The organism is Pseudomonas sp. MYb60 (assembly GCF_002979555.1).
Classification (GTDB): domain Bacteria; phylum Pseudomonadota; class Gammaproteobacteria; order Pseudomonadales; family Pseudomonadaceae; genus Aquipseudomonas.
This window is the reverse complement of sequence record NZ_PCOZ01000001.1, coordinates 57,672-519,044: the sequence shown is the minus strand read 5'-3', so window position 1 is coordinate 519,044 and position 461,373 is coordinate 57,672. Positions and strand designations below refer to the sequence as shown.

415 protein-coding genes, 1 other RNA gene, 2 pseudogenes and 1 riboswitch (2 of these 419 running past the window's edge) are annotated in these 461,373 nt (G+C 61.3%); of the genes and pseudogenes, 173 read left to right on the top strand and 245 right to left on the bottom strand.

The features are described from left to right. Positions 1-2,304, top strand: the 3' portion of a protein-coding gene (locus CQ041_RS02360; RefSeq protein ID WP_105520563.1) for a ligase-associated DNA damage response DEXH box helicase. 177 nt of this gene lie to the left of the window's left edge; only the last 2,304 of its 2,481 coding nucleotides appear in the window; the start codon falls outside the window, past its left edge; it ends in the stop codon at positions 2,302-2,304. After that, entirely contained in the window at positions 2,304-2,954 is a 651-nt protein-coding gene (gene pdeM / locus CQ041_RS02355; protein WP_105520564.1) for a ligase-associated DNA damage response endonuclease PdeM, read from the top strand. Before CQ041_RS02360 ends, pdeM begins: the two co-directional genes overlap by 1 nt. A gap of 3 nt (positions 2,955-2,957) precedes the next feature. Here the strand turns inward: pdeM and CQ041_RS02350 are convergent, their stop codons facing one another. Then, positions 2,958-3,170 carry a hypothetical protein gene (locus tag CQ041_RS02350; RefSeq protein WP_105520565.1) on the bottom strand — a complete coding sequence of 71 codons (213 nt, stop codon included), beginning with the start codon at positions 3,168-3,170 and terminating at the stop codon, positions 2,958-2,960. A 107-nt stretch (positions 3,171-3,277) separates the two neighbouring features. After that, positions 3,278-3,844 (bottom strand): dCTP deaminase, encoded by a 567-nt coding sequence (dcd, locus tag CQ041_RS02345; RefSeq protein ID WP_016973172.1) that lies wholly within the window; start codon positions 3,842-3,844, stop codon positions 3,278-3,280. A gap of 389 nt (positions 3,845-4,233) precedes the next feature. Here dcd and CQ041_RS02340 point away from each other — a divergent pair, with 389 nt between their 5' ends. Further along, positions 4,234-4,443, top strand: a complete 210-nt coding sequence (locus CQ041_RS02340; RefSeq protein ID WP_002554837.1) for a cold-shock protein — start codon at positions 4,234-4,236, stop codon at positions 4,441-4,443. Between the two features lie 204 nt (positions 4,444-4,647). Here CQ041_RS02340 and rpoS read toward each other — a convergent pair whose 3' ends face one another. From rpoS to CQ041_RS02300, 8 genes are all read right to left on the bottom strand, one after another. Next, a complete protein-coding gene (gene rpoS / locus CQ041_RS02335; RefSeq protein ID WP_105520566.1) occupies positions 4,648-5,652 on the bottom strand; it encodes an RNA polymerase sigma factor RpoS in 1,005 nt (334 codons plus the stop codon). A 105-nt stretch (positions 5,653-5,757) separates the two neighbouring features. Continuing rightward, complete coding sequence (locus tag CQ041_RS02330; RefSeq protein WP_105520567.1) at positions 5,758-6,594, bottom strand: peptidoglycan DD-metalloendopeptidase family protein; 837 nt, start codon at positions 6,592-6,594, stop codon at positions 5,758-5,760. 207 nt (positions 6,595-6,801) lie between these two features. Continuing rightward, positions 6,802-7,437 carry a protein-L-isoaspartate(D-aspartate) O-methyltransferase gene (locus CQ041_RS02325; protein WP_177429347.1) on the bottom strand — a complete coding sequence of 212 codons (636 nt, stop codon included), beginning with the start codon at positions 7,435-7,437 and terminating at the stop codon, positions 6,802-6,804. A 41-nt stretch (positions 7,438-7,478) separates the two neighbouring features. Further along, the gene (gene surE / locus CQ041_RS02320; protein WP_105520569.1) at positions 7,479-8,228 is read right to left on the bottom strand and encodes a 5'/3'-nucleotidase SurE; all 750 of its coding nucleotides are present in this window, start codon (positions 8,226-8,228) and stop codon (positions 7,479-7,481) included. Beyond that, a complete protein-coding gene (gene truD, locus CQ041_RS02315; RefSeq protein ID WP_105520570.1) occupies positions 8,216-9,274 on the bottom strand; it encodes a tRNA pseudouridine(13) synthase TruD in 1,059 nt (352 codons plus the stop codon). The genes surE and truD overlap by 13 nt, the downstream gene beginning before the upstream one ends. Further along, positions 9,271-9,744, bottom strand: a complete 474-nt coding sequence (gene ispF, locus CQ041_RS02310) for a 2-C-methyl-D-erythritol 2,4-cyclodiphosphate synthase (RefSeq protein WP_012722614.1) — start codon at positions 9,742-9,744, stop codon at positions 9,271-9,273. The genes truD and ispF overlap by 4 nt, the downstream gene beginning before the upstream one ends. Positions 9,745-9,798: 54 nt before the next feature. Further along, on the bottom strand, positions 9,799-10,644 hold the full coding sequence (fghA, locus tag CQ041_RS02305; protein WP_105520571.1) for an S-formylglutathione hydrolase: 846 nt from the start codon (positions 10,642-10,644) through the stop codon (positions 9,799-9,801). Between the two features lie 8 nt (positions 10,645-10,652). Continuing rightward, complete coding sequence (locus CQ041_RS02300; RefSeq protein WP_105520572.1) at positions 10,653-11,765, bottom strand: S-(hydroxymethyl)glutathione dehydrogenase/class III alcohol dehydrogenase; 1,113 nt, start codon at positions 11,763-11,765, stop codon at positions 10,653-10,655. 110 nt (positions 11,766-11,875) lie between these two features. Here CQ041_RS02300 and CQ041_RS02295 point away from each other — a divergent pair, with 110 nt between their 5' ends. Further along, positions 11,876-12,772, top strand: a complete 897-nt coding sequence (locus tag CQ041_RS02295) for a LysR substrate-binding domain-containing protein (RefSeq protein ID WP_105520573.1) — start codon at positions 11,876-11,878, stop codon at positions 12,770-12,772. 119 nt (positions 12,773-12,891) lie between these two features. On the opposite strand, the gene ispD is transcribed toward CQ041_RS02295, so the two are convergent. The 23 genes from ispD to rpsB all read right to left on the bottom strand — a co-directional run bounded on the left by ispD (position 12,892) and on the right by rpsB (position 39,056). Then, entirely contained in the window at positions 12,892-13,599 is a 708-nt protein-coding gene (ispD, locus tag CQ041_RS02290) for a 2-C-methyl-D-erythritol 4-phosphate cytidylyltransferase (protein WP_105520574.1), read from the bottom strand. Next, positions 13,596-13,874 carry a cell division protein FtsB gene (gene ftsB, locus CQ041_RS02285; protein ID WP_003231201.1) on the bottom strand — a complete coding sequence of 93 codons (279 nt, stop codon included), beginning with the start codon at positions 13,872-13,874 and terminating at the stop codon, positions 13,596-13,598. Before ftsB ends, ispD begins: the two co-directional genes overlap by 4 nt. Before the next feature lie 171 nt (positions 13,875-14,045). Further along, complete coding sequence (gene eno / locus CQ041_RS02280; protein WP_105520575.1) at positions 14,046-15,335, bottom strand: phosphopyruvate hydratase; 1,290 nt, start codon at positions 15,333-15,335, stop codon at positions 14,046-14,048. Between the two features lie 157 nt (positions 15,336-15,492). Continuing rightward, positions 15,493-16,338, bottom strand: coding sequence for a 3-deoxy-8-phosphooctulonate synthase (kdsA, locus tag CQ041_RS02275; RefSeq protein WP_105520576.1), 846 nt, complete (start codon positions 16,336-16,338; stop codon positions 15,493-15,495). A 5-nt stretch (positions 16,339-16,343) separates the two neighbouring features. Next, entirely contained in the window at positions 16,344-17,975 is a 1,632-nt protein-coding gene (locus CQ041_RS02270; RefSeq protein WP_105520577.1) for a CTP synthase, read from the bottom strand. 273 nt (positions 17,976-18,248) lie between these two features. After that, a complete protein-coding gene (tilS, locus tag CQ041_RS02265) occupies positions 18,249-19,568 on the bottom strand; it encodes a tRNA lysidine(34) synthetase TilS (RefSeq protein WP_105520578.1) in 1,320 nt (439 codons plus the stop codon). 161 nt (positions 19,569-19,729) lie between these two features. Then, the gene (locus CQ041_RS02260; RefSeq protein WP_105520579.1) at positions 19,730-20,677 is read right to left on the bottom strand and encodes an acetyl-CoA carboxylase carboxyltransferase subunit alpha; all 948 of its coding nucleotides are present in this window, start codon (positions 20,675-20,677) and stop codon (positions 19,730-19,732) included. Positions 20,678-20,805: 128 nt separating this feature from the next. After that, positions 20,806-24,327, bottom strand: coding sequence for a DNA polymerase III subunit alpha (dnaE, locus tag CQ041_RS02255; RefSeq protein ID WP_105520580.1), 3,522 nt, complete (start codon positions 24,325-24,327; stop codon positions 20,806-20,808). 72 nt (positions 24,328-24,399) lie between these two features. Then, positions 24,400-25,032, bottom strand: a complete 633-nt coding sequence (gene rnhB / locus CQ041_RS02250) for a ribonuclease HII (RefSeq protein ID WP_105520581.1) — start codon at positions 25,030-25,032, stop codon at positions 24,400-24,402. Further along, positions 25,029-26,168, bottom strand: coding sequence for a lipid-A-disaccharide synthase (gene lpxB / locus CQ041_RS02245; protein ID WP_105520582.1), 1,140 nt, complete (start codon positions 26,166-26,168; stop codon positions 25,029-25,031). Before lpxB ends, rnhB begins: the two co-directional genes overlap by 4 nt. 2 nt (positions 26,169-26,170) lie before the next feature. Next, the gene (lpxA, locus tag CQ041_RS02240) at positions 26,171-26,947 is read right to left on the bottom strand and encodes an acyl-ACP--UDP-N-acetylglucosamine O-acyltransferase (RefSeq protein ID WP_105520583.1); all 777 of its coding nucleotides are present in this window, start codon (positions 26,945-26,947) and stop codon (positions 26,171-26,173) included. Next, positions 26,944-27,384: a 3-hydroxyacyl-ACP dehydratase FabZ gene (gene fabZ / locus CQ041_RS02235; protein WP_003172281.1), complete on the bottom strand. Its 441-nt coding sequence runs from the start codon at positions 27,382-27,384 to the stop codon at positions 26,944-26,946. Before fabZ ends, lpxA begins: the two co-directional genes overlap by 4 nt. Positions 27,385-27,495: 111 nt before the next feature. Then, complete coding sequence (gene lpxD / locus CQ041_RS02230) at positions 27,496-28,551, bottom strand: UDP-3-O-(3-hydroxymyristoyl)glucosamine N-acyltransferase (protein WP_105520584.1); 1,056 nt, start codon at positions 28,549-28,551, stop codon at positions 27,496-27,498. Positions 28,552-28,554: 3 nt separating this feature from the next. Beyond that, positions 28,555-29,058: an OmpH family outer membrane protein gene (locus tag CQ041_RS02225; RefSeq protein ID WP_105520585.1), complete on the bottom strand. Its 504-nt coding sequence runs from the start codon at positions 29,056-29,058 to the stop codon at positions 28,555-28,557. Between the two features lie 45 nt (positions 29,059-29,103). Next, complete coding sequence (gene bamA, locus CQ041_RS02220; RefSeq protein WP_105520586.1) at positions 29,104-31,491, bottom strand: outer membrane protein assembly factor BamA; 2,388 nt, start codon at positions 31,489-31,491, stop codon at positions 29,104-29,106. A gap of 74 nt (positions 31,492-31,565) precedes the next feature. Beyond that, positions 31,566-32,918, bottom strand: coding sequence for a sigma E protease regulator RseP (rseP, locus tag CQ041_RS02215; protein ID WP_105520587.1), 1,353 nt, complete (start codon positions 32,916-32,918; stop codon positions 31,566-31,568). Between the two features lie 53 nt (positions 32,919-32,971). Beyond that, positions 32,972-34,162 carry a 1-deoxy-D-xylulose-5-phosphate reductoisomerase gene (ispC, locus tag CQ041_RS02210; protein WP_105520588.1) on the bottom strand — a complete coding sequence of 397 codons (1,191 nt, stop codon included), beginning with the start codon at positions 34,160-34,162 and terminating at the stop codon, positions 32,972-32,974. Continuing rightward, positions 34,159-34,965, bottom strand: coding sequence for a phosphatidate cytidylyltransferase (locus tag CQ041_RS02205; RefSeq protein ID WP_105520589.1), 807 nt, complete (start codon positions 34,963-34,965; stop codon positions 34,159-34,161). Before CQ041_RS02205 ends, ispC begins: the two co-directional genes overlap by 4 nt. Beyond that, positions 34,966-35,721, bottom strand: a complete 756-nt coding sequence (gene uppS / locus CQ041_RS02200; RefSeq protein ID WP_017137143.1) for a polyprenyl diphosphate synthase — start codon at positions 35,719-35,721, stop codon at positions 34,966-34,968. Positions 35,722-35,738: 17 nt separating this feature from the next. Then, entirely contained in the window at positions 35,739-36,296 is a 558-nt protein-coding gene (gene frr / locus CQ041_RS02195) for a ribosome recycling factor (protein WP_105520590.1), read from the bottom strand. Continuing rightward, the gene (pyrH, locus tag CQ041_RS02190; RefSeq protein WP_105520591.1) at positions 36,293-37,036 is read right to left on the bottom strand and encodes a UMP kinase; all 744 of its coding nucleotides are present in this window, start codon (positions 37,034-37,036) and stop codon (positions 36,293-36,295) included. The genes frr and pyrH overlap by 4 nt, the downstream gene beginning before the upstream one ends. A 212-nt stretch (positions 37,037-37,248) precedes the next feature. Next, on the bottom strand, positions 37,249-38,112 hold the full coding sequence (gene tsf / locus CQ041_RS02185; protein WP_105520592.1) for a translation elongation factor Ts: 864 nt from the start codon (positions 38,110-38,112) through the stop codon (positions 37,249-37,251). Positions 38,113-38,315: 203 nt separating this feature from the next. Then, the gene (gene rpsB / locus CQ041_RS02180; protein WP_029297291.1) at positions 38,316-39,056 is read right to left on the bottom strand and encodes a 30S ribosomal protein S2; all 741 of its coding nucleotides are present in this window, start codon (positions 39,054-39,056) and stop codon (positions 38,316-38,318) included. A gap of 387 nt (positions 39,057-39,443) precedes the next feature. Between rpsB and map the strand changes: the two genes are divergently transcribed. The 4 genes from map (at position 39,444) to CQ041_RS02160 (ending at position 45,119) form a co-directional block, all read left to right on the top strand. Then, positions 39,444-40,226: a type I methionyl aminopeptidase gene (gene map / locus CQ041_RS02175; protein WP_012722594.1), complete on the top strand. Its 783-nt coding sequence runs from the start codon at positions 39,444-39,446 to the stop codon at positions 40,224-40,226. A gap of 63 nt (positions 40,227-40,289) precedes the next feature. Then, positions 40,290-42,992, top strand: coding sequence for a [protein-PII] uridylyltransferase (locus tag CQ041_RS02170; RefSeq protein WP_105520593.1), 2,703 nt, complete (start codon positions 40,290-40,292; stop codon positions 42,990-42,992). Positions 42,993-43,089: 97 nt separating this feature from the next. Next, positions 43,090-44,289, top strand: a complete 1,200-nt coding sequence (dapC, locus tag CQ041_RS02165) for a succinyldiaminopimelate transaminase (protein WP_105520594.1) — start codon at positions 43,090-43,092, stop codon at positions 44,287-44,289. A 119-nt stretch (positions 44,290-44,408) separates the two neighbouring features. Next, positions 44,409-45,119 carry a M12 family metallopeptidase gene (locus CQ041_RS02160; protein ID WP_105520595.1) on the top strand — a complete coding sequence of 237 codons (711 nt, stop codon included), beginning with the start codon at positions 44,409-44,411 and terminating at the stop codon, positions 45,117-45,119. A gap of 13 nt (positions 45,120-45,132) precedes the next feature. On the opposite strand, the gene CQ041_RS02155 is transcribed toward CQ041_RS02160, so the two are convergent. Next, a complete protein-coding gene (locus CQ041_RS02155; protein WP_105520596.1) occupies positions 45,133-46,770 on the bottom strand; it encodes a Na+/H+ antiporter in 1,638 nt (545 codons plus the stop codon). 214 nt (positions 46,771-46,984) lie between these two features. Between CQ041_RS02155 and CQ041_RS02150 the strand changes: the two genes are divergently transcribed. From CQ041_RS02150 to CQ041_RS02135, 4 genes are all read left to right on the top strand, one after another. After that, entirely contained in the window at positions 46,985-47,347 is a 363-nt protein-coding gene (locus tag CQ041_RS02150) for an ArsC family reductase (protein ID WP_105520597.1), read from the top strand. Positions 47,348-47,380: 33 nt separating this feature from the next. Beyond that, positions 47,381-48,415: a 2,3,4,5-tetrahydropyridine-2,6-dicarboxylate N-succinyltransferase gene (dapD, locus tag CQ041_RS02145; protein ID WP_105520598.1), complete on the top strand. Its 1,035-nt coding sequence runs from the start codon at positions 47,381-47,383 to the stop codon at positions 48,413-48,415. A 64-nt stretch (positions 48,416-48,479) separates the two neighbouring features. Beyond that, complete coding sequence (locus CQ041_RS02140; protein ID WP_105520599.1) at positions 48,480-49,685, top strand: aminotransferase class V-fold PLP-dependent enzyme; 1,206 nt, start codon at positions 48,480-48,482, stop codon at positions 49,683-49,685. After that, positions 49,682-50,095, top strand: coding sequence for a SufE family protein (locus CQ041_RS02135; RefSeq protein ID WP_105520600.1), 414 nt, complete (start codon positions 49,682-49,684; stop codon positions 50,093-50,095). The genes CQ041_RS02140 and CQ041_RS02135 overlap by 4 nt, the downstream gene beginning before the upstream one ends. A gap of 117 nt (positions 50,096-50,212) precedes the next feature. Here the strand turns inward: CQ041_RS02135 and tcdA are convergent, their stop codons facing one another. After that, entirely contained in the window at positions 50,213-51,022 is an 810-nt protein-coding gene (gene tcdA, locus CQ041_RS02130; protein ID WP_371922998.1) for a tRNA cyclic N6-threonylcarbamoyladenosine(37) synthase TcdA, read from the bottom strand. A gap of 217 nt (positions 51,023-51,239) precedes the next feature. On the opposite strand from tcdA, the gene CQ041_RS02125 reads away from it, so the two are divergent. From CQ041_RS02125 to CQ041_RS02110, 4 genes are all read left to right on the top strand, one after another. Next, on the top strand, positions 51,240-53,831 hold the full coding sequence (locus tag CQ041_RS02125) for a glycosyltransferase (RefSeq protein ID WP_105520602.1): 2,592 nt from the start codon (positions 51,240-51,242) through the stop codon (positions 53,829-53,831). Positions 53,832-53,941: 110 nt separating this feature from the next. After that, positions 53,942-55,093, top strand: coding sequence for a succinyl-diaminopimelate desuccinylase (gene dapE / locus CQ041_RS02120; protein ID WP_105520603.1), 1,152 nt, complete (start codon positions 53,942-53,944; stop codon positions 55,091-55,093). After that, entirely contained in the window at positions 55,093-55,902 is an 810-nt protein-coding gene (locus tag CQ041_RS02115) for a putative RNA methyltransferase (protein WP_105520604.1), read from the top strand. Before dapE ends, CQ041_RS02115 begins: the two co-directional genes overlap by 1 nt. Before the next feature lie 50 nt (positions 55,903-55,952). Continuing rightward, positions 55,953-56,330, top strand: coding sequence for a hypothetical protein (locus CQ041_RS02110; RefSeq protein ID WP_105520605.1), 378 nt, complete (start codon positions 55,953-55,955; stop codon positions 56,328-56,330). 83 nt (positions 56,331-56,413) lie between these two features. Here CQ041_RS02110 and CQ041_RS02105 read toward each other — a convergent pair whose 3' ends face one another. Further along, the gene (locus CQ041_RS02105) at positions 56,414-56,623 is read right to left on the bottom strand and encodes a cold-shock protein (RefSeq protein ID WP_017738302.1); all 210 of its coding nucleotides are present in this window, start codon (positions 56,621-56,623) and stop codon (positions 56,414-56,416) included. Between the two features lie 181 nt (positions 56,624-56,804). Here CQ041_RS02105 and plsB point away from each other — a divergent pair, with 181 nt between their 5' ends. The 3 genes from plsB to CQ041_RS02090 are packed head-to-tail and all read left to right on the top strand — an operon-like array spanning position 56,805 to position 60,507. Then, entirely contained in the window at positions 56,805-59,324 is a 2,520-nt protein-coding gene (gene plsB, locus CQ041_RS02100; RefSeq protein ID WP_105520606.1) for a glycerol-3-phosphate 1-O-acyltransferase PlsB, read from the top strand. A gap of 51 nt (positions 59,325-59,375) precedes the next feature. Then, positions 59,376-59,777 (top strand): YbaY family lipoprotein, encoded by a 402-nt coding sequence (locus CQ041_RS02095; protein ID WP_105520607.1) that lies wholly within the window; start codon positions 59,376-59,378, stop codon positions 59,775-59,777. 40 nt (positions 59,778-59,817) lie between these two features. Next, positions 59,818-60,507 carry a DUF4197 domain-containing protein gene (locus CQ041_RS02090; RefSeq protein ID WP_105520608.1) on the top strand — a complete coding sequence of 230 codons (690 nt, stop codon included), beginning with the start codon at positions 59,818-59,820 and terminating at the stop codon, positions 60,505-60,507. 69 nt (positions 60,508-60,576) lie between these two features. Here CQ041_RS02090 and CQ041_RS26125 read toward each other — a convergent pair whose 3' ends face one another. The 4 genes from CQ041_RS26125 to CQ041_RS02075 all read right to left on the bottom strand — a co-directional run bounded on the left by CQ041_RS26125 (position 60,577) and on the right by CQ041_RS02075 (position 65,757). After that, entirely contained in the window at positions 60,577-60,840 is a 264-nt protein-coding gene (locus tag CQ041_RS26125) for a hypothetical protein (RefSeq protein WP_146116041.1), read from the bottom strand. A gap of 149 nt (positions 60,841-60,989) precedes the next feature. Further along, positions 60,990-61,583 carry a LysE family translocator gene (locus CQ041_RS02085; protein ID WP_105520609.1) on the bottom strand — a complete coding sequence of 198 codons (594 nt, stop codon included), beginning with the start codon at positions 61,581-61,583 and terminating at the stop codon, positions 60,990-60,992. 2 nt (positions 61,584-61,585) lie between these two features. Beyond that, entirely contained in the window at positions 61,586-64,651 is a 3,066-nt protein-coding gene (locus CQ041_RS02080) for an efflux RND transporter permease subunit (RefSeq protein ID WP_105520610.1), read from the bottom strand. Between the two features lie 5 nt (positions 64,652-64,656). Continuing rightward, on the bottom strand, positions 64,657-65,757 hold the full coding sequence (locus CQ041_RS02075) for an efflux RND transporter periplasmic adaptor subunit (protein ID WP_105520611.1): 1,101 nt from the start codon (positions 65,755-65,757) through the stop codon (positions 64,657-64,659). 93 nt (positions 65,758-65,850) lie between these two features. Between CQ041_RS02075 and CQ041_RS02070 the strand changes: the two genes are divergently transcribed. Further along, positions 65,851-66,486, top strand: a complete 636-nt coding sequence (locus CQ041_RS02070; RefSeq protein WP_105520612.1) for a TetR/AcrR family transcriptional regulator — start codon at positions 65,851-65,853, stop codon at positions 66,484-66,486. Between the two features lie 120 nt (positions 66,487-66,606). Here the strand turns inward: CQ041_RS02070 and CQ041_RS02065 are convergent, their stop codons facing one another. Next, positions 66,607-67,389: a class I SAM-dependent methyltransferase gene (locus CQ041_RS02065; protein ID WP_105520613.1), complete on the bottom strand. Its 783-nt coding sequence runs from the start codon at positions 67,387-67,389 to the stop codon at positions 66,607-66,609. A 96-nt stretch (positions 67,390-67,485) separates the two neighbouring features. Between CQ041_RS02065 and CQ041_RS02060 the strand changes: the two genes are divergently transcribed. Then, entirely contained in the window at positions 67,486-68,106 is a 621-nt protein-coding gene (locus CQ041_RS02060) for an energy transducer TonB (protein ID WP_105520614.1), read from the top strand. A gap of 3 nt (positions 68,107-68,109) precedes the next feature. Here CQ041_RS02060 and CQ041_RS02055 read toward each other — a convergent pair whose 3' ends face one another. From CQ041_RS02055 to ppc, 6 genes are all read right to left on the bottom strand, one after another. Next, positions 68,110-68,793 carry an extensin family protein gene (locus tag CQ041_RS02055; protein WP_105520615.1) on the bottom strand — a complete coding sequence of 228 codons (684 nt, stop codon included), beginning with the start codon at positions 68,791-68,793 and terminating at the stop codon, positions 68,110-68,112. A gap of 102 nt (positions 68,794-68,895) precedes the next feature. Further along, positions 68,896-69,756: a DUF72 domain-containing protein gene (locus CQ041_RS02050; protein ID WP_105520616.1), complete on the bottom strand. Its 861-nt coding sequence runs from the start codon at positions 69,754-69,756 to the stop codon at positions 68,896-68,898. Next, complete coding sequence (locus CQ041_RS02045; protein WP_105520617.1) at positions 69,756-70,046, bottom strand: hypothetical protein; 291 nt, start codon at positions 70,044-70,046, stop codon at positions 69,756-69,758. Before CQ041_RS02045 ends, CQ041_RS02050 begins: the two co-directional genes overlap by 1 nt. A 199-nt stretch (positions 70,047-70,245) precedes the next feature. Further along, positions 70,246-70,929: a tRNA (adenosine(37)-N6)-threonylcarbamoyltransferase complex dimerization subunit type 1 TsaB gene (gene tsaB, locus CQ041_RS02040; RefSeq protein WP_105520618.1), complete on the bottom strand. Its 684-nt coding sequence runs from the start codon at positions 70,927-70,929 to the stop codon at positions 70,246-70,248. Positions 70,930-71,019: 90 nt separating this feature from the next. Next, complete coding sequence (gene adk, locus CQ041_RS02035) at positions 71,020-71,667, bottom strand: adenylate kinase (protein ID WP_105520619.1); 648 nt, start codon at positions 71,665-71,667, stop codon at positions 71,020-71,022. A 279-nt stretch (positions 71,668-71,946) separates the two neighbouring features. Next, entirely contained in the window at positions 71,947-74,574 is a 2,628-nt protein-coding gene (ppc, locus tag CQ041_RS02030; protein ID WP_105520620.1) for a phosphoenolpyruvate carboxylase, read from the bottom strand. Positions 74,575-74,759: 185 nt separating this feature from the next. Here ppc and CQ041_RS02025 point away from each other — a divergent pair, with 185 nt between their 5' ends. From CQ041_RS02025 to CQ041_RS02015, 3 genes are all read left to right on the top strand, one after another. Then, positions 74,760-75,104, top strand: a complete 345-nt coding sequence (locus CQ041_RS02025) for a pilin assembly protein (protein ID WP_105520621.1) — start codon at positions 74,760-74,762, stop codon at positions 75,102-75,104. A 270-nt stretch (positions 75,105-75,374) separates the two neighbouring features. After that, on the top strand, positions 75,375-75,800 hold the full coding sequence (locus CQ041_RS02020; RefSeq protein WP_105520622.1) for a DUF4398 domain-containing protein: 426 nt from the start codon (positions 75,375-75,377) through the stop codon (positions 75,798-75,800). Positions 75,801-75,855: 55 nt separating this feature from the next. Beyond that, positions 75,856-76,641, top strand: coding sequence for an OmpA family protein (locus CQ041_RS02015; RefSeq protein ID WP_105520623.1), 786 nt, complete (start codon positions 75,856-75,858; stop codon positions 76,639-76,641). 48 nt (positions 76,642-76,689) lie between these two features. Here CQ041_RS02015 and CQ041_RS02010 read toward each other — a convergent pair whose 3' ends face one another. The 16 genes from CQ041_RS02010 to CQ041_RS01930 form a co-directional block, all read right to left on the bottom strand. Then, the gene (locus tag CQ041_RS02010) at positions 76,690-76,983 is read right to left on the bottom strand and encodes a hypothetical protein (protein WP_231501199.1); all 294 of its coding nucleotides are present in this window, start codon (positions 76,981-76,983) and stop codon (positions 76,690-76,692) included. A gap of 99 nt (positions 76,984-77,082) precedes the next feature. Continuing rightward, positions 77,083-77,409, bottom strand: a complete 327-nt coding sequence (locus CQ041_RS02005) for a hypothetical protein (protein WP_105520625.1) — start codon at positions 77,407-77,409, stop codon at positions 77,083-77,085. Next, positions 77,406-78,311: an alpha/beta hydrolase gene (locus tag CQ041_RS02000; RefSeq protein ID WP_105520626.1), complete on the bottom strand. Its 906-nt coding sequence runs from the start codon at positions 78,309-78,311 to the stop codon at positions 77,406-77,408. The genes CQ041_RS02005 and CQ041_RS02000 overlap by 4 nt, the downstream gene beginning before the upstream one ends. Positions 78,312-78,386: 75 nt before the next feature. Next, positions 78,387-79,664: a flavohemoglobin expression-modulating QEGLA motif protein gene (locus CQ041_RS01995; RefSeq protein WP_105520627.1), complete on the bottom strand. Its 1,278-nt coding sequence runs from the start codon at positions 79,662-79,664 to the stop codon at positions 78,387-78,389. A gap of 21 nt (positions 79,665-79,685) precedes the next feature. Beyond that, positions 79,686-80,234: a hypothetical protein gene (locus CQ041_RS01990; protein WP_105520628.1), complete on the bottom strand. Its 549-nt coding sequence runs from the start codon at positions 80,232-80,234 to the stop codon at positions 79,686-79,688. Between the two features lie 16 nt (positions 80,235-80,250). Continuing rightward, positions 80,251-80,967 (bottom strand): TetR/AcrR family transcriptional regulator, encoded by a 717-nt coding sequence (locus tag CQ041_RS01985; protein ID WP_105520964.1) that lies wholly within the window; start codon positions 80,965-80,967, stop codon positions 80,251-80,253. A gap of 152 nt (positions 80,968-81,119) precedes the next feature. After that, positions 81,120-82,619 (bottom strand): lysine--tRNA ligase, encoded by a 1,500-nt coding sequence (gene lysS, locus CQ041_RS01980; RefSeq protein ID WP_038849273.1) that lies wholly within the window; start codon positions 82,617-82,619, stop codon positions 81,120-81,122. A gap of 109 nt (positions 82,620-82,728) precedes the next feature. Beyond that, a protein-coding gene (prfB, locus tag CQ041_RS01975; protein WP_098465888.1) for a peptide chain release factor 2 occupies positions 82,729-83,824 on the bottom strand; the annotation gives its coding sequence in 2 pieces (ribosomal slippage) (positions 82,729-83,751 and positions 83,753-83,824; 1,095 coding nt in all). Positions 83,825-84,539: 715 nt separating this feature from the next. After that, a complete protein-coding gene (locus tag CQ041_RS01965) occupies positions 84,540-85,541 on the bottom strand; it encodes a PleD family two-component system response regulator (RefSeq protein WP_105520630.1) in 1,002 nt (333 codons plus the stop codon). A 51-nt stretch (positions 85,542-85,592) separates the two neighbouring features. Continuing rightward, positions 85,593-86,603 carry a chemotaxis response regulator protein-glutamate methylesterase gene (locus tag CQ041_RS01960; protein ID WP_105520631.1) on the bottom strand — a complete coding sequence of 337 codons (1,011 nt, stop codon included), beginning with the start codon at positions 86,601-86,603 and terminating at the stop codon, positions 85,593-85,595. Continuing rightward, complete coding sequence (locus CQ041_RS01955) at positions 86,600-88,882, bottom strand: hybrid sensor histidine kinase/response regulator (RefSeq protein WP_105520632.1); 2,283 nt, start codon at positions 88,880-88,882, stop codon at positions 86,600-86,602. The genes CQ041_RS01960 and CQ041_RS01955 overlap by 4 nt, the downstream gene beginning before the upstream one ends. Continuing rightward, positions 88,879-89,580, bottom strand: coding sequence for a chemotaxis protein CheW (locus CQ041_RS01950; protein ID WP_105520633.1), 702 nt, complete (start codon positions 89,578-89,580; stop codon positions 88,879-88,881). The genes CQ041_RS01955 and CQ041_RS01950 overlap by 4 nt, the downstream gene beginning before the upstream one ends. Beyond that, complete coding sequence (locus CQ041_RS01945) at positions 89,577-90,839, bottom strand: CheR family methyltransferase (protein WP_105520634.1); 1,263 nt, start codon at positions 90,837-90,839, stop codon at positions 89,577-89,579. Before CQ041_RS01945 ends, CQ041_RS01950 begins: the two co-directional genes overlap by 4 nt. Next, complete coding sequence (locus tag CQ041_RS01940; protein ID WP_105520635.1) at positions 90,836-91,348, bottom strand: chemotaxis protein CheW; 513 nt, start codon at positions 91,346-91,348, stop codon at positions 90,836-90,838. Before CQ041_RS01940 ends, CQ041_RS01945 begins: the two co-directional genes overlap by 4 nt. Continuing rightward, complete coding sequence (locus CQ041_RS01935; RefSeq protein WP_105520636.1) at positions 91,348-92,970, bottom strand: methyl-accepting chemotaxis protein; 1,623 nt, start codon at positions 92,968-92,970, stop codon at positions 91,348-91,350. Before CQ041_RS01935 ends, CQ041_RS01940 begins: the two co-directional genes overlap by 1 nt. Before the next feature lie 179 nt (positions 92,971-93,149). Next, complete coding sequence (locus CQ041_RS01930) at positions 93,150-93,857, bottom strand: tellurite resistance TerB family protein (RefSeq protein WP_105520637.1); 708 nt, start codon at positions 93,855-93,857, stop codon at positions 93,150-93,152. A gap of 191 nt (positions 93,858-94,048) precedes the next feature. On the opposite strand from CQ041_RS01930, the gene CQ041_RS01925 reads away from it, so the two are divergent. The 9 genes from CQ041_RS01925 to CQ041_RS01885 all read left to right on the top strand — a co-directional run bounded on the left by CQ041_RS01925 (position 94,049) and on the right by CQ041_RS01885 (position 105,975). Continuing rightward, complete coding sequence (locus CQ041_RS01925) at positions 94,049-94,960, top strand: LysR family transcriptional regulator (protein ID WP_105520638.1); 912 nt, start codon at positions 94,049-94,051, stop codon at positions 94,958-94,960. Between the two features lie 132 nt (positions 94,961-95,092). Beyond that, positions 95,093-96,550, top strand: a complete 1,458-nt coding sequence (locus CQ041_RS01920; protein ID WP_177429344.1) for a gamma-aminobutyraldehyde dehydrogenase — start codon at positions 95,093-95,095, stop codon at positions 96,548-96,550. A gap of 74 nt (positions 96,551-96,624) precedes the next feature. Further along, positions 96,625-97,776, top strand: coding sequence for a putative ABC transporter substrate-binding protein YdcS (gene ydcS / locus CQ041_RS01915; protein ID WP_105520640.1), 1,152 nt, complete (start codon positions 96,625-96,627; stop codon positions 97,774-97,776). 144 nt (positions 97,777-97,920) lie between these two features. Further along, a complete protein-coding gene (locus CQ041_RS01910) occupies positions 97,921-98,955 on the top strand; it encodes an ABC transporter ATP-binding protein (RefSeq protein ID WP_105520641.1) in 1,035 nt (344 codons plus the stop codon). Position 98,956: 1 nt separating this feature from the next. Next, positions 98,957-99,886 (top strand): ABC transporter permease, encoded by a 930-nt coding sequence (locus tag CQ041_RS01905; protein WP_105520642.1) that lies wholly within the window; start codon positions 98,957-98,959, stop codon positions 99,884-99,886. Continuing rightward, positions 99,876-100,685, top strand: coding sequence for an ABC transporter permease (locus tag CQ041_RS01900; RefSeq protein ID WP_025856826.1), 810 nt, complete (start codon positions 99,876-99,878; stop codon positions 100,683-100,685). The genes CQ041_RS01905 and CQ041_RS01900 overlap by 11 nt, the downstream gene beginning before the upstream one ends. 21 nt (positions 100,686-100,706) lie before the next feature. Beyond that, entirely contained in the window at positions 100,707-102,131 is a 1,425-nt protein-coding gene (locus CQ041_RS01895; RefSeq protein ID WP_105520965.1) for a gamma-aminobutyraldehyde dehydrogenase, read from the top strand. A 63-nt stretch (positions 102,132-102,194) separates the two neighbouring features. Continuing rightward, on the top strand, positions 102,195-104,057 hold the full coding sequence (locus tag CQ041_RS01890; RefSeq protein WP_105520643.1) for an FAD/NAD(P)-binding protein: 1,863 nt from the start codon (positions 102,195-102,197) through the stop codon (positions 104,055-104,057). A gap of 292 nt (positions 104,058-104,349) precedes the next feature. After that, complete coding sequence (locus CQ041_RS01885; protein WP_105520644.1) at positions 104,350-105,975, top strand: glucan biosynthesis protein D; 1,626 nt, start codon at positions 104,350-104,352, stop codon at positions 105,973-105,975. Between the two features lie 47 nt (positions 105,976-106,022). Here CQ041_RS01885 and CQ041_RS01880 read toward each other — a convergent pair whose 3' ends face one another. The 3 genes from CQ041_RS01880 to CQ041_RS01870 form a co-directional block, all read right to left on the bottom strand. After that, complete coding sequence (locus CQ041_RS01880) at positions 106,023-106,208, bottom strand: hypothetical protein (RefSeq protein ID WP_105520645.1); 186 nt, start codon at positions 106,206-106,208, stop codon at positions 106,023-106,025. 270 nt (positions 106,209-106,478) lie between these two features. Further along, on the bottom strand, positions 106,479-107,585 hold the full coding sequence (locus CQ041_RS01875; RefSeq protein ID WP_105520646.1) for an NADH:flavin oxidoreductase/NADH oxidase: 1,107 nt from the start codon (positions 107,583-107,585) through the stop codon (positions 106,479-106,481). 224 nt (positions 107,586-107,809) lie between these two features. Further along, positions 107,810-109,711: a potassium transporter Kup gene (locus tag CQ041_RS01870; protein ID WP_105520647.1), complete on the bottom strand. Its 1,902-nt coding sequence runs from the start codon at positions 109,709-109,711 to the stop codon at positions 107,810-107,812. A gap of 289 nt (positions 109,712-110,000) precedes the next feature. Between CQ041_RS01870 and rimO the strand changes: the two genes are divergently transcribed. The 5 genes from rimO (at position 110,001) to tsaA (ending at position 113,921) form a co-directional block, all read left to right on the top strand. Continuing rightward, positions 110,001-111,341 (top strand): 30S ribosomal protein S12 methylthiotransferase RimO, encoded by a 1,341-nt coding sequence (rimO, locus tag CQ041_RS01865; RefSeq protein WP_105520648.1) that lies wholly within the window; start codon positions 110,001-110,003, stop codon positions 111,339-111,341. Between the two features lie 98 nt (positions 111,342-111,439). Beyond that, positions 111,440-111,955, top strand: a complete 516-nt coding sequence (locus tag CQ041_RS01860) for a GNAT family N-acetyltransferase (RefSeq protein WP_105520649.1) — start codon at positions 111,440-111,442, stop codon at positions 111,953-111,955. A 27-nt stretch (positions 111,956-111,982) separates the two neighbouring features. Next, entirely contained in the window at positions 111,983-112,693 is a 711-nt protein-coding gene (locus tag CQ041_RS01855; RefSeq protein ID WP_105520650.1) for an rRNA pseudouridine synthase, read from the top strand. 67 nt (positions 112,694-112,760) lie between these two features. Then, complete coding sequence (locus CQ041_RS01850; protein WP_105520651.1) at positions 112,761-113,222, top strand: DUF1456 family protein; 462 nt, start codon at positions 112,761-112,763, stop codon at positions 113,220-113,222. A gap of 3 nt (positions 113,223-113,225) precedes the next feature. Then, entirely contained in the window at positions 113,226-113,921 is a 696-nt protein-coding gene (tsaA, locus tag CQ041_RS01845) for a tRNA (N6-threonylcarbamoyladenosine(37)-N6)-methyltransferase TrmO (RefSeq protein WP_105520652.1), read from the top strand. A gap of 136 nt (positions 113,922-114,057) precedes the next feature. Here the strand turns inward: tsaA and fpr are convergent, their stop codons facing one another. Further along, a complete protein-coding gene (gene fpr / locus CQ041_RS01840; protein WP_003189055.1) occupies positions 114,058-114,837 on the bottom strand; it encodes a ferredoxin-NADP reductase in 780 nt (259 codons plus the stop codon). A gap of 123 nt (positions 114,838-114,960) precedes the next feature. On the opposite strand from fpr, the gene CQ041_RS01835 reads away from it, so the two are divergent. Then, on the top strand, positions 114,961-115,887 hold the full coding sequence (locus CQ041_RS01835) for a LysR family transcriptional regulator (protein ID WP_163002033.1): 927 nt from the start codon (positions 114,961-114,963) through the stop codon (positions 115,885-115,887). 3 nt (positions 115,888-115,890) lie between these two features. Here CQ041_RS01835 and CQ041_RS01830 read toward each other — a convergent pair whose 3' ends face one another. The 3 genes from CQ041_RS01830 to CQ041_RS01820 form a co-directional block, all read right to left on the bottom strand. Beyond that, positions 115,891-116,253, bottom strand: coding sequence for a diacylglycerol kinase (locus CQ041_RS01830; RefSeq protein WP_105520653.1), 363 nt, complete (start codon positions 116,251-116,253; stop codon positions 115,891-115,893). Positions 116,254-116,329: 76 nt separating this feature from the next. Then, positions 116,330-116,980, bottom strand: coding sequence for a response regulator transcription factor ErdR (gene erdR / locus CQ041_RS01825; RefSeq protein WP_105520654.1), 651 nt, complete (start codon positions 116,978-116,980; stop codon positions 116,330-116,332). A gap of 230 nt (positions 116,981-117,210) precedes the next feature. Continuing rightward, positions 117,211-117,930, bottom strand: a complete 720-nt coding sequence (locus tag CQ041_RS01820) for a tRNA-uridine aminocarboxypropyltransferase (protein ID WP_105520655.1) — start codon at positions 117,928-117,930, stop codon at positions 117,211-117,213. A 178-nt stretch (positions 117,931-118,108) separates the two neighbouring features. Between CQ041_RS01820 and CQ041_RS01815 the strand changes: the two genes are divergently transcribed. Together CQ041_RS01815 and CQ041_RS01810 are read left to right on the top strand one after the other, a co-directional pair. Further along, on the top strand, positions 118,109-118,546 hold the full coding sequence (locus tag CQ041_RS01815) for a PA3611 family quorum-sensing-regulated virulence factor (protein ID WP_105520656.1): 438 nt from the start codon (positions 118,109-118,111) through the stop codon (positions 118,544-118,546). A 282-nt stretch (positions 118,547-118,828) separates the two neighbouring features. Next, positions 118,829-119,941, top strand: coding sequence for a TIGR00730 family Rossman fold protein (locus CQ041_RS01810; RefSeq protein ID WP_105520657.1), 1,113 nt, complete (start codon positions 118,829-118,831; stop codon positions 119,939-119,941). 102 nt (positions 119,942-120,043) lie between these two features. Here CQ041_RS01810 and recX read toward each other — a convergent pair whose 3' ends face one another. The 3 genes from recX to CQ041_RS01795 form a co-directional block, all read right to left on the bottom strand. Continuing rightward, the gene (gene recX, locus CQ041_RS01805) at positions 120,044-120,511 is read right to left on the bottom strand and encodes a recombination regulator RecX (RefSeq protein ID WP_105520658.1); all 468 of its coding nucleotides are present in this window, start codon (positions 120,509-120,511) and stop codon (positions 120,044-120,046) included. Between the two features lie 8 nt (positions 120,512-120,519). Next, positions 120,520-121,578, bottom strand: coding sequence for a recombinase RecA (recA, locus tag CQ041_RS01800; protein WP_003231359.1), 1,059 nt, complete (start codon positions 121,576-121,578; stop codon positions 120,520-120,522). 84 nt (positions 121,579-121,662) lie between these two features. Then, entirely contained in the window at positions 121,663-122,163 is a 501-nt protein-coding gene (locus tag CQ041_RS01795; protein ID WP_105520659.1) for a CinA family protein, read from the bottom strand. Between the two features lie 209 nt (positions 122,164-122,372). Here CQ041_RS01795 and mutS point away from each other — a divergent pair, with 209 nt between their 5' ends. Both mutS and fdxA read left to right on the top strand, forming a co-directional pair. Then, the gene (gene mutS, locus CQ041_RS01790) at positions 122,373-124,964 is read left to right on the top strand and encodes a DNA mismatch repair protein MutS (protein ID WP_105520660.1); all 2,592 of its coding nucleotides are present in this window, start codon (positions 122,373-122,375) and stop codon (positions 124,962-124,964) included. 142 nt (positions 124,965-125,106) lie between these two features. After that, on the top strand, positions 125,107-125,430 hold the full coding sequence (gene fdxA, locus CQ041_RS01785; protein ID WP_105520661.1) for a ferredoxin FdxA: 324 nt from the start codon (positions 125,107-125,109) through the stop codon (positions 125,428-125,430). A 501-nt stretch (positions 125,431-125,931) separates the two neighbouring features. On the opposite strand, the gene apbC is transcribed toward fdxA, so the two are convergent. Next, on the bottom strand, positions 125,932-127,026 hold the full coding sequence (apbC, locus tag CQ041_RS01780; protein ID WP_105520662.1) for an iron-sulfur cluster carrier protein ApbC: 1,095 nt from the start codon (positions 127,024-127,026) through the stop codon (positions 125,932-125,934). 172 nt (positions 127,027-127,198) lie between these two features. Between apbC and metG the strand changes: the two genes are divergently transcribed. The 4 genes from metG (at position 127,199) to CQ041_RS01760 (ending at position 131,301) form a co-directional block, all read left to right on the top strand. Further along, on the top strand, positions 127,199-129,250 hold the full coding sequence (metG, locus tag CQ041_RS01775; protein WP_105520663.1) for a methionine--tRNA ligase: 2,052 nt from the start codon (positions 127,199-127,201) through the stop codon (positions 129,248-129,250). 101 nt (positions 129,251-129,351) lie between these two features. Continuing rightward, a complete protein-coding gene (gene rsxB / locus CQ041_RS01770) occupies positions 129,352-130,323 on the top strand; it encodes an electron transport complex subunit RsxB (protein WP_105520664.1) in 972 nt (323 codons plus the stop codon). Between the two features lie 49 nt (positions 130,324-130,372). Continuing rightward, positions 130,373-131,011, top strand: coding sequence for an endonuclease III (gene nth / locus CQ041_RS01765; protein ID WP_105520665.1), 639 nt, complete (start codon positions 130,373-130,375; stop codon positions 131,009-131,011). A 107-nt stretch (positions 131,012-131,118) separates the two neighbouring features. After that, a complete protein-coding gene (locus CQ041_RS01760; RefSeq protein ID WP_105520666.1) occupies positions 131,119-131,301 on the top strand; it encodes a PA3496 family putative envelope integrity protein in 183 nt (60 codons plus the stop codon). Between the two features lie 83 nt (positions 131,302-131,384). Here the strand turns inward: CQ041_RS01760 and CQ041_RS01755 are convergent, their stop codons facing one another. From CQ041_RS01755 to CQ041_RS01745, 3 genes are all read right to left on the bottom strand, one after another. Next, positions 131,385-132,017 (bottom strand): response regulator transcription factor, encoded by a 633-nt coding sequence (locus tag CQ041_RS01755; protein ID WP_105520667.1) that lies wholly within the window; start codon positions 132,015-132,017, stop codon positions 131,385-131,387. Between the two features lie 626 nt (positions 132,018-132,643). Then, on the bottom strand, positions 132,644-133,861 hold the full coding sequence (locus CQ041_RS01750) for an argininosuccinate synthase (RefSeq protein ID WP_010212738.1): 1,218 nt from the start codon (positions 133,859-133,861) through the stop codon (positions 132,644-132,646). A 129-nt stretch (positions 133,862-133,990) separates the two neighbouring features. Beyond that, positions 133,991-134,899, bottom strand: coding sequence for an OmpA family protein (locus CQ041_RS01745; protein WP_105520668.1), 909 nt, complete (start codon positions 134,897-134,899; stop codon positions 133,991-133,993). A gap of 156 nt (positions 134,900-135,055) precedes the next feature. Here CQ041_RS01745 and pyrC point away from each other — a divergent pair, with 156 nt between their 5' ends. Continuing rightward, positions 135,056-136,102, top strand: a complete 1,047-nt coding sequence (gene pyrC, locus CQ041_RS01740; protein ID WP_105520669.1) for a dihydroorotase — start codon at positions 135,056-135,058, stop codon at positions 136,100-136,102. After that, the gene (gene rnt / locus CQ041_RS01735) at positions 136,099-136,773 is read left to right on the top strand and encodes a ribonuclease T (protein WP_105520670.1); all 675 of its coding nucleotides are present in this window, start codon (positions 136,099-136,101) and stop codon (positions 136,771-136,773) included. Before pyrC ends, rnt begins: the two co-directional genes overlap by 4 nt. A 65-nt stretch (positions 136,774-136,838) precedes the next feature. Here rnt and CQ041_RS01730 read toward each other — a convergent pair whose 3' ends face one another. Then, positions 136,839-137,441 carry a peroxiredoxin gene (locus tag CQ041_RS01730; RefSeq protein ID WP_071487543.1) on the bottom strand — a complete coding sequence of 201 codons (603 nt, stop codon included), beginning with the start codon at positions 137,439-137,441 and terminating at the stop codon, positions 136,839-136,841. A 244-nt stretch (positions 137,442-137,685) separates the two neighbouring features. Between CQ041_RS01730 and CQ041_RS01725 the strand changes: the two genes are divergently transcribed. Both CQ041_RS01725 and bfr read left to right on the top strand, forming a co-directional pair. Continuing rightward, a complete protein-coding gene (locus tag CQ041_RS01725) occupies positions 137,686-137,904 on the top strand; it encodes a bacterioferritin-associated ferredoxin (RefSeq protein WP_010564137.1) in 219 nt (72 codons plus the stop codon). 201 nt (positions 137,905-138,105) lie between these two features. Continuing rightward, positions 138,106-138,576, top strand: a complete 471-nt coding sequence (gene bfr, locus CQ041_RS01720; protein ID WP_043048827.1) for a bacterioferritin — start codon at positions 138,106-138,108, stop codon at positions 138,574-138,576. 93 nt (positions 138,577-138,669) lie between these two features. Here the strand turns inward: bfr and grxD are convergent, their stop codons facing one another. Further along, a complete protein-coding gene (gene grxD, locus CQ041_RS01715) occupies positions 138,670-139,008 on the bottom strand; it encodes a Grx4 family monothiol glutaredoxin (protein ID WP_033896413.1) in 339 nt (112 codons plus the stop codon). A gap of 77 nt (positions 139,009-139,085) precedes the next feature. Continuing rightward, positions 139,086-141,194, bottom strand: coding sequence for a molybdopterin oxidoreductase family protein (locus CQ041_RS01710; RefSeq protein WP_105520671.1), 2,109 nt, complete (start codon positions 141,192-141,194; stop codon positions 139,086-139,088). 424 nt (positions 141,195-141,618) lie between these two features. Here CQ041_RS01710 and argF point away from each other — a divergent pair, with 424 nt between their 5' ends. After that, positions 141,619-142,539 (top strand): ornithine carbamoyltransferase, encoded by a 921-nt coding sequence (argF, locus tag CQ041_RS01700; protein WP_105520672.1) that lies wholly within the window; start codon positions 141,619-141,621, stop codon positions 142,537-142,539. After that, positions 142,536-143,645, top strand: coding sequence for an ABC transporter ATP-binding protein (locus CQ041_RS01695; protein WP_105520673.1), 1,110 nt, complete (start codon positions 142,536-142,538; stop codon positions 143,643-143,645). The genes argF and CQ041_RS01695 overlap by 4 nt, the downstream gene beginning before the upstream one ends. A gap of 89 nt (positions 143,646-143,734) precedes the next feature. Here the strand turns inward: CQ041_RS01695 and ybaK are convergent, their stop codons facing one another. Further along, positions 143,735-144,205 carry a Cys-tRNA(Pro) deacylase gene (gene ybaK / locus CQ041_RS01690; RefSeq protein ID WP_105520674.1) on the bottom strand — a complete coding sequence of 157 codons (471 nt, stop codon included), beginning with the start codon at positions 144,203-144,205 and terminating at the stop codon, positions 143,735-143,737. A 327-nt stretch (positions 144,206-144,532) separates the two neighbouring features. Between ybaK and CQ041_RS01685 the strand changes: the two genes are divergently transcribed. The 11 genes from CQ041_RS01685 to CQ041_RS01635 all read left to right on the top strand — a co-directional run bounded on the left by CQ041_RS01685 (position 144,533) and on the right by CQ041_RS01635 (position 156,889). After that, a complete protein-coding gene (locus CQ041_RS01685; protein ID WP_105520675.1) occupies positions 144,533-145,390 on the top strand; it encodes an MIP/aquaporin family protein in 858 nt (285 codons plus the stop codon). Positions 145,391-145,468: 78 nt separating this feature from the next. Continuing rightward, positions 145,469-146,974, top strand: a complete 1,506-nt coding sequence (glpK, locus tag CQ041_RS01680) for a glycerol kinase GlpK (RefSeq protein WP_105520676.1) — start codon at positions 145,469-145,471, stop codon at positions 146,972-146,974. 83 nt (positions 146,975-147,057) lie between these two features. Further along, a complete protein-coding gene (locus CQ041_RS01675) occupies positions 147,058-147,813 on the top strand; it encodes a DeoR/GlpR family transcriptional regulator (RefSeq protein ID WP_017526345.1) in 756 nt (251 codons plus the stop codon). 292 nt (positions 147,814-148,105) lie between these two features. Next, complete coding sequence (gene glpD, locus CQ041_RS01670; RefSeq protein ID WP_105520677.1) at positions 148,106-149,644, top strand: glycerol-3-phosphate dehydrogenase; 1,539 nt, start codon at positions 148,106-148,108, stop codon at positions 149,642-149,644. A 315-nt stretch (positions 149,645-149,959) separates the two neighbouring features. Further along, positions 149,960-150,886 carry a glutamate/aspartate ABC transporter substrate-binding protein gene (locus CQ041_RS01665; protein WP_105520678.1) on the top strand — a complete coding sequence of 309 codons (927 nt, stop codon included), beginning with the start codon at positions 149,960-149,962 and terminating at the stop codon, positions 150,884-150,886. 193 nt (positions 150,887-151,079) lie between these two features. After that, on the top strand, positions 151,080-151,826 hold the full coding sequence (locus CQ041_RS01660) for an amino acid ABC transporter permease (RefSeq protein WP_105520679.1): 747 nt from the start codon (positions 151,080-151,082) through the stop codon (positions 151,824-151,826). Then, a complete protein-coding gene (locus CQ041_RS01655; RefSeq protein WP_105520680.1) occupies positions 151,826-152,497 on the top strand; it encodes an amino acid ABC transporter permease in 672 nt (223 codons plus the stop codon). The genes CQ041_RS01660 and CQ041_RS01655 overlap by 1 nt, the downstream gene beginning before the upstream one ends. Beyond that, positions 152,494-153,228 (top strand): amino acid ABC transporter ATP-binding protein, encoded by a 735-nt coding sequence (locus CQ041_RS01650; RefSeq protein ID WP_105520681.1) that lies wholly within the window; start codon positions 152,494-152,496, stop codon positions 153,226-153,228. Before CQ041_RS01655 ends, CQ041_RS01650 begins: the two co-directional genes overlap by 4 nt. A gap of 87 nt (positions 153,229-153,315) precedes the next feature. After that, complete coding sequence (locus tag CQ041_RS01645; RefSeq protein ID WP_105520682.1) at positions 153,316-155,217, top strand: sensor histidine kinase; 1,902 nt, start codon at positions 153,316-153,318, stop codon at positions 155,215-155,217. Next, on the top strand, positions 155,214-156,551 hold the full coding sequence (locus CQ041_RS01640; protein ID WP_105520683.1) for a sigma-54 dependent transcriptional regulator: 1,338 nt from the start codon (positions 155,214-155,216) through the stop codon (positions 156,549-156,551). Before CQ041_RS01645 ends, CQ041_RS01640 begins: the two co-directional genes overlap by 4 nt. Next, positions 156,551-156,889, top strand: a complete 339-nt coding sequence (locus tag CQ041_RS01635; protein ID WP_105520684.1) for a GlpM family protein — start codon at positions 156,551-156,553, stop codon at positions 156,887-156,889. The genes CQ041_RS01640 and CQ041_RS01635 overlap by 1 nt, the downstream gene beginning before the upstream one ends. A 61-nt stretch (positions 156,890-156,950) precedes the next feature. Here CQ041_RS01635 and CQ041_RS01630 read toward each other — a convergent pair whose 3' ends face one another. The 6 genes from CQ041_RS01630 to CQ041_RS01605 are packed head-to-tail and all read right to left on the bottom strand — an operon-like array spanning position 156,951 to position 164,199. Then, positions 156,951-158,348: a sigma-54 dependent transcriptional regulator gene (locus tag CQ041_RS01630; protein ID WP_105520685.1), complete on the bottom strand. Its 1,398-nt coding sequence runs from the start codon at positions 158,346-158,348 to the stop codon at positions 156,951-156,953. Then, the gene (locus tag CQ041_RS01625) at positions 158,338-160,107 is read right to left on the bottom strand and encodes a HAMP domain-containing sensor histidine kinase (protein ID WP_105520686.1); all 1,770 of its coding nucleotides are present in this window, start codon (positions 160,105-160,107) and stop codon (positions 158,338-158,340) included. The genes CQ041_RS01630 and CQ041_RS01625 overlap by 11 nt, the downstream gene beginning before the upstream one ends. Next, on the bottom strand, positions 160,107-161,231 hold the full coding sequence (locus tag CQ041_RS01620) for a GNAT family N-acetyltransferase (RefSeq protein ID WP_105520687.1): 1,125 nt from the start codon (positions 161,229-161,231) through the stop codon (positions 160,107-160,109). Before CQ041_RS01620 ends, CQ041_RS01625 begins: the two co-directional genes overlap by 1 nt. A 31-nt stretch (positions 161,232-161,262) precedes the next feature. After that, positions 161,263-162,117 carry a carboxylesterase gene (locus tag CQ041_RS01615; RefSeq protein WP_105520688.1) on the bottom strand — a complete coding sequence of 285 codons (855 nt, stop codon included), beginning with the start codon at positions 162,115-162,117 and terminating at the stop codon, positions 161,263-161,265. Further along, complete coding sequence (locus CQ041_RS01610) at positions 162,114-163,508, bottom strand: aspartate aminotransferase family protein (protein WP_105520689.1); 1,395 nt, start codon at positions 163,506-163,508, stop codon at positions 162,114-162,116. The genes CQ041_RS01615 and CQ041_RS01610 overlap by 4 nt, the downstream gene beginning before the upstream one ends. Continuing rightward, positions 163,501-164,199, bottom strand: coding sequence for an HAD-IB family phosphatase (locus CQ041_RS01605; protein WP_105520690.1), 699 nt, complete (start codon positions 164,197-164,199; stop codon positions 163,501-163,503). Before CQ041_RS01605 ends, CQ041_RS01610 begins: the two co-directional genes overlap by 8 nt. Positions 164,200-164,416: 217 nt before the next feature. Here CQ041_RS01605 and CQ041_RS01600 point away from each other — a divergent pair, with 217 nt between their 5' ends. After that, a complete protein-coding gene (locus tag CQ041_RS01600) occupies positions 164,417-165,187 on the top strand; it encodes a MipA/OmpV family protein (protein WP_105520691.1) in 771 nt (256 codons plus the stop codon). Between the two features lie 21 nt (positions 165,188-165,208). On the opposite strand, the gene CQ041_RS01595 is transcribed toward CQ041_RS01600, so the two are convergent. From CQ041_RS01595 to CQ041_RS01575, 5 genes are all read right to left on the bottom strand, one after another. Further along, complete coding sequence (locus tag CQ041_RS01595) at positions 165,209-165,601, bottom strand: EamA family transporter (RefSeq protein ID WP_105520692.1); 393 nt, start codon at positions 165,599-165,601, stop codon at positions 165,209-165,211. Beyond that, positions 165,598-165,978, bottom strand: coding sequence for a transporter (locus tag CQ041_RS01590; RefSeq protein WP_105520693.1), 381 nt, complete (start codon positions 165,976-165,978; stop codon positions 165,598-165,600). The genes CQ041_RS01595 and CQ041_RS01590 overlap by 4 nt, the downstream gene beginning before the upstream one ends. Then, positions 165,975-166,895, bottom strand: a complete 921-nt coding sequence (locus CQ041_RS01585; protein WP_105520694.1) for an arginase — start codon at positions 166,893-166,895, stop codon at positions 165,975-165,977. The genes CQ041_RS01590 and CQ041_RS01585 overlap by 4 nt, the downstream gene beginning before the upstream one ends. A 120-nt stretch (positions 166,896-167,015) precedes the next feature. Beyond that, complete coding sequence (locus CQ041_RS01580) at positions 167,016-167,669, bottom strand: DsbA family oxidoreductase (RefSeq protein WP_105520695.1); 654 nt, start codon at positions 167,667-167,669, stop codon at positions 167,016-167,018. Between the two features lie 54 nt (positions 167,670-167,723). Continuing rightward, entirely contained in the window at positions 167,724-168,743 is a 1,020-nt protein-coding gene (locus tag CQ041_RS01575; protein WP_105520696.1) for an alpha/beta fold hydrolase, read from the bottom strand. Between the two features lie 182 nt (positions 168,744-168,925). On the opposite strand from CQ041_RS01575, the gene metR reads away from it, so the two are divergent. After that, the gene (gene metR, locus CQ041_RS01570; protein ID WP_105520697.1) at positions 168,926-169,843 is read left to right on the top strand and encodes a transcriptional regulator MetR; all 918 of its coding nucleotides are present in this window, start codon (positions 168,926-168,928) and stop codon (positions 169,841-169,843) included. A gap of 122 nt (positions 169,844-169,965) precedes the next feature. On the opposite strand, the gene CQ041_RS01565 is transcribed toward metR, so the two are convergent. From CQ041_RS01565 to CQ041_RS01555, 3 genes are all read right to left on the bottom strand, one after another. Then, entirely contained in the window at positions 169,966-170,472 is a 507-nt protein-coding gene (locus CQ041_RS01565) for a GNAT family N-acetyltransferase (RefSeq protein WP_105520698.1), read from the bottom strand. Then, positions 170,469-170,876 (bottom strand): NUDIX domain-containing protein, encoded by a 408-nt coding sequence (locus CQ041_RS01560; RefSeq protein ID WP_105520699.1) that lies wholly within the window; start codon positions 170,874-170,876, stop codon positions 170,469-170,471. Before CQ041_RS01560 ends, CQ041_RS01565 begins: the two co-directional genes overlap by 4 nt. A gap of 92 nt (positions 170,877-170,968) precedes the next feature. Next, a complete protein-coding gene (locus tag CQ041_RS01555) occupies positions 170,969-171,241 on the bottom strand; it encodes a type B 50S ribosomal protein L31 (protein ID WP_105520700.1) in 273 nt (90 codons plus the stop codon). A 188-nt stretch (positions 171,242-171,429) separates the two neighbouring features. Here CQ041_RS01555 and CQ041_RS01550 point away from each other — a divergent pair, with 188 nt between their 5' ends. From CQ041_RS01550 to CQ041_RS01535, 3 genes are all read left to right on the top strand, one after another. Next, positions 171,430-173,049, top strand: a complete 1,620-nt coding sequence (locus CQ041_RS01550; protein ID WP_105520701.1) for an FMN-binding glutamate synthase family protein — start codon at positions 171,430-171,432, stop codon at positions 173,047-173,049. 205 nt (positions 173,050-173,254) lie between these two features. Then, complete coding sequence (locus tag CQ041_RS01540; RefSeq protein ID WP_105520703.1) at positions 173,255-174,382, top strand: OpgC family protein; 1,128 nt, start codon at positions 173,255-173,257, stop codon at positions 174,380-174,382. A gap of 65 nt (positions 174,383-174,447) precedes the next feature. Next, positions 174,448-180,954 (top strand): NEL-type E3 ubiquitin ligase domain-containing protein, encoded by a 6,507-nt coding sequence (locus CQ041_RS01535; protein WP_105520704.1) that lies wholly within the window; start codon positions 174,448-174,450, stop codon positions 180,952-180,954. A gap of 3 nt (positions 180,955-180,957) precedes the next feature. Here CQ041_RS01535 and CQ041_RS01530 read toward each other — a convergent pair whose 3' ends face one another. After that, positions 180,958-182,376: an amino acid permease gene (locus tag CQ041_RS01530; RefSeq protein WP_105520705.1), complete on the bottom strand. Its 1,419-nt coding sequence runs from the start codon at positions 182,374-182,376 to the stop codon at positions 180,958-180,960. Between the two features lie 378 nt (positions 182,377-182,754). Here CQ041_RS01530 and CQ041_RS01525 point away from each other — a divergent pair, with 378 nt between their 5' ends. After that, positions 182,755-185,862: a transglycosylase domain-containing protein gene (locus tag CQ041_RS01525; protein WP_105520706.1), complete on the top strand. Its 3,108-nt coding sequence runs from the start codon at positions 182,755-182,757 to the stop codon at positions 185,860-185,862. Here the strand turns inward: CQ041_RS01525 and CQ041_RS01520 are convergent. Then, the gene (locus tag CQ041_RS01520) at positions 185,824-190,350 is read right to left on the bottom strand and encodes a dermonecrotic toxin domain-containing protein (RefSeq protein WP_105520707.1); all 4,527 of its coding nucleotides are present in this window, start codon (positions 190,348-190,350) and stop codon (positions 185,824-185,826) included. The genes CQ041_RS01525 and CQ041_RS01520 overlap by 39 nt on opposite strands. A 132-nt stretch (positions 190,351-190,482) precedes the next feature. Here CQ041_RS01520 and CQ041_RS01515 point away from each other — a divergent pair, with 132 nt between their 5' ends. Continuing rightward, complete coding sequence (locus tag CQ041_RS01515; RefSeq protein ID WP_105520708.1) at positions 190,483-195,330, top strand: NEL-type E3 ubiquitin ligase domain-containing protein; 4,848 nt, start codon at positions 190,483-190,485, stop codon at positions 195,328-195,330. A gap of 3 nt (positions 195,331-195,333) precedes the next feature. Here the strand turns inward: CQ041_RS01515 and CQ041_RS01510 are convergent, their stop codons facing one another. From CQ041_RS01510 to CQ041_RS01490, 5 genes are all read right to left on the bottom strand, one after another. Next, on the bottom strand, positions 195,334-196,530 hold the full coding sequence (locus tag CQ041_RS01510; protein WP_105520709.1) for a hypothetical protein: 1,197 nt from the start codon (positions 196,528-196,530) through the stop codon (positions 195,334-195,336). A gap of 35 nt (positions 196,531-196,565) precedes the next feature. Further along, on the bottom strand, positions 196,566-197,057 hold the full coding sequence (locus CQ041_RS01505) for a CS1 type fimbrial major subunit (protein WP_105520710.1): 492 nt from the start codon (positions 197,055-197,057) through the stop codon (positions 196,566-196,568). 30 nt (positions 197,058-197,087) lie between these two features. Then, positions 197,088-197,828, bottom strand: coding sequence for a pilus assembly protein (locus CQ041_RS01500; RefSeq protein WP_105520711.1), 741 nt, complete (start codon positions 197,826-197,828; stop codon positions 197,088-197,090). 30 nt (positions 197,829-197,858) lie between these two features. Further along, on the bottom strand, positions 197,859-200,381 hold the full coding sequence (locus CQ041_RS01495) for a CS1-pili formation C-terminal domain-containing protein (RefSeq protein WP_105520712.1): 2,523 nt from the start codon (positions 200,379-200,381) through the stop codon (positions 197,859-197,861). Positions 200,382-200,496: 115 nt separating this feature from the next. Next, on the bottom strand, positions 200,497-200,994 hold the full coding sequence (locus CQ041_RS01490) for a CS1 type fimbrial major subunit (protein WP_105520713.1): 498 nt from the start codon (positions 200,992-200,994) through the stop codon (positions 200,497-200,499). A gap of 464 nt (positions 200,995-201,458) precedes the next feature. Here CQ041_RS01490 and CQ041_RS01485 point away from each other — a divergent pair, with 464 nt between their 5' ends. After that, positions 201,459-201,986: a PadR family transcriptional regulator gene (locus tag CQ041_RS01485; RefSeq protein WP_105520714.1), complete on the top strand. Its 528-nt coding sequence runs from the start codon at positions 201,459-201,461 to the stop codon at positions 201,984-201,986. Continuing rightward, positions 201,983-202,750 (top strand): siderophore-interacting protein, encoded by a 768-nt coding sequence (locus CQ041_RS01480; RefSeq protein ID WP_105520715.1) that lies wholly within the window; start codon positions 201,983-201,985, stop codon positions 202,748-202,750. Before CQ041_RS01485 ends, CQ041_RS01480 begins: the two co-directional genes overlap by 4 nt. Before the next feature lie 83 nt (positions 202,751-202,833). Here CQ041_RS01480 and CQ041_RS01475 read toward each other — a convergent pair whose 3' ends face one another. Together CQ041_RS01475 and CQ041_RS01470 are read right to left on the bottom strand one after the other, a co-directional pair. Beyond that, a complete protein-coding gene (locus tag CQ041_RS01475) occupies positions 202,834-203,460 on the bottom strand; it encodes a Pr6Pr family membrane protein (RefSeq protein ID WP_105520716.1) in 627 nt (208 codons plus the stop codon). 3 nt (positions 203,461-203,463) lie between these two features. Beyond that, complete coding sequence (locus tag CQ041_RS01470) at positions 203,464-203,697, bottom strand: VF530 family DNA-binding protein (RefSeq protein WP_016977534.1); 234 nt, start codon at positions 203,695-203,697, stop codon at positions 203,464-203,466. A gap of 139 nt (positions 203,698-203,836) precedes the next feature. Between CQ041_RS01470 and CQ041_RS01465 the strand changes: the two genes are divergently transcribed. Further along, positions 203,837-205,855 carry a TonB-dependent receptor gene (locus CQ041_RS01465; protein WP_105520717.1) on the top strand — a complete coding sequence of 673 codons (2,019 nt, stop codon included), beginning with the start codon at positions 203,837-203,839 and terminating at the stop codon, positions 205,853-205,855. 354 nt (positions 205,856-206,209) lie between these two features. Next, positions 206,210-208,621 carry a glucose/quinate/shikimate family membrane-bound PQQ-dependent dehydrogenase gene (locus CQ041_RS01460; RefSeq protein ID WP_105520718.1) on the top strand — a complete coding sequence of 804 codons (2,412 nt, stop codon included), beginning with the start codon at positions 206,210-206,212 and terminating at the stop codon, positions 208,619-208,621. Between the two features lie 81 nt (positions 208,622-208,702). Here the strand turns inward: CQ041_RS01460 and CQ041_RS01455 are convergent, their stop codons facing one another. From CQ041_RS01455 to CQ041_RS01410, 9 genes are all read right to left on the bottom strand, one after another. After that, positions 208,703-211,039, bottom strand: coding sequence for a bifunctional diguanylate cyclase/phosphodiesterase (locus CQ041_RS01455; protein WP_105520719.1), 2,337 nt, complete (start codon positions 211,037-211,039; stop codon positions 208,703-208,705). A 208-nt stretch (positions 211,040-211,247) separates the two neighbouring features. After that, positions 211,248-212,420 carry a PotD/PotF family extracellular solute-binding protein gene (locus CQ041_RS01450; RefSeq protein ID WP_105520720.1) on the bottom strand — a complete coding sequence of 391 codons (1,173 nt, stop codon included), beginning with the start codon at positions 212,418-212,420 and terminating at the stop codon, positions 211,248-211,250. Further along, complete coding sequence (locus CQ041_RS01445; protein WP_105520721.1) at positions 212,417-213,391, bottom strand: GTP-binding protein; 975 nt, start codon at positions 213,389-213,391, stop codon at positions 212,417-212,419. Before CQ041_RS01445 ends, CQ041_RS01450 begins: the two co-directional genes overlap by 4 nt. Positions 213,392-213,501: 110 nt before the next feature. After that, positions 213,502-213,804: a hypothetical protein gene (locus CQ041_RS01435; protein ID WP_105520723.1), complete on the bottom strand. Its 303-nt coding sequence runs from the start codon at positions 213,802-213,804 to the stop codon at positions 213,502-213,504. A 13-nt stretch (positions 213,805-213,817) separates the two neighbouring features. After that, positions 213,818-214,567: an SDR family NAD(P)-dependent oxidoreductase gene (locus tag CQ041_RS01430; protein WP_105520724.1), complete on the bottom strand. Its 750-nt coding sequence runs from the start codon at positions 214,565-214,567 to the stop codon at positions 213,818-213,820. A gap of 486 nt (positions 214,568-215,053) precedes the next feature. Beyond that, on the bottom strand, positions 215,054-215,815 hold the full coding sequence (locus tag CQ041_RS01425) for an SDR family NAD(P)-dependent oxidoreductase (RefSeq protein ID WP_105520725.1): 762 nt from the start codon (positions 215,813-215,815) through the stop codon (positions 215,054-215,056). 11 nt (positions 215,816-215,826) lie between these two features. Beyond that, positions 215,827-217,167 carry an MFS transporter gene (locus CQ041_RS01420; RefSeq protein ID WP_105520726.1) on the bottom strand — a complete coding sequence of 447 codons (1,341 nt, stop codon included), beginning with the start codon at positions 217,165-217,167 and terminating at the stop codon, positions 215,827-215,829. Positions 217,168-217,204: 37 nt separating this feature from the next. Beyond that, a complete protein-coding gene (locus CQ041_RS01415) occupies positions 217,205-218,083 on the bottom strand; it encodes a polysaccharide deacetylase (protein ID WP_003210406.1) in 879 nt (292 codons plus the stop codon). An 11-nt stretch (positions 218,084-218,094) separates the two neighbouring features. Beyond that, positions 218,095-219,417: an amidase gene (locus tag CQ041_RS01410; protein ID WP_105520727.1), complete on the bottom strand. Its 1,323-nt coding sequence runs from the start codon at positions 219,415-219,417 to the stop codon at positions 218,095-218,097. A 334-nt stretch (positions 219,418-219,751) separates the two neighbouring features. Between CQ041_RS01410 and CQ041_RS01405 the strand changes: the two genes are divergently transcribed. The 5 genes from CQ041_RS01405 (at position 219,752) to cmoB (ending at position 225,659) form a co-directional block, all read left to right on the top strand. Continuing rightward, complete coding sequence (locus CQ041_RS01405) at positions 219,752-220,741, top strand: GntR family transcriptional regulator (protein WP_105520728.1); 990 nt, start codon at positions 219,752-219,754, stop codon at positions 220,739-220,741. Between the two features lie 157 nt (positions 220,742-220,898). After that, entirely contained in the window at positions 220,899-223,319 is a 2,421-nt protein-coding gene (gene lon / locus CQ041_RS01400) for an endopeptidase La (RefSeq protein WP_105520729.1), read from the top strand. Between the two features lie 188 nt (positions 223,320-223,507). Beyond that, complete coding sequence (locus CQ041_RS01395) at positions 223,508-223,897, top strand: protease inhibitor I42 family protein (RefSeq protein ID WP_105520730.1); 390 nt, start codon at positions 223,508-223,510, stop codon at positions 223,895-223,897. A 65-nt stretch (positions 223,898-223,962) separates the two neighbouring features. After that, on the top strand, positions 223,963-224,706 hold the full coding sequence (gene cmoA / locus CQ041_RS01390) for a carboxy-S-adenosyl-L-methionine synthase CmoA (RefSeq protein WP_105520731.1): 744 nt from the start codon (positions 223,963-223,965) through the stop codon (positions 224,704-224,706). Further along, positions 224,703-225,659, top strand: a complete 957-nt coding sequence (gene cmoB / locus CQ041_RS01385) for a tRNA 5-methoxyuridine(34)/uridine 5-oxyacetic acid(34) synthase CmoB (RefSeq protein ID WP_105520732.1) — start codon at positions 224,703-224,705, stop codon at positions 225,657-225,659. The genes cmoA and cmoB overlap by 4 nt, the downstream gene beginning before the upstream one ends. A 54-nt stretch (positions 225,660-225,713) precedes the next feature. Here cmoB and tadA read toward each other — a convergent pair whose 3' ends face one another. From tadA to lptF, 10 genes are all read right to left on the bottom strand, one after another. Further along, on the bottom strand, positions 225,714-226,211 hold the full coding sequence (gene tadA, locus CQ041_RS01380; protein ID WP_105520733.1) for a tRNA adenosine(34) deaminase TadA: 498 nt from the start codon (positions 226,209-226,211) through the stop codon (positions 225,714-225,716). After that, complete coding sequence (locus tag CQ041_RS01375) at positions 226,211-227,587, bottom strand: multicopper oxidase family protein (RefSeq protein ID WP_105520967.1); 1,377 nt, start codon at positions 227,585-227,587, stop codon at positions 226,211-226,213. Before CQ041_RS01375 ends, tadA begins: the two co-directional genes overlap by 1 nt. Before the next feature lie 192 nt (positions 227,588-227,779). After that, positions 227,780-228,523, bottom strand: coding sequence for a pyridoxine 5'-phosphate synthase (gene pdxJ, locus CQ041_RS01370; protein WP_105520734.1), 744 nt, complete (start codon positions 228,521-228,523; stop codon positions 227,780-227,782). 51 nt (positions 228,524-228,574) lie between these two features. Next, positions 228,575-229,258, bottom strand: coding sequence for a DNA repair protein RecO (gene recO, locus CQ041_RS01365; protein WP_105520735.1), 684 nt, complete (start codon positions 229,256-229,258; stop codon positions 228,575-228,577). Positions 229,259-229,410: 152 nt separating this feature from the next. Beyond that, positions 229,411-230,313 carry a GTPase Era gene (gene era / locus CQ041_RS01360; RefSeq protein ID WP_028618988.1) on the bottom strand — a complete coding sequence of 301 codons (903 nt, stop codon included), beginning with the start codon at positions 230,311-230,313 and terminating at the stop codon, positions 229,411-229,413. Continuing rightward, positions 230,306-230,995: a ribonuclease III gene (gene rnc / locus CQ041_RS01355; protein WP_012722401.1), complete on the bottom strand. Its 690-nt coding sequence runs from the start codon at positions 230,993-230,995 to the stop codon at positions 230,306-230,308. The genes era and rnc overlap by 8 nt, the downstream gene beginning before the upstream one ends. A gap of 147 nt (positions 230,996-231,142) precedes the next feature. Next, a complete protein-coding gene (gene lepB, locus CQ041_RS01350) occupies positions 231,143-231,994 on the bottom strand; it encodes a signal peptidase I (RefSeq protein WP_105520736.1) in 852 nt (283 codons plus the stop codon). Positions 231,995-231,999: 5 nt separating this feature from the next. Further along, positions 232,000-233,799, bottom strand: a complete 1,800-nt coding sequence (lepA, locus tag CQ041_RS01345; protein ID WP_032877619.1) for a translation elongation factor 4 — start codon at positions 233,797-233,799, stop codon at positions 232,000-232,002. A gap of 151 nt (positions 233,800-233,950) precedes the next feature. After that, a complete protein-coding gene (lptG, locus tag CQ041_RS01340; RefSeq protein WP_105520737.1) occupies positions 233,951-235,030 on the bottom strand; it encodes an LPS export ABC transporter permease LptG in 1,080 nt (359 codons plus the stop codon). Continuing rightward, positions 235,023-236,141 carry an LPS export ABC transporter permease LptF gene (gene lptF / locus CQ041_RS01335; protein ID WP_105520738.1) on the bottom strand — a complete coding sequence of 373 codons (1,119 nt, stop codon included), beginning with the start codon at positions 236,139-236,141 and terminating at the stop codon, positions 235,023-235,025. Before lptF ends, lptG begins: the two co-directional genes overlap by 8 nt. Positions 236,142-236,426: 285 nt before the next feature. Between lptF and CQ041_RS01330 the strand changes: the two genes are divergently transcribed. From CQ041_RS01330 to rlmF, 5 genes are all read left to right on the top strand, one after another. Further along, positions 236,427-237,917 carry a leucyl aminopeptidase gene (locus CQ041_RS01330; protein WP_105520739.1) on the top strand — a complete coding sequence of 497 codons (1,491 nt, stop codon included), beginning with the start codon at positions 236,427-236,429 and terminating at the stop codon, positions 237,915-237,917. Positions 237,918-238,047: 130 nt separating this feature from the next. Further along, on the top strand, positions 238,048-238,476 hold the full coding sequence (locus tag CQ041_RS01325; RefSeq protein ID WP_105520740.1) for a DNA polymerase III subunit chi: 429 nt from the start codon (positions 238,048-238,050) through the stop codon (positions 238,474-238,476). A 7-nt stretch (positions 238,477-238,483) separates the two neighbouring features. Further along, complete coding sequence (locus CQ041_RS01320) at positions 238,484-238,855, top strand: DNA polymerase III subunit chi (RefSeq protein ID WP_105520741.1); 372 nt, start codon at positions 238,484-238,486, stop codon at positions 238,853-238,855. A 151-nt stretch (positions 238,856-239,006) separates the two neighbouring features. After that, on the top strand, positions 239,007-241,853 hold the full coding sequence (locus CQ041_RS01315) for a valine--tRNA ligase (protein ID WP_105520742.1): 2,847 nt from the start codon (positions 239,007-239,009) through the stop codon (positions 241,851-241,853). Positions 241,854-242,091: 238 nt separating this feature from the next. Next, positions 242,092-243,111, top strand: coding sequence for a 23S rRNA (adenine(1618)-N(6))-methyltransferase RlmF (gene rlmF / locus CQ041_RS01310; protein ID WP_105520743.1), 1,020 nt, complete (start codon positions 242,092-242,094; stop codon positions 243,109-243,111). Positions 243,112-243,289: 178 nt separating this feature from the next. Here rlmF and CQ041_RS01305 read toward each other — a convergent pair whose 3' ends face one another. After that, the gene (locus CQ041_RS01305; RefSeq protein ID WP_003188840.1) at positions 243,290-243,571 is read right to left on the bottom strand and encodes an HU family DNA-binding protein; all 282 of its coding nucleotides are present in this window, start codon (positions 243,569-243,571) and stop codon (positions 243,290-243,292) included. A gap of 396 nt (positions 243,572-243,967) precedes the next feature. Here CQ041_RS01305 and yejK point away from each other — a divergent pair, with 396 nt between their 5' ends. Next, on the top strand, positions 243,968-244,972 hold the full coding sequence (yejK, locus tag CQ041_RS01300) for a nucleoid-associated protein YejK (RefSeq protein ID WP_003171997.1): 1,005 nt from the start codon (positions 243,968-243,970) through the stop codon (positions 244,970-244,972). Continuing rightward, on the top strand, positions 244,972-245,322 hold the full coding sequence (locus tag CQ041_RS01295; RefSeq protein WP_105520744.1) for a glutaredoxin family protein: 351 nt from the start codon (positions 244,972-244,974) through the stop codon (positions 245,320-245,322). The genes yejK and CQ041_RS01295 overlap by 1 nt, the downstream gene beginning before the upstream one ends. Here CQ041_RS01295 and CQ041_RS01290 read toward each other — a convergent pair whose 3' ends face one another. Genes CQ041_RS01290 through CQ041_RS01270 form a run of 5 tightly spaced genes read right to left on the bottom strand, consistent with a single transcriptional unit; the run spans position 245,323 to position 249,084 of the window. Beyond that, complete coding sequence (locus CQ041_RS01290) at positions 245,323-246,300, bottom strand: FecR family protein (RefSeq protein WP_105520745.1); 978 nt, start codon at positions 246,298-246,300, stop codon at positions 245,323-245,325. Continuing rightward, positions 246,297-246,872 (bottom strand): RNA polymerase sigma factor, encoded by a 576-nt coding sequence (locus CQ041_RS01285; protein WP_105520746.1) that lies wholly within the window; start codon positions 246,870-246,872, stop codon positions 246,297-246,299. The genes CQ041_RS01290 and CQ041_RS01285 overlap by 4 nt, the downstream gene beginning before the upstream one ends. An 11-nt stretch (positions 246,873-246,883) precedes the next feature. Next, on the bottom strand, positions 246,884-247,210 hold the full coding sequence (locus tag CQ041_RS01280) for a DUF3325 domain-containing protein (protein WP_105520747.1): 327 nt from the start codon (positions 247,208-247,210) through the stop codon (positions 246,884-246,886). Continuing rightward, a complete protein-coding gene (locus CQ041_RS01275; RefSeq protein WP_105520748.1) occupies positions 247,211-248,785 on the bottom strand; it encodes a PepSY domain-containing protein in 1,575 nt (524 codons plus the stop codon). Then, entirely contained in the window at positions 248,782-249,084 is a 303-nt protein-coding gene (locus tag CQ041_RS01270) for a DUF3649 domain-containing protein (protein WP_105520749.1), read from the bottom strand. Before CQ041_RS01270 ends, CQ041_RS01275 begins: the two co-directional genes overlap by 4 nt. A 170-nt stretch (positions 249,085-249,254) precedes the next feature. Between CQ041_RS01270 and CQ041_RS01265 the strand changes: the two genes are divergently transcribed. The 3 genes from CQ041_RS01265 to fecA all read left to right on the top strand — a co-directional run bounded on the left by CQ041_RS01265 (position 249,255) and on the right by fecA (position 253,109). Then, complete coding sequence (locus tag CQ041_RS01265) at positions 249,255-249,743, top strand: sigma-70 family RNA polymerase sigma factor (RefSeq protein WP_105520968.1); 489 nt, start codon at positions 249,255-249,257, stop codon at positions 249,741-249,743. Beyond that, a complete protein-coding gene (locus CQ041_RS01260; RefSeq protein WP_105520750.1) occupies positions 249,740-250,681 on the top strand; it encodes a FecR domain-containing protein in 942 nt (313 codons plus the stop codon). Before CQ041_RS01265 ends, CQ041_RS01260 begins: the two co-directional genes overlap by 4 nt. A gap of 91 nt (positions 250,682-250,772) precedes the next feature. Then, positions 250,773-253,109: a TonB-dependent Fe(3+) dicitrate receptor FecA gene (gene fecA / locus CQ041_RS01255; RefSeq protein ID WP_105520751.1), complete on the top strand. Its 2,337-nt coding sequence runs from the start codon at positions 250,773-250,775 to the stop codon at positions 253,107-253,109. Positions 253,110-253,173: 64 nt separating this feature from the next. On the opposite strand, the gene CQ041_RS01250 is transcribed toward fecA, so the two are convergent. Together CQ041_RS01250 and CQ041_RS01245 are read right to left on the bottom strand one after the other, a co-directional pair. Then, complete coding sequence (locus tag CQ041_RS01250) at positions 253,174-253,584, bottom strand: HPF/RaiA family ribosome-associated protein (RefSeq protein ID WP_105520752.1); 411 nt, start codon at positions 253,582-253,584, stop codon at positions 253,174-253,176. A gap of 212 nt (positions 253,585-253,796) precedes the next feature. Continuing rightward, a complete protein-coding gene (locus tag CQ041_RS01245) occupies positions 253,797-254,744 on the bottom strand; it encodes a LysR substrate-binding domain-containing protein (protein WP_105520753.1) in 948 nt (315 codons plus the stop codon). Positions 254,745-254,881: 137 nt separating this feature from the next. Between CQ041_RS01245 and CQ041_RS01240 the strand changes: the two genes are divergently transcribed. The 3 genes from CQ041_RS01240 to CQ041_RS01230 all read left to right on the top strand — a co-directional run bounded on the left by CQ041_RS01240 (position 254,882) and on the right by CQ041_RS01230 (position 258,195). After that, a complete protein-coding gene (locus CQ041_RS01240) occupies positions 254,882-256,258 on the top strand; it encodes an L-serine ammonia-lyase (protein WP_105520754.1) in 1,377 nt (458 codons plus the stop codon). Between the two features lie 62 nt (positions 256,259-256,320). After that, complete coding sequence (locus CQ041_RS01235; RefSeq protein WP_105520755.1) at positions 256,321-257,610, top strand: serine/threonine transporter; 1,290 nt, start codon at positions 256,321-256,323, stop codon at positions 257,608-257,610. Positions 257,611-257,880: 270 nt separating this feature from the next. Beyond that, the gene (locus tag CQ041_RS01230; RefSeq protein ID WP_105520756.1) at positions 257,881-258,195 is read left to right on the top strand and encodes a DUF3509 domain-containing protein; all 315 of its coding nucleotides are present in this window, start codon (positions 257,881-257,883) and stop codon (positions 258,193-258,195) included. Here CQ041_RS01230 and CQ041_RS01225 read toward each other — a convergent pair. After that, positions 258,192-258,443: pseudogene (locus CQ041_RS01225) on the bottom strand (phosphate-starvation-inducible PsiE family protein); the annotation flags it as partial. The gene CQ041_RS01230 and the pseudogene CQ041_RS01225 overlap by 4 nt on opposite strands. 133 nt (positions 258,444-258,576) lie before the next feature. On the opposite strand from CQ041_RS01225, the gene CQ041_RS01220 reads away from it, so the two are divergent. Beyond that, a complete protein-coding gene (locus CQ041_RS01220) occupies positions 258,577-260,001 on the top strand; it encodes an AAA family ATPase (RefSeq protein ID WP_105520758.1) in 1,425 nt (474 codons plus the stop codon). Between the two features lie 2 nt (positions 260,002-260,003). Then, a complete protein-coding gene (locus CQ041_RS26115; RefSeq protein ID WP_146116042.1) occupies positions 260,004-260,987 on the top strand; it encodes a hypothetical protein in 984 nt (327 codons plus the stop codon). 140 nt (positions 260,988-261,127) lie between these two features. On the opposite strand, the gene CQ041_RS01215 is transcribed toward CQ041_RS26115, so the two are convergent. Together CQ041_RS01215 and CQ041_RS01210 are read right to left on the bottom strand one after the other, a co-directional pair. Beyond that, positions 261,128-261,589, bottom strand: coding sequence for a phosphate-starvation-inducible protein PsiE (locus CQ041_RS01215; protein WP_105520759.1), 462 nt, complete (start codon positions 261,587-261,589; stop codon positions 261,128-261,130). A gap of 114 nt (positions 261,590-261,703) precedes the next feature. Beyond that, positions 261,704-261,952, bottom strand: a pseudogene (locus CQ041_RS01210) (phosphate-starvation-inducible PsiE family protein); the annotation flags it as partial. Positions 261,953-262,201: 249 nt separating this feature from the next. Between CQ041_RS01210 and CQ041_RS01205 the strand changes: the two are divergent. Continuing rightward, on the top strand, positions 262,202-262,462 hold the full coding sequence (locus CQ041_RS01205) for a YebG family protein (protein ID WP_105520760.1): 261 nt from the start codon (positions 262,202-262,204) through the stop codon (positions 262,460-262,462). A gap of 55 nt (positions 262,463-262,517) precedes the next feature. On the opposite strand, the gene CQ041_RS01200 is transcribed toward CQ041_RS01205, so the two are convergent. Then, positions 262,518-263,537, bottom strand: coding sequence for a Glu/Leu/Phe/Val dehydrogenase dimerization domain-containing protein (locus CQ041_RS01200; RefSeq protein WP_105520761.1), 1,020 nt, complete (start codon positions 263,535-263,537; stop codon positions 262,518-262,520). A 187-nt stretch (positions 263,538-263,724) separates the two neighbouring features. Here CQ041_RS01200 and CQ041_RS01195 point away from each other — a divergent pair, with 187 nt between their 5' ends. Beyond that, entirely contained in the window at positions 263,725-264,528 is an 804-nt protein-coding gene (locus tag CQ041_RS01195) for a SirB1 family protein (protein WP_105520762.1), read from the top strand. 60 nt (positions 264,529-264,588) lie between these two features. On the opposite strand, the gene maiA is transcribed toward CQ041_RS01195, so the two are convergent. Genes maiA through hmgA form a run of 3 tightly spaced genes read right to left on the bottom strand, consistent with a single transcriptional unit; the run spans position 264,589 to position 267,810 of the window. Then, entirely contained in the window at positions 264,589-265,224 is a 636-nt protein-coding gene (gene maiA / locus CQ041_RS01190; protein ID WP_105520763.1) for a maleylacetoacetate isomerase, read from the bottom strand. Between the two features lie 12 nt (positions 265,225-265,236). Further along, positions 265,237-266,523, bottom strand: a complete 1,287-nt coding sequence (gene fahA, locus CQ041_RS01185; RefSeq protein WP_105520764.1) for a fumarylacetoacetase — start codon at positions 266,521-266,523, stop codon at positions 265,237-265,239. Positions 266,524-266,526: 3 nt separating this feature from the next. Further along, complete coding sequence (hmgA, locus tag CQ041_RS01180) at positions 266,527-267,810, bottom strand: homogentisate 1,2-dioxygenase (RefSeq protein WP_105520765.1); 1,284 nt, start codon at positions 267,808-267,810, stop codon at positions 266,527-266,529. Positions 267,811-267,930: 120 nt separating this feature from the next. Between hmgA and CQ041_RS01175 the strand changes: the two genes are divergently transcribed. Beyond that, entirely contained in the window at positions 267,931-268,710 is a 780-nt protein-coding gene (locus tag CQ041_RS01175) for an IclR family transcriptional regulator (RefSeq protein WP_105520766.1), read from the top strand. A gap of 1 nt (position 268,711) precedes the next feature. Here the strand turns inward: CQ041_RS01175 and dacB are convergent, their stop codons facing one another. The 8 genes from dacB to CQ041_RS01135 form a co-directional block, all read right to left on the bottom strand. Further along, positions 268,712-270,157: a D-alanyl-D-alanine carboxypeptidase/D-alanyl-D-alanine-endopeptidase gene (gene dacB / locus CQ041_RS01170; RefSeq protein WP_105520767.1), complete on the bottom strand. Its 1,446-nt coding sequence runs from the start codon at positions 270,155-270,157 to the stop codon at positions 268,712-268,714. 51 nt (positions 270,158-270,208) lie between these two features. Continuing rightward, the gene (locus CQ041_RS01165; RefSeq protein ID WP_105520768.1) at positions 270,209-272,632 is read right to left on the bottom strand and encodes a TonB-dependent receptor; all 2,424 of its coding nucleotides are present in this window, start codon (positions 272,630-272,632) and stop codon (positions 270,209-270,211) included. 110 nt (positions 272,633-272,742) lie between these two features. Beyond that, positions 272,743-273,678 carry a glutathione S-transferase family protein gene (locus tag CQ041_RS01160; RefSeq protein ID WP_105520769.1) on the bottom strand — a complete coding sequence of 312 codons (936 nt, stop codon included), beginning with the start codon at positions 273,676-273,678 and terminating at the stop codon, positions 272,743-272,745. 75 nt (positions 273,679-273,753) lie between these two features. Continuing rightward, entirely contained in the window at positions 273,754-274,035 is a 282-nt protein-coding gene (locus CQ041_RS01155; RefSeq protein ID WP_105520770.1) for a GIY-YIG nuclease family protein, read from the bottom strand. A gap of 27 nt (positions 274,036-274,062) precedes the next feature. Continuing rightward, positions 274,063-274,533: a nuclear transport factor 2 family protein gene (locus CQ041_RS01150; protein ID WP_105520771.1), complete on the bottom strand. Its 471-nt coding sequence runs from the start codon at positions 274,531-274,533 to the stop codon at positions 274,063-274,065. A gap of 100 nt (positions 274,534-274,633) precedes the next feature. Next, the gene (locus tag CQ041_RS01145; RefSeq protein ID WP_105520772.1) at positions 274,634-275,275 is read right to left on the bottom strand and encodes a DUF1120 domain-containing protein; all 642 of its coding nucleotides are present in this window, start codon (positions 275,273-275,275) and stop codon (positions 274,634-274,636) included. Between the two features lie 240 nt (positions 275,276-275,515). Further along, positions 275,516-276,151: a response regulator transcription factor gene (locus CQ041_RS01140; protein ID WP_105520773.1), complete on the bottom strand. Its 636-nt coding sequence runs from the start codon at positions 276,149-276,151 to the stop codon at positions 275,516-275,518. Positions 276,152-276,351: 200 nt separating this feature from the next. After that, positions 276,352-277,176 carry a response regulator gene (locus CQ041_RS01135; RefSeq protein ID WP_163002031.1) on the bottom strand — a complete coding sequence of 275 codons (825 nt, stop codon included), beginning with the start codon at positions 277,174-277,176 and terminating at the stop codon, positions 276,352-276,354. A gap of 418 nt (positions 277,177-277,594) precedes the next feature. Here CQ041_RS01135 and CQ041_RS01130 point away from each other — a divergent pair, with 418 nt between their 5' ends. The 9 genes from CQ041_RS01130 to CQ041_RS01090 all read left to right on the top strand — a co-directional run bounded on the left by CQ041_RS01130 (position 277,595) and on the right by CQ041_RS01090 (position 286,121). Beyond that, positions 277,595-278,218, top strand: a complete 624-nt coding sequence (locus CQ041_RS01130; RefSeq protein ID WP_105520774.1) for a DUF1120 domain-containing protein — start codon at positions 277,595-277,597, stop codon at positions 278,216-278,218. A gap of 37 nt (positions 278,219-278,255) precedes the next feature. Then, the gene (locus tag CQ041_RS01125) at positions 278,256-278,879 is read left to right on the top strand and encodes a DUF1120 domain-containing protein (RefSeq protein WP_105520775.1); all 624 of its coding nucleotides are present in this window, start codon (positions 278,256-278,258) and stop codon (positions 278,877-278,879) included. A 36-nt stretch (positions 278,880-278,915) separates the two neighbouring features. Further along, positions 278,916-279,539, top strand: a complete 624-nt coding sequence (locus CQ041_RS01120; RefSeq protein ID WP_105520776.1) for a DUF1120 domain-containing protein — start codon at positions 278,916-278,918, stop codon at positions 279,537-279,539. A 239-nt stretch (positions 279,540-279,778) separates the two neighbouring features. Beyond that, a complete protein-coding gene (locus tag CQ041_RS01115; RefSeq protein WP_105520777.1) occupies positions 279,779-280,408 on the top strand; it encodes a DUF1120 domain-containing protein in 630 nt (209 codons plus the stop codon). Between the two features lie 2 nt (positions 280,409-280,410). Then, positions 280,411-281,148, top strand: a complete 738-nt coding sequence (locus CQ041_RS01110; protein ID WP_105520778.1) for a fimbria/pilus chaperone family protein — start codon at positions 280,411-280,413, stop codon at positions 281,146-281,148. Positions 281,149-281,240: 92 nt separating this feature from the next. Continuing rightward, positions 281,241-283,691, top strand: a complete 2,451-nt coding sequence (locus tag CQ041_RS01105) for a fimbria/pilus outer membrane usher protein (RefSeq protein ID WP_105520779.1) — start codon at positions 281,241-281,243, stop codon at positions 283,689-283,691. Positions 283,692-283,702: 11 nt separating this feature from the next. After that, positions 283,703-284,833 carry a DUF1120 domain-containing protein gene (locus CQ041_RS01100; protein WP_105520780.1) on the top strand — a complete coding sequence of 377 codons (1,131 nt, stop codon included), beginning with the start codon at positions 283,703-283,705 and terminating at the stop codon, positions 284,831-284,833. Positions 284,834-284,842: 9 nt separating this feature from the next. Further along, on the top strand, positions 284,843-285,460 hold the full coding sequence (locus tag CQ041_RS01095; RefSeq protein WP_105520781.1) for a DUF1120 domain-containing protein: 618 nt from the start codon (positions 284,843-284,845) through the stop codon (positions 285,458-285,460). A 10-nt stretch (positions 285,461-285,470) separates the two neighbouring features. Next, positions 285,471-286,121: a DUF1120 domain-containing protein gene (locus CQ041_RS01090; protein WP_105520782.1), complete on the top strand. Its 651-nt coding sequence runs from the start codon at positions 285,471-285,473 to the stop codon at positions 286,119-286,121. A 2-nt stretch (positions 286,122-286,123) separates the two neighbouring features. Here CQ041_RS01090 and CQ041_RS01085 read toward each other — a convergent pair whose 3' ends face one another. The 5 genes from CQ041_RS01085 to CQ041_RS01065 form a co-directional block, all read right to left on the bottom strand. Then, entirely contained in the window at positions 286,124-287,398 is a 1,275-nt protein-coding gene (locus CQ041_RS01085; protein WP_105520783.1) for a CynX/NimT family MFS transporter, read from the bottom strand. 175 nt (positions 287,399-287,573) lie between these two features. Further along, positions 287,574-288,338, bottom strand: coding sequence for an amino acid ABC transporter ATP-binding protein (locus tag CQ041_RS01080; RefSeq protein ID WP_003171943.1), 765 nt, complete (start codon positions 288,336-288,338; stop codon positions 287,574-287,576). Between the two features lie 11 nt (positions 288,339-288,349). Beyond that, positions 288,350-289,447, bottom strand: a complete 1,098-nt coding sequence (locus CQ041_RS01075; RefSeq protein WP_105520784.1) for an amino acid ABC transporter permease — start codon at positions 289,445-289,447, stop codon at positions 288,350-288,352. A gap of 10 nt (positions 289,448-289,457) precedes the next feature. Next, the gene (locus CQ041_RS01070; protein WP_105520785.1) at positions 289,458-290,639 is read right to left on the bottom strand and encodes an amino acid ABC transporter permease; all 1,182 of its coding nucleotides are present in this window, start codon (positions 290,637-290,639) and stop codon (positions 289,458-289,460) included. 72 nt (positions 290,640-290,711) lie between these two features. Beyond that, positions 290,712-291,743: an amino acid ABC transporter substrate-binding protein gene (locus CQ041_RS01065; protein ID WP_105520786.1), complete on the bottom strand. Its 1,032-nt coding sequence runs from the start codon at positions 291,741-291,743 to the stop codon at positions 290,712-290,714. Positions 291,744-292,088: 345 nt separating this feature from the next. Between CQ041_RS01065 and CQ041_RS01055 the strand changes: the two genes are divergently transcribed. Together CQ041_RS01055 and rhlB are read left to right on the top strand one after the other, a co-directional pair. Then, positions 292,089-292,745 carry an alpha/beta hydrolase gene (locus tag CQ041_RS01055; protein WP_105520788.1) on the top strand — a complete coding sequence of 219 codons (657 nt, stop codon included), beginning with the start codon at positions 292,089-292,091 and terminating at the stop codon, positions 292,743-292,745. Between the two features lie 102 nt (positions 292,746-292,847). Next, positions 292,848-294,296 (top strand): ATP-dependent RNA helicase RhlB, encoded by a 1,449-nt coding sequence (rhlB, locus tag CQ041_RS01050; RefSeq protein ID WP_105520789.1) that lies wholly within the window; start codon positions 292,848-292,850, stop codon positions 294,294-294,296. Positions 294,297-294,386: 90 nt separating this feature from the next. Here the strand turns inward: rhlB and moaE are convergent, their stop codons facing one another. The 5 genes from moaE to CQ041_RS01025 form a co-directional block, all read right to left on the bottom strand. Then, positions 294,387-294,833: a molybdopterin synthase catalytic subunit MoaE gene (moaE, locus tag CQ041_RS01045; RefSeq protein ID WP_105520790.1), complete on the bottom strand. Its 447-nt coding sequence runs from the start codon at positions 294,831-294,833 to the stop codon at positions 294,387-294,389. A gap of 2 nt (positions 294,834-294,835) precedes the next feature. Continuing rightward, positions 294,836-295,078 carry a molybdopterin converting factor subunit 1 gene (gene moaD / locus CQ041_RS01040; protein ID WP_105520791.1) on the bottom strand — a complete coding sequence of 81 codons (243 nt, stop codon included), beginning with the start codon at positions 295,076-295,078 and terminating at the stop codon, positions 294,836-294,838. After that, positions 295,075-295,548: a cyclic pyranopterin monophosphate synthase MoaC gene (gene moaC, locus CQ041_RS01035; protein WP_105520792.1), complete on the bottom strand. Its 474-nt coding sequence runs from the start codon at positions 295,546-295,548 to the stop codon at positions 295,075-295,077. Before moaC ends, moaD begins: the two co-directional genes overlap by 4 nt. Before the next feature lie 89 nt (positions 295,549-295,637). Beyond that, positions 295,638-297,032, bottom strand: a complete 1,395-nt coding sequence (locus CQ041_RS01030) for a PhoH family protein (protein ID WP_032886372.1) — start codon at positions 297,030-297,032, stop codon at positions 295,638-295,640. Between the two features lie 339 nt (positions 297,033-297,371). Next, positions 297,372-298,496 (bottom strand): polysaccharide deacetylase family protein, encoded by a 1,125-nt coding sequence (locus tag CQ041_RS01025; protein ID WP_105520793.1) that lies wholly within the window; start codon positions 298,494-298,496, stop codon positions 297,372-297,374. Positions 298,497-298,614: 118 nt separating this feature from the next. Here CQ041_RS01025 and yaaA point away from each other — a divergent pair, with 118 nt between their 5' ends. The 13 genes from yaaA to CQ041_RS00955 all read left to right on the top strand — a co-directional run bounded on the left by yaaA (position 298,615) and on the right by CQ041_RS00955 (position 316,430). Beyond that, complete coding sequence (gene yaaA, locus CQ041_RS01020; RefSeq protein ID WP_105520794.1) at positions 298,615-299,394, top strand: peroxide stress protein YaaA; 780 nt, start codon at positions 298,615-298,617, stop codon at positions 299,392-299,394. A gap of 838 nt (positions 299,395-300,232) precedes the next feature. Continuing rightward, positions 300,233-301,549, top strand: a complete 1,317-nt coding sequence (locus CQ041_RS01015) for a nucleotide sugar dehydrogenase (RefSeq protein ID WP_105520795.1) — start codon at positions 300,233-300,235, stop codon at positions 301,547-301,549. Positions 301,550-301,632: 83 nt separating this feature from the next. Continuing rightward, complete coding sequence (gene alg8, locus CQ041_RS01010; protein ID WP_105520796.1) at positions 301,633-303,114, top strand: mannuronan synthase; 1,482 nt, start codon at positions 301,633-301,635, stop codon at positions 303,112-303,114. Positions 303,115-303,150: 36 nt separating this feature from the next. Then, positions 303,151-304,317, top strand: a complete 1,167-nt coding sequence (locus CQ041_RS01000) for an alginate biosynthesis protein Alg44 (protein ID WP_105520797.1) — start codon at positions 303,151-303,153, stop codon at positions 304,315-304,317. Positions 304,318-304,319: 2 nt separating this feature from the next. After that, positions 304,320-305,711, top strand: coding sequence for an alginate biosynthesis TPR repeat lipoprotein AlgK (gene algK, locus CQ041_RS00995; RefSeq protein WP_105520798.1), 1,392 nt, complete (start codon positions 304,320-304,322; stop codon positions 305,709-305,711). Then, entirely contained in the window at positions 305,708-307,192 is a 1,485-nt protein-coding gene (locus CQ041_RS00990; RefSeq protein ID WP_105520799.1) for an alginate export family protein, read from the top strand. The genes algK and CQ041_RS00990 overlap by 4 nt, the downstream gene beginning before the upstream one ends. Next, positions 307,192-308,766: a mannuronan 5-epimerase AlgG gene (algG, locus tag CQ041_RS00985; RefSeq protein WP_105520800.1), complete on the top strand. Its 1,575-nt coding sequence runs from the start codon at positions 307,192-307,194 to the stop codon at positions 308,764-308,766. Before CQ041_RS00990 ends, algG begins: the two co-directional genes overlap by 1 nt. Before the next feature lie 11 nt (positions 308,767-308,777). Continuing rightward, positions 308,778-310,223 carry an alginate O-acetyltransferase gene (locus CQ041_RS00980; RefSeq protein ID WP_105520970.1) on the top strand — a complete coding sequence of 482 codons (1,446 nt, stop codon included), beginning with the start codon at positions 308,778-308,780 and terminating at the stop codon, positions 310,221-310,223. Positions 310,224-310,247: 24 nt separating this feature from the next. Further along, on the top strand, positions 310,248-311,357 hold the full coding sequence (locus CQ041_RS00975) for a mannuronate-specific alginate lyase (protein ID WP_105520801.1): 1,110 nt from the start codon (positions 310,248-310,250) through the stop codon (positions 311,355-311,357). A 153-nt stretch (positions 311,358-311,510) separates the two neighbouring features. After that, positions 311,511-313,052, top strand: coding sequence for an MBOAT family protein (locus CQ041_RS00970; protein ID WP_105520802.1), 1,542 nt, complete (start codon positions 311,511-311,513; stop codon positions 313,050-313,052). Between the two features lie 11 nt (positions 313,053-313,063). After that, positions 313,064-314,236 (top strand): alginate O-acetyltransferase, encoded by a 1,173-nt coding sequence (locus tag CQ041_RS00965; RefSeq protein ID WP_105520803.1) that lies wholly within the window; start codon positions 313,064-313,066, stop codon positions 314,234-314,236. Positions 314,237-314,252: 16 nt separating this feature from the next. Next, positions 314,253-314,906 carry an alginate O-acetyltransferase AlgF gene (locus tag CQ041_RS00960; protein WP_105520804.1) on the top strand — a complete coding sequence of 218 codons (654 nt, stop codon included), beginning with the start codon at positions 314,253-314,255 and terminating at the stop codon, positions 314,904-314,906. A 72-nt stretch (positions 314,907-314,978) separates the two neighbouring features. Then, entirely contained in the window at positions 314,979-316,430 is a 1,452-nt protein-coding gene (locus CQ041_RS00955) for a mannose-1-phosphate guanylyltransferase/mannose-6-phosphate isomerase (RefSeq protein WP_105520805.1), read from the top strand. A gap of 110 nt (positions 316,431-316,540) precedes the next feature. Here CQ041_RS00955 and CQ041_RS00950 read toward each other — a convergent pair whose 3' ends face one another. Beyond that, positions 316,541-317,017 (bottom strand): hypothetical protein, encoded by a 477-nt coding sequence (locus CQ041_RS00950; protein ID WP_146116043.1) that lies wholly within the window; start codon positions 317,015-317,017, stop codon positions 316,541-316,543. Positions 317,018-317,197: 180 nt separating this feature from the next. Here CQ041_RS00950 and CQ041_RS00945 point away from each other — a divergent pair, with 180 nt between their 5' ends. From CQ041_RS00945 to CQ041_RS00935, 3 genes are read left to right on the top strand one after another with little or no spacing between them, the layout of a single operon-like run. Then, positions 317,198-317,662, top strand: a complete 465-nt coding sequence (locus CQ041_RS00945) for a multidrug transporter (protein WP_105520807.1) — start codon at positions 317,198-317,200, stop codon at positions 317,660-317,662. Positions 317,663-317,676: 14 nt separating this feature from the next. Beyond that, complete coding sequence (locus CQ041_RS00940) at positions 317,677-318,489, top strand: SDR family oxidoreductase (RefSeq protein WP_105520808.1); 813 nt, start codon at positions 317,677-317,679, stop codon at positions 318,487-318,489. Further along, positions 318,489-318,890 carry a DUF4440 domain-containing protein gene (locus CQ041_RS00935; RefSeq protein ID WP_105520809.1) on the top strand — a complete coding sequence of 134 codons (402 nt, stop codon included), beginning with the start codon at positions 318,489-318,491 and terminating at the stop codon, positions 318,888-318,890. Before CQ041_RS00940 ends, CQ041_RS00935 begins: the two co-directional genes overlap by 1 nt. 41 nt (positions 318,891-318,931) lie before the next feature. Here CQ041_RS00935 and CQ041_RS00930 read toward each other — a convergent pair whose 3' ends face one another. The 4 genes from CQ041_RS00930 to CQ041_RS00915 are packed head-to-tail and all read right to left on the bottom strand — an operon-like array spanning position 318,932 to position 323,716. Then, positions 318,932-319,792, bottom strand: a complete 861-nt coding sequence (locus CQ041_RS00930) for an HlyD family secretion protein (protein WP_105520810.1) — start codon at positions 319,790-319,792, stop codon at positions 318,932-318,934. Between the two features lie 10 nt (positions 319,793-319,802). Beyond that, positions 319,803-320,003, bottom strand: a complete 201-nt coding sequence (locus tag CQ041_RS00925; protein WP_105520811.1) for a DUF1656 domain-containing protein — start codon at positions 320,001-320,003, stop codon at positions 319,803-319,805. Next, on the bottom strand, positions 319,993-322,170 hold the full coding sequence (locus CQ041_RS00920; RefSeq protein WP_105520812.1) for an FUSC family protein: 2,178 nt from the start codon (positions 322,168-322,170) through the stop codon (positions 319,993-319,995). Before CQ041_RS00920 ends, CQ041_RS00925 begins: the two co-directional genes overlap by 11 nt. A gap of 10 nt (positions 322,171-322,180) precedes the next feature. Continuing rightward, positions 322,181-323,716: an efflux transporter outer membrane subunit gene (locus tag CQ041_RS00915; RefSeq protein ID WP_105520813.1), complete on the bottom strand. Its 1,536-nt coding sequence runs from the start codon at positions 323,714-323,716 to the stop codon at positions 322,181-322,183. A 188-nt stretch (positions 323,717-323,904) separates the two neighbouring features. Between CQ041_RS00915 and CQ041_RS00910 the strand changes: the two genes are divergently transcribed. The 6 genes from CQ041_RS00910 (at position 323,905) to CQ041_RS00885 (ending at position 330,582) form a co-directional block, all read left to right on the top strand. Continuing rightward, positions 323,905-325,986 carry a hypothetical protein gene (locus CQ041_RS00910; protein WP_105520814.1) on the top strand — a complete coding sequence of 694 codons (2,082 nt, stop codon included), beginning with the start codon at positions 323,905-323,907 and terminating at the stop codon, positions 325,984-325,986. Between the two features lie 84 nt (positions 325,987-326,070). After that, positions 326,071-327,039: a LysR family transcriptional regulator gene (locus tag CQ041_RS00905; protein ID WP_105520815.1), complete on the top strand. Its 969-nt coding sequence runs from the start codon at positions 326,071-326,073 to the stop codon at positions 327,037-327,039. 151 nt (positions 327,040-327,190) lie between these two features. Further along, positions 327,191-328,165 (top strand): D-glycerate dehydrogenase, encoded by a 975-nt coding sequence (locus tag CQ041_RS00900; protein ID WP_105520816.1) that lies wholly within the window; start codon positions 327,191-327,193, stop codon positions 328,163-328,165. Positions 328,166-328,348: 183 nt separating this feature from the next. Beyond that, complete coding sequence (locus CQ041_RS00895; protein ID WP_105520817.1) at positions 328,349-329,251, top strand: chemotaxis protein CheV; 903 nt, start codon at positions 328,349-328,351, stop codon at positions 329,249-329,251. Beyond that, positions 329,248-329,730: an N-acetyltransferase gene (locus tag CQ041_RS00890; RefSeq protein ID WP_105520818.1), complete on the top strand. Its 483-nt coding sequence runs from the start codon at positions 329,248-329,250 to the stop codon at positions 329,728-329,730. Before CQ041_RS00895 ends, CQ041_RS00890 begins: the two co-directional genes overlap by 4 nt. Positions 329,731-329,838: 108 nt before the next feature. Further along, on the top strand, positions 329,839-330,582 hold the full coding sequence (locus CQ041_RS00885; RefSeq protein WP_105520819.1) for a YkgJ family cysteine cluster protein: 744 nt from the start codon (positions 329,839-329,841) through the stop codon (positions 330,580-330,582). Here CQ041_RS00885 and CQ041_RS00880 read toward each other — a convergent pair. Together CQ041_RS00880 and CQ041_RS00875 are read right to left on the bottom strand one after the other, a co-directional pair. Further along, positions 330,560-331,360 carry a transporter substrate-binding domain-containing protein gene (locus CQ041_RS00880; protein WP_105520820.1) on the bottom strand — a complete coding sequence of 267 codons (801 nt, stop codon included), beginning with the start codon at positions 331,358-331,360 and terminating at the stop codon, positions 330,560-330,562. The genes CQ041_RS00885 and CQ041_RS00880 overlap by 23 nt on opposite strands. 171 nt (positions 331,361-331,531) lie before the next feature. Further along, on the bottom strand, positions 331,532-331,765 hold the full coding sequence (locus CQ041_RS00875; RefSeq protein ID WP_105520821.1) for a hypothetical protein: 234 nt from the start codon (positions 331,763-331,765) through the stop codon (positions 331,532-331,534). A 214-nt stretch (positions 331,766-331,979) separates the two neighbouring features. Between CQ041_RS00875 and CQ041_RS00870 the strand changes: the two genes are divergently transcribed. The 6 genes from CQ041_RS00870 to CQ041_RS00845 all read left to right on the top strand — a co-directional run bounded on the left by CQ041_RS00870 (position 331,980) and on the right by CQ041_RS00845 (position 341,506). Beyond that, the gene (locus CQ041_RS00870; RefSeq protein ID WP_105520822.1) at positions 331,980-333,146 is read left to right on the top strand and encodes an efflux RND transporter periplasmic adaptor subunit; all 1,167 of its coding nucleotides are present in this window, start codon (positions 331,980-331,982) and stop codon (positions 333,144-333,146) included. Further along, positions 333,143-336,232 (top strand): multidrug efflux RND transporter permease subunit, encoded by a 3,090-nt coding sequence (locus tag CQ041_RS00865; RefSeq protein WP_105520823.1) that lies wholly within the window; start codon positions 333,143-333,145, stop codon positions 336,230-336,232. The genes CQ041_RS00870 and CQ041_RS00865 overlap by 4 nt, the downstream gene beginning before the upstream one ends. Before the next feature lie 9 nt (positions 336,233-336,241). Further along, positions 336,242-336,934, top strand: a complete 693-nt coding sequence (locus CQ041_RS00860; RefSeq protein ID WP_105520824.1) for a heavy metal response regulator transcription factor — start codon at positions 336,242-336,244, stop codon at positions 336,932-336,934. After that, on the top strand, positions 336,924-338,297 hold the full coding sequence (locus tag CQ041_RS00855) for a heavy metal sensor histidine kinase (protein WP_256586722.1): 1,374 nt from the start codon (positions 336,924-336,926) through the stop codon (positions 338,295-338,297). Before CQ041_RS00860 ends, CQ041_RS00855 begins: the two co-directional genes overlap by 11 nt. Before the next feature lie 289 nt (positions 338,298-338,586). Continuing rightward, positions 338,587-339,912: an OprD family porin gene (locus CQ041_RS00850; RefSeq protein ID WP_105520826.1), complete on the top strand. Its 1,326-nt coding sequence runs from the start codon at positions 338,587-338,589 to the stop codon at positions 339,910-339,912. Between the two features lie 103 nt (positions 339,913-340,015). Continuing rightward, positions 340,016-341,506: a diguanylate cyclase gene (locus CQ041_RS00845; protein WP_105520971.1), complete on the top strand. Its 1,491-nt coding sequence runs from the start codon at positions 340,016-340,018 to the stop codon at positions 341,504-341,506. A 126-nt stretch (positions 341,507-341,632) separates the two neighbouring features. Here CQ041_RS00845 and lpxC read toward each other — a convergent pair whose 3' ends face one another. The 18 genes from lpxC to rsmI form a co-directional block, all read right to left on the bottom strand. After that, positions 341,633-342,544, bottom strand: a complete 912-nt coding sequence (lpxC, locus tag CQ041_RS00840; protein ID WP_016974965.1) for a UDP-3-O-acyl-N-acetylglucosamine deacetylase — start codon at positions 342,542-342,544, stop codon at positions 341,633-341,635. 112 nt (positions 342,545-342,656) lie between these two features. Further along, entirely contained in the window at positions 342,657-343,853 is a 1,197-nt protein-coding gene (gene ftsZ / locus CQ041_RS00835; protein ID WP_105520827.1) for a cell division protein FtsZ, read from the bottom strand. A 65-nt stretch (positions 343,854-343,918) separates the two neighbouring features. Continuing rightward, entirely contained in the window at positions 343,919-345,181 is a 1,263-nt protein-coding gene (ftsA, locus tag CQ041_RS00830; RefSeq protein ID WP_010213031.1) for a cell division protein FtsA, read from the bottom strand. Between the two features lie 15 nt (positions 345,182-345,196). Then, the gene (locus CQ041_RS00825) at positions 345,197-346,066 is read right to left on the bottom strand and encodes a cell division protein FtsQ/DivIB (RefSeq protein WP_105520828.1); all 870 of its coding nucleotides are present in this window, start codon (positions 346,064-346,066) and stop codon (positions 345,197-345,199) included. Between the two features lie 4 nt (positions 346,067-346,070). Continuing rightward, the gene (locus CQ041_RS00820; protein WP_105520829.1) at positions 346,071-347,027 is read right to left on the bottom strand and encodes a D-alanine--D-alanine ligase; all 957 of its coding nucleotides are present in this window, start codon (positions 347,025-347,027) and stop codon (positions 346,071-346,073) included. Next, positions 347,024-348,469, bottom strand: a complete 1,446-nt coding sequence (gene murC / locus CQ041_RS00815; protein ID WP_105520830.1) for a UDP-N-acetylmuramate--L-alanine ligase — start codon at positions 348,467-348,469, stop codon at positions 347,024-347,026. The genes CQ041_RS00820 and murC overlap by 4 nt, the downstream gene beginning before the upstream one ends. Beyond that, positions 348,462-349,532 carry an undecaprenyldiphospho-muramoylpentapeptide beta-N-acetylglucosaminyltransferase gene (gene murG / locus CQ041_RS00810; RefSeq protein ID WP_105520831.1) on the bottom strand — a complete coding sequence of 357 codons (1,071 nt, stop codon included), beginning with the start codon at positions 349,530-349,532 and terminating at the stop codon, positions 348,462-348,464. The genes murC and murG overlap by 8 nt, the downstream gene beginning before the upstream one ends. Then, positions 349,522-350,745: a putative lipid II flippase FtsW gene (ftsW, locus tag CQ041_RS00805; protein ID WP_105520832.1), complete on the bottom strand. Its 1,224-nt coding sequence runs from the start codon at positions 350,743-350,745 to the stop codon at positions 349,522-349,524. The genes murG and ftsW overlap by 11 nt, the downstream gene beginning before the upstream one ends. Next, entirely contained in the window at positions 350,742-352,088 is a 1,347-nt protein-coding gene (gene murD / locus CQ041_RS00800; protein WP_105520833.1) for a UDP-N-acetylmuramoyl-L-alanine--D-glutamate ligase, read from the bottom strand. Before murD ends, ftsW begins: the two co-directional genes overlap by 4 nt. Positions 352,089-352,094: 6 nt before the next feature. Further along, positions 352,095-353,177, bottom strand: coding sequence for a phospho-N-acetylmuramoyl-pentapeptide-transferase (mraY, locus tag CQ041_RS00795; protein ID WP_105520834.1), 1,083 nt, complete (start codon positions 353,175-353,177; stop codon positions 352,095-352,097). Beyond that, a complete protein-coding gene (gene murF, locus CQ041_RS00790; protein WP_105520835.1) occupies positions 353,177-354,547 on the bottom strand; it encodes a UDP-N-acetylmuramoyl-tripeptide--D-alanyl-D-alanine ligase in 1,371 nt (456 codons plus the stop codon). The genes mraY and murF overlap by 1 nt, the downstream gene beginning before the upstream one ends. Next, on the bottom strand, positions 354,540-356,003 hold the full coding sequence (locus tag CQ041_RS00785; RefSeq protein WP_105520836.1) for a UDP-N-acetylmuramoyl-L-alanyl-D-glutamate--2,6-diaminopimelate ligase: 1,464 nt from the start codon (positions 356,001-356,003) through the stop codon (positions 354,540-354,542). Before CQ041_RS00785 ends, murF begins: the two co-directional genes overlap by 8 nt. Continuing rightward, positions 356,003-357,748, bottom strand: coding sequence for a penicillin-binding protein 2 (locus CQ041_RS00780; RefSeq protein WP_163002034.1), 1,746 nt, complete (start codon positions 357,746-357,748; stop codon positions 356,003-356,005). The genes CQ041_RS00785 and CQ041_RS00780 overlap by 1 nt, the downstream gene beginning before the upstream one ends. Then, positions 357,748-358,041, bottom strand: a complete 294-nt coding sequence (gene ftsL / locus CQ041_RS00775; protein ID WP_105520838.1) for a cell division protein FtsL — start codon at positions 358,039-358,041, stop codon at positions 357,748-357,750. Before ftsL ends, CQ041_RS00780 begins: the two co-directional genes overlap by 1 nt. Continuing rightward, positions 358,038-358,985: a 16S rRNA (cytosine(1402)-N(4))-methyltransferase RsmH gene (gene rsmH, locus CQ041_RS00770; protein ID WP_028618890.1), complete on the bottom strand. Its 948-nt coding sequence runs from the start codon at positions 358,983-358,985 to the stop codon at positions 358,038-358,040. Before rsmH ends, ftsL begins: the two co-directional genes overlap by 4 nt. Next, positions 358,982-359,437 carry a division/cell wall cluster transcriptional repressor MraZ gene (gene mraZ, locus CQ041_RS00765; RefSeq protein ID WP_003171868.1) on the bottom strand — a complete coding sequence of 152 codons (456 nt, stop codon included), beginning with the start codon at positions 359,435-359,437 and terminating at the stop codon, positions 358,982-358,984. The genes rsmH and mraZ overlap by 4 nt, the downstream gene beginning before the upstream one ends. Positions 359,438-359,791: 354 nt before the next feature. Next, an RNA gene (gene rnpB / locus CQ041_RS00760) (RNase P RNA component class A) lies at positions 359,792-360,145 on the bottom strand. A gap of 95 nt (positions 360,146-360,240) precedes the next feature. Then, entirely contained in the window at positions 360,241-361,146 is a 906-nt protein-coding gene (gene rsmI / locus CQ041_RS00755) for a 16S rRNA (cytidine(1402)-2'-O)-methyltransferase (RefSeq protein ID WP_163002694.1), read from the bottom strand. A gap of 176 nt (positions 361,147-361,322) precedes the next feature. On the opposite strand from rsmI, the gene CQ041_RS00750 reads away from it, so the two are divergent. From CQ041_RS00750 to CQ041_RS00735, 4 genes are all read left to right on the top strand, one after another. Further along, complete coding sequence (locus CQ041_RS00750) at positions 361,323-363,134, top strand: penicillin-binding protein activator (RefSeq protein WP_105520839.1); 1,812 nt, start codon at positions 361,323-361,325, stop codon at positions 363,132-363,134. Continuing rightward, positions 363,134-363,505: a YraN family protein gene (locus tag CQ041_RS00745; protein WP_105520840.1), complete on the top strand. Its 372-nt coding sequence runs from the start codon at positions 363,134-363,136 to the stop codon at positions 363,503-363,505. Before CQ041_RS00750 ends, CQ041_RS00745 begins: the two co-directional genes overlap by 1 nt. A 92-nt stretch (positions 363,506-363,597) precedes the next feature. Next, on the top strand, positions 363,598-364,191 hold the full coding sequence (locus tag CQ041_RS00740) for a phosphoheptose isomerase (protein ID WP_024073509.1): 594 nt from the start codon (positions 363,598-363,600) through the stop codon (positions 364,189-364,191). After that, complete coding sequence (locus tag CQ041_RS00735; protein WP_105520841.1) at positions 364,188-364,769, top strand: BON domain-containing protein; 582 nt, start codon at positions 364,188-364,190, stop codon at positions 364,767-364,769. Before CQ041_RS00740 ends, CQ041_RS00735 begins: the two co-directional genes overlap by 4 nt. Positions 364,770-364,866: 97 nt before the next feature. On the opposite strand, the gene CQ041_RS00730 is transcribed toward CQ041_RS00735, so the two are convergent. The 3 genes from CQ041_RS00730 to CQ041_RS00720 are packed head-to-tail and all read right to left on the bottom strand — an operon-like array spanning position 364,867 to position 368,420. Beyond that, the gene (locus CQ041_RS00730) at positions 364,867-366,501 is read right to left on the bottom strand and encodes a GMC family oxidoreductase (protein ID WP_105520842.1); all 1,635 of its coding nucleotides are present in this window, start codon (positions 366,499-366,501) and stop codon (positions 364,867-364,869) included. After that, a complete protein-coding gene (locus tag CQ041_RS00725; RefSeq protein ID WP_105520843.1) occupies positions 366,498-367,016 on the bottom strand; it encodes a sugar dehydrogenase complex small subunit in 519 nt (172 codons plus the stop codon). Before CQ041_RS00725 ends, CQ041_RS00730 begins: the two co-directional genes overlap by 4 nt. Before the next feature lie 3 nt (positions 367,017-367,019). Continuing rightward, positions 367,020-368,420, bottom strand: a complete 1,401-nt coding sequence (locus tag CQ041_RS00720) for a cytochrome c (protein WP_105520844.1) — start codon at positions 368,418-368,420, stop codon at positions 367,020-367,022. Positions 368,421-369,021: 601 nt separating this feature from the next. Between CQ041_RS00720 and CQ041_RS00715 the strand changes: the two genes are divergently transcribed. Beyond that, on the top strand, positions 369,022-370,662 hold the full coding sequence (locus CQ041_RS00715; protein WP_105520845.1) for a methyl-accepting chemotaxis protein: 1,641 nt from the start codon (positions 369,022-369,024) through the stop codon (positions 370,660-370,662). A 59-nt stretch (positions 370,663-370,721) separates the two neighbouring features. Here CQ041_RS00715 and CQ041_RS00710 read toward each other — a convergent pair whose 3' ends face one another. From CQ041_RS00710 to CQ041_RS00680, 7 genes are all read right to left on the bottom strand, one after another. Next, positions 370,722-371,486: an OmpA family protein gene (locus CQ041_RS00710; RefSeq protein ID WP_105520846.1), complete on the bottom strand. Its 765-nt coding sequence runs from the start codon at positions 371,484-371,486 to the stop codon at positions 370,722-370,724. Positions 371,487-371,681: 195 nt separating this feature from the next. Next, positions 371,682-372,326, bottom strand: coding sequence for an MBL fold metallo-hydrolase (locus CQ041_RS00705; RefSeq protein ID WP_105520847.1), 645 nt, complete (start codon positions 372,324-372,326; stop codon positions 371,682-371,684). Between the two features lie 166 nt (positions 372,327-372,492). Then, entirely contained in the window at positions 372,493-375,222 is a 2,730-nt protein-coding gene (locus CQ041_RS00700) for a LuxR C-terminal-related transcriptional regulator (RefSeq protein WP_105520848.1), read from the bottom strand. A 155-nt stretch (positions 375,223-375,377) separates the two neighbouring features. Continuing rightward, complete coding sequence (locus tag CQ041_RS00695; RefSeq protein WP_105520849.1) at positions 375,378-376,742, bottom strand: DUF1329 domain-containing protein; 1,365 nt, start codon at positions 376,740-376,742, stop codon at positions 375,378-375,380. Positions 376,743-376,786: 44 nt separating this feature from the next. Then, the gene (locus CQ041_RS00690; protein WP_105520850.1) at positions 376,787-378,679 is read right to left on the bottom strand and encodes a DUF1302 domain-containing protein; all 1,893 of its coding nucleotides are present in this window, start codon (positions 378,677-378,679) and stop codon (positions 376,787-376,789) included. A gap of 331 nt (positions 378,680-379,010) precedes the next feature. Continuing rightward, positions 379,011-380,693 carry a fatty acid--CoA ligase gene (locus CQ041_RS00685; protein ID WP_105520851.1) on the bottom strand — a complete coding sequence of 561 codons (1,683 nt, stop codon included), beginning with the start codon at positions 380,691-380,693 and terminating at the stop codon, positions 379,011-379,013. A 131-nt stretch (positions 380,694-380,824) separates the two neighbouring features. Continuing rightward, positions 380,825-381,457 (bottom strand): LysE family translocator, encoded by a 633-nt coding sequence (locus tag CQ041_RS00680; protein WP_105520852.1) that lies wholly within the window; start codon positions 381,455-381,457, stop codon positions 380,825-380,827. An 86-nt stretch (positions 381,458-381,543) separates the two neighbouring features. On the opposite strand from CQ041_RS00680, the gene CQ041_RS00675 reads away from it, so the two are divergent. From CQ041_RS00675 to CQ041_RS00665, 3 genes are all read left to right on the top strand, one after another. Beyond that, complete coding sequence (locus tag CQ041_RS00675; RefSeq protein ID WP_105520853.1) at positions 381,544-382,509, top strand: 2-hydroxyacid dehydrogenase; 966 nt, start codon at positions 381,544-381,546, stop codon at positions 382,507-382,509. A gap of 30 nt (positions 382,510-382,539) precedes the next feature. Further along, positions 382,540-383,538, top strand: coding sequence for a class I SAM-dependent methyltransferase (locus tag CQ041_RS00670; protein ID WP_105520854.1), 999 nt, complete (start codon positions 382,540-382,542; stop codon positions 383,536-383,538). 51 nt (positions 383,539-383,589) lie between these two features. Continuing rightward, positions 383,590-383,709, top strand: a riboswitch (yybP-ykoY riboswitch). Between the two features lie 89 nt (positions 383,710-383,798). Then, positions 383,799-384,383: a TMEM165/GDT1 family protein gene (locus tag CQ041_RS00665; RefSeq protein ID WP_105520855.1), complete on the top strand. Its 585-nt coding sequence runs from the start codon at positions 383,799-383,801 to the stop codon at positions 384,381-384,383. A 63-nt stretch (positions 384,384-384,446) separates the two neighbouring features. Here the strand turns inward: CQ041_RS00665 and CQ041_RS00660 are convergent, their stop codons facing one another. The 4 genes from CQ041_RS00660 to CQ041_RS00645 all read right to left on the bottom strand — a co-directional run bounded on the left by CQ041_RS00660 (position 384,447) and on the right by CQ041_RS00645 (position 386,557). Next, the gene (locus CQ041_RS00660) at positions 384,447-385,265 is read right to left on the bottom strand and encodes a M48 family metallopeptidase (protein WP_105520856.1); all 819 of its coding nucleotides are present in this window, start codon (positions 385,263-385,265) and stop codon (positions 384,447-384,449) included. Positions 385,266-385,445: 180 nt separating this feature from the next. Beyond that, entirely contained in the window at positions 385,446-386,066 is a 621-nt protein-coding gene (locus CQ041_RS00655; protein ID WP_105520857.1) for an SOS response-associated peptidase, read from the bottom strand. A 36-nt stretch (positions 386,067-386,102) separates the two neighbouring features. Next, on the bottom strand, positions 386,103-386,363 hold the full coding sequence (locus tag CQ041_RS00650; RefSeq protein ID WP_105520858.1) for a putative signal transducing protein: 261 nt from the start codon (positions 386,361-386,363) through the stop codon (positions 386,103-386,105). 11 nt (positions 386,364-386,374) lie between these two features. Continuing rightward, positions 386,375-386,557, bottom strand: a complete 183-nt coding sequence (locus tag CQ041_RS00645; RefSeq protein WP_034102231.1) for a CPXCG motif-containing cysteine-rich protein — start codon at positions 386,555-386,557, stop codon at positions 386,375-386,377. A gap of 133 nt (positions 386,558-386,690) precedes the next feature. Here CQ041_RS00645 and CQ041_RS00640 point away from each other — a divergent pair, with 133 nt between their 5' ends. Further along, positions 386,691-387,854 carry a 1-acyl-sn-glycerol-3-phosphate acyltransferase gene (locus tag CQ041_RS00640; protein ID WP_177429343.1) on the top strand — a complete coding sequence of 388 codons (1,164 nt, stop codon included), beginning with the start codon at positions 386,691-386,693 and terminating at the stop codon, positions 387,852-387,854. A 47-nt stretch (positions 387,855-387,901) separates the two neighbouring features. Here CQ041_RS00640 and CQ041_RS00635 read toward each other — a convergent pair whose 3' ends face one another. Then, the gene (locus tag CQ041_RS00635; protein ID WP_105520860.1) at positions 387,902-388,159 is read right to left on the bottom strand and encodes a hypothetical protein; all 258 of its coding nucleotides are present in this window, start codon (positions 388,157-388,159) and stop codon (positions 387,902-387,904) included. Positions 388,160-388,341: 182 nt separating this feature from the next. Here CQ041_RS00635 and CQ041_RS00630 point away from each other — a divergent pair, with 182 nt between their 5' ends. Beyond that, on the top strand, positions 388,342-388,551 hold the full coding sequence (locus tag CQ041_RS00630) for a hypothetical protein (RefSeq protein WP_105520861.1): 210 nt from the start codon (positions 388,342-388,344) through the stop codon (positions 388,549-388,551). Positions 388,552-388,611: 60 nt separating this feature from the next. On the opposite strand, the gene CQ041_RS00625 is transcribed toward CQ041_RS00630, so the two are convergent. After that, on the bottom strand, positions 388,612-389,199 hold the full coding sequence (locus CQ041_RS00625; RefSeq protein ID WP_105520862.1) for a YajG family lipoprotein: 588 nt from the start codon (positions 389,197-389,199) through the stop codon (positions 388,612-388,614). A 193-nt stretch (positions 389,200-389,392) separates the two neighbouring features. Between CQ041_RS00625 and CQ041_RS00620 the strand changes: the two genes are divergently transcribed. Next, positions 389,393-389,626: a hypothetical protein gene (locus CQ041_RS00620; RefSeq protein ID WP_105520863.1), complete on the top strand. Its 234-nt coding sequence runs from the start codon at positions 389,393-389,395 to the stop codon at positions 389,624-389,626. 719 nt (positions 389,627-390,345) lie between these two features. Next, the gene (mqo, locus tag CQ041_RS00615; RefSeq protein ID WP_105520864.1) at positions 390,346-391,884 is read left to right on the top strand and encodes a malate dehydrogenase (quinone); all 1,539 of its coding nucleotides are present in this window, start codon (positions 390,346-390,348) and stop codon (positions 391,882-391,884) included. 106 nt (positions 391,885-391,990) lie between these two features. On the opposite strand, the gene CQ041_RS00610 is transcribed toward mqo, so the two are convergent. The 4 genes from CQ041_RS00610 to CQ041_RS00595 form a co-directional block, all read right to left on the bottom strand. Continuing rightward, a complete protein-coding gene (locus tag CQ041_RS00610; RefSeq protein ID WP_105520865.1) occupies positions 391,991-392,278 on the bottom strand; it encodes a PA4642 family protein in 288 nt (95 codons plus the stop codon). A gap of 129 nt (positions 392,279-392,407) precedes the next feature. Beyond that, positions 392,408-392,893: a hypothetical protein gene (locus tag CQ041_RS00605; RefSeq protein ID WP_105520866.1), complete on the bottom strand. Its 486-nt coding sequence runs from the start codon at positions 392,891-392,893 to the stop codon at positions 392,408-392,410. A 35-nt stretch (positions 392,894-392,928) separates the two neighbouring features. Next, on the bottom strand, positions 392,929-393,396 hold the full coding sequence (locus CQ041_RS00600; RefSeq protein WP_105520867.1) for a WbuC family cupin fold metalloprotein: 468 nt from the start codon (positions 393,394-393,396) through the stop codon (positions 392,929-392,931). Between the two features lie 3 nt (positions 393,397-393,399). Then, positions 393,400-393,957, bottom strand: a complete 558-nt coding sequence (locus CQ041_RS00595) for a hypoxanthine-guanine phosphoribosyltransferase (protein ID WP_012722254.1) — start codon at positions 393,955-393,957, stop codon at positions 393,400-393,402. Positions 393,958-394,121: 164 nt separating this feature from the next. Between CQ041_RS00595 and upp the strand changes: the two genes are divergently transcribed. Together upp and CQ041_RS00585 are read left to right on the top strand one after the other, a co-directional pair. Further along, positions 394,122-394,760, top strand: a complete 639-nt coding sequence (gene upp, locus CQ041_RS00590; RefSeq protein ID WP_105520868.1) for a uracil phosphoribosyltransferase — start codon at positions 394,122-394,124, stop codon at positions 394,758-394,760. Positions 394,761-394,762: 2 nt separating this feature from the next. After that, on the top strand, positions 394,763-396,037 hold the full coding sequence (locus CQ041_RS00585; RefSeq protein WP_105520869.1) for a uracil-xanthine permease family protein: 1,275 nt from the start codon (positions 394,763-394,765) through the stop codon (positions 396,035-396,037). Between the two features lie 83 nt (positions 396,038-396,120). On the opposite strand, the gene hisC is transcribed toward CQ041_RS00585, so the two are convergent. The 10 genes from hisC to CQ041_RS00535 all read right to left on the bottom strand — a co-directional run bounded on the left by hisC (position 396,121) and on the right by CQ041_RS00535 (position 404,077). Then, positions 396,121-397,173 (bottom strand): histidinol-phosphate transaminase, encoded by a 1,053-nt coding sequence (gene hisC / locus CQ041_RS00580; RefSeq protein ID WP_105520870.1) that lies wholly within the window; start codon positions 397,171-397,173, stop codon positions 396,121-396,123. 3 nt (positions 397,174-397,176) lie between these two features. Further along, positions 397,177-398,493 carry a histidinol dehydrogenase gene (hisD, locus tag CQ041_RS00575; protein ID WP_105520871.1) on the bottom strand — a complete coding sequence of 439 codons (1,317 nt, stop codon included), beginning with the start codon at positions 398,491-398,493 and terminating at the stop codon, positions 397,177-397,179. Positions 398,494-398,621: 128 nt separating this feature from the next. Continuing rightward, complete coding sequence (gene hisG, locus CQ041_RS00570) at positions 398,622-399,257, bottom strand: ATP phosphoribosyltransferase (RefSeq protein ID WP_003171824.1); 636 nt, start codon at positions 399,255-399,257, stop codon at positions 398,622-398,624. Positions 399,258-399,399: 142 nt separating this feature from the next. Beyond that, a complete protein-coding gene (gene murA, locus CQ041_RS00565) occupies positions 399,400-400,665 on the bottom strand; it encodes a UDP-N-acetylglucosamine 1-carboxyvinyltransferase (protein WP_105520872.1) in 1,266 nt (421 codons plus the stop codon). A 23-nt stretch (positions 400,666-400,688) separates the two neighbouring features. Beyond that, positions 400,689-400,928, bottom strand: coding sequence for a BolA family protein (locus tag CQ041_RS00560; protein WP_105520873.1), 240 nt, complete (start codon positions 400,926-400,928; stop codon positions 400,689-400,691). Between the two features lie 114 nt (positions 400,929-401,042). Next, entirely contained in the window at positions 401,043-401,348 is a 306-nt protein-coding gene (locus CQ041_RS00555; protein WP_105520874.1) for a lipid asymmetry maintenance protein MlaB, read from the bottom strand. Beyond that, positions 401,345-401,992 (bottom strand): phospholipid-binding protein MlaC, encoded by a 648-nt coding sequence (locus CQ041_RS00550; RefSeq protein ID WP_105520875.1) that lies wholly within the window; start codon positions 401,990-401,992, stop codon positions 401,345-401,347. Before CQ041_RS00550 ends, CQ041_RS00555 begins: the two co-directional genes overlap by 4 nt. A gap of 11 nt (positions 401,993-402,003) precedes the next feature. Next, positions 402,004-402,471, bottom strand: a complete 468-nt coding sequence (mlaD, locus tag CQ041_RS00545) for an outer membrane lipid asymmetry maintenance protein MlaD (protein WP_003171814.1) — start codon at positions 402,469-402,471, stop codon at positions 402,004-402,006. Continuing rightward, complete coding sequence (mlaE, locus tag CQ041_RS00540; protein WP_028618862.1) at positions 402,471-403,268, bottom strand: lipid asymmetry maintenance ABC transporter permease subunit MlaE; 798 nt, start codon at positions 403,266-403,268, stop codon at positions 402,471-402,473. The genes mlaD and mlaE overlap by 1 nt, the downstream gene beginning before the upstream one ends. Further along, positions 403,268-404,077 (bottom strand): ATP-binding cassette domain-containing protein, encoded by an 810-nt coding sequence (locus CQ041_RS00535; protein ID WP_105520876.1) that lies wholly within the window; start codon positions 404,075-404,077, stop codon positions 403,268-403,270. The genes mlaE and CQ041_RS00535 overlap by 1 nt, the downstream gene beginning before the upstream one ends. A gap of 298 nt (positions 404,078-404,375) precedes the next feature. On the opposite strand from CQ041_RS00535, the gene CQ041_RS00530 reads away from it, so the two are divergent. The 10 genes from CQ041_RS00530 to CQ041_RS00485 all read left to right on the top strand — a co-directional run bounded on the left by CQ041_RS00530 (position 404,376) and on the right by CQ041_RS00485 (position 411,388). Next, on the top strand, positions 404,376-405,350 hold the full coding sequence (locus CQ041_RS00530) for a KpsF/GutQ family sugar-phosphate isomerase (protein ID WP_105520877.1): 975 nt from the start codon (positions 404,376-404,378) through the stop codon (positions 405,348-405,350). Further along, positions 405,351-405,875 carry an HAD family hydrolase gene (locus tag CQ041_RS00525; RefSeq protein ID WP_034102204.1) on the top strand — a complete coding sequence of 175 codons (525 nt, stop codon included), beginning with the start codon at positions 405,351-405,353 and terminating at the stop codon, positions 405,873-405,875. 8 nt (positions 405,876-405,883) lie between these two features. Next, a complete protein-coding gene (lptC, locus tag CQ041_RS00520; protein ID WP_105520878.1) occupies positions 405,884-406,456 on the top strand; it encodes an LPS export ABC transporter periplasmic protein LptC in 573 nt (190 codons plus the stop codon). Further along, complete coding sequence (gene lptA, locus CQ041_RS00515) at positions 406,443-406,976, top strand: lipopolysaccharide transport periplasmic protein LptA (protein ID WP_105520879.1); 534 nt, start codon at positions 406,443-406,445, stop codon at positions 406,974-406,976. The genes lptC and lptA overlap by 14 nt, the downstream gene beginning before the upstream one ends. After that, the gene (lptB, locus tag CQ041_RS00510) at positions 406,976-407,701 is read left to right on the top strand and encodes an LPS export ABC transporter ATP-binding protein (protein WP_105520880.1); all 726 of its coding nucleotides are present in this window, start codon (positions 406,976-406,978) and stop codon (positions 407,699-407,701) included. The genes lptA and lptB overlap by 1 nt, the downstream gene beginning before the upstream one ends. Before the next feature lie 186 nt (positions 407,702-407,887). Beyond that, entirely contained in the window at positions 407,888-409,381 is a 1,494-nt protein-coding gene (locus CQ041_RS00505) for an RNA polymerase factor sigma-54 (protein ID WP_027604811.1), read from the top strand. A gap of 75 nt (positions 409,382-409,456) precedes the next feature. Then, on the top strand, positions 409,457-409,762 hold the full coding sequence (gene hpf / locus CQ041_RS00500; RefSeq protein ID WP_017138237.1) for a ribosome hibernation-promoting factor, HPF/YfiA family: 306 nt from the start codon (positions 409,457-409,459) through the stop codon (positions 409,760-409,762). A 12-nt stretch (positions 409,763-409,774) separates the two neighbouring features. Further along, positions 409,775-410,239 carry a PTS IIA-like nitrogen regulatory protein PtsN gene (ptsN, locus tag CQ041_RS00495; protein WP_105520881.1) on the top strand — a complete coding sequence of 155 codons (465 nt, stop codon included), beginning with the start codon at positions 409,775-409,777 and terminating at the stop codon, positions 410,237-410,239. Positions 410,240-410,241: 2 nt separating this feature from the next. Further along, on the top strand, positions 410,242-411,099 hold the full coding sequence (gene rapZ / locus CQ041_RS00490; RefSeq protein WP_105520882.1) for an RNase adapter RapZ: 858 nt from the start codon (positions 410,242-410,244) through the stop codon (positions 411,097-411,099). Positions 411,100-411,115: 16 nt separating this feature from the next. After that, positions 411,116-411,388 carry an HPr family phosphocarrier protein gene (locus CQ041_RS00485; protein WP_003216108.1) on the top strand — a complete coding sequence of 91 codons (273 nt, stop codon included), beginning with the start codon at positions 411,116-411,118 and terminating at the stop codon, positions 411,386-411,388. A gap of 22 nt (positions 411,389-411,410) precedes the next feature. Here CQ041_RS00485 and CQ041_RS00480 read toward each other — a convergent pair whose 3' ends face one another. The 6 genes from CQ041_RS00480 to pmbA form a co-directional block, all read right to left on the bottom strand. Further along, the gene (locus CQ041_RS00480) at positions 411,411-412,304 is read right to left on the bottom strand and encodes a ZIP family metal transporter (protein ID WP_105520883.1); all 894 of its coding nucleotides are present in this window, start codon (positions 412,302-412,304) and stop codon (positions 411,411-411,413) included. A 32-nt stretch (positions 412,305-412,336) separates the two neighbouring features. Then, a complete protein-coding gene (locus CQ041_RS00475) occupies positions 412,337-412,948 on the bottom strand; it encodes a superoxide dismutase (protein ID WP_105520884.1) in 612 nt (203 codons plus the stop codon). Between the two features lies 1 nt (position 412,949). After that, positions 412,950-413,393, bottom strand: coding sequence for a hypothetical protein (locus tag CQ041_RS00470; RefSeq protein WP_105520885.1), 444 nt, complete (start codon positions 413,391-413,393; stop codon positions 412,950-412,952). A 27-nt stretch (positions 413,394-413,420) separates the two neighbouring features. Next, positions 413,421-414,797 carry a lyase family protein gene (locus tag CQ041_RS00465; RefSeq protein WP_105520886.1) on the bottom strand — a complete coding sequence of 459 codons (1,377 nt, stop codon included), beginning with the start codon at positions 414,795-414,797 and terminating at the stop codon, positions 413,421-413,423. Then, positions 414,790-415,185: a FagA protein gene (locus CQ041_RS00460; RefSeq protein WP_105520887.1), complete on the bottom strand. Its 396-nt coding sequence runs from the start codon at positions 415,183-415,185 to the stop codon at positions 414,790-414,792. Before CQ041_RS00460 ends, CQ041_RS00465 begins: the two co-directional genes overlap by 8 nt. A gap of 151 nt (positions 415,186-415,336) precedes the next feature. Next, a complete protein-coding gene (gene pmbA / locus CQ041_RS00455; protein WP_105520888.1) occupies positions 415,337-416,683 on the bottom strand; it encodes a metalloprotease PmbA in 1,347 nt (448 codons plus the stop codon). A gap of 108 nt (positions 416,684-416,791) precedes the next feature. Here pmbA and yjgA point away from each other — a divergent pair, with 108 nt between their 5' ends. Next, the gene (gene yjgA / locus CQ041_RS00450; protein WP_105520889.1) at positions 416,792-417,313 is read left to right on the top strand and encodes a ribosome biogenesis factor YjgA; all 522 of its coding nucleotides are present in this window, start codon (positions 416,792-416,794) and stop codon (positions 417,311-417,313) included. A gap of 47 nt (positions 417,314-417,360) precedes the next feature. On the opposite strand, the gene tldD is transcribed toward yjgA, so the two are convergent. The 8 genes from tldD to mreB form a co-directional block, all read right to left on the bottom strand. After that, complete coding sequence (gene tldD, locus CQ041_RS00445; RefSeq protein ID WP_105520890.1) at positions 417,361-418,803, bottom strand: metalloprotease TldD; 1,443 nt, start codon at positions 418,801-418,803, stop codon at positions 417,361-417,363. Positions 418,804-418,819: 16 nt separating this feature from the next. Next, entirely contained in the window at positions 418,820-419,668 is an 849-nt protein-coding gene (locus tag CQ041_RS00440) for a carbon-nitrogen hydrolase family protein (RefSeq protein ID WP_105520891.1), read from the bottom strand. 48 nt (positions 419,669-419,716) lie between these two features. Then, the gene (locus tag CQ041_RS00435; protein WP_105520892.1) at positions 419,717-423,535 is read right to left on the bottom strand and encodes a YhdP family protein; all 3,819 of its coding nucleotides are present in this window, start codon (positions 423,533-423,535) and stop codon (positions 419,717-419,719) included. Positions 423,536-423,577: 42 nt separating this feature from the next. Then, entirely contained in the window at positions 423,578-425,035 is a 1,458-nt protein-coding gene (gene rng, locus CQ041_RS00430) for a ribonuclease G (RefSeq protein WP_105520893.1), read from the bottom strand. Between the two features lie 70 nt (positions 425,036-425,105). Further along, complete coding sequence (locus CQ041_RS00425; RefSeq protein WP_105520894.1) at positions 425,106-425,702, bottom strand: nucleoside triphosphate pyrophosphatase; 597 nt, start codon at positions 425,700-425,702, stop codon at positions 425,106-425,108. Positions 425,703-425,753: 51 nt separating this feature from the next. Beyond that, positions 425,754-426,242 carry a rod shape-determining protein MreD gene (gene mreD, locus CQ041_RS00420; RefSeq protein ID WP_105520895.1) on the bottom strand — a complete coding sequence of 163 codons (489 nt, stop codon included), beginning with the start codon at positions 426,240-426,242 and terminating at the stop codon, positions 425,754-425,756. Beyond that, positions 426,242-427,357 carry a rod shape-determining protein MreC gene (mreC, locus tag CQ041_RS00415; protein WP_105520896.1) on the bottom strand — a complete coding sequence of 372 codons (1,116 nt, stop codon included), beginning with the start codon at positions 427,355-427,357 and terminating at the stop codon, positions 426,242-426,244. The genes mreD and mreC overlap by 1 nt, the downstream gene beginning before the upstream one ends. Before the next feature lie 138 nt (positions 427,358-427,495). Then, complete coding sequence (gene mreB / locus CQ041_RS00410; protein WP_002555108.1) at positions 427,496-428,533, bottom strand: rod shape-determining protein MreB; 1,038 nt, start codon at positions 428,531-428,533, stop codon at positions 427,496-427,498. Positions 428,534-428,744: 211 nt separating this feature from the next. On the opposite strand from mreB, the gene gatC reads away from it, so the two are divergent. The 6 genes from gatC (at position 428,745) to CQ041_RS00380 (ending at position 433,973) form a co-directional block, all read left to right on the top strand. Next, on the top strand, positions 428,745-429,032 hold the full coding sequence (gene gatC, locus CQ041_RS00405; RefSeq protein WP_105520897.1) for an Asp-tRNA(Asn)/Glu-tRNA(Gln) amidotransferase subunit GatC: 288 nt from the start codon (positions 428,745-428,747) through the stop codon (positions 429,030-429,032). A 17-nt stretch (positions 429,033-429,049) separates the two neighbouring features. Next, positions 429,050-430,501: an Asp-tRNA(Asn)/Glu-tRNA(Gln) amidotransferase subunit GatA gene (gene gatA, locus CQ041_RS00400; RefSeq protein ID WP_105520898.1), complete on the top strand. Its 1,452-nt coding sequence runs from the start codon at positions 429,050-429,052 to the stop codon at positions 430,499-430,501. Positions 430,502-430,511: 10 nt separating this feature from the next. Beyond that, positions 430,512-431,957 (top strand): Asp-tRNA(Asn)/Glu-tRNA(Gln) amidotransferase subunit GatB, encoded by a 1,446-nt coding sequence (gene gatB, locus CQ041_RS00395; protein WP_105520899.1) that lies wholly within the window; start codon positions 430,512-430,514, stop codon positions 431,955-431,957. Between the two features lie 160 nt (positions 431,958-432,117). Beyond that, the gene (locus CQ041_RS00390; protein ID WP_105520900.1) at positions 432,118-432,489 is read left to right on the top strand and encodes a septal ring lytic transglycosylase RlpA family protein; all 372 of its coding nucleotides are present in this window, start codon (positions 432,118-432,120) and stop codon (positions 432,487-432,489) included. Positions 432,490-432,546: 57 nt separating this feature from the next. Beyond that, entirely contained in the window at positions 432,547-433,593 is a 1,047-nt protein-coding gene (locus CQ041_RS00385) for a calcium/sodium antiporter (RefSeq protein WP_105520901.1), read from the top strand. Next, positions 433,590-433,973, top strand: a complete 384-nt coding sequence (locus CQ041_RS00380) for a carboxymuconolactone decarboxylase family protein (protein WP_105520902.1) — start codon at positions 433,590-433,592, stop codon at positions 433,971-433,973. Before CQ041_RS00385 ends, CQ041_RS00380 begins: the two co-directional genes overlap by 4 nt. Positions 433,974-434,092: 119 nt before the next feature. Here CQ041_RS00380 and CQ041_RS00375 read toward each other — a convergent pair whose 3' ends face one another. From CQ041_RS00375 to kdgD, 5 genes are all read right to left on the bottom strand, one after another. Continuing rightward, positions 434,093-435,034, bottom strand: coding sequence for an AEC family transporter (locus tag CQ041_RS00375; RefSeq protein WP_105520903.1), 942 nt, complete (start codon positions 435,032-435,034; stop codon positions 434,093-434,095). Positions 435,035-435,218: 184 nt separating this feature from the next. Further along, positions 435,219-436,772, bottom strand: a complete 1,554-nt coding sequence (gene garD, locus CQ041_RS00370; protein WP_105520904.1) for a galactarate dehydratase — start codon at positions 436,770-436,772, stop codon at positions 435,219-435,221. Positions 436,773-436,783: 11 nt separating this feature from the next. Next, positions 436,784-438,148: an MFS transporter gene (locus CQ041_RS00365; RefSeq protein WP_105520905.1), complete on the bottom strand. Its 1,365-nt coding sequence runs from the start codon at positions 438,146-438,148 to the stop codon at positions 436,784-436,786. Between the two features lie 99 nt (positions 438,149-438,247). After that, positions 438,248-439,693, bottom strand: a complete 1,446-nt coding sequence (locus tag CQ041_RS00360) for an aldehyde dehydrogenase family protein (protein ID WP_105520906.1) — start codon at positions 439,691-439,693, stop codon at positions 438,248-438,250. Between the two features lie 54 nt (positions 439,694-439,747). Further along, positions 439,748-440,659: a 5-dehydro-4-deoxyglucarate dehydratase gene (gene kdgD / locus CQ041_RS00355; protein WP_105520907.1), complete on the bottom strand. Its 912-nt coding sequence runs from the start codon at positions 440,657-440,659 to the stop codon at positions 439,748-439,750. A 289-nt stretch (positions 440,660-440,948) separates the two neighbouring features. Between kdgD and CQ041_RS00350 the strand changes: the two genes are divergently transcribed. Beyond that, positions 440,949-441,311: a hypothetical protein gene (locus CQ041_RS00350; RefSeq protein WP_105520908.1), complete on the top strand. Its 363-nt coding sequence runs from the start codon at positions 440,949-440,951 to the stop codon at positions 441,309-441,311. An 8-nt stretch (positions 441,312-441,319) separates the two neighbouring features. Here CQ041_RS00350 and CQ041_RS00345 read toward each other — a convergent pair whose 3' ends face one another. The 8 genes from CQ041_RS00345 to rplM all read right to left on the bottom strand — a co-directional run bounded on the left by CQ041_RS00345 (position 441,320) and on the right by rplM (position 447,113). Next, on the bottom strand, positions 441,320-442,069 hold the full coding sequence (locus CQ041_RS00345) for a FadR/GntR family transcriptional regulator (protein ID WP_105520909.1): 750 nt from the start codon (positions 442,067-442,069) through the stop codon (positions 441,320-441,322). Between the two features lie 158 nt (positions 442,070-442,227). Then, positions 442,228-442,647 (bottom strand): ClpXP protease specificity-enhancing factor, encoded by a 420-nt coding sequence (locus CQ041_RS00340; protein ID WP_105520910.1) that lies wholly within the window; start codon positions 442,645-442,647, stop codon positions 442,228-442,230. A 17-nt stretch (positions 442,648-442,664) separates the two neighbouring features. Beyond that, a complete protein-coding gene (locus CQ041_RS00335) occupies positions 442,665-443,282 on the bottom strand; it encodes a glutathione S-transferase N-terminal domain-containing protein (RefSeq protein ID WP_105520911.1) in 618 nt (205 codons plus the stop codon). 147 nt (positions 443,283-443,429) lie between these two features. Next, complete coding sequence (locus CQ041_RS00330; RefSeq protein WP_105520912.1) at positions 443,430-444,206, bottom strand: cytochrome c1; 777 nt, start codon at positions 444,204-444,206, stop codon at positions 443,430-443,432. Then, positions 444,206-445,417: a cytochrome bc complex cytochrome b subunit gene (locus CQ041_RS00325; RefSeq protein WP_105520913.1), complete on the bottom strand. Its 1,212-nt coding sequence runs from the start codon at positions 445,415-445,417 to the stop codon at positions 444,206-444,208. The genes CQ041_RS00330 and CQ041_RS00325 overlap by 1 nt, the downstream gene beginning before the upstream one ends. After that, complete coding sequence (gene petA / locus CQ041_RS00320) at positions 445,417-446,010, bottom strand: ubiquinol-cytochrome c reductase iron-sulfur subunit (protein WP_105520914.1); 594 nt, start codon at positions 446,008-446,010, stop codon at positions 445,417-445,419. Before petA ends, CQ041_RS00325 begins: the two co-directional genes overlap by 1 nt. Positions 446,011-446,277: 267 nt before the next feature. Then, positions 446,278-446,670 (bottom strand): 30S ribosomal protein S9, encoded by a 393-nt coding sequence (gene rpsI / locus CQ041_RS00315; RefSeq protein WP_002555064.1) that lies wholly within the window; start codon positions 446,668-446,670, stop codon positions 446,278-446,280. Between the two features lie 14 nt (positions 446,671-446,684). Further along, positions 446,685-447,113 carry a 50S ribosomal protein L13 gene (gene rplM / locus CQ041_RS00310; RefSeq protein ID WP_003188508.1) on the bottom strand — a complete coding sequence of 143 codons (429 nt, stop codon included), beginning with the start codon at positions 447,111-447,113 and terminating at the stop codon, positions 446,685-446,687. 248 nt (positions 447,114-447,361) lie between these two features. On the opposite strand from rplM, the gene CQ041_RS00305 reads away from it, so the two are divergent. After that, positions 447,362-448,402, top strand: a complete 1,041-nt coding sequence (locus CQ041_RS00305) for an NADP(H)-dependent aldo-keto reductase (RefSeq protein WP_105520915.1) — start codon at positions 447,362-447,364, stop codon at positions 448,400-448,402. Between the two features lie 468 nt (positions 448,403-448,870). On the opposite strand, the gene CQ041_RS00300 is transcribed toward CQ041_RS00305, so the two are convergent. Then, positions 448,871-450,007 carry an acyl-CoA dehydrogenase family protein gene (locus tag CQ041_RS00300; RefSeq protein WP_105520916.1) on the bottom strand — a complete coding sequence of 379 codons (1,137 nt, stop codon included), beginning with the start codon at positions 450,005-450,007 and terminating at the stop codon, positions 448,871-448,873. A 220-nt stretch (positions 450,008-450,227) separates the two neighbouring features. On the opposite strand from CQ041_RS00300, the gene CQ041_RS00295 reads away from it, so the two are divergent. Next, on the top strand, positions 450,228-451,148 hold the full coding sequence (locus CQ041_RS00295; RefSeq protein ID WP_177429346.1) for a GlxA family transcriptional regulator: 921 nt from the start codon (positions 450,228-450,230) through the stop codon (positions 451,146-451,148). A gap of 129 nt (positions 451,149-451,277) precedes the next feature. Here the strand turns inward: CQ041_RS00295 and zapE are convergent, their stop codons facing one another. The 3 genes from zapE to CQ041_RS00280 form a co-directional block, all read right to left on the bottom strand. Next, positions 451,278-452,372, bottom strand: coding sequence for a cell division protein ZapE (zapE, locus tag CQ041_RS00290; protein WP_105520917.1), 1,095 nt, complete (start codon positions 452,370-452,372; stop codon positions 451,278-451,280). Between the two features lie 79 nt (positions 452,373-452,451). Continuing rightward, a complete protein-coding gene (locus tag CQ041_RS00285; protein ID WP_105520918.1) occupies positions 452,452-453,807 on the bottom strand; it encodes a tryptophan--tRNA ligase in 1,356 nt (451 codons plus the stop codon). A 24-nt stretch (positions 453,808-453,831) separates the two neighbouring features. After that, positions 453,832-454,461, bottom strand: a complete 630-nt coding sequence (locus tag CQ041_RS00280; protein ID WP_105520919.1) for an alpha/beta hydrolase — start codon at positions 454,459-454,461, stop codon at positions 453,832-453,834. Positions 454,462-454,608: 147 nt separating this feature from the next. Between CQ041_RS00280 and CQ041_RS00275 the strand changes: the two genes are divergently transcribed. After that, on the top strand, positions 454,609-455,046 hold the full coding sequence (locus CQ041_RS00275) for a YhcB family protein (RefSeq protein ID WP_032886236.1): 438 nt from the start codon (positions 454,609-454,611) through the stop codon (positions 455,044-455,046). Between the two features lie 182 nt (positions 455,047-455,228). Here CQ041_RS00275 and CQ041_RS00270 read toward each other — a convergent pair whose 3' ends face one another. Continuing rightward, complete coding sequence (locus CQ041_RS00270; RefSeq protein ID WP_105520920.1) at positions 455,229-456,953, bottom strand: ABC transporter ATP-binding protein/permease; 1,725 nt, start codon at positions 456,951-456,953, stop codon at positions 455,229-455,231. 185 nt (positions 456,954-457,138) lie between these two features. On the opposite strand from CQ041_RS00270, the gene CQ041_RS00265 reads away from it, so the two are divergent. Continuing rightward, positions 457,139-459,835 carry a dermonecrotic toxin domain-containing protein gene (locus CQ041_RS00265; RefSeq protein WP_122557854.1) on the top strand — a complete coding sequence of 899 codons (2,697 nt, stop codon included), beginning with the start codon at positions 457,139-457,141 and terminating at the stop codon, positions 459,833-459,835. Between the two features lie 56 nt (positions 459,836-459,891). Here the strand turns inward: CQ041_RS00265 and CQ041_RS00260 are convergent, their stop codons facing one another. Continuing rightward, the gene (locus tag CQ041_RS00260; RefSeq protein ID WP_105520922.1) at positions 459,892-460,452 is read right to left on the bottom strand and encodes a response regulator transcription factor; all 561 of its coding nucleotides are present in this window, start codon (positions 460,450-460,452) and stop codon (positions 459,892-459,894) included. Then, positions 460,445-461,373, bottom strand: partial view of an ATP-binding protein gene (locus tag CQ041_RS00255; RefSeq protein WP_105520923.1) — the 3' portion only. Its footprint extends 334 nt past the window's final position; only the last 929 of its 1,263 coding nucleotides appear in the window; its start codon lies beyond the right edge, outside the window — the gene reads right to left on this strand; the stop codon is at positions 460,445-460,447. The genes CQ041_RS00260 and CQ041_RS00255 overlap by 8 nt, the downstream gene beginning before the upstream one ends.

Sequence of the window (461,373 nt, the reverse complement as noted above, 5' to 3'; positions counted from 1 at the left end):
ATCACCCGTCCGCCCGCGACGGGCAAGCGCAAACCGCCTGCCGAACCGCTGACCGTGCTGTGGATTACGCCCATGCGCGCCCTGGCCGCCGACACCGCTCGCGCATTGGAAGCGCCGCTGGAGGCGTTGCAGATTCCGTGGAGCGTCGGCCTGCGCACCGGCGATACCAGCAGCAGCGAGCGCGCCCGCCAGACCCGACGCCAGCCCACGGCGCTGGTCACCACCCCGGAAAGCCTGACCCTGATGCTCGCCCGCGCCGACAGCGAAACGAGCCTGGCGCACCTGCGCATGGTGGTCGTGGACGAGTGGCATGAATTGATTGGCAACAAGCGCGGCGTGCAGTTGCAACTGGCGCTGGCGCGGCTGCGACGCTGGCACCCGGCGCTGATGGTGTGGGGAATTTCGGCAACGCTGGGCAACCAATCCCACGCCTTGGAGGTACTGGTCCCACAAGGCGACGGGATCAATGTACAGGGACAAACGAACAAGCAACTGAAAGTCGACACCTTGCTGCCACCGCTCGCCGAACGCTTTCCGTGGGCCGGGCACATTGGCTTGAAAATGCTCCCCCAAGTGGTGGCCGAAGTAGACGCCAGCAGCAGTTGCCTGGTGTTTACCAACACGCGGGCGCAGTCGGAAATCTGGTTCCAGGCGTTGCTGGACGCCCGCCCGGACTGGGCGGGCGTGATTGCACTGCACCACGGCTCACTGTCGCGAGAAACCCGTGACTGGGTGGAACGGGCACTGAAGGATGGCCAGCTCAAGGCAGTAGTCTGCACCTCCAGCCTGGACCTCGGGGTGGATTTCCTGCCGGTGGAGCGGGTGCTGCAGATTGGCTCGGCCAAAGGCGTGGCGCGCTTGATGCAACGGGCCGGACGCTCGGGGCATGCGCCGGGACGGCCTTCGCGGGTGACGCTGGTGCCGACCCACAGCCTGGAACTGGTGGAGGCCGCGGCGGCCCAGGACGCGATCGCCCAGCGGCGTATCGAAGCGCGGGAATCGCCCCACAAGCCGCTGGATGTGCTCGTACAGCACCTGGTGAGCATGGCACTGGGCGGTGGGTTCACCCCGGATGCGCTGCTGGCAGAGGTGCGCGGTGCCTGGGCTTATCACGACCTTACGGATGAAGATTGGGCCTGGGCATTGGGTTTTGTGCGCCACGGGGGCTTGTCACTCACCGCCTACCCGGACTACCGCCGCGTAGAACCCGATGAACATGGGGTCTGGCGCGTGCCCGACGCGCGACTGGCGCGGCGGCACCGCATGAGCGTGGGCACCATCGTCAGCGATGCCAGCCTCCAGCTGAAGTACTGGAGCAAAGGCGGCGGGGGCAAGAACCTGGGCAGTGTCGAGGAAGGTTTTATCGCTCGGCTCAAGCCGGGGGACGGTTTCCTGTTTGCCGGGCGCTTGCTGGAATTGGTCCGCGTGGAAAACATGACCGCTTATGTGCGCCGCAGCAACGTGAAAAAAGCCGCGGTCCCGCGCTGGAATGGCGGGCGCATGCCGCTTTCCAACGAGCTGGCGCAGGCCGTGGTGGAGCGCTTCGATGCGGCGGCCCACGGCCAATTCGACGGCCCGGAAATGCGCGCGGTGCAACCGTTGTTGCAGACGCAGTTGCGCTGGTCCGGCTTGCCGACGCGAGACCATTTGTTGGCCGAAGCGCTGAAGTCCCGCGAGGGTTGGCACTTGTTCCTTTACCCGTTTGCCGGGCGCCAGGTGCACCTGGGGTTGGCCAGTTTGCTGGCGTGGCGGATCAGCCAGGGGCAACCGGTGACCTTCTCGATTGCGGTGAACGATTATGGGTTGGAGCTACTGAGTGCGACTCCGGTGGACTGGCCTGCATTGTTGAGCGCCACCTTGCTGAGCCCTGAGAATCTACTGCACGACGTGGCGGCCAGCCTGAATGCCGGGGAACTGGCCCTGCGCCGTTTTCGCGAGATCGCCCGTATCGCCGGGCTGGTGTTTGCCGGCTACCCCGGCGCGCCGAAAAGTACCCGACAGGTGCAGGCCTCCAGCGGATTATTCTTCGAAGTGTTCAAGCAGTACGACCCACAGAACCTGTTGCTGACCCAGGCCGGGGAAGAAGTCCTGCGCGATGAGTTGGATATTCGTCGGTTGGAAGAGACATTGCGTCATCTGTCGACGCTGAAACTGGACTTGCACGTGATCGAACGTCCCACGCCGCTGGCGTTCCCATTGCTGGTGGAGCGGATGCGCGAAAGCATGAGTTCGGAAAAACTTTCGGAGCGCATTGCGCGGATGGTCAAGGACCTGGAAAAGGTCGCGGATAACGGGAAGCGCTGATGGTGTGCGAGGTGGTACTGGAAGGTGAAACGCTGTGGCTGCTGGCAGACAAGGCGGTGTACTGGCCTGCGCGCCAGTGCCTGTTGATTGCCGATGCACACTTTGGCAAAGCCTCGGCCTATCGCAGCCTGGGTCAGCCGGTGCCGCAGGGCACGACAACAGCCAATCTGGAACGCCTGGACCGGTTATTGTCGCGGCATGCCTGTGAGCAGGTAGTGTTTCTCGGCGACTTTCTGCACGGGCCCGGCTCGCACGCCGTGGGCACCCTGAGCGCACTGAGGGCATGGCGTGAGCGCAATACTGAGCTGTCCCTGACCCTGATTCGCGGCAACCACGACAAGCGTGCAGGAGACCCACCGGCTGACTTGAAGATGGAAGTGGTGACCGAGCCGCTGCTGATGGGGCCTTTTGCCTTGCAACATGAGCCCGACGCACACCCCAGCCACCACGTGCTGGCGGGGCATGTGCATCCGGTGTATCGGCTGCGCGGCAAGGGTCGCCAGAGTCTGCGGCTGCCGTGTTTCCAGATTGGGGCACACGTCAGCCTGCTACCGGCATTCGGCGTATTTACCGGGGGCCACGCGGTGGTACAGGACGATGACCGCCGAATCTATGTGATTGGCGATCATGAAGTCTGGCCGCTGGGCTAGCTGTCAGGCAACGGGGGCGGGAGGTGGCTCGTCGGGAAGGGTTGGCACACCTTGCTCATCCGGTTGCTCGGGTTGACCTGGGGAGGGGTCAGGGTCCGGCTGTCCGGGAACGCCACCCTCGAAGGCGGGATTGGCCATCAGGGACCAGGCCAGAACACCAATCTGGTTGGGTTCAAGCCTGGCAAGTTCGGCGCTGATTCGCGGGTCGATCTTCATAAAGTACTCCTCAAGCGTGGCCCGACGCGTTTTGCACGCGCCGGGGCAGTACACCCAATAGAGTCACTTCCCGCAGACAAATTCCCTTAACGTGTCAGACCTTTCGATCAAGCGCGTGGGAGAGTAACGCCGCGCTGGCCCTGATACTTGCCACCACGGTCCTTGTAAGACACTTCACAGGCCTCGTCAGACTGCAGGAACAGCATCTGCGCCACACCTTCATTGGCGTAGATTTTCGCCGGCAAGGTGGTGGTGTTGGAGAACTCCAGGGTGACATGCCCTTCCCACTCCGGCTCCAGCGGCGTCACGTTGACGATGATGCCGCAGCGCGCATAAGTGCTCTTGCCCAGGCAGATGGTCAGTACGTCGCGGGGAATGCGGAAGAACTCCACGGTGCGCGCCAGGGCGAAAGAGTTCGGCGGGATGATGCACACGTCGCTCTTGATATCGACGAAGCTTTTTTCATCGAAGTTTTTCGGATCGACGGTCGCCGAGTTGATGTTGGTGAACACCTTGAACTCATCGGCGCAGCGCACATCGTAGCCGTAGCTGGAAACACCGTAGGAGATCAGGCGTTCAGCGCCTTCACCGCGCATCTGGCGCTCGACGAAGGGCTCGATCATGCCGTGCTCTTGCGCCATGCGGCGAATCCACTTGTCCGATTTGATGCTCATGGCGGGTGTCCTGAATAGCGAGGTGGAAAAATTCTGTGGGGCATCTTACCGGGGCCGGCGTTGGGGTTCAAAGGCCGCAGGGGTTTTCTTGACGAATGCCAGCCTTGCCCTGAGCCGCGTCCAGCGGGGCCGGGACCCTCATTGCGGTGTCGGGTGACTGTAAATACCACCGCCAGTCACGAAAATGGAGAAACCTTGGGAAATACCATTGGCACGTTCCGGAAAAAGGGTTAAGGTGGCGCCACTGTGCTGCTTGTGTCACTGAGAATCTCTACACGATATGTTGAATTTCGATCCAACCATCTCCAAGAATTTTTCCTGCTCTTTGCACTCAGTCTCGGCCAGGGCTTTTCCTGAGTCGCAGTTAACTTTGTCCAAGGAGATACACCATGTCTAATCGCCAAACTGGTACCGTTAAGTGGTTCAACGATGAAAAAGGCTTCGGCTTCATCACTCCACAATCCGGTGACGACCTGTTCGTTCACTTCAAAGCTATCCAATCCGACGGCTTCAAAAGCCTGAAAGAAGGCCAACAGGTTTCTTTCATCGCTACCCGCGGTCAGAAAGGCATGCAAGCTGAAGAAGTTCAAGTTATCTAACTTGTACTGACTTAGTCGAAAAGACCCCGCCCTCAAAAGCGGGGTTTTTTTATGCCTGGGATTTGGCTATGTGCCAGTAGATCGTCAGATACAAAACAATGTGGGAGGGGGCTTGCCACCGATAGCAGTGCGTCAGCCAAATACCCATGACTGAAATACCGCCATCGGGGGCAAGCCCCCTCCCACATGCTTTACTGCGTCGTTCTATTGGAACAACGACTCACTCGACAAGCCATTCTTCTCCAGGATCTCACGCAAGCGCTTGAGCCCTTCTACCTGGATCTGCCGCACCCGCTCACGGGTCAGGCCGATCTCCAGGCCTACGTCCTCCAGGGTACTGCTCTCATGGCCACGCAGGCCGAAGCGGCGAATCACCACCTCACGCTGCTTGTCCGTAAGCTCACTTAGCCACTGGTCAATGCTTTGGGAAAGATCGTCGTCCTGCAACAGTTCGCAAGGATCTGTAGGGCGATCATCTGTCAGGGTGTCCAGCAGGGTTTTATCCGAATCCGGACCCAGCGAGACGTCGACCGAAGACACGCGCTCGTTCAAACCGAGCATGCGCTTGACCTCCCCTACCGGTTTTTCCAGCAGGTTGGCGATTTCTTCAGGCGAGGGTTCATGATCGAGTTTTTGAGTCAGCTCACGCGCCGCCCGCAGGTAGACGTTGAGCTCCTTGACCACATGGATCGGCAACCGAATCGTGCGGGTCTGATTCATGATCGCCCGTTCGATGGTCTGGCGAATCCACCAGGTGGCATAGGTTGAAAAGCGGAAGCCCCGCTCTGGGTCAAACTTCTCCACCGCCCGGATCAGGCCCAGGTTGCCTTCCTCGATCAGGTCCAACAGGGACAGCCCACGATTGACATAACGTCGGGCGATTTTCACCACCAGGCGCAGGTTGCTTTCAATCATGCGCTTGCGCCCAGCCGGATCACCCTTCTGCGACAAGCGCGCAAAATGGACTTCTTCTTCGGGGGTAAGCAGAGGGGAAAAGCCGATTTCATTGAGGTACAGCTGCGTCGCATCGAGCGCCCGCGTGTAATCAATGTATTTGTGTTGCTTCAACGCAGTGGAGTTCTTGGACTTGGTGCGAACTGAAGGTACAGCAGGTCCCTCATTCGACATCGATTCCGTATCGATTTGCTCTCCCATGAGGAGTAGCTCATCGTCGATGTCAAACTCCGGCGCTTCTTTACTGAGAGCCATTGTTATAGTCCTTTGGTGAGTTCGACCTCAAGCTCCAGCGACGCCTTTATCCTTGGCAACGCTCGAGCCTGTTCCTTCTACGTGAGGGAACAGGCTGGCAACACATCAACGACGAGGCAGGAATTGCAGCGGATCTACAGGTTTACCTTGGCGGCGAATCTCAAAATGCAGTTTCACCCGGTCCGTACCCGTTGACCCCATTTCGGCAATTGTCTGTCCGACCTTGACCTGCTGCCCCTCCCGAACCAACAGCCTGCGGTTATGACCGTAGGCACTGACGTAGGTATCGCTGTGTTTGATGATGACCAGCTCGCCGTAGCCCCGCAAACCACTCCCGGCGTAAACCACTGTGCCATCAGACGCAGCTAAAACAGGCTGTCCCAAATCCCCGGCGATATCAATGCCTTTATTCAAACTACCGTTTGAAGAGAATTTTCCAATCAACACCCCGTTCGAAGGCCATCCCCAGCCCGTCGGAGCAGGTCCTGCGGGCGGTGAAGGTGCCGGCGCCGGCTTGCTCGCAATCGTTGGCGAGGCAGTGCCTGCGGGCCTGGTGATGATCGTGGTTTTGCTCGACGATGAGGGTGAGGACGTGGTGTTTGTCACCACCGTAGGAGGGGTGGAACCACTGCGCCCATCGAAGCGAATCGTCTGACCCGGATGGATCGTGTAGGGCACAGGAATATTGTTACGAGCTGCGAGCGCCTTGTAGTCCCAACCGTAACGGAAGGCGATCGAGAACAGCGTGTCACCCTTGCGGACCACATATTGTCCGGTGGTCACCGTAGGCCGTTGCGGCACGGCGCTGTTGCGGTCGACCACTCGTGCACCGCTGCTGGGTGAGCTGGAGCACCCAACCAGCAAGGAACTGAGGGCAAGGCCGAGCACCAGTCGCTGAAAGCTTGTTTTACTCATACGCTGCGCAAGACCTGTGAGACTCACCCGCCGCTCCCTTTCTGGTGGCTGAACATGTATGCCTGTATCAGGCTTGAAATATGACGCAAGTATAACTGGGCATTGGGTTTTTACCGGCACACGTCTGAAACGAATGATTCAGCGTGTTGAAATGCCCTGCCTATGCTGTTGACTCGATAGACCTCGCTGTAAGACACATCCTCACCAGCAGAATTCACCGCCGGAGAAAATTGATCAGGCCAGCGGACCGTTGAGCAACGGCACAAAGCGAACCGCTCCCAGGACATGCCGGGAAAAGCCTTGGTCTTCGCGAATAATGAGCATCAATTGTTGCACTTCGCCGGAGCCGACCGGAATCACCAGGCGCCCGCCGGGGGCCAGTTGATCGAGCAGCGCCTGGGGAACATCGGTGGCCACGGCAGTCACGATGATGCCGTTGTAAGGCGCCAGCGCCGGCCAGCCTTCCCAGCCATCGCCCCAGCGAAACACCACGTTGCGCAGGTTCAACTCCACCAGGCGCTCCTTGGCTCGGTCCTGCAACACCTTGATGCGCTCCACCGAGAACACCCGCTCCACCAGTTGCGCCAGCACGGCTGTCTGGTAGCCCGAGCCGGTGCCGATCTCCAGCACCTTGTCCAGCGGGCCGGCCGCCAGCAGCAGCTCGCTCATGCGCGCCACCATATAGGGCTGGGAGATGGTCTGGTTGTGGCCGATGGGCAGCGCGGTGTCTTCATACGCACGGTGCGCCAGCGCCTCATCGACAAACAGATGGCGCGGCGTGCGGCGGATGACTTCCAACACCTGGGCATTGGACAGGCCTTCTTCATACAGCCGCTGGATCAAACGCTCGCGGGTACGCTGGGAGGTCATCCCGATACCGCGACGCAGCAGGTCGTCTTGTTCACGGCCCATTAGCGCAGCCCCTCCAGCCAGCCATCGAGACCACTGAAGGCATCACTGAAGGTGCGATCGAATTGCAACGGGGTGATCGACACATAACCTTGCATCACCGCATGGAAGTCCGTGCCCTCGCCCCCATCTTCGGCATCCCCCGCCGCGGCGATCCAATAGCCCTCCTTGCCACGCGGATCGACCACCTTCAACGGCGCCGCCGCACGGGCACGGTGGCCCAGGCGCGTCAGCTGGATGCCGCGAATATGGTCGAGGGGCAAGTTGGGGATATTGACGTTGAGTACCGTTCGCGGCGGCAGGTCCAGGGAAGCATGGGCCTCCACCAGCTTGCGCGCGAAATAGGCGGCGGTGGGCAGGTTGTCGAGTTGGCGCGACGCCAGGGAAAACGCAAACGAAGTGCGCCCCAGGAAACGCCCTTCAAGCGCCGCTGCCACGGTGCCGGAATACAGCACATCATCGCCCAGGTTGGCGCCGAGGTTGATACCCGACACCACCAGGTCCGGCTCCTGCTCCAGCAAACTGTTGATTGCCAGGTGCACGCAGTCGGTGGGGGTGCCGTTCACGCTGATAAAGCCGTTGGCCAGGACCTGCGGGTGCAGCGGACGGTCGAGCGTCAGCGAACTGCTGGCGCCGCTTTTGTCCTGGTCGGGGGCGACCACCACGCACTCGGCATAGTCTTGCAGCGCGCCATAGAGCGCGGCAAGACCGGGTGCGGTGGCACCGTCATCATTTGATATCAGAATACGCATGGGCTGTCCGTCTGCCCTGCCGGCACCAGATCAACAAGCTCGCGCACCAAGACAGTGGCGAAGCATCCAGCCGGCAGGACGAATTCCAATTGCAGAATGTCAGGACCGGGATAATGCCACGTCAACCCGCCAATGGGCAGTCGCAGAATGCGACGTTCCTGGCTCATGCCGGCATTCACCAGCCAATCGCGCAGGTCGGCCTCTTGCGCGGCGACGGCTTGCTCGAGCAGGTGGGTCGCGCCGCTGGCGGGCGAATCGCCCTCGCCCCACTGCGGGCCGGTGGGGTGCAGGTCCAGGATCGCCAGGCGCGGATCGCTGCACTCAGCCTCCCCCGCCGGGAAAAAACTGCGACTGTCGGTAAACGCCAGCAGGTCGCCGACCTGGGCTCGCTGCCAGGAACCGTCGGCAACCCGAGCCGCCAACACCTGATTGAACAGAAAGCTGCGCGCGGTGGACAACAGCCGCGACCGCACGTTGCGCTGCTCCGGCAAGGCCTTGCGGGCCGCCCATTCGCGGGCATCGACGACGTTGCCGCCGTTGTGGCCGAAGCGCTGTGCGCCGAAATAGTTGGGAATGCCGTGCTGGGCAATCAGTTGCAACCGCGCGTCGATGGCTGCGGTATCACCGGCCAGTTGGGTCAGGCGCAAGGTGAAACCATTCGCCGAATGCGCGCCGCGCTGCAGCTTGCGCTTGTGGCGGGCGGTCTTGAGGATCTTCAGGGTGTCGTTTTCGGCCGCACTCATGTCCGGGTCAGCCTTGCCCGGCAATTGCACGCTGAACCACTGGCGAGTCAGCGCCTGGCGATCCTTGAGCCCGGCATAGCTGACGGTACGCAACGGCACGCCAGCGGCCTTGGCAATACGCCGTGCAGCTTCCTCGGTGTTGAGCCCACGCTTCTCCACCCACAGCCACAGGTGTTCGCCCTCGCCGGTCAGTGGGATATCCAGCACTTCGTCAACCTGGAAGTCTTCCGCCGTGGCCTTCAGGACCGCGCTGCCCAACGCTTCACCATAGGCACGCGGGCCCAACAGTTGCAGGTCGTTCATGCGCGCAGCAACAAGGCAACGGAATGCACGGCAATGCCCTCTTCCCGACCGGTGAACCCGAGTTTTTCGGTGGTGGTGGCTTTCACGTTCACTTGATCCAATTCAATTTGCAGATCCGCCGCGATCAGCGCGCGCATCGATTCGATATGGGGCGCCATTTTCGGCGCCTGGGCCACGATGGTGTTGTCGACGTTGCCGACTTTCCAGCCCTTGGCATGGATCAGGCCGACCACGTGGCGCAGCAATACCCGGCTGTCCGCGCCCTTGAAGGTTGGGTCAGTGTCCGGAAAGTGCTTGCCGATATCACCCAACGCGGCTGCGCCGAGCAAGGCATCGCTCAAGGCATGCAACACAACGTCGCCGTCGGAATGAGCCAGCAACCCATGGTGGTGTGCAATGCGCACACCGCCCAAGGTGATGAAGTCGCCTTCGGCGAAACGGTGCACATCGTAGCCGTGGCCAATACGCATAAAAAAACGCCCCGATTTAATTCAGGGCGTGATTCTACCTACTTTTGCTTCACATTAACCGAGCAAAGCACGGCCATGATGCCGCAAATGATCTTCGATGAAGCTGGCGATGAAGAAGTAGCTGTGGTCGTAGCCCGGTTGGAGTCTCAGCTCCAGCGGATGGTTGGCCGCCTTTGCCGCTTGAACGAGGGCCTCAGGCTTGAGCTGCACCGCGAGGAAGTCGTCGCGGTCGCCCTGGTCCACCAGCAGCGGCAGCTTTTCCGAGGCTTCACTGATCAGCACGCAGGCGTCCCACTCGCGCCACTTGGAGCGCTCTTCGCCCAGGTAACGGGAGAAGGCTTTCTGGCCCCAGGGGCAATCCATCGGGTTGTTGATCGGCGAAAACGCCGACACCGACAGGTAACGCCCCGGGGTGCGCAGCGCACACACCAGCGCACCGTGGCCGCCCATGGAGTGGCCACTGATGCCGCGCTTGTCCGAAGCCGGGAAATGCGCTTCGACCAATGCCGGCAATTCCTGCACCACGTAGTCATGCATCCGATAGTGCTTGGCCCAGGGTTCCTGGGTGGCATTCAGATAAAAGCCCGCGCCGAGGCCGAAATCCCAGGCGTTATCGGGATCGCCGGGGACGCCAGGGCCACGGGGGCTGGTGTCGGGTGCGACGATGATCAACCCCAGCTCGGCGGCCATGCGCTGGGCACCGGCCTTCTGCATGAAGTTCTCGTCGGTGCAGGTCAGGCCGGACAGCCAGTACAGCACCGGCAGCTTGCCGCCCTGCTCCGCCTGCGGCGGCAGGTAGACGGCGAAGGTCATGTCGCAACCGAGCACATCGGAGTGATGCTTGTAGCGTTTATGCCAGCCGCCGAAGCTTTTCTGGCACGACAGGTTTTCCAGACTCATGGCCGACCTCAGAAGTGGATGACGGTACGAATGCTCTTGCCTTCATGCATCAGGTCAAACGCTTTGTTGATGTCCTCCAGGCCCATGGTGTGGGTGATGAAGGTATCGAGCGGGATCTCGCCGGTCTGGGCCATTTCCACGTAGCTTGGCAGCTCGGTACGTCCGCGCACGCCGCCGAACGCCGAACCGCGCCAGACGCGACCGGTCACCAGTTGGAACGGACGGGTGGCGATTTCCTGGCCAGCACCGGCCACGCCGATGATCACCGACTCGCCCCAGCCCTTGTGGCAGCACTCGAGGGCGGCACGCATCAGTTGCACGTTGCCGATGCATTCGAAGGAGAAGTCCACGCCGCCGTCGGTGAGGTCGACGATCACGTCCTGGATCGGACGGTCGTAGTCTTTCGGGTTGATGCAGTCGGTAGCGCCCAGTTGTTTGGCGATCTCGAACTTGGCCGGGTTGATGTCGATGGCAATGATGCGACCGGCCTTGGCTTTGACTGCACCGATGATCGCCGACAGGCCGATACCACCCAGGCCGAAGATGGCCACGGTGTCGCCTGGCTTGACCTTGGCAGTATTGATCACCGCGCCGATCCCGGTGGTGACGCCACACCCCAGCAGGCAGACTTTTTCCAGCGGCGCTTCTTTAGGAATCTTGGCCACGGAAATTTCCGGCAGCACGGTGTACTCGGAGAACGTCGAGGTCCCCATGTAGTGGAAAATCGGTTGGCCCTTGTAGGAAAAACGCGTGGTGCCGTCGGGCATCAGCCCTTTGCCCTGGGTGGAACGGATGGCCTGGCACAGGTTGGTCTTGCCCGACAGGCAGAATTTGCACTTGCCGCACTCCGGGGTGTACAGCGGGATCACGTGGTCGCCCACCGCTACCGACGTCACGCCCTCGCCGATCGCCTCAACCACCGCGCCGCCTTCGTGGCCGAGGATCGACGGGAAGATACCTTCCGGGTCCGCACCCGACAGGGTGTAGGCATCAGTGTGGCAAACGCCGGACGCGACCACGCGCAACAGCACTTCGCCGGCCTTGGGCATGGCGACATCCACTTCAACGATCTCGAGGGGCTTCTTGGCTTCGAAGGCTACGGCGGCGCGGGACTTGATCATCCGGATTACTCCAAGGGGTTAAAAACGTGAGGCAGAGAGTGTAAAACATGGCCCGCTGATTAATAATCCAGGCAAAAGCAAAACTTTATTGCTGTACAGGGATAATCACCATGCTGGAAAACCGCTGGGAAGGCATTGATGAGTTTGTCGCCGTGGCCGAATGCAGCCAATTCACGGCGGCGGCCGAACGCCTCGGGGTGTCGTCATCGCATATCAGCCGGCAAGTCGCACGACTGGAGGAGCGCCTGCAAACGCGGTTGCTGTATCGCAGTACGCGCAAGGTGACACTGACCGAGGCCGGCCAGACTTTCCTGCAGCATTGCCAACGCCTGCAGGACGGTCGCGAAGAAGCCCTGCGCGCGGTGGGCGACCTGGCCAGTGAACCCAAGGGCATGTTGCGCATGACCTGCGCCGTGGCCTACGGCGAACGCTTCATCGTGCCGCTCGTGACCCGCTTCATGGGTCAGTATCCGCAGCTACGGGTGGACATCGAACTGAGCAACCGCCAGCTGGATCTGGTGCACGAAGGCCTCGACCTGGCGATTCGCCTGGGGCGGCTGCAGGATTCGCGCATGGTCGCCAGCCGTCTCGCCCCTAGACGCATGTATCTGTGCGCGTCGCCGTCCTACCTGGCACGGTATGGTCGGCCACACAGTTTGTCGGAATTGAGCCGGCACAATTGCCTGATCGGCAGTTCGGATATCTGGCAACTGGCCCAGGACGGCCGCGAATTTTCCCAGCGAGTGCAGGGAAACTGGCGCTGCAACAGTGGGCAGGCGGTGCTGGATGCGGCATTGCAAGGGGTTGGGTTGTGCCAGTTGCCGGATTACTACGTGCTGGAACATCTGCACAGTGGTGCGTTGGTGTCGCTGCTGGAGGCGCATCAACCGCCAAACACGGCGGTATGGGCGCTGTATCCGCAGCAGCGGCATTTATCGCCGAAGGTCAGGAAGCTGGTGGATTTTTTGAAGGCGGGGCTGGCTGAAACGCCGGAGTACAGCCGGTGATTATTTCGGTGTTTGGGTGGGCCTCATCGGGGGCAAGCCCCCTCCCACCTTTGAATGCGTTCACAAATCTTAATGTGGGAGGGGGCTTGCCCCCGATAGGCTCGGCACGGTCTGGCTGACTACCTACGGTTAGCCCACCGCAACCGCAGCCACTCCAGGTCTTCCGGCCGGGTCACCTTGATATTGTCCGAACGCCCTTCAATCAGCCGAGGCGCCTGGCCGGACCATTCCATGGCAGAGGCTTCGTCGGTGATGACAGCATCGGCCACCAGGCTGTCGGCCAGCGCGCGATGCAAGGCGCCCAAGCGGAACATCTGCGGCGTATAGGCTTGCCAGATCAGGCTGCGGTCGACAGTTTCCACCACCCGCCCGTGCTTGTCGGCGCGTTTGAGGGTATCCCGGGCCGGCACGGCCAGCAGGCCACCGACCGGATCATCGGCGAGTTGGCTCAACAGTTTATCGAGATCATCACGGCTCAGGTTCGGCCGCGCCGCATCGTGCACCAGCACCCAGTCATCATCACTGGCGCCCAGGGCATTCAAGTGCAACAGCGCATTGAGCACCGAGCCCGAGCGCTCCGAACCACCGTCCGCACGCTGTAGGCGCGGGTCCGCCGCACAGGCCAGCGTAGGCCAGTAAGGATCATCGGGAGCAAGGCTGACCACCAACCCCTTGAGGGAAGGATGATCGAGAAAACAGCCAAGGCTGTGTTCGAGAATAGTGCGCCCGCCCAGTTGCAAGTATTGCTTGGGACGGTCCGCGGCCATACGGGCACCGACGCCCGCGGCAGGAATCACGGCCCAGAAGGCCGGCAAACAGGTGCTCATTGGGCCAACTGGTAGAGGGTCTCGCCCTCCTTGACCATGCCCAGCTCATGGCGAGCCCGCTCTTCAACGGTCTCGGTACCTTTTTTCAGCTCAAGCACTTCAGCATCGAGCACGCGGTTGCGCTCCAGCAGGATCTCGTTTTCGGCGTGCTGTGCAGCAATTTGCTCGGTCAGGTCTTTTACCTGCGCAAAGCTGCCATTACCCACCCATAGGCGGTATTGCAGGCCAGCCAGCAACAAGAGCAAGACGAGGAACAACCAATTGGGACTGCGCATCGAAATCCGGGTATCCAGTGAAAAAAGACAGCCATGCAAAACTTTTGCAGCAACTGATAGCACGAAGCCTGGAAAAACCAGGCTTGTGCTAAGTAGCCATCAGATTAGCGTCGAAATTCACTTTACCGTGAAATTTCCGACGCAATCTGCCGACTTTTTACCATTTACAGCTTAACCGCGAAACTCGCCACGACCGTTGTACTTGGCCTTGCCCGCCAGTTGCTCTTCGATACGCAGCAATTGGTTGTACTTGGACACGCGGTCGGAACGGCACAGGGAACCGGTCTTGATCTGGCCCGCCGAGGTGCCCACGGCCAGGTCGGCAATGGTCGAATCTTCGGTTTCGCCGGAGCGGTGGGAGATCACGGCGGTATAGCCCGCAGCCTTGGCCATCTGGATGGCTTCCAGGGTTTCGGTCAGGGTGCCGATCTGGTTGAACTTGATCAGGATCGAGTTGGCGATCGACTTGTCGATGCCTTCCTTCAGGATCTTGGTGTTGGTCACGAACAGGTCGTCACCCACCAGCTGGATTTTCTCGCCGATCTTGTCAGTGAGGATTTTCCAGCCGTCCCAGTCAGACTCGTCCAGGCCGTCTTCGATCGAGATGATCGGGTAGCGCTCGGTCAGGCCCTTCAGGTAGTCGGCGAAACCTTCGGAATTGAATACCTGGCCTTCGCCGGACAGGTTGTACTTGCCATCTTCGTAGAACTCGCTGGCCGCGCAGTCCAGGGCCAGGGTCACGTCGGTGCCCAGCTTGTAGCCAGCATTGGCGACGGCTTCGGAGATCACTTTCAGGGCATCTTCGTTGGACGCCAGGTTCGGTGCGAAACCACCTTCGTCACCTACGGCAGTGCTCAGGCCACGGGCCTTCAGCACAGCCTTGAGGTGATGGAAAATCTCGGTGCCCATGCGCAGGCCTTCGGAGAAGGACTTGGCGCCTACCGGCTGAACCATGAATTCCTGGATGTCGACGTTGTTATCGGCGTGCTCGCCACCGTTGATGATGTTCATCATCGGTACCGGCATCGAGTAGACACCCGGTGTGCCGTTGAGGTTGGCGATGTGCGCGTACAGCGGCAGGTCCTGGTCCTGTGCAGCCGCCTTGGCCGCAGCCAGGGAGACGGCGAGGATGGCGTTGGCGCCCAGGCTGCCTTTGTTTTCGGTGCCATCGAGCGTGATCATTGCCAGGTCGAGGGCTTTCTGGTCAACAGGGTCTTTGCCCAGCAGCAGGTCGCGGATCGGGCCATTGATGTTGGCGACTGCCTTGAGTACGCCTTTGCCCAGGTAACGGCTCTTGTCGCCATCACGCAGTTCCAGCGCTTCGCGCGAACCGGTAGATGCACCGGACGGCGCGCAGGCGCTGCCGATGATGCCATTATCGAGAAGCACGTCGGCTTCGACGGTGGGGTTGCCACGGGAGTCGAGAACTTCACGACCTTTGATGTCGACGATTTTTGCCATTGTTGTAAACACTCCAAAGTTGACGAAAACGACGCAGCTGAAGGAAAACTTTTGACCGACCGCAAGGGTGGAACAACGGGGCAGGCTTGCAGAGGACAAGGCCCAGGCCCGGGGGCCTGAGCATAAAGCGTGGGAAATTCTACCGGAGAAACGACGGTTACGCGGTTTCTACCGTCGGAAAACTCTTTACCAGTTCGTCCAACTGCTTGAGCTGGGCCAGGAATGGCTCCAACTTGTCGAGGCGCAGGGCGCAAGGGCCGTCGCACTTGGCGTTGTCCGGGTCCGGGTGGGCTTCGAGGAACAGGCCCGCCAGAGACTGGCTGATGCCGGCCTTGGCCAGGTCCAGCACCTGGGCGCGACGCCCACCGGCGGAATCGGCGCGACCACCCGGCATTTGCAGCGCGTGGGTCACGTCGAAGAACACCGGGTATTCGAACTGTTTCATGATGCCGAAACCGAGCATGTCCACCACGAGGTTGTTATAGCCGAAGCTCGAACCACGCTCGCAGAGGATCAACTGGTCGTTACCCGCTTCCACGCACTTGTTCAGGATGTGTTTCATCTCCTGGGGCGCGAGGAACTGGGCTTTCTTGATATTGATCACAGCGCCGGTCTTGGCCATCGCGACCACCAGGTCGGTCTGGCGCGACAGGAAGGCCGGCAACTGGATGATGTCGCACACCTCGGCGACCACGGCAGCCTGTTCTGGCTCGTGGACGTCGGTGATGATTGGCACGCCGAAGGCCTGCTTGATGTCCTGGAAGATCCGCATGCCTTCTTCAAGGCCCGGGCCGCGGTAGGAGGTCACGGACGAACGGTTGGCCTTGTCGAAGCTGGCCTTGAACACGTAGGGAATACCGAGTTTCTCGGTAACCTTCACGTACTCTTCACAGACCTGCATCGCCATGTCGCGGCTTTCCAGCACGTTCATGCCGCCAAACAGCACCATGGGCTTGTCGTTGGCAATCTCGATGTTGCCGACGCGAATGATCTTCTGGGCCATCAGGGTTACGCCTTCTTCTGGTGTTGCGTCAGTGCAGCCTTGACGAAGCCGCTGAACAACGGATGACCGTCGCGCGGCGTCGAGGTGAACTCAGGGTGGAACTGGCACGCGACGAACCATGGGTGATCCGGTGCTTCAACCACTTCGACCAGCGCGCCATCACCGGAGCGACCGGAGATTTTCAGGCCGGCCTCTTTGATCTGCGGCAGCAGGTTGTTGTTCACTTCGTAGCGGTGACGGTGACGCTCGACGATCACGTCCTTGCCGTAGCAATCGTGAACCAGCGAGCCCGGCTCCAGCAGGCAATCCTGCGCACCGAGGCGCATGGTGCCGCCCAGGTCGGAGGCTTCGGTACGGGTCTCGACCGCGCCGGTGGCATCTTCCCACTCGGTGATCAGGCCCACGACCGGGTGGCCGCTCTTGCTGTCGAACTCGGTGGAGTTGGCGTCTTTCCAGCCCAGCACGTTACGGGCGAACTCGATGACGGCCACTTGCATGCCCAGGCAGATACCCAGGTACGGCACCTTGTTCTCACGGGCGTATTGAACGGCAGTGATCTTGCCTTCGACGCCACGCAGGCCGAAGCCGCCAGGCACGAGGATCGCGTCCACACCTTCGAGCAAGGCAGTACCTTGGTTCTCGATGTCTTCGGAATCGATGTAGCGCAGGTTGACCTTGGTACGGTTGCTGATGCCGGCATGGCTCATCGCTTCGATCAGCGACTTGTACGCGTCCAGCAGCTCCATGTACTTGCCGACCATGGCGATGGTGACTTCATGCTCAGGGTTGAGCTTGGCGTCGACCACGGCGTCCCACTCGGACAGGTCCGCACCATTGCACTGCAGGCCGAAACGCTCGACCACAAAATCGTCCAGGCCTTGCGAATGCAGGATGCCCGGGATCTTGTAGATGGTGTCGGCGTCTTCCAGCGCGATCACCGCACGTTCTTCAACGTTGGTGAATTGCGCGATCTTGCGACGCGAGGACACGTCGATCGGGTGATCGGAGCGGCACACCAGCACGTCCGGCTGCAGGCCGATGGAACGCAGTTCCTTCACCGAGTGCTGGGTTGGCTTGGTCTTGGTCTCGCCTGCGGTAGCGATGTAAGGCACCAGGGTGAGGTGCATCAGCATTGCGCGCTTGGCGCCGACTTCGAAACGCAACTGGCGGATGGCTTCGAGGAACGGTTGGGATTCGATGTCACCCACGGTGCCACCGATCTCGACCATCGCCACGTCGGCATCGCCTGCACCCTTGATGATGCGGCGCTTGATTTCGTCGGTGATGTGCGGGATCACCTGGATGGTTGCACCCAGGTAGTCACCACGGCGCTCCTTGCGCAGCACGTGCTCGTAGACACGGCCGGTGGTGAAGTTGTTGTTCTGGGTCATGGTCGTGCGGATGAACCGCTCGTAGTGGCCCAGGTCCAGGTCGGTCTCGGCGCCGTCGTGGGTGACGAACACTTCACCGTGCTGGAACGGGCTCATGGTGCCCGGGTCGACGTTGATGTACGGGTCCAGCTTGAGCATGGTGACCTTAAGTCCCCGCGCCTCCAGGATGGCCGCCAATGAAGCGGAGGCAATGCCTTTCCCCAATGAAGAAACAACACCGCCCGTGACGAATATGTAGCGCGTCATGAAAAACCCTAGAAGTCTGCGTTAAAGCGGTCCGAGCCGCCGGGGAAAGCGAAGGAAGGCCGAAGCCCCCGATCACCTGCATTAATCACAGTGCACCTTTCAAAAAAACCGCCGCGTTGTGACAGACCAGCAATGAAACACCGGTACGTTGATCGCTACACATTTTTTGGAATCGCCCAGCAAAGACTGCTTGGTAATCGGCAACTGCTGCGATTCAGGAGAATCCACAGAAGTTGTATCAAGAAGGGAGCGTAGTCTACCGGAAAGGCTCTATCAGCTCAAACCTTGATCGCAGATCTGTGGCATCCAATGCAATTGCCAGTCACGTGCCGGGTTGGGCCACAGCCCTGCAAGGGTTGGGACCGCGAGCAATTGCCCGTCCTGAAACAGCAGCGGCAATCTGCCACGGACAAACCCCGGCACCCCATATTCATTGAGCAGACGTTTCAAGTCTCGCCGGCCGCGACCTGGCACTTCGATGATTTCGCCGCCCTGGCGGTAGCGGATCTCCAGCAGGCCTTCGGGGGCCTTTCCGATAAATTCGAGCCGACCATTGCCGGGTAACTCTAGTGGGTTTTGCGCAGAGGGCCAGCTCACCGTTGCGTGGAAAAGTTCCGACCAAGCGGCGGGAAGCCACCAGACGCGCTCGCCACATCGAAGCAATTCGCCGTCGGCCAGGCGCCAACGCGGCTGTGCGTCACCCTTGGCATCGCGCAGGGAATACCAACTGGCCCAGTGATCGCTGTCAGGCAATCGCGTCAGCGGCGTCAGCCAATGGCGCAGGGCGTTGCGCTGGCGGGCGTCGGAAAGCTCGCGCAACGACGTGAGCTGCAGGGACGGCAACTGCAGCCAGGGAAACGGCGACGCTGGGTGGGCAGCCTGAAGGTCCATGCGCGCCAGCTCATCCAGCAGGCCTTGGGCTTCGCTGAGGTGCTCGGCGGTGCGGGCCAGGTTTGCGCTAGCCTGCGGCCAACGTTCCGTCAGGACAGGAAGCACGCGATGGCGTAGGTAATTACGGGAGAATCGCGAGTCCGCATTGGAAGGATCTTCGATCCATTTGAGCTGATGTGCCTCGGCATAGGCTTCCAGCTCTGCACGCGAGACATCCAACAAGGGCCGTACAAGGTAGCCTCCCGCCAGCGGGCGCTGTACTGGCATTGCCGCCAGCCCACGCACCCCTGCCCCGCGCAGCAGGCGGAACAACAGGGTTTCGGCCTGATCGTCGCGGTGCTGGGCGGTGAGCAGCATGTCCCCTGCCCCGATCACCTCGGCAAACGCCTGGTAACGCGCGTCACGGGCGGCTCGCTCAAGACTGGCACCGAGCTGGACTTGCACGCGCATGACCCGCAACGGTACGCCCAGGTTGTCGCATACCGACTGGCAATGCTCCGGCCACAGGTCAGCAGCAGCTTGCAGACCATGATGGACATGCACAGCACTGAGCGGCGGCAGGGTTTCGGTGTTTGCCAGGGAGGCCAGGAGGTGCAGCAGAACGGTGGAATCAAGCCCACCCGAGAATGCGATTTGCCAGGCCGGGGCGTTGCGCCACGGAGCCAGGGCTTGCAGGAGCTTGGCGCGCAAGGTTGGTTTCATCAAACGTTACCGCCGCAAATCTGGATGACGTTGACCAAGCATACACAAAGCAAATGTGGGAGGGGGCTTGCCCCCGATAGCGGTGGGTCAGTCACCAGATGCATTGACTGAGACCCAGCTATCGGGGGCACGCCCCCTCCCACATAAGTACCGCTGTAACGTCAGAGACCGTAGCTCATCAAGCGCTCGTAACGACGGGCCAGCAGCGCTTCGTTGTCCAGTTTCTTGAGCATCGCCAGTTGCGAGCCCAACTCAGCGCGGATGGTCGCGGCAGCCGCCGCCGGATCACGGTGAGCACCGCCCAGAGGTTCGGCGATCACTTTGTCCACGATCCCCAGGCCCTTGAGGCGATCGGCAGTGATGCCCATGGCTTCAGCAGCATCCGGCGCCTTTTCGGCGGTTTTCCACAGGATCGAGGCGCAACCTTCCGGCGAGATCACCGCGTAGGTTGAGTATTGCAGCATGTTCAGCTGGTCGCAGACACCGATGGCCAGTGCGCCGCCGGAACCACCTTCACCGATGACGGTGGCGATGATCGGGGTTTTCAGACGCGACATGACACGCAGGTTCCAGGCGATGGCTTCGCTCTGGTTACGCTCTTCAGCGTCGATACCCGGGTAAGCACCCGGGGTGTCGATGAAGGTCAGGATCGGCATCTTGAAACGCTCGGCCATTTCCATCAGGCGGCACGCCTTGCGGTAGCCCTCAGGGCGTGGCATGCCGAAGTTGCGGCGGACTTTCTCGCGCACTTCACGGCCTTTCTGGTGACCGATCACCATCACAGGCTGGTCGTCCAGGCGAGCGATACCGCCCACGATGGCCGCGTCGTCGGAGAAGTGGCGGTCGCCATGCAGCTCGTCGAACTCGGTGAAGATGTGCTGAATGTAGTCCAGGGTGTACGGACGGCGCGGGTGGCGGGCCAGGCGCGCGATCTGCCAGCTGGTCAGCTTGCCGAAGATGTCTTCGGTGAGCGTTTTGCTCTTGTCTTGCAGGCGGGAGATTTCATCGCCGATATTCAGCGAATTGTCATTGCCGACCAGGCGCAGCTCTTCGATCTTGGCTTGCAGGTCAGCGATCGGCTGTTCGAAATCAAGAAAATTCGGGTTCATAAGCGTCCGTCTTGGGTCGACGGCCAGGGCGTGCCTGGCCAGCCGGTTGTCTATTCGCGCCCTACCTTAAGGGAGAGGCGCGTTTAGGTCGAGATTAAATGTTCAGTCGAGGTCAGGCGTCCTGACCGTCAACGGTATTGGAGGAAGACGTTGTCTCGCCCGAACTGGTCACGCAATGCTTGAATCAAGCCATCTGCGGGATCAATTCGCCAGGTCTCGCCAAACTGCAGCATGGCCTTGGCGTCGTTGCCGGTGTACTCCATGGTCACCGGGCATGCACCCCGATGCCGCTTGAGCAAATCCCCCAGCCAGCGTAGCTGATCGCCCTTGAGCGCCTCGGTTTTTACCTTCAGGCGCAGGCTTTCGGCCAGGTTGGTGCGGGCATCTTCCATGCTCATCACCCGCTTGATCCGCAGGCGTAGGCCACCGGAGAAGTCATCGTTGCTGACCTCCCCTTCCACCACCACCATCGCATCGGTCTGCAACAACGACTGCGCGGAGTGGAAGGCATCGGCAAACAGCGACGCTTCGATCCGGCCAGAGCGGTCGTCGAGGGTGATGAAGCCCATCTTGTCGCCCTTTTTGTTTTTCATCACCCGCAGGGCGATGATCATGCCGGCGACGGTCTGGGTGTCCCGCGCCGGTTTCAGGTCGATGATGCGCTGACGGGCAAACCGGCGGATTTCGCCTTCGTATTCGTCGATCGGGTGACCGGTGAGGTACAGGCCCAAGGTGTCTTTTTCACCCTTGAGACGTTCCTTGAGGGTCAGCTCCTTGGCCTTGCGATGGTTGCCGTAGACGTCCGCGTCCTCTTCGACAAACAACCCGCCAAACAGGTCGGCGTGGCCGCTGTCATGGGTGCGGGCGGTCTGTTCGGCAGCCTTGATCGCTTCTTCCATGGCGGTGAGCAGCACCGCGCGGTTACGGTCGATATTGGCCTGGTAAGCCTTTGGCTCGTCGTGGAAATACGGGCCAAGACGGTCGAGTGCGCCGCTGCGAATCAGGCCATCCAGGGTACGTTTGTTGATGCGCTTGAGGTCGACCCGCGCGCAGAAGTCGAACAGGTCCTTGAACGGTCCGTGCTGGCGCGCTTCGACGATGGCTTCCACCGGGCCTTCGCCCACGCCCTTGATCGCGCCCAGGCCATAGATGATGCGGCCTTCATCGTTCACCGTGAACTTGAACTCCGAAGCGTTCACGTCAGGCGCGTCGAGGCGCAGCTTCATCGTGCGCACTTCCTCGATCAAGGTCACGACCTTGTCGGTGTTGTGCATGTCCGCCGAGAGTACCGCAGCCATGAACGGCGCCGGGTAGTGGGCCTTCAGCCAGGCGGTCTGGTACGACACCAGACCGTACGCAGCGGAGTGGGACTTGTTGAAGCCGTAACCGGCGAATTTTTCCACCAGGTCGAAGATGTTACCGGCCAGGTCGGCGTCGATGTTGTTGGTCGCGCAACCTTCGATGAAACCGCCGCGCTGCTTGGCCATTTCCTCGGGTTTTTTCTTACCCATGGCGCGACGCAGCATGTCCGCACCACCCAGGGTGTAGCCGGCCATCACCTGGGCAATCTGCATCACCTGTTCCTGGTACAGGATGATGCCGTAGGTCGGCGCCAACACCGGCTTGAGGCCTTCGTACTGGTAGTCCGAGTGCGGGTAGGCCAGCTCGGCGCGCCCGTGCTTACGGTTGATGAAGTCGTCCACCATGCCCGATTGCAGCGGGCCCGGACGGAACAGGGCCACCAGTGCGATCAAGTCTTCCAGGCAGTCGGGCTTGAGCTTTTTGATCAGCTCCTTCATGCCGCGCGACTCGAGCTGGAACACTGCCGTGGTTTCGGCTTTTTGCAGCAACTGGTAGGTCGGTTTGTCGTCCAGCGGGATAAACGCGATATCCAGTGGTGCTTCGTCGACCTTGGCGCGGTCACGGTTGATGGTCTTGAGTGCCCAGTCGATGATCGTCAGGGTCCGCAGGCCGAGGAAGTCGAACTTCACCAGGCCGGCCGCCTCCACGTCGTCCTTGTCGAACTGGGTGACCAGGCCATCGCCCTCTTCGTCGCAATAGATCGGCGAAAAGTCGGTCAGTTTTGTCGGCGCGATAACCACACCACCGGCGTGTTTACCGACGTTACGCACCACGCCTTCGAGTTTGCGCGCCATGTCCCAGATTTCGGCGGCTTCTTCATCGATCTTGATGAAGTCGCGCAGGATCTCTTCCTGCTCGTAGGCTTTCTCCAGCGTCATGCCGACTTCGAACGGGATCATCTTCGACAGGCGGTCCGCCAGCCCGTAGGACTTGCCCTGCACTCGCGCCACGTCGCGGATTACAGCCTTCGCGGCCATGGAACCGAAGGTGATGATCTGGCTTACCGCATTGCGCCCGTATTTTTCGGCCACGTATTCGATCACGCGGTCACGGCCGTCCATGCAGAAGTCAACGTCGAAGTCGGGCATGGAGACCCGTTCCGGGTTCAAGAACCGTTCGAACAGCAGGTCATATTCGAGCGGGTCAAGGTCGGTGATCTTCTGTACATAGGCGACCAGCGAGCCGGCACCCGACCCCCGGCCCGGCCCCACCGGTACGCCGTTGCTTTTGGCCCACTGGATAAAGTCCATTACGATCAGGAAATAACCGGGGAAGCCCATCTGGATAATGATATCCAGCTCGAAATTCAGCCGGTCGACATAGACCTGGCGCTTGGCTTCGTAGTCGTCGGTGGTGTCCTTGGGCAGCAGGACGGTGAGCCGTTCTTCTAGGCCATCGAACGACACCTTGCGAAAGTATTCGTCGATGGTCATGCCATCGGGAATCGGGAAGTTGGGCAGGAAGTGCTTGCCGAGCTTCACTTCGATATTGCAGCGCTTGGCGATTTCGACGGAGTTTTCCAGGGCCTCGGGCAGGTCACTGAACAGCTCGGCCATCTCGTCGGCGCTTTTGAGGTATTGCTCTTCGCTGTAATTCTTTGAACGGCGCGGGTCATCCAGGGCCCGGCCTTCGCCGATGCACACGCGGGTTTCGTGGGCTTCGAAGTCTTCCTTCTTGATGAAGCGCACATCGTTGGTCGCCACCAGCGGCGCGCCCAGCTTGTCGGCCAGGGCCACTGCGGCGTGCAGATGCTCTTCGTCGTTAGGGCGATTGGTGCGCTGGACTTCCAGGTAGAAACGGTCGGGAAAGACCTGCATCCACTCACGGGCGAGCACTTCGGCTTCCTGGGGGTTGCCCCCCAGCAGCGCGATGCCGATCTCGCCCTCTTTGGCGGCCGACAGCATGATCAGGCCTTCGCTGGCCTCGGCGACCCATTCGCGCTCGATGATGATCGAACCATTGCGCTGGCCGTCGATAAAACCACGGGAAATCAGTTCGGTAAGGTTGCGATAACCCACGCCGTTCATCGCCAGCAGGCTGATACGGCTCAGGGCGTTGTCCGGGTCCTTGTTGGACAGCCACAGGTCGGCGCCGCAGATCGGCTTGATGCCGGCGCCCATGGCGTTCTTGTAGAACTTGACCAGCGAACACATGTTGTTCTGATCGGTCACCGCGACCGCGGGCATGTTCATGCCCACCAGAGTCTTGACCAGCGGTTTGATCCGCACCAGGCCGTCGACCAGGGAGTACTCAGTGTGCAGGCGCAGGTGAACGAATGAAGCCAGCATAGTGATCTCTTATACGTGAAAACAACAAGGCCCGGATTGTACCGGGCCTTGGCAAAAACATCAGCCTCGCGACTATACCTCGCTGAGGCTCTCCCGCGCTTCGAACGCCTGGCGCACCGGGGCAAACGAGCGGCGGTGGATCGGCGTCGGGCCAAGGCGAGCCAAAGCTTCCAGATGAACGGGCGTGGGGTAGCCCTTGTGACCACCGATGCCGTAGCCGGGGTAGATCAATTCGAAAGCCGCCATTTCACGGTCACGGCTGACCTTGGCCAGAATCGATGCCGCAGCAATGGCGGGCACCTTGCTGTCACCCTTGACCACCGCTTCGGCCGGCATCGCCAGCTTGGGGCAGCGGTTACCGTCGATCATCGCGATTTTCGGCGTGATGTGCAGGCCTTCAACGGCGCGCTGCATGGCGAGCATGGTGGCGTGCAAGATGTTCAATTCGTCGATTTCTTCGACCTCGGCACGGGCGATGTGCCAACTGAGGGCTTTCTCAATGATCTCGTCGTAGAGCTTTTCCCGACGGGCTTCGGTGAGTTTCTTCGAATCGTTGAGCCCCAGGATCGGGCGGCTCGGGTCGAGGATCACCGCCGCCGTGACGACAGCGCCGCACAGCGGGCCGCGCCCTACTTCGTCGACACCGGCGACCAGCTCATGTGCTTCGGCGACCAGGCTGAAATCCAGGCCCATTTGCGTGGTCATAGGGTTTCCTGCTTGTGGCCGATCAAGGTCAGCACGGCATCCGCCGCCTGGTTGGACGCATCGCGACGCAAGGTGCGGTGGATCGCGTCAAACCCACGGGTCTGCTCTTCGCCGCCGTCGATCAACGGGAGTACGGTATTCGCCAGGGCTTCAGGCGTTGCATCGTCCTGCAACAATTCCGGCACCAGCAGTCGTTGGGCCAGCAGGTTGGGCAAGGAGATGTAAGGACTTTTGACCATGCGCTTGAGAATCCAGAACGTCAGCGGCGCCAGGCGGTAGGCCACCACCATCGGGCGCTTGTAGAGCAAGGCCTCCAGGGTGGCCGTTCCGGATGCGATCAGCACCGCATCGCAAGCCGCCAGGGCCAGGTGCGACTGGCCGTCGAGCAGGGTCAGCGGCAGGTTGCGACCTTCCAGCAGCGTCTCGATTTGCGCTCGGCGTTGCGGGCTCGCGCAGGGCAATACGAAGCGTACGCCGGGTTTCAACGCCATCAGGCGCTCGGCGGCGTCGAAAAACACGCTGGCCAGACGGCCGACTTCACCGCCGCGACTGCCGGGCATCAGCGCCACCAACGGACCGTCGGGCAAGCCCAGTTCGGCACGGGCCGCCGCGCGGTCAGCCTGCAATGGAATCGTGTCTGCCAGGGTGTGCCCGACAAACCGCACCGGCACGCCCTTCTCTTCGTAGAACCTGGCCTCGAACGGCAGCAGGGTCAGCATCAGGTCGCAGCCTTCACGGATCTTCAGCACGCGCTTCTGCCGCCACGCCCATACGGACGGGCTGACGTAGTGCACGGTCTTGATCCCGGCCTGACGCAACTTGAGTTCGATATTGAGGGTGAAGTCCGGTGCGTCGATACCGATAAAGACGTCGGGCTTTTCTTCGATAAGGGTCTGAATCAGCAGCTTGCGGCGCGCCAGCAACTCACGCAGGCGACCCAGTACTTCCACCAGCCCCATGACCGACAGACGCTCCATCGGGAAGTAGGAGGTGAGGCCTTCGGCCTGCATCAGCGGGCCACCGACGCCAATAAATTCAACCGCAGGATGCTGGGCCTTGAGGGCCCGCATCAGGCCTGCGCCCAAGATATCGCCGGAAGCTTCTCCTGCCACCAGCGCGATACGCAGATTGGCCATGATCAGCGGGTGATGCCGCGAGTCGACGCCTGGATCGAGTCACGGAACACCGCGACTTCCGGAAACTGCGCAGCCGGCTCGACGAGTTGGGCCAAGGCCTGGTCCACGGTGAGCCCCTGACGGTAAATCACCTTGTAGGCACGGCGCAGGGCATGAATCGCGTCTTCGCTGAAACCACGACGGCGCATGCCCTCGAAGTTCATGCTGCGCGCTTCGGCCGGGTTACCGAAAACAGTCACGAACGCCGGAACATCCTTGCCAATGGCGGTGCCCATGCCGGAAAAACTGTGGGCGCCGATGTGGCAGTACTGATGCACCAGGGTGAAACCCGACAGGATCGCCCAGTCGTCCACATGCACATGGCCCGCCAACGCGGTGTTGTTGACCAGGATGCAATGGTTGCCGATGACGCTGTCGTGGCCGATGTGGGCATAGGCCATGATCAGGTTGTGGTCACCCAGGGTGGTTTCGGCACGATCCTGCACGGTGCCGCGGTGAATGGTCACGCCTTCACGGATGATGTTGTGGTCACCGATTACCAGGCGCGTTTCTTCACCCTTGTACTTCATGTCCGGGGTGTCTTCGCCTACCGAGGAAAACTGGTAGATGCGATTGTGTTTGCCAATGCGGGTCGGACCTTTGAGGATCACGTGCGGCCCGATGACAGTCCCCTCGCCGATTTCCACACCTGCGCCGATAATCGACCAGGGGCCGACCTCAACGTCGGCGGCCAGAACGGCCGACGGATCGATGATTGCGCGAGGGTCAATCAAACTCATAGTTTGCGTTCCGCACAGATGATCTCGGCGGAGCACACCGGCTTGCCGTCCACCGAGGCCTGGCATTCGAACTTCCAGATCTGGCGCTTGCAGCTGATGAACTTGGCTTCCAGGATCAACTGGTCACCGGGAGTGACCGGGTTGCGGAAACGCAACTTGTCGGAACCCACGAAATAATAGAGCGTGCCGTCGGCAGGCTTGAGGTCGAGCATTTTGAAACCAAGGATACCGGCAGCCTGGGCCATCGCTTCAATGATCAACACGCCTGGCATGATCGGATGCGCAGGAAAGTGACCGTTGAAGAACGGTTCGTTGATGCTGACATTCTTGTAGGCACGAATGCGCTTTTCCTCGACATTGAGGTCCACTACGCGGTCCACCAGCAGGAACGGGTAACGGTGAGGCAGGTATTCGCGAATCTCGTTGATGTCCATCATTTCGGGGGGAAGCCTGTAATAAAGATTGGGGGCGGGCGACTAAACGCACGCCCCGCTAGCAAATCAAGGAGGCAAGTCTAGCGGCTGTGCACACTTGATATGGAAATGGTATCAGCCTTCTGATGAAGCATTACCGCCAGGGGTCACGTCCCCAACACGCTTTTCCAGCTGTTTGAGACGTCGAGCCATGTCGTCGAGCTGCCTCAAACGTGCTGCACTCTTGCGCCATTCAGCCGCGGGCTGCATGGCGGTACCGGAAGAATAGGCCCCGGGCTCGGTAATCGAGTGGGTAACCATGGTCATGCCGGTAATGAAGACGTTGTCGCAAATATCGATATGCCCTACCAACCCGACACCACCGGCCAGCATGCAATGCTTGCCGATTTTGGTGCTGCCGGAGATACCCACACAGGCGGCCATGGCGGTGTGATCGCCAATCTGCACGTTGTGGGCAATCTGGATCTGGTTGTCGAGCTTGACGCCGTTGCCGATCACGGTATCGGCCAGGGCCCCGCGATCGACAGCTGTATTCACGCCAATTTCCACGTCGTCGCCAATCAATACGCCGCCGACCTGGGCAATTTTGTTCCAGATGCCTTTGGAATTGGCAAAGCCGAAGCCTTCACCGCCAATCACGGCACCCGACTGAATCACCACGCGCTCGCCAATGCGAACATCGTGGTACAGGGTCACGCGTGGCGCCAACCAACCGTCGGCGCCGATTTCGCAGCGCGCGCCGATAAAGCAATGAGCGCCCACGGTAACGCCGGCCGCAATGCGCGCGCCGCTCTCGATCACCGCAAAGGCACCGATGCTGGCCGCAGGGTCAACCTGGGCATCATCGGCGATCACTGCCGACGGATGAACACCACCGGCTGCCTTGGGTTTCGGATCGAACAGGTGCGACACCCGTGCGTAAGCGAGGTACGGATCGGCCACCACCAGCGCATCCCCGGCATACCCTTCGGCGTCAGCGGCTTTGAGCAATACAGCTGCGGCCTGACTGTCGACGAGGTACTTACGGTACTGAGGATTTGCGAGGAAGCTCAACTGAGCTGGGCCAGCCTCCTGCAAGGTGGCTAGCCCAGTGATTTCTTTCTCCGGGGAGCCGTGCAAATCGGCCCCCAGGAACTCGGCCAACTCGCCGAGCTTGATAGTCGCGGTCATGGTTTACTTCAGCTGGTTCATGCGCTCGATCACCTGGCGGGTGATGTCGTATTGAGGCTTGACGTCGATGACTGCGCCACGCTCGAACACCAGGTCAAAGGCACCTTTCTTGATGACTTCTTCCACGGCGCTGTCGAGTTTCGGCTTCAGTTGCTTGAGCATTTCACGGTCAGCAACAGCCTTGGCTTCGTTCAGCTCCTTGGACTGGAACTGATAGTCGCGGGCCTTTTGCTTGAATTCCAGCTCCAGACGCTCGCGTTCGCCCGTCTGCATCTTGTCGCCACCGGCTACCAGGCGGTCCTGGATGCCCTTGGCGCTGCTTTCCAGGGTCTTGAGCTTGGTCAGTTGCGGACCGAATTTCTTCTCGGCATCCACGGCGTATTTCTTGGCCGCATCGGATTCCAGCAACGCCATCTGATAGTTCAGGACGGCGATTTTCATTTCGGCGAAGGCCGGGGTTGCTACCAGCACGGTTGCCAGCAGTACCAATTGAGTCAACTTACGCACGATGCACTCCTACAGAATCCGTTGTCGTTATCTTGGGTCAGACGCTTAGAACGTCTGGCCGAGGGAGAATTGGAAAATCTGGGTTTCAGCGTTGTCCGGTTTCTTGATCGGCATGGCCAGAGCAAAGCTCAACGGGCCAAGCGCAGTCACCCAGGTCACACCCACACCCACGGAGCTTGCCAGGTTGCTCAGGCTAACGTCGTTGCACTGAGTGTTGGACTTCAACCCACTTGGGTTCGTGATCTGATCGCATTTCGAATCGAATACGTTACCTACGTCCCAGAATACGGAAGTACGCAGTGAACGCTGATCTTTAACAAACGGCAGAGGGAACAGGATTTCAGCACCACCCTGGATCAACACGTTACCACCGAATGGCAGTGGATCATCGTCCGAGTCAACGACAGTTCCTTGGTTACCGGTCCGGGCTACGCCACGGCTCGGCGTACCACGAGGACCGAGGGTGCTGTCCTTGAAGCCACGAACCGAGTTGAAACCACCAGCGTAGTAGTTCTCGTAGAACGGCAGACCGTTGGTCGAACCATAACCGTCGCCATAACCCAGCTCGGTGTGCAGACGCATGGTGTAGTTATCGCTCAGCGGCTGGAACAACTGGCCACGGTAGTCGAGCTTGAAGAACGACAGGTCGCTGCCCGGCGTGGTGGTTTCCAGGGTCAGGCTCTGGGAGTGACCACGGGTTGCCAGTACGCCTTTGTTCAGGGTCGACTCGGACCAGCCGGCCGATGCCTTGAAGTTCAGGAACTTGTCGCCTTCACGACGGGTGAAGTCGAAGATTTCGTCCACAGTGTAGACGCCGGTCTTGATCTCATCCTGTTGCGCAGTCAGGCCAAAGGTCAGGCGCGAGGTTTCGCTGATCGGGTAACCGATGTTCACGCCAGCACCCAGGCTGTCGATGGCATAGCTTGCCACGTCGACGTCGAGGTCTTTGTAGTCGGTGGTGCGGTAGAAGGCGTTGTAGCCCAGGCTCACACCGTCAGCTGTCCAGTAGGGGTCGACATAACCGAAGTTATAGCGGCTCTGGTATTCGCTTCGGGTCAGGCCGATGGACACCTTGTTACCGGTACCGAGGAAGTTGTTCTGGGTGATCGAACCACCGAGGATCAGGCCGGCACTCTGTGCGAAGCCGACGCTGGCGGTGATGGAACCCGACGCTTGTTCTTCAACGGCGTAGTTCACATCGACCTGGTCATCCACGCCCGGTACGGCCGGGGTTTCGACGTTGACTTCCTTGAAGAAGCCCAGGCGCTCAAGACGGGTCTTGGACTGGTCGATCAGGTAGGTCGAAGCCCAGCCACCTTCCATCTGACGCATTTCGCGACGCAGCACTTCGTCTTCCGACTTGGTGTTGCCACGGAAGTTGATGCGGTTGACGTAGGCACGCTTGCCCGGGTCGACGACGAAGGTGATGTCCACGGTGTGGTCATCATCATGCGGGGTCGGTACGCCGTTGACGTTGGCGAAGGTATAGCCTTCGTTGCCCAGGCGACGGGTGATCAGCTCGGACGTGGTGGTCATCAGCTTGCGCGAGAACACCTGGTCTTTCTGCACCAGCAACAGCGACTTGACCTGGTCTTCAGGCACTTTCAGGTCGCCGCTCAGCTTGACGTCACGAACGGTGTACTTCTCGCCTTCGTTGACGTTGACGGTGATGTAGACGTGCTTTTTGTCCGGGGTGATGGACACCTGGGTCGAAGCGATATCCATATTGATATAGCCACGGTCCAGGTAGTAGGAACGCAGGCGCTCCAAGTCACCGGACAGTTTTTCACGGGCGTACTTGTCATCGTTCTTGAAGAACGACAACCAGTTGGTGGTCTTGAGCTCGAACAGGTCGATCAGGTCTTCATCGGCGAACTTGGTGTTGCCCACCACGTTGATGTGCTGGATCGCCGCCACGGTACCTTCGTTGATGTTGACCTTCAGGCCGACACGGTTGCGCGGCTGCGGCACCACTTCGGTTTCCACGGTCGCGGAGTAGCGGCCCTGGGCAACGTATTGGCGCTGCAGCTCGTTACGCACACCTTCGAGGGTGGCACGCTGGAAGATCTCGCCCTCGGCCAGGCCGGACTGCTTGAGACCTTTCATCAAGTCTTCAGTCGAGATCGCCTTGTTGCCTTCGATCTCGATACTGGCGACGGAAGGTCGCTCGACGACGGTGATGACCAGGACGTTGCCTTCGCGACCCAGTTGGATGTCTTGAAAGAAACCGGTTTTGAACAGCGCACGAGTGGATTCCACCAGGCGACGGTCATCAGCCTGTTCACCGACGTTCAACGGTAAGGCACCAAAGACGCTACCGGCGGAAACCCGCTGGAGGCCGTTGACGCGAATATCGGAGATGGTGAAGGACTCGGCGTGAACTTCGGCGATCATCAATACGGTGAGAACCGCAGTTAGCAGCAGACGTTTCATGAAGTCCTTTCTTATTCCAACTGGCAATAAACAAACTGCCGCAAAATGCGGCAGATTCGCAATTCAGCGAAGCGTTACAGACGTCCCAGATCGTTGACCAGGGCTAACAACATCACCCCGACCACCAAACTGATACCGATCTGTATCCCCCAACCCTGCACCCGATCTGACAAGGGGCGACCACGCACCCACTCGACCAGATAAAACAACAGATGCCCCCCATCCAATACAGGAATGGGCAGCAAATTCAGAACGCCCAGGCTAATACTCAGATAAGCCAGGAAATTCAGGAAATCCGCGACACCCGACTGGGCAGAAGCGCCCGCCACTTTAGCAATGGTTATCGGTCCACTCAAGTTTTTTACCGAGAGCTCGCCGAACAACATTTTCTTGAGGGATTCGAGGGTCAGCACACTCATGGTCCAAGTGCGTTTCGCGCCCTCGCCAATCGCTGCCAACGGCCCGTAACTGACCTCGCGCAGCATCGATGGCGGCCACTCGACACCTTTGACGCCGGCACCGAGGTAACCCCCGGCCGCCTTGGCTTCGCCACGCGCCGCGAGGGTCACCGGCACGTCGATCTGCGCACCGTCTCGCTCGACTTTCAGCACAACCTTGGCATCGGGACGCACACGCACCAGGTCGACAACCTGCTGCCATTCATTGAGTGCCTGACCATCGAGTGCCAGCAAGCGGTCGCCGGTTTTCAGACCTGCGGCCTGGGCCGGACCTTTCGGGTCCAGCTCGGCGAGCACCGGCGGCAACGCAGGGCGCCATGGGCGGATACCCAGCGATTTGATCGGATCCGGCTCATCGGAACCCTTGAGCCATTGGTCCAGCGCCAGCTCACGCGGGCTGTCGGCCGTGGAACCCTCCTCGCGCACCAGCATATTGACCGTGCCGCTTTCACCCAGGCGACGCACCAGGCGAAGGTTGACGTCACGCCAGCCCAGGGTAGGTTCGCCATCAATGGAAACAATTTCCTGCCCAGCCGTCAGGCCAGCCTTGGCTGCGATGCTGCCCGACTCGACCGCACCGATGACCGGCCGCATCTCTTGGCTGCCGAGCATCGCCAGCACCCAGAAAAACACCATGGCCAGCAGGAAGTTGGCAATCGGACCCGCTGCGACGATAGCGATACGCTGACGAACGGTCTTGCGATTGAAGGATTGATCCAGTTGATCGGCCGGCACCTCGCCTTCGCGCTCGTCGAGCATCTTGACGTAGCCACCCAGCGGGATCGCTGCGATCACGAACTCAGTGCCTTTACGATCGTGCCAGCGCACCAGCGGCATGCCGAAACCGACGGAGAAGCGCAATACCTTGACGCCGCAACGACGCGCCACCCAGAAGTGGCCGAATTCGTGGAAGGTAACCAACACACCCAGAGCAACCAGGGTGCCGACAATCATGTAAAGCGCACTCATCTAATTTCTCCGCATTCCAATCCAGTGCCTGAAGGCCCACACACACCTTTAGGCTAACGCGCGTTGCGGCCCAGCCATTGCTCGGCCAGGGCACGGGCCTTGGCGTCCGCCTCGAACACAGCCCCCAGGTCATTCACTGCGACGACGGGTTCAGCACCCAGGACGTCCTCGATGATACTCGCGATCTGCGGAAAGCGGATGCGTCGTTCGAGAAACGCTGCCACGGCCACTTCGTTGGCCGCATTGAGCATCGCCGGCGCACTGTTGCCGGCCTGCGCCGCCTCCCGCGCCAGGCGCAGGCACGGAAAGCGCTGCTCGTCCGGGGCCTCGAAGTCCAGGCGCGCAATCGCAAACAGATCCAGAGGCGCCACGCCCGAGTCGATGCGCTCCGGCCAAGCCAGGGCATTGGCAATCGGCGTGCGCATATCCGGGTTGCCCAGTTGGGCCAGTACCGAACCGTCGACGTAGTCGACCAGGGAATGAATCACACTTTGCGGGTGGATCACCACCTCGACCTGGTCCGGCCGCGCATCGAACAACCAGCACGCCTCGATCATCTCCAGGCCCTTGTTCATCATGCTCGCCGAATCCACGGAGATCTTGCGACCCATGGACCAGTTGGGGTGCGCACACGCCTGATCAGGCGACACATGCTCCAACTCGGCCAGCGGCGTCTGCCGGAACGGACCGCCAGACGCAGTCAGCAGGATCCGACGAACCCCCACCTGGCTCAAGCCGCGCGCGTAGTCACCGGGCATGCACTGGAAGATTGCGTTGTGTTCGCTGTCGAGGGGCAGCAGCACGGCCCCACTGTCGCGCACCGCCTGCATGAAGAGTGCGCCGGACATGACCAACGCCTCCTTGTTGGCCAGCAGGATCTTCTTGCCTGCATCGACGGCGGCAAGGGTCGGGCGCAGGCCGGCAGCGCCGACAATCGCCGCAACAACCGTATCGACCTCGGCATCCGCCGAGACCTGGCACAACCCCTCCTCCCCCACCAGCACCTGGGTCGCCAACCCCGCAGCGCGCAGGTCATCCTGCAAGCCCCGCGCGGCCGCCGCCTCCGGCACCACGGCAAAGCGCGGCGCATGGCGCACGCACAAGGCCAGCAGTTCGCTCAACCGGGAGAAACCGGTCAACGCGAACACCTGGTAACGATCAGGGTGACGGGCGATCACATCCAGGGTGCTCAACCCGATCGAACCGGTCGCCCCCAGCACGGTCACTTGTTGCGGGCGGCTCACGACGCAATCATCCACAGCAGCACGGCAAAGATCGGGATGGCCGCCGTGAGACTGTCGATACGGTCGAGCACACCGCCGTGACCCGGCAGCAGGTTACTGCTGTCCTTGATCCCGGCCTGGCGCTTGAACATGCTTTCGGTGAGGTCACCCACCACCGAGATGAATACGACGATCGCCGTGCCCAGCAGCGCGAGGAGGATTTCCTTCACCGCCCAGTCACGCACCACGCCAACCACCAACGTGATCGCCAGGGTCAGTGCCAGGCCACCGTATACGCCCTCCCAGCTCTTGCCCGGGCTGACAGCCGGCGCCAGCTTGCGCTTGCCGAATGCCCGACCGGAGAAGTACGCACCGATGTCCGCGCCCCACACCAACACCATCACCGCCAGGATCAGGTAATTACCGAGGGGGTAACGCTTGATCTCCACCAATCCCTGCCACGCCGGCAGCAGGATCAGCAACCCGATCACCAGCTTGCAGGCCACACTGGACCACTTGCTGCTGGTGCCCGGGTAGGTCAGCACCAGGAATGTCGCCAGCGCCCACCACAGGACCGCTGCGCCCAACACCCATGGGGCAAGCTCCGGGAGGATGTACATGAGGAACAGCATCATGGCGACGACGGCGGCATACACCACGCGCGGCAACTGCCCGGCAAAGCCCGCCAGGCGCGCCCATTCCCAGGCGCCCAGGGTGACCACCAGGCCGATGAACAGCGCAAAGCCGGAACCGTCGAGCAGGAAGAACCCGCACAAGGCAATCGGCAACAGGATCAGTGCGGTGATGATTCGTTGTTTAAGCATTTAAACCCGGGCTCCAGCTTCGATCTGCTCGCTCGTTTTACCGAAACGACGCTGACGGGAAGCGAAATCTGCCAGCGCGTTACGCATGGCATCGTGTTTGAAGTCCGGCCAGAACAGGTCGGAGAAGTACAACTCGGTATAGGCCAACTGCCACAACAGGAAGTTACTGATGCGGTGCTCGCCCCCGGTGCGGATACACAGGTCCGGCAACGGCAGGTCGCCGGTTACCAGGCAGGTTTGCAGGAGTTCGGGCGTGATGTCGTCCGGGCGCAAGTGACCGGCCTGTACTTCGCGGGCCAGGCGCTGCGCGGCCTGGGCGATGTCCCACTGACCGCCGTAATTGGCCGCAATCTGCAGCACAAAACGGTTGGAGCCGGCAGTGATCGCCTCGGCTTCACGCATGGCCGCCTGCAGTTCCGGATGGAACCGCGAGCGATCACCAATGATGCGCAGGCTGATATTGTTGTCGTTGAGGCGCTTGGCCTCGCGACGCAGCGCCTTGAAGAACAGGTCCATCAGGGCGCTGACTTCTTCGGCGGGGCGCTGCCAGTTCTCACTGGAGAAGGCAAACAGGGTCAGAACTTCGACCTTGGCCTCGGCGCACACCTCAATCACTGCCCGTACCGCATCGACACCGGCCTTATGCCCGGCAACACCTGGCATAAAGCGCTTCTTCGCCCAGCGATTATTCCCATCCATGATGATCGCGACATGACGCGGCACCACGGAGGGCACAGTCTGCTTGGTCTTTTCCATGAAGGTGTCCTGACCCCTTATACGGCCATCAGGTCCTTTTCTTTTTCGTCGGTGGCCTTGGTGATCTGAGCCTCGGCATCCTTGGTCAGCTTGTCGATGTCGGCAACCGCACGACGCTCTTCGTCTTCGCTGATTTCCTTGTCCTTGACCAGCTTCTTCAGGTCACCCAACGCGTCGCGACGGATGTTGCGCACGGCAACACGAGCGTCTTCGGCAGCGCTGCGGGCCTGCTTGGTGAAGCCCTTGCGGGTTTCTTCGGTCAGGGCAGGCATGGAGATCAGCAACAACTCGCCCAGGTTGGTCGGGTTGAGGTTCAGGCCGGCGCTCTGGATCGCCTTGTCGACCGCGCCCAGCATGTTGCGCTCAAACGCCACGACTTGCAGGGTGCGCGAGTCCTTGACGGTAATGTTCGCGACGCTGCTGATCGGGGTATCGGAACCGTAGTACGGCACCATCACGCTGCCCAGGATGCTGGGGTGCGCCTTGCCGGTACGGATCTGGCCGAACGCGTGGCTCAGGGATTCCAGGGATTTCTGCATACGCGCCTGGGCGTCTTTCTTGATTTCGTTGATCATTGTTGGCCTTCCTCGATCAGAGTCCCTTCTGCGCCGCCGTGTACGATGTTCAGCAGGGCGCCGGGCTTGTTCATGTTAAATACGCGCAGCGGCATCTTGTGGTCGCGGCACAGGCAAATAGCCGTCAGGTCCATCACGCCCAGCTTGCGATCCAGTACTTCATCGTAGGTCAGATGATCGAACTTCTCGGCATGCGGATCTTTGAATGGGTCAGCCGTGTAGACGCCGTCTACCTTGGTCGCCTTCAACACCACGTCGGCATCGATCTCGATGGCGCGCAGGCAGGCTGCGGAGTCGGTGGTGAAGAACGGGTTACCGGTGCCCGCAGCGAAGATCACCACTTCCTTGGAATTGAGGTGGCGCATGGCTTTGCGGCGGTCATAGTGATCGGTCACGCCAACCATGGAAATGGCCGACATCACGATAGCCGAGATATTGGCACGCTCCAGGGCGTCACGCATGGCCAGGCCGTTCATCACAGTGGCCAGCATGCCCATGTGGTCGCCGGTAACACGGTCCATGCCGGCTGCACTCAGTGCCGCGCCGCGGAACAGGTTGCCACCGCCGATCACCAGGCCGACCTGAACGCCGATGCCGACCAACTGGCCGACTTCCAGCGCCATGCGATCAAGGACCTTGGGATCGATCCCGAACTCTTCCGAGCCCATCAGGGCCTCGCCGCTGAGCTTGAGTAGAATGCGTTTATAGCGAGCCTGATAACCACTGCCCTGCTGAGCCATTGCGAATCTCTCCTGCGGCGTATTTTTCAAAAATTCTTTGCGAACCGTTTTACGGCTTGCGTTCACTCTAGCTGGACGCTGCTACAGCGCCATCGGAACACGGCTTTGTAAGCCAGTTCCGAAGGGAAACCAAATAAAATCGGCCTTCCCATTTGAAAAGAGGCTGCGCGCGTGAGCGGGCAGCCTCTTTCGGGCGACAGTTGAAAACTGTCTTATTGCTTGGCGGCAGCCAGCTGGGCAGCAACTTCTTCAGCGAAGTTGTCGACCGGCTTCTCGATGCCTTCGCCTACTTTGAAGTAAGTGAAGGAAACGATTTCAGCACCGGCTTTCTTGGCCAGTTCGCCAACCTTGATTTCAGGGTTCTTGACGAACGCCTGCTCAACCAGGCTTGCTTCGGCCAGGAACTTGCTGATACGGCCTTTGACCATGTTTTCAACAATGTTTTCTGGCTTGCCTTTGATTTTTTCTTCGTTCAGCTGCAGGAACACAGCTTTTTCACGCTCGATCGCTTCGGCCGAAACTTCCGAAGGCAGCAGGAACTCAGGGTTGCTTGCCGCGACGTGCATGGCGATGTCTTTGGCCAGCTCAACGTCGCCGCCTTTCAGAACAACCGCTACACCGATCTTGTTGCCGTGCAGGTAACCACCAACCACGTCACCTTCAACGCGAACCAGGCGACGGATGTTGACGTTTTCGCCAACCTTGCCGACCAGTACCAGGCGATCAGCTTCTTGCGCTTCGATCAGAGGCTCAACGGTAGTCAGCTTGTCGTCGAATGCTTTCTTGACGCTGGCAGCAACGAATGCCTTGAAGTCGTCTTGCAGGGCCAGGAAGTCGGTCTGCGAGTTCACTTCCAGCAGAACGGCGGCTTTGCCGTCTTCAACCAGAGCGATAGCACCTTCAGCAGCGACGTTGCCGGCTTTCTTGGCAGCCTTGATGGCGCCCGAGGCACGCATGTCGTCGATGGCTTTTTCGATGTCGCCGCCGGCCTTGGTCAAGGCCTTTTTGCAATCCATCATGCCTTCGCCGGTACGCTCACGCAGTTCTTTGACCAACGCTGCAGTAATCTCTGCCATTTCAAAATCCTCTTGGATAGGTTTTCAACCATTCCACCCGATCAAACGGGCGATCAATTCTTCCCGAACCACCGTTGTAGGCTGCTGCACGTTACAGTCGCTAGGTTGCGCCGTCACAAGTGAGCGCCGACAAATGGTTTTCGAGGTGGCAAAAAGGGGGCCAAGCCCCCTTTTTGCTTACTGAGTCAACGCCAGGGCGTCAATTACTCAGCTGCAGCGACCGGCGCTTCTTCAGCAGCGAACTCTACAGTGCCGCCGCCAACATTGTTACGGCCACGGATTACAGCGTCAGCCATCGAACCCATGTACAGCTGGATAGCGCGGATTGCGTCATCGTTGCCTGGGATGATGTAGTCAACGCCTTCCGGGCTGCTGTTGGTATCGACTACGCCGATAACAGGGATGCCCAGCTTGTTGGCTTCGGTGATCGCGATGCGCTCGTGATCAACGTCGATAACGAACAGTGCGTCAGGCAGACCGCCCATGTCCTTGATACCACCCAGGGAACGATCGAGCTTTTCCAGGTCACGGGAGCGCATCAGCGCTTCTTTCTTGGTCAGCTTGGCGAAAGTACCGTCTTCGGCTTGTACTTCAAGGTCACGCAGACGCTTGATGGAAGCACGGATGGTTTTGAAGTTGGTCAGCATGCCGCCCAACCAGCGGTGATCGACGTACGGCGAACCGCAACGTGCTGCTTCTTCAGCAACGATCTTGCCAGCGGAACGCTTGGTGCCGACGAACAGAATCTTGTTTTTGCCCTGGGCCAGACGCTCTACGAAAGTCAGAGCTTCGTTGAACATTGGCAGGGTTTTTTCAAGGTTGATAATGTGAATCTTGTTACGCGCGCCGAAAATGTATTTACCCATTTTCGGGTTCCAGTAACGGGTCTGGTGACCGAAGTGCACACCGGCCTTCAGCATATCGCGCATGTTGACTTGGGACATGATAGTTCCTTAATAAGTCGGGTTTGGCCTCCACGTATCCCAATGACCAACCAGCGGCAGCAAGGCCTCCGGCACCCAGGTCATCGTGTCGACACGTGTGTGGATTTAAGCTTCGCGGGGCATCCCCGGAAAGCGGCGCATTTTATACCACAGCATCGACGAAAACGGAACACGCAATCACATTTGCCGCACGCCCTCCTCGTGTAACCCCTTGAATAGAGCCCACTTGGCCCTACCTTATAGAGAGAAGCGATCATCAGAGGCTCATGATTTGCCGCCAGCGTCTGTTAGAATCGCGTTTTTTGTGGCTTGTGCGAATTCTGTAACCTTTTGTCGCGCGCCCGTAAACCGAATTGATTTCAGCGCGTTGCGCTAGAGAGAGCCTGTATGACCGTTAGTTTGAAAACCGCCGAAGACATCGCCGGCATGCGCATCGCCGGCAAACTGGCCGCCGACGTACTGGAGATGATCGCCGAACACGTCAAGCCCGGCGTCACCACCGAGACCCTGAACCAGATCTGCCACGACTATATAGTCAACGTACAGGGTGCGATTCCTGCGCCGCTGAACTACAAGGGTTTTCCCAAGTCGATCTGCACCTCGGTCAACCACGTGGTCTGCCACGGCATTCCGGGCGACAAGCCGTTGAAGGACGGCGACACCCTGAACATCGACGTCACCGTGATCAAGGACCGCTATTTCGGCGACACCAGCCGCATGTTCCACGTTGGCACCGTACCGGTCTGGGCCGAGCGCCTGTCCCAGGTGACCCAGGAATGCATGTACAAGGCCATCGAAATCGTCAAGCCTGGCTGCCGCCTGGGCGACATCGGTGAAGTGATCCAGAAGCACGCCGAAAAGAACGGCTTCTCGGTGGTCCGCGAGTTCTGCGGCCACGGCATCGGCACCGTGTTCCACGAAGAACCGCAGATTCTGCATTACGGCCGTGCCGGCACCGGCATGGAGCTCAAGGCGGGCATGACCTTCACCATCGAGCCGATGATCAACCAGGGCAAGGCCGACACCAAGGTGCTGGGCGACGGCTGGACCGCCATCACCAAGGACCGCAAGCTCTCGGCGCAGTGGGAACATACCCTGCTGGTCACCGAAACCGGCTACGAGATCTTCACCCTGCGCGCCGACGACACGATCCCGCGCGTTTCAGCGTAAAGGCTGCCCAGGTTTTCCCAACGGTGTAATGACTGACTGACAGATAGAAAGGAAAGCCGATCGATGCCCCAGGTGGATCCCGAACTCTTCGACCGTGGCCAGTTCCAGGCCGAACTGGCCCTGAAGGCAAGCCCTATCGCCGCCTTCAAGAAGGCGATCCGCCAGGCCCGCGAGGTACTCGACGCGCGCTTTCGCAGTGGCCGCGACATTCGCCGGCTGATCGAGGACCGCGCCTGGTTCGTCGACAACATCCTGCAAAAGGCCTGGGAACAGTTCAATTGGAGCGAAGACGCCGATATCGCCTTGGTGGCGGTCGGCGGTTACGGGCGTGGCGAGTTGCACCCCTACTCCGACATCGACCTGCTGATCCTGCTGGACAGCGCGGACCATGAGATCTTTCGCGACTCCATCGAGCGTTTTCTCACGTTGCTGTGGGACATCGGCCTGGAAGTCGGCCAGAGCGTCCGTTCGGTGGACGAATGCGCCGAAGAAGCCCGTGCCGACCTGACCATCATCACCAACCTCATGGAAAGCCGCACCATCGCCGGCCCCGAGCGCCTGCGCCAGCGCATGCTCGACGTCACCAGCACTGCGCACATGTGGCCGAGCAAGGAGTTCTTCCTGGCCAAGCGTGCCGAGCAGAAGGCCCGGCACCACAAATACAACGACACCGAATACAACCTGGAACCCAACGTCAAAGGCTCGCCGGGCGGGCTGCGGGATATCCAGACGATTCTATGGGTCGCCCGTCGCCAGTACGGCACCCTGAACCTGCGGGCCCTGGCCGGCGAAGGCTTCCTGGTGGAGAGCGAAAACGCCCTGCTGGCCTCGTCCCAGGAATTCCTGTGGAAGGTGCGCTATGCCCTGCACATGCTCGCCGGCCGCTCCGAAGACCGCCTGCTGTTCGACCACCAGCGCTCCATCGCCACCCTGCTGGGGTTTGAAGGCGAGGACGCGAAGACCAGCATCGAAAGCTTCATGCAGCAGTATTACCGGGTGGTCATGAGCATTGCCCAGCTCAGCGACCTGATCATCCAGCACTTCGAGGAGGTGATCCTGGCCCCCGAAGACGAAGCGCCGCCGCAGCCGATCAATGCGCGCTTTCAGTTGCACGACGGCTACATCGAGGCGCGCAACGACAATGTGTTCCGCCGCACGCCGTTCGCCATGCTGGAGATTTTCGTGCTGATGGCCCAGCAGCCGGAAATCAAGGGCGTCCGCGCCGACACCATCCGTCTGCTGCGGGAAAACCGTCACCTGATCGACGATGATTTCCGCCACGACATCCGCAATACCAGCCTGTTTATCGAGCTGTTCAAGTGCAAGATCGGCATCCACCGCAACCTGCGACGGATGAACCGTTACGGCATTCTCGGGCGCTACCTGCCGGAGTTCGGCTTCATTGTCGGGCAGATGCAGCACGACCTGTTCCACATCTACACCGTGGACGCCCACACCCTGAACCTGATCAAGCATCTGCGTAAGTTGCAGTACACCCAGGTGTCCGAGAAATTCCCGCTGGCCAGCAAGCTCATGGCCAAGCTGCCCAAGCCCGAACTGATCTACCTGGCCGGTTTGTACCATGACATCGGCAAGGGGCGGCATGGCGACCATTCGGAAGTTGGCGCCGTCGACGCTGAAGCGTTTTGCCAGCGCCACCAGTTGCCATTGTGGGACAGCCGGCTGATCGTCTGGCTGGTACAGAACCACTTGGTGATGTCGACCACCGCACAGCGCAAGGACCTGTCCGACCCGCAGGTGATCCATGACTTCGCTGGCATCGTCGGCGACGAGACCCGTCTCGACTACCTGTACGTGCTGACCGTCTCCGACATCAATGCCACCAACCCGACGCTGTGGAACTCGTGGCGTGCCAGCCTGTTGCGCCAGCTCTACACCGAGACCAAGCGCGCCCTGCGCCGCGGCCTGGAAAATCCGGTGGACCGCGAAGAGCAGATTCGCCGCACCCAGAGCGCGGCCCTGGACATTCTGGTGCGTGGCGGCAACGACCCGGACGACGTCGAGCAACTGTGGTCGCAACTGGGCGATGACTATTTCCTGCGTCACACCGCCGGCGACGTCGCCTGGCACAGTGACGCGATCCTGCAGCAGCCGGCCGACGGCGGGCCGCTGGTGCTGATCAAGGAAACCACCCAGCGCGAATTCGAAGGCGGCACGCAGATCTTCATCTATGCGCCGGACCAGCATGACTTCTTCGCCGTGACCGTGGCGGCCATGGACCAGCTCAACCTGAACATCCATGACGCGCGAGTGATCACTTCCAGCAGCCAGTTCACCCTCGACACCTACATCGTGCTCGACACCGAAGGCGAGTCCATCGGTGACAACCCCGCGCGCGTGAAGAAAATCCGCGAAGGCCTGACCGAGGCCCTGCGCAACCCTGACGACTACCCGACCATCATCCAGCGCCGGGTACCGCGCCAGCTCAAGCACTTTGCGTTTGCGCCCCAGGTGACCATCTCCAACGATGCCCAGCGCCCGGTGACGGTACTGGAACTCAGCGCACCGGATCGCCCGGGGCTGCTGGCGCGCATCGGCGGGATCTTCCTGGAGTTCGACCTGTCACTGCAGAACGCCAAGATTGCGACCCTTGGCGAACGCGTGGAAGACGTGTTCTTCATCACCGACGCCGACAACCAGCCGCTGTCCGACCCGGAGCTGTGCCTGCGCTTGCAGGCCGCCATTGTGGAGCAGTTGAGCGTGACCCAGGAACCTGGCGTCGAGCTGACACGCCTGACGATATAAAACGCGGGCCAACCTGTGAAAACCGGCCTTATGTGGGAGGGGGAGTTGCCTTGCCCAGCAGACCGCATGCTCTCAACCGAATTGAACGAGATTTTCGATGAACAACGCCCTGAACCAACTCCAGCCCTACCCGTTCGAGAAACTGCGTGCCCTGCTGGGCAGCGTCACGCCGAACCCGGACAAGCGCCCGATCGCGCTGTCAATCGGCGAGCCCAAGCACACATCGCCGCGCTTCGTCGCTGAAGCACTGAGCAACAACCTCGACCAAATGGCCGTCTACCCGACCACCCTGGGCATCCCGGCCCTGCGTGAAGCCATCGGCGCCTGGTGCGAACGTCGCTTCGACGTCCCCCAGGGCTGGCTCGACCCGGCGCGCAACATCCTGCCGGTCAACGGTACCCGCGAAGCGCTGTTCGCCTTCACCCAGACGGTGGTCAACCGTGGCGAAGACGCGCTGGTTGTGAGCCCGAACCCGTTCTACCAGATCTACGAAGGTGCAGCGTTCCTGGCCGGCGCCAAGCCGCATTACCTGCCATGCCTGGACGCCAACGGCTTCAACCCGGACTTCGACGCCGTGACGCCGGACATCTGGAAACGCTGCCAGATCCTGTTCCTGTGCTCGCCGGGCAACCCCACCGGCGCGCTGATCCCGGTCGACACCCTGAAAAAACTCATCGCCCTGGCCGACGAATACGACTTCGTCATCGCCGCCGACGAGTGCTACAGCGAGCTGTACTTCGACGAACAAACCCCGCCGCCTGGCCTGCTCAGCGCCTGCGTCGAACTGGGTCGCCAGGACTTCAAGCGCTGCGTGGTATTCCACAGCCTGTCCAAGCGCTCGAACCTGCCGGGCCTGCGCTCCGGGTTCGTGGCCGGCGACGCCGACATCCTCAAGGCGTTCCTGCTGTACCGCACCTACCATGGCTGCGCGATGCCGGTGCAAACCCAGCTGGCCAGCATTGCCGCCTGGCAGGACGAAGCCCACGTACTGGCCAACCGCGACCTGTACCGCGAGAAGTTCGACGCCGTCCTGGCGATCCTCAAACCGGTGCTCGACGTGCAGAGCCCGGACGGCGGGTTCTACCTGTGGCCGAATGTGAAGGGCGACGACGCCGCGTTCTGCCGCGATTTGTTCGTGGAAGAACACGTGACTGTGGTGCCGGGTTCGTACCTGTCGCGCGAAGTCGATGGCGTTAACCCGGGCGCCGGGCGCGTTCGCCTGGCCCTCGTTGCGCCGCTGGCGGAGTGCGTGGAAGCCGCCGAGCGGATTCGGCATTTCATTACCCGCAACGCGTGAGCCGTGCGCCCCGTCAGCGGGCGCACTCACATTTTCCTACATTCAATGTCGGAACCTTTCATGCCTCAGGGACGAATCAGCCTTCAGTTTCGTCCCTGAATTCTGCAAGGAGAACCGACATGATCCCTTCCAGCACCTTGCCCCCTTACTTTGCGCCGCAGGTTGAAAAACCGGACGAAGAGTCCCATCAACCCCAGCGCCTTTCCAGGAGCCGACGCAATGTCGGAGAGCCTGCCAGGTACTGGCCGCAAAACAGCACGATCAAGATCGCCATCTACGATTATGCAGTGGACGACCCCTACGTGTTGGCCATCAAAAAGGCCGCCGCCGAATGGGGTCCCCATATCAACCTCAGGTTTGAATTCGTGGCCGGCGAGGATGCCGACGTGAGAATCGCAGCCAATCCAACCCTCAACCACACAGGCCAGTCGATGGTGGGAACGGCTGCGCAGGAAGTGCCCTCAGGGCACCCGACCATGACGCTGCCGAGCGACCACACCGCGCAATCATTCACTGCGACCGTGTTGCACGAGTTCGGGCATATGCTGGGTGCGCATCACGCGCACCAACACCCCGACGCCAATATTCCCTGGAATCAGGCAAGCCTTGACCGGCATTTTTCCCCCTCTAGCCAGCGAGTCAACTGGCTACCCCTGCCCCGCAGCGACCAATACGAATTTTCTCCCTACGACCCAGACTCGATCATGCATTACTCCATCAACCCTGAACTGACCACCCAGAACCTCTTCCACTCACGTAATGCGACGCTGAGCGCGGGCGACATTGCCTGGGCAAACAAGACCTATCCAAAAGTCCCTCACACCCCTTGATAGCGCCGCGAGGCTATCGCTGCCGCGCGAGACCGGCCTCGCTCATGTCCAGGTCCGCCAGCACCTCACGCAGCACATCATCACCAATTTCGTGTTGACGGCTCAGCCTGTAGAGTTCCAATCGCTGGGCCCGCAGGGCTTTGAGGCGCAGCTTGCTTTCCAGCTGATCCATCTGCAAAGCCAGTGCCTGGGCCTCGGCCGAGTCATTGAAGACGTCCAGCTGGTGGCGATACTCCGACATGATCCGCGCCTTGAGCTCCGTGGCCAAAGCCGCCTGCGCGGCGTCCTGGGACTCGCCGGCCTCTTCGACTTCCAGCGCATGAATGGCCGCCACGGCGGTTTTCTTCCAGGCTTCACGCACTTCGTTGTGGCGTTTCTCATCGGGGCTTTTTTCGATACCCCGCAGCAACAGCGGCAACGCGATACAGGCAGCGACCAGTGACAACAGGATCACCCCGGCCGCGATGAAGATCAGCAAGTCGCGCTCGGGGAAATCCTGCCCAGGCGCCAGCAATAAAGGCACCGACATTACGCCGGCCAGGGTTACTGCTCCGCGCACGCCGCCGACGGTCAGCAGCCAGCAGGAACGGGCTGTCGGCACCAGTGTCAGCTCACTTTTCCCACGGATACGGCGGAGCAACCCCGACAGGCGCCAAATGCTCTGCACCCAGATAAACCGCAGCACCACCAGCACCAGAAAGATCGCGATCACGTCCAGGCAGCGATAAAACAGGGTCGGCCACAAGGTCGACTCGTGGCTCACCACCGCCTTGATAATGTCCGGCAGTTGCAGGCCCAGCAGCAGGAAGATCAAGCCGTTGAAGGCAAACTCCAGCAATGACCACACGCTGCGATTGAGCAACCGCGTACTGGTCTGGCGTGGCAGCAGGTCGAGCCAGCTCTGCATCATCCCGGCCGCGACGGCCGACAGAATGCCCGACGCACCGAGGCGCTCAGCCAGCACGTAGGCGGCAAACGGCAGCAGCAACATGAACACCACGTGAGTCGCCGGGTCGTCCCAGCCGCGCGCAATCATCCACGCACGCAGGCGGCCGACCAGCCAGCTCAGCGCCACGCCGACCGCCAGGCCACCGACCGCCACCAACACGAACGTCAGACTCGCATCGGCCAGGGAAAACACTCCGGTCAACGCTGCCGCGAGGGCGAATTTGAAGGTCACCAGGCCCGACGCATCGTTCATCAACGCCTCGCCCTGGAGCATATGCATCAGCGGCGTGGGTAAACGGTTCTGCGAAATGGCCGACACCGCCACGGCATCCGTCGGCGACAACACGGCCGCCAGGGCGAAGGCCACCGGCAAGGGGATCGTCGGCAGAATCCAGTGGATGAAGTAACCGGCGCCCACGACGGTGAACAGCACCAGCCCCACCGCCAACGTCAGGATCGGCCCGCGCAAGCGCCACAATTCGCGCTTGGGCATGCGCCAACCATCGGAAAACAACAGCGGTGGCAGGAACAGAAACAGGAACAACTCCGGGTCCAGCGCCACATGCAGCCCCAGCGTGGGCCACGCCAGCAACGCGCCCGCCGCAATCTGCACCAGGGGCAACGGCAAGGGGATGACACGCCCGACCAGACGCGAAACGCTGACCAACATCAGCAGGATAAGTACGGTGTAGGCGGTTTGCATAAAGCGGGTTCCCGGACAATCGACTTGCAACGACACACATCTGGCAACAACTGGCAGTTGAAGTGCCATATTAGGCCGTTATGGTACGCGCCTATGTTACCGGCCGGCATTTGCACATAAGTCGCACGCCCGCATGACGAGGGGCACCACGCGCCGCTGGTCGTGGCATAATCCCCAACCTTTCGTTTTCATTGGCCCAAAGGGGGGCAATTCCTTGACCGTTTCAAGCAAAACGTTGCACCTTTTCGGCATCAAAGCCTGTGACACCATGAAAAAGGCGCGCACCTGGCTCGATGAGCACGGCGTCAACTATGAGTTCCACGACTACAAAACGGCCGGTATCGACCGCGAACACTTGACCCAATGGTGCAACGAGCACGGTTGGCAGGTGGTGTTGAACCGTGCGGGCACCACCTTTCGCAAACTCGAAGACGAACGCAAAGCCGATCTCGATCAGTCGAAAGCCATTGAATTGATGCTCGCACAACCTTCGATGATCAAGCGCCCGGTGCTGGATCTCGGTGACAGAACCCTGATTGGCTTCAAGCCAGATAGTTATTCGGCGGCCCTCAAGTAGGTCAGCCCTTTCCATTTTTGTAGAGGTAACAGCATGTCCAATTCCCTGTTCAGCCTGGGCTTCGGCGTCGGCACTCAGAACCGCCAAGGCGCTTGGCTGGAAGTGTTTTACGCACAGCCGCTGCTCAACCCATCGGCAGACATCGTCGCAGCCATCGCGCCGATCCTCGGTTACACCGAAGGCAACCAGGCGATCACCTTCACCGTCGCCCAGGCCCTGCAACTGGCCGACGCGCTCAAAGGCGTCGATGCCACCCAGGCCGCATTGTTGAGCCGCCTGGCTGAGAGCCACACACCGCTGGTCGCCACCCTGCTGGCCGAAGACGCTGCGCTGACCTCCACGCCTGAGGCCTACCTCAAGCTGCACCTGCTGTCCCACCGTTTGGTCAAGCCCCACGGCTTGAGCCTCGCCGGTGTGTTCCCGCAACTGCCGAACGTGGCGTGGACCAGCCAGGGCGCGATCGACCTGGCCGAGCTGCCGGAACGCCAACTGGAAGCCCGCCTGCGCGGCGATCTGCTGGAAGTGTTCTCGGTGGACAAGTTCCCGAAAATGACCGACTACGTGGTGCCGACCGGCGTGCGTATCGCGGATGCCGCGCGTCTGCGCCTGGGCGCCTACGTGGGCGAAGGCACCACCGTGATGCACGAAGGTTTCGTCAACTTCAACGCCGGCACCGAAGGCCCGGGCATGATCGAAGGCCGTGTGTCGGCGGGCGTGTTCGTCGGCAAGGGCTCGGACCTGGGCGGTGGTTGCTCCACCATGGGCACCCTGTCGGGTGGCGGCAACATCGTGATCAAGGTCGGCGAAGGCTGCCTGATCGGTGCCAACGCCGGTATCGGTATCCCGTTGGGCGACCGCAACACCGTGGAATCGGGCCTGTACGTCACCGCCGGGACCAAGGTCGCGCTGCTGGATGAGCAGAATCAACTGGTCAAGGTGGTCAAGGCACGTGAGCTGGCCGGCCAGCCGGACCTGCTGTTCCGCCGCAACTCCGAGACCGGTGCCGTGGAGTGCAAAACCCACAAATCGGCCATCGAATTGAACGAAGCGCTGCACGCTCACAACTAAGCAGCCACTCGATGCCACTAGCGGGCCCTGACCCTGGGGCCCGTTTATACGAGTCTTGAACACCATGCTAGTGCCCTCCCCCTGGCGCGCCGACTTCCCGGCCATCGCCACCCTGCAACGCCAGGACCAGACCTACCTGGACAACGCCGCCACCACGCAAAAACCTCAGGCCCTGCTGGATGCCATCAGCCATTACTACGCCAATGGCGCAGCCAATGTGCACCGTGCCCAGCATTTACCGGGGGCCCATGCGACCCAGGCGTTCGAAGACAGCCGCAGCAAGGTCGCGCAATGGCTCAATGCAGGCGAGAGCGGGCAGATCGTGTTTACCCACGGCGCAACCTCTGCGCTGAACCTCCTGGCTTATGGCCTGGAGCACCTATTCAATGCGGGCGATGAGATCGTCATCAGCGCCCTGGAACACCACGCCAACCTGCTGCCGTGGCAGCAATTGGCCAAGCGTCGCGCCCTGGAACTGGTGGTATTGCCGCTGGGTGACGATGGCGTGATCGACCTCGCGGCGGCCGCCGCATTGATCGGCCCGCGCACGCGCCTGCTGGCGTTGAGCCAGTTATCCAATGTGCTGGGGGCTTGGCAACCGCTGGAAGCGCTGCTCGCGTTGGCCCAGCCTCACGGCACACTGACCGTTGTCGACGGCGCCCAGGGCATTGTCCACGGCCGCCACGACGTGCAGGCCCTGGGCTGCGACTTCTACGTATTTTCCAGCCACAAACTCTACGGCCCGGACGGCGTCGGCGTGCTGTTTGGCCGCAACGAAGCCCTGCATCACCTTCGTCACTGGCAGTTTGGCGGCGAGATGGTGCAACAGGCCGACTACCACAGCGCCAGTTTTCGCCCGGCACCGCTGGGTTTCGAGGCCGGCACACCGCCGATTGCCAGCGTGATCGGCCTGGGCGCCAGCCTGGATTACCTGAGCTCGCTGGACGCGCAGGCCGTGATCGCCCACGAGGCGGCGTTGCATGACTATCTGTTGCGCGGGTTGAACGCGCGCAATGGCGTGCGCGTGCTGGGGTCACCGCAGGTGGCGCTGGTCAGCTTCGTGGTCGAAGGCGTGCACAACGCCGACCTGGCGCACTTGCTCACCGAACAGGGCATTGCCGTGCGCGCCGGCCATCACTGCGCGATGCCGCTGCTCAAGGCGATGCATTTGTCGGGGGCGATTCGTGTCTCCCTTGCGCTGTATAACGACTCCGATGACCTGGAGCGCTTTTTCGAAGCGCTGGACCAGGCACTGGATATGTTGCGATGAGCCTGCCCATGGATGCCGTTAACGCGCTGGAAGCCTTTCATGCCGTCGGCAGTTGGGAGCAACGCGCGCGAATGTTGATGCAATGGGGCGAGCGCCTACCGGCCCTGGCCGATGAGGATAAAGTCGACGCCAATCTCGTGCAGGGCTGCGAGAGCCTGGTGTGGCTGGTCGGGCAGCTGCGCGATGGCCACTGGCAATTCGCTGCCAGCAGCGACGCCCGGATGATTCGCGGGTTGGTGGCGTTGCTGTTGGCGCGGGTCAATGGGCTGTCCGCCGCCGATTTGCAGGCCGTGGATTTGCCCGACTGGTTCAACCAACTGGGGCTGTCCCGCCAACTGTCACCGTCACGCAGTAATGGCCTGAATGCCGTGCTGCAGCGTATGCGGGCATTAAGTCTTGCACAAAACTGAATGTGGGAGGGGGCTTGCCCCCGATTGCAGAGTGTCAGTCATTGGATAAGCCAACTGGCCCACCGTTATCGGGGGCAAGCCCCCTCCCACAGTTTGATCTGTGCAGGGCAGTTAGATTCAGGCGGGCTTGACCCGCTCAGACGGCCTACGCACCCCGGCGACAATCTTGTCCACCGCTTTGGTCGCCGCCACCATGCCGAACGTGGCCGTGACCATCATGACCGCGCCAAACCCGCCGGCGCAGTCGAGCTTCACCCCATCCCCGACGAAACTCTTCTGCAAGCAAATGCTGCCATCCGGCTTGGGATAGCGCAGTTGCTCGGTGGAAAACACGCACGGCACGCTGTAATGGCGCGTCACCGTGCGGCTGAAACCATAGTCGCGTCGCAGGGTTGAGCGCACTTTCGAGGCCAGCGGGTCATTGAACGTGCGATTGAGGTCGCAGACCTGGATCAGCGTCGGGTCGATCTGCCCGCCGGCGCCGCCAGTGGTGATGATCTGGATCTTGCGGCGCTTGCACCAGGCGATCAGGGCGGCCTTGGCGTTGACTGCGTCGATGCAGTCGATCACGCAGTCGATGGTCGGGGTGATGTATTGCGCCATGGTGTCACGGGTGACGAAATCCGCCACCGCATGCACCACACAGTCCGGATTGATGCCGCGCAGGCGTTCGGCCATCACTTCGACCTTGGGTTTGCCCACGGTGCTGTCCAGCGCGTGCAACTGGCGGTTGCTGTTGCTGACGCAGACGTCGTCGAGGTCGAACAGCGAAATCTCGCCCACCCCGCAACGGGCCATGGCTTCAGCCGCCCAGGAGCCCACGCCGCCGACGCCGACGATCGCCACATGGGCCGCTTTCAAGCGTTCCAGGCCTTCAATGCCATACAAGCGGGCGACGCCTGCAAACCGCGGATCTTCTGTACTCATGACCATTACCCCAAAAACCGGCGCGCATTATGGACTACAGAGCGACAAGTTCGAAGCGACAAGCTACAAGTAAAGAACTTAGATAGCCTTTCGCTGACTAACGTCCGGCTTTTCTCCATCAGCTGTACGCTCAGGGAAAGGCCGGTGTAGGATGCGCGCCGTTCGGCGCAGGCCGACACTTCTTTTCGTTCCGCACCCTTTGGAACCCGACATAACCATGGCATCGCGTAAATTTGGACTCAACCTGGTGATCGTGCTGGCAATCGCCGCGCTGTTCACCGGTTTCTGGGCACTGATCAACCGCCCGGTCACTGCTCCCAACTGGCCTGAGCAGATCTCCGGCTTCTCCTACTCGCCGTTTCAGCAAGGCCAGTACCCACAGAAAAACCAGTTTCCAACCGACGACCAGATGCGTCGCGACCTGGAAATCATGAGCAAGCTGACGGACAACATCCGGACCTACTCGGTGGACGGCACCCTGGGCGATATTCCCAAGCTGGCCGAAGAGTTCGGCCTGCGTGTGACACTGGGCATCTGGATCAGTCCGGACCTGGAGCGCAACGAGCGGGAAATCCAGCGCGCCATCGAAATCGCCAACAGCTCGCGCAGCGTGGTGCGGGTCGTCGTGGGTAACGAAGCCGTGTTCCGTAAGGACATCACGCCAGAAGCGCTGATTGTGCTGCTGGATCGGGTACGCGCCGCCGTCAAAGTGCCGGTCACCACCTCCGAGCAATGGGACATCTGGGAGAAGAACCCGCAGCTGGCCAAGCACGTCGACCTGATCGCCGCGCACATCCTGCCGTTCTGGGAATACATCCCGATGGACAAGGCCGGCCAGTACGTACTCGACCGCGCCAAGGACCTGAAGAAACTGTTCCCGAAAAAGCCGCTGCTGCTGTCGGAAGTGGGCTGGCCGAGCAACGGGCGCATGCGCGGTGGCAATGAGACCTCCCCGGCCGACCAGGCCATTTACCTGCGTACGCTGGTGAACAAGCTCAATCGCCAGGGCTACAACTATTTCGTGATCGAAGCCTTCGACCAGCCCTGGAAAGTCAGCGATGAAGGCTCTGCCGGTGCTTACTGGGGCGTGTTCAACGGCGCGCGTCAGCAGAAATTCAACTTTGAAGGCCCGGTGGTCGCGATCCCGCAATGGCGCGTGCTGGCCATCGGTTCGGTGGTGCTGGCGCTGCTGTCCCTGACGTTGCTGATGATCGACGGCTCGGCCCTGCGCCAGCGTGGCCGGACCTTCCTGACCTTTATCGCGTTCCTGTGCGGTTCGGTGCTGGTGTGGATCGGCTATGACTATAGCCAGCAATACAGCACCTGGTTCAGCGTCACCGTCGGTATCCTCCTGGCCCTCGGCGCCCTGGGCGTGTTTATCGTGCTGCTGACTGAGGCCCACGAGCTGGCGGAAGCGGTGTGGACCCACAAGCGCCGGCGTGAATTCCTGCCGGTCGAAGGTGAATCGGACTACCGTCCGAAAGTGTCGATCCACGTGCCGTGCTACAACGAGCCGCCGGAGATGGTCAAACAGACCCTCGACGCCCTGGCTGCCCTGGACTATCCGGACTATGAAGTCCTGATCATCGACAACAACACCAAAGACCCGGCCGTCTGGGAGCCGGTGCGCGACTACTGCGAAACCCTCGGCCCGCGCTTCAAGTTCTTCCACGTCGCGCCCCTGGCCGGTTTCAAGGGCGGTGCGCTGAACTACCTGATCCCGCACACCGCCAAGGACGCCGAAGTGATCGCGGTCATCGACTCGGACTACTGTGTGTCGCCGAACTGGCTCAAGCACATGGTGCCGCACTTCGCCGACCCGAAAATCGCCGTGGTGCAGTCGCCGCAGGACTACCGCGACCAGAACGAAAGCACCTTCAAGAAGCTCTGCTACGCGGAATACAAGGGTTTCTTCCACATCGGCATGGTGACCCGCAACGACCGTGACGCGATCATCCAGCACGGCACCATGACCATGACGCGCCGCTCGGTGCTCGAAGAACTCGGTTGGGCCGACTGGTGCATCTGTGAAGACGCCGAACTGGGCCTGCGGGTATTCGAGAAAGGTCTGTCGGCGGCGTATTACCACGACAGCTACGGCAAAGGCCTGATGCCGGATACCTTCATCGACTTCAAGAAACAGCGTTTCCGCTGGGCCTATGGGGCGATCCAGATCATCAAGCGTCACACGGCAAGCCTGCTGCGTGGCAAGGACACCGAATTGACCCGTGGCCAGCGCTACCACTTCCTCGCGGGCTGGTTGCCGTGGGTGGCGGACGGCATGAACATCTTCTTCACCGTCGGCGCGCTGTTGTGGTCGGCGGCGATGATCATCGTGCCGACGCGGGTCGACCCGCCGCTTCTGATATTCGCGATCCCGCCGTTGGCGTTGTTCGTGTTCAAGGTCGGCAAGATCATCTTCCTGTACCGCCGCGCCGTGGGTGTGAACCTCAAGGACGCGTTCTGCGCAGCCCTCGCCGGCCTGGCGTTGTCGCACACCATCGCCAAGGCGGTGCTGTATGGCTTCTTCACCAGCAGCATTCCGTTCTTTCGCACACCGAAAAACGCCGATAACCACGGCTTCTGGGTCGCGATTTCCGAAGCCCGCGAAGAAATGTTCATCATGCTGCTGTTGTGGGGCGCGGCGCTGGGGATCTACCTGGTGCAGGGCCTGCCGAGCAACGACATCCGTTTCTGGGTGGTGATGCTGCTGGTGCAGTCGCTGCCGTATGTGGCGGCGTTGATCATGGCGTTCCTGTCGTCGCTGCCCAAACCTGCGGCGGCTGCGGAGCCTGCGCAGGCTGCGTAAAAACTTGCGCAATGCACTAAACGGCGGCCTCTGGCCGCCGTTTTGCTATAAGATAACGGCCGTTTTGTGCGCCTTGCCTGCTCATTTATAAAAGCTCCGGAGTTTCCCCCATGACGGCCCATGCCGACCTTTCGCCGACCCTTCAACTTGCCATCGACCTGATCCGTCGCCCCTCGGTGACGCCGATCGACGCCGATTGCCAGAAGCTGATGATGCAGCGCCTGGGCGACGCCGGTTTCGCGCTGGAACCCATGCGCATCGAAGACGTGGATAACTTCTGGGCCACCCACGGCAAGCATGACGGCCCGGTGCTGTGTTTTGCCGGCCACACCGACGTGGTGCCGACCGGCCCGGTCCAGGCCTGGCAGAACGACCCCTTCGACGCGTTGATCGACGAAAACGGCATGCTCTGCGGCCGTGGCGCGGCGGACATGAAAGGCAGCCTGGCGGCGATGCTGGTCGCGTCCGAGCGTTTTGTCGCCGACTACCCCGACCACAAGGGCTCGGTGGCCTTCCTGATCACCAGTGATGAAGAAGGCCCGGCGCACCACGGCACCAAGGCCGTGATCGAACGCCTGGCCGCGCGCAAGGAGCGCCTGGACTGGTGCATCGTCGGCGAGCCGTCGAGCACGTCGCTGGTGGGCGACGTGGTCAAGAACGGCCGTCGCGGCTCCCTCGGCGCCACCCTGACCGTGCGCGGTGTACAAGGCCACGTGGCCTACCCGCACCTGGCGAAGAACCCGATCCACCTGGCCGCCCCGGCCCTGGCCGAACTGGCCGCCGAGCATTGGGACGACGGCAACGCGTTCTTCCCGCCGACCAGCTTCCAGATTTCCAACCTGAATGCCGGCACCGGTGCCACCAACGTGATTCCGGGCGATCTGACAGCGGTGTTCAACTTCCGTTTCTCCACCGAGTCCACCGTCGAAGGCCTGCAACAGCGCGTTGCGCACATCCTCGACAAGCACGGCCTGGACTGGCACGTGGAGTGGGCGCTGTCGGGCCTGCCGTTCCTCACCGAACCCGGTGCGCTGCTGGACGCCGTGTCGGCCAGCATCAAGGCGATTACCGGTCGCGAAACCCAGGCGTCCACCAGCGGCGGCACCTCGGATGGGCGCTTCATCGCCACCCTGGGCACCCAGGTGGTCGAATTGGGTCCGGTCAACGCGACGATCCACCAGGTCAACGAGCGCATCCTCGCCAGTGACCTCGATGTGCTGACCGAAATCTACTACCAGACCCTGATCAAGTTGCTCGCCTGATGCTCGCCTGCCCCATTTGCAGCGCGCCGCTCAACGCGGTGGACAATGGCGTGGCGTGCCCGGCCGGGCACCGCTTTGACCGCGCGCGCCAGGGTTACTTGAACCTGTTGCCGGTGCAGCACAAGAACAGCCGCGACCCCGGCGACAACCTGGCCATGGTCGAGGCCCGTCGCGACTTCCTGAATGCCGGGCACTACGCCCCGGTCGCCCGGCGCCTGGCTGAACTGGCTGCCGAGCGTGCGCCGGCACGCTGGGTGGACATCGGCTGCGGCGAGGGCTACTACACCGCGCAAATCGCCGAGGGCCTGCCCCATGCCGATGGCTACGCGCTGGATATTTCCAGGGAAGCCGTCAAGCGCGCGTGCAAACGCAACCCGAGCCTGACCTGGCTGATCGCCAGCATGGCCCGTGTGCCGTTGGCGTCAGGCAGCTGCCAGTTTCTCGCCAGCGTGTTCAGCCCATTGGACTGGGAAGAGGCCAAGCGCCTGCTCAGCCCGGGCGGCGGCCTGATGAAGGTAGGCCCGACCAGCGGCCACCTGATGGAGTTGCGCGAGCGCCTGTATGACGAGGTGCGCGAGTACACCGACGACAAGCACCTGGCCCTGGTCCCGGACGGCATGAGCCTGGCCCACAGTGAAACCCTGGCGTTCACCCTGAGCCTGGCCGAACCCCGGGACCGTGCCAACCTGCTGGCGATGACACCCCATGGCTGGCGCGCCAGTGCCGAGCGCCGCGCCGAGGTGATCGAGGCGGCCGAGCCGCTGATCGTCACTGTGTCGATGCGCTACGATTATTTCGTGCTTCAATAACCGACTTTTCCGCGAATGGATTTTTTTGAATCCCGCAACGAGGAACATCCATGCGCCAACCCGATATCGAGATTTACCTGAAGGACGCCGACGTCGACTACAAGGCCATCGCCACCTGGCTGGGCGCCGCCCTGGGCCCGTGCACCGACTGGGTCCAGAAAGGCCAGACCTACAAGTGCAAGGCCGGCAGTGTCCCGGTCACCTGGCTGCCCAAGGCTGTCGGTAAATGGAACAGCCTGTACCTGGAAAGCGACCAGACCCCGTGGGACGACGACATCGCCTGCGCCCGCGCTGCATTTGCTGCGCTGAACGTCGAAGTGCGTTGTGCACCGGGAACCTGGGTTGAGGAGGAAGGTGAAGAAAGCGCCGACACCTGGATTCGTATCAGCGAAGACGGTGAAGAACAAATCACCTGGAAAACCGCCTGACCCCGGGTTGCAAACCCAATCAAATGTGGGAGGGGCAAGTCGAATCGTCGCACCGCCCCTCCCACATTTTTTTTGCGGTGGCCTTACAGGCCGACCACATCCTCCGCCTGCAACCCCTTCTCGCCGGTCACCACGGCGTATTCCACTTGCTGGCCTTCGGCCAACGAGCGGTGGCCGTCACCGCGAATGGCGCGGTAGTGCACAAACACATCCTTGCCGTCGTCGCGCTGAATGAAGCCATAGCCTTTTGCATCGTTGAACCACTTCACATTGCCGGTTTCGCGCGTTGCCATCTGTCTTACTCCCACATGCATTTTATTGTTGAGTCGGTTGCATTGAACTGCCGAGTATATGACAGGCTCAAAAACGATCAACTCAAGTTTACATCGCCGCTTTTTTGCCGATTTTCGGTGAATACGGCACACTAGACGCCCGAGCACGTGCTCGATTTATTCCACTTCATGCAGCTCGCCTATGACCCGCTCCCCGTTCCGCCGTCTGGTGTTTGGCGCCTTGCGCCGACTGTTGTACCTCTGGGTTCGCTCGGAGACGATCAACCAGTCGTCCCTCACCCTTAACCTGGACCGCAGCCGGCCGGTGTTCTACGTCCTGCAATCACCCTCCCTCACCGAATTGGCCGTGGTCGATGCCGAGTGCACCAAGGCCGGCCTGCCGCGTCCGGTACTGCCGGTCTCGGTCGGTCCACTGATGGAGCCCGCGGCGTTCTTCTACCTCACGCCAGAGCCCGACTGGCTCGGTCGCCAGGACAAGCGCGGCGCGCCGCCGACCCTGACCCGCCTGGTCAACACCTTGAGCGAGCACGCCGAAGAGAATGCACAAATCATTCCGGTCAGCGTGTTCTGGGGGCAGTCACCCGAAAGCGAATCCAGCCCGTGGAAACTGCTGTTCGCCGACAGCTGGGCGGTCACCGGGCGCCTGCGCCGTTTGCTGAGCATCCTGATCCTGGGTCGCAAGACCCGGGTGCAATTCTCCGCACCTATCAACCTGCGTGAATTGATCGAGCACAATAAAGGCCACGAACGCACGGTGCGCATGGCCCAACGGATCCTGCGGGTGCACTTTCGCAACCTGAAGACCGCCGTGATCGGCCCCGACCTCTCCCACCGCCGCAACCTGGTGAAGGGCCTGGTCAACATGCCGCTGGTGCGACAGGCCATCAGCGAGGAAGCCGAACGGGAAAAGATCTCCCCGGAAAAAGCCAAGGCCCAGGCCCTGCGCTACGGCAACGAGATTGCCTCGGACTACACCTACACCGCGATCCGCTTCCTCGAAGTGGTGCTGAGTTGGTTCTGGAACAAGATCTACGACGGCATCAAGGTCAATAACATCGAAGGTGTGCAAACGGTTGCCCAGGGCTATGAGGTGATCTACGTCCCCTGCCACCGCAGCCATATCGACTACCTGTTGCTCTCCTACCTGCTGTTCAAGAATGGCCTGACCCCGCCGCACATCGCCGCCGGGATCAACCTGAACATGCCGGTGATTGGCAGCCTGCTGCGCCGCGGCGGTGCGTTTTTCATGCGCCGCACGTTCAAGGGCAACCCGCTGTACACCTCGGTGTTCAACGAGTACCTGCACACCCTGTTCACCAAGGGCTTCCCGGTGGAGTACTTCGTCGAAGGCGGCCGCTCGCGCACCGGGCGCATGCTGCAACCGAAGACTGGTATGCTCGCGATTACCCTGCGCAGTTTCTTGCGCTCCTCGCGCATGCCCATTGTGTTCGTGCCGGTGTACATCGGCTACGAGCGTGTGCTCGAGGGCCGCACCTACCTCGGCGAATTGCGCGGCGCGACCAAGAAGAAAGAATCGATCTTCGATATTTTCAAAGTGGTCGGCGCGCTCAAACAGCGCTTCGGCCAGGTCGCGGTCAACTTCGGTGAACCCATCAAGCTGGCCGAATTCCTCGATGCGGAACAACCCGACTGGCGCTCTCAGGAACTGGGGCCGACCTACAAGCCGGCCTGGCTGAACGAAACCACGCACCGCCTCGGTGAGCAGGTGGCGCGCAGCCTGAACGAAGCCGCCGCGGTGAACCCGGTGAACCTGGTGGCGCTGGCGCTGCTCTCCACCACCCGCCTGGCCCTGGACGAACAGGCCATGGCGCGCCAGTTGGACCTGTACCTGGCGCTGCTGCGCCGCGTGCCCTACTCACCCCACACCACCTTGCCCGACGGCGATGGCCTGGCGTTGATCAAGCACGTCAAGGACATGGACCTGCTGTCGGAGCAAAGTGACGCCCTCGGCAAGATCCTGTACCTGGACGAGCAGAACGCCGTCCTGATGACCTACTACCGCAACAATGTGCTGCACATCTTCGCCTTGCCGGCGTTGCTGGCGAGCTTCTTCCAGAGCAGCTCGCGGATGAGCCGCGAACAGATCCTGCGCTATACCCACGCGCTGTACCCGTACCTGCAATCGGAGCTGTTCATCCGCTGGTCGCTGGACGCCCTGGATACCGTGGTCGACCAGTGGCTGGAGGCTTTCGTCGAACAAGGCCTGCTGCGCTTCGAGAACGGCGTGTACCTGCGCCCGGCACCGAGTTCGCGGCACTTTGTGCTGCTGACGCTGCTCTCCAAGAGCATCGCCCAGACCCTGCAACGCTTCTACATGGCGATCTCGCTGCTGCTCAACAGCGGCCAGAACAGCATCAGCGCCGAAGAGCTGGAAGACCTGTGCACGGTAATGGCCCAACGCCTGTCGATCCTGCACGGCCTCAACGCCCCGGAGTTCTTCGACAAGAGCCTTTTCCGACATTTCATCCAGACGTTACTGGCGCAAGATGTGCTGCGCCGCGACGAGGCCGGCAAGTTGAGCTATCACGACCTGCTCGGCGAGCTGGCCGAAGGCGCGGCCAAGCGCGTGCTGCCGGCGGAAATTCGGTTGTCGATTCGCCAGGTGGCATTGCATCGCGTCGATGGCGCAGGTGAGCCACCGGCCGAAACCGAAGCATCCAATCCTGAAGAAAGCCGCTAGATTGAATAAGGCGCCGGTCGGTTTCCGGCGCCGTTGACAAGGAGCTGCACCATGAAAAAGATCATCCTCCTGGGCCTCACTGCCCTGCTCGGAGCCTGCCAGTCCATGACGCCCGCACCCAAGGCCAGCCTCGATGGCGAGGTGTTCTACCTGCAACGCATTGCCCTGCCACCGACCGCTACCCTGAGCGTCAGCCTGCAGGATGTGTCCCTGGCCGATGCACCGGCGGTGACCCTCGCCGAACAGAAAGGCCCGGTCAAAGGCCAGGTGCCGCTGCCGTTCCACTTGAGCTACGACCCGGCCCAGATCAAGCCTGGCCACAGCTATTCGGTCAGCGCTCGCATCGAGCTGGATGGCAAGCTACTGTTTATCACCACCGAGCGGCACACGGTGCAGCTCAACGGCCAGGACCCGCAACCCTTGCGCCTGCGGGTTGATGCTGTCGCACACTGATAGTCTCCAGAACATAAGCCAGATCAAAAAGGAAGCGCCCATGCTCCGTAACTCCCTTCGTTTTACCGCCCTGTGTGCCGGCCTGCTGCTGGGCGCCAACGCAATGGCGCTGGACTTGGGCAGCCTGTCCCAGGGTGACGCCAGCGGCGGCCTCAAGGACGCGCTGACCCAGGGCGCACAGATCGCCGTGAAACAGCTGGGCGTACCCGGTGGTTTCAGCAACAACCCTGAGGTGAAGATCGGCCTGCCCGGCAAGCTCGGCAAAGTCGCCGACAAGCTAAAGATGTTCGGTATGGGTGACCAGGTCGAGCAATTGGAAACCAGCATGAACAAAGCGGCTGAAACCGCCGTGACGCAGGCCCAGCCGATCCTGGTCAATGCGGTCAAGAACATGAGCGTGACCGACGCCAAGGGCATCCTCAGCGGCGGCCAGGATTCGGCTACCCAGTACCTGAATAAAAGCAGCCGTGAGCAGATCCGCGCCAAATTCCTGCCCATCGTCAAAGCCGCCACCGACAAGGTCGGCGTCGCTCAGCAGTACAACGCTCTGGCCGGCAAGGCCGCAGCCTTTGGCGCGGTGGATGCCAAGAGCGCGAACGTGGAAAACTACGTGACCGAGCAGGCGCTGGACGGCCTGTTCAAGATGATTGCCCAACAGGAAGAAACCATCCGCAAGAACCCGGCGGCCGCGGCCACCAGCCTGGCGAAGAAGGTATTTGGCGCGCTGTAAACCCCCTCTGATCGCTGCGTCAAAGCCCTCCCCCAAGGTCTTTGACGCAGTACCATTTACGCGAGTCTCTTAGCGATTCATCAAAAATACCGGCCGGTCGGTCATCGGATACTGGCACACCGGAGAGGGGTGCGAATGGCCGTACCCCGGTCGTTCCGGCAGTGAATGGCCGTGAACGGGTCGCAAGGGCTGGGCATGGCCGAAGCCAGGCGTGCTCGGAAACAGAGGTACCTGAGGCATCATCGCCTCAGGCCCCTTGAACGGCGAGTTATTGCCAAACAGGGCCCCGAGAAATGCGCCCTTGAATGCTGCAATCGCAGAAAAAATCGACATCTGTTACTCCCTAAACTGATTTTGATTAAGGTCGGCCTGCCGTGTGGCAATACCGAGACCTGCGCCTGTCCATCAGGCAAATCTGAGTGGAGTAAAAATTCCAGACGTTCCCTACGCCCTGCTACGCGATTGCATCTGTATGTAAACCGTCAGTGCAGGACTGAATCCGCCAGCCGCCCCATCATGAGCGTGGCAAAACAGCCGATTGCCACCGAGGTTGCCCGGTTGATCTTCAACGGCGTCAGCCACGCCTTCTGAAGCCCTTCGAAACGGCTGCCCAGCACAATCCAGGCCGAACCCACCGGTATTACCACCAGCGCCAGCGTCGCCATGAACCCCGCATAAACTGACAGCGTGGCAAAGGCATTGATCGGCGCGATAAACGACACGATCAATAAACCCTTGGGGTTCATCACCGTCATCCAGAAAAAATACAGCCCGGAAAAGCGGTCGCCATGCGCATCAGTCGCGCTGTTCTTGCGCTGCCAGAGCTGATACGAGACATACAGCAGGTAACACGCTGCCGCCAGTTGCGTCGCCTTCAGTGCCCACGGCGAGTACGCCGCCAGGTACAGCAATGCCACGCCCCAGGCTGATACCTGTACCAGGTACGCCAGGCATTCGACCAGCGCCAACGTCCAGCAAGCCCGGTAACCGAACAACACCCCGGCGCGGAACAGCAGGGTGTTGGTCGGGCCGGGGGCAAGCAGCAGCAACAGCAGGGCTGAAACAGTGGCAAACATGATTAAGCGACGTCCTTCCTCACTCGGAACCACGCAGCATACAGGGCTGGCAGGAACAATAAAGTCAACGCCGTCGCCACAATCAACCCACCCATGATCGCCACGGCCATGGGACCGAAGAACACGCTGCGTGACAGCGGGATCATTGCCAATACGGCGGCGAGAGCTGTAAGGACAATCGGCCGGAAGCGTCGGACGGTGGCTTCGATGATCGCCTGCCATGGTGCCAGGCCGGCCTTGATGTCCTGCTCGATCTGGTCCACCAGGATCACCGAGTTACGCATGATCATCCCCGACAGCGCGATGGTGCCAAGCATCGCCACAAAACCGAACGGCTGGCGGAATACCAGCAGGAACAGGGTCACGCCGATCAGTCCAAGTGGCGCGGTGAGAAATACCATCGCCGTGCGCGAGAAACTGCGCAATTGCAGCATCAGCAAGGTCAGCACCACCACGATGAACAGCGGTACGCCGGCCTTGACCGAATTCTGGCCACGGGCGGAGTCCTCCACCGTGCCGCCCACCTCCAGCAAGTAACCGTCCGGCAGTTCGGCGCGCACGTCGGCGAGGGTCGGCTGGATCTGCTGGACCAGCGTCGCCGGCTGGTCCTTGCCGTAGATGTCGGCGCGGATGGTCACCGTCGGCAGGCGGTTGCGGTGCCAGATGATACCTTCCTCAAAACCGTATTCGAGGGTGGCGATCTGCGACAGCGCCACGCTTTTACCATTGTCGGTGGGCACTGCCAGGCTAGGCAGCAGCGACAGTTCGGTACGTTCATGCACGGTGCCGCGCAGGAGGATCTCGATCAATTCGTTGTCCTCGCGGTACTGGCTGACGCTGGAGCCAGTCAACGAACTCTGCAGGAATTTCGACAGGTTCGCGGTGCTGACGCCAAGGGCGCGGGCGCGGTCCTGGTCGATGTTCAGATAGACGATCTTGCTCGGTTCTTCCCAGTCCAGGTGCACGTTGACTACGTGGGGATTTTCGCGAACCTTGGTCGCCACTTTCCGCGCCAGCGCGCGGACTTCTTCGATGTGTTCACCGGTCACGCGAAACTGCACCGGGTAGCCCACGGGCGGGCCGTTTTCCAGGCGGGTGACCCGCGAGCGCAGGGCGGGGAATTGTTCGTTGAGGGTTTCGATCAGCCAGGTGCGCAGGCTTTCGCGCTCTTCAATGGACTTGGCCAGCACCACAAACTGCGCAAAGCTTGCCGCCGGGAGTTGTTGGTCCAGAGGCAGGTAGAAACGCGGCGAGCCCGTGCCCACATAGGCGACGTAGTTGTCGATGCCGGCGTGCGCCTTGAGCAATCCTTCGAGGCGCTTGACCTGCTCGGCGGTGTTGCTCAGGGACGCCCCCTCGGCCAGCTTCAGGTCGACCATCAGTTCCAGGCGGCCCGAGGCAGGGAAGAACTGTTGCGGTACGAAGCGGAACAGCGCCACCGAGCCGATGAACAGCAGCAGCGTCAGCACGATCACGGTTTTGCGCCGACGCACGCACCATTCCACCACGCGCCTGACACGCTGATAGAAGGGTGTGCCGTAGGGATCTGGGCCATCAGTGCCGTGTTTGGTCGCGTGAATCTTCGCCAGGTCCGGCAGGAGCTTTTCCCCCAGGTACGGCACGAACACCACCGCGGCGACCCACGAGGCCAGCAAGGCAATGGTGACGACCTGGAAGATCGAGCGGGTGTATTCACCGGTGCTCGATTGCGCAGTGGCAATCGGCAGGAAACCGGCTGCGGTGATCAGCGTACCGGTGAGCATCGGAAACGCAGTGCTGGTCCAGGCAAAACTGGCGGCCTTGAGCCGGTCGTAGCCCTGCTCCATCTTGATCGCCATCATTTCCACGGCGATGATCGCGTCGTCCACCAACAGGCCCAGTGCCAGCACCAGTGCGCCGAGCGAAATCTTGTGCAGCCCGATGCCGAGGTAGTACATGCTCGCGAAGGTCATCGCCAACACCAGCGGGATCGCCAGGGCCACCACCATGCCGGTGCGCACGCCGAGGGAGAAGAAACTCACCAGCAACACGATGGCCAGCGCCTCGGCCAATACCTGTACGAATTCGCCGACGCTGGTTTTTACCGCGGCGGGTTGGTCTGACACCTTGCGCAGTTCCATGCCGGCGGGAAGGTTCTTCTGCAAACGTGCGAATTCGCCCTCCAGGGCCTTGCCCAGCACCAGGATGTCGCCGCCGTCGCGCATGGCCACGGCCAGGCCGATGGCGTCTTCGCCCATGAAGCGCATGCGCGGTGCAGGCGGGTCATTGAAGCCGCGATGAATGTCGGCCACGTCGCCGATACGGAAGGTGCGATCCCCCACCCGAATCGGGAAACTGCGGATTGCTTCCACGGTCTTGAAGTTGCCCGACACCCGCAGTTGCACACGCTCGCTCGGGGTTTCGAAGAAGCCGGCGGTGGATACCGCGTTCTGCTCCTGCAACGCCTGTTGCACCGCCGCCAACGGCAAACCGAGGGTGGCCAGCTTGAGGTTGGACAGTTCGATCCAGATCTTCTCGTCCTGCAGGCCGAGCAACTCGACCTTGCCGACATCCGCCACCCGCTGCAGTTGAATCTGGATGCGGTCGGCGTAGTCCTTGAGCACCGCGTAATCGAAGCCATCACCGGTGAGTGCATAGATATTGCCGAAGGTGGTGCCGAATTCATCGTTGAAAAACGGCCCCTGGATATCCGGTGGCAAGGTCTGGCGAATGTCGCCGATCTTCTTGCGCACCTGGTACCACAGCTCGGGAATCTGCGCCGAATGCATGGCATCGCGGGCCATGAAGGTGACCTGGGACTCGCCGGGGCGCGAGAACGAGACAATGCGCTCGTAGTCGCCGGTCTCCATGAGCTTCTTCTCGATGCGCTCGGTCACCTGGCGCGAGACTTCCTGGGCCGTGGCGCCGGGCCAATTGGTCTTGATCACCATGGCCTTGAAGGTGAACGGCGGGTCTTCGCTTTGTCCCAACTTGGTGTAGGACAAGGTGCCGACCACCGCCAGCAGGATCATCAGGAACAGTACGATCTGGCGATTACGCAGCGCCCATTCGGAAAGATTGAAACCCATCGGGATTACTCCTTGGCCGCCAGATCCACCACACGGTTGTCGCGGTCCACCGGGCGCACTTGCTGGCCCTCGTGAAGCACATGCACGCCGGCGGCAATCACCCAGTCCGTGGGGGCCAGGCCTTCCAGCACCGGCACGCTCTTTTCACCGAAGGCGCCGATCCGCACCGGGATACGCTTGAGGGTATTGTCTGGCTCGACACGCCAGACGTAAGACGCGCCGTTCTCTGCACTCAGGGCCGACAGCGGCACCGAGAGGGGAATCACGCCCTCGGTCTGGATGAACACCCGCGCGCTCTGGCCCAGCTCCGCCGGGACCTTGCCACCGGTAAACGCCACGCGCGCGGCGAAGGTGCGCGACTTGGGATCGGCCGCTGGAGACAGTTCACGAATACGCCCGGCAAAGCGCTGGTCCGGCTGGCTCCAGAGTTCCACCGCCACCGGCTGGCCGAGCTTGAAGCGGCCAAAGCCTTGTTCGGGCAGGCTGATCAGCACTTCGCGCTCGCCATCAGTGGCCAGGGTAAACACGGTCTGGCCGGCAGACACCACTTGCCCGACTTCCACCGCACGCTTGGCCACCACCCCGTCCTGTGGGGCGCGCAGCACCGCGTAGCCGGCCTGATTGCTGGCCACGTCGAATTCGGCCTTGATCTGCTTGAGGCGCGCTTCACCGGATCGGTAGAGGTTTTCGGAATTGTCGTACTGGGACCGGCTGACCATCTGACGGTCCATCAGGGTCTTGTAGCGATCCCGCTCGGCACGCACCAGGCTCAGGTTGGCCTCGGCGGCGGCGACCTGGGCGCGGGTGGCTTCCAATTGCAGGCGCACGTCCTGGGGGTCCAGTTCGGCGAGGGGCTGGTTGGCCTTGACCCGCTGGCCCTCCTCCACCAGACGCTTGCTGACTTTGCCGCCTATGCGAAAGGCCAGGTCCGGCTCGAAACGGGCACGCACTTCACCAGGGTAACTGTCCGTCGACTGCGCCGAAGGCTGCGGCTGCACTACCATCGCCGGTCGGACGGTGGTCTGGGCTGCTTCTTCATGCCCGCAGGCAGACAAGAGCACGACCAGGCTGACAGGCAAGGCAAAGGGCAGGAAAGTGCTGCGCATGCTGAAGGACCTTTCGCTAATGAAGCTAGGAATAATTATACTGGCCGGTATGTTATTAATACCAAACTCACCAGTCCAGTATTAAAGGTGAAAATGTCTGACAATCCTGTAAACACCAATAGCCCTGGGCGCCCCAAGGACATGGCAAAACGCCAGGCTATCCTCGAAGCAGCGAAAATCCTGTTCTTGAGCAAAGGCTACGCCAGCACCAGCATGGACGCGGTGGCACTGGAAGCCGGTGTGTCGAAGCTGACCGTCTACAGCCACTTCACCGACAAGGAAACCCTGTTCACTGCCGCCGTGGTTGCCACGTGCGAGGAACAGTTGCCGGTGATGTACTTCGAACTGCCCGAAGGCGTGCCGGTGGAGACGGTACTGCTGAATATCGCGCGACGCTTCCACCGCCTGATCAACAGCGAGGAGTCGGTGAATCTGCATCGCCTGATGATGACTACTGGCAATCAGGACGTGAAACTCTCACAGATCTTCTTCGAGGCTGGGCCCATGCGCATGCTGCAAGGCATGGAGCGCCTGCTGGGTAAGCTTGACCAGAGCGGCGTGCTGAGTATCGACAAGCCATTCGTAGCGGCCGAGCACTTCTTCTGCCTGCTCAAGGGCACGGCGAATTTCTGCCTGCTGTATGGCTGCGGCGGCCCGTTGAGCGAAGACGCCGCCGAGGCGCATGTGCGGGAAGTGGTGGGGTTGTTTATGCGCGCTTATCGGGCCTGAGCCTGGTGATGGCTGGGCTGGCGCCATCGCAGGCACGCCAGCTTCCACACGTGAACGATTCACCAATCAAAATGTGGGAGCCGGCTTGCCTGCGATGAGGCCCTGCAGGCCAATGAAGCTTCAGCCCTTGAGCGCCTTCTTCGGATAGATGTCATACCGGCTGGACTTGCCGTCCAACGCGTGGCTGGGTTTGGGCCCCTCAATGCACGGCGCCTTGCGTGGCCGCTTGACCACCACCCGGTGGCTGGCCAGGGCCAACGCTGCTGCCAGCAGCGCCGGCGCATCCGGATCATCCCCCACCAGTGGTCGGAACAGGCGCATTTCCTTCTTCACCAAGGCGGTTTTCTCACGGTGCGGGAACATCGGGTCGAGGTAGATCACCTGGGGCGGCTCACCCTCCCAGTTGCGCATCACGTCGATGGAGTTGCCTTTGAGCAGCGTCATGCGCGCCACGATCGGTGCCACTTCGAAGTCATCGGCGCCACGCGCCAGGCCATCCTCGAGCAAAGCGCCGATCAGTGGCTGACGCTCGATCAGGCTCATTTCGCAGCCCAGGCTGGCCAGAACGAAGGCGTCCTTGCCCAGCCCAGCCGTGGCGTCCAGCACACGCGGGCGCACGCCTTGGGCGATGCCGACAGCCTTGGCGATCATCTGCCCGCTGCCACCGCCGTAGAGACGTCGATGCGCTGCGCCGCCCTCGACGAAGTCCACCCGCACCGGCCCCGGCGCGTCAGGCCCGAGCTGTTGCAGCTGCAGGCCATGCTCGCCCACTTGCAGGGAAAATTCCGCATCGGCCAGCTGCAATGGCAAGCCAAGCACCTGAGCCCACTGCTCGGCGCGGCCTTCGAAACCGTCGCCCAAAGCCTCGACCTGGATGCGGCTGGCCGCTGGTTGTTCGCTCATCAATCGCTACGCTCAAAAATATTAAGGATCGGCCAACACCGGCCGATAAAAACAACAGTCAGGTATTTTGCCAGAGCTGAGCGTCGATCGAGAAAAATGTCAGACATTCTTCCCCTAACCACCGGTGTACTGCCGACCCACAACCACTACGGCCTGCGCAATACTCAAGCGCTGGCCGGGGTGAGTCATGTGTGGCAGGACTTCTTCGCCCGGGCGCTGGCCGAGCAGCTTGGCGATACGCCGGGCGCGCTGGCCGCCCAGGCGTGCGAACCGTTGGACCCGGAAGTCGAACCCAGCGAAGGCGCTGACCTGCTGGCGCAGATCCTCACCCAGCGTGAATGCGACGTCAAAGACACCGTAATCGCTCCGCCAGAGCCGCTGTTCCTGCCGATCGCCGAGTTCGAGACCGAACTGCTGCCACCGGCCGCACCGCCGTACCCGGATGACGAAATCGTCGCCCAACAGCGCCAGCAGAACTTCGACAGCGGCTGGGTTCGTCCAATCGTGCTGACCGCCGGCCAACCCCTGCCGGAACCAGGCCCGGCGCCACAACCACGCCCCCTGCACCTGCCGATCGCCGAATTCGAACTGGACCTGTTGCCACCGGCTGCCACGCCGTATCCCACCGAGGAACTGGAGGCCCAACAGAAGGCCCTGGACTTCGACTACCACTGGGCACGCCCGCTGATCACCCAGAACCTGCGCCTGGCCGCCTGATTCTCAACGACATACCCCCCAACGCCCCATGTCCAGGTGGAAATGATTGTGGTGTGCGGCGTTATAGTCCGGACTCAGCACCACGTTGAAATCCTTGCAGGCGGCATCCCGCACCTGACGCAGAAACTGCCCGCGCTCGCCCTCCCCCGGCCAATCCTTGAGCACGCTGATGCTGCGCCCATCCGCCAGGCGAAACCCGGCGATGTCCAGCGCATTGGCCGTCGCGTGCTGGCTCAGGCGCCCTTCGGCGCGGTTGTACACATTGCGGCAGGCAAAACTGCCGAGGTGATCGACCCGCGTCACCGCCTGGCCGAACACCGCCTGCGCCACCGGCTGCAAACTGTGGCGCTCGAACAGCGCAAACGCCACCGCCAACGGGCAACTGGCGAGAAAGCTGCTGCTCAACCCCACGTCTGCGCCCTGGACGCGCAAGGTATTGCGCAGCGGGCACGCGGCGTCGGCCGGCGAATCCGCTTGTCGGCTGACCCGCAGGCCGGAGGTCGCCAGGACTTGATCACACAGCGCCGGATCATCCTGCAGGCGTGCCAGTTTGTAGCGGGTCAACAGGTTCGGCATGGCCCGCACGTCCAACGGTGCCCACGGGTTCCACTCAGCCGGTAACGCCACCCAACCGCGCCACACCCCCAATACGATGGCGAGGATCAACAGCAGACTGAATCCACGCATCCCTCAAGCCTTGAAAAACTGATTGGCTTGACTGAACGGCATCTTGCGCTCGGTAAAGGGGGTTTGAGCAGCCATGGCGGGTTCCTGGCGGGGAAAGGAGACTTAGAGTAACCCCAGTTGCTCGACGGCGGGTGCTCGATTCAAGCGTGGCAAGGGTGGCAGGCCGGGCAGTCGCGCCATCAATTGGTCGTGAAAACGCAGGGCCAGTTGAGCGGCGAGGCGGTTGTCCGAGGTGTGCAGGAACACGTAAGGGGTACGGCCCTCTTCGATCCAGCCGGCGACTTTTTCCACCCACGGGATCAGAAACGGATCATTGGCCTCCAGTTCGGGATGGCCGATGAAGCGCACCTGCGGAAACAGCGTCAATGCCGCTGGGCGGGGCGGCACTTTGGGCTTTTTCGACTGCGCATGCAGCACCGCCGCCGAGGTGGACGTGCAGCTGAACAATGCACGCGGATCGAGGCAGATGCGCTCGACGCCCCGGTCGCGCAACAGGCGGTTGAGCCTGCGCTCGGCATCGCCTTTGGCGAAGAACTCCGGGTGGCGCACTTCAACCGCCAACGGCCGTTCAATCCCGTCGATAAAACCAGCCAGCTCCGCCAGACGTTGCGGTGAAAAATTCGCCGACAATTGCAGCCACATCGGGGCCACGCGCTCACCCAGTGGGCTCATCAGGCCGACAAAACTCTCCGCTGCCGGCAACTGCTCGCGCAGGTCGCCGCCATGGCTGATATCGCCCGGAAACTTGGCAGTGAAGCGAAAATCGGCCGGCATGGTCTCGGCCCAGCGCTGCACAGTGGCGGCCGATGGGCGAGCATAGAACGTCGTATTGCCCTCAACTGCGTTGAAGACCTGGGAATAGAGGGCGAGGTAATCGCTGGCGCGCGCATCGGCGGGGTACAGGTACTCGCGCCAGGCGTTTTCACTCCAGGACGGGCAACCGAGGAAATACGGCAGGCGCATCAGATGTGAATGTCGAGGCCCAGCACTTCCATATCCCATTCGACAAAGCCGGCGGTGGTCAGGTAGCTGGCCAGGGCGGTGGCAACGCTTTTGCTCATGGAGCGCGGGAAGACCATGTCTTGCTGGCGCGCAGGCAGGCCGCTGATACGGGCTTGGGCATTGGCCTGGGCTTCGGACTGGACTTCGATGAAATCCGGGGAATCCTCGACGGACTCGTCCACCGTGACGTTCGCCTTACGTGGCTTGCGCTTGATGGGGTAGGAATGTGAGGAAAAGCCGTCTATGCGCATACTAGCGAACTCGGTATCAGTGATGGCATTTTAGTGGCGCTTTCCGTGGCGCGCAAATGCTCTGGTGATAACTAGAACACAATATTGGCAAAAGGTTTAAAAGCTGGGGCAAAATCTGACGATTGGCGACATTTAGCGGCGCATTTGAGGTTTTTGCCCCGCTTCTCAGCCCAGCGCGGGGCAAACCCGCTCACCACAATCAAAGGCCGCGTTCGGCCTTGGTCTGGGCGACTTTATCGCGCAGATACACCGGTGCAGCCTGATCGGCCGGAATCGCCTCGCCGCGCTCAAACGCAAAGCGCGCCAAGGCCAGCAAGTCCTCGGCGTGGGGCAGCAGGGTGGCGTCCTGGCCCACCGGTTTCACACCGATGCGCTCGCCATAACCCCAGCCGGTGCCAGCACCGAACCAGTCGCCACTGGCATCATCCGGCACCGCCGACGATTCGGGTGGCTGTACGGCTTCCACGCCGACCAGGCGCATCTCGCCCGCCGTCTCGCGGTAGCAGCCCCAGTAGACTTCGTCCATGCGCGCATCAATCGCCGCCGCCACCTGATGGGCGCCGTGCTCACGCAAGGCACGCTGAGCCAGCACCGCCAGGTTGGACACCGGAAGCACCGGGCGCTCCAGCGCAAACGCCAGGCCCTGCACCACGCCGATGGCGATCCGCACGCCGGTAAACGCGCCGGGGCCACGGCCAAAGGCGATGGCATCCACGGCCGCCAGGGTGGTGCCGGCGTCTTCGAGCAGTTGCTTGATCATCGGCAACAGCTTCTGCGCGTGCAGGCGCGGGATCACCTCGTAATGGCTGGTTACCTTGCCATCATGCAGCAGGGCAACGGAGCAAGCTTCAGTCGCGGTGTCCAGGGCCAGCAGGGTGCTCATCGGTGTGGGTGTCCAAGTCGAAAAAAAGTGCGCCAGTATAAACAACAACGGCCCGCAAGCGGGCCGTTATAGAGGTAGCCGGTCGAGTGATCAGCTCAGTGCTTGCAGCACCTTGGCAGTGATCGCTTCCACCGAGCCAACACCTGGGATGTGGCTGTACTTCGGCTTGCCTTGTGCAGCCGACAGGTCCTGGTAGAAGGCTACCAGCGGCTTGGTCTGGGAATGGTAGACCGACAGGCGATGACGCACGGTTTCTTCGGTGTCGTCTTTGCGCTGCACCAGCTCTTCGCCGGTGACATCGTCCTTGCCTTCGACTTTCGGCGGGTTGTAGACGGTGTGGTACACGCGGCCCGAGGCTTCGTGAACGCGACGACCGGCAATACGCTGGACGATTTCTTCATCTTCAACCGCGATTTCAACCACGGCATCCAGCTCGACGCCAGCCTTCACCAAGGCTTCAGCCTGGGGAATGGTGCGCGGGAAGCCGTCGAACAGGAAACCGTTCTTGCAGTCTTCCTGGCTGATGCGTTCCTTGACCAGGTTGATGATCAAGTCATCGGAAACCAGGCCGCCGCTGTCCATCACGCTCTTGGCGATCAGGCCCAGCTCGGTGCCAGCCTTGACGGCTGCACGCAGCATGTCGCCGGTGGAGATCTGTGGAATGCCGAATTTTTCAGTGATGAACTTTGCCTGAGTACCTTTACCGGCCCCGGGAGCTCCCAGCAGAATGACGCGCATTGATGTGCTCCTCAATTTTTTATAGAGATGTTGCTCGGATTCGCCGCGTGGGGCCAATCGCGTAAAAATAGATTTCGGGCCGCCCAAACGGCCAAAGGCTGATCAAGATACACAGCGCGCCGTCACCATACAAGCCGCCAAAAGTCGCAGGAACCTGCGCCCCGTATGCGTCATAGGTAGGGTGTGCCTGAGTGCAACCCGGCAGCGCAAACGCCGACCGCCCTTTTTTTGGCGGTCGGCGGGGTTTATCTGCAAGCCGTTGAGAACACGCAAAAAACCTCAGCCGGTGTTACGTAAACCGGCGGCAATTCCGGCCACGGACACCAGCAGCGCCTGTTCCAGAGGGCTGTCTTGCGCCGTCTCGCGCTGGCGCGAGCGGGCCAGCAACTCGGCCTGCAACAGGTGCAGGGGGTCCAGATAGGTGTTGCGCAAGCGGATGAACTCCAGGGTATCGGGACTGTGGGCCAGCAGTTGCGACTGGCCGGTCAGGCCCAACACCACGTCACATGCCTGCGACAATAGGTCGCGTAAGTGTGCACCCAATGGCAGCAGGTCCGGCTGCACCAACCGCTCGTCATACAGCCGCGCGATATCGGCATCGGCCTTGGCCAGCACCATTTCCAGCATATCGATGCGCGTGCGAAAGAACGGCCATTGCTCGCGCATCTGCCCCAGCAGTTCGCCCTCACCGCGCTCCAGCGCCTTGCTCAGCGCGGCTTCCCAACCCAGCCAGGCCGGCAACATCAGGCGGGTCTGGGTCCAGCCAAAGATCCACGGGATCGCGCGCAGGCTCTCGATGCCTCCCGCACGGCGCTTGGCCGGGCGACTGCCCAGGGGCAACCGGCCCAACTCCTGTTCGGGTGTGGACTGGCGGAAATACTCGACGAACTGCGGATTTTCCCGCACCACGGCGCGATACGCACTGACACCGTCCGCCGCCAACTCGTCCATCAAATGCCGCCATGCCGGCTCGGGCGGCGGCGGTGGCAGCAGGGTCGCTTCCAGCACCGCGGCCAGGTACAGGTTGAGGTTCTGCTCGGCGATATCCGGCAGGCCGAACTTGAAGCGAATCATCTCGCCTTGCTCGGTGGTGCGGAAACGCCCCGCCACCGAACCCGGCGGCTGCGACAGGATCGCCGCATGCGCCGGGCCACCGCCCCGGCCAACGGTGCCCCCGCGACCGTGGAACAACAGCAGTTCCACCTGCTGCTCGCGGCAGATATCCACCAGACGTTCCTGCGCGCGGTATTGCGCCCACGCGGCAGCGGTGGTGCCCGCGTCCTTGGCCGAGTCGGAGTAGCCGATCATCACTTCCTGTGGACCCTGCAAGCGCGCACGGTAGCCCGGCAGCAGCAGCAACTGCTCGATCACCGGGCCGGCGTTGTCCAGGTCGGCCAGGGTTTCAAACAGCGGCACCACGCGCATCGGGCGCTGTACGCCCGACTCTTTGAGCAGCAGTTGCACTGCCAGCACGTCCGACGCGGCACCGGCCATGGAGATGACATACGAGCCCAGCGATGCAGCTGGCGCGGCGGCGACTTCCTTGCAGGTATTCAACACTTCAGCCGTGTCCGCCGACGGCTTGAAATAGCCCGGCAGCAATGGCCGACGGTTGGCCAGCTCTTTCATCAGGAAGCTGATGCGTGCGTCTTCGTCCCAGTCCTCATAGCGGCCCAGGCCGAGGTAATCGGTGATTTCAGTCATGGCCGCCGAATGCCGACTGGAGTCCTGGCGCACATCCAGGCGCACCAGGAACAGGCCGAACGTCACGGCGCGACGCAGGCAATCGAGTAGCGGGCCGTCGGCGATCACGCCCATGCCGCATTCGTGCAGCGACTGGTAGCAGAGCTCCAGCGGTTCCAGCAGGTCACGGTTGTCCTGCAACACCTCGGCAGGCGCCGGCGTGTTGCTGCTCAACGCGCTGTGGGCCCACTGACGGGTGGCGCGCAGGCGTTCGCGCAATTGCTTGAGCAGGGCACGATACGGCTCGACGCTGTCGCCGACCTTGGCCTGCAACGCCGGGCTGGCCTGTTGCATCGACAGCTCGGAGGCCAGGTGGTCGACATCCCGTAAGTACAAATCAGCGGCCATCCAGCGTGCCAGCAGCAACACTTCGCGGGTGACCGGCGCGGTGACATTCGGGTTGCCGTCACGGTCGCCGCCCATCCACGACGCGAAGCGGATGGGTGCGGCCTCCAGCGGCAAATGCAGCCCGGTGGCAGCGTGCAAGGCCTGGTCGGCCTTGCGCAGGTAATTGGGGATGGCGTGCCACAGCGAATGCTCGATCACCGCGAAGCCCCACTTGGCCTCGTCCACAGGGGTGGGCCGGGTGCGGCGGATTTCTTCGGTGTGCCAGGCTTCGGCGATCAGCCGTTGCAGGCGCTGGCGGATCTGCTCGCGCTCGGCGGTGGTGAGGTCGCGGTGATCCTGCAGCGCCAGTTGGGCGGCGATCGCGTCGTATTTCTGGATCAGGGTACGGCGCGCCACTTCCGTGGGGTGGGCAGTGAGCACCAGTTCGATCTCCAGGCGACCCAGTTGGCGGGCCAGAGATTCGTTGCTGTGGCCTTCGCTTTGCAGGCGAGCCAGCAACTCCGGCAACACCCTGGATTCGAACGGTGCCGGTTGCGACTCATCGCGTCGGTGAATCAACTGGTACTGCTCGGCGATGTTGGCCAGGTTGAGGAATTGGTTGAATGCCCGGGCGACCGGCAGCAATTCGTCCTCCTGCAACTGGTTGAGGCTGGTACTCAGTTCATCGCCAGCGCCGCGACGGTCAGCCTTGGCACCTTTGCGAATCTGCTCGATCTTGTCGAGAAATTCATCGCCATACTGCTCTCGAATCGTATTGCCCAACAGTTCACCCAGCAGGTGAACATCCTCACGCAAGCGTGCATCGATATCACTCATCAGCCAATCTCCAGCCAGAAATCCGGGACGCGCAGGTCTGCCAGAGTGCCGCCCGCCTCGATTTATGACAAGACTTTAAACCTTGTGGCGTGCAGCGAGTCTCAAGGTTACATCGCCTGCGTTTGTCCACGCGGGCGATGGGTCACTCATCACCGCCTGCCATCGCAGGCTTTACTGAGGTTGCCATGAAAATTCGAGATTTGGCCCAGCATTGGGAAGAGAATGCCAAGGGTCGCTTGACCAAGACCGAATACGCCATCCATCTGGATATGGAAGCCGCCGCACGGCTGGCGGCCATCGCCGAGATGTACCCCAAGCGCCACCCCGAGGAGCTGCTGGGCGAGCTGATCGGCGCGGCTCTCGAGGAGCTGGAGGCCAGCTTTCCCTACGTCAAAGGCCAGCAGGTGATTGCCACCGATGAGGAGGGCGACCCGCTGTACGAAGACGTCGGCCCTACCCCGCGCTTTCTCACCTTGTCACGCCGTTACTTGCACGATTTGACGGCCAGCGCCGACGAACAAAAGCACTGACACCTACGCCACACCCCTTGTATTCCGGGCCCCTCGCAGGCCCGGTGTACCCCTGCGCAATGCAGAAGTTCCCAGATTTTTACGCTGACCGATCAGTCAGCAATTTTTTTAGGCAAATCGCCATCTTCTCTGAACTATTCAAAAAAGCCTCCGGTCACAGCCAGTAAGCCATCACTTGGAACGGCCGTTTGAACAGGCCTCTCGAGCCCTATTTGTCGGGCCCTCGATCGACCTCCACGATGGATTCAGTAGTTATTCAGGAGTTATCCAATGGAGTTGAAGACGATGAAGACCAGCACTGCCAAATCCTCGTTTAACCACCTGCGCGGGCTCAAATTGGCCGCGCTGGCAATCGGCACCAGCTTCGTTCTGGCTGGTTGCGCGGGCAATCCTCCCACCGAGCAGTACGCGGTGACCCAGTCGGCGGTGAACAGCGCCGTCAGTGCCGGCGGTACCGAGTACGCGGCCGTTGAGATGAAGTCCGCCCAGGACAAGCTCAAGCAAGCCGAGATCGCCATGCACGACAAGAATTACGAAGAAGCCCGTCGCTTGGCTGAACAAGCCGAATGGGACGCCCGCGTCGCCGAGCGCAAGGCCCAGGCCGCCAAGGCCGAACAGGCTGTGAAGGACTCTCAGAAAGCTGTGCAAGAGCTGCGTCAGGAAGGCATGCGTCCGGCTGCTATCCAGCAGAAGTAAACCGCCGCCCCTGACTGCACTGCACCCGATATCGAATTGAAAGGACGACATGACTATGCGTAAACAATTGATGATCCCTGCCCTGCTGGCGATGAGCGTTGCCCTGGCGGCGTGCTCCACCCCGCCGAACGCGAACCTGGAAAATGCACGGACCAACTTCTCGGCCCTGCAGACCAACCCGCAATCCACCAAGCTCGCGGCGCTGGAAACCAAGGACGCGAGCGAATGGCTGGACAAGGCTGACAAAGCCTTCCGCGACAATGAAGACCAGAAGAAGGTCGACCAACTGGCCTACCTGACCAACCAGCGCGTTGAAGTGGCCAAGGACACCATCGTCCTGCGCGAGTCCGAAGCCAAGCTGAAAAATGCCGGTGACGAACGCGCCCGCGCCCTGCTCGAAGCACGCGACGCGCAGATCAAGCAGCTGCAAGACAGCCTGAACGCCAAGCAGACCGACCGCGGCACCCTGGTGACCTTTGGTGATGTGCTGTTCGCCACCAACAAGTCCGACCTGAAATCCAGCGGCCTGGTGAACATCAACAAGCTGGCGCAGTTCCTTCAGGAAAACCCTGATCGTCAGGTGATCGTCGAAGGCTACACCGACAGCACTGGCAGCGATTCCTATAACCAGAGCCTGTCGGAGCGCCGTGCGGCTTCGGTGCAGGTTGCACTGATCAAGATGGGCGTTAACCCAAGCCGCATCGTGACCGCCGGTTACGGCAAGGAATACCCGGTTGCCGACAACGGCAGCGTTTCGGGCCGTGCGATGAACCGTCGTGTGGAAGTGACCATTTCCAACGACAATCAGCCAGTGAAGCCGCGCTCTGCCGTTGCAAACTGATTGATGTGACGTTGAAAAACCCACCTTAAACGGTGGGTTTTTTGTTTGTCAGACGTTGATCTTTCGGCCGTTGTCATCACCCGGCATCATTGCCGCCAGCCCGTCACGTTTCCCCATCAGTCGATCCAGCTTGTCTGTATACGATTCCCCCTCTCCACCACCGGAGTTTGAGCCGGAAGAGCCACCCGCGCCCTGCGGGCCACGGCTCAGCAATTCCAACAACTTCTTGAGCATTTCCGGGTCGATATCGCCCTTTTTCTGATCAGCGCCTTGCGCGTCAGCCTGCTCCAAGCCCCTTTGCCCCCTGGACATGCCCAACATTCGGCTTACTGCATCTACCATGATTACACTCCTGAGATATTGACGTGGCTGTCAGCCCAGCTGACAGAACCCTCAGTGGCGCACCATGAAATACGGTTCCAAACATTTCGGCAGTAGCCCTTACTGCTGCAGTTGCGGCGTCTCCTGGCCCATGCACCGCACCGCCTGTTTCTTGTTGTTGACCAGCACGCCGCTGAGGCCTTTCTGCTCGGTGTCGAACATCACCAGCACGCCATCGACGCACTGCGCCACTTGAGCGGCCGGGGTCAGGGAGACCTTGTAGTCTTCACCGGGCACGGTCTTGAGCAGGGTGAAATCGCTCAGCAGCAGCGCATCCTCCGGCTTGGCGAAGTGCAGGTAACCGTAGTACCACAGGCACCCGACGGTGCCGATGATGGTGCCGATACCGGTGAGGATCAGCGGGATCATGTTGCGTTCTTCGCTCATTGCGGACTCTCTGATGAATCAGGTTTGGAAGTGGGGTAATTGGGTATTTCGCCCAGGCGCCGCAGGCCGTTGAAGTGCTGCGGGTCGTCCAGGTAGCGCAGCATCACGGTTTGCCAGGTCTTGTCGGCAAAGGTCTGCACGTGGCCACCACGGGTCAGTTGCAACACCCTCGGCGGCGGCGCGGCCTGGTACAGGCGGATGCCGTTGGCCAGGGGCACGATGGGGTCGTCCAGGCTGTGAAACAGCAATTTGGGGACGCCAGTCAACTTGGGCATTGAATGGATCGCGCTGTCGGCATCGGGCACCAGCCAGGACAACGGCACCTGGAACGGCCATGTTATCCAGGAAGTGCTCAGGGCGAATTGCCCTACGTCACGATAACTGGCGGGCACGCCGTCCAGTACCAGCGCCTTGAGTCGGGCCTGGCGCTCCGGGTGGGCCGCCAGGTAATGCACCGCCAGCGCACCGCCCAGGCTTTGGCCAAGCACCACCAGCGGCTGCCCTTGGGTTTCGGGGGCCTTGTCGATCCAGCTGAAGGCTGCATCGACGTCCTGGTAGATGGCCGGCAATGAGGGTTTGCCTTCGGACAAGCCGTATCCCCGATAGTCGAGCAGCAGGACTTGATAGCCTTGCTCCGGCAGCCACCAACTGCCACCCAGGTGCCAGGCCAGGTTGCCGCCGTTGCCGTGCAGGTGCAGCACCGTGCCCTTGAGCGGCACACCGGGTTTGGCCGGTAGCCACCAGGCATGGAGCTTGACCCCATCGGCGGTGGTGAGGGTGACGTCGCGGTAGGCAAGGCGGGCTTTATCCGGGGTGAACGGCAGCCCTGGCTCGGGGTAGAACAGCAATGAGCTGCAGCCGCTCAAAGTGAGTAGCAGGCACAGAATGCCGAGGATTCTCATCCGTTGAAGCCTCATTGGAAGGTTGTATTCATTTCTCAAGAACACATGAGCTCCCACCCTTTTGATCCGGTTTATTCAAAGGATATTGGAGTAATCCGCCTCGATCCGGTCCAGGCTCAGGTGGTTGAGGAAGTTGGAGAAGCACATCCACGCCGCCAGCGCGTTCATGTCGCGGAACTGTTCCGGCAGATACTTGGGCGGCACCACCAGCCCCTCGTCCACCAGTTGGCGCAGGGTACGCATGTCTTCCAGGGTCGTCTTGCCGCAGAACAGCAGCGGCACTTGTTCCAGCTTGCCCTTGCGCACGGCCAGCTGGATGTAGTTGTAGACCATGATGAAGCCCTTGAGGTAGGACAAATCCTTGGTAAACGGCAGACCCGTCGGCACCGAACCACGGAAGACACGACTGGCATTGCCGTAGCTTTCGGCCATCTCAAAGCCTTGCTCACGGAAAAATTCGAACACCTGCAGGAAATCGGCGCCCTCCTCCACCATGTGGATCGCGCGGGTACGGTTGGTGAGTTTGCGCAGGCGACTCGGGTAGGAGGCGAAGGTGATGATCTCCATCAGGATCGCCAAGCCTTCCTGGGTCACGGTAGACGACGGCGGGCCCTTGGACAGGAAGGTGCAGATCGGCTGGTTCTGCCCGTTGAGGGTGGTGCCGACATGCACCAGGCCCTCGTGCACTTCCAGGGCGCGCACGTCGCGGTCGTTGAACATCGCATCGGCGCGGATCTTGATGTAGTCAGCCCCCGCGGCGGCGTCCGCGACGATACCGTCGGACTCGAACACGCGAATGGTTTCCTCGGCCTCGCCGAACACCTTGTTCAAGCGGGTTTGCAGCAGGGCCACGGCGTCCTTGGCGGTGAGGGTCTTGGCCTCATCCTTCAAGTCGCCTCGGCCGTCGATGTTGTTCAGGTAGTCGGACAGCATCAGGCCAAGATCGGCCAGGGTCGGGTCACCGGCGTGAAACGCATCGGACGCGGCGCCGTACAGCTCCTGGGAAATCAGGCCGAAGTCCTCGGTGCCTCGCGCCTCCAGCATGCGCACCACCATGCGGTATTCCTTGCACATGCGGCGCATGATCTGCCCCACCGGGCTGAACTGGCCGAGACGCCGGGTGATGTCGCGCTCGATGTTCTGGAATTCCAGCTTCACTGCGCTGGAGTCGAATGACAGCGGTCGGTTGAGGTAGTAATCGCGGTCAACCGCCGGCATCTCCTTGCCCTTGGCCTTGAGAAATCCCTGGCGAATGTTGTCGTCCCACTTCACGGCGTCGAGGACGCGAATCGGTGTTTGCGCCAGCACAATGCGATCAGACAAGGTGCGTATCGTCTGCTGGTAATCGTCCACCCGGTGCTTCCTCTTTAAACGTTATTTGCCCGCGCGCTGATAGCGCACGGCTTCCACGAATACATCGGCATTGGCCGGGTCATCCAGGTAAGCAAATACCTGGTCCATGGGGCTGTCCACCACGACGCCCGTGCCTTCGACAGTTTCTACGGGGCTGCCGTGCAAGCGGTTCTGGTCGAGGGCCTGGTGGATCGCATCCAGGTCCAGGTTGTAGACCACCAATTCGTGTTTTTCGTTGAATTCGAAACCGCCAAGGATGAACTGCCCGCCGAATCTGGCCGGCAATGGCGCCGAAAAATACCAACGACTGCCATGGCGCGACACCGTAAACAGGTACTCGTCACGTTCACCGGGCTTGGCTGTAGGGTAGCTCACGGCTTTATAACGCTGGCCACCGGCGCTGGTGATGTGCAGATTAAGCGGCTCGCCCCAGGCATTTTTGCTCGACCATTGGCCCAACAAACCTTTCGGCGCGGCCTCATGGGCTGGCAGTGGGTTCTTGAAGGTCACCAGGCAACCGCTGAGTAACAAGAATGACAAGGTGATTACTGCCACACGCCAGGCTTTCATTCGACACTCCCTGGTGTCAGACCGAAGCCAACACCAACTGCATGTAACGCTTGAGAATCTCAAGCATCTCTTCACCGGTCAGTGACTCTGCGCTGCCCAGCAGGCCCTGATATTCCATCCGACCGATTATCGCCGTCAACACTTTGGCATCCTGTTGCGGCTCGCGCGAGCCCAACACCTGGAAAAACTGCTCGGTGCCCTGCAACAAAATCTGTTGGTGGGAGCGCACCAGTTCCGCCAGGCGCGGATTCAACAGGGCTTCCTGGCGGAAGGCCTGTTCAGCCATCAGGTGCTCGCGGCGGTTGGTCAGCTGACGTAGCACATAGTCAGCGGTCAGCCGCGCGATGTCATCGGCCAGTTGGGAGCGCGATTCCGCGCTGCCATCACCGTAGGCGACCATCTCGCGCAGCAACCCTTCGTTGCGCACCCACAACTTGCCCATGAACGCAGCACTGCGTTCGACGTACTGGGAAAAGGTATCGGTGAGCAGGTCGTCGATATCCTTGAAATAGTAGGTGGTGGCCGACAACGGCACCCCCGCCTCCGCCGCCACTGCCCGATGGCGTACAGCGCGAACGCCATCACGCACCACGATGCGCATGGCCGCATCCAGAATATCTTGCCTGCGTTGCTCACTGCCCCGACGACTGGCCTTGCGACCCTGGTACTGGACGCTTTCAGCCACGGCAGCAGCAATGCCGGCGGCGCCCTCTTGAGCGGTTACGCGGTTCACCACACATCTTCCTTTGATAAGTGACGCGGAGCATCACGGGATGCATTCCCACGCGGCGCATGGGAACGATCGCTTGGCGCTGTTTGCTTGACGCTTATAGACGCCCCATAAAAAAGCCGCCTTATAAAAGGCGGCTTCGGATTTCGCTACGGTTACGCTTGTGGGCGCATGTGCGGGAACAAGATCACATCGCGGATCGACGGCGAGTTGGTCAACAACATCACCAGGCGATCGATGCCGATCCCTTCACCGGCGGTTGGCGGCATGCCGTATTCCAGGGCGCGGACGAAGTCGGCGTCGTAGTGCATGGCTTCGTCGTCGCCGGCGTCCTTGTCGGCCACCTGGGCCATGAAACGCTCGGCCTGGTCTTCCGCGTCGTTCAACTCGGAGTAGGCGTTGGCGATTTCGCGGCCGCCGATGAACAGTTCGAAACGGTCAGTGACGTTCGGGTTGTCATCGTTGCGACGGGCCAGCGGCGACACTTCGAACGGATATTGGGTAATGAAGTGCGGCTGTTCGAGCTTGTGCTCCACCAGTTCTTCGAAAATCATCACCTGCAGCTTGCCCAGGCCTTCAAAGCCGAGCACCTTGGCGCCGGCTTTCTTGGCGATGGCGCGGGCTTTGTCGATGTCGTTCAGGTCGTCGGCGGTCAACTCAGGGTTGTACTTGAGGATCGAGTCGAACACCGACAGGCGCACGAACGGCTCGCCGAAATGGAACACCTTGTCGCCGTAAGGCACGTCGGTGCTGCCCAGGACCAACTGCGCCAGTTCGCGGAACAGTTCTTCGGTCAGGTCCATGTTGTCTTCGTAGTCGGCGTAGGCCTGGTAGAACTCCAACATGGTGAATTCTGGGTTGTGACGGGTCGAGACGCCTTCGTTACGGAAGTTGCGGTTGATCTCGAACACCTTTTCAAAGCCGCCAACCACCAGGCGCTTGAGGTACAGCTCAGGCGCGATACGCAGGAACATTTCCATGTCCAGGGCATTGTGGTGGGTTTCGAACGGCTTGGCTGCCGCGCCACCCGGGATGGTTTGCAGCATCGGCGTTTCCACTTCCAGGAAGTCGCGCTGCATCAGGAAGGTACGGATGTGCGCGATCACTTGCGAACGCACGCGGAAGGTGTGGCGCACTTCTTCGTTGACGATCAGGTCAACGTAGCGCTGGCGGTAGCGCTGCTCGGTGTCGGTCAGGCCGTGGTGCTTGTCCGGCAGCGGGCGCAGGGACTTGGTCAGCAGGCGCACGTTGGTCATCTCGACGTACAGGTCGCCCTTGCCCGAACGGGCCAGGGTACCTTCGGCGGCGATGATGTCGCCCATGTCCCAGGTTTTCACCGAGGCCAGGGTTTCTTCCGGCAGGGTCTTGCGGTTGACATAAACCTGGATGCGACCGGTCATGTCCTGGATCACCATGAACGAGCCACGGTTAAGCATGATGCGACCTGCCACTTTGACCGGGATCGCCGCTTCTGCCAGCTCTTCCTTGGTCTTGTCCGCGTATTGCTTCTGCAAGGCATCGCAGTAGTTTTCGCGACGGAAGTCGTTGGGGAAGGCGTTGCCCTTGGCGCGCTCGGCAGCCAGCTTTTCCTTGCGCAGGGCGATCAGGGAGTTTTCTTCCTGTTGCAGGGCCTGGTCGAGTTGTTGGTCGCTCATGTCTTTAAATTTTCCATCAGGTTCGTTGCCCCAGCCTTCGGCTGGGGATCGCGGGCAAGCCCGCTCCCACAGGGATCGCGGAGTGTCAGGCAATCCCGCATTGCGTGTGTTACAGGCCTGATTTCAGGCTGGCTTCCAGGTACTCATCGATGTCGCCGTCGAGCACCTTGTCGCAATCGCTGCGTTCGATGTTAGTGCGCAAATCCTTGATCCGCGACGCATCGAGCACATAAGAGCGGATCTGGTGACCCCAGCCGATATCCGACTTGGTGTCTTCCAGTGCCTGGGACGCGGCATTGCGCTTCTGCATTTCCTGCTCGTACAACTTGGCCCGCAACATTTTCATGGCGGTGTCCTTGTTCGCGTGCTGGGAACGTTCGTTCTGGCAGCTCACCACGGTGTTGGTCGGTACGTGGGTAATACGCACGGCCGAGTCGGTGGTGTTTACGTGCTGACCACCGGCACCGGAGGAACGGTAGGTGTCGATGCGCAGGTCGGCCGGGTTGATCTCGATTTCCACCTTGTCGTCGATCTCTGGCGAGACGAATACGGCAGAAAACGAGGTGTGCCGACGGTTGCCGGAGTCGAACGGGCTCTTGCGCACCAGGCGGTGCACGCCGATCTCGGTACGCAGCCAGCCAAAGGCGTATTCACCCTTGATGTGCACGGTTGCGCCCTTGATACCGGCGACTTCACCGGCCGACAGCTCCATGATGGTCGCGTCGAACCCGCGTTTATCCGCCCAGCGCAGGTACATGCGCAGCAGGATGTTGGCCCAGTCCTGGGCCTCGGTACCACCGGAGCCGGCCTGGATGTCCAGGTAAGCGTTGTTCGGGTCCATCTCGTGGCTGAACATGCGGCGGAATTCGAGTTTGGCGAGGTTTTCCTCGAGACGGGCCAGCTCGGCGACGACATCGCCCACTGCGCCTTCGTCGTTTTCTTCGACGGCCATGTCCAGCAGGTCACGGCAATCGGCCAGACCGGTGTTCAGTTCGTCGAGGGTATCGACGATCTGCGCCAGCGCAGCGCGCTCGCGGCCCAGTTCCTGGGCGTATTCAGGTTTGTTCCAGACACTCGGATCTTCAAGCTCGCGATTGACTTCGGTCAGACGCTCATGCTTTTGATCGTAGTCAAAGATACCCCCGAATAGTTTCGGAGCGCTCGGACAGGTCCTTGATGGTGTTCAGGATCGGGTTGATTTCCATGGCGGGCAGCACTCGTTGGCGAACTTTTGAAAGCCGGCGAGTATAACGGGTAATGGGGGGGAGCGGCAGTCCGCTGGGCGAAAAGGGTTGGGGTTGTGGGGGTGTCGGTGGACATATCCGTTGCTGCGGTAACGGCTACTTAAGGTTCCGCCCTTACGGCGGGTCACTTTTGGAAAAGAGCCCGGAATGCCGGCCCAGCCAAAAGTAACCAAAAGGCTCTTGCCCCAACACTCGGCACCTCGCTCACGCTCGGTGTGCCCGTAATCCGACATGGAGTTGGGGGGCCGCCGCCACGCGCCATCCATGGCGCGGGGCGGCTAACCCGGCGTCCTGCCGGGTTACCCCCCAACTCCATGCCGAATTCCGGCCAGCGTGTTTGACGGGGCGCTTAAGATCAAAATCAAAAACAAAGCCAGAGCCAGAGCCAGAGCCAGAGCAGACCACCATCTACCTGATGATGTATGGGAGCCAAATGTGGGAGGGGGCTTGCCCCCGATAGCGGTGGGTCAGCTACAAATCCAGTGACTGACACTCTGCCATCGGGGGCAAGCCCCCTCCCACATTTGAACTGTGAACCGCACACCCACCCAGTCGGCTCTAAGGCCGCGCGCTTTCGATTTTGATCGGGGCGCCCCGTCAAACACGCTGGCCGAACGCAGGCGAGGTGCCAACTGTTGGGTCAAGAGCAACGGATATACACACCGCCATCCCCCCCCTACTCAATCCCCACCTGATTGCGCCCATTATGCTTGGCCGTATACAGCCCCTTGTCCGCCGCCATGATCAACTGCCGGCAATCCGTACCGACCTGCGGCGTCAGCGTCGACAGGCCGATGCTGATGGTCAGGCTCGAGCCTTCGACCGGCGCGATGTGCGGGATTTTCAGCGCGGCCACGGCCATGCGCAGTTTCTCGGCGACCAGGCGTGCGCCGCCCGGCGAGGTATTGGGCAGCACCAGCGCGAACTCTTCACCGCCGTAGCGCGCCGGCAGGTCCGAAGGGCGGCTGCTGGCGTCGCGGATGGCCGTGGCGACCTTGCGCAGGGCTTCATCGCCCTCGACATGGCCAAAGCTGTCGTTGTAGGTCTTGAAGAAGTCCACGTCGATCATCAGCAACGACAACTGGGTCTGGTCACGCATGGCACGACGCCACTCCAGCTCCAGGTATTCGTCGAAGTGACGGCGGTTGGACAGCCCGGTGAGGCCGTCGGAGTTCATCAGCCGCTGCAGCACCAGGTTGGTGTCCAGCAACTGTTGCTGGCTGACCCGCAGCGCCCGGTAGGCCGCATCGCGCTGCAACAGGGTCATGAAGGAGCGCGAGTGATAGCGAATGCGCGCCACCAGTTCGATGTTGTCCGGCAGCTTGACCAGGTAGTCGTTGGCCCCCGCCGCAAATGCCGCACTCTTGATCATCGGGTCCTCCTTGGTGGAGAGCACAATGATCGGGATGTTCTGCGTGGCCGGATGATTGCGGTATTCGCGCACCAGTGTCAGGCCGTCGAGGCCGGGCATGACCAAATCCTGCAGGATCACCGTGGGCTTGATACGAATCGCCTGGGCGATGGCCTGGTGCGGATCGGCGCAAAAGTGGAAGTCGATGTTTTCTTCATGGGCCAGACCACGCCGTACCGCTTCGCCAATCATGGCCTGGTCGTCGACCAGCAACACCATAGCGGCATTTTCGTCGGTCTTGATGTCGTCGATCTGTAAATCACTCATGTGCAGTCACCTGAATTACTACCTGCAAGCCTGCACCACGGGAGGCAACGGTCATTTTGAAAATACCTCCAGCAATCGGGGCGCAATTCTATCCAGTGGGCGAATTTCAACAGCAGCGTCAATTGCCGCCGCGGCTTTGGGCATGCCATACACCGCCGAGCTCTGCTGATCCTGGGCGATGGTCAAATAACCTTGTTCCCGCAGTAACTTGAGGCCCTGGGCCCCGTCGCGCCCCATGCCGGTCAGCAATACGCCGACGGCATCACCGTTCCAATGGCTGGCCACGCTTTCAAAAAACACGTCGATCGACGGCCGGTAAATCTCGTTGACCGGCTCTGCCGTGTAGGCAAGGGTGCCATTTTTCAGCAACCGAATGTGATGATTGGTGCCGGCCAGCAGCACCACGCCACTTTGCGGCGGCTCCCCCTCGCGCGCCAGACGTACCGGCAGTCCCGACGCACTGCTCAGCCATTCGGCCATGCCCGCGGCAAACACCTGGTCCACATGCTGCACCAGCACAATGGCGGCGGAAAAGTCCCGGGGCAAGCCCTTGAGCAGAATTTCCAGGGCGGCAGGGCCGCCGGCAGACGAGCCGATGGCCACCAGGCTCTGGCGTTTGCCGGTGCTTCGCGCGGGGGCGGCTTCAGTACGGACACGGCTGCCGCGCTGGCCGATCAGCCAGCCGATATTGAGGATCTTGCGCAACAGCGGCGCCGCCGCATCCTTGGGATTGCCCACCCCCAGGGCCGGCGTGTCCACCACATCCAGGGCGCCGTGGCCCATGGCTTCGAACACGCGGCTGACATTGGCCTGGCGGTCCACGGTGACAATCACGATCGCACACGGCGTCTCGGCCATGATCTGGCGCGTGGCTTCCACACCGTCCATCACCGGCATGATCAGGTCCATCAGGATCAGGTCCGGGGTCAGTTCGGCGCAGCGCTGCACCGCTTCCAAGCCATTGCTGGCCACCCACACCACCTCATGCGCAGGCTCGAGGCTCAAGGCACGGCGCAACGCCTCCACCGCCAGGGGCATGTCATTGACGATCGCAATCCTCATGCCCGCGCTCCTCCAATCAGTTCCACCACGGCGTCCAGCAAGGCGTCATCGTGGAAACTGGCCTTGGCTAAATAATAGTCGGCGCCGGCATCCAGTCCACGACGGCGGTCTTCTTCGCGATCCTTGTACGACACCACCATCACCGGCAACGATTGCAGGCGGTTGTCACGGCGCAGGAGTGTGACCAATTCAATACCGTCCATGCGAGGCATATCAATATCGGTGATCAGCAGGTCGAAGTCTTCGGAGCGCAAGGCGTTCCAACCGTCCATCCCATCGACCGCCACCGCCACTTCATAACCGCGATTGAGCAACAATTTGCGCTGCAGCTCGCGCACGGTGAGGGAGTCATCCACCACCAGCACGCGCTTGCGCGGCGCCTCGGTGGCCTGCTGGCTGCGCCGGGCAATGCGCTCCAGGCGACCGGTGTTGAGCAGTTTGTCCACCGAGCGCAGCATATCTTCTACATCGACGATCAGAACCACCGAGCCATCGTCGAGCAAGGCGCCAGCGGAAATATCCTGGACCTTGCCCAGGCGATCATCCAGCGGCAACACCACCAGGGTGCGCTCGCCGATAAAGCGTTCGACGGCGATACCATAAACCGCATCGCGCTCGCGGATCACCACGACCTTGAGGGTTTCATCATTGTTCTGCCCCGCCGGGCGCTGCAACAACTGGCTGGCGGCGACCAGGCCGACATGCCGGCCTTCGTGCCAGAAATGCTGGCGGCCTTCCAGTTGCACGATGTCGTCCGGGGCCAGGTCGCACATGCGTTCGATGTGGGCCAGCGGGAAGGCGTAGGCTTCCTCGCCCACTTCCACCACCAGGCTGCGCACCACCGACAGCGTCAGCGGTACCTCCAGGTGAAAGCGACTGCCCTGCCCCGCCGTCTGCTCCAGCACCACCGCGCCGCGCAGCTGGCGGACCATATGCTGCACGGCATCCAGGCCAACGCCGCGCCCGGAGACTTCGGTGACCTTGTCCCGCAGGCTGAAACCCGGCAGGAACAGGAACGTCAGCAGTTCTTCTTCGCTCAGGTCCCGAGCGGTGTCCAGGGTCGACAGCTTGCGCTCGACGATGGTGCCGCGCAGGCGCTCCAGATCAACACCGTTGCCGTCATCGCTCAGTTCCAGCACCAGCAAACCGGCCTGGTGGGAAGCGCGCAGACGGATCAAGCCTTCGGCCGGCTTGCCCGCCAGCAGGCGCTGGTCCGGCATTTCAATGCCGTGGTCGACGGCATTGCGCAATAGATGCGTGAGCGGTGCTTCGAGCTTTTCCAGCACGTCGCGGTCGACCTGGGTTTTCTCACCCTCGATTTCCAGGCGCACCTGCTTGCCCAGGCTGCGGCCGAGGTCGCGGACCATGCGGACCTGCCCCGCCAGCACATCGGCGAACGGGCGCATGCGGCAGGCCAGCGCGGTGTCGTAGAGCACCTGGGCGCGCTGTCCGGCCTGCCAGCCAAACTCATCCAGCTCGGCGGTTTTTTCCGCCAGCAGGGCCTGCGCCTCGCTGAGCAGGCGACGCGTATCGGCCAGGGCTTCCTGGGCTTCGAGGTTGAGGTCGAGGGTCTTGAGGTGGCCGTCCAAGGTATCCAGCGCCCGCACGCCCTGGCTCTGCATGCGCTTGAGCCGCTGCAGGCTGCCCAGGTAGGGCTTGAGCCGCTGGGTTTCCACCAGGGACTTGCTCGACAGGTCCAACAGGCTGTTCAAGCGTTCGGCGGTGACGCGCAAGACACGCTCGCCGCCTTCGGTCATGCGTTTGTTCTGGCGTTGCGGCTCGGCGGCAACCGGCGGCGCAGGTTCGGGCTCCGGCGGCAGTTCGTCAATGACGAGCGCCGGCTCAGGCTCAGGCTGCGACGGCGACGGCGTGAGCTTCACCGGTGCCTGGGACGGGTCGAGCAGGCGCTCCATCAATGTCACATAAGCTTCGATGTCCGCCGGGCCCACGTCATTGCCGGGGGTGGCGATACGCATCAACAGGTCGGTGCCTTGCAGCAGCGCGTCGATATGTTCGGGTTGCAGGTACAAGCGACTTTCCTGGGCGCTCACCAGGCAATCTTCCATCACGTGGGAAACGCTGACGCCGGCATCCACCCCGACGATCCGTGCCGCACCCTTGAGCGAGTGCGCCGCACGCATGCAGGCTTCGAGCTGGTCGGCCTGGGTCGGGTTGCGCTCCAGGGCCAGCAGGCCGGCGCTCAGCACCTGGGTTTGCGCGTCGGCTTCCAGGCTGAACAGTTCCAGTAGCGAGGCGTCGCGCATCTGGTCGGGGGTCATGAGAGGCTCCGGGTCACGGCGGACAACAATTGCGCCTCATCCAGCCAACGCAGGCTGCGGCCTTTCCACTGCAAGACGCCCTGGGTATAACGCGCGCTGGCCTGCGAGCCGGAGCCCGACGCAGCCCTCAAGGTACGCTCGTCGATGGCGTGGATGCCGTCGACTTCGTCCACCGGTACCACCACCGGCCCGTCCTGGGCGGCGATGATCAACATGCGCGGCATGATGCGTCCACCGCTGGCGCCATTGCTGGTGGGGTCCAGGCCCAACAACTCCACCAATGACAGGCACGCCACCAGCGCACCGCGCACGTTGGCCACGCCGAGCAAGGCGCGGGAGCGCTGGTGCGGCAGCGAGTGGATCGGTTGCAGCGGCGCCACTTCCACCAGGCAGCGGGTGGCGATGCCCAGCCATTCTTCGCCCAGGCGGAACATCAGCAGCGAACGGGTCGCGACCTCTTCGCCCATCTCAACGGCGGCACGGGGATGATGGTCATCCTGCAACAAGGCGTAACGGTCGAGCAGGCGCGTGGCCGCCGCCGAATACACCGAGCAATTGCGGCAGTGGATATGATCCGCCAACAACGGGCAGGACTTGTCGCCATGGATGCCGATACGGTTCCAGCAGTCATCGATGGCTTGGGTGTCGGCCAGGGTCAGGTCCAGGCCAGCGGTGTCGAGCGCGTCCGGGCTACTCATCGTTTGGGCTCACTGTCTGCTCGCTCGCTACGGGCGGCCCGTGCTTGCAGACGGCGCGCCCCCGCACTGTCGCCCTGGGACTCGAGCAAGGCGGCCAGGTGCATCAAGGCCTGCGGATGCTGGGGTTCCAGGTACAAGGCTTTTCGATAAAAGCCCTGGGCTTCCAGGGCACTGCCGGCCACATCGCTGAGCAGCCCCAGCCAGTAGAACACCTGGGCGGCCGGCGGATGGTTGTTCAAATATTGATCGCAGGCGGCCCGGGCCTCGACGCTTTTGCCTTCGTTGGCAAGCGTGGCGATCTGGCCAAGCAACGTAGCGGCATCGGTGGACGGCGCCTTGATCGGCACGACTTGCGCAGCACCGGTGCTGAACGGCCGAGGCCGGGCGGGCAGCGATGCGGCACTGCGCGCAGGCGCAACCGGTATTGGCTTGGGCACGAACACCGGCGCAGGCGCCACCGGCTCGGCCTGTCGACTGAAGGCAAACGACTGCGGCACCCCGATCGAGCGCATGCCATGGCGCCCCAGCAGGCTGCCCTCGGCCGGGCCGATAAACAGCACGCCGTCCACGTGGGTCAGGCCCTTGAGCACGTCGAAGACTTGCTGTTGGGTGGGCTGGTCGAAATAGATCAGCAGGTTGCGGCAGAACACGAAATCGAAACTCGCTTCATGGCTCAGCAGCGCCGGGTCCAGCAGGTTGCCGACTTGCAGGCGCACCTGCTCACGCACCCGCTCGGCGATGTGAAAGCCGTCGGCCTGTTCGTTGAAGTGACGCTCGCGAAAGTCGAGGTCGCCGCCGCGAAACGAGTTCTTGCCATACACACCGCGTCGGGCGCGCTCCACCGACAGCGGGCTGACGTCCATGCCCTGCACCTTGAACTGGTGCGGTGCAAGGCCGGCGTCCAGCAGGGCCATGGCGATGGAATACGGCTCTTCGCCGGTGGAACACGGCAGGCTGAGGATACGCAACGCGCGCATCTGGTTGAGTTCCACCAGCCGCGCCTTGGCCAGTCGGGCCAGGGTCGCGAAGGATTCGGGGTAACGGAAAAACCAGGTTTCGGGGACGATTACCGCTTCGATCAGTGCCTGCTGTTCATCCTCGGAGCTTTGCAGGTGCTGCCAGTATTCGCAGGCGGTTTGCGCCTGGATGGCCTGGGTGCGCTGGCGCACGGCGCGTTCGATGATGGCTTCGCCCACCGAGGCGACATCCAGGCCGATACGTTCCTTGAGGAAGGCAAAGAAGCGCGGGTCGTTGCTCATAGGCTCAACTCGGCAGAGAACAACAGGGCACGCACGTCATCGGTGAGCAGGTCGTTCACACCGATCCATTGCATCAGGCCCTGCGCATCTTCGCGGACCGGCCCCAGATACGGTGCCTGGGGATTATCCAGCCCGTAGGGTTGGAATTCAGCAGGGTCGCAGCGCAGGGTGTCGGTGGCCTGCTCAAGAATCAGGCCCAGCCAGCGCGCCTCAACCCAGGGCTGGGGCTGATAGTTGACCAGCACCAGCCGAGTGCTCGTGCGGGCCTGGGCGGCGGTGCCAAAGGTCAGGGCACTGAGGTCGATGACCGGCACCATCACCCCACGATGGGCAAAGATCCCCGCGACCCACCCCGGCGCGTGGGCGATGGGCTTGAGCGGCAGGCGCGGCAGCACTTCGGCCACTTCCGTGGCCTTGAGGGCATAGCGTTCGCTCCCGACGTGAAACGCCAGGAACAAGACTTTCTTCACTGCCACGACGGCACCGCGTTTAGCCGCGAGGTCGCTCATCAGACTTTGAAACGCGATACGCCGCTGCGCAGACCGACCGCAACCTGGCTCAGTTCATCGATGGCAAAGCTGGCCTGGCGCAGGGATTCCACGGTCTGGCTGCTGGCATCGCCCAGTTGCACCAATGCGTGGTTGATCTGCTCGGCGCCGGTGGCCTGGGCCTGCATGCCTTCATTGACCATCAGCACCCGCGGCGCCAGCGCTTGGACCTGGTGGATGATCTGCGACAGTTGCTCGCCCACTTGCTGCACCTCGAACATGCCACGGCGCACTTCTTCGGAGAACTTGTCCATGCCCATCACGCCAGCCGACACGGCCGACTGGATCTCGCGCACCATCTGCTCGATGTCGTAAGTGGCCACGGCGGTCTGGTCGGCCAGGCGACGCACTTCGGTGGCGACCACGGCAAAGCCGCGCCCGTACTCACCCGCCTTCTCGGCCTCGATGGCCGCGTTGAGGGACAGCAGGTTGGTCTGGTCGGCGACCTTGACGATGGTCACCACCACCTGGTTGATGTTGCCGGCCTTCTCATTGAGGATCGCCAGCTTGGCGTTCACCAGGTCGGCGGCGCCCATCACCGAGTGCATGGTCTCTTCCATGCGCGCCAGGCCTTGCTGGCCGGAACCTGCGGCAACCGAGGCCTGGTCGGCGGCGGTGGAGACTTCGGTCATGGTGCGGACCAAGTCTTTGGAAGTGGCAGCGATTTCACGCGACGTGGCGCCGATCTCGGTGGTGGTGGCGGCGGTTTCGGTGGCAGTGGCCTGTTGCTGCTTGGAAGTGGCGGCGATTTCGGTCACCGAGGTGGTTACCTGCACCGACGAACGCTGGGCCTGGGCCACCAGGGCGGTGAGCTCGGTCATCATGTCGTTGAAGCCGGTTTCGACCGCGTTGAATTCGTCCTTGCGAGCCAGGTTCAGGCGTTTGCTGAGGTCACCGTCGCGCATGGTTTCGAGGATTTCAACGATGCGCTGCATCGGCGCCATGATCGAGCGCAGCAACAGCAGGCCGCAGAGGCCGGCAGCCAGGATCGCTACGGCCAGCGAGACAAACATGCTGACCTTGGCCGACAGCACCGCGTCGTCGATGGCCGCGGTGGCGCGGTCAGAGACGTTCTTGTTTTCAGTGATGATGTCGTTGAGTTTCATGCGCCCTTCGGTCCAGATCGGCGTCAATTGCTCTTCAAGCAACACGCGCGCGGCCGGCAGGTCGTTGTTCTGCACCCGGTCCAGCACCTGGTCGAGAACCTTGTTGTAGTTGATGTGGGCCGCCTTGAAGTTGTCGAACTCCATGCGATCGGCCTGACCATGAATGGTGCGTTCATAGTTGGCCATCTGCTGTTCGATACGCGCCTCGAAGGACTTGTAGTCGGTACGGTCGCTGGCGGTGAAGGTTTTGTCCTCGCGCAGGCCGATGATATCGATGGTTTCCAGGTAACTGTCGACCCAGGCACTGCGGATCATGGAACTGAGGTAAACCCCCGGAACCGCATCGTCACGCACCGATTCCTGGCTGGATTCGATCTTGAGCAACCGTGAATAGGAGACCACAACCATTAACAGCATGATGGCGATAATGACCGCAAAACTAGCCAGGATCCGTTGGCGCAAGGTCCAGTTCTTCACAGTATTTCCTCAAGGGCCCGATCAAATGCCGGGGAGTATAGCTGAGCAGATGCCCTCATTTATCAATGGGTTTTGTCGTAACGCTCACAGAATGCAAATAATGCGGCGCTGAGGCTGTGACCAGGTCAACCGTGGGAGGGGCGGCGCGACGGTTCGACTGGCTCCCTCCCACCCTTTATTCAGGCATTCAACCGCACTTGTTTCTCCAGTTCAGCCTTCAGGCCCGGCTCGAGCTTGAGTTGGCGCGCCAGTTCGTCGAGGTAGGCTTTCTCCATGAAGTTTTCCTCGTCCACCAACATGACGCTGGCGATGTACATCTCGGCGGCCATTTCCGGGGTGCTGGCGGCGCGGGCCACATCGGCCGGGTCGAGGGGCTTGTTGAGTTCGGCGTGCAGCCAATTGTGCAGTTCGCGGTCGTTATCCAGCTTGGTGAATTCGCCCTCGATCAGCTCGCGCTCACGCTCGTCCACGTGCCCGTCTGCCTTGGCTGCGGCAACCAGCGCCTTGAGAATGCCCTGGCTGTGTTGCTCGACCTGGGCAGGCGGCAGGCGGTCGATGGTTTGCGGTTCACCCTGGGGGGCGCTGGCTTGGTTGGCCTGCCAGTTGCCATACGCCTTGTAGGCAATCACCCCCAAGGCGGCCAACCCGCCGTAGGTCAGGGCCTTGCCGCCAAATTTGCGCGCCTTCTTGTTGCCCATCAGCAAGCCCATCGCGCCGGCCGCCAATGCACCACCGCCTGCGCCGCCGAGCAGGCTGCCCAGGCCGCTACCGCCGAGCAGGCCGCCCAACGCACCTTTATCTTCCTGTTTGCGCTGGCCGCCGGCCTTGTTCTGCAACATATCCTGACCAGATTTGAGCAACTGATCGAGCAATCCACGGGTGTTCATTCACAGCCTCCTGACACTAGGGTTCATAGGACCAATAGGCCCCCAGCGTAAAACTAAGTGCCAAAAAGCCACGATCTAGAGTGCTTCCAGATGTAACGCCGCGCTGGCGGCTTGACGCTTGCCGCCGCCCCTCACTTAAATCGATATACACTCGAGCCCATCTATAAAAACACTTCACTGGTAACGCCAGCATGATGACCCTGCGTCAAATCCGGCACTTCATTGCCGTGGCCGAGACAGGCTCGATTTCCGCCGCCGCGCAAACCGCGTTTATTTCCCAGTCGACCCTGACCCTGGCGATCCAGCAACTGGAGCAGGAAATCGGCGTGAACCTGTTCAATCGCCACGCCAAGGGCATGACCCTGACCCATCAGGGCCATCAGTTCCTGCGCCAGGCCCACTTGATCCTTGCCACTGTCGACAACGCCAAGCGCAGCCTGCAACACAGCACCGACCAGGTGGCCGGGCAGTTGATCATCGGTGTGACCAGCCTGGTGGCCGGCTATTACCTGGCCGATCTGCTCACCCGTTTCCAGCGCGCCTACCCCAATGTGGAAATCCGCGTGATGGAAGACGAACGCCCCTATATCGAGCATTTGCTGGTCAGCGGTGAGATCGACGTCGGCGTGTTGATCCTCTCCAACCTGGAAGACCGCCACGCCCTGCAGACCGAAGTCCTCACCCATTCGCCGCACCGTCTGTGGCTGCCGGCGCAGCATCCATTGCTGGAGCACGACAGCATCAACCTCGCCGACGTGGCCCGCGAGCCGCTGATCCAGTTGAATGTCGATGAAATGGGCCACAACGCCCAGCGCCTATGGACCAGCGCCGGGCTGCAGCCGCACGTGACCTTGCGCACCGCGTCCACTGAAGCCGTTCGAAGCCTGGTGGCGGCGGGCCTGGGGGTGTCGATCCAGCCCGACATGACCTATCGGCCGTGGTCACTGGAAGGCGACATCATTGAAGCGCGGCCGATTGCCGACCTCAACCAGACCCTCGACGTGGGCCTGGCCTGGCGCCGTGGCACCGCACGCCCGGCGTTGGTGGATCCGTTCCTGACGGTCGCCCGCGAACAGCCGCATCCGCGCAAGCCATCTATTTAATCGAATGCTGCATTCAGTATTTAGTATTTGTTGACCTCGCGCCTGACCTCTAGTCTCTGTACATCCCTAAGAGAAAGGTCAGGCCCTCGCCAGAGAACGCCCATGGCCACACAAGAAAAGAGACCGCGAAAAATGTCCGGCGCGCCCACCCCGCTGCTCACTGCGTTGCTGATCGACGGCGAACTGGTCCAGGGCCAGGGCTTTGTCGAACCGATCCTCAACCCAGCCACTGGCGAGGTGCTCACCCAGATCGCCGAAGCCAGCACCGAACAGGTCGAAAGCGCAATTCTCGCCGCCCATCGTGCCTTTGCCGGCTGGTCACGCACCACGCCGCAGCAGCGCTCGAACCTCTTGCTCGGCATCGCCGATGCCATCGAAAAGCAAGCCGATTACCTGGCCCGCCTGGAATCTCTGAACTGCGGCAAGCCGTTGCACCTGGCCCGCCAGGATGACCTCAGCGCCACGGTGGATGTGTTCCGGTTCTTCGCCGGTGCCGTGCGTTGCCAGACCGGGCAACTGAGCGGCGAATACCTGCCGGGCTACACCAGCATGGTGCGCCGCGATCCTATCGGGGTGGTCGCCTCGATTGCACCGTGGAACTACCCGTTGATGATGGCCGCGTGGAAAATCGCCCCGGCCCTCGCCGCCGGCAACACCCTGGTGTTCAAACCGTCGGAGCACACGCCGCTGTCGATCCTGGCCCTCGCGCCTGTGCTTCAAGCGCTGCTGCCACGCGGCGTGATCAACATTCTGTGTGGCGGCGGCGAAGGTGTGGGCAGCCACTTGGTCAGCCACCCCAAAGTGCGCATGGTCTCGCTGACCGGCGATATCGTCACCGGGCAGAAAATCCTGCAAGCCGCGTCGAAAACCCTCAAGCGCACCCACCTCGAACTGGGCGGCAAGGCGCCGGTGATCGTGTGCAATGACGCCGACCTGCAAGCCGTGGTCGAGGGCGTGCGCGCCTACGGTTACTACAATGCCGGCCAGGACTGCACCGCAGCGTGCCGCATCTACGCCCAGGCCGGGATTCACGACAAACTGGTCGCCGAGTTGGGCGCCGCAGTCAGCAGCCTGCGTTTTGCCGGCAAGCGCGACGCCGATAACGAACTGGGCCCGCTGATCAGCACGCGCCAGCGTGACCGCGTGGCCAGCTTTGTCGAACGCGCCCTCGGCCAACCGCACATCGAACGCATCACCGGGGCCGCCGTGCATTCCGGGGCGGGCTTCTTCTACCAGCCGACGCTGCTGGCCGGCTGCAAGCAAGGCGACGAAATCGTTCAGCGCGAAGTATTCGGCCCGGTGGTCACCGTGACCCGCTTCGACGAACTGGAGCAAGCCGTGGACTGGGCCAACGACTCCGAATACGGCCTGGCGTCGTCGGTATGGACCCAGAACCTGGACAAGGCCATGCAGGTAGCGGCGCGCCTGCAATATGGGTGCACCTGGATCAACAGCCATTTCATGCTGGTCAGCGAAATGCCCCACGGCGGTTTGAAGCGCTCGGGGTATGGGAAAGATCTGTCCAGCGATTCACTGCAGGACTACAGCGTGGTGCGGCACATCATGGCGCGCCACGGCCAGCATCTTTAAAACAACAACTAAGCTCATGCGTCACCGGTTTTGAAAAAACTGCCCCGACCATAATTAAAGAAGAGGGAACCCCCATGTCCGCGCACAAGACTGCATTGCTCAGCGCTCTCACCACCGCGCTGCTGGCCAGCGCCAGCCTGCAGGCCGCCGAACCGCTCAAGGCGGTAGGCGCCGGCGAAGGCCAGTTGGATATCGTCGCCTGGCCCGGCTATATCGAACGCGGTGAAAGCGACAAGGCCTACGACTGGGTCACCGGTTTCGAAAAGGAAACCGGCTGCAAGGTGAATGTGAAAACCGCCGCCACCTCTGACGAAATGGTCAGCCTGATGGCCAAAGGCGGCTACGACCTGGTCACCGCCTCGGGCGATGCGTCGCTGCGCCTGATCGTGGGCAAACGCGTGCAGCCGATCAACACGGCGTTGATCCCGAACTGGAAGAATATTGACCCGCGTCTCAAGGATGCGCCGTGGTACGTGGTCGGCCAACAGAGCTACGGCACCCCCTACCAGTGGGGCCCGAACGTGCTGATGTACAACACCAACGTGTTCAAGACCCCGCCCACCAGTTGGGACGTGCTGTTCAACGCGCAAAACCTGCCGGACGGCAAGCCGAACAAAGGCCGCGTGCAGGCGTATGACGGCCCGATCTACATCGCCGACGCGGCGCTGTACCTCAAGTCGACCAAGCCCGAATTGGGCATTCAAAGCCCTTACGAACTGACCGAAACCCAGTACAAGGCCGTGCTCGAACTGCTGCGCGCCCAGCAACCGTTGATCCACCGCTACTGGCACGACACCACCGTGCAGATGAGTGACTTCAAGAACGAAGGCGTGGTGGCCTCCAGTGCCTGGCCGTATCAGGTCAACGGCCTGCAGAACGAGAAGCAGCCGATCGCCTCGACCATTCCCAAGGAAGGCGCCACCGGCTGGGCCGACACCACCATGTTGCACACCGAGGCCAAGCACCCGAACTGCGCTTACAAGTGGATGGACTGGTCGTTGCAACCGAAAGTCCAGGGCGATGTAGCGGCGTGGTTCGGCTCGTTGCCGGCCGTGCCGGCGGCCTGCAAGGAAAGCGAGTTGCTCGGCGCCGAAGGCTGCAAGACCAACGGTTTCGATCAGTTCGACAAGATCGCCTTCTGGAAAACCCCGCAGGCTGAGGGCGGCAAGTTCGTGCCGTACAGCCGCTGGACCCAGGACTACATTGCGATCATGGGCGGTCGCTAAGGTCGCCCAGACAACAGCGGTCTCCTGTGGGAGGGGGCAAGCCCCTCCCACACCGGAGCCGAGTACATCTCAATACCGCATTGTTTTTTCAGAAGTCCAGGCCGGGCCGCTGCGACGACCCACGCCTTTTTGGAGCACCGCACCATGACGCTTGCAGTCCAATTCACCCAGGTTTCCCGCCAGTTCGGCGACGTGAAAGCCGTTGACCGGGTCTCCATCGATATCCAGGACGGCGAGTTCTTTTCCATGCTCGGCCCTTCCGGTTCAGGCAAGACCACCTGCCTGCGCCTGATCGCCGGGTTCGAGCAGCCGAGCGCCGGCTCGATCCGTATCCACGGCGAGGAAGCCGCTGGCTTGCCGCCGTATCAGCGCGACGTGAACACTGTGTTCCAGGACTACGCGTTGTTCCCCCACATGAATGTGCGGGACAACGTGGCCTACGGCCTCAAGGTCAAGGGCGTGGGCAAGGCCGAGCGCCTTGACCGCGCCGAAGAGGCCCTGGGCATGGTCGCTCTGGGTGGCTACGGCGAGCGCAAGCCCGTGCAACTCTCCGGCGGCCAACGCCAGCGTGTGGCCCTGGCCCGCGCCTTGGTCAATCGCCCACGGGTCTTGCTGCTGGATGAACCGCTCGGCGCACTCGACCTCAAGCTGCGCGAACAGATGCAAAGCGAGCTGAAAAAGCTGCAGCGCCAGCTGGGCATCACCTTTATCTTCGTCACCCACGACCAGACCGAAGCGCTGTCGATGTCCGACCGTGTGGCGGTGTTCAACAAGGGCCGCATCGAGCAGGTCGATACGCCGCGCAACCTGTACATGAAACCCGCCACGGCCTTCGTCGCCGAGTTCGTTGGCACGTCCAATGTGATTCGCGGCGAGCTGGCCCAACGCCTGAGCGGCACACCGCAGCCGTTTTCGATCCGCCCGGAGCACGTCCGTTTTGCCCAGGGCCCACTGGGCATCGGCGAAGTGGAGATCAGCGGCTTGCTGCACGACATTCAGTACCAGGGCAGCGCCACCCGCTACGAGCTCAAACTGGAAAACGGCCAGGCGCTGAATATCAGCCAGGCCAACAACCAGTGGCTGGACGTCAGCAGCGGCCATCAGGTCGGCCAGTCGATCACCGCGCGCTGGGCCCGTGAAGCCATGACGCCGTTGACCGAAACCGCAGGCGAGGTGTGACATGAGCCTGGCCGTTTCCCATCCGCCGATGCGCAGGTTTTCCAACCTGCTGTACCGCAAGCCCAACCTGTACCTGGCGATGTTGCTGATCCCGCCGCTGATCTGGTTCGGCGCGATCTACCTCGGCTCGCTGCTGACCCTGCTGTGGCAAGGGTTCTACACCTTCGACGACTTCACCATGGCGGTCACCCCGGACCTGACCCTGGCCAACTTCGCCGCGCTGTTCCAGCCGTCGAACTTCGACATCATCCTGCGCACCCTGGGCATGGCGATCGCAGTGTCGATCGCCAGCGCCGTCGTTGCGTTCCCGATTGCCTACTACATGGCGCGCTACACCACGGGCAAGACCAAGGCGTTCTTCTACATTGCGGTGATGATGCCGATGTGGGCCAGCTACATCGTCAAGGCGTATGCCTGGACCTTGCTGCTGGCCAAGGGCGGCGTGGCGCAGTGGTTCGTGCAGCACCTGGGCCTGGAACCGGTGTTGCAATTTGTGCTGAGCATTCCCGGCGTGGGCGGCAGCACCTTGAGCACCTCGCACCTGGGGCGGTTCATGGTGTTCGTCTATATCTGGCTGCCGTTCATGATCCTGCCGATCCAGGCCTCCCTGGAACGCTTGCCGCCCTCCCTGCTGCAAGCCTCCGCCGACCTGGGGGCCAAGCCGCGCCAGACCTTCATGCAAGTGATCTTGCCACTGTCGGTGCCGGGCATTGCCGCCGGTTCGATCTTCACGTTTTCGCTGACCCTGGGTGATTTCATCGTGCCGCAGCTTGTGGGGCCGCCGGGTTACTTCGTCGGCGGCATGGTGTACGCGCAACAAGGCGCCATCGGCAACATGCCCATGGCGGCGGCGTTCACCCTGGTGCCGATCGTGCTGATCGCGGTTTACCTGTCCATCGTCAAACGCCTGGGGGCCTTCGATGCACTCTGAGAAATCTTCGCTGGGTCTCAAGATCGCAGCCTGGGGTGGACTGGTGTTTTTGCACTTCCCGATCCTGATCATCTTCCTCTACGCCTTCAACACCGAAGAAGCCGCGTTCAGCTTTCCGCCCCAAGGCTTCACGTTGAAGTGGTTCAGCGTGGCCTTCGCCCGGCCGGATGTGCTCGAAGCGATCAAGCTGTCGCTGCAGATCGCGGCTATCGCCACGTTGATCGCCATGGTGCTCGGCACGCTGGCCTCGGCGGCGCTGTATCGCCGTGAGTTCTTCGGCAAGCAAGGGGTGTCGTTGATGCTGATCCTGCCGATTGCGCTGCCGGGGATCATCACCGGTATCGCGCTGCTGGCGACGTTCAAGACGCTGGGTATCGAGCCGGGGATGTTCACCATCATCGTCGGCCACGCGACCTTCTGCGTGGTGATCGTCTACAACAACGTCATCGCGCGTCTGCGCCGCACCTCCCACAGCCTGATCGAAGCCTCGATGGACCTGGGCGCCGACGGCTGGCAGACGTTCCGCTACATCATCATGCCCAACCTGGGCTCGGCGCTGCTGGCCGGCGGCATGCTCGCCTTTGCGCTGTCGTTCGACGAAATCATCGTCACCACCTTCACCGCCGGCCACGAGCGCACCTTGCCGCTGTGGCTGCTCAATCAACTGAGCCGGCCACGGGATGTACCGGTGACCAACGTGGTCGCGATGCTGGTGATGCTGGTGACGATGTTCCCGATTCTCGGTGCCTATTACCTGACGCGCGGCGGTGAAAGCGTGGCGGGTAGTGGCGGTAAATAATTGCTTGAAGAGGACATGTCGATGCAAACCAAACTGCTGATCAATGGCCAACTGGTCGAGGGCGAAGGCCCGGCCCAGGCGGTATTCAACCCGGCGCTCGGGCGCGTGCTGGTCGAAATCAACGAAGCCAGCGAAGCCCAGGTCGACGCCGCCGTGCGCGCGGCGGATGCAGCCTTCGAAGGCTGGTCGCAAACCGCGCCCAAGGACCGCTCGCTGTTGTTGCTGAAACTGGCGGACGTAATCGAAGCCCACGCCGAAGAACTGGCCAAGCTGGAGTCGGACAACTGCGGCAAGCCCTACAGCGCCGCGCTGAACGACGAGATCCCGGCGATTGCCGACGTGTTCCGCTTTTTTGCCGGCGCCAGCCGCTGCATGAGCGGTTCGGCCGGCGGCGAATACCTGCCCGGCCATACCTCGATGATCCGCCGCGACCCGGTGGGCGTAATCGCTTCCATCGCGCCGTGGAACTACCCGCTGATGATGGTCGCCTGGAAAATCGCGCCGGCCCTCGCCGCCGGTAATACCGTGGTGCTCAAGCCGTCGGAACAAACCCCACTGACCGCATTGCGCATGGTCGAACTGGCCGCTGAAATCTTCCCGGCCGGTGTGCTCAACCTGGTGTTCGGCCGTGGACCAACGGTGGGCAGCCCGCTGGTGAACCACCCGAAAGTGCGCATGGTGTCGCTGACCGGCTCCATCGCCACCGGCGCAAACATCATCGCCAGCACCGCCGACAGCGTGAAGCGCATGCACATGGAGTTGGGTGGCAAGGCGCCAGTGATCATCTTCAACGACGCGGATATCGACGCCGCCGTGGAAGGCATCCGCACCTTCGGTTTCTATAACGCCGGGCAGGATTGCACCGCAGCCTGTCGGATTTATGCGCAGGCGGATATCTACGAGAAGTTTGTCGAAAAACTCGGCGCGGCGGTCGCCAGCATCAAGTATGGCTTGCAGGATGATCCGGCCACCGAGCTGGGCCCGTTGATTACCGCGCAACACCGTGATCGTGTCGCCGGTTTTGTCGAGCGTGCAGTGGCACAGCCACACATTCGCCTGGTCACCGGCGGCAAGGCGGTGGAAGGCAACGGCTTCTTCTTTGAACCGACCGTACTGGCCGATGCCCAGCAGGACGATGAGATCGTGCGCCGCGAAGTGTTCGGGCCAGTGGTGTCAGTGACCCAATTTACTGACGAAGCGCAGGTGTTGGACTGGGCCAACGATTCGGACTACGGCCTGGCGTCGTCCGTATGGACCGCTGATGTAGGCCGCGCCCACCGCCTGGCCGCACGCCTGCAGTACGGCTGCACTTGGGTGAACACCCACTTCATGCTCGTCAGCGAAATGCCTCACGGCGGTCAGAAACTGTCCGGGTATGGCAAGGACATGTCCATGTACGGGTTGGAGGACTACACCACCGTGCGCCATGTGATGTTCAAGCACTGACGATTCAACCCGGCATCCTCTCTGGATGCCGGGAACCTATAACAATAATTTTCAGGATCCCCCATGGACATCACCCGCCGCGACTTCCTCAACGGCGTCGCCATCACCCTCGCCGCCGGCATGACCCCGCTGCAAATCCTGCAAGCCGCCCCCGATGGTCGCTACTACCCCCCTGCCCTCACAGGCCTGCGCGGCAGCCATGTCGGCTCGTTCGAAGTGGCGCACCAGATGGGTTGGGAGAAGAAGGTGTTCGACACCGACAAGCTGCCGATCACCGAGGACTATGACCTGGTAGTCGTCGGCGGTGGCTTGAGCGGTTTGTCGGCCGCGTGGTTTTACCGGGAGAAGCACCCGAAGGCAAAGATCCTGATCCTGGAAAACCACGACGACTTCGGCGGCCACGCCAAGCGCAATGAGTTCCAGGCCGGTGGCCGCATGATCATTGGCTACGGCGGCAGCGAGGCGTTCCAGTCGCCGAATCACCTTTACAGCAAAGAGGTGAACGGGCTGTTGAAGAAACTCGGGGTCAATATCAAGCGTTTCGAAACGGCCTTTGACCGCCAGTTCTACCCCGGCCTGGGGCTGTCGCGCGGGGTGTTCTTCGACAAGGAAAACTTCGGCGAAGACAAACTGGTGACCGGCGACCCGACGCCGATGGTGGCCGACGATGTGGCGCCGGACCAATTGAATGCCCGGGCGATTGGCGACTTCATCAACGACTTTCCCTTGCCCCAGGCAGACCGCCAGGCATTGATCGAACTGCATACCGCGCCCAGGGACTATCTGCCGGGCAAGACCGCCGAGGAAAAGGCCGACTACCTGGCTGCCACCAGTTACCGCGATTTCCTGCTCAAGAACGTCGGTTTGTCGGAAGGCGCAGTGAAGTACTTCCAAAGCCGCACCAACGACTTCATGGCGCTGAGCATCGATGCCGTCGCGGCGTCCGACGCCTACAGCGTAGGTTTCCCCGGTTTCAGCGGCATGAACCTGGCACCGATCAGCGAAGAAGCGGCCGCAGAAATGGAAGAGCCCTACATCTACCATTTCCCCGATGGCAATGCGTCGGTCGCGCGCCTGCTGGTGCGCAGCCTGATCCCGGGCGTGGCACCGGGGCACACCATGGACGACATCGTGCTGGCGGCATTCGACTATGCCAGGCTCGATCAACCCAAGGCGCCGGTACGCCTGCGCTTGAACAGCACCGCGGTCAGTGTGCGCAACGTCGGCGACAGCGTGCATATCGGCTACAGCCGTGGCGGACAACTCGCACAGGTGCGCGGCAAGCGCTGCATCCTGGCCTGCTACAACATGATGATTCCCTACCTGCTCAAAGACTTGCCGGCGCCGCAGGCCCATGCCCTGAGCCAGAACGTGAAATACCCGCTGGTGTACACCAAGGTGGTGATCCGCAATTGGCAGTCGTTCCAAAAGCTGGGCGTGCACGAGATCTACGCGGCGACCCAGCCTTACAGCCGCATCAAGTTGGACTATCCGGTAAGCATGGGCGGCTACGATCACCCGCGCGACCCGACGCAGCCGATCGGCTTGCACATGGTCTATGTGCCCACCAGCCCCAACAGCGGCATGAACGCCCGCGACCAGGCGCGTGCCGGGCGCGGCAAGTTGTATGGGCAGACCTTCGAGCAGTTGGAAGCGCAATTGCGTGACCAGTTGCAACGCATGCTGGGGCCGGGAGGGTTTGACCATGAGCGCGATATTCTGGCGATCACTGTCAACCGGTGGTCACACGGTTATGCGAGTTTTTCCAACAGCTTGTTCGATGACGCCGATGAAAGCGAAGCGCTGATGAACCTGGCACGCAAACCTGTGGGGCATGTGAGCATCGCCAACTCGGATGCCGCGTGGAGTGCGTATGCCCATGCGGCGATTGATGAGGCGTACCGAGCAGTGGGTGAAGTTGGCTGAAACACAGCCGGGAGAGATGTGTGGTTTTATGTGGGAGCGGGCAAGCCCGCTCACACAGTTGATCTTCATACCTCTGAAGTCATGTGCTCGACCACAGACTCGGAAATGTCTTGTCGCATTTGCAATGCCATCACGCCAGCATTCATCAATTTTCCTTCTCTATCGAACCGCTTAAGCTATCCGGCGTCTGTTTAATGTCCGTTGCGTTTGGCCGAAGGCATGTCCGAACCGTAATTTCTGATCCGCTACGTGCCAGGAAAGGCGCGGGATTTGCTCACGACAGGTTGTCTCTATGCACCGCAGGAATTTGCTCAAAGCGTCCATGGCCATTGCGGCTTACACCGGTTTGTCGGCTAGCGGCCTGCTCGCTGCCCAGGCCTGGGCCGGGAACCGTGCCGCCGATGGCAAGGCCGTCTCGTTCGACTTCGATTCGCTCAAGGCCCAGGCCAAGCAACTGGCCGGGACCGCTTATAAAGACACCAAGCAGGTGCTGCCGCCGACCCTGGCGACCATGACCCCGCAGAATTTCAACGCGATCGGCTACGACGGCAACCATTCGCTGTGGAAGGAGTTGAACGGCCAACTTGACGTGCAATTCTTCCACGTCGGCATGGGTTTCAAGACCCCGGTGCGCATGCACAGTGTCGATCCCAAGACCCGCGCCTCCCGCGAGGTGCACTTTCGCCCATCGCTGTTCAACTATGAAAAAACCACGGTCGATACCAAACAGCTGACCGGCGACCTGGGGTTCTCCGGCTTCAAGCTGTTCAAGGCGCCGGAACTGGATCGCCACGACGTGCTGTCGTTCCTCGGCGCCAGCTACTTCCGTGCGGTGGACAATACTGGCCAATACGGCCTCTCCGCCCGTGGCCTGGCCATCGATACCTACGCGAAAAAACGCGAGGAATTCCCCGACTTCACACAGTTCTGGTTCGAGACCCCGGACAAGAACGCCACGCGCTTCGTGGTCTATGCCCTGCTCGACTCGCCGAGCGCCACGGGTGCCTATCGCTTCGATATCGACTGCCAGGCGAACCAGGTGGTGATGGCCATCGACGCCCATATCAACGCGCGTACCGCCATCGAACAACTGGGCATCGCGCCGATGACCAGCATGTTCAGTTGCGGCACCCACGAGCGCCGCATGTGCGACACCATCCACCCGCAAATCCATGACTCGGACCGCCTGGCCATGTGGCGCGGCAACGGTGAATGGATCTGCCGCCCGCTGAACAACCCGGCCAAGCTGCAGTTCAACGCGTTTGCCGACAAAGACCCGAAGGGCTTCGGCCTGGTGCAGACCGACCACGAGTTCGCCAGCTACCAGGACACCGTGGACTGGTACAGCAAGCGCCCGAGCCTGTGGGTCGAGCCCACCACTGCGTGGGGCGAAGGCTCCATCGACCTGCTCGAAATTCCTACCACTGGCGAAACCCTGGACAACATCGTGGCCTTCTGGACCCCGAAAAAACCCGTGGCCGCCGGCGAATCCCTCAACTATGGCTACAAGCTTTACTGGAGTGCGCTGCCACCGGTGAGCACGCCGCTGGCACAGGTCGATGCAACCCGCTCCGGCATGGGCGGGTTCACCGAAGGCTGGGCACCGGGCGAGCATTATCCCGAAGTGTGGGCACGTCGTTTTGCCGTGGACTTCAAGGGTGGCGGTCTGGACCGGCTGCCACCCGGCACCGGGATCGAGCCGGTGGTGACCTGCTCCCATGGTGAGGTGAAGGATTTCAGTGTGTTGGTGCTGGACAACATCAAGGGCTACCGCATCCTGTTCGACTGGCACCCGACCAGCGACAGCGTCGAGCCGGTGGAGCTGCGTCTGTTTATCCGCACTCAGGATCGGACACTGAGCGAGACCTGGCTGTACCAGTACTTCCCGCCGGCGCCGGAACTGCGCAAGTACACCTGATGAATTGAACGGTGGTGAGGGCGCTGGCGCCCTCACCACCGGCACCGCTAAAAGCGCGAAACGCTTTTCATCGCCCCTATCAGATACCGCATTGCCACCTGATCGTTTTCGGTCAGGGCGCGGTACTGCGCGAGTAATTCAGCCTCGTCAGAACTCAACCTTCGACCCCGCAACGACACCCTGCGGGTCAGAAAAAAAGCGACTGCACCCGCAACTCCGTAGGATTTGGCCATGGACTACTTCTCCTGAAAACAATCAAAAACTCCTGATGCCCGACAACCACTTCCCGTGAAGCGCAATGCCTCCGTGGACAATCAGACTGACTCCCTGGGCCAGAAACCAGACTTACCCTAAGCGTAGAAACTATCTGATCACGCGTGGGATTTTTTTAGAGTATTCACTTAAAAAAATACTTCGGTAACAAATACCTACAACCCAATCCCACGGCACCGCGCAAAAAAAACCCACCGATCAGGGTGGGTTCTGGTGGCGGGCGTAGCGGGCTAATCCCTCAGGTCAGACTCATGAATCGGCTGGTCACGGTGCGTGGCGCGCTGGTACTGCGCTGGCCAGATCGCCTTGCGCCCCCCCAGGTCATCGTCGGCATGCAACGGCCAGTACGGGTCGCGCAGCAGTTCACGGGCGAGAAAGATGATGTCGGCCTGGCAAGTGCGCAGGATGTGTTCGGCCTGAGCCGGCTCGGTGATCATGCCGACAGTGCCGGTGGCGATCCCCGACTCCTTGCGCACGCGCTCGGCAAACCGGGTCTGGTAGCCCGGGCCAGTGGGAATCTCGGCGTTCGCGGCCGTGCCACCGGAAGACACGTCGATCAGGTCCACCCCAAGGTCCTTGAGGCGCCGCGCCAGTTCCACGGTTTCATCGGGGTTCCAGCCGTCTTCCACCCAGTCGGTGGCCGATACCCGCACAAACAGCGGCAGTTCCTGAGGCCATACGTCACGCACTGCTTCGGTCACCTGCAACACCAGGCGGATGCGGTTTTCGAAAGAGCCGCCGTACACGTCCTGGCGCTGGTTGCTGATAGGCGAGAGGAATTGATGCAACAGGTAACCGTGGGCGGCGTGGATTTCTACCACTTCAAAACCTGCTGTCAGCGCGCGCCTGGCGGCGGCGACAAAGTCGGCGATCACTTGCCGGATCTGACCTTCGTCCAGTTGCTTGGGCTGCGTGTGCTGGGGGTCGAAGGCAATCGGTGACGGGCCTACCGGTACCCAGCCGCCATCGGCCGGCTTGACGCTGCCGTGCTGGCCGATCCAGGGCCGATGGGTGCTGGCCTTGCGCCCGGCGTGGGCCAGTTGGATGCCAGCCACTGCGCCCTGGGCGGCGATAAAACGGGTGATGCGTTGCAGGGGCTCGATCTGTGCGTCGTCCCACAGCCCCAGGTCCTGGGCGGTGATGCGGCCATCGGCGGTCACGGCAGTGGCTTCAGTGAAGATCAACCCGGCGCCCCCCACGGCACGGCTGCCGAGGTGGACCAGGTGCCAGTCGTTGGCAAGCCCCTCTTCGGCGGAGTACTGGCACATCGGCGACACTGCGATGCGATTGAGCAGGGTCAATTGGCGCAGGGTATAGGGTTCGAGCAGCTGACTCATGGCGCACCTCTTCTGGGCTTTGTGGGCACTTTTGCAGGAGCGAGCATGCTCGCGAAGGTCTCACAGGCGCCGCGTTTATCCTCGTGTGACGCGTTATCGTTGACGTTCTTCGCGGGCAAAGCCACTCCTGCACACAGTGCCTAGAGCCTAGTCGACAACGGTGGATTGCACAGGGTTCAGAACATGACACGGGGGCCGATTGCCGGCCCCCGTGCCGCAAAAGCCTACATTTCGACCTGGGTGCCCAGCTCGATCACGCGGTTGACCGGAAGTTTGAAGAAGCGCAGGTTGCCGTTGGCGTTCTTCAACATGAAGGCGAACAGCCCTTCACGCCAGCGCGCCATGCCTTCGAGTTTCGAGGCAATCACTGTCTCGCGGCTGAGGAAGTAAGTGGTGCGCATCGGGCTGAAATCCAGGTCATCCAGATGGCACAACTTGAGCGCTTCGGGCACGTCCGGCTCATCGGTGAAACCGAAGTGCAGGATCACGCGAAAGAAGCCTTCGCCGTAGGAATCCACCTCGAAACGCCGTGCGGCGGGTACGCGGGGAATGTCTTCATAGACCACCGTCAGCAAGACCACCTGCTCATGCAGCACCTGGTTGTGCAGCAAATTATGCAGCAGCGCGTGCGGGACCGCGTCCGGGCGCGCCGTCAGGAACACCGCCGTGCCCTGCACGCGGTGCGGCGGCTGCACGCGGATGCTGCTGATGAAGATCGGCAGCGGCAGGCCGCCTTCGTCGAGACGGTCTACCAGCAATTGCTTGCCGCGCTTCCAGGTGGTCATCAACACGAACAGCACAATCCCCGCCAGTACCGGGAAGGCGCCGCCCTGGATGATCTTCGGCACGTTGGCGGCGAAGTACAGCCCATCGACCAACAGGCAGCAGATCAACACAGGCACGGCCAGCACCGGTGGCCATTTCCACAGCAGCAGCATCACCGCCGACACCAGGATGGTGGTCATCAGCATCGTGCCGGTCACCGCCACGCCGTAGGCGGATGCCAGCGCGTTGGAGGATTCGAAGCCCAACACCAGCAAAATCACGCCGACCATCAGCGACCAGTTCACCGCACCGATGTAGATCTGGCCCTGCTCGGCACTGGACGTGTGCTGGATGTGCATGCGCGGGATGTAACCGAGCTGGATTGCCTGACGGGTCAGGGAGAATGCCCCGGAGATCACCGCTTGGGACGCAATCACCGTGGCCAGGGTCGACAACACCACCAGCGTAACCAGCGCCCAGCTCGGCGCCAACAGGTAGAACGGGTTGCGCGCGGCCTCTGGGTCGCCGAGCAGCATCGCGCCCTGGCCAAAATAGTTGAGCACCAGCGCCGGCAGTACGAGGATGAACCACGCACGGGCAATGGGTTTGCGGCCGAAGTGGCCCATGTCGGCATACAGCGCTTCGGCGCCTGTGAGGGCCAGCACCACCGCGCCGAGGATCGCCACGCCAATGCCCGGGTGCGCCTCGAAAAAGCGCACGGCCCACATCGGGTTCATGGCGCTGAGCACTTCAGGGTGCAGGGTGATGCCATACACGCCGAGGCCGCCCAGCACCAGGAACCAGGTGACCATCACCGGCCCGAACAGTTTGCCGATATGGTCGGTGCCGTGTTTCTGGATCAGGAACAGCGCCACCAGCACCACCAGGGCGATGGGCACGACCCACTTCTCCAGGCCGTCGAACGCCAGTTCCAGGCCTTCAACGGCGGACAATACGGAAATCGCCGGGGTGATCATGCTGTCCCCATAGAACAGCGCCGCGCCGCACAGGCCGCACACCACCAGGAAACTGCGCAGTTTCTTGCGCTCTCCCGCTGCCCGGCGCGCCAGCGCGGTCAGGGCCATGATCCCGCCCTCGCCCTGGTTGTCGGCACGCAACACGAACAGCATGTATTTGATCGAGACCACCCAGATCAACGACCAGAAGATCAGTGCCAGAATCCCCAATACGCCGTCATGGTTGACCTGAACCCCGTAACCGCCGTTGAACACCTCTTTAAGGGTGTAGAGCGGGCTGGTGCCGATATCGCCATAAACCACCCCGACCGCTGCTACCAGCATGCCAATCGGCTTGGCGTTTGAATGCTCCGCACCGGCTGCCTGACTACTCGCGTGACCCATCAACCACTCCTGCCCTTTGACCTGCGGTCTTTAATGAACAACACGACTAAGCAGACCCTAGCATGCGCTGTTTTACTTCTCGTAACAGACGTTTTGTTGACCTTGGAGTTTCACCCATGGTCGATGGCGCGAAGCATAGCGCAGCACTCGTCGCATTTCCCTGCATAAAGCTGGTCAAGTGCGCTGCCCGTCGCTAGAATTGCGCACTTTTTGATCAGAGGCGCACCAAGCGCCCGTCTACCGCCGTGTCGTGCCCGACTGGCGGCGCCATTCAATACCGAGGTTAGACATGTCCACCACTCCCGCGACGGCCAATCCCAAGGTCGGCTTTGTTTCCCTGGGCTGCCCGAAGGCGCTCGTTGACTCCGAGCGCATCCTGACCCAACTGCGCATGGAAGGTTACGACGTCGTGTCCACTTACCAGGACGCGGACGTGGTGGTGGTCAACACCTGCGGTTTCATCGACTCGGCCAAGGCGGAATCGCTGGAAGTGATCGGCGAAGCGATCAAGGAAAACGGCAAGGTCATCGTGACCGGTTGCATGGGGGTGGAAGAAGGCAATATCCGCAACGTGCACCCTAGCGTGCTGGCCGTGACCGGTCCGCAGCAGTACGAGCAAGTGGTCAACGCCGTGCACGAAGTGGTGCCACCGCGTCAGGACCACAACCCGCTGATCGACCTGGTGCCGCCGCAAGGGATCAAGCTGACCCCGCGCCACTACGCGTACCTGAAGATTTCCGAAGGCTGCAACCACAGCTGCAGCTTCTGCATCATCCCGTCGATGCGCGGCAAGTTGGTCAGTCGCCCGGTGGGTGACGTGCTCGACGAGGCCCAGCGCCTGGTCAAGTCCGGCGTGAAAGAGCTGTTGGTGATCTCCCAGGACACCAGCGCCTACGGCGTCGACGTGAAATACCGCACCGGTTTCTGGAACGGTGCACCGGTCAAGACCCGCATGACCGAACTCTGCGAAGCCCTGAGCAGCCTGGGCGTATGGGTGCGCCTGCACTACGTTTACCCGTACCCGCACGTCGACGAGCTGATCCCGCTGATGGCCGCCGGCAAGATCCTGCCGTACCTGGACATCCCGTTCCAGCACGCCAGCCCGAAAGTGCTCAAGGCGATGAAACGCCCGGCCTTCGAAGACAAGACCCTGGCGCGTATCAAGAACTGGCGCGAGATCTGCCCCGAGCTGATCATCCGCTCCACCTTCATCGTCGGCTTCCCGGGTGAAACCGAGGAAGACTTCCAGTACCTGCTGGACTGGCTGACTGAAGCCCAATTGGACCGCGTCGGTTGCTTCCAGTACTCGCCGGTCGAAGGCGCCCCGGCCAACCTGCTGGACCTGGCCGTGGTGCCGGACGACGTCAAGCAGGACCGTTGGGAGCGTTTCATGGCGCACCAGCAGGCCATCAGCTCGGCGCGCCTGCAACTGCGCATCGGCAAGGAAATCGAAGTGTTGATTGACGAAGTCGACGAGCAAGGCGCCGTGGGCCGCTGCTTCTTCGATGCGCCGGAAATCGACGGTAACGTGTTTATCGACGATGCCAGCGGCTTGAAGCCAGGCGACAAAGTCTGGTGCACCGTGACCGACGCCGATGAGTACGACCTGTGGGCGCAAAAGCGCGACTGATCGTCGCGCACTGAAAAAGCCCCGTATCTGATCAGGATGCGGGGCTTTTTTATGGCTATCGTTTGTTGATTGACGGTCAACCAGACAAGGCAGCGGGCATGCTCCAGCATTCAGTTATTCACACCCCACGCACCAGCGATTACGCGGAGTTGGCAGACGTCTGGGAAGCGTCGGCACGGGCCACTCACGACTTTCTGCCGGACAGCTACATCGTTTTTCTCAAGGAGATGCTGCTGACCCACTACCTGAACGCAGTGATGCTGATTTGCACAAGGGATTCACGCCAACGCATCACCGGGTTTGCCGGGGTGGCCGCGCGCAAACTGGAGATGCTGTTTATCGCCCCCCAGCACCGCGGCCAGCATCTGGGCCAGCGCCTGCTGCAGTATGCGATCGAGCACATGAACGTCGAAGAGCTGGACGTCAACGAGCAGAACCCCCAGGCCCTGGGCTTTTACCTCAAGCGGGGCTTCGAAGTCATCGGACGAACGGAGCATGACGGTTTGGGGCAACCTTATCCGCTGCTGCACATGCGCCTGGCCGCCTCTGACACAACCTCCCGCCACAGTGCTGAAATGGAGCCGAGATTAACCGGCGCCACACAGGTACAATAGCTGCCCCCTTTTGTTACGGCCCTTGTCATGACTGACCCCATACGCCTCTCCAAACGCCTTATCGAACTGGTCGGTTGCTCCCGTCGGGAGGCTGAGCTGTTCATCGAAGGCGGCTGGGTCTCGGTGGACGGCGAAGTGATCGACGAGCCGCAGTTCAAGGTCACCACCCAGAAGGTCGAACTCGACCCCGAAGCCAAGGCCACCGCGCCGGAGCCGGTGACCCTCCTGCTGCACGCCCCTGTCGGCGTGGACGCCGAGACCGCATTGGCCTCGATCAGCGCTGACACCTTGTCCGAAGAACACCGCTTCGGCAAACGCCCGCTCAAGGGTCATTTCCTGCGCCTGACCGCCAGCGCCGACCTGCAACCCAAGGCCAGCGGCCTGCTGGTGTTTACCCAGGACTGGAAGATCTTGCGCAAGTTGACCGCCGATGCCGCCAAGATCGAGCAGGAGTACGTTGTAGACGTCGAAGGCGACATGGTCGCCCACGGCCTCAACCGCCTGAACCACGGCCTGACCTACAAAGGCAAAGAGCTGCCAGCGGTCAAAGCCAGCTGGCAGAACGAAAACCGCCTGCGTTTTGCGATGAAAAACCCGCAACCGGGCGTGATCGCGCTGTTCTGCGAGGCGGTTGGCCTCAAGGTCATTGCCATCCGCCGCATCCGCATCGGCGGCGTGTCCATCGGCAAAGTGCCGGTCGGCCAGTGGCGTTACCTGTCCGGCAAAGAGAAGTTCTAAGCCGCTCCCATTTTTCGACACCGCCTGCCTGGGCGGTGTCCTCAGTTCAATAGCAGGATTGCCCACCATGATTCACAACGACGTACTGCGCAGCGTGCGCTACATGCTCGACATCAGCGACAACAAGATGGTCGAAATCATCAAGCTCGGCGGCATGGACGTGACCAAGGACGACCTGCTGACCTACCTCAAGAAAGACGAGGAAGAAGGCTTTGTGTTCTGCCCGGATGACGTCATGGCGCACTTCCTTGATGGCCTGGTGATCTTCAAGCGTGGCAAGGACGAAAGCCGTCCGCCACAGCCGATCGAGACGCCGGTTACCAACAACATCATTCTCAAGAAACTGCGCGTGGCCTTCGAACTGAAGGAAGACGACATGCACGCGATCCTCAAGGCCGCTGAGTTCCCGGTCTCCAAGCCTGAGCTGAGCGCGCTGTTCCGCAAGTTCGGCCACACCAACTACCGCCCCTGCGGCGACCAGTTGCTGCGTAATTTCCTCAAGGGTCTGACGCTGCGGGTTCGTACGTAAATCATGAGTTACAGCGTCTCGCCCGTCGGCTTCGTGCGCTCCTGCTTCAAGGAGAAGTTCGCCATCCCGCGCCAACCCCAACTGGCGCCTGCCGCCCGTGGCGTGCTGGAGCTGGTGGCGCCGTTCGACGGCGGCGAGGCGGTGCAGGGGCTGGAGCAGGTCAGCCATGTGTGGCTGCTCTTTCTGTTCCATCAAGCCCTGGAAGACAAGCCGCGCCTGAAAGTTCGCCCGCCACGCCTGGGCGGCAATACGTCCATGGGTGTGTTTGCTACCCGCGCGACCCATCGGCCGAATGGCATCGGCCAGTCGGTGGTGAAGCTGGACAAGGTGGAGCCGGGCAAGCTGTGGATTTCCGGGATTGATTTGCTCGATGGCACGCCGGTGCTGGATATCAAGCCGTATGTGCCGTATGCCGACATGATCGATACCGCGACCAACGACATGGCCAGTGGTGCGCCCGCGCTGATTCCGGTGCAGTGGCTCAAGACCGCACTGCATCAGGCACAAAGCCATGCTCAGCGGCTGGATGAGCCGTTGGTCGCGTTGATCGAGCAGTGTTTGGCGCAGGATCCGCGGCCGGCGTATCAGACGCCTGGGCCGGAGAGAGAGTATGGGGCGCAGTTCTGGGATGTGGATGTGCGCTGGCACTATCCTGAGGCGGGGTTGATCTGTGTGCTGGAAGTGCTTCCAGCCAACTGAAGTAACCAGAAACAAATTGTGGGAGGGCGCTTGCTCCCGATGAGGGTGTGTCAGTTGATAAAGCTGTGACTGACACACCGCTATCGGGGGCAGGCCCCCTCCCACATTTCTGATCTGTGTCGCTATTGACCCAATGTCACTTCTCGACGAAGGCACGCTCGATCAAGTAATCACCCGGCTCACGCATGCGTGGCGAAACTTTCAGGCCGAAGCTGTTCAGCACTTCGCTGGTTTCGTCCAACATGCTCGGGCTGCCGCACAGCATGGCGCGGTCATCCTCAGGGTTGATCGGCGGCAGGCCGATATCGCTGAACAGCTTGCCGCTGCGCATCAGGTCGGTCAGACGGCCTTCGTTTTCGAACGGCTCGCGGGTCACGGTCGGGTAGTAGATCAACTTGTCACGCAGGGCTTCGCCGAAGAATTCGTTCTGCGGCAGGTGCTCGGTGATGAATTCGCGGTACGCGACTTCGTTGACGTAACGCACGCCGTGGCACAGGATCACTTTTTCGAAACGCTCATAGGTTTCCGGGTCCTGGATCACGCTCATGAACGGCGCCAAACCAGTACCGGTGCTGAGCAGGTACAAGTGCTTGCCCGGCTTCAAATCGTCTAGCACCAGGGTGCCTGTCGGTTTTTTGCTGATGATGATCTCGTCGCCTTCCTTCAAGTGCTGCAATTGGGAAGTCAGCGGGCCATCCGGCACCTTGATGCTGAAGAACTCCAGATGCTCTTCCCAGTTCGGGCTGGCAATCGAGTATGCGCGCATGAGCGGGCGGCCGTTGGGCTGTTGCAGGCCGATCATCACGAACTGACCGTTCTCGAAGCGCAGGCCCGGATCGCGGGTGCACTTGAAGCTGAACAGAGTGTCGTTCCAGTGATGAACACTGAGGACACGCTCGTGGTTCATGTTGCTCATGTACGGGGAACTCCTGGAAATGGGTCTGCGCTGTATTCAGGCGCGCAATTGCACCGCATTCTAATCGCGGCGACAATATCTGTTAACTGGATTATTAAGATAAGGGTTATCGGTTATATCGATATGCGATTTACTCTCCGTCAACTGCAAGTCTTCGTCGCCGTCGCCCAGCAGGAAAGCGTCTCTCGCGCTGCTGGCCTTCTGGCCTTGTCCCAATCCGCCGCCAGCACGTCGATTACCGAGCTGGAGCGTCAATCCAGCTGCCAGTTATTCGACCGCGCGGGTAAACGGCTGAGCCTCAACGCGCTGGGGCATCAACTATTGCCCCAAGCGGTGGCGCTGCTGGACCAGGCCAAGGAAATCGAGGACCTGCTCAACGGCAAGTCCGGATTCGGCTCCCTGGCGGTCGGCGCCACGCTGACCATCGGCAATTATCTGGCGACTCTGCTGATCGGCAGTTTCATGCAGCAGCACCCCGAGAGCCAGGTGAAGCTGCATGTGCAAAACACTGCGCATATCGTGCACCAAGTGGCGCACTACGAAATTGACCTGGGTCTAATCGAAGGCGACTGCAGCCACCCGGACATCGAGGTGCAGACCTGGGTCGAAGATGAGTTGGTGGTGTTTTGCGCGCCCCAGCATCACTTGGCCAAGCGCGGCATCGCGACGATGGACGAGTTGACCCATGAGGCGTGGATCCTGCGAGAACAGGGGTCTGGCACGCGGCTGACGTTCGACCAGGCCATGCGCCATCACCGCAGCGCGCTGAATATCCGTCTGGAACTGGAACATACCGAAGCGATCAAGCGCGCCGTTGAGTCAGGGTTGGGGATTGGCTGCATCTCCCGCCTGGCGCTGCGCGACGCGTTCCGCCGTGGCAGCCTGGTGCCGGTGGAAACCCCGGACCTGGACCTGGCTCGGCAGTTCTATTTCATCTGGCATAAACAGAAGTACCAGACCTCGGCCATGCGCGAGTTCCTGGAACTGTGCCGCGCCTTCACCGCCGGGGTTCAGCGCAGCGACGAGATCGTGCTGCCGAGCATTGCCTGAGGCTTAGATCAGGATGACGGCCCACACCAGACTAATCATGGTCAGCGCAACGAATTGCGCAGCGCTGCCCATGTCCTTGGCGTTCTTGGACAGGGGGTGACGATCGAGGGAAATCCGGTCGATGGCCGCCTCCACCGCTGAGTTGAGCAACTCGACAATCAAGGCCAGCAGGCACACCGCGATCAGCAAGGCGCGCTCGACCCGGCTGACATTCAGGAAGAAGCTCAGCGGGATCAGGATGACATTGAGCAAGACCAACTGGCGGAAGGCTGCTTCGCCGGTGAAGGCGGCGCGCAGGCCATCCAGGGAATAACCCCCAGCGTTGAAGATACGTTTGAGACCGGTTTGACCCTTGAAAGGCGACATAGAGGTAGGCAACTGAACCAAAGGAGTGGGGAAACTAGATCACGCCAAGTCAAAAAAGCGTGAATCGGGTGGCTGATTAATGCTGCGAAATTGACTCAAGTTGTTGCAACAGCAATGCCGCCTGGGTTCGCGTTCGCACGCCCAGTTTGCGGAAGATCGCCGTGACGTGGGCCTTGATGGTGGCTTCCGACACACTCAGCTCGTAGGCAATCTGCTTGTTCAGCAAGCCTTCACAGACCATCGTCAGCACGCGGAACTGCTGGGGCGTCAGGCTGGCCAGGCCATCACGTGCGGCTTTGGCTTCGTCGGACACGTTGATCTCTTCAAATGCCTGCGGCGGCCAGGAGACGTCGCCATCCAGCACCGCCCGGACGGCCTTCTGGATCTCGTCCATGGTGCTGGACTTGGGAATGAAGCCACTGGCACCAAACTCCTTGGAGCGCACCACGACATCGGCTTCTTCCTGGGCCGAGACCATCACCACGGGGATCTGCGGGTATTGCCCGCGCAACAGCACCAGCCCGGAAAAACCGTAGGCGCCGGGCATATTCAGGTCGAGCAGCACCAGGTCCCAGTCGGATTTCTCGGTAAGGCGCGCTTCCAGCTCGGCAATGCTGGCCACTTCGACCAGGCGCACGTCCGGGCCAAGGCCCAGGGTTACGGCCTGATGCAGGGCGCTGCGAAACAGCGGATGGTCATCGGCTATCAGGATGTCGTATGTGGCCATTGATTAAATGATCCTGTTTTTTATGGGAGCCCTGATGGGTTCAGGGTTCGCCAACACACAAGGCGAAGGCCAGGCAGCCATCGCCACGGGGCAAGTTCGATGTCGAAAATCACGGTTGCGCCCCAATCGGCGCTCAGCATGCCCAGCGCAGCCTGGGGGGTCAAGCACAACGCCCGCGGGCATTTTAGCGGCGGACGGGTTTACGGTGCCATCATGCAAACGTCGTCTGGTTATACCGTTGGGATATAGGGCGCCAAACGAGTATGGACATCATCCTCCGGGTCCAGGGGCAACTGGAACTTGGCGGCCATGTAATGGGTGCTGAAGACGTCGAGGTAGGCATCCAGTACTTCACTTGCTGCGGCGTCTTCGGCCAACTCAAGGCACAACGCCGCCACTTCGGCCGTGCAGAAATGGTCATCGCGCTTGGAGCGGCGCAATGTGTAGCGCGACAGTTGCTCCGGCGCCAGGCTCAGCACCGGCAAGTGCTCCAGATAGGGGCTCTTGCGGAACATTTTGCGGGCTTCGCTCCAGGTGCCATCAAGCAGGATGAACAGCGGACGCTTACCCTCCTGGACCTTTACTTCACTGACCACGCGTTCGGGCGCGACGAACTCGCCGGGGAACACGATGTACGGCTGCCACTGTGGATCGGCCAGCAAGGTGAGCAAATCGGGATCGACTTCAGTGCGTGACCAGGCGAAGGCCGTGGTGTCCTTGATCACATCGGCGATAAGCCAGCCGGTGTTACTCGGTTTCATCGGCTCCACGTCATGCATCAGCAAACACATGGCGGACCTGGCCGCGACGGTGGGTCGCCAGGCGCACAGGCAGTATTCGGGAATCACTCGGCAACCGGGGCAGCGTTCGGCACGCGAGCCACGGTTGAGGAACGGCCTGACAGCGCGGGCCAGACGCTCGGTGCGCAGGCGGGAGACAGCGTGGCTCATCGGATGCGCCGTTGGAACGGGTAAATCGACACGGTGGAAACTCGGAAAGGCTGAAGTGGCAGCAGTTTACCAGCGATACGCCTGGCTGTAGTGGCAAGGGCTCACCTATAATTGCGCGCCACTGAACGCACAGCCCAGTGGCTGGTCTATGCACCAGTAACCGAATCAGGAGAGTTTCATGTTGCGTTCCATGCTGCGCCTTGCTGCCCCATCCATCGCCCTCGCGCTGGTAGTGCCCGTGGCTGCCCAGGCCGCCTCGCTGCTGGAGGCCCAGATGAACAGGAAACTGCAAAGCGTCGCGGCTGAGAGCAACAAGGACCTGCCTCGGGAAATTGACGAAAAAACCCTGGAAGTCGCCTACACGGTTGAAGGCATGCAATTGATCGACCACTTGAGCGTCATGCCCGATCGCGCCGAACAGATGCGCGCCAACCCCAAGGCAGTGTATTTCCAGCTGGGTCAGAGCGTGTGCCTGAACAAGGGCTACCGCGAGCTGATGGCCAAGGGTGCGGTTATGCGCTATGAAATCACCGAGAACAAGACCAACCGCCCGGTTGCGTCCGTGAAGTTCGTGGAAGCCGACTGCCCTGCCCCAACGGCCAAGAAGAAAAAGTAACGTTTTGCCCCTCCCGCGCTGCCGTCCGGTAGCGCGCACCTCCCCGCTTTGCCTCCATCAAGACAGCTACACTCTCGTTCAATAAGTGGTTGCCAGCCAAGGGTTTTGCAGCCCATGATCAAGTCATCCCGACTGATTATTCGCAGCGCTTTTCATGCTGTTCTGTAACATTTTCAGGGCAAAAGAAGGTTGCCCCCTGCGGCAAGCAGCGACACATGCAGTGTCGTCGCCTCCGACGAGTCTTTCGTCGGCCACCCGGGCCCTGCAAGAAGGAGACGTTGAATGCCTTACCAACCGAATGACCGCCTGCTCCAGCATTTTGAAGAAAACGGTGCCGACCTTACGCAACAGGTCGAAGCGCAACTCCAACTGATCGCCCCCAACAGCCCGAATATCCCCCTGTACCGCGACATGATCCTCACCGTGCTGCGCATGGCCCAGGACGACCGCAACCGTTGGAACGCCAAGATCACCTTGCAAGCCATCCGCGAGCTGGACAATGCGTTCCGCGTGCTCGAACAGTTCAAGGGGCGTCGCAAAGTGACGGTGTTCGGTTCGGCCCGCACACCTGTCGAAAGCCCCGTGTATGCGCTGGCTCGTGAGGTCGGCGCATTGCTGGCACAGTCAGACCTGATGGTCATCACCGGTGGCGGCGGCGGTATCATGGCCGCGGCCCACGAAGGGGCGGGCCTGCAACACAGCCTGGGGTTCAATATCACCCTGCCCTTCGAACAACATGCCAACCCGACCATTGATGGCACCGACAACCTGCTGTCCTTCCACTTCTTCTTTACGCGCAAGCTGTTCTTCGTCAAGGAGGCCGATGCACTGGTGTTATGCCCGGGTGGTTTTGGCACCCTGGACGAGGCGCTCGAAGTGCTGACCCTGATCCAGACGGGTAAAAGCCCACTGGTACCGGTGGTATTGCTCGATGCGCCCGGCGGCGGGTTCTGGCAAGGCGCCCTGGAATTTATCCGTAGCCAGCTGGAAGCCAACCGTTACATCCTGCCCACCGACCTCAAGCTGGTGCGATTGGTGTACAGCGCTGAAGAAGCGGTGGCAGAGATCAATCAGTTCTACGCCAACTTCCATTCCACCCGCTGGTTGAAGCGCGAGTTTGTGGTGCGCATGAATCATCCCCTCAGTGATCGGGCGCTGGCTCATTTGCAAACCGAGTTTGCCAGCCTGCGCTTGAACGGTGAGTTCCAGCAGCTTGCGTACACGGGTGAGGAACATGATGAACCGAGGTTCAGCCATTTGACGCGGCTGGTGTTCAACTTTACGGGGCGCGATCAGGGACGGCTGCGGGAGTTGGTGGATTTCATCAACCTGCCGGAGAACTGGGCGCAGGCTCAGGGAAAAGCACAACAAAGGGTGGTGCCGGAGCCGGCTTGAGGTTTCAGGAGTCGCAAAAAAACCCGCTATGTTCATAGCGGGTTTTTATTTGGCGTGTTGGCGAAGCGATTGGGGTTGCTGCGCAGCCCGCTGACCACAGATTCAGTCGTCCAGATCCCGACCGCTCAACAAGCGACTGATCATCTCCATCGAAAAACCGCGATAACTCAAGAAGCGCCCTTGCTTCGCGCGCTCCTTGGCATCAATCGGAAGGTGACCAGAAAACTTGCGCCGCCAGGTATCTTCCAACTGCGACTGCCAACTGATTCCACACTCACGCAAGGCAAGGTCGATATCAGCTCGCTGCAGTCCGCGCTGGCTAAGCTCCTCGCGAATCCGCGCAGGGCCGTAACCAGAGCGCGCTCGGTAGGAAACAAAACTTTCGAGGTAGCGGGCTTCTGACAGCAGCCCTTCTTCCGTCAAACGGTCAAGGGCGCTTTCAATCATCTCCGGCTCTGCGCCGCGCTGACGCAGCTTACGCGTCAGCTCGACTCGACCGTGCTCGCGCCGCGCGAGCAGGTCCATCGCAGTGCGCCGAACGGCGACGAGTGTATCCAGTACAACTGTCATCGTTTGCTTCAGATATCAGTGTCAGCTTCTTCCACTTCTTCAACCGGCTCACGGTTGGCGGCAGCTTTCACGTCGGGTGCTGCGGTCAGCAGCTTGTCGCGAATCTGCTTCTCGAGCGTGGCGGCGATATCCGGGTTTTCTGCCAGGAACTTGGCCGAGTTAGCCTTGCCCTGACCGATCTTGCTGCCGTTGTAGGCGTACCAGGCACCGGACTTCTCGACAAAGCCATGCAGCACGCCCAAGTCGATCATCTCGCCGTTCAGGTAGATACCCTTGCCGTAGAGAATCTGGAACTCAGCCTGACGGAAAGGCGGGGCTACCTTGTTCTTCACCACTTTAACGCGAGTTTCGCTACCAACAACCTCATCACCTTCCTTCACCGCGCCGGTACGGCGGATATCCAGACGGACCGACGCGTAGAACTTCAGCGCGTTACCACCGGTGGTGGTTTCCGGGCTGCCGAACATCACGCCGATCTTCATGCGGATCTGGTTGATGAAGATCACCAGGCAGTTGGCGTTCTTGATGTTACCGGTGATTTTACGCAGCGCCTGGGACATCAGACGGGCTTGCAGGCCCACGTGCATGTCGCCCATTTCGCCTTCGATTTCAGCCTTAGGTACCAGCGCTGCCACGGAGTCGACCACGATCACGTCGATGGCGTTGGAACGCACCAGCATGTCGGTGATTTCCAGCGCTTGCTCACCGGTGTCCGGCTGCGAAACCAGCAGGTCGTCGACGTTGACGCCCAGTTTGCCGGCGTATTCAGGATCCAGGGCGTGCTCGGCATCGACGAACGCACAGGTGGCGCCCATTTTCTGCGCCTGGGCAATCACCGACAGGGTCAGGGTGGTTTTACCGGAAGATTCAGGACCGTAGATTTCAACGATACGGCCTTTTGGCAGGCCGCCAATGCCGAGTGCGATGTCCAGACCCAGAGAGCCAGTGGAAATAGCCGGGATCGCCTGACGGTCATGATCGCCCATACGCATTACGGCACCCTTGCCGAATTGACGTTCGATCTGACCCAGGGCCGCAGCCAAGGCTTTCTTCTTGTTGTCGTCCATTAAAGTCCTCACGTAATCAATAAGGCCGGGGCGGCCAACACCTGTATAAGTAGACAGTATTGTTCCACAAAGATCGAGGATCGCCTACCCCTGATTGTCTATTTCTGCTGCAGCTCGTCGCAACAAGCCCTCTAGCGCGGCCTTGACCGTTTGTCGGCGGACCTCGTCGCGGTTGCCAGAGAAGTGCGCAAGCTCGGCTGTCACCACATCACCCGCGCCGAACGCCAGCCATACGGTGCCGACCGGTTTGTCCGGCGAGCCGCCGTCCGGCCCCGCCACACCACTGACGGCCACGGCAAAATGCGCCAGGCTTTTTTCCTGTGCGCCGCGGACCATTGCCTCGACCACCTCCTGGCTTACCGCCCCAACGTTTGGAAACAATGTCTCCGGCACATTTAACTGGCGGGTCTTCTGGCGATTGGAATAAGTGACATAACCCGCCTCGAACCAGGCCGAACTCCCTGGAATCCGCGTGATGGCCTCGGCAATACCGCCGCCAGTGCAGGACTCGGCGGTGGTGACGTGGGCATTGAGCACCTGCAGGCGGCGACCCAGTTCGGCAGCCAGTTGAGTGATTTCCTTCACGGGTGTCTCCAAAAGCGGGCGGGGGATCATGCCTACCCTACAGGAGCAATTCGGACACGCAAGCGGCAGGCGGGCTGAAGTTGAAACCGAGCGCTGTTGCGAACTGCGAACCGCCAACTTCGCGTGTTAACCTTGCCGCCATCGCAAAATCCCAGGGCCGAATGCCCCACCTTTGCCCCACTCATTTCAACGAATTTGCCTACGACCCAATGAGTAAAACCACTTCAGACCTGTCCTCCCACACGCCAATGATGCAGCAGTACTGGCGCCTGAAAAACCAGCACCCTGATCAGTTGATGTTCTACCGCATGGGCGACTTCTACGAGATCTTCTACGAAGACGCGAAGAAGGCCGCCAAGTTGCTGGACATCACCCTGACCGCGCGCGGGCAGTCGGCGGGGCAGTCGATTCCAATGTGCGGGATTCCTTACCATTCGTTGGAAGGTTATCTGGTCAAGTTGGTGAAGCTGGGCGAGTCGGTGGTGATCTGTGAGCAGATCGGCGACCCGGCCACCAGCAAGGGGCCGGTGGAGCGTCAGGTGGTGCGCATCATTACGCCGGGCACGGTGAGCGATGAGGCGCTGCTGGACGAGCGTCGCGATAACCTGATCGCCGCCGTGTTGGGGGATGAGCGCCTGTTCGGCCTCTCGGTGCTGGACATCACCAGCGGCAACTTCAGCGTGCTGGAGATCAAGGGTTGGGAGAACCTGCTGGCGGAGCTGGAGCGTATCAATCCGGTGGAGCTGTTGATCCCGGATGATTGGCCAAAAGACCTTCCGGCCGAAAAACGCCGTGGGACCAAGCGTCGTGCGCCGTGGGATTTTGAGCGGGACTCAGCGCTGAAAAGTCTGTGCCAGCAGTTCTCGGTGCAGGACCTTAAAGGCTTCGGCTGCGAAACCCTGACCCTGGCCATCGGTGCCGCCGGTTGCCTGCTGGGTTACGCCAAGGAAACCCAGCGCACGGCCCTGCCCCATTTGCGCAGCCTGCGCCATGAGCGCCTGGACGACACCGTGGTGCTCGATGGTGCGAGCCGTCGCAACCTGGAACTGGACACCAACCTGGCCGGGGGCCGCGACAACACCCTGCAGTCGGTCGTCGACCGTTGCCAGACCGCCATGGGCAGCCGCTTGCTGACCCGTTGGCTGAACCGCCCGTTGCGGGACTTGAGCGTGCTGCAGGCACGGCAGTCGTCCATTACCTGCCTGCTGGACGCCTATCGCTTCGAAAAACTGCAGCCGCAGTTGAAGGAGATCGGCGATATCGAGCGCATCCTGGCGCGGATCGGCCTGCGTAACGCGCGTCCGCGTGACCTGGCGCGCCTGCGTGATGCCCTTGGCGCCCTGCCTCAATTGCAAGTGGCAATGACCGAACTGGATACGCCACACCTGCAACAGCTTGCCGTCACCGCTGGCACCTACCCTGAACTGGCGGCGCTGCTGGAAAAAGCCATCATCGACAACCCGCCGGCGATCATCCGTGACGGCGGCGTATTGAAGACCGGTTACGACAGCGAGCTGGACGAGCTGCAAGCCTTGAGCGAGAACGCCGGCCAATTCCTGATCGACCTGGAAGCCCGCGAAAAAGCCCGCACCGGCCTGGCCAATCTCAAGGTCGGCTACAACCGCGTCCACGGCTACTTTATCGAGCTGCCGAGCAAGCAGGCCGAGTCGGCGCCGATCGACTATCAACGTCGCCAGACCCTCAAGGGGGCTGAACGCTTTATCACGCCGGAGCTCAAAGAGTTTGAAGACAAGGCGCTGTCGGCCAAGAGCCGCGCCCTTGCCCGGGAAAAAATGCTGTATGAGGCCTTGCTCGAAGACCTGATCAGCCAACTGGCGCCGCTGCAGGACACCGCCGCCGCGCTGGCCGAACTGGACGTACTGAGCAACCTTGCCGAACGCGCCCTGAACCTAGACCTGAACTGCCCGCGTTTTGTCAGCGAACCGTGCATGCGCATCGTGCAAGGCCGCCACCCGGTGGTGGAGCAGGTTCTGACCACGCCGTTCGTCGCCAACGACCTGTCGCTGGACGACGATACCCGCATGCTGGTCATCACCGGTCCGAACATGGGTGGTAAATCCACCTACATGCGTCAGACCGCCTTGATCGTGTTGCTGGCCCATATCGGCAGTTTCGTGCCAGCGGCCAGTTGCGAGCTGTCGCTGGTGGACCGCATCTTTACCCGGATCGGCTCCAGCGATGACTTGGCCGGCGGCCGTTCGACCTTCATGGTGGAAATGAGCGAAACCGCCAATATCCTGCACAACGCCACCGAACGCAGCCTGGTGCTGATGGACGAAGTGGGACGTGGCACCAGCACCTTCGACGGTCTGTCCCTGGCATGGGCGGCAGCCGAACGTTTGGCGCACCTGCGCGCCTATACGCTGTTTGCCACCCACTATTTCGAACTGACCGTGCTGCCCGAAAGCGAGCCGCTGGTGGCCAACGTGCATCTCAATGCCACCGAGCACAACGAGCGCATCGTGTTCCTGCACCACGTGCTGCCAGGACCGGCCAGCCAGAGTTATGGCCTGGCCGTGGCGCAACTGGCCGGCGTACCCAACGAGGTGATCACCCGTGCCCGCGAGCACCTCAGCCGCCTGGAAACCACGGCCCTGCCGCATGAAAGCGTGGTTGCCAGCCCCGCCAAAACCAGCCGCAAACCTGCCGCTCCGCATCAGAGCGACCTGTTCGCCAGCCTGCCGCATCCGGTGCTGGAAGACCTGGCCAAGCTTAACCTGGACGACTTGACCCCGCGCAAAGCGCTCGAAATGTTATATGCACTGAAGACTCGGATATAACGCTGAGGCTTGCAAGCTGGTAGACTCTCGCGCGGTTTGGGATGCTGCAGGCTTTTAGCCTGGCCTGCAGACTATCGCTCCCGAACCTCGCGAGCCCTGCCACAAAGGGTTTCGCTGCCGCCGCCTGAGGAGAAAATTAGAAATGACCTTCGTCGTCACCGACAACTGCATCAAGTGCAAGTACACCGACTGCGTGGAAGTATGTCCGGTGGACTGCTTCTACGAAGGCCCGAACTTCCTGGTCATCCACCCGGACGAGTGCATTGATTGCGCCCTGTGTGAGCCTGAATGCCCGGCCGTCGCAATTTTCTCCGAGGACGAAGTCCCGGCCGGTATGGAGCAGTTCATCCAGCTGAACGTCGAGCTGGCTGAAATCTGGCCGAATATCACCGAGAAGAAAGACTCACTGCCTGATGCGGCAGAGTGGGATGGCAAAACCGGCAAGATTGCTCAGCTGGAGCGCTGACAGGTTTGCTGTGAAGAAAAAGGCCCCTTGGGGCCTTTTTTGCATTCTGGGGCGGGCATTCACTTTTCTACGGGCGAAAAAAAGGGGCGGTATGACCCGCCCACATTTTTTCCCTAGTCCCTTTATTCCTTTTCATCATCCTGATGACTCGCATCCTGCGACGTTCCTTCGAGCCATCGTTCCGTGATGGCTGTGTCAATCCGTGGACACAGGGCTGATGTTAAAGGGTTCCAAAAGAAGTTCAACGGGATGCAACGCTTGACCTGACAGGCCCAAGGCCTTGAGATGAAATAAATAATTGTTATTTTTCAAACAGATAGAAAAATCGCTCATCAATTCAAGACAGGCAAGGCGCACAAAGCAACCAAACACTTACGAAAAAGTAAGCCAATGCTTACGCGACCGACTGGGTAAAAGCGCAACCGTATTTGTAGGAGCCTGCGCGGTGTGGCGAGGGAGCGAGCTCCCCCACCTCAAAACAGCCGTTTCCCTGGATGGCGCTCAGTCGTCGCTCACGGTGATGGTCGGCATGGCGGGTGCCGTCGCTTCCTGCAGCACAATTCGGGCCCCAACATGGCGCGCCAGTTCCTGATAGATCATGGCGATCTGGCTATCAGGCTCGGCGACCACGGTAGGTTTGCCACCATCCGCCTGTTCGCGAATCAGCATCGATAAAGGTAACGAGGCCAGTAGTTCGACACCGTACTGGGTCGCGAGCTTTTCACCACCGCCCTCACCGAACAAATGCTCGGCATGGCCACAGTTGGAGCAGATGTGCACCGCCATGTTCTCCACGACGCCGAGCACCGGGATGTTGACCTTGCGGAACATCTCCACGCCTTTTTTCGCGTCGAGCAGCGCCAGGTCCTGAGGCGTGGTGACGATCACGGAGCCGGCCACCGGGACTTTCTGCGCCAGGGTCAGCTGGATATCGCCAGTGCCTGGCGGCATGTCGATCACCAGGTAGTCCAGGTCGCCCCAGGCGGTCTGGGTGACCAGTTGCAACAGGGCGCCGGAGACCATCGGCCCGCGCCACACCATCGGCGTGTTGTCATCGGTAAGAAAGGCCATGGACATGACTTCCACGCCAAGGGATTCGATCGGCACGAACCACTTCTGGTCCTTGACCTTTGGACGCGTACCTTCAGCGATACCGAACATCACGCCCTGGCTAGGGCCGTAGATATCAGCATCGAGAATACCGACACGTGCGCCCTCCCGGGCCAGGGCCAGGGCCAGGTTGGCGGCAGTGGTGGATTTGCCCACGCCGCCCTTGCCGGACGCCACGGCGACCACGTTCTTGACGTTGGCCAAGCCAGGAATCTGCGCCTGGGCCTTGTGCGGGGCGATCACGCACTGGATGTCGACCGTGGCTGAACGCACACCGTCCAGGCCTTCGATAGCCATTTGCAGCATCTGCGCCCACCCACTCTTGAACAGGCCGGCGGCATAGCCCAGCTCCAGCTGGACCGACACCTGATCACCCTGGACCTCGATGGCGCGCACACAGCCGGCACTCACCGGATCCTGGTTCAAGTAAGGGTCGGTGTACTGGCGAAGAACGGCTTCCACCGCTGCGCGATTCACGGCGCTCATGGGCTACTCCCGAAAAAAGACTGACTGAAACAGGCGGCTATCCTAACCGTTCCCGCTGCTGAGCGGCATGCTTTCGCAGGTTTGGAAGATGCTGAAACAGCGCCACGGGGTGAAATAAATTTCCCGGCGCTTTATAGTGGCCGACCTCCGTTTCATCAAGTAGCCGAGCCCCATGTCCGAGCCACGCAAGATCCTCGTCACCAGCGCCCTGCCCTATGCCAATGGTTCCATCCATCTTGGCCATATGCTTGAGTACATCCAGACCGATATGTGGGTGCGCTTCCAGAAGCATCGCGGCAATCAATGCATCTATGTCTGCGCGGACGACGCCCACGGTTCGGCCATCATGCTGCGCGCCGAAAAGGAAGGCATCACCCCGGAACAACTGATCGCCAACGTGCAGGCTGAACACAGCGCCGACTTTGCCGAGTTCCTGGTGGACTTCGACAACTTCCATTCGACCCACGCCGAAGAAAACCGTGAGCTGTCGAACCAGATCTACCTGCGCCTCAAAGACGCCGGGCACATCGCCACGCGTTCGATCACCCAGTATTTCGACCCGGAAAAGAAAATGTTCCTGGCCGACCGCTTCATCAAGGGCACCTGCCCGAAATGCGGCACCGAGGACCAGTACGGTGACAACTGCGAGAAATGCGGTGCCACGTATGCACCGACAGACTTGAAGGATCCGAAGTCGGCGATTTCCGGTGCCACCCCGGTACTGAAGGACTCCCAGCACTTCTTCTTCAAGCTCCCGGATTTCCAGCAGATGCTGCAAACCTGGACCCGCAGCGGCACCCTGCAGGACGCCGTGGCCAACAAGATCGCCGAATGGCTGGATGCCGGCCTGCAACAGTGGGACATTTCCCGCGATGCGCCGTACTTCGGTTTCGAGATCCCGGGCGAACCCGGCAAGTATTTCTACGTGTGGCTCGATGCGCCGATCGGCTACATGGCCAGCTTCAAGAACCTCTGCGAGCGCACGCCGGAGCTGGACTTCGACGCGTTCTGGGGCAAGGACTCCACCGCCGAGCTGTACCACTTCATCGGCAAGGACATCGTCAATTTCCACGCCCTGTTCTGGCCGGCGATGCTGGAAGGCTCGGGCTACCGCAAGCCGACCGGCATCAACGTGCACGGCTACCTGACGGTCAATGGCCAGAAAATGTCCAAGTCCCGTGGCACCTTTATCAAGGCGCGCACCTACCTTGACCATTTGTCCCCGGAATACCTGCGCTACTACTACGCCTCCAAGCTGGGGCGTGGCGTCGATGACCTGGACCTGAACCTGGAAGACTTCGTGCAAAAGGTCAATTCGGACCTGGTGGGCAAGGTCGTCAACATCGCCAGCCGCTGCGCCGGTTTTATCCACAAGGGCAACGCCGGTGTACTGGTGGCCGAAAATGCTGCGCCGGAACTGACCGACGCCTTCCTGGCTGCCGCGCCAAGCATTGCCGACGCCTATGAAGCCCGCGACTTCGCCCGCGCCATGCGCGAGATCATGGGCCTAGCCGACCGTGCCAACGCCTGGATCGCCGACAAGGCTCCGTGGTCGTTGAACAAGCAGGAAGGTAAGCAGGCTGAAGTCCAGGCGATCTGCGCCACCGGCGTCAACCTGTTCCGTCAGTTGGTGATCTTTCTCAAGCCAGTGTTGCCATTGCTGGCCGCCGATGCAGAGGCGTTCCTCAACGTTGCGCCGCTGACCTGGGCCGACCACGCGACCCTGCTGAGCAACCACCAACTGAACGAGTTCAAGCCGCTGATGACCCGTATTGATCCCGTGAAAGTGCAGGCCATGACCGATGCTTCGAAAGAAGACCTGGTCGCCAGCCAGACTGATACGGGCGAATCCAAGCCTGCCGGCAACGGCGAGCTGGCCAAGGACCCGCTGTCGCCGGAAATCGAGTTTGATGCCTTTGCTGCCGTAGACCTGCGTGTCGCGCTGATCATCAAGGCCGAAGCCGTGGAAGGCGCCGACAAGCTGCTGCGCCTGACCCTCGACATCGGTGACGAGCAACGCAACGTGTTCTCCGGGATCAAGAGTGCTTACCCGGACCCGTCCAAGCTCGATGGTCGCCTGACCATGATGATCGCCAACCTCAAGCCACGGAAAATGAAGTTCGGAATCTCCGAAGGCATGGTGATGGCCGCCGGCCCTGGTGGTGAAGAGATCTACCTGCTGAGCCCTGACAGCGGTGCCAAGCCGGGTCAGCGTATCAAGTAAGCCCGCGCAGTTTGTGGGTCTGGGTGTGTTTGGGGTGAGCAAGGCAAGCTCGCTCACTCCAACAAGCTCCGCTTGTTAACTGGCATGCCGATGATCACTGCATGAACCTCATCCAACGAATAGACGCGCTGTTGCCGCAGACCCAATGCGGCAAATGCGGGCACCCGGGCTGCAAGCCCTACGCCGAAGGCCTCGCGCAGGGCGAAGCCATCAACAAGTGCCCGCCTGGCGGACAGGAAACCATTGCTGGCCTCGCACGATTGCTGCGCGTGCCGGTGTTGGAACTGGACATCAGTCGAGGGGACGCCCCGGCCCAGATCGCCTATATCCGCGAAGCAGAATGCATTGGCTGCACCAAATGCATCCAGGCCTGCCCGGTGGATGCCATTCTCGGCGCCGCAAAGCTGATGCACACCGTGATTATCGACGAGTGCACCGGTTGCGACCTGTGTGTGGCGCCGTGCCCTGTCGACTGCATCGAGATGCGCCCCCTGACCCATGTAGTGCCCATCGTAGGAGGCCTGGCGAACTCTGATACCGAACGGCATGCACGTGGGCTCAAGCGCGATCGTGCCCGGCGGCGATTCGAGCAACGCCGTGCACGCCTGCAGCGCGAGGAACAACACAAGCACGCCGAACGCCTGGCCCGCGCCAAGCGTCCGGTCCCCGAGGCAGCCCCTCAGGAGGATGCCCAACAGGCAGGCATCGACGCGGCGATCAAAAAAGCCAAGGTTGGTGTTGCCATGAGTCGCGCCCAGTTGCACAAATCCTTGAAGGCCTTTGGTCACCCCCCAACCTTTGAGCAACAGTCGCAGCTGATTGTGTTGCAACAGCAATTTGAAGCCGCAGAACAAGCACTCGCCACCCTCGAAGTGCACCGTGAACCAGCAGCCCAGCTGTTGCCGGACAACAGCGCCGATATCAAGCGCGCCAAGATTCAGTTGGCGATGCGCCGCGCCGAATTGAAGCGAGCACAGGACCAGCAGTCTGATTCACAACAACTGGCGGACGCGCAGCGCAAACTTGATGAGGCGCTGCGCTTGGTGGATGCTCAAACCGCGTCCCAGGCCTGAGCCTGCGGTTGCAAACCTCGTTGAACGCCTGCAAGGAACTGTCCACCCCATGAATGCCGCAAAACGCCTGGAAATTTTTCGCAGGCTTCACGCAGACAATCCGGAACCCAAGACCGAACTGGCCTACTCGACACCGTTCGAATTGCTGATTGCGGTGATTCTCTCGGCCCAGTCCACGGACGTCGGCGTCAATAAGGCAACGGCCAGGCTCTACCCCGTGGCCAATACGCCGGAGGCAATCCACGCCCTGGGTGTGGAGGGTTTGTCGGAATACATCAAGACCATCGGTTTGTATAACAGCAAGGCCAAGAACGTTATCGAAACGTGTCGCCTGCTGGTGGAATTACATGGCGGTGAAGTACCCCAGTCCCGCGAGGCACTGGAGGCGCTGCCGGGCGTGGGTCGCAAGACGGCGAATGTGGTGCTCAATACGGCTTTCCGGCAACTGACCATGGCCGTCGACACGCATATTTTCCGGGTCAGCAACCGGACGGGCATTGCTCCCGGGAAAAATGTGGTGGAGGTAGAGAAACAGCTGATGAAGTTCGTTCCCAAGCCCTACCTGCTCGACTCCCACCATTGGTTGATCCTGCTGGGACGCTACGTTTGCCAGGCGCGCAAGCCGCGATGCGGCAGTTGCCTCATTGAAGACCTGTGCGAATACAAGGCCAAGACGTCCGACGATTGAGGGTTTATTGATTTTCTCCATCCGTCGATTGAAAAAATCTTTTTTACCCATTCATGGATTATCGTTATAAGGAGCGCCAACGGCAGTCTTAGCCCGGAGTGAACCTTATGAGCACTGGCAAAGAACAACTGGAAGTAGATGACGACCTCGTTGAGTCGGATGACGATGGGGCAGAAGCACCTGTTGCCGAGGTAGCCAAGACGAATCTCAGCAAACGCCGCACCATCGATAATCTTCTGGAAGAGCGACGCTTGCAAAAACAACTGGCCGATTACGACTTCGATCTCTGATCACAGGGTTGACGGTCGGAAGCCCCCCTGACGGAGGCTTTTTTTCTGCCGACAGCCTGGCATGTCGGCGGGGCTACCCTCCTCTACACCAGGCCATTACGCTGGGCCAATTCAATCAGATCCACCAGGGACCTGGCGTTGAGCTTGAGTAACAGGCGCGTCTTGTAGGTGCTGACGGTCTTGTTGCTCAAGAACATTCCGTCCGCGATCTCCTTGTTGGTCTTGCCCTTGGCCAGTTGCTGCAACACCATCATCTCGCGCCCCGATAAACGCTCGACCATGTCGGCTTCACTGGCATTGCCCATGGTTGAACGCACCGAATTGAGTGCCTGATTCGGGAAATAGCTGTATCCCGAAAGCACGGCCTTGATCGCACTGAGCAATTCGGTCAGGTCCTGCTGCTTGCACACGTAACCAGCGGCCCCCGCCTGCATGCAGCGCATGGAGAAATGCCCGGGGGCCTGTGAGGTCAACACCAGCACCTTGAACGGCGCGGGTTGTTTGGTGGACGACAGCCGGCAAATAACTTCCAGGCCGTCAAGTTTGGGAATACCAATATCCAGTATGACAATGTCCGGCATATGCTCCCGTGCAAGTTGCAGCGCATCGACTCCGTTATCGGTCTCGGCAACGACCTCATAACCATGACGCTCCATTAGCATACGCACAGCAAGACGAATGACGGGATGATCATCCACGATCAGCACTTTATTCATGAGAAAGTCCAATTTCGCTGTTCGAATTATTTAGAGCAAGCACAATAGCCTAGTCGTTTACCGGTTGGCATAGCATTCCCCCCCAAGCAACAGCAAGCAGAGACCCAACCCACAACGATAAGAGAAATAACCTACAAAAAAACACCAGCTCAGATGTATCGAGTTTTATGGCGGCTTTCAGAACTTTCCTGCGCTGGACATAATCTGTGTGAAATCTCCGCGGGCTGTACCAGAGCGGGTAATCGTAACGCACATTCCTTTCAGGAAATGTCCCTTGCTTCCCGGCCGCTACGGTAAAAAGCGACAGGGAAACGTCAACTGATTCAGTTCCATTAAACATATTTATTTACGCCCAAAATTCCTACAGACTATTCAGCGTCTTACATCCTCGCTGTACTGGCATGAGTGAATTTTCTGTAAGAGCAGTTCCTGTTGTGCTGTAAAAAATTCATTGCGCTATAAAACCCAATCACTTGCGGCACACAAGTAGCGCCTTGAAAAACCTCTACACTGCAAAACATCCACACATGTTTAACAACTTTAAACATTACAATCCGGACTAATTTAACCGGGCAAAAAAAATGGCCCCTTGAACAAGGGGCCATCTTTCACAACGGGCGGAACACTCAGAACAACGAGCGACCCTTGTTGGCGGCAATGCGCATGCGCAGTGCGTTCAACTTGATAAAGCCCGCTGCGTCCGCCTGGTTGTAGGCGCCGCCATCTTCTTCGAAGGTGGCGATATTCGCATCGAACAGCGACTCGTCGGATTTACGACCGGTCACGATCACGTTGCCTTTGTACAGCTTCAGGCGCACAACGCCATTCACGTGCACCTGGGAAGCGTCGATCATCTGTTGCAGCATCAGACGCTCAGGACTCCACCAGTAGCCGGTGTAGATCAGGCTGGCGTACTTGGGCATCAGCTCGTCTTTGAGGTGAGCCACTTCGCGGTCCAGGGTGATGGACTCGATCGCGCGGTGGGCACGCAGCATGATGGTGCCGCCCGGGGTTTCGTAGCAGCCACGGGACTTCATGCCCACGTAACGGTTCTCGACGATGTCGAGACGACCGATACCGTGCTCGCCACCGATACGGTTCAGGGTCGCCAGCACGGTGGCCGGGGTCATTTCGACGCCGTCCAGCGCGACGATGTCGCCGTTGCGGTAGGTCAGTTCCAGGTACTGTGGTTTGTCGGGCGCGTTCTCCGGGGAGACGGTCCATTTCCACATGTCTTCTTCGTGCTCGGTCCAGGTGTCTTCCAGCACGCCGCCTTCATAGGAGATGTGCAGCAAGTTGGCGTCCATCGAGTACGGGGACTTCTTCTTGCCGTGACGCTCGATCGGGATTGCGTGCTTTTCAGCGTAATCCATCAGCTTTTCACGGGACAGCAGGTCCCATTCGCGCCAAGGGGCAATCACCTTCACGCCTGGCTTGAGCGCATAGGCACCCAGTTCGAAACGTACCTGGTCGTTGCCTTTGCCGGTAGCGCCATGGGAAATGGCGTCAGCCCCGGTCTCGTTGGCGATTTCAATCAAACGCTTGGCGATCAGCGGACGTGCGATGGAGGTACCCAGCAGGTACTCGCCTTCGTAGACGGTGTTGGCGCGAAACATCGGGAAAACGAAATCGCGGACGAACTCTTCGCGCAGGTCGTCAATGTAGATCTCTTTCACGCCCATGGCTTGCGCCTTGGCACGTGCAGGTTCGACCTCTTCGCCCTGACCCAGGTCAGCGGTGAAGGTCACCACTTCACAGTTATAAGTATCCTGCAGCCACTTGAGGATCACCGAAGTGTCCAGGCCGCCGGAATACGCGAGAACGACCTTGTTTACGTCGGCCATGCCATCACTCCACGGGGTTGTACGGAAAGCCGTCGATTCTACCGACCAAAACCGTGAATTTACAGGGGCGCGACAGCAAATGAAGATAAAGCGACAGATTATGTCGAACGAGCGACCGATGGTCGCGCGTTAAGAGGTCGCCGCCGGGTTGCTTGGGCCGGTTGCCTGGGGCGCCGCTTTCTCGGGAGCCGCCACGCGCTCAAGTTGGATGCTGACACGGCGGTTGCGCGCGCGGTTGGCGGCATTGGTGTTGGGGGCCAGCGGGTAGCTTTCGCCATGGAAACGCATCGTGATCTGCGACTCCTGGATGCCATTGGCCTTGAAATACTCCATGACCGCCAGGGCACGGCGGCGTGACACATCCCGATTGGTCAAGCGGTTGCCGCTGTTGTCCGAGTGGCCATTCAACTCGATATGGTTGACGCTCGGATCGGCCTTCATGAACTCGAGAATGACTGCCAACCGCTGCTTGGCGGCCGCGTCCAACTCGATGCCACCGCCTGGAAAACCCACCACCGTCTGTTTGACCTGATCGTAATTCATCGGCAGCAGTTTGGCGGTGCACAGCTGATAGTCGCTGTAGGCCTTGTTGAATTTTACCGGGAGCAGGCGAATTTCCGAGTACCCCCCCTCACGCCCGTAATGCCGGACTGTCGGTGAGCGCCCTTCCAGCAAGCCGTTGAACAGGCGCCCTGCCTGCGCCTGGGAGCTGTTGAACAGCACATCGCCACTACCGGCACGCACAGCACCGAGGTTGATATCGCCGCGGCCCGGCTGCCAGGGCGCGGCGGCGGCCAACAAGGTTGCCGAGCCAGCTCCGAGCGAGCCGTTATAGGCTTTGAGACGAAAGGTGGCCTGCTCGCCAGCCCGGCGCACGAACTCGCCCGAACCGAAATCGGCGATCGGTTGGGTCAGGCGGCATTCGAATTTGTCGCCTTCCACCTTCCACTCAATATTCTCCAGGCGTGTCTGGAACGTGAGGGCCATCGCAGGCAGGCTGGCGAACACACTGAGCAGGGCTAGATAATGCTGGCGCACGGGAGGCTCCACTGGTTTCTACAACACTTCAAAGCGTCATACATCGATAAGGCATACAAAAGGCTATCGGATGCATCCTGCAAAACTTGATAGCGAGTGCCTGCAAGAGTCTTTTCCGGTAGCATTCGCCCCAGATTGACCCGCCTGGAATCCCCAATGTCCGACCGCCTGACCCTGCTGCGTCCCGACGACTGGCATATTCATCTTCGCGATGGTGCTGCGTTACCCCAAACCGTGGCCGATGTAGCGCGCACGTTTGGCCGCGCCATTATCATGCCTAACCTGGTACCTCCGGTGCGCAACGCCGCTGAAGCCGATGCCTATCGCCAGCGGATCCTCGCTGCGCGGCCGGCCGGCAGCCGCTTCGAACCGTTGATGGTGCTCTACCTCACCGACCGCACCCAGCCCGAAGAAATTCGTGAAGCCAAGGCCAGCGGCTACGTGCACGCCGCCAAGCTGTACCCGGCCGGCGCGACCACCAACTCCGACTCCGGCGTGACCAGCATCGACAAGATCCTGCCCGCCATCGAAGCCATGGCCGAAGTCGGTATGCCACTGTTGATCCACGGTGAAGTCACCCGTGGCGACGTGGACGTGTTCGACCGCGAGAAGATCTTCATCGACGAGCACATGCGCCGTGTGGTGGAGTTGTTCCCGACGCTCAAGGTGGTGTTCGAGCACATCACCACGGCCGATGCCGTGCAGTTCGTCACCGAGGCCTCGGCCAACGTGGGCGCGACCATCACCGCGCACCACCTGCTGTACAACCGCAACCACATGCTGGTGGGCGGGATCCGGCCGCACTTCTACTGCTTGCCGATCCTCAAGCGCAACACCCACCAGGTGGCTTTGCTGGATGCCGCCACCAGCGGCAACCCGAAGTTCTTCCTCGGCACCGACTCGGCGCCCCACGCCCAGCACGCCAAGGAAGCTGCGTGCGGCTGTGCCGGTTGCTACACCGCCTACGCGGCAATCGAGCTGTACGCCGAAGCCTTCGAGCAGCGCAACGCCCTGGACAAACTCGAAGGTTTCGCCAGCCTCCACGGCCCGCGTTTCTACGGCCTGCCGGCGAATACCGACCGCATCACCCTGGTTCGTGAAGACTGGACCGCCCCTGCCAGCCTGCCTTTTGGCGAGCTGACCGTCATCCCGCTGCGCGCCGGTGAAACACTGCGCTGGCGCCTGCTGGAGGAAAGCAAGTGAGTGAAGACCATTACGACGACGAACACGAGCACAGTGGCGGCGGCGGTTCCCGTCATCCGATGGCCGAGCGGTTTCGCGGTTATCTGCCGGTTGTCATCGACGTAGAAACCGGTGGTTTCAATTGCGCCACCGACGCACTGCTGGAAATTGCCGCAACCACCATCGGCATGGATGAACAGGGCTTCGTCTACCCCGACCACACCCACTTCTTCCGCGTCGAACCGTTTGAAGGTGCGAATATCGAAGCAGCGGCCCTGGAGTTCACCGGGATCAAGCTCGATCACCCACTGCGCATGGCGGTGAGTGAAGAAGCGGCGCTGACCGATATCTTCCGGGGTGTGCGCAAAGCGTTGAAGGCCAATGGCTGCAAACGCGCGATCCTGGTCGGCCACAACAGCAGCTTCGACCTGGGCTTCCTGAACGCCGCCGTGGCGCGACTGGACATGAAGCGCAACCCGTTTCACCCCTTCTCCAGCTTTGACACCGCGACCCTGGCTGGCCTGGCTTACGGTCAAACCGTTTTGGCCAAGGCCTGCCAGGCAGCCGGCATCGACTTTGACGGTCGTGAGGCCCACTCGGCCCGCTACGACACCGAAAAGACGGCCGAGCTGTTCTGCGGCATCGTCAACCGCTGGAAGCAGATGGGCGGTTGGGAAGATTTCGGCGACTAGGGTCGTTTCCCACGCATAAAAAAACCGGCCTTTACAGGCCGGTTTTTTTGTACCTCGAACCTGGCTTACAGCTTGCCAGCGTTCTCGGTCAGGTAAGCCGCGACACCTTCTGGCGAAGCGTTCATGCCTTTGTCGCCTTTTTTCCAGTTGGCAGGGCAGACTTCACCGTGCTCTTCGTGGAATTGCAGGGCGTCAACCAGACGGATCAGCTCTTCCATGTTACGACCCAGCGGCAGGTCGTTGACGATCTGGGAGCGAACCACGCCTTTGTCGTCGATCAGGAACGCGCCACGGAAAGCCACGCCGCCTTCGGACTCAACGTCGTAGGCCTTGGCAATTTCGTGTTTCAGGTCGGCAGCCATGGTGTATTTGACTTTGCCGATGCCGCCATCGTTGATGGCGGTGTTGCGCCAGGCGTTGTGAGTGAAATGGGAGTCGATGGAGACAGCGACCACTTCAACGTTGCGCGCCTTGAAATCGTCCATGCGGTGATCCAGAGCGATCAGCTCCGAAGGGCAGACGAAGGTGAAGTCCAGCGGGTAGAAGAACACCAGGCCGTATTTGCCTTTGATGGCTTCGGACAGTTTGAAGCTGTCTACGATTTCGCCATTGCCGAGGACGGCGGGTACGTCGAAATCCGGGGCTTGTTTGCCGACGAGTACGCTCATTGGGTATCTCCTGATGTGAGGGTGACGATTGAAGTAAAAGGACCGGCCCTGAGTCTGCCGCCGTAAAGCGACAGCCCCGTGACGCAGTCACGCTTCGTGAAGACTGACCATCATACACTGAAAAAACCGTTCGTCAGCGCAGGGTCAGTTCGGGTCGATACCCTGCGAATCTACTTTGACAATCATTCTCGTTAACATTAAGATCCATCGCACTTAAGCCCTAAACCCGCGACGGTTCTCCCTTATGTATGTGTGTCTTTGTACCGGCGTCACCGACGGACAAATCCGCGAAGCAATCTACGAAGGTTGCTGCAGCTACAAGGAAGTGCGTGAAACCACCGGCGTTGCCAGCCAGTGCGGTAAATGTGCTTGCCTCGCCAAGCAAGTAGTACGGGAAACCCTGACGCAGCTGCAGACAGCCCAGGCCGCGCTCCCCTATTCAGCAGAATTTACACACGCCTGATTGGGCGTGTTTTAAAGAACCGGACTTCGTGTCCGGTTTTTTTATGCCTGTAATTCAATTAGTTAGCGTCAAGACGCGGAACACAAACATTCTTATTCCGATTAATTTTCATTTATTATTCAATAACTTAGGTTTGACACTAAGGTTATCGCCGCTCAAACTCCGCTTTATACACAGCGATTACAGGGCAGGACCCCAGTCATGAAAGGCGACATCTCAGTCATCCAGCAACTCAACAAAATCCTTGCCAATGAACTGGTCGCGATCAATCAGTACTTTCTGCATGCGCGCATGTACGACGATTGGGGCCTGGAAAAGCTCGGCAAGCGTGAATACAAAGAATCCATCAAGGCCATGAAGGACGCCGATGCGCTGATCAAGCGCATCCTGTTCCTGGAAGGCCTGCCGAACGTGCAGGACCTGGGCAAGCTGAACATCGGCGAGCACACCCAGGAAATGCTCAGCAGCGACCTGGGCTTTGAGCGCAAAAGCCACAGCGACCTCAAGGCCGCCATCGCTCACTGCGAAACCAAAGGCGACTTCGGCAGCCGTGAACTGCTGGAAGATATCCTCGAAGACCAGGAAGAACACATCGACTGGCTGGAAACCCAACTGGGCCTGATCGACAAAGTCAGCCTGGAAAATTATCTGCAATCGCAGATGGGTGAATAAGCCACCTTATTGCGGGAGCGCTTACTCGCTCCTGCAGAACCATAAAAAAGCCCCGCTCTCCTTCGAGAAGCGGGGCTTTTTATTGCCGGCAAATCAGGCGTCGGTCTTGGCCGCCGCATTTGCCGCGGCTTCTTTGACCAGCGTTTGCAGCGAACCATCAGCCGCCATCTCGACGATGATGTCGCTACCGCCGACCAGCTCACCCGCAACCCACAGCTGTGGGAACGTAGGCCAGTTGGCGTACTTCGGCAGGTTGGCGCGGATTTCCGGGTTTTGCAGGATATCCACGTAAGCGAATTTCTCGCCGCACGCCATGATGGCCTGGGACGCCTTCGCGGAGAAACCGCACTGAGGAGCGTTTGGCGCGCCCTTCATGTAAAGCAGAATGGTGTTGTTGGCAATCTGCTCTTTGATCGTTTCGATGATATCCATGGAACACCTCGGCTGGAACTTTGCGACTCACAGGTCGGCACGGTGGCGCATTGTAACGCAAAATTCCAGCACCGTGCTCAGGCGGCTGCCACCTGCACCGGAACGCCATTGAGCGCAGCATTGCCCGACAACTCATCAACCTGCCGCTCGTCAGTCAGGTCGTTGGCGCTCGCCCCCGGCTGGCCACTGGCAATCGCCATCTGCATCCCCGGACGGGCGTGCCCCCAGCCGTGAGGCAAGCTGACCACACCGGGCATCATGTCCAGGCTGGCAACCACCTCCACTTCGATCATGCCGATACGGGAACTGACCCGTACTCGCTGGCCATCACTCAACTGCCGACTCGCCAGGTCGTCGGGGTGCATCAGCAACTGATGACGGGGTTTGCCCTTCACCAGGCGGTGATAGTTATGCATCCAGGAATTATTGCTGCGCACATGTCGACGGCCGATCAGCAACAGCTCATCCGCTACCGGTACTGGCTGTGCAGCAAACCGCGCCAGATCGGCGAGGATCACCGCCGGTGCCGCCTGAACCTTGCCATCCGCTGTTTTCAAGCGTGACGCCAGGTTGGCCTTGAGTGGCCCCAGATCCACGCCGTGGGGATGATCTGCCAGCATCGCCACCGACAGTTTATGAGGCGACGCGTCGCCATAAGCCCCAGCGCGCAAGCCAAAATCAATCATCTGCGCAGGCGCCAGGGTTGGCTTGAGGGCAACTCCCGTCCGAGCTGCAAATGCCTGGGCAAGGCCGACAAAAATTTCCCAGTCATGCAACGCCCCCACTGGCTTGGGCAAGATCGCACGATTGAAGCGGGTGACATTGCGCACCGCAAACATATTGAAGGTCGTGTCGTAGTGGTCATTCTCCAGCGCCGAGGTGGACGGCAGGATCAGGTCCGCGTAACGCGTGGTCTCGTTGATATAAAGATCGACACTGACCATGAACTCCAAACCGTCCAGGGCCTGTTCCAACTGGCGACCGTTAGGTGTCGACAGCACCGGATTGCCCGCCACCGTCACCAGTGCGCGGATTTGCCCTTCACCCTCGGTGAGCATTTCTTCGGCCAAGGCGGATACCGGCAACTCGCCGCCATACTCCGGGCGGCCCGAGACCCGACTCTGCCAGCGATTGAAATGCCCACCGCCGGTGGACGCCACCAGATCCACGGCCGGGGTGGTGCAGAGGGCACCGCCGACCCGATCGAGGTTGCCGGTCACCAGGTTGATCAGCTGCACCAGCCAGTGACACAGCGTGCCAAACGCCTGCGTCGAGACGCCCATGCGCCCGTAGCACACCGCCGTGTCGGCGGCAGCAAAGTCCCGCGCCAATTGGCGAATCTGCTCGGCAGGGACGGCGCACTGACGGCTCATCGCCTCGGCCGTGAACCCGGCGATGGCGATGCGCACCTCCTCCAAGCCTTCAACCGGCAGATGGCTGACACGCGTCAGGTTCTCGGTAAACAAGGTGTTGAGCACCCCGAACAACAATGCCGCATCCCCACCCGGGCGCACGAACACGTGCTGATCGGCAATCGCCGCCGTCTCGCTGCGGCGTGGATCGACCACGACCACTTTGCCGCCCCGCGCCTGGATAGCCTTCAAGCGCTTCTCCACATCCGGCACGGTCATGATGCTGCCGTTGGAGGCCAGCGGGTTACCGCCCAGGATCAGCATGAAGTCGGTATGGTCGATGTCCGGGATCGGCAGCAACAGGCCATGCCCGTACATCAAGTGACTGGTGAGGTGATGGGGCAACTGGTCCACCGAGGTCGCGGAAAACCGATTGCGCGTCTTCAACTGGCCGAGAAAGTAATTGCTGTGGGTCATCAACCCGTAGTTATGCACGCTGGGGTTGCCCTGATACACCGCGACCGCATTCTGCCCATGCCGCGCCTGAATGCTCGCGAGTCGCTCGGCTACAAGCGTGAAGGCTTCATCCCACGCAATAGGCTGCCATTCGCTACCCACCCGCAGCATCGGCTGGCGCAGGCGGTCCGGGTCGTTCTGGATATCCTGTAAGGCCACCGCCTTGGGGCAGATGTGGCCACGGCTGAACGTATCCAGCGCATCGCCCTTGATTGAGCTGATCGCCAGGCTGCCGTCATCGGCTTGCGTGGTTTCCAGGGTCAGGCCACAGATGGCTTCACACAGATGGCACGCACGGTGGTGGAGAGTCTTGGTCATGGCCAGTCTCTTTTATAGGGCTTTGGCACAACTATGGGCCGCAGCCCTCCCCCACGCTATCAACGTTCGCGCCGTGAATCAGCCCGCATCAGGCCAAGCCATGTGCAAATGTTTCAAATACCACGAGGCGCGCCCTGAAACCGACGCAACCGGGCCTGGCCCCGCCCCCGCGCATTGCAAAAGGTTGCGAGGCCAGTGTACAAATGGCCCGCTGCCGTATGGAAATCGTCTTCAAAAGCGCTCCCGCGCCCTTCTTGAACACCCTTAAACACCGTAGCCCTATTGGTAAGACGCGACATTTAATGTCAATATCGCGCCTTCCCCTATTTCGTCGCCCCGTGCGGCTTTCGCCGCAGGTCTCGCCCGTTGTCACAATAAACAAGGCTTTGAGTATCTGCGGTCTGTTGCAAAAAGGTAGTTAATGATGAGCGCAAGGCACTTTCTCTCCCTGATGGATTGCACGCCCGAAGAGCTGGTCAGCGTGATCCGTCGAGGCATTGAGCTTAAAGACCTGCGTAACCGCGGCGTACTGTTCGAGCCTTTGAAAAACCGTGTACTCGGGATGATTTTCGAGAAGTCATCGACCCGTACCCGCGTGTCCTTCGAAGCCGGCATGATCCAACTGGGCGGCCAGGCACTGTTCCTGTCCTCCCGCGACACCCAACTGGGCCGTGGCGAGCCGATCGCCGACAGCGCCCGCGTGATGTCGCGCATGCTCGATGTGGTGATGATCCGCACCTTCGCCCACAGCACCGTGACCGAATTCGCGGCCAATTCCCGCGTGCCGGTGATCAACGGCCTGTCCGACGACCTGCACCCCTGCCAGTTGCTGGCCGACATGCAAACCTTCCTCGAACACCGCGGCTCGATCCAGGGCAAGACGGTGGCCTGGATCGGCGACGGCAATAACATGTGCAACAGCTATATAGAAGCGGCGATCCAGTTCGACTTCCAACTGCGCGTTGCCTGCCCGGAAGGCTACGAGCCAGACCCGCGCTTCATGGCGCTGGCCGGCGACCGTGTGACCCTGGTACGTGACCCGCGTGACGCGGTGGTCGGCGCACACCTGGTGAGCACCGACGTCTGGACCTCCATGGGCCAGGAAGAAGAAACCGCCAAGCGCCTGGCCCAGTTCGCTCCCTACCAGGTGACTCGCGCCCTGCTCGACCTGGCCGCGCCGGACGTATTGTTCATGCACTGCCTGCCCGCTCACCGTGGCGAAGAAATCAGCCTCGACGTACTCGACGACCCGCGGGCAGTCGCTTGGGACCAGGCCGAAAACCGCCTGCACGCCCAAAAGGCCTTGCTCGAATTCCTCGTTGAACCGGCGTACCACCACGCATGAGCCAGCCATTTCTGCTGAACCTGCGCAATCTGGCATGCGGCTATCAAGATCAACGGGTGGTGCAGAACCTCAACCTGCACCTCAACGCCGGTGATATCGGCTGCCTGCTGGGCTCGTCGGGCTGTGGCAAGACCACCACCCTGCGCGCCATAGCCGGCTTTGAACCGGTGCACGACGGTGAAATCAGCCTGGCGGGCGAAGTGATCTCCAGCGCCGGTTTCACCCTGGCTCCGGAGAAACGTCGCATCGGCATGGTGTTCCAGGACTACGCACTGTTTCCCCACCTCAGCGTGGCGGACAACATCGCCTTTGGCATCCGCAAGCACCCGCAAAAAGACCGCGTGGTTGCCGAATTGCTGGAACTGGTCAACCTGAAGAACCTGGGCAAGCGCTTTCCCCACGAACTGTCCGGTGGTCAGCAGCAACGTGTCGCCCTCGCCCGCGCTCTGGCGCCGGAGCCGCAATTATTGCTGCTGGATGAACCCTTCTCCAACCTCGACGGTGAGCTGCGCCGCAAGCTCAGCCATGAGGTGCGCGACATACTCAAGGCACGCGGCACCAGTGCAATCCTGGTCACCCATGATCAGGAAGAAGCGTTTGCGGTGAGCGATCAGGTCGGCGTCTTCAAGGAAGGCCGGCTTGAGCAATGGGACACGCCCTACAACCTGTATCACGAGCCGCAGACGCCTTACGTTGCGAGCTTTATCGGCCAGGGTTATTTCATCCGTGGCCAGTTGAGCTCGCCGGAGTCGGTGAGTACTGAGCTGGGTGACCTGCGCGGTAACCGTGCGTATTCCTGGCCTATCGGTGGCGCAGTGGATGTGTTGCTGCGGCCGGACGATATCGTCTACGCGCCAGACAGTGCTTTGACAGCGCGGATCGTAGGTAAGACATTCCTCGGAGCGTCAACCTTGTACCGCCTGCAACTGCCAACGGGCGCGCAGCTGGAGTCGATTTTCCCGAGTCACGCTGACCATCAGGTTGGTGCGCAGGTGGGGATTCGGGTAGCGGCGGAGCATTTAGTGCTGTTCAAGGCTTCTGGCAGTGTTGCGGCGCAGATTCCGCAAACCGACTCAGGTGTTAGGCGCTACAGCCCAGCCAACTGACAAAGCTGGCTCAAAAGTAGGAGGGGCGGTGCGACGATTCGACTTGCCCCCTCCCACATTTGATCTCCACGGCTTTCAAAAAATGGGTTTCAGGGCCGCCCGATCGGCGCGAATTTCGCCTGGGTATGCTCGGCCAGCACCGCCGCCGGCAACTCCACTTCCAACCCCCGCCTCCCCGCACTCACAAATATCGTCGCGAACGCCTGTGCGGTTTCGTCGATAAAGGTGCGCAAGCGCTTCTTCTGCCCCAACGGGCTGATGCCCCCGAGCAAATAGCCAGTAGAACGCTGCGCCGCTGCCGGGTCAGCCATTTCGACTTTCTTCACGCCTGCGGCCTGAGCCAGCGCCTTCAAATCCAGACTTCCGACGACCGGCACCACTGCCACCAGCAATTCACCCTTCTCACTGCTCGCCAACAAGGTCTTGAACACCTGCGCCGGGTCGAGGCTCAATTTCTCCGCAGCCTCCAGGCCATACGACGCAGCCTTCGGATCATGTTCATAACTGTGGATACGATGTTCGGCGCGAACTTTTTTCAACAAATCCAAAGCGGGGGTCATGGCGTCTCCGAGCGTGGAAAACAGGTGGCCAATTCTAGGCCAAGCCCACGCAAAACGCTCTAGTACGGCCAGTCTTAAGGTGAGGAACTAATGTGACAACCGTGATCATTCATCAGACCAATAGTTTGAATGTGACTGACGGTTCACTTTCGACCTTTGACAGCAGTGATTCTTGTCTATATTTTTTCGTTTCCGAATACAGTAAGAATAGCCTTACAGTATTCAAGCAGTAAGCCGCGTGCAGGATGGGGATCCTTCTCACGGTGAAAATCGCGCAACCGCCCGTTGAGACGGTGCGCCAGACAAGAACAACAACTGAGGTTTTCCATGACAACTGCTCTTCAACAGCCTTCACTTTCGAGCCAATGCATGGCCGAATTCCTGGGGACTGCGCTTTTGATCTTCTTCGGTACAGGATGTGTCGCTGCGCTCAAGGTCGCGGGTGCCAGCTTTGGCCTGTGGGAAATCAGTATCATCTGGGGGGTAGGCGTCAGCATGGCGATCTACCTGAGCGCCGGCATTTCCGGGGCGCACCTCAATCCGGCGGTGAGTATCGCCCTGTGCATTTTTGCCGACTTCGACAAGCGCAAGCTGCCTTTCTACATCCTCGCCCAGATCGCCGGTGCCTTCTGCTCCGCGGCCTTGGTGTACACGCTCTACAGCAACCTGTTTTTCGATTACGAACAAACCCACCAGATGGTCCGCGGTTCCCAGGCCAGCCTTGAAATGGCGTCGGTGTTCTCGACCTACCCTCACGCACTGCTGAGCACTGCCCAGGCGTTCCTGGTGGAAATGGTCATCACCGCCATCCTGATGGGCGTGATCATGGCCCTCACCGATGACAACAACGGCCTGCCGCGCGGCCCATTGGCCCCGCTGTTGATCGGTTTGCTGATCGCCGTGATCGGCAGCGCCATGGGCCCGCTCACCGGCTTCGCGATGAACCCGGCGCGGGATCTGGGGCCCAAGCTGATGACCTTTTTCGCGGGCTGGGGTGAAATAGCCTTCACCGGTGGTCGCGACATTCCTTATTTCCTGGTGCCGATTTTCGGCCCGATCGTGGGTGCATGCCTCGGGGCCGCGGCCTATCGCGGCCTGATTGCCCGCCATCTGCCGAGCGCCGCACCTGCTATAGCTGAAGAAACACCTGACACGGCTGTCAACGGCAAGACCCGTATTTCCTGATAGCGCCAGCCTGGACGCACCTGCCCTTTTTGCGGCCCAGGCTGATTACCGATTTTCTTATTTTCCAAGGCATTCGACATGACCGACATTCAGAATAAGAACTACATCATCGCCCTTGACCAAGGCACCACCAGTTCGCGGGCGATCATCTTCGACCGTGACGCCAACGTGGTCTGCACCGCCCAGCGTGAATTCACTCAGCACTACCCGCAAGCTGGCTGGGTCGAGCATGACCCGATGGAAATTTTCGCCACCCAGAGCGCGGTGATGGTCGAAGCGCTGGCCCAGGCCGGCCTGCACCATGACCAGGTCGCCGCCATCGGCATCACCAACCAGCGTGAAACCACCGTGGTGTGGGACAAAATCACCGGCCGCCCGATCTACAACGCTATCGTCTGGCAATGCCGCCGAAGCACCGAGATCTGCCAGCAGCTCAAGCGCGACGGCCACGAGCAATACATCAACGACACCACCGGCCTGGTCACCGACCCGTACTTCTCCGGCACCAAGCTCAAGTGGATCCTCGACAACGTCGAAGGCAGCCGCGAGCGTGCGCGCAACGGCGAGCTGTTGTTCGGCACCATCGACAGTTGGCTGATCTGGAAATTTACCGGCGGCAAGACCCACGTCACCGACTACACCAACGCCTCGCGCACCATGCTCTTCAACATCCACACCCTGGAGTGGGACGCGAAGATGCTCGAGATCCTCGACGTGCCGCGCGAAATGCTGCCTGAGGTGAAGTCGTCTTCGGAAATCTACGGCCGCACCAAAAGCGGCATCGCCATCGGCGGTATTGCCGGTGACCAACAGGCCGCACTGTTCGGCCAGATGTGCGTCGAAGCCGGCCAGGCCAAGAACACCTACGGCACCGGTTGCTTCCTGCTGATGAACACCGGCGACAAAGCGGTGAAATCCAAGCACGGCATGCTCACTACCATCGCCTGCGGCCCCCGTGGCGAAGTGGCCTACGCCCTGGAAGGCGCAGTCTTCAACGGCGGTTCCACCGTGCAGTGGCTGCGTGACGAGTTGAAGATCATCAATGACGCCCACGACACTGAATACTTCGCCGGCAAGGTCAAGGACAGCAACGGTGTGTACCTGGTGCCCGCCTTCACCGGCCTGGGCGCGCCTTATTGGGACCCCTACGCCCGTGGCGCCCTGTTCGGCCTGACCCGTGGCGTACGGGTGGATCACATTATTCGTGCAGCGCTGGAGTCGATTGCCTACCAGACCCGCGACGTACTCGATGCGATGCAGCAGGACTCCGGCGAACGCCTCAAGGCCTTGCGCGTGGACGGTGGCGCCGTCGCCAACAACTTCCTGATGCAATTCCAGGCCGACATCCTCGGCACCCAGGTCGAACGCCCGCAAATGCGCGAGACCACCGCACTGGGCGCAGCCTACCTGGCCGGCCTGGCCTGTGGTTTCTGGGGCAGCCTGGACGAGTTGCGTGGCAAGGCCGTGATCGAGCGCGAATTCGAACCTCAGCTCGAAGAAAAGCAAAAAGAGAAGCTGTATGCCGGTTGGCAGAAAGCGGTCAGCCGTACCCGTGACTGGGAGCCTCACGAAGGCGCCGAATAAGCCAACCTCGGGTTGTAACTGGCAGGGAGCAGATTCCTGCGTCATCATGGGCCACTTTTGTATGGCAGCCCAAAGGACGCCCCATGAATCTGCCTCCCCGCCAACAACAAATCCTCGAACTGGTCCGCGAACGCGGCTATGTCAGCATCGAGGAAATGGCGCAGCTATTTGTCGTCACACCGCAAACCATCCGCCGCGATATCAACCAACTGGCGGACGCCAATCTGCTGCGCCGCTACCACGGCGGCGCGGCCTATGACTCCAGTGTCGAAAACACCGCCTACGCCATGCGCGCCGATCAGATGCGCGACGAGAAACAGCGCATCGGCGAAGCCATCGCCGCACAGATCCCCGATCACGCCTCGTTGTTCATCAATATCGGCACCACCACCGAATCCATCGCCCGTGCGTTGCTGAATCACAATCACCTGAAAATCATCACCAACAACCTCAACGTCGCCACCATGCTCAGTGCCAAGGACGACTTCGATGTATTGCTGACCGGCGGCAATGTGCGCCGTGACGGCGGCGTGGTGGGTCAAGCCAGCGTGGACTTCATCAACCAGTTCAAGGTGGATTTTGCCTTGGTGGGCATCAGCGGCATCGATGAAGACGGCAGCCTGTTGGATTTCGATTACCAGGAAGTGCGAGTTTCACAGGCGATCATCGCCAATGCCCGCCAGGTGATCCTGGCCGCGGACTCGAGCAAATTCGGGCGCAATGCCATGATCCGCCTCGGGCCGATCAGCCTGGTGGACTGCCTGGTCACCGACCAACAGCCGGTGCCGGCGTTGGTGCAGTTGCTCAATGAGCACAAGGTTCGGCTGGAAGTCGTGTAGCGCCTGCAGCGCCGCCATCGGGGGCAAGCCTCCTCCCACCTTTAACGCATTCACAAATCTTGAATTGTGAACACGACCAGTGTGGGAGGGGGCTTGCCCCCGATAGCGATCTGTCTGACAGCCAGTTATCCATGGCTGGACTGCATAAATGTTCACAAATTTTCCTTTCGCGGCCCTTCGATGAGTTTTTTCAATCGAAGTCGGCTGGCTGCGCGCGCATTTATCAGCTACCATTTTCGCAAATGAACATTAATGTTCGAATTCCAAGACGAATAAATCGCGAGGCCAGCCGATGAACCCTTCCACCTTGCCTGCTCCACCGCTTGCCGAAGTCTATGACGTGGCCGTTATCGGCGGCGGGATCAATGGCGTCGGCATTGCAGCAGACGCAGCCGGGCGCGGTTTGTCGGTATTCCTTTGCGAAAAGGACGACCTGGCCAGTCACACCTCGTCCGCCAGCAGCAAGCTGATCCACGGTGGCCTGCGTTACCTCGAACATTACGAATTCCGCCTGGTCCGCGAAGCCCTCGCCGAACGCGAAGTGCTGCTGGCCAAGGCCCCGCACATCGTCAAGCAGATGCGCTTTGTGTTGCCGCACCGTCCGCACCTGCGTCCCGCGTGGATGATCCGCGCAGGCCTTTTCCTGTACGACCACCTTGGCAAGCGCGAGAAGCTGGCCGGTTCGAAAAGCCTCAAGTTCGGCCCTGAGAGCCCGTTGAAAAGCGAAATCACCAAAGGCTTCGAGTACTCCGACTGCTGGGTCGATGACGCCCGTCTCGTGGTGCTGAACGCCATGGCCGCTCGCGAAAAAGGCGCGCACATTCACACCCAGACCCGTTGCATCAGCGCCCACCGCAGCAAGGGCCTGTGGGAAATGAACATGGAGCGGGCCGATGGCAGCCTGTTCTCGATCCGTGCCCGTGCACTGGTGAACGCAGCCGGCCCGTGGGTCGCCAAGTTCATCAAGGACGACCTGAAGTTGGATTCGCCTTACGGCATCCGCCTGATCCAGGGCAGCCACCTGATTGTGCCAAAACTGTACGAAGGCGCGCATGCGCACATTCTGCAGAACGAAGACCAGCGCATCGTCTTCACCATTCCGTACTTGAATCACCTGACCATCATCGGCACCACCGACCGCGAATACACCGGCGACCCGGCGAAGGTTGCGATCACCGAAGGTGAAACCGACTACATGCTTAAAGTGGTTAACGCGCACTTCAAGAAACAAGTGAGCCGCGACGACATCGTCCACACCTACTCCGGTGTGCGCCCGCTGTGCAACGATGAATCGGATAACCCGTCGGCCATTACCCGCGACTACACCCTGGCGCTGTCCGGCGGCAGTGGCGAAGCGCCGATCCTGTCGGTATTCGGCGGCAAGCTGACTACTTATCGCAAGCTCGCCGAATCGGCGATGGCCCAACTGGCGCCGTACTTCACTCAGATGCGCCCGAGCTGGACTGCCAAGGCCAGCTTGCCCGGCGGCGAAGACATGACCACGCCAGAAGCCCTGGCCGACGCTATCCGCAACACATTCGACTGGGTACCGAGCGAAATCGCCCGTCGCTGGTCCACCACCTATGGCAGCCGCACCTGGCGCTTGCTGGAGGGCGTGCAGACGCTTGCCGACCTGGGCGAGCACTTGGGTGGCGGCCTGTACACCCGCGAGGTCGACTACCTCTGTGCCGAAGAGTGGGTCACTCAGCCGCAGGACGTTTTGTGGCGCCGTACCAAGCTGGGTTTGTTCACCACGCTTGAAGAACAAGACAATGTGCGACGCTACCTGTCCAAGGTTGAGCAGAATCGCGGCAAGATTGAAGCGGCCTGACGGTTAAATCCTGAAAAAGCCCCTGCACCCTAAGGTTCAGGGGCTTTTTTATGCCTGCCTTTTCATTCGGTTTTCCGAACGCCATTGACCTGCACTATTCGGATTGCCGTACCCAACGAACCTCAAAAATCCGTCATACAAAGTTAATCTTCATATAAATCATATACTTAACCTTTTGTTTCGGGTCTGGCACGACTCATGCTCTACACTCTTGGACGATTGCCTGAGACGCCTCAGGAGCCGTTACGGGCATTCGCTGTACAAGAGAGCCGTTTAGCCGGCTTCATAAAAAAAACAAATGTCGAGGAAGTATTGATGCGCATCGTTCCCCATATCCTGGGCGCAGCTATCGCTGCTGCTCTGATCAGCACTCCAGTTTTCGCCGCCGAACTCACCGGCACGCTGAAAAAGATCAACGACTCCGGCACCATCACTCTCGCTCACCGCGACAGCTCCATTCCGTTTTCCTACATTGCGGACGGTTCGGGCAAACCCGTTGGCTACTCCCACGACATCCAGGTAGCGGTCGTCGAGCAGCTGAAAAAAGACCTGAACAAGCCCGACCTGAAGACCAAGTACAACCTGGTCACCTCGCAAACCCGTATCCCGCTGATCCAGAACGGCACTGCGGACCTTGAGTGCGGCTCCACCACCAACAACGCCGAGCGCGCCCAACAAGTCGACTTCACCGTCAACATCTTCGAAATCGGCACCCGCCTGCTGGTCAAGAAAGACAAGGAAGGCAAGCCGTCCTACACCGACTTTGCCGACCTCAAAGGCAAGAACGTCGTGACCACTGCGGGCACCACGTCCGAGCGCATCATCAAAGCGATGAACGCCGACAAGCAGATGGGCATGAACGTCATCTCCGCCAAAGACCACGGCGAATCCTTCCAGATGCTCGAAAGCGGCCGTGCCGTTGCGTTCATGATGGACGACGCCCTGCTGGCCGGTGAAGAAGCCAAGGCCAAGAAGCCGGATGATTGGGTCATCACCGGTACTCCACAGTCCTTCGAAGCCTACGCGTGCATGGTTCGCAAAGGCGATCCGGACTTCAAGAAAGCCGTGGATGGCGCCATCACCGCCCTGTACAAGTCCGGTGAAATCAACAAGATCTACAGCAAGTGGTTCGAGAGCCCGATTCCACCTAAAGGCCTGAACCTGAACTTCCCGATGAGTGACAAGGTTAAAGAGCTGATCGCCAACCCAAGCGACAAGCCAGCGCCTGACGTAAAAATCTGACACTGATCTAACCTTACCTCCTGGGGGAGCCCACCCTCCCCCAGGCGTCTGTTACTACCTGCTGGCTGTATCTGGAACACTCGACCCGGCCGTTTTCGAGCCGATCGCGTGTGCCTGGCGTTCACCGTCAGGCGGGAATGGAATTTCCCCAAGCGGGTGCTTGTACATCGATCGATCTCGAGGGGAGACCCTAATGAATTACAACTGGGACTGGGGCGTATTCTTCAAGTCCACCGGCGTTGGCAGCGAGACCTATCTCGACTGGTACATCGCTGGCCTGGGCTGGACCATCGCCATTGCCATCGTGGCATGGATCATCGCCTTGCTGCTGGGCTCCATTCTGGGGGTCATGCGCACGGTGCCCAACCGCATCGTATCGGGCATCGCGACCTGCTACGTGGAACTGTTTCGTAACGTGCCGCTGCTGGTGCAGCTGTTCATCTGGTACTTCCTGATACCCGACCTGCTGCCGCAAAACCTGCAGGACTGGTACAAGCAAGACCTCAACCCGACCACCTCGGCTTACCTGAGCGTTGTCGTGTGCCTGGGCCTCTTCACCGCGGCCCGCGTGTGTGAGCAAGTGCGTACCGGCATCCAGGCGCTGCCACGTGGCCAGGAATCCGCCGCGCGGGCCATGGGCTTCAAGCTGCCGCAGATCTACTGGAACGTGCTGCTGCCCCAGGCCTACCGGATCATCATTCCGCCGCTTACCTCGGAATTCCTCAACGTCTTCAAGAACTCCTCCGTGGCGTCCTTGATCGGCCTGATGGAATTGCTGGCGCAAACCAAGCAGACCGCCGAGTTCTCGGCCAACCTGTTTGAAGCCTTCACCCTGGCCACGCTGATCTACTTCACCCTGAACATGAGCCTGATGCTGCTCATGCGCCTGGTCGAGAAGAAAGTCGCAGTGCCCGGCCTGATCTCCGTGGGGGGTAAATAATGGAACTCGATTTCAGCGGTATCATCCCCGCTATCCCTGGCCTGTGGAACGGCATGGTCATGACCTTGCAGTTGATGGTCATGGGCGTGGTCGGCGGCATTGCGCTCGGTACGATCCTGGCGCTGATGCGCCTGTCGTCCAGCAAGCTGCTGTCCCGCGTGGCCGGCGCCTACGTGAACTACTTCCGCTCGATTCCGCTGCTGCTGGTGATCACCTGGTTCTATCTGGCGGTGCCTTTCGTGCTGCGCTGGATCACCGGCGAAGACACCCCGATCGGCGCGTTCACTTCCTGCGTCGTGGCCTTCATGATGTTCGAAGCCGCGTACTTCTGTGAAATCGTGCGGGCCGGCGTACAGTCGATTCCCAAGGGCCAGATGGGTGCGGCGCAGGCGATGGGCATGACCTATGGCCAGACCATGCGCCTGATCATCCTGCCCCAGGCGTTCCGCAAGATGACCCCGTTGCTGCTGCAACAGTCGATCATCCTGTTCCAGGACACCTCGCTGGTCTACACCGTGGGCCTGGTGGACTTCCTCAACTCCGCCCGCTCCAACGGCGACATCATCGGCCGCTCCAATGAGTTCCTGATCTTCGCCGGTGTCGTCTACTTCATCATCAGCTTTTCCGCCTCGCTGCTGGTCAAGCGTCTGCAAAAAAGGTTTGCCGTATGATCTCTATCAAGAACATCAACAAGTGGTATGGCGACTTCCAGGTGCTGACCGATTGCACCACCGATGTCAAAAAAGGCGAAGTGATCGTGGTGTGCGGGCCTTCGGGCTCGGGCAAGTCCACCCTGATCAAGTGTGTCAACGCACTGGAACCGTTCCAGAAGGGTGACATCGTGGTCGACGGCACCTCCATCGCCGACCCGAAGACCAACCTGCCGAAACTGCGTTCGCGCGTGGGCATGGTGTTCCAGCACTTCGAACTGTTCCCGCACCTGACCATCACCGAAAACCTGACCATCGCGCAGATCAAGGTGCTCGGCCGCAGCAAGGAAGAGGCCACCAAGAAAGGCCTGCAACTGCTGGAGCGCGTCGGCCTGTCGGCACACGCCCACAAGCACCCGGGCCAACTCTCCGGCGGCCAGCAGCAACGTGTGGCGATTGCCCGCGCGCTGGCCATGGACCCGATCGTCATGCTGTTCGACGAACCCACTTCGGCCCTCGATCCGGAAATGGTCAACGAAGTGCTCGACGTGATGGTGCAACTGGCCCAGGAAGGCATGACCATGATGTGCGTGACCCACGAAATGGGCTTCGCCCGCAAAGTGGCCGACCGCGTCATCTTCATGGACGCCGGCAAGATCATCGAAGACTGCCCGAAAGAAGAGTTCTTCGGCGACATCAGCGCCCGCTCCGAACGCGCGCAGCACTTCCTTGAGAAAATCCTGCAGCACTAAGCACTACACAGCTCCTCCTGCAGAAACAGGGCCCATGTGGGAGGGGCGCGCAGGCTAGCAAGCTCTGGTTGACCCAAGGCATCTGTGATGAAATGCGACCCCACCCAATTTCGCGCCGCACCGCCATCACTTGCCGTGAAGCCTCGTCTGATTCGCCAACTGTTCCTGCCGCCGTTGATCATCGCCCTGATGATCGGCCTGGGTTATATCGGCTTCTGGATCAGTGAGCATTACGGCATCCGCACCCTCAGTGATACCGGTGAACGCCAGCTCGAATTGCATGCCCGCACAGTCGAAAGCGAGCTGAGCAAATACACCTACCTGCCCAGCCTGTTGGAACTGGAGTCCAGCGTGTCCACGTTGCTGGCCAACCCGACGCAAGAAACCCGCAAGACCGTCAACGATTACCTCGAAGGCCTGAACCGACGCAGTCGCAGTCGGGCCATCTACGTGATGGACACCACCGGCCGCGTGCTCGCCACCAGTAACTGGCGCGATGCCGACAGTTATCAGGGCGAAGACCTGTCCTTCCGCGCCTATTTCCAGAACGCCGTGCGCGGACAGCCCGGGCGTTTCTATGGCATCGGCAGCACCAACGGCGAACCCGGCTACTACCTGGCCCATGGCCTGGAAGAACACGGCAAGATCATCGGCGTGGCGGTGGTCAAGGTGCGCCTAGAAGCCCTCGAAGAACGCTGGCAACGTGCACGCCTCGAAGCCTTCGTCAGCGACGAGAACGGCATCATCATCCTCTCCAGCGACCCGGCCCGGCGCCTCAAGGCCGTCCGCCCGCTCAGCGATGACACCAAGGACCGCCTGGCCCACAGCCTGCAATACTACTGGGCGACGCTCAACGAGCTGGAACCCCTGGCCCGCGAGCGCCTCGACGAGGGCACCGAGAAACTCACGTTCCCGGCCAACAGCGAAGTGGTCAACGACGAACACGCCGTCAGTTACCTGGCGCAAACCCGACCGCTCAACGACACGCCGTGGCACTTCACCCTGCTCACCCCGCTCAACGAGCTGCGCCGCGCGGCGATCAACCAAGGCATCCTGGTGGCCGTCGCGTTTGGCCTGGTGGCGTTCCTGTTGATCGCCTGGAATGAGCGGCGCAAGGTCATCGCTACCCGCCTCGCCGCACGCGAAGCCTTGCAGGAAGCCAACAGCCAGCTGGAGCGTCGGATTGCCGAACGCACCGCCGACCTGCGCGCCAGCAACGAACGCCTCAAGGGCCAGATCCGCGAGCGGCGCCAGGCCGAAGAAACCCTGCGCCGCGCCCAGGACGAATTGGTGCAGGCCGGCAAACTGGCGGCCATCGGCCAGATGTCCACCAGCATCGCCCATGAACTGAACCAACCCCTGGCCGCGCTGCGCACCCTGTCCGGCAACACCGTGCGTTTCCTCGAGCGCGGCGCCCTGGACACCGCCAGCGCCAACCTCAAGACCATCAACGAATTGATCGACCGCATGGGCCGCATCACCGCCAGCCTGCGCTCCTTTGCCCGACGCGGTGACGACCAGGGCGAAGCCAGCCTGCCGAATGCGGTGGATGCGGCCTTCCAGGTGCTTGCGGCACGTATGGAAAGCCTGCCGCTGCACGTGCATCGCGACTTTTCCCCGGCCCAACTGCAGATCGACCAGACACGCCTGGAGCAGATTCTGGTCAACCTGATCGGCAACGCCCTCGACGCCATGCACGCCCAGCCAGCCCCCGAATTGTGGCTCGAAGGCAGCAGCAGCGAGGGCAAGTACCGCCTGTACGTGCGTGACAACGGCCACGGCATCGACCCCGAGGCCCGCAAGCATTTATTCGAACCGTTCTTCACCACCAAGCCCGGTGAACAAGGCCTGGGCCTCGGCCTGACCCTGTCCGCCAGCCTCGCGGCGGCCACCGGCGGCACCCTCGCCGTGGAGCACCCGGCCGGTGGTGGTACTGCCTTTGTCTTGTGCCTGCCGCTGGCGGGCGCTCAAACAGCCGAGTCCACATGACCACTGACCCTAAAGACCTCACCGTGCTGATCGTCGAAGACGATCCCCATGTGCTGCTCGGCTGCCAGCAGGCCCTGGCCCTGGAAGATATTCCCAGCGTCGGCGTGGGCAGCGCCGAAGAGGCGCTGCAACGCGTGGGCGAGAACTTCGCGGGCATCGTCATCAGCGATATTCGCCTGCCGGGCATCGATGGCCTGGAACTCCTGACCCGCCTCAAGGCCCTGGACAAGAGCCTGCCGGTGGTGCTGATCACCGGCCATGGCGACATTTCCATGGCCGTCGGGGCGATGCGCAACGGCGCCTACGATTTCATGGAGAAACCCTTCTCCCCCGAACGCCTGGTGGACGTGGCCCGTCGTGCCCTGGAACAACGCGGGCTGGCGCGGGAAGTGTGGTCGCTGCGTCGTCAATTGGCCGAGCGGGACTCCCTGGAAGGCCGCATCATCGGCCGTTCGCCGGCCATGCAGAACCTGCGCGAGCTGATCGCCAACGTCGCCGACACCTCGGCCAACGTGTTGATCGAAGGCGAGACCGGCACCGGCAAGGAACTGGTCGCACGCTGCCTGCACGACTTCAGCCGTCGTCACTCCCACCCGTTCGTCGCCCTCAACTGCGGCGGCCTGCCGGAAAACCTGTTTGAAAGCGAGATCTTCGGCCATGAGGCCAATGCCTTCACGGGCGCCGGTAAACGGCGTATCGGCAAGATCGAGCATGCCCACCAGGGCACGCTGTTTCTCGATGAAGTGGAAAGCATGCCGATCAACCTGCAGATCAAGCTGCTGCGGGTGTTGCAGGAGCGCACCCTGGAACGCCTGGGTTCCAACCAGAGCGTGGCGGTGGATTGCCGGGTGATCGCCGCGACCAAGTCCGACCTCGATGAACTGAGCCGCGCCAGCCAGTTTCGCAGCGACCTCTACTACCGCCTCAACGTGGTGACTCTGGAGCTGCCGCCCCTGCGCGAGCGCCGCGAAGACATCCTGCAGTTGTTCGAACACTTCCTGCAGCAGTCATCCCTGCGTTTTGACCGCTCCACTCCAGAGCTGGACAATCAAACCCTGTCCGGCCTGATGAGCCACGACTGGCCGGGCAACGTGCGCGAATTGCGCAACGTCGCCGAACGCTATGCCTTGGGCCTGCCCGCCTTCAAGAAAAGCGGCGCGGGCAGCGGCAGCGGTGGCCTGGCCTTTACCGAAGCGGTGGAGGCGTTCGAGCGCAACCTGCTGAGCGACGCCCTGCAACGCAGCGGCGGCAACCTGACCCAGGCCAGCCTGGAGCTGGGAATGGCCAAGACCACCCTGTTCGACAAAGTCAAAAAATACGGGTTGAGCCACTGATGGATCTTTTTTTGAAGGCCGCCCTGGGCGCGGCGGTGGTGCTGATTCTGGCGGCGTTGGCCAAGACCAAAAATTACTACATCGCAGGGTTGGTGCCGCTGTTTCCGACCTTTGCGTTGATTGCGCATTACATCGTCGGCAAGGGCCGTTCGGTGGAAGACTTGAAGACCACCATCCTGTTCGGAATGTGGTCGATCATTCCGTACTTTGTGTATTTGGCGACCTTGTATGTGATGGTCGATCGGTTGCGGCTGGAGGCGTCTCTGGCCGTCGCAGCGGTAGCGTGGTTGATCGCTGCAACCCTCCTGGTCAGTATCTGGGTACGCCTGCACGCCTGACACAACTCGGTCAAACTGTGGGCGGGGGCAAGGCCCCTCCCACATTTTTAAGCCAGTTGTGTCAGCGGACGATTTTGTCGACCTGGATGCCGAGCTTTTTGAGGCGATACCAGAAGCTGCGCTCTGATATCCCGATCTTTTGCGCGGCTGCGGCCTGCACGCCGTTGCTCTCCTGCAACGCCGCCAATATGAACGCCTTCTCCACCTCCGCCAGCGCCGCATCCAGGTCCTGGGGAACGCCCGGCCCGTCGCTGAGGATCGCGGTCACCCCGCCCTCGCTCGGCTTGGACGCAAACAGATAACCCGGCAAATCGATGTCCTCGATCACCGGCGTTGCCGCCACAATCGTCGCGCGCTCCACACAATTTTGCAGCTCGCGAATATTGCCCGGCCAGTGATACGCCGCCATCGCCTGCAGCGCCTCGGCACTGAACCCGGTAATGCGTTTACCGGCGGTGGCGCTGAGGGTCTGGGCGAAGTGCCGGGCCAGGGGTGCGATATCTTCCACACGCTCGCGCAGCGCTGGCAGCGGGATGGGAAATACATTCAGGCGGTAATACAAGTCTTCGCGAAACGCCTTGTTCGCCACCGCCTCCAGCAGGTTCTTGTTGGTGGCCGCGATCACCCGCACGTCCACCTTGCGCTCCCGGGGGTCGCCCACCGGCTCGATCACCCGCTCCTGCAAGGCGCGCAGGATCTTGGCCTGCAACGCCAGCGGCATGTCGCCCACTTCGTCGAGAAACAGCGTGCCTTTGTCGGCCTGCTGGAACCGCCCTACCCGGTCCGCCACGGCGCCGGTAAAGGCGCCTTTGCGATGGCCGAACATTTCACTTTCCAACAAGCCTTCGGGAATCGCTGCGCAGTTGACCGCCACGAACGGTTGGTCGGCACGGCTGCCGTGCTTGTGGATGGCGCGCGCGACCATTTCCTTGCCGGTGCCACTCTCGCCCGTGAGCAGGATGGTAGCGCCGCTGTCGCGCACCGAGTCCACGGCTTGCAGCACCTTGCGAAACGCCGGGCTGTCGCCCACCAGGCTGTCGAACTGGGCGTGCTCATCCAGCTCGGCGCGCAGGCGTGCGTTGTCGCGCAAGATGTCGCGAAACTGCAGGGCCTTGGCCACGGTGATGTCCAGTTCGTCGATATCGAACGGCTTGGCAATGTAGTCGTAAGCGCCATTGCGCATCGACTGCACGGCGTTTTTCACCGTGCTGTAGGCGGTCATCACGATCACCGGCACCTGCGGATAGCGCACCTTGATTTCAGCCAGCAACGCCGGCCCGTCCATGCCCGGCATGCGCCAGTCGCTGATCACCAGGTCGATGGCTTCCTGCTCCAGCACCTTGAGTGCGTGCAAACCGTTGCCGGCGATGAATACCTGCACGTTGTTCTGGCCCAGGGCCGACGCCAGCAGGTCGCAGAGCTTGGGCTCGTCGTCGACCACCAGAATGTTATGCGTCATGACTGTCCTCGTCGTCTTCGCCCAGCGCCGGAAGGGTCAGGCTGAAGGTGGCACCCGCGTCATTCTCGCTGGTGCATTCGATACTGCCGTCGTGACTTTCCATGATCGAGTAGACCTTGGCCAGCCCCAGCCCGGTGCCCGAGGCCTTGGTGGTGACAAACGGCGTGAAGATGCGCTCGATCATGTCCGCCGGAATGCCCTGGCCGGTGTCGGCGATGCTGATCGATGTGTTGCTGCCTGCGGTGCGAATCCCCAGGGTCAGGCGTCCGCCTTCGGGCATCGCGTCGATGGCATTGAGAATCAGGTTGAGGCAGGCCTGCTTGAGCTGCTTGGCGTCCCCATAGATCGTCGCCCCCGGGGCCTGGTCGTCGATCTGGGCGTCGATGTTATGGCTGGCCAGTTCCGGCGCGCAGAAGCCGAGGATTTCCTCCACCAACGGCCGCGCCAGCTGCATGACGCGCAGCGGTGGGTTGGGCTTGGCGAAGTCGAGGAACTCGGTGATCAGCTCGTTGATCCGGCTGACTTCGCTGACCACATATTCCAGGTGACGCTTGTCGGTCTCGGCCAAATCGGCACGCCGGTGCAGCAACTGGGTGGCGGTCTTGATGATGCCCAGCGGGTTGCGGATCTCGTGGGCCAGGCCCATGGCGACTTCGCCCAGGGCGTGCAGGCGGTCGCGACGCCGCAGTTGCGCCTCCAGGTGATGCAACTCGCCGAGGCGCTCGGTCATGTGGTTGAAGGTGCTGCTCAACTGCGCCAGTTCGTCGCCGCCGCTGACGTGCACGCGATGCGCGTAGTTCCCCGAAATCACCGCGCTCACGCCTTGGGACAAGTCCCGCAGCGGGCGGGTCAGGCGCCGCGACACCAGCACGCCCGCCCCCAGGGACAATGCCGAGCTGACCAGGAAGATCAACACGAACAGGTTGCTCTGGTTCACCAGGCCGACCAGGCTGGTATGGCGCAGCAGCCCGCTGAAGATCACCCCCTGCAGATCCCCCGCATCGCTGAAGATCGGCCAGTACAACCCGCTGTAGTTGTTGGTGAACTGCTCGCTGGGCTGACGCGTGTCGCGCAGCGCCGCTTCCACGGCCTTGGGGATGCGCGACGGGTGATCCTGGAAACGCTGGGTCGAGAAAATCTCCGAGAACCCGGCCGGGTTGGCCAGGTACAGGCGCAGGTCCAGAGAGTGCACTTCGGCCACGCTGGTGAGAAAGCTGCTGTCCAGGTACGTCGCCACCAGCAGCAGGTAGTCGACGCCGTCCTTGCGGGTCTCGAACGTCGAAACCACGGTGCCGGTCTCGACGCCGGCGACGTTGACGGTTTGCAGCACGGCGTTGCTGGTCAGGTTGATCTGTTTGACGATGTCGTCCGGCGCGGTGCTGAACATGATCGCGTGGTCGCTGGCGCGAATCAGTGCGACCACGTCGATGTCTGTCGCATCGGCGATATCGGCGGTCAGGCGGTCGTGCCGGCTGGCTTGCTGGTCCGACGCCGGGCTGGCATAACGCAGGAACAGCTTGGCCATGCGCGCGTTGTCGTGAACGATGTCGCCAATCTCGTCCTTGACGATCCGGGTCGACTCCAGCAGCCAGATGCGCACGTTGCTGTCGAAAATCTGCGACAGCGTGGTGGCGGCCAATTCGGCGGCGATCATGGTGGGAATCACGCTGACCAGCCAGAACGCCAGTACCAGCTTGCGCTGGACACTCCAGCGCGAGATGGCAAACGGGCGGGCTTTCTGGCGGTTTTTGGTGATCATCAGGTTTCGCTTATCGCAGCAGCCATGGCAGGGTCGGAACGATCCGGTCGAATAAACAGTTTTACAAGTTTGAGCAGGCCGTTGACCAGCCGGTTGCGGTGCCGAAAGAACACCTGGTTGCCCTGGAACTCGCAGCCCAGGCGCAGCTTACTGGCATACCCGGCCTGACCGCACTCGTACAACGCAATATTGTGCGCGATGCAGTAGTCGACGTTGGTCAACCAGCTGCGAAAATACAGGTTGTAGTCGCGGGAAAATTCCACGTCGTGGCCGAAGAATTTGTCCACCAGCCGGTGCTCGTCCAGCAGGATCAGGTTGAAAGCCACCAGCTGCTCGTCCACCCAGTAAAGAACACACACCGCGCGTTGTTCAAGGCGTTCAAGCACCGCGGTGAAATAATCGGGCGGAAGGCGCTCGAACTGCAGCTCGGCACGGGCCAGGGTGGCCTCGTACAGGCGCATGACCTCGGGCAGCACATCGTCGATGTTGCGCCGCCATTCCACTCGCGGGCCGGGGGCGCGGAGTTTGCGACGCAAGTCCTTGCGGGTGGATTTGCCCAGGGAACCCAGATAGGCGTCCACCGAGCCATAGGGCAGCGGCAATACGCCCGTGGGCAGGCTCGGCATTTGTTGAAAACCGGCGGCGTGGCAACTGCCTGCCCAATGCGCATCGTTGCTCGGCGCGTCCTTGACTGCCAGCAGGCCGATGCCAAACGCGTCGGCATCCTCGCGTGCGGCCTGGAGCAGGTGCGTGAGCAACCGCTCACGCCGCGACTCAGGAATGTGGCTGGCAAACCCAGCATCGCAGCGCTCGGCCACCGGCGAACCGAGGGCGTACAGCCCCAGTTGCAGCAAGCCCGGCCATAACCGCTCCAGCCGTTCGGCAAGCTGCTTGCCGGCGCCCGACACAGTGGTGTCGAGACGGTAATGGGTGATGAACGCAGCGGCCACGGCCACCAACGTGCCGTTGTCGTACACCGCCAGGTAGCGCCACTGGAAATCGGCGATGGCGGCGGTTTCCACGGCGACGTAATAGTCCCAGTCCTCCAGCGCGCCAGGGAAGCAGTCGTTCCAGGCACTGCGCGCAAGGGCGCGGACCGTTGGAAAGGCTTGGGTTGTAATCACAGGGTTCCCTTATTTCTATGGCCCATACCGATCAACTGTGCACTGGCTCTGGTTTGAACCCCGCGTGTTTGTCGACAAACTGCGCACTGAGCTCGATCACCCGCCGGTATTGCAGGTCGACCGTGATCATGTGGTAGCAGTTGTCCAACAGCACCTTGGTCACCGGGCCGCCGAGGTGGCGTTCCACGTAGTCGGCGTTCCAGCGGCTGGTGATGTCGTCCTCGATGGAATGCACCACCAGCGCCGGCACCTGGACCGCCGGCATGCGCTTGCGCACCACCGCGTTCATGCGGTGCAACTCGCGCACGGTGATGCCTTCCATGGTCAGCAGGCCCGCTTCGCTGCTTTCGCCCTCCTTCATCTGCCGCTCGACAATGGCCCGCAGGCGTTCGTTCTTGATGCCGTAGGGCGGCTTTTCGGTGAAACGGAACAGCCGCACGCCAAACGGAATACGGATCAGCAACGGCGTAATGAACGCCATTTTGCTGATGCTCCAGCCGTCGTACTTGAGGGTGGTGGAGTACATCAGCAACCCGGAAACCTGGCCCGGATGCTCCGACGCCAGGTACATCGACATCACCGCGCCCATCGACAAACCGCCGACAAACACCTGCCCGTGCCGCTGGCGGACCTGCACGAAGGTCTTGCGTACACCGTCATACCAGTCACGCCAGCCCGTGGCTTGCAGGTCGCTGTTGTCACCGCAGTGCCCGGCCAGGGTCGGCACGTACACCGTGCAATGGCCCGCCTTGGCCAGGCCCTTGGCGACCTGGCGCAATTCCGTCGGCGTGCCGGTCAGGCCGTGGATCAACAGGATCCCGACCGGACCGTCACCGAGAACGAAACCGGCATCGCCTTCGCCGAGGTCGATCTCTGCCGGCTTCACCGTTGGGTCGCCCGCACCAGCAGTTGCTCGAGCAGCTTCAAGCCCAGGTCGATTTCCGGGTAGCTGATTTCCAGGGACGGTGCCAGGGTGATCACGTTCTTGTAGTAACCGCCCACGTCGAGGATCAGGCCGAGTTTCTGGCCGTCCACGATCATGTCGCCTTTCATGCCTTCCTCGACCATGTAGTCCAGGGTCGCCTTGTCCGGGGTGAAACCGTCCGGGCCGCAGATTTCGCAGCGCAGCGCCAGGCCGAGGCCATCGACATCGCCGATGATCGGGAAGCGCTTCTGCAGGTCCTGCAAACCTTCAAGGAAATATTTGCCCTTGGCCATGACCATCGCGCCATAGTCGACTTCGTTGGTCATCTTGAACATTTCCAGGCCCACCGCCGTGCCCAATGGGTTGGAGGCGAAGGTGGAGTGCGTCGAACCTGGCGGGAAGATCTTCGGGTTGATCAACTCTTCACGGGCCCAGATGCCGCCCAGCGGATTGAGGCCGTTGGTCAGCGCCTTGCCGAACACGATCACGTCCGGCTGCACGTCGAAGTGCTCGATCGACCATAGTTTGCCGGTGCGATAGAAGCCCATCTGGATTTCATCCGACACCATCAGGATGCCGTGCTGGTCCAGCACGTGCTTGAGCTCACGGTAGAAATTCATCGGCGGGATGACATAGCCGCCGGTGCCCTGGATCGGCTCGACGTAGAACGCCGCGTATTCGCTGGAGCCGACTTTCGGGTCCCAGACGCCGTTGTATTCAGTCTCGAACAACCGCGCGAATTGCTGCACGCAGTGGCTGCCGTACTCTTCCTTGGTCATGCCTTTAGGCCCACGGAAGTGGTACGGGAACGGGATGAACTGCGCACGCTCGCCAAAGTGGCCGTAGCGACGACGGTAGCGATAGCTGGAGGTGATCGACGACGCGCCCAGCGTACGCCCGTGGTAGCCACCTTCGAAGGCGAACATCAGGCTCTTGCCGTTGCTGGCGTTGCGCACCACCTTCAGGGAATCTTCGATGGACTGTGAACCGCCGACGTTGAAGTGCACACGACCGTCCAGGCCAAATTTCTTTTTAGCGTCCACGGCGATCATTTCCGACAGCTCGATCTTGCCCTTGTGCAGGTACTGGCTGGCGATCTGCGGCAAGGTGTCGATCTGCTGTTTGAGCGCGTTGTTCAAGCGCGGGTTGGCGTAGCCGAAGTTGACCGCCGAGTACCACATTTGCAGGTCGAGGTAGGCCTGGTCTTCGGTGTCCCACACGTAGGAGCCTTCGCAACGGCTGAAAATGCGCGGCGGCTCGATGTAGTGGACGGTGTCGCCATAAGAGCAGTACTTGGCTTCCTTATCCAAAAGGATCTGGTCTTCAGCGGTAGCGATACGGATATCAGACATGGTGGAAGATTTCCTGGTTGTCGGCAGTAAAGGAGGTGGCGTTGGCGGCGCTGCCCTGGGGCAACAGCGCCAGCAATGCAGTCACTTCGGCAAAGCTGTCGAAGCGCGCATGGGGGATTTGTCGGGCTTCGCAGTAATCGGCGAGGCTGCCCTTGGCGAAGACGAAGTCGGCGGTGGAGGCCACGCACATGTCCGACTTGCCGTCGCCGATCACCAGCACACGTTGGGCGCGCGGTGTGGACTTGCACTTGCAGTTGCCTGACGCGGCGCGGCAGGCGTCGCTGGCGTAGGGGAAGTCGATGCGCCAGCTGTTCTGGTCGACCTGGCGCAGGCGGTTGGCGAGGATCGGCAACAAGGTCACGTAGTGACGCGACAGGATCCGCGCGATGCCCTGCTCGATGCCGTCGCTGACCACTTCAAGGGTTGCGCCCAGGCCGATGACGTGATCGACGAAATCCGGAAAGTCCGGGTCGATCTCGACGCTGTCGAAGTACGCCAGCAATTGCGCCGGGGTTGCCTTGATCAGCGCCAGTTGGCGGCTCAGGCATTCGCGCGAGCCGATGTGCCCGTCCAGCCATTGCTGCTCGATGGTTTCCCACTCGGGGCCGGCGAAGCGTTGGAGGACGTTGTCGATGACGTCGGTGGGCGTGATGGTCCCGTCGAAATCACACACGATATGCCAGTCAATCATTGCGGTTACCTTGAGTAGGAGCGCGCTGCAAGCGCTTGCCCAAGGGATAGAGCAGAGACTGTGCCAACTGGCCAGGGCCCAGCGGGGCTGGGCTTTGCGCCGGAACGCCGAGGTGCAAGCTACAATTTTTGTAGCTTGCTACAAACAAGATGAGTGCTTGCGCCAGCGGTGCGCTTCGCGCGTTCATGCGCGTATGTCCCGAGAAGGAAACCGCTCCATGCGCAACGTCACGTCCGCTGTACTCGCCGGTCTGCTTGGGCTGTGGGGTTATTGCAGCACCGCCCAGGCAGGCTCGATCACCGGTGAAGTCGGCGCGGGTGTCAGTTATCAACCCCATGATCCGACCGGCAGCCGCTACGAAACGCGGCCCGTGCCGTACATGGACCTGGACTGGGGCGCTGTCAGCCTGGGCACCGATGACGGCCTCACCTGGAACGCGCTGAACAGCAACGGTTTCAGTGCCGGCCCCTATCTCAATTACCTGCAGGGGCGCACCTCCAACGGCTCGTTGCAAGGGCTGCGCAATGTGTCGGACATGGCCGAGGTCGGCGGTTTTATCCAGTACGCCCCGGCCGACTTCTGGCGTGTGTATGCGCGGGTGGGCCAGGCGGTGGGTGGCGGGCATTCGCAAAGCGGTGCGCTGGGCAAGGTCGGCGGTGAACTCGGGTACCCACTGGGTGGCGGAATCATTGGCAGCAGTGGCCTGGCGGCGAACTTCGCGAATGCGCGCCAGACCCAGACCTATTTTGGGGTAGACGCCAATGAATCCGCGGCCTCGGGTATTCGTCCCTACACCGCCAGCGGCGGTTTCCAGAACGTGACGCTGACCCAGAGTGTTGAGTTTCCGTTGGCGCCCAATTGGTCGTTGCTGACCAGCGCGAGCTGGGTGCACCTGGTGGGATCAGCCGCCGACAGCAGCATCGTCAAGCAGACCGGTGATGTGAACCAGGGTCAGGTGCAGACCGCGATCAGCTACACATTCGACTGATTCAACGGGCCAACCGGGGCTTCAGTTTTCTTCGCCTTCAGCCAGCAAGGCGATTCCGCCAATGATCACCGCCACGCCCACCCAATGCAGCGCGCTGATGTGCTCACCCAGCCCCAGCCACGAGCCCAGCAGCACCACCACGAACACCAGCGAACTCAGCGGAAACGCCAGGGACAGACTGCTGCGGCGCAGGATCAGCATCCACACGAAAAACGCCCCGATGTAACAGGCAATCGCCGCCAGGATCCCGGGGTTGCGCGCCACCTCCCCCAGCCACAGCCAATTGAAATCCATCTGCCCCAGTTGATCCCCGGCCACCTTGGTAAACAGCTGACCGGCGCTCTCGGTGCCAATCAGCAGGGCCCACAACACCACTGTGCCGAGACGCCCATGCAACCCTGCGTGCGTATTCATACCTGACTCCCCGCAATCGCCACCAGCATCACCCCCAGGGTAATCACCAAGGTACCTGCCCAGCGCCGACGGCTGACGGTCTCGCCGAGTACCACCTTGCCCACCAGCACCACCCCGCAATAGGCCAGCGCCGCCGCCGGGAACAACAGGCTCAAGGGCGCGCGGGACAAGGCTTCGAGCCACACAAAGAACTCGACGACATACGCGCCGATTCCCGCCCACAACAACGGCGCATTGAACACCTGGCCCCAGAACGCCTGCAGGCGGAAGCCACCTTCCAGCTCCGGCAAACGGTCCAGGCCGAGCTTGAAACACAATTGGCCGATCACATCGAGCACGATCGAGAACGCCACCAATAACACCAGGGTCAGGCTCACGGGAACAGCTCCTCGAACAGCTCGATCAGGGCCGCGTTGGTGACGGCGTTGCGGTGCAGATCTTCAGCGCTCCAACGCTGCGGCGGTGGCTGGTCGGACGTGGCCTCCCAGCGTTTGAACGCGTTGCTGAAGGCCGGCTGGGCGAACTCGCCGCACACGTCGATGCCGATGATGCGCTTGCGCCCCGCCAACGCCCGCAGGGCTTGCAGCACGTGGCTCAGGCGCATGCCACCCTGATCCCAGTTGGTGGCGGCGTCCTCGCTGGCGAGCACATCCTTGTCGAGGGTGATCCAGACAGCGTCGGTGGGCAGGCCGGTGATCATCTCGTCGAGAAATCCAGTCCAGTCCAGCTCGGCCAGGTTGCGCCAATGCAGGTGATTTTCCTGTTGCCGATGGCCGGCGCCATCACCGACCCGGCCCCAGACTTTCGACGGTGCGTGCTGCCATGGAAACAGCTGCAAATGCCCGCGCTTGAGGGCGGCCAGGTTGCCGCCACGCAGCTGCGGGTTGTGCAAGTCATCGCTGCACGGGCCAAGCGTGACGATGCGTTGAATCGCCGGCATTTTCAGCGCGCGATTGACCCATGAGCCGCAGTGGCGCTTGGGCGCAAAGCGCACCCAGTCGGGATGGTTGTCGAAGTGGATCAGGCTGATGGGCTCTTTCACGTCCGCCAGAAAGGCCGGCGTGAGGTGGTGATAATCGCCGGAACCGACGAACAGGATTTCCGGCCGCGCATCGGTGGGCCGAGGCCGCTGGGCCAGGCGTGCGGTGAAGGTTTTCCAGGTTGTTGCGGTGGACCACAGGCGCAGCTTTGGGCCGAGGTCGAGCAGGTCGATGCGTGTGGCGTGCCCGCTGGCCAGGCGCCGGGCAATCGGCGCCTGATCGGTGAGGCTGTGGTCGAGGTCGAGAATGTTCAAGGCAGTGTTCCCCTAGGGCTTTAGGGGGGTAATGCAAAGGGCAGGCCAGCACTTATTATCTCAAGAACTCGGAGTAACCAATGTGGGAGGGGGCCTGCCCCCTCCCACATAGGAACTATGTCAGGACTTGGCTTCGCTAATGATCTGGCGAATCGCCCCCACAAATGCCTCGGCCGGCTGCCCACCGCTCACGGCGTACTGATCGTTGAACACGATGGTCGGCACCGACGTCACGCCACGCGACACCCACAGTTGCTCCTGCTCACGCACCTCGGCGGCGTATTCGTCGCTGGCGAGAATTTCGGCCGCACGCTGGACGTCCAGCCCGACGCTCTCGGCGATGATCGCCAGGGTCGCCGGGTCCGAAGGGTCCTGGCCGTCGCTGAAGTACGCCTTGAACAGCGCTTCCTTGAGGTTGTACTGCAGGCCTTCCAGCCCGGCCCAGTGCAGCAGGCGGTGTGCGTCGAACGTGTTGTAGATACGGCTCTGGCCATCGGTGCGGAAGGCGAAGCCCAGCTCGGCGCCCATGTCACGGATACGTGCACGGTTGGCCTGGGATTCTTCGGCGCTGGAACCGTATTTTTCGCTGATGTGCTCGACGATGTTCTGCCCCTCGGCGGGCATGTTCGGGTTCAGTTCGAACGGCTGGAAATGGATCTCGGCCTGCACCTCGGCGCCGAGCTGGTCCAGGGCTTCGGTCAAGCCGCGCAGGCCGATGATGCACCAGGGGCAGGACACATCGCTGACGAAATCGATTTTCAGGGGAGTACTCATGGTGGGCAACCTCGCTGCATTAATGCGCCGCAAAGGTTGCACGATACACCAATGTCACAGCAGCTTCGAAGGCGCGCCCGGATCAATCTGCGCCCAGTGCGCCGCGTCTTGGCGATGGGCTTGCAGGTACGGCAGCACGGCGGTCAGCAACGGGGCCTTGAAGGCTTCCTGGAAACGATGGGCCATGCCCGGAATCAGCTTCAATTCACTGCCGTGGATATGCGCGGCCAGGTGCACGCCGTGCATCACCGGCAACAGGGGGTCGGCGGTGCCATGCACCACGAGGGTCGGCACCCGCAGTTGGTTGAGCAACGGCACGCGGCTGCGTTCGGCGAGGATCGCCATGATCTGACGCTTCACGCCCTCGGGGTTGAACGCGCGGTCGTAGGACTGCGCCGCCTGGTGCAACAGCGCCTCGCGGTCATCCTTCACGTTCGGGCTGCCCAGCGCTGCCAGCAGATCAGCCTGCTGCTCCAGCGCCACTTCGCGATTCGGCGCACTGCGCCGCGACAGCAACTGCACCAGCGCCGCATTCGGCGCGGGCAGGCCCTCGGCGCCGGAGCTGGTCATGATCAGGGTAAGGCTCTCGACCCGCTGCGGGGCCATCGCCGCCAGGTGCTGGGCAATCATGCCGCCCATGCTGGCGCCCAGCACGTGGAATTGGCGCACCTGCAGCGCGTCCATCAGGCCCAGGGCGTCGTCGGCCATGTCGGTCAGGGTGTAGGGCGCCGACACCGGCAGCCCGAGTTTGTAGCGCAGCACCTCGAAGGTCAGGTTGGCGCTGGCCGGCGCCTGGCGCCAGGACGACAGGCCAACGTCCCGGTTGTCGTAGCGGATCACCCGGAAGCCCTGTTCGCACAAGGCCACCACGACTTCATCCGGCCAATGGATCAACTGCCCGCCCAGGCCCATCACCAGCAGCAAGGCCGGGTCGGACGCACGGCCGATGCTCTGGTAGGCGATGCTCACCTGTTGCAAGTCGACCGTTTGGGTCGGGACATTGACATCACATCGAGAAGCCGCAAAAGACGGCAGGCCGAACAGTAAAGCGGCCAGTAGACACAACACGCGCATGAAAAACACCGAAACGCAGAACCCCAGTAGAGCGCGAGTCTGATGAAGTTTGTTCAAGCGCGCTGCCACAGTTCGATGACAGTTTAATGAAGAGTGCCCAGCGGTCACGGTCGACACGCCCTGCAACATGAGACAAACTCACGCAATTCCGATTCGCCTCAAATTGTCTTCATGGAGAGCCCGTGCTCGAGATCCGTCACCTCAAGACCCTGCACGCCCTGCGCGAAGCCGACAGCCTGGTAGAGGCCGCCGAGCGTTTGCACCTGACGCAGTCGGCGCTCTCCCACCAGTTCAAGGAACTGGAAGAGCGCCTGGGCATGCCGCTGTTCGTGCGCAAGACCAAGCCGCTGCGCTTCACCAGCGCCGGGCTGCGCCTGCTGCAACTGGCTGATGCAACGCTGCCGCTACTGCGTGGCGCCGAGCGCGATATCGCACGCTTGGCCGGCGGCACCGCCGGGCGCCTGCACATGGCCATCGAATGCCACAGTTGCTTTCAATGGTTGATGCCGACGATCGACCAGTTCCGCGATGCCTGGCCTGAAGTCGAGCTGGACCTGGCGTCCGGCTTCGCCTTTGCACCGCTGCCAGCCCTGGCCCGTGGGGACCTCGACCTGGTGGTGACCTCCGACCCACAGGAATTGCCGGGCATCACTTATGTACCGCTGTTTACCTACGAAGCCATGCTGGCAGTGGCCAACCAGCATGCGCTGGCGAGCAAGGCGTACATCGTGCCTGAAGACCTGTTGACCGAAACCCTGATCACCTACCCGGTGGAGCGCGACCGACTGGACATCTTCACCCGCTTCCTGGAGCCCGCCGATGTCGAGCCGGCCCAGGTGCGCACCTCGGAACTGACGGTGATGATGATGCAACTGGTGGCCAGCGGCCGTGGCGTGTGCGGCATGCCCCATTGGGCGCTGCATGAATACAGCTCGCGCGGCTATGTGAAGGCCAAACGCCTGGGCGAGAAAGGTTTGTTTGCGACGCTGTATGCGGGGATTCGTGCGGACATGCTGGATGCGCCGTACATGCGCGATTTCTTGCTGACCGCCAAGGACACCTCGTTCTCCACGCTCGATGGCGTGAGCGCTGTACGCTAAAGCACCCCCAGTGGGAGCTGGCTTGTCTGCGATTGCGGTGGGCCAGCCAGCCTTGCAATGGTTGAGATGACGCCTTCGCGGGCAAGCCCTCCCACAGAGAATCGTGGTTTCACATAGAACGATCAGCCGGCGTTGAGTTCTCGCCACATGTGGATCTTGTCGAAATACTCGACACCTACCCGCACCGCCAGCGGTTCCAGGCCGTATTGGATGAAGCCGCAGCGCTGGTACAACGCGATGGCTGCGTGATTGCCAGCGGTGACGGTCAACTGGATCAGCTTGAGGCGCGGCTGCTGGCGTGCCTCTTCCAGTGCGGCCTCGACCAAGCGGCGGCCCAGGCCCTGTTGCTGATGGCTGGCGTTCACATACATGCCAAACAGCGTCACCTTGTGCCGCGCCTTCTCTCGGGGCTCGAAGGCCAGGCCGACTATACCCGCCAGTGCCTCGCCATCAAACGCACCCAGCAAGCGATCCAACCGACTCTCTAAACGTTTTTCCCACCAACTCAATGGCATCGCGGCGCGCTCTGCCACGCTGGAGGTAAACGCCTGGGGATAAACGCCGTAGGCTTCAAGCATCAACGCTCGATAAGCCACAGCGTCATTGGCCTCTAGAGCGCGAATGTTCACGCAGTCAGCGATTGGCGGTAAAACGGCAAGATCAGGTCGCGTGTCAGGGGCGCCAACTGCAGGCCACCGTCACCGCTCGGGTCAATCCAGCGAACTTCCTCGATCTCGGCAGCGGGCGTGACGACGCTGTCGATATTCACCTGGAACAGTTGGGCTTGCACGGTAAACCCTGGCTCGTTGGCGGCGGGCGCAGAAAACGTGCCGAGGTACACAGCGGCATCGGGATCGATGTGCAGGTTGAGTTCTTCGTGCAGCTCACGGGCCAAGGCTTCGACCGGTTGTTCGCCAGCGTCGATCTTGCCACCGGGTTGCATGAACGCCTGGGTGCCGCGCTTGCGTACCAGCAGGGTTTGGCCGTCGGCGCCGATCAAGAGGGCGGCGGCGATGCGAATGGTGGAAGGCATGAACAGTGATCCTTGGCGGCAAAGGGCACAAGGATCACATGATCGTCAGGACAGCTGCAATCAAGCGTGGCATGCAGCCTGCCACTTTCGCCCTACCCCTCGGCTTTTTTCGGGGTGGAGCCAAACGCCGCAAAGCGCTTGTTGAACCCGGCAATACGGCCTTCGGCCTGGGTCTTGCGCTGTTGGCCGGTGTAGATCGGATGCGAGGCACTGGACACGTCCAGCGGGATGTACGGATAGGTGTTGCCGTCGCTGTAGGTGTGGGTGCGATCGCTGTCGGCGGTGGAGCCGATCAGGAAAAACACATCAGCAGCGGTGTCGTGAAACAGCACGGTGCGATAGTCGGGATGGATTCCAGCTTTCATGGGGCCTCCGGGGCATCAGGATGTGAATCAGTGTTATACAGTAACATAACCAATGCACCCAAACGAGAACCGATTGCAATAAGAATAGACCGGCGTCTTATATGAAGATTATTCCCCCAGGTTGTCTAGGGTTTCCCTACAGGCGCAGAATGCCGGACCGACCGAAGAGTCTGAACCCAGGAAACCGTATGAGCCTGTCCTTGCTGAGCCGTTACGCCTTCTTCGCTGTGTGCGTCATCTTCACCCTCGCCAGCCTCCCGTTTATCCAGCATGAATGGCTGTGGCCGATCACCCTGGTCACCGGCGTGTTGAGCCTGATCGGCCTGTTCGACCTGTTGCAAAGCCCCCACGCCGTGCGCCGCAACTACCCGATCCTGGGCAATATCCGCTACTTGGTGGAGGCCATCCGCCCGGAAATCCGCCAGTACCTGCTCGAATCCGACAGCGATGCCCTGCCCTTCTCCCGGGCTCAACGCTCGCTGGTCTATTCGCGCGCCAAGAATGAAAGCGCCGACAAGCCCTTCGGTACCCTGATCGACGTGTACCAGTCGGGCTTCGAGTTCATCGGCCACTCCATGCGCCCGGCGCCGCTGAGCGACCCGAGCGCGTTTCGCGTGATCGTCGGTGGCCCGCAATGCACGCAGCCGTATTCGGCGTCGGTGTTCAATATCTCGGCGATGAGCTTTGGCTCGCTGAGCGCCAACGCGATTCGCGCGCTGAACCAGGGTGCCAAACTCGGCAACTTCGCCCATGACACTGGCGAAGGCAGCATCAGCCCCTATCACCGCGAAAACGGTGGCGACTTGACCTGGGAGCTGGGCAGCGGCTACTTCGGTTGCCGTACCAGCGACGGCCGCTTCGACCCGGAGCGCTTCGCCGTGCAGGCGCAGAACCCGCAGGTGCGCATGATCGAAATCAAGATGAGCCAGGGCGCCAAGCCGGGCCACGGCGGGATCCTGCCCAAGCACAAAGTCACCCAGGAAATCGCTGACACCCGCGGCATCCTGATGGGTGAAGACTGCATCTCGCCGTCGCGCCACAGTGCGTTTTCCACGCCCATCGAACTGATGCAGTTCATCGCCCAGTTGCGCGAATTGTCCGGTGGCAAACCGGTGGGCTTCAAGTTCTGCCTCGGGCATCCGTGGGAGTTCATGGGCATTGCCAAGGCCATGCTTGAGACCGGCATCCTTCCGGACTTTATCGTGGTGGACGGCAAGGAAGGCGGCACCGGCGCCGCACCCGTGGAGTTCACCGATCACATCGGCGTGCCCCTGCGCGAGGGCCTGCTGTTTGTGCACAACACCCTGGTGGGCCTGAACCTGCGGGACAAGATCAAGCTCGGCGCCAGCGGCAAGATCGTCAGCGCCTTCGACATTGCCAGTGTGCTGGCCATCGGCGCCGACTGGGCCAACTCGGCGCGGGGCTTCATGTTCGCCATCGGCTGCATCCAGTCGCAGTCGTGCCACACCAACAAATGCCCGACCGGCGTTGCCACCCAAGACCCTCTGCGCCAACGCGCGCTAGTGGTACCGGACAAGGCCCAGCGCGTGTTCAACTTCCACCGCAACACCCTCAAGGCCCTGGCGGAGATGCTCGCAGCGGCGGGCCTGGATCATCCGTCGCAGCTGTCGGCCAAGCACTTGGTGCGGCGCATGTCGGCGACCGAGATCAAGCTGTTTTCGCAGTTGCATGTGTTCCTCAAGCCTGGCGAATTACTGACCGGTGAAGTGAACGGCGAGTTTTATTCGCGCATGTGGCAGATGGCGCGAGCGGACAGTTTTGAGCCGCGGGACCTGGCCGCGGCGTAACGGAGCAGTAGCCTGCTGAGCTGCGCCACCCACGGCATCGGAAGTGCCTGCCATGGGTGTCGTCGCGCAGTCTCAAAACATTCAGTAATACCCAACCTTTGCAATTGCCTGGAAATACCGCCAACCTGCCCGCCCGACGTGCGGCGCAAGACGTTGCCCGCGCTCACCTGTCCTCATTAAACCCACTGTTCAAGAGCCCGTAGCCATGCCTAACGGACGCGACCCGCGCATCGATTTCTTTCGGGGCCTGGCGTTGATCTTCATTTTCTGGGATCACGTCCCCCACAACCCCCTCGGCCAGATCACCCTGCGCAATTTCGGCTTCAGCGATGCTGCGGAAGTGTTTGTGTTCCTCGCCGGCTTTGCCGCCGTGCTCGCCTACGGCAAGATCATGCAGCGCGACGGCTACTGGATGGCCTGCCTGAAAATCCTGCGCCGGGCGTGGGTGTTGTACGTGGTGCATATCTTCCTGCTGGCGCTGCTGATGGGCATCGTGTTCTTCGCCAACAGCCATGTGGAAACCCGCGACCTCGTCGCCGAGATGGGCCTGACGCACTTCGTCACGCACCCGCAACAGGCGCTCACCGATGAGTTGCTGCTGCGCTTCAAGCCCAACCTGATGGACCCGTTGCCGCTGTACATCGTGCTGCTGGCAGGCCTGCCGCTGGTACTGCCGATGCTGGTGCGCAAGCCCTCGGTGGTGGTCGCCGTATCGCTGGCGATTTACCTGCTGGCGCCGTGGATGGGCTGGAACCTGCGGGCCATTGCCGACGGTGTGTGGTACTTCAACCCGGTCACCTGGCAGGCCCTGTTTGTGCTCGGTGGTGCGGCCGCCATGCACAGCCAGCGGCCCAAACCCGTCGAGACGCGGCCTCTGTTGCGCCAGCCGCTGTTTGTCAGTGCAGCGGTCTACGTGCTGCTCGCCGGGGTGCTGACCCTGTCGTGGCGCTGGCCCGAAGTGCATGACGCGTGGATGCCGTCGCGACTGAGCGACCTGCTCTACCCCATCAGCAAAACCGACCTGTCTCCGGTACGACTCGTGCATTTCCTGGCCCTGGCCTATGTCACGGCCAAACTGCTGCCCGGCGCGGCCTGGACGCAGAACCGCGTGGCGGGTGAAATCTGCCGAATGGGCCGTTTTTCGCTGGAAGTGTTTTGCCTGGGGGTGGTGCTCGCGCCGCTGGCTGACATGATCAATGCGATGGCCAACGATGCGGTGTCCATGCAACTGACCACCGCACTCATCGGCGCGCTACTGATGGCAGGCCTGGCTGCCTGGCTGGAGCTGATCAAGCGGCTGGACCGGCAACCTCGGCCCGCGCTACATAGCTAGCGCCCTGCAGGGCTGGGCGAATGCTTCCATGGTCCTTCCACTTAATCCGTGAAAGGACATGGCCCATGCCTCCCCATCAACTGCTCAATGGTTTGTCGGGCACCCTGCAATCCAGCGATTCCTGGGCCCGCCAACAAGCCCTGATCATGATCCGCGAAACCCTGGCGCGGACCATGAGCAGCCTGACCCTGCAACAACAGCGTGATTACGTCAGGCTGCAGCGCGAGGCCCATCAGGCCCTCCAGGCGGTGGATCGCGAGAACGCCGCCATCATCCAACGCTTCAAGACCGACGGGCTGGTAACGCTACGCAGCAGGCTGGGCGGACTTGACCCGCAAGCCATCTGCATCCATACCCGCTACCTCGAGAAGCAGGAGGCCCCCCTGCCCTGGGAACCGCGCGCCAGCGAGACTCCACGCAGCGCAACCCAACGCCGGTTTCGCCGCGCCTATGACGAATGGAAGTACCGCGCTCACGTCTCATCGATGACACTGTGGGACGCCGCGTGTTTGAACTTCGGCTACGACACTGCGGGCAGGTCGGCCTCAGGCCACTCCTTTGTGGACGCTTCCTACCTCAGCGGTGCAGAGGGCTCACGACTCACGGTTGACCGGTTTATCGAGATCGTCCGCGAACTGGACCTCGGCGGCAAACTGAAGACGCACGTGCAAACCAGCCTGGCAGCCGGCGGCAAACTCAATACGTTGATAGAGGCCAGTACGCGTGCCAGCTTGTTGTTCGAGGCCCTGGACGCCTACCGCAATCGTGAGGCAAGTGGCCTTGCCCAGGAACACTACGACCGCTTCGTCCAGGCCTTGAGCGGCAAAGGCAAGCCACTGGTTATCGAGCAACTGAACATGGGTACCGGGCCCCGTCAGAATATCTTTCAGATTCCGTTGCTGCTGATCCGCTTGGCCAGCCGCGGTGTGCTGTCCTATTTCCCCTATCGCCCCGGCGGCGCCTTGCGTTACCACGCTGATGCGACCCAAGCCAATGCCGACTTCGTCCAGCAACTCAAAGACAGCCATGCCAAAGGCGACCTGGGCTGGTTTGCCGTGCAATTGCCCATGACCGACATGCACGATTTCAAGCGGCTGCTCACGGAAGAAAAACCACGCCCCAGCGGCCTGAGCCCCACCGCAGGGTTCCTGTACGACACGTTCCACCGACTGTTGCCAAAACACTCTCTCGACAGTATTCGCTTCACGCCGCAAACCCGCTCGAAAAGCACGACAGACATTGTGCAAGCCTGCGTCAGGTACGTGCGTTCGCGCTACGAGGCCAACCTTGCGGTGCTGGCAAACACTCGCTCGGAACGCGATAAGCAGGCACTCATCGAAGGCATTGCGGCGATTGCGCAGGAAACCCTCGAGTTGCTGATGATTCCGGTGCCCGGTGGCGTCACTGGCCTGAACCGGATCATGCAGCTCGTCGTGTTCGGCAGCATGACTCACAGCCTGATAGTGGGCATCAATCAAGCGGCACGTGGCGATGCCGATGAATTCGCCGCCGCCATGGCGGACGTTGCCGACCTGGCCACCAGTGGCCTGCTGATCACCACCGCCGGGCGGGTACATACCCAGCGCATGCACCGCCTGGTCCAGCGCTTGGGCAGCCCGCGCAAAGTCACGCTCAGCGACGGCGAACACCGGCTGTGGACGCCGGCAATCACTCCCTACGCAATCGTCGATCAGCACCTGCTCGACGGCCAGGTCGCCAATGCCCAGCACGTGTACCAGATCAACGGCGCGCAGTACGTCTGGCTGCACGCCGGTGAAGAACGCCAGGTCGTCGAAGTCAGCTACGACGTGAAAATGATGCGCTTTGCGCTCAAGCTCGAATACGGCGGCCAATTCGCCGCGCCGATCATGTTCGACCCAACCGTGCAGGCCTGGATCATGGACTTGCATAACGCCCATACCCTGTCGGACATTCAACTGGCCGAGCGTATGCTGCCCAATGGCTCATCCGCTGTGCCCAAGGGCCAGATGGAGACCCTGCTGCGCAGCACGGCCGTCGACCGCGCGACCCTCGACAGTGTCTGGGCCGGCAACCCGTCGCCGATCAACCTCACCGAAGGTGTACGCCGTTTGCAGGCCGACCGGGTGATTGATCAGTTGATCAGCGACTTTCACCGGCGCGGCCATATGCCTTCCTACGCCGACGGCACTGTACTGTGCCTGCTGCCCCATGTGCCGGCCTGGCCGGCAGAGGTGCGCATCAACGTGCACGACCAACAAAGCCGCCTGATCGAAAGCTACGCTGCGGGCGACAATGGGCTGTCCCACACAATCGACCTGATGCGCAGGGACGACGGCACCTATGGCCGCCTGACCGACCCCATCACCAGCGTGCCCACCCAGGAGCAATTGTTCGAACTGATCCTCAGTGCGCAACCCGCCACCTCGCTGCTCGGCAAAGCAGGTAGCCCGCAGCTGTCCCAGGCCCAGCGCATCGCCCGGGTACGCCTGCAAATCAGCGAGCTGGCGCGCACCCGTCGGCATGAGTTGTTCACCGCCATGAACCGCTACGACGGCTACGCGCGCGCCGAGGTTCCCGCCGATATCGATGCGCGGCAACTGTTGCCCATCAAGGTTGCGCCCCCGCAGGTGGAAGCCAGCCCGCTGCTGAAAAAGTTGCGTGGGCTTTATCCACCATTGACGCCGGCGAACCTGCAACAGTTGTTGGTGCATACGCCGCTGAGTATCACCGAACACGCGACATTCCTGCGCGACGCCAGCCTGCCCCCGGCGGTACGGGACAACCTCAAGCACCACGCCACGGCACTGCGCATAGACGCAGTGATCGACGGCCTTTACCACCCCCGGGCGTTCAATACTGACACCGACCTGTGGGCGCGCGAATTCAGTGCCAGCCTGCTGCTTGATCACTTCGGCAGGCACTTCACGGTCACCGACATGAGCAGCGGCACCGCCGTCAATCGCTATGTCTCCAGCGGGCCGGACGATACCACCGTCGAACTGCTGCACTACGGCCAGGGTCGCTACGAGGCCTACGACATGCGTAACGGCGGGTCCATCCCAGTATCGCCCGCCGTCGACAGTTTCTACCTCGCCATCGCCTCGGTGCTGCAGCCGGGCGAACGGGAAACACTGGGAATGAACTCCGCCAGTGATGCCAAGGGCCTGCGCAAAACCCTCGGCGACCTGATGAGTGCCAAGCGCAGCCCCGAGGGGCACATCAGCCTGCTCGACCAGTCCCTGGGGCAGTACGAACAAAGCGTGGTCTTGCCTCACGACCTCACGCCGGACGCGGAAGGCCTCTACGCCTGGGAGAATAAAACGTTGTTGCCGCTGTACGGTTCGCTGTACCCGATCACCTTCGACACTCGCTTGCGCAAATGGCGGCTGGAGCATCCGGAGAAAGTCGGGGTGGACACACCGTTGCTCGAACACAACAGTCGTGGCGCCTGGCGCCTGGCCAGCGAGAACCCGATGACCTGGGACGATCATCGCCTGTTCTATCGCCTGGGGCTGCAGGATTACAACGTCGACCAATCCACCGCCGCGCAGATTATGCGCATCACCGACACGCCGGCCAACGCCTTGCGCGGGGTACACACTAACGGCCTGTACCCGCCGCCCCTGCTGCAAGACACCAGCAAGCGCTTTCGCATCGAGCGCGAGATCCTGCAGTTCATCAAAGCCATGAGCGTCTACTCCGCCACCCGTAACGCGCGGCCGTCCCTGCAACTGCTGCTGATCAGCAGCATGCCGGCCTGGCCCAACAGCCATGCGCTGGAGGTGATTGGCAACGAGGGTCGGGTGATTCGCCGCTACCCGGCACACAGTGCAGCCAGCGCAGAGATGATTCGCCTGACCGAAGCGCAAAGCCGCGGCCTGGAGCCGTTGACCAATATTGCCCTGAACGATCGACTCAGCCGTGCGCTGCTGGGCGAGTTGCCGGCGTCCCAGGAAGAGCGACTGTTCAAACTGTCGAAAAAAGTCGCCGAATACGCCTGGCGCGAACGCGCACAACTCTTCGATATCCTCTACGCCCAGAGCGAAGGGGGCGCGACCGCGCTGGAACGGCGCTTGCACGTGCACTACCCGCAATTGCCGCTCAGCGCGATCACAGCGATTCTTGAAGAATCGACGCCCAAGGAGCGCAAGCAACTGCACACTCAGGACCAGGTTGGGCTGCGCCTGGCCGAGCAGGTGCGCCTGACCGCCGACGATGCGCGGCTGAACCGCGCCTTTGAAGGCCTTTACCTGACGACGCTGGCCAACCCCGACAGCGAAAAAATCATGGTGCACCTGCTCAAGGACATCCCCGGCTGGCCGTTGAGCCTGCGCCTGGATATCCGGGATGCCAGCGTCACCGGTCCGCTGCTGACGCACGCCGGCCAACCCAGCGGTACCGAGCGCCGCACCCTGGTCAAGATCGACGGGGGTTACCAGAGCCATGATCGTGACGGCCACCTGCTCAATGAGCCGGACAACACCACCCTCGATCTGCTGAGCGCCGTGGCGCTGGCGCTCGACACCGCCGAACGAAAAGCCTTGGGCATGAATGACGACGCCGAGACCGCCGTGCTGCGCCATGCCATCGCGGACCTGGCCCTGACCCAACGCGTGGCGATCAAATCGCTGCTGGGGCTGACGCATATTCCCGCGTGGTTGCAGCCGCCTATGCGGGTGTTCAGCTCATTTCAGACCTATCTGTTTGGCCTCCAGCACCTCTGGCCGTTCGGTGGAAACCAACCGGTGGACCTGGTCAGCATGGCGCGGGCGATTTACCCCAGCTTCAGCCATGCCACGGCCCGCGACTTCATCGACTCACTCGGCATGAGCGAATCCGCCGCCGCCATTGAGCTGCAACAGCGCAGGGCGGAATATCAGGCATTGCAGTTCGGGCTGAGCAACTGGATCCAGACCAACCAACCGGTCGACGCTCCGGCCAACGACCCTGTCGGTTGGAATTTTGCCGTGCGCCGGCAAATGGCAGACCGCATCCTGCGGGCCTGGCGCCAGGAAACCCGCCTGGCCTACGACCAGGCGACAGGCTTGTTCGATACGCATCAATTGTTGCTGCGCCTGGACGGCAACAGCTTGCCCGATCCGGATTTCATTCTGAGTGCCCGTGGGTTCGAGCACATCGAGTACCTGAGGATTGACGGCGAAGCCTTTCCGGCAAATGGCAATGCGTTCCTCGGTAGATTCACCGGTCTGACCCACTTGAAGCTCGACTGCATGCTCACCGAGCTGCCCGACAACCTGACCGGGATGACGCAGCTTCAGCACCTGGACCTGAAAGACAACCTTCTGGTACTGACGGCCGAATCCCGTGACCGCCTGGCCGGCATGACGCGACTGGAGGAGCTTCATCTGGACGGCAACCCGCTGGGCCTGACACCCGATGTGTCGCGCATGACACGCCTTAGAGTACTGTCGCTGCGTCAGACCAACATCGAACACTGGCCCATCGGCGCCGAATCACGCAGCGGCCTGCGCACTCTGCTATTGCAGGAAAACCGCCTGCGCACAGTGCCCGAGGCGGTGTTTTCCGATGTACGCATGGGCCCGACCAACCGCAATACCATCCTGCATGACAACCCCCTGAGCGATGAAACGCTGGGCAGGATTCGCGACTACCGCACCCGCACCGGCATTGTCATCGGGGGCGCACTGCCAGGCATACTGCACCGGCAGGCCATTGCCGCCACACACGCAGCCACCATGCCCGAAGAGCTTACACCGTGGCTGTCCAGTGTTCCCCAGGCCGAGCACTCAACACGTCTGACGCTGTGGACACAGTTGAGCACTCATTCCGGAGACGCTCGCCCGGACGACACCTTCAGGGCCTTGAGGGATCTGAGAGACTCATCCGCCTTCAGAAATACGCGCCCAGGCTTGACCCAGCGAGTATGGAAAGTGCTTGAAGCCATGGGTGACTCGACGGAGCTGCGCGACAGGATATTCCTCAACACCTACCAGGATGGTACGTGCGGAGACGGTGCCATCCTGACATTCGTCAATATGGAGATCGAACTTAAAATTCATCAGGCCCGCTCACAACCAAGCAGTGCCGAGGCAGACCGCGACCTGCTGGCATTGGCCAAGGGGCTGTTCTATCTACGACAGGTCGACCAATTAGCCGATGCCCATATCCAGCGCCTGTATGCGCAGGGTTTCAGACCCGACGAAGTTGAAGTAAAACTCGCCTTCCGGCTGAATTTGCGCGACGCCTTCGAGTTGCCCATTGAACCTGATGTGATGCGCTATGGCACTGGCGATATGGTCATCGACAGTGATATTGCCCAGGCCCGTGCAGCGCTTGAAGCACTCGGCCAAACCCAGGCGGCGCAAAACGAATTGCTGATGGAAGAGTTCTGGATCGACTACCTGGCCCGCAGTTACCCTGAACCCTTCTCGACCGTCAGAGGCGTGATCCAATACCAGATCAATGAACTGAACCAGGCAATTACGGACCGGCGTTCGGATGTGTATCTGGAGCGTCGGCAATCCCTGGTGGAACTGGAGATTGCCGAGCGCAATCGCCTGGTGCGCCAGTTGACCGAGGCGGCGCAACTGGCTCAGCAGGCGAATTGAGGTCTACGCCGAACGCGCGGCACCCTGGGCAGTGTTCAATGGCTGCAACTTGAACACGTAGAACAACACGGTCAGCAGCACCAGGAACGCCGGCCCTACATACAGTGCCACGCGGGTATCAGGGAAATAGGCCATCAGCCCGACCACCAGCACCAGGAACGCCAGGGCCAGGTACGAGCTGACCGGATACAGCCACATGCGGTATTTGAGCCCTGCCTGCTCGGCGAGGCTCAGGCCTTTACGGAATTTGAGCTGGGCCAGCAGAATCATCAGCCAGGTCCAGATCGCACCGAAGGTGGCGATGGAGGTCACCCACACGAAGACTTTTTCCGGTACCAGGTAGTTGAGCAGCACGCCCAGCAGCAACGCGAAGATCGACAGCAACAGCGCCTTGCGCGGTACACCGTTACTCGACGTAGTGCCAAAGGTGGCCGGTGCCTGGCCGTTCTGCGCCAGGCTGTAGAGCATGCGCCCGGTGCTGAAAATGCCGCCATTGCAGGAGGACAACGCGGCGGTGATCACTACGAAGTTGATAATACCGGCGGCCGTCTTGATGCCCAGGCGCTCGAACGTCATCACAAACGGGCTGCCCTGGGTGCCGATTTCATTCCACGGGTAGATCGACAGAATCACGAACAGCGCGCCGACGTAGAACAGCAGGATGCGCCAGAACACCGAGCCGATGGCGCTGGGGATGGTTTTCTGCGGGTTCTTGGCTTCACCGGCGGTGAGGCCGATCATCTCCACACCCAGATAGGCGAACATCACCATCTGCAGGGACATCAGCACGCCCTGAACACCATTGGGCATGAAACCGCCATGGGCCCAGAGGTTGGAGATACCCAGTGCGACGCCCTCATTGCCAAAGCCGAATGCAATGATGCCAACGCCGCCGATCACCATGGCAATGATCGTGACGATCTTGATCAGGGCGAACCAGAATTCGAATTCACCGAACGCCTTGACGGCGATCAGGTTGATCGTGCCCATGCTGATCAGGGCGGCCAGCGCCCAGATCCAGCGCGGCGTGTCGGGGAACCAAACGCCCATGTACACCGCCACCGCGGTGATTTCCGCGACGCAGGTCACCAGCCACAGGAACCAGTAGTTCCAGCCGGTGAGAAAACCTGCCAGCGGGCCGAGGTAGTCCTGGGCGTAGCGGCTGAACGAGCCGGCGACGGGGTTGTGCACCGCCATTTCGCCGAGGGCGCGCATGATCACCAGGATCGCCAGGCCACCGAGGATATAGGACAGCATGATCGCCGGGCCGGCCATTTCGATCGCCTTGGCCGAGCCGAGGAACAGGCCGACACCGATACAGGCGCCGAGGGCCATGAGGCGAATGTGGCGTTCACCGAGTTCGCGTTTGAGCGGGCCGCCTTGAGCGGTCTCGCCATGGGGCAGTGGGTTGCCGACTGGCATAGGGGTACAACCTCATTTTGTTATTGGATTGTCCGTTGAGTTTCCAGGGAGCAGGCCGGTAGGCCTGCGCCCTTGCCGAAACCGGGGCCACCTCATAGGCGCGCCCTGCTTGCCGGGCAAGATCAGCGGGCGTGCAGTATAAAAAGCCCGGAGCAGGTTCTTTCACTATAAAAGCAGGACAATTCAGGAAAAGAATCGGTAAAAACGTCATTTTACAGGAGCATCTATACTGCCTGGCGCGACAAAACGTCACTCTTGGAATAGAACTACAACACCAGCAGAAAATTCTTACTCAAAAATCAGATTTCCCTCCGGCACAGCCCTCAGCGACTAAGCTTCAAGCAAGTCCGATCAATCTGTGTGCAGGATCAATCGACTATGGGCGCACTGTGGCAAACCGACTCAAGCAAGGCTGCGACAGTAAAAGGCAGTTCGGAACCAGCGCCGTCACCCGAAAACAAACCCACGCCCCGTTACGGTCGCCGCCTGTTCTGGCTAATCGTCTTTATGGGCCTGATCGGCCTGGGTGTCGCCGCCTCCAAGGAATTGCGCACCTCGCGCCTGCAAGCCCAGGAACTCAGTCGCCTGGCCCGTGACCTCACCTACCAGGTCGAGCCCGGTCCCAGTGAGGCCATCGCCTATCCAGGCGCCGGCCCGTTCGACCGGCGCCTGGGCTACAGCGATCTCGACAGCTTCCTGCCACGCCTGCTCAAGCGCGGGTATGTGGTCGAGTCTCAGGTACGGTTCTCCCCAGCGCTGATGGACTACAGCGCCAAGGGCCTGTTCGTACCGTATGCCGAGAAAATCCAGGCCGGGCTGTCCATCACCGACTGCCGCGCCGTGCCGCTGTACCAGTACAACTACCCGCAACAACTCTACGCCAGCTTCGCGGCCATCCCGCCGTTGGTGACGCAGAGCCTGCTGTTCATAGAAAACCGCGACCTGCTCGACCCCGCGCAGCCCCAGGCCAATCCCGCCGTGGACTGGCCTCGCTTTGCCAAGGCCGCGTGGTCGCAAGTCGCCAAGCTGCTGCACCTGCCGGGCCAGAGCGCTGGCGGCAGTACCCTCGCGACCCAGTTGGAGAAATACCGCCACTCGCCGGACGGCCTGACCGTGTCAGGTGGGGAAAAACTGCGGCAGATGTTCTCCGCCGCCGTGCGCGCCTACCACGCCGGGCCCGAGACCCTGGGGGCGCGTCAAAATATCTTGCGCGACTACCTCAACAGCGTGCCGCTGTCGGCGGTGCCCGGCCATGGTGAAGTGCACGGCATGGCCGAGGGTTTGCGGGTGTGGTACGGCGCCGATTTCAACCAGGTCAACCTGGCGCTGCTGGGCCCGGTGACGCCCGCGCAGGGCCTCGCGCTGCGTCAGGTGTTGTCGCTGATCATCGCCCAGCGCCGGCCTTCCCATTACCTCACCAAAGGCCGCGAAGAACTGGTGCAACTGACCGACAGCCACCTGCGCCTGCTGGCCCAGAACGGGGTAATCGAACCGGCCTTGCTCAGTGCCGCTCTTGCCGCCAAGGTCACCTACCGCGACTGGGTGCAACAACCCACGGTGCAACCGATCGAAACCAACAAAGGCATCAGTGTGGCGCGCAGCCGCCTGGCCGCCCTGCTCGACCGGCCGCTGTATGACCTGGACCGCCTCGACCTCTCCGCCACCAGCACCCTGCAAGCCCAACTGCAGGGCCAGGTCAGCGACTACCTCAAGCACTTGGCGGACCCGGAATACGCCCGCCAGACCGGCCTGCTCGGCGAGCGCCTGCTCACCGCGTCCAGCACCGCGCAAGTGCGCTACAGCTTCACCTTGTTCGAGCTGACCCCCGACGGTTCGCGAGTGCGCGTGCAAACCGACAACACCGACCAGCCCTTCGATATCAACGAAGGCAGCAAGCTGGAACTGGGCTCCACCGCCAAGCTTCGAGTGCTGACCACCTACCTGCAAATCATCAGCGAGCTGCACACCCGATACGCCGCCCAAGCGCCGGCCGCGCTGAAAAAAGTCACCGTGGATGAGCAAGACCGCCTCAGCCGCTGGGCCCTCGACTACCTGACCCAGGCGCCAGACAAATCCTTGGCGAGCATGCTCGATGCCGCCCTCGACCGTACTTATTCGGCCAGCCCCGGCGAACGTTTTTTCACCGGCGGTGGCCTGCATACCTTTCATAACTTCCGCAGCCAGGACAACGGCCGCAACCCCACCCTGCGCGACGCCTTGCGCGAGTCGATCAACCTGCCGTTCATTCGCCTGATGCGCGACGTGGTGCGCTACACCACCTACTCCGGCGAAAACAACAGCGCCCAATTGCTCAAGGACGACAGCGACCCACGCCGCCAGGAATACCTCGCCGGGTTTGCCGACCGCGAAGGCACCACCTACCTGCGCAAGTTCTGGCGCAAGTACCAGAAGAAAGACACCCAGGCCCGTCTCGACACTTTCCTCGACAGCCTGCGCCCGACGCCGATCCGCCTGGCCGCCGTGCATCGTTACCTGCTGCCCAATGCCAGCCAGGAGAGTTTCAACCGGTTCATGCGCTCACACCTGGCCAGCGAAAAGATCACCGACGAACGCCTGCAAAAACTCTACCTGGCATACGGCCCGGGCACCTACGACTTGCCTGATCAGGGGTATATCGCCAAGGTCCACCCGCTCGACCTGTGGTTATTGGGGTACCTGCTCAACCATCCCGACGCGAGCTTCAGCGACGTGGTCAAGGCCAGCCAGTTCGAGCGTCAGGAGGTCTACAGCTGGTTATTCAAAAGTCGCCATCAACGTGCGCGGGACAGCCGCATCCGCACCATGCTGGAGGTCGAGGCATTCCTGGATATCCATCAGCGCTGGAAGGCGGTGGGGTATCCGTTCGACCATCTGGTGCCGTCGCTGGCCACGGCCATTGGCAGCTCCGGCGACCGTCCGGCCGCGCTGGCCGAGCTGATGGGGATCATCCTCAACGACGGCGTGCGCCCCAAGGTGCTGCGCATTGACACCCTGCACTTCGCCGCCGGTACACCGTATGAAACCCGGGTGGTCAACGACCCTGCGCCTGGCAAACAAGTGCTTGCGATGGAGGTGGCCCGGGCCCTGCGCGGCGCGCTGTCCCAGGTGGTGGACGCCGGCACCGCCAAACGTGTCGCGGGCAGCTTCAAACTCGCCGATGACACGCCACTGGCCATGGGCGGCAAGACCGGTACCGGCGACAACCGAATCGAAGCCATCGGTGCCGGCGGGCGCATCATCAGTTCCAAATCCATCAACCGCACTGCGACCTTTGTGTTCTACCTGGGCGACCATCACTTCGGCACGCTGACCGCATTTGTACCGGGTCAATCGGCCGAGCACTTCACCTTCACCTCGGCCCTGCCGGTGCAGGTGCTCAAGGGCATGGCACCGATCCTGATGCCGTATTTGCAGCCGGGCAGCCAGACGCTGTGTGCGCCGCTCGCCTCAGTCAACGCTGAAAAACAGGCGACGAGCCAAAGGTAGCTGGATCTGCGCCCGATGAATCTCCAGGGTCTGCTGCGCACGGCCGGTCTGGCCCAGGCGCATGCGCGCGAATGCGGCGGCCTGCACCTCGGCCTGGGCTTGTTGGCCCAGGCGCCGCTGCTCGGGGGTCTTGAGGTGTGCGGCAGTGAAATGATCGTCCGGGCTGACTTGGCGCGCGTAATGAAAATGCGCAAAGCACAGCGCTTTGCCCGTGTGCACATCCAACACGCGGTATTCCTGCAGAAAATCGTTGCGGCTGCCCGCCAGCTTCACCCTGGGGCCTTCTCGCACAATGCGGATTTCCCGCTGACGGTGCAAAAACGCCACATCGTCTTGGCTCAACGTTCGTCTTCGCGTAGCGCGCACCCTGGCGTCCAACCCGGCCGCATCAAGGCGAAACACGGCAGCACGCAGCTGGCTTTCGACCGCCTGTGCCTGGGCCTGTTGCGGCGCCGACAGTCGCGCGTGGTCGAGGCTGCGCAGCTTGTTGCGGACAGCATCGGCCAGCCATTCACGGCTGCGCCCCTGGGCTTCAAGCAGTTCCTGCAAAGACGCCGGGTCGTTGGCGCGCTCGACCATCGTCTCGACACTGGCAATGGCGCGGTCGACATCCTTGAGTGCGCGCTCGGCTTGTTTCAACAGGCTGCCCAAGCCTGGGTCCGGTCGCGGCGACGGGCTACGCGACAGGTCCCAGACACCATCTTCCCCCTCGGTGAACGAAGCCAGTAGGTTGCCTTTGTCGTCGTGCATGCGCGCGGTTTCAGCCGACGCGGCGGGGTCCGGCTCACTCAGTTCGGCAACCAATATGTCGCGGTTACGGGTGCGGATGATTTTTTTGCGCCGTTGCCCCTCGCTGCGCGGCACGGGCATCGGCTTGTCCTCAGGTTGCAACACCTGCGCGATCAGGCCTTGGGCGTGCTGGTGCATGGACGCTAACAGTTCCTGCAGTTTTTGCAGGTAGTCAACGTTGAATTTGTCCGGTTCGAAGGTGCGCCAGAATTCGATCTGGTCGTCGGTCTGGGTGTACACGTGGTCGATGCTTTCCAACAGTTCAATGCGCTCGGCGGCGGTGGTGTTCAGGCTGTCGAGGTCGGCCAGGGAGCGACTGGCCCAGCGCGCGCGGTCGAGGGTGTCACCCATGCTGGCGAAGAAATCCTCGTCCAATAGCGGGGCTTCGATGTCGATGGCAATGCCCCATAACGTGGTGAGTTGCAGAGACTGCAGATCCAGCACCGAAGGCCGCGCATGCATCCCGGCCGACACCGCCCTGGCACGGTCACGCCCCAGCCGGGGCACGTGGAAGAGCGCGTCCAGGTAGCGTGCTTCCAGCCCCCGCCAATGAATCGCCCGTGCGTGCACAGCGGCCAAGGCGCGCATGCCTTCGTGCAACTCGCGGTGAGCCTGGCGATTGGCAGGGGTCCTGGCTTCTTCTGCGGTTTCCTGCGCCAGCCCGTCGAGCAGTGGGCGCACGTTAGCATTGAGCGCGGCCATTTGATGGCGCATCTGGGTGTCGAGCAGTTGGGTGGTAAGGATGAGGTTTTCCAGCACCTCGCACACATCCTCTTCATAGCGCGGCCGCGGTTTGAGCGCTCGCAGGCGGCGCAGGGCCTGGAGCTGCTGTTCGAGGGCGGACACCTTGTCGGCCATCGCCTGGCGATAGCTGTCTTGAATCTGATTGCGCTGGCGCTCATCCAGAGTGGTGTTCTTCTTGTCCAGCAGGCTGCGGGCCTTTTCCATCGCGTGACTGGCGCGGTCCCGTTCATGGGTGGCCTTTTCATGGGCCTCCTCGAGCTTCACATAGTCGTCGGCAGGGCGATCGGTCTGGCGGTCCCCGCCACCCAGCAGACGCAGTTGCAGATCAACGTCCCACACACCCTGCCCCACGGGTTTGAGCCATGGCCCGTCGGTGCGACCGTCCGGGCTGATCACACGCACGCGGCCCCGGTCGATGCGTACCCGGTAATACTCGCCGCGCACCTGCGCCTGCCATTGCGCCGGCGTGTGGCGGGCGTCACGCAACAGGCCCTGCCAGCGGCCGCTGGTGCGTTTGCTCAGTTGCGAGCCCGGCAGGGTTTTCAGGCTCAACGCACGCAGGCGCAGCTGCAACTCATGCGTCAGCACGTCCCGGGCATTCGCCCAGCCGGCGGGGGCGGTGAAGTGGGCCGGGGTGGGCAATTGCACCCGTGGCCGCGCGATGGGCGCCGTCTGTAACACGGGTTTGAACACAGGGTGCGGCCAGGGCAGCTCACCGCGCGGATCGTGGGGCGCGGCCTGATGGGCGAGGATCGCCACGAGGTTGACCAGCAGGTCGACGAGCGCCGCGCTTTCGACGCCCAGGTCATCGCTGGCCAGCCCGGCCATGTCCTGTTGCGCACTGTCGAGCACTTGCAGCAGCCAGCCACCCAGCATCAACGGTCCACGGGCATAGGGCAGCAGCGAACTGAACAGCAGCCAGCCGGCCTGCTTCAAGCGAGCCCAACGCAGTTCGGCATTGGACAGCGTCTGCCGGTCGGCCAGCCCCACCAACGCCTCGGCAACGGCGGCGAACACTTGGTGGGCCGGTGGTGCGTCGCTCAGTATTTTAGCGAGGGTGGCCGGCGCCGGTTTTTCGTAGTGGGTGAACTCGTCGGTGGGCAAAAAATGCCGGATGTGCGGCTCGCGCAAACCACCTTTGGCGTATACCGACTGACGCGCCGGAGCAATCCAGGCCAGCACGTCGTCCTGCAACGGGCCGGGGATGCAAATCGCCTCCAACAGCGCCGCCAGGGTGGGGAACTCCTGCAAGGCCGTGCTGGACAACGGTTGGTACAAGAGGTGCGGGCCGAAGCCCGAGTCCCGGGGGCCGATCACAAACATCGTGGCGACCCGGTCCGCATCCGCCGTGGCGCTGGCCTTGAATGCCAGCGGCCACAACGCCATCGCCTGGCCCTTGACCGCAGCCTGCACGCGTTGAAAGCCCATCAGGCTCAGCGCGCCCCGCAGCTTCATTTCCAGGGCCAGCATCGGCAGTTGAATGCGCCACTGCGCGCCGAACAACTGCCGCCGCCGAGCAGCCTCGCCCACGTCATCCAGCAGGTTTTTCTTCAAGAGCGCGGGATACGCCTGACCGATATCGACCTGCGTCACGCAGCCCTTGAGCAGGTCGTAGCTCAGCCACTCGGGAGCCGGTTTGCCATTCAGGGTGATGGCCTTGGGTGTGTGGGGAAACCCGACGAGGTTCTCCAACGCCAGCTCGGGCAAGGTCAGGGTGATAGGTTCGACTTCACCGGCAATAAAGCCGCCCGGAACTGGCACGGCAGCGGCGATCACCCGGTTGAACGTCAGGCTGATCGCTTGCGCGGACAGCGCGGCGGCTTTAGGTTCTCGGCCCAGGCAGGTGCGCAGGCGCTCGACGGCAAACGCCTGCAACGGCGCGATGCCGTCCATGAAGTGCACGGCGCCCTGCTGCTGACGCAATTGCAACCAGTCCTGCAGCAGACGCGCGCAGGCCAGGCTGTCGGCGGCGCCCGCCTGGGCCAGCCACAGCGGCAAGCTGTTGCGCAGGTGCTGCTGCAATGGGCTCAAGCGCTCGACGAACCAGCGGCGCGCATCGGTGATGGCGTCCAGCATGTCGAGGATCTGCTGCGGGGTACGCGCAAGCGTGCGCTCGATGCTGTCGATGTCCCGCAACTGGCAGGCCAGGTAAGCGGCGGCGAGGTTGTCGAAGGGGTCACCCTGGACCTCGGCCACGAACCACTGGTTCTGCGCGGCATCGCAGGCCTGCAGCCACGGTTCGGCATCGTCCAGGCGTTGCAGCACCTGCACGCCGCTGGTCGGGCGAAACAGCAAGGACTGCTCGGCACCGGTGGGGGCGCGATGAGTGATTACCAGCAACGGCGCCATCAACGCCTGGACATCGGCCTGGCCCTCGTGGCGCAGGTACACAGCCTGCACCCGTGCCGGGCCGTGCATGCTCCAGTACGGATCGGGACGACGGCGTTTCAACAGGTTTTGCGGGAACCATCGATCCCACTCGTCCTGGCTTAAGCCGGGCGGTGCGGGTGCATCGTGGAGCAAGCCCAGCAGCCCGTCCGACAGCCCCGCCCAGCGACTGACGTGCCCGGCCACCGGCTCGTGCCACCAGGCGTGCAGACGTTGTCCATAGGCATCGAGCAACTGCGTGCCACATTGATTGATCAGGGTTTCCAACTCGGCAAGGGTCGGCGCGCCCGGCAAGTACACTTCACGCGTCCGCCGCATCACCTGGTGATAGCCCTCCACCAGCAACATCGGTCGCGCCTGGGCCAGGCGTTGCACCAGCAATTCGGGCAGGGACTGATAGGGCCCGGTGGGGCTGGCGAGGTAGATCAACTGCGCCGACAGGTTCCAGGCGCGCAGGTGGGTGTCCAGGTAGGCCTGGGCGCACTGCAGGGCCACCGCCGCCAACGCGGGTGGGGCTCGAAACAATGCGTGCAGGGCGTCGAGATGGGTTTGGCGCAACGAGGTCATAAGGGGGTTTCCCAAGCGGCAAAGCCGTCACGCTACGCCCCGGCATCAGTCCGCCCTCGATAGACAATTACCCCAGCTAACTATGTAGTCCCCGGCGGCGTACCCGCGCCCTAGGCTGATGGCTTTGTCTTCATGCCCAGGTCCTCCGCCATGCCCAACAAAGGCCCGCATTACTCACTGATCACGCAGAAAATCCCACCCTGGTTACGGGACACCGCCTGGCCCAGAGCCCAGGCGCTGAACCGCACACCTCCGGCCATCGCGCCCTGGCACACCCAGGCCGGCAGCGCGCTCAAGCAGGCCAATGCCCGTGCCTGGACCACCCAAAATGACGTCGACAAGCGCTTGCAGGCGATCCAGGACGTGTATGCCTTTGCCGAACCCCTGCTGCTCCAGGCGCTGAAGCGACAGTACGCCCTGGAAGAAAACGTGCGCGAGACCTACCTGTTTCTACACGTCGTCAAAAGCACGATCCTGCCAGCGACCACCAGTCGCACGGTGTCGCTGCTGGACGCCGCGCTGCACAACTTCGCGCGGGACGAGCGGTTCAGTGACAGCTCCACTTACATCACCCGCCCCGACGCCCGCGGCCACTTCGACAGCAAGCCGCTCAAGTCGCGAATCAGCATCGAGCAGTTCGTAAGCCTGTGCCGCGAGCTGGACCTGGGCGCCCGTTACCAGGCCCACCTGCAAGCCCACCTGATGGTGCCGGGCCTGCAACCCGCCGTCATCGCCAGCCAGCAAGCCGCCCTCGACCTGGCGGCGCACATGGCCCTGGCCCGACAGGACATCAGCGCGGCCAGCTTCCACCTGATGCAACGCACCCTGCGCGGTGAACGCGGGGTGATGCAGTTTCATGCGCTGCGGATGCACGACACCCTGCTGACCGGGCCGCTGTTGATTGCGCCAGACCTGGACAAGGCTCGCGCCAGCGTGCCCATCACCGTCTACCTGCCCCACGATTCACAGGCACCGCTCAAGGACTACCCGAGCATCCCAGCGTTCATGGACGCGCTGAATGCCCGCCTCAAAAGCAGCAATTACCGCCGCGACTTCAGCCTGTACGTCGGCCAGCAACAGCGCGGGCATTTCTTCGCCGCACTTCAACAGGGCCGACGCGTGACCTACGGCGCACGTCGCATCGAGCGCGACCTGTGGCCGTGGCGCTACCAGCAGGCCCTCGACAAGATCTTCAATGACGCCCGCGAGCGGGTGGTGTCCACCGCCGACAGCGACAGCCGCGCACGCTGGGCCTGGTGGGACAACGTCAGCAAAATCCTCGACGAATTGCTTGACGTCGGTTTGCTGGTGGTCACACCCTTCGTTCCCTTCCTCGGCGAGCTGATGCTCGCCTACACGGCCTACCAGTTGCTGGATGAAGTGATCGAAGGCGTGGTCGATCTTGCCGAGGGTCAAGCACTGGAAGCCATCGGACATCTCGTGGGGGTGGTCAGCGATGTGGTGCAACTGGGCGCCTTCGGCGTCGCCGGCAAGCTCGTACCATCGGCCTTCATCGACCAGCTCAAGCCGGTCAAGGTCAACGGCGACACCCGCCTGTGGAACCCGGACCTGCGCCCCTACGCCTTGCAGGATGAATCCGCGCCTGGCGCCCGCGACGCCCTGGGCCTGCGCCAGCAGCAAACCCGGTTGACGCTTGCTGGCAAGCACTATGCAGTGCAACGGGATGGCGACGACATTTTTCGCATCCAGCATCCCAGCCGCCCCGACGCCTACGCGCCGCGCCTGGACCACAACGGCGAAGGCGCCTGGCGCCATGAAGCGGAAGGTCCGCGCAGCTGGGACGACGCCACGTTGCTGCGGCGCCTGGGGCACTCACTGGATCACTTCAGCGATGCCCAACTGGAACTGGCCCGCGCCATCAGCGCCACCGAATCCGGCACCTTGCGCGCTGTGCATGTGGACAACAGTGCACCGCCGCCGCTGCTGATGGACAGCCTCAAACGCCTGAGCATCAACGATGAAGTCCAGCGCCTGCCCGAACGCCTGCGGGCCGGCGAAGCGGTGGACCAGGACACTTACTGGAGCCCGCACATGGCCATCGAATTGCCGGGCTGGCCAACGGAGCAGGCCATCGACGTGTACGAAGCCGCCAGCCTCAGCGGCAGCCACCAGCGCTACGGCACTCCCGATGCGCGCCAGGTCCTGGCTATCAGCCGCATGGCCTTGAACGAAGGCAAGCTCGCCGAGCGCCTGGTGGACAGCCTCGATGAACGCCATGTGCGTGCGCTGCTGCCCACCGTGCCCGCAGCGCGTACCGCGCGCATCCAGGCCTTGCGCGGACACCTCGCCGATCAACTCGCGGTCCGTCACCGCGGCGTGTTCGACTACCTCTACGGCCACAACGAACAGCTCAACAGCACCGAGGGCGTGCAGGTACGCAGCGCCGCACCTGACCTGCCGGCGAGCGCGGTGACAGCGCTGTTGGCCGAGGCACGGCCCGCTGAACTGGCCACCCTGCGCAACGAAAAACACGTACCGTTGCGCCTCGCCCAAAAGGCCCGCGAGCTGGCCGAGGAGGCCCGCCAACTCCGTACCCTGGAGGGCTTGCACCTGCCGCCGCTGTTTCACCTCGACAGCGAACGCCTGATACTCAACACCCTGAAACGGTACACCGATGCCTTCGGCGACCTGCGCCTGGAAGTGCGCGAACACAGCCGCGGTGGTCACCTGCGTTGCGCTGCCGGGCCGGATGACGCTACTACCGTGCAGGTGCTGGTGCGGGATGAAAACGCCCGCTACCGCCTTGCACCGAACACCGCCACAGACTTCTACAGTGGCGTGTTGCAGGCTTTGCCCGCTGCCCAGCGCGAGCGCTTCAGCGGTGGCGACGGTATGCGCCGCTGGGTTATCGAGCGAACGCAGACCCAAGAGGCGCGTCGCACCGTACTGCCTGCTCCATCGCCAGCGCAGCGGGAAACCCTGCGCTTGGTGCAACGCCCACGGTTCAAGTGGGTGAGCCGGTTGCTCAGTGGGTCACCGCCCTCCGTGGAGCAACGGGTGCGGGCGCTCTACCCGACTCTGCGGGGCGAGCGCCTGAATGCCAAGGTCCAGCAATTGGACACGGTTGAGGGGCGCCAGGCCCTGGACATTCTGGAAGCGGAAAAAAAGGCCTTGATCGAAGACCTCGACGCCTGGGTCCGGGCCCCCGCTCGCTGGCACGGCGGTAACCTGCGCGCACGCGAAGCCGAACGCCTGACCCGGACGCACTTGAAAGCCGCCTTGTGCCAGGCGTGGGAAGACAGCGCCAGCGGTTATGTGGACTACTACGGTGTGCGCCACCCCGGCAGCCATCTGGAACTGGAGGGTTGGCCACTGGGCATCCATCTGCGCGCCACTCCCGCGCCCCGCTCACCCTTTCCTTTTGTCACCAGCCTGAGCCTGATCGACAGCAACTTCGGTGACGAACAGGCTGCATTTCTGGACCTGTTTCCCAACCTGATCGCCCTTGAACTGACCGGCAACCACCTGACCCGCCTGCCCCACGCCATCAGCGCCATGCCGCACCTGAGCCTGCTGGGGCTGGGCAACAACCCCTTGCGCTGGAACCCCGCGCGGCTGGCGCGATTGAACGGCCTCACCCACTTGCGCGCCCTGGACCTGTCCAATAACCGCCGCCTGACCACTGTGCCGGACGTCGGCGCTATGCCTCACTTGCGCGAGTTGTACCTGGCCAACACCGGCATTCGCGAGTGGCCCGAGGGCCTGTTCGAACACACGCGCTCGTCGCACTTTCATCTCGACCTGCAGAGCACCGCCATTGACCACGTGCCGCAGTTTCTGCCGTGGCAACCCGAGGCCGACCTTGTGGCGCGCACCCGTCTGGACCGCAACCGCCTGACCCTGGAGAACGAGGACCGGATGGTCAGCTACCGCCTCGCCGCCGGCCTGGACCCCTATCGCCATTATCCGCCCAGGGGCCCGGAAGACAGCGCGTTCTGGCTGCAGGGCCTGAGCGATGACGTGCGCGTACTGCGCCAGCAACAGTGGGACGAACTGGAGCGGGAACACAATTCCCAAGGCTTTTTTGAAGTGCTGCGCGGCTTGCAGCCACCGGATTATTTCGAAAACCTGATCGACCACGCCGACTACTTCCGCAATCGCGCCGAACTGACTGACAACGTATGGCGCATGCTCGACGCGATCCACGCCGACGAAGCCCTGCGCCGACGTTTCTTCATCATGGCCGGTCAGCCCGGCAACTGTGCCGACGCCAGCGCGCAGATCTTCAACAATCTGGGCGTGCAGACGCTGCTGCACGAAACCTGGCTTGAGCGACCCTTGCTCACCCAGCAGGCATTCGCTCATCGCCTGGCCAATCTGGCTCGCCAAGTCTGCCGGCTGAACGCGGTGACGGCGCTGGCAGAGGATGAAGTCGCACGGCGCATCGCCCCGCCTGAACTGGGCGGCCTTGGCCTGCGCCTGAGCACCGATATGCTGGACGGCGTACCGGGCACGGTGGATGAAGTGCAGGTGCACGCGGCCTACCAGACCGGCCTCAAGCATTCATTGGATCTGCCCTGGCTCGCCGGTCACATGGTCTACCGCGAAACCGCCGCCGTGGACGGCCCCATGCTGGAACGCGCCTACCACGAGGTATTACGTGGCGAGCACGGTGACGGGCTGGCCAACCGCATGCTGGAAGTGGCGTTCTGGGACGACTACTTGAGCGTCAATCACGCCGAGGCGCTGGCGAGCAACCTTGCGTACTTTCAGCAACAGTCCGGGCTGATAGACGATTTACAGCAGGCCCAACACGCCTGGTTCAGGGCCGAAGGTACCGCCAGGCAGGCGCTGCGACCGGCCGTGAAAACCCTGGCCAATGCACTGGGCCTGTCCCACAACCGCGTGTTCACCGAGGAGCCCATGAGCGATCTGACCTATAAGCGCTTGCAGGATGACCTGGCAGCACGCAAGCAGGCACTCGCCCGCCAGTTGACGCGCCAGGCACTCGACGATTGAGGTTCACACCTCCGAATCCCACACTACCGTGACCGCCCCGGAGTAGGTGCTGCCACTGCCCTGTTCCAGCATCTGCGATACGCCGTCAGCCTTGACCTCGAAATGCAGGGTGCTGGGTTTTCGGTCCACGTAGCGGCTGGGCTGGAACAACTCGGTACCGCTGCCATCGAGCCGCAGCGGCAGGCGGTTGACCGGGCGGTTGGCGCTGTCAGTCAGGCCTGGCGGCAAGGTCACGGCGACGTCCAGCGGCACTTGATGGCCGGCAGGGTTGCGCACGCTGCAGGTGTTGCCCATGGGGTCGCCGCATTCCAGGGTCATCTTGAATCGCGAACTGGCCCATAAATTGACCGTTTGATCGCGAAACAGCCGTACCGGCTTTCGTCCGTTCTGCAACCAGGCCTGCCAGCCGCCCTGTGGCTCCAACTGAATGCGATTGCCCCCGGGAGGGACTTCCATCTTGAGGTGATGATCCACGTCGAGGGTGAAGTTGAAGGTAAAGATATCGTCGTTCGGCATCATGATGTCACCGAAATCAAAATCACCACCTGGGCCCATCGTGTAATTCAGTGAACCGACATATTGACCGTTGTCCATCTTCAGGGGGTTCGGGGTCTTCAATTCATAGGAGTATTCGAACAGCGGATAACGAAGGACCGGAATGTCTTTGGACGCAAACATCGCGCACGCACCAGCATTGACCGGCACGACCCAGGACCACAGGAAAAGCCACTGGTTGCCGGCACCGTAGCCAGTGTGCGTACAGGGCGGGTTTGGATAAACCCATCCCGCCAGACCTCGCGTCCAGACCGTTTGATCGACCCCTCCACCCAGGTCGAATCGGCCACCCACACCCGCGATACGCATGCTCACTGTCTCAGCCTTGCCGCTAACAACATGATTGACGACCACATCACGCCACTCACTGGGCACTTTGAACATCGCTCCCTGGCGCGGATCCGTATGTCCGCCACGAATGGGCGCGATCGAAGACACCCGAATGTCGTCCGTGCGGATGCTGAAGATACCCAGGGCCTTGCAACGCTCAGGAATATACCAAGGGCAGATCCCACTTTCAGGCGTCGTATTGACGAATTTATCGATCAACGGATTGCTCGGATCTGGACGAAACTTAGCGCTAATTTCCTGTACCACAGCCTCGGCAGGCTGGACCAGGAACAGCGCTGAAAAGGTGATGCCCAATAAGAAACCATACGCCCGACGTATAAAAAACCGCATCAATTCACCCCCGGCGCGAGGGCATCAAACACCATATGGACCGTACCGAAATAATCCCCTGGCAGGTAATCGTCCGCGGGTTTGATCGCAGCGATTTCCAGGGCCACACGCTTGCCGGCGTGGGCGTCCGCGCTGGAAACCACCTGCGTGGCGCTGAGGCTCAACGGCTGATTATTGAAGGTCACCCGCAGGTCGACGCGGTCACGGCCATTGAACAAGTAAGCTTCTTCAGCCAGTCGCGCAGCGATGGCACCACCGATGTTTTTCACATCGAACTGCGCCCGCAACGGACTCAGCTGTGAAGACACCGGGTTGTAGGCCAACCGTTGTTCGCGCTGCACCAGCAGCGGGTCGACGGGCAGCACAAAAAACTCAGGGGCAGGGATCTGCACGAACACCTCGAAAGTTTCCCGCTCCACGGCAGCGTGGGAAACGGGGCTGGCGAGCGTCACGGTGATCAGTAAAACGGCGTAGGTCTGTGTCTTGAACATCGCTTTTACCTCGGACGGAACCGCCAGGGCTCAGCCCTTGACCTCAATTGATTTTTTCGCGTCGCCTTCAATCAGGTTGAAGCGATACTCGCGCCCCGCCTGTTTGTCGAAGCCAAACGAGCGCCCGGCCATCACGTGGTGCCTGACCGTGGGGCGGCAGTCCTGCGGGTTGCCGACGGCGCAGTCCTTGAATTCGTCGACCACCACCACGCTGTTGCCCTGATTGCGCAGGGCGTAACGCTGGGCCTGGTTGTCGACGGTGGTGTCAAAGCGGGTGTTGCCGGGGCGCACGAAAAATACCGTGCCGTAGCCAGCCAGCACGCGCACGCCGGCAGCGAGACTTTGCTTGTATTCCTCGCGTTCTTCCTCACCGACGGCGAACTCGTCTTCGCTCTGGGGCACCACCGGCACAAAGCGCACGCGGAAATAACGCTCCTTCTCGCGGTTACCCATGAACAACAGGCGCGTGCCCTGGGTGCCGTTGGCCGGTACGATCAGCCGCGCCGGGCTGGCCATCAAGCCATCCCGGGCGATGGCGCCAGCCTGGTCCTGCAGGGGCACTTCGGTGTAGTTGCCGTCCTTGTCGTAGATCATCTCGAAGATGTTGACCTTGACGAAAGCGGTGGAGGTACCGCCGTTGAACACCCGCTTCATGTAAGTGCTCTTGCCGGCGCCCAGGTAGTCGTAAACCACACCGACATTGATCTGCGGCCCGGCCGGGACTACTTGGGAAAACAACAGGGCAGCGCCCAGCATCCAGATACGTTTCATTGTTGCGACCTCGTAAGTTGAAGGGTGGGATCAACCGGCGCTGGGTGTACCCTCTAGCGCGTCGGCCAGGGTGTCCGCGGTGCAGCGCAGGTCGCCGATCATCAGCACATCGCTTTCCTGGGGCGTCTGGCCGGGATCCAGGCGGAACTGACAGAGCAGCCGGTTGGCGTAGCGCACTTCCAGGGTCGGAGCGCCTGTCGTCATTTCCATGGAGAAGAACCCGTCCACCTCGCTGATCCCACGGCTGGCGTGGTTGATCACGTGATGCCCCTTGAGCGGCTTGCCCTGGGCGTCGAGCAGGCGACCGAGCACAGTGACGGTTCTCATCACGCTGATCTTGCGGTAGTCCACGCCCCCCTTGTTCAGGTGGTAGTTGCTGCGCGTGGGCTGGATGTTGGCGGCGGGTGGGTGATTGCCCTCGAAGTCGAACGCCAGGGTGCTGCTCTTGTAGGCGGTGATCGGCACGAAGTTGCGGCCAGGACGCAGGGAGGTGCTGCCGCCGGTGAGGTCATCGGCGCGCAGGGTGATGTCGTCCAGGTCGGTTTCCACGTCGACGATCATCCCGGCACCCTGCCCGTGGGGTTGGCTGCTCAAGGCAACGGTGCGGCCCCCCACGGCCACGGTGCTGCTGAGGTTGAGGCCGCCGCTGAAATCGCCATTGAACGAGGAGCGCTGCACAAACGCATCGCCATACAGCGCGTCGGTCTGGAAGCTGCCGCGACCCGACAGGCCGACGCCGTAGGTATCGGCAATGGCTGTGGCGGAGACACTTTGCAGCGCGTGATCTTCGAGCGTTCTCTGGTAAGTGAGCGAAGCGTTGTTGTCGCGCCCGCCGTCGCGGGCGGTGCGAGTGCCGAGGCTGGCTGACCATTGCTCGCCGGGGCCCCCTAGGGACAGGCTGACGCTGAGGTCGACGCCCCGGTTGCGCTTGTCACCGGTGGCGGCGGTGCCGGGACGGTCGAACACCGACAGACGCCAGTTGGCGTCGCTGCCGAACAACTGCCCACGCTGGTTCCACCCAAGGTCCAGCCCCAATCCTTCGATGTTGCCCTGGCTGTAGGCCAGGCGCGAACTGATCGAACTCTTATTGCTCAAACGATGGTTGAGTGACAGCGATGAGTTGCTGGCCTGGCCGATAAACGTCGTGCGTGGCCGCAAGCGTGTGCCGTCGGACAGGACTTCATAGGTGCGGCGGGTGTCCAGCCAGCTGCGGTTGTGACTGAGGATCACACTACCGTGACCGTAGCTGTGCATGGCTTGCATGTCCATGCCGGTGCCGTGGTCCTGGGTCTGGTAGACGTTGCCATACAGGCTGCTGTTGTTGGCCAGGGTCCAATCGACGGACATCCCGTTCTGCAACTTTTCGCGCACTTTGCGCGTTGACAGGCCGAGGATCACCCGGGGGTGGGCCAAGTAATTGACACCGACGCCGTAGGTCAGGAACCCGGTGGCCTGCTCGTCCCAATTGCTGAATAACTTGCTCTCGCGACCGATGAAGCTGTTGTAGCGCCAGCGCTCCTCGGCGTTGCGCCAATTGTTGGGTTTGTACACCAGCTCCTGGGTGGTGGCGGTGGTGCGGCCATCTTCGATCAGCCGTACCTCGACGGTGTAGATGCCGCCGGGCAAGGGCCGGGTGTCGAGGGTTTGGAGGCCGGCGGCCACCGGTTGGCTGTTGATCAACAGGCCGTTGCGGTAAATCTCCACCGACGCCTGGCGGCTCGCAGTGACATGAATCGGGTACATGCTGCGCTTGGGATTGTTGATCAGCAAGCTATCGGAGCTGCCGTACATCACGCCCACGGCCGTGTCGGGGTTGGCGCCGAACGCGCGAATCTGTCGGGTAAGGCCGTCCGAACCGGGCATGAAATAGCCCAGGCGCAGGAAGTTGCCCTGCATTTCCCGCTGAGTGTAAAGCTCGTGAATAGCGTGGTAGAGGGTAGTGTCGGTGCCCCCGAAACGCGACAGTTGCAGGTTGAGGGCCTGGGTCCAGTTGCCGAGACTGGAACTGGCCTCCAGGCCATAACGACCGCCAAGCTTCTCGTCCTGGCCACCATTGAGGTTAAGTTGATTATTGATGATCAGGCCGAGGCTCCCGGTCTCAGGCTGATCATAGAATTGTTTGACCTGGGCAGTGCGTTCCACGTTTTCAGTCAGAATCGACACCAGGGAATTTTCCAGGCTGTAGTGCACGGCCAGCCATTGCGATGGGCAACTTCGATCGCAACTTCCCAAGGGTAAGCCTTGCTGCATAAGTTGCTGCCAGTTGTCTCGATCACCGTTGGAAAACTTGCTGTCACCGGTGTCGGTAAACTCCAGCAAGGTGAGCCGGTCATCGCGCCCCAATACAACCATGGCTTCGCCGAGAAACTGCTGATCGAGTTCCACACGCACGGCCAGGGGCACCTCGAAGAAGTGTTGTCTGAACTCGGCCGGCAGGCCCTGTGACTGGGACAGCAAGCTACGCGGCGTGGTACCGGGGGCTACCGGTGCAGCCGACGCATGGGCACACAGCGCCAGCGCTAGCGCCGTCGCAATTGGCGTCTTCGAGAACATGGACGAAATACTCGCTGATACGGGCAGACAGGGCTGCTGAAAAGGTCAGCGGCTGGGCAACGGCCGACCTTGGGTCACGTCTGCAGGGCCGTCGCGGCCCTGCAGTGATGCTGGATTACTGAGCCGCGCGCGGAACCGCGTCGAAAATCACGGTGTAGCTGGCGGTGTACAGGCCGTTCTGGGTTTCCGTCGGTTTGGCCGGAGTGATCACCAGATCCGCCTGGGTACCTGGGGTGGATTGCGGGTCATCCATCACTTCCTGGGACGTGCCAGTCAGCACCACACCGTTGAAGGTGTTGGTGAGCGCGATGCTGTTGCTGCCGTTGTACAGCGCAGCGGCGGTCGGGCCGCCTTCAATGTAGGCGTTGATCGAACCGTCGGTGTTTTTCACATCGAAGGTGGCGCGCAGCGAACTCAGCTCACCGCTGACCGGGTTGTAGTTCATGGTCTCGTCTTTACCAAAGTTCGGGTCACGCGGTTGGGCGTGGAACTGCTTGGTCGGGATGTTGGCCTGGATGTTGATGGCGGTGCGCGCGTCATCGACGGCAAAGGCCATGGAAGCAGTCATGGCAATGGCAGCCAAGGGTGCTGCAACAGCGAGTTTTTTCAACATGGTGTGAATACCTGTTTTCTGAACAAAGATTTGAAAAGTGCGTGGCGCTCGACACTTTCCAACTAATTGCATTGAACAGGTCGATGACCCGTTCAAGCCCGACAAGTATTCGGTGCAACACTTCGAAAGTAAGCAGGGACTTTCGACATATCGCGTAGCCATGTTACGGCGCATGTCATAGGACAAGTATGGCATTTTGATAAAACTTTAAACGTACCTGTAAGACATGGATGACTTGGTCATTAAAAAGCAATCCAATACTCCGCGTCTGTAAGAGGTAGCGTACAACACCGGTTAAAAATGACTGCCTACTTAGTTGTTTCCAGGCTATTGAATTCATGCCCGGCTAGTGGCGTATTCACTCGGCCTGACAGGTGAGCAATTGACCGTTCGTCAGGAGGCCTTGCCTGCGTATTAAGATATATCTTAAGTTATATCTAAACCCGCTCTGGAGCCCCTGACTCATGAGAGACCATCCCCCCAGCCGCGACGGCTTCGACCCACGCCGTGAACGCGGTGGTGGTCGCGGCCCCCGCGTTTTCGCGCCCGGCGACCTGAAACTGCTGCTGCCCGCGTTGATCGCCGAACAGCCGTGCCATGGCTACGACCTGATCCGCCGCATCGAAAGCCTGTTCGACGGTGCCTACACCCCAAGCCCGGGTGTGATCTACCCCACCCTGACCTTCCTGGAAGAAAGCGACCTGATCGTCGGCGATGCCGATGGCGGAAAAAAACGCTACACAATCACCGACGCCGGTCGTCTCTTCTTGAGCGAGCAAGCGGTAGCGCTGGAGGGCGTGCGCATGCGCCTGGATGTGAGCAAGCGCGCGCTGCGCGGGCACGACCGCCCGCCGGAAATCCATGAGGCGGTGCACAACGTGCGCCATGCCTTGCATTCGCACCACGGGCGCTGGAGCCCGGAAGAAATCGTTCGTGTCGCGACGCTGCTCAATCGCACCGCTCAAGCCATTGCCGACGGGAAAGACCAATGAATACTCAAACCATTCACCGCGTGACCCACGAAATCAAACGCCGCCGCCTGGACGTGCTGCGGGTGGTCGACATCACACCGCGCATGCGCCGCATCACCCTTGGCGGGCCTGAACTGGCGGGGTTTGTCAGCCTGGGCAGCGACGATCACATCAAGCTGCTGTTCCCGCAGAACGCCGCCGAGCAGGCGGCGCTGGAAAGCCCGACGTTCAGCATCAAGGGCGACGGCCCGCAACCGGCGATGCGCGACTACACGCCTCGGCGCTTCGACCTGAGCATCGGTGAGCTGGACATCGACTTCGTGCTGCACGGCGATGGCCCTGCGTCCACCTGGGCCGACCAGGTCCAGGTCGGGCAGCACCTGTACATCGGTGGCCCACGGGGCTCGATGATCGTGCCGGATATATTCGACAGCTACTTGCTGATCGGTGACGAAACCGCCCTGCCCGCCATTGCGCGGCGTCTGGAAGAATTGCCCGCTGGGCGCAACGTGCTGGCGGTGATCGAGATTGCCGACGCGCAGGAACAACAGGCACTGCAGAGCGCGGCCAACGTTGAGGTGAAATGGATCATTCGCGGTCAGGATGATCTGTTGGATACCGTGCGAAACCTGACGCTGCCGAGCGGCTCGCTGTACAGCTTTGTGGCGATGGAAAGCAAACGGTCGCGCCAGGTCCGCCGCGTGTTGCTGGACACCCACAAGGTCAACGAGGAATTCCTCAAGGCCGTGGGTTACTGGCGTGCCGAAGGCAGCGAAGAAGAGTAAGCCTGACTCGGTAAACACTGTGGGAGCGGCGGTGCGACTGGCTCGCGGATGCGGTGGTTCAGTTCACTTAGACCGTGCCCACTTCAGGCTCGCGGTGATTTCAGACGCTTGTCCAGGCCCAGCACCAACGACGCAATCAGCACAAACCCCGCCAGAATCCCCCCGGCATTCACGAACACCTGTGGATAACCGAGGTGGCTCACGTCAATGAACGGGTATTGATACTGCCCGAGCAGATCCCCTCGCAGCAGCGCATACGCGAAGTACGCCAACGGGTAAATCACCCAGCCGGCAATGTGCTTCAGGCGCAAGGCGCCCTTGGGCACGCATCGCCACCAGTAGATAAAAAACAGCACCGGCATCACGTCGTGCAGCAATTCGTCGGCGATGAATTGAAACCCTTCGGGCTGCCACAAATGCCGCAGCAGCAGGTTATACGCCAGGCCCACCACCAGGATGCTCACGGCGATGCCGCTGCTGATCCTGGGAGCGAGAAAAAACCGCCTGGCGGCTGAGTCGCGATCCACCAGTGCGTAGCTCAACACTACCACCGCGAGGGTGTTGGTGAGTACGGTGAAGAAGCTGAAAAAGTTGATCAACCCGCCCAGCAGGCTGGCGCCGGATGCCCAGCGCGAATGGAAAATCAGGTACTGCTGGATCGCCAGCCCCGCCCAACCGGCCAGCGCCGCTGCCGCTACGAACCGCTTCATCGGTCAATCCAGCGGACGTTTGGTGCGCATCAGTTTCACGTACAAGCCTTCGACTTTCTCCCGCGCCCACGGGGTCTTGCGCAGGAAAGTCAGGCTCGACTTTATGCTCGGGTCACTCTTGAAACAACGGACATCAATGCGCTCGGCCAGACCTTCCCATTCGTAGTGTTCCACCAGGGTGGTGAGGACGTGCTGCAGGGTCACGCCGTGGAGTGGGTCGTTGCTTGTCGCGGTCATGCCGGGCCTTTTACAAAAAGTGGAGAGACAGCCGCGCACTTTAGCACGAACAAAAAAGTTCCCGTCCTTGGCGAAAAAGTAATGTTATATTGTAACTATACATATCAAGTCTTTTCGCCGTTTTGCCAAGGAATGTCCGATGTCCCTCTCTTCTCTGTGGCGCCTTACCCCGCTCGCTGCCGCCTTGCTTATCTGCTCCGAAGCCCACGCGCTGGAACTGCAACCCCAAGTCATTACCGGCAACCCCTTGGGCAACGAACAACTCGCCTCGCCCACCACCGTGCTGGAGGGCGATGACCTGACCCTGCAACAAAAAGGCAGCCTCGGCGAAACCCTGAGCAAGCAGCCGGGCGTGTCGTCGTCCTACTTCGGCCCGGGCGCCAGCCGGCCGATCATCCGTGGCCAGGACGGCGACCGCATTCGCATCCTGCGCAACGGCGTAGGCGCGCTGGATGCCTCGTCGCTGTCCTATGACCACGCCGTGCCGCTGGACCCGGTCAATGTCGACCGCATCGAGATCGTGCGCGGCCCGGCCGCCCTCCTCTACGGCGGCAGCGCCATTGGTGGGGTGGTCAACACCTTTGACAATCGCATCCCCACCGAAGCCATCGAAGGCATCCACGGTGCCGGTGAACTGCGCTACGGCGGCGCCGATACCACCCGCAGCAGCGCGGGCAAACTCGAAGCCGGCAATGGCACGTTCGCCTTGCACCTGGACGCCAACGCGCGGGAATTCAACGACCTGAAAATCCCCGGCCAGGCCCGCAGCCGCCATGCCCCGGCCAGCGATGACGAGCCGGGCAAAAACGGCCGCCTGGGCAACAGCGACGGGCGCCAGGACGGCGGTGCAGTGGGCGGTGCCTACACGTGGGACGACGGTTACGCCGGGCTGTCCTACAGCAACTACGACAGCAATTACGGCTCCCCGGCCGAAGAGGATGTGCGCATCCGCATGAAGCAGGACCACTACGCCTTCGCCTCGGAGATCCGCAACCTGCAGGGCCCGTTCACCTCGGTGAAACTCGACGCCGGCTACACCGACTACGAGCACCGCGAAATCGAAGGCGGCGAAACCGGCACAGTGTTCAAGAACAAGGGCTATGAAGCACGCGTCGAAGCCCGTCACCAACCCATTGGCCCATTCGACGGTGTGGTCGGCGCCCAGGTGACGCGCAACGAATTCTCGGCGTTGGGCGAAGAAGCTTTCGTGCCGCAGACCGATACCAACGCCGGCGCGATGTTCATCCTCGAAGAAATGCAGGCCACCGAACGCCTCAAGCTCAGCCTCGGCGGGCGCCTGGAACACACCAGCGTCGACCCGGACGCCAAAGGCAACGCGCGCTTTGCCGGCGCAGACACCTCCAGTGATTTCACAGCGGGCAGCCTGTCGTCGGGCGCGGTGTATACGCTCACACCGGTCTGGTCCCTGGCCGCCACCCTGGGCTACACCGAGCGCGCGCCGACCTTCTACGAGCTGTACGCCAACGGCGCTCATGTCGCCACCGGCACCTACGAGCTGGGCGATGCCAACCTGAAGAAAGAAAAAGCCGTGTCCAGCGACCTGGCGCTGCGCTTTGACAATGGCACCCACAAGGGCAGTTTCGGCGTGTTTTACAGCCGTTTCTCCAACTACATCGGCCTGCTGGGCAGCGGCCGCACCTTGAACGATGAGGGCGAAGAGGACGCAGACGGCATCCCGGAGTACACGTACTCCGGCGTACGCGCACGATTCGCCGGCTTCGAAGCCCAGGATCATTGGAAACTCGGCGAAGGCGCCTACGGCAAATTTGCCCTGGAACTGTCCGGCGACTACACCCGCGCCACCAACCTGGACACTGGCGAAGCCTTGCCACGAATCGCCCCGCTGCGCTTGAACAGCGGCTTGCTGTGGGAACTCGACCGCTGGCAGGCACGTATCGACGTGGAACACGCTGCTGGCCAGGGCCGGGTGCCGGATAACGAGAGCGGTACCGATGGCTACACCACCCTGGGTGCGAGCGCAGGGTATCGCTTCAACGTAGGCGGCAGCGAATGGCTGGCCTTTGTGAACGGCGAAAACCTCACCAACCAGACCGTGCGCTACGCCAGCTCGATCCTGCGTGACATCGCCCCGGCGCCGGGACGAAGCGTGCAGTTCGGAATCCGCACCACGTTCTGACCTTCATCGCATTACAAATGTGGGAAGGGCTTGCCCCCTCCCACCTTGTTTTTGCAGCGACACTTGGTCACTGTTACCAAATCAGAAATGATGCATATCGCGATTTACCCTTTCTCTCGCCGGTCACTCGCTTTATCCTTGTCGGCAACAATCTGAAACGCTTCACCTTCCGGCCGACCCATCTTGCTGAATATCCCCGCCTACAAAGACAGCGCTGTCTTGCACCCCGCTGCGCCTGGGGATAAACATCCGCCTGGGAAATCCAACTCTTGCTGAACCAAGCCTGTGCGAAATCGTCATCTACAGTGAAGAAACACGGCGACACATAATTCCAACGTAACGGAGAAACACACTATGAGCACTGAGGGTGCTTCAAGCCCGAGCCGCCTGTTGCCCAGGTTGCTAGGGGTCTTGCTGCTGATCATGGGCCTGGCCTTGTTGGCCGGGGGTATCAAGCTGACGATGCTCGGCGGGTCGCTGTATTACCTGCTGGCCGGTATCGGCATCACGCTGACCGGCATCCTGCTGCTGGCCACCCGCCGCGCGGCGCTGGGCCTGTACGCACTGGTGCTGTTCGCCAGCACCGTGTGGGCCTTGTGGGAAGTCGGTCTGGATTGGTGGCAGTTGGTGCCGCGCCTGGCCCTGCTGTTCGCCCTGGGCATCGTCATGCTGCTGCCATGGTTTCGCCGTCCGTTGCTGCGCGGCCAGGCCGCTCCGCTGGGCACGGCTGCGCTGAGCGTTGCCGTCGTGTTGGCCGGTACGACTGCCGTCGCCAGCCAATTCACCAACCCGGGTGAGATCAAAGGCCAACTGGACCGCGACGCGGTACCGGGCATGGCCAACGCTGCGCCTGCCCAGGCCGACGGTGACTGGAACTCCTACGGTCGCTCGGCCTTCGGTGACCGTTACTCGCCACTGGCGCAGATCACTCCGGAAAACGCCCACAAGCTGGTGCCGGCGTGGACCTACCGTACCGGTGACATCCCTGGCCCGAACGATCCAGGCGAGACCACCGCGGAAAACACCCCGCTGAAAGTCAACGGCATGCTGTATGTGTGCACCCCGCACAGCCAGGTGATCGCTCTTGACCCGGACACCGGTAAGGAAATCTGGCGTTTCGATCCGAAGATCAGCAGCCAGGGCGCCGAAAACTTCAAGGGTTGGGCGCACATGACCTGCCGTGGCGTGTCGTATCACGATGACGCCGTCTACGCCTCCGAGCAGAGCCCGACCGGCAGCGCCAGCCCGGCGACCACCCCGACTGCCTGCCCGAAACGCATCTTCGTGCCGACCGCCGACACCCGTCTGATCGCCCTGAACGCCGACACCGGCAAGATGTGTGAAGACTTCGGTGACAAAGGCCAGGTCGACCTGCGTGCCAACATCGGCAGCTTCGCCCCAGGCGGTTACTACTCCACCTCGCCACCGGCCGTGACCAAGAACCTGGTCGTGATCGGCGGCCACGTCACCGACAACGTGTCGGTCGACGAGCCAAGCGGCGTGATCCGCGCCTACGACGTGCACACCGGCAAGCTGGTGTGGAACTGGGACAGCGGCAATCCGGACGACACCACCCCGTTGGCCGAGGGCAAGACCTACACCCGCAACTCGCCGAACATGTGGTCCATGTTCGCGGTGGATGAAAAACTCGGCATGCTGTACCTGCCGATGGGCAACCAGATGCCCGACCAGTACGGCGGCGACCGTACTGATGAGTCCGAGAAATACGCAGCCGGCCTGACCGCGCTGGACATCGACAGCGGCCACGTGAAGTGGAGCTTCCAGTTCACTCACCATGACCTGTGGGACATGGACGTGGGCGGCCAGCCATCGCTGATCGACATCAAGACCGCTGAAGGCGTCAAGCAAGCGGTGATGGCATCGACCAAGCAAGGCAGCATCTACGTGCTGGACCGTGCCACCGGCCAACCGGTCGTACCGATCCACGAAGTGGCCGTACCGCAAGGCGCCGTTGCTGGCGACCGCACTTCGCCGACCCAGCCGAAGTCCGAGCTGAACTTCATGCCACCGCCCCTCAAGGAGCGTGACATGTGGGGCGTGACGCCGTTCGACCAACTGATCTGCCGGATCGACTTCAAGTCGATGCGCTACGACGGTCCGTTCACCCCACCGTCGCTGCAGGGTTCGATCGTGTACCCAGGCAACTTCGGTGTGTTCGACTGGGGCGGCATTTCCGTTGACCCCGTGCGTCAGATCGCGTTCGTGAACCCAAGCTACATGGCGTTCAAGTCCAAGCTGATCCCGGCTGCAGACATCGCCAAGCAAGGCCCACGTGTCAGCGAAACCGAAGGCGTGCAGCCGAACAAAGGCGCGCCGTATGGCGTGATCCTCGAAGCGCTGCTGTCGCCAATGGGCCTGCCGTGCCAGGCACCGGCGTGGGGTTATGTGGCAGCGGTCGACCTGACCACCCACAAAACCATCTGGATGCACAAGAACGGCACCGTGCGTGACAGCTCGCCGGTTCCGATCCCGCTGACCATGGGCGTTCCTAGCCTGGGCGGTACGTTCACCACTGCCGGTGGCGTGTCCTTCCTCAGCGGCACCCTCGACCAGTACCTGCGTGCCTATGACGTGAAAAACGGCAAGCAACTGTGGGAAGGCCGCCTGCCAGCAGGCGCGCAGACCACACCGATGACCTACACCGGCAAGGACGGCAAGCAGTACGTGCTGGTCGTGGCGGGCGGTCATGGTTCCCTGGGTACCAAACAGGGTGACTACGTGATGGCGTTCAAGCTGCCGGATTAAGCGTTACCGGCAGGCAAAAAAGGCGGCGACCTGTTGAGGGTCGCCGCCTTTTTCATGCGTCACAATTCACCTCACCCGTCTTCAGATCGGGGCTCGCTCGCGACGCATCCACATCTCGAAGGCCATGGCGTTCAACGGCCGGCTGATCAGGTAGCCCTGGGCCGTGTCGCAATTCCACTGCTTGAGCAAGGTGAGGCTCGGCGCAAATTCCACGCCTTCGGCCACCACCCTGAGCCCCAGGTTGTGGCTCATCTCGATGGTCGAACGCACGATCACGCCGTCGCCGCTGGCGCTGTCAAGGTTACGCACGAACGACTGGTCGATTTTCAATTCCTGCACGGGCAGGCGCTGCAATTGCGCCAGCGAGGAATAGCCGGTACCAAAGTCATCCACCGACAGGCTGATGCCGCACCCGCGCAGTTGCTCCAACACGCTAAGGGCCTGTTGCGGGTTGTGCATGATCGCGCTTTCGGTGATTTCGAAAATCAGCTGCCTTGCCTCGACCTGGTACTGCATCAACAGTGCGGTGACGCGAATCGCCAGGTCATCGTCGGCCAGATCATCTACCGAAATATTCACCGACAACTGGATGTGCAGCCCACGCTGCGCCCACTCGGCAATCTGGCGGATGGCTTCTTCGATCACCCACAAGGTCAGGCTGCTCATGCTGCCGGTGCGCTCGGCCAGCGGAATGAATTCCGCCGGGGACACCTGGCCCAACGTCGGATGTTGCCAGCGCAACAAGGCTTCGGCCTGGCGTACATGGCCCTGCTTGAGGTCGAGTTTGGGTTGGTAACACAGGAACAGTTCGCCTTCGACCGCCGCACGGCGCAAGTCACGGATCAGGGCGATCTGGCGTTGGTGCGCCAGGTCGCGGTCCTGCTGATAGATCTGTAAATGCCCCGGCAGACTGGCGGCATCGTGGCGGGCGATGGCGGCGCGGCTGATCAGCTCTTCCACCTGTTGACCGTCAGCCGGGTAGGCCGCGATGCCCATGCTCACTTCGTGACGCACCTCATCGTTGCCGATGCGCTGGGGTTCGGTCAGCAAGGCGTACAGGCGATCGGCGCGGGCCACAGCGCGGTCGATCTCGGTGTTTTCCAGCAGCACCAGGAACTCGCTGCCGGTGATGCGCGCCGCTGTGTCGCTGGCCAGCAGGCTCATGGACAAGCAACGACTGGCTTCGCGCAGCATCTCCTCCACGCCCTGAGGGCCGAACCCTTCGTTGATCACCCGGTAGTTCTCAATGCCCAGGTACAGCAACACCACCGGGCGTCGCGCGCTGATCGCACTGCCCAGGCGTTCCATGGCCAAGGCCCGGTTGGGCAGGCCGGTGAGCGGATCATGCAAGGCGTTGTGGGCCAATTGCTGCTCGCGTACCGCGATACCGCTTTGCATGGCATTGAAGGCTGTGGCCAACAGGCCGAACTCATCGTGGCTGCGCACCCGCACCGGCGTGCGGTAGTCACCGGCGCCGATTCGACCGGCCGCCTCCACCAGTGCGGTCAACGGGCGCGACACGCGCCGCGCCAGAAACAACGCGCCTGCCAGTGACACCAGCAACACCGCCAGGGCGATCCCGAGGAACTGCCGGTCCAGCGGCGCAAAGGACTCCAGCGCATGGTCCAGCGGGCTTTGCAGCAACACCCGCACCTCATCGCCGTCACCGGTGTTGGCCAGGGGCAAGACCTGGCTGAGCACGCGCTGGCCGTAGAACATCTGGATCCTGGGCTCGGGGTCAATAGAGGCTTCGCGCAGCAAACCAAGGGTGGCGGCTTGATAAGCGTCGGGTTGAGTGCTGAACAGTGCACCGGGGCTGGCGGGCTGCACGCTGAGAAACGACACCTCCAGGTTGCTCATGGAGCGCAATTCGTTGGCGAACAGTTTGTCCATCGGAAAGCCCATGACGACTCGCGCGATCGGCATCGGATCGAGGACGTCTTCCTGCACCAGCAAGTAGGGCCGTCCGTCCATGGCCACCACCAGCATTTGCAAGCCAGTGCGGCGTGCCTGGCGCAAGGCTGCGGCATAAGGGAAAGGCTGGTCCCGGGTAAACACAGCCAAGGTGCTGACCATGACCTTGCCGTCCAGCCCCAGCACAAACACTTCGCTGGAGCGGATGCCCGTGCCATGCCGGCGCAGGGCGGCCAGGATCGGCTGCGGCTCGCCGCCGGCCACTGCGCGCTTGAACGGGCCATCCGCGGTCAGCCAGTCGAGGCCGTATTGCAGGCGACGTCCACGCAGGTCCAGCAGGCGTTCGAACACCTGGGTGCCGGTCTTGAGCTGGATCTTGGCCTGGTTCTCCACCGCGCGATTCGTGGCGGTCTTGACGGCAAAGTAGGTGGCGGCGACGACGACCAGCAGCAGCAACGCCAGGACCCCGGCAATGCGGGTCTGGAACGTCGAACGCCAGCCCATTGCCGCGCCCTGCGGCAGCGCCCGCCTCTCTCTGCCGCTACGTCCATTTGTCATGTGCATTCCTGGCGAGCTGACCTGGCGTCAAAAAAATATCCATCTGGCGTGAATATTTGGTTTGAGCAGATTAGCTGGGCCAGAGCATTCGTGCACCCAATAAAACAGGGGATTTAACTGCCATTTTATTGACGACGAGCGCTTGACCGCCGCCCTATCCCCGGGCGCGCATAAAGTCGCCCCAGCGGCGCACCAGGTAGTTGTGTTCATCCATCACCGAATTCCACACGGCGATATGCCCCATGCGCTGTTCGTAGGAGCCGCCGTCGCGGATTTCACCCTTGTCGATCAGGGGCAGGCCGTCGCTGCCCAGCAACTCCTCGCGCGCCGCGAGGCCTGCGTACCAGTAGTCCCATTCGGCACTGCTGAGGTGGTCCCGGCTGCGTGCCGGGTTGCCGATGTAGTAACCCTGACGGGCCATGACTGCACCCGGCCAGCCGGACAGCCACCAGTTCAGATAGGCGTAGGCCGCATCCAGCACCGGGCCTTGGGCATGCCGCGACAGCGACAGGCCGCCGAACCAGGCGCGATACCCTTCGCGCGGCACTGCCAGGCGGTATTTCACCCCGGCGCGGTGCAGACGCATCAGGGTCGGCGACCACAGGCTCTGAATGTCGATGCTGGGGCTGAGCATCAATTGCGCGGCTTCCTCGTCATCCGACCAGAACGCCGCGAAGTGACCTTCCTTCTGTTTGCGCACCAGCACATCGGCCAACACATCGATCTCCTCGATGCTCATGTTGCCCAGGTCATTGAACTGCGCGAGCCCCGCGCCCTGCACCGCCAGCGCGGCATCCAGCGCGCCGATGGCGGCGTCGCTTTGCAGGGCGGTACGGGCGCTCCATGCCGGGTCCATCAGCCAGCCCCAGCTTTCATTGCCGTGGCAAAACCCTTCAGGCAGGCGTTCGGGGCGATAGGCAAAACTGTCGGCGTTGTGGGTCAGGGGCAACATGCTGATGCGTTCGGTGACGGTGCTGCCGAGGCTGCCATCGTGCTGCACGAACAGGCGCTCGCTGGGCACACTGCCGCCGCCCAGGCGGTCGCCGGGCGACAACCGGCCGCGCTTGGGCAGGTCGTTGATTTCGTGCCACAGCGCGATGCGTCGGGTGTCGATGGGCTGGATCGCCCGCGCCGGCCACACGAAGTCCACGTTGTGGAACCATTGGTCGTACAGGTCGTAGCTGTCTGGCTGCATCACCGCAATGCGCTGGGCCTGTTCGACGTCGTGCACCTGGTACACCAGGCGAATGCCCAGGTCCTGTTCGGCGCGCACACGCAGGCATTCCAGCAGGGTCACGGAGGTGCCGAGCACGCGCAGTGTGATCATGCCGCGAACCGCCGCGAGAACACTTCAAAGGAACGGCGCAGCAAGGCCGGGTCGAGACCGCGCAGGATAAACACCAGCCGCGACTGGCGGTCGGTGCCTGGCCATGCGGGCAAGTGCACCGGGGCGTGCAGGCAGTGCTGCACGCCATGAATGACGATGGGGGCGTTGCTGGCGTTCACGTTGAGCAGTCCTTTGACACGAAGGATTCGTTCGCCGTGGCATCTTAACAGCATCGACAGCCACACCCCGAAACCGACCCAATCGAGGGGCTGGTCGAAGGTCAGGCTGCAGACCTGCGCGGCGCCGTGGGTGGCCGAGGTCGTCTGGTGCAGTTGCCAGCGACTGACCTCTACGGCAGGCTCCGCGCTGCGCACGCCTTCACCCAGCAACAGTTGATCGCCGCTGTGGATCTCGTGGGTGTCGAGGATCGGCGTGCCGGCGTTGAGTGCGTGCAAATGATCACGCAATGCAGCGCAGTCGCCGACCAGGTCGGTCTTGCTCAACAGCAGGCGATCTGCAGCCGCGACCTGGGCCAGCCACTCCGGGTGCAGGCGCTCCTGCAGGGCCGCGTGGCTGGCGTCCACCAGGGTGATGACCAGGCCGATATGAAAGCGCCCGCGCAGTTGCACGTCGTTGTTCAGGGTCGCGAGAATCGGGGCCGGGTCGGCCAGGCCAGTGGTTTCCAGGATCACCCGCTTGAACGCGGGGATTTCGCCGCGCTCGCGGCGTTGCAGCAGGCCGAGCAAGGCGTCTTTCAACTCGCCACGGATCGAACAACAGACGCAGCCGCTGGGCAGCAGTACGGTGTCCGGCGCGACCTCTTCCACCAGCAGGTGGTCGATGCCGACGTCGCCGAACTCGTTGATCAGCAACGCGGTGTCGCCGAGGCTTTCGCCTTGCAGCAAGCGCTTGAGCAAGGTGGTCTTGCCGCTGCCGAGGAAGCCGGTGATGACGTTCAGCGCAATACTCATAGTTGCCTCCACCCCTGCAGGAGCGAGCTTGCTCGCGAAAAATTCAAGGCCGCCGCGCTCATCCAGCAGGCCCCCGTCATCGTTGACGATTTTCGCGAGCAAGCTCGCTCCTACAGTGGGTTGTATTCCAAGTGGTCGAGCAGTTGGGGGTCGAGGGGGTCCAGCGGTCGGCCGAGCATGGTTTCGGCGGCCTGCCAGAGTTGATCCAACCCACTAGCCAGTTCCTGTTTGCCGGTGGCGCCGAGCAGCAGGTATGAAGCGCCCTGGAAGTCTTCGACCTTGAGCCGGAACACCGCGAGCACCTGGTTGATCGCCGCAATGCGGCGCAGGCGTTCGCGGCGTCGCGGCAATTCGTCGCCCAGGGGGTCGCTCCAGTGCAGGTCTTCGCCCAGCAACCCGCAGAGTCCACACATGACTACACCCCGCTCATGGCATGACGTCGCCGGAGTTTGGGCCCAGCGTCTGGCCGACGAACAGGTTGCCGCCCGGTTCGCTGGCCAGCAGCACGGCCGTCGGCGCGACTTCATCGGCCAGGCCAAACCGGCCGAGGGGCAGTTCCTTGGCCTTGGCGCGCTTCCAGTCGTCGCTGATACCGCCCACCAACGGTGTTTCAATCGGGCCGGGGGCGATGGCGTTGACCAGCACGTTGTCCTTGGCCACTTCCAGCGCGAGGGACTTGGTAAACCCGATCACGCCAGCCTTGGCCGCCGCGTAGTGCGTGAGTTCGGCGCCGCCTTTGATGCCCAGCTGGGACGCCACGTTGATGATGCGCCCCCAGCGCTGCGCCAGCATGTGCGGCAAGGCGCGCTGGCTGGCGACGAACACACTGGTGAGGTCGACGCGCAGCATGTCGTTCCACATGTCCAGCGTGAGGTCGACGCAGCGCGCCTGGGTGAGCATGCCGGCGTTGTTGACCAGGATGTCGATGCCGCCGAAGTGTTCGACGCATTTATCCACACTGGCCTGGGCGCCTTCGACGGTGCCCACGTCGCCCAGGCATTCGAACACCTCGGCCCCCAGGTTGCGGCAGGTGATCGCGGTTTCGGCGAGGCTCGCGGCGTTGCGGTCGGCCAGCACCAGGCGTGCGCCTTCGGTGGCGTAGGCACGGGCAATGGCAGCACCGATACCGCTGCCGGCGCCGGTGATCACGGCGCGGCGGTTAAACAGTTGGGACATGGACACATCTCCTAAATTCAACATAGATCCCATGTGGGAGGGGGCTTGCCCCCGATGGCAGTGGGTCAGGTAAAACAGCTGTGACTGATACACCACCACCGGGGGCAAGCCCCCTCCCACCGTTGGACCGACTACACCCGTTAATCCGGCCAGCGCACACCAACGGCGCCACTGTTCACATCTCCCAAATTCAACACAGATCCCAGGTGGGAGGGGGCTTGCCCCCGATGGCAGTGGGTCAGGTAAAACAGCTGTGACTGATACACCGCCATCGGGGGCTTGCCCCCTCCCACCGTTGGACCGAGTACACCCGTTAATCCGGCCAGCGCACACCAACGGCGCCACTGTTCACATCTCCTAAATTCAACACAGATCCCAGGTGGGAGGGGGCTTGCCCCCGATGGCAGTGGGTCAGGAAAAACAGCTGTGACTGATACACCACCACCGGGGGCTTGCCCCCTCCCACCGTTGGACCGAGTACACCCGTTAATCCGGCCAGCGCACGGTTAGTCCGCCATCGATGACAATGCTTTGCCCTGTCAGATAACTCGACGCCTCGCTGGTCAGAAACTGCACCAGCGATGCCACTTCATCCGCGCGCCCTACCCGGCCCAGCGGAATCGCCCGTGCGGCTTTCGCCAAACCTTCCGGCCCCAGGGAGTTCTTCGCGTCCAGCGATTGCGGTGTCTCGATCAAGCCCGGGATCACCGCGTTGCAACGAATCCCCTTGGCCGCCAGTTCCACCGCCAGCGAACGGCACAACCCCGGCACCCCGGCCTTGGCCGCCGCGTAATGGCTGTGTTCCTGCCAGCCGTACACACCACCGGCAATCGAGGAGATTGCCACCAGTGCGCCGCCCTCGTGCATATGCCGCGTGGCCGCACGGAAGGTGCGCATCACCCCCGTCAGGTCGACGTTGAGCATCTCGTCCCACAGCGCGTCGGTCATTTCCAGCAGCGGTGCGCGGCGCAGCAGGCCGGCGTTGGCCACGGCGTAGTCGAGACGGCCGAAGTGCTGCACGGCCTGCTCGGCCAGAGCGTCAACCGAGGCGCTGTCACCGACGTCCAGCGGCAGCATCAGGCACTCGCCACCGGCCTCTGCCACCAGGCTGACGGTGGTTTGCGGGTCATGCGGGTCAGCCGGGTAATACCCGCCCACCACGGCCACACCGTTGCGCGCATAGGCCACGGCGAGGGCTTGGCCGATGCCGCTCGCAGCACCGGTAATCAAGGCAACTTTACGGTTCATCAAAACACTCCTTACTGAACGGTTTCCGGACGCACGTGGCGCGCGGCAAACATCAACACACCGGACAAGAAGCACGGCACCGCACCGAACCACAGCGCGGCGGTCTGCCAGTCGCTGCCGGCGGCCAACACCTGGGTGGCACCGAAACCTGCAACCACCGCACCGATCGGGCCCATGGCGTGGATGATCGCGCCGCCAGTGGCCCGGATGCTGGTGGGGAAACTTTCACTGATAAAGAACAAGGCGGCCGAGTACGGCCCGATCAGGAAGAACAGGCCCAGGCTGTACAGCCCGACCACCATCGCCATGTCGCTCGGGCCAAACAGCATGCCGGCAAACGACAGCCCGCCGAGCATCCAGCCCAGGCCGATGACGTTGCGGCGGCCGATCTTGTCGCCCATCCAGCCGTGGCTGAGGTAACCGCAGTAACCCACCAGGTTCGACAGCACGAGGATGATCAGCGAGTTCTCGAACGAGATGTGGTGCACGCTGACGATCACCGACGTGCCCAACACGCTGAACACCTGGATCGCCGCCCAGTTGAGCAGCAGCGCGGCACCGATCACCAGGGTGGCGCGACGGGCCGGGCCACGGAAGGCCGCTTTGAGGCCGGCCTTGCTGTGCTCGTCGTAGTCCACGCCATAGGTCGCGGCGACGTTTTGCGCGTCGGTGACTGCGCCGCTTTTGCGCAGTTGGCTGATGCGTTCGTGGATCTGGAACTGCGGGCTCTCCTTGAGCTTGCGCGCCATGATCGCGATCACCACTGCCGGGATGGCGGCGAAGATGAAGCAACCCTGCCAGCCGATGATCGGCAGCAACAGCGCGGTCAAACCTGCGGCGATCAATGCACCGACCGGCCAGCCCCCTTGCACCAGGCTGTAGATGAAGCCGCGGCGCTTGGTCAGGCGCGGGTCTTCGGAGGCACCGTACAGCTCGGTCAAATAGGTGGCATTGACGGTTTCTTCGGCGTAGCCCAGGCCACCCAGCGAACGGATCAGAATCAGTGGCGACTTGCCCCACGCGCCGCCGATCGCCGTCAGTGCCGAGCACAGTGCAGAACCGGCCACGGTGAAAATGATGCCTTTGCGGCGCCCCAACTTATCGACGATAGGGCCGATGGCCAGGGCAACCACGGCGGTACCCACCGCCACCCAGGTCGCGATTTCAGCTTGCTCCACTTCGCCCCAGCCAAAGTGCCGGCCGATTTCCGGCAGCAAGGTGCCGAAGAGAATGAAGTCGTACACCGCAAACACCCAGGCAAAAAACGCGATCCAGGTGGCGAAGCGCACCTCCTTGGAGCTCAGTTGCCGGGGTTTCCAGCCAGTCAGGTCAAGCTTGTTGTAGATGGACATGAGTCGCGCCTCAGGGGTGGGGGCTGTTTTTTAAGGGTCAGGTACGCGGTTGGCGGCGGATGAAGTCATCGGCGATTTCGTCGAAGGTGACGAAACGCACGCCGGCATGGCTCTGGATGTGTTCGATCAGGCGTTCGAGCATCAGCAGCACTTGCGGGCGGCCGGACACGTCGGGGTGGATGGTCATGGTGAACACCGCGTGTTCGTGTTCGCGGTAGACCCAGTCGAACTGGTCGCGCCACATTTCTTCGAGGTGACGCGGGTTGACGAAGCCGTGGCTGTTGGGGGCCTTTTTGATGAACATCATCGGCGGCAGGTCGTCCAGGTACCAGTTGGCCGGGATCTCCACCAGATCGGTTTCTTCGCCGCGCACCAGGGGTTTCATCCAGGTGTCGGGGTGCTGGCTGTAGTCGATCTTGGTCCAGGTATCGCCCTTGCGCACGTAGTAGGGGTGGAAGTCGTTGTGCATCAGGCTGTGGTCGTACTTGATGCCTTTTTTCAGCAGCAGCTCATTGGTGACCTTGCTGAACTCCCACCACGGCGCGACGTAACCGGTTGGGCGTTTGCCCGTGACCTGGGTGATCAGCTCGATGGATTTGTCGAGCACGATCTCTTCCTGCTCGGCGGTCATGGCGATCGGGTTTTCGTGGCTGTAGCCGTGCACGCCGATCTCGTGGCCGGCGTCGGCCACCGCCTTCATCTGCTCGGGGAAGGTTTCCATCGAGTGGCCGGGGATGAACCAGGTGGTGCGCAGGCCGTAGCGCTCGAACAATTTGAGCAGGCGCGGCGCGCCGATTTCGCCGGCGAACAGCCCGCGAGAGATGTCGTCTGGCGAGTCTTCACCGCCGTAGGAACCGAGCCAGCCGGCGACGGCGTCAACGTCGACGCCAAATGCACAGAGGATGTCTTTAGCCATGGTGTGTCTCCTTAAACGTTAAGTGCGGATTCGACGGACAACGCCGCGCGCAACAGGCGGGCGTCCTCCCCCATCGGCGCGCTGAGCAGCAGCCCGGTGGGCAAGCCCAGGGCATCGCGGCCGCTGGGCAGGGTCACGCCGGGCATGTCCAGCAAACTGCCGGGCATGGTCAGGCGCAGGGTGGCGAGGTTGGTGGTTACGAAGAGTTCGTCGTCGGCTTCCAGCGGCGCCAGCGGCGGCGCAACGTGAGCGACGGTTGGGGTGATGAGGAGTGCGCCGTCGAGGTCGTCGACCAGCTGCTGTTGCAGGCGACGACGCGCTTCGATCAGGTGCAGCAATTGGCTGGCGGGCAGCGCGCGGGCGGCTTCGAGGCGACGACGGACGCGGGGATCGAGTTGCTCGGCATCGCGGCTGTCGAGCAGGCCTTGGTGCAGGGCAAACGCTTCGAAGGCGCCGAGCCAGCCTTGGTGCTTGATCAGGTCCAAGGCGGCCTGGAAGGTCGGGCATTCGCGTTCTTCAATCAGTGCGCCCTGGGCTCGCAACTGCTCGACGGCGCGCAACAGGTTGTTGCCTACGGCGGGTTCGACGTCCTGTTGCGCCAGCACAAAACGCTGGCCCTTGAGGCTGCGGGCGCTGTGGGTTTGGCGACGGCCGTGAAGCAGGTCGTCGATAGCCAGGGCATCGCGCACGCTGCGGGTCAGCGGGCCGAGGCTGTCGAGGGTGTGGGCCAGCGGGAACACGCCGTCGCGGCTGTAGCGGCGGCAACTGCTGCGGTAACCCACCACACCATTGAGGGCGGCGGGAATCCGGATCGAACCGGCGGTGTCGGTGCCCATGGCGATGGGCACGATGCCCGCCGCCACGGCCACCGCCGAACCCGATGACGAGCCGCCGGGAATGCGCGCCTGGTCGCTGCTGCTGGGGTTGAAGGGCGTGCCGAAATGCGGGTTCAGGCCCAGGCCGGAGTAGGCCAGTTCACTGAGGTTGGTCTTGCCCATGCTGACCATGCCGGCGCGGCTCAGCAGGCCGACGCTCGGCGCATCCAGCACCGCGGCCGGCGCAGTGCGGCGGTAGGCAGCGCCTGCGGTGGTGATGCTGCCGGCCACGTCGAACAGGTCCTTCCAGGCCAACGGTACGCCATCGAACACGCTCAGCGGCTGGCCGGCACGCCAGCGGGCGGCGGACGCTTCGGCTTCGCGACGGGCGCGCTCGGCCGTCAGGGAGATAAATACGCTGGGGGCCATGCTCGCGTGGACGAGTGCCTGTTCAAGCACCTGCACAGGGTCGCTGCGACCGCTGGCGAAATCCTCGGCCATGGAAGTGGCGTCTGACATCAAGTTGACCCTCACAAAACGTACATATTAATAAAATGTACGTTTTATAAAGGCAGCATTCGTGCCAGTCTTATTCACGCTGACATTTAGGGTGTAGGGTTTTTAGCCTAGAGCTGCAGGATAGATGCGTTACAGTCGCGAAAAAAATCTGGCCAGCTCAGCGACACCCGCCCTTATGAAATAATGTATCTTTTATTAATAAGTACATTTTGGTGCAGAAAAGTAACATCGCCCCTTTCCAGGCCCCAAAAAAGTGCCACCGACGTGGCGCAGGGTGACAGGCGCAACTTATGAGAGAATCCCCGGCCACCGTCCCCTGCCCCCAGAGAAAGCGATGAAAGCAGTGTCCGCCTCGGCCTCCCGCTACGCGATGATTCACCAGGTATTGCGCGACGCGATCGTCAGCGGCACCGCGCGCCACGGCCTGGTGTTGCTGGAAGCACCGCTGGCCGAATTGTTCGGCACCAGCCGCGTGCCGGTGCGCAAGGCGCTGGATTTACTGCATGACGAAGGCTTGATCTGCCGCTTCGATGGCCGCGGTTATTTGATCAATCCCGAGGGCCTGGCCATGGAGCCGCTGCGCCTGCCCTTGAGCCATGCGCACCTGGGCCTGAACGGCGAGGATGAACTGGTCGACACACGGCCGCTGGGGGAGCGGATCGTCGAGGAAATCGGCGCGGCATTGTCCACCTGCATTGCTTTCGGCCACTACCGGCTGGATGAACAAGCCGCGGCCGATCACTACGGCGTCAGCCGCGCGGTGGTGCGTGAAGCGCTGATGCGCCTGCGCGACCGCGGCCTGGTGGAAAAGGAGCCCTACTCCCAATGGCTGGCTGGCCCGTTGACCGCACGGGAAGTGACTGAAGACTACGAACTGCGTGCCTGCCTGGAGCCCGAAGCCCTGCGTCAGAGCGCGCCTGGCCTGGACCGCGACATGCTCGAGGCGATGTTGCAGCGCGTGCTGGATGCCCAGGAAAGCCCCCAGTGCAGCCTGGAAACCATCGAACAGATCGAGGAAGACTTGCACCAGCGCTGCCTGGCCGGGCTGCAGAACCGCAAGATCGCGGCGCTGATCCGCCAGGGCCAGAGCCCGATGATCATCAGCCGGATTTTCTACCGGTTGTTGGGGATCGGCGCTGATCCGGCGATGTTGGCCGAACATCGCTTGATCCTGGAGTTGTTGTTGCATGGCGCGTTCGATGCGGCGGCGTTGAATCTGCGTGAGCATTTGCAGCGCGCCCGGCAGCGGATGCTGCAGCGGTTGAAGGTGTTGTCGGTGCTGCCGGAACAACCCCTGCCCAGCTACCTGCACAAAATCAGCTGACTGCACGCCATTCAAAAAGTGGGAGCAAGCCCGCCCTCACCTTTGGCTCTGCGGTGTGCTGAAAAAATCATGCAATATGTTGCTATCTCGTCCCCACCATTGAAACCACCGCTGCCGCGCCCCATCTAACCTCCATACTTCCTTATGCAGGTGCCCCATGAGCGACCAGCAAGAATTCCCCGAATACGATCTCAACGATTACGCAGACCCCGAAAACGCTGAATCCCACTCGTCCAACACTGGCCTGGCCCTGCCCGGGCAGAACCTGCCGGACAAGGTCTACATCATCCCGATCCACAACCGGCCTTTCTTCCCCGCGCAAGTGCTGCCGGTGATCGTCAACGAAGAACCCTGGGCCGAGACCCTGGAGCTGGTGAGCAAGTCCGACCACCACAACCTGGCGCTGTTCTTCATGGACACGCCGCCGGAAGACCCACGCCATTTCGACACCTCCAGCCTGCCGCTGTACGGCACGTTGGTGAAGGTGCACCACGCCAGCCGCGAGAACGGCAAGCTGCAATTCGTGGCCCAGGGCCTGACCCGTGTGCGCATCAAGACCTGGCTCAAGCACCACCGTCCGCCGTACCTGGTGGAAGTCGAATACCCGCACCAGCCGACCCAGCCCACCGACGAGGTGAAGGCCTACGGCATGGCGCTGATCAACGCGATCAAGGAACTGCTGCCGCTCAACCCGCTGTACAGCGAAGAGTTGAAGAACTATCTCAACCGCTTCAGCCCCAACGACCCCTCGCCGCTCACCGACTTCGCCGCCGCGCTCACCTCGGCCACCGGTAACGAGTTGCAAGAAGTGCTGGACTGCGTACCCATGCTCAAGCGCATGGAAAAAGTCCTGCCGATGCTGCGCAAAGAGGTCGAAGTCGCGCGCCTGCAAAAAGAGTTGTCCGCCGAGGTGAATCGCAAGATCGGCGAGCACCAGCGCGAGTTTTTCCTCAAGGAACAACTCAAGGTCATCCAGCAGGAACTGGGGCTGACCAAGGACGACCGCAGTGCCGATGTCGAGCAATTCGAGCAGCGCCTGGAAGGCAAGGTGCTGCCGCCCCAGGCACAGAAACGCATCGATGAAGAACTGAACAAATTGTCGATCCTGGAAACCGGCTCGCCGGAATACGCGGTGACGCGCAACTACCTGGACTGGGCCACCTCGGTGCCGTGGGGCGTGTACGGCGAGGACAAGCTCAACCTCAAGCACGCGCGCAAGGTGCTGGATAAACACCATGCGGGCCTTGACGACATCAAGAGCCGCATCCTCGAATTCCTCGCGGTGGGCGCCTACAAAGGCGAAGTCGCCGGCTCCATCGTGCTGTTGGTCGGCCCGCCGGGCGTGGGCAAGACCAGCGTCGGCAAATCCATCGCCGAGTCGCTGGGGCGGCCGTTCTATCGCTTCAGTGTTGGCGGCATGCGCGACGAGGCCGAGATCAAGGGCCATCGCCGCACCTACATCGGTGCCCTGCCGGGCAAGCTGGTGCAGGCGCTCAAGGATGTGGAAGTGATGAACCCGGTGATCATGCTCGACGAGATCGACAAGATGGGCCAGAGCTTCCAGGGCGACCCCGCGTCAGCGCTGCTGGAGACCCTCGACCCGGAGCAGAACGTCGAATTCCTCGATCACTACCTGGACCTGCGCCTGGACCTGTCCAAAGTGCTGTTCGTGTGCACCGCCAACACCTTGGACTCGATCCCCGGCCCGTTGCTGGACCGTATGGAAGTGATTCGCCTGTCGGGCTATATCACCGAGGAAAAAGTCGCCATCGCCAAGCGCCACCTGTGGCCAAAACAGCTGGAAAAAGCCGGCGTGGCGAAAACCAGCCTGACCATCAGCGACGGCGCCCTGCGCGCATTGATCGACGGGTACGCCCGCGAAGCCGGTGTACGTCAGTTGGAGAAACAGCTGGGCAAGCTGGTGCGCAAGGCAGTGGTCAAGTTGCTGGATGAGCCGGACTCGGTGATCAAGATCGGCAACAGGGACCTGGAAAGCTCCCTGGGCGTGCCAGTGTTCCGCAACGAACAGGTGCTGTCGGGCACCGGTGTGATCACTGGCCTGGCGTGGACCAGCATGGGCGGCGCGACCTTGCCGATCGAAGCGACGCGTATTCACACGCTCAACCGTGGGTTCAAGCTCACCGGGCAGTTGGGTGAGGTGATGAAAGAGTCTGCCGAAATTGCCTACAGCTACATCAGCTCGAACCTGAAGTCGTTTGGCGGTGATGCGAAATTCTTCGATGAGGCCTTCGTGCACTTGCACGTGCCGGAAGGCGCTACGCCCAAGGACGGCCCGAGCGCGGGCGTGACCATGGCCAGTGCGCTGTTGTCGCTGGCGCGGAACCAGCCGCCGAAAAAAGGCGTGGCCATGACCGGCGAGCTGACGCTGACCGGGCATGTATTGCCGATTGGCGGGGTGCGCGAGAAAGTGATTGCAGCGCGCCGCCAGAAGATCCACGAATTGATCCTGCCGGAACCGAACCGTGGCAGTTATGAAGAGTTGCCGGAGTACCTGAAGGAAGGCATGACCGTGCACTTTGCCAAGCGGTTTGCGGATGTGGCGAAGGTGCTGTTCTGATAGCGCAGTAGGGCCTGAGGTGGCCTCATCGGGGGCAAGCCCCTCCCACACGTTGATGTGTGCATGCATACACATGTGGGAGGGGGCTTGCCCCCGATGGCGTCAACCGCCCTACCGCTCCCCTACCTGTCACACCATGTCTCATCTTCGGTTATGCTCGCCCTTCGTCGCCAATCAACGGAGCCTCCATGACCGCAGCCCGCCTGCTTCTCCCCCTGAGCCTTGCCCTGCTCGCCGCGTGCGCCAGTACGCCCAAGCAAAACGTCACCGTGGACAACCAGAGCGCCTGCCCGCTGCAACTCAAGTCCGGGCAAAACTTGATCCTCACCCTGCCGAGCAATCCCACCACCGGCTATCGCTGGTCCATCCAGGACTCTGCCGGCGGCGTGCTGCGCGCATTGAGCCCAGAGGTCTATAGCAGTTCCGAGACCGGTGTGATTGGCGGCGGCGGTCAATCCACCTGGCGCTTCCAGGCGTTCACCAGCGGCCAGGGCCGTTTGCGGCTGACGTCCCAACAGCCGTGGGAACCGGAAGCCGAGCCGGCTGAAACCTTCGACTGCACGATTACGGTGAACTGATACGCGCACGTGCGGGCCAAGTTGGCTAAAATGCCGGCTTTTCCCCCATCAATGCCGGAACAACCGTGAGCAAAGAACCCGATCGCCTATTCGCCCAGCCCCTGCCCCAGGTGCCGGACTTCGCCTTTAACGAGGACGTGGTACGGGTGTTCCCGGACATGATCAAGCGCTCGGTACCCGGTTACCCGACCATCGTCGAGAACCTCGGCGTACTCGCAGCACAGTTTGCCCAGCCCAATAGCGTGCTCTACGACCTGGGTTCGTCCCTGGGCGCCGTCACCCAGGCCTTGCGTCGCCACGTGCGCACCGACGGCTGCCGGGTGATCGCGGTGGATAACTCGGCGGCCATGGTCGAGCGCTGCCGCGAGTACCTCAATGGCCAGGACTCGATGTTCCAGGAGCTGTTGCCGGTGGAGGTGGTCGAGGGCGATATCCTGGCGTTGCAGTTCCAGCCGGCCTCGGTGGTGGCATTGAACTTCACCCTGCAATTCATCGTTCCCGAAGAGCGCCTGGCGTTGCTCGCGCGTATCCGCCACTCGCTGTTGCCGGGAGGCGCGCTGATTCTCTCGGAAAAGCTGCGCTTCAATGATCCGCAGGAGCACGCGCTACTCACCGACCTGCATGTCGCGTTCAAGCGCGCCAACGGCTACAGCGAGCTGGAAATCGCCCAGAAACGCAGTGCCATCGAAAACGTCATGAAGCCCGACAGCCTCGAAGAACACCGCGAACGCCTGTTGGCGGCCGGGTTCTCGAAAGTCGTGCCGTGGTTCCAGTGTCTTAACTTTGCCTCGTTGATTGCCTTGCCATGATTGATCTGTCTCCCCTCGCCCGCCACTTGGTCGGCACCCCCCTGGCCGTGTGGGCCCAGGGCCTGCAAGCGCAACTCGATAGCAAAATGGAGAAAGGTCATGGTGACCTGGAACGTTGGCAGAGTGCACTGGATGCCTTGCCGAAGATCCAGCCCAACGACGTGGACTTGCTCAACGGCCTGACCCTCGACACCGATTGCGACGACGACACCCGCGCCCAAATGCATACCGCGCTGATGGGCCTGAGCCCGTGGCGCAAAGGGCCGTTCCACCTGTTCGGTGTGCACGTCGACACCGAGTGGCGCTCGGACTGGAAGTGGTCGCGGGTGGCACCGCACTTGAACCTCAAGGGCAAGCGCATCCTCGACGTGGGCTGCGGCAACGGCTACTACATGTGGCGCATGCTCGGTGCCGGGGCCGACAGTGTGATTGGCGTGGACCCGAACTGGTTGTTCTTCTGCCAGTTCCAGGCGGTGCAACGCTATTTGTCCGAGCCTAAGGCCTGGCACTTGCCGTTCCCGTTTGAAGACCTGCCGGCGAACCTGGAAGGCTTCGACACTGTGTTTTCGATGGGTGTGTTCTATCACCGTCGCTCGCCGATTGAGCATTTGCTGGCGCTGAAGGACACCTTGGTCAAGGGCGGCGAACTGGTATTGGAAACCTTGGTGGTAGAAGGCGATCAGCAGCAAGTGCTGGTGCCGGAAGACCGCTATGCGCAGATGCGCAACGTGTGGTTCCTGCCGTCGGTACCGGCGCTGATGCTGTGGCTGCGCCGTGCAGGATTCAGCGATGTGCGCTGTGTGGATGTGAGCGTGACCACAGTCGAGGAACAACGGGGGACGGAGTGGATGAAGTACCAGTCGTTGAGTGATTTCCTTGATCCTGAGGATCACAGCAAGACTGTAGAAGGGCTGCCGGCGCCGATGCGGGCGGTGATCATCGCCAAGAAGTAACCCTGAGATCTCCCTGAATAAATGGAGATCAAAATGTGGGAGGGGCGGTGTTGGTTAGATGGGTGGTTTGGCTCTTCGGGCTTTGAAGAACTCGCTCAGCACCGTGCCGCATTCTTCTGCCAACACCCCACCTTCGAACAGCACCCTGTGATTGAGAAAACCCTGGGTAAAAAACTGCCCCTGGCTCTGCACAATCCCGGCCTTGGGCTCCAACGCGCCATACACCACCCGCGCCACCCGTGAATGCACGATCAGGCCCGCGCACATGCTGCACGGCTCCAGGGTCACATACAGGGTGCTGCCCACCAGGCGGTAATTGCTGATGGCTTGCGCGGCGGCGCGGATGGCGACCATCTCGGCGTGAGCGCTGGGGTCGTTACCGCTGATGGGGCAGTTGAAGCCGCGGCCGATGATCTCTCCGTCATGCACCAGCACCGCACCCACGGGCACTTCGCCAAGGGCTGCGCCTTGGGCGGCCAGGGCCAGGGCCTCGCGCATGAAGTCCTGGTCACGGCTGCGGTCGATGATGGCGGCGGGGCGAATCTGACGCATCACGCCACCTCGATGGCGGCCATCAGGCCGGTTTCCATGTGGTCGATCACGTGGCAGTGGAACATCCACACCCCCGGGTTATCCGCCACCAGCGCGACGCGGGCGCGTTCGTTCTTGCCCAGCAGGTAGGTGTCGGTGAAATAAGGGATCACCTTGTGGCGGTTCGAGGCGATCACCTTGAAGCTCATGCCATGCAGGTGGATCGGGTGCTGATACTGGGTCATGTTCTTCAATTCGAAAATGTAGCTCTTGCCCTTTTCCAGCTTGGCGATGGGGCGGTCGGCGCAGGTCTTGTCGGTGATGTCCCAGGCCTGGCCATTGATCTGCCAAAGGCTCGGCGGCCGGCCGTCATCGACGGACACGGTGCCGACCCATTCAAAATTGAAGTTGAGTTTCTCGGCGTTGGCCAGGTCCGGTTCGGCAATCGGGTTGGCGGGCAGCGCCGGCGGCCACTCGGTGGGCGCATCGGTGTTGGTCACCGAACGGAACGTGCCGAGGCGCACCGGGCCATTGCGGATCGACAGCTCCTCACCGGCGGGCGGTGCCTTGATCGCCAGGCAGATGCGCATGCCAGGGCCAAGCCAGTATTCCTTGCCCAACGGGCGCGGCTCGATGGGGTTGCCGTCCAGCGCGTAGATCTGCGCCTCGACATCCGGAATGTTGATGCGATAGGTCAGGGTGTTATCGAGGTTGAGCAAACGTACGCGAGTGATCTGCCCGGCCGGCAAATCGATCACTGCCTGGGACACGCCATTGATCGTCGATAACCGCCCGGCAGTCCCCCCGCGTGCCGCTTCACGGGGAATGCTGAAGGCTACGAAGGCGCCCTCCTCGTCCACGTGCCAGCTCTTCAGGCTGAGGGTGCGCTCGTGCTTGAAACCAGTGGGCTCGCGCTCTTCGATGATCAGCGGCCCGACCAGGCCACGGCCGAGTTCTTCACTGCTGTTCACATGGGGGTGATACCAGTAGCTGCCGGCGTCGGGCACACGGAATTTGTAGTCGAAATATTCACCGGGCAAGACCGGCAATTGGGAGACGTAGGGCACGCCGTCCATTTCCAGCGGCAGGCGGATGCCGTGCCAGTGGATGGTGGTGGCGACCGGCAGGTGGTTGATAAAACGCACCCGCAGCCACTCGCCCTGGCGCACACGCAATTCGGTGCCCGGCGCCGAGGGGCCGAACGCCCAGGCTTCGGTCTTGTGGCCGGGTACCAGCTCCACATCCAAAGGTGCGGCGATCAGCTCGTAATCATGCCCCGCTTCGGCCTCGGCGACTTTCCCCAGCCAGTAGCGGTAGGCGCCACCGGCACCGACGCCTACGACGGCCAGGCCTGCAAGACCACCCAGGATTTGTCGACGGGAAAAGGATCGGGACACAACAACCTCACGTATCTGCCGCAGGCCCAGGGCCTGCAAAAGGCGGATACGATACACCTGCATCGGCTAAACAGTAAGGCTTCTCATGTGGGAGGGGCTTTCCCCCGATAGCGGTGTGTCAATCAGCCTATCGGTAGCACACCCATTGCCATCGGGGGCAAGTCCCCTCCCACATTGGATCTTCGGCGTTCTTTAGGCCTTTGCAGCAGCCAGGATCAAGGCCTTCATCTCGGCCACCGCGCCTTTGAAACCGACGAACAGTGCATGGGCCACCAGCGCGTGGCCGATGTTCAGCTCGTTGATGCCCTTGATCGCGGCCACGGCTTCGACGTTGTGGTAGTGCAGGCCATGACCAGCATTGACGATCAAACCTTCACGCAGCCCAACAGCAACACCGTCAATGATGCGCTGCAGTTCATCAGCCACTTCAGTTGGCGTGGTGGCATCGGCATAACGCCCTGTGTGCAGTTCGATGGCCGGCGCGCCAACACGGCGCGATGCTTCGATCTGGCGCTCGTCGGCGTCGATGAACAGCGAGACTTCACTGCCGATCTGCGACAGGCGGTCCACCGCGGCCTTGATCCGCGCTTCCTGGCCGGCCACATCGAGGCCGCCTTCGGTGGTGAGTTCCTGGCGAGTTTCCGGCACCAGGCAGATGTGCGCCGGGCGGATGCGCTCGGCGAACGCCATCATCTCCTCGGTGACCCCCATTTCGAAGTTCATGCGGGTTTGCAGCACGTCCTTGAGCAGCAACACATCGCGCTCCTGGATATGGCGGCGGTCTTCGCGCAGGTGCACGGTGATGCCGTCGGCGCCCGCTTCTTCGGCGTCCAGCGCGGCCTTGACCGGGTCAGGGTAACGGGTGCCCCGGGCCTGGCGCAGGGTAGCGACGTGGTCGATGTTGACGCCAAGAAGAATGCGATTGCTGGTGCTCACGGAAGCGCTCCTGAATAGGGAAAGAAACGCTGCACAGCATACACGGGGTTGTCAGGGCTTTCGAAACAACTCGCGGCTGACCAGTGGCCGCCCACCCAAATGCACGGCCAGGGCCTGGCGCATCAGGCGCTTGGCAGCGGACAAGGCCCCGGGTGCGGTCCAGTCAGCCTCGCTCATCGCCAGCAACTCGGTGCCCTGAAACAGGCCAGGTTGCAGCAGGTACACGCGTTCGAGGCCGGCGTCGACTTGCAGGCGGTACATGCCGTCGGCAGCGATGGGCTCACCGTGAAGGTCGTTGTCCAGCTCGAAGCCGTAGCCCAAGTCGTCCAGCAGGCGCCATTCAAAGGCGCGCAGCAGCGGCTCCAGCGGGCGGCCTTCAGCCAGGGCGAGCAAGGTGGCGGCGTAGTGATCGAACACCGCCGGGTGCGGGTCTTCGGCGGGCAGCAGGCGGATCAGCAGCTCATTGAGGTAGAGCCCGCTGAACAATGCATCGCCGTTGAGCCACGCAGAGGCACCGACGCTTTCCAGGCGGCCGACGTTTTTCAGCTCACCTTTGCCGCGAAACTCCACGTCCAACGCCACAAACGGCCGCGCCTGCGTGCCCGCCTTGCCCCGCGCGCTGCGCAAGACGGCGCGAAGGCGGCCTTGGGGCGTGAGGAAGTCCACCAGCGCGCTGGTCTCACGGTAGGCGCGGCTGTGCAGGACGTAGGCGGGTTGGCTGAGGGATTGGGACATGGAGGCTCGCTGCTGGAATGCGTTGTTGAACACTACACACACCGAATGTGGGAGGGGGCTTGCCCCCGATGGCAGTGTGTCAGTCACTTATGTGTCAACTGAACCACGGCTATCGGGGGCAAGCCCCCTCCCACATGTGTACTGCGGTGCGCTTAGAGGTCGCCGTAGCCGAGAGAGCGCAGTGCGCGCTCATCGTCGGACCAGCCGCCTTTCACCTTCACCCACAGGTTGAGCATGATCTTGGAGTCGAACAGCAGCTCCATATCCTTGCGCGCTTCGGTGCCGATGCGCTTGATGCGCTCGCCCTTGTCGCCAATGATGATTTTCTTCTGGCCGTCACGTTCGACGAGGATCAGCGCATGGATATGCAAGGTCTTGCCCTGCTGCTTGAACTCTTCGATTTCGACGGTGATCTGGTACGGCAGCTCGGCGCCCATCTGGCGCATGATTTTCTCGCGCACCAGCTCGGCGGCAAGAAAACGGCTGCTGCGGTCGGTGATCTGGTCTTCCGGGAAGAAGTGCTCGTTCTCCGGCAAGTGTTCGGCGATCACGCGCTCCAGGGCTTCAAGGTTGTGACCGTGCTGGGCCGAGATCGGGATGATCTGGGCGTTCGGCAGTTGCTCCTGCAGCCAGCTCAGGTGCGGCATCAGCTCGGCCTTGTCTTCGATGCGGTCGGTCTTGTTCAGCGCAACGATCAAGGGGCCGGTGACGTACTGCACACGTTCGAGGACCATCTGATCCTCGTCGGTCCACTTGGTGCGGTCCACCACGAAGATCACCACGTCGACGTCTTTCAACGCCGCCGAAGCGGTCTTGTTCATGTAGCGGTTGAGGGCCTTTTCGCCCCCCTTGTGCATGCCCGGGGTGTCGACGTAGACCGCTTGCACGTTGCCTTCGGTCTTGATACCCAGCATGTTGTGACGGGTGGTCTGCGGCTTGCGCGAAGTGATCGCGAGCTTTTGCCCGAGGATGTGGTTGAGCAGCGTGGACTTGCCCACGTTCGGGCGGCCGACAATGGCAACATAGCCACAGCGTGTTGCGGTTGAATCAGTCATGGCCATTCTCCACGCCCAGGGCAATCAGTGCTGCGGCGGCCGCTACCTGTTCGGCAATACGACGGCTCACACCCTGACCTCGGCTTTTTTCGTTCAGTAAGGTGATTTCACATTCCACGAAGAATACACGGCAATGCGGCTCACCCTGGATATCCACCACTTCATAGCGTGGCAGTTCGCACCCGCGGGACTGCAGGAATTCCTGCAGGCGGGTCTTGGGATCTTTGTTGGTGTCGACCAGCGTCAGGCTCTCGATCTCGGAGGTCAGCCAGGCGGTGACACGCTCCTTGGCCGCTTCCATGCCTGCGTCGAGGTAGATCGCGCCAATCAGCGCTTCGAGGGCGTCGGCCAGGATCGACTCGCGGCGAAAACCGCCGCTCTTCAACTCGCCGGAGCCCAGGCGCAGGTATTCGCCGAGGCCGAAACCACGGGCCAGCACGGCAAGGGTCTCTCCCTTCACCAGGCGCGCGCGCAGGCGCGACAGCTGGCCTTCACGGGCTTGGGGAAAACGCTCGAACAGCGCTTCACCGGCGACGAAATTGAGGATGGCATCACCGAGGAATTCCAGGCGTTCGTTGTTACGCCCTGCAAAGCTGCGGTGTGTGAGGGCAAGGACCATCAATTCCTGGTCCTTGAAGGTGTAGCCGAGCTGGCGCTCGAGACGTGCTAGAGAAACGGTCACGGTTTATCCATATCTAGTTGGTGGCACCGGCGGCCATCGACGATTGACGCAGTGTTCAAATTCAAATCCTGGTAGGTGCCGCATGAGGCCAGAAAATGTCCAAGCCCCAGAAAAGCAGTCGGCGCTGTGTTCACAGCGCCGCTTGTATTACTTGATCAGCCCGACTCGCGAGAAGTTCGGCAGGTGGCTGAGCTTGGGCTCCGGCCAACTCATCCAGACCGCGAAGGCCTTGCCGACAATGTTCTCGTCGGGAACCATGCCCAGCATTTCCTTGGGAATGTTGGGATCGTTCCAATAACGGCTGTCATTGGAGTTGTCACGGTTGTCGCCCATCATGAAATAGTGCCCGGCAGGTACTTTCCACTCGCCATCAGGCTGGCGATAGCGCGACATTTCCTTGCGGATCTGGTGCTCCACCGCGCCAAGCTTCTCCTGATACAGCTCGGCGCTGCCCAGGGAGTTCGGCTCGGAGCCGATCAGCTTTTCAGCCACCGATTCACCGTTGATCAGCAGGCGCTTGTCGCCGGTGTAGCGAATCACGTCGCCCGGCAGGCCGACCACACGCTTGATGTAGTTGACGTTCGGATCACTCGGGAAGCGAAACACCATCACATCGCCGCGTTGCGGGTCACCGATCTCGATGACTTTCTTGTCGATCACCGGCAGGCGAATCCCGTAGGAAAACTTGTTCACCAGGATGAAGTCGCCCACGTCCAGGGTAGGTTTCATCGAGCCCGACGGGATCTGAAACGGTTCTACCAGGAACGAACGCAACACCAGCACGATGAACAGCACCGGGAAGAACGACTTGCCGTATTCAACCAGCAAAGGCTCTTTGTTCAGCTTCTCGACCACCACGGCATCGGGCTGGCTGACGCTGCCCTGATACGACGCGATGGCCGCCCGCCGACGCGGGGCGAAGAACACCAGATCAAGCAACGCCAGGAGACCGCAAACGGCAACGGCGATGACCAGCAACAGCGGGAAATTTAGTGACATAGGACCTAACTATCCAACCTGAGCACTGCAAGGAAGGCTTCTTGTGGAACTTCCACGTTGCCGACTTGCTTCATGCGTTTCTTACCGGCCTTTTGCTTCTCAAGCAGCTTGCGCTTACGGCTTACGTCACCGCCGTAGCATTTGGCCAGTACGTTCTTTCTGAGAGCCTTGACGGAGGTCCGTGCAATGATCTGCCCGCCGATGGCGGCCTGGATCGCGACGTCGAACATCTGGCGCGGAATCAGTTCTTTCATCTTCTCGGTCAACTGGCGACCTTTGTAGTGCGCGTTGTCCTTGTGCACGATGAGTGCCAGGGCATCGACCTTGTCGCCGTTGATCAACACGTCCAGTTTCACCAGATTAGCCGATTGGTAACGGTCGAAATGGTAATCCAGCGAAGCATAGCCGCGACTGGTGGATTTGAGACGGTCGAAGAAGTCCAGGACCACTTCGTTCATCGGCATGTCATAGGTCACTTGCACCTGGGTACCGAGGAACAGCATGTCGCGCTGGACGCCACGTTTCTCGATACACAGGGTGATGACGTTGCCCAAGTGCTCCTGCGGCACCAGGATATTGGCCCGCACGATAGGCTCGCGCATGTCTTCAATGGCCGACAGGTCCGGGAGCTTGGACGGGTTATCGACGTAAATCGTTTCACCGGTTTTCAGCAACAACTCGAAAATAACGGTTGGCGCGGTGGTGATCAGGTCCAGGTCGTACTCGCGCTCGAGGCGCTCCTGGATGATTTCCATGTGCAGCATGCCAAGGAAGCCGCAACGGAAGCCGAAGCCCAGGGCGTCGGAGCTTTCCGGGGTGTACTGCAACGACGAGTCGTTGAGGGTCAGCTTTTGCAGGGCTTCGCGGAAGTCTTCGAAGTCGTCGGAGCTGACCGGGAACAGGCCGGCGTAGACCTGTGGCTGGATGCGTTTGAAGCCAGGCAACACGTCGACGTCGGGGGTGCTGCTCAAGGTCAGGGTGTCACCCACTGGCGCACCGTGAATGTCCTTGATACCGGCGATGATGAAGCCTACTTCGCCGGCTTTCAGATCGGTGGTCGCGGTGTGCTTGGGGTTGAACACACCGACGCTGTCCACCAGGTGGATCTTGCCGGTGGACTTGACCAGGATCTTGTCGCCTTTCTTCACACGGCCGTGGCGCACGCGTACCAGGGAAACAACGCCCAGGTAGTTGTCGAACCAGGAGTCGATGATCAACGCTTGCAGCGGATCTTCGTAGTTGCCGGTCGGGGCGGGAATGGTGTGTACCAGGCGCTCGAGCACTTCGTCGACACCCAGGCCGGTCTTGGCGCTGCAGGTGACGGCGTCGGTGGCGTCGATGCCGATGATCTTCTCGATCTCTTCCTTGACGCGCTCAGGCTCGGCCTGGGGCAGGTCGATCTTGTTCAGTACGGGCATGACTTCCAGGCCCTGCTCGATCGCGGTGTAGCAGTTGGCAACCGACTGCGCTTCCACGCCCTGGCCGGCGTCGACCACCAGCAGGGCACCTTCACAGGCCGCCAGGGAACGGCTGACTTCGTAGGTGAAGTCGACGTGGCCCGGGGTGTCAATGAAGTTGAGCTGGTAGGTGATGCCGTCTTTGGCTTTGTAGTACAGCGTTACGCTGTGGGCCTTGATGGTGATCCCGCGCTCGCGCTCAAGGTCCATGGAGTCCAGGACCTGGGCTTCCATTTCACGCTCGGCAAGGCCGCCGCACATCTGGATGAATCGATCGGCCAGCGTCGACTTGCCATGGTCAATGTGGGCGATGATGGAGAAATTGCGGATATGACTCAAATCACTCACGGATCAACACTCAAAAAGGCTGCAGGCAGATTGCCCGCTGAAAAATAGCCGGGAATTGTACCTGATGCTCAGGCCAGACGTCATCTTTGCTGACCAGAACAAAAATGCCCCGATCTCGCGACCGGGGCATTTTTTGTTCATAAGCAGGCTTTCAACCGGCGCGGCGCAACAGCCAGAAGCCGGCCAGGGCACAGATCGCCGTCGGTACCAGCACGGCAAACAGCGGCGAGAAACCGAACACCAGGCTCGACGGGCCGAGCAAGTCCTGGGCAATACGGAAGGTGAAGCCCACCAGCACGCCGGTAAACACGCGCTGGCCCAGGGTCACCGAACGCAGCGGGCCGAAGATGAACGAGATCGCCATCAGCACCAGCGCAGCGGTCACCACTGGCTGCAACACCTTGACCCAGAACGCCAGCCAGTAACGACCGTTATTCAGGCCCTGGTCCTTGAGGTAGTGAATGTAGCCCCACAGCCCGGAGATCGGCAGGCTTTCCGGGACCATCACCACGGTGTTGAGCAATTGCGGCTTGAGGGCGATGTTCCACTCTTCAGTCGGCACATTGATCACTTCGGTGCTGGCCTTGGTGCCCTGGCCCACATTGCGGAAGTAGGTGGTGGTGATGTCGCTCAGTTGCCACTTATCGTCACCGAACTGCGCACGTTTGGCGAAGCTCGACGACAGCAGGTGGCGTTCCTTGTCAAAGGTGTAGCGGGTCACGCCCACCAGCAACCCACCCGGCTGCACGGCGTTGATGTGGATGAATTCATCACCCTGGCGGTGCCACAGGCCATGCTTGGAACTTTGTGCATCGCCCGACCCCTGGGCCAGGGCGCGATTGGCCTGGGCGGTGGTTTCGGCCGGTGGCGCCACGTATTCGCCGATCAGCACGCTGCACGCCATCAGCAGCAGCATGGGTTTCATCACTGCCCAGACGATACGACCAATGGACACACCGGCGGCGCGCATGATGGTGAGTTCGCTATTGCTGGCCAGGCTGCCCAGGCCAATGAGGCAGCCGATCAGCGCAGCCATCGGCATCATGTCGTAGAGACGGCGCGGCGCGGTGAGGGCCACGTAGCTCAGCACGTGCCACACGGTGTAGGTGTCGCTGACGCTGCCCACTTCATCAATGAAGGCAAACAGCGAGGCCAGGCCCAGGATGATGCCCAATACCGCCAAAATGGCGATCAGTACGCTGCTACCAATGTAGCGATCGAGCTTAGCCACGAGCCAACTCCTTCTGGCCACGACGGCTCTTCATGTTCAAACGGATCGGTTCCCAATAGAGCAGCCCCAGGCCGATCACCAGGAAGATGCCGTGCACCCACCACAGGCCCAGGGTCGGCGACAGCTTGCCCTTCTCCAGGGCGCCACGGGCGGAAATCAGGATGGTGAGGTAAGCCATGTACAGCAGGATCGCCGGCAACAGCTTGAGGAATCGGCCTTGGCGCGGGTTGACGCGCGACAGCGGCACCGCCATCAGGGTGACGATAAACACCAGCAACGGCAGGGAAAGGCGCCATTGCAGCTCGGCAATGGAGCGCAGTTCCTTGCTGCCGAACAGGTCCTTGGTAGGGATGGCATCGCGGTCAGTGACTTCGCCGCTGACGTCCGGACGCTCCAGCATCACGCCATAGGTGTCGTACTGGATGGCGCGATAGTCGGCCTGGCCTGGGCTGCCGTCATAGCGATAGCCGTTTTCCAGGATCAGGTAGCGACTGCCGTCCGGGCGCACTTCCTGGCGGCCGGAGTCGGCTACCAGCACGGAAATGCCACGGTCTTTCTTGTCCTGGCCCAGGCGCTTCTCGGAGATGAACACGCCGCCGAGGTTGGCACGGTCTTCAGTCAGGGTCTCGGTGTAGGTCACGCGAGTGCCGTCGTTGAGGGCCTGGAAGCGACCCGGCTCGAGGGTGTCGAACTCAGTCATGGCGTCTTGCTTGTTCAGCACCAGCTGGAACTGCATAGCACCCTGGGGCGCCAGGCTCATGCTCAGCCAGGCAACGATCAGCGCGATGCCGGCGGCCGGAATCATGGTCATGCCCAGCAGGCGTTGCTGGCTCATGCCGGTGGCCGAGAGCACGGTCATTTCGCTTTCGAGGTACAGGCGACCGTAGGCCAGCAGGATCCCGAGGAACAGGCCCAGCGGCAGGATCAGTTGCAGGAACCCTGGCAGGCGAAAGCCCATGATCAGGAACAACGAGCCCGGATCCAGGGCGCCGGAGGCAGCCTGGGCCAGGTATTTGACGAAACGACCACTCATGATGATGACCAGCAATACCGCACTCACGGCACTCAGGGTCAACAGGACTTCGCGGGACAGATAACGGAAGACGATCAAACCAGACACTCCAGGGTTGTCAGGCTAAGGCGGCCAAACAAGCAAGCATACCGAGTCAGCCCTTTTGAACAGGGCCAGCTAAAAAGATGGCGCATTATCCTGTGATTGACCGCGCCTGTCACTGCGCAACCTCACGCACATGCACAAAGCGCGTGCCAAGGGTTGTCAGGCTCCGCCGGCGAGGTTCAAACTGCGGCCTTTGTCGCTGGCGGCCTACACGGCTGCCAAGCATTAAAGCCTGGGTACAGTCGCCAGGCTCTCAAGACCTTTATAAGGGACCCGAAAATGGAATTGGTTGTAAAAAGCGTTAGCCCCGAAACGTTGAAAACCGCCACCCTCGTGGTCGCCATCGGCGAAGGCCGCACCCTCGGCGTGGCCGCCAAGCAACTCGACGAACTCAGCGGCGGCGCCATCAGCGCAATCCTCAAGCGCGGCGACCTGGCCGGTAAAGTCGGCCAGAGCCTGCTGCTGCAAAGCCTGCCCAACCTGAAAGCCGACCGCGTGCTGCTGGTGGGCGTGGGCAAGGACGCCGAACTGGGCGACCGCCCGTTCCGCAAGATCATCAGCAGCATCCTCACCACCCTCAAGGGCCTGGGCGGCAGCGATGCGGCACTGGCGCTGGACGAAATCGTCGTCAAGGGCCGTGACAGCTACGGCAAGACCCGCTTGTTGGCCGAAACACTGGTAGACGGCGGTTACATTTTCGATCAGTTCAAGAGCACCAAAGCTGAACCCCGCGCCCTGAAGAAAATCACCCTGCTGACCATCAAGGCCGCCCAGGCTGAAGTGCAGCGCGCCGCGACCCACGCCACGGCCATCGCCAACGGCATGTCGTTCACCCGCGACCTGGGCAACCTGCCGCCAAACATCTGCCACCCGACGTTCCTGGGCGAGCAGGCCAAGGCGCTCGGCAAGGAATTCAAGGGCCTGAAGGTCGAAGTCCTGGATGAGAAAAAGATCAAGGACCTGGGCATGGGCTCGTTCTATGCCGTGGGCCAGGGCAGCGACCAGCCGCCACGCTTGATCGTGATGCAGTACAACGGCGGCAAGAAATCCGAAAAACCTTACGCCCTTGTGGGTAAAGGCATCACCTTCGACACCGGCGGCATCAGCCTCAAGCCGGGTGCCGGCATGGATGAGATGAAGTACGACATGGGCGGCGCCGCCAGCGTGTTCGGTACCCTGCGCGCCGTGCTGGAGCTGAAGCTGCCGATCAACCTGGTGTGCATCCTGGCGTGTGCCGAGAACATGCCGAGCGGCGGCGCGGCGCGTCCTGGCGACATCGTCACCACCATGAGCGGCCAGACGGTCGAAATCCTCAACACCGACGCCGAAGGCCGCCTGGTGCTGTGCGATGCCCTGACCTACGCCGAGCGCTTCAAGCCGCAAGCCGTGATCGACATCGCCACACTGACCGGCGCCTGCATCGTCGCCCTGGGCTCCCACACTTCGGGCCTGCTGGGTAACAGCGACGAACTGATCGAGCAATTGCTCAGCGCCGGCAAGTCTGCCGACGACCGTGCCTGGCAATTGCCGCTGTTCGATGAGTACCAGGAACAGCTGGACAGCCCGTTCGCCGACATCGCCAATATCGGTGGCCCGAAAGCCGGCACCATCACTGCGGCGTGCTTCCTGTCGCGGTTTGCCAAGAACTTCAACTGGGCTCACCTGGACATCGCCGGCACCGCCTGGACCAGCGGCGGCAAGGACAAAGGCGCCACCGGCCGTCCGGTGCCCCTGCTGACCCAGTACCTGCTGGATCGCGCCAAGGCCTGACCCCTGCAGGAGCGAGCTTGCTCGCGAAAACCTTGAGGACAACGCGTTAATCGTGATTAAACGCGTCATCGTTAACGTTCTTCGCGAGCAAGTTCGCTCCTACAGTTTTTGAGGTGCTCCAGGAACCGCAATGACCCAAGTCGACTTCTACATATTGCCCAGCGCCGACCCGCTCGCGCGCCTGGACTTTGCCTGCAAGCTCACCGAAAAAGCCTGGCGCATGGGCCACCGCATCTACCTGCATTGCAGCGATGCCGCCCAACGCGACGAGCTGGATGCCCGCCTGTGGCGCTTCAAGGGCGAAAGCTTCGTGCCCCACGGCCCTGCCGAATCCGAACCTGATGGCATTGTGGTTCTTGGGTTGGGCGACAGCTGCGGCAATCACCAGGACCTGCTGGTCAACCTGGACCTGAAAGTCCCGCCGTTCGCCAAGGCCTTCGCCCGCGTGGCAGAGGTGGTGGTGGAAGACCCGGCTATTCGTCAGGCCGCGCGGGAGAGTTTCCGCTTCTATCGCGAACAGGGCTATCCTCTGCAAGATCACCGGCTACAACGACTTTGAGCACACGATGGACACTCCCAACCCGCTGAAAAAAGATGACCACCTGCTGGACGACCTCGAGTCGATCCGCCAGTTGCTGGGTGATGATGATTTGCAACCGCCGCTGTTGACCGAGTCGGTCGAGAGCGAGGTACAGATTCCGCTGCTGTTCGACATGGTCGGCGCCAAGCCCGCCGCTCCAGAACCCGTGACTGCAGAACCCGCGCCAGTCGAAAAAGGCCCCGACGCGCTGCTGCTGCACCTGGACAACGAACTGCGCGCCGCTGCGCAATTGATCATGCAGGACGTGATCGACGACTTTGCCCCGCATATCGAGACCGAGATCAAGCGTCGCCTGGATGCGCGGATGGAGCGGTTGCTCAGCCAGTATCAATCCTGACCCTTGCATGACTCCCCTGTGGGAGGGGGCAAGCCCCCTCCCGCATTTGCTCCCCCAGCATTACAAGCCTGTCTTCACCTCGCCCTACGCCCTATCCCCCGTTATACTTGCCGGCTTTCCTGAATAAATGCCAACTAGGGTCCCGCCGCGCATGGATAAGACCTACCAGCCGCACGCTATCGAAACTTCCTGGTACAACACCTGGGAATCCGAGAATTATTTCGCCCCGCAAGGCGCGGGCGATTCCTACACCATCATGATTCCGCCACCGAACGTCACTGGCAGCCTGCACATGGGCCATGGCTTCAACAATGCGATCATGGATGCGTTGATCCGTTTCCGCCGCATGCAGGGCCGCAACACCCTGTGGCAGCCAGGTACCGACCACGCCGGTATCGCCACCCAAATGCTGGTAGAACGCCAACTCGAAGCCACCGGCCAGAGCCGCCACGACCTGGGCCGCGAGAAATTCCTGGAGAAAATCTGGGAATGGAAAGACCAGTCCGGCGGCAACATCAGCCGTCAGATCCGTCGCCTAGGCTCGTCCGTCGATTGGAGCCGCGAACGCTTCACCATGGACGACGGCCTGTCGGAAGCTGTGAAAGAAGCTTTCGTGCGCCTGCATGAAGACGGCCTGATCTACCGCGGCAAGCGCCTGGTCAACTGGGACACCAAGTTGCACACGGCGATTTCCGACCTCGAAGTGGAAAACCACGACGAAAAAGGCTTCCTGTGGAACCTCAAGTACCCGCTGGCCGACGGCGCCAAGACCGCTGAAGGCAACGACTACCTGATCGTCGCCACCACCCGTCCGGAAACCATGCTCGGCGACGCCGCCGTCGCGGTCAACCCGAATGACGAACGCTACCAGGCACTGATCGGCAAGTTCGTCGAGCTGCCGCTGGTGGGCCGCCGCATCCCGATCATCGCGGACGATTACTGCGACCCTGAATTCGGCACCGGCTGCGTGAAAATCACCCCGGCCCACGATTTCAACGACTACGAAGTCGGCAAGCGCCACAACCTGCCGCTGCTGAACATCTTCGACAAAAACGCCGCCGTACTGCCGGCCTGCCAGGTGTTCAACCTGGACGGTACGCTGAACGACAGCATCGACGGCAAGATCCCGGCCGAATACGCCGGCCTCGACCGTTTCGAAGCGCGCAAGCAGATCGTCGCCGCCTTTGACGCCGCCGGCTTGCTGGTGAGCGTTGACGACCACGGCCTGAAAGTGCCGAAGGGCGACCGCTCCGGCACGGTGATCGAGCCGTGGCTGACCGACCAGTGGTACGTGTCCACCAAGCCGTTGGCAGAACCCGCCATCGCCGCCGTGGAAGATGGGCGCATCCAGTTTGTGCCGAAACAGTACGAGAACATGTACTTCTCGTGGATGCGCGACATCCAGGATTGGTGCATCAGCCGTCAACTGTGGTGGGGCCACCGCATTCCGGCCTGGTACGACGAGTCGGGCAAGGTCTATGTAGGCCGCGACGAAGCCGAAGTGCGCGCCAAGCACAACCTCGGTGCCGACGTAGCGCTGCAACAGGACAACGACGTACTGGACACCTGGTTCAGCTCGGGCCTGTGGACCTTCTCCACCCTGGGCTGGCCGCAGCAGACCGAATTCCTGAAGAAATTCCACTCCACCGACGTGCTGGTCACCGGTTTCGACATCATTTTCTTCTGGGTTGCCCGGATGATCATGCTGACCATGCACCTGGTGAAGAACGAGGACGGCACGCCGCAGGTTCCGTTCAAGACCGTGTACGTACACGGCCTGGTGCGTGATGGCCAGGGCCAGAAGATGTCCAAGTCCAAGGGCAACGTCCTGGACCCGCTGGACATCATCGACGGCATCGACCTGGAAACCCTGGTGCAGAAACGCACCTCGGGCCTGATGCAGCCGAAGCTCGCGAAAAAGATCGAGAAGCAGACCCGCGACGAGTTCGCCGACGGCATCGCCAGCTACGGCACCGACGCCCTGCGCTTCACGTTCTGCTCGCTGGCATCCACCGGTCGCGACATCAAGTTCGACATGGGCCGCGTCGAAGGCTATCGCAACTTCTGCAACAAGATCTGGAACGCCGCGCGCTACGTGCTGGACAAAGGCGAAGATTGCGGCCAGAACGGCGAAGCCTACGAGCTGAGCCTGGCGGATCGCTGGATCATCTCGCAGTTGCAGCGCACCGAAGCCGAAGTGACCCGCCAGCTCGACCAGTTCCGTTTCGACCTGGCCGCACAGGCCTTGTACGAGTTCATCTGGAACCAGTATTGCGACTGGTACCTGGAACTGTCCAAGCCCGTGCTGTGGGACGAAAACGCACCGATCGAGCGCCAGCGCGGCACCCGTCGCACGCTGGTGCGCGTATTGGAAGTGGCGCTGCGCCTGGCGCACCCGTTCATGCCGTTCATCACCGAAGAAATCTGGCAGCGCCTGGCGCCGCTGGCCGGTATCGAAGGCAAGACCATCATGCTGCAACCTTGGCCAGTGGCCAACGAAGCACGCATCGATGAGGCGGCCGAAAGCGATATCGAATGGCTCAAGACCCTGATGCTCGGCACGCGCAACATCCGCGCCGAGATGAACATCGGGCCGGGCAAGCCGTTGGCCGTGTTTGTGAAGAACGCCAGTGCCGAAGACCAGCGTCGTCTCACTGAGAACGATGCGTTGCTCAAGAAGCTGGCAAAGCTGGAGTCGATCACTGTATTGGCGGACGGCGCCGAAGCCCCTCTTTCCGCCACCGCACTGGTGGGCGATATGGAAGTGTTGGTGCCGATGGCCGGCCTGATCGACAAGGGCGCCGAACTGGCCCGTCTCGACAAAGAGATTGCGCGTCTGCAAGGCGAAGTGCAGCGCGTGGGCGGCAAGCTGTCCAACGCGGCGTTCGTCGACAAGGCGCCAGCCGAAGTGATCGAGAAAGAGCGCGCCAAGTTGGCCGAGGCTGAACAGGCCTTGGGCAAACTGGCGGAGCAACATGCACGGATTTCCAGCCTGTAACCTGGAACCTGTGTGAAAAAAGAGACCTTCGGGTCTCTTTTTTTTGCCCGACATTCCCCGGTGCCAGGCTGGCAAGACAGTCAATGTGGCAGGGGGCTTGTCCCCGACAGCAGTGTGTCAGCAACCTACAAATTGGCTGATACACCGCCATCGGGGGCAAGCCCCCTCCCACAGTTGACCGAGTTGCCTCCAAGATGTGTGACAATACCCGCCACATTGAGCCAACCCCAGAATCATCATGACCACCCCGAGCACGCCCAAGCCTCCCCGCAAGAAGCCTAAAACCGCCGCCACGGCCAAGCCCGTCGTGCCGCGCAAGGAGGCCACCCTGCACCCTCGCAACCGCCACACAGGCCGTTACGACTTCCCGGCACTGATCAAGACCACGCCGGAACTGGCGAAGTACGTGATCATCAACCCCTATGGCAAAGAGAGCATCGACTTCGCCAGCCCGGATGCGGTGCGGGTGTTCAACCGGGCGCTGCTCAAATCGTTCTATGGCATCCAGCATTGGGACATCCCGGCTGACTACCTGTGCCCACCGGTACCGGGGCGTGCAGACTACGTGCACTTCCTCGCCGACCTGCTGGCCAGCAACAACGACGGCAAGATCCCGCGTGGCTCGATCGTCAAGGTGCTGGACATCGGCATGGGCGCCAACTGCGTCTATCCGCTGATTGGCTACATGGAGTACCGCTGGAACTTCCTGGGTTCGGAAGTCGACCCTATCGCCGTGGCCGCCGCCAAGGCTATTGTGCAGTCCAACGACCTGAGCAAGGTGATTCAACTTCGCCAGCAAACCAACCCCAAGCAGATCCTGCTGGGCCTGCTGGAGCCGGGCGAGCGTTTTGACCTGACCATGTGCAACCCGCCGTTCCATGCGTCCATGGATGAAGCCACCAAGGGCAGCGAGCGTAAATGGCGTGCCTTGGGCAAGGCTGATCCGAAACGCAAATTGCCGGTCCTGAATTTCGGTGGCCAGTCTGCTGAGCTGTGGTGTGAAGGCGGTGAGGCGCGTTTTGTCACGCAGTTGATCGCCGAGAGCGCGCACTTTGCCCACAAGGTGTTGTGGTTCAGCACCCTGGTGTCAAAAGCGTCGAACCTGCCTGTAATCGAGACGGCCCTGAGAAAGGCTGGCGTGTTGGAAAGCCAGGTGGTGGAAATGTCCCAGGGGCAGAAACAGAGCCGCTTCGTGGCCTGGACCTTCCAGACCAAGAACGAACAGCAGATCTGGCGCCAGCGCTGGGTGCGCGACTAATACAGGCCCGCTTCACTGTAGGAGCGAGCTTGCTCGCGAAAAACGCAAGGACACCGCGGGAAACCAGGCAGCCCACGTAATCGTTGACGATTTTCGCGGGCAAGCCCGCTCCTACAAATCGCAGGCAACAAAAAACCGTGCCCGGATCACTCCGGCGCACGGTTTTTTTTGCTGCGTCTTACTTGTTAACAGCGTCGGTCAGGCCTTTGGCCACAACCAGCTTGATAACTTTCTTGGCAGCGATTTCGATGGCAGCGCCAGTCGAAGGGTTACGGCCAGTACGGGCAGGACGCTCGGTCACTTTCAGTTTGCCAACGCCTGGCAGAGTGATTTCGCCGCCGTTTTCCAGCTGATCAGCAACCACTTGGCTCAGTTGGTCCAGCAGGGCGCGCACGGTAGTTTTCGGTGCGTCTACTGCTTCAGCCAGGTCAGCGATCAGTTGGTCTTTAGTAATAGCCATTGTGGTGTTCCTTCCCTATCAAATTCATATGGATTGCAGAGTGCAGTGTCAGCCATCGAGCCCGACCGTCAAGGCCTGGCACCCCCGACCATAACCACGAAGTTCGGGGTTATAGATACTTGAAACGGGGATTGGTTCGACCTGACAGATGCTGAATGCACGCTTAACGCCGAGACTTGGCGCAAGACGGGGCAAAACTAGCACAGAGACGGGGAAATATCCGCCTCTACCTACCCATTTGGTCAGCTTTATCGCTCTAAACCGTGAAAAAAAGGAATATGGGCCGTCGGACCACCACCAAAACGCCCTTCGGCGCGTGTCTTGGCCAATGGGTGCGGTACACTGGGCGACTTTTCGGGGAGGCCGACCGCTCCCCTTCAACCAGCCGAGAAGCCCATGCCGATCCGTCATTGCATCGTCCACCTGATCGACAAAAAACCCGACGGCACACCCGCAGTTCTGCACGCCCGCGATTCGGAGCTGTCCGAATCGGCAGCCATCGAGAACATGCTTGCCGACCTCAACGAGAGCTACAACGCCAAACAAGGCAAGGCCTGGGGGTTTTTCCATGCCGAATCCGGCGCGCACCCGTTCAGCGGCTGGTTGAAGGAGTATTTCGACGGTGGCCAGGATTTCACCACCTTCAGTCGCACAGCGGTGGAGCACCTGCAAAAGCTGATGGAAGAGTCCAACCTCTCCACCGGCGGCCACGTGCTGTTTGCCCATTACCAGCAAGGCATGACCGACTACCTCGCCATCGCCCTGCTGCACCACAGTGAAGGCGTGGCCGTCACCGACGAGCTGGACGTGACACCGTCGCGCCACCTGGACCTGGGCCAGTTGCACCTGGCGGCGCGCATCAACGTCTCCGAGTGGCAGAACAACAAGCAGTCCAAGCAGTACATCTCGTTTATCAAGGGCAAGAACGGCAAGAAAGTCTCGGAGTACTTCCGCGACTTCATCGGTTGTCAGGAAGGCGTCGACGGCCCGGGCGAAACCCGCACCCTGCTCAAGGCGTTCAGTGACTTCGTCGAAAGCGAAGACCTGCCGGACGAATCCGCCCGCGAGAAAACCAAGACCCTGGTGGACTATGCCAGCAGCCAAGCCAAGCTCGGCGAGCCGATGGGCCTGGAAGAACTCTCGGGCTTGATCGATGAAGATCGGCCTAAAGCGTTCTATGACCACATCCGTAACAAGGATTACGGCCTGTCGCCGGAGATTCCTGCGGATAAGCGCACCCTCAACCAGTTCCGCCGCTTCACCGGACGCGCTGAAGGTTTGTCCATCAGCTTTGAAGCGCACCTGCTGGGCGACAAGATCGAATACGACGAAGCCGCCGGCACCTTGATCATCAAGGGCCTGCCGACCCAACTGACCGACCAGCTCAAGCGCCGTAACTGATGCTCGGCGGGGTGCTCAAGAAAGTCCTGCTGGTGTTGCTGGTGGTGGTGGTCATTCAGAACTGGGGCAAGATCGAGCGGGTGTTCAACCCGTCGCAGGTGGCGCCTGAGCAAGTGCGTGCTTCAGCACGCGTGACGCTCTATGCCACCGAGTGGTGCGGCTACTGCAAGCAGATCCGCCGCTTCCTCGACCAGAAGGGCATTCCCTACCAGGCGTTCGATATCGAGAAGGACGCCCAGGCCCGCAAGGCGTATGAGGCGCTGGGCGGCGGCGGGATCCCTTTCGTGGATGTAAACGGCACGTTGATCCGCGACTACAGCCCCGAGAAGATCATGGCCGCGCTGGAGTAATCAGCGCACCACGATCACTCGGCCCAGCAGGCTGTGCTGCTCGAACCCCAACACCGCCTGCAACGCCTTCAATACCGCCTGCGGGTCTTTGCTCGGAAAGCTGCCGCTGACGCGCCGGGCACCCAGCTGTTCGTTGAGCAGCAGGATGCGCCCGGGGTAGTAGCGCTGCAGATCCTTGACCACGTCCGCCAGCGGCGCCTTGTAGTAATTGAGCCAACCCTCGCGCCAGGCCAGCCGTGATTCGCTGTCCACGGCGTGCAGGGGCTCGGCGACGCCATCGGCGTAGGCCACTTGCTGGCCGGCCGCAAGAATTTGCTGTTGGCCCTGCTTGGCCGGCGTCACCCCAACCCGCCCCGACAACACGGTCACCTCGGCACCGGCCGGTTGCAGGCGCACTTCGAACTGGGTGCCGAGCACGCGTGCTTCACCGCTCCCCGCCTCGACCACAAAGGATTGACCGGTGTGGGTCACCTGGAAAAACCCTGCGCCACGGCGCAACTGGATATGCCGTTCGCCATGGCTGAAGTCCACGTCGATCGCGCTGTCCGCATCCAGCGTGACTTGGGACTGGTCGGCCAGGGTGAAGGTCTTCACTTCCCCCGGCGCCGTCACATAGTCGGCGCCGAAATCGTCGACCCAGCGCGACGGCTGCCAGCCTGCGCCCATGGACACCATCAGCAGCAGGCACGCGGCCATGGCCAGCGCACCAGACCAGCGCAGTACCCGCGTGCGCCGGGAGGTGGTCATCGCGTTGAGGTACCCCTGCAAGGCGAAGGCGTCTTCGTCTGCCAGTTTTCGCGCTGGCCCGTCACTCAATTCCCACAACACCTGAGCCTGAGAATAGGCTTCGGCATGGGCGGGGTCGGCACGCAACCACTGGCTGAACGTGGCCTGGTCGCCGCTGCTGGGTTGGTCGTGCAGCAGGCTCAGCCAGGCCAGTGCGGCGTGTTCCTGGTCGGGCGTTGGGATGGGGTTCACGGTGCTTTCCCTGGCGTGCGTGGCGATGAGGGTTCGCGAAGGCTGGCCTTGCAGGCTTCGAGGGCCCGCATCATATGTTTTTCCACGGCGCTTTGGGACAGGCCCATGGCCTTGGCGATTTCGGCGTATTTGCGGCCGTGGATGCGGTTGAGCAGGAAAATCTGCCGGGTGCGCTCCGGCAGGCTGCGCAAGGCGGCTTCAACGTGGCGCAAGTCGTTGCCGGCCTCCAGCGCGGCCTGGGGTTCGGAGCTTTGGTTGTGCTGCAGCTCGGGCAGCCAACTTTCACTGCTGCGTGCCCGCGCGCCTTCGCTGCGCAGATGGTCGATGGCGATGTTGCCGGCGCAGCGCAACAGGTAAGTGCTGAGCTCCTCGACCTGCACCAGAGGCCGGCGCCAGAAACGCAGGAACAAATCCTGCACCAGATCGGCCGCCGTCGCACGGCAACCGACGCGACGACTCACCAGCGCTTCCATCTGCGAACGCTGGGAGAGGAACACCTGCAGGAAATGCGCACGCCCACCCGCCCCATCAACGTGCGGGCGGTCCTGGGACTCGGGTGGGGTGCTGATCATCGGCGCTGGGCTCAGAGGGTGGCGAAGGCCGCAACAGGGCTGGCCAACAGGCCGACACCGGCCAGGATCAAGGCCAGCCTTGGCCGATACGGCAACAACAGCACCAGCAGCAATGCGCTGAGCATCAGCACGGCGCACCACTCCACCAGGCCCTGGCTCCAACCGGCGACGGTCACGGCAGGCCATATCGACACGATCAGCAACAGCCACCCCGCCCCACGCAACGCCAGGCGACGTTGGGGCGAAGGTTTGCTGCGCAGCAGTTCACCGTGATGGCGGTCGGTGGACAGGCACAGTGCGGTAAACCCGGCGTAGCACATCAGCAGTGCAAGCAGCATTCAGTTCGACTCCTGCTTGAGGGTCAGTGGCCGTGCACGCTCGGCCTTGGGTTGGGGCGCGCTGCGATGCTGCATTTTCCAGGCGGCCCAGCCAAGGAACAGGCCACTGGCCAGGCAGGTCAGGTCAAAGCCGGCCATGGCCCAGTCGCCCCTCGCCAGGGACGTACCCAAAGGGTACGGCGTCGTCAGCGCATTCAGCAGCGGGATTGCAGCAAACAACACCGCGCCCAGGCCCAATTGCTCGACCCAGCCCTGGCGGCCGCGACGCAACATCGCGTGCAACAGGCTCAGGCCCCAGGCGATGAAGAAGGTTTGGACTTCCCAGCCCGAACGTTCGGCGAAGCTCACCGGTAGCAGGCGATTGGTCCAGAAGAACGCGGCGATGGCGATCACCAGCCCGGACATGCTGGCGATGTTCAGCACTTCCACCAGGCGCAATTCAAACGGCATCACGCCGGTCCTGGCATGCTTGAGCTGGCGCTTGCCGAGCCAGATCACCAGCCCGGTGCCGATCATCGCCGTGCCTGCCAGGCCGCAGATAAAGTACAGCCAGCGCAGCACCGGGCCGGCGAAATGGCCCATGTGCAGGCCATAGAAACTGCCGCCGATCATCGCCGGCAACGATTGCCCGCCGCTGACCCGCAACAGCTCGCCGGTGTTGCCGTTGAACGACACGGTACTGCTGAAGTCATGCGCCACGCGGTCGGAGCCGGTACGCGAGATGTTCACCGAGGCGTTCACGTCGCCAGGGTTATTGACCGCGATGCGCCCCACATGACCACCCGCCCATTGCGCCCGCGCCGCCTCGTACATCGGCAGTAAAGGCTGCAACTGGCCGGGCTGGCCCAGGGCCGGCGCGTTGTTGGTGGCCGGGAATACCTCGTTGAAGAACGCGCGGGCGTCGTTGTTGTAGGAGGCCAGGATCGGCGCCGGCATCACCATGCTCATGAAGATCACCAGGCTGCTGTAGGTGATCATCAGGTGGAACGGCAGCACCAGCACACCGACCGCGTTATGCCCGTCGAGCCAGGAGCGCTGGCCCTTGCGCGGGCGGAAGGTAAAGAAGTCCTTGAAGATTTTCTTGTGGGTGATGATGCCGGTGATCAGCGCGACGAACATCACCATGGCCGCGATGGTGGACAACCAGCGGCCCCAGGGATGAGGCATCTGCAACTGGAAGTGGAAGCGGTAGAAGAATTCGCCCCCCATGCTTTCACGGGCCTCGACGGCTTCGCCGCTGACCGGGTCGAGGGTTTTCTGGATGAAATTGCCGCGCCGGGTGGGGTCTACCTTGTCTTGCCACATGACCGAGAGGCCGGGATCGCGACTGTCCGGCAAGGTGATGAACCAGCGCGCAGCAGTGGGCGCGACCTGTTGCAGGTAGGCTTGGGCGACGTTCAGGCTGCGGGCGTCATCCACGGGATGGGCCTGCACTTCGGGCTGCATCCAGTGGCTGATTTCATCCTTGAAATACGCCAGGGTACCGGTCAGAAAAATCGCAAACAGCAGCCAGCCGAAGATCAACCCGGCCCAGGTGTGCAACCAGGCCATGGCCTGGCGAAATCCCTCTTTCATGTCCGTGTCATCCAGAAACCCACACCCGCCAAGGTCGCAAACAGTGCACTGGGCAGCATCACGCCGAACCACGCGCGGGCGGCGCTGCGGCAGGCGAAACACCAGAGCACGGCCAGTAAATAGAATACGAAAGAACTCATCATGCCCGTAATGACGGCATCGGCACGGGACGTGGGCATCCACAGCGCCAGGCAAATCGCCGCCAGGGAAGCCATCAGGTAGCCCCCTAACACGGCAGCCAGCACACGCGAGGTGACACCGAGACGGTAGGAGAGCGGCAGCGAGGGTTTGCTTTTCATGCGGAAGGCGCCAGGTTCGTCAGCACGCAATATTAATGATAAATATTCTCATAAGCAAAACAGAACCGATAAAACAGCCCTCCTGGCGGATTGCCGAAGCCCGCCCCGCACCCTACAATGCGAATAATTCCTGTTCTCTAAAGCATGCCGATGCTTGCGGAGTGATTGCGTTGCCGCCATCCAACAACGTCGAAGTTCTGTACACCGACCACCATCGCTGGCTCACCGGCTGGTTGCGTCGCAAACTCGGCTGCCCGGAAAGCGCCGCCGACCTGGCGCAAGACACCTTTATCCGCGTACTGACGGCACGGGAAACCCCGACGCTGGTGGAGCCGCGCGCCTTCCTGACCACCGTGGCCAAGCGCGTGCTGTTCAACTTCTACCGCCGCCAGGACCTGGAACGCGCCTACCTCGATGCCCTGGCGCACATGCCCGAACACATCGCGCCGTCCGAAGAAGACCGCGCAATCATCATGCAAACCCTGGTGGAATTGGACCAACTGCTCGACGGCCTGCCGGTACAGGTCAAGCGCGCGTTCCTGCTGGCCCAGCTCGATGGCCTGACCTACGCGCAGATCGGCGCTGAGCTGGGCATCTCCATCGCCACCGTCAAACGCCACCTGACCAAGGCGGCCATGCGCTGCTATTTTGCCCTATGAATTTCTCGACCCAAGTCGCCGAACAAGCCGTGCAATGGCTGATGGAAATGCAGCAAGGCGGGCTCAACCCGCGCCAACAGGCAGCCTGGCAGCAATGGCTGAATGCCCACAGTGAGCACCAGCGCGCCTGGGACCATATGCAACGCGTCAACCAGCGCTTGCGCGGCATGCCCTCCCCCCTGGCCCACGCGGCGCTGAACGCACCAACCTCCAGCAGCCGTCGCCAGGCCCTCAAGCTGCTGCTGATTCTCGGCGCCGGCACGGCCGCGGCCTGGAGCCTGCGCCAGCACCATATCCTGCCGCCGCTGAGCGCCGACTACCGCAGCCCGGTCGGGCAACGGCGCACCGTGCGATTGGCCGATGGCAGCCAGTTGCAACTCAACACCGGCAGTGCGGTGGATGTGCAGTTCGACGGCCAGCAGCGCCTGGTGCGCCTGCTCGAAGGCGAGATTCTGCTGACCGCCGCCGCTGGCGCGAGCCCTTTGCGGGTACTTACCGGCCAAGGCCTGCTCACCAGCCACGCGGCGCGCTTCAACGTGCGCCAGTTCAATGACCACACCCAGCTGGCAGTCCTCGACGGCCAGGTCGAGGTGATGCCCAACACCTACAGCGGGCTGCCATTGACGGTCGAGACGGCGCGTCAGGTCAATTTCACCCGCAAGGGCTGGGACACCCCGCGCGCCACAGACGCCAACAGCGGCGCCTGGGCCGACGGCATGCTGGTGGCGGCCCACATGCGCCTGGAAGATTTCCTCGGCGAACTCGGGCGCTATCGCCGGGGCCAGGTCAATTGCGATGCGCAGGTGGCCAACCTGCTGATCTCCGGCAGCTACCCGCTGGACGACAACGAGCGCATTCTCGACCTGTTGGAAGTCAGTCTGCCGGTCAAAGTGCGGCGTTTTACCCGCTACTGGGTGACCGTCCAGGCACGCGCCTGAAAAAAACTGAATAACCGCTGAGCCGTTTTCCGCACCTCGCGTGACAGAGAAGGAAAGCCACCTTGATCCTTCCTTCTCAGGACCGCCCTTCATGCACCAGCCTCCGACGCTTCTTGCACGTACCTTGCGCCAACTCCTACTCGGCGCCAGCCTGAGCCTGACCGTGCTGCCGTCGGTCATGGCCGCCGATGCCAAGCCCTATCACATTGCTGCAGCTTCGCTGGAGGCGGCGCTGAACCAGTTCGGTCGCGAAGCCGGCGTGCTGATTTCCTTTGGCTCCGACGTCACGGCTGGCCTGCAAAGCCAGGGCTTGAACGGCAACTACAGCCCAGCCGAAGGCCTGCAAAAACTGCTGGAGGGCACTGGCCTGCAAGCCCGTGCCGAAGGCGAAAATGCGTACAGCCTGCAACCGGCCAACGCGCCGGCCACCCTTGAGCTGGGCACTTCCAGCGTGGTCGGTGACTGGCTCGGCGATGCAGCGCAGGCCAACGTATTCGAACACCCCGGCGCCCGCGACGTGATCCGCCGCGAAGACTTCGAACGCCAGGGCGCCACCCAGGCCCGCGATGTGCTAAACCGCATCCCCGGCGTCAACGCTCCGGAAAACAACGGCACCGGCAGTCACGACATGGCGCTGAACTTCGGCATTCGCGGGCTCAACCCACGCCTGGCGTCGCGCTCCACGGTGCTGATGGACGGTATCCCGGTGCCCTTTGCGCCCTACGGCCAGCCGCAACTGTCGTTTGCGCCCATCAGCATGGGCAACATGGATGCCGTGGACGTGGTGCGCGGCGGCGGCGCGGTGCGTTACGGCCCACAGAACGTCGGCGGCGTGGTCAACTTCGTGACCCGCGCGATCCCGGATGCGCCAACCGTCAAAGGCGGCTTCCAGACCGAAACCAGCCCCTCCTCCAGCCATGATGGCTTCAAGACCAGCGCCAACCTGCTGGCCGGCGGTACGGCCGACAATGGCCTGGGCGGCGCGATCCTGTACTCCGGCACCCGTGGCGGCGACTGGCGCGAAAACAGCAACACGCGCATCGACGACCTGATCCTCAAGGGCAACTACCAACTCGACGAGGCCAACAGCTTCAACGCCATGGCGCAGTACTACGAAGGCCAGGCGGATATGCCGGGGGGCTTGAACGTCGCGGACTACAAGGCTGACCCGTATCAATCCACCCGCCCGTATGACAAGTTCTGGGGCCGCCGTACAATGTTCAACGCCGGCTACCGCTACCAGGAAGACCGCCGCGAATTCACCGTGAACACGTTTTTCACCACCACCTTGCGCAACGGCTACCTGGACCAGACGCGGTTCTTGTCGCTGTCCCCCCGCGAATACTGGGTGCGCGGCCTGGAAACCCGTTTCGCCCAGGGCTTCGACCTGGGTGCTACCAGCCACGAAGTCGGCGTGGGTTACCGCTATATCAACGAAGCCGGCCACGAACTGCGCTACACCACGCCGGTTTCCGCCAACCAGCAACTCCCCACCACCCACAGCAAGAACGACCGCGACACCCGTGGCAGCACCGAAGCCAACGCGTTTTTCATCGATGACCGGATTGATATCGGCAAATGGACCCTCACGCCGGGCGTGCGCTACGAGATGATCAAGTCCGAGCAGACCGACTCCATCAACAACCTCAACTACAAAGGTGACTACCACACCGCCCTGCCGGCGCTGAACGTGCTTTACCACCTCACCGACAGCTGGAATCTGTACGCGAACACCGAAGGCTCGTTCGGCAGCGTGCAGTACAGCCAGATGGCCAAGCGCGTGCCCAACGGCCAGGTCAAACCGGAAAAGGCCCGCACCTGGGAAATCGGCACCCGTTACGACGACGGTACCTTGCGTGCGGAAATAGGCGCGTTTTTGATCAACTTCGACAACCAGTATGAAAGCAACCAGACCGACGACTCGGTGATCGCCCGTGGCGAAACCCGCCACCAGGGTATCGAGACCAGCGTCAACTACGCACTCGACGGTTTGAGCCCGGCGCTGGCCGGCTTCGATGTGTATGCCTCCTACGCGTATGTCGATGCCACCATCCGGGAAGACGGCCCGAACAAGGGCAACCGCGTGCCGTTCTCGTCCAAGCACAAAGGCACCGTGGGGGTGGGCTACACCGAAGGCCCGTGGAAGTTGAACCTGGACAGCAGCTTCCAAAGCAGCCAGTTCGCCGACAACGCCAATACGGCGCAGGAAAGTGCCGACGGCAGTACCGGACGCATTCCTGGCTACATGTTGTTCAGCAGCCGCGCGGCGTATGACTTCGGCCCACAACTGTCGGATTTGAATGTTGCAGTGGGTGTAAAGAACATCTTTAACACGCAGTACTACACCCGCTCCTTTGACGACAACAACAAGGGCAAGTACGTCGGCGAGCCGCGGACTGTCTATGTGCAAACATCGATTGCTTTCTGAATCGGCATAAACGAAAACGGGCCTGCACGTGCAGGCCCGTTTTTAGTGGGAAGTGAAAAAACTGTCAGCTGTTGAAAACAGCACGTTCTTTTTCCAGAAACTCTTGCTCAAGCTCATCTTCATTGACTTTGGTCGCCGACAGCGTCTTGCCGGCAGCGCGTGGCTTGCCTTGCAGTTTGCCAAACAGATGCTCCAACGCATGCTCCAGCTTGGTCGCCGCACCGTCGATCGCCTGTTCCAGGGTATCGGCCTTGTGCAGGACGGAAAGCGGTTGATGGCCTTTTGGGCGCGCCTCCAGACGGCAGCTTAAATCGTGGGGACCGGGCTTGTCGCCGTTCTCATCCCGCAGGTAGACCTCCACTCGGGTCAGGTCTTCTTCGTAACGGTCGAGCGTGCTCTCAATGGTAGTTTTTACCCACTCCTCCAGTCGGATGCTGCTTTCAATATGGTTATCGCTATTGACTTGGATTTGCATAGTTCTTCCCTTATTTCAGCTAGCTCGCGAGAGGTCACAACTGCAACACCGGTGTGGTGAAACCATGACCTCTTAACTACACAATTGAGCAGTCAGAGAAACAATTCAACCCCTTTGAAAAGATAAATCCTACATTACAAATTAAGTCTGACTACGAGCAAAAACACTGTTAGGGTGGGGAGTTACTTTCATCTTCTTATGGCCAATAGGCCTCACAATTGCCCCTCTGCCAACGGGTGCAATCCGCGAAAAATCCCCGCTTCTTCCACCAGCCAGTCGTGCACTGCCCGCACGCCCGGATGGCTCAGCGCGCCTGGCGCATAGAGGAGCACATAGCGTTTGTGATTGGGCACGGCGAGGCCGAACGGCACGATCAGGGTGCCGCGCTCCAGTTCATCATTGAGCAAGGTGCGCCGCGCAATGGCGACGCCCATGCCGGCGATGGCGGCTTCGATGGTCAGGTGATTGCGGTTGAAGGTATGGCCACGGCGGACGTCGGCGTGGTGATAGCCGATGGCATTCAGGTAAAACTCCCACTCGGCATACTCATAACTCCCACGCCAGGCGGTAATGTCGTGCAGCAGCGGGAAGTGCACCAGGTCGGCCGGGCCATGCAACGGCGGACGACCACGCAGCAGGCCGGGGGCGCACACCGGGAAAATCTGTTCATCCAGCAAGGCTGTGGATAACAGCCCGGGGTAACTGCCGTCGTTGAGGTCGATGGCGAGGTCGAAGTCACCTTCGTGCAGCGCGATGCTGCTGTCCTCGGCGACCATGCGCAACTGGATATCCGGAAAACGTTGCTGCAGACGCGGCAGCCGTGGGGTCAGCCATTTGCCCAGGAACGACGGGATCGAACGCAGGCGCAAAGTGCCGCTGATCATGCCCGCATCCAACCGCTGCAACTCGGCATCGATGCTGCCGTAGGCCTCCCCCACCGTTGCCGCCAGTCGCTGCCCCTCAGCACTCAGCTCCACCCCGCGTGCGCGTCGGTGAAACAGGCGAAACCCCAAGCGTTCCTCGAGTTGACGAATCTGCTGGCTCACTGCCCCCGGGGTGATGTGCAGTTCTTCGGCGCAACGGGTAAACGACAAATGGCGCGCCGCGCAGGAAAAAACGTGCAACCAGACATAAGTCTGGCCATGAAGGGGCCGGGTCATAGGGTTTAGTCCTGCTAAAGGGTGTCTTAGGATAATTCGTTGGTCAGTGCCGATCCAGAGGCTCAGTATCGCGCCAATTGCGCTCGTCCTACAAAACATGGCAGCGATTCCTACTCCATTGCTTGTAAGGGTTTAGCATGGCTATCAGTGTTTTTGATCTATTCAAGGTGGGCATTGGTCCTTCCAGCTCCCACACCGTCGGCCCCATGCGGGCGGCGGCGACCTTCGCCCAAGGGCTGATTGACCAACGACTGCTGACCGGCACCCGCCGCGTTGAAGTGCGCTTGTACGGCTCGCTCTCCGCGACCGGCGTGGGCCATGCCACCGACCGCGCCTGCGTGATGGGCTTGATGGGCGAGTGGCCGGACCAGGTCGACCCCACCTCGATCAATCCACGCATCCAGCGACTGCGCGAGTCCGGCCAGTTGCTGCTCGCCGGCCAGCAGGAAATTGCCTTCAATTGGCACACCGACCTCCTGCTGCTGGACGAGAGCTTGCCCTACCACCCCAACGCCATGTCCCTGCACGCCTACGGCGACGACGGGCTGTTGACTGAACAAACCTATTACTCGGTGGGCGGCGGTTTCATCATCGAAGCGGCGGAGGCCGAATCGGGGATTGCGCCCACCAGCGACGTGGCATTGCCCTACGACTTTTCCAGCGCCGTCGAACTGCTGGCCCTGTGCAACAAGCACGGCCTGCGGGTTTCGCAATTGATGATGGCCAACGAGCGTGCATGGCGCAGCGACGCGGAAATCCGCAGCGGCCTGCTGCATATCTGGTCAGTGATGCGCGAGTGCGTGGAACAAGGCCTGCGCGATGAAGGCATCTTGCCTGGCGGCCTGGACGTGCCCCGTCGTGCAGCGAAATTGCACCGTAGCCTGCTGGAAATCGGCAAACCCAACGTCATCACCTCGACCTTGTCGGCGATGGAATGGGTCAACCTGTTCGCCCTGGCCGTCAACGAAGAGAATGCGGCCGGCGGGCGCATGGTCACCGCGCCGACCAATGGCGCTGCAGGGATCATTCCTGCGGTGCTGCATTACTACATGAAGTTCAATCCAGACGCGTCTGACGACGACGTAGTCAATTTCTTCCTGGCCGCTGCCGCCGTCGGCATTTTGTGCAAGAAAAACGCTTCCATCTCCGGTGCGGAAGTCGGCTGCCAGGGTGAGGTCGGTTCTGCCTGCGCCATGGCCGCCGCCGGGCTGGCGGATGTACTCGGCGCCACCCCGGAGCAACTGGAAAACGCCGCTGAAATCGGCCTGGAACACAACCTCGGCCTTACCTGCGACCCGGTGGGCGGCCTGGTGCAAGTGCCCTGCATCGAGCGCAACGCCATCGCCGCGGTCAAGGCGATCAACGCCACGCAAATGGCCCTGCGCGGTGACGGCAAGCACTTCATTTCCCTCGACCGGGTGATCCGCACCATGCGCGACACCGGTGCCGACATGCATGACAAATACAAAGAAACTTCACGGGGCGGCCTGGCGGTCAGCTGGGTGGAGTGCTGATCGGAGCACTGCTTCCCGCCCCAAACGTGAGCCCGCGCAAAAATAATAACGAGGCAATACCGATGACCGATGTACGTACACCTGCTGCTGAAAATCCTGCTGCTACAGCAACAACCGTGACCACCGGCTGGACCCAACACGACACCACTTGGATGCTGGGCCTCTACGGCACCGCCATCGGTGCCGGCACCTTGTTTCTGCCGATCAACGCCGGCGTCGGTGGCTTCTGGCCGCTGATCGTGCTGGCGCTGTTGGCCTTCCCGATGACCTTCTTCGCTCACCGTGGGCTGACGCGCTTTGTGCTGTCAGGCAAATCCGGCGACATCACCGAAGTGGTGGAAGAACATTTCGGCGTCGGCGCAGGCAAACTGATCACCCTGCTGTACTTCTTTGCGATTTTCCCGATCCTGCTGGTTTATAGCGTCGCGCTGACCAACACCCTCGGCAGCTTCATGGAACACCAACTGCACATCGCCCCGCCGCCCCGGGCGATCCTGTCGCTGGTGCTGATCCTCGGCCTGATGGCCATCGTGCGGTGTGGCCAGGGCGTGATCGTCAAGGCCATGAGCGTGCTGGTCTACCCGTTCGTCGCCGCGTTGCTGTTGCTGGCGTTCAGCCTGATCCCCAACTGGAACGGCGCGTTCTTCGCCTCTGCCGGTGATGGCATGCCCTTGCCGCTGTTCTTCAAGACGCTGTGGCTGGCGATTCCGGTGATGGTGTTTTCCTTCAACCACTCGCCGATCATCTCCGCGTTCGCCGTCGACCAGAAACGCGTATACGGCCCGCTGGCCGAGCGCAAAAGCAGCGGTATTCTCGCCACCGCCCACGGCATGATGGTGCTGACCGTGATGTTCTTCTGCTTCAGCTGCGTACTGGCCCTCTCACCGGCGGACCTGGCCGCCGCCAAGGCGCAGAACATTTCGATCCTGTCGTACCTGGCCAACCACTTCCAGACCCCGGTGATCGCCTACGCCGCGCCGCTGATCGCGCTGGTGGCCATTACCAAATCCTTCCTCGGCCACTACATCGGCGCCAGCGAAGGCTTCCAGGGTTTGATCGTCAAATCGCTGCGCGGACGCAACCGCTCGATGCCGGCCAAATGGCTGGAACGCAGCACCGCACTGTTCATGGTACTGACCTGCTGGGCCGTGGCCACCTTCAACCCAAGCATCCTGGGCATGATCGAGACCCTGGGCGGGCCGATCATCGCGTGCCTGCTGTTCCTGATGCCGATGTATGCGATCCGCCGCGTGCCAGCGCTGCGCCAGTACTCGGGCCAGGTGTCCAACGTGTTTGTGGTGGTGATCGGGCTGATTGCGCTGTCTGCGATCGTTTTTTCGGTACTGCCCTGAAATAGCCCACCGCTCACATGCACAGCAAAATCAAATGTGGGAGGGGGCTTGCCCCCGATGAAGGTGCATCAGCCAATGAATACTCGGCTGACACACTGCCATCGGGGGCAAGCCCCCTCCCACATTCAAACCCCACTGCCTGGTAGATCGCTGTACGGCACGGCCCTTGCTGTACACCTTCTGAGGGATACGGACCGGTGGTCAGGCAATGCGAACTAATCCCGACACCGGTCGTCAATGACTGCATGTTCTTATCAGGCGGTACGCACCATGGACAATCCTTTTCAGATCATCACGGACACCTTCACCCCGGAATACCGCGTGAACCTGAGCATTCAGCGTTTGGATGGGAGCATCATGCTCACCCTCTCCAACGAGGCCGGCGTGGTCGCCAAGCGCATGATCAGCGCCGAGCAACGCAACGACCCTCAGCGGCTCAAACGCCTGGTGCAAAGCATTCAGTTCGGTATCGCGATTGAACAGGGCCACAGCGCCATGGAGATCCTGGCGGTGATGACCGACGGCGATCACAAGGTGTTGCAGCGCCCACCTGCGCAGGCGCTGCCGTTCAGCGTCGGGCTTTAAAGCTCGCCCTTCTCGGTTTCCACGCTCGCCTCGCCTTTGCGACGCGGGCTTTCGACCTTCACCGAAGGGAACGCCGACGAGGCGTAGCGCACCACCAGGATCGCGAACGCCAACAGCAGAATCCCACCGCACAGGTAGATGATGCCGACGTCTGGCGGGTTGTGGTGGGACACGTTGGAGATCAGCAGGCGCGTCAGCGCGGTGATAGCCACGTAGATCAGGAAGCGCACGGGCATGTGGTTGGTCTTGACTGAATCCAAACCCATACAAATTTCTCGTACAAGCTCCAATTTGGCCTTTTCGAAGCCCTCAATATCTAGCCTTGGATCAGATAGCTATGCCATCATTGAGACATCACATGGATGGAAGGGAGGCCGCTCGATGTTCACTGTCATCGATATCAAAAATTTCAAAGCTTTTTCTGAATGGCAATCTTTGTCGCTTGCTCCTATAACGTTGATTTATGGGCCTAACTCTTCAGGAAAAAGCTCTATTATTCATTCGATTATGCTTCTTAAGCAGTCGTTGACCAGACCAAGTACACAAGGTGGATTGGTTTCAAACGGTGAGTATGTAGACCTAGGCGACTACTCATCTATGGTAAACGGGCATGATATATCAAAAGAAATAAGCTTCCGAGTTTCATACACGCCATCCAAAAACAAAAATAATCAAGACGGACGCTCAAACGCATTCGGCAACAGCCACCTACGCAGCTATGAATTATTTTATGCATACTCCGGAACAGGCAACAACAGCACATATGAAGGATTTTCTTATTTAAAAAGAATAGACATAACTTTAACCAATGCAAAAAAAGCTCCAATTCTTTTTACCGCATTCGGCTCCTACTTGCGGGAAGGCAATAAAGACTCACTATCCAAAAGGCTTTCTTCCGCGAAGAAATTCTCCTTACTTACAGAAGATTCTCTCGCCGACTATATTGATCGGAGAACAAGAGATTGGGATAAGCAATCAATTTCTGACATAAAGAAAGTTCTGCAGAAAACCGAGTTCCAGACAGACCTAAACTTTTCGACTCCTTGCATGGCAGTTACCGATATTAAGCCTAGCTCAGGGCTTCCGATGACTACCGGTATAATTGTAAACTACGCAATGGGTGAAACAGCAAGCGACCTAAAAGAAAAACTCGCAAGCGTGACCTACCTTGGACCTCTGCGTAGCCACCCCAGTCGCTTCTATGCCCCAAAAGGAGACCAGAATGAATCTGTTGGAAAACTGGGCGAGAATGTAGCTCGATTCATATATGAACAGTCACCTGAAATCACCAAAAAAATCAACTACTGGTTCGAATTATTTGAAATCCCATATGAACTATCCGCACGAAGCATAGGTGACAATATAACCGGGACTGTCATCTGCCTTCAACTTAGAGACATTCGCTCAGGCGTGGTAGTTGGCCCATCAGATGTGGGATTTGGCATTGGACAGATGCTGCCTATCATCGTGGAAGGAATTGTCCGTGAAGACAGCGTCATTTGTGTTGAACAGCCAGAAATTCATCTTCACCCTCGTCTACAAGCACACTTGGCGGACTTCATAATTGAGACCTCCAAGAAAAATCAATGGATAATAGAAACCCACAGTGAATCATTACTACTCAGACTTCAAACTAGGGTTTATCAAGGACTAAGCAAAGATAAAGTCAGCATAAATTACGTTGAGCCAACAAAAAATGGCGGAGAAATATTAAGTATTCCACTAGACGATGAAGGAGACTTCTGCAGAGAATTTCCTGATGGATTTTTTGAAGAACGTATAAGAGAAAAAAGGACTAGGAGATAAGAATGATTACCGAATTCGCTTTCGACACGCATTTCTTTGACTCTAAAAGTCTAAACACAGCAGGACAAAGTGCGGCTCACGACTCCATTCTTCAGATGTGGCGAGATCACGGGGTTTTAGTATCAAATTCAGATAAATTTGATGAGTTTTTAGAGCTAATTAAAAAACTTCCTATAAAATATCAGCAACGCTGGAAAGAAGCTCTTGAATACTATCGCACATCAATAGTCGAAAATGATTGGCAAAACTTTAGCGACTACGAAAACTTCTCCAAACTTAAGAGTTTATGCTCGATCTTCAAAACTGCTTTGGCAGATGATGAAATAAGCAAAATCTTATCTGAAAATGAAGACTCCACTATACGTTGCAGCATCACCGGCTTTGAACTTCTCGGTGCAGGAGCCGTTAGTGAGTCGATAAATTTCCAATCTTGTCGCACAGCCGGACGCACCGAAATTCCTTTTGGTAGCACAGCTCAAGCTATCTGGTCATCAAAAATTCTTCCTCTAACTAAATACTCTAAAAATATAAGCATAATTGACAGGTATTTATATACTCGCATTCGTGATGGCCTAACACGAGGGTCTACGGCATCAGGTGCTCTAGGTTTTTTAAGAATGCTCTCTGATAGCGGAAAAAAATTCAATGTCACCATAATTTCTGGCGGCGAAGAAAAGAATAGCGACGCTTACCACGAAATAATTAACTACTTCAATGTAAACGTAGCAGAGTGCCCACCTATTGCAAAGACCCTGAATAGCCTGACACTAATATCTAACCACGATACTTTCTTCAGGGATTATGCACATGAACGTTTCATTCGCTTCGATTCGCACGTCTGTGAGATAGGTGTAGGAATGCAAATATTTGAAAACCATCCTTCGCCGATGACCAGTTTTTCTCTAAAACATAGCTCTGAGACACTTTTCCAAGAAAGGGAAAAGCTGAGCTCAAAGAATATTTTATGGCGTGAATTTATAATTTAATACTTCTTTTCTGCCGCTACTCGGCGGGTGCCTTAAAAGTAACTTAAGGCATCCGCCTGCCAAGTAATAATTTCACCCTTTACTACAACTTCCTTATGAGTCCCGTGATAGCAGAAAAACAATCGCCCCTGCTTATAAACTTAAACCTCCCTCCCACTTGACTCTACAGATTTTGTTGAGGGATATTTAAAGGATGCAAACCTAACAACCAAAATCGAAAACGCAAGCAGTAGGATCCCGCCACAAACATACAACAGACCTGCATCAGGATCTTTATGGTGCGACACATCACCAATCAACAATCTAGTCAAAGCAGTAATAGCGACATAAAGAAGAAATCTGATTGGCATGTGATTTGTTTTAAAATAAATTCCTACCATCGCCCCTAGTTCTAGATAAATGAATAGCAAGAGAATGTCATCAACACTCACACTGCCTTCGCTTAGCATCCTGATAAAAGTGACAACGGCAGCGTAGGCGGTAATAGCTCCAATGCCAAACAAAGCTAGATAGTGGAAGGCCTCGACACACAAATTCCCCAGCGAATCAGCAGAGCAATGAAGGTTTTTACGTAGCTTGTCAGCCCAATTCAAGTTATCCATTCTCTACTACTCCAATCAGATACAACACGAAGACGAGAAACGCAAAGTACAAAATTAAGCTGTGAGAAGCCCGACTTGACCAATTTTTGAATTGATTTCGGGTGTTAGTATCGTGTGGTTGGTCTTGAAGTAAATCCCGACCATCGCGCCCAGTTCCAGGTAGATGAACAGCAGCAAGATGTCATCGATCTTAATATGCCCGTTTTCCAGCATGCCCAGAAATTCCATCACCGCCGCCCACGCCGTCACCGCCCCAATGGCGAACAGCGCCAGGTAGTGGAACGACTCGACAAACAGGTTGCCCAGCGACTCGGCCAGTTCATGCACGTTCTGGCGCAGCCTTTCGGCCCAGTTGATTTTCACGATGATGCTTCCTTAGGTCGGCTCGACCGGATAATGCGGGTTGGACGTGACGGTTGTTCTGCATGCAGAAAAAAGGCCAGGGCTTGGGTGTGAGATGGTGGCCGGGTGACATGAGGCACTCCAGGCCGGCATTTTCCGACTACATTAAAAAACTGCTACCCAAACCCCTCGGTTTGGCTTACCCTTTTCTCTGTATATAAATACAGTAGTCGCAAAAGACAACTATCGTGAAGGCATGTGAGGTGGTGAATGGCCGTCGAAGTGGTATACCGCAGCAGCCGAGATCTGGAGCGTTTGTTCATGGATAAAGCCGAAGCTGACCGTCATGACAAAATGCTCGAACTCGCTGAGTTGCTGGCAGAAGTGTTGCAAAAAGCCGTGCCGTCCCTGAGCGAGCAGCAGGTTGAAGAGGCCGGGATCTATATGGCGAAAAATCGCGATGTATTTGCCAAGGCGTTCAAGAGCCAACCGGACGCCCTGTCGGAGTTGCTGAGTGCTCCGGCGGAATAAGCCCGAATTGAACAGGCCCTGAATCGACACGATTCAGGGCCTTTTTACTATCTGGCTAGCGGTACAGCAGGCGCTCGGCGAGTTCGTCGGCTACGCGTGCGGGGGAGCGTTTTTCCGCCTGGGCGTGGGCGAAGATTTCAGTCAGCCGCGTGCCGATGTTCGACAAGTGCGCGGTGATGGACGCCAGCTCGGCGCCGCTGTGCTTGAGGGCCACGTATATCAAACCGCCGGAGTTGATCACGTAGTCGGGGGCGTAGAGGATGCCGCGCCCTTCCAGTTGATCGGCCACTTGCAGGTTGGTCAGTTGCGCACTGGCGGAGCCGGCGACGGCGGCGCAACGCAGCTGGCCGACACTCTGGCGGTTGAGCACGGCGCCCAGGCCGCAGGGCGCGAGAATATCGCAGGGGGTGCTGAGCAACGCGTCGTTGGCGATGGGGTGCGCGCCCAACTGCTCCATGGCCAGTTGCACCTTGCCGTGGTCGATGTCGCTCACCAGCAACTCGGCGCCAGCGGCGTGCAGTTGCTCGGCCAGGGCAAACCCGACATTGCCCAGGCCCTGGATCGCCACGCGCAGGCCTTCGAGGTTATCGCTGCCCAGCCGCGCCATGGCGGTGGTGCGGATCCCGGCGAACACGCCCATGGCTGCGTGGGGCGAAGGGTCGCCGGCCGCAGTGGTGCTGGTGACGTAGCGGGTGTGCTGGGCGATGCAGTCCATGTCGGCCACCGAGGTGCCGCTGTCGGTGGCGGTGATGTAGCGACCGTCGAGTTGTTCGACGCAACGACCGAACGCTTCAAACAGTGCCGCGCGGCTCTGCACATGGGCAGGCCGCAGGATCACCGCCGTGCCACCGCCCACCGGCAAACCCGCCAGCGCCGCTTTGTAGCTCATGCCTTGGGCCAGGCGCGCAGCGTCAGCCACGGCACTTTCGTCGTCGGGGTAGGCAATATAGCGACAACCGCCCAAGGCAGGCCCGAGGCGGCTGTTGTGAATGGCGATAACCGCCTTGAGCCCGGTGGCCGGGTCAACGCTCAGGTGCAGCGATTCAAGGCGGGTGCTGTGCATGAGAGCAAACATCGTCAAGCTCCCGAATCACTTCTTGTAGTGGCCCAAGTATAGGCTTGCGGTGGAAACCTGCCGGAACACGCTGGAATAAGCCGTCAAAATACGTAGGCATTGCGACATAAGCGTTGAGGATATTTCCTAAGCCACTGGACGAACATTCCCGGCAAGGCTAAAACGGAGGCATCTGCCGGAGAATGCAATGAATCCCCGCAAAGCCTTTTTCGCCTGCCTGGAACGCTCTCCCCCTGCGCTGTTCGAAGCTGCGTTGTGGATAGCTGCCGAGCACGACCCCACGGTGCAGCCGCTGGTGATCCTGCAGGAGCTGACGGCGCTGCAACAACAGATCAACCTCGACATGCCCCTGTTGCCGGCGGATGAACTGGGCCAGCCCCTGTTGCGACGCCTGAACGACCTGGGATTTGCCCAGGATGACTTCACCCCGCTGCGCCCCGCAGCCGCCCTGGTGGACAAGGTTTTGCAGCGCAAACGTGGACAACCGCTGGCCATGGGATTGATCGCCCTTGAACTGGCGCGGCGCCTGGGTATCCCGATGGTGGGGGTGAATTTCCCTGGGCATTTCCTGCTGCGGGTGCCGGGTGCCGATCATTTGCTCGACCCGTGCGGTGGCCGGCGCCTCTACCCCAACGATTGCCGCGAGCTGCTGCAACGCCAATATGGCCCCAACCTGAAGTTGCAGGCCGACCACCTGCACACTGCCGACCCACGCGCGATGCTGCAGCGCTTGTCGCGCAACCTGCGCCAACTGCACCTTGCCAATGACGCCCCGCTCGACGCACTGGTCGACGCCGAACGCGTGGTGGAACTGGGCAATGCCAACGCCGCCGACTACCTTGCGCGCGCCAGCCTGTATCAGCGGCTGGACTGCCCGAATGCCGAGCGCTTCGATCTGGAACATGCGCTGCTGCTCAGCGAGGACCCGATCCAGCGCCTGCGCCTGACCGAGCGATTAGGCCACCTACCCCCAAACTCAGTCGTGCACTGAACAAAAATGTGGGAGGGGTTCAAGCCCGCTCCCACAATTACCTCTCGGGTGCTTCAGGAGCTAGGGTGTGTCAGGTTGATTGGCGGGATGGGCCTGGACGAAGGCCGGGTGCTGCGCCGCCAGGGCTGCGACGCGTCCAATGCGCGGGTATGCCGCCAACGGCACCTTGAAGCGTTCTGCCGCATACAGTTGGGGGATCAAAAACGCATCTGCCAGCCCCGGCTGCTCGCCAAAGCAAAACCCCTGATCCCCAATCAACTGCTCGACCGCACTTAGCCCCTGGCTGATCCAGTGGCCGATCCATTCCAGCACCTGCGCCTCGTCATGCCCCCATTGGCGCAGCAGGTTCTGGGTGCTGGAGTTGTGCAGCGGGTGGACATCGCAGGCGATAATCGACGCCACCGCGCGTTCATGGGCACGGGTCGCCAGCTCCTTGGACAGCAATGGCGCCTGTGGATAACGCTCTTCCAGGTACTCGATGATCGCCGTCGACTGGATCAGCAGCTCGCCGTCTTCGGTACGCAGGGCCGGTACACGGCCCTGGGGGTTGATCGCCAGGTACTCAGGTTGCCGATTGGCGCCGCCCGGTGGCACCAGCAAATTGACCGGCACTGCCGTGAAGTCCAGGCCCTTGAGCGCGAGGGCAATCCGCACCCGGTATGACGCGGTGGAACGGTAGTAGGTGTAGAGCTCCATCGCCCTGCCCTCTCAATGTGCAGCGATCACGGTGCCACGGCATTCGCCGAAACCGATGGAGGCAAAGCCTTCACGATTGCACCGGGCGCGCAGGATGATTTCGTCGCCGTCCTCAAGGAACTTGCGCACTTCGCCGGACGCCAACTCGACCACTTTTTTACCGCCCTCGGTCATCTCCAGCAGGCTGCCGAACTGCCCTTCCTGCGGGCCGGACAGGGTGCCCGAACCGAACAGGTCGCCGGCCTGCAACTGGCAACCGTTGACGCTGTGATGCGCGACCAGTTGCGCAGCCGTCCAGTACATGTGCAGGCTGTTGCTCAGCGCCAGACGGTGGGCCGGCAGGTTCTGTTCGCGCATCGCGGCGGTGGTCAGCAGCACTTCGAGTTCGATATCCAGCGCGCCGTTGGCCTGGTCGCGTTTGTCGAACAGGTACGACAGCGGTTGGGGATCGCCTTGGGGGCGTGCAGGTTGGGGCTTGCGGAAGGGTTCCAGGGCTTCCGCCGTCACGACCCATGGCGAGATGGTGGTGATAAAGCTTTTCGACAGGAACGGCCCCAGTGGCTGGTATTCCCAGGCCTGGATATCCCGCGCCGACCAGTCGTTGAGCAGGCAGAAACCGGCGATGTGATCGGCGGCGTCACCGATGGCAATCGCATCGCCCATGGCGTTGCCCTGGCCGATCCAGATGCCCAGTTCCAGCTCGTAATCCAGCCGTGCGCAGGGGCCGAAGTTCGGCTCGGTGGCGCCGGCCGGCAGGGTCTGGCCCTTGGGGCGACGCACGTCGGCGCCCGAGGCGCGAATGGTCGAGGCGCGACCGTGGTAACCAATCGGCACGTACTTGTAATTGGGCAGCAAGGGGTTATCGGGGCGGAACAGTTTGCCGACGTTCTGCGCATGTTCGATGCCGACATAGAAGTCGGTGTAGTCGTTGATCCGCGCCGGCACCTGCATCTGGCAATCAGCGGCGCGGTGAAGCACCTGGGCCTCGCGGGTCTGCAATGGGCTGCCATCGGCGAGCAATTCCAGCAGACGTTCGCGCAGGGCCACGCGGGGGCCACGGCCCAGTTCGAAAAACGCATTGAGCTGGCCACCGGCCGTGGCCTCGACGGCGCGACGGGCTTCGCCTTCGAACTCATCGATGGCCGCCTGCAGGTCGAGGATCGAATCGCCAATCGCCACGCCACTGCGCGGTGCCGAACCGTTGATGCTGAACACGCCCAAAGGCAGGTTCTGCAACGGGAAATCCGCGTGACCGCTGGCGGAGGTCACCCAGCTGCGGGTGGGGGTGGGCTGAGTCATGGGTTATCTCCGGTTCGGGTTGAAGGTGACGGGCAGCGAGGCCCAGCACGCGTCGTAGGCGGGTTGCAGTTGCGGACAGTCCAAGGCGAACTGGGTAGGGCGCAGCACTTGGCTGGTCTCGAACATGAAGGCCATGGTGTTTTCGATCTTGTGCGGCGCCAGGTCCGCATTGATGGCCTTGGTACAGGTCTCGCCGTCCGGGCCGTGGGCGCTCATGCAGCTGTGCAAGGATGCGCCACCCGGCAGGAAGCCTTCGGCCTTGGCGTCGTAGGCGCCCTGGATCAGGCCCATGTATTCGTTCATCAGGTTGCGGTGGAACCACGGTGGGCGGAAGGTGTTCTCGGCCACCATCCAGCGCGGCGGGAAGATCACGAAATCGAGGTTGGCCAGGCCGTGCACGCTGGTGGGCGAGGTCAATACGGTGAAGATCGACGGGTCCGGGTGATCGAAACTCACCGTGCCGAGGGTGTTGAAGCGGCGCAGGTCGTATTTGTAGGGCACGTTGTTGCCGTGCCAGGCCACCACGTTGAGCGGTGAATGGTCCAGCTCGCAGGCCCAGAGTTCGCCGAGGAACTTCTGCACCAGTGGGGTCGGTTGCCTGAGGTCTTCGTAGCGGGCGACAGGGGCGAGGAAGTCACGCGGATTCGCCAGGCCGTTGCTGCCGATGGGGCCCAGGTCCGGCAGGCGCAACGGCGCACCGTGGTTCTCGGCGACGTAACCGCGCGCCTGGGCGTCGAGCAACTCGACCCGGAACTTGAGACCCCGCGGCAATACGACGATTTCCAGCGGCTCCACCTCCAGCACACCCAACTCGGTGGTGATGCGCAGGCGGCCTTGCTCGGGAACGATCAGCAATTCGCCGTCGGCATTGAAGAACACTCGCTCCATTGAGCGATTGGCGCGGTAGTTGTAGACGCTGATGCCTGAGGGTTTTTCCGACCCTGCGTTAGCGACCATGCCGACAAGGCCGTCGATGAAATCTGTCGGCTCGCTGGGGATATCCAGGGGGTTCCAGCGCAACCGGTTCGGCGTCACCGCGCCCAATGGCCCACCGGCCAATTGGCGTTCCAGTTTGACGAACGCCGGATGATTGGCCGACGGCTGGATGCGATACAGCCAGGTGCGCCGGGCTTCGCTGCGCGCCATGGTGAACGCGGTGCCGGAGAACAGTTCGGTGTACAGCCCGTAGGGCGCTTTCTGCGGCGCGTTCTGGCCGACGGGCAACGCGCCGGGCAGGGCTTCGCTGGCGAATTCGTTGCCGAAGCCCGAGAGATAGTCGAGGTCCATGGGTCCTCCTCTGAACGGAAGTTGTATTTATCGTAATTCAGTTACGCATAACGTAATTTGATCGCCATCGACCGTCAAGCTATAAAGACGCCCATTCATCTCTCGGATTCTCGCCCCTCCATGGAAAAGCCCCGCGACACCGGTAAACAGAAAGTCCGCTCGGCCGAAGTGGGCACCGACATCCTCAAGGCCCTCGCCGAGCTGTCACCGGCAACCTCACTGTCGCGCCTGGCCGAACATGTGCAGATGCCTGCGAGCAAGGTCCACCGCTATTTGCAGGCACTGATCGCCTCGGGTTTTGCCGAGCAGAACACCGCCACCAACCATTACGGCCTGGGCCGCGAAGCCTTGCGCGTCGGCCTGGCGGCGCTGGGCAGCATGGACGTCTTGAAGGTCGGCGCCCTGCCCCTGGCGGAGCTGCGCGATGAGTTGAATGAAACCTGCTTCCTGGCGGTGTGGGGCAACCAGGGCGCGACCGTGGTGCACATCGAGCCGGCGGTGCGCGCGGTGACGGTGGTGACGCAGTTGGGTTCAGTGTTGCCACTGCTCAGCTCGTCCACAGGCTTAGTATTCAGCGCCTACTTGCCGTCGCGCGAGACGGTGGATTTACGTGAGCGCGAAGTGCAGGCCGGCATCGCCCACGCGTTGGCGGACGACCAGGCCTACGCCACTGCCTGCGAGCAGATCCGCAGCCGTGGCCTGCATTTTGTGCATGGCTTGCTGATGCCTGGCGTGGATGCGTTGTCGGCGCCGGTGTTCAACGCGGTCGGGCACGTGGCGGCGGTGATGACCGTGGTCGGCCCCACCTCGCTGTTTCACGCCGACGAAGACGGCCCGGCGGCGCAGCGCTTGCTCGCCGCCACTCGGGCCGTGAGCTGGCGCATGGGCTATCAGCCCTGAATCAGTCGTGCCATTGGGTCAGTGCCAGCACCACGCGGTTTTCCAGGCCGCGGATGGGGGCCGCGTCGCTCAGGTAGTTGTTGCTCACCATCGAGAACACCAGGCGCCGGCCGCCGGCGTCGGTGATGTAGCCGCTCAACGATGACACCCCGGCCATGGAGCCGGTCTTGGCGTGCAGGTTGTTTTCGGCAGCCGTGCCGCGCAGGCGATAGCGCAGGCTGCCGCCGGTCATGCGTTCGGAATTGCCGGCAATCGGCAAGGCGGCGTACCAGGCGTTGAACCACGGCTGTCGAGCGCTGGCCAGCAGCAAGTCCGTGAGGGTCTGCGACGACACCAGGTTGCGCCGCGACAGGCCCGAGCCGTCCACTTGGATCAGTGTCGAGGGGTCTATCCCCTGGCGCTGCAGGAAGGCGGCCACTGCCGCGACGCCCGCCTGCGCCGTGCCCGCATTCGAAGCCTTGCGGCCCATGGCCTTGAGCAGGGCTTCGGACATGTTGTTGTTCGACAGCTTGAGCAGCGGTGTGATCAACGCCTGCAACGGCGCCGATCGATGCTCGGCCAGCAGCCTGGCCGTCGCCGGGCTCGCGCCGCCGATCACACGGCGCCCCAGCACCTGGATACCCTGCTGCGCCAACGCCTGCTCAAACAGATTGGCCACCAGTTGGGTCGGTTCCCACACACTCACCCACTGCCGGCTCTGCTTGCCTGGCGCCAATGCGCCGGTGAGTTGCAGCAGGTTGGTACCGTGCTGGCGGGTGATCCCATAACTGTTGCCGGGGCCGCTGACGGCGCGGTTGCTCAGTTGCACGTAGTCGGTAGACGGGCTCACCGCCACGCTGACCGGCTGGCCCGGCGCAAGGGGCGCACGGGCGGTGACGAGCAAGGTGCCCGCATCAAAATCTGTGTTGGGTGAAACGGTCAGCGCTGAAATCTGCGCGCCGTAGTAAGTGCTTTCATCGTCCTGCGCCCAATCCACGCCCAGGCGCTCGGCATCGAAAAAGGTGTCGTCGAAGACCAGATCGCCCTGAATCTGACGTACACCCTGGCTTGCCAGCTGTGCCGCCAAGGCCTGGTAATCGGCGAATTGCAGGGTCGGATCGCCCAGGCCTTTGAGGTACAGATTGCCGGTAAGGCGCTCGCCTTGCTGCGCGCCGTTACTCAATAATTGGGTAGAAAAACGGTACTGCGGCCCCAGCACATCCATCGCCGCTGCGGTGGTGAGCAACTTGAGATTGGAGGCGGGAATCAGTCGGGTTCGAGGGTTATGTTGATAGAGCGTGCTGCCGCTGCGGACATCACGCACCATCAGGGAAACAGTGGCACCGTTGAGCGCCGGGTCAGCCAGCAGTTGCTCCAGGCTTGCCGGGGTGGATGTCGGTGAAACACTCGCGCACCCCCCCAGCAAAAAGCTCAGGCACAGCAGATGTAGCCATCGTCCAAAATGCATCAGTATCGTTTCCGCCCAGACATCAATGCCGGCAACGCTACCACAAACCCTTTAGAACTCCAGGGTGCTGGACACCGACACCTGCCGCGCATCGCCCATCGACACGAACAACCGGCTGGCCGCCGAGCTGTAGTAGACGCGGTCGAACAGGTTCTTCACGTTGAGCTGGAACTTGACCTTCTGCCCTTCGATCCGCGTGTCGTAGGTGGCAAACGCATCGGCCACGGTGTAGCCCGGCAAGGTGAAGTCGTTGGCCGCATCCCCGGCACGTGCGCCGACGTAGCGTGCTCCGGCCCCCACCCGCAGTTGATCGCCACCGAAAACGTTGCCGAAATCATAGGCCGCCGACAGCGCGCCGGTGTGCCTGGCAACGTTCTGCAGGCGGTTGCCTTCCAGGGTCGGGTCCTTGTCCTTGATGTCCTCGGCGTCGGTATAGGCGTAGCTGCCGATCAGGCTCCACTGATCGGTCAACTGGCCGGTCGCGTCCAACTCCAGGCCCCGCGAGCGGACCTGCCCGGCGATGCTATAGACCGTATTCGCGCCCGAGCCTACCGACACCAGCACGTTACGCTTGTCGATATTGAACAACGCCGCGCTGGCGGTAATGCGCCCAGGGATATCGAGCTTGGCCCCCAACTCCCAGGACTTGGATTCTTCCGGGGTCAAATCACCGGTCAGCGTACTGCCATCGGCCAAGGCGGCGATGGTGGAGTTGGGTTTGAACGACTCGGTGTAGCTGCCATAGAACGACAGCTCATCGGTGTAGCGATACACCAGGCCCGCGCGCGGCACCCAGGCCTGCCCGTTGCCGTTGGTGTTGGCTTTGAACGGCACGCCCTTGCCGGCGTATTGGTCGTACAGCTGGTAGCGCGCACCGGCGACGAAGATCCACTGGTCGGTCAGGTGGATCGCGTCCTGAAAGAACAGCGAGTCACTGCGCAGCAGGTCGGTCTGGGCGCTGTCGGCGGCGCTCACCTTGGTGCCGGCCACTTCGTTGCCGTACACCGGGTTCAGGTAGCTGAAGGTGGTGCGCGAGTCCTGGCGGATCAGGTCGGCGCGGTAGATCTTGCGGAACTCGTCATCCAGGCCGAACACCACGTCATGCTGCAGGCCGAAGACGTTGACATTGCCTTCCAGGCTCGCTGTGGCAAAGCGGTCGGTGGTGATTGCGCCCTGGGTGCCGTCCATCTTGCGGGTCAGGGTGCCGTTGGCATTCACCGCGCTGACGCGCACCTGGCTGGCGTCGTAGGTTTCGCGGTTCCAGCTGTAGCCGAAGTGGGCTTTCCAGTCGTCATTCAGGTCGTGGTCGGCTTCGAAACGGTATAGGTCGGAGCGGCCTTCCATGTTGTTGAACGGCTCATCCAGGCGCCGGGTGGCCGGAATGTCCAGCGGGTGGTTGGTCCTGGGATTGATGGCGGTACCCCGGTCGAACGGCGACAGAAACTCTCGGTGCTCATAGGCAAACAGCAACTGGGTGCTGTCGCCGTACCAGGCCAGGGACGGCGCCACCAGCGTCTCGCGGCGGGTACCGAAGTTGCGCCAGTAGTCTTCGTCTTGATGGTCGACGATCAAGCGATAGGCCAGGCCCGAATCACCGATGGGCCCCGTGGTGTCGAGGCCGCCGCCGCTGCCATTCTTGCCGTCGCCAAAGGTGGAACCGCGCAGGGTCAGGGCGGTGGACTGCACCAGCTCAGGCTTTTTGCTGACGATATTGACCACGCCGCCGGGGTCCTGAATGCCGTACAGCAACGACGACGGGCCTTTGAGCACTTCAACGCGCTCAGCCGTAGCGTTCAGCGCACGGCCCTGCACCACCGGCATGCCGTCGCGCATGATCGAGCCGTTACGGTTGTCGCCAAAACCGCGCAGCATCACCGCGTCCTGGGTGCTGGCCAGGGTATTGGCCTGGGTGATGCCGCTGATATTGCGCAAGGCATCGTCCAGGTTGCGCGGGGTCTGGTCGCGCAACACCTGGGCCGGAACGACGTTGACGGTTTGCGGGGTTTCCAGCAGCAACGCCTTGGAGCGCATCACCGAGCTGGTGGGCGGTGGCTGGTAGCTGGTGCTGTCTTGCGTCTGCTGGCCGATGCCGCTGATGGTGGTGGCGCCAAGGTTGACCGCACCGTCGGTGGGCACGGGTTCCAGGGCCAGGGTACGGGCGTCGATCTGGCGGAACGTCAGGCCCGAGTTGCCGAGCAGGCGTTGCAGGGCCTGGGTTGCACTCATCTGCCCGCTGACCGCCGGAGCCTGGAGGCCATAGGGCGCTTCATCGGTGTAGATCACGCTGATACCAGTGACGCGGCTGAAGTCGCTCAAGGCCTGGGGCAGCGGTTTGGCTGCCAGGGCGAAGTTGAACTGGACGCTTTGTTGCGCCTGCGCCTGCGCCACGTTCAGGGGCAGCAAGGCCAACCCCGATACTGCCAGTACCGAGGCTCCCAGCCACTGTTTTACCAAACCGCCCGCCGTCGACTTCATGCTGTGAGAACCCGTGTAGAAAACGCTGTTAATGCGAATAGATCGCAGTTTCAAAGCACTACACGAGTGGGCCGACGGTTTACCTCACCTTTGTCGGCAAAATATTTTGTCTATTGCGTCTGAATGCGAAACCCCAAGCGTGGGAAATGCACGTGTACGGTGCCGGCGCGTTCGTCGGTACGCCGCAGGATCAGTTCTTCGCGCCCGGCGAACAGTAATTCTCCGGCGACCGGGTCGACACCATAATCGATCGCGCTGATGGTCACCTGCTGACCGGCCTTGACGCCGTTCAAGTCGTCGAACACCTCGTCCGGCAACGGCGCCGGCGTGGCATTGCGGGAGATCTCCAGCGCCTGTTCCGCGGTCATCTGGCTGGCGGTGCCGTGACCAAAGCCGAGTACTCGCCCCAGCCATGCCGATACCGCCGGGTAGGCATCCACCAGCGGCGCCGTCACCGGCGTGGCCTTGAGGAACCACAGCGGGTGGGCCAGGGCGAAGTCGGCAATCGAGGGCTCACCGAACAGAAAATCTCCCGGCTCGCGCTGCAACTGTTGCTCCAGGCGCGCCATGATCGCCGGCCACTGGTGCTTGGCCAATTCAACCGGCAGCTTGTTCGCGGTGCCGCCACTGAACAGCGCGGCGCGATCGGCGAGAAAAGCCTTGATGGCCTCCGGCGGCAGTTTGCCAAAGCGCACGGCCACCGACTCCGGCTGGAATACCAGGCTCACGGCATGCGCGAAAACCACGCTGTCGGCCCAGCTGGCGAAGGTTTGGGTGATCATTTCCTGGCCCAGCGGGAACAGCGCCGGCGCGGACTTTTCCTGCTCCAGGCGGCGGGCAATCAGCGCGGTGTCGCAGTAGATATCGGCACCGACCTGCAATACCGGCGTCTTGCGATAACCGCCGGTCAAGGCGGTGAGATCCGGCTTGGGCATCACTGGCGAGATGTGTACGGAGTGCCAGGACAAGCCTTTGAAACCCAGCAAGAGCCGAGCTTTTTCCGCGAAGGGAGACGTTGGGTAGTGATGCAGGATTAGCTCAGACATGCCGGGGCTCACTTAACAAATGAGCCCGAAGCTTAGCGCGCAATGCCCGTCAACGGCCTGATGGGAACCCATCAGTCAAATTGATAGACCGCTGGTGGCCAGGCACTCCTTGGCACTCTTTCTCAGCTTCTTGATCAAGCGCTCCTGGCGCAACGCCTCGCCCTTGCTCGCGCACTGCTCGGTGTACACCAGCGCCACTGCCGGGCTGGACAGGAAGAACCGCGCGCCTTTGCCGCTCTGGTGCATGGCGAAACGGCGCACAGGATCATTGCTGATGCCGCAATACAGCGAGCCATTGGCAGCACGCACCAGGTAGACGAACCAGGGTTTGGGGTCAGGGGTGTTCAAGGAGGCCATCGGCACGTCAGGAAAGCGTCCAGCTTATCAACGACTGGCCTGGAATGCCTTCAAACCGCGCAGTGCCTGGGCACGCACGGCGTTTTTCACCAGCGGTGTCCACCCCAGCAACAGGCCCTTGGTGCCCAGCGCCTGACGCGACCAACGCCACAGGTCGAAGCGGTCATGGTGCTCGCAGATCTTGCCGTCGCGAAACACAAAGCGGGCCTGAATGTCGTTGACCACGGTGTTGCCGGTGGCACTGAACAGGTAGGTGGCGACCCAGTGCGCACTGCCGCTGCGCTCATCGCTGCGCACACTGTCGAAGGTCAGGGAGAAATCCTTGGCGCGGGTGGTGAGCATGCGCCACATATCGCCGGCATCGCGCCCGCGCAGTTCGCCGAAGGCAGGGTCGCTGAACACCACATCGTCGGTGTAGCAGGCGGCCATGGCCTCGGCGTCCAGGCGTTGGAACGCCTGGTAGAAGCGGGTGATCAGGGCGTCGTGGGCATCACTCATGAGCAGGCTCCGTGGGTATCGTCAGGTGTGTGCACGATAATCCGCACGGCGGGGGAAAGCCATGATCATTCGCCCGCGCAATGGGTGATACTCACGACGATTACAGGTAGACCACTTCGAGGGTGGCGCTGCCGTCCATGACGATGTCCGCGGTGACTGGCAAAGTCGCCCGTGGTGCAATCGATGTCAGCACCTTTAGATCAAGCTCCAGTTTTTGCACGGGCAACGGCGCTGCACCGCCGCCCGCCGGTGCCTTGAGCGCGCGTAACCAACCAATCTGCCAGACCTCATCCCACACATCCGTCCAACTGTTGCCGTCGAATGACTCGATAATCGAGTGCGGGCTACCGTCACCCGTTGCATTCGCCATGGTCAGCACATACCAACCGATTTTCTTCCCACCCGCCGCCAGCCCTAGACCGAAATTAGGATGGAATCCCGGGGTGAGTTCGTAGGCCGTACCTGGCCGATTATCCGCACTCTTCACACCTATCAGCGTTGCCGCGGCGCAGTTGACCATCAACTTCAGTGGCATGACAGGCAGCGGGGTCACCTTCCCGTTAATGAGATCCTGTGCAGAGATTTTCCCGTAGTCCACCACGCCATCATTGGACAACGTCGGGGTGCAGGCGGAAGGCGTGATCAAGCCCTTGACGGTCAAGTCGACACTGGATGCACCAAATGCAGTGGTAACGCCGGACAGCATAAAAGCAGCGGCCAGCAATGTTTTTGAATAACTCATTAGTGATGAACTCATACTGGAAAGTCTGACAATAATCAGCAATCTGCGCGCACTACCGTGCGACGCGACTTTTTACTGTCGACTCAATTATCAGAACTAGGGTTTATGCCTCGACCCGGCAGGATTGAAGCACACGGCTACTTTAAATGTGCCTTGCCGCGTTCTGAATGCAAGTAATACGAATAAGACCCCTGCGCCTTCATACAGCTGAAACTTTAGCGCATCAGACATGTCACCGATTCAGGGCACCATGCCACTCTCCCGGGCATAGGCATACAAGTCCACATCCGTGGAAATACACAACCGCAGCATGGCCGTGCTCTTTTGTTTACTGATGGTGGAAATACTGCGATTGACCTGGGCGGCGATCTGGCTGACGGTCATGCCGCTGGCCAGCATTCTCACCACCTCTCGCTCCTTTCCGGATAATTGCGGAGGTTGATCCGGTGCCGCACTTCCCGTCTGGTCCAGTTGGATGCGCAGGCACTCACTGATGAAGGTACGCCCCTGAAAGACGGTGCTCACCGCCTTGGGCAGTTCGCGAGCCGATGCATTTTTTGCCACGATCGCTTTTGCGCCATGGCAAAAGGCGGCCCTGAGAGTGGCAACGTTGGCGAACATGGTCACCAGGATAACCGGCAAGTTTGGGTACTGACGGTTAAGTAAACCCAATAGCCCGTACCCATCGGCATGCTGGCCACCAGGCATCGCAAAATCGGTCACGATTAAATCACAAGGCGTCGTGGCTATCAGCGCCAGCAACTGATCAGGGCCATCGGCTTCGCCGACAACCTTGCACTGACCATTGGCCTCTATCACCACTTTTTGCCCCACACGAACAATAGGGTGATCGTCGGCAATAATTATCCGAATCATCAGTCGGTTCCATGATGGCAATTTGAGTACCAGAAAAATACCTCGGCAACTCCTGTACAACAACTACCGATATTGCATAGGTATTGGATCTATTCCCTTAATTCAGTGGACCAGAACATCGGACTACAACATTAAAAGAAATTACATACGGACTTATCCTACACACACAGGTAACTATTCATGCACCCTTCGGCAACACATCATAAGTTGGCCAAATACTGCAAGTAGCCCTCAACCTCGCGATGAAAACGCTTGAGTGCTGCACGGTTGACCTGCACCCCTGCGTCACAAAGCTGATCGATCAATTGCAGGGTGCGCGGTTCCAGGTCGGTGGTGCCGAAAAACGCGATGCTGCCTATCAATCGGTGCAGCAACTGCGCGGTCACTGCAGCATCTGCGGTGTTACCGGCATGCTCCAGGGCAGCGAGGTCATCGTGGGCCTCCTGAATCATGCAAAACAACAACGGTTCGACGACTTCCCAAGTACCAAACGTCGCGATCAGGCTCGCGCGGGTAGGCAACCGGCTGCGCGGGAGCACCGAGCCTGTTGGCCGGGCACTCAAAGGCGCCTGCCTGTGGGGATCCGGCAACGAATCCCGCAGGACATCGCGCAATTGTTCCAAGGTAATCGGCTTGACCAGCCAATTGTCCATGCCGCACGCCATGCACCGCTGCACCTGCTCGGCTCCCAGGCAGGCGGTCAGTGCGATGACGGGGATGCGTACCCGCCCCGTCTGCGCTTCACGGCGACGCAACTCGCGCGTCATCGCATACCCATCGAGCACCGGCATGCGGCAATCACTGATCACCAGGTCAAAGGGCCGATCAGCCAAGGCGTCCAGCGCCTGCCGCCCATCGCCAACCGCTTCATGCGCCAGCCCCAACGTGTGCAGGAACGCCCCGATCAATAGTCGATATGCACGGTGGTCATCGGCCAGCAGAACCCGCACGTTCTGCCAATGCGGTGGCACCGCAGGCCCCAGCGATGCCCCTGTTGGACTTCGGCCTGCCTTAGTGTCCGCCATAACTACCTCATGCAGAGCGCTCACCGGGCACCGGCCAAGCAAGGCATGGCGCCGGTGCGGCCGACCCGTCACGGGCGACCTCACTCGATTTTTCTCCGCGAACATTCCTGCCGCTATTTAAAAAAACAAATAGCGGCGATTTAAGAGCGCAGGAACATATCCGAATGAATGAGGCGGTGCGATACAACAACTACGACAACGTAGGATTTCCTACAAGCACAAGTCCATTTTCCAACCTTTGATTGAGATGGCGACCACTATCGTAATTGTTGCATTTCGCCCTGCCGGCCCCGGCATTAGAGTCGCCGTCGCTCAGGCTCAAGAAGGCGCGATGGGGCCGACAACACACCCAACACGCTCCCCATCAGCGCACTGCCTGAGCGTCCTGCCATCCCTTTGACTTCCAGGAGCCCCTTCAATGAACGCCTCATTCGCCACTGTGTTGGCTGTCATGTTGCTTGGCGGTACGTCTTGCGTACTGGCCGCCAGCAGCGTCGACCTGACTGTAAAAGGCCTGATCACACCCAGTGCCTGTTCACCCAGCCTTTCCGAGGACGGAACCGTCGATTTCGGCAAGCTGCCGGCCAGGGACCTTTCACTCGAGAGCACCACTCAGTTGCCCCTCGCCACGCTCAAATTGAGCGTGAGCTGTGAAGCACCCACATTGTTCGCCCTGCACACCGGGGACAACCGGCTCGGGTCGTCTTACTTTTTTCACCCGCGCTACTACGGCCTGGGCCTGTTCAACGGCGACCAGAAGCTGGGCAGCTATGAAATAGGCGTCTTCAACCCGATCGCGGACGTGCCGGTGTCTCCGCTGATCTCGTTCGACAGCGGTAAGACCTGGCTGGTGAACTCCAGCGGCAGCTACATGGAGCCTGGCGCGTGGATCGCGTTTGGCGATAGCCCTACGCCCAAGGCGCTGAGCAGCGTCACGGTGGACCTGCGCATCGACGCCAGCATCGCGCCCGCCAAAGGCCTGACCCTGACGTCAGAAGTCCCCCTGAATGGCAGCGCCACGCTGGACGTGGTGTACCTCTAAACCTCACGAAAAGCTCTCTCACAAAGGACCTGTGCCCATGGATAGAACCACCCCTGCCGTCCTGGCAACACTGCTGGCGGCCTGTACCTGCGGCGCATTCGCGGCCAGCAGCACGGACTTGAGTGTCTCCGGGACCATCACCCCGGCCTCTTGCACCCCGAGCCTGTCGGACGGCGGCGTGGTCGACCACGGCAAGCTGACAGCCAAGGACCTGCACCCGGACGCCCCGACCAGCCTGCAAGCCGGGGAGATGAGCCTGCTCGTGCAATGTGAGGGAGCAACGTTTTTCACCCTGACCACCGTGGACAACCGTGCCGGCACTTCGGCGATCAACCCCGCGCACCACGGCCTGGGGATGATCAACGACGACCAGAAACTCGGCAGTGTGGCCTTCGGTGTATTTGATCCGGTCGCCGACAGCGTACCGGTGCAAACCATTCAGTCGCGCGACGGCGGTGCCAGCTGGCGCCCCTCTTCGTACCTCGGCCACGCCGCATTCACTTCGTTTGCGCCGCCGGGCGGCCCTTACACGCCGATGGCCATGCAAACCCTGAGCGCTCGCTTGCGCGCGTTCACCATCATCGTGCCCGCCAGCAACCTGACCTTGCTCGACGAAGTGCCGATCGATGGCCAGGCCACGTTGCAACTCAAATATTGGTAAGTCACGTCCCCCTTCATTTCAATCAGGAGTTACAGCATGAACATGCCCTTCAAGACCGCCCTCGCCACCGCCTTGCTCGTCACCGGCGCCCAAGCCTTGGCAGCTTCCAGCGTTGACCTGACCGTCAAAGGTTTGATCACGCCCAGTGCCTGTACCCCCGTGTTGTCCAACGGCGGCTCGGTGGAGTACGGCAAGATTTCGGCGAAGGATCTGCTGCCCGACCGCCCGACACCGTTGGCAGAGCAAACCGTACAGCTGGCGGTGAGCTGCGACGCAGCCACGCTGATGGCGCTGGACGCCGATGACAACCGTGCAGGCTCCAACTACGGCGACGACACGATGGAGTTCGGCCTGGGGCTGATCAACGGCACGGAAAAACTCGGCGCCATGACGGTGAAGATGATCTCGCCTATTGCCGATGGCGTAGCAGTCAGAACGATTGGCTCCGTTGACGGCGGTACCACTTGGTTCTATGAACGCAACCTGATGCCCGACAACCTCATCTCGGTGGCAGACCCAGCCGTCGATGCGCCGATTCCTGTGCAAGCCCTGGCCGCCGACCTGGTGGTGCATCCCAGCATCGCCCCGACCAGCCAATTGACGCTGACCAACGAAGCCGCCATCGACGGTTCAGTCACCGTGACGGTGCGTTACCTCTAAACGCTTTTCTGCCAGGGGCATTGGCTGCCCCTTCTGGCGGATTGTCTTGACCCTAAGGAATTGAACTCGCCATGACACTACTCCGCCGATCTGCGCGTAAGCGCCCGTATCGCCCCGGCCAACCAGCTGACGCTGAGCAACGAGGTAAAAGTCGACGGTTCCGTGACGTTGCCGCTGATTTACGTCTGACGTCATGAAACGTCCCGCCTTCTAACCCCGGCACTCGGTGAGCCTACTTCATGAAAAACCGCCCTCCACGCCTTTTTGCCCTGTTTTGCCTGCTGAGCGCCGGGCCCATGGCGATGGCATCGTCCAGCACTGTGCTGAACGTCACTGGCCTGATTACCCCCAGCGCTTGCACATCGACCTTGTCGGCCAACGGCATTGTCGACCACGGCATGGTGCCGGCACGCAGCCTCAACCAATACGAATACAGCGCCTTGCCGATGCAGGCTCTGGACCTGACGGTGAGCTGCAACGAACCCGTGCTGTTTGTGCTGGTCGGCCTGGACAACCGCGCAGACTCATCCCTGGGGCCCGGGTTTTATTACGGGCTGGGCAAGAACATTCACGCTCCGACAGAACGCCTGGGCACCGTCTCCCTGGCATTTCGCGAGGTGATGGGGGACGGCCAGCGCGTGCTGGTCCTGGCCTCCAGTAACCAAGGCCTGACCTGGTTTCCGGAAACCAATGCTTACCCGGACAATTACATGGGCTTTGCCCGACCGGGCACGCTGGTGCCGGAACCGCATCGCCTGATCACTGCGAGCCTGCACATCAACACCTCCATCAACGCTGCCGCCTATTTGACCCTCAAGCAGGAGGTGCCGCTGGACGGTTCCATCGTGCTTGACCTGAGGTACCTGTAACCATGAATCCCCTGCCCTTTATGACGCGAGCGTTCACGTTCGTCCGCTATGTCGGTGTTTACCTGAGCGCATTGGCCCTGACACTGAGCGCACCTGCGCTGGTGCTGGCTGACGGCATGGTGCCCGACACGTCAGTGGTGATTGTCAACGAAGCCGATGGCGAAGCGACGGTCACGGTGACCAACACCGATGACAAATTGGCGTTGTTGCACGTGACACTCGAAGACATCCCCGAAGACCAGGCCTCGCTGCTGTTCGTGACCCCGCCACTGGCCAGGGTCGAACCGGCGAAGAGCCAGCTCATCCGCTTCATCCTGCAATCGTCCGAGCCGCTGACGACACAGCGGTTGAAACGGGTGATTTTCGAAGGCATGCCACAGGGCCGGACCTCGGCCCAGGCCGGTCACGCCCGCGTGGGCGTGACGGTGCGCCAGAACCTGCCGGTGATCCTGCACCCCAAGGGCCTGGCGCCCAATCGCACGCCTTGGACAGGGTTGGAGTGGCGCTTGAGCAGCGATCAATTGAGCGTGCACAACCCCACGGCTTATGTGGTGCGCTTGGCCCAGGAGCTGAAACTGTTGCCGGGCGGCGGTTCGGCGCTCTTGCCGCGCACCTATGTATTGCCGGGTGAAACCCTGAAAGTGACGGCCAGCAGCAGCCATGCGCAACGCGTGCAGTTGCAGCCGGCCACCGTCTATGGCTTTGCCGTGGCGCCATACGAAGCACCGATCAGCCTATAAAAAAGAGTGGCCTGCCAAGGCCACCGGAAGGCCTGACTCGACGACAGATTGAGCCGGCCACAACACTTGAGTATGACCTTGTGAGCACAGCAATGACTGACCGCGACGGCGCTGCCGTGCCTGGCGTTTCACCGCGCCAGGTACAAAAAATACTGGCGGGGCTGGCCTTGACCCTGGGCGGCACACTGCCTTGCGCAGCGGCGCTGGCAAGCGGCGACCTGATCGCCGGTTCCTTCGACCCCCAAACCCTGTCCCGGCGCGGCATTGACCCGGAACTCGCCAACCTGCTGCTGGAAGCTCCGCGCTTCGCGGCAGGCCGACATGCCGTAAACCTGAACGTCAACGGCCAGCGTCGGGGCCGCATCGACGTGACTTTCGACCGCCAGGGCGCGCTCTGTTTCAACCGCGCCCTGCTTGATGCGGCAAACCTGATGGTGCCCGATGAGGCCCTGGACACGCTGTGCCACGCCTTCATCGAGCGCTACCCGCAAACGGTAATCGAGCAAGACCCCGCCAGCCTGAGCCTGGCCCTGGTGGTGCCGACCGATGCCTTGCGCCCGGCGCAGCAGGATGTCTCCGGCTACCAGACCGGCGGCTTCGCGGGCCTGCTCAACTACGACCTCACCGGGCTTTACAACGAGTTTGGCGACGACACCAGCCGCTTCGGTTCGGCCAACACTGAAGTGGGGTTCAATGCCGGTGACTGGATCGTGCGCAGCCGGCAGGTCAAGACCTGGCAAGACAACAGCACCCGCACCACGCATCTGGATGCCTATGCCCAGCGCACGTTCGCTGAGCAACAGGCGGTGTTGCAGGCCGGCCAGATCAGCCTCTACAACCCTGTGCTGGCCGGCACTCAAATCACCGGCGCCCAGGTGCTGACCGAAACCGCGCTGCAAGACCAGGACCAGGGCGCGACCATCACCGGCATCGCCAACAGCCCGGCCCAGGTGGAAATCCGCCAGAACGGCGCCTTGATCCACTCCACCGTGGTGCCGGCTGGCCCCTTTGCCTTGAGCGATGTGCGGCGCTTGAACAGCCGCTCTGACGTGGAGGTCACGATCAAGGAGACCACCGGCGAAGAACGCCGCTTCACGATACCCGCCGGCATGCTGGGCCTGGGCTTGCCTGCGCCGGGCTATTCGGTTGCCGCTGGGCGCGTGCGGCAGATCGGCGACAGTGAAGGCGAGGAGCCCTGGGTGGTCAGCGGTGGCTGGAGCGGCACCGTGCACCCGCAAGTCAGCCTGGGAGGAGGCGTGCTGGTAGCGGACGCCTATCGCTCGGCGGGGGTCAACCTCGGTTGGTTACCCTGGCAGGACAGCCAGTTGCAGTTCACCGCGCAGGCGGCCCAGGCCAGTCGGGATGGCGTCGAGCGCGGGGTGCAGACGGACCTGTCCTGGTCCCAGCGCTTGAGCGAGCGCTGGGCGGTGAGCACCGCCGGTTCCTGGCGCTCCCAAGGCTACCGGGACCTGGAGGATTCAACCTACGTCGGCAACAGCCGTGACCAACAGCGCTCGCGCTACCGCGACCAGCAAAGCGTCACGGCGTCCTGGGCGCACCCGACACTCGGGGCGTTCAGTGCCGGGGTCTCGCGCACCGCGTCGTACAGCGGCGAAAGCAGCAGCCGTGCGCTGGCGTCCTGGGGCACCAGCTTCGGCCGGGTGTCGGTGTCGGCCAGTGCTGAATGGCAGGTGGGCGGTCGCCAGCAGAACGATGACAGCGTGTACCTGAACATCAGCGTACCGCTGGGTGAAAACCGCCGCGGGCGTGCCTGGGCGCGCAACAGTGGTGGAGAACATCGCCTCGGCGCAGGCCTGAGCGAGCAACTCAACGATCAACTGAGCTACCGGGTGGGCGTGGAACGCGACAGCCGCGACCGCGAGGTGGAGTCGTCCCTCGGCGTGTCGGCGCTGCCGTGGTACAGCCAGCTGGATTTCAACTACACCCGCAGCGACAACCAGCGCTCCAATTACCAGGGCGGTGCCCGTGGCGGCATGGTGGTGCACGGCGACGGCGTGACGTTCTCGCCATACCCGATACGCGACACCTTTGCGCTGATGTCGGTGGGTGACATGGCCGGGGTCAAGGTCACCACCCCGAGCGGCCCGGTCTGGACCGACTGGCAAGGCCAGGCTGTGGTCCCCCAACTCAACGCCTATGGTCGCAGCCCGGTGGAAGTGCAAACGCGTTCGTTGCCGCGCAATGCCGATATCCACAACGGCCTGGCGGTGATCGCTGCCGGTCGCGGCGCGGTGGACAGCGTGCACTTTGGTGTCGCCCTCACCCGCCGAGCGTTGCTCAAGGTGAGCACCGACACCGGCGAACCGTTACCCCGCGGCGCAAGCGTGAGCACCGCAGACGGCGAGTTCGTCACCCTCGTGCAGGAGGGCAGCCAGGTATTCCTGCCTGACGTGCTCGACCCTCGCCCTTTGTGGGTCAAGCCTCCAGCTCAACCCCGCTGCCGCCTGGAGTTCGAACTGCCCAGCGACGCGGACACCGAGGTGTATTTCGAAACCGCGCCGGCCCGGTGCCGTCTGCCATGAGGACTTCCACAATGGGCTTGAACCCCGCGTTGTACCTGTTGAGTTTTGCACTGTTGAGCCCTCATGCCTGGGCCACGCAAGACTGCCAGCTCAGCCTCAGCCAGGCGCAGGTGGACTTCGGTCTGATGAACCGCTCAATCAGCCTGGCCCCCACTCCCGATCGACTGCTGGGAGAGCGACGGATCAGCCTCACGCTGAACTGCCCACAGCCCACGGACATGAGCCTGTTCTATCGGGCGCAGGGGGCAGGGAGCGAGCGCTTTCGCTTTACCGAGCGCGGCAGTTACGGCCTGCGTGTACGCGATGCCGTGCTCGACGGGCAGGCGGTGGAATTGGGAGCGATCAGCGGGTCGGGGCAGGCGCCCTCCACTTCCGGTGCCGAACTGCAATGGCAACCAGACCACGGCGTTGTGCCAATGCGTGGCGGGGTCGCAATAAGCGGGCGCAATCTGTCGTTGCAGATCGACGCCAGCGCTTGGGCCACTGAGGCCGCGACCCGTGTGCGCGACGCGGTCATCTGGGACGCCACCGGGCTGTTCGATGCCCTTGCTGCCGGGCGCTCACGGGAACTGCGGCTGCAGGCTCGCTTTGCGCCGATGGCGTGTACGCCAACCTTGTCCAACGGCGGCCACGTCGAGCTGGGCAAGTTGTCGGTCAGTGACCTGAATATCGACAAAGACACACCGCTGGCGCCACGCCCGCTGTCACTCACCGTGAACTGCGATGCACCGGCCCTGTTCGCCGTGCGCATGCAGGACAACCGTCAAGGCTCGGCCACCGGCATTGCCGATGAGCGCACCTACGGCCTGGGCCTGGACAGCCGCCAACAGAAAATCGGCCGTTATCGGCTGTTGTTCGACCCGGCACACATCACCACTGACAGCTTCGCCCAGGTGTTTCAAACCGACTCCACCACCGGCGGGATGTCCTGGAGCATTGCCAACGCCCGCATCGCGGCCATCGGCGCTACCCGGTTCCTCGGGTTCAGCGCCACCTCCGGCACCAGCAGCGGCCCCAGTGCCATTCAAACCCTCAATGCCACGCTGAGCCTGGAGGCGGTCATCGCGCCGCTGGGTTCGCTGGATCTGGGCAACGAGGTGCGGCTCGACGGTTCGGGCACCCTCGAAATCATCTACTTATAGGCATTGACCATGAAACCGATTCTGATCCAGCTGAGCGCGTGTGTCTGGCTGAGTACAGGCGCGCACGCCGCATCAAGTGTTGACCTGAACGTCACCGGGCACATCACCCCCAGCGCATGTGAGCCCACGCTTTCCAGCGGTGGCCAGTATGACCTGGGCAAGATTCCCGTCAGTGATCTGAACCTCGATCAGCCGACCAAACTGCCTGTTCACAACCTGCAATTGGCGATCACCTGCGAGGCGTTGACGCTGTTGGCACTGGAGCCTCGGGATAATCGCCTGGGCTCAAGCTACAACGACTTTTCCACTAACTTTGGGCTGGGGCTGGTCAGCGGTGACAAGAAGCTTGGCTACGTGCAATTGCGCCTGCTAGCGATCGTGGCGGACGGTACCGGCGTGCATCCCATTGGTTCGAGCGGCCCCGGTACTTGGGCGCCCATAAGCCTGATGTCGCACTACTTTCTCACGTCGTTTGCCGCGACATCCTCCTCGTTCGTCCCGGTGCCCATTCAGCAACTCAACGCCGACCTGCAGATCTCGCCGACCGTCGCCCCTGCCAACACGCTGCCGCTGACCGAAGCATTGCCCATCGACGGTTCCGTCACCTTGTCCATGAACTATCTGTAGGAGTTGCCCCATGAAAACGTATCTGATCGCTGTTGCCGCTTTTGCCTGCCTGGTCGGAGCCCTTCCGGCCCAAGCGGCTTCCACCGCCGAGCTGACCGTGGGTGGGCTGATCACCCCGATGGCCTGCACGCCCGTCCTGTCCGGCGGCGGCCTGATTGACTTCGGCAAGATCTCCCGCAAGGACCTCAATCAGACCACAGGCACGCGTCTGCCACTCAAGTCGCTGACCTTGACCGTCAGTTGCAACGCCCCCGGACGCTACACCTTGCGCATGGCCGACAACCGCGACGGCACGGCCCACGTCAACAGCGAGATTTACTACGGCCTCGGGCTGGACATTGCGGGTAACAAGATCGGCGTGTATTCGGTGAAGTTCGATCCCAAGCAGACTGTGGTCGATGATTTGCCCGTGGTCTATGGCACCGAGTCGACCACCGGTGGCGTGGCCTGGCGCCCTGCGAACTTGAACCCGATCGACATTGGTTCGCGCAGCTTGCTGGGCTTTACCGACGTGGCCGGCAGTACGTCCGGTCCCTCGGCCATCCAGAACCTGAGCAGCACGTTGACCCTGGAGACCGTGATCAACGCCAAGCAGAACCTGGACCTGAGTGTGGATACGCCGATGGATGGGTCGGCGACGCTGGAGGTGGTCTACCTGTAAGGTCAGACCTTCTCGCTGGTCACCCCGACGTACAAGGCGCGGCCAGCACCGCAACCGGCGATGATGGCGCCGATGCCAAGCACGCCGAATACCCAACCGGTGGCGCCCCAGCCGCCGGTCCAGTCGTGCAGGACGCCCACTGCCAGCGGCCCCATGGACGCTACGGTGTAACCGATGCCCTGGGCCATGCTCGACAGGTTGGACGCCACATGGGCGTCTCGCGAGCGCAGCACGATCAGGGTCAGCGCCAGGCTGAACGTACCGCCCTGCCCCAGGCCGAGCAGAATCGCCCACCCCCACAGGCCATCGATGGGCGCATACAGGCAACCGAACAGCCCGACCAGGGTCAGCACCATCACCACCACAATGGCCAGGCGCTGGTCCTTGCCACGGGTGGCCAGCCACGGTGCGGACAGCGAGCTGAACAGTTGCATGATAATCGAACCCGACAACGCCAATCCGGCTTCGGTGGGGCTCAGTCCCCGACCAATCAGGATCGACGGCAGCCAGCCAAACACGATGTAGGACAGGGAGGATTGCAGGCCCATGTACAAGGTAACTTGCCAGGCCAGCGGGTCGCGCAGCAGCCCCTTCACCCGATAAGCCGCGGTATGCCTCCCCTGTTTCTGGCCGACTTGCGGCAGCCAGAACACGGCCGCCATCAGCGCAGGAAGCATCCAGAAGCCCAGGCCGATGTTCCAGCTGTCACCGAAATAATGACTCAACGGCACCGTGGCCCCCGCCGCCAGTGCCGCGCCCAGGCACAGCGCCATGGTATAGACGCCGGTCATGGCGCCGGCCTGTTTGGCGAAGTCGCGCTTGACGATGCCCGGCAGCAGCACGCCGATGATGCCGATGCTCGCACCAGCAATCAGGCTGCCGGCGAACAGCCCGGTTTCGCCAAACGAACTGCGCAGGAGGATGCCTGCGGCGAGCATCAGCAAAATGCCCAGCACCACGCGCTCGGCGCCAAAGCGCCGCGCCAGGATCGGAGCCAGCGGTGCAAACAGGCCCAGGCACAGCACCGGCAGCGTCGTCAGCAAGCCGGCCCTGGCGGCTGACAGGCCCAGGCTGTTCGACACTTCGCTCAGCAGCGGCGACAGGCTTGACAGTGCCGGACGCAGGTTCAACGCCACCAACACCAGGCCCAGCAGCAACAGCCATCGACGACTGACCGGCGGCGGGCTGTGTTGCACCACCTCGTCATCCGCTTCGGCGTCAATCAACAGTGCGTCCTGCCTGGTTTTGCGTTGGGTTGTTGGGGCTTCGAGGGTCATTGATCCATGCCGGCAGAGTGAGGGGCGCTTGCTCTAATTATTCGATGAAATCTCCCACAGCCTATTCGGACGTGCCTACAAGAGCAACGGCCCCGGTTTCTTGAGCGGCAAAAAAGCCTGCTAGCCAAAATAAATAAACCCGGCACCAGGCCGGGTTTATTTATTCACGCATCGATCAATGCAAAATCTGGCTCAAGAACAGCTTGGTCCGGTCATTCTGCGGGTTGTCGAAGAAGTCGTTCGGCGCCGCCTGTTCCACGATCTCGCCCTTGTCCATGAAGATCACGCGGTTGGCCACGGTGCGGGCAAAGCCCATTTCGTGGGTCACGCACAACATGGTCATGCCGTCTTCGGCCAGGCCGATCATGGTGTCGAGCACTTCCTTCACCATCTCCGGGTCGAGTGCCGAGGTCGGCTCATCGAACAGCATGATTTTCGGCTTCATGCACAGTGCACGGGCAATCGCCACACGCTGTTGCTGCCCGCCAGAGAGCTGCCCCGGAAACTTGTGGGCCTGCTCCGGAATACGCACGCGCTCCAGGTAGTGCATGGCAATTTCTTCAGCCTTGCGCTTGGGCATCTTGCGCACCCACATCGGTGCCAGCGTGCAGTTCTGCAGGATGGTCAGGTGCGGGAACAGGTTGAAGTGCTGGAACACCATGCCGACTTCGCGGCGGATCGCTTCGATCTGCTTGAGGTCGTTGGTCAGCTCCACGCCATCGACCACGATGCGACCCTGCTGGTGTTCTTCCAGGCGGTTGAGGCAACGGATGGTGGTGGACTTGCCCGAACCCGACGGGCCGCACAGCACGATACGCTCGCCCTGCTTGACGTTGAGGTTGATGTCTTTCAACACGTGGAACTGGCCGTACCACTTGTTGACGCCCTGCATCTGAATAATGCCTTCAGGGCTCACAGGCTGTTTGATTGCTTCGCTCATAACAACAACTCCTAACGCTTGTGGCCTGTGTCGAGCTTGTGTTCCAAATGAATGGAATAGCGCGACATACCAAAACAGAAAATCCAGAACACCAGGGCGGCAAACACGTAGCCTTCGGTGGCCATGCCCAACCATTTCGGGTCGGCGGCGGCTTGCTTGACGCTGTTGAGCAGGTCGAACAGGCCGATGATGATCACCAGGCTGGTGTCCTTGAACAGCGCGATGAAGGTGTTGACGATGCCGGGGATCACCAGCTTCAGGGCTTGCGGCAGAATCACCAGGCCCATCGAACGCCAGTAGCCCAGGCCCATCGCGGCAGCGGCTTCGTATTGACCCTTGGGAATCGCCTGCAAGCCACCACGCACCACTTCAGCCACGTAGGCCGACTGGAACAGGATCACGCCGATCAACGCCCGCAGCAGCTTGTCGATGCCCATGCCTTCGGGCAGGAACAACGGCAGCATCACCGAGGACATGAACAACACCGTGATCAACGGCACGCCGCGCCAGAACTCGATGAAGGTCACGCAGATCACGCGGATCGCCGGCATGTTCGAGCGACGCCCCAAGGCCAGCACGATACCCAGCGGCAAGGCGCCAGCGATGCCGACGGTGGCGATCACCAGGGTCAGCATCAGGCCGCCCCATTGGCTGGTCGCTACGTTGGTCAGGCCGAAGATGCCGCCATGCAGCAGGAAAAACGCGATGATCGGGTACAGCACCAGAAAGCTCAGGCCGTAGATCGCCTTGCGCTGAAAGCGCGAGATGAACAACGGCGCCACGCCAACGATGGCCAGCCACACGGTCAGGTCTACGCGCCAGCGCAGGTCACCGGGGTAGTAGCCATACATGAACTGCCCGAAGCGCTGTTGGATGAACACCCAGCAGGCGCCCTCCTTTGTGCAGTCGGCGCGCGTGGTACCCACCCAGTTGGCGTCGAGGATGGCCCAGTGCAGGATCGGCGGTACCACCAGGTAGACCAGGTAGAAGGCCAGCAATGTCAGCAGGGTGTTGAGCCAACTCGAGAACAGGTTGGCGCGCATCCATGCCACCGGGCCGAACACCTTGGTCGGCGGCGGCATGTCAGGTTTGAAAGTATGTGAACTCATGCTGGTTTCCTCACCGCTCGATCAGCGCAATGCGCTTGTTGTACCAGTTCATCAGCAGGGAAATGCTGATGCTGATCGCCAGGTACACGCTCATGGTGATGGCAATGACTTCGATGGCCTGGCCGGTCTGGTTGAGCACCGTGCCGGCGAACAGCGAGACCATTTCCGGGTAACCGATACCGGCGGCCAGCGAGGAGTTCTTCGCCAGGTTCAGGTATTGGCTGGTCAGCGGCGGAATGATCACCCGCAGGGCCTGCGGGATGATGACCTTGCGCAGCGTCGGCCCGGGGCGCAGGCCCAGGGAGCGTGCCGCTTCGGTTTGGCCATGGCTCACGGACTTGATGCCCGAGCGCACGATCTCGGCGATGAACGCTGCCGTGTACACGGTAAGCGCCAGTGTCAGTGCCAGCAGTTCAGGGATCAATACCCAGCCGCCAACAAAGTTGAAGCCCTTGAGCTCAGGCATTTCCCAATGCACCGGCGCACCGAAGATCAAGGTGCACAGCGCAGGGATCACAATGAACAACGCCAGGCCCGCCCAGAATTTGTGGAAGGGAACGCCGGTGGCTTCAAAGCGCTTGTTGGCCCAGCGTGACATCAGCACGATAGCCACGATGGCGACGACGATGCTCACTACAAACGGCCAGAACCCGTCAGCGGCAATCGCTGCCGGCATGTTCAGGCCACGGCTGCTGACAAAGAAGGTGTCGCCGAAGTTGTGACTGTTGCGCGGCCCCGGCATGGTCAGGAACACCGCGAAGTACCAGAACAGGATTTGCAGCAGCGGCGGAATGTTGCGGAACACTTCCACATACACGGTGGCCAGCTTGTTGATCATCCAGTTCGGCGACAGCCGTGCCACGCCGATGATGAAGCCCAGCAGGGTAGCCAGGATCACGCCGATGAAGGTCACCAGCAAGGTGTTGAGCAAGCCGATCACAAAGACCCGGGCATAGCTGTCCGATTCGGTGTAGTCGATCAAATGCTGCGCGATGCCGAAGCCGGCACTGCGTTCAAGAAAGTCGAAACCCGAGGTAATGCCCCGGTGCTGGAGGTTGGTCTGGGTGTTGTCGAAGAGGTACCAGCCCAGCGAGATCACCGCCACAATCGTGATGATCTGGAAGAGCCACGCACGCACTTTGGGGTCGCTGAAGCTGAGCTTCTGCTTGGGTGCGCCGATTTGTTTTTGCATGAAGTGCCCCGAAAATAATGGAACAGAACATCACCCGGCGGTTGGCCCACCGGGTGACAGAACCATCAGCGATCAGCGCACAGGGGGTGCGTATTGAATGCCGCCGGCGTTCCACAGCGCGTTCAGGCCGCGGTCGATTTCCAGCGGGGTGCTCTTGCCCAGGTTGCGCTCGAACACTTCGCCGTAGTTACCGACTTGCTTGACGATCTGCACAACCCAGTCTTTTTTCACTTTCAGGTCTTTGCCGTATTCGCCGTCAGCACCGAGCAGACGAGCAACGTCCGGGTTCTTGGTGGACTTGGCTTCAGCTTCAACGTTTTTCGAGGTGATACCGGCTTCTTCAGCGTTGAGCATGGCGTAGCCTACCCAGCGCACGATGGCCAGCCACTCGTCGTCGCCGTTACGCACGACCGGGCCCAGTGGCTCCTTGGAGATGGTTTCCGGCAGTACCACGTAGTCCTTCGGCGCGGCCAGCTTGCTGCGCTGGGCGAACAGTTGGGACTTGTCGGAGGTCAGCACGTCGCAACGACCGGATTCCAGCGACTTGGCGCTTTCGTCGGAGGTGTCGAAGGTGATCGGGGTGTACTTGAGGCCGTTGCCACGGAAGTAGTCGGAAACGTTCAGCTCAGTGGTGGTACCGGCCTGGATGCAGATGGTTGCACCGTCCAGTTCCTTGGCACTCTTCACGCCCAGCTTGTTGTTGACCAGGAAGCCGATGCCATCGTAGTAGGTGATGAAGCCCGGGAATTTGAGGCCCATGCCGGCATCGCGGGAGCTGGTCATGGTGGTGTTGCGCGACAGGATGTCGACTTCGCCGGATTGAAGCGCGGTGAAACGCTCCTTGGCATTCAACTGGCTGAATTTGACCTTGGTCGCGTCGCCGAACACGGCAGCGGCAACAGCACGGCACACGTCAGCGTCGATCCCGAGGATCTTGCCGCTGGCATCCGGCACCGAGAAGCCCGGCAGGCCGTCACTCACGCCACATTGCACAAAGCCTTTCTTCTGCACGCCATCGAGGGTGGCGCCGGCTTGGGCAAAACCGCTGACACCCAGTACAGCCGCCGCAGTCACGATGGCCAGGGTGGATTTCAATACCTTCATTCAAACCTCCAGTTGCTCTTGTTGTGTCGGAGCTCGAACCCCACCGCACCCTTTTGAGGCGACCTTGACCCGTGTTGGCTTTTTTTGGGGTCAAACGGTAAGAGGCTGTCGCTGTAAGTCCAGTTGCTATCCCAGAGGCGGCTGTCACTGATAGTGTTACCGCCACGGGAGAGACCTGACATCGAGTTCTCCATAGCAAGCGCCGTACCACACTGGCCGCTGAGCCGTTTCAGCTCATGGTCAAGAGGAAAAGATTCACCCTTGCGACATTCTCTTAACAGATCAACCTGTCGCGCACCGTTCCGTCGCACTCAATCGGAGCGCACGCACATATTTGGAGCAACCATGACCGACCCCTTGATTCTTCAGCCCGCCAAGCCCGCAGACGCCTGCGTAATCTGGTTGCATGGCCTGGGTGCCGATCGCTACGACTTCCTGCCAGTGGCAGAAGCCCTGCAGGAAAGCCTGCTGACCACGCGATTCGTTTTGCCCCAGGCGCCGACCCGCCCCGTCACCATCAACGGCGGTTACGAGATGCCGAGCTGGTACGACATCAAGGCCATGAGCCCGGCCCGTTCCATCAGCCTGGAAGAGTTGGAAATCTCGGCAACCCTGGTCACGGATTTGATCGAAGCGCAGAAGAGAACCGGAATAGACGCTTCGCGAATTTTCCTTGCCGGTTTTTCCCAGGGCGGTGCGGTCGTGTTCCACACCGCGTTCTTGAATTGGGAAGGCCCGTTGGGTGGCGTGATCGCCCTCTCCACCTACGCGCCGACGTTCAGCGACGAGCTGGAATTGTCCGCCAGCCAGCAGCGCATTCCGACCCTGTGCCTGCATGGCCAGTACGATGAAGTGGTACAGAACGCCATGGGTCGCAGCGCCTACGAGCATTTGAAGACCCGTGGTGTCACCGTGACATGGCAGGAATACCCAATGGGCCACGAAGTGTTACCCGAAGAGATCCGCGATATCGGCGCCTGGTTGAGCGCTCGCCTGAGCTGAAAACCGGCGTTTATGTAGCCGTATGACAGACACACTACGCCGCGCCCGTTTCTTGCATTACACTGGCCGGCGTACATTCCTTAACCAATTAATGAGATCACCGTGCTCGAAGCACTCAAGAAGATGTTCGGCAAAAGCGAGGCCGAGCCGCTCGCGCCTGTTCCCAGTGCTCCTGTCCCGACTGCCGGCAGCCGCGATGACGGCCATCAGCCCGCTCGGACGGTGCCTGTCGCCCCGCCGACGACGCCTACGGTGACCGCGCCTGAACCGACAACAGCCTCCGTACCGGCGCCCAAGCCGCGCCGCGAACGTGCGCCCAAACCGCCCGTCATCCCTTGGAAACTCGAAGACTTCGTGGTCGAGCCCCAGGAAGGCAAGACCCGCTTCCATGATTTCAAGCTGGCCCCTGAACTGATGCATGCCATCCAGGACCTGGGTTTCCCCTACTGCACGCCGATCCAGGCGCAGGTGCTGGGCTTCACCCTCGCCGGCAAAGACGCCATCGGTCGCGCCCAGACCGGTACTGGCAAGACTGCCGCGTTCCTGATCTCGATCATCACCCAGTTGCTGCAGACGCCGCCGCCGAAAGAACGCTACATGGGCGAACCACGCGCACTGATCATCGCCCCGACCCGGGAGCTGGTGGTGCAGATCGCCAAGGACGCCGCCGACCTGACCAAATACACCGGCCTCAACGTCATGACGTTTGTCGGCGGCATGGACTTCGACAAGCAGCTCAAGCACCTCGAAGCCCGTCATTGCGACATCCTGGTGGCGACACCGGGCCGCCTGCTGGACTTCAACCAGCGCGGCGACGTGCACTTGGACATGGTCGAAGTGATGGTGCTGGACGAAGCTGACCGCATGCTCGACATGGGGTTCATCCCACAGGTGCGTCAGATCATTCGCCAGACCCCACCGAAATCCGAACGTCAGACCCTGCTGTTCTCCGCGACCTTCACCGAAGACGTGATGAACCTCGCCAAGCAGTGGACCACCGACCCGTCCATCGTCGAGATCGAAGCGGAAAACGTCGCCAGCGAAAACGTCGAGCAACACATCTACGCCGTCGCCGGTGCCGACAAGTACAAGCTGCTCTACAACCTGGTCAACGACAACGGTTGGGAACGCGTGATGGTGTTCGCCAACCGCAAGGACGAGGTACGCCGCATCGAGGAGCGCCTGGTGCGTGATGGCGTGAACGCGGCGCAATTGTCCGGTGACGTGCCCCAGCACAAGCGCATCAAGACGCTGGAGGGCTTTCGCGAAGGCAAGATCCGCGTGCTGGTGGCCACTGATGTGGCGGGCCGTGGGATTCACATCGACGGCATCAGCCACGTGATCAACTTCACCCTGCCGGAAGTGCCGGACGACTACGTGCACCGCATTGGCCGAACCGGTCGTGCCGGAGCGGCGGGTGTGTCGATCAGTTTTGCCGGGGAAGATGACTCGTATCAGTTGCCGTCGATCGAGGCGCTGCTGGGTCGCAAAATCAGCTGCGAGACACCGCCGACGCACTTGTTGCGCCCGGTCGAGCGTAAACGCCCGTAGGAGCGAGCTTGCTCGCGAAAAACCAGAGAACAACACGGGGCACCAGTGGCCCCGCGTTATCGTTAACGATCTTCGCGAGCAAGCTCGCTCCTACCAGCGGTCTGCGGCAATGTGATCGCTGCTGCGCCCTTCCACCCAACGCGGCCCCTCACTGGTGTTCTCTTTCTTCCAGAACGGCGCCCGCGTCTTCAAATAGTCCATCACAAAGGCACAGGCATCAAACGCCGCCTGGCGATGGGCACTGGCTACCCCGACGAACACAATCGGCTCTCCCGGCTCCAGCGCGCCGATACGGTGCAGCACCTCGAGCTTGAGCAGCGGCCAACGTTGTTCGGCTTCGACGGCTATCTTGGCCAAAGCCTTTTCAGTCATGCCGGGATAGTGTTCAAGAAACATCCCCGATACCTCGCGGCCATCATTGAAGTCGCGAACATACCCGACAAAACTCACCACCGCGCCCACGCCGACATTGGCTGCATGCATCGCATTGACTTCAACACCGGGATCAAACGCCTCGACCTGCACGCGGATGGCCATTTTCAGCCTCCGGTCACGGGCGGGAAGAAGGCAATTTCGTCTCCGGCATGTACCGGCTCGTCAAGACTGCACAATTCCTCGTTTCGCGCACACATCAGGCTCGTCTCGTTGAGGACTGCAAACTCCGGGTCACTGGCCAGCGCCAGGCGCACGGCATCGACGGTGGCGAAATCGCCCTCCATCTCCAGCGAATCAAAGCCCACCGCTTCGGCGTAACGCGCAAAAAACAATACGTTGATGCTCATGCCTGGTCCGCCTTGAAATGCCCGCTCTTGCCGCCAAGCTTTTCCAGCAGGCGAATGGTTTCGATGGTCATGCCGCGGTCCACGGCCTTGCACATGTCGTAGATCGTCAGGGCCGCGACGCTGGCCGCGGTCAACGCTTCCATCTCAACGCCGGTCTGGCCGGAGAGCTTGCAGCGCGCCAGGATGTGCACGGCGTCTTCGCCATCGGCCTTCAGTTCAACCTTGACGCCGGTGAGCATCAGCGGATGGCACAGCGGGATAAGGTCACTGGTTTTTTTCGCAGCCTGGATCCCGGCGATGCGGGCCACGGCAAACACGTCGCCCTTGGGATGGGCGCCGTCGACAATCATTTTAAGGGTCTCGGGCAACATGCGCACGCGCGCTTCGGCCACCGCTTCACGGAACGTCACGGCTTTGTCGGTGACGTCGACCATGTGGGCGCGACCTTGGGAATCGAGATGAGTCAGCACGGGGTTACTCCTGATCAGGAGCACCGATTGTAAACCTATCACTGATCAAAATGTGGGAGGGGGCAACCCCCCTCCCACATTGACCGCATTTACAAGTGGGACTCGGCGTACTCGGCCAGAATCGAGCGTGGAACACCCTGCAGCGCAATGTGCACGCCGTTCGGGAAGTCTTTGAAGCGTTCCGTCAGGTAAGTCAGCCCGGAGCTGGTCGCGGACAGGTAAGGGGTGTCGATCTGTGCCAGGTTGCCCAGGCACACCACTTTGGAACCGGCGCCAGCACGGGTGATGATGGTTTTCATCTGGTGCGGCGTGAGGTTCTGGCATTCATCGATCAAAATCAGGCTCTGCTGGAAGCTGCGACCTCGGATGTAGTTGAGGGATTTGAACTGCAACGGCACTTTGCTGAGGATGTAGTCGACGCTGCCATGGGTGTTTTCGTCATCCATGTGCAAGGCTTCGAGGTTGTCGGTGATCGCCCCCAGCCACGGCTCCATTTTTTCCGCCTCGGTGCCGGGCAGGAAACCGATCTCCTGGTCCAGGCCCTGCACGCTGCGGGTGGCGATGATGCGGCGATAACGCTTGGTCACCATGGTCTGCTCGATGGCAGCGGCCAGGGCGAGGATGGTTTTACCGGAACCGGCGGCACCGGTCAGGTTGACCAGGTGGATATCCGGGTCGAGCAGCGCATACAGCGCCAGGCTCTGGTAGATGTCACGCGGTTTCAGGCCCCAGGCTTCCTGGTGCAACAGGGGTTCCTGATGCAGGTCGAGGATCAGCAGCTTGTCGACCTGGATCTCTTTGATCCAGCCCACAAAACCCTGTTCGTCGATGATGAATTCATTGATGTGCACGGCCGGCAGGTTGTCGATCAATTGCACCTGGTGCCAGGTGCGGCCATGGTCCTGACGGGTTTCGACCTTGCTGACCAGGTCCCAGAACGAGCCGGTCACGGTGTGATACCCACGGGACAGCATCGAGACGTCGTCGACCAGTTGGTCGGTGCTGTAGTCCTCGGCCGCGATCCCACACGCACGGGCCTTGAGGCGCATATTGATGTCTTTGGTCACCAGCACCAGGCGCAGGTCCTTGTCGCGCGCGTGCAGGTCGATCAATTGGTTGATGATCTTGTTGTCGTTGAGGTTTTCCGGCAACAGGCTGTTGGGCTCGCTGCGCTTGCTCATCAGGATCGACAGCAGCCCCTTGGGCCCGCTCTTGCCGCGCTGGATCGGCACGCCGACTTCAACGTCTTCAGGAGACGCTTCGCCCAGCGTCTTGTCGATCAGGCGGATGGCCTGGCGACATTCGGCGGCAACGCTGTGGTGCCCGCTTTTGAGCTTGTCGAGTTCCTCAAGCACGATCATGGGGATGGCGACGTGGTGTTCTTCGAAATTGAGCAGTGCGTTTGGATCGTGGATCAATACGTTGGTATCAAGCACATAAAGGATTGGCTGGTCGGAAGAAGGGGTGCGTCCATGATCATCCATACTCGGTCACCTTTTGTGGGAGCCAGTCGACGCAATACCTGGGCGGTGCTGCGCCTCGATTCGACCACCGAATGCACCTGAGGGACGTCAAGTGCATGCCCACATGAGGAGTCTTGGAAGACGCCACCTGTGTTGCAGGTTTCGGCGATCTGACTTCGTAATACCGCAAAACCTGTGACAGAAAAAAGCACTTTGACGCTTTTTTGAAGTTTATTTTTCAGGATGACGAATAGCACTAGCCGAGTGCCATATACCCCGTTAAAGTCGGAAGTCCGCCTGCATCGATTTGTCGCACAAAATCACCCCAGGAATGCCTCAACCCCAACGGGGCCGGGCACTTCAGCGAAACGCCTCTCGGCAGTCCTGCCAACCCAGCCCACTCTGCGCCGTTGCCTGCAATAACATCGGTAACGCCACCCGCGCCTTGTCCTGGGTGTCATGAAACACAATCACGCCTTTGCGCCATAACAGCATCAGCGTCAGCACCCGTTGCGCCGATTCTTCGGCCTTGAGCTTGCCCGGATCGTCCTGGGAATCGATGTCCCACAACGCCACCTGCAAACCCTGTGACTGGAAGAAACCCTGGCTGTCAGCGCGCCGCTGGCCATAGGGCGGGCGGAACAGCGGCACGTAGTTCTCCGGCATCAGGTTTTGCGTCAGCGCTGCCGTGCGGGTGATGGAACTTTGCCATTCGACCCAATGGCTATGGGAACGGTATTGCCAGCCCTGGGTGCCCACGCACTGCCCCTGATACAGGGCCTGCACGTCACTGGCCGAACTGCGTTCCACCCGGGTTTGCAGGCTGCTGCCGAGGATGAAGAAGGTCGCATTCATCTTCTGCTTGCGCAGGTAATCGGCGATCCAGTCGGTATTGCCGTTGATCGGTGCCGGGCCGTCGTCGAAGGTCAGCAGGAACAGACGATCGTTGAATTCGTCACCGTTGCGCTCGTGGTCGCCGAACCGCGCGACTTCGCTGCTGATCTGCGGGAACAACGCGGCCTTGCGCAACAACTCATCGAGGTAGCGCTCATGGAAGGTCCGGCTCGGAGCGGCCCAGCCTATATAGAAAGAATCGTCGCTGACCTCGAACTTGCCGGCCTGCTCGCGCAGGTCGTCCATGTTTTCCACCAGGTAGCAGAACGAAGCATCCACTTCACAGCTCTGCTGGGCGAAGCGGTAATTCTCCAGGAGCCGCTGCCAGAGCTGACGCCGCAGGTCGTCGATGGCCGACAGGTTGATGATCTTCAGGCCCAGGCGCTGCTTGAGCGCCGGCTCATCCAGGGACTCGCTGGCCAGCAGGCCGTGCGCGAACATGAGGATTTCCGCGCGCGAGGCCACATCGAACAGCGCCGGGCTCGCGAGTTTTTCCGGCCAGGTGCCGCGGTCCAGGCTGGCCACATCCACCGGCGCCGCTTGCGCGCCCAGGCAAAACAGACAAGCGGTCAATAACAGCGCGATTCGCACACGGGTCTCCCCCTCCAGAGTTACCGGCCATCATAGCGGATCATGCCTATCGCCATCATAGGTGGAGTCAAACCGCCCAAGCCCCTAGAATCCCCGCACGATTTAAGGAGACGACTTCATGCTGACGGTGATTTCCCCCGCCAAGACCCTCGATTTCGAGACCGCACCTGCAACCGAGCGCTTTACCCAGCCGCAATTCCTGGACCACTCCCAGGTGCTGATCGAGCAACTGCGCGCGTTCAGCCCGGCGCAGATCAGCGAACTGATGCATGTGTCCGACAAGATCGGCGGCCTGAACGCCGCGCGTTTCGGCAGCTGGACCCCGGCGTTTACCCCCGCCAATGCCAAGCAGGCGCTGCTGGCGTTCAAGGGCGACGTGTACACCGGCCTCAATGCCCAGACCTTCAGCGAAGACGACTTCACCTACGCCCAGGACCACCTGCGCATGCTCTCGGGCCTCTACGGCCTGCTGCGTCCACTGGACCTGATGATGCCGTACCGGCTGGAAATGGGCACCAAACTGGCCAACGCCCGGGGCAAGGACCTGTATGCCTTCTGGGGCACCCGCATCAGCGAATGGCTGAACGAAGCGCTGGCCGAGCAAGGTGACGATGTGCTGCTCAACCTGGCGTCCAACGAGTACTTTTCGGCGGTCAAGCGCACTGCCCTGAACGCGCGGATCATCAATACCGAGTTCAAGGACCTCAAGAACGGCCAGTACAAGATCATCAGCTTCTACGCCAAGAAGGCTCGGGGCATGATGAGCCGTTTCGTGATCGAGGAGCGCATCAACGACCCGGCCAGGCTCAAGGAGTTTGACGTGCAGGGGTATCGCTTCAATGCCGAGCAGTCCAAGCCGGACAACCTCGTGTTCCTGCGCGATCACGCACCGGAATAAAGCCAAGCCCTTCTCTTTCAGGCAATGAGATCCAAATGTGGGAGGGGGCCTGCACCCTCCCACATTTTGTTCGTGTTGCAACCAGTAAAAAGCCATTTTTTTGGCGTCAAAAAACATCTTGTCGCAAACCTAACGTTTCTTTCACTCGACTTTTCTGAATTTTTTTCATAGTGGCACCACTTTTTTAAAACACTAGTGGCACAAAACTATCTCCCCGCGTCAACTCCCCATAACTAAAGGCCCAAATAGCAAGTGCTATCAATATAGTACCAGTGCCATCTTTGCCAATATTTCAAGAAATTTCCGGAAACAGGATGAGCGGGCTGGAACTTCATCCTCACCCACGGCTCATACCACCGGTAACGAAATTCTCTGTTTCTGTAGGAGATGACTTACACAAGGACCAACGGAAGTAGCGAAGTTGTCATATTAAACTTTAACTCATTGGTCATATTACCAACCGATTAGTTAAGAGCGGCGACAAGGATGATTTGCTTCTCCCTATAAGGCCAAGGCAAAGCTTCCCCTAATGGGTCAGTGAGACAACCCAAGGCATTGATACTTAAAGGCTTACCGCCTCTATCAGCGCCCTGCGGCACTGGCGCCAGGCCCTTCTCCCAGGAAGGCTGGCTGCATTTCAGGGCAAGCCCCAATAACAAGGCCACGTTGCGCACAACTTGAGTGCAATAGTTAGTCACTCGTTATTCAACATGCCTGTACGCGATAAGTCGGCGTCTATTCGCCCAACTTTCGTGGCATCAGTGACGCTTGCAAACATGAACTCCGGCCATTAATTGGCATGATTAACACAGTCTTGAATGACAAAGAGGTAAATGCGATGCGCATCAGCATATTTGGTCTCGGTTACGTTGGCGCAGTATGTGCCGGTTGCCTGTCTGCCCGTGGCCACGAAGTGGTTGGCGTAGACATCTCCAAGGACAAGATTGACCTGATCAATGCCGGCAAATCGCCCATCGTTGAACCCGGTCTGGGCGAGCTGTTGAGCCAGGGTATCGAGACTGGCCGACTGCGCGGCACCACCAACTTCGCCGAAGCCATCCGTGACACTGACCTGTCGATGATCTGCGTCGGTACGCCGAGCAAGAAAAACGGCGACCTTGAACTCGACTACATCGAAGCCGTGTGCCGCGAAATCGGTTTTGTCCTGCGTGACAAAGCCACCCGCCACACCGTGGTGGTGCGCAGCACCGTCTTGCCAGGCACCGTAGCCAACGTGGTAATCCCGATCCTCGAAGACTGCTCCGGCAAGAAAGCCGGCGTCGACTTCGGTGTCGCGGTCAACCCGGAATTCCTGCGTGAATCCACGGCCATCGCCGACTACGACCTGCCACCGATGACCGTCATTGGCGAATTCGACAAAGCCTCCGGCGATGTCCTGCAGTCGCTGTACGAAGAACTCGACGCGCCGATCATCCGCAAGGACATCGCCGTTGCCGAAATGATCAAGTACACCTGCAACGTGTGGCACGCCACCAAGGTCACCTTCGCCAACGAAATCGGCAACATCGCCAAGGCTGTCGGCGTCGACGGCCGCGAAGTGATGGAAGTGGTCTGCCAGGACAAAACCCTCAACCTGTCCCAGTACTACATGCGCCCAGGCTTTGCCTTCGGTGGTTCGTGCCTGCCCAAAGACGTGCGCGCCCTCACCTACCGCGCCGGTTCCCTGGACGTGGAAGCGCCGCTGCTCAACTCGCTGATGCGCAGCAACGAGTCCCAGGTGCAGAACGCCTTCGACATCGTCTCCAGCCACGACAAACGCAAAGTCGCCCTACTGGGCCTGAGCTTCAAGGCCGGTACCGACGACCTGCGTGAAAGCCCGCTGGTAGAACTGGCGGAAATGCTGATCGGCAAGGGCTTCGACCTGAGCATCTACGACAGCAACGTCGAGTACGCCCGTGTCCACGGTGCGAACAAGGACTACATCGAGGGCAAGATCCCGCACGTGTCGTCCCTGCTCAACTCGGACTTCGATGATGTGATCAACAACTCCGACGTGATCATCCTCGGCAACCGCGACGAGAAATTCCGCGCCCTGGCGCAGAACGCACCGCACGGCAAGCAAGTGATCGACCTGGTGGGCTTCATGTCCAAGGCCACCTGCGCAACCGGTCGCACCGAAGGCATCTGCTGGTAACAGCAACGGCAAGTTCCAGGCGGCGCGCGTTCCCATCCCCAGCGCGCGCCGCCTGGAACCTCCTTCACCTTCGGAAGATGCTTATGTCCAAGTTAAAACATGTCCTACTGCAATCCGCCGGCTGGCTGTTCTTCCTCAGCCTGCTGATGGGGCTCGCCCTGCTGTTGCCGGCGAGCACGTTCGACTCCGAGTCGAAGAATTTTATTTTCCTGATTGGCGCCGTGGGTATCTGGCGCTACTCGATGGGTGCTACGCATTTCTTTCGCGGCATGTTGTTCCTGTACGTGGTCTACCCGCACCTGCGTCGCAAAGTGCGCAAGCTGGGCAAGGCGGCCGATCCGTCCCACGTATTCCTGATGGTGACCAGTTTTCGCATCGACGCGCTGACCACCGCCCAGGTGTACAGCTCGGTGATCCGCGAAGCCATCGAATGCGGTTTCCCCACCACTGTCGTGTGCTCACTGGTGGAAATGTCCGACGAGCTGCTGGTCAAGAGCCTGTGGGAGAAGATGAACCCGCCGGAACACGTGAAGCTCGACTTTGTTCGTATCGCCGGTACCGGCAAGCGTGACGGCCTGGCCTTCGGCTTCCGCGCCATCTCCCGCCACCTGCCGGATGACCGCGCCGTCGTGGCCGTGATCGACGGCGACACCGTGCTCGCCGAGGGAGTGGTACGCAAGACCGTGCCGTGGTTCCAGCTGTTCGGCAACGTCGGCGGCCTCACAACCAACGAGTTCTGCGAAGTGCGCGGCGGCTACATCATGAGCGAATGGCACAAACTGCGTTTCGCCCAACGCCACATCAACATGTGCTCCATGGCCCTGTCCAAGCGCGTGCTGACCATGACCGGTCGCATGTCGGTGTTCCGTGCCAGCGTGGTGACTGACCCCGGCTTCATCGCCGACGTGGAAAGCGACTCGCTGCAACACTGGCGCCTGGGTCGCTTCAAATTCCTCACGGGCGACGACAAGTCCAGCTGGTTCAGCCTGATGCGCCTGGGCTACGACACTTTCTACGTCCCTGACGCCGCCATCAACACCGTGGAACACCCGCCGGAAAAGAGCTTCATCAAGGCCAGCCGCAAGCTGATGTTCCGCTGGTACGGCAACAACCTGCGCCAGAACTCCCGCGCCCTGGGCCTGGGTGTACGGCGCCTGGGGCTGTTCACCAGCGTGGTGTTGTTCGACCAACGCGTGTCGATGTGGACCTCCCTGCTCGGCCTGACCGTGGCAATCATCGCCACCTTCAAGTACGGCGGCGCGTTCATCCTCGCCTACCTGCTGTGGATCGGCATCACCCGTCTGATCCTGACCCTGCTGCTGTCGTGCTCCGGTCACACGATCGGCCCGGCCTATCCAGCGATTCTCTATTACAACCAGATCATGGGCGCGTTGGTGAAGATCTACGTGTTCTTCCGCCTTGATCAACAGTCCTGGACCCGCCAGGACACCAAACTGACCCGCGATTTGGCCAGCTTTCAACGTTGGTTCAACACCTGGTCGTCTCGGACCATGACCTTCTCCGCCGGCAGCATTTTCGTCGCCGTGTTGCTGATGATGGTCTGACCCTGCCAAGCCTGAATTAACTAGGAACTACACACCATGAATAGCCAAGCAAACGTCAACGTTGTCCACGAATCCGAAGCCCAGCGCCAACATGCCCGCGTGAAAATCCCGGCCAAGCTGCGCTTCTTCAACACTGACCGCACGCCGACCGAAGCCCGGGTGATCGACCTGTCCGCCGGTGGCCTGGCCTTCACCTCGACCCAGCCGTTGACCATCGGCGAAGTGCACAAGGGGCGCCTGCAGTTTGTGATCGATAACCTCGGCCTGGCGATGGACGTGGAGTTGCAAGTCCGCTCCTTTGACCGCCAGACCGGCCGCGCCGGCTGCCAGTTCCAGAACCTGGAACCGCAGGATATTTCCACCCTGCGCCACCTGATCACTTCGCACCTGTCGGGTGACATCGTGACCATGGGCGACGTGCTCGCCACCCTGCAACGCGACAACTTCACCAAGGCGCGCAAGGTCAAGGACGGCGGCAGCGGCATGACCGCGTTTGGCCGCCTGCGTGCGGTGACCTTTAGCGCCGGCATCTTCATCGTCGGCCTCGCAGCGTTCGGGTTCATCTTCAAGTCGGTGTACGGCATGTACTTCGTCAGCCACGCCCAGGCCGGCGTGGTGAGTGTGCCCGGGATGAACGTGACCATGCCGCGCGACGGCACCGTTCAGAGCCTGCTCAAAGGCGATGCGATTGCCGCCAAGGGCGCACCGCTCGCCAGTTTCAGCACCAGCATGCTTGACGTCCTCAAGGGTCACCTGGACGAAGACCAATTGGCACCGGCCAAGGTCGAAGAGCTGTTCGGCAAGCAGATGACCGGCACCCTGACCTCGCCGTGCGATTGCGTCGTGGCCCAGCAAATGGTGGCGGACGGTCAGTACGCCAGCAAAGGCGACGTGATCTTCCAACTGGTGCCGCGCAACAGCCAGGCCAATGTCGAAGCACGCTTCACCTATCGCCAGTTCGCCGACGTGCGCCCGGGTACCCCGGTGAGCTTCCAGGTCGCCGACGAAGAACAACTGCGCACCGGCACCATCGTCAGCAGCTCCAGCCTGAACAGCGCCGACCTGTCCTCCGACATCCGCGTGCAGATCAAGCCTGACGCACCGCTGGACAGCACCTACGCCGGTCGCCCGGTGGAAGTGACCAGCGACCGTGGCCCCTCGCTGAACTGGCTGATCGACAAAGCCATGGCTGCGGGCCTTTAATCATGAGCGCCCTTCGAAACCTGCCGGTGCCCCTGGCGCTGGCCATCGCCCTCGCCGGTTGCGCCGGCCTGCCCGACCAACGCCTGGCTAACGAAGCACTGAAGCGTGGCGACACTGTCACCGCGCAGCAGAATTACCAGCAACTGGCAGACCTGGGTTACAGCGAGGCCCAAGTGGGTCTGGCCGATATCCAGGTAGGCACCCGCGATCCGGCGCAAATCAAGCAGGCCGAAGCCACCTACCGTGCGGCGGCGGACACCTCGACCCGCGCCCAGGCCCGTCTCGGTCGCCTGCTGGTGGCCAAGCCCGGCAGCACCGAAGCCGAACACCACGAAGCCGAAGGCCTGCTGAAAAAAGCCTTTGCCAATGGCGAAGGCAACACCCTGATTCCGCTGGCCATGCTGTACCTGCAATACCCGCACAGCTTCCCGAACGTGAATGCCCAGCAGCAGATCAGTCAATGGCAGGCGGCGGGTTACCCGGAAGCCGGCCTGGCCCAAGTGCTGCTGTATCGCACCCAGGACACCTACGACCAGCACCTGGATGATGTGGAGCGCATCTGCAAAGCCGCGCTGAACAGCACCGACATCTGCTACGTCGAGCTGGCCACGGTCTACCAGAAAAAAGCCGAGCCGGAGAAACAGGCCGAACTGCTCAAGCAGATGGAAGCCGGCTACAGCCGTGGCACCGTCACCGCGCAGCGTGTCGACAGCGTCGCCCGCGTGCTCGGCGATGCCACCCTCGGCACCCCGGACGAAAAAACCGCCCAGGCCCTGCTGGAAAAAATTGCCCCTGGCTACCCGGCGTCCTGGGTCAGCCTGGCGCAACTGCTCTACGACTTCCCCGAACTGGGCGACGTCGACCAGATGATGAAGTACCTGGACAACGGCCGCGCTGCCGACCAGCCGCGCGCCGAACTGCTGTTGGGCAAACTCTACTACGAAGGCAAGTGGGTGCCGGCCGATGCCAAGGCCGCCGAAGCGCACTTCCAGAAAGCCCAAGGCAAGGAAGTCGCCGCCGACTACTACCTCGGCCAGATCTATCGCCGTGGCTACCTGGGCCAGGTCTACTCGCAAAAGGCCCTGGACCATTTGCTGACCGCTGCGCGCAACGGCCAGAACAGTGCCGACTTCGCCATCGCTCAATTGTTTTCCCAAGGCAAGGGCACCAAGCCCGACCCATTGAATGCCTATGTCTTCAGCCAGTTGGCTAAAGCCCAGGACACGCCAGAGGCCAATGACCTGGCCACGCAGCTCGAAGCGCCGCTGACCCCTGAGCAACGCGCTCAAGGTCAACGCCTGGTGCAACAGGAGCTGGCCGCGCGCGGCACCCTGGCTCAGAGCACGTTGCAACTGCACGCCCTGGAAGAAGAAGACGGCGAGGAATCCCTATGAAGCTCAACCCATTCGTCAAGGCCGGTATCGGCCTGACCTTCGCCCTGCTGTGGTCGTGCCCGACCCTGGCCGCGCTGACCGAAGCCAAGAACTTCGGCCTGGAAGTGAAGGCCACCGCCCAGTCCGAAGATGACCGCGACCTCGGCACGCAAAAAGGCGGCGACGTCAACGGCATCGGCCTCGACGTGCGCCCGTGGATCTACGGTGAAAGCGGCGCGTGGAGTGCCTACGCCATGGGCCAGGCGGTGGTGTCCAGCGACATCATCGAGACCGACACCCTGCAACAGTCGTCAGAAGACGAAAACCAGCAGACCAGCAACGACGACCGCAAGACCAAGAAAAACTACCTGGCCATGCGCGAGTTCTGGGTCGGCTACAGCGGCTTCACGCCCTACCCTGGCGAGATCCTCAAATTCGGTCGCCAGCGCCTGCGCAATGATGACGGCCAATGGCGCGACACCAACATCGAAGCGCTGAACTGGACCTTTGACACCACCCTGCTCAAAGCCAACGTCGGCGTTGCCGAACGCTTCAGCGAATACCGCACCGACCTCAAGGAACTGGCCCCGGTCGACAAGGACCGCCAGCACCTCTACGCCGACGCCGCCTACCAGTGGACGCCCGGCCAGTGGATCGGCCTGCGCGCCCACCACACCCATGACAACGGCAAGCTCGACTTCCCGGAACCGGGTGTGCCCACCGACTCGCTGGACAAGCGCGAGAACGGCGACCTGACCTGGCTCGGCATCGAAGCCAACAGCGACGCGTACAACTGGCGCAACACCAACACCGTCAACTACTGGGCCAGCATCACCGGCATGAAGGGCGACCGCGACAAAGTCAACGCGCTGAAAACCGATGGCACGCGCACGGACCAGGCCAAGAACAGCGACAACCTGAGCGGCTGGGCCACCGATCTCGGCGTGCGCCTGCGCCTCGATCCGCAGTGGCAAGTGGGTGCGGCCTACGCCCGTGCCAGCGCCGACTACGAACAGAACGGCCTGCAGAGCAACCGCTCGAACTGGACCGGCACCCAGTCGCGCATGCACCGTTTCGGCGAAGCCTTCCGTGGCGAAATGAACAACATGCAGTCCATGAGCCTGTTCGGTTCCTGGCAGCTGCGCGAGGACTACGACGCCAGCCTGGTGTACCACAAGTTCTGGCGTGTGGACGGCAACAAGCCGGTGAGCAGCAACGGTATCGCGGCGCTGGATAACACCACCGACACCGCCGGCAACATCATCGCCAGCACCTCGCTGCCGCTGGCCGACGGCAAGAAAGACCTGGGTCAGGAGATGGACCTGGTGGTCACCAAGTACTTCAAGAAGGGCCTGTTGCCGGCTGCGCTGAGCCAGTCCATCGACGAGCCGTCGGCGCTGGTGCGCTTTCGTGCCGGCGTGTTCAAGCCGGGCGATGCCTATGGCAGCAACGTCGATTCCTACATGCACCGCGCATTCGTCGATGTGGTGTGGAAATTCTGATGGGAGCCTGCGCGATGAAATCTCAACACATGCTCGTTGCCGCAATGCTGATGGCCAGTGCCACAGCGTTCGCCAGCACCGCGCAGCCGACAAAGGCGCCGACCATCGCCAAGGAACTGCAGCAGGCCAAGACCTACACCATTTCCAGCCCGCCCACCGCGCCGCTGGAGATGGCCAAGCCGGCCTTGCCTGACCTGTCGGGCTACACCGATGCGGCGATCGAGAAGAAGATCGTGCGCAGCAAGCCGGGCAAGGTCAGCATCCGCCGCATGATGCAGGAAGACGCCCTCAAGGACTTCATCGGCGGTGACAACAAGATGGCCGAATGGGTCGTGCGCCAGCACGGCATTCCCCAGGCGATCTTCATCGATGATGGCTACATGAACCTCAAGGACCTGCTGGGCAAGGTGCCCAAGCAGTACCTCAGCGAAACGTCGCCGGGTGTGTTCATCGCCAAGTTGCCGATCGTGGTCGGGCGCAAGGGCATCCTGGAAATCGACAAGAAGACCCAGGAGCTGCGCCTGTCCCAGGAAGCCGGTTCGTTCCTGATCAACGACGGCCAGCTGTTTGTGCGTGACACCAAGGTCACCGGCTGGAGCGAAAAGGCCAACGGCCCGGCGCTGTTCAAGTCGGCCAAGGAGTTCCGCCCGTTCCTGCTGGCCTGGGGCGGCACCGAGACCTATATCTCCAAGACCAAGATGGCCAGCTTTGGCTACGCCAACAGTAAGTCATACGGGGTGAGTATTTCCCAGTACACGCCGAACATGGCCAAGGTGCTCAAGCGCTCCGAGCCGACCGGCTGGATCATCGACTCCGAGTTCTCGGACATGTGGTACGGCTTCTACTGCTACGAGACCGAAGGCTTTGTGATCAAGAGCAACACCTACAAAGACAACATCGTCTACGGCATTGACCCCCACGACCGTTCCCACGGCCTGATCATCGCGGACAACACCGTGTACGGCACCAAGAAGAAGCACGGCATCATCATTTCCCGCGAAGTGAACGACAGCTTCATCTTCAACAACCGCAGCTACGAGAACAAGCTGTCGGGCCTGGTGCTGGACCGTAACAGCGTCAATAACTACGTGGCCGACAACGAGTTCTACCGCAACCACACCGACGGCATCACCCTCTATGAGAGCGGTGACAACCTGCTGTGGGGCAACAAGGTGATTGCCAACCGTCGCCACGGTATCCGGGTGCGCAACAGCGTGAACATCAAGCTGTACGAAAACACCTCGATGGCCAACGGGCTGACTGGCCTCTACGGCCACATCAAAGACTTGACCGACACCGACCGCGACATCGCCCTCGACCCGTTCGACGCCCAGGTGTCGCTGATCGTGGTCGGCGGTGAACTGGCCGGCAACGGCAGCGGGCCGCTGTCCATTGACTCGCCGCTCAGCGTGGAGCTGTACCGCGTGTCGATGCTGGCGCCGACCAAATCCAGCGGCATCAGCTTCAACGGCGTGCTGGGCGACCGTCAGGAAGAGATCCTCGACCTGCTGGTGCGCCAGCAGAAAGCCGTGCTGATCGACCCTGTCGAACGCCAGACCGAATTGCAGGATTGAGGATGACCCTTATGCACCCACACATGATCAAACTGCTGAGCCTCTCGGGTCTGGCCCTCGGCCTGCTCGCCGCCAGCCAGGGCGTGCGCGCCGACGAAGTCCAGGCGCCGTCTTTCACCGCTGAACCTTGCTGCAGCCTGTGCCCTGCCGCCCATGACGCGCGCAACTACACCACGCGCTACCAGCAGAACTTCACCACCCTGGTGCAAGCCCAGGGCGACTGGTTGTTCCGGACCCAGGAAGACCTGCGCACCGAGTTCGACACCACCCCGGCCGGTTACAAGCGCATGCAACAACTGCACGATGCGTTCAAGGCCAAGGGCGTGGAATTGGTGGTGGTCTACCAGCCGACCCGTGGCCTGGTGAACCGCAACAAGCTCAACCCAGAAGAGAAAGCCAAGTTCGATTTCGACAAGGCGTTGGGCAACTACAAGACCATGCTCGGCCGTTTCGCCAAGATGGGCTACGTGGTGCCGGACTTGTCGCCGCTGACCAACGAACAGTTGCCGGATGAACTGCCCGCCCACGACTTCTACTTCCGCGGCGACCAACACTGGACGCCATACGGCGCCCAGCGCACGGCAAAAATCGTCGGCGCCAAGGTGCGTGCGATGCCCGAGTTCGCTGACATTCCCAAGCGCGAATTCGAAACCACGCGCTCCGGGCGCATGGGCAAGACCGGCACCCTGCACAACATGGCCGGGCAACTCTGTGGCACCAGCTACGCGATTCAGTACATGGACCAGTTCACCACCGAGCCCAAAGGCGAAGCGGGCGACGGCGACCTGTTCGGCGACTCGGGCAACCCGCAGATCACCCTGGTGGGCACCAGCCACAGTGGCAAGAACTACAACTTCGCCGGTTTCCTCGAACAGGAAATTGGCGCAGACATCCTCAACGTCGCCTTCCCCGGCGGTGGTTTGGAAGGCTCGATGATCCAGTACCTGGGCAGCGACGAATTCCAGAAGAGCCCGCCGAAGATCCTTATCTGGGAGTTCTCGCCGCTGTATCGCCTGGACCAGGAGACCATCTACCGCCAGATGATGTCGCTGCTGGACAACGGTTGCGAAGGCAAGCCTGCGCAGATGACCGCGAGCACTTCCCTGAAGCCGGGCAAGAACGAATTGCTGGTTAACAGTTCGAACAAAGACCTGCGTAACGCCAATCACCAGGTCGATATCCGCTTCGCCGACCCGTCGGTGAAAACCCTGCAAGCCACCCTCTGGTACATGAACGGGCGCCACGAGGACATCAAGATCGAGAAACCCGAAACATCCGATACAGACGGGCGTTTCGCCTTTGAACTGCGCACCGATGACGACTGGGCCTCGCAGAACTTGCTGGCCGTGGAAGTGCAGGGTCCGGAAGCGGGCCAGGCCGCGCAGAAGGTTGAAGCGAAAATTTGCACACGCAACGTATTCCCTAGCGGCGGTCAGAAGACTGCTTCGCTGCCGTGAAGTAAGTGCGCAATGAGGTTACCTATGCAGAAGTTATTGATTCCAACGCTGCTGGGCCTGGCGATGTTCGCCGGCTCAGTCAACGCCGCCGCCCCACTGCGTCCGCCTCAGGGCTATTTCGCCCCGGTGGAAGCCTTCAAGACCGGCGACTTCAAGAATGACTGCGACGCCATGCCGGCGCCGTACACCGGCTCGCTGCAATTTCGCAGCAAGTACGAGGGTTCGGACAAAGCCCGTTCCACACTGAATGTGCAATCGGAAAAAGCCTTCCGCGACAGCACCGCCGATATCACCAAGCTGGAAAAAGACACCAGCAAGCGCGTGATGCAGTTCATGCGCGACGGTCGTCCGGAGCAGCTGGAATGCACGCTCAACTGGCTGACCAGTTGGGCCAAGGCCGATGCACTGATGTCCAAGGACTTCAACCACACCGGCAAGTCCATGCGCAAATGGGCACTGGGCAGCATGGCGTCGGCCTATGTCCGCCTGAAGTTTTCCGACTCCCACCCGCTGGCCAACCACCAGCAGGAATCACAGCTGATCGAAGCCTGGTTCAACAAGCTGGCCGATCAGGTGGTGAGCGACTGGGACAACCTGCCGCTGGAAAAAACCAACAACCACTCCTACTGGGCTGCCTGGTCAGTGATGGCCACGTCTGTCGCCACCAACCGCCGCGACCTGTTTGACTGGGCCGTGAAGGAATACAAGGTTGGCGTCAACCAGGTCGATGACCAGGGTTTCTTGCCGAATGAATTGAAGCGCCAGCAACGGGCCTTGTCGTATCACAACTACGCCCTGCCGCCGCTGTCGATGATTGCCAGCTTTGCCTTGGTCAACGGTGTTGACCTGCGCCAGGAAAACAACAGCGCGCTCAAGCGCCTGGGCGAGAAGGTACTGGCCGGGGTCAAGGACCCGGACCTCTTCGAGCAGAAGAATGGCAAGAAGCAAGACATGGAAGACCTCAAGAAAGACATGAAATATGCCTGGCTTGAACCCTTCTGCACCCTCTACACCTGCGCCCCGGATGTACTTGAGCGCAAGCATGGGATGCAGCCGTTCAAGACCTTCCGCCTGGGGGGTGACCTGACCAAGGTCTACGACCCGGCGCATGAAAAAGGCAACAAGGGTAGCTGACGCAACGCGGTAAAAATTGTGGGAGGGAGCTTGCCCCCTCCCACATTTTAAGCCGGTTTCGGCAGTGGAATAGTTGTACCGCCCTCCTTCGAAATCGTGGGGGGGTTTGGGGGGGCTCTGCCCTTGACTGTGGTTAAACATGGAGAGATCGGGATGGTTTTCTCGTCCAATGTGTTCCTGTTTCTGTTCTTGCCGATCTTTCTCGGCTTGTATTACTTGAGCGGGCAACGCTATCGCAACCTGCTGCTGCTGATTGCCAGCTACGTGTTCTACGCCTGGTGGCGAGTGGACTTCCTGGCGCTGTTTGCCGCCGTGACGCTGTGGAACTACTGGATCGGCCTCAAGGTCGGTGCAGCGGGCGTGCGCACCAAGCCGGCCCAGCGCTGGCTGTTGCTCGGCGTGGTGGTCGACCTGTGCATCCTCGGCTACTTCAAGTACGCCAACTTCGGCGTCGACAGCATCAACGTGATGATGAAGTCGGCAGGCCTGGAGCCGTTCATCCTCACCCATGTGCTGCTGCCGATCGGTATCTCGTTCTATATCTTCGAGTCCATCAGCTACATCATCGACGTGTATCGCGGCGACACCCCGGCCACCCGCAACCTCATCGACTTTGCGGCGTTCGTGGCGATTTTCCCGCACTTGATCGCCGGCCCCGTGCTGCGCTTTCGCGACCTCGCGGACCAGTTCAACAACCGCACCCACACCCTCGACAAGTTCTCCGAGGGCTGCACGCGGTTCATGCAAGGTTTCATCAAGAAGGTCTTCATCGCCGACACCCTGGCGGTGGTGGCCGACCATTGCTTCGCCCTGCAAAACCCGACCACGGGTGACGCCTGGCTCGGCGCACTGGCCTACACCGCGCAGCTGTACTTCGACTTCTCCGGCTACAGCGACATGGCCATCGGCCTGGGCTTGATGATGGGTTTCCGCTTCATGGAAAACTTCAAGCAGCCGTACATCAGCCAGTCGATCACCGAGTTCTGGCGCCGCTGGCACATCAGCCTCTCTACCTGGCTGCGTGACTACCTGTACATCACCTTGGGCGGTAACCGCAAAGGCACGCTGACCACTTACCGCAACCTGTTCCTGACCATGCTGCTCGGTGGCTTGTGGCACGGTGCAAACATCACCTACATCGTGTGGGGTGCGTGGCACGGCATGTGGCTGGCGATTGAAAAAGCCATCGGCCTCAACACCTCGCCGCGCAGCTTCAACCCGGTGCGTTGGGCCTTCACCTTCCTGCTGGTGGTGATGGGCTGGGTAATCTTCCGCGCCGAAAACCTGCACGTCGCCGGCCGTATGTACGGTGCGATGTTCAGCTTTGGCGAGTGGTCGCTGTCGGAACTCAACCGGGCCAGCCTGACCGGCCTGCAAGTGGCAACCCTGGTGGTGGCGTATGCAACCTTGGCGTTCTTCGGCCTGCGTGATTTCTACACCAACCGCCCTGCCGAGAAGACCGACAAAACCCAGCCAGCCGACCCGAGCCTGATCAAGGCGGTACCGGGTGACAACCCCGGCAGCATCCACCAGCCCGGTTTCAGCGTGGGCCAGGACGCCGCCGTACAACCGGCCTACTGGACCGCTGACTGGCCACGCTACGCGATGCGCGCGGTGGTGCTGCTGCTGTTCGTGGCGTCGATTCTCAAACTGTCGGCGCAGAGTTTCTCGCCGTTCCTTTACTTCCAATTCTGAGGGAGCCGACCATGACCCGTTCATTACGCGTCCTCTACATCGGCCTGTTCATGGCGCTGCTACTGGCCCTGGGCGCCTGGTCGCTGCGCAGTTTCCTGGGCTTCAGCACCAATGCCGATGCGACCGTGCTCAACGGTCGCTGGACCAAGGCCGTCGAGACCCATTACGACGACGAGTTCCCGATCAAGCGCCTGGGCACCAACCTCTGGGCGGCGCTGGACTACAAGCTGTTCAATGAAGGTCGCCCTGGCGTGGTGCTGGGCCGCGATCACTGGTTGTACAGCGACGAGGAGTTCAACCCCATCGTCAATGAAGACCAGAACCTGCAAGGCAACTATGCGCTGGTCGAAGGCGTGCGCCAGAAGCTCAAGGCCCAAGGCATTCAGTTGGTAATGGCGATCGTGCCGGCCAAGGTGCGCCTGTACCCGGAGCACATCGGTGAGGTGAAACCGGCGAGCATCCACGCCAATCTGTACCAGGACTTCCATGCCCGTGTCGCGGCCGACAAGATCCCGGCACCCGACCTGCTTGGCCCCCTGCAACAGGCCAAGCTGAGCGGCAAGCAAGTGTTCCTGCGCACCGACACCCACTGGACCCCGGACGGTGCCGAGATCGCCGCCCAGCAACTGGCCAAGACCATCGCGCAGAAAACCCCGCTGAGCGGCGAGCCACAGCGCTTCGTCACCGAGGCCGAGAACACCGCACCGCATAAAGGCGACCTGCGTCTGTTCCTGCCCCTGGACCCGCTGTTCGAAAACCTGATGCCGCCCAAAGAGCCGCTGGAAAAACGCGTCACCCACCTGGCTGAAGCCGGTGGCGACGATGCGCTGTTCAGCAACAGTGAAACCCCAGTGGCCCTGGTAGGCACCAGCTACAGCGCCAACCCCAACTGGAACTTCGTCGGCGCGCTCAAGCAGGCCCTGCACAGCGATGTCATCAACTACTCGGAAGACGGCCACGGGCCGATCCTGCCGATGCTCAGCTACCTGAAAAGCGACGACTTCAAGAACAGCCCGCCACAGGTGCTGATCTGGGAGTTTCCTGAACGTTATCTGCCGGTAAACAACGAAATCGGTGATGCCGACCCGTCGTGGGTTGCGCAACTTAAACAAGCCGGTTCGCGCCAACAAAACATGGCTATCAACACCCAAAAATCCGAGACGCCCGAACGGGCGCAAAACTGAAAGAGAGGTAACTCACATGACTTTCACTACTACTCCTCGTCGTCTCGCCAAGACCCTGGCAATCGCCGCTGGCCTGAGCATCGCTTCCATGTCGGCCTTTGCCGGTGATGCCGCGCTGTACGGCCCCGTCGCACCAAAAGGCTCCAGCTTCGTGCGGGTCTTCAACGCGTCGAACCAGGAAGTCAGCGCAACGGTTGGCAGCACCAACCTGAGCGACGTTGCGCCCCTGGCCAGCAGCGACTTCAGCTTCATGCCCGGCGGTGACTACAGCGCCAAGGTCGGCAGCCAGACCGTGCCGGTCAAGCTCGCCGCTGATCACTACTACACCTTGGTCAACAACGGCAGCGGCCAGCCGCAGCTGATCGAAGAGCCGCCGTTCAAGAACAAGCAGAAATCCCTGGTACGTGTGCAAAACCTGAGTGACAAGGCCCTGACTTTGAAGACCGCCGATGGCAAGACCGATGTGGTCAAGTCGGTGGCCGCCAAGGGCCGTGGCGAGCGCGAAATCAACCCGGTGAAGGTAAGCCTGGCGTTGTATGACGGTGACAAGAAAGTCGGTGATGTGAAGCCGGTTGCGTTGGAACGTGGTGAAGCGGCGGTGCTGTATGTCACAGGCTCCGGTTCGAGCCTGTCGCCAGTCTGGGTGAAACGCCCGGTATCGACCCGCTGATTAGCTTTTCAACTTGAGGCCCGCCCCAGTAGGGGTGGGCTCTGACCCCAATCGATTCAAGGAGAAACACCCATGATCCCAGTAATCCTCTCCGGTGGCAGCGGCTCACGTCTTTGGCCGCTATCGCGCAAACAGTTTCCAAAACAGTTCCTGGCCCTGACCGGTGAGCACACGCTGTTCCAGCAAACCCTGGAACGCCTGGTGTTCGAAGGCATGGACTCGCCGATCGTGGTCTGCAACAAGGACCACCGTTTCATCGTCAACGAGCAACTGGCTAACCGCAAGCTTGAATGCCAGCGCATCCTGATGGAACCGTTCGGCCGCAACACCGCACCGGCCGTGGCCCTCACCGCGATGATGCTGGTCAATGAAGGCCGCGACGAGTTGATGCTGGTGCTGCCGGCCGATCACGTGATCGACGACCAGAAAGCCCTGCAACGCGCCCTCGCCCTGGCCACCGTGGCCGCCGAGCGTGGCGAGATGGTGCTGTTCGGCGTGCCGGCCACCCGTCCGGAAACCGGCTACGGCTACATCAAGTCCACCAACGATTCGCTGCTGCCCGAAGGCGTGAGCCGCGTCGAACAGTTCGTGGAAAAACCGAATGAAAAACGCGCCGTCGAGTTCGTCAAAAGCGGCGGCTATTTCTGGAACAGCGGCATGTTCCTGTTCCGCGCGAGTCGCTTCCTCGAAGAGCTGAAAAAGCACGACCCGGACATCTACGACACCTGCCTGCTGACCCTCGAGCGCAGCGAGCAGGATGCCGACACGGTGTCCTTCGACGAAGCGACGTTCGCCTGCTGCCCGGACAACTCCATCGACTACGCCGTGATGGAAAAAACCCAGCGCGCCTGCGTGGTCCCGCTGAGCGCCGGCTGGAGCGACGTGGGCTGCTGGGCTTCGCTGTGGGCGGTCAACGATAAAGACGCCAACGGCAACGTGACCAAGGGCGATGTGGTCATCCAGGACAGCAAGAACTGCATGATCCACGGCAACGGCAAGCTGGTGTCGGTGATCGGCCTGGAAAACATCGTCGTGGTGGAAACCAAGGACGCGATGATGATTGCCCACAAGGACAAGGTCCAGGGCGTCAAGCAGATGGTCAACACCCTCAACGAACAGGGCCGCACCGAGACCCAGAACCACTGCGAAGTCTATCGTCCGTGGGGCTCCTACGACTCGGTGGACATGGGCGGTCGCTTCCAGGTCAAGCACATCTCGGTGAAACCGGGCGCGTGCCTGTCGCTGCAGATGCACCACCACCGCGCCGAACACTGGATCGTGGTCAGCGGCACCGCCGAAGTGACCTGCGACGAGAACGTGTTCCTGCTGTGCGAGAACCAGTCCACCTACATCCCGATCGCCTCGGTGCACCGCCTGCGCAACCCGGGCAAGATCCCGTTGGAGATCATCGAAGTGCAATCGGGCAGCTATTTGGGCGAAGACGATATCGAGCGGTTCGAAGATATCTACGGGCGCTCGACGCCGGTTGAACGTGGCGTGTCGGTGAAAACTATCGCGCAGTAAAACAGTCGTACAAGAAGCCCCCGTCCAGCCGACTGCGTCCCCTATCCGCAGTCGGTTGGGCGGGGGCTTTTTATTGCGCCCTCAGACAACCCTAAGGCGAACCCAGGCACTCACTTATTAGAGCCGCCGAACCCGGTGTAAAAGCCTGAATAGGCATTGGTGCCACCGGTGGTGCCAGAGCTACCAGCGTTCCCGTAGGTGTTTTTCCCCGTTTCTTCAGCCACTTTCCCACCGAACACCATGCCTGCCCCGACAACTTTCGCTCCTACCCCACCGGCACTCCCGATCCTCTTGCCCAGACCCTGCATCACGGCACCGCCGAACGTCATGGCGGCCCCAAAGGTTTTATCCTGGTTCTCCTGGTTGTACTTCACCACGGGGAGATGGGTACTGATTTCAGCTTGGATCGCTTGCTTGAACGATTCAAATAACGAGCTGCGTTGATGGGGATGAAGCGCAGGTGAGAACCGGGCAGACACCTCGTCAGCAATGGCCTGCTTGAGCGATGCCGACAACGTAGGAGGAACGGTTGTCTCAGGTGCATTGAGGGGCAAGACAACATGCGTCGCATTGGACTGAATCTTCATGATCAGGTACTCGAAATATTCGGATAACAGCCATCCTGGCAAGGCAAGTGCGTTCCAATCATCGCCTTTGTGGAAGAACGCCTAGAAGTCGTTCCATCGTCAGACCAACACACCTCCCAGGCTAGCCAATCCCACCTACGCTTGAGTTAGGATGCTCGTTCCCCATTCGAGGTGGTCACCATGTTCTTCGGCGTTCTCCTGATCATCACCTGGCTGATCCTGCTGCTGCGCTACCCCGCCAAGGCCCTGCCCGTATCCCTCGCCGCAGCGGTAGGCCTGGGCTTCGTGGCGATCTGGGTGGTGTGGCTGGACAACCGCGAAGCCTCCCAACTGGCGCGCCTGGAATTGCGCATCACCTACGCCCCGCAGGAATGCCCCGCCGATCGCCCGCTGAAACTCACGCTGAACAACGGCAACGACGTGCCTCTCAGCGAACTGCGCTGGCGCCTCGCCGCCTACGCGCCGGGCGACACCGTCAACCTGGCCGACAACGTCTACGCCGCCCCGCGCTATCGCGGCCCCGGTGAACTTCAAGCCGGCGGCACCTGGCAAGACTGCCTTCCAACCCCACCCCTGCGCCCCGGCTATCGCCCGCAAACCCTGGAATTTCGAGCCGAGCATTTGCAAGGCAGTTTCTCGGACTGACAAAGGACTGACCCATGCCCAACGTACTCATCACCGGCTGCTCCAGCGGCATCGGCCGTGCTTTAGCCGACGCGTTCAAGGCCGCAGGCTTCGACGTGCTCGCCAGCGCCCGTCGCGAAACCGACGTTATCGCCCTCAACGACGCCGGCTTTCACGCCGTGCTGTTGGACGTCAACGACAGCGCCGCGCTGCAAACCCTCGCCAGCCACGTGGGCGAGTTGGACGTGCTGATCAACAACGCCGGCTACGGCGCCATGGGCCCACTGCTCGATGGCGGCACCGAGGCCATGCAGCGCCAATTCGAAACCAATGTGTTCTCGCTCGTCGGCGTGACCCAGGCGCTGTTTCCGGCCCTGCGCCGCAGCAAAGGCCTGGTGGTGAATATCGGCAGTGTTTCCGGGGTGCTCGTGACGCCATTCGCCGGTGCCTACTGCGCATCGAAAGCCGCGGTACACGCGTTGAGCGATGCCCTGCGCATGGAGCTGGCGCCGTTCGGGGTGCGGGTGATGGAAGTGCAGCCGGGGGCGATCGATACGCGTTTTGCCAAGAATGCCGGGGCCCAGGCCGAATTGCTGATCAACGAACAATCACCCTGGTGGCCGTTGCGTGACGGCATCCGCGCGCGCAGCCAGGCGTCCCAGGACAAACCCACCCCGGCCAAAGCGTTCGCGGCGGATGTACTCAAGGCCGTCCAGCAGCAACACCCACCGCGCCTGTTGCGCTCGGGCAATGGCAGCCGGGCGTTGCCGTTGTTGGCGACGTTGTTGCCCAATGGCGTGTTGGAAAAGGTATTGAAGAAGCGCTTTGGCTTGGAAAGGAGTTTGTAATGATCGACTACAGCGATTTTTTTGAGGAAGTGATCCAGACCCACGTCGAGATCGAGCAATGGTTTGCCGGTGTCGCGCCTGAAGGCACCTTGCACAACCTGCTCGCGCGCTTCTCGCCGGAGTTCAGCATGGTTGCCCCGGCCACTGGCACACGGGTCAATGCGGCCGGCGTCCATGCGTTGTTCACCCGCTTGGGCGGCATGCGTCCAGGATTGAAAATCACCTTGAGCGAAATGGCCGGGATCGACCGCCATGCGCGGGGCGCGACGGTGACTTACCGCGAACATCAAGTGGACGACAGCGGCACCCAGACCGATCGACGCGCAACGGTAGTATTCGAGAAACAGGCCAGCGGCGCACTGCTGTGGCGCCATCTGCACGAAACCTTCATCAAGGCCTGACGCGGTAAAAAAGTGGGAGCTGGCTTGCCTGCTCCTACATTTTAGTTTTGTTTCGGGTTCACAATGACTGTGCAGGTAATCCCCGCCGCTAGCAGCACGCCCTGTGGTACTTCATCAATATGAATCCGTACCGGCACCCGCTGGGCCAGCCGCACCCAATTGAACGTAGGGTTCACGTCGGCGATCAGTTCGCGGCTCTCGGGGTTGTCGCGGTCGTAGATACCGCGCGAGATGCTTTCCACATGGCCCTTGAGCGTCTCGCCGCTCATCAACTGCATATCGGCTTTATCGCCCACCTTCACATGGGGCAGTTTGGTTTCTTCAAAGAAGCCATAGACCCAGAACGAGTTCATATCCACCACGGCCATCTTGGCTTCACCGATGCGGGCGTAGTCGCCGCGATGCACGTTCAGGTTGGTGACATAACCATCCACCGCCGCCACCACGTGGGTGCGTTTCAGGTTCAGCTCAGCGGCCTCCAACTGAGCCAGGGCGTGTTGGTAATCGGCCAGTGCTGAGTCGGCGATGTTGCTGGCGTCGTCGCGGTTTTCCTTGGAGATCACCAATGCGTCGAGATCGGCGCGGCGGTGGGCGTTGACCTTGCGCATTTCCCAGGTGGCTTTGCGCGAAGCCACCAGTGATTGCGCCTGCTTGACGGCGATGCGGTAGTGCTCGGGGTCGATCTGCATCAGCAGGTCGCCCTTCTTCACCAGCTGGTTGTCGCGCACCGGTACGTCGACCACTTCGCCGGTGACGTCGGCGGCGACGTTGATGATGTCGGCGCGCACGCGCCCATCACGGGTCCAGGGGGTTTGCATGTAGTGCACCCACAGCGTGCGGCCGATCCAGATGGCCAAAGCCAGTACCAGCAAGGTCGCGAGCAGGCTGAAAAACTTTTTCATCAGGGCATTCTCAACGGTAGACGGTCAGCGCCAGGGCGCCGAACAGGCAAACGAACAGGCTCAGGCGCAGCAACGCCGGGTGCCAGAAAAAACGGTACAGGTCATACCCGGCCAGGAAGCGATCCAGGGCCCAGGCCACCCCGGCCGCGATCAGGAACATCAGGGTGATGGTCGGCATGTAGAGGCCGTGGAACGCGATTTCACGAGGCATGCGCAGCTCCTTTGAGGGCAGCGAGGGGCGATTGCGGGTCGAGCAACGAGGTGCGGATAAAGTGCAGGTAGCTCTTCACCCGGCGCAGGGCCGACGTGTCGAAGTGCGGGGCGAAGGGTTCATCGGTGGCCTGCACACGGCTGATCGCGTGGTCCACGGCGATCAGGCTGCGCTCCAGGTTGCTCGCGCTGGGTTGCAGGAACAGCCGCACCAGCGAGCGACCCATCACGCGGATCGCCTGGCGCCACGGCTGGGACTCGGCGTACGCCGGGTGCACCGGCAGAATCGCCTGTTCCTTGCGCAGCTCGATGATCGCGTGGCCGACCTCCAGCACCACGAACATCCAGCGCAGCAAATCGCGTTGCACCTGCGGTTGACCGACCGCCAGCCCGTAGGCCTGGTGCAGCAGGTCGCGGGTACGGCTTTCAAAACTCGACGCCAGGCCTTTGAGCTTGCCACTGATGGCATACACCACTTGCTCGCGCAGGTCCTGCTCCAACCGGCGCCACAACCAGCGGCTGTTGGGCGGCAGGATGATCGCCCCCGCCGCCGCGCACACCAGCATGCCGATGACCATGGCGATGTAGTCGTTGATAAAGGTGTAGGGGTTGTAGACCGTGAGGTTGTCCGGCACCGAGCCGGTGCTGAAGAAGATCAGCAGGCCGACGCCGACGCCCGCGTATTGCGGGCGTGACGCCAGGAACGAGCCGAGGACGATCACCGGGGCGAGCATCACGCACAGCAGCGGGAAGCCGTCGATCCAGGGAAACACGAAAAACATTTCGACGAAGCCCACCAGCGCCCCGATAAAAGTACCGCAGGCCATCTGGAACGCCATGCGCTTGGGGTTGGGCGTGGCGGCGGACAAACCCACGGTGGCCGCTGCAATCAGCGTCATGGTGGCGCCGCTCGGCCAGGCAGTGGCCACCCAGTAACTGCCGAGTACGATGAGGATGAACGACGCACGAATGCCCGACGCCGCACAGGCCAGCCAATTGGTTTTCGGGGTGTAGGCTTCGTGCCAGTCTTCGCGGGCGTGGCGGTGATCGGCCAGGGACGCGTGGGTTTGCGCGTAGTTGTGCAGGTCATCGACAAAGCGGTAGAGCAACTCGTAGGCGGTGTGGAAATCCAGTTGCTCGGCCTCGCTGGGCGCACCGTCCTGGAACGCCCTGCGCAGGGTCCGCACCTTGGCCGGCAACGCGTCCTTGTAGACGCTGAGCTGGGTGACCAGCCGCGCAGCGTCGGGACTGGTGAGCGCGCGACCGGAGAAGCCGTCCAGCACTTCGGCGAGGTCCTGCAGGCCGGGCTTGATTGCAGCGACCACGTGATCGGCTTCGTCGGTTCGCAACCGTTCGAGCAACTGGTGCAGGGCGTTGAAGCGCGTGGTGATGCTCATGAATTCGCTGTTGAGGCGGCTGAGCCGACCGTTGCGCCGGCGCATGTGCGGGTCTTCGAACACCGTGACGCTGCGCAGCCCTTCAAGGCCCACGGCTTCGGCGATAAAACGCACGTTGCTGGCCTCGAAACCCTCACGCTGACTGCGCCCGCGCAGGCCATCGGTGACAAACAGCGCGAACACGCCGAAGCGCTGGTAGAGGGCGTTGCGCATGGCGGCGCTGCTGGTCTGCGGCAGGATTGCAGCGCTCACCAGCGTGGAACACAGAATGCCCAAGGAGATTTCCAGTACGCGCCACACCGCCGCCATAAACGCGCCGTCCGGATGCGCCAGCGCAGGCAGGCCGACCATGGCGGCGGTGTAGCCAGCGAGGACAAAACCATAGGCGCGAAAGTTGCGGTTACGCGTCGCGCCCGCGGTGCAAATGCCCACCCAGATCGCCAGCGCGCCGAGGAACAACTCGGTGTTCTGTGCAAACAGGGCGATCAAAAACACCATCACCGCCGACCCCGCCAGGGTGCCGAGGAAACGGTAGAAACTCTTGGCGAACACCTGGCCGCTCTGCGGTTGCATCACGATAAACACGGTGATCATCGCCGTGCGCGGTTGCGGCAGTTCCAGGCGCATCGCCAGCCACAGCGTGAGGAACGCGGCGATCAGCACCTTGAAGATATACACCCAGGTCACGCCGTCGCTGCGCGCCCAGTCAAAGAAACCGCGGCGCCACTCAAGGGCGTGCAACCAGCGCAGCGGTGCAGGCAAGGGAGTCATTCAATCCTACTCAGTGATCAAACACGGCGAGGGCCGCGGGAGTCTTGCCCGGAAGGGTCTTGGACGGCGGCGGCACGTCGTTGCCGGCACCCAGGCCGCCGCCCAGGGCGGTGACCAGTTCGGCATGGGCGCTCAGGCGCGCGGCCTGGACTTGCTGCTCGATCTGCTGCTGATGGAACAACAGCGTCTGGGCGTTGAGCACGTTGAGGTAGTCGGTGAGGCCGCGCTGGTAGGCGATCATCGCGATGTCGTAGGTTTTCTGCGCCGAGGCCACCGATTGCGCGGCGAACGACGATTGCTTGTCCATCGACTCGCGGCGGATCAATTGGTCGCTGATGCCCTTGAGCGCGTTGACCAGGGTCTGGTTGTACCGGGCCACGGCCATGTCATAGCCGGCGCTGGCTTCGCCCAGTTCCGCACGCAGGCGGCCGCCGTCGAAGATCGGCAAGGTGATCGCCGGCCCCACCGTGTAGTTGAATTTCTTGCCCGCCAGAAACTCCAGCATGCCGCCGCCGGTGGCCATGTAGCCAAGGCTGCCCACCAGGTCGACGTTGGGATAGAAACCGGCGTGGGCCACGTCAATGCCACGGGCTTGCGCCGCGACCTGCCAACGGCTGGCGACCACGTCCGGGCGCTGGCCGAGCAGTTGCGCGGGCAGGCTCGATGGCAATGCCAGCGGCGCGGCCAGGGATAGGCTCGGGCGTCGCAGTTGCGCGCCCTCCCCCGGCCCCTTGCCGGCCAACGCGGCAAGCTGGTTGCGGCTCAGGGCGATGTCCTCGTCAAGGGCGTCCAGTTGGCGGTGGGTTTCCGGCAATGGGGTTTCGGCCTGGCTGACGTCGAAGTGGGTGCCGATCCCGGCGTCCAGGCGTTTGTTGGCCAAGTCGAGGATCTGCTGTTGCTGGGCCAAGGTGGCGGCGACGATATCGCGGTTGGCGTAGTGCAACGACAGCTGGATGTAGGCGCGCACCACGTTGTTCTGCAATTCGAGCTGCGCCTGGCGTGCTTCGGCGGCGCTCATATGGGCCAGGTCGACCGCGCGCTCGGAGGCATTGCTTTCCCTGCCCCACAGGTCCAGGGCGTAGCTCAGGCCCAGGGAGGACGTGTTGTCCCAGGTCGTGGCGCCGCTGAGTTCGCCAGGACCGTAGAATTGATCCTTCGGCCAGTTGTGGCGCTTGAGGCTGGTAGTGCTGTTGATCTGCAGCGACTCGGCCGACTCGGCAATCCCGGCCAGGGCTCGGGCTTCGCGCACGCGGGCGGCGGCCATGGCCAGGCTCGGACTGTTCTGCGTGGCGAGCTCGACCCAGCGGTTGAGTTGCGGGTCACCAAAGGCCTGCCACCATTGGCTGGCAGGCCAATGGGCGTCCTGGGTGGCGCTGTGGATTGCTTCGTCGGTGGCCAGGGTATTGGCGTCGAGGGCCTGGCCTTGGGGGGCGATTCCTCCGGTTCCGATGCAGCCGCTGATTGCTAACGATAAGGCGCAAACACTGAGAGCCTTCAGCTCTCTGTTAATGAGAGTCTTCAGCTCTCTGCTGATGCGACGCGGCACGGCGAACGAATTCCTGAGGTGGTGAAGCGCAAGAGGTGCGGCAATTCTAGGCTGCGCCATGGAGGACGATAAGCAGGCATTCCTGTGAATCTTTGTTACCGTTCAGGCGACAATCCAGGCACTTGACCTACATCCCGGCAGGGAGGCGGACAACAGAATAGGGAACCTACGCACGCCTGGAGCCGCCCATGCTTTCATCCCTCAGCGCTTTTGCCCCGATCCCCCCCACACAAGACACCGCCCACGCCCTGCGCAGACAGCTGCACCTCACCCCTGCACCGCCAAGTCCGAGCAGACTGCCGCTGCAGCGTGATGTACGCTGGATCGCGGACACCGTGCTGGAAAAGCTGCAGTCCCGGGCGAGCAGTTCCAAGGCGTTGCAAGCGATCCAGGTGCTGCACCAGACACTGACCAGCAGTGAGCGCAGGCTTGAGGTTTCAGCCGATGAACTGCCGGGCTTCTACGCCTTTTTCAAACACGCCGAACGCCTGCTCGAACGTCATCGCACCCCGGACAATCCATCAGTCGAGGACGACTACGCGCTATGCCGCGCCCTTAAATGGCAGTTCCGTGCCGCCGCCGCCGATAGCAACCATTCACGCCAAATGCCAGGAAAGCTGCGTGCGCTCAACCTCGTCAGCGCTGGCGGCACCCAGGTGAGCCATCACCATCTGGGGTATGAGTTCATGTTGGAGCCCTCCCGCCAGCTCAGCGCCGGGCCTTACCTGGCATGCGACTCCCGACTGGAACTCAGTGTTGACCAACGCGCAAAGCGAACGCGGGTCATCGCTCTGCAGGGCAAGCTCAAATCAAGCGTGGTGAACCTGGGGCAGAGCCTGTCGCGCAGCCAACTCAGCCTCGGGTATTTTTCATCCCGGGAGTACGCCAGCCTGGCGCACTACGCCGACCTTCCCAGCGCCACGCTGAGAAGTCACCGGGCTTATTCCGCGCTGAGCCAGCCAAGTGTCCGGCAGGCACTGGCGGAAAACGGCTTGGCCGATATTGAACTGCCCTGCCTGCGGGGCACACCCGGGCCGATCCAGACAGAAAAAGGTTTTACGCTCAGTGCACGCAGCAAAGTGGCGGTCGATGTTTTCAGTTTCCTCAGGCTGAACACCGCGATGGACCTGACCCTGCAACGCACTTATCCGAGCAAATCGCTGGATATTCTCGATCTCTACAACACGTCACCGGCGATGGCGACACGCAAGCTGGTACCGTCGACGCCATCCGGCGACACGTGCGCGAGACTGCTTGAGGACATGAAACGCTGGAGCGCTTCAAGCAGCCGACACTTCATGCATCACGTCTGCATGCCCCCGCAGCACACCCGACACGCCCACGCCTTGCTTGAGCGCTATGTACGGCTGAAGCTGCAAACACCGGTCGACCCCGACCTGGATGGCCGCTTGCTCGAACTGCTCCAGCAACATCGCGCTCTGTTTAGGCCAGACGCCGTGAAGGTGTACACACTGGCGTCCCACGCTCAGGTCGTGAGTGGGTCGGTGAGCGTGAAGGCCTCGACCCAGGATGAAGGCGGCAAAGGAATCACCATTGAGGTCAGCCATCGAAAACTCGACGACCCGCACTTGAGCGGTGACTACCTGTGCATCGATATCGCCCCGCTCAAAAGCGCCCACGTGGTTAAAACCACCTTGCTCAAAGGGCTTACGGCCATTGGACAGCAGCCATTCGACTGGGAAAACCTGGTCCAGTCGATCAGCACATCGCTGCTTGATCCCGCCAAGCAGTCGGCCACCCAGGTGCTGGTCAAGATCAAACACGGACAACCGGTGGTGCTGCTCACGCGCCACACAGTGAGCAAAGACCGCGCCCTGCAGTTGCCGCCCTTGGCGAATCAATTCACGGGGTTCGACCTACAGTCCCTGCGCACCCGGCAGCTGTTGCACGACGAGCAGTTGGGCAGCGACTCGTTGGACCACATACTGCCCATCGCCCGTCGCTATCTGCTGGAACGGCCCACATGGGCACGCTATGTGGAGCAGCACGCGAAGGCATTCCAGGCGCTGCTCGACACCATCGGCCAGCGAACGCCCGGCACCCCGCTGAGTGGGGAGCTTGATGAATTCAGTCGCATCAACGCGCCCCTGCGCCAGCAGGTTGAAACCCTGAGACAGCGCGCGGGGGTCGCCCTGGCACTGCCCAGCCCGGAAAATCGCGCGAGTTCGCAGCAAGCCCTTGAGCAATTGCTGTTCGACTACCTGCCGCATTACGAAGCGCACGTCAGCAAGGCCTGGACCTTGAGCTGAACCTGGAAGGTGGGCTGCGCCCAGTGGATACACACCTGTGCGCAACTTCATGTCACAATTTGCCATCGCCCTTGAGAACACCCCATGGACACTTTGCAAAACATGCGCGCTTTCAGTTGCGTGGCCGAGGCTGGCAGCTTTACGGCCGCCGCCGTGCAACTGGACACGACCACGGCCAACGTCTCGCGCGCGGTCTCCAACCTTGAGGCCCATCTGCAAACCCGCTTGCTCAACCGCACCACCCGCCGCATCGCGCTGACCGAAGCCGGCAAGCGTTATTTGCTGCGCTGCGAACAGATCCTGGCCTATGTCGAGGAAGCCGAAGCCGAGGCCAGCGACGCCCACGCGCGCCCCGCCGGGCAATTGAAAGTGCACACCATGACCGGGATCGGCCAGCATTTCGTCATCGACGCCATCGCGCGCTACCGTCGCACCCACCCGGACGTGACCTTCGACCTGACCCTGGCCAACCGCGTTCCGGACCTGCTCGACGAAGGCTATGACGTGTCCATCGTGCTCGCCAGTGAACTGCCGGACTCAGGCTTCGTGTCCCAGCGCCTGGGCATCACCTACAGCATCGCCTGTGCCTCGCCGGACTACGTCAAGGCGAAGGGCTGCGCGCAACGCCCCGATGATTTGCTCAACCACGCCTGCCTGCGCCTGGTCAGCCCGGTGATCCAGCTGGACAAATGGACGTTCAACGGCCCCGAAGGCCAGGAAAGCGTGGCGATCAACACCTCGCCATTCCTGGTGAATTCGGCTGATGCGATGAAAACCGCGATCACCAGCGGCATGGGCGTAGGCCTGTTGCCGGTGTACGCGGCCATCGAGGGCCTGCGCAACGGCACCCTGGTGCGGGTAATGCCCAACTACCGCTCCCAGGAGCTGAACCTGTACGCCATCTATCCGTCGCGCCAGTACCTGGACGCGAAGATCAAGACCTGGGTGGAATACCTGCGGGGTTCGCTGCCGGAGATTCTGGCGGCGCACCAGGCGGAACTGGTGGCCTATGAGTTGAGCGGCAGCCTGAGCGGTGCTCGCCTGGCGAACTGATAGGGGTCAGACGATAGAGATTCAGTGTGAGAGCGGGCCTGCTCGCTCACCTGTTGAACGGTGCCCACTTGAGTTCCGGGATGTCCTGACAATCGTCACGAGGAATGTTAGCGTGCTTGGCATTCTTCCGTAGTCGATGAGCCCGCTTGCAATGAAAAAGACTGTCCTCGCTTTCAGCCGCGTCACCCCGCCCATGATCGAACGCCTGCAACAGGACTTCGAGGTGATCGCGCCCAACCCCAAGCTGGGGGATATCAATGCTCAATTCAATGAAGCCCTGCCCCATGCCCATGGCCTGATTGGCGTCGGTCGCAAGCTGGGCCGCGAGCAGTTGCAAGGCGCGAGCAAACTGGAAGTGGTGTCCAGCGTGTCGGTGGGCTACGACAACTACGATGTGCCCTACTTCAACGAGCGCGGGATCATGCTCACCAACACCCCGGACGTACTCACTGAAAGCACCGCCGACCTGGCCTTCGCCTTGCTGATGGGCAGTGCGCGCCGGGTGGCCGAACTGGACGCCTGGACCAAGGCCGGCCAGTGGAAAGCCAGTGTCGGCGCGCCGTTGTTCGGTTGCGATGTGCACGGCAAGACCCTCGGCATCGTCGGCATGGGCAATATCGGCGCGGCCGTGGCCCGTCGGGGTCACCTGGGGTTCAACATGCCGATCCTGTACAGCGGCAACAGCCGCAAGACCGAGCTTGAGCAGGCGCTGGGCGCACAGTTCCGCAGCCTGGACCAGTTGCTCGCCGAAGCGGATTTCGTCTGCCTGGTGGTGCCATTGAGCGACAAGACCCGCCACCTGATCAGCGCCCGCGAGCTGGGGCTGATGAAGTCCAGCGCGATCCTGATCAACATTTCCCGAGGCCCGGTGGTGGACGAGCCGGCACTGATCGAAGCGCTGCAAAGCGGGCGTATTCGCGGTGCGGGGCTGGATGTGTATGAGCAGGAGCCGCTGGCGGAGTCGCCCTTGTTCCAACTGAGCAATGCCGTGACGCTGCCGCATATCGGTTCGGCAACGCATGAAACCCGAGAAGCCATGGCCAACCGCGCGCTGGAGAACCTGCGCAGCGCCTTGCTGGGCGAGCGCCCGCAGGATCTGGTCAACCCGCAAGTCTGGAAGGGTTGACCTACCTTAAGTGCACAAGCGGGCTTGGCCGAGAAGGCGGCGTGTCAGTCGATCAAACAGCTGCTTCCCCGGGCTTGCCTGCTCCCACAATGACCGTATCGAGCGTGAAATCGGGTTAAAGCCTGGCTCGCCCAAGTCGATAACCTTCAATAGGTCGTCCTCCCTGATCCACAGAAGGTTTTTATGTCCACCACCAAAGCCCGCGCAGACTCGCTCTCGCTTCTGCTCTTTACCTTGCGCAGCGGCAAGCTGATGGCCATCAACCTGCTGAAAGTCAGCGAAATCATTCCGTGCCCGCCGCTGACCAAGCTGCCGGAGTCCCACCCCCACGTCAAAGGCATCGCGACCCTGCGGGGTGCGTCGCTGTCGGTGATCGACCTCAGCCGTGCACTGGGGGAAATGCCGCTGGCGGACCCTGACGGCGGCTGCCTGATCGTCACCGATGTGAGCCGCTCCAAACAGGGCCTGCATGTGCAGGCGGTGAGCAAGATCGTGCACTGCCTGACCACCGATATCCGCCCGCCACCCTATGGCTCCGGCGGCAATCGCGCGTTCATCACCGGAGTCACCCAGGTGGAAGGTGGGCTGGTGCAGGTGCTGGATATCGAGAAAGTCATCCACGGCATCGCCCCGGCGCAGATTGAAACCGCGCCCACCGACCTGAGCATGGAAGAAGCCGAGGTACTCGGTAACGCCCGCATCCTGGTGGTGGACGACAGCCAGGTGGCGCTGCAACAGTCGGTGCTCACCCTGCGCAACCTGGGCCTGCAATGCCACACCGCGCGCAGTGCCAAGGAAGCCATCGATGTGTTGCTGGAGCTGCAAGGCACCGCGGCGCAGATCAACGTGGTGGTGTCGGACATCGAGATGTCTGAAATGGACGGCTATGCCCTCACCCGCACCCTGCGCGAAACCCCGGACTTCCAGCACCTGTACGTGCTGCTGCATACCTCGCTGGACAGCGCAATGAACAGCGAAAAAGCCCGCCTGGCCGGCGCTAACGCCGTGCTCACCAAGTTCTCCTCGCCCGAGCTGACCAAGTGCCTGGTCGTGGCCGCCCAAACCGTGGCACAACAGGGCCTGTGACCGCGTATTTCCAGCTGCTGCGCCGCGACCTCACGGGCAGCCTGCCGGCGCCGCAATGGCCGGCCGGTACGCAGTTGGATCACTACCGCGACGAGCTGGCCCCGGCGATTCACGCGGTATTGCGCATGACCCAGCACCAGGGCGGCGGCCGCGTGCCCAACCTGGACACCTGGCGCCAGCAGTTCACCCGTGATGCCGAATTCGACCCCTCCCTCTGCCTGGTAGCGAGCAATGCCGAAGGCATCCTCGGCGTGGCCCTCTGCTGGACCAGCGCCTTTATCCAGCACCTCGTCGTCCACCCGTGCGCCCAGCGCCAAGGACTCGGCCGTGCCTTGTTGCTGCACAGTTTCCAGGTGTTCAAGCAACGCGGTGAACCCTGGGTGGACCTCAAGGTACTGGAGAGCAACCTGCGTGCCCGCCAACTCTACGAGCGCGAGGGGATGAGATTTGTCCTACGGGATGTAGCGCCAGAGGACTGACAGGCACTGGCGCATAACTTGCTTCCAGAGAGCCAAAACGGTGGAAAGAGGTCAAAACCCGTCACCGTCAACGCGTGCCCTCTGACCTTGCCTGGTGACAGATCCGCCATGAACACTCACTTTTCCTGCGTAGGTTGCGGCAAATGCTGCACCGACCACCACGTCCCCCTGACCCTCGACGAGGCCCGCCAATGGGCGGCGGATGGCGGTAACGTCATCGTTCTGGTGGAAGGTTTCCTGGGCAATGGCCTGGGCCTGCCCCAGCAGCAACGCGAACATGCCGAGCGCCGTTCGGTGGTGGTGCCCAGCGGCACGACGGAGGCGTTCGTGGCCATCACCTTTGCCGCCTATAACGCCGGACGCTGCCGGAATCTTGACGAAGACAACCTGTGCCGCATCTATGAACGGCGGCCGCTGGTGTGCCGTATCTATCCGATGGAAATCAACCCGCACATCCCGCTGAACCCGGCCGCCAAGGACTGCCCACCAGAGTCCTGGGAGCAGGGCCCGGCGCTGATCGTCGGGGGCGAATTGAAGGACCGGGCATTGGCGCAACTGATCCAGCGCTCACGCCAGGCCGACCGCGACGACGTGCAGGCCAAGGAAGCGGTGTGCGCCCTGCTGGGCATTCACACCACGGCGCTCAAAGGCGATGGGTTCACCGCTTACCTGCCCGACATGGGCGCCTTTGCCCAGGCAATCGAGTTGGCGGCGAACACGTCTGCCACGGCCAATGAGTGGGTGTTTCATGTGTCGGGGCTGGACATCGCCGAGCAACTGCTGGAGGCCGGGGCGCAGATCGCGACGCAGGTGCCGGCGAACTACGCGTTTATTCCGCTGCGGGCGGCGTGACCTCCGCAGGCGGTGCTTGCAGGCGGTAGGGCTCGAGCAGCCGCTGGTATTCGCCGTTGTGCATCAGTTGCTCCAGCGCGCGATTGAGTTCATTGCGCAAGGCCGTATCGGGCTTGCGCACGGCAATCGCGACGCCATCCCCCAACAATCTTGCCGAAACCGCCGGGCCCAGGAAGTCGAAGTCCTGACCGTCATAGGTATCGAGCAACGCCTCGCGGATTTCCACGGTGCCCTGCAAGGTGGCATCGATTTCACCCGCCACCAGGCTGCGAACCAGCTCCGAATTGAGCCAGAAACTCTTGACGATGACGCCCTTGGGCGCCCACTTCAAGCGGGCAAAGGCTTCACGATTGCTGCCCAGCAACACGCCAAGCCGCTTGCCTTTGAGTGACCTTGGCGTGGGCAGCAGACCTGATTGCCTGCGCGCAACCAGGCGCGTGGTGAACGGGTACAGGTTGTCGGTGAAACTCACCCAACGCCGCCGCGCTGACGTCGGGGCCATGCCCATGATGGCGTCGAACTGCCGGGCTTCCAGCCCCGGAAAATCCTCGACGACCTTCTGATCGACCCAGGTACACCGCACATTGAGTTGCAGGCACAGGGCATTGCCCAGCTCGATGTTCAGGCCGACCAATTGACCCTGGGGGTCACGACTTTGAAAGGGCGGAAACAGTGCCGCGACCGCGAAGCGAATTTCGCGTCGCGGCTGCTCGTCGTCCGCCACGGCGCTGACCGAGCACAACACGGCGAGGAGGACACACAGGTGTATGAGGGCCACAGGAAGCATCCTTTTCCGAAAAAACCAGCCTTGCCGCCAACAGTGCCGGTCATAAATACCGGTCGCCGTGCGCAGGCCGTGCAAGCTTTCAGGAAAGGATCGTGGACATACAATCAGAAATATCAGCAGTTGCTGTAGGCAACAGCCAACACATCACGCAACGGATTAATCTCAGCGTTTACCCATCGAGCGACGCGTGCCCGGCGGGGCCATGCCCGGGCTCTTGGTATGGCCGTTCTTGGCGCCGTTCTTGTACCAGGGCTGGGCAGCGTTCTTCGCGCCGGCCAGCTCACCCGGTTTGAACGGAAACTTGAACGCCGGGATCTCGGCTTTTTCAACGCCTTCGGCGCTGGCCGGATCGACGAGGTCGGCCGCTTCAACAGGGGGTTGTGTCGAGGAAGTCATGGAAGCTCCGGAACGTGCAGAAAATGACGCGGGGCCGGCTTGCGGACCACACTGGCGCGCAGTATACCTGCCCGCTTCGGATCTTTAACCACCGCCTGTACGAATGGTCGGACTTTACTGACAGCGCTGTCAGTTAGCCGTCACCTTGCTGACCGGGTTGGCGGGCTATAAAGGTCATTCATTCTTCCACTTCTTTGCCTTGGCGCCTCACCCCATGCCCATTCAACGCAAAACCGCCCTGATCGTGGGTGTCCTCGTGGTGTTGGCCGTTGCGGCCTGGGCGCTGACTCGCCCGGCCAAGAGCAAACTGGCGGCGCCCACCGCGATTCCAGTGCGGGTGGTGAGCGTGGCACAGCAGGATATCCCCCGCTTTGTCAGCGGGATCGGCACGGTGCTGTCGTTGCACAGCGTGGTGATTCGCCCGCAGGTGGACGGTATTCTCACCAAAGTGCTGGTCAAGGAAGGGCAACGGGTCAAGGCTGGCGACCTGCTGGCGACCATCGATGACCGCTCGATCCGGGCCAGCCTCGACCAGGCCAGGGCTCAACTGGGCGAGAGCCAGGCGCAGTTGCAGGTGGCACAGGTCAATCTCAAGCGTTACCAGCAACTGAGTGTCGACGACGGCGTCTCCAAACAGACCTACGACCAGCAACAAGCCCTGGTCAACCAGCTCAAGGCCACCGCGCAGGGTAACCAGGCGGCGATTGATTCGGCTCAGGTGCAGCTTTCCTACACGCAGATTCGCTCGCCGGTGACGGGCCGCGTCGGTATCCGCAATGTGGATGAAGGCAACTTCCTGCGCACCAGCGACACCCAGGGCTTGTTTTCCGTCACCCAGATCGACCCGATTGCCGTCGAGTTCTCCTTGCCGCAACAGATGCTGCCGACCCTGCAAGGCCTGATCGCGGCGCCCTCCCAGGCCAGCGTCGATGCCTTCCTGGGCGCGGACACCGACGGCCAGACCGGCGACTTGCTCGGTGAAGGCCACTTGAGCCTGATCGACAACCAGATCAGTTCCACCACCGGCACCCTGCGCGCCAAGGCCGAGTTCAACAACGCCGCCCAGCGCCTGTGGCCGGGGCAATTGGTGACCATCAAGATCCAGACCGCGCTCGACAAGGACGCCCTGGTGGTGCCGCCGACCGTGGTGCAGCGCGGCCTGGATTCGCACTTCGTGTACCGCCTCAACGGTGACAAGGTGGACGTGGTACCGGTGCACGTCACCTATCAGGACAACGACCTGAACATCATCAAGGGCGTGCAGGCGGGTGACGTGCTGGTCAGTGACGGCCAGTCGCGGCTCAAGGCCGGTGCCCAGGTGGAAGTGCTCAGGGAGCCGCCGCAAGTGATCCAGACCGTCGATGCCAAGGTGCAGCCATGAGTCGGTCGCCGTCAGCCTGGTGCGTCGACCACCCGGTTGCCACCCTGCTGCTGACCTTCGCCCTGGTGCTGCTCGGGCTGATTGCCTTCCCGCGGCTGGCCATCGCCCCACTGCCTGAAGCGGAATTTCCGACGATCCAAGTCAGCGCCACGCTGCCCGGCGCCAGCCCGGACACCATGGCGTCGTCCGTGGCCACACCGCTGGAGGTGCAATTCAGCGCCATTCCCGGCATGACCCAGATGACCTCCAGCAGTGCACTGGGCTCCAGCCTGCTGACCCTGCAATTCACCCTGACCAAGAGCATCGACACCGCCGCCCAGGAAGTGCAGGCCGCGATCAACACCGCATCCGGCAAGTTGCCCAGCGACATGCCGAGCCTGCCGACCTGGAAAAAGGTCAACCCGGCGGACAGCCCGGTGCTGATCCTCAGTGTCAGCTCCGCCAGCATGCCCAGCACCGAGTTGAGTGACTACGTGGAAACCCTGTTGGCTCGTCAGATCAGCCAGATCGACGGCGTAGGCCAAATCAACATCACCGGCCAGCAACGTCCGGCGATCCGGGTACAGGCCTCCCCCGACAAACTCGCGGCCATCGGCCTGACCCTCGCCGATATCCGCCTGGCGATCCAGCAATCGAGCCTCAACCTGGCCAAGGGCGCGATCTACGGTGAGAACAGTGTGTCGACGCTGTCCACCAACGACCAGTTGTTCCACCCGGAGGACTACGCGCAATTGATCGTGTCCTACAAGGAGGGGGCGCCGGTGCAACTGCGGGATATCGCCAAAGTCGTCAACGGTTCGGAAAACGCCTACGTCCAGGCCTGGTCTGGCGACACGCCGGGGGTCAACCTGGTGATCTCGCGCCAGCCCGGCGCGAATATCGTCGAGACCGTCGACCGCATCCAATCCGAACTGCCGCGCCTGCAAGCGATGCTGCCGGCCTCGGTCCAGGTCAGCGTTTTGACTGACCGCACCAAGACCATCCGCGCGTCCTTGCACGAAGTGGAAGTGACCCTGCTGATCGCGATTTTGCTGGTGGTGGCGGTGATGGCGCTGTTCCTGCGCCAACTCTCGGCCACGCTGATTGTGTCCAGCGTGCTCGGGGTGTCGCTGGTCGCCAGTTTTGCGCTGATGTACCTGATGGGCTTCAGCCTCAATAACCTGACACTGGTGGCCATCGTGATCGCCGTGGGGTTTGTGGTGGACGACGCCATCGTGGTGGTGGAGAACATTCACCGGCATCTGGAAGCCGGCCTCGACAAGCGCGAGGCGGCGATCAAAGGCGCCGGCGAGATCGGCTTTACCGTGGTTTCCATCAGCTTCTCGCTGGTGGCGGCGTTCATCCCGCTGCTGTTCATGGGCGGCGTGGTCGGGCGCCTGTTCAAGGAGTTTGCGCTGACGGCGACGTCGACCATCCTGATTTCGGTGGTGGTCTCGCTGACCCTGGCGCCGACGCTGGCCGCGTTGTTCATGCGCGCGCCGACCCATCACGCCCATGCCAAGCCCGGTTTCAGCGAACGCCTGCTTGCCAGCTACGCCCGCAACCTGCGCCGCGCCCTGAACCATCAGCGCAGCATGGCGGCGATCTTCGTCATCACCCTCGTCCTTGCCGTGGTCGGCTATGTGTTCATTCCCAAGGGGTTCTTCCCGGTACAGGACACCGGCTTTGTGCTGGGTACCAGTGAAGCGGCGGCCGACGTGTCGTACCCGGACATGGTCGCCAAGCACAAGGCCCTGGCCGAGATCGTCAAGGACGACCCGGCGGTCGAGGCGTTTTCCCACTCAGTGGGGGTGACCGGCAGCAACCAGACCATCGCCAACGGCCGCTTCTGGATCGCCTTGAAAAACCGCGGTGATCGGGACGTGTCTGCCAGCCAGTTCATCGACCGCATCCGCCCGAAACTGGCCAAGGTCCCCGGCATCGTGCTGTACCTGCGCGCCGGCCAGGACATCAACCTGAGTTCCGGCCCCAGTCGCGCCCAATACCAGTATGTGCTCAAGAGCAACGATGGCCCGACGCTCAACACCTGGACCCAGCGTCTCACCGAAAAACTGCGCGCCAACCCGGCCTTCCGCGACCTGTCCAACGACCTGCAACTGGGCGGCAGCATCACCCACATCAGCATCGACCGCCAGGCCGCCGCGCGCTTCGGCCTGACCGCCACCGATGTGGACCAGGCGCTGTACGACGCCTTCGGTCAACGCCAGATCAACGAATTCCAGACCGACATCAACCAATACCAAGTGGTGCTGGAACTGGACACTCAGCAACGCGGCAAGGCCGAAAGCCTGAATTTCTTCTATTTGCGCTCACCGCTGACCAACGAAATGGTGCCCCTGTCCGCGCTGGCCAAGGTCGACCCGCCCACCGTCGGGCCGCTGTCCATCAGCCATGACGGCATGTTCCCGGCCGCCAACCTGTCGTTCAACCTGGCCCCCGGCGTCGCGCTGGGCGACGCGGTGATCATGCTCAACCAGGCCAAGAACGAAATCGGCATGCCTACCACCATCATCGGCAATTTCCAGGGCGCGGCGCAGGCGTTCCAGAGTTCCCTGGCCAGCCAGCCGTGGCTGATCCTGGCGGCGCTGGTGGCGGTCTACATCATCCTCGGCGTGCTGTACGAAAGCTTCGTGCACCCGCTGACGATCATCTCGACCTTGCCCTCGGCCGGGCTGGGGGCGCTGATCATGCTGGCGCTGATGGGCCAGGATTTTTCGATCATGGCGCTGATCGGCCTGGTGCTGTTGATCGGCATCGTGAAAAAGAACGGTATCCTGATGATCGACTTTGCCCTGGATGCCCAGCGCGTGCGCGGCTTGTCAGCCCAGGAGGCGATCTACGAAGCGTGCGTCACGCGGTTCCGGCCGATCATCATGACCACCCTCGCCGCCCTGCTCGGCGCCGTGCCGCTGATGCTCGGTTCAGGCCCCGGCGCGGAGCTGCGCCAGCCGCTGGGTATCGCGGTGGTCGGCGGTTTGCTGGTGAGCCAGGCGCTGACGCTGTTCACCACACCGGTCATATACTTGTACCTCGAGAAATTTTTCCACCGGCCCACACCAACGCCTGCGTTGGCAACCCCACACTGAGGCGGTGTCATGCGCGTCCTGATTGTCGAAGATGAAGAAAAAACCGCGGACTACCTGCACCGCGGCCTGACCGAGCAAGGCTATACCGTCGATGTGGCCCGCGATGGCGTCGAGGGCTTGCACCTGGCGCTGGAGAACGACTACGCGGTGATCGTGCTCGACGTGATGCTGCCCGGCCTGGACGGCTTTGGCGTGCTGCGCGCCTTGCGTGCGCGCAAGCAGACGCCGGTGATCATGCTCACCGCCCGCGAGCGTGTGGAAGACCGTATCCGTGGCCTGCGCGAAGGCGCCGATGATTATTTGGGCAAGCCGTTTTCATTCCTGGAACTGGTGGCGCGCCTGCAAGCCTTGACCCGCCGCAGCGGCGGCCACGAGCCGGTGCAGGTGACGGTCGCCGACCTGTGGATCGACCTGATCAGCCGCAAGGCCAGCCGCAGCGGCCTGCGCCTGGACCTGACGGCCAAGGAGTTCTCGCTGCTCAGCGTGCTGGCCCGGCGCCAAGGCGAAATCCTGTCGAAAACCGCCATTGCGGAAATGGTCTGGGACATCAATTTCGACAGCGACGCCAACGTGGTGGAAGTGGCGATCAAGCGCCTGCGTGCCAAGCTCGACGGGCCGTTCGACACCAAGCTGCTGCACACCATCCGGGGCATGGGGTATGTGCTGGAGAGTCGCCTGCAGGAAAAAACCAGTGGCCACTAATTCCAACTCCATTGCTCTGCGCCTCAGCGGCATGTTCACCCTGGTGGCGGCGCTGATCTTCCTGTTGATCGGCGGCGCGCTGTACCAGCAGGTGGACCGGGGCCTGGGCCTGCTGCCGGGGGCCGAACTGGACGCGCGGTACAGCGTGCTCGAATCCTCGGTCAACCGCTTCGGCACGCCGGAGCATTGGGTGAAAATCCAGTCCAAGCTCAAGCTATTGGGCGAGGAAGACAAACGCATCCGGTTCTGGGTCGTGAGCAGCGATCCGAACTACGAATACGGCCGCCCCGACGCGCAGATCCGCGAATTCGCCGCCGGGCCGACAGGCAAGCGCGACCTGCGCCTGCCGGACCACGAATACCCGCTCAACGTGCTGGTGACCCAGTTCGCGGCCAAGGAGCAACGCCCGCCCCTGCGTTTTCTGATCGCCATCGACACCGAGAATTTCCGCGCGACCCAGCACCATTTGCTGGTGGCGCTGGTCAGCCTGGCCTTGGTCGGCGTGGTGCTCGCGGCCTTGCTGGGGTTTTGGGTCGCGCGCATCGGCCTCAAGCCGTTGGGCAAGCTGTCGGATGAAGCGCAAAAACTCGCCCCGCCGAAACTCTCGGGGCGCTTGCAACTGTCGCCGCTGCCGCCGGAGCTGAGCCAGTTCGTCAACTCGTTCAATGCCACCCTCGACCGCGTGGAGCACGCCTATTCACGCCTGGAGTCATTCAACGCCGACGTGGCCCACGAGCTGCGTTCGCCGCTGACCAACCTGATCGGCCAGACCCAGGTCGCGCTCACGCGCGGACGGTCGGCGGAGCAGTATTTCGAGGTACTGCAATCCAACCTTGAGGAGCTTGAGCGCCTGCGCTCGATCATCAACGACATGCTGTTCCTCGCCAGCGCCGACCAGGGCAGCAAGGCCACCAAGCTGATTGAAAGTTCGTTGGCAGATGAAGTAGCGACCACCCTCGATTACCTGGACTTCATCCTCGAAGACGCCCAAGTCGAGGTGCAGGTGCACGGCGATGCGCGGGTGCAGATCGAAAAGGCCCATCTGCGCCGCGCGTTGATCAACCTGCTGAGCAACGCCGTGCAGCACACGGCGCCGGGGCAGGTCATCGCGGTAACGATTGATGCGCAGGCGCACCAGGTCGCCATCGGCGTGACCAACCCCGGTGCGGCGATTGCCAGCGAACACCTGCCGCGCCTGTTTGAACGTTTCTATCGGGTGGACGCGTCGCGCAGCAACAGCGGGGCCAATCACGGCCTCGGCCTGGCCATCGTCAAGGCGATTGCGTTGATGCACGGCGGCGATGTGTTTGTGCGCAGTGAAGGGGGTGGCAACACGTTCGGCATCACCCTGCCCACTGACTGACCGTTCGTAGGCGGGTTGTGCGCGGTCGAAACTGTTGCGGTTTGGGCAACAGTCATTATCTTGTTACACTCTGTACCGTACCGCTCGCCTGCGTTAATTTGACGCATCGATGAGCGCGACGGCAAAGACAGTTTGCGCTGACCCGAATTTCCCTCGACTTTTTTCCAGGGCTCTACACTGGGAATCTGTCTTAAAGCCGCTGACTTCAGCGGCTTTTTTTTGCCGTAAAAAAAGGCCAGGCACACCCCACGACACTGGCTGTTCTCGATAGACCAAAGGAGCTCCACCGGTGAAGAACTCGCTGACGTTCACCCCGTTATTTCTCGCGATTGCAGTAACGATCATCCCCCCTGCCCACGCGGCAGACAGCCCGCCCGCCGACGGTTTCGTCGAAGGCTCCAGCTTCAAGCTCAACGCCCGCAACTACTACATGAACCGCGACCGCCGCGATATTCACACCGATGACAGCAAGGAGTGGGGCCAGGGCTTCATCGGCATCTTCGAATCCGGCTACACCCAGGGCACGGTCGGTTTCGGCCTGGACGCCCACGCCATGCTCGGCCTGAAACTTGACGGCGGCGGCGGTACCGATGGCTCCAGTATCCTCCCGTATGGCGATGCCAACGGGAGCGGCAAAGCGCCCGGCTCGTTTTCCACCGCCGGCGGCACCTTGAAAATGCGCGCATTCGACACCGAGTTGAAAGCCGGTGACCTGTTCCTCAACAACCCGGTCATCGCCGGCGGCGCAACGCGCATGCTGCCGCAGACCTTCCGTGGCGTGAGCCTGACCAACCACAGCTTCGATGGCTGGATGTTCGAAGGTGGCCAGGCCAGTTTCACCAAGCTCTACAACCAGAGCGGTCACAGCCGCATGGGCACCAGCTACGGCGCCCTGCCCAGCCACAACGCCCAGCACATGAACTGGGCCGGCATCTCGTTCAGCGGCACGCCAGGGCTGACCAGCAACCTCTACGCCTCCGAACTCAAGGACGTGTGGAACCAGTACTACTACGACCTGGACTACACCTACGCGCTCAATGACATGATCAGCCTGAACCCGGGCCTGCATTATTACCATACGCAGGACACCGGCCAGTCGCTGCTGGGGGATATCGACAACAACACCTACAGCCTGCATTTCACCGTGGATGTCGGCCATCACAGCGTCACCGCCGCTTACCAGCGGGTCAACGGCAACACGCCGTTCGACTACATCGCCCAGGGCGACAGCGTGTACCTGGACAACTCCCAGCAATACTCGGACTTCAACGGCCCCAACGAACGTTCGTGGAAGCTCAAGTACGCGTACAACTTCGGTGCGCTCGGCCTGCCGGGCCTGAGCTCGGCGGTGTCCTACATCAGCGGCAAGACGGACCTGACCAAGGCCGACCCGCAAAGCCGTGGCTACAGCAGCTGGTACAGCGCCGACGGCAAGGATGCCAAGCACTGGGAGCGGGATATCGACCTTAAATACGTGGTGCAGGGCGGCAAAGCCAAAGACCTGGCCGTGCGCCTGCAATGGGCTACCCACCGTGGCAGCAACGGCTACTCGGCTGTGGACCGGGATGTGGACGAATACCGCGTGATCATGGACTACCCGATCAACGTTTTCTGATCCCCCCCTGTAGAAGCCGGCTTGCCGGCTTCTACCAATGTGACGCGCCATTTTCCGGCCTTGCTACTACGCTATGGGCATCCTTGATGCAGAAGTACGCCCGATGAGCCAAAGTGTCGCCCGCCCTTCCAGCCGCCCGGAACGTCTATTGATCCTGGGCAGTTGCCTCACGGTGCTGCTGATCGTGACCGTTGTCACGGCGTTGTTGATCCGCGAGCACGCCAACACCCTGCAGGCCGCCAAGCGCACTGCGAACAACATCACTCAGTTGATCGACGCCGATGTACTGCGCAACGTCGAACTCTATGACATGGCTGTCAAAGGGCTGATCGCTGCGACCGAGCGCACTGATTTGCAAGGTGTGTCGGCGAGTATTCGCCACCTGGTGCTGTTCGACCGCTCCGCCGCAGCGCCCTATAAAGGCGATATCCTGCTGCTGGACGCCCAGGGCGAGGTCATGGCCGATTCGTCGTTGCTGGTGCCCACCACCGGTAACTTCGCCGATCGCGACTATTTCCAGGTACACCGGCAACACCCCGACGCCGGGCTGTATATCAGCCGACCCTTCGTCGCTCGCTGTATCTGCGACGACCAATGGCGCATCGCGTTCAGCCGTCGGGTGTCGGCGGCGGATGGACGATTTCAAGGCGTGGCAGTGGCGTCGATGCGCCTGTCGTACTTTCATCAGCTGTTCAGCAGCCTGAATATCGGCAGCAACAGCACCATCAACCTGATCAATCACCAGGGCATCCTGCTGGCCCAGCAACCCCTGCTGGAAGCGGACATGGTCGACAAAAACCTGAGCCAGCGCCCCAACGTCGCACGCATGCTGCGCGAGCGCGACGGCAGCTTCCAGAGTATGTCCAGCGTGGACGGCCAGGCGCGGCTCTACAGCTTCTCGAATGTGGGCAACCTGCCGTTGATCGTGGTGGTGGCGCTGTCCAGCGATGAGATCTTCGCCCCATGGCGCCGGGCCGCGTGGCTGGTGAGCATTGCCACCGGCGTTCTTTGCGTTGGCCTGCTCTGGCTGACGTGGATGCTGTGCATGGAGTTGCGCCGACGCCGGCGCGCCGAGCGAGTACTGTCAGAACTGGCAGGCACCGATGCCCTCACCGGCCTGGCCAACCGTCGTACCCTGGACGAGCGCCTGCGCCTGGAGTGGGACCGCGCCCAGCGCTCGACCGAGCCGTTGACCTTGCTGATGATCGACGTGGATCACTTCAAGGCGTTCAACGACCGTCATGGCCATCATGGTGGCGATGAAGCGTTGCGCACAGTGGCCCAGGTGATCGCCAGCAATATCCGCCGCCCTGCTGACCTTGCGGCGCGGTATGGCGGCGAGGAGTTCGCGGTGGTGTTGCCGCACACCGATGCCAAGGGCGCACGGGTGATCGCTGAACATATCCGCAGCAGCGTCGAGCACTTGCCACGGGTGGATGGCGCCAAGGAGCCGATTACGGTGAGCATCGGCCTCAGCACCTGGGACAAGCGCAGCCGCATGTCCCTGGAAGCACTGCTGTTGAGTGCCGACCAGGCGCTGTACGAGGCCAAACACCAGGGGCGCAACCGCATTGTCGATTCCGCAACCCTCTAAATAGTGAGTCGGATCTAATCTGGGACGGTGCTTGCCCCCCTTTATCAGTGGCAACGTCAGAAATAGTGGGCAAAAAAAAGGCCACCCGAAGGTGGCCTTTCAAAACTAAAGAAAGAGAGTTGTTACTTACACCGCCGCAACGGGACGCATGTAAGAGATCGGTGCGGTGCTGGCATCTTCGAAGGTCACGACTTCCCAAGCGTCTGTCTGCTCAATCAACTTGCGCAGCAGCTGGTTGTTAAGGGCGTGGCCCGACTTGAAGCCTTTGAACTCACCTATCAGGCTATTGCCCAGCAGGTAGAGGTCACCGATTGCATCGAGGATCTTGTGCTTCACGAATTCGTCTTCATAGCGAAGGCCGTCTTCGTTCAGTACACCATCCGCGTCGACCACAATGGCGTTTTCAACGCTGCCGCCGAGTGCGAGGTTGTGCTTGCGCAGGTACTCGATGTCACTCATGAAACCAAAGGTACGCGCGCGGCTGACTTCTTTTACAAACGAAGTGCTGGAAAAATCCACGCTTGCACTTTGGGTGCGGTCACGGAATACCGGGTGATCGAAATCGATCTCAAAGCTCACTTTAAAGCCTTCGAACGGGACGAAGGTGGCGCGCTTGTCGCCGTCTTCTACTGTCACTTCCCGCAGAATGCGAATGAACTTCTTGGCTGCGTCCTGTTCTTCCAGGCCGGCAGATTGAATCAAGAATACGAAGGGTCCAGCGCTGCCATCCATGATCGGGACTTCGGACGCGGAGAGCTCGACGTAGGCGTTATCGATGCCCAGGCCTGCCATGGCCGAGAGCAAGTGCTCCACCGTGTCCACTTTGACGTCACCGTTGACCAATGTGGTCGACATAGTGGTTTCGCCAACGTTTTCCGCGCGAGCAGGAATATGCACGACAGGGTCCAGGTCGGCACGCACAAACACGATGCCGGTGTCGACAGGTGCAGGCTTGAGGGTCAGGTATACCTTCTCCCCGGAGTGCAGACCTACACCTGTGGCACGAATAATATTCTTCAGGGTGCGTTGTTTAATCATGGCTTGGACCGCTTCAGCGCAAATTGCGAACTGGTATCAACAAAGGCTGGCGATGATAGCAGACCAGACCTTTGCTGAACACCAATCACCTTCATAGCCCTGATACATTCCATTAATCGGCCTGACGACGCAGGAATGCCGGGATGTCCAGATAGTCCAGATCATCTTGCGGATTCGGGCTACGGGACGCCGCAGCACCGGCCTGAGCCTGGTTGCGCATCACGGTCGGACGGTCCAGATCACGGTAGTTCACCGACGGCAGTTCCTGACGAGCAGGCGCTGGAGCGGCAGCCGCCTGGCTGACCTGGCTGGTGTGCAGGGTGTTGTCGATGACCTTTACAGGCTTCTCGATCTTGGCACCCAGGCCGGTTGCAACCACGGTCACGTGCAGTTCGTCGCGCATGTCCGGATCGATAACGGTACCGACCTTGACCATCGCGTGCTCGGAAGCGAAGGCTTCGATGATGCTACCCACGTCGGAGTACTCACCCAGGGACAGGTCAGGACCGGCGGTGATGTTCACCAGGATGCCGCGTGCGCCTTGCAGGTTCACGTCTTCGAGCAACGGGTTGCGGATGGCCGCTTCGGTGGCCTCACGTGCACGGTTCGGACCGCTGGCGCAGCCAGTGCCCATCATCGCCATGCCCATTTCGCTCATCACGGTGCGGACGTCGGCAAAGTCGACGTTGATCATGCCTGGACGCTTGATGATGTCGGAGATACCGCGAACGGCACCGGCCAGAACATCGTCAGCCTTGGCGAAAGCGGACAGCAGGCTTGCGTCCTTGCCCAGGATGGTCAGCAGTTTCTCGTTGGGGATGGTGATCAACGAGTCAACGCTTTCAGACAGCAGACGGATACCTTCGTCGGCGATCTGCATGCGCTTGCGGCCTTCGAACGGGAACGGACGGGTCACGACGGCGACCGTCAGGATGCCCATTTCCTTGGCCACTTCGGCGATGATCGGTGCTGCACCGGTACCGGTACCGCCGCCCATGCCGGTGGTGATGAACACCATGTTGGTGCCTTGCAGCACTTCGGCAATACGCTCGCGGTCTTCCAGGGCGGCTTGACGGCCGACTTCCGGATTTGCGCCTGCGCCGAGACCCTTGGTCACGGCTGTGCCCAGTTGCAGGATGGTCCGTGCGCCGATGCTTTTCAGCGCCTGGGCATCAGTGTTGGCGCAGATGAACTCAACGCCTTCAATGTTGCTCTTGACCATGTGGTTGACAGCGTTGCCGCCGCCGCCGCCGACACCGATCACTTTGATGACCGGGCTTGCGGGGATGTTGTCTACGAGTTCGAACATGTTCCCTCTCCTTTCGTTTCTCTAGTTTTTTCGCCTACTGCTTACAGCGGTGTTGCGGTAAATCGTTAGAAATTGCCTTTTACCCAAGCCTGCAAGCGCTCGAACAGCGGCGCCTTGGCTTCGTCGTCACTGCGGTAGCTGTCACGGTTGCTTGGGCCCGACAGGGAAATGCCGTCGGTCTGCTTTTGCAGCCCGTACAACAGCAAGCCCACGCCGGTGGAATAAATCGGGTTGCGCACCACGTCGCCCAGGCCTTTGACGCCGTGAGGAACGCCCAGGCGCACGGGCATGTGGAAGATTTCCTCGGCCAGTTCGACCGCGCCTTCCATCTTCGAGGTGCCACCGGTCAGCACGATGCCGGCCGGGATCAAATCTTCGTAACCACTGCGGCGCAGCTCAGCCTGAATCAGGGTGAACAGCTCGTCGTAGCGCGGCTCGACCACTTCGGCCAGGGCCTGGCGCGACAGTTCGCGCGGTGGACGGTCGCCCACGCTTGGCACCTTGATGGTCTCGCCGGCACCGGCCAGCTTGGCCAGGGCGCAGGCATAGCGAATCTTGATTTCTTCGGCGTACTGGGTCGGTGTACGCAACGCCATGGCGATGTCGTTGGTGACCTGGTCGCCGGCAATCGGGATCACCGCGGTGTGACGAATCGCACCTTCGGTGAAGATCGCGATGTCGGTGGTGCCGCCGCCGATGTCCACCAGGCAGACGCCCAGCTCTTTTTCGTCGTCGGTCAGTACCGAGTAGGCCGAAGCCAGTTGCTCGAGAATGATGTCGTCGATTTCCAGGCCGCAGCGGCGCACGCATTTTTCAATGTTCTGTGCGGCGTTGACGGCGCAGGTCACCACGTGAACCTTGGCTTCCAGGCGTACGCCCGACATGCCCAGGGGCTCGCGAACGCCTTCCTGGTTGTCGATCACATAGTCCTGCGGCAGGGTGTGCAGCACGCGCTGGTCGGCCGGGATCGCCACGGCCTGAGCAGCGTCGAGGACGCGCTCGAGGTCGGCGGAGCTGACTTCGCGGTCGCGGATCGCCACGATGCCGTGGGAGTTCAGGCTGCGGATATGGTTGCCCGCCACGCCAACGAACGCCGAGTGGATCCGGCAACCGGCCATCAGCTGCGCTTCTTCAATCGCACGCTGGATCGATTGCACGGTGGACTCGATGTTCACCACCACGCCCTTCTTCAGGCCCCGGGACGGATGCGTGCCAATACCGACGATCTCGATCACGCCGTCTTCCCCGACCTCGCCCACCAGCGCCACCACCTTGGAGGTGCCGATATCGAGACCGACGATCATTTTGCCGCTTTGCACGTTTGCCATGGGTCCTGCCTCTTCTTAATTCTTCGCGACAGCGGGTTGCGCTGCCGTGGGCGCAGCCGGTTCACGCCAGCCGACGGCAAGGCCGTTGGCGTAACGCAGGTCGACGCTCGCAATGTTCGTAATCTGTTCTTTCAAGGTCTTGTCATAGATGGCGATGAAGCGGCGCATCTTTTCCACCAAACGGTCACGCCCCAGCAACAGCTCGATACCCGGGCCGGAGCTGCCAGCCCCGGTGGTCAGGAACCAGCTGCCCCGCTCACGCAATTCCAGGCGCGCAATGGAGAAGCCCATGGGCCGAAGCATCTGGCTCAAGGCCTGGTACTGCTGCATCACTTGCTGCTGCGCCCGCTGCGGCCCGAACAACTGCGGCAGGTGCTCGTAGTTGGCCAGCTCACGCGGGGTAAACGCCTGGCCCTGGTTGTTCAACAGCGCTTCGTCACCCCAGCGGGCAACGGGCAGTTGTTCTTCCAGGCGGATCGTCACCTGGTCCGGCCAGACGCGACGGACTTCGGCATGGGCGATCCATGGCATCTGCTCCAACTCGGCCCGCATGCCAGCCAGGTCGATGGTAAAGAAGCTCGCTGCCAGGAACGGACCGATGCGCTGCTGAACCGCTTGCTGGCTGATGTAGCTCAAGTCGCCCTGCACGCTGATCTTGGTGATCGGCCGATCGGCATAGGGCAACAGACGCTGTGCCCCTTCATAGGTTCCAAAGCCCAGTACCACCAGCAACACCGGCCAGAACAGCGCCTTGAGGAAACCAAAGTTGGCTTTCGGCAGGCGTGTCGACATCGGCTCTTTAGCCACCATGCGACTGGCACCCCGTGGCACCGGCTTGCGGCCGGGTGCTGGAGGTTGCTGATGACGAAGCGATGCGCCGTTCATGGTTTTAGCCTCGGGCCTCAATACTGGCTGCAAGGATCGCCAGCACCAATTGCTGGAAATCCAGACCGGCTGCGCGAGCAGCCATCGGTACCAGGCTGTGGTCGGTCATGCCGGGTGCCGTGTTGACTTCCAGGAACCAGAAATTGCCCTGGTCGTCCTGCATCACGTCTGCCCGCGCCCAACCGGCGATACCCAGCGCCTCACAGGCCTTCGCCGTGAGGTCCATCAATTCCTGTTCCTTGGCTGCGTCGAGGCCACACGGGATCCGGTACTGGGTATCGGAAGCCACGTACTTGGCGTCGTAGTCGTAAAAGGTGTGGGGCGTGCCCAATGCGATAGGCGGCAAAACCTGGCCACGCAGGGTGGCGATGGTGTACTCGGGACCCTGGATCCACTGTTCCACCAACACTTGCGAATCGTAGGTACTTGCCGCTTTCCATGCGTCGATCAATTCGGCGGCCGAGTTCACTTTGGCCATGCCGATACTGGAGCCTTCATGGGCAGGTTTGACGATCAAAGGCAGGCCCAGTTCCTTGGCTGCGGAAATACAATCGTCTTCGCTGCACAGCACGCTGTGACGCGGGGTTGGAATGCCCAGGCTGTGCCACACCTGCTTGGTGCGCAACTTGTCCATGGCCAGCGCGGAAGCGAGGATGCCGCTGCCGGTGTACGGGATACCGGCGCACTCCAGCAAGCCTTGCATGCTGCCGTCTTCACCGCCACGACCGTGGAGGATGATGAAGGCGCGGTCGATTTTCTCGGCCAGCAGGCGGCTGAGCAGATCATCGCCCACGTCGATGCCGAAGGCGTTCACGCCAGCGCTTTGCAAGGCTTCAAGCACGGCGTTGCCGGACTTGAGCGAGACTTCGCGCTCAGCGCTCTTGCCGCCGAACAGCACCGCTACGCGGCCGAAGTCAGCCGGTGCGATGGTGGAAAAGAGAGAGCCGTAATCGTTGATCATTTCGACTTCCCCTTGGCCGCCGCAAACAGCGGACTTGCCAGCAACTTGGGCGCGAGACCGCCGATATCACCGGCGCCCTGGCACAACAGAATGTCACCGGCACGCAGCAGCGGCTTGACGAGTGGCGCCAAGTCGACACCGCGCTCGATGTAGATCGGGTCCAACTGGCCACGCTGACGGATGCTGTTGCACAGCTTGCGGCTGTCGGCGCCCGGGATCGGTTCTTCACCGGCCGGGTACACCTCCATCAGCAACAGCACGTTGGCATCGGCCAATACATTGACGAAGTCGTCGTAGAGGTCGCGGGTGCGGCTGTAGCGGTGCGGCTGGTAGACCATCACCAAGCGGCGTTCAGGCCAGCCACCGCGCACGGCCTTGATCACGGCGGCGACTTCGGTCGGGTGGTGACCGTAATCGTCCACCAGCATCACGTCACCGCCGTCTACTGGCAGTTGGCCGTAGACCTGGAAGCGACGGCCCACGCCGGCGAAGCGTGACAGGCCTTCGACGATGGCTTCATCGCTGACGCCTTCGTCGGTGGCGATGCAAATGGTCGCCAGGGAATTGAGTACGTTGTGGTTGCCCGGCATATTCACCGACACATCCAGCGGCTCGCGTTCAGGACGCAGCACGGTAAAGAAGGTTTGCATGCCTTCCTGGCGCACGTTGATCGCACGCACGTCGGCGTCTTCGCTGAAGCCGTAGGTCACGGTCGGGCGCTTGACCAGCGGCAGGATTTCGCGCACCACCGGATCGTCCAGGCACACCACGGCCAGGCCGTAGAACGGCAGGTTGTGCAGGAACTCGACGAAGGTTTTCTTCAATTTGTTGAAGTCACCGTCGTAGGTCGCCATGTGGTCTTCGTCGATGTTGGTAACAACGGCGACCAGCGGTTGCAGGTGCAGGAAGCTCGCATCGCTTTCATCGGCTTCGGCGATCAGGTAACGGCTGGTGCCCAGTTGTGCATTGGTGCCGGCTGCATTCAGGCGGCCACCGATGACGAAAGTCGGGTCCAGGCCACCGGCGGCGAACACCGACGCGATCAGGCTGGTGGTGGTGGTCTTGCCGTGGGTACCGGCGACGGCGATGCCGTGGCGATAGCGCATCAGCTCGGCCAGCATCTCGGCGCGTGGCACCACCGGAATACGACGCTCAAGGGCAGTGGCCACTTCCGGGTTGGAGGTGTTCACGGCGCTGGACACTACCAGCACGTCGGCTTCGGCGGCGTTCTCGGCACGGTGACCGATGAAGATCTGCGCTCCAAAGCTTTTCAGGCGATCGGTGACCGGCGACTCTTTCAAGTCCGAGCCGGACACCTGGTAACCCAGGTTCAGCAGCACTTCGGCGATACCGCACATGCCCACGCCGCCAATCCCCACAAAGTGGATGCGACGGATGCGGCGCATTTCCGGGTGCGGCATGGCTTTCTGATTCTCAACCATGGGCCACCTCCAGGCAGATATCGACCACGGTGCGGGTCGCGTCAGGTTTGGCCAGGCGGCTTGCGGTGCTCGCCATGTTATTGAGTCGTTCCGGTTGCATCAAAACCTCGGTCAGGCGTGCGGCCAAATCGGCGGCGCCAGTCGTTCTTTGCGGCAGCAGGAAGGCAGCGCCCTCCCCGGCCAAATATTCGGCGTTGCGGGTCTGGTGATCGTCGATCGCATGGGGCAAAGGCACCAGCAAGGACGGCAGACCGGCGGCGGCCAGTTCACTGACGGTCAGCGCACCGGAGCGGCAGACCACCAGGTCGGCCCAGCCATAGGCGTGGGCCATGTCTTTGATGAAAGGCTGTACGTTCGCCTCCACACCCGCTTCTCGATAACGCGTCGCGGTGACTTCACCGTGATGCTTGCCCGCCTGATGGAAGATCTCCGGGCGCAATTCCACGGGGAGTTGCGCCAGGGCTTCCGGCAGCAGCTTGTTCAAGGGCTCGGAGCCAAGGCTGCCGCCCATGACCAGCAAGTGCGCCTTGCGCCCGTCCAGTGCTTCGCGAGCGATGTCCATGAACAGTTCAGTGCGCACCGGGTTGCCGGTGGTGCGCAATTTGTCCGAAGCGCTGAAGGTCTTCGGGAACGCTTCACACACCCGCGCGGCCAACGGCACCAGCAGACGGTTGGCGGTACCCGCGACGGCGTTCTGCTCGTGCACGATCACCGGCACGCCGGCCAATCTGGCCGCCACACCACCTGGGCCGGTCACGTAGCCACCGAAACCCAGCACGCACACAGGCTTCAATTCACGAATCACTTTGCGCGCCTGCCACACAGCCTTGAGCAACACGAACGGCGCCTTGAGCAGGGACAATTTGCCCTTGCCACGCAGCCCGGTGACGTTGATCAGGTGCAGCGGCAGACCGGCGTTTGGCACCAGTTCATTTTCGATGCCGCGCGGCGTACCGAGCCAATGCACGGTATAGCCGCGGGCCTGGAATTCCCGCGCGCACGCCAGGGCCGGGAACACATGGCCCCCGGTGCCGCCCGCCATGATCAGCACGTTAGCGCCCATGGGTCGGCTCCTCGGCGAAGTCGCTTTCGCTGAACTCCATCTCTTCGCTGCCCAGGTGGGTTCGACTCTCCCACTCGATGCGCAACAACAAGCCCAGACAGGCGCAGCAAATCACCAACGAACTGCCGCCGTAGCTGAGGAACGGCAAGGTCAGGCCCTTGGTCGGCAGCAGGCCGACGTTTACACCGATGTTGATCAGGAACTGGCCGATCCACAGGAACGACAAGCCATACGCCACATAGGCGGCGAAATACTGCTTGGCCTTCTCGGCCCACATGCCGATGTACATGCCACGCACACACACGAACACGAACAGCGCGACGGTGCACAGCGAGCCGACCACGCCCAGCTCTTCGGCGAGTACCGAGAACACGAAGTCGGTGTGCGCTTCCGGCAGGTAGAACTGCTTCTGCACGCTGTTGCCCAGACCTACGCCCAGCCACTCGCCGCGACCGAAGGCAATCAACGCCTGGGTCAACTGGTAGCCGGAACCGAACTGGTCGGACCAGGGGTCGGTAAAGGTGATCAGACGCGCCATCCGATAGGGTTGCGCCTGCACCAGCACCGTCACCGCAGCGACGGCCAGTACCACCATCAAGGTGAAGCGGAACAAGCCCACGCCACCGAGAAACAGCATCGCCGCCGCCGCGCCCATCATCACGACGGTGGCGCCGAAGTCGGGTTCCATCAGCAACAGGCCGGCCATCGGCAGCAGGACGATGAACGGCTTGAAGAAGCCCATCCAGCTTTCCCGCACTTCTTTCTGGCGACGCACCAGGTAACCGGCCAGGTAGATCACCACGAACACCTTGGCGATTTCCGACGGCTGTACGTTGAACGCGCCGAAGCCGATCCAGCGCATCGAGCCGTTCACCTCGCGGCCGATGCCGGGCACGATCACCATGACCAGCAAACCGAACGCACCGATCAGCATCAACCAACCCAGGCGCTGCCAGGTGGCGATGGGGATCATCATGGTGACGATGCACGCGCCGAGACCGATCACCAGGTAGACCAGGTGACGGATCATCATGTAGAGGGTGTTGCCCGACTGCACGGCCGCCACTTCGGAGGAGGCCGAGGTGATCATCACCAGGCCCAGGCCCAGCAACGCGAGGCAACCGGCGAGCATCGGGAAGTCGAGGTCGATACCGCGCCCGGTAATGATCGGCGACGGGTAAGGCTTGATGATGTTCCGCAAGTTGATACTCATGCCAAGACCTCCACGGCGCGGGCGAACAGCTGGCCGCGCTCTTCGTAGTTCTTGAACATGTCGAAACTGGCGCACGCCGGTGACAGCAACACGGCATCGCCGGGCTGGGCCAGGGCCTTGCACTGGGCGATGGCGTCATCCAGGGACGTGGCGCGCACTTGCGGCACAGCGTCACCCAGGGCGGCGGCGATCAAGTCGGAATCACGGCCCATCAGCACCACGGCGCGGCAGTGTTTGGCGACCGGGCCCCTGAGGTCCTTGAAGTCGGCACCCTTGCCGTCGCCACCGGCGATCAGCACGAGTTTGCCGTCGATGTCGGCGCCCAGGCCCTCGATGGCGGCCAATGCGGCGCCGACGTTGGTGGCCTTGGAGTCGTTGTAGTAGCTGACGCCGTCGAGGTCGCGCACCCACTGGCAGCGGTGCTCAAGGCCGCCGAAGCTGCGCAGTGCCGACAACATGGCGTCGAACGGCAGGCCCACGGCATGCCCCAGCGCCAGCGCCGCGAGGGCATTGGACTGGTTATGAGCGCCGCGGATTTTCAGCTCGCGCACCGGCATCAGGTTCTGGAATTCGAAGGCCAGGTATTTCTCGCCGTTCTCTTCACGAATACCGAAAGCTTTAAAGTCGGGTTTGCCCAGGCCAAAGGTCCAGCAAGGCATGCCCTCGCCCATCAGCGGACGGCTCAGGGCATCCTGGCGATTGACCACAAATTGCCTGGCGCCACGGAAAATCCGGTGCTTGGCCAAGTGATACGCCGGCAGGCCGCTGTAGCGGTCCATGTGGTCCTCACTCACGTTCAACACGGTCGCCACTTCGGCGCCGAGGTCGTGGGTGGTTTCCAGTTGGAAGCTCGACAGCTCCATCACGTACAACTCAACGTCGTCGCTGAGCAGGTCCAGCGCCGGCACGCCAAGGTTGCCGCCCACGGCGACGCGCTTGCCGGCAGCAGCCGCCATTTCGCCCACCAGGGTGGTCACGGTGCTTTTCGCATTCGAACCGCTGATCGCCACAATCGGTGCGTTGGCGTTGCGTGCGAACAGGTCGATATCACCGGACAGTTTTACACCTCGGGCCGCAGCGGCTTGCAGGGCCGGTGTCGCGATGGCCAGGCCAGGGCTCACGTAGAGCTCATCGGCACGGCACAGAAACTCGACATCCAACTCGCCACAACGCACTTCCACGTGCGGATAGTCACGGCGCAGCGTGACCAGCTCCGGTGGATTTTCCCGCGTGTCGGCGACGGCAAACGGCTTGCCCCGGTTCGCCAGGAAGCGAACCAGGGACATGCCGCTCTTGCCGAGGCCGACAACGATGCGGAAGTGGTCTGAAGCGATCAGGGACACTCGTTTCTACCTCAGTTTCAGGGTGGCAAGGCCGAACAGCACCAGAATCACGGTGATGATCCAGAAACGGACGATCACACGCGGCTCGGGCCAGCCCTTGAGTTCAAAGTGGTGGTGAATCGGCGCCATGCGAAACACGCGGCGCCCGGTCAACTTGAAGGAAGCCACCTGGATGACCACCGACAGCGTTTCCATCACGAACACACCGCCCATGATGAACAGCACGATTTCCTGGCGAACGATCACGGCGATGGTGCCCAGCGCTGCGCCCAGTGCCAGCGCGCCGACGTCACCCATGAAAACCTGCGCCGGGTATGTGTTGAACCACAGGAAGCCCAGCCCGGCACCGATCAGCGCGCCGCAGAACACGATCAGTTCACCTGCGCCCGGCACGTAAGGGATCAGCAGGTATTCGGCGAATTTCACGTTACCCGACAGGTAGCAGAAGATGCCGAGGGCGCCGCCCACCATGACCGTCGGCATGATCGCCAGACCGTCGAGGCCGTCGGTGAGGTTCACCGCGTTGCTGGAGCCGACGATCACGAAGTAGGTGAGCACCACGAAGCCCACGCCCAGTGGAATGCTGGCGTCCTTGAGCATCGGGATGATCAGGGTGGTTTCCACCGCGCTTGGCGCGGTCATGAACAGGAACACCGCAGCGCCCAGGCCGAACACCGATTGCCAGAAATATTTCCAGCGGCTTGGCAGGCCTTTCGAGTTCTTCTCGATCACCTTGCGGTAGTCATCCACCCAACCGATGGCGCCGAACAGCAAGGTCACCAGCAACACCACCCACACGTAGCGGTTGTGCAAGTCGGCCCACAACAAGGTGCTGATGCCGATGGACGACAGGATCAGCGCGCCGCCCATGGTCGGGGTACCGGATTTGGACAGGTGCGACTGCGGGCCGTCATTGCGAACCGATTGACCAATTTGCAGGTTCTGCAGGGTGCGGATCATCCACGGCCCTAAAAACAGCGACAGAGACAGCGCGGTCAGCACACCCAGAATCCCGCGCAGGGTCAGGTACTGAAAGACCGCGAAGCCTTTGTGGAACTGTTGCAGATACTCAGCCAGCAGCAGCAGCATTAATGTTTCTCCGTACTTGAGCCACACAAGGCCGCGACGACGTTTTCCATCACCGCGCTGCGCGATCCCTTGATCAAAATGGTTGTGTTTTTGTCGTGTTCGGTCGCGGCCAGTGCCTGGATCAGCTCGGCCTGAGTGGCGAAATGCTGCGCGCCAGGGCCGAAGGCAGTGACGGCATGGGCCATGTTGGTGCCCACGGCGTACAGCGCATCGACTTTACCGGCGGCATAGGCGCCGACTTCACGGTGGCCCTGTTCAGCCCAATCGCCCAGCTCACCGATATCGCCCAGCACCAGCACCTTGCGCCCGGCAAAGGTCTTGAGCAGGTCGACGGCGGCGTTGACGGAGGACGGGTTGGCGTTGTAGGTGTCGTCGATCACGCGCATGCCGTTGGCAGCCAGTTGCGCCACGGTGCGGCCTTTGACCGGCTGCACTGCGCCAAGCCCCGTGGCGATACCGAACAGCGACACGCCCAAGGCGCAGGCAGCGGCGGCGGCGGCCAGGGCATTGGCGACGTTGTGGTTGCCGAGCAGGTTCAGTTGCACGTGCTCGCTGCCTTGCGGTGTGTGCAAGGTGAAGGACGGGCAGCCGCGGGCATCGACGCTGATGTCGGAAGCATGAAGGTCAGCCGCTGCATTCAACACGGCAAACGTCAGGACCTTGCGACCGGCGGCGCGTACACGCCAGGTCTCGAAAGCCTTGTCGTCAAGATTCAGCACGGCGGTGCCCGATGCATCGAGGCCTTCGAGGATTTCGCCCTTGGCTTCGACGATCTTTTCCGGGCCGCCGAATTCGCCGACGTGGGCGGTGCCGGCGTTGTTGATGATCGCCACGTGGGGCTTGGTCAGCGCCACGGTATAGGCGATCTCGCCAATGCGCGACGCGCCCAGCTCGATCACGGCGGCGGTGTGTTCCGCAGCCAGCTCGAGCAGGGTCAGCGGTGCGCCGAAATCATTGTTCAGGTTGCCGCGGGTCGCGAGTACCGGACCGCGCGTGCGCAGGATGCCAGCGAGCAATTCCTTGACGGTGGTCTTGCCGCTGGAGCCGGTGACGGCGGCCACAGGTTTGTCGAAGGCCGCGCGGTTCAGCGCGCCCAATTGACCCAGGGCCAGACGGGTATCGGCCACGAGCAATTGGGGCAGGGTCGAATCGGCGACTTCACGCTGCACCAACGCACCGACGGCGCCTTTGGCGGCAACGTCATTGAGGTAGTCGTGGCCGTCGAAACGCGGGCCGGCCAGTGCAACGAACAGTTGCCCCGGCTTGATGTTGCGACTGTCGATACTGACGCCGTCGAAACGGCAATCAGTCGAGACCATACGGGCTGCGAGGGCCTGGGCCAATTCGCTGAAGGTCATTGCCTTAAGCATGGGCAACCTCCCAGGCGTTCAAGGCGCGCTCGGCTTCGACCAGATCAGAGAAGGCATGGCGCTCGCCGTTGATTTCCTGATAGTCCTCATGGCCTTTACCGGCCAGCACTACCACGTCATCAGCGCTGGCGCTGGCGATCAGTTGGGCAATGGCGGCGCCGCGGCCGGCGACGAATTCGACGTTGGCCGTGTCGTTGAAGCCTGCGCGGATATCATCGAAAATCCGGCTGGGGTCTTCGCTGCGCGGGTTGTCGTCGGTCACCCGCACACCGTCCGCCAGACGCTCGACGATCTCGGCCATCAGCGGGCGCTTGCCGCGATCACGGTCACCGCCGCAGCCGAACAGGCACAGCAGTTTGCCCTTGGCATGCGGGCGCAGGGCTTCGAGGACTTTTTCCAGCGCGTCCGGGGTATGGGCGTAGTCGACCACCACCAGCGGTTGCTTGCCGCCACCCAGACGCTGCATGCGTCCGGCCGGGCCTTCGAGCTTGGGCAGCACGTTGAGAATTTCGTCGAGGGCGTAATCCAGCCCCAACAGTGCGCCGACGGCGGCCAGCACGTTGCTCAGGTTGAAACGCCCGAGCAGGGTGCTGCGCAGGTGGTGCTCACCTTGTGGTGTCACCAGCGTGGCGCGCACGCCTTCGTCATTGAACTGGGCCTCACGGCAATAGAGGTAAGCGCGGGAGTCCAGCAGGCTGTAAGTGATCAGGCGCGACTCATGCTCGTCAGCGGCGAGCTGGCGGCCGAATTCGTCATCCAGGTTTACCACCCGGCACTTGAGATCATTCCAGGCAAACAGCTTGGCCTTGGCGGCAGCGTAGGCCTCCATGGTGCCGTGGTAGTCCAGGTGATCGCGGGACAGGTTGGTCATCACGGCCACGTCGAAAGCCAAGGCAGCGACGCGACCCTGGTCCAGGCCGTGGGACGAGACTTCCATGGCAACGGCCTTGGCACCGGCCTTCTTCAGGTCGGCCAAGGTCGCTTGCACGGCAATCGGGTTCGGTGTGGTGTGCAGGCCGCTTTGCAGCGCGCCATAAAAACCGGTGCCGAGGGTGCCGACAATGCCGCAGTGTTGACCGAGCAGGTCCAGGGCCTGGGCGACCAGTTGGGTCACGCTGGTCTTGCCGTTGGTGCCGGTGACACCCACCAGGTTGAGGTGACGGCTCGGGTCGCCATAAAAGCGCCCGGCAATATCCGACAGCTGCTTGGCCAGGCCTTTGACCGGAATCAACGGCACATCCGTGATCGGCAGCACCGTGGCGCCTTCCACTTCATAAGCCACGGCCGCAGCGCCGCGCTGCAAGGCGTCGGCGATATGCGCGCGACCGTCGAGCTTGCCGCCAGGCACCGCCAGGAACAAATCACCGGCACGTACATGGCGGCTGTCCAGGCTCAATTCGCGAATCAGCAGATCGCGGCCGGCGTGGGCAAAAATCTTGTTCAGACTAAGAGACATCAGCCGCGCCCTCCATTGGCTTTTACGGCAGCAGCGGCCGGTGGTCCGGCGTTCGCTTGTTGGGTCGGCGGCAGGTTGTCCGGGGTGATGTTCATCAGGCGCAGGGTCCCGGACATCACTTTGCTGAACACCGGCGCGGATACCAGGCCACCGAAGTAACCGGCTTTGCTCGGCTCATCGATCACAACGACGATGGCGTAGCGGGGGTCGCTCATCGGGCCGAAGCCGGCGAACAGCGAACGGTAGGAGTTCTCGGCATAGCCCTTGGTGCCCACCGAGGTCTTGCGTGCAGTACCGGACTTGCCGCCCACGTGATACGCCGGCACCTGCGCACGGAACACGCCGCGCGGTGCCTCGATCACTTGTTGCAGCATGCCCTGCATGGTCTTGGCGACGTTTTCCGGAATCACCTGGGTGGCTTTCGGCGCCTCATCCACGTGGATCAGGCTCAGCGGCACCATGCGGCCATTGTTGGCCAGCACGGAGAACGCGTGAGCCAGCTGGATCGCGGTCACCGACAGGCCGTAGCCGTAGGAAAGCGTGGCCGTCTCGGCCTTTTTCCATTCACGGTAGTTCGGCAGGTTGCCCACGCGCTCGCCCGGGAAGTCGAGCCCGGTGGGTTGGCCGAGGCCGATTTTCTGTGCCAGGTGGTAGATGGTCTCGCCGCCGATATCGAAGGCGACCTTGCTCATGCCTACGTTACTGGAGTTGATCAGGATACCGGTCAAGTCCAGCACCGGGCCTTCGGTGCGGGACACGTCACGAATGGTGTACTTGCCCAACTGCAGGGTGCCTGGGTACACCTCGACCTTGTCGCTGGGTTTCCAGCGGCCAGTTTCGAGGGCGGCGCTCATGGAGATGGCTTTCATGGTCGAACCCGGCTCGAACACGTCGATCATGGCGCGGTTGCGCATCATCGCCGGCTGCAGGTTGCGACGGTTGTTCGGGTTGTAGGTCGGCTGGTTGACCATGGCGAGGATCTCGCCGGTCTTCACGTCCATGATCACGAGGCTGCCGGCCTTGGCGCCGTTCTCGATGATCGCGTTGCGCAGCTCGCGGTTGGCCAGGTACTGCAGACGCAAGTCAATCGACAACGCCAAGGGCTTGCCGGCCTTGGCGTTTTTGGTGACCTGGACATCCTTGATCAGCCTGCCGCGCCGATCCTTGATGACCTGTCGTTTGCCGGGCACGCCGGCCAGCCATTCGTCGTAGGCCAGTTCCACGCCTTCGCGACCGTGGTCATCGATGTCGGTAAACCCCACCATGTGGGCAGTGGTTTCGCCCGCCGGATAGAAACGACGGAATTCCTCGATGCCGTAGACACCCGGAATTTTAAGGTCGAGCACTTGCTGACCCTGCTCCGGCGTGAGGCCGCGGACCAGGTAGATGAATTCTTTGTTGGCCTGGGCTTCCAGACGTTCGGCCAGGGCTTTGCGGTCTTGGCCCAGGGCAGCGGCCAGCTCCGGCCACTTGTCCTTGGCGACCTGCAATTCCTTGGCGTTGGCCCACAGGGTGGTCACCGGTGTACTGACAGCCAGAGGCTCGCCGTTACGGTCGGTGATCAGGCCGCGGTGCGCAGGGATCGGGATATGCCGCAAGCTGCGGGCATCGCCCTGACCGATCAGGAAGTCGCGGTCCACCACCTGCAGGTCGATGATCCGCCAGGCGATCGCGCCCACCATCAATGCCAGCAAGCCGAGCATCAGGCGGAAGCGCCATGGGTAGAGTGCGCCTTCGAGTTTCATCATGGCGCCACCATGCGAACTTCAGCCGCGCCGGGGATGTGCATTTTCAGCTGTTCCGTGGCCAGCACTTCGATACGGCTGTGGGCCGTCCAGGTGCTTTGTTCCAGGATCAGCCGGCCCCATTCCGCCTGCGCTTTATCGCGCACGCTCAATTCCCCGTACAGGGTGTTGAGCAATTGGCGGTTGAAGTGCGCGCTGTAAGACACCGCAATCGCGGACACCAGCACGCCGACGTACAGCAGCATCATGAAGAAGCTGCCGCCCGGGAGGGGCTTGGCGAAAAGCTTGCTCAACGCAGTTTCTCCGCGACGCGCATGACGGCGCTGCGGGAACGTGGGTTGGCTTTGAGTTCGGCTTCGGAGGCGAACTGCGCTTTGCCATGGATTTTGATTTTCGGCACAAAGGCTTCGAAACGCACCGGCAGGTTGCGCGGCAGGTTGTCGGATTCACCCTTGACCAGGCGACGCATGAACAGCTTGACGATGCGGTCTTCCAGGGAATGGAAGCTGATCACTACGAGGCGACCGCCCACTTCCAGCGCCTCGAGGGCAGCCTCGAGGCCAGCCTCCAGGTCGCCCAATTCGTTGTTGACGTGAATACGCAGGCCCTGGAACGCACGGGTGGCCGGGTTCTTGCCTTTCTCCCACGCCGGGTTGGCGACTTTCAGCACTTCGGCGAGGTCGGCGGTGCGTTCGAACGGCTGGATCTCGCGGCGCTCGACCACGGCACGGGCCATGCGACCAGCGAAGCGTTCTTCCCCGTATTCCTTGAATACGCGGGCGATTTCTTCATGGGGCGCCGTGGCGATGAACTCGGCAGCACTGATGCCGCGTGTCGGGTCCATGCGCATGTCGAGGGGGCCGTCGTTCATGAAGCTGAAGCCGCGTTCCGGGTCGTCCAGCTGGGGCGAGGACACACCCAGGTCGAGCAGGACCCCGGCCACCTTGCCCGCCATGCCGCGCTCGGCGACTTCGGCACCCAGTTCGGCAAAGCTGCGCTGCACAACGACAAAGCGGCCGTCTTCGGCCGCTAGCGCTTGCCCGGTCGCAATCGCTTGGGGGTCTTTGTCGAAACCGAGGAGTTTGCCGTCGGAGCCGAGCTGGCTGAGGATCAAGCGGCTATGCCCGCCCCTGCCGAAAGTGCCATCCAGATAGCAACCATCCGCGCGCACGGCGAGAGCCTCAACGGCTTCGTCAAGCAAAACGGTGATGTGGTTAAAGCCGCTATCAATAGTCACAGGATCAAATCACGCAGTTCATCAGGCATGGCGCCCGGTTGTTGAATAGCAGCCAGGTCAGCTGCAGACACAGCATCCCAGGCATCTTCGTCCCACAATTGGAACTTGTTCAGTTGGCCCACCAGCATTGCGCGCTTATCCAGCTTGGCGTACTCGCGCAGACGCGGCGGCACCAGGAAACGACCACTGCCATCGAGTTCGAGGTCGACGGCATTACCAATCAGCAAACGCTGCAGACGGCGGTTTTCTTCTCGCAATGAAGGCAGCGCGCGCAACTTGGTTTCAATCAACTCCCACTCATCGAGGGGGTAAACACATAAACAAGGATCGACTGCATCAATGGTGATGATGAGTTGCCCGGAACTTCGCGAAATGAGCTCGTCACGATACCGGCTCGGCATGGCGAGACGGCCTTTTGCATCGAGACTGATAGCGTTAGCTCCGCGAAACACAGATGCGTTTCTCCAAATTTTAGCGTTTTACGTTCAAAAAACCCACTTTGTGCCACTTTCCGCCACTTGCGCACACTATAGGAATGCGCCCACCACACCGTCAAGGCGCGGATTCAAGGAAAAGCCTTACAGAACGGAGATTTAGGAGCGTAAAGGGAGGAGAAACCAGAGTTTGACGATGCTTGGGGCCCAACAAGCGCAAACAGCTCAAAGAGCTACGACTTAAAGTTAAAGTGATTTATTAAGAGTAAGATTTTTTTGGTATTACGAAGATGCATCTGCCAATGATTCGGCAGGGAGGGATTCTTGCGTTACTACCGGATTTCTGCTCGAGACTCGAGCAGAAGAAAAAAGGTGGAGAGTCGATCTATAAGCCGGGTTCTGTCTTGAACAGTCATTCGTCTACGATGGCCATCACTGGACATCTTTAGCAACCTACCCGGTCCCAGCGCGGGCCACGCCTTGGGACCCTATTTGGTCTTGCTCCAAGTGGGGTTTACCTAGCCACGAACTGTTGCCAGTCGTGCGGTGCGCTCTTACCGCACCTTTTCACCCTTACCGGCACCGAAGTGCTTAGGCGGTTATTTTCTGTGGCACTTTCCGTAGGCTCACGCCTCCCAGGCATTACCTGGCACTTCGCCCTATGGAGCCCGGACTTTCCTCCCCCCCCTAATTTTCATAGAGGGCAGCGACTGTCCAATCGACTCTCCGCCGCGCAGGTTAACGGCACGGCGCACTTAGGACAAGTAATAAAGTTCGTAACTGCCATCACGTTCAGACGAAATACCGGTTCCGCCCCGGAACTATTCGCCTTTCTGTTTATCCAGCGCCGCTTGATACAAGAGGTTCTTGCGCACACCGGTGATTTCCGCCGCCAATGCCGCCGCGCGCTTGAGCGGCATTTCCTTGAGCAACAGGTCCAGGATGCGCATGGCCTCGCTGGCAACCGCGTCCTCATCCTGCGGCGCCGTCCAGCCTGCCACCAGCACCACACACTCGCCGCGCTGTTGGTTGCTGTCACCTTCGACAAAGGCGCGCAGCTCTTCCAGAGGCAAGCCCTTGAGGGTTTCGAAGGTCTTGGTCAACTCGCGGGCCAGCAGCGCCAGGCGCTCGCCGCCGAACACCAGCTCCATGTCCTGCAGGCATTCGAGAATACGGTGAGGGGCTTCATAGAAGATCAGAGTGCGCGGCTCCTCCTTTAACGCCTGCAGTCGCGCACGGCGGCCCACGGCCTTGGCCGGCAGGAAACCTTCAAAGATGAACCGGTCGGAAGGCAGGCCCGCTGCCGACAATGCAGCGATCAGCGCGCACGCACCCGGAACAGGCACTACATTGATACCAGCGGCCCGCGCCTGGCGTACCAGGTGATAGCCCGGATCGGAAATCAGTGGCGTGCCCGCGTCGGAGATCAGTGCTACATCATCGCCGGCCAGCAAGCGCACGATAAAACGACTGCCTTCCTCGCGCTCGTTGTGCTCATGGCAGGCGGCGAGTGGCGTGCTGATGCCAAAATGCTGCATCAGGCGCTGGGAGTGTCGAGTGTCTTCGGCCGCGATCAATTTGACGTCGCGCAACACTTTCAGCGCGCGGGCACTGATGTCGTCCAGGTTGCCAATGGGCGTCGCCACGACAAAAAGCGAGCCTGCAGTGGAATTCAAAGGACCTGGAGCAGTCAAAACGCACACCTCGATGGTTGGCAAAAGCCGCATTGTAACGCGTAGACGTCTTGAAAATATGCCATCACGGTCGATGCCTTTTCAGCCATTGATGGCCAACCGCAACATTTGCACGACCTAAATCGACGGTTTCACGCCAGTAACATCGCGCCTGGGCCAGTGCTTGGGTACAATTCCACGCTAATTTGATCGGTATCAGGAACACTTACATGATCGCTTGCCTGCGGCTGCTCTCCGCCCTCTGCCTCGCTGCCCTGTTGGCCGCTTGCGCCAGCTCGCCCTCGTCCAGCCTTGGCGACCTTCCACGGACCCCGGACGCCAGTATCGAGCAACTGCTCGAACAGGCCACTACCGCCAAAACGCCAGAAAAGGCTGCCCTGCTGCGCTTGAGCGCGGCGGACCTGGCCTACAAGCAGAACAACGCTGCCCGCGCGTCGCAGATCCTGGCGCAGGTGCCGATCGAGGCCCTCAAGCCTGCCGCGCAGGTATTCGCCAGCACCCTGGCCGCCGAACTGGCGATGGGCCGCAACCAGCCCAAGGCCGCGCTGACGGCGCTGAGCCACCCAAGCCTGCAGAACCTCAAGGACCTGCCGGCTGACCAGCAAGTCCGTACCGGCACCGTGCATGCACGGGCGTATGAGGCCGATGGCCAGACCCTGGCCGCCGCCCGCGAGCGCGTCGCCATGGCCCCGCTGCTCACGGGCGATGCTGCCAGCAGCAATCACGACGCCATCTGGGCCCTGATCGCCGCGCTGCCAGCCGAACAGCTGCAAGCCAGCGGCAACCCGGCGCTCGACGGCTGGATCACCCTGGCCCAGGCCGTCAAGGGCGCCGGCACCCTGGAACAACAGCAGGCCGCCATCGACACCTGGCGTGCACAGAACCCGGGCCACCCGGCAGCCGTGCAACTGCCAACGCCACTGACCAAGCTCAAGGAACTGGCCAGCCAGCCCCTGACCAAGATCGCCCTGCTGTTGCCGCAAGATGGCCAACTGGCGAACGTTGGCAAGGCCCTGCGTGAAGGCTTCATGGCCGCGCACTACCAGGCGGAACAAGCCGGGCAAAAGCCACCGGTCATCGAGTTCTACGACAGCTCGCGCCTCACCTCCATCGATGACTTCTACGCCAAGGCCCAGGCTGCCGGCGTGCAATTGGTAGTAGGTCCGCTGGAAAAGCCACTGGTCAAACAGCTCAGCGCCCGCGCACAGCTGCCGATCACGACCCTGGCGCTCAACTACAGCGAGACCGACCAGAGCCCGCCGCAACTGTTCCAGTTCGGCCTGGCTGCTGAAGACGAAGCCCGCGAAGTCTCGCGCCGCGCCCGTGCCGATGGCCTGCACCGCGCGGCCGCCATGGTGCCCCGTGGCGAGTGGGGCGAGCGTGTCTACAAGGCTTTCCGCCAGGATTGGGAAGCCAACGGCGGCACTGTTCTGGGCGTCGAATACGTCGACCAGCCGGTCGCCCTGGCCAAGCAGATCGCCGATCTGTTCCAACTGCGCCAGAGCGAAGGCCGCGCCAAGAGCCTGCAAAGCACCGTCGGTACCGACGTCGCAGCGCAGCCGTCGCGTCGCCAGGACATCGAGTTCATCTTCCTGGCCGTGACCCCGCAACTGGCCCAGCAGATCAAGCCGACCCTGAACTTCCAATACGCCGGCGACGTGCCTGTGTATGCCACGTCCCACGTGTTCAGTGCCAGCGGTGACAAGAACCAGTACCTGGACATGACCAACGTGATGTTCTGCGAAACCCCTTGGCTGCTCAACACCACCGACCCGCTGCGCAACCAGGTCGCCGCACAATGGCCGCAAGCCAATGGCAGCCTGGGCCGCCTGTACGCCATGGGTGTGGACGCCTATCGCCTGGCACCGCGCCTGGGCCAGCTCAAGGCACTGCCGGATACTCGCGTCGATGGCCTGTCGGGCAACCTGGGCATCAGCAGCAATCAGCGCGTTGATCGCCAGATGCCATGGGCCAAGTTTGTCGGTGGCGAGATCCAGCGCCTGCCGGACACCCCGCGCTGATGCCCGAGCGGTCCCGCGCACAAAGCGGCAAGGACGCCGAACTTCAAGCGCTGAAACACTTGCAACAACAGGGTCTGCGCCTGCTGGCGCAGAACTGGTTGTGTAAACGCGGCGAGCTTGATCTGGTCATGCTTGACGGCGATACAGTAGTATTCGTCGAAGTCCGCTACAGAAAACACGCACAATGGGGTGGCGCGCTCGCCAGTATCGACGGGCGCAAGCGTCAAAAGCTGATACTCGCCGCGCAGTATTTCCTGCAAAAAGAGCATCACTGGGCCGACGCCCCCTGCCGTTTCGATGTGGTTGCCCTAGAAAGCACACCGTCTGGTCAGGCTGATCTGAACTGGCTCAAAGATGCCTTCGACAGCTGATTCGCCGGACATCTTCACCACACACTTTTGCTCTTTGCTTTGCGGGCTGCACATTCCTGTGCCAAACAGCCGCGCTACTTAAGGTCACACAGATGGACATGCAATCCCGAATTCGCCAGCTTTTCCAGGCCAGCATCGACACCAAGCAACAGGCGATGGACGTACTTGCACCGCACATCGAGCAAGCCAGTCAGGTCATGGTCAATGCCTTGCTCAACGAGGGCAAAATGCTTTCGTGCGGCAACGGCGGTTCGGCCGGCGATGCCCAGCACTTTTCCTCCGAGCTGCTCAACCGCTTCGAGCGCGAGCGCCCGAGCCTGCCGGCCATCGCCCTGACCACCGATTCGTCGACGATTACCTCGATCGCCAACGACTACAGCTACAACGAAATCTTCTCCAAGCAGATTCGCGCCCTCGGCCAACCGGGTGATGTGTTGCTGGCGATTTCCACCAGCGGCAACTCGGCGAATATTATTCAAGCGATCCAGGCCGCACATGATCGCGAAATGATTGTCGTAGCATTGACTGGACGCGACGGCGGCGGCATGGCCTCGCTGCTGCTGCCTGAAGATGTGGAGATTCGCGTTCCGGCCACTGTCACCGCACGTATTCAGGAAGTCCACCTGCTGGCGATCCACTGCCTGTGCGATCTGATCGACAGCCAACTGTTCGGGAGTGAAGAATGACCGTTAACCGCCTTGGCCTCTTGGCCATCACCCTCTGCGTCGCCATCAGCGGCTGCAGCACGGCAATCACCGCATCGCGCGATACGCCGATCCAGGACGACAAGGGCACCCGCACGTTCGGTAGCAAGATCGACGACTCGCTGATCGAGACCAAGGTCGAGGTCAACATTGCCAAGGCCGCCACCGACCTGGGCAATGGCGCCTCGCGCATTGTCGTCACCAGTTTCAACGGCGTGGTATTGCTCGCCGGCCAGACCCCGCGTGCCGACCTCAAGGCCCAGGCCGAACAGGCTGCCTCCACCGTGCAGCGCGTGAAAAAGGTCCACAACGAATTGCAGGTGATGGACCCGATCACGCTGTTGGCCATCAGCAATGACGCCCTGCTGACCACCAAGATCAAGACCCAGATGCTCACTGACAATGCCATTCCTGGCTCGCGCATCAAGGTGGTGACCGACAACGGCATCGTGTACCTGATGGGTTTGCTGACCCAGGCCGAAGCCACCCGCGCTGCCAACCTGGTGCAGGGTGTGTCCGGTGTGCAGAAGATCGTCAAGGTGTTTGAATACATCGATTGATCCACAACCTGCAGGAGCGAGCACGCTCGCTCCTGCAGACGGCAATAAAAAAGCCCCCTGCGCCAATGGCGTCAGGGGGCTTTTTGTTGCATACCCGTCAGACTTCGCTCACCAAAACATCAGCGATGCGAATACTCAACGCCGCACCCGTCAGCGTCGGGTTCACGCAGGACGACGATGGCATCACGCTGGTACCGGCGATGAACAGGTTGGCGTGATCGTGGCTGCGGCAATCGCGGTCGACCACCGAGTCCTTGGGGTTATCACCCATGATGGTGGTGCCCATGATGTGCTGGCGGTTCTGGAAGCCCACGTCAGTGCTGAGGATGTCGGCATCCAGCAGCTTGGCGAACTGTTTGAAATCCTCCAGGGCTTTCTCCTTGCCCGCATGCCAGTAGTCCGGAACGCTGTAGTAGATCTCGGGCACCGGCAGGCCGATGGCGTCGAACTTGGTCTTGCTCGGGGTAACGCGGTTTTCCGGCAGCGGCAGGGTTTCGAAGTCCACCGCCCAGTTGAGCGAACGCGCCGACTGCAGGCGAATCTGTTCGTCCAGCTTGGAGCCCAGCACGCCCTTGGCGATCAGGTTGGACGTGATCTGCGACGTCGGTACGGTGTTGCGCACCTTGATCTTGTAGCTCGGGTAGTCATTGCGGAACGCACCGTCACGGCTGTTCAGGTACACCAGCAGCTGGGTCGGCCCCTCGCCCGGCCACATGTCTTCCTTGGTCATCACGTTCATGCTGATGCCGGTGTGGTCCATCAGGTTGCGGCCCACTTGGTCGGACGAGTTGGCGATACCGTTGGGGTATTTGTCGGAGGTCGACATCAGCAACAGTTTCGGCGACTCGATGCCATAGGCGGCCAGCACAAAGTAGCGTGCGGTCAGCTTGTGGGTGGATTTGTCAGGGCGCATGTACCAGATAGCGGTGATCTTGCCGTCATCACCGGCTTCGATCTTGTACACCACCGAATTTTCCAGGACCTTGGCGCCATGGCGCTCGGCCTCGTCGATGTGCATCGAACCGTCATATTTAGCCGCAATCGGACACACCGGGTTGCAGTTGTTGTTGCCGGCACATGGCGGGCGCTTGCCGTAGGTACGGGTCGCACGACCGTTGGGCTCAAGGATCGGGTTGTAGCCGCCCTTGCCGAGCATCTCCGACAACCGTGTGAACATGTAGCTGGGCTTGAGGCCTTCCATCGGGTACGGGATCGAACGTGGCGGAAATGCGTCACCGCCCTGCCCGCTTTCGTCCTGGCCATCGACGCCGGACACACCCAATTCAGTTTCTGCACGGGCGTAGAAAGGTTCGAGTTCGTCGTAGCTGATCGGCCAGTCACGGCCACGGCCATACAGAGACTTCAGGCGAAAATCGTTCGGCAACATGCGCCACAGCGACGACCCGAAGTGCCAGGTAGTCCCCCCCACGACCCGCAGGTAGGACGTGTTGTATTTGACCGGCCCGACCTGCTGCAAGTAATCGCCATAGGTCGACGGTGCGTGGGGCAGGCTCGGATACGGCGAACCGGCGCCCTGCAACTTGGCGTTGGCCAGCGACAGCTTGACCGGCGCATTGCGGAACGTTTCCACCACGTCACGGCGATTCACCCGGGGACCGGCCTCCAGGACGATCACCGACTTGCCGGCCTTGGCCAAGCCGGTGGCAATCAGGCCACCCATCACGCCGGAGCCGATGATGACGACATCGGCATCGAATTCAGCCTTGCTCATAGTTTGATGTCCTGTGGCGCTTTGGGTTTGGGGCCCCATGAAGCGGGGCCGCCACCGTAAGAGGGAATGATGAGGGTGCCGTGGGTGGGCCGGTACATCAGCGCTTCGCTATAGGCGACGAGTTCCGCGTCGGCCGGCTCGCCGACAATGCCCAGATACCAGGCCGAGATGATGCTGGTGGCCGTCGCTTTCAACGAAGGATCGGCATCGGCAATCGCCAGGTAGTCATCCACGTGCGACAGGCCGCGTTCGCCGATCAGTTGTTTGAGGGCGATGGCGTTGGTCGAGAAGTTCGGTGCGCGCTTGTCCAGGGCCGCGTAATAACGCGCCGCCAGGACAGGATTGACCGTGCGACTGACCAGAAACTGCGACAAGGCGATGAAGTCCGCTTCCGACTGCGCCGCCGCCATGGCCGATTGCCAAGGCATCAAACCGCTGACGAGCGCGCCCAGCCCCAGGGTGACCGAACCGCGCAGCAGGCTGCGGCGCGACAATGCATTGAGTGATGAGTCCATGGGTCAGACCTCCCGACGTCGGCGACGAACGATGACGATCACCGCCAGGGCAATCAGGATGACAACTGCGACAATGGCCGGAATGGTGTACTGGGCCATCACGGCCAACGGTGCCTTGGGCCCGCCTTCGCGGGCTTGGGCCACATCGGCGGCCGTCACGTGCAACGCGTTGTTGCCGTAGCGGGACAGCACGTAGTTGCTCACATCGGCGATCTGCTGGTCGTTGAGGCGGTCGGTGAACAGGGCATCCGGACCGAACGCCGGCATGTCGATTTCCACCCCGTCCACTTCACGGTGCACGCCATAGACGATGGCGGCGATCAGGTTGTCGCTGCGAGCGGTGGCGGTGTTATGGAACAGCGACGGGTATTCCTGCGTCCCTTGCCCGTTGGGCTGGTGGCAGTTGGCGCAGGTGCCGCTGAAGATGTGCCAGCCCGGATTATCGTCAGGCTTTCCGCCGCGCAGGGTCAGCTCATCGGTAGACGGCTGGCCGAACGCGTGCCGTGCCTTGGTTTCACCCGTGTTGATCGGCTGGGTTTGCAGCAGGTAGGCGGCTACTGCCTTGAGATCCACTTCATCCAGGTGTTGCAGGCTGTGTTCTACCGCTTCAGCCATCGGGCCAGCGGCTTGCGCCTTGCCTTCCACGTGGCCAGTGCGCAGGTAGGCCACCAGTTCATCGCTGGACCAGGCGCCAATCCCGCTGGTTTTGTCAGATGTGATGTTCGGCGCATACCAGGCGCCCAGCGCGCCACCCGCCAGCGGCTTGCTGTTGTCAGCCGCCATTAGCACGTTACGCGGGGTGTGGCAGGTGTCGCAGTGGGCCAGGGCATTGACCAGGTAGTCGCCGCGGTTCACTTCAGCGGATTTTGCAGGGTCCGGCGTGAAGCGCTTCTGACTATGGAACAGCGCGTTCCAGCCCAGCATCGAGGCGCGGATGTTGAACGGGAAGTCCAGCGCGGTCTTTGGAGGGGTGCTGTCGACGGGCTGCACTTCGTGCATGAAGTAGTGGTAGAGGTCCGCGACGTCGGCGTCGGTCATTTTCGCGTAGGAGGTATACGGCATGGCCGGGTACAGGTGGGTGCCATCCGGTGTCACGCCGTCGCGCACTGCGCGGGCGAATTGCTCAGCGGTGTAGCCACCGATACCGGCTGTTTTCGATGGGGTGATATTGGTCGAGTAGATCACGCCCATCGGCGAGCTGAGGGCGTAACCCCCGGCAAACGCCTTGCCCCCTGGCTCGGTGTGACACGCCACGCAGTCCGCCGCGACCGCCAGGCGCTTGCCCGCTGACGCCGTGGCATCCAGTGCCTGGCCGTGCGCACTGCCAGCCCCCCAAACGACGAGCGCCAAAGCGCCCGTCAAGGCATGTCTGATGCCTTTCTCCCTAACCGTTTTACGCGGCATGTCTGATTACCCTACGCAACTGCACTCATGGCTTCACGGATTCGTAAGCTCTGACGGCCTATCGAATTATTCATGTTGTTATCGGTTGTCATACGACAAGAAGGCGCGAATATTTCACGCTGAGCAATATTTGGCAACAACTTAAAAGGCCAAATGCCATCAATTTATGGTTTGAGTAGAAGCGTCTAAATCAATGCTTTTAGAGCATAAGGCGCGATGACGCTGGCAACACTAATAAGATTTTTAGTAAAAATGGACGGTTTTCTGTGAATTTTCGGCATGCTTGCACGTATGTGCTGAGATCTTGAAATTTTCGCAAACCTCAAAACTCTTCAAATACAACACTATCTTATTGATTTATATGAATTTTATTCTTTTTTTTATTGAGCGACCCGGGGGCATCCCTCCTCGACCCCCTTAGGCGGATGCAGCTCAAAAACCACTATAAACCACGCTAAAACCCCTGTTTTAGAGCGGTTTAACCGCCTGACACATTCAGCAAACCTTAAGTCCTGGACGATGATGTCGATAGTAGTACGACAACTACTGGCAACCCCTCGGGTGCCGGACGAATCCATCAGCATCCTTCCAGGACGAAACGATGAGCTGGCTCAACGACGCAAAACTCTCAACCAAACTAATCACATCCTTCTCACTGTGTGCCCTGATCACTCTGGGGGTCGGTGTGCTGGGAAGCCGGGGGGTGTCGGCGCTGTCGGAAAGCCTCAAGTCGGTATTCGAAAACAACTTGGTGTCCATCGCCAACACGGCCCAGAACAAGGTCAAGGCCGTGGGGCAAAGTCGCGACTTGTATCGCCTGTATGCTGCGTATAGCAGCAATGCCCCGCAGAGCACCAAAGACGAATTCATAGCCTCGATGAACGCCAACCGATTGGCCAGCGAGAAGGCATTCGCGCTGTATCGCCAGCGTCCCATGGCCGATGACGAACGCGCGGCCGGTGACAAAATGGAGCGCGACTGGCCGGCCTACCAAGCCATGGTCCAGCAGTACATTGCCCTGCTGAACGCAGGTGAGCTGGATAAGGCGCGGGAATTTCTGTTCGGCGACCTGCAAAAATCCTATCGGGTGGTGATGGATGAGCAGACCATCATCGTCGACTCCAACGACCGCCAGGTCTCGGAAAGCGCGGCCGACGCTGCAGTCCAGGAAGCGTCGGCGAAGAACACCCTGTACTCGGGCATCGTGCTGGCGTTTATCGCTGCCATTCTGCTGGGCCTGTTTATCAGCCGTCTGATCAGCCGTCCGATCGCCATTGCCGTCGCCAGCGCGCGACGTATTGCCGATGGCGACCTGACCCAGGCCATCACCAGCACCGGCCGCGATGAAACCGGCCAACTGCTGAGCGCCCTGGGGGATATGCAAAACAGTTTGAAACAGACCATCCATCAGATCGCCAGCGCGTCGGATCAATTGGCTTCAGCCGCTGAAGAACTGACCGCTGTGACCGATAACGGCAGCCGCAGCCTGGTTCGCCAGAACGATGAAATCCAACAGGCCGCCACGGCGGTGACCGAGATGACCTCGGCCGTGGAAGAAGTAGCACGCAATGCCGTGTCCACTTCCGAGGCGTCCCACGCCACCAGCGAGCAGGCCACCAATGGCCGCGACCAGGCACGCAAGGCCGTCACCGCGATCAACCACGCCACCACTGAAATCGACTCGTCCACCGGCATGGTCAGGGATTTGGCCGGGCAGGTACGGGACATCGGCAAAGTGCTGGACGTGATTCGCGGCATTGCCGAACAGACCAACCTGCTGGCCCTGAACGCTGCCATCGAGGCTGCCCGGGCGGGTGAGCAGGGCCGTGGCTTCGCCGTCGTGGCCGACGAAGTCCGCGCCCTCGCCGCTCGTACCCAGGCATCGACCGGAGAAATCGAAGGCATGATCAATGCCGTGCAAAGCAGCGCCGACCAAGCCGTCGGCGCCATGGGCAAAAGCCAGATGCTGGTCAATGACACTCAGTCCCTCGCCCAGGCCACGGGTGAAGCACTGGAATTGATCGCCGACGGCATTTCCCAGATCAACGAACGCAACCTGGTGATCGCCACGGCTTCGGAAGAACAGGCCCATGTGGCCCGTGAGGTGGATCGCAACCTGGTGAACATTCAGGACCTGTCCACGCAAACGGCGGCCGGTGCGCACCAGACCAATGCATCGACCCAGGAGCTGTCGAACCTGGCGCTGTCGTTCAATGCACTGGTAGGCCGCTTCCGCTTGTAACAGGCAGCGCGAGCACAAAAAAGGGCGCCTGGTGAGGCGCCCTTTTTATTGCTCGGAGGTTACTGGTACTGCGAGTACGGGTTGCCCTGGAACTGGTTGTTCTGTTGTTGCTGAGCAGCAGGCTGCTGGTACTGCTGGCCTGGGATCGGGCCGAGGTTCACTTCGACGCGACGGTTCTGGGCACGGCCGTTGACGTCGGCGTTGCTGGCAATCGGGTTATCCGGACCGGCACCGCGAGCGCTCAGGTTGGCAGCACTCACGCCCTGAGAGGTCAGGTAGTTGGCCACGCTCTGCGCACGACGCTGGGACAGGTCCATGTTCAACTGGCGGCTACCCGTGCTGTCGGTGTAACCGACAATCTGGATGGTGTTCTGGTTGAACTGCTTCAACGAGTTGGCCAGGTTGTTCAACGGTTGGTAGAAGCTGCTGGAGATCGCATCCGAGTTGGTGGCGAAGGTGATGTTACCCGGCATGATCAGCTTGATCTGGTCACCTTGGCGCTGAACCTCGACACCGGTGTTGGCCATGCTTTCACGCAGTTTCTTTTCCTGCTGGTCAGCGTAATAGCCATAACCTGCAGCACCGGCACCGGCCACCACCGCGCCGATCAGCGCGCCCTTGCCACGGTTGTTGTGGTCGATGGCCGCACCCGCCAAGGCACCGGCCAGGGCACCCAGACCACCGTATTTGGCAGTCTTGCTCATGCCGCCGGACTCATTGCTTGCCTGTCCCTGGCTGCTGCCGTCATACGGATTTTGGTTGGCACAGCCGCTCAATAGGGCGACCACGGTGGCGACAACAAGCAGACGACGCGAAGTAAACATGAAGGGAGCTCCTACTTTTGCATTCTAAGGTGCAGAGGACATTGGCAATGGACCTGTGCCGAGTTTGGAACGCGACAAACCGCAAAAATTCCGTGGCCGCGCCCTAACCTGTAACAAAAGGGTTCAGGACCTGACCGCTATAGAAACCCTAGCAGAGCCTGGCTGAACGCGACCTGAGTTTTAGCCACGACGCCGTCACGCCCGTACAAACGGGTTCTCGCGCATTTCGTCGCCCAAGCGTGTATCCGGACCATGACCGGCCACCACCGTCGCGCCTTCATCCAGGGTGTACAGGCGCTGCTTGATCGAGCGCACGATGGTGGCCTGATCGCCGCCCCACAAGTCCGTGCGCCCGACACCGCGTCGAAACAGCGTGTCGCCGGCGATCAACAACTGGGCATCGGCAAACCAGAAACTCATCGAGCCTGGCGTGTGTCCCGGTGTATGCAGCGCTACGCCGCAACCGCAGGCCAACTCCTCGTCATCCTCCAGCCAGCGATCCGGTGCCGGCACTGGGGTGTAGGGCACGCGAAACATCTGACATTGCATCTCGAGGTTGTCCCACAGGAACTTGTCCTCCTTGTGCAGGTGCAGGGTAGCGCCGGTTTTTTCCTTCAACTGGCCGGACGCCAGAAAGTGATCAAGGTGTGCATGGGTGTGGATGATGCTGACGACTTTCAGGCCCAAGGCCTCGAGCCGCGCCAGGATCAATTCGTGGTTGCCGCCCGGGTCGACCACGATGGCTTTTTTGGTGATGGGGTCGCCAATGATGGTGCAGTTGCACTGCAACGGGCCGACGGGGAAGGTTTCGCGGATGAGTGTCGGCGTCTGGGTGTGCATGGGGGCCTTGGCAGCAAGTGAAGGGTCGTAATCGGGCGGCTCAGTGGCTCTGTTTTTTCTAACATAACATTTTATGACCTGCGCCCACGGCCTCGCAATGTTGAAACAGCTCACCCCCCAGAGTACATCGGCGATGCCCTACCCTGAATCGCCCCAGAGTCAGCCCCTAACCAATCAACCGCAACTCCTGCGCCCGCGCCACAGCCTGCGTGCGCCGCTCCACCCCAAGCTTGCTGTTGATATGGCTCGCATGGGTTTTCACGGTGTGCAGGGAGATGAACAGCCGGTTGCTGATTTCCTGGTTGGAGCAGCCTTCGGCAATCAATTGAAGTACCGCCAGCTCACGGGCGCTGAGGGTGTCGTGGGTCGATGCGGGCTCCACGACCACCGCTGCGGGCAGCAGCGCCAGCAGGCTCTGGTTCAGCAAACCGTGGGGGTCCTTGCCGAGCTGCTCGCGCATCCACGCCGGGTGATTTTCCAGCAATCGCTGGAACGGTTGCAGGGCGCCACCGGCACCCGCCTCAAGGGCCTGGGCAAGCACCGGCCGCGCTTTGGCTTCGGGGCCGTTTTCCAGCAGCAATTGCGTGCGCTGCGTGAGGGCCATCAGGGCGATCATCTGGCGCCCGCTGTTGTGGGCCTGTTGGGCCAATGCGTCGAGACGTTCCAGCGCTGCGCCGGGTTGACCACGTGTAGCGTCGAGCGCCGCCTGCTGCAAACCTATATGTTGCGGCAGGTGCGGGTGAAACTCCGGCGCAGCAGCGGCGTGCGCACCGTTGTAGGTTTGCCCCAGGCGTGTCAGCCAGGCGTCGGCCAGGTCGGTGCGGCCCTGGGCCAACCACAGCTCGCACTTGATCAGGGTGATCATCGCCAGGTAGTAGATCGGCGGCACATCCCAGATGTGCATCAGCCGTTCGGCTTCGGCCAGTTCGGCAAAGGCTTTCGGGAAATCGTTGCAGCGCCCTTCGAAGCTCGCGATGACGCAGTGCCCGATCAGCACGCTGATGTCGCGACAGGCACGCGCCTCAGCAAGGCCAGCGCGCAGCCGCACAATGCCCGCGTCAGGCTGGCAGCGCACCAGCAACAGGTAACCTTCGTACAGCGACAGCCGTGCACGCACCGCATACAGCCGCTGAGGGGCCAGGCCGTGAAGGCGTTGCAGGCCTTGGCGCACTTCATCCAGTGAACGCAGGATTTCGCCACGGGCCTGCAACACCCGCGCCCGGTCGTAATGGGCCAGGGCCTCGAACAAAGGGTTGCCGACCCGTTGCGCCAGCTCCAGGGATTCACGGTTCAGCCCACGTGCACGCCACAGGTCTGCATCAACGATGGCCAGGTTTGACAGCGCTGACAGGCACATCAGCCGCTGACCGTAGCGGCGCTGCGGCAGGCTTTCCAGGGCTTCGCTGCAATAGCGCTGGGTGAGCTCGCGGTCGCCGCGCCCACGCGCAATGATCCCGCTCAACGCCAGCCACTGGGCCAGCATCGACTTCTGCGCGGTGGCCGATGGCGCCGGCAGGAAGCGGCTGAGGTAGCTGGACAATTCTTCCGCTGCGTCCAACTGGCAGGCCAGGCCCAGGGCCCAGCTGTACAGCACGATCAAACGCGGTGTGCTGATCAGCAGGCTGTCGGGCAAGTCCATTTTCCAGCGCAGCAGCATGCCCACGTTCTGCTCGGCCAGCAGTTGCTCTTCGGACAGGTTCTGCACCAGGTTGGCGGCCACATCCAGGTGGCCCGCGCGCAACGCCTGCTCAACCGCCTCATCGATCAAACCCTGGGCGTTGAACCAACGGCAGGCGCGCAGGTGCAGGCTCGCGGCAGGCAACACGTTGCTGCTGGCGCGACGGGTGCGCAACAGGTCGGAAAAGAGGTGGTGATAGCGGTACCAGTGCCCCTGATCGTCCAGGGGCACGAGAAAAACCTGATGCGCTTGCAGGTAACGCAGGATTTCGGCGCTGTCGTGGGCTTCGCGCACGCCGTCGCACAGCGCACTGCAAAAACGCTCCAGCGGCGCCGTATCGAACAGAAATGCCTGGACGTCGGCCGGCAGGCAGTCGATCACCTCTTCAAGCAGGTAGTCGCGGATCAGCCCCTCGCCCCCGTGCAGGCTTTGCGGCAAGGCGCCCTCATCGCCGGCTTCGGACGCGGCCAGCAACCAGAAGCGCAGGCCGGCCACCCAGCCTTCGCTGCGACGGATCAAGTTGTCGAGGGCTTCGCCCTGCAACGAGGTGCTGTGGTGGTCGAGGACGGCCAGGGACTCGGTGTGCGTCAGGCGCAGGTCCTGTTCATTCAGCTCCAGCAAGTGCCGCGACAGGCGCAGGCGTGCCAGGTGCCAATCGGGACGCTGGCGACTGGTCACCAGTACCACCAGGCCATCCGGCAAATGATTGAGGAAGAACTGCAGGCAACGATCCAGCACCGGCCCTTGGGCCAGATGGTAGTCATCCAGCACCAGCAACAGCGGTGCACGCGTGGACAACTGCACGGCCAGCTCATCGAGCAGGCCGTCGAGCCATTCTTCAAAGGCAAAGGGTTGGTGACGCTGGCGCATTTTCAGCAAGCCCAGGGATTGGGCGCCGAGTTGCGGAAAAAATTGCTGCAAGCCGTCGAGCAGGCGCTCGAGAAAACGGCCTGGGTCATTGTCACGCGGGCTCAGTCCCAGCCACAGGCTTTGCCAGTGAGCGGGCAGGCTCTGACAGAACTCCACCGCCAGCGAACTCTTGCCGAACCCCGCCGGTGCGCTGACCAGCAGCAGACGCCCTTCCAATCCAGCACCCAGCCGTTCGCACAGCCGCGGGCGCAGCACGTAGCCGTCAGGCAGGGGTGGCCTGTAGAAGCGACCTTCCAGGGTCGGGATTACCGCACTGGCAGGCCCTTGGAATCGGGACAGATCAGTCATCGCCGGGCTCTTGTAGAAGGCTGTGGTCGGCATTGCAGATGTCCGCAGACTAGCGGTAAAAGCGGCGGTTTTGTAGATCTTTGCTACAAATGCCTGAAAAAGAACTGCGACAAGAAATGTGAGAGGGGCTTGCCCCCTCTCACCTTCACATCGGTTTAGCGCACGCCAGACTGGCGAAGGGCGGCAGGGGAGAAATCAGCGGTGGAGGCAGTGAAGCCGAAGTTGTAGGCCGACTTTTCCTCGTTCTTCATGCCCAGGGCCAGGTAGCGGCCGGACTGCAGGTCGTAGAGGGTTTCCAGGGCGTACCACGGCACTTGCTTGTCGTAGTAGTTCTCGGAGTGCGCTTCGGCCACTCGCCACAGTTGGCCACGACCGTCGTAATGGTCGATCACGGCGGCTTGCCAGGTGTCTTCATCGATATAGAAGTCACGCTTGGCGTAGATGTGGCGCTGGCCTTCCTTCAAGGTCGCGACCACGTGCCAGACGCGGCGCAGCTCATAGCGGGTCAGGTCCTGGTTGATATGGCCAGCCTTGATGATGTCAGCGTACTTGAGCTTGGGATCGTCGATCTTGTAGCTGTTGGAGGCGATGTACATCTCTTTCTTGCCTTCCAGCTTCCAGTCGTAGCGATCCGGCGCGCCGTTGTACATGTCGAGGTTGTCGGAAGTCCGCAGGCCATCGGCAGCGGTACCCGGGCCGTCATAGGACACTTGCGGCGCCCGGCGCACACGGCGCTGGCCAGCGTTGTAGACCCACGCCGAACGCGGCTCCTTCACCTGGTCCAGGGTTTCGTGCACCAGCAGCACACCACCGGCCAGACGTGCCGGCGCGGTCACTTCCTGCTTGAAGTAGAACAGCACGTTGCCCGGGTTCTTCGGGTCGAAATCCTTCATCTTGTCGCGGAACACGAACTGGTCCTGGAAATACACCAGGCTGTAGGAGCCATTGGTCTGCGGCGTAGCCTGGGTCACCAGGCGCGTCACGCTGCCGCCGCGGTAGCGGGTGATGTGGTTCCAGATCACTTCCACACCGCTTTTCGGGATCGGGAACGGCACGGCCGTCTCGAAGTTCTCCAGGCCGTTGCCACCGGACACCAGGTTGGTGCTGGTGGCGTTTTTCTTGATGGACGCGAACACATCCGCCGGCACCGTGGCGCCGCGATGGGTCGGATAGACCGGCATCTTGAAGGAGTCCGGGTAGCGCTTGAACATCGCGTATTGGCCCGGCGCCAGCTTGTCCTTGTACTGATCGACGTTCTTCGCGGTGATGGTGAATTGCGGTTGTTCGCTGGCGTACGGGTTGGCCAGGAAGCCTTTGCTATCGACCGCACCGGCATTGGTGGCCAACGGGGTCCATTTAGGAATGGTGCCCGCCGCGTTCCCGGCCATTTCCGCACCCATCGGCGTCAGTGTCGTGCCCAGCTTGGCGGCTTCATCCGCCGACACTGCCGCCATGACGCTGCTCGCCAGGATCGACAGCCCAAGCACACCCACGTGCAACAGACTTTTGGTTATTTTCATGTTCTGGTTCTTCCTGAAAATACATGCATCTAAAAAAAGTGTGCTTAGAAGTTCACGCCGACGCTGAGGGCGACGAAGTCGCGGTCATCCACCGTGCTGTAATCGCCACCGAAGAAATTGGTGTACGCCAGGCTTGCGGTGTAGGTGTTCTGATACTCGGCATCGAGGCCCAGGCTGACGGCTTTGCGGCCTTCTTCGAAGTTCGCACCGGGACCTGGCGAATAGCCTTTGACGTCGTGGGACCAAGCTACGCTCGGCTTGAGGTTGACCCCGGCAAAAACGTCCGGATAGTCCCAGATGGCGCGGGCGCGGTAGCCCCAGGAAGTGGCGGTGGTGAAGCCGTCGTTGTTGCAATTCGCTGAACGATTGCTGGCATCTGCACCAGGCCCCGCACCGACGATGGTGCCCGTGTTGAGGATCTGCGAGCAGGTGTTCGCCGCCCCGGTGGCCGGCAACGAGCCAGGACCGAATACAGGGTCACGACCGTAACGCGCCTCGGACTTGCTCTCCAGGCCACCCACATGGGTCACACCCACTTCACCCACCATGGTCAGGCGACTCGCGCCCATCACTTGGTCGAAGAAGTGCGTGAACGTGGTCTGGAACTGAGTGACTTCCTTGCGACGATATCCGTGCAGGTCAGCACCTTGTGCACCTCTGAGCGGAGAGGCATTGGCATAGATGCCGCCCAAATCCCTCACGCCGGCATACAGAATGTCGGTGGTATTGAGCTGCACGGGCGCATTGGGGCGATAGCTGAGTTCACCGCTCCACGCCGTGCCGGTAGGCAAGGTGGTCGAGAAACTCAAGCCATAAAGGCGGATGTCTTCCGGATACTCGATGAAGTACTTGGAGTTACCGGCGATCCACACCGGCGCTGCCGTGCCGAAACCCGGTGCAATCGCGAATGCCGAAGCAGGCGCTGCCGTGGCGCTGAAGATCGGCGCGCGGCTGTGATAGTTCATGAAATAGGCACCGAATTCGGTGTCCAGCGGCTCGAAGTTATAGTGCATGGCCGCGCCGAACTGGCCGCTGTCACGGGCATCCCTGTCACCGCTACGGCGAACCAGCGTGCCCTCTTCGTTGACGTTCACGCCGCGCGATTCCATCGCAGCCAACGCTCCGCGCCCAGCTGCAGTCGCCGCGATGGTCGAACGTTTGGAGAGCAACCTCAGGTTGTCGTTGCAGCCATCGGACACCACGTCCGGTTGCGAGAAGAACGTGCCGCAGTTGTCGGTAACTGTCTGGTCCCATTCCAGCTGGTAGAACGCCTCGGCCGACAAGTTATCCGTCAACGTTTGCGACACGTAGAACATGTTGACCGGAATCAAGCCTTCCTTGATCTCGGCCCCTGGACGACGAAACGCGGACACGTCGATAGGGTTGATCGAGTTGATACCGCCGCCGATGAAGGTACTTTCCCCCCAGCTCACCACCTGCTTGCCAAAACGCACGCTGCCCGGCTGATCGGCAATCGAGTAGTTGTGGTACACGAAGGCATCGAGAATCTGCCCACCCGACGACTTGGCGCCCTCTTTACGGTTGCTGTCGCTGATGTCCTTGAATTGCCGACTTTCGTCCTTCAATTCGAAGTCATACCAATACTTGCCACGCACGAACACACCGGTATCGCCGTACTTCAGTTCCAGGTCATGGATGCCCTTGAAGATCTTCGAGAAGGTCTCGCCACGCTTGAAGTTCAGGTGACCATCGTCAGAGGTCTGGGACAGGCCAGCTCCGCCATTGTTGACACCGATCAGGTCTTTGTTGGGTTTGGCCGTACCCCAACTCGCACCCACGGACAGAGACGAGTCAAAACTCCCTTCGATTTCACCGATGTTGAAACTGACGCCGAATGCAGGCCCGGCGAGCGTAGAGGCGAGGCTGACGGCCAGAGGCAATCTTGCCCGGCGCCAGAACTGGTTTACTGAGGTCATCGACGCTACTCCATGTGCATTATTGTTATGGCAGTGAGTTCATTCTGTGATGCGTGTAACGGCCGGAATACAACGATTCCAATGCCGCTCGGCAACCGAGCCCCCATGGCCCGAAGCGGAACATCCGTGAAAAACTCTGAGAGGGACTATAGCCAGCAGGGGGTAGTGCTTGATCCCTCTAAAGTGTGATTTGCATCACCGACCCGTCTGCCACGACCCTTTCGCCACGTCGGCGAGGGCCGACGCGGGAAGGATGGCTGAAAATCCGCAAATCACAAGTAAAGCCGCCAGATAGAGCATTGCCGTGCCCGGACGGGCACGGCGAGAGGGCTTAGAGGGTGGAGAGGAAGGCGCTGTTATTGGTCTGCCATTCAATGATGTCGATGCGGATACGTTTTTTGTCGAGCTTGCCGACGCTGGTCTTGGGAATTTCCGTAACAACGGCGATCTGGCTCGGAATCGCCCACTTGCTCAAGTGGCCCAATTCCACGAACGGCTTGAGGTGCTCCTTGAGCTCGCGAGCCCCAATCACATGGCCGTCACGCAACACCAACAGTGCAAATGGCCGCTCACCCCACTGCGGATCGGCGATGCCCACCACCGCTACTTCGCGTACCGCCGGGTGACGACTGACCAGGTCTTCGAGCGCCAGGGACGAAATCCACTCGCCGCCGGTCTTGATCACGTCCTTGATGCGGTCACGGATATCGATCACGCCAAAGGCATCCAGGGTGGCCACGTCGCCGGTGTGCATCCAGCCGCCCTCCCACAACTCGGCGCCCTTCTGCGGCTCGTTGTAATAGCCTTCGGTGAGCCAGGGTGCGCGCAGCACCAGTTCGCCCTGGGACTCGCCGTCGGCGGGCAGGAAATTGCCGTCGCTGTCGACAATCGCCGCTTCCACCAACGGCCCCGGCACGCCGGCCTTGATGCGGTAAGTGGTGCGTTCATCCTCGGTGCCGGCCAACAGTTCTTCATTGAGGTGAGCGCAGGACACCAGTGGCCCGGTCTCGGACATGCCATACGCGGCGGTCAGTTGAATCCCGCGGGCCTTGGCGGCTTCGTACAGCGTGCGATTGAGTGCGCTGCCGCCGATGACGATTTTCCAGCCGCCGAAATCCACGTCCTGGGCGGCCTTGGCGTTGAGCAGCATTTGCAGGATGGTTGGGACGCAATGGGAGAAGGTGACCTTTTCCTTGCGCCACAGCTCCACCAGGTATTCCGGATCGTAGCGACCGGGATAGACCTGTTTGAGCCCAAGCATGGTCGCCACATAGGGCAGTCCCCAGGCATGGACGTGGAACATCGGCGTGATCGGCATGTACACGTCGTTGGTGCCCAGCAGGCGCACGCTGTCGACGCTGCCCATGATGGTCGCCACGCCGATGGTGTGCAGCACCAGTTGGCGATGGGTGAAGTACACGCCCTTGGGGTTACCGGTGGTGCCGGTGGTGTAGAACGTGGTGGCGACAGAATGCTCGTCGAAGTCCTGGAAATCGTATTGGGGGCTGGCGGCCGCCAGCAGGGTTTCATATTCGCCCACCAGGTTCGGCAGCTCGGCGGTTTTCGCGTCTGCATCGGTGAGCAGCAAGGTCTTGTCGACCGTGGTGAGCTGCCCGGCAATCGCCTGGTAGAGCCCGACGAACTCACTGTTGACCAGCACGAAGCGGTCTTCGGCGTGGTTCATGGTGTAGAGGATCTGTTCCGGCGAAAGGCGCACGTTGATGGTGTGGATCACTGCGCCGATCATCGGGATGGCGAACATGCATTCCAGGTAGCGATGGCTGTCCCAGTCCATCACGGCCACGGTGTCACCGGCCTTCACACCCGCCTCGGTCAGCACATTGGCCAGGCGCGCGACCCGCTCGATCAGGGTGGGATAGGTGTAGCGCAGCTTGTCGCGGTAGACGATTTCCCGGGTTTTCTCGTAGCGGGTGCCGGACATCAGCAGGCGTTTGATCAACAGCGGGTATTGGTACGCGCCTTCGGCGGGGGGGATAACGCGGGTCTGCAACATAGGAATCCCTTTTATGACTGCACGGTCTTGGCTGAAAGACTTGCACTGTAGAGCGCCTGGGTTTCAGCCAAATCAGTCAAAGGAATGATTTGCAGGGGGCAATGAATGCTAGCTTTGCGCCAGCATCCTGCTTATTTCATGCTGGTAAACGCCAGCTTCACACCGATGGCAATCAACACCGCGCCCATGGTCCGATCAAACCAATGCCCCATCCGCGCAAACCCCGCGCGCACGCGCTGTTGGCTGAACAGCATCGCCACCAGGCAGAACCACACCGCCGTCGCCACGGCCAGATACAGCCCGTAACCCGCCTGGATCGCCAGCGGCGTATGCGGGTTGATCACCACGGTGAACAGCGACAGAAAGAACAGCGTCGCCTTGGGGTTCAAGCCATTGGTCACAAACCCGGCGGTAAACGCCCCGCGTGGGGTGCGCTCACCCGCTTCGCGGTGCAACTCGCCCTCGACGGCGGGCTTGGCCGGTTGCGCGCGCAAGGCCTTGAAGCCGATGTACAGCAGGTACGCGGCAGCGGCCCACTTGAGCGCGTTGAACAGCACGATGGACTGGGACACGATCAAGCCAATCCCCAGCAGCGAGTACCCCACATGCAGGAAAATCGCCGAGCCCACCCCCAATGCAGTCCAGGTGCCAGCGCGTCGGCCGTGGGTCACACTTTCGCGCACCACCACGGCGAAATCCGGGCCGGGGCTGGCCACCGCCAACAGGTGAATCAACGCGACGGTCAAGAATTCGGCGGCGTACATGCTCACTCCAATACAAGTAACGGATTATTTCATCTGGTAGGCTCAGGAGATTACGCCTACGAACCCAGTCGCAAAAGGTACAGTTGATGACGAACAATCGCCGCGCCGTCTTCCTTGATCACCCGTCCCTGGATCTGGGGGACCTCGACCTCAGCGACCTGCGCAACAGTTTCAGCGACCTGCGATTGTTTTCGGATACGACGCCCCACAATGTGGTCGCGCACTTGCAAGGTGCCCAGGTCGCCATCAGCAACAAGATCCCGCTCAACCGCGAAACCCTGGCGGCCTGCCCCGAACTCAAGCTGATCCTGGTATCGGCCACCGGCACCAACAATGTCGACCTCGACGCTGCCCGCGCCCAAGGCATCACGGTGAGCAACTGCCAGGGCTACGGCACGCCTTCCGTGGCCCAGCACACGATCATGCTGCTGCTGAACCTGGCCACACGCCTTAACGACTATCAGCGCGACGTCAGCGCCGGCAAGTGGCAGCACGCCAAGCAGTTCTGCCTGCTGGACCACCCGATTGTCGAACTGGAAGGCAAAACCCTCGGCCTGCTAGGCCACGGTGAACTGGGCGGTGCCGTGGCACGCCTGGCCGAAGCGTTTGGCATGCGCGTGATACTCGGCGCGATTCCAGGCCGCCCTGCCCGTGCCGACCGCGTGCCCTTGGACGAATTGCTCGCGCAGGTCGACGCGCTGACCCTGCACTGCCCGCTCAACGAACACACCCGCGATTTTATCGGCGCCCGCGAACTGGCATTGCTCAAGCCCGGCGCGTTTGTGGTCAACACCGCGCGCGGTGGCCTGATCAACGAGCAGGCACTGGCGGACGCCCTGCGCAGCGGTCACCTGGGTGGCGCGGCCACCGATGTGCTGAGCGTGGAACCGCCGGTCAACGGCAACCCTCTGCTGGCGGGCGATATTCCTCGACTGATCGTCACGCCCCACAATGCCTGGGGCAGCCGTGAGGCACGCCAGCGCATCGTCGGTCAACTGGCGGAAAACACCCGGGGCTTTTTCAGCGGCACACCGCTGCGCGTCGTGAGTTGATAAACTGCGCCCCTTTTCGAGGAGCAGACCATGGATCCGCGCAGTGAAGTACTGCTTCGTCAGGCCGAACTTTTTCAAGGCAACCTGCTGCTGGTGGGATTGCCGGCCGATGACTTGCTCGGTCGCCTGCCCAATGCCCACGGCTGGTGCTGGCACGCTGGCGACCAGGCCGCGCTGGACGCACGTTTTCCCGAACGCAGCCTGTTTGGCGTAGACGTGCCCGAACGTGCCTTTGAGGCGGCAGTGATTTTCCTGCCCAAGTCCAAGGACCTTACCGATTACCTGCTCAACGCCGTGGCCGCACGCCTGCCCGGCGCCGAGCTGTTTCTGGTCGGCGAGAAAAAAGCCGGTATCGAAAGTGCCGCCAAGCAAATGAGCCCCTTCGGCAAACCGCGCAAGCTCGACAGCGCACGGCATTGCCAGCTGTGGCAAGTCACCGTGGCCAACGCCCCACAGGCGATCGAGCTGGAAAGCCTGGCGCAGGTTTTTGATGTGCCACTGGCCGAAGGACCGCTGAAAGTGGTGAGCCTGCCCGGGGTGTTCAGCCACGGTCGCCTGGACCGCGGCACCGAGCTGTTGCTGGAGCATTTGGACAAGCTGCCCAGCGGCCATCTGCTGGACTTCGGTTGCGGCGCCGGCGTGCTGGGGGCTGCGGTAAAACGCCGCTACCCGCACAACACGGTGACACTGCTCGATGTGGATGCCTTCGCCGCTGCCAGCAGTCGTCTGACCCTCGCTGCCAATGGTCTTGAGGCCGAGGTATTGACCGGTGATGGCATTGACGCAGCGCCGATGGGTTTGAACGCCATTCTGAGCAATCCACCCTTCCATGTCGGCGTTCACACCGACTATTTCGCCACGGAAAACTTGCTGCGAAAAGCGGCCAAACATCTGGCAAAAGGGGGCGAACTGCGGCTGGTCGCCAACAGTTTCCTGAAGTACCAGCCGTTGATCGAAGAACATCTGGGCGTGTGTGCGATCAAGGCCGAAGGCAATGGTTTTCGCATCTACCGCGCCAAGCGTGGCTGACGACCGTTTGAAAAAGAAGGCTTGCCGAATGGATTTTGCCTAGGCAGAATCCGCTCCGTCCTAGGGGAGTAGTCTCCCACGAGCGCCACGCTCGTCCGGCATACGTCAACATACTTGGTCAGCAGACCATGGCGTATGCGACCCAGGTGTCCGCACAGACGGACCGGGGTTTGACAAGACCTATGACACGCACACCTTACCCGGGGCGGGAAGGCTGTACGTGTCATAGCCGTGTCGACCCGCCCCTGGAAACCTACCTGATGCTGGATTCACTGCTCGTTCCTACCGCAATCGTTGCCTTGGCCGAAATCGGCGACAAGACGCAACTGCTCGCGCTCATTCTCGCTGCCCGCTTTCGCAAGCCTTGGCCGATCATCGCCGGCATCGTTGCCGCGACCCTGGCCAACCATGCGGCGGCCGGTGCGGTGGGGGCCTGGTTTGGCAGCTTCTTCTCGGATGTGGTGTTGCACTGGATCCTCGCGGCCAGCTTTTGCGCCACCGCCCTATGGACCCTGGTACCGGACAAACTCGATGACGACGAAGCCAGCACCACCCGCAAGTTCGGGCCGTTCCTGACCACGTTGATCGCGTTCTTCCTGGCGGAAATCGGCGACAAGACCCAGATCGCCACGGTGATGCTGGCGGCGCAATATCCGGAGCTGTGGCTGGTGATTATCGGCACCACCGTGGGCATGTTGATTGCCAACGTGCCGGTGGTTCTGGCGGGGAATTTTGCGGCGGAAAAACTGCCACTGACGTTGATTCGCCGACTGGCGGCTTCGGCGTTCTTCATCCTGGCGATCGTGGCAGTATACAAAGCGATGCAAAGCAGCGGCTGGATCTGACGCTGTAATCCCGACCCAATGTGGGAGCGGGCAAGCCCGGCTCCCGCATTGATCGGTATCAGGTCAGGACTTCTTGGCCTGCTGGTACAGCGGCATCACTTTCGGAATCGCAGCCTGCAACGACGCAATCCGGCTGTCCGACGCCGGGTGAGTGCTCATGAACTCTGGGGGTGCGCCCTCGGAAGCCTTGGCCATTTTGTTCCACAGCGTGATGGCCGCGTTCGGGTTGTAACCGGCGCGGGCCGACAACTCCAGGCCAATCAGGTCGGCCTCGTTTTCATTGCTGCGGCTGTTGGGCAAGGTCATGCCGTAGTTGGCCACGGTGTCCGCCAATGCCAGGCTGTCCTGGCCCAGGCCGAACAGCGCGCCGGCCCCTTGCTTGGCCATCTCGATCCCGTAGGCCTTGGACATGGCTTCACGACCATGCTCGCGCAGGGCGTGGGCGATTTCATGGCCCATGACCGCAGCCAATTCGTCATCGGTGAGCTTGAGATTGTCGATCAACGCGCTATACACGAAGATCTTGCCGCCAGGCCCGCAGTTGGCGTTCATCTCGTCACTCTTGATCAAATTCACTTCCCACTTCCACTGCGCCGCATCCGGGCGGAAGGTGGGCGCCTGGGCGATCAGGCGGTTGGCAATCGCCTGCACGCGCTTGGCGTTGGCGCTGGTCTTGTCCAGTTGGCCCTTGCTGCTCGCCTCGCCCAGGGTCTGCTGGTAGGACTGGGCATACATCTGGTCGACTTCCTGGCTCGACAGCATGCTGAACATGTACTGCTTGCGCTCGACGCCGACAGCGCCACCGCTGGTGGTGTTGACCGACTGGCAACCGGCCAGTAACAACGCTGCTGCCAATACGTTTATCGCCAATGATTTTTTCATGAACACGCTCCCTGAAAACATGGCGGCTATCGTAGGCGCTGAATTGTATCGACGCCAGATACACCAGACGTTTAACCGCTGAATTTCGGATACGTCCCACACGGGAGCCATCGGGTGGCATGCGTTCAAGGGGCGGGAGCGCGCGTGCCCGCCAAGAGGCCAGAACAGACGATAGAAAAATCAAGCCGGCGTCAGACACTCCGGCCCATTGAGCTTCGGATCGTTGACCATGTTGGCCAGCACCCGCTCGCGCAACGCGGCGGGCTCGCCGGCCAGCAAGCCTTGCAACACGTGCATCGGTGTTTCGGGGTCGAGCCAGGCGGCTTGGCCCGCCTCGTCCAGGATCAACGGCCGGCGCTGGTTCTGCGCGGGCTGGGTGACGACCGCCGTGCTCAGCCACACGTGCTCTTGCACCGGATAGGCTTCCCAGATGGCGGCGAAAAACAGTGTGGAGCCCTCCCCCGGCGTCAGCCAGTACGGGCGTTTGCGCTGGGTTCCGCGCCACTCGTAGAACCCATTGGCGGGCAGCAGGCAACGGCGTTGACGGAAGGCTTCGCGGAACATCGGTTGCTCGGCCAGGGTTTCGGCGCGGGCGTGGGCAGGCGTGCGGGACAGGTCCGTCAACCAGGGCGGCGTCAGGCCCCAGCGCGCGCGCGCCAGGGTGCGCTGGCCGTCGGCGGCGCGCTGGATCAGCACCGAGTCATTCGGGGAAATGTTCCACTGGGCCTGCTGGTCGGCGGGAAAGCCCGGCAAGGCAGCAAAGGCTGGGTTCCAGCGAAACAGGGCATAACGTCCACACATGGGGCAACACGACTCTTGGGTAAACCGACCGACAGCCTAACAGACCAGCACGTCGGGGAAGCTGTCGGGTTCATCGCCGGGCACCGGCTGCGCACCGATGTAGGCCGTGATCAACTCGCGGGCGTCAGCGGCGCGGTCGTTGTCCACCTCCAGCCCCAGCAGGCCGAAGATCGGCAGTTCGCCGGTGCCACCAAGCAGATGGCGCCCCACCAGGTGCGCCTCGATCCCCTCGCTGGCGAGCATCTGCTGCAACAGCTCGCCTTCCATCAAGTTTTCCGGTTCGTAGATTCGCTGCATGGGCGTACCTGTCATTCATTTTCGCTGCGGGTTTCGAGCATCCACTCTTCACCATGGACCTGCAGGTGAAAAATGATCGGCCGGCAGCATACCTGGCAGTCTTCGATGTAGGTCTGGTCACCGCCGGACAGATCCACCGTTGTCTCGACCTCTTCACCACAATAAGGACAATCGTACGTCGCAGTTTCCAGCATCGCAGCCTCCAAGGTGACTTGTGCGTATAATCGCCGGTCTATTTACAGGGCCATTTTCGGCCGAGCCCATTACTCGGGCCGCAACCCTGGTATTTCCTTTACTTACCCTAGCCGTTTCTAACAAGAGAGCATGATGGGCGAATTCGATACCATCCGACCTTACAACGACAGCGAAGTCCCGGCAGTGCTGGACCGACTGTTCAGTGACAAGGCCTTTCTGGACATCCTGACCCACTTCCGCTTTCCGCGCTTTGCCGGCGCCCTGGGCTGGCTGCTCAAGCCGATGATCGCCCGCAAGTTGCGCCGTGAATTCGCCGGCGTCACCACCGTGGCCACGCTGCAGGACAAAGTCGAGTACTACGTCGACCACACCATCGACCGGGCGACAGACGGCGTGACCTACACCGGCGTCGAGCAGCTCAAATCCGGCACCGCCTACCTGTTCCTGGCCAACCACCGCGACATCGTGATGGACCCGGCCTTCGTCAACTACGCCGTATACCACGCCGGCCTGCCGACGCCGCGCATCGCCATCGGCGACAACCTGCTGCAAAAGCCGTTTGTCAGCGACCTGATGCGCCTGAACAAGAGCTTTATCGTGCACCGTTCAATCACCGGCCGAAAGGAGAAGATGGCCGCGTTCAACCTGTTGTCCGCGTACATCAACCATTCGATCCGCAATGACGGCGCCTCGATCTGGATCGCCCAGGCCGAAGGCCGCGCCAAGGATGGGGACGATCGCACCGAGTCGGCGATCCTCAAGATGTTCCACGTCAGCCGCAAGGACGAGCCGTTCGCCGAAGTGATCCAGTCGTTGAACCTGACGCCGGTGTCCATCAGCTACGAATACGACCCGTGCGATTCAGCCAAGGCCCGCGAGCTGTATATCCGCGCCACCACCGGCACCTACAGCAAGGCGCCGGGCGAGGATGACGTGAGCATCGCGCTGGGCATTACCGGCTACAAAGGCCGGGTGCACGTGAACTTCGCGCCGCCGATCACCGAGCGCTTCGAAGACACCAAGGTGCTGGCAATAGAAATGGACCGGCAGATTCTCGGCGGCTACCGCCTGTTCCCGGTGCACTACCTGGCCTACGCCCAGTGGAGCGACGCTGACCCGCACCTGCAGGTGCCCACTGCTGCCGAGGTATTCCCGGCGGACGAACTGGCCAAGGCGAAAGCGGAGTGGGAGCGGCGTTTGAGCGAATGCCCGGCTGAGCACCGTCCGTTCCTGGTGGTGCAATATGCGACGCCGGTGCGTAACCAGTATCGGGTCAAGGCCGGAATTCCCCTGTAGACACCGATCAAACGGTGGGTGGCTCCCACCTTGGTTTTGTGGCGTTTTTAAAGGTGGGTGCTGAGCCAGGAGATGGCCAGCGCCAGCGCCAAACAGGCGAACCCGATGCGGTAAGCCAAGCGATGCGCCCGTTCGGTGCGCACATTCAGAAACAACATCGGCTGGTCGACCGCGCGGTTCTCGCTTTGTGCGCTCAACTCGGCCATTGCGCGTTGTTCGCGCAGGCGGGTGATGAACAGCAGCGCCGCCCCTGGGCAGGCCACGGCGAGTGCAACAACATTGATCAATAGTGCAGGCAGTGCCATCGCAGACCTCAGTAAAATCCTGTCGCTGTATCGGTTCTGATACACATTCGAATGCAAGTGGCCCCAGGCGCAGCCCCTTCACCCCCTCAAGGGACGGCCAATGTATCCGGTAATTTACGGCGTCACCTGAACGTCACCTAAACAAGCCACTCTGTTGCCCTTCGAACATTCAGGAGCTTGTCATGCTGCACGCGCAGAACCAGGATCGGCTGTATCAAATTGCCCAGAGCGATGAGCAGGAAGCGCTGATCGGTGGCCTGGCGTTCAACGTCCAGGACCGCCATTGGCTGGTGTATTGCGCCCTTGGCGGGCATCAGCATGCAGACTTGCCGGAAGCGGATCTGCTGACGGGAGTGAGCTTGCTGGATTTCTGTATCGACAGCGCGGCGTGAAGCTTAAGGCGAAAAAAAACCGGGCTCATCACTGAGTCCGGTTTTTTTTTGCGTCAGCGCTTATTGCGAGCTGAGCAGCGAGCCGATGCTCGGGTCCTTGAACAGACGAGTCAGCGCATCGCTGAGAACGTCGCTGACCAGCTTGGTGTTGGTTTCCTGGTTTGGCGACATGCCGAAACGCTGGTTCAACGAAGCGCCATAGCGACCACTGTAGCGACGGGTGCCGGCGGTGACGTCGGACTTGAAGGTCGCGCCGATGGACGCCTCGGTCACGTACAGGCCGTCTTTGGGCGACTGGTACTTCAGCTCGGCCAGGGTGATGGTCAACTGCGGCGCGCCCGGTGCATTGGGGCTGGGGGTGAAGCCCAGCAGGCGCACGGCGGCTTCAGCCTGGGCCTGCAGCTTGGGCAGCACGTCCTGGGCGTTGACCGAGACCAGCGCAGTTTCCGGGTACAGGCCACCGCGCGTGCCCAGGGTCGGCGACGGGCGCCCGTCGACTACCCGCACCGACACCGGCTGGCCGTGGCCCACTGGCGCCAGCTGCGTAGTGATCTTCGGCGCAGGGCTCAGTTGTTGCGGGCTGTTGGCGCAGCCAACCAACGTCAAACTGGTCACAGTGATCAAACCGAACAACAGGCGTTGCAACATGCGCTTCTCTCCAGAAATCAGGTACCGACAGGCCGGCAGTATAGCGGTGCGCCACTGTCGGTAACCAGTCCAGTTACAACCTCAGACCTGCGCGGGGTGTGGCGGTTCGATGTCACCGATATGTCACACCCGATACATCGACGCGTCATGCCAGGCAGGCAAGCTTGTCGACAATCTCAGGAGGTTGATCGCCATGCATTTTCTCTGGTCCCTGTTTACCCGCAAGCCGGCCCTGCGCCAATTCGCCCGACTCGACGCTCAAGGCCGTTGCCAGGCGTTCAAGGAATGCAGCCAGCCTCCCGCGGGCGACAGCTGGGTGGAAATCGACGAGATTCGCCTGAGCTGGATGCACCGCCCACTGCCCGCTCGCGCCCGTGTCAGCCCACGTCCAGCGCGGTCGCTGCGCCACCAGCCGTTGGCCGCCTGACCGTAGACCTAATAAAAGTCATAAAACACGCCCATTTCCCTGACGTTCTTCGCTACAATCTCCCCCCGATTATAAGGACGTCTCCTGATCGGGCCCCGCAGCATCGTTAATGCCCTGGCATTAACCCCAAAATCGCCCACAGAGAGCCGCCCACACAGATCGAGTGAAGCTGGCGCGCTTGCTGTTTCCTTTGCAAACCACCCTTCTTTGCCGAATCTGCCAGAGCTGCCATTGCGCTCGGCCACTTGAGTTGTTTGCCCGTATTGCCGCGTGTCGGTGAAGGGCCAGGTGCCAGGCCGGGGCAGCCCTTTTTTGAGGTTCACGTCTTCAAAAGAGCGTGAAAAAAACGGGTTTTCACAACTTCACAAGAGTGTGGCGAGCAAATGAATAGTTTGGCGTGTGTATCAGCACCATCAGCGTCTTTAACAGCCCAACCACACAGGACCGAGCACTCCTCAAACACCGGAGCTTGAGCCTGTCCGCTACGGATTGGTTGCACAAATCGCACGCTTTGACCATAAGTCGAATTGCCACAGGCGCTCATGAATGCGTTCATAGGCGGATTGGCCCGGCAGGAAGCGTGTGCTGAAGTTGCAAAGAATTGCGAATCGGACATGGCGATCCTGGCCATGGGTAACCTGGGGCAACACGTGAATCGCCCCGTCACTCCTGGCAGCCATGCCGTCAATTGGGTGCTGCAGATTTTGGAGACGCGTTAAATGGCGCATAACGAAGCAGTCGATGTAGTACTGGTAGGGGCCGGCATCATGAGTGCCACCCTGGCCGTATTGCTCAAAGAGCTCGACCCCGGCCTCAAGCTGGAAGTCGTTGAGCTGATGGATTCGGGTGCCGCGGAGAGTTCCAACCCGTGGAACAACGCCGGCACCGGTCACGCCGGGCTGTGTGAGCTGAACTACACGCCTCAGGCCGCCGATGGCTCCATCGACATCAAGAAAGCCGTGCACATCAACACCCAGTTCGAGGTGTCGAAGCAGTTCTGGGCGTACCTGACCAAAAAGGGCACCTTCGGCTCGTCCAAGTCCTTTATCAGCCCCGTGCCGCACCTGAGCTTCGTGCAGGGCGACAAAGGCGTGTCCTTCCTCAAGAAGCGTTTTGAATCCCTCAGCCAGCATCACGCGTTTTCGGACATGCACTACACCGAAGACCGCACTGAGATGGCCGAGTGGATGCCGCTGATGATGCCGGGCCGCCCGCTCGACGAAAAAATCGCCGCTACCCGCGTGATGAACGGCACCGACGTCAACTTCGGCGCCCTGACCAACCAGTTGCTGGGTCACCTCACCAGTTCGCCGGATGCCCAGGTCAAGTACTGCAAGCGTGTCACCGGCCTCAAGCGCAACGGCGCCGGCTGGACCGTGAGCATCAAGGACGTCAACAACGGCAACAGCCGTGAAGTCGATGCCAAGTTCGTGTTCCTCGGCGCAGGCGGCGCGGCCCTGCCGCTGCTGCAAGCCTCGGGCATCGAAGAAAGCAAAGGTTTCGGCGGCTTCCCGGTCAGCGGCCAGTGGCTGCGCTGCGACAACCCGGAAGTGGTCAAGCACCACCAGGCCAAGGTCTACAGCCAGGCCGCCGTCGGTTCACCGCCAATGTCCGTGCCGCACCTGGACACGCGTGTGGTCGATGGCAAGAAATCCCTGCTGTTCGGGCCATACGCCGGTTTTACCACCAAGTTCCTCAAGCATGGCTCGTTCCTCGACCTGCCGATGTCGATCCGTGCCGGCAACCTCGGCCCGATGCTGGCCGTGGCCCGCGACAACATGGACCTGACCAAGTACCTGGTCAGTGAAGTGCGCCAGTCCATGGAGCAACGCCTGGAATCCCTGCGCCGCTTCTACCCCGAGGCGAAAGCCGAAGACTGGCGCCTGGAAGTGGCCGGCCAGCGGGTGCAGATCATCAAAAAAGACCCGAAGAAAGGCGGCGTGCTGCAATTTGGCACTGAGCTGGTCGCGGCCAAGGACGGCTCGCTGGCCGCCCTGCTGGGCGCGTCTCCGGGTGCGTCGGTGACCGTTTCGATCATGCTGGAATTGATCGAGAAGTGCTTCCCAAGCAAAGCCGCCGGCGAATGGGCCGCCAAGCTGCAGGAAATTTTTCCGGCGCGGGAGAAGGTCCTGGAAACGGACGCCGAGTTGTATCGCAAGATCAACACGCAGAACAACATCAGCCTGGAGCTGGTTGAACCTGTAGAAGCGAGCCCGCTCGCGGAAAACGTCAACGATAACGCAGCGCATATGGATTAACACCGCGCCGTCAGGTTTTTCGCGAGCAAGCTCGCGCCTGCAGCAGAAAGCAAAAACGCCCCGCTCTCTTGATGAGAACGGGGCGTTTTTTTTGTGTCTTGGAGAATCAGCCGCGGGCGTTGTTGATCAGCTCGATGTACTCGTCCGCGTTGCGCTGGTCCTTGATCAGGTCGACGAAGGTCTGGCCATGCTCGTCCTTGCCGTCGAGGTCCAGGCCGGCCTCCTTGAAGAAGCCCAGGAACCGCTCGAAATCGTCGATACGCAGGCCACGGTAGGCCTTGATCAGTTTGTGCAGGGACGGGGAAGTCGCGTCGACCGGCTCGAAGTCCAGGAACAACTTGATCTGATCGTCGCCGATCTCGTCACCAATCACCTGTTTCTTATCTTTACGCATTACCGACTCCAGCCTGCAGACATTTTCACGGGGTTTGAAGTCTACCTGTGAGACGCAGGCTTCGAAAGCGCTGGAGATCCAATGTGGGAGGGGGCTTGCCCCCCCACGTTTGGATCTTCGGTGTTCTGGCTACCTGGCGCGAACGGCACCGGTGTGCAAGTCCGCCCAGATGTGGCCATTGGCGTAGCTGAGGAATTGCACGTACAGGGTGTCATTGCGCAGCAAGTCGACAATCACGCGGTACTGAGCCACCGGGTAGGACAAGGTCAGGGTCTTGCTCTTTTCGTCGTAAACCGGTTTTTTCAGGCTTTTGCTTTCGGCATCGAAATTGAGCACCACCTGGCTGAGGGTCGCGCCTTTATTCAGGGGCTTGCCCTTGAGGCGGATCATCAACGGCGAGGTCACCGGGATCGGCTGCTGGGTGGACTGGCGCTGGTTGCCCACCACCACCGCGTACTCGGTGACTTGCAGCAATTGCTGCTGGTCCGGGGTTTCGGCGCGCAGGGTGAGGTCGTCCGGCGGCAGGAACTGGCTGTGCATCACGGCAGGCGCCGCAGCGAGGGGAAGGCTGAGGGTCAGCGCCAGGGCGGCGCAGGTGCGAATCAACAAGCTCATGGGCCGCTCCGGCAAGATAGGCCCAGCACTGTAGCTCAATCGAACTGGGCAAGCATCCAGCGTTGATACTCGGCCACGCCGGCATCGCCTTCGCGCGGTGCCCAGTCGGCCAGTTCGCCGGCGCCTACCGGCCGGTAAGGCCCGGCCTTGCATTCGAACATCACCGTATCGGGCGCCAGCACCACCAGGCTGTGGAACACGCCGGGGGGCAGATCGACACCGGAGCACTCGCCGCCGGCCTGCATCACCCGCTTGGCGAGCACTTCACCGGTGTCGCTGAACACCAATAAGCCCAGGCTGCCCTGCAGCACCAGCAAGGTTTCTGCCTTGTCCGCACTCAAATGCCGATGGGGCGGCACGTATGTGTTCGGTTGCAGGCCCACCGCCAGGCGATGGCAGGGTTCTTCCATCTGGTGAAAGTTGTGATGATGCCGGCCACGGGGGCTGGCGCCCGCTTTCTCGGCCAGTTCGGCAAACAGCGTCTGATCAAGAAAACGGGTCATGGCTTACATCCCTTTGACAGCGTAGATGCCATTGGCATTGCGCCAGTAGCCTTTGTAGTCCATGCCGTAACCGAAGATGTAGCGGTCGATGCAGGGCAGGCCGACGAAATCGGCTTTCAACTCGGGGCGGGCCTTGCGGTCGTGGTCTTTGTCGATCAGCACGGCGGTGTGCACTTTGCGCGCGCCGGCGTGTTTGCAGAAGTCGATGATCGCGCCCAGGGTGTGACCTTCGTCGAGGATGTCGTCGATGATCAGCACGTCGCGGTCGATGAACGACACTTCCGGCTTGGCTTTCCAGAACAGGTCGCCGCCGCTGGTTTCGTTGCGGTAGCGGGTGGCGTGCAGGTAGGACGCTTCCAACGGGAATTGCAGATGGGTCAGCAATTTGCCGGCGAAGATCAGGCCACCGTTCATTACGCAGAAAACCACCGGGTTGGTGTCGGCCATTTCGCGGGTGATGTGTGCGCCGACCTTGGCGATCGCCTCTTCGACTTGCGCTTCGGTGTACAGGCAGTCAGCCTCGCGCATGATTTGACGGATATGCTCGAGATCAGCGGACATGGCGCTCTCCAAGGGGGTGCTGTGGCAAGAAAAGCGGGCGAAGGTACGCTTCTCGTGCGCTCCGATCAAGCGCTAATGGACTAACGTACTAGATGTCTATAGGACAACACCCTCGGATAGATTAATCTAGGCCGGTTTTTTTGCCCGCCGCCGGAGCCTTTCCCATGCCCACTCGCGAGATCCGCCACCCGCTGATCCGACACAAACTCGGCCTTATGCGCCGCGCCGACATTAGCACGAAGAATTTCCGTGAGCTTGCTCAGGAAGTCGGAGCGTTGCTCACTTACGAAGCCACCAAGGATTTACCCCTGGAAACCTACGAGATCCCCGGTTGGGCCGGTCCCGTCCAGGTGGAGAAAATCGCCGGTAAGAAAATCACCGTGGTCCCGATCCTGCGCGCCGGTATCGGCATGCTCGAAGGCGTCCTCAGCCTGATCCCGGGCGCCAAGGTCAGCGCCGTGGGCGTGGCCCGCAACGAAGAGACGCTGGAGGCCCACACCTACCTGGAAAAACTCGTCCCGGAAATCGACGAGCGCCTGGCGATGATCATCGACCCGATGCTCGCCACCGGCAGCTCCATGGTTGCCACCATCGACCTGTTGAAAAAGGCCGGTTGCAAGGACATCCGCGCCATGGTGCTGGTGGCCGCGCCAGAAGGCATCGCCGCGGTCGAGAAGGCGCACCCGGATGTGCAGATCTACACCGCTTCCATCGATGAGCGCCTGAACGAACACGGCTACATCATCCCAGGCCTGGGCGATGCCGGTGACAAGATCTTCGGCACCAAGCAGAAGGACGCGTGACCATGCAGGATGAATTCAACGACCCGCTTTGGCGCCAGATCCTGTCTGGCGCACAAATGCTCTTCGTGGCATTTGGCGCGCTGGTGTTGATGCCGCTGATCACAGGTCTTGATCCAAACGTTGCATTGTTCACCGCCGGCCTGGGCACGTTGTTGTTCCAGGTCGTAACGGGCCGCCAGGTGCCAGTCTTCCTGGCGTCGAGCTTTGCGTTCATTACCCCGATCATTCTCGCCAAGCAGCAATTCGGCCTCGCGGCGACCATGGGCGGGGTGATGGCGGCCGGTTTCGTCTACACCTTCCTGGGCGCTGCCGTGAAGATCAAGGGCACCGGCTTCATCGACCGCCTGCTGCCTCCCGTGGTGATTGGCCCGGTGATCATCTCCATCGGCCTGGCCATGGCGCCGATTGCCGCGAACATGGCGATGGGCAAAGGCGGTGACGGTGCGGAGTTGATCCCCTACAAGACCGCGATGCTGATCTCGATGCCCGCCCTGTTGACCACCTTGATCGTGGCAGTGTTCGGCAAAGGCATATTCCGCCTGGTGCCGATCATCTCCGGCGTACTGGTGGGCTTTGCCATGTCGTTCTACTTTGGCGTGGTCGACACGGCAAAAATCGCCGCGGCCCCTTGGTTCGCCCTGCCCCACTTCACCGCGCCGGAGTTCAACTGGCAGGCGATTCTGTTCATCGTTCCCGTGGCCCTCGCCCCGGCGATTGAACACATCGGCGGTGTGATTGCGGTCGGCAGCGTGACCGGTCGTGACTACCTGAAGAAGCCCGGCCTGCATCGCACCTTGCTGGGCGACGGCATTGCGACCACGGCCGCTGGCATGTTTGGCGGCCCGCCAAACACCACCTACGCCGAAGTGACGGGCGCAGTGATGCTGACCAAGAACTACAACCCGAAGATCATGACCTGGGCGGCAGTGTTTGCCATCAGCCTGGCGTTTATCGGCAAGTTCGGCGCACTGCTGCAAAGCATCCCGGTGCCGGTGATGGGCGGGATTCTGTGCCTGCTGTTCGGCTCGATCGCCGCGGTGGGGATGAACACGCTGATCCGCCACAAGATCGACCTGGGTGAGGCACGCAACCTGGTGATCGTCTCGGTGACCCTGGTGTTCGGGATTGGCGGTGTATTGGTAGGCACCGGCACTGGCCCGGATGACTTCGGCCTCAAGGGCATCGCCCTGTGTGCGGTGGTAGCGATTGGCTTGAACCTGTTGTTGCCGGGCAATGATGGCTGGAAGAACAAGAAGCCTGACGAACCGCTGATTTAACTGCCAACGCAAAACCAAATGTGGGAGGGGCGGTGCGACGATTCGACTTGCCCCCTCCCACATTTTTACATCTTCAGCGTGGCTTAGAGCTCACCCAAGCCATCGATCAGCGCCTGGTTCTGCTCAGGCGTCCCGATGCTGATCCGCAGGAACTGGGCAATCCGCTCCTGTTTGAAGTGCCGCACGATCACACCCTGCTCTCGCAACTTGGCCGCCAGGCCGGCAGCGTCGTGTTTGGGGTGACGGGCAAAAATGAAGTTGGCCGCCGACGGCAACACTTCAAAGCCCTTGCCTTCCAACTGCGCCACGACCTTCTCACGGCTGTCGATGACCCATCGGCACGTCTTCTCGAAGTACTCACGGTCCTCGAACGCCGCTGCCGCGCCGACAATCGCCAGGCGATCCAGCGGGTACGAGTTGAAGCTGTTCTTGACCCGCTCCAGCGCCTCGATCAGGTCCGGGTGGCCCACGGCCAGGCCCACGCGCAAACCGGCCAGTGAGCGCGATTTGGACAGGGTCTGGGTCACCAGCAGATTCGGGTAGCGATCCACCAGACTGATGGCGGTTTCGCCGCCGAAGTCAATATAGGCCTCATCGACCACCACCACCGAATCCGGGCTGGCCTTGAGGATCTGCTCCACGGCGTCCAGGGCCAGCACGCAGCCCGTCGGCGCGTTCGGGTTGGGGAAGATGATCCCGCCATTTGGCCTGGCGTAGTCGGCCGCGCGAATCTGGAACTGCTCGTCCAGCGGCACCGGGTCGGACGTGATGCCGTACAAACCGCAGTAAACCGGGTAGAAGCTGTAGCTGATGTCCGGGAACAGCAGCGGCAGGTCGTGCTGAAACAGACCGTGGAAGATGTGCGCCAGCACTTCATCGGAACCGTTGCCCAGGAAAACCTTGCCAGCTTCCACGCCGTAATACCTGGCCACGGCCTGCTTGAGCAGGTCGCTGTTGGGGTCCGGGTACAGGCGCAGGTTGTCGTTCAGCTCGGCTTGCATCGCGGCCAACGCCTTGGGCGATGGGCCGTAGGGGTTCTCGTTGGTGTTGAGCTTGACCAGTTTGGTCAGCTTCGGTTGCTCACCCGGTACGTAAGGCACGAGGTCCTTGACGAAGGGGCTCCAGAATTTGCTCATGCCTCACTCTCCCTTGACGATTCGGTATTCGGCGCTGCGCGCGTGGGCGCTCAGCGACTCGCCACGGGCCAGTACCGAGGCGGTCTTGCCCAGCTCGGACGCGCCCTGCGGCGAGCAAAAGATGATCGACGAACGCTTCTGGAAGTCATACACCCCCAGTGGCGACGAGAAACGCGCGGTGCCGGAGGTCGGCAGCACGTGGTTGGGGCCGGCGCAGTAGTCGCCCAGGGCTTCGCTGGTGTGGCGGCCCATGAAGATCGCACCGGCGTGGCGAATCGAGGGCAACCACGCTTGCGGGTCGGCCACGGACAGCTCAAGGTGCTCCGGTGCGATGCGGTTGGCGACGTCGATGGCGTGTTCCATGTCGCGTACCAGGATCAGCGCGCCACGGCCATTGATCGACTTCTCGATGATCTCGGCGCGGTCCATGGTCGGCAACAGCTTGTCGATGCTGGCGGCGACCTTGTCGAGGAATTCGGCGTCCGGGCTGACCAGGATCGCCTGGGCGTCTTCGTCGTGCTCGGCCTGGGAGAACAGGTCCATGGCGATCCAGTCCGGATCGGTCTGGCCGTCGCAGACCACAAGGATTTCCGACGGGCCGGCGATCATGTCGATGCCGACCTGGCCAAACACATGACGCTTGGCGGTGGCGACGTAGATGTTGCCGGGGCCGACCACCTTGTCGACTTTCGGCACACTCTCAGTGCCATAGGCCAAGGCGGCAACAGCCTGGGCGCCACCGATGGTAAATACGCGGTCAACGCCGGCGATGCACGCGGCGGCCAGCACCAGCTCGTTGATTTCACCGCGCGGGGTTGGCACCACCATAACCACTTCCGTTACACCCGCCACTTTGGCCGGGATCGCATTCATCAGCACCGACGATGGGTACGACGCCTTGCCGCCCGGCACGTACAGGCCTGCGCGGTCGAGTGGCGTGACCTTCTGGCCCAGCACTGTGCCGTCGGCCTCGGTGTAGCTCCAGGAGTCCTGTTTCTGTTTTTCGTGGTAGCTGCGCACCCGCGCCGCCGCCACTTCCAGGGCTTCGCGCTGAGGTGCAGTAATGCGCGTCAGGGCCAGCTCCAAGCGTTCACGGGGCAGAATCAGGTCGGACATCGATGCGACGTCCAGGCCATCGAACTGGCGGGTGAAGTCCACCAGCGCCGCATCACCGCGCTCGCGCACGGCCTTGATGATGTCGAGTACTCGCCCGTTGACCGACTCGTCGGACACGCTTTCCCAGCTCAGCAGATGATCCAGATGATGGGCGAAATCCGGGTCGGCAGCGTTGAGTCGGGCAATTGCAGTGGACGTGGTCATAGCGAGGGCCTCAATAGAAATGGCAAAAACTCAGGCGCCCTAAACTAGCAGTCGTTTCCGCTTGGGCACCTGAGAATTCTGGCTATGAGGCGGATAGACGGGCGCAGCCTTCCGGCTACGCGGGTAGGTCAACCGCGGTGTCGCGACTCCACTGCCGTGCGCAGGGTGTCGATCAACGCCTGGATACGGGCGTGCTGCATCTTCATCGATGCTTTGTTGACGATCAGGCGGGAGCTGATGTCAGCGATGAAATCCTGGGGCTCCAGACCGTTGGCACGCAGGGTGTTGCCGGTGTCGACCACGTCGATGATCTTGTCGGCGAGGCCGATCAGCGGCGCCAGCTCCATCGAGCCGTAGAGCTTGATGATGTCGACCTGACGGCCTTGCTCGGCGTAGTAACGCTTGGCGACATTGACGAACTTGGTTGCCACGCGCAGGCGGCCTTTGGGCTCGACATCACCGACACGGCCGGCGGTCATTAGCTTGCACAGAGCGATACGCAGGTCCAAAGGCTCGTACAGGCCCTGGCCACCGTATTCCATCAGCACGTCTTTACCCGCGACACCCAGGTCGGCTGCGCCATGTTCCACATAGGTCGGCACGTCGGTAGCCCGCACGATCAACAGGCGAACGTCGTCCTGGGTCGTGGGGATGATCAGCTTGCGGCTCTTGTCCGGATTCTCGGTCGGCACGATGCCCGCTTCAGCCAGAAGCGGCAAAGTGTCGTCAAGGATGCGGCCCTTGGACAGTGCGATGGTCAACATGGGAAACGTCAGTCCTTCATCAGGCTATTGCGGTCCGGTCGCAAACGGCGCCGGACACAGATCGAGGCCATGACAGCCTCGATTTGAAACAAACCCAGCGGTGGGAGAACTTACTCTCTCACCGCCCTTACAGCCCCGGAGACTAGCCCGGTACGCGGCGGATTTTCGCGCCGAGCATCTGCAGTTTTTCTTCGATGCACTCGTAACCACGGTCTATGTGGTAGATGCGGTCGATCAGGGTGTCGCCTTCGGCGATCAGCGCCGAGATTACCAGGCTGGCAGAGGCACGCAGGTCGGTAGCCATCACTGGCGCGCCCTTGAGCTTCTCGGTGCCGGTCACGATGGCGGTGTTGCCTTCGACCTGGATCTTGGCGCCCATGCGGTGCAGTTCATACACGTGCATGAAGCGGTTTTCGAAGATGGTCTCGATCACAGCGCCGGTGCCTTCGGCAATCGCGTTCAGGGAAATGAACTGCGCCTGCATGTCGGTCGGGAACGCCGGGTACGGGGCGGTACGCACGTTGACGGCTTTAGGACGCTTGCCGTGCATGTTCAGCTCGATCCAGTCTTCGCCGGTGGTGATTTCGGCACCGGCTTCGCGCAGCTTTTCCAGGACCGCTTCGAGGATGGTCGGATCGGTGTCCTTGACCTTGACGCGGCCACCGGTAACGGCAGCTGCAACCAGGTAGGTGCCGGTCTCGATGCGGTCTGGCATGACCTTGTAGGTCGCAGTGTGCAGTCGCTCGACACCGTCAATGGTGATGGTGTCGGTGCCGGCACCGGCTACCTTGGCGCCCATGGCGTTCAGGAAGTTGGCCAGGTCGACCACTTCCGGCTCGCGCGCGGCGTTCTGCAGTACGCTGCGGCCTTTGGCCAGGGCAGCGGCCATCATGATGTTCTCGGTACCGGTCACGCTGACGGTGTCGAAGAAGAAGTTCGCGCCACGCAGGCCGCCTTCCGGCGCCTTGGCCTTGATGTAGCCGCCTTCGACGTCAATCACTGCGCCCATGGCTTCCAGGCCACGGATGTGCAGGTCCACCGGACGAGAGCCAATGGCGCAACCGCCAGGCAGCGCCACTTCGGCTTCGCCGAAACGGGCAACCATCGGGCCCAGCACCAGGATCGACGCACGCATGGTTTTCACCAGTTCGTAAGGCGCGACCAGGGTCTTGATGGTGCGTGGGTCGATTTCGACGGCCAGTTTTTCGTCGATCACCGGCTCGATACCCATGCGACCGAACAGCTCGATCATGGTGGTGATGTCGTGCAGGTGCGGCAGGTTGGCCACGGTAACCGGGCCATCGCACAGCAGGGTCGCTGCCAGGATCGGCAAGGCGGAGTTTTTCGCGCCGGAGATGCGGATCTCGCCATCAAGGCGGGCACCACCGGTAATAATCAATTTATCCATAAGAATCTCGACGCCTTGGGGGCTCAGGTGCGCTCGGCCCAGGCCGCGCGGCTGAAAAATTTCATAGTGACCGCATGGATGCTGCCATCGGTGATCCACGGGTTCAAATGGGCATAGATCTGCTGTTGGCGCTTGACCGGGCTTAATGCCGCCAGTTCATCGCTAATCACGTTCAGCTGGAAATTGCAGCCTTCGCCTTCAACTGCAACTTCAGTATCTGGCAGCTTTCCTTCAAGGAAGCTCTTAACTTCTAGGGCCTGCATGCTCAACCTCTATCGGCGCCCAGTGCGCACGGGTCGCACATCATACAAAAAAGCCCCGCGCCTGCGAACCCCGCATAGCAGGACTCTGACGGGGGGCTTCTCCATTAATGTGTATTAAGGATGGGTCAACAGCTCGGTCAGACCGGAAACTTCGGCAATTTCGCGCATGTCTTCAGGCAACGCACGGATGCTGACGGGCTTGTTCGCCGCCTGGGCATCACGCATGAAGCACAGCAACAACGACAAACCGACGCTGCTGGACTTGGTCACCGCGGAGCAATCCAGCACCACTGCAGGCGCCGTGCTGGTATTGATCAGTGCCTGGCCCTGCTTGCGCAGGTCAGGCCCGGTGCGATAGTCCAGCACACCGCTGATAAGCAGCTCGCCGGCGTTGCCCAGACGAACAGCCGACTCGGTCATTGCGCGGGCTTCCCGGCAGCTTTATCGGTCTCTTCCTTGGCTTTGGCGACTTCGCCGGCCCAGCCATCGATGGTCTTGTCCAGGTCGTTGCCATTGCGCTGCATCGCGTCGGCGAACTGGTCACGGAACAGCTTGCCGATATTGATGCCGTTGATGATCACGTTGCGCAGTTTCCACTCGCCGTTGATCTTCTCCAGGGTGTACTGCACCGGGTACACGGCGCCATTGTTGCCCTTGACGCTCATGTTGACGCTGGTGCGATCGCCCGACTCATCGCCGGCAGGCGCCACGGTAATGCCCTGGTTGTTGTACTCGAGCAACGCGTTGCCATAGAACTGGAACAGGCCGCGCTTGAAGTTTTCCTGGAAGCGCTGCATCTGCTCAGGCGTGGCCTTGCGCGAATACTTGACGGTCATGATGCTGCGGGAAATGCCTTCGGCATCGACCACCGGGCCGACAATCTCGTTCAACGAACGATAGAAAGCGCTCGGATCCTGTTTGTACTGCTCTTTGTTCGCACTCAGGTCAGCCAACATCTTGTTGGTGGTGTCCTGCACCAGCTCGTGGGCAGAACCTGCTGCGTTGGCCATCATTGGCAGCGCTGCAAGCAATACCAGGAGGCCACGTCGCAAGGTAGAGATCATGTGCAGATTCCTCATTTGGCGTCTTTATTGACCGTATTAAGCAGGAATTTACCGATCAGGTCCTCAAGTACCAGCGACGACTGTGTGTCGTGGATTGTCGAGCCATCCTTGAGCAGGGCTGTCTCCCCACCCACGCTGACACCGATGTATTTCTCGCCCAGCAGACCCGCCGTGAGGATAGATGCCGTGGAGTCGGTCGGAAGGTTATCGACCTTCTTGTCCAGTTGCATCGTCACTCGACCGGTGAAGCTGTCGCGATCCAGATCGATTGCCGTGACCTTGCCGATGGTCACACCGGCCATGGTCACTTTAGCTCTGACAGTCAAACCGGCGATATTGTCGAAATACGCATAAAGTTTATAGGTATCGGCGGTGGGGCTGGCCGACAGGCCGCTGACCCGCAGGGCCAGCAACAGTAAAGCCAGGATGCCAGCCAGCAAGAAAAGGCCGACACCGATTTCCACAGTGCGGTTTTGCATCAGAAATCTCCAAACATCAAGGCGGTCAAAATGAAGTCAAGGCCCAGTACCGCCAGCGAGGCGTACACAACGGTCTTGGTGGTGGCACGACTGATCCCTTCTGAAGTGGGCTCACAGTCGTAGCCTTGGAATACGGCGATCCAGGTCACTACAAAGGCGAAGACGATGCTTTTTATGATGCCGTTGAGCACGTCGCCACTGAAGGTCACGCTGTTCTGCATGTTGGCCCAGTAGGAGCCGTCGTAGACCCCCAGCCAGTCAACCGCGACCCACGAGCCGCCCCAGATGCCCACCACGCTGAAGATCATCGCCAGCAGCGGAAGGGATATGAAGCCAGCCCACAGGCGCGGGGCAACAATATACTTGAGCGGGTCCACGCCGATCATTTCCAGGCTGGACAACTGCTCGGTGGACTTCATGTTGCCGATTTCGGCAGTCAATGCCGAACCCGCTCGCCCGGCGAACAGCAGCGCTGTCACCACCGGCCCCAGCTCACGCAGCAGTGTCAGGGCAACCATCTGCCCCACCGCCTGTTCCGAGCCGTAGCTGGAGAGGATATTGAAGCCCTGCAAGGCCAGCACCATGCCAATGAACACCCCGGAGACCACGATGATCACCAGGGACATCACGCCCACCGAATGCAGTTGCTTGACCAGCAGGCCAAAGCCGCCGCCAATGCCACCGCGCCCAAGCAGGGCGTGGAAGAGGAAAATCGTCGAACGGCCCAGCACCTCGACAATGTCGATGCCCGAGCGACCGAAAAGGCGGACCTTCTCGATTAAAGATGTCTTGCGCATCAGCGCTTCCCCAGGAGATCTGCGCGGTAATCCGCTGCCGGAAAGTGAAAAGGCACCGGGCCGTCGGGATCGCCGGTCATGAATTGGCGAATGCGCGGGTTATCAGCGTTCATCAGTTCTTCAGGCGTGCCCTGCCCCAGTACCTGGCCGTCCCCCACTACGTAGAGGTAATCGGCAATGCTCGCGGTTTCTGCAAGATCATGGGACACCACGATGCTGGTGATACCCAGTGCATCGTTGAGCAGGCGGATCAGACGGACCAGCACGCCCATGGCGATGGGGTCCTGGCCGACGAAGGGTTCGTCGTACATGAGAATCTGCGGGTCCAGCGCAATGGCGCGCGCCAAGGCGACACGACGCTTCATGCCGCCAGACAGCTCATCGGGCATCAGGTCGATGGCACCGCGAAGGCCGACGGCCTGCAGTTTCAGCAACACAATGTCACGAATCATTTCGTCAGACAGCTGGGTATGCACCCGCAGCGGGAACGCTACGTTTTCGAAGACGTCGAGGTCGGTGAACAGCGCGCCGCTCTGGAACAGTACGCCCATGTGCTTGCGGGCATCGAACAGATCGCTGCGCGACAATGTCGGCAGGTTCTGGCCGTTGACCCACACTTCACCGGCGGAGGGGCGCAATTGCATGCCCATCAGGCGCAACAGGGTGGTCTTGCCGCAACCGGAAGGCCCCATGATGCCCGTGACCTTGCCGCGGGGAATGCGAATATCGACGTTATTGAAGATGCTGCGCGTCCCGCGCTTGAAGGTCAGTCCCTTCAGCTCGACCGCGTAGGCGTTATCGGCACTCATCTAATCTCCTTGGGATGCAGCCTCTCACTCAGACACCACGCTTGCGACAAACGTTTGCAAAGCTTGTGCAATAGTTGTCCACATGGGTTGAGCGGACCGAACTGGCGGCGAACTATATCACTGCTGGTACAGGGCGCCCAAGGCCGGAACCGTGCTTGTTCAGATTGAGTACAGGGAAATAGGGTTGCAGCTCATGATTCTCACCCCCCTGCCGAATAACTCCTGACGAACTTGCGTGAGGGAATTGATCATTACCGCTATAATCGGCGACTTTTCGTCAGGCTATACGATTTCAGACATGAGCCAATCCAGCGACCTTATCCAATCCGCACAACGCACCATCCGCCTCGAGCTCGAAGCCGTAGAAAGCTTGCTGGCCCATATCGACGCGGATTTCGTGCGCGCCTGCGAGATGATTCTGGCCAGCAAGGGCCGCGTTGTCGTGGTCGGCATGGGCAAGTCAGGCCATATCGGCAACAAGATCGCCGCCACCCTGGCCAGCACCGGAACCACGGCGTTTTTCGTGCACCCGGCCGAAGCCAGCCACGGCGACATGGGCATGATCACCAAGGATGACATCATCCTGGCATTGTCCAACTCCGGCACGACCAACGAGATCGTCACCCTGCTGCCGCTGATCAAGCGCCTGGGCATCAAGATGATCAGCCTGACCGGCAACCCTGAATCGACGCTGGCCAAGGCCGCCGAAGTCAACCTGAACGTGCATGTGGCCCACGAAGCCTGCCCGCTGAACCTGGCACCGACCTCCTCCACCACCGCTGCGCTGGTCATGGGTGACGCGCTGGCCGTGGCGCTGCTGGACGCCCGCGGCTTTACCGCTGAAGATTTCGCGTTCTCGCACCCAGGCGGCGCCCTGGGCCGTCGCTTGCTGCTGAAAGTGGACAACGTGATGCACTCGGGCGAGGAATTGCCCCACGTCGCGCGCGGTACCCTTCTGAAGGACGCACTGATGGAAATGACCCGCAAGGGCCTGGGCATGACGGTCATCCTGGAAGCCGACGGCAAACTGGCCGGGGTTTTCACTGACGGCGACTTGCGCCGCACCCTGGACCGCACCATCGACATCCACACCGCCACCATCGACGCAGTGATGACACCTCACGGCAAGACCGCGCGTCCCGACATGCTGGCCGCCGAAGCCTTGAAAATCATGGAAGACCACAAGATTGGCGCACTGGTAGTGGTCGATAAAGACGACCACCCGATCGGCGCCCTGAACATGCACGACCTGTTGCGTGCGGGAGTGATGTAAATGACCAGCGACCTGCTGCAACGTGGCAAGCACATCAAATTGGCGATTTTTGACGTTGACGGCGTGCTGACGGATGGCCGCCTGTACTTCCTTGAAGACGGCAGTGAGTTCAAGACCTTCAATACCCTCGACGGCCAGGGCATCAAGATGCTGATGGCGTCGGGCGTGCAAACGGCGATCATCAGCGGCAGAAAAACGCCCGTTGTGGAACGCCGCGCACAAAATTTGGGGATTCCTCACCTGTATCAGGGCCGCGAGGATAAACTGGTGGTCCTGGACGAGCTTCTTGGCCAACTCAATCTAAGCTATGAGCAGGTTGCCTACCTGGGCGATGACTTGCCCGACCTGCCGGTGATCCGCCGGGTGGGCCTGGGCATGGCAGTCGCCAATGCGGCCGCCTTTGTACGCGAACACGCCCACGGCATCACCACCGCCCGTGGCGGCGAAGGTGCCGCCCGCGAGTTCTGCGAGCTGATCCTGCGTGCCCAGGGTAGCCTTGAAGCGGCCCACGCCGCCTACCTATAGAGCGTTTTATGCTGAGCAAAAAGATTCGCAACTTCCTGCTATTCGGGGTCATCGCCGCGCTGTTCCTGGCGGTGGGCTACTGGAATATCAGCCCGGAGCGCTTCCTCGACCAACCGGCCGCGCAGGTCGACGAGGGGGCTATCGACTATTACGCCATCAATGCCAAGAGCGTGCAGTTCCTGCCCGATGGCAAGCTGCAGTACGAGATGATGTCGGACAAGGTCGAGCACGTGAAGGCCAGCGAAATTACCTTGCTGACCAACCCGGACATGAACATCTACCGCGGCACCGAATTTCCGTGGCACGTCACCAGCAAGCGCGGTGAAGTGAACCCGGACGGCACCGAGGTGGAACTGATCGACTCGGTGCGCGTTGCGCGAGTTGACGACAAGAACCGCAACACGGTGATTACCACCAGTCGCATGACCGTATTCCCGCAGAAGCAATATGCGCAGACCGAGCAAGACGTTAGAATCGACGGCGCTGGCGGTGTATCGACTGGCAAGGGAATGAAAGCGTATTTGAAAGACAGCAGGATACACCTGCTATCGAACGTAAGAGGACAGTATGAGGCTCGTTAAAACTCTCCCGATTTTGCTCAGTCTGAGCGCAGCACTGGGAAGCGTGAGCGCCTGGGCTCTGCCGAACGATCAAGAGCAGCCTATCCGCATTCAGGCCGACGATGCCCAACTGGACGACAAGAACGGCGTTGCCACCTACAAGGGCGATGTGATCATCACCCAGGGTTCGATGAAGGTCACCGGCAACACCGTGACGATCACCCGCACCCAGACCGGCGACATCGACGTAGTGACCTCAGTGGGCAACCTCGCCTACTTCGAGCAACTGCAGACCGCTGGCGATACCAAGCCCGTCCAGGGCTGGGGCGTGACGATTCAATACCACGCCGCGCAAAACCGCGTCGTACTGATCGACAAGGCCAAGGTTGTCGACAAGGACAACAACACCACCCAGGGCGAGAAAATCGTCTATGACACCGTGAAGAAACTGGCCAGCGCCGGTCGAGCCAACGGCAGCAAGGTTACCGAATCGCGCCCACGCATCGACATGGTCATCCAGCCGAAGAAGAAGGCCGAGTAATGGCAACCCTGAAAGCCCAGCATCTGGCCAAGGCCTATAAAAGCCGTCAGGTCGTGCGCGACGTCAGCCTGTCGATCGACAGCGGCCAGATCGTCGGCTTGCTCGGCCCCAACGGCGCCGGCAAGACCACCTGCTTCTACATGATCGTCGGCCTGGTCCAGGCGGACCAGGGTCGCGTATTGATCGACGACCTGGACGTGAGCCACCAGCCCATGCACGGTCGCGCGCGCGCCGGTATCGGCTATCTCCCGCAGGAAGCGTCGATCTTCCGCAAACTGTCGGTGGCCGACAACATCATGGCAATCCTCGAGACCCGCAAGGAGCTCGACCGGGATGGCCGTCGCAAGGAGCTGGAAAGCCTGCTGCAGGAATTCCACATCAACCATATCCGCGACAACCTCGGCATGAGCCTGTCCGGTGGTGAACGCCGCCGTGTGGAAATCGCCCGGGCGCTGGCCACTGCACCCAAGTTCATCCTGCTGGACGAACCGTTTGCCGGCGTCGACCCGATCTCGGTCGGCGACATCAAGCAGATCATCCATCACCTCAAGGCCAAGGGTATCGGTGTGTTGATCACCGACCACAACGTGCGCGAGACCCTCGATATCTGCGAAACCGCCTATATCGTCAACGATGGCCAGTTGATTGCCGAAGGCGACTCCGAAACCATCCTGGCCAACGAACTGGTCAAGGAAGTGTACCTAGGTCACGAGTTCCGCCTGTAAACACCGTGGTGTCACGGCCGTTTGCCATGGGGCGCAGGAGTCAATAAAAAACCTCCGGCTTTTTATTGTTACCGCGCTCTAGGCAAACCCCCCGACATCAGGCATATAATTTGCTTATGTTTGGCGCTCGCGCGCCCTGTCGTGGATGGCGCATTGCGCCGGCGAATAAGGTGTTAAGCCCCTGCCATGAAACCATCGCTAGTCCTGAGAATGGGCCAGCAGCTGACGATGACACCGCAGCTGCAACAGGCCATCCGCCTGCTCCAATTGTCGACCCTGGACCTGCAACAGGAAATCCAGGAGGCCCTGGAGTCCAATCCGATGCTCGAACGCCAGGAAGAAGGCGACGACTTCGATAATGCAGACCCGCTGGCCGACAACATCGAGCAAAAACCCAATTCCGACGTGCAGGAACCCTCCTACCAGGAAACCGCCCCGACGGTCGACAACCTGGAGGAAGGCGATTGGAACGAACGCATCCCCAACGAACTTCCCGTGGACACCGCCTGGGAAGACGTCTACCAGACCAGCGCCAGCAGCCTGCCCAGCAATGACGATGACGAGTGGGACTTCACCACCCGCACCTCCGCCGGCGAGAGCCTGCAGAGCCATCTGCTGTGGCAACTGAACCTTGCGCCGATGTCGGACACCGATCGCCTGATCGCTGTGACCCTGATCGACTGCATCAATAACCAGGGCTACCTGGACGAAACCCTCGAGGAAATCCTCGAGGCCTTCGACCCGGAACTGGACATCGAGCTGGACGAGATCGAAGCCGTCCTGCACCGCATCCAACAGTTCGAACCCGCCGGCATCGGTGCACGCAACCTCAGCGAATGTCTGTTGCTGCAACTGCGCCAGTTGCCCGCCAAGACACCATGGCTCGCCGAAGCCCAGCGCCTGGTCACCGACTACATCGACCTGCTGGGCAGCCGCGACTACAGCCAGCTGATGCGCCGCATGAAGCTCAAGGAAGATGACCTGCGCCAGGTCATCGAACTGGTGCAGAGCCTCAACCCGCGCCCGGGATCGCAGATCGAGTCCAGTGAAGCCGAGTACGTGGTTCCCGACGTGATCGTGCGCAAGGACAACGAGCGCTGGCTGGTCGAGCTGAACCAAGAGTCGGTGCCACGCCTGCGGGTCAACCCGCAGTACGCCGGTTTTGTTCGCCGCGCCGATACCAGCGCCGACAACACTTTCATGCGCAATCAGTTGCAGGAAGCCCGCTGGTTCATCAAGAGCCTGCAAAGCCGCAACGAAACGCTGATGAAAGTCGCCACCCAGATCGTCGAGCATCAGCGCGGCTTCCTGGAATACGGTGACGAGGCGATGAAACCGCTGGTGCTGCACGACATCGCCGAGGCGGTTGGCATGCACGAGTCGACCATTTCACGGGTGACCACGCAGAAATTCATGCATACCCCACGGGGCATATATGAGCTGAAATACTTTTTCTCCAGCCACGTCAGCACCTCCGAAGGCGGCGAATGCTCGTCCACGGCGATCCGCGCGATCATCAAAAAACTGGTTGCCGCGGAAAATCAGAAAAAGCCGTTGAGTGACAGCAAGATCGCTGGTTTACTGGAGGCACAAGGCATTCAGGTCGCCCGTCGAACCGTCGCCAAGTACCGCGAATCCCTTGGGATCGCGCCTTCCAGCGAGCGTAAGCGTTTGATGTGACGGGCGGGCCACAGCGTTCCAGTGGCAGGCACCCCGGCCTGCCGCTTTATGCACTGGCAACGAAGGAGAAGCTGTATGCAAGTCAACATCAGTGGACACCATGTGGAAGTCACCCCTCCCCTGCGCGAATACGTCGAGCAGAAGCTGAAACGGCTTGAGGGTCATTTTGACAAGATCACCAATGTGCAGGTGATCATGAAGGTCGATAAACTTCAGCAGAAAATCGAAGCGACCCTACAGATTCCCGGTGGCGAAGTAGTCGCCAACGCCGAGCATGAAGACATGTATGCATCGATCGATGCCTTGACCGACAAGCTCGACCGCCAACTCAAAAAGCATAAGGAAAAGCAGCAGAGCCTCCTCCAGGGCACTGGCCGCTAACACTCCCCACCCATGATTCGACTTGAAACCATCCTGACCCCCGGCCGTTCCCTCGTGAACGCGCCGGGCGGCAGTAAAAAGAAAGCCCTTGAACAGATTGCCAACCTGATCAGTCGCGAAGTGACTGGCCTGGAGATGCAAGATGTGTACGAGGCTCTGATTGCCCGTGAAAAACTCGGTTCTACCGGTTTTGGCAACGGCATCGCGATTCCCCACTGCCGTCTCAAAAGTTGCGAAACCCCCGTCAGTGCCCTGTTGCACCTTGACGCCCCCATCGATTTCGACGCCATCGACGGTGCTCCGGTCGACCTGCTGTTTGTTCTGCTGGTCCCGCAAGCCGCTACCGATGCGCACCTGGAACTGCTGCGACAGATCGCCAGCATGCTCGACCGCAAGGAAGTCCGCGACAAACTACGCAGTGCCAGCAGCAATGAGGCGCTGTATCAGGTTGTCCTGGACGAACAGAACGGGCAGTAATCATGCGTTTGATCATCGTCAGCGGCCGCTCCGGTTCGGGTAAAAGTACGGCCCTCAATGTCCTCGAGGACAACGGTTTCTATTGCATCGACAACCTGCCGGCCGGCCTGCTGCCGGAATTGGCCGAACGCGCGTTGATCCACACTGAACTGGCCCAGCCTTTGGTGGCGGTGTCGATCGATGCCCGCAACCTGCCGAGCCACCTCGAGCGTTTCCCGTTGCTGCTGGAAGAAGTCCGCGCCAAGCACATTCATTGCGATGTGCTGTACCTGGACGCCGACGAAGAAACCTTGCTCAAGCGCTTTTCCGAAACCCGCCGACGTCACCCCCTCAGCAGCTCGCATCGCTCCCTGGCCGAAGCCATCGAGGATGAAACCAAGCTGCTGGGCCCGATCATTGACCTCGCCGACCTCAAGATCAACACCACCAGCCTCAACCTGTATCAACTGCGCGACGCCATCAAGCTGCGCCTGCTGAACCAGCCGGAGCCTGGCACGGCATTTCTCGTCGAGTCGTTCGGGTTCAAGCGCGGCATGCCGGTGGACGCCGACCTCGTCTTCGACGTGCGCTGCCTGCCCAACCCCTACTGGAAGCCGGAGCTGCGCGAACAGTCAGGACTGGACCAGCCTGTGGCCGATTACCTGGCCGCACAACCAGATGTGGAAGAGATGTTTCAGGACATCTCGAGCTACTTGCTCAAGTGGCTACCGCGTTTTGCCGCAAGCAACCGGGCCTATGTCACCATTGCCATTGGCTGCACGGGTGGCCACCACCGCTCCGTCTACCTGACCGAACGCCTGGGCCAGGTATTGCAACAAACCCTCAAGAACGTCCAGGTCCGCCACCGCGACCTTAGCTGAAAGGATCACCCCCGCGATGCCCGCTCTGGAAATTGAAATCATCAACAAGCTGGGCTTGCACGCCCGGGCTTCCGCGAAGTTTGTCGGCGTTGCCGGTCAGTTTCCCTGCCAGATCCGCGCCGGACGCACCCCAGAGTCGATGGTGGATGGCAAAAGCATCATGGCCATGATGATGCTGGCCGCCGGCAAGGGCACCAAAATCCATCTGAAGACCGAGGGCGAGCAAGAGCAGGAAGCCATGGACGCCCTGGTCGCGCTGATCAATAACTTCTTCGACGAAGGCGAATAATCGCTCCTAGAATCGGCATGCTTTAGCCCAGGGCGGTGTCCATCACCATCATCAGGCAGAAACCGATACACAGGCCCAGGCTGGCGAGTTTTTCGTGACCATTGCGCCGCGATTCGGGAATGACCTCATGAGTCACCACCAGCAACATCGCCCCTGCGGCCAGCGCCAGGCCGAGCGGCAGCAGCACTTCGGCCAGGCTCACCAGCCAGGCGCAGAGCACGGCGAATACCGGCTCCACCAGGCCTGAAGCAGCACCGATCAGGAACGCCTTGACCCGCGACATCCCTGCCCCGGCCAGTACCAGCGCAATCACAAGACCTTCAGGCACATCCTGCAGCGCAATGCCCATGGCCAGGCTGTCGGCCTCCGGCATGCCGCCGCCTGCCGAAACCCCCACCGCCATGCCTTCCGGTATGTTGTGGGCGATGATGGCAAACACGAAGAGCCAGATGCGCGGCGGGATCACCGGACGCTCCGGGGTACCCACGAGCATTTCCGGAGTGGCGCCGGAAACCTTGCGGTCCACCAGGTACAACCCGAACGCCCCCATCATGATGCCAACGCTGATCAGGCCGCTGGCCCCCCAAGGCGAAAGCCCCAGGGTTTCAGCAGCAGCAATGCCCGGCACGACCAGCGAAAACGCTGTCGCCGCCAACATCACCCCGGCGCCAAAACCCAGCAGGGTGTCGCTCAGTGCCACCGGCATGCGGCGAATGACCAACACCGGCACCGCACCGAGCGCGGTGCCCAGCGCACAGATGGCGCCGCCCTGCAGGGCACGCAGAATGCGCGGTTCCAGGTTCAGCCAGTCCAGCCCGTGAGCCACCAGCAATGCAGTACCTGCCAAAAGCAGCAACGAGCCCAACGCGTAGCGAAACATTCGCACGCTGCTGATCGCCAGTATTCCAGTGCCCATAGTCGGCCTTAGGTCTTGTTTCAGGATAGATATCAGGCCACTGCGGCCTGATAGCGCGCAGCAACTTCCGGCCAGTTAACAACACTGTAGAAGGCATTGATGTATTCCGGGCGCCGGTTCTGATAAAGCAGATAGTAGGCATGCTCCCAGACGTCAAGGCCGAGGATCGGCGTGTTGCCGTTCATCAGCGGGCTGTCCTGGTTGCCGCTGCTTTCAACCACCAGGGTTTTCTGCGGCGTCACGCTCAGCCAGGCCCAACCGCTGCCGAAGCGGGTCAGCGCGGCCTTGGTGAATGCCTCTTTGAAACTGTCGAAACCACCCAGTTGCTCGTCGATGGCCTTGCCCAGCGCGCCATCAGGCTTGCCGCCACCCTTGGGCGACATGACCGCCCAGAACAACGAGTGGTTGGCGTGGCCGCCGCCCTGGTTGATCACCGCGGCGCGGAGTTTTTCCGGCAACTGCTGCACGCTGGCGACCAGTTTCTCAATCGGCCAGCCCGCGAACTCGGTGCCCTCGACGGCAGCGTTGAGGTTGTTGATGTAGGTTTGATGGTGCTTGGTGTAGTGGATTTCCATGGTTTGCGCATCGATATGCGGTTCCAGGGCATCGTAGGCGTAAGGCAGGGCAGGCAAGGTATAGGACATATCAGTGAGCTCCGTAATAAGGACTGTTGCGGGTCGACGCATTCACGTGCGTCGCCGTGCCGCCCAGCAAACGATGGGTACGCGGGTACTCGCCGTGATCGCTGATGAAATTGAGCAGCTCGACGTAGGTCTTGCTGCTCTGCCGTAAGGCTGCTTCACGCAATTGCGGGGTCAAGCGTGGGTCCTGCATGGCCTGCAACAAGCGTTGGTGAATGGCGCAGAGGTATTCCGCGCTCTCTTCGGGCTGGTTCAGGCGCAAGTGCAGGTCTGCCAGGTTGTGGTGGGAAATGACGCAGGCCGCCACTGCTTCGTCGGCATCCGCCCAGCGTTCGAACAACACTTGCGCCAAGGCCAGGGCTTGCAGATAGGCCTCGCGAGCGTCGACCAACTCGCCTGCCATAAAGCAGCGATTGGCCCGTTCGATCGTGCGTTTCCAGTGCTCCATGGTGAGCCTCCAAAGCAGGGTGAGGGATTACACGCCGCCAGCCGTGAGCTTTTCCGGGTCCAGCAGGACTTCCAGCTGGCTGCGGGGCAGGTCGGTATGCTCCAGTGCAACGTCAATCACCGGACGGCCCTGCTGATAGGCCTTCTTGGCGATTTCAGCGGCCTTTTGGTAACCAATGATCGGGTTGAGGGCGGTCACCAGGATCGGGTTGCGCGACAGCGCTTCCTTGAGTTTGGCCTCGTTGACCTTGAAGCTGGCAATCGCCTTGTCCGCCAGCAAGCGGCTGGAATTGGCCAGCAACTCCAGGCTGCTCAGCAGGTTCTGGGCGATGATGGGCAGCATCACGTTGAGCTCGAAGTTGCCGGATTGCCCCGCCACCGTAATCACCGTGTCATTGCCGATGACTTGCGCGGCAACCATCGCGGTGGCTTCCGGGATCACCGGGTTGACCTTGCCGGGCATGATCGAGGAGCCAGGCTGCAGGCCTTCCAGCTCGATTTCACCCAGGCCGGCGAGCGGGCCGGAGTTCATCCAGCGCAGGTCATTGGCAATTTTCATCAATGACACGGCTACCGCTTTCAGTTGGCCGGACACCGCAACGGCAGTGTCCTGGGAGCCGATCAGGGCAAACAGGTTGGTGCCCGGGGTGAATTTCACCTCAGTCAGGCTGCTCAGCTGTTGGCTGAACCGAGCGGAAAATTCCGGATGAGCGTTGATCCCGGTGCCGACCGCCGTCCCGCCCTGGGCCAGTGACTGCAAGGCGGGCAGCAGGTCTTCCAGATGGCCGATATTGGCCTTGAGCTGCTGGGCCCAACCGTTGAGGACCTGGCTCATGCGCACCGGCATGGCGTCCATCAGGTGGGTACGGCCGGTCTTGATGAACGGATGGACATCCTGTGCCTTGCGCTCGATCACCTGCACCAAGTGCTCCAGGGCCGGCAGTGTCTGCTCATGCAGCACCAGCGCAGCGCTGACGTGAATGGTGGTGGGGATGATGTCGTTGCTGCTCTGGCCGCAGTTCACGTGGTCGTTGGGGTTGACGGTCTCGCCCAGCAAGCGGCTGGCAAGGGTCGCGATGACTTCGTTGGCGTTCATGTTGGAACTGGTGCCGGAACCGGTCTGGAAAATATCCACCGGGAAGTGCTGCATGAAATCGCCTTCCAGCAGGCCTTGGGCGGCGTCGACAATCGCCTTGCCCTGCCCTGCGCTGATTTGCTCGAGGTCGACGTTGACCTTGGCCGCAGCAGCCTTGGCCAGGATCAGCGCGCGAATGAATTGCGCGGGCATGCGTTGATGACTGATCGGGAAGTTGTTCACCGCGCGCTGGGTCTGTGCGCCATACAGGGCCTCGGCCGGCACTTGCAGTTCGCCCATGCTGTCGCGTTCGATACGGGTGTTACTCATCGTTAGATCCTTGCACCAGGTCAGAAACAGAAAGTGAGGGCAGCAATTCGCAGGTCGCCAATTGCCAGGCAAAGGTCTGCCAGCGCTTGAGGCGGCAGGCACACTGGGAGAGTTTTTCCAGGTCGCGCAACGGGCGCCAAGCCTGGTCGAGACAGCTGGACCGCCAGTGCCACGGCAGGGCGATATCAGTGGCGGTGTCCATCAGCAGGCGGAATGAGGTTTCAGCGATCGTCCAGGGATGAGTCGCGGTGCAGCACGCCAGGTATCGGCCCTCATTGAGGTAATGCTCGATCAGGCGCGGCTCGTTGGGGTTGAGGCCGCAGCGAATCTGGCGACCCATCCAGCGCCAGCTCTCCAGGTAAGGATCCTCATGCAGGACAGAACTCATGATCCACACTCATTCGGTAATGATATTTATTATTAAATGATATTAAGAATCAAAACAAGAGTGGCAGATTAATCCCTCTGAGCTTCAGGCATGAAAAAAGGCGCGCCATCCTGGAGATGGCGCGCCTTTTTTGGGTGAAGCCTGGGAGGACTTAGCTGCCTGCGACCGTCATCCGCTCAATCAATACCGAGCCGGTGCGAATATTGCTGCGCAGCTCGAGATCATTCCCCACCGCGACGATCTGCTTGAACATGTCGCGCATGTTGCCGGCAATGGTCACTTCCTGGACGGCAAATTGAATCTCGCCGTTTTCGACCCAGAAACCCGCGGCGCCACGGGAATAATCGCCAGTGACCATATTCAGGCCATGGCCCATCAACTCGGTGACCAGCAAGCCACGCCCCATGCGCCGAAGCAGCGCCGCCTGGTCTTCGTCACCATGGGTGACGAACAGGTTGTGCACGCCACCGGAGTTGGCCGTGCTGGGCAGACCGAGCTTGCGACCTGAGTAAGTCCCAAGAATGTAGGACACCAGCTCACCCTTTTCGACGAACGGTTTGGCGTAAGTCGCAAGGCCATCACCGTCGAATGCCGAACTGCCCATGGCGCGCATCAGGTGTGGACGCTCATCGATGGTCAACCACTCCGGGAACAGCTTCTGCCCGATGGCGCCTTCCAGGAAAGATGACTTGCGGTACAGATTGCCGCCGGAAATCGCCCCCAGGAAACTGCCGAACAGGCCACCGGCCAGTTCTGCAGAAAACAACACCGGCACTTCACACGTCGGCACCGGGCGCGCGCCCAAGCGGCTCGCCGCACGTTGCGCGGCACGCTGGCCAATGCTCACCGGGTCCGCCAGCAATTCGCCCTGGCGGCTCACGTCATACCAGTAATCGCGCTGCATCTGGCCGTTGGCTTCGGCGATCATCACGCAGCTCAGGCTATGGCGCGTGGACGCATACCCACCGATAAAACCATGGCTGTTGCCGTACACGCGACAGCCCTGATGAGTGCTCAACGTGGTGCCATCAGCGTTCTTGATGCGGGCATCGGCATCGAACGCCGCGGCTTCGCAAACCAAGGCCTTTTCAATGGCCTGCTCCGGCGTAATGTCCCAGACGTGAAACAGATCGAAATCCTTCAAGTCCTTGGCCATCAGCGCCTTGTCGGCCAGCCCCGAGCTTTCGTCCTCAGATGTGTGCTTGGCGATGGCCAGGGCGGCGGCCACGGTTTCACGAATCGCGTCCGGACCACTGGCCGAGGTGCTCGCCGAGCCTTTGCGCTGACCCACGTACAACGTGATGCCGAAGCCCTGGTCGCGGTTGAATTCGACGGTTTCCACTTCACGCTGACGCACCGACGTCGACAGCCCCTGCTCCAGAGACACCGCCACTTCGCAGGCACTGGCCCCCTGGCGCTTGGCCTCGGCAAGGATCTGCTCGACTTGTTCCTGCAGTGCCGGTAACGCTTGTGGACCGACGCTTTGGGCTGCACTCATGGTTTTCTCCACTCAAATTCTGCTTTCGGTTAAGGCCATCGAGCGACCGGGCCGGACAAGCGGCCCCCGACTGGTTATCATGGCGGCGTTTCTTTGCGGACTGCCACCATGGTTGATTCTTACGACGACTCCCTCGATGGGGAGAAAAGCAAAACCCAGGTCAAACGCGAGCTGCATGCGCTGGTTGACCTCGGCGAGCGCCTTACAACGCTCAAAAAAGACTTGATTGCGAAACTGCCATTGACCGACGAAATGCGTCGGGCGCTTGCGGATGCACCCAAGCACACCGCGAATATCGCGCGTAAACGGCACATCTCGTTTATCGGCAAGCTCATGCGCGATCAGGACATTGACGCCATCCTGACCCTGCTCGATCAAACCGATGCCTCCACTCGCCAGTACAACGAACGCTTCCATAACCTGGAACGTTGGCGTGACCGCCTGATCGCGGGCGATGACGCGGTGCTGGAGAAATTCGTGATGGACTACCCGGACGCGGACCGCCAGCAATTGCGCTCCCTGATCCGTCAGGCCCAGCACGAGCTGGCGCATAACAAGGCGCCGGCCACCAGCCGTAAAATCTTCAAGTACATCCGAGAGCTGGACGAGACTCAACGCGGCCTGCGCTGATCCTCTTCCCCGGGTGGCGACTTTCGCCACCCGAAGCTCCACCTTTCCTACGCGCCCGTGCCACCCACGGTGATCGCATCGATCTTCAGCGTTGGCTGGCCGACCCCCACCGGCACCGACTGCCCATCCTTGCCACACACGCCCACGCCACTGTCCAGCGCCAAGTCGTTGCCGACCATCGACACCTTGCTCATGGCCTCCGGCCCGTTGCCAATCAGCGTCGCCCCTTTGACCGGCGCGGTAATCTTGCCGTCTTCGATCAGGTACGCCTCGCTCGTGGAGAACACGAACTTGCCACTGGTGATATCCACCTGGCCGCCGCCGAGGTTGGCGCAGTAGATGCCACGTTTTACCGAGGCAATGATTTCCGCCGGGTCGCTTTCGCCACCGAGCATGTAGGTGTTGGTCATGCGCGGCATCGGCAGGTGCGCATAGGATTCGCGGCGGCCGTTACCGGTGCGCGCCACACCCATCAGGCGGGCGTTGAGCTTGTCCTGCATGTAGCCCTTGAGTACGCCGTTTTCGATCAGGGTGGTGCACTCGGTCGGCGTGCCCTCGTCGTCCACGCTCAGCGAGCCACGGCGACCGGCCAGGGTGCCGTCATCAACGATGGTGCACAGCTTGGACGCAACCATTTCGCCCATGCGCCCGCTGTAGGCCGAGCTGCCTTTGCGGTTGAAGTCACCTTCCAGGCCATGGCCGACGGCTTCATGCAGCAGCACGCCGGACCAGCCCGATCCCAATACCACTGGCAACGTCCCCGCCGGCGCCGGAATGGCTTCCAGGTTCACCAGGGCCTGGCGCAGCGCTTCACGGGCATAACCCATGGCACGATCGTCGGTGAGGAAATAACGGTAGTCGGTACGCCCGCCGCCGCCATGGCCACCGCGCTCGCGGCGGCCGTTCTGCTCGACGATCACACTGACGTTGAAGCGCACCAGTGGCCGCACATCCGCGGCTAGGCCGCCATCGGTGGATGCCACCAGAATGCGCTCCCACACCCCGGACAGGCTCACGCTGACTTGCTGGATACGCGGGTCCAGCGCGCGCGTCGCGACGTCGATGCGCTTGAGCAGTTCGACCTTTTCGGCGCGGCTGAGCACTTCCAGGGGGTTATCCGGCGCATATAACTGCGCCACGTCCTGGGTGCTGAACGCCTGCACCGTGCCATTCTGACCGGCCCGGGAGATCGAGCGCGCAGCGCGCGCCGCCAGGCCCAAGGCCTCCAGGGTGATGGCATTGCTGTAGGCAAAACCGGTTTTTTCCCCGGATTGCGCACGCACGCCCACGCCCTGGTCAAGGTTGAAGCTGCCTTCCTTGACGATGCCGTCTTCGAGGACCCAGGACTCGGAAATCTGCCCCTGGAAATACAGGTCGGCAGCGTCGATACCCGGCCCGGCGAGATCGCCCAGCACGGTTTGCAAGCTTTCGATGGTCACGCCACCGGGTGCCAGGAGGTGTTCACTGACTGAGGACAACAACTCGCTCATAGGTTTGGCCTTAAATTCATCGTTCCGAGGCAGGCCGCTGTGCGCCCTGCGAGAAAAAGCGCCGATGGTTGACCACCGGCATGCGCGTCCGTATCGACGCTTGTTCAGTGCTATCGCGTTCGGCCAGCAACACCGCTTCGCCTTGATCCTGTTGTGTCAGCACCTGCCCCCAGGGGTCGACAATCGCCGCGTGGCCATAGGTTTCACGAGGCCCCGGGTGCACGCCGCCCTGGGCAGCCGCCAGCAGGTAGCACTGAGTCTCGATGGCCCGCGCGCGAATCAGCACGTCCCAGTGCGCTGCGCCGGTCACCGCGGTAAACGCCGAAGGCGCGGTAATCAATTCGGCTCCGGCTGCACGCAACTCGCTGTACAGCTCGGGAAAGCGCAGGTCATAACACACGGTCAGGCCCAAACGCCCTACCGGTGTGTCCGCCACCACCAAGTTGCTCCCGAAAGCATAGTCGTCGGATTCGCGATATCGACCACGGGCATCGGCGACATCGACATCGAACAGGTGCAGCTTGTCGTAACGGGCAACGATTTCGCCCCGGTCATCGACCAGCAGCGAGCAGGCGTTCGACTTGCCGTGCGGCTGCCCCTCTGGCGGCAATGGCAACGTGCCTGCCACTATCCATAAAGTGAGGTCGCGGGCGGTCTGTTTCAACCATGGCAGGATCGGACCTTCGCCCAACGCCTCGGCACGGCCGATGTCGGCCACGTCGCGCCGGCCCATGGCTGCGAAGTTCTCTGGCAACACGGCCAGCTTGGCACCCGCCAGGGCGGCTTGCTCCAGCAAGCGCCGGGCCTGGGCCAGGTTGGCCAGCACATCGCTCTGGCTGACCATTTGAATTACCGCAAGGGACATGGGCCGACTCTCCGTCATGGGCGTGCAGCCATGCTACTCCACAGGCTCTCAGTTTGGTTTTTCAAATGGCTTGTCGAAAGTGATTTTCGGGTCTTTCCACGGCCCTTCCACTTTGTATTGCACGCTGGCGAAACGCGAAACCCGGTCGCCGATCAACTTGTCGATCAGGAACAAGGCGCCGCCAATCGCCGGCGCCCCGACGATCAGCGCAGCAATCGGCAAATTGTTGGTCACCGGCAGCGTCACCAGCAGCTTGGCATCGACGCGATCGGCCACCAGGTCAAGGGTGCCGTTAAGTTCCAGGTTGGTCGATGGCCCGGTCATGGTGATGGGCTCACGGGTGACAAACACGCCATTACTGGCCGCCAGCAAGCCCTTGACCCGGTCATAACTCAAGCCCTTGCCCAACAGGTCGGAGAAGTCCAGGCGCAGGCGACGGCCAATGGAGTTGAAGTTCAGCAGGCCAAACACCCGCAAAGCCTGGGCGCCCCCGTCGACTTCAACGAACTGTCCGGTGCGGAACGATGCATCCAGGCTGCCGGAGAAGCGCTTGGGCCCGACATAAGCCGGCGAACCCGGCCAGCGACCGTCTACATCCAGGTGGAAGTCCTGGCTGGTAACCGTAGGCGCAAAGCCCCAACCCTTGAGCACATCGCCAATGTTCTTGCCGTCCAGGCGGCCCTTGTACCAACTGCTGCTGTCGCCCACCGCGCCTTCCCAACCACCGGCCCCCTTGAGCTGCATGCCCTTCAAGCCCAGGTCCAGGCTGTTGAAGGCCATGCCCTTGGCGGTCGGCCGGATCTTCAGCGACCACGCACCTATCAGGTCAGGGCCCTGGAACAACTGGTCAATGGCGATATCCAGCGCCGGAATGGCCTTGGGATCGACATCGGCGAGTGGGTCCGGCGCGTTTTCGTCGGCCTGCACGCCAGGGTCCGGCGCCGGTAACTTCACGTACTGCAGGTTGATCGCAATCGGCGCGCCCTTGGCGTCCGGCAAGTTCACCTTGCCCTTGGCCTGCTGGCTGTCGAGTTGCAGATCCCAGGCGGCAGGCTTGCGGTTCAGTTGCAGGCTGACCTGATCAAAGCGGGTGCCAAACCCCGTGAGCGTGCCGACCTTGAAGTCAGCGCCGCTGAGCAATTGCTTGGCACTGCCACCCGGGTCGTCGCCGGCATACTGGCTGACCAATTTTCGCCATGGGTCGACATCCAGCTCCGAAAGCACGCCACGAATACGCAAGCCCTTGCCACCCGGCAGCACGGCATCGCCATCACCGAGAAACAATTCGCCACGCCCGTCATTGAAGTTGTCCGGTGGCGCGGCAAAGGTGAAGTTCGCCAGTTCACCGTAATCGAACCAGTACCGGCGCTCGGCGCCCTGCAAGGTCATGCGAAATACACTGTCGCGACCCTGGCTGGCCGGCATGCCGAACGGCGCCGGCAAGTCCACCGCCACGCCCTTGAGGTTGGAACTGACCATTAATTGGCTGTCGGCTCCGTCCAGGTTCAATTGCAGCTGATACGGGATGTCGCCAGACACCGGCAGGGGCTGGGCCACTTTCAGCCAGTCCGTCAGCCGCTTGACCGTCACCTGCCCCTTGGCGGTCACCCGCGTGCTGATGTTGCCCGGCTTGCCGTCAGCGAAGATCTGCGCAGTGATCGGCCGGTCGAACGCCTGGGCGGTGATGTTCTGGCCACTGAGGCCCTTGGCGCTGTCGAAACGGAAATCACCCTTGAGCTGGGTCAGGTCCAGGGTGGGTTCGGCCAATTGCAGGCGGGCCTTGTCGGTCTTGAAGTCCACCACGATTTTCGGCTCGGTGCCCTTGGCCAGCGGGATATCCAGGTCCAGGCTGCCTTGCAGGTCGCCCTCGCCTTTCCAACCGGCGAAGGTCGACGCGGTGCCGATCGGCGCTTCCTGCAGGATCTTCAGGCCATCGCCCAGGCCGCCGGCGAAACCACCGGTGAGCAGCAAGTGACTGTCGCTGCCCGCAGGCGCGTGGGGAATATTGACGTAGACGTCCTTGACCTTGGTGTCGAGCAACTGGCCCTTGCTCGCCAGGATGCGCACGCCGCTCTCCTCGACGAACACTTCGCCCTTGACCTTGCTCACATGGGGCCAGCCCGGCTGGAATGCCAATTCGGCGTCGTGCACCTTGAAGAACAGGCTGATATTGCGCGAAGCCGGCAACGCGCCGTGGTTGAGCGAGCCCTGGTACTGGAAGAAGCCTTCGTCGACGGCACCTTTCAGGATCGCCGTTCGCAACCACTCATCCAGCGCCGGGCTCAACACCGCCGGCAGGTATTTGGGGGTGAAGCGGCCGTCGCCATCGACCATGCCGACCCGCAGGTCCATGTAGTCTTCCTGGCTGTGATCGAAGTGCAGGCGGATCAGGAAGTCGGCGGCCACCTTGCCCTCTTCACCCAGCACCTTGATATACGGCGCGATCAGGGTGAAACCTTGTTTGTCCAACTTCCAGGTCAGACGCGCATTGGCCTGGATGTACTGCCAGGGCTTGGCGAAGATCGGGTCCAGGTGCAGGGAAAAATCCTTGCTGTCCATGCGCAACTCGCCCTGGCCGAGGTCGCCGCTGATGCTGCCGGATACGTTACGCGCGGCCGGCGCGCCGAAATAGGCGTCAAAGCCGACGCGCTCCAGGTTGGCGGCGAAGCTGACTTTACGATCGGTGCTATCCTGCGGCCGGACGTCCACCAGCACATTGCGCAACAGGCCAGTGGCCTTGAGGTGTTCGACGGTCTTGGCAAACCCTTCTGGCAAAGGGGCCAGGGCGTTGAGCAACGGCGTGATGGGGGTGAGGTCCAGGCGGTCGGCCTGCAGCTTCCAGACCTCCTGATCCTTGTCGGTCGCCAGCGTCTGCTGCAACTGCACACGCGATTCCCAGCGGGTTTCACCGAGGTTCATCGCCAGCGAATCGAACAGGACCTTGAGGCCGGTTTCACTGCGCTGCAGGTAGGCGGTAAGCGCAAGGTTTTCGATGTGCACCGGCTTGCGCTCGGCGTAGCTGCCCTTCACCTGCGGCGAATTGAGGCGTACCGCTGCACTTTGTACGGTGCCCTTGGCCCAGCTCAGCCAGAACTCGCCGCCGGCCTTGAATTGGGTCAGTTTCCACTGTTGCGTCAGCCTGGCCGGGATCCACTTGGCCCAATCGCTCTGAGGCAGGCTCAGGTAGGCCTGGAACGCGCCTTCCTTCCATTGGCTGGCACGAATGCGGCTGCGCAGGCTCACCGCCAACGGCTGGCCATCGGGCAAGGTCAGGCGTGCGTCCAGGCGTTGCTGGGTCATGCCGGTGTGCAGGCTCAGGCCTACGTAGGTCAGGGTCAGCGGAGCCTGGTCGAACGGCTGAAGGGTCACTTGGCTGTCGAGCAGCGACACGCGCTTGACCCTCTGCATGCGCGTGAGCACTTGCTCGGGGTCCAGCGGCTGGTCGTCCTGCAGCGTCGGCAGGCCCTGCAGCGTCCAGTGGCCGTCCTTGTCTTCGCGGGCGCTGAGCTGCAAGCCGCTGACGCGCAGGTGGGCGATACGCACCTCGCGCGCCATCAGGCTGGCCCAGATATCCGGCACCACTTCGACCTGGTCCAGGCGCACGGCACTGCTGCCCTCGCCCACCATTACGTCATGGGCCAGCAACACGGGCGCGAAGCCACTCCAGCGACCTTCAAGGCTGCCGATCTGCAACGGCGCCTCAGCCGCCGCCTGGGCCCTGGCTTCGACTTCGGCGCGATATTCGGCCACCAGCGGGGTCAACTCGCGCCCCAGGCTCACGTACACCGCTGCCAGTACCAGCAGCAACGCACAGAGGCCCAGGCCCCAACGGGTCAGGGCGGCAAAAAAGCGTTTCAGACGCTCCATGTCAGGCGACCCTCAAGGCAGTCAAAAGTAAGCGAATGGGGATCAGAGCAGCACCACGTCGTATTGTTCCTGGGAATACATGGTTTCGACCTGGAAACGAATCGTGCGTCCGATAAACCCCTCCAGCTCCGCGACGTTGCCGGACTCTTCATCCAGCAACCGGTCGACCACTTTCTGGTTGGCAAGCACCCTGTAACCTTCGGCCTGGTAGGCCCGCGCCTCTCGCAGGATTTCTCGGAAAATCTCGTAGCAAACGGTTTCCGGGGTCTTCAACTTGCCGCGTCCCTGGCAACTGCTGCAGGGTTCGCACAGCACTTGCTCCAGGCTTTCGCGGGTGCGCTTGCGGGTCATCTGCACCAGGCCCAACTCGGTGATGCCGATGATGTTGGTCTTGGCGTGATCGCGCTCCAATTGCTTTTCGAGGGTACGCAACACCTGGCGTTGGTGCTCTTCATCCTCCATGTCGATGAAGTCGATGATGATGATGCCGCCCAGGTTGCGCAGGCGCAATTGACGGGCAATCGCGGTGGCCGCTTCGAGGTTGGTCTTGAAGATGGTCTCCTCGAGGTTGCGATGGCCCACGAACGCACCGGTGTTGACGTCGATGGTGGTCATGGCCTCCGCCGGATCGACCACCAGGTAACCACCGGACTTGAGCGGCACCTTGCGTTCCAGGGCTTTCTGGATTTCGTCTTCGACGCCGTACAGGTCGAAGATCGGCCGCTCGCCAGGGTAGTGTTCCAGGCGGTCGGCAATTTCCGGCATCAGCTCGGCGACAAATTGCGTGGTGCGCTGGAAGGTTTCCCGCGAGTCGATGCGAATTTTCTCAATCTTCGGGCTGACCAGGTCGCGCAGGGTGCGCAGGGCCAGGCCAAGGTCCTCGTAGATGACGCTGGGGGCGCCGATCGTTTTGATCTGGATGCCAATCTGGTCCCACAGGCGCCGCAGGTAGCGGATGTCCATGAGGATTTCATCGGCACCGGCGCCCTCGGCGGCAGTGCGCAGGATAAAGCCGCCTGCTTCCTTGATCCCCTCGGCAGCCACGCAGTCGCTGACCACCTTTTTCAGGCGATCACGCTCGCCTTCGTCTTCGATCTTCAGGGAAATACCGACGTGCGCGGTGCGCGGCATGTACACGAGGTAACGCGACGGTATCGACAGTTGCGTGGTCAGCCGTGCGCCTTTGGAACCGATGGGGTCCTTGGTGACTTGCACCACCAGGCTCTGCCCTTCGTGCACCAGCGCGCTGATGCTTTCCACCGCGGGCCCTTCACGCAGGGAGATTTCCGAAGCATGGATAAACGCGGCGCGGTCCAGGCCAATGTCGACGAACGCCGCCTGCATGCCCGGCAATACGCGCACCACCTTGCCTTTATAGATGTTGCCGACGATCCCGCGCTTCTGAGTGCGCTCGACATGCACTTCTTGCAGAACACCGTTCTCTACCACCGCCACGCGCGATTCCATCGGCGTGATATTGATCAGAATCTCTTCACTCATGGCTGGGTCTCGTTCAGGCGTTTTCACAATAGTGACCGATCGCTTAGGGCTGGGCGCTGGAGCAAGGCGTTCAGCGCGCGGTAAGGTGTTGCCAACAGGGTATGCCGAAATGCTGGAGCAGTTGCGCGGTTTCGCACACGGGCAAGCCAACGACGGCGGAATAACTGCCATTGAGCCCGGCAACAAACACCGATCCAAGCCCTTGGATAGCATAGCCGCCCGCCTTGTCCTGGGGTTCGCCGCTGTGCCAGTACGCGGTCGCCTCCTCGACGCTGACGTCACGAAACCGTACACGACTGCTTACACAAACTGTCTCGCAACGCTGGCCATCCGCCAGGGCGATGGCGGTCAGCACCTCATGTTCACGACCCGACAAGGCCATCAACATCGCCAGTGCGTCAGCCTGGTCCACCGGTTTGCCGAGGATCTTGCTATCGACAATCACGGCGGTATCGGCGCCCAGCACGCAAGCACCGACGCTATTCCCAAGCGCAGCCAAACCCGCCGCTGCCTTGCCGCGCGCGAGGCGCTCGACGTAGGAAACGTCGGATTCATCAGCAAGGGGGGTTTCATCGATAGCCGCGCTGACCACGGTGAAGGGCACACCGATCTGCGTCAGCAGTTCACGCCGCCTCGGAGAGCCCGAGGCCAGATAAAGCGAATTCATTGCAGACTCTCCCTGTAGTGTTTGATAACCAGGCAGAGCCTCGCAATCCATTCAATTGATTTTATAGCGTCGACGTAAACCGCGCAGGCCAAAGCTGATCCAGGGCCACAACAACGCACTGACCAGCGCCGGCAATACCAGCGCCAGCGTTGGTTGGCGATTGCCAGTCAATGCACTGAGCCACAATTGCACCAGCTGCGCCAGGCCGAAGATCACCAGGATCACCAGGCTTTGCTGCCACATCGGGAACATGCGCAAACGCTGCTGCAACGACAGCACCAGGAAGGTGATGAGGGTCAGGATCAACGCGTTCTGGCCCAGCAAGGTGCCATAGAGCACATCTTCCGCCAAGCCCAGGAACATCGCCGTGACCATGCCGACCTTATGCGGCAGGTTCAATGCCCAGAATGCCAGGAGCAGCGCCAGCCAGAGCGGACGCAGGATCTCCATGAACTGTGGCAAGGGCGAGACGCTGAGCAGCAGGCCGATGGCGAACGTCAGCCAGACCATCCAGCCATTGCGAGAATGAGTACTGGCCATTATTCCTCCCTCTGCCGCATGGTGGTGGTTGGCGCTGCAGCGGGCGGTTTCACCGCGGGCGTGGTGGTCGCTGGTAGCTTGGTGGCAGCGGGCTTCACTGGGTGAGCTGCGCTGGCCGCAGGCTTGACCGGGGTGGCAACGGGGGCAACCGCCGCGGGGGCGGCAGCAGGTACCGGCGCCGGGGCTGGCGTGGCAGGCTTGGGCACGGTGGCTGGCAGGGTCGGCACGATACCGTTCTTCTGGTCTTCCGCTTCCTGGGCCTGGGCGGCGTCGTTGGCGCGCTCTTCGGCGGTGCGGTTGTCACTGAATACCAGCAGCAGGTAGCGGCTGCGGTTCAGGGCGGCGGTAGGCACGGCACGCACAATCGCGAAAGGCTGGCCGGAATCGTGGATCACTTCCTTCACCGTCGCCACCGGGTACCCTGCCGGGAAACGCTGACCAAGGCCGGAACTGACCAGCAGGTCGCCTTCCTTGATATCGGCAGTGTCGGCCACGTGGCGCAGCTCCAGGCGCTCGGGGTTGCCGGTACCGCTGGCAATCGCTCGCAGGCCGTTGCGGTTCACCTGCACCGGAATGCTGTGGGTGGTGTCCGTCAGCAGCAATACCCGTGAGGTGTAAGGCATCAGCTCGACCACCTGGCCCATCAGGCCACGGGCATCGAGCACCGGCTGACCGAGCACCACACCGTCGCGCTCACCCTTGTTGATGATGATGCGATGGGTGAAGGGGTTGGGGTCCATGCCGATCAACTCGGCCACTTCGACCTTCTCGTTGACCAGCGCGGAAGAATTGAGCAACTCACGCAGCCGAACGTTCTGCTCGGTGAGGGCCGCCAGCTTCTGCATGCGCCCCTGCAACAGCAGGTTTTCGGTCTTGAGCTTTTCGTTTTCGGCCACCAGTTCGGTGCGGCTGCCAAACTGGCTGGCCACGCCCTGGAACAGTCGTTGCGGCAGGTCGGTGATCCAGTAGGTCTGCATCAACACCAGCGACATCTGGCTACGCACAGGCTTGAGCAGTGCAAAGCGGGCATCGACCACCATCAGCGCGACCGAAAGCACGACCAGCACCAACAAGCGCACGCCCAATGAGGGGCCTTTGGTAAAAAGCGGTTTAATAAGCCGCTCCTCCCAGGCAAATGTTTTCTTTATTCATACGGCATCTAACCGGCCTGGATGCAGATTGAAGAAGATAAACGCCAACAGGCAGCACTGCAAAGTGCTGCCTGCTGGCCAAGCATGAACCGCTCAACCGGCTTATTCGCTGGAGAGCAGGTCCATGGTGTGTTTATCCATCATTTCCAGTGCACGACCACCGCCACGGGCAACGCAGGTCAGCGGGTCTTCGGCGACGATCACCGGCAGGCCGGTTTCCTGGGCCAGCAGCTTGTCGAGGTCGCGCAGCAAGGCGCCACCACCGGTCAACACCAGGCCGCGTTCGGCGATGTCGGAAGCCAGTTCCGGCGGCGATTGCTCCAGGGCGCTCTTCACAGCCTGAACGATGGTGGCCAGGGACTCTTGCAGAGCTTCCAGCACTTCATTGGAGTTCAGGGTGAACGCACGTGGCACGCCTTCGGCCAGGTTGCGACCGCGCACATCGACTTCGCGCACTTCGCCGCCCGGGTAAGCGGTACCGATTTCCTGCTTGATGCGCTCGGCGGTGGATTCACCGATCAGGCTGCCGTAGTTACGACGTACATAAGTGATGATCGCTTCGTCGAAACGGTCGCCGCCCACTCGGACGGATTCGGCATACACCACACCGTTCAGGGAGATCAGGGCAATCTCAGTGGTACCCCCACCGATATCCACCACCATCGAACCGCGCGCTTCTTCAACCGGCAGGCCGGCACCGATCGCGGCAGCCATTGGCTCTTCGATCAGGAACACTTCGCGGGCACCGGCGCCAAGGGCCGATTCACGGATGGCACGACGCTCCACCTGGGTGGACTTGCACGGAACGCAGATCAGCACACGAGGGCTGGGCTGCAGGAAACTGTTTTCGTGAACTTTGTTGATGAAGTACTGCAGCATCTTCTCGCAGACGCTGAAGTCGGCGATCACGCCGTCTTTCATCGGACGAATGGCAGCAATATTGCCTGGTGTACGGCCGAGCATGCGCTTGGCCTCGGTGCCAACGGCAACGACACTTTTCTGATTACCATGGGTCCGAATGGCCACAACCGATGGCTCATTCAGAACGATACCGCGCTCGCGCACGTAAATAAGGGTGTTGGCAGTGCCCAGGTCAATGGAAAGATCGCTGGAAAACATGCCACGCAGTTTCTTGAACATGGGGAAAGGACCCTAGGCAACGCGTGGGTAAAAAAGTGCGGCAAACTCTAACAACGACAGGGATTTTGGGCAAGGCGCCAATGTGCTAAATTGGCCGACTTTCTGTGCACCAACCCCCACAATCGCGGCCATATGACCGTAGAAATGCGGTAGTGTTCCGACAATCTAACACACGGACGCCCTCCGTTCCGTTTTCCACTGGAGAATCCCCATGGCGCTTGAACGCTCCGACGTGGAAAAAATCGCGCATCTGGCCTCGCTTGGCCTCAATGATGGCGATATTCCACGCACCACCGAAGCCCTGAACAGCATTCTCGGGCTGGTTGACCAAATGCAGGCCGTGAATACCGACGGCATCGAGCCCCTGGCTCACCCGCTGGAAGCCAGCCAGCGCCTGCGCGCAGACGTCGTGACCGAAAGCAATAATCGCGAGGCCTACCAGTCCATCGCACCAGCGGTCGAAAACGGCCTGTACCTGGTACCGAAAGTCATCGACTAATAGGGAAAGAGCCTTTCATGCATCACATGACTCTGGCCGAGATCGCCCGCGGTCTCGCCGACAAAAAGTTTTCTTCCGAAGAGCTGACCAAGACCCTGCTCGCGCGCATCGCCGAGCTCGATCCACAGGTCAACAGCTTCATCAGCCTCACCGAAGAGCTGGCGCTGAGCCAGGCCAAGGCCGCCGACGCACGTCGCGCCAACGGTGAGAACGGCGCGCTGCTGGGTGCCCCAATCGCCCACAAGGACCTGTTCTGCACCCAGGGCATTCGCACCAGCTGCGGCTCGAAGATGCTCGACAACTTCAAGGCGCCCTACGACGCCACCGTGGTGTCCAAGCTGGCTGCCGCCGGGGCCGTGACCCTGGGCAAGACCAACATGGACGAATTCGCCATGGGCTCGGCCAACGAGTCGAGCTACTACGGCGCAGTGAAAAACCCATGGAACCTGGAGCACGTGCCTGGCGGTTCGTCCGGCGGTTCGGCTGCCGCCGTTGCGGCGCGCTTCCTGCCGGCAGCGACGGCCACTGACACCGGCGGCTCGATCCGCCAACCCGCAGCCTTCACCAACCTCACCGGCTTGAAGCCGACCTACGGTCGCGTTTCCCGTTGGGGCATGATCGCCTATGCGTCCAGCCTCGATCAGGGTGGCCCGTTGGCACGCACTGCAGAAGACTGCGCGATTTTGTTACAAGGCATGGCAGGGTTCGATAAACAGGACTCCACCAGCATCGACGAGCCGGTGCCGGACTACAGCGCCAGCCTCAACACCTCGATCAAGGGCCTGCGCATCGGCGTGCCGAAGGAATACTTCAGCGCCGGTCTCGACCCCCGCATCGCCGAGCTGGTTCACAACAGCGTCAAGACGCTGGAAAGCCTGGGCGCCGTGATCAAGGAAATCAGCCTGCCGAACAACCAGCACGCGATTCCCGCGTACTACGTGATCGCGCCAGCGGAAGCCTCCTCCAACCTGTCGCGTTTCGACGGCGTGCGTTTCGGCTACCGCTGCGAAAACCCGAAAGACCTGACCGACCTGTACAAGCGCTCCCGTGGCGAAGGCTTCGGTGCCGAAGTGCAGCGCCGGATCATGGTGGGTGCCTACGCCCTGTCGGCCGGCTACTACGATGCGTACTACCTCAAGGCGCAAAAAATCCGTCGCCTGGTTAAGAACGACTTCATGGCTGCCTTCGAAGAAGTCGACGTGATCCTCGGCCCAACCACGCCGAACCCGGCCTGGAAGCTTGGCGCCAAGAACGGCGACCCGGTGGCTGCGTACCTCGAAGACCTGTACACCATCACCGCCAACCTCGCGGGCCTGCCGGGCTTGTCCATGCCTGCCGGTTTCGTCGATGGCCTGCCGGTAGGCGTGCAATTGCTCGCCCCGTATTTCCAGGAAGGCCGCCTGCTCAATGTGGCGCACCAGTACCAGTTGAACACCGACTGGCACACCCGCACCCCTACCGGCTTCTGAGGACGACACTATGCAATGGGAAGTTGTAATCGGGCTGGAGATTCATACCCAGCTCGCCACCCAATCGAAGATTTTTTCCGGTAGCGCCACCACGTTCGGCTCCGAGCCCAACACCCAGGCCAGCCTGGTTGACCTGGGCATGCCCGGCGTACTGCCGGTGCTGAACCAGGAAGCCGTGCGCATGGCGGTGATGTTCGGCCTGGCGATTGACGCCGAGATCGGCCAGCACAACGTGTTCGCGCGCAAGAACTACTTCTACCCGGACCTGCCCAAGGGCTACCAGATCAGCCAGATGGAACTGCCGATTGTCGGCAAGGGCCACCTGGACATCCCGCTGGAAGACGGCACCATCAAGCGTGTCGGCGTGACCCGTGCGCACCTGGAAGAAGACGCTGGCAAAAGCCTGCACGAAGAGTTCCCGGGCGCCACCGGTATCGACCTGAACCGTGCTGGCACGCCGCTGCTGGAGATCGTGTCCGAGCCGGACATGCGCAGCGCCAAGGAAGCCGTGGCCTACGTGAAAACGATCCACGCACTGGTGCGTTATCTGGGCATCTGCGACGGCAACATGGCCGAAGGCTCGCTGCGTTGCGACTGCAACGTGTCGATCCGCCCCAAAGGCCAGGCCGAGTACGGCACCCGCTGCGAGATCAAGAACGTCAACTCGTTCCGTTTCATCGAGAAGGCGATCAACAGCGAAGTGCGTCGCCAGATCGAGCTGATCGAAGACGGCGGCAAGGTCATCCAGCAGACTCGCCTGTACGATCCGAACAAGGACGAAACCCGCGCCATGCGCAGCAAGGAGGAAGCCAACGACTACCGTTACTTCCCCGACCCGGACCTGCTGCCGGTGGTGCTTGAGGACTCGTTCCTCAGCGACATCCGCGCGACCCTGCCGGAACTGCCGCAGCAGAAACGCGAGCGTTTCCAGGAACAGTTCGGCCTGTCGGTCTACGATGCCAGCGTATTGGCCTCCAGCCGCGAGCAAGCCAACTACTTCGAACAGGTCGTGAGCATTGCCGGTGACGCCAAGCTGGCGGCCAACTGGGTAATGGTCGAGCTGGGCAGCCTGTTGAACAAACAGGGCCTGGAAATCGACGAAGCGCCGGTGAGCGCCGAGCAACTGGGCGGCATGCTGCTGCGCATCAAGGACAACACCATCTCCGGCAAAATCGCCAAGACCGTGTTTGAAGCGATGGCGAGCGGTGAAGGCAGCGCCGACGAGATCATCGAGAAGCGCGGCCTCAAGCAAGTCACCGACAGCGGCGCAATCTCGGCCGTGCTGGATGAAATGCTCGCGGCCAACGCCGAGCAGGTCGAGCAGTACCGCGCGGCTGACGAAGCCAAGCGCGGCAAGATGTTCGGCTTCTTTGTGGGCCAGGCGATGAAAGCCTCCAAAGGCAAGGCCAACCCGCAACAGGTGAACGAATTGCTGAAAAGCAAGCTCGAAGGCTGATAGCGATGAAGGGTCCGAGTCAGATTGCATGCTTGACTCGGACTAATGTGGGAGGGGGCGTGCCCCCGATGAAGGTGTGTCAGCCAGCAATTTCACTGACTGACTCACCGCTATCGGGGGCACGTCCCCTCCCCACATGTAATAGGGGGATAACCTGGAAATGAAGCGTCTATTCGGCCTCCTGGCCCTGTTCTCCCTGCTGGCCGGCTGCGCCAGCGGCCCCGTCGACCCCAATGGCTACGACGAGACCGGCACCGCCTCCTACTACGGCGCCCGGCACCATGGCAAAAAGACCGCCAGCGGTGAACCCTTCAACCAGAACGCCCTGACCGCCGCCCACCGGCAATTGCCGTTCGGCACACAGGTCAAGGTCACCAATCTGAACAACGACAAATCCGTGGTGGTGCGCATCAATGATCGCGGCCCGCATACCCGTGGGCGCTTGATCGACCTTTCCCGCAAGGCCGCCGAGCAGCTCGGCATGATCAGCAGCGGTACCGCGCGCGTGCGCGTACAAGCCCTGGGCAATTAAGGAGCGCCGGCCATCTTCGGACTACTGACCGCCCTCTCCCCCTGGAGCCTGCTGGAACTGGTCAGCGGCTTGCTGCTGCTGATCGTCGGCGCCGAAATACTGGTGCGCGCCGCCGTGCGCCTGGCCGCCAGCCTGAAGGTGCGGCCGCTGATCATCGGCCTGAGCATCGTCGCGTTCGGCAGCAGTGCGCCGCAGATGACCGTCAGCCTCCAAGCCACCCTGGCCGGCAACACTGACATTGCCGTGGGCAGCGTGATCGGCAGCAGTATCTTCAATATCCTGGTGACCCTGGGCCTGTCAGCCCTGGTCATTCCGCTGCGGGTCTCGCGCCAGCTGGTACGCCTGGATATCCCGGTGATGATCATCGCGGCGCTGCTGGTGTTCATCCTGGCGGGCAACGAGGAACTCACCCCCGTCGATGGCTCGCTGCTGCTGGTCGCGCTGGCCGCCTATCTGGGCGTGCTGCATTACCAGACCCGCCATTCGCGCCGCCCACGCACGCTGGACACCGTGGCCCGCGCGCCATGGCTGAGCAGCGTGTTGCTGATGCTCGGCGGCCTGCTGATTCTGGTAGTGGCCGGGCACTTGCTGCTGGGCGCGGCAGTGGCCGTGGCCGGTGACCTTGGCCTGTCAGAGCGGGTCATTGGCCTGACCCTCATCGGCGTCGGCACCTCGCTACCCTGCCTGGCCACCTCGCTGATTGCCGCCCTGCGCGGCGAGCGGGAAATCGCCGTGGGCAACGTGATCGGCAGCAACCTGTTCAATCTGCTCGGAGTGCTCGGCATTACCGCGCTGGTGGCGCCGACGCCGTTGTCGGTGTCGCCCAATGCCCTGGACTTCGACCTGCCGGTAATGCTCGCGGCCGTGGTGCTGTGCCTGCCGATGTTCTACACCGGCTATCGCGTGACCCGTGCCGAAGGCCTGGTGCTACTGGGGCTGTACGTTGCGTATGGGTTGCACGTGATGGCGTTCACCACGGGCATGCCGTTGGCCAACAAGCTTGAGCAGCTGATGCTGTATTACGTCCTGCCAGCGCTGGTGGCATTCCTGCTGTTCAGCACGTGGCGAGCCTGGCGCCGCCAGCACAAGAGGGAGTCGCAATGACCGATCAGAAAACGTCCGGGATTGAGATGCGTCGCCAGGTGATGGGCGATGTTTTCGTCGACCGCGCCCTGGGCAATGCCACCGAGTTCACCCAGCCGCTGCAGGATTTCGTCAACGAACATGCGTGGGGTGGCGTGTGGAACCGCGAAGGGCTGTCGCTGAAAACCCGCAGCCTGATCACCCTCGCCGCACTCACTGCGCTCAAGTGCCCGCAAGAGCTCAAGGGCCACGTGCGCGGTGCGCTGAACAATGGGTGCAGCGTCGAAGAGATTCGCGAGGCGTTGCTGCATTGCGCGGTGTATGCCGGTGTGCCGGCCGCGATCGATGCGTTTCGGGCGGCGCAGGAAGTGATTGAGGCGTATCAGTTAGATCAGCAGTGATTGTTAGGTAGCTATCGGGGGCAAGCCCCCTCCCACACTTGACCGAGTTCCAACATGAGACTGCGGTCGGCTGTGGGAGGGGGCTTGCTCCCGATTGGCCCTCAAAGACACCCCAACATTCAGATCCAGCCGCCAGCCTGCAACACAAAGATCCCGATGTTGGTGGTCACCGCCGCCATCAGCGTGGTGATCACAATGATTGCCGCCGCCAATTCATGATTGCCCTGAGCCGCCCGGGCCATCACGAAACTCGCCGCCGCCGTCGGCGCGCCGAAGTACAGGAACAGAATGCCCAGCTCCGGCCCTCGGAACCCGAGCAGCCAGGCCCCCAGGGTGGCAATCAGCGGGAGCCAGACCATTTTCATCAGGCTTGCGCTCAACCCCATGCTGCCGCTCTTGCGCAAGGCCGCCAGCGACAAGGTGCCACCGATGCAGATCAGCGCCAGCGGCAACGTCGTGTCGGCCAGGTACTGCATGGATTTTTCCAGCCAACCCGGCAGGCCAATCTGGAAGTAGGCGAACGGCGCGGCCACGACCACGCTGATGATCAACGGGTTGGCCACGACACTCTTGAAAACGCTCCACGGGTCGGACTTGATCACCGGGCTGTACACCGCCAGCACGATCGTCGACAGCGTGTTGTAGAACAGGATCACCAGCGCCGCGAGGATCGCGCCGAGAGAAATACCGTAGTCGCCGTACATGCTGGCGGCCAGCGCCAGGCCGATCACCCCGTTATTGCCGCGAAATGCACCCTGGGTGTAGATACCCCGGTCTTCGCACTTGCAGCGAAAGATCGCCCAACCCCAGGCCACGGCGAAGCTGAGTAACGTGGCGACCGCAAAATAGATCAGCAAGCCCGGCTTGAGCGCCGAGTGCAGGTCGGCATGCAGGATGCCGAGGAACAGCAACGCCGGCATGGTGACGTTGAACACCAGCGAGGAGGCGGTGTGGATGAAACTGTCGTTGATCCACTCGATACGCTTGAGCAGCACCCCCAGGAACAGCATGGCAAACACCGGTGCGGTGATGGTGAGGGTGGTGAGGAATATTGCCAGCATACCGGGGAACCTTGGTGAGCGTCGTTAGGAGGCTAATGATAAGCCATGCAGCCCGCTTCGTCCGGGCAACGCCGATCAAATGTGGGAGCTGGCTTGCCTGCGATGGGGGTGTACCCGTCGATACGTTCGTATCTGACGCCCCGCCATCGCAGGCAAGCCAGCTCCTACAAGGTCCGCGGCGGTCTCAGGTGATGGGCGCCGGGTTGAACAAGGTGATGTCGTTGTGCAGCTTGTGATGCTCCGCCCACGTCTGCTTCTTGCCGCTGGCCACGTCCAGGTAGAAGTGGAACAACTCCCAGCCCAACTCTTCGATACTCGCGCGCCCGGTCGCAATGCGTCCGGCGTCGATGTCGATGAGGTCCGGCCAGCGCTGCGCCAACTCCGTGCGCGTCGACACCTTCACCACCGGCGCCATGGCCAGCCCGTAAGGCGTGCCACGCCCGGTGGTGAACACATGCAGGTTCATCCCTGCCGCCAGTTGCAAGGTGCCACACACGAAGTCGCTGGCCGGCGTGGCGCAGAAGATCAGGCCCTTGCCCTTGAACCGCTCGCCAGGGCCCAGCACGCCGTTGATCGCACTGCTGCCGGACTTGACGATGGAGCCCAGAGACTTCTCGACAATATTCGACAGGCCGCCCTTCTTGTTGCCCGGCGTGGTGTTGGCGCTGCGGTCTGCTTCGCCCTTGGCCAGGTAACGGTCGTACCAGTCCATTTCCCTGACAAGCTCTTGGGCAACCTCCTCGCTCTCGGCGCGGGACGTCAGCAGGTAAATGGCATCGCGGACTTCAGTCACTTCGGAAAACATCACCGTCGCCCCCGCCCGCAACAGCAAGTCGGAGGCATAGCCCAGCGCCGGGTTGGCCGTGATACCGGAAAACGCATCGCTGCCGCCGCACTGCATGCCCAGGATCAGCTCCGAGGCCGGCACGGTTTCCCGACGGCGCTGGTCGAGTTTCTTCAAGCGCGTCTCGGCCAACGCCATGATCTGTTCGATCATCTCGGTAAAACCGTGGCTGGAATCCTGTAGCCGGTACAACCACGGCTCGCTCAGGTCGACCGAGCTGTCGTTGTCGTGCATCACCTGCCCGGCCTGCAATTTCTCGCAGCCCAGGCTGATCACCAGGGCTTCGCCACCCAGGTTCGGGTTGCGTGCCAGGTTGCGTACCGTGCGGATCGGGATGTAGGCGTCCGTCGCGGTGATCGCCACCCCACAGCCGTAGCTGTGGGTGAGCGCCACCACGTCATCGACGTGTGGGTACTTGGGCAGCAACTCGTCCTTGATGCGCTTGACCGCATGGTCCAGCACACCGGTCACGCACTGCACCGTGGTGGTGATACCAAGGATATTGCGCGTGCCCACGGTACCGTCGGCGTTGCGGTAACCCTCAAAGGTAAACCCCTCCAGCGGCGCCTGGGCTTCAGGCACCTCGGTGGACAGCGGCAAGCTGTCCAGCGGCGGCGCGGTGGGCATGCGCAGTTGATCTTCCTGCACCCAACTGCCGCGCGGAATCGGCGCGAGGGCGTAACCAATGGTCTGGCCGTAGCGAATGATCTGGCCACCTTCAGGGATATCTTCCAGGGTCACTTTGTGGCTCTGGGGGATGAAGTCCACGGTGACCAGGCCGTCCGGGAACTCGGTCCCGGCCGGTACGCCTTGGTCGTTGACCACGATCACCACGTTGTCGCGCTCGTGCAGACGAATGGAGCGCGGCGAGTCGGCATGTTCAATCAACTGCATTACATCGCCCCTCAGGAATGCGCTTGGGAAAGGTTGTTCAGCTCAGGGCCCTGGGTCGGCGGCTCTTTGAGCACCACACGCTTGATCGGGCCGACGATGACCAGATAGCTGAACACCGCCACCAGCGCGTTGGCACCGACGAACACCAACGCCCATTTGAACGAACCGGTGGTGCTGATGATGTAGCCAATCACGATCGGTGTGGTGATCGACGCCAGGTTACCGAAGGTGTTGAACAGACCGCCACTGAGACCGGCGATTTGTTTCGGCGAGGTGTCGGACACCACCGCCCAGCCGAGTGCGCCAACGCCTTTACCGAAGAAGGCCAATGCCATGAAGCCTACGACCATCCACTCCACATCCACGTAGTTGCACGCGATGATGCTGCTGGAAACCAGCAGGCCGGCGATGATCGGTGCCTTGCGGGCGAAGGTCAGTGAATGGCCCTTGCGCAGCAGGTGGTCGGAAATCACCCCGCCCAGTACCCCGCCGATGAACCCGCAGATCGCTGGCAGCGAGGCGATGAAACCGGCCTTGAGGATGGTCATCCCACGGTCCTGCACCAGGTACACCGGGAACCAAGTCAGGAAGAAATAGGTGATGCCGTTGATGCAGTACTGGCCCAGGTAAACGCCGAGCATCATGCGATTGGTCAGCAACTGGCGGATGTAATCCCACTTGGGGCCGTCGGTTTTCTTGCCCTTGGCCTTGTCCTGATCCATGTCGACCATCGCACCATTGGCGGCGATGTAATCGAGTTCGGCGGAGTTGATCATCGGGTGCTGGCGTGGGCTGTAGATCACCTTCAGCCAGATCAGCGAGAACACGATGCCGATCACGCCCATCACGATAAACACGTGCTGCCAGCCGAAGCTGTAGACGATCCAACCCATCAGCGGCGCGAACAGCACCGTGGCGAAGTATTGCGCCGAGTTGAAGATCGCCGAAGCCGTGCCACGTTCAGCGGTAGGAAACCACGCGGCCACGATGCGGGCATTTCCCGGGAACGAAGGGGCTTCGGCCAGGCCCACCAGGAAGCGCAGCATGAACAGCGCAACCACGGCAGTGGAAACCCCGAACTCACCGACATAGCCTTGCAGCACGGTGAACAGGGACCAGGTGAAGATGCTCAGGGCGTAGACTTTTTTCGAACCGAATCGGTCCAGCAGCCAACCACCGGGAATTTGCCCGGCCACGTAGGCCCAACCGAATGCAGAGAAGATGTAACCGAGGGTGACCGCGTCGATGCCGAGGTCTTTTTGCAGGCTGGAGCCCGCGATGGCGATGGTGGCCCGGTCGGCGTAATTGATCGTTGTCACCACAAACAGCATGAACAGTATCAAATAGCGGACATGGGTCGGCTTGGTCGCTTGCATGTAGAAGTACTCCCACTAATTATTTTTTTTGCGGGTAATGGTTTTCTGTTTTTTAGTGTGGGGACCGGCAGGCATCCGGCCCCCACAAGGTACCGTGTGTTACGAACCGATGTAGCTGGTTTTCACCACTGTGTAGAACTCTTGCGCATAGCGACCCTGCTCACGCGAGCCATAGGATGAGCCCTTACGGCCACCGAATGGAACGTGATAGTCCACGCCGGCAGTCGGCAGGTTGACCATCACCATCCCCGCCTGGGAATGTCGCTTGAAATGGTTCGCGTACTTCAACGACGTGGTGGCAATGCCCGCCGACAGGCCGAACTCGGTGTCGTTGGCCATTGCCAGCGCCGCCTCGTAGTCCGCCACGCGCACCACGTTGGCCACGGGGCCGAAGATCTCTTCACGGCTGATACGCATGGCAGCCTCGCTGTCGGCAAACAGCGTGGGCGCCAGGTAGTAACCTTCGGTGTCACAGGTCACCAGGCCGCCACCACTCACCAGCCGGGCACCTTCGCTCTGGCCGATGTCGATGTACTTCAAGTCCTGGTCCAACTGGGCCTGGGAAACCACCGGGCCGATGTCGGTACCGCTTTTCAACGCATGGCCGACCTTGATCGACTTCATCCGCTCGGCCATGGCCGCGACGAACTGGTCGTGAATACCGGCAGTGACGATCAGGCGGCTGGACGCGGTGCAACGCTGGCCGGTTGAATAGAACGCGCTCTGCACCGACAGCTCGACAGCTTGCTTGAGGTCGGCGTCGTCGAGAATGATCTGCGGGTTCTTGCCGCCCATCTCCAACTGCACCTTGGCCTGGCGCGACACACAGCTCACTGCAATCTGGCGACCTACGCCTACCGAGCCGGTAAAGCTGATGCCATCGACCTTCGGGCTGTTGACCAACACATCGCCGACCACGCGGCCGCTGCCCATTACCAGGTTGAATACACCGGCAGGGAAGCCGGCGCGGGAGATGATTTCGGCCAGGGCCCAGGCGCAGCCAGGAACCAATTCAGCCGGTTTGATCACCACGCAGTTGCCATAGGCCAGGGCCGGGGCGATTTTCCATGCGGGGATGGCGATCGGGAAGTTCCACGGGGTGATCAGGCCAACCACGCCGAGGGCTTCACGGGTCACTTCGACGTTGACGCCCGGACGCACCGACGGCACGTAGTCACCGGACAGGCGCAGGCACTCACCGGCGAAGAACTTGAAGATGTTACCGGCGCGGGTCACTTCGCCGATGGCTTCGGGCAGGGTCTTGCCCTCTTCCCGAGCCAGCAGGGTACCGAGTTCTTCACGGCGCGCAAGGATTTCGCTGCCGACTTTATCCAGCGCATCGTGGCGCGCCTGGATACCGGACGTGGACCAGGCCGGGAATGCAGCCCGCGCAGCATCGATGGCGGCGTTGACTTGGGCGACGTCAGCCTTGGCGTATTCGCCGATGACATCAGACAACTCCGACGGGTTGAGGTTGACGCAGTAGTCAGCGCCGGCCACCCATTGGCCATTGATGTAGTTTTCAAAACGTTGAACTTGGGACACGAATCATCTCCTGACGCAAAAGGCCGCTGATTGCTCAGCGGCCTTGTAGATAGGTTATTGCGCGCCTTGCTTGTCGATCAGCGCGGCCAGGGCTTCGTATTCTTCCGGCAGCAGGTCGGTCAGCGGGGTACGCACCGGGCCTGCGTCATAGCCGGCGATTTTTGCACCCGCCTTGACGATGCTCACTGCGTAGCCGGATTTGCGGTTGCGGATGTCCAGGTACGGCAGGAAGAAGTCGTCAATGATTCGGGAAACCGTGGTGTGATCGTCTTTGGCAATCGCGTGGTAGAAGTCCATCGCGGTTTTCGGGATGAAGTTGAACACCGCCGAGGAGTACACCGGTACGCCCAGGGCCTTGTAGGCAGCAGCGTAAACCTCTGCAGTCGGCAGGCCGCCGAGGTAGCTGAAACGATCACCGAGGCGGCGACGGATCGACACCATCAACTCGATATCGCCCAGGCCATCCTTGTAGCCGATCAGGTTCGGGCAGCGCTCGGCCAGGCGTTCCAGCAGCGGCGCGGTCAGACGGCAGACATTGCGGTTGTACACCACCACGCCAATCTTGACCGACTTGCAGACTGCTTCGACGTGGGCGGCAACCCCGTCCTGGCTGGCTTCAGTGAGGTAGTGCGGCAACAGCAGCAGGCCCTTGGCACCCAGGCGCTCGGCTTCTTGAGCGTACTCGATGGCCTGGCGGGTCGAACCGCCGACGCCGGCGAGGATCGGCACACTGGAGGCACAGGTATCAACCGCGGTTTTCACCACTTGGGAATATTCGCTGGCGGCGAGGGAGAAGAACTCACCGGTGCCACCGGCTGCGAACAAGGCTGTGGCGCCATACGGGGCCAGCCATTCCAGGCGCTTGATGTAGCCGGCCTGGTGGAAGTCACCCTGGGCGTTGAAATCGGTCACGGGGAAAGACAGCAGGCCGTGGGAGAGGATGGACTTCAGTTCTTGTGGATTCATTATTCGAACACCCTGGGTAAAGACTTTCTGACGAAAGATTGTTGTTGGTTTTGGTGATGTCGTCCGTCATCGTACAACTATAAATAAATCCGTCAATAGCAATTTATCGCCCGCACGTCGACGATCTGATCAAACCTTTGAGATAGGCGCCTGCAGGCGAAATATTGGCGAGATGCCGGGTACCATTTGTCGTAACTGTCATTTCTCACAGTTACGCCATTTTTACGCAGGAGCGACAAGGAGGGAGTGAAGCCGGATCTTCCGTCTTCGTTACAAAGGACGCCCCATCATGTCATTTGATGCCCCCCAGCTAGCAGGCTCAACAAGCTCTAACCCTGCTGAGATCAGCGTGCAAAGCCAGAACCTGCTCGAATTCAATACCGGTGAATCCGATGAAATCCCAGCCAGCGCCAGAGTAGCCATCATCGTCGGGGAGGATGAGGAGTCACCGGACGTCGAAGGCGAGAGAGCCCGCGCCGGCCGGTTCGACCCTGACCAGGAAGACTATGTGAAAACACCCAATCTCACCTTGCATCTCGATTCGAAAGCGCTGCTTCCCTATGTAGGCAAGACCGTCAACGTTCGAACCAAGGTCTATGCCGAATCAGGCCAATGGGTGTCGGAATCATTGAGGCTACATGTCAAAGCTTGAGTCAGGCGCTACCCCCGCTGCGCCTGTGCCTCTTCATGGGCGTGGCGTAGCCGTTCGCGACTGTTGGTCAGGTGCAGGCGCATGGCTGCGCGCGCCGCATCGGAATCCTGGCGGGCGATGGCCGCGTAGATTTCTTCGTGCTCGCGGCTCAGGCGACTCATGTAGTGCTGCTGGTCATCATGGGCCAAACGCGCGGAGTTCAGGCGGGTGCGCGGGATGATGCTGGTGCCCAGGTGGGTCATGATGTCGGTGAAGTAGCGGTTGCCGGTGGACAGCGCGATTGCCAGGTGAAACGCGAAGTCGGAAGCCACGGCATCACCGGCGTGGGCCGCGCTTTCGTTCAACGCATCGAGGGCGGCACGCATGGCGGCCAATTGCTCGTCGCTGCGGCGCAGTGCCGCCAGCCCGGCGGACTCCACTTCCAGGCTGATGCGCAATTCGAGGATCGCCAGCACATCCCGCAGGGTGACCACGGTGGCCGGGTCGATACGGAAGCCGCTAGGGCTCGGCGTGTCCAGCACAAAGGTGCCGATACCGTGGCGCGTTTCCACCTGCCCCGCCGCCTGCAAGCGCGAGATCGCTTCGCGTACCACCGTGCGGCTGACGCCGTGCGCCTCCATGATCGCCGACTCGGTGGGCAGTTTATCGCCGCGCTTGAGCTGGCCGTCACGAATCTGCTCGGACAACACCGTGACCAACTCCTGGGCAAGGCTGCGGCGCTTGCGGGGAAGACGCGGGGCGGTGTTGGTGTTTTCCATGCGGATCATCTTTCTCGGTGAACTGGAACTGCCATGATAGCCCATGGCGGTTGTACGATCACCGTCCGGGCGCGACATTCAGCGATATCCTGCGCGCAAAAAAAATGCCCCGGCACAGGCCAGGGCATTTTTGCGACTCGCCCGAGGGCAAGAGCCGTTTACTTCACCACTTTCAGGCTCGGCCGGCCGCTTGGGCGCGGCGGCTCGGCATCCGGTGGCGGAAGATCATCGCCGTCTTCGCTTTCGATCGATTCGTCGCCCTCGAAAGGCGTCTCCAGATCGAACACCATGCCCTGGCCATTCTCCCGGGCATAAATCCCGAGAATAGCGCCAATCGGCACGTACAGCGTGTGCGGCACACCGCCGAAGCGGCCTTCGAAGCTCACCGCTTCGTTGTCCATGTGCAGGTGGCGCACCGCGCTGGGCGATACGTTCAGCACAATCTGTCCGTCACTGGCAAAACCCTGCGGTACCTGAACCGCAGGAAATTCGGAATTGACCAGCATGTGCGGGGTGCAATCATTGTCCACAATCCACTCATAGAGCGCGCGGACCAGGTAAGGTCGACTGGAGTTCATCAACGGCTCCTTAAGCCTTAGCGCATATCACGTTCGACACCAGACAGACTCGCCTGGAAAGCCTCACGCGCAAACTGGCGCTCCATGTAATCAAGCAGCGGCTTGGCAGGCCGCGGCAATTCAATACCGAGAATCGGCAAGCGCCAGAGTATGGGTAATAGGCAGCAATCCACCAAGCTTTGTTCCTCACTGAGGAAAAAAGGCTTATCGGCGAACAACGGCGAAACACCGGTCAGGCTCTCACGCAATTCCTTGCGCGCCTGGGTACGAACGGCTTCTTTTGTACGTGAATCCAGAATCACATCCACCAGCCCGCACCAGTCACGCTGGATCCGATGGATCAGCAGGCGGCTGTTGGCACGCGCCACCGGGTACACCGGCAACAACGGTGGATGAGGGTAACGCTCATCCAGGTATTCCATCACGACGGTCGACTCCCACAACGCCAGGTCACGATCGACCAGGGTGGGCAGGCTGCCATAAGGGTTCACTTCGATCAGCTTCGGCGGCTGACGGCCCGCCTCCACACTGATGATCTCGGCGCTGACACCCTTCTCTGCAAGTACGATACGCACTCGGTGGGAATAGTGGTCGGCGGGGTCGGAGTAACAGGCCAACCGGTTGGTCACGCCCATGGCGGTCCTCCTCGCTTGAAATTATCGAAAGCTCAAAAACGAGCGCGCCCAGGGAGCATCTCGGTAACGCCTGGTACAACCAGACTGCTACATGTTCAGAGATGCCGCTGGGCGCGCAAGATTAACAGCAATTGCCTTACGTTTGGATCAATGCACGTCCTTCCAGTATTCACGCTTGAGCAGATAAGCGAATACGAAGAAGAATGCGAGGTACAGCAACACATAGGTACCGATGCGCTGGTGCTCCAGTTTGACCGGGTTGGCGGAGTAGGCCAGGAAGGTCACGAGGTTCTTGACCGTCTGGTCGAACTGCTCCTCGGTCTGGGAGCCCGGCGTCTCGATCGTCAACTGGTCGCAGGCCTCATGGGTCAGTGGCGTACCGGTCAACGGGTCGTATTGCTTCTTGCCGTTTTCCACCACTTGAACTTGCTTGCAGCCGATGATTTGCTTGCCCTGCAGGCCAACCAGGACGTTGGGCATGCCGACGTTGGGGAATTGCTTGTTGTTCACCTGATAGGGACGCGCCGGGTCTTCGTAGAAGGTCTTGAGGTAGCTGTACAACCAATCGGTGCCGCGCACCCGTGCGACCAGAGTCAGGTCGGGCGGTGCAGCACCGAACCACACCTTGGCGTCCGCAGGCTTCATGCCGATGGTCATGTGGTCGCCGATCTTGGCGCCCGTGAACACCAGCTTCTCCAGCATGGTTTCATGGGGAATACCGAGGTCATCGGCCACCCGCTCATAACGCTGGAACTTGGCGCTGTGGCAGCCCATGCAATAGTTGGCGAACGTGCGCGCGCCGTCCTGCATGGCCGCCTTGTCCGACACGTCGATATCGACCGAAAACTCCGGGCCACCGTGTTCGGCAGCGAAAGACAGTAGCGGCAGCGCCGAAAGCATCAATGCAACGAATAATTTTTTCATCAGCCAGTCACCCTTTCCGGAACCGGTTTGGTCTTCTCTAGCCGGGTGTAGAACGGCATCAGAATGAAGTAGGCGAAGTACAGGAAGGTGCAGACCTGCGACAGCAACGTGCGCTCAGGGGTTGGCGCCAGTACGCCCAAAACACCGAGGATCACGAACGAAATGCAGAACACCCACAGCCAGATCTTGCTCAGCCAGCCCTTGTAGCGCATGGATTTGACCGGGCTGCGGTCCAGCCATGGCAGCACGAACAGCACCGCAATGGCCGCGCCCATGGCGATCACGCCCAGGAGTTTGTCGGGGATCGCACGCAAGATGGCGTAGAACGGTGTGAAGTACCAGACCGGGGCAATGTGCTCTGGGGTCTTGAAGGCGTTGGCCTGTTCAAAGTTGGGCTTCTCCAGGAAATAACCGCCCATCTCCGGGAAAAAGAACACGATCGAGCAGAACACAAACAGGAACACCACGACGCCGACAATGTCCTTCACGGTGTAGTAGGGGTGGAACGGAATGCCGTCCAGCGGGATGCCGTTCTCGTCCTTGTGCTTCTTGATGTCCACGCCGTCCGGGTTGTTGGAACCCACCTCGTGCAACGCCAGAATGTGCAGCACCACCAGGCCCAGAATCACGATAGGCAAGGCCACTACGTGCAGGGCGAAGAAGCGGTTGAGGGTGATGCCGGAGATCAGGTAGTCCCCGCGGATCCACTGGGTCAGGTCATTGCCGATGACCGGGATGGCACCAAACAGCGAGATGATCACCTGGGCACCCCAGTACGACATCTGGCCCCACGGCAGCAGGTAGCCCATGAAAGCTTCGGCCATCAGCGCCAGGTAGATCAACATGCCGAAGACCCACACCAGCTCGCGCGGCTTCTGGTACGAACCGTAGAGCAACCCACGGAACATGTGCATGTAGACAACGATAAAGAACGCCGACGCACCGGTGGAGTGCAGCAGGCGCAGGATCGAGCCGTACTCGACGTCACGCATGATGTACTCGACGGAGGCAAACGCCTCTTCCGCCGACGGGGTGTAGCTCATCGTCAACCAGACACCGGTGACGATCTGGTTGACCAGCACCAGCAACGCCAGGGAGCCGAAGAAGTAGAAGAAGTTGAAGTTCTTTGGTGCGTAATATTTGCTGAGATGGTCTTCCCACATTTTAGTGGCGGGGAAGCGCGCATCGACCCAATCCATGAACTTGCTCATCACGCGTTCTCCTTGTCGAGACCAATGACAATGATGTCGTCAGATTCGTATTCGTGCGGAGGAACCGGCAAGTTCAACGGCGCTGGCTGGGACTTGTAGACACGACCGGCGAGGTCGTAATGGGAGCCGTGGCAGGGGCAGAAATAACCACCGACCCAGTCTTTGCCCAGGTCGACAGGAGCGACTTCGGGACGGAACGTCGGCGAACATCCGAGGTGAGTACAGAGGCCGACCAGCAGCAGGATTTCCGGCTTGATCGAACGTACTTCGTTTTTGGCGTAGGCGGGCTGGTCGGAATTCTCGGATTTCGGGTCAGACAGTTGACCTTCGATCTTCTTCAGATTCCCCAGGATTTCCTCGGTACGACGAACAATGAAAACCGGCTGGCCGCGCCACTCAGCAATCATCTGCTGGCCTGGCTCGATCTTGCTGATATTCACCTTCACCGGTGCACCTGCGGCTTTCGCCTTGGCACTGGGAAACCATGACCCCACGAACGGGACCGCAGCCCCCACCGCTCCTGCAGCACCCACCACGGATGTGGCTGCTACCAAGAAGCGACGCCGGCCTGCATTCACGCCGTCATTGCTCATTCAGTCCTCTCCCATCAGCTTTTTGGCCTGTTAAATCAGGCGTCTACTAAGTGTTGAATCTTGTACTTATAAAAATTTTGCCGAATGGTAATGAAAAGCCCCACGGTTGACAAGGGAATTGCCCGGAGCTCAGCCCCCAGGCCTTGTAGTATAGGGGGTCTACGGATGTGGCAAGTTGTCACGCAGAAAATTGTGCATAAATCGCAGGCAATAAAAAACGCCCAGCTCCGTGAGGAGGCTGGGCGTTTTTGTGGAACGTAAAGCGAATTAACGCTTCGAGTACTGCGGACGCTTACGCGCTTTACGCAGACCGACTTTCTTACGTTCAACTTCACGGGCATCGCGAGTCACGAAGCCAGCTTTGCGCAGAGCGCCACGCAGGGTTTCGTCGTACTGCATCAGAGCGCGAGTGATACCGTGGCGGATTGCGCCAGCTTGACCACTTACACCGCCACCGATAACGGTGACGTAGATGTCGAACTTTTCAACGGTCTCGGTCAGTTCCAGCGGCTGACGAACTACCATGCGGGCAGTTTCGCGGCCGAAGAAGTTGTCCAGGGAGCGGTTGTTGATCGAGATGTTACCAGTGCCCGGACGCAGGAAAACGCGTGCGGTTGCGGTTTTGCGACGGCCAGTGCCGTAATTTTGAGTCGCCGACATAATGAACTATTCCGTTAAAACTTCAGTTCTTGGGGCTGCTGAGCAGCATGAGGGTGTACAGCGCCCGCATAGACTTTCAGCTTGCGAAACATATCGCGACCCAGTGGGCCCTTAGGCAGCATGCCTTTGACCGCGATTTCGATCGGGGCTTCAGGCTTCTTGGCAATCAGGCCTTCGAAGTTGGAAGACTTGATACCGCCTGGGAAACCGGAGTGACGGTAGTACATTTTGTCGCTTGCTTTGTTGCCGGTTACACGAACCTGCTCAGCGTTGATGATCACGATGTAGTCACCGGTATCGACGTGAGGGGTGTACTCAGGCTTGTGCTTGCCACGCAGACGGCTGGCGACTTCAGTGGCCAGACGACCCAGGGTCTGACCAGCGGCGTCGACGACAAACCAGTCGCGCTGAACTGTTTCCGGTTTTGCAGTAAAAGTTGTCATTCTTTAATAGCCTCAGGGGCCGCCCTGTAAATTAGACGGCGGATCTTACTGAATAGTGCGTACTTTGACAAGTCAAAGGCAGCCGGATACAGACGCTATCGGGGGCTCGGGTCGGCGCGTCCGTTCAACGGCAAGATTCTTCGGCAGGCGGCGCATCACTTCCACTGCAGAAAGAGGTGGGCAATTATGCAGATTGCGAAAAAAAATTCAACCTGCTTTTATGATTGTTTTCCCTGAAGGAGTACCCGATGGATTATCGACAGCTGGGCCGTACAGATCTGAACGTGAGCGCGATAGCCTTGGGCACCATGACCTGGGGCGAGCAGAACAGCGAGGCAGAGGCCTTCGCACAGATCGAGCGGGCCAAGGGCGCGGGGATCAACTTCCTCGACACGGCCGAAATGTACCCGGTGCCGCCCCAGGCCGACACCTATGCCACTACCGAGCGCTACATCGGCAATTACTTCAAAAGTCGTGGTGATCGCGCCGACTGGGTACTGGCCAGCAAGATCGCCGGCCCCGGCAATACCATCGACTACATCCGCGACGGGCACCTGCGCCACAACCGCAAGCACATCGCCCTGGCGCTCGAGGCAAGCCTCAAGCGCCTGCAGACCGACTGGATCGACCTCTACCAACTGCATTGGCCGGAGCGCAGCACCAACTTCTTCGGCCAACTGAGCTACAAGCACAAGGACGAAGACGACCTCACCCCGCTGGAAGAAACCCTCGACGCGCTGGATGAACACGTAAAGGCCGGCAAGATCCGCCACATCGGCCTGTCCAACGAAACGCCGTGGGGCACCATGAAATTCCTCGCCCTGGCCGAAGCCCGTGGCTGGCCACGCGCGGTGTCGATCCAGAACCCCTACAACCTGCTCAACCGCAGCTTTGAAGTGGGCCTGGCGGAAGTCGCCATTCGCGAGCAATGCGGCCTGCTGGCCTACTCGCCCCTGGCATTCGGCATGCTCAGCGGCAAATACGAAAATGGCGCCCGCCCAGCCAAGGCCCGCTTGACCGAATACAGCCGCTTCAGCCGCTACTTCAACCCGCAGTCTGAAGCGGCGTGCAGCCGTTATGTGGCGCTGGCGCGGGAGCATGGCCTGGACCCGGCGCAGATGGCGCTGGCGTTCGTGACGCAGCAGCCGTTTGTGACCAGCAACATCATTGGCGCGACAAGCCTGGAGCAGCTGGACAGCAACATCGCCAGTGCCGACTTGAAGCTGTCCAAAGAGGTGCTCGAGGGGATTGAGGCGATCCAGAAGGATCATCCGAATCCTGCGCCTTGATCGATTTGTAGGCCGTCATCGGGGGCAAGCCCCCTCCCACACTGGCTGTGTTCACATGTCTGAATGTGAATAGCGTCAAATGTGGGAGGGGCCTTGCCCCTCTCCCACACTGGCTGTGTTCACATGCCTGAATGTGAATAGCGTCAAATGTGGAAGGGGCCTTGCTCCTCTCCCACACTGGCTGTGTTCACATGCCTGAATGTGAATAGCGTCAAATGTGGAAGGGGCCTTGCCCCTCTCCCACACTGGCTGTGTTCACATGCCTGAATGTGAATAGCGTCAAATGTGGGAGGGGCCTTGCCCCTCTCCCACACTGGCTGTGTTCACATGTCTGAATGTGAATAGCGTCAAATGTGGGAGGGGCCTTGCCCCTGTCCCACACTGGCTGTGTTCACATGCCTGAATGTGAATAGCGTCAAATGTGGGAGGGGGCTTGCCCCCGATGAGGCCCTGAGAAGCACCACACGATCAAAGCGCCCGCGCAATGATCTCCTTCATGATCTCGTTGGTCCCCGCATAAATCCGCTGCACCCGCGCATCCGCCCACGCCCGGGCGATCGGGTATTCCCACATGAAGCCGTAGCCGCCGTGCAACTGCACGCATTCATCGAGCACCTTGCATTGCAGGTCCGTCACCCAGTACTTGGCCATTGCAGCCGTGGGCACGTCGAGCTTGCCTTCCAGATGCAGGGCCATGCACTGGTCGACAAACACGCGGCCGATCTGAATCTCGGTGGCCATCTCGGCCAGTTTGAAGCGGGTGTTCTGGAAATCGGCAATCGCCTTGCCGAACGCCTTGCGCTCGCGGGTGTATTCCAGGGTCCACGCCAGCGCCGCCTCGGCGGATGAGAGCGCGCCGATCGCCACCGTGAGCCGCTCCTGCGGCAGCTCCTGCATCAGGTAGGCGAAGCCCATGCCTGCCTGGCCCAGCAGGTTCTCCTTGGGGACTCGCACGTCCTGAAAGAACAGTTCCGAGGTGTCCTGCGCCTTCATCCCCACCTTTTCCAGACGCTTGCCCTTGTCGAAGCCCGGTGTGTCCGCCTCCACCAGGAACAGGCTGGTGCCCTTGGCACCGGCCTTGGGGTCGGTCTTGGCGACCACGATCACCAACTCGGCGAGGTAGCCATTGGTGATGAATGTCTTGGAGCCGTTGATCACGTACTCATCGCCGTCGAGCACTGCCGTGGTCTTCACCCCTTGCAGGTCAGAACCCGCTCCCGGTTCGGTCATGGCAATGGCCGTGACCGTCTCGCCGGAGATCAGCCTGGGCAGGTATTTGTGCTTCAACGCCTCACTGCCGTAATGCAGGATGTACGGCGCGACGATGTCCGAATGCAGGGAAAACCCGATCCCCGTCAGGCCCAGCCGGCTGATCTCCTCAATCACTACCGCGCTGTACAAAAAGTCCGCACCCAGCCCGCCGTACTCTTCCGGCAGATGGGAACACAGCATCCCCGCCTCCCCTGCCTTGCTCCACAAACTGCGGTCGATATAGCCCTGTTTCTCCCATTGCCCATGGAACGGTACGGCGTCTTTTTCAAGAAAGGTGCGCACGCTCTCGCGAAAGAGTTCGTGCTCGGGGCTGAACAAGGTTCTGGGGATCATGGGTCACCTGCGTGGATTGTCGGACAAAGACGAGCCCACAGAGACTATGCCGCGAAGGCAGCACGGGACACTGGACACATGCGACAAAAAATAAGACGATCCAGCCGTCTGGTGACCACTTTCCCCTATAAGAATAAATGAAATTATGTCTAACCAAATCTCCACGCCGTTGAGGCGCGTCAGCATTTTGGCCATTGATCGGGTATTCGCTTCCACCCTCATGCAAGCCAAGGATTTCTTCCACCTCGCCAGCCTGCGTTACGGCAAGCAACAAGGCCTGGGCCTGACCCCGGCGTTCGAAACGCGCCTGGTCAGCCCCGACGGGCAATCGGTACGCAGCTTCAGTGATGTGATCATGCCGGTGGACGGCGGCCTCGAAGACGCCGACATCATCGTACTACCCGCCTTCTGGGACGATTTCGACGCCTTGTGCACGCGCTACCCGCAAGTGCTGCCATGGCTGCGCGCGCAACACGCACGCGGTGCGGTCTTGTGCGGCGAAGCCACCGGAGTATTCTGGCTCGCTGAAGCCGGCCTGCTCGACGGCAAGGAAGCGACCACCTACTGGCGGTTCTTCAACGCCTTCAGCGAACGTTTCCCACGGGTGCAGCTCAACCAGGACAAGCACCTCACCGATGCCGACAACCTGTATTGCGCCGGCGGCACGACCTCGGCGTGCGACCTCTACATTTACCTGATAGAGCGCTTCTGCGGCGCCAACATCGCCCAGGCCGTGGCCCGCGACATTCTCTATGAAGTGCAGCGCAGCTACTCGCCGGGGCGCATTGGGTTCGGTGGGCAGAAGCTGCACCAGGACGTGATCATCCTGCAGATCCAGCACTGGCTCGAAGAACACTTCGCCGACAAGTTCCGCTTCGAAGACGTGGCCCGCGAACATGGCATGAGCATCCGCAACTTCATGCGCCGCTTCCAGACCGCTACCGGCGACAAGCCGCTGCATTACCTGCAACGCCTGCGCATCGAGACGGCCAAAGGCCTGCTCTCGGGCAGCCGCAAGAGCATCAAGACCATCAGTTATGAGGTGGGTTACGACGATGCGAGTTTCTTTGCACGGCTGTTCCGGCAGCACACGGAGTTGTCGCCGAACCAGTATCGCCAGCAGTTTCAGCAGGCCGCATAAATAAGGATGTACGCAGGGCAAAATGTGGGAGGGGGCTTGCCCCCGATGGCAGTGTGTCAGTCAGCACACCTGGTACTGATACACCGCTATCGGGGGCAAGCCCCCTCCCACATTTGATTTGCGTTGTTCTTACGGCTTGTGCCCACGCGACAGGAACTCGTGGGACTGCATTTCCAGCAAGCGGCTGAGCGTGCGCTGGAATTCGAAGTTCAAGCGACCGCCGGTGTACAGGTCCTTCAGCTCGACTTCCGCCGAGATGATCAACTTGACGTTGCGGTCGTAGAACTCGTCGACCATGTTGATAAACCGGCGCGCGATGTCGTCGGTGGTCACGCCCATCTGCTCCACGCCGCTGAGGATCACGGCGTGGAAGATCTTGCCCAGCTCGATGTAGTCGTTCTGGCTGCGCGGGCCATCGCACAGGGCGCGGAAGTCGAACCAGGCCACGTCGTCGCACGTGCGCAGGGCGATGATTTCGCGGTTCTCGATCATCAGCTTGTCGTTTTCCACCGCCTGGGTGCATTCCGGCGTGAGCGCGCGGAAGCTCTTTTTCAGGCTTTCATGCGCGGCGTCGTTGAGCGGGAAGTGGAACAGCTCCGCTTGCTCCAGGTGACGCAGGCGGTAGTCGACGCCGCTGTCGACGTTGACGATGTCGGTGTTCTGCTTGATCAGCGCGATGGCCGGCAGGAAGCGCGCGCGTTGCAGGCCGTCCTTGTAGAGGCCATCGGGCACGATGTTCGAGGTGGCGACCAGGGTCACGCCGTTCTTGAACAGCTCTTCCATCAACGTGCCGAGGATCATGGCGTCGGTGATGTCGGAAACGAAGAACTCATCGAAGCAGATCACCCGCGCTTCGTCGGAGAACCGCTTGGCGATGATGGTCAGCGGGTTTTTCTCGCCCGGCAGGGTCTTCATCTCTTCGTGCACGCGCTTCATGAAGCGGTGGAAGTGAGTGCGCACCTTTTCCTTGAATGGCAGCGCTTCGAAGAAAGTGTCCACCAGGTACGTCTTGCCCCGGCCAACGCCACCCCAGAAGTACAGGCCTTTGACCGGCGTGTGGTCTTTCTTGCCAAACAGCTTGCTGAACATCCCAGGCTTGCTTTGCGAAGCCGCGACGAGGTCGTCGTACAGGCGCTGCAAATGACGCACCGCCGTTTCCTGGGCCGCGTCATGGAAGAATTCAGGGCGTTTCAGATCAGCTTGATATCGTTCTAGGGGCGTCATAATTTCGTTAGCAAGGCAACAAAAACGGGCCGTCACTGTAACGACGGCCCTGATTAATGGCAATCAACCCTTGGTCGGGTCAATCTTCGATTGGTGTCAATGCGATGCGCAGGGCAGCGATGGCGGCGTCGCGGGAAGCGGCGTCGGCGAACTCGGCGCTGTCGGCCACGGCATTGCCATCCAGCCATACGCTGAAGCCCAGGGCTTCGCTGCGCACGTCCAGCGCGTCACCGTTCTGCAGTTGCTTGGTCACCGCGCCAGCGGCCTTGCCGTCGGCGAAGTTGCGCGACAACAGCAGTTGCTCGCCATCGGCGGCCAGCAAACGGAAGCGGAAGCTGCCGTCGTCTTCGCGGAAACTCACGAAGCGTGCGGCCTTTGCGGCTTTTTTCTTGGTGGCGACCGGTGCGGCAGCCTGCTCGACGAACGAACGCAGGCCCACCGCCTCACGCAACTCGGCGAGGAATGGCGCGGCCACGGCGCGGGCCTTCTTGGCACCGATCAGCAGCAGGTCTTCCATGTCCGACGGACGTGACATCAGTTGATGGTACCGCTCACGGGCCTCGCCCAACTGACCGTCCAGCAACTGGAACAGGCGGCTCTTCGCCTCGCCCCAGCCCAGGCCTTGCAGCAGCTCGGCGCGGAATTCTTGTTCCTGGGCCTTGCTGGCAAACGCCTGGTACAGGGTGAACAGGTGCGAGTTGTCCGGGTCCTTGGCTTCGCCCGGCGCGCGGGAATCGGTGACGATCCGCGAGATCGCGTCCTTCATGTCCTTGGCGCTGGTGAACAACGGGATGGTGTTGTCGTAGCTCTTGGACATCTTGCGGCCGTCCAGGCCCGGCAAGGTGGCGACGCTTTCTTCGATCAGCGCCTCGGGCATGGTGAAGAATTCTTTACCGTTGCCGAACAGGTGGTTGAAGCGCTGGCCGATGTCGCGGGCCATTTCCACGTGCTGGATCTGGTCGCGACCGACCGGCACTTTGTGCGCGTTGAACATCAGGATGTCCGCCGCCATCAGCACCGGGTAGCTATAGAGGCCCATGGTGATGCCCGCATCCGGGTCTTCGCCGGCTTCCACGTTCTTGTCCACCGAGGCCTTGTACGCATGGGCGCGGTTGAGCAGGCCCTTGGCGGCAACGCAGGTGAGCAGCCAGGTCAGCTCGGGGATTTCCGGGATATCGGACTGACGGTAGAAAGTCACCCGGTTCACATCCAGGCCACCGGCCAGCCAGGTCGCGGCGATTTCCATGCGCGAGCGCTGGATGCGCTGCGGGTCATCGCACTTGATCAGGGCGTGGTAGTCGGCCAGGAAGTAGAAGGAGTCGGCATTGGCGTCCTGGCTGGCGAGGATCGCCGGGCGGATCGCACCGGCGTAGTTGCCCAGGTGCGGCGTGCCGGTGGTGGTGATGCCGGTGAGGATACGGGTACGAGTCGTCATGGGTAATCGCTTATCAGACTGCTATCAATTCGAGAGGCGCGGCAGCACCAGATCCTTGAGATCGGTGAGCTTGCCATGAAAAAAGTGCCCGCATTCTGCCACTTTCAACAGCTCATGGGGGCGATTCAGGGCGGCGGACCAGTCGTAGACGGTCTGTGGGTCGACCACTTCGTCAGTTTCCGGCTGGATCAGGGTCAGCGGGCAGCCGGTCGGCAGCACGTCGCAGTCACGCAGGCGCATCACCGCAGCGGCAACCATGAACAGGTGCGCGAGTTTTTCGCCCTTGGCCTCAAGACGGCCACCGAGGCTGGCCGCGACATAACCGCCAAAGGAGAAACCCAGCAAGGTGATCGGCAGATCCGGGTGCTTTTCCCGCAGCCAGGTGGCCGCTGCTTCGGCATCGTCCACTTCGCCAGTGCTCATGTCGTGGGTACCGGCACTCGCGCCGACGCCCCGGTAATTGAAACGCAAAGTAATCAAACCGGCATCGCGGGCGGTGCGTTGCAGGGTCGAAACGACTTTATTGAGCATGGTCCCACCCTGCACCGGGTTGGGGTGGCAGATCAGCGCCAGGCCCCGTGGCTCGGGGTGATCCAGGTACAGCGCTTCCAATTGGCCTACCGGGCCATCGATCAAAACGGGGGTTTCACGCATGAGCAAGGAATGAACTCCGTGACCTCTCAATGGGTCGACTCGTCTAGCTAAAAGTCTGTGCATGGCATCATTGCGAGCTTAATCGCGGTATACAGCGCAGGTTTGAGCCGTTAACGTAAAGCAAAGCCGTTTATAGAGGAAGGACTCGTGGAACACTCGCTCTTAGTTTGGTTGTTGCCGACTCTTGCCCTGGTTGCCGGTGTCGCCATTGGTTTCCTGGTTGCCCGCCTGTTGCCGAATGCCGCGCCTAACCGCACGCAGCGTCAACTGGATGACATTCAGGAACGTTTTGACAGTTATCAGAACGAGGTGGTTACCCACTTCAACAGCACCGCGAACCTGGTCAAGAAGCTCACCCAGAGCTACCAGGAAGTACAGGATCACCTCGCCGACGGCGCTAACCGCCTGGCCCTCGACGATATCACCCGTCAGCGCCTGCTGGCTGCGTTGCATTCCGATGCACCGCAAACACCCCGCGAGCGCCTGACCCCACCGCGGGAAAACCAGGAACCACCACGGGACTACGCGCCAAAGACGCCGAACGCCCCAGGCATGCTGGATGAGCATTACGGTTTGAAGAAGTAAGTTTTCTTCAAGCACTGAAAAGCCCGGCTGATCGATGATCAGCCGGGCTTTTTGTTGGGCCCTTTGCCTTTCAAACAACACCGCTCAAAAGTGGGAGCTGGCTTGCCTGCGATAGCGGTGTGCCAGTTGATACGCCTGCTACTGACATACCAGCCCGGCTCCCACATTGAATGAGTACAACCTCAGGCCGGTTGCTGTTCTTGCAACATCCCACCCTCGATCCGCACATATCGACCATGAAAACGCTTGAGGCTGCTGCGATGGCCGACGCTGACGATGCTCAGCCCCGGCAATTCATCGATCAACGCCTGATACAACGTCGCCTCGTCCTCTTCGTCCATCGCTGAAGTGGCCTCGTCCATGTACAGCCATTGCGGCGCGAACAACAACGCACGGGCAAACGCCAGGCGCTGTTGCTCGCCCGGTGAGAGCATGCGCTGCCAGTGATTGGCTTCGTCCAGCCGCGCAACCAGGTGCGGCAGGCGACAGGTTTCCAGCACCTGTGCATAACGTTCGGCCGTATAGACGGTGTCGTCCTGTGGATAACTCAACGCGGCCTTCAACGTACCGATCGGCAGGTAGGGTTTCTGCGGCAGGAACAGGTAGCGCGCCGTCGGCAGGCGAATGCTGCCATGCCCCGCAGGCCACAGGTGGCCCATGGCCCGCAGCAAGGTGCTTTTACCGCTGCCGGAACGACCGCTGAGCATCACACGCTGGCCGGGCTCCACCTGCATATCGGCATTGGTGAGCAGGTGGCGGCCATCAGCCAGGTCCATGCCCAGGCCTTGTACCACCAGGCGTTCGCCCTCAGCGCGCACATCAATGGCTGGCGGGCGTTGCTCGTTGTCGCTCATGGCTTGCTGGAAACTCAACAGACGATCACTGGTGGCGCGCCACGACGCCAACTCCGAATACGCGTCGATAAACCAGCTGAAGTTCTCCTGCACATTGCCGAACGCCGAATTGATTTGCATCAGTTCGCCCAGTTCGATCTTGCCCGTGAAGTAACGCGGCGCAGCGACGATAAACGGGAAGATGATCGCAATCTGGCTGTAACCGGCGGTGAAAAAAGTCAGCCGCTTGGACACTTTCATGATGTCCCAGAAGTTGTGCCACACCCTGCCAAAGCGCGCACTCAGGCGCTGGTTCTCGTTCGGCTCGCCGTTGTAGAGCGCGATGCTCTCGGCGTTCTCGCGCACGCGCACCATGGAGAAACGCAAGTCGGCTTCGAAACGTTGTTGCTGGTTGCTCAGGCCAATCAAGCGTCGCCCGATCAGATGCGTGAGCCAACTGCCCACCAGTGCGTACAGCAGCGCGCACCAGAACATGTAGCCGGGGACGGTGACGCCGTACACCTCGATACTGCCCGACACGCCCCACAGGATGATCGAGAACGACACCAGGCTAACCACGTTGCGCAGCAGCCCCAGGCCCAGGCTCAAGGTGCTGGAGGTAAAGTTGTTGAGGTCTTCGGAAATCCGCTGGTCCGGGTTATCGGTATAGCCGCCCTGCTCCATCTGGTAATAGTTCTTGTGGGCGAGCCAGCGGGCGATGTGTTTCTCGGTGAGCCAGGCACGCCAGCGAATGGTCAGCATCTGGGTCAGGTACAGGCGATACACCGCGCCCAGGATCGCAACGGCGGCGATCCCGCCGAAATAGCCGATCAACTGCCAGAAGGCGGCGGTGTCCTTCTTTTCCAGAGCGTTGTAGAAGTCCTTGTACCAATGGTTGATCCACACCGAGATCGCCACGCTGAACAGTGACAAGCCCACGACCGCCGCCAGCAGCAGCCACGCCTTGCCCCTCTCTTCACTGCGCCAGTAAGGCGTGATCATCGCCCAGGTTCGGCGCAAAAATTGCCCACGCACCGCATCGTTCACGGCGCCGTACTCAGCGTTCTGGTTCATGGTTTGGCTCGACGCAGGAGTGTGAGCCGATCTTAAAGGAAGGTCTCAGCGCACTTGGGCACTCGATGCCATTCGTTCAGCGTCCATTCAGTGTTCGTTTGACACACATCGGCTGGAAACCGGCAAGCGCCAACATCCCACTCACTCATGGCACATCACAGCGCCTGTTGAGAGAGAAAACTGACATGAACACGTCCACGTCGACACAGTTTGTCCGCTTGCCGCCATTGCCCTTCCAACCGGGCGCACCTGCCGCGCGGGAGCAAACCCTTGACGACGCCAGGCAGCCGCCCGCCTCACCTGGCCGCGCCACAGAGGTGTATGAAACCGTCGACGCAGCCCGCAGCAGCCCGAGCGTTGAACGTCTGATCAAAAACGCCAGCCAAGCCATCCTGACGCCCGCACAGAACACCGCGCAGATCATTACCAAGACGCTGCGCAAGCAGTTCCATCTGAACGTGGACCCTGACCGAACTTACATCGTGACCACCGACTACGACGCCACCCAGCCGGCCCCTTCAAACGGCAAGGTCCTCAATCAGATCAGCCTGACCGCCGCCGCGCTGACCAACGAACGCCGGATGAACAGGAATGACGAATCGCCAACCGGGAGGGCGCAACTGCACCCGACGATATCCAGGATGCTGGATTTTATGGGGCTCCTTCCAGCCGGGCAGCTGATGCAACTGGGTCGCACACTCGATGAGCTGGTGAACCCGCCGCATGAATACATCGTTCGAGGGTCCAGCACTTCGAAGGATGCAATCCCAGACCTCGCATCAAGGGTGTCGCTCACCCCGCAGCAGTTCCGGGATCTTGTGTGGGAGACCGAGCTGGTGACACCGTTCAAAACCTACCTGAACCAATTCTGGACAAGCCATGAGAAGCCCTATGAGCTGCTCAGCAGAATAGCGCTGGTGCAAGCGGCCCATTCACAGCAAAAGGACGGTAGCCTGAGTGACGAGGAGGCCCGCCTGGTCATGCGCGCAGCGGGCCTCAGGCCCGGTAAACCATGGCTTGAGACCAGCGTCGAACACCTCGAAGCCCGATACGCCAAGGACCCTGACGTCGACGTCGGGCTGCTGTCGATCAATGGCGACGCCTCCACCGACTTGCTGTACATCGTCGACAAAAAGACCCGTCTTGACCGCGATGGCAAAGCGATTAAAACCACCCTGCTGCATATCCCGGGCAACTCGTCGCCGATCCACCGGTTCGACAGCCCAGAAGCCATGAAAACCTGGCTGGCAGACCAGGCGGCCGACCCGGTCAAGCGGGCGGCGCTGGCGAGCCACTTCAGCAAAAACGCCCAGGATGACAAGGTGCTGTCTGATGGCGTGAAGCAATCCCTTGAAGGGCTCGGGGGCTGGACGCACGCACAGAAACCCAATGCCCTGGGTTTCACCGGCCTCAGTGACTGGGACCCGCAGCGCTACATCACCCTGGAACCGGTGAAGGGCGATCCGTTCAAGGCCATGACCCAGCGCCAGAAAGAACGAAGCTACGCGGACGCCGATCACGACATCACCACCGATGCCGATGTGGTCAAGAACATCGCAGTGAAACTGGCGGAGGCCGCGACCGCCACTGCCTTGCTTCTGACCCCGTTGGCGTTCGTCATGCCGGAAGTAGGCCTGGCACTGGATGTACTTTACGCAGGTGCAAGCGTTGCTCAGGTTGGCGTGGGTATCGACGACCTGGCCCACGGCAAATCACGCGGCACAGACCGCATCGTATTTGGCGTACTCAACGCGGTGCCGGGTATCGCTGGCGCCGCTTCCAGGGTGAGCAAGGGCGCGCAATCGATTGAAACCGCGGTGGCCACGGAGACTGTCGAAGAAGACCCCGTCACGCCAGGCGAGGACGTGACGCCGCAATTACTTGGCACCACCGTCAACCGCTTGCGTCCCCAGGAAACCGGCATCATCAGCGCCCATGCCGTGGAGGGCGGCGAAACGCTCATCGAGCGCGCCACGAAAAACGCCAGCAATATCTACCAGGCCACTGACACCGAGGGCCTGGACCACTGGTACATTCGCCATACGGATCGTTCAGCGAAAGAACGGGTGTATGAAATCAAAAACACGTTCAAACTCAGCGATCAGTACGTCGAGATTATTGACCCGGCCTCCAGAAAACCGGTCATGACGGTGCATCTCGACAACGAGGGAAAATGGGTACAACTCGAAAAAAGCGCAGGCATCACCTTCCCGTGGAGCCAGGATAAATCCTCGCCAAAAGCTCAGCTCGCCCAAGACATCAGCCAGATCAACACAGACAGAAACGCACTGAGTGACACCGAGCGCAACCACGAGTTGGACAAGTTGACCCGCTTGGTGCTGCAGTCCAAAGCGGAAGACTATGAAAGCCTGAATGAGTACACCGAGGCCGGTTCAGGCGAAATAAACCACGTCCTTCGCACCGAGGTCGACTCGAACACGTATCCATCAAACGTGAGCGAATTCCTGTCCGACCTGGATGAACAAGCCAATTACAACGGCAAGGCCTACCGGTATGCCTTCGTTACTCCAGAAGGCGCCGATAAACTTAAAAACGGTGTTGGAAAAGTATTCAGGGACAGCGGCGTTCAATCGGCGTCGACTCAGGCCTTCAACGCCAAGGGCTGGGAAACCTGGGCGAAAGGTGCGCTGCCCGCGAAGGACCGGCAACCGGTGATTTACATCTTCGATGAATCGATCACGAAGAAGAACCTGTCCAGCAGCACCCTCCCCGACCACGTCGCGGTCATGCCGGAGGCCTCGCTCGAAGTCAGCGCTGCGAAGGTCAAGGACGGTATCTTGTATGTCTCCTTCAAGTCACCCGCCAAACTGCCGGATCAGCGCTACGATCTGTTCGACGGGCGTGTGGCCTTTCCTTATTGAGTCGCCAACTGCCGAAAAAAAGCCCGGTAACCCGGGCTTTTTCAATCCAGCGTTGTTCAGCGGCGCACCGGACGCTTCTGCAGTTTGCGTTGCAAGGTACGGCGGTGCATGCCCAGGGCGCGGGCGGTGGCGGAGATGTTGCCTTCATGCTCGGTGAGCACGCGCTGGATGTGCTCCCACTGCAGGCGGTCCACCGACATCGGGTTTTCCGGCACCAGGGTGTCGAGGTCGGCGTGCTCGGAGAGCAAGGCGGCCAGCACATCGTCGGCGTCCGCCGGCTTGCACAGGTAGTTGCAGGCGCCGCGCTTGATCGCCTCGACCGCAGTAGCAATGCTGGAATAACCGGTGAGGATCACCACGCGCATTTCCGGGTCGAGTTCCAGCAGCTTGGGCAGCAGCACCAGGCCGGAGTCGCCGTCCATTTTCAGGTCGAGCGCGGCGAAGTCCGGCAAGTCGGCCTGGGCAATCGCAAAGCCCTCTTCAGCCGAACCTGCGGTGCTGACGCGGAAACCGCGACGGCTCATGGCGCGCGCCATCACGCGGGTGAAGGTGGCGTCGTCATCTACCAGCAGCAGGTGCGGCAGTTCTTCGCCTTCGACTTGGATCTCGTCAGTCATCGATATCTCCTCGTGCGACACGGGGCAGGCGCAGCTCGGTGAGCGTGCCGCCTTCCTCATGACTATAGAGCTTCACTGAGCCGCCCGCGCGGGTCACGCTGGCCTTGCTCAAAAACAGGCCGAGGCCGAAGCCTTTGCCCTTGGTGGTAAAGAACGGTTTGCCGATCTGCTCGGCGATGGCCAGCGGCACGCCCGCGCCATGGTCACGAATACTGATGGTGACGTCTTCTGCATCCCAGTCCAACTGCACGCCGAGCCCTTCTGGGCAGGCGTCGGCGGCATTGTTCAGCAGGTTGAGCAGCGCCTGGGTCAGGTCCGGCGGCGGCGCCATGCGCGGCACCGTGCCCTGGCCCAGCAGGTTGAAGCGGTAACTGGCTTCCGGGCGCATCAGGTGCCAGCGGTTCAGGGCGTCGTCGAGCCATTGGGTCACGTCCTGCATCTCCACCGCCAGGCGGCGATTGGCTTCGGCGGCGCGCACCAGTTGCTGCAGGGTCTGCTTGCACTGCTTGACCTGTTCACGCAGCACACCCAAGTCTTCCTGCAACGTCGGGTCCTTGTGGTCCTGGGTCATTTCGTTGAGCAACACACTCATGGTGGCCAGGGGCGTACCCAGTTCATGGGCGGCGCCGGCTGCCTGGGTAGCAACGGCCAGCAACTGCTGGTCGCGCAGGCCCTCTTCACGACGAATGGCGCGCAGCTCTTCCTGGCGGCGCAGTTCTTCGGCCATCCGCGCGGCAAAGAAGGTGATGACTGCAGCGGACAGCGCAAAGCTCAGCCACATGCCGTAGATCTGCAGGTTTTCCCGGGCGATGGGGAATGTTTGCAGTGGATAAAAGCGCGCCAGCAATAAGGTGTAAAGGGTCAGCGCAATGCCCGACAGCACCACCGAGTAGCGCCACGGCAACGTCACGGCGGCGATGG

Coding starts and splice junctions, on each gene's coding strand:
- pdeM (WP_105520564.1), top strand. CDS start 2,304: ATGGTGTGCGAGGTGGTACTGGAAGGTGAAACGCTGTGGCTGCTGGCA.
- CQ041_RS02350 (WP_105520565.1), bottom strand. CDS start 3,170: ATGAAGATCGACCCGCGAATCAGCGCCGAACTTGCCAGGCTTGAACCC.
- dcd (WP_016973172.1), bottom strand. CDS start 3,844: ATGAGCATCAAATCGGACAAGTGGATTCGCCGCATGGCGCAAGAGCAC.
- CQ041_RS02340 (WP_002554837.1), top strand. CDS start 4,234: ATGTCTAATCGCCAAACTGGTACCGTTAAGTGGTTCAACGATGAAAAA.
- rpoS (WP_105520566.1), bottom strand. CDS start 5,652: ATGGCTCTCAGTAAAGAAGCGCCGGAGTTTGACATCGACGATGAGCTA.
- CQ041_RS02325 (WP_177429347.1), bottom strand. CDS start 7,437: ATGACCTCCCAGCGTACCCGCGAGCGTTTGATCCAGCGGCTGTATGAA.
- surE (WP_105520569.1), bottom strand. CDS start 8,228: ATGCGTATTCTGATATCAAATGATGACGGTGCCACCGCACCCGGTCTT.
- truD (WP_105520570.1), bottom strand. CDS start 9,274: ATGAACGACCTGCAACTGTTGGGCCCGCGTGCCTATGGTGAAGCGTTG.
- ispF (WP_012722614.1), bottom strand. CDS start 9,744: ATGCGTATTGGCCACGGCTACGATGTGCACCGTTTCGCCGAAGGCGAC.
- fghA (WP_105520571.1), bottom strand. CDS start 10,644: ATGAGTCTGGAAAACCTGTCGTGCCAGAAAAGCTTCGGCGGCTGGCAT.
- CQ041_RS02300 (WP_105520572.1), bottom strand. CDS start 11,765: ATGATCAAGTCCCGCGCCGCCGTAGCCTTCGAAGCCAAGAAGCCCCTC.
- CQ041_RS02295 (WP_105520573.1), top strand. CDS start 11,876: ATGCTGGAAAACCGCTGGGAAGGCATTGATGAGTTTGTCGCCGTGGCC.
- ispD (WP_105520574.1), bottom strand. CDS start 13,599: ATGAGCACCTGTTTGCCGGCCTTCTGGGCCGTGATTCCTGCCGCGGGC.
- ftsB (WP_003231201.1), bottom strand. CDS start 13,874: ATGCGCAGTCCCAATTGGTTGTTCCTCGTCTTGCTCTTGTTGCTGGCT.
- eno (WP_105520575.1), bottom strand. CDS start 15,335: ATGGCAAAAATCGTCGACATCAAAGGTCGTGAAGTTCTCGACTCCCGT.
- kdsA (WP_105520576.1), bottom strand. CDS start 16,338: ATGGCCCAGAAGATCATTCGCGTCGGCAACATCGAGATTGCCAACGAC.
- CQ041_RS02270 (WP_105520577.1), bottom strand. CDS start 17,975: ATGACGCGCTACATATTCGTCACGGGCGGTGTTGTTTCTTCATTGGGG.
- tilS (WP_105520578.1), bottom strand. CDS start 19,568: ATGAAACCAACCTTGCGCGCCAAGCTCCTGCAAGCCCTGGCTCCGTGG.
- CQ041_RS02260 (WP_105520579.1), bottom strand. CDS start 20,677: ATGAACCCGAATTTTCTTGATTTCGAACAGCCGATCGCTGACCTGCAA.
- dnaE (WP_105520580.1), bottom strand. CDS start 24,327: ATGCTGGCTTCATTCGTTCACCTGCGCCTGCACACTGAGTACTCCCTG.
- rnhB (WP_105520581.1), bottom strand. CDS start 25,032: ATGACCACGCAAATGGGCCTGGATTTCAGCCTGGTCGCCGAAGCACAT.
- lpxB (WP_105520582.1), bottom strand. CDS start 26,168: ATGGCCAATCTGCGTATCGCGCTGGTGGCAGGAGAAGCTTCCGGCGAT.
- lpxA (WP_105520583.1), bottom strand. CDS start 26,947: ATGAGTTTGATTGACCCTCGCGCAATCATCGATCCGTCGGCCGTTCTG.
- fabZ (WP_003172281.1), bottom strand. CDS start 27,384: ATGATGGACATCAACGAGATTCGCGAATACCTGCCTCACCGTTACCCG.
- lpxD (WP_105520584.1), bottom strand. CDS start 28,551: ATGACCGCGACTATCAAGCTCGGCGAGTTGGCCGAGTTCCTGGGGGCC.
- bamA (WP_105520586.1), bottom strand. CDS start 31,491: ATGAAACGTCTGCTGCTAACTGCGGTTCTCACCGTATTGATGATCGCC.
- rseP (WP_105520587.1), bottom strand. CDS start 32,918: ATGAGTGCGCTTTACATGATTGTCGGCACCCTGGTTGCTCTGGGTGTG.
- CQ041_RS02205 (WP_105520589.1), bottom strand. CDS start 34,965: ATGCTTAAACAACGAATCATCACCGCACTGATCCTGTTGCCGATTGCC.
- uppS (WP_017137143.1), bottom strand. CDS start 35,721: ATGGAAAAGACCAAGCAGACTGTGCCCTCCGTGGTGCCGCGTCATGTC.
- frr (WP_105520590.1), bottom strand. CDS start 36,296: ATGATCAACGAAATCAAGAAAGACGCCCAGGCGCGTATGCAGAAATCC.
- pyrH (WP_105520591.1), bottom strand. CDS start 37,036: ATGGCTCAGCAGGGCAGTGGTTATCAGGCTCGCTATAAACGCATTCTA.
- tsf (WP_105520592.1), bottom strand. CDS start 38,112: ATGGCAGAGATTACTGCAGCGTTGGTCAAAGAACTGCGTGAGCGTACC.
- rpsB (WP_029297291.1), bottom strand. CDS start 39,056: ATGTCCCAAGTCAACATGCGCGATATGCTGAAGGCCGGTGTGCACTTC.
- map (WP_012722594.1), top strand. CDS start 39,444: ATGACCGTTAGTTTGAAAACCGCCGAAGACATCGCCGGCATGCGCATC.
- CQ041_RS02170 (WP_105520593.1), top strand. CDS start 40,290: ATGCCCCAGGTGGATCCCGAACTCTTCGACCGTGGCCAGTTCCAGGCC.
- dapC (WP_105520594.1), top strand. CDS start 43,090: ATGAACAACGCCCTGAACCAACTCCAGCCCTACCCGTTCGAGAAACTG.
- CQ041_RS02160 (WP_105520595.1), top strand. CDS start 44,409: ATGATCCCTTCCAGCACCTTGCCCCCTTACTTTGCGCCGCAGGTTGAA.
- CQ041_RS02155 (WP_105520596.1), bottom strand. CDS start 46,770: ATGCAAACCGCCTACACCGTACTTATCCTGCTGATGTTGGTCAGCGTT.
- dapD (WP_105520598.1), top strand. CDS start 47,381: ATGTCCAATTCCCTGTTCAGCCTGGGCTTCGGCGTCGGCACTCAGAAC.
- CQ041_RS02140 (WP_105520599.1), top strand. CDS start 48,480: ATGCTAGTGCCCTCCCCCTGGCGCGCCGACTTCCCGGCCATCGCCACC.
- CQ041_RS02135 (WP_105520600.1), top strand. CDS start 49,682: ATGAGCCTGCCCATGGATGCCGTTAACGCGCTGGAAGCCTTTCATGCC.
- tcdA (WP_371922998.1), bottom strand. CDS start 51,022: ATGAGTACAGAAGATCCGCGGTTTGCAGGCGTCGCCCGCTTGTATGGC.
- CQ041_RS02125 (WP_105520602.1), top strand. CDS start 51,240: ATGGCATCGCGTAAATTTGGACTCAACCTGGTGATCGTGCTGGCAATC.
- dapE (WP_105520603.1), top strand. CDS start 53,942: ATGACGGCCCATGCCGACCTTTCGCCGACCCTTCAACTTGCCATCGAC.
- CQ041_RS02115 (WP_105520604.1), top strand. CDS start 55,093: ATGCTCGCCTGCCCCATTTGCAGCGCGCCGCTCAACGCGGTGGACAAT.
- CQ041_RS02110 (WP_105520605.1), top strand. CDS start 55,953: ATGCGCCAACCCGATATCGAGATTTACCTGAAGGACGCCGACGTCGAC.
- CQ041_RS02105 (WP_017738302.1), bottom strand. CDS start 56,623: ATGGCAACGCGCGAAACCGGCAATGTGAAGTGGTTCAACGATGCAAAA.
- plsB (WP_105520606.1), top strand. CDS start 56,805: ATGACCCGCTCCCCGTTCCGCCGTCTGGTGTTTGGCGCCTTGCGCCGA.
- CQ041_RS02095 (WP_105520607.1), top strand. CDS start 59,376: ATGAAAAAGATCATCCTCCTGGGCCTCACTGCCCTGCTCGGAGCCTGC.
- CQ041_RS02090 (WP_105520608.1), top strand. CDS start 59,818: ATGCTCCGTAACTCCCTTCGTTTTACCGCCCTGTGTGCCGGCCTGCTG.
- CQ041_RS26125 (WP_146116041.1), bottom strand. CDS start 60,840: ATGTCGATTTTTTCTGCGATTGCAGCATTCAAGGGCGCATTTCTCGGG.
- CQ041_RS02085 (WP_105520609.1), bottom strand. CDS start 61,583: ATGTTTGCCACTGTTTCAGCCCTGCTGTTGCTGCTGCTTGCCCCCGGC.
- CQ041_RS02080 (WP_105520610.1), bottom strand. CDS start 64,651: ATGGGTTTCAATCTTTCCGAATGGGCGCTGCGTAATCGCCAGATCGTA.
- CQ041_RS02075 (WP_105520611.1), bottom strand. CDS start 65,757: ATGCGCAGCACTTTCCTGCCCTTTGCCTTGCCTGTCAGCCTGGTCGTG.
- CQ041_RS02070 (WP_105520612.1), top strand. CDS start 65,851: ATGTCTGACAATCCTGTAAACACCAATAGCCCTGGGCGCCCCAAGGAC.
- CQ041_RS02065 (WP_105520613.1), bottom strand. CDS start 67,389: ATGAGCGAACAACCAGCGGCCAGCCGCATCCAGGTCGAGGCTTTGGGC.
- CQ041_RS02060 (WP_105520614.1), top strand. CDS start 67,486: ATGTCAGACATTCTTCCCCTAACCACCGGTGTACTGCCGACCCACAAC.
- CQ041_RS02055 (WP_105520615.1), bottom strand. CDS start 68,793: ATGCGTGGATTCAGTCTGCTGTTGATCCTCGCCATCGTATTGGGGGTG.
- CQ041_RS02050 (WP_105520616.1), bottom strand. CDS start 69,756: ATGCGCCTGCCGTATTTCCTCGGTTGCCCGTCCTGGAGTGAAAACGCC.
- CQ041_RS02045 (WP_105520617.1), bottom strand. CDS start 70,046: ATGCGCATAGACGGCTTTTCCTCACATTCCTACCCCATCAAGCGCAAG.
- tsaB (WP_105520618.1), bottom strand. CDS start 70,929: ATGAGCACCCTGCTGGCCCTGGACACCGCGACTGAAGCTTGCTCCGTT.
- adk (WP_105520619.1), bottom strand. CDS start 71,667: ATGCGCGTCATTCTGCTGGGAGCTCCCGGGGCCGGTAAAGGTACTCAG.
- ppc (WP_105520620.1), bottom strand. CDS start 74,574: ATGAGTGATATCGATGCACGCTTGCGTGAGGATGTTCACCTGCTGGGT.
- CQ041_RS02025 (WP_105520621.1), top strand. CDS start 74,760: ATGAAAATTCGAGATTTGGCCCAGCATTGGGAAGAGAATGCCAAGGGT.
- CQ041_RS02020 (WP_105520622.1), top strand. CDS start 75,375: ATGGAGTTGAAGACGATGAAGACCAGCACTGCCAAATCCTCGTTTAAC.
- CQ041_RS02015 (WP_105520623.1), top strand. CDS start 75,856: ATGCGTAAACAATTGATGATCCCTGCCCTGCTGGCGATGAGCGTTGCC.
- CQ041_RS02010 (WP_231501199.1), bottom strand. CDS start 76,983: ATGGTAGATGCAGTAAGCCGAATGTTGGGCATGTCCAGGGGGCAAAGG.
- CQ041_RS02005 (WP_105520625.1), bottom strand. CDS start 77,409: ATGAGCGAAGAACGCAACATGATCCCGCTGATCCTCACCGGTATCGGC.
- CQ041_RS02000 (WP_105520626.1), bottom strand. CDS start 78,311: ATGAGAATCCTCGGCATTCTGTGCCTGCTACTCACTTTGAGCGGCTGC.
- CQ041_RS01990 (WP_105520628.1), bottom strand. CDS start 80,234: ATGAAAGCCTGGCGTGTGGCAGTAATCACCTTGTCATTCTTGTTACTC.
- lysS (WP_038849273.1), bottom strand. CDS start 82,619: ATGAGCGACCAACAACTCGACCAGGCCCTGCAACAGGAAGAAAACTCC.
- CQ041_RS01965 (WP_105520630.1), bottom strand. CDS start 85,541: ATGAGTGATTTACAGATCGACGACATCAAGACCGACGAAAATGCCGCT.
- CQ041_RS01960 (WP_105520631.1), bottom strand. CDS start 86,603: ATGAGGATTGCGATCGTCAATGACATGCCCCTGGCGGTGGAGGCGTTG.
- CQ041_RS01955 (WP_105520632.1), bottom strand. CDS start 88,882: ATGACCCCCGACCAGATGCGCGACGCCTCGCTACTGGAACTGTTCAGC.
- CQ041_RS01950 (WP_105520633.1), bottom strand. CDS start 89,580: ATGAGTAGCCCGGACGCGCTCGACACCGCTGGCCTGGACCTGACCCTG.
- CQ041_RS01945 (WP_105520634.1), bottom strand. CDS start 90,839: ATGAGCAACGACCCGCGCTTCTTTGCCTTCCTCAAGGAACGTATCGGC.
- CQ041_RS01940 (WP_105520635.1), bottom strand. CDS start 91,348: ATGAGCGACCTCGCGGCTAAACGCGGTGCCGTCGTGGCAGTGAAGAAA.
- CQ041_RS01930 (WP_105520637.1), bottom strand. CDS start 93,857: ATGAACACCCGTGGATTGCTCGATCAGTTGCTCAAATCTGGTCAGGAT.
- CQ041_RS01925 (WP_105520638.1), top strand. CDS start 94,049: ATGATGACCCTGCGTCAAATCCGGCACTTCATTGCCGTGGCCGAGACA.
- CQ041_RS01920 (WP_177429344.1), top strand. CDS start 95,093: ATGTCCGGCGCGCCCACCCCGCTGCTCACTGCGTTGCTGATCGACGGC.
- ydcS (WP_105520640.1), top strand. CDS start 96,625: ATGTCCGCGCACAAGACTGCATTGCTCAGCGCTCTCACCACCGCGCTG.
- CQ041_RS01910 (WP_105520641.1), top strand. CDS start 97,921: ATGACGCTTGCAGTCCAATTCACCCAGGTTTCCCGCCAGTTCGGCGAC.
- CQ041_RS01905 (WP_105520642.1), top strand. CDS start 98,957: ATGAGCCTGGCCGTTTCCCATCCGCCGATGCGCAGGTTTTCCAACCTG.
- CQ041_RS01900 (WP_025856826.1), top strand. CDS start 99,876: ATGCACTCTGAGAAATCTTCGCTGGGTCTCAAGATCGCAGCCTGGGGT.
- CQ041_RS01895 (WP_105520965.1), top strand. CDS start 100,707: ATGCAAACCAAACTGCTGATCAATGGCCAACTGGTCGAGGGCGAAGGC.
- CQ041_RS01890 (WP_105520643.1), top strand. CDS start 102,195: ATGGACATCACCCGCCGCGACTTCCTCAACGGCGTCGCCATCACCCTC.
- CQ041_RS01885 (WP_105520644.1), top strand. CDS start 104,350: ATGCACCGCAGGAATTTGCTCAAAGCGTCCATGGCCATTGCGGCTTAC.
- CQ041_RS01880 (WP_105520645.1), bottom strand. CDS start 106,208: ATGGCCAAATCCTACGGAGTTGCGGGTGCAGTCGCTTTTTTTCTGACC.
- CQ041_RS01875 (WP_105520646.1), bottom strand. CDS start 107,585: ATGAGTCAGCTGCTCGAACCCTATACCCTGCGCCAATTGACCCTGCTC.
- CQ041_RS01870 (WP_105520647.1), bottom strand. CDS start 109,711: ATGGGTCACGCGAGTAGTCAGGCAGCCGGTGCGGAGCATTCAAACGCC.
- rimO (WP_105520648.1), top strand. CDS start 110,001: ATGTCCACCACTCCCGCGACGGCCAATCCCAAGGTCGGCTTTGTTTCC.
- CQ041_RS01860 (WP_105520649.1), top strand. CDS start 111,440: ATGCTCCAGCATTCAGTTATTCACACCCCACGCACCAGCGATTACGCG.
- CQ041_RS01855 (WP_105520650.1), top strand. CDS start 111,983: ATGACTGACCCCATACGCCTCTCCAAACGCCTTATCGAACTGGTCGGT.
- CQ041_RS01850 (WP_105520651.1), top strand. CDS start 112,761: ATGATTCACAACGACGTACTGCGCAGCGTGCGCTACATGCTCGACATC.
- tsaA (WP_105520652.1), top strand. CDS start 113,226: ATGAGTTACAGCGTCTCGCCCGTCGGCTTCGTGCGCTCCTGCTTCAAG.
- fpr (WP_003189055.1), bottom strand. CDS start 114,837: ATGAGCAACATGAACCACGAGCGTGTCCTCAGTGTTCATCACTGGAAC.
- CQ041_RS01835 (WP_163002033.1), top strand. CDS start 114,961: ATGCGATTTACTCTCCGTCAACTGCAAGTCTTCGTCGCCGTCGCCCAG.
- CQ041_RS01830 (WP_105520653.1), bottom strand. CDS start 116,253: ATGTCGCCTTTCAAGGGTCAAACCGGTCTCAAACGTATCTTCAACGCT.
- erdR (WP_105520654.1), bottom strand. CDS start 116,980: ATGGCCACATACGACATCCTGATAGCCGATGACCATCCGCTGTTTCGC.
- CQ041_RS01820 (WP_105520655.1), bottom strand. CDS start 117,930: ATGAGCCACGCTGTCTCCCGCCTGCGCACCGAGCGTCTGGCCCGCGCT.
- CQ041_RS01815 (WP_105520656.1), top strand. CDS start 118,109: ATGTTGCGTTCCATGCTGCGCCTTGCTGCCCCATCCATCGCCCTCGCG.
- CQ041_RS01810 (WP_105520657.1), top strand. CDS start 118,829: ATGCCTTACCAACCGAATGACCGCCTGCTCCAGCATTTTGAAGAAAAC.
- recX (WP_105520658.1), bottom strand. CDS start 120,511: ATGACAGTTGTACTGGATACACTCGTCGCCGTTCGGCGCACTGCGATG.
- recA (WP_003231359.1), bottom strand. CDS start 121,578: ATGGACGACAACAAGAAGAAAGCCTTGGCTGCGGCCCTGGGTCAGATC.
- mutS (WP_105520660.1), top strand. CDS start 122,373: ATGAGTAAAACCACTTCAGACCTGTCCTCCCACACGCCAATGATGCAG.
- fdxA (WP_105520661.1), top strand. CDS start 125,107: ATGACCTTCGTCGTCACCGACAACTGCATCAAGTGCAAGTACACCGAC.
- apbC (WP_105520662.1), bottom strand. CDS start 127,026: ATGAGCGCCGTGAATCGCGCAGCGGTGGAAGCCGTTCTTCGCCAGTAC.
- metG (WP_105520663.1), top strand. CDS start 127,199: ATGTCCGAGCCACGCAAGATCCTCGTCACCAGCGCCCTGCCCTATGCC.
- rsxB (WP_105520664.1), top strand. CDS start 129,352: ATGAACCTCATCCAACGAATAGACGCGCTGTTGCCGCAGACCCAATGC.
- nth (WP_105520665.1), top strand. CDS start 130,373: ATGAATGCCGCAAAACGCCTGGAAATTTTTCGCAGGCTTCACGCAGAC.
- CQ041_RS01760 (WP_105520666.1), top strand. CDS start 131,119: ATGAGCACTGGCAAAGAACAACTGGAAGTAGATGACGACCTCGTTGAG.
- CQ041_RS01755 (WP_105520667.1), bottom strand. CDS start 132,017: ATGAATAAAGTGCTGATCGTGGATGATCATCCCGTCATTCGTCTTGCT.
- CQ041_RS01750 (WP_010212738.1), bottom strand. CDS start 133,861: ATGGCCGACGTAAACAAGGTCGTTCTCGCGTATTCCGGCGGCCTGGAC.
- pyrC (WP_105520669.1), top strand. CDS start 135,056: ATGTCCGACCGCCTGACCCTGCTGCGTCCCGACGACTGGCATATTCAT.
- CQ041_RS01730 (WP_071487543.1), bottom strand. CDS start 137,441: ATGAGCGTACTCGTCGGCAAACAAGCCCCGGATTTCGACGTACCCGCC.
- CQ041_RS01725 (WP_010564137.1), top strand. CDS start 137,686: ATGTATGTGTGTCTTTGTACCGGCGTCACCGACGGACAAATCCGCGAA.
- bfr (WP_043048827.1), top strand. CDS start 138,106: ATGAAAGGCGACATCTCAGTCATCCAGCAACTCAACAAAATCCTTGCC.
- grxD (WP_033896413.1), bottom strand. CDS start 139,008: ATGGATATCATCGAAACGATCAAAGAGCAGATTGCCAACAACACCATT.
- CQ041_RS01710 (WP_105520671.1), bottom strand. CDS start 141,194: ATGACCAAGACTCTCCACCACCGTGCGTGCCATCTGTGTGAAGCCATC.
- argF (WP_105520672.1), top strand. CDS start 141,619: ATGAGCGCAAGGCACTTTCTCTCCCTGATGGATTGCACGCCCGAAGAG.
- CQ041_RS01695 (WP_105520673.1), top strand. CDS start 142,536: ATGAGCCAGCCATTTCTGCTGAACCTGCGCAATCTGGCATGCGGCTAT.
- ybaK (WP_105520674.1), bottom strand. CDS start 144,205: ATGACCCCCGCTTTGGATTTGTTGAAAAAAGTTCGCGCCGAACATCGT.
- CQ041_RS01685 (WP_105520675.1), top strand. CDS start 144,533: ATGACAACTGCTCTTCAACAGCCTTCACTTTCGAGCCAATGCATGGCC.
- glpK (WP_105520676.1), top strand. CDS start 145,469: ATGACCGACATTCAGAATAAGAACTACATCATCGCCCTTGACCAAGGC.
- CQ041_RS01675 (WP_017526345.1), top strand. CDS start 147,058: ATGAATCTGCCTCCCCGCCAACAACAAATCCTCGAACTGGTCCGCGAA.
- glpD (WP_105520677.1), top strand. CDS start 148,106: ATGAACCCTTCCACCTTGCCTGCTCCACCGCTTGCCGAAGTCTATGAC.
- CQ041_RS01665 (WP_105520678.1), top strand. CDS start 149,960: ATGCGCATCGTTCCCCATATCCTGGGCGCAGCTATCGCTGCTGCTCTG.
- CQ041_RS01660 (WP_105520679.1), top strand. CDS start 151,080: ATGAATTACAACTGGGACTGGGGCGTATTCTTCAAGTCCACCGGCGTT.
- CQ041_RS01655 (WP_105520680.1), top strand. CDS start 151,826: ATGGAACTCGATTTCAGCGGTATCATCCCCGCTATCCCTGGCCTGTGG.
- CQ041_RS01650 (WP_105520681.1), top strand. CDS start 152,494: ATGATCTCTATCAAGAACATCAACAAGTGGTATGGCGACTTCCAGGTG.
- CQ041_RS01645 (WP_105520682.1), top strand. CDS start 153,316: ATGAAATGCGACCCCACCCAATTTCGCGCCGCACCGCCATCACTTGCC.
- CQ041_RS01640 (WP_105520683.1), top strand. CDS start 155,214: ATGACCACTGACCCTAAAGACCTCACCGTGCTGATCGTCGAAGACGAT.
- CQ041_RS01635 (WP_105520684.1), top strand. CDS start 156,551: ATGGATCTTTTTTTGAAGGCCGCCCTGGGCGCGGCGGTGGTGCTGATT.
- CQ041_RS01630 (WP_105520685.1), bottom strand. CDS start 158,348: ATGACGCATAACATTCTGGTGGTCGACGACGAGCCCAAGCTCTGCGAC.
- CQ041_RS01625 (WP_105520686.1), bottom strand. CDS start 160,107: ATGATCACCAAAAACCGCCAGAAAGCCCGCCCGTTTGCCATCTCGCGC.
- CQ041_RS01610 (WP_105520689.1), bottom strand. CDS start 163,508: ATGTCTGATATCCGTATCGCTACCGCTGAAGACCAGATCCTTTTGGAT.
- CQ041_RS01605 (WP_105520690.1), bottom strand. CDS start 164,199: ATGATTGACTGGCATATCGTGTGTGATTTCGACGGGACCATCACGCCC.
- CQ041_RS01600 (WP_105520691.1), top strand. CDS start 164,417: ATGCGCAACGTCACGTCCGCTGTACTCGCCGGTCTGCTTGGGCTGTGG.
- CQ041_RS01595 (WP_105520692.1), bottom strand. CDS start 165,601: ATGAATACGCACGCAGGGTTGCATGGGCGTCTCGGCACAGTGGTGTTG.
- CQ041_RS01580 (WP_105520695.1), bottom strand. CDS start 167,669: ATGAGTACTCCCCTGAAAATCGATTTCGTCAGCGATGTGTCCTGCCCC.
- CQ041_RS01575 (WP_105520696.1), bottom strand. CDS start 168,743: ATGCGCGTGTTGTGTCTACTGGCCGCTTTACTGTTCGGCCTGCCGTCT.
- CQ041_RS01560 (WP_105520699.1), bottom strand. CDS start 170,876: ATGCCTTCCACCATTCGCATCGCCGCCGCCCTCTTGATCGGCGCCGAC.
- CQ041_RS01555 (WP_105520700.1), bottom strand. CDS start 171,241: ATGAAAGCTGGAATCCATCCCGACTATCGCACCGTGCTGTTTCACGAC.
- CQ041_RS01550 (WP_105520701.1), top strand. CDS start 171,430: ATGAGCCTGTCCTTGCTGAGCCGTTACGCCTTCTTCGCTGTGTGCGTC.
- CQ041_RS01540 (WP_105520703.1), top strand. CDS start 173,255: ATGCCTAACGGACGCGACCCGCGCATCGATTTCTTTCGGGGCCTGGCG.
- CQ041_RS01535 (WP_105520704.1), top strand. CDS start 174,448: ATGCCTCCCCATCAACTGCTCAATGGTTTGTCGGGCACCCTGCAATCC.
- CQ041_RS01530 (WP_105520705.1), bottom strand. CDS start 182,376: ATGCCAGTCGGCAACCCACTGCCCCATGGCGAGACCGCTCAAGGCGGC.
- CQ041_RS01525 (WP_105520706.1), top strand. CDS start 182,755: ATGGGCGCACTGTGGCAAACCGACTCAAGCAAGGCTGCGACAGTAAAA.
- CQ041_RS01520 (WP_105520707.1), bottom strand. CDS start 190,350: ATGACCTCGTTGCGCCAAACCCATCTCGACGCCCTGCACGCATTGTTT.
- CQ041_RS01515 (WP_105520708.1), top strand. CDS start 190,483: ATGCCCAGGTCCTCCGCCATGCCCAACAAAGGCCCGCATTACTCACTG.
- CQ041_RS01505 (WP_105520710.1), bottom strand. CDS start 197,057: ATGTTCAAGACACAGACCTACGCCGTTTTACTGATCACCGTGACGCTC.
- CQ041_RS01500 (WP_105520711.1), bottom strand. CDS start 197,828: ATGAAACGTATCTGGATGCTGGGCGCTGCCCTGTTGTTTTCCCAAGTA.
- CQ041_RS01495 (WP_105520712.1), bottom strand. CDS start 200,381: ATGTTCTCGAAGACGCCAATTGCGACGGCGCTAGCGCTGGCGCTGTGT.
- CQ041_RS01490 (WP_105520713.1), bottom strand. CDS start 200,994: ATGTTGAAAAAACTCGCTGTTGCAGCACCCTTGGCTGCCATTGCCATG.
- CQ041_RS01485 (WP_105520714.1), top strand. CDS start 201,459: ATGAGAGACCATCCCCCCAGCCGCGACGGCTTCGACCCACGCCGTGAA.
- CQ041_RS01480 (WP_105520715.1), top strand. CDS start 201,983: ATGAATACTCAAACCATTCACCGCGTGACCCACGAAATCAAACGCCGC.
- CQ041_RS01475 (WP_105520716.1), bottom strand. CDS start 203,460: ATGAAGCGGTTCGTAGCGGCAGCGGCGCTGGCCGGTTGGGCGGGGCTG.
- CQ041_RS01470 (WP_016977534.1), bottom strand. CDS start 203,697: ATGACCGCGACAAGCAACGACCCACTCCACGGCGTGACCCTGCAGCAC.
- CQ041_RS01465 (WP_105520717.1), top strand. CDS start 203,837: ATGTCCCTCTCTTCTCTGTGGCGCCTTACCCCGCTCGCTGCCGCCTTG.
- CQ041_RS01460 (WP_105520718.1), top strand. CDS start 206,210: ATGAGCACTGAGGGTGCTTCAAGCCCGAGCCGCCTGTTGCCCAGGTTG.
- CQ041_RS01455 (WP_105520719.1), bottom strand. CDS start 211,039: ATGGGCTGGCGTTCGACGTTCCAGACCCGCATTGCCGGGGTCCTGGCG.
- CQ041_RS01450 (WP_105520720.1), bottom strand. CDS start 212,420: ATGATCACACTGCGCGTGCTCGGCACCTCCGTGACCCTGCTGGAATGC.
- CQ041_RS01445 (WP_105520721.1), bottom strand. CDS start 213,391: ATGAGTATTGCGCTGAACGTCATCACCGGCTTCCTCGGCAGCGGCAAG.
- CQ041_RS01435 (WP_105520723.1), bottom strand. CDS start 213,804: ATGTGTGGACTCTGCGGGTTGCTGGGCGAAGACCTGCACTGGAGCGAC.
- CQ041_RS01430 (WP_105520724.1), bottom strand. CDS start 214,567: ATGTCCCAACTGTTTAACCGCCGCGCCGTGATCACCGGCGCCGGCAGC.
- CQ041_RS01425 (WP_105520725.1), bottom strand. CDS start 215,815: ATGAACCGTAAAGTTGCCTTGATTACCGGTGCTGCGAGCGGCATCGGC.
- CQ041_RS01420 (WP_105520726.1), bottom strand. CDS start 217,167: ATGTCCATCTACAACAAGCTTGACCTGACTGGCTGGAAACCCCGGCAA.
- CQ041_RS01415 (WP_003210406.1), bottom strand. CDS start 218,083: ATGGCTAAAGACATCCTCTGTGCATTTGGCGTCGACGTTGACGCCGTC.
- CQ041_RS01410 (WP_105520727.1), bottom strand. CDS start 219,417: ATGTCAGACGCCACTTCCATGGCCGAGGATTTCGCCAGCGGTCGCAGC.
- CQ041_RS01405 (WP_105520728.1), top strand. CDS start 219,752: ATGAAAGCAGTGTCCGCCTCGGCCTCCCGCTACGCGATGATTCACCAG.
- lon (WP_105520729.1), top strand. CDS start 220,899: ATGAGCGACCAGCAAGAATTCCCCGAATACGATCTCAACGATTACGCA.
- CQ041_RS01395 (WP_105520730.1), top strand. CDS start 223,508: ATGACCGCAGCCCGCCTGCTTCTCCCCCTGAGCCTTGCCCTGCTCGCC.
- cmoB (WP_105520732.1), top strand. CDS start 224,703: ATGATTGATCTGTCTCCCCTCGCCCGCCACTTGGTCGGCACCCCCCTG.
- tadA (WP_105520733.1), bottom strand. CDS start 226,211: ATGCGTCAGATTCGCCCCGCCGCCATCATCGACCGCAGCCGTGACCAG.
- recO (WP_105520735.1), bottom strand. CDS start 229,258: ATGTCCCAATCCCTCAGCCAACCCGCCTACGTCCTGCACAGCCGCGCC.
- era (WP_028618988.1), bottom strand. CDS start 230,313: ATGACTGATTCAACCGCAACACGCTGTGGCTATGTTGCCATTGTCGGC.
- lepB (WP_105520736.1), bottom strand. CDS start 231,994: ATGTCACTAAATTTCCCGCTGTTGCTGGTCATCGCCGTTGCCGTTTGC.
- CQ041_RS01330 (WP_105520739.1), top strand. CDS start 236,427: ATGGAATTGGTTGTAAAAAGCGTTAGCCCCGAAACGTTGAAAACCGCC.
- CQ041_RS01325 (WP_105520740.1), top strand. CDS start 238,048: ATGACCCAAGTCGACTTCTACATATTGCCCAGCGCCGACCCGCTCGCG.
- CQ041_RS01320 (WP_105520741.1), top strand. CDS start 238,484: ATGGACACTCCCAACCCGCTGAAAAAAGATGACCACCTGCTGGACGAC.
- CQ041_RS01315 (WP_105520742.1), top strand. CDS start 239,007: ATGGATAAGACCTACCAGCCGCACGCTATCGAAACTTCCTGGTACAAC.
- rlmF (WP_105520743.1), top strand. CDS start 242,092: ATGACCACCCCGAGCACGCCCAAGCCTCCCCGCAAGAAGCCTAAAACC.
- CQ041_RS01305 (WP_003188840.1), bottom strand. CDS start 243,571: ATGGCTATTACTAAAGACCAACTGATCGCTGACCTGGCTGAAGCAGTA.
- yejK (WP_003171997.1), top strand. CDS start 243,968: ATGCCGATCCGTCATTGCATCGTCCACCTGATCGACAAAAAACCCGAC.
- CQ041_RS01295 (WP_105520744.1), top strand. CDS start 244,972: ATGCTCGGCGGGGTGCTCAAGAAAGTCCTGCTGGTGTTGCTGGTGGTG.
- CQ041_RS01285 (WP_105520746.1), bottom strand. CDS start 246,872: ATGATCAGCACCCCACCCGAGTCCCAGGACCGCCCGCACGTTGATGGG.
- CQ041_RS01280 (WP_105520747.1), bottom strand. CDS start 247,210: ATGCTGCTTGCACTGCTGATGTGCTACGCCGGGTTTACCGCACTGTGC.
- CQ041_RS01275 (WP_105520748.1), bottom strand. CDS start 248,785: ATGAAAGAGGGATTTCGCCAGGCCATGGCCTGGTTGCACACCTGGGCC.
- CQ041_RS01270 (WP_105520749.1), bottom strand. CDS start 249,084: ATGAAAAGCAAACCCTCGCTGCCGCTCTCCTACCGTCTCGGTGTCACC.
- CQ041_RS01260 (WP_105520750.1), top strand. CDS start 249,740: ATGAATTTCTCGACCCAAGTCGCCGAACAAGCCGTGCAATGGCTGATG.
- fecA (WP_105520751.1), top strand. CDS start 250,773: ATGCACCAGCCTCCGACGCTTCTTGCACGTACCTTGCGCCAACTCCTA.
- CQ041_RS01250 (WP_105520752.1), bottom strand. CDS start 253,584: ATGCAAATCCAAGTCAATAGCGATAACCATATTGAAAGCAGCATCCGA.
- CQ041_RS01245 (WP_105520753.1), bottom strand. CDS start 254,744: ATGACCCGGCCCCTTCATGGCCAGACTTATGTCTGGTTGCACGTTTTT.
- CQ041_RS01240 (WP_105520754.1), top strand. CDS start 254,882: ATGGCTATCAGTGTTTTTGATCTATTCAAGGTGGGCATTGGTCCTTCC.
- CQ041_RS01235 (WP_105520755.1), top strand. CDS start 256,321: ATGACCGATGTACGTACACCTGCTGCTGAAAATCCTGCTGCTACAGCA.
- CQ041_RS01230 (WP_105520756.1), top strand. CDS start 257,881: ATGGACAATCCTTTTCAGATCATCACGGACACCTTCACCCCGGAATAC.
- CQ041_RS01220 (WP_105520758.1), top strand. CDS start 258,577: ATGTTCACTGTCATCGATATCAAAAATTTCAAAGCTTTTTCTGAATGG.
- CQ041_RS26115 (WP_146116042.1), top strand. CDS start 260,004: ATGATTACCGAATTCGCTTTCGACACGCATTTCTTTGACTCTAAAAGT.
- CQ041_RS01215 (WP_105520759.1), bottom strand. CDS start 261,589: ATGGATAACTTGAATTGGGCTGACAAGCTACGTAAAAACCTTCATTGC.
- CQ041_RS01205 (WP_105520760.1), top strand. CDS start 262,202: ATGGCCGTCGAAGTGGTATACCGCAGCAGCCGAGATCTGGAGCGTTTG.
- CQ041_RS01200 (WP_105520761.1), bottom strand. CDS start 263,537: ATGTTTGCTCTCATGCACAGCACCCGCCTTGAATCGCTGCACCTGAGC.
- CQ041_RS01195 (WP_105520762.1), top strand. CDS start 263,725: ATGAATCCCCGCAAAGCCTTTTTCGCCTGCCTGGAACGCTCTCCCCCT.
- maiA (WP_105520763.1), bottom strand. CDS start 265,224: ATGGAGCTCTACACCTACTACCGTTCCACCGCGTCATACCGGGTGCGG.
- fahA (WP_105520764.1), bottom strand. CDS start 266,523: ATGACTCAGCCCACCCCCACCCGCAGCTGGGTGACCTCCGCCAGCGGT.
- hmgA (WP_105520765.1), bottom strand. CDS start 267,810: ATGGACCTCGACTATCTCTCGGGCTTCGGCAACGAATTCGCCAGCGAA.
- CQ041_RS01175 (WP_105520766.1), top strand. CDS start 267,931: ATGGAAAAGCCCCGCGACACCGGTAAACAGAAAGTCCGCTCGGCCGAA.
- dacB (WP_105520767.1), bottom strand. CDS start 270,157: ATGCATTTTGGACGATGGCTACATCTGCTGTGCCTGAGCTTTTTGCTG.
- CQ041_RS01165 (WP_105520768.1), bottom strand. CDS start 272,632: ATGAAGTCGACGGCGGGCGGTTTGGTAAAACAGTGGCTGGGAGCCTCG.
- CQ041_RS01160 (WP_105520769.1), bottom strand. CDS start 273,678: ATGTCTGAGCTAATCCTGCATCACTACCCAACGTCTCCCTTCGCGGAA.
- CQ041_RS01155 (WP_105520770.1), bottom strand. CDS start 274,035: ATGGCCTCCTTGAACACCCCTGACCCCAAACCCTGGTTCGTCTACCTG.
- CQ041_RS01150 (WP_105520771.1), bottom strand. CDS start 274,533: ATGAGTGATGCCCACGACGCCCTGATCACCCGCTTCTACCAGGCGTTC.
- CQ041_RS01145 (WP_105520772.1), bottom strand. CDS start 275,275: ATGAGTTATTCAAAAACATTGCTGGCCGCTGCTTTTATGCTGTCCGGC.
- CQ041_RS01140 (WP_105520773.1), bottom strand. CDS start 276,151: ATGATTCGGATAATTATTGCCGACGATCACCCTATTGTTCGTGTGGGG.
- CQ041_RS01135 (WP_163002031.1), bottom strand. CDS start 277,176: ATGGCGGACACTAAGGCAGGCCGAAGTCCAACAGGGGCATCGCTGGGG.
- CQ041_RS01130 (WP_105520774.1), top strand. CDS start 277,595: ATGAACGCCTCATTCGCCACTGTGTTGGCTGTCATGTTGCTTGGCGGT.
- CQ041_RS01125 (WP_105520775.1), top strand. CDS start 278,256: ATGGATAGAACCACCCCTGCCGTCCTGGCAACACTGCTGGCGGCCTGT.
- CQ041_RS01120 (WP_105520776.1), top strand. CDS start 278,916: ATGAACATGCCCTTCAAGACCGCCCTCGCCACCGCCTTGCTCGTCACC.
- CQ041_RS01115 (WP_105520777.1), top strand. CDS start 279,779: ATGAAAAACCGCCCTCCACGCCTTTTTGCCCTGTTTTGCCTGCTGAGC.
- CQ041_RS01110 (WP_105520778.1), top strand. CDS start 280,411: ATGAATCCCCTGCCCTTTATGACGCGAGCGTTCACGTTCGTCCGCTAT.
- CQ041_RS01105 (WP_105520779.1), top strand. CDS start 281,241: ATGACTGACCGCGACGGCGCTGCCGTGCCTGGCGTTTCACCGCGCCAG.
- CQ041_RS01100 (WP_105520780.1), top strand. CDS start 283,703: ATGGGCTTGAACCCCGCGTTGTACCTGTTGAGTTTTGCACTGTTGAGC.
- CQ041_RS01095 (WP_105520781.1), top strand. CDS start 284,843: ATGAAACCGATTCTGATCCAGCTGAGCGCGTGTGTCTGGCTGAGTACA.
- CQ041_RS01090 (WP_105520782.1), top strand. CDS start 285,471: ATGAAAACGTATCTGATCGCTGTTGCCGCTTTTGCCTGCCTGGTCGGA.
- CQ041_RS01085 (WP_105520783.1), bottom strand. CDS start 287,398: ATGACCCTCGAAGCCCCAACAACCCAACGCAAAACCAGGCAGGACGCA.
- CQ041_RS01080 (WP_003171943.1), bottom strand. CDS start 288,338: ATGAGCGAAGCAATCAAACAGCCTGTGAGCCCTGAAGGCATTATTCAG.
- CQ041_RS01075 (WP_105520784.1), bottom strand. CDS start 289,447: ATGAGTTCACATACTTTCAAACCTGACATGCCGCCGCCGACCAAGGTG.
- CQ041_RS01070 (WP_105520785.1), bottom strand. CDS start 290,639: ATGCAAAAACAAATCGGCGCACCCAAGCAGAAGCTCAGCTTCAGCGAC.
- CQ041_RS01065 (WP_105520786.1), bottom strand. CDS start 291,743: ATGAAGGTATTGAAATCCACCCTGGCCATCGTGACTGCGGCGGCTGTA.
- CQ041_RS01055 (WP_105520788.1), top strand. CDS start 292,089: ATGACCGACCCCTTGATTCTTCAGCCCGCCAAGCCCGCAGACGCCTGC.
- moaE (WP_105520790.1), bottom strand. CDS start 294,833: ATGGCCATCCGCGTGCAGGTCGAGGCGTTTGATCCCGGTGTTGAAGTC.
- moaD (WP_105520791.1), bottom strand. CDS start 295,078: ATGAGCATCAACGTATTGTTTTTTGCGCGTTACGCCGAAGCGGTGGGC.
- CQ041_RS01030 (WP_032886372.1), bottom strand. CDS start 297,032: ATGGATGATCATGGACGCACCCCTTCTTCCGACCAGCCAATCCTTTAT.
- yaaA (WP_105520794.1), top strand. CDS start 298,615: ATGCTGACGGTGATTTCCCCCGCCAAGACCCTCGATTTCGAGACCGCA.
- CQ041_RS01015 (WP_105520795.1), top strand. CDS start 300,233: ATGCGCATCAGCATATTTGGTCTCGGTTACGTTGGCGCAGTATGTGCC.
- alg8 (WP_105520796.1), top strand. CDS start 301,633: ATGTCCAAGTTAAAACATGTCCTACTGCAATCCGCCGGCTGGCTGTTC.
- CQ041_RS01000 (WP_105520797.1), top strand. CDS start 303,151: ATGAATAGCCAAGCAAACGTCAACGTTGTCCACGAATCCGAAGCCCAG.
- algK (WP_105520798.1), top strand. CDS start 304,320: ATGAGCGCCCTTCGAAACCTGCCGGTGCCCCTGGCGCTGGCCATCGCC.
- CQ041_RS00990 (WP_105520799.1), top strand. CDS start 305,708: ATGAAGCTCAACCCATTCGTCAAGGCCGGTATCGGCCTGACCTTCGCC.
- algG (WP_105520800.1), top strand. CDS start 307,192: ATGGGAGCCTGCGCGATGAAATCTCAACACATGCTCGTTGCCGCAATG.
- CQ041_RS00980 (WP_105520970.1), top strand. CDS start 308,778: ATGCACCCACACATGATCAAACTGCTGAGCCTCTCGGGTCTGGCCCTC.
- CQ041_RS00975 (WP_105520801.1), top strand. CDS start 310,248: ATGCAGAAGTTATTGATTCCAACGCTGCTGGGCCTGGCGATGTTCGCC.
- CQ041_RS00970 (WP_105520802.1), top strand. CDS start 311,511: ATGGTTTTCTCGTCCAATGTGTTCCTGTTTCTGTTCTTGCCGATCTTT.
- CQ041_RS00965 (WP_105520803.1), top strand. CDS start 313,064: ATGACCCGTTCATTACGCGTCCTCTACATCGGCCTGTTCATGGCGCTG.
- CQ041_RS00960 (WP_105520804.1), top strand. CDS start 314,253: ATGACTTTCACTACTACTCCTCGTCGTCTCGCCAAGACCCTGGCAATC.
- CQ041_RS00955 (WP_105520805.1), top strand. CDS start 314,979: ATGATCCCAGTAATCCTCTCCGGTGGCAGCGGCTCACGTCTTTGGCCG.
- CQ041_RS00950 (WP_146116043.1), bottom strand. CDS start 317,017: ATGAAGATTCAGTCCAATGCGACGCATGTTGTCTTGCCCCTCAATGCA.
- CQ041_RS00945 (WP_105520807.1), top strand. CDS start 317,198: ATGTTCTTCGGCGTTCTCCTGATCATCACCTGGCTGATCCTGCTGCTG.
- CQ041_RS00940 (WP_105520808.1), top strand. CDS start 317,677: ATGCCCAACGTACTCATCACCGGCTGCTCCAGCGGCATCGGCCGTGCT.
- CQ041_RS00935 (WP_105520809.1), top strand. CDS start 318,489: ATGATCGACTACAGCGATTTTTTTGAGGAAGTGATCCAGACCCACGTC.
- CQ041_RS00930 (WP_105520810.1), bottom strand. CDS start 319,792: ATGAAAAAGTTTTTCAGCCTGCTCGCGACCTTGCTGGTACTGGCTTTG.
- CQ041_RS00925 (WP_105520811.1), bottom strand. CDS start 320,003: ATGCCTCGTGAAATCGCGTTCCACGGCCTCTACATGCCGACCATCACC.
- CQ041_RS00920 (WP_105520812.1), bottom strand. CDS start 322,170: ATGACTCCCTTGCCTGCACCGCTGCGCTGGTTGCACGCCCTTGAGTGG.
- CQ041_RS00910 (WP_105520814.1), top strand. CDS start 323,905: ATGCTTTCATCCCTCAGCGCTTTTGCCCCGATCCCCCCCACACAAGAC.
- CQ041_RS00905 (WP_105520815.1), top strand. CDS start 326,071: ATGGACACTTTGCAAAACATGCGCGCTTTCAGTTGCGTGGCCGAGGCT.
- CQ041_RS00900 (WP_105520816.1), top strand. CDS start 327,191: ATGAAAAAGACTGTCCTCGCTTTCAGCCGCGTCACCCCGCCCATGATC.
- CQ041_RS00895 (WP_105520817.1), top strand. CDS start 328,349: ATGTCCACCACCAAAGCCCGCGCAGACTCGCTCTCGCTTCTGCTCTTT.
- CQ041_RS00885 (WP_105520819.1), top strand. CDS start 329,839: ATGAACACTCACTTTTCCTGCGTAGGTTGCGGCAAATGCTGCACCGAC.
- CQ041_RS00875 (WP_105520821.1), bottom strand. CDS start 331,765: ATGACTTCCTCGACACAACCCCCTGTTGAAGCGGCCGACCTCGTCGAT.
- CQ041_RS00870 (WP_105520822.1), top strand. CDS start 331,980: ATGCCCATTCAACGCAAAACCGCCCTGATCGTGGGTGTCCTCGTGGTG.
- CQ041_RS00865 (WP_105520823.1), top strand. CDS start 333,143: ATGAGTCGGTCGCCGTCAGCCTGGTGCGTCGACCACCCGGTTGCCACC.
- CQ041_RS00860 (WP_105520824.1), top strand. CDS start 336,242: ATGCGCGTCCTGATTGTCGAAGATGAAGAAAAAACCGCGGACTACCTG.
- CQ041_RS00845 (WP_105520971.1), top strand. CDS start 340,016: ATGAGCCAAAGTGTCGCCCGCCCTTCCAGCCGCCCGGAACGTCTATTG.
- lpxC (WP_016974965.1), bottom strand. CDS start 342,544: ATGATTAAACAACGCACCCTGAAGAATATTATTCGTGCCACAGGTGTA.
- ftsZ (WP_105520827.1), bottom strand. CDS start 343,853: ATGTTCGAACTCGTAGACAACATCCCCGCAAGCCCGGTCATCAAAGTG.
- ftsA (WP_010213031.1), bottom strand. CDS start 345,181: ATGGCAAACGTGCAAAGCGGCAAAATGATCGTCGGTCTCGATATCGGC.
- CQ041_RS00825 (WP_105520828.1), bottom strand. CDS start 346,066: ATGAACGGCGCATCGCTTCGTCATCAGCAACCTCCAGCACCCGGCCGC.
- CQ041_RS00820 (WP_105520829.1), bottom strand. CDS start 347,027: ATGATCAACGATTACGGCTCTCTCTTTTCCACCATCGCACCGGCTGAC.
- murC (WP_105520830.1), bottom strand. CDS start 348,469: ATGGTTGAGAATCAGAAAGCCATGCCGCACCCGGAAATGCGCCGCATC.
- murG (WP_105520831.1), bottom strand. CDS start 349,532: ATGGGCGCTAACGTGCTGATCATGGCGGGCGGCACCGGGGGCCATGTG.
- ftsW (WP_105520832.1), bottom strand. CDS start 350,745: ATGAGTATCAACTTGCGGAACATCATCAAGCCTTACCCGTCGCCGATC.
- mraY (WP_105520834.1), bottom strand. CDS start 353,177: ATGCTGCTGCTGCTGGCTGAGTATCTGCAACAGTTCCACAAAGGCTTC.
- murF (WP_105520835.1), bottom strand. CDS start 354,547: ATGCTTAAGGCAATGACCTTCAGCGAATTGGCCCAGGCCCTCGCAGCC.
- CQ041_RS00785 (WP_105520836.1), bottom strand. CDS start 356,003: ATGTCTCTTAGTCTGAACAAGATTTTTGCCCACGCCGGCCGCGATCTG.
- CQ041_RS00780 (WP_163002034.1), bottom strand. CDS start 357,748: ATGAAACTCGAAGGCGCACTCTACCCATGGCGCTTCCGCCTGATGCTC.
- rsmI (WP_163002694.1), bottom strand. CDS start 361,146: ATGCGGCTTTTGCCAACCATCGAGGTGTGCGTTTTGACTGCTCCAGGT.
- CQ041_RS00750 (WP_105520839.1), top strand. CDS start 361,323: ATGATCGCTTGCCTGCGGCTGCTCTCCGCCCTCTGCCTCGCTGCCCTG.
- CQ041_RS00745 (WP_105520840.1), top strand. CDS start 363,134: ATGCCCGAGCGGTCCCGCGCACAAAGCGGCAAGGACGCCGAACTTCAA.
- CQ041_RS00740 (WP_024073509.1), top strand. CDS start 363,598: ATGGACATGCAATCCCGAATTCGCCAGCTTTTCCAGGCCAGCATCGAC.
- CQ041_RS00735 (WP_105520841.1), top strand. CDS start 364,188: ATGACCGTTAACCGCCTTGGCCTCTTGGCCATCACCCTCTGCGTCGCC.
- CQ041_RS00730 (WP_105520842.1), bottom strand. CDS start 366,501: ATGAGCAAGGCTGAATTCGATGCCGATGTCGTCATCATCGGCTCCGGC.
- CQ041_RS00725 (WP_105520843.1), bottom strand. CDS start 367,016: ATGGACTCATCACTCAATGCATTGTCGCGCCGCAGCCTGCTGCGCGGT.
- CQ041_RS00720 (WP_105520844.1), bottom strand. CDS start 368,420: ATGCCGCGTAAAACGGTTAGGGAGAAAGGCATCAGACATGCCTTGACG.
- CQ041_RS00715 (WP_105520845.1), top strand. CDS start 369,022: ATGAGCTGGCTCAACGACGCAAAACTCTCAACCAAACTAATCACATCC.
- CQ041_RS00710 (WP_105520846.1), bottom strand. CDS start 371,486: ATGTTTACTTCGCGTCGTCTGCTTGTTGTCGCCACCGTGGTCGCCCTA.
- CQ041_RS00705 (WP_105520847.1), bottom strand. CDS start 372,326: ATGCACACCCAGACGCCGACACTCATCCGCGAAACCTTCCCCGTCGGC.
- CQ041_RS00700 (WP_105520848.1), bottom strand. CDS start 375,222: ATGACTGATCTGTCCCGATTCCAAGGGCCTGCCAGTGCGGTAATCCCG.
- CQ041_RS00695 (WP_105520849.1), bottom strand. CDS start 376,742: ATGAAAATAACCAAAAGTCTGTTGCACGTGGGTGTGCTTGGGCTGTCG.
- CQ041_RS00690 (WP_105520850.1), bottom strand. CDS start 378,679: ATGACCTCAGTAAACCAGTTCTGGCGCCGGGCAAGATTGCCTCTGGCC.
- CQ041_RS00685 (WP_105520851.1), bottom strand. CDS start 380,693: ATGTTGCAGACCCGCGTTATCCCCCCCGCCGAAGGCGCGTACCAATAC.
- CQ041_RS00680 (WP_105520852.1), bottom strand. CDS start 381,457: ATGTACGCCGCCGAATTCTTGACCGTCGCGTTGATTCACCTGTTGGCG.
- CQ041_RS00675 (WP_105520853.1), top strand. CDS start 381,544: ATGACGAACAATCGCCGCGCCGTCTTCCTTGATCACCCGTCCCTGGAT.
- CQ041_RS00670 (WP_105520854.1), top strand. CDS start 382,540: ATGGATCCGCGCAGTGAAGTACTGCTTCGTCAGGCCGAACTTTTTCAA.
- CQ041_RS00665 (WP_105520855.1), top strand. CDS start 383,799: ATGCTGGATTCACTGCTCGTTCCTACCGCAATCGTTGCCTTGGCCGAA.
- CQ041_RS00660 (WP_105520856.1), bottom strand. CDS start 385,265: ATGAAAAAATCATTGGCGATAAACGTATTGGCAGCAGCGTTGTTACTG.
- CQ041_RS00655 (WP_105520857.1), bottom strand. CDS start 386,066: ATGTGTGGACGTTATGCCCTGTTTCGCTGGAACCCAGCCTTTGCTGCC.
- CQ041_RS00650 (WP_105520858.1), bottom strand. CDS start 386,363: ATGCAGCGAATCTACGAACCGGAAAACTTGATGGAAGGCGAGCTGTTG.
- CQ041_RS00645 (WP_034102231.1), bottom strand. CDS start 386,557: ATGCTGGAAACTGCGACGTACGATTGTCCTTATTGTGGTGAAGAGGTC.
- CQ041_RS00640 (WP_177429343.1), top strand. CDS start 386,691: ATGGGCGAATTCGATACCATCCGACCTTACAACGACAGCGAAGTCCCG.
- CQ041_RS00635 (WP_105520860.1), bottom strand. CDS start 388,159: ATGGCACTGCCTGCACTATTGATCAATGTTGTTGCACTCGCCGTGGCC.
- CQ041_RS00630 (WP_105520861.1), top strand. CDS start 388,342: ATGCTGCACGCGCAGAACCAGGATCGGCTGTATCAAATTGCCCAGAGC.
- CQ041_RS00625 (WP_105520862.1), bottom strand. CDS start 389,199: ATGTTGCAACGCCTGTTGTTCGGTTTGATCACTGTGACCAGTTTGACG.
- CQ041_RS00620 (WP_105520863.1), top strand. CDS start 389,393: ATGCATTTTCTCTGGTCCCTGTTTACCCGCAAGCCGGCCCTGCGCCAA.
- mqo (WP_105520864.1), top strand. CDS start 390,346: ATGGCGCATAACGAAGCAGTCGATGTAGTACTGGTAGGGGCCGGCATC.
- CQ041_RS00610 (WP_105520865.1), bottom strand. CDS start 392,278: ATGCGTAAAGATAAGAAACAGGTGATTGGTGACGAGATCGGCGACGAT.
- CQ041_RS00605 (WP_105520866.1), bottom strand. CDS start 392,893: ATGAGCTTGTTGATTCGCACCTGCGCCGCCCTGGCGCTGACCCTCAGC.
- CQ041_RS00600 (WP_105520867.1), bottom strand. CDS start 393,396: ATGACCCGTTTTCTTGATCAGACGCTGTTTGCCGAACTGGCCGAGAAA.
- CQ041_RS00595 (WP_012722254.1), bottom strand. CDS start 393,957: ATGTCCGCTGATCTCGAGCATATCCGTCAAATCATGCGCGAGGCTGAC.
- upp (WP_105520868.1), top strand. CDS start 394,122: ATGCCCACTCGCGAGATCCGCCACCCGCTGATCCGACACAAACTCGGC.
- CQ041_RS00585 (WP_105520869.1), top strand. CDS start 394,763: ATGCAGGATGAATTCAACGACCCGCTTTGGCGCCAGATCCTGTCTGGC.
- hisC (WP_105520870.1), bottom strand. CDS start 397,173: ATGAGCAAATTCTGGAGCCCCTTCGTCAAGGACCTCGTGCCTTACGTA.
- hisD (WP_105520871.1), bottom strand. CDS start 398,493: ATGACCACGTCCACTGCAATTGCCCGACTCAACGCTGCCGACCCGGAT.
- hisG (WP_003171824.1), bottom strand. CDS start 399,257: ATGTTGACCATCGCACTGTCCAAGGGCCGCATCCTTGACGACACTTTG.
- murA (WP_105520872.1), bottom strand. CDS start 400,665: ATGGATAAATTGATTATTACCGGTGGTGCCCGCCTTGATGGCGAGATC.
- CQ041_RS00560 (WP_105520873.1), bottom strand. CDS start 400,928: ATGCAGGCCCTAGAAGTTAAGAGCTTCCTTGAAGGAAAGCTGCCAGAT.
- CQ041_RS00555 (WP_105520874.1), bottom strand. CDS start 401,348: ATGACCGAGTCGGCTGTTCGTCTGGGCAACGCCGGCGAGCTGCTTATC.
- CQ041_RS00550 (WP_105520875.1), bottom strand. CDS start 401,992: ATGATCTCTACCTTGCGACGTGGCCTCCTGGTATTGCTTGCAGCGCTG.
- mlaD (WP_003171814.1), bottom strand. CDS start 402,471: ATGCAAAACCGCACTGTGGAAATCGGTGTCGGCCTTTTCTTGCTGGCT.
- mlaE (WP_028618862.1), bottom strand. CDS start 403,268: ATGCGCAAGACATCTTTAATCGAGAAGGTCCGCCTTTTCGGTCGCTCG.
- CQ041_RS00535 (WP_105520876.1), bottom strand. CDS start 404,077: ATGAGTGCCGATAACGCCTACGCGGTCGAGCTGAAGGGACTGACCTTC.
- CQ041_RS00530 (WP_105520877.1), top strand. CDS start 404,376: ATGAGCCAATCCAGCGACCTTATCCAATCCGCACAACGCACCATCCGC.
- CQ041_RS00525 (WP_034102204.1), top strand. CDS start 405,351: ATGACCAGCGACCTGCTGCAACGTGGCAAGCACATCAAATTGGCGATT.
- lptC (WP_105520878.1), top strand. CDS start 405,884: ATGCTGAGCAAAAAGATTCGCAACTTCCTGCTATTCGGGGTCATCGCC.
- lptA (WP_105520879.1), top strand. CDS start 406,443: ATGAGGCTCGTTAAAACTCTCCCGATTTTGCTCAGTCTGAGCGCAGCA.
- lptB (WP_105520880.1), top strand. CDS start 406,976: ATGGCAACCCTGAAAGCCCAGCATCTGGCCAAGGCCTATAAAAGCCGT.
- CQ041_RS00505 (WP_027604811.1), top strand. CDS start 407,888: ATGAAACCATCGCTAGTCCTGAGAATGGGCCAGCAGCTGACGATGACA.
- hpf (WP_017138237.1), top strand. CDS start 409,457: ATGCAAGTCAACATCAGTGGACACCATGTGGAAGTCACCCCTCCCCTG.
- ptsN (WP_105520881.1), top strand. CDS start 409,775: ATGATTCGACTTGAAACCATCCTGACCCCCGGCCGTTCCCTCGTGAAC.
- rapZ (WP_105520882.1), top strand. CDS start 410,242: ATGCGTTTGATCATCGTCAGCGGCCGCTCCGGTTCGGGTAAAAGTACG.
- CQ041_RS00485 (WP_003216108.1), top strand. CDS start 411,116: ATGCCCGCTCTGGAAATTGAAATCATCAACAAGCTGGGCTTGCACGCC.
- CQ041_RS00480 (WP_105520883.1), bottom strand. CDS start 412,304: ATGGGCACTGGAATACTGGCGATCAGCAGCGTGCGAATGTTTCGCTAC.
- CQ041_RS00475 (WP_105520884.1), bottom strand. CDS start 412,948: ATGTCCTATACCTTGCCTGCCCTGCCTTACGCCTACGATGCCCTGGAA.
- CQ041_RS00470 (WP_105520885.1), bottom strand. CDS start 413,393: ATGGAGCACTGGAAACGCACGATCGAACGGGCCAATCGCTGCTTTATG.
- CQ041_RS00465 (WP_105520886.1), bottom strand. CDS start 414,797: ATGAGTAACACCCGTATCGAACGCGACAGCATGGGCGAACTGCAAGTG.
- CQ041_RS00460 (WP_105520887.1), bottom strand. CDS start 415,185: ATGAGTTCTGTCCTGCATGAGGATCCTTACCTGGAGAGCTGGCGCTGG.
- pmbA (WP_105520888.1), bottom strand. CDS start 416,683: ATGAGTGCAGCCCAAAGCGTCGGTCCACAAGCGTTACCGGCACTGCAG.
- yjgA (WP_105520889.1), top strand. CDS start 416,792: ATGGTTGATTCTTACGACGACTCCCTCGATGGGGAGAAAAGCAAAACC.
- tldD (WP_105520890.1), bottom strand. CDS start 418,803: ATGAGCGAGTTGTTGTCCTCAGTCAGTGAACACCTCCTGGCACCCGGT.
- CQ041_RS00440 (WP_105520891.1), bottom strand. CDS start 419,668: ATGTCCCTTGCGGTAATTCAAATGGTCAGCCAGAGCGATGTGCTGGCC.
- CQ041_RS00435 (WP_105520892.1), bottom strand. CDS start 423,535: ATGGAGCGTCTGAAACGCTTTTTTGCCGCCCTGACCCGTTGGGGCCTG.
- rng (WP_105520893.1), bottom strand. CDS start 425,035: ATGAGTGAAGAGATTCTGATCAATATCACGCCGATGGAATCGCGCGTG.
- CQ041_RS00425 (WP_105520894.1), bottom strand. CDS start 425,702: ATGAATTCGCTTTATCTGGCCTCGGGCTCTCCGAGGCGGCGTGAACTG.
- mreD (WP_105520895.1), bottom strand. CDS start 426,242: ATGGCCAGTACTCATTCTCGCAATGGCTGGATGGTCTGGCTGACGTTC.
- mreB (WP_002555108.1), bottom strand. CDS start 428,533: ATGTTCAAGAAACTGCGTGGCATGTTTTCCAGCGATCTTTCCATTGAC.
- gatC (WP_105520897.1), top strand. CDS start 428,745: ATGGCGCTTGAACGCTCCGACGTGGAAAAAATCGCGCATCTGGCCTCG.
- gatA (WP_105520898.1), top strand. CDS start 429,050: ATGCATCACATGACTCTGGCCGAGATCGCCCGCGGTCTCGCCGACAAA.
- gatB (WP_105520899.1), top strand. CDS start 430,512: ATGCAATGGGAAGTTGTAATCGGGCTGGAGATTCATACCCAGCTCGCC.
- CQ041_RS00390 (WP_105520900.1), top strand. CDS start 432,118: ATGAAGCGTCTATTCGGCCTCCTGGCCCTGTTCTCCCTGCTGGCCGGC.
- CQ041_RS00380 (WP_105520902.1), top strand. CDS start 433,590: ATGACCGATCAGAAAACGTCCGGGATTGAGATGCGTCGCCAGGTGATG.
- CQ041_RS00375 (WP_105520903.1), bottom strand. CDS start 435,034: ATGCTGGCAATATTCCTCACCACCCTCACCATCACCGCACCGGTGTTT.
- garD (WP_105520904.1), bottom strand. CDS start 436,772: ATGCAGTTGATTGAACATGCCGACTCGCCGCGCTCCATTCGTCTGCAC.
- CQ041_RS00365 (WP_105520905.1), bottom strand. CDS start 438,148: ATGCAAGCGACCAAGCCGACCCATGTCCGCTATTTGATACTGTTCATG.
- kdgD (WP_105520907.1), bottom strand. CDS start 440,659: ATGAATCCACAAGAACTGAAGTCCATCCTCTCCCACGGCCTGCTGTCT.
- CQ041_RS00350 (WP_105520908.1), top strand. CDS start 440,949: ATGTCATTTGATGCCCCCCAGCTAGCAGGCTCAACAAGCTCTAACCCT.
- CQ041_RS00345 (WP_105520909.1), bottom strand. CDS start 442,069: ATGGAAAACACCAACACCGCCCCGCGTCTTCCCCGCAAGCGCCGCAGC.
- CQ041_RS00340 (WP_105520910.1), bottom strand. CDS start 442,647: ATGAACTCCAGTCGACCTTACCTGGTCCGCGCGCTCTATGAGTGGATT.
- CQ041_RS00335 (WP_105520911.1), bottom strand. CDS start 443,282: ATGGGCGTGACCAACCGGTTGGCCTGTTACTCCGACCCCGCCGACCAC.
- CQ041_RS00330 (WP_105520912.1), bottom strand. CDS start 444,206: ATGAAAAAATTATTCGTTGCATTGATGCTTTCGGCGCTGCCGCTACTG.
- CQ041_RS00325 (WP_105520913.1), bottom strand. CDS start 445,417: ATGAGCAAGTTCATGGATTGGGTCGATGCGCGCTTCCCCGCCACTAAA.
- petA (WP_105520914.1), bottom strand. CDS start 446,010: ATGAGCAATGACGGCGTGAATGCAGGCCGGCGTCGCTTCTTGGTAGCA.
- rpsI (WP_002555064.1), bottom strand. CDS start 446,670: ATGTCGGCGACTCAAAATTACGGCACTGGCCGTCGCAAAACCGCAACC.
- rplM (WP_003188508.1), bottom strand. CDS start 447,113: ATGACAACTTTTACTGCAAAACCGGAAACAGTTCAGCGCGACTGGTTT.
- CQ041_RS00305 (WP_105520915.1), top strand. CDS start 447,362: ATGGATTATCGACAGCTGGGCCGTACAGATCTGAACGTGAGCGCGATA.
- CQ041_RS00300 (WP_105520916.1), bottom strand. CDS start 450,007: ATGATCCCCAGAACCTTGTTCAGCCCCGAGCACGAACTCTTTCGCGAG.
- CQ041_RS00295 (WP_177429346.1), top strand. CDS start 450,228: ATGCAAGCCAAGGATTTCTTCCACCTCGCCAGCCTGCGTTACGGCAAG.
- zapE (WP_105520917.1), bottom strand. CDS start 452,372: ATGACGCCCCTAGAACGATATCAAGCTGATCTGAAACGCCCTGAATTC.
- CQ041_RS00285 (WP_105520918.1), bottom strand. CDS start 453,807: ATGACGACTCGTACCCGTATCCTCACCGGCATCACCACCACCGGCACG.
- CQ041_RS00280 (WP_105520919.1), bottom strand. CDS start 454,461: ATGCGTGAAACCCCCGTTTTGATCGATGGCCCGGTAGGCCAATTGGAA.
- CQ041_RS00270 (WP_105520920.1), bottom strand. CDS start 456,953: ATGAACCAGAACGCTGAGTACGGCGCCGTGAACGATGCGGTGCGTGGG.
- CQ041_RS00265 (WP_122557854.1), top strand. CDS start 457,139: ATGAACACGTCCACGTCGACACAGTTTGTCCGCTTGCCGCCATTGCCC.
- CQ041_RS00260 (WP_105520922.1), bottom strand. CDS start 460,452: ATGACTGACGAGATCCAAGTCGAAGGCGAAGAACTGCCGCACCTGCTG.